This window comes from Xylophilus sp. Leaf220, from assembly GCF_001421705.1.
Taxonomy (GTDB): domain Bacteria; phylum Pseudomonadota; class Gammaproteobacteria; order Burkholderiales; family Burkholderiaceae_C; genus Xylophilus.
Genome location: NZ_LMKO01000001.1, coordinates 674,464 through 1,086,378 on the forward strand (window position 1 = coordinate 674,464; position 411,915 = coordinate 1,086,378).

The 411,915-nt window shown below is 70.1% G+C and carries 371 protein-coding genes, 4 tRNA genes, 4 pseudogenes and 2 riboswitches (1 of these 381 only partly in view); of the genes and pseudogenes, 168 read left to right on the top strand and 211 right to left on the bottom strand.

From position 1 onward, the window contains the following. A protein-coding gene (locus tag ASE76_RS03055) for a DNA translocase FtsK (protein ID WP_055834444.1) crosses the window boundary here: on the bottom strand, positions 1 to 275 show its 5' end (the start). It extends 2,083 nt beyond the left edge of the window; only the first 275 of its 2,358 coding nucleotides appear in the window; the start codon lies at positions 273 to 275; the stop codon falls past the left edge of the window. A gap of 201 nt (positions 276 to 476) precedes the next feature. Here ASE76_RS03055 and trxB point away from each other — a divergent pair, with 201 nt between their 5' ends. The 3 genes from trxB (at position 477) to rpmG (ending at position 2,003) form a co-directional block, all read left to right on the top strand. Further along, positions 477 to 1,436: a thioredoxin-disulfide reductase gene (gene trxB, locus ASE76_RS03060; protein WP_055835581.1), complete on the top strand. Its 960-nt coding sequence runs from the start codon at positions 477 to 479 to the stop codon at positions 1,434 to 1,436. A 148-nt stretch (positions 1,437 to 1,584) separates the two neighbouring features. After that, positions 1,585 to 1,818, top strand: a complete 234-nt coding sequence (gene rpmB / locus ASE76_RS03065; RefSeq protein WP_055834447.1) for a 50S ribosomal protein L28 — start codon at positions 1,585 to 1,587, stop codon at positions 1,816 to 1,818. A gap of 14 nt (positions 1,819 to 1,832) precedes the next feature. Further along, on the top strand, positions 1,833 to 2,003 hold the full coding sequence (rpmG, locus tag ASE76_RS03070; RefSeq protein WP_055834453.1) for a 50S ribosomal protein L33: 171 nt from the start codon (positions 1,833 to 1,835) through the stop codon (positions 2,001 to 2,003). Between the two features lie 122 nt (positions 2,004 to 2,125). On the opposite strand, the gene ASE76_RS03075 is transcribed toward rpmG, so the two are convergent. Next, positions 2,126 to 3,613 carry a PLP-dependent aminotransferase family protein gene (locus tag ASE76_RS03075; RefSeq protein ID WP_055834455.1) on the bottom strand — a complete coding sequence of 496 codons (1,488 nt, stop codon included), beginning with the start codon at positions 3,611 to 3,613 and terminating at the stop codon, positions 2,126 to 2,128. 171 nt (positions 3,614 to 3,784) lie between these two features. Between ASE76_RS03075 and ASE76_RS03080 the strand changes: the two genes are divergently transcribed. Further along, positions 3,785 to 4,144, top strand: coding sequence for a hypothetical protein (locus ASE76_RS03080; protein WP_055834458.1), 360 nt, complete (start codon positions 3,785 to 3,787; stop codon positions 4,142 to 4,144). Here the strand turns inward: ASE76_RS03080 and infA are convergent. The 5 genes from infA to ASE76_RS03105 form a co-directional block, all read right to left on the bottom strand. After that, positions 4,141 to 4,389, bottom strand: a complete 249-nt coding sequence (gene infA / locus ASE76_RS03085; RefSeq protein WP_055834461.1) for a translation initiation factor IF-1 — start codon at positions 4,387 to 4,389, stop codon at positions 4,141 to 4,143. The genes ASE76_RS03080 and infA overlap by 4 nt on opposite strands. Positions 4,390 to 4,423: 34 nt before the next feature. Beyond that, a complete protein-coding gene (locus ASE76_RS03090; protein WP_055834465.1) occupies positions 4,424 to 4,666 on the bottom strand; it encodes a hypothetical protein in 243 nt (80 codons plus the stop codon). A gap of 436 nt (positions 4,667 to 5,102) precedes the next feature. Beyond that, positions 5,103 to 6,317, bottom strand: coding sequence for a fatty acid desaturase (locus ASE76_RS03095; RefSeq protein WP_055834469.1), 1,215 nt, complete (start codon positions 6,315 to 6,317; stop codon positions 5,103 to 5,105). Between the two features lie 168 nt (positions 6,318 to 6,485). Continuing rightward, positions 6,486 to 7,763 carry an RsmB/NOP family class I SAM-dependent RNA methyltransferase gene (locus ASE76_RS03100; protein ID WP_055834472.1) on the bottom strand — a complete coding sequence of 426 codons (1,278 nt, stop codon included), beginning with the start codon at positions 7,761 to 7,763 and terminating at the stop codon, positions 6,486 to 6,488. A 50-nt stretch (positions 7,764 to 7,813) separates the two neighbouring features. Continuing rightward, positions 7,814 to 9,679, bottom strand: coding sequence for a M48 family metallopeptidase (locus ASE76_RS03105; protein WP_055834475.1), 1,866 nt, complete (start codon positions 9,677 to 9,679; stop codon positions 7,814 to 7,816). 35 nt (positions 9,680 to 9,714) lie between these two features. Here ASE76_RS03105 and ASE76_RS03110 point away from each other — a divergent pair, with 35 nt between their 5' ends. After that, a complete protein-coding gene (locus tag ASE76_RS03110; protein WP_055834477.1) occupies positions 9,715 to 9,954 on the top strand; it encodes a DUF1653 domain-containing protein in 240 nt (79 codons plus the stop codon). 3 nt (positions 9,955 to 9,957) lie between these two features. Here ASE76_RS03110 and ASE76_RS03115 read toward each other — a convergent pair whose 3' ends face one another. Beyond that, positions 9,958 to 11,196 carry an ATP-binding protein gene (locus ASE76_RS03115; protein ID WP_082447870.1) on the bottom strand — a complete coding sequence of 413 codons (1,239 nt, stop codon included), beginning with the start codon at positions 11,194 to 11,196 and terminating at the stop codon, positions 9,958 to 9,960. A gap of 27 nt (positions 11,197 to 11,223) precedes the next feature. Next, the gene (locus ASE76_RS03120) at positions 11,224 to 11,937 is read right to left on the bottom strand and encodes a response regulator (protein WP_055835586.1); all 714 of its coding nucleotides are present in this window, start codon (positions 11,935 to 11,937) and stop codon (positions 11,224 to 11,226) included. Positions 11,938 to 12,147: 210 nt separating this feature from the next. Between ASE76_RS03120 and ASE76_RS03125 the strand changes: the two genes are divergently transcribed. Continuing rightward, positions 12,148 to 13,299 (top strand): EF-hand domain-containing protein, encoded by a 1,152-nt coding sequence (locus ASE76_RS03125; protein ID WP_055834480.1) that lies wholly within the window; start codon positions 12,148 to 12,150, stop codon positions 13,297 to 13,299. Between the two features lie 71 nt (positions 13,300 to 13,370). Here ASE76_RS03125 and purN read toward each other — a convergent pair whose 3' ends face one another. Further along, a complete protein-coding gene (purN, locus tag ASE76_RS03130) occupies positions 13,371 to 13,958 on the bottom strand; it encodes a phosphoribosylglycinamide formyltransferase (protein WP_055835589.1) in 588 nt (195 codons plus the stop codon). A gap of 13 nt (positions 13,959 to 13,971) precedes the next feature. Between purN and ASE76_RS03135 the strand changes: the two genes are divergently transcribed. The 4 genes from ASE76_RS03135 (at position 13,972) to ASE76_RS03150 (ending at position 18,496) form a co-directional block, all read left to right on the top strand. Next, entirely contained in the window at positions 13,972 to 14,625 is a 654-nt protein-coding gene (locus ASE76_RS03135; RefSeq protein ID WP_055834483.1) for a YceH family protein, read from the top strand. A gap of 75 nt (positions 14,626 to 14,700) precedes the next feature. Then, positions 14,701 to 15,882 carry an acyl-CoA dehydrogenase family protein gene (locus tag ASE76_RS03140; protein WP_055834486.1) on the top strand — a complete coding sequence of 394 codons (1,182 nt, stop codon included), beginning with the start codon at positions 14,701 to 14,703 and terminating at the stop codon, positions 15,880 to 15,882. A gap of 9 nt (positions 15,883 to 15,891) precedes the next feature. Continuing rightward, the gene (locus ASE76_RS03145; protein ID WP_055834490.1) at positions 15,892 to 17,007 is read left to right on the top strand and encodes an acyl-CoA dehydrogenase family protein; all 1,116 of its coding nucleotides are present in this window, start codon (positions 15,892 to 15,894) and stop codon (positions 17,005 to 17,007) included. Positions 17,008 to 17,110: 103 nt separating this feature from the next. Further along, positions 17,111 to 18,496 carry an alpha/beta fold hydrolase gene (locus ASE76_RS03150; protein WP_055834494.1) on the top strand — a complete coding sequence of 462 codons (1,386 nt, stop codon included), beginning with the start codon at positions 17,111 to 17,113 and terminating at the stop codon, positions 18,494 to 18,496. A gap of 444 nt (positions 18,497 to 18,940) precedes the next feature. Here the strand turns inward: ASE76_RS03150 and ASE76_RS03155 are convergent, their stop codons facing one another. Beyond that, positions 18,941 to 19,498 (bottom strand): HNH endonuclease, encoded by a 558-nt coding sequence (locus ASE76_RS03155; protein WP_055834497.1) that lies wholly within the window; start codon positions 19,496 to 19,498, stop codon positions 18,941 to 18,943. Positions 19,499 to 19,694: 196 nt separating this feature from the next. Between ASE76_RS03155 and ASE76_RS03160 the strand changes: the two genes are divergently transcribed. From ASE76_RS03160 to ASE76_RS03205, 10 genes are all read left to right on the top strand, one after another. Further along, the gene (locus ASE76_RS03160; RefSeq protein ID WP_055834501.1) at positions 19,695 to 20,756 is read left to right on the top strand and encodes a bifunctional riboflavin kinase/FAD synthetase; all 1,062 of its coding nucleotides are present in this window, start codon (positions 19,695 to 19,697) and stop codon (positions 20,754 to 20,756) included. Between the two features lie 138 nt (positions 20,757 to 20,894). Next, the gene (gene ileS, locus ASE76_RS03165) at positions 20,895 to 23,807 is read left to right on the top strand and encodes an isoleucine--tRNA ligase (protein ID WP_055834504.1); all 2,913 of its coding nucleotides are present in this window, start codon (positions 20,895 to 20,897) and stop codon (positions 23,805 to 23,807) included. After that, positions 23,804 to 24,322 carry a signal peptidase II gene (gene lspA, locus ASE76_RS03170; protein ID WP_055834509.1) on the top strand — a complete coding sequence of 173 codons (519 nt, stop codon included), beginning with the start codon at positions 23,804 to 23,806 and terminating at the stop codon, positions 24,320 to 24,322. The genes ileS and lspA overlap by 4 nt, the downstream gene beginning before the upstream one ends. Before the next feature lie 86 nt (positions 24,323 to 24,408). After that, positions 24,409 to 25,428, top strand: coding sequence for a LacI family DNA-binding transcriptional regulator (locus ASE76_RS03175; RefSeq protein ID WP_055834511.1), 1,020 nt, complete (start codon positions 24,409 to 24,411; stop codon positions 25,426 to 25,428). Positions 25,429 to 25,499: 71 nt separating this feature from the next. Next, the gene (locus tag ASE76_RS03180) at positions 25,500 to 26,510 is read left to right on the top strand and encodes an ABC transporter substrate-binding protein (protein WP_055834513.1); all 1,011 of its coding nucleotides are present in this window, start codon (positions 25,500 to 25,502) and stop codon (positions 26,508 to 26,510) included. 40 nt (positions 26,511 to 26,550) lie between these two features. Beyond that, positions 26,551 to 27,366: an ABC transporter permease gene (locus ASE76_RS03185; protein WP_055834517.1), complete on the top strand. Its 816-nt coding sequence runs from the start codon at positions 26,551 to 26,553 to the stop codon at positions 27,364 to 27,366. Positions 27,367 to 27,406: 40 nt separating this feature from the next. Further along, positions 27,407 to 28,204 carry an ABC transporter permease gene (locus tag ASE76_RS03190; RefSeq protein WP_055835592.1) on the top strand — a complete coding sequence of 266 codons (798 nt, stop codon included), beginning with the start codon at positions 27,407 to 27,409 and terminating at the stop codon, positions 28,202 to 28,204. Further along, positions 28,194 to 29,327: an ABC transporter ATP-binding protein gene (locus tag ASE76_RS03195; RefSeq protein ID WP_082447871.1), complete on the top strand. Its 1,134-nt coding sequence runs from the start codon at positions 28,194 to 28,196 to the stop codon at positions 29,325 to 29,327. The genes ASE76_RS03190 and ASE76_RS03195 overlap by 11 nt, the downstream gene beginning before the upstream one ends. Beyond that, positions 29,324 to 30,166 (top strand): phosphodiesterase, encoded by an 843-nt coding sequence (locus ASE76_RS03200; protein ID WP_055834520.1) that lies wholly within the window; start codon positions 29,324 to 29,326, stop codon positions 30,164 to 30,166. Before ASE76_RS03195 ends, ASE76_RS03200 begins: the two co-directional genes overlap by 4 nt. A gap of 82 nt (positions 30,167 to 30,248) precedes the next feature. Beyond that, positions 30,249 to 31,901 (top strand): Na/Pi cotransporter family protein, encoded by a 1,653-nt coding sequence (locus tag ASE76_RS03205; RefSeq protein ID WP_055834523.1) that lies wholly within the window; start codon positions 30,249 to 30,251, stop codon positions 31,899 to 31,901. Positions 31,902 to 31,972: 71 nt separating this feature from the next. Here ASE76_RS03205 and ASE76_RS03210 read toward each other — a convergent pair whose 3' ends face one another. Continuing rightward, positions 31,973 to 33,076 (bottom strand): bile acid:sodium symporter family protein, encoded by a 1,104-nt coding sequence (locus tag ASE76_RS03210; RefSeq protein ID WP_082447872.1) that lies wholly within the window; start codon positions 33,074 to 33,076, stop codon positions 31,973 to 31,975. Positions 33,077 to 33,180: 104 nt separating this feature from the next. Between ASE76_RS03210 and ASE76_RS03215 the strand changes: the two genes are divergently transcribed. Further along, the gene (locus tag ASE76_RS03215; protein ID WP_055834526.1) at positions 33,181 to 34,101 is read left to right on the top strand and encodes a LysR family transcriptional regulator; all 921 of its coding nucleotides are present in this window, start codon (positions 33,181 to 33,183) and stop codon (positions 34,099 to 34,101) included. Between the two features lie 41 nt (positions 34,102 to 34,142). Here ASE76_RS03215 and ASE76_RS03220 read toward each other — a convergent pair whose 3' ends face one another. Continuing rightward, on the bottom strand, positions 34,143 to 35,126 hold the full coding sequence (locus tag ASE76_RS03220) for a quinone oxidoreductase (protein WP_055834529.1): 984 nt from the start codon (positions 35,124 to 35,126) through the stop codon (positions 34,143 to 34,145). Positions 35,127 to 35,271: 145 nt separating this feature from the next. Between ASE76_RS03220 and ASE76_RS03225 the strand changes: the two genes are divergently transcribed. Continuing rightward, a complete protein-coding gene (locus ASE76_RS03225; protein WP_055834534.1) occupies positions 35,272 to 36,198 on the top strand; it encodes a DMT family transporter in 927 nt (308 codons plus the stop codon). Here the strand turns inward: ASE76_RS03225 and ASE76_RS03230 are convergent, their stop codons facing one another. From ASE76_RS03230 to ASE76_RS03290, 13 genes are all read right to left on the bottom strand, one after another. Then, positions 36,199 to 36,993 carry an SDR family oxidoreductase gene (locus ASE76_RS03230; RefSeq protein ID WP_055834536.1) on the bottom strand — a complete coding sequence of 265 codons (795 nt, stop codon included), beginning with the start codon at positions 36,991 to 36,993 and terminating at the stop codon, positions 36,199 to 36,201. A gap of 110 nt (positions 36,994 to 37,103) precedes the next feature. Further along, positions 37,104 to 40,328: a pilus assembly protein gene (locus tag ASE76_RS03235; protein ID WP_055834539.1), complete on the bottom strand. Its 3,225-nt coding sequence runs from the start codon at positions 40,326 to 40,328 to the stop codon at positions 37,104 to 37,106. 141 nt (positions 40,329 to 40,469) lie between these two features. Next, positions 40,470 to 41,123 (bottom strand): hypothetical protein, encoded by a 654-nt coding sequence (locus tag ASE76_RS03240; RefSeq protein ID WP_055834542.1) that lies wholly within the window; start codon positions 41,121 to 41,123, stop codon positions 40,470 to 40,472. Beyond that, positions 41,120 to 42,181, bottom strand: coding sequence for a PilW family protein (locus ASE76_RS03245; protein ID WP_055834545.1), 1,062 nt, complete (start codon positions 42,179 to 42,181; stop codon positions 41,120 to 41,122). Before ASE76_RS03245 ends, ASE76_RS03240 begins: the two co-directional genes overlap by 4 nt. Before the next feature lie 2 nt (positions 42,182 to 42,183). Then, positions 42,184 to 42,615, bottom strand: a complete 432-nt coding sequence (locus ASE76_RS03250; RefSeq protein WP_055834547.1) for a prepilin-type N-terminal cleavage/methylation domain-containing protein — start codon at positions 42,613 to 42,615, stop codon at positions 42,184 to 42,186. Positions 42,616 to 42,625: 10 nt separating this feature from the next. Continuing rightward, positions 42,626 to 43,255, bottom strand: coding sequence for a GspH/FimT family pseudopilin (locus ASE76_RS03255; RefSeq protein ID WP_055834550.1), 630 nt, complete (start codon positions 43,253 to 43,255; stop codon positions 42,626 to 42,628). A gap of 8 nt (positions 43,256 to 43,263) precedes the next feature. Next, positions 43,264 to 43,785, bottom strand: a complete 522-nt coding sequence (locus ASE76_RS21080; RefSeq protein ID WP_082447874.1) for a prepilin-type N-terminal cleavage/methylation domain-containing protein — start codon at positions 43,783 to 43,785, stop codon at positions 43,264 to 43,266. Between the two features lie 268 nt (positions 43,786 to 44,053). Continuing rightward, positions 44,054 to 45,565: a tripartite tricarboxylate transporter permease gene (locus ASE76_RS03265; protein ID WP_055834557.1), complete on the bottom strand. Its 1,512-nt coding sequence runs from the start codon at positions 45,563 to 45,565 to the stop codon at positions 44,054 to 44,056. Between the two features lie 13 nt (positions 45,566 to 45,578). Then, positions 45,579 to 46,067 carry a tripartite tricarboxylate transporter TctB family protein gene (locus tag ASE76_RS03270; RefSeq protein ID WP_055834560.1) on the bottom strand — a complete coding sequence of 163 codons (489 nt, stop codon included), beginning with the start codon at positions 46,065 to 46,067 and terminating at the stop codon, positions 45,579 to 45,581. 190 nt (positions 46,068 to 46,257) lie between these two features. After that, entirely contained in the window at positions 46,258 to 48,045 is a 1,788-nt protein-coding gene (locus ASE76_RS03275; RefSeq protein ID WP_055834563.1) for a GspE/PulE family protein, read from the bottom strand. Positions 48,046 to 48,100: 55 nt separating this feature from the next. Beyond that, positions 48,101 to 48,880, bottom strand: a complete 780-nt coding sequence (locus ASE76_RS03280) for a hypothetical protein (protein WP_055834566.1) — start codon at positions 48,878 to 48,880, stop codon at positions 48,101 to 48,103. 146 nt (positions 48,881 to 49,026) lie between these two features. Beyond that, complete coding sequence (locus ASE76_RS03285; protein ID WP_055834569.1) at positions 49,027 to 49,542, bottom strand: DNA-deoxyinosine glycosylase; 516 nt, start codon at positions 49,540 to 49,542, stop codon at positions 49,027 to 49,029. Beyond that, complete coding sequence (locus tag ASE76_RS03290) at positions 49,539 to 50,393, bottom strand: TatD family hydrolase (RefSeq protein ID WP_055834572.1); 855 nt, start codon at positions 50,391 to 50,393, stop codon at positions 49,539 to 49,541. Before ASE76_RS03290 ends, ASE76_RS03285 begins: the two co-directional genes overlap by 4 nt. Before the next feature lie 132 nt (positions 50,394 to 50,525). On the opposite strand from ASE76_RS03290, the gene ASE76_RS03295 reads away from it, so the two are divergent. The 4 genes from ASE76_RS03295 to ASE76_RS03310 all read left to right on the top strand — a co-directional run bounded on the left by ASE76_RS03295 (position 50,526) and on the right by ASE76_RS03310 (position 54,709). Further along, positions 50,526 to 51,524, top strand: coding sequence for a S1C family serine protease (locus ASE76_RS03295; protein WP_055834574.1), 999 nt, complete (start codon positions 50,526 to 50,528; stop codon positions 51,522 to 51,524). 31 nt (positions 51,525 to 51,555) lie between these two features. Further along, the gene (locus ASE76_RS03300; protein ID WP_055834579.1) at positions 51,556 to 52,569 is read left to right on the top strand and encodes a MoxR family ATPase; all 1,014 of its coding nucleotides are present in this window, start codon (positions 51,556 to 51,558) and stop codon (positions 52,567 to 52,569) included. Next, complete coding sequence (locus tag ASE76_RS03305; RefSeq protein WP_055834582.1) at positions 52,550 to 53,554, top strand: DUF58 domain-containing protein; 1,005 nt, start codon at positions 52,550 to 52,552, stop codon at positions 53,552 to 53,554. The genes ASE76_RS03300 and ASE76_RS03305 overlap by 20 nt, the downstream gene beginning before the upstream one ends. 126 nt (positions 53,555 to 53,680) lie before the next feature. Next, entirely contained in the window at positions 53,681 to 54,709 is a 1,029-nt protein-coding gene (locus tag ASE76_RS03310) for a VWA domain-containing protein (RefSeq protein ID WP_055835598.1), read from the top strand. 112 nt (positions 54,710 to 54,821) lie between these two features. On the opposite strand, the gene ASE76_RS03315 is transcribed toward ASE76_RS03310, so the two are convergent. From ASE76_RS03315 to ASE76_RS21435, 4 genes are all read right to left on the bottom strand, one after another. Beyond that, on the bottom strand, positions 54,822 to 55,022 hold the full coding sequence (locus ASE76_RS03315; RefSeq protein ID WP_055834585.1) for a hypothetical protein: 201 nt from the start codon (positions 55,020 to 55,022) through the stop codon (positions 54,822 to 54,824). Between the two features lie 88 nt (positions 55,023 to 55,110). Further along, the gene (gene lolD / locus ASE76_RS03320) at positions 55,111 to 55,791 is read right to left on the bottom strand and encodes a lipoprotein-releasing ABC transporter ATP-binding protein LolD (RefSeq protein WP_055834589.1); all 681 of its coding nucleotides are present in this window, start codon (positions 55,789 to 55,791) and stop codon (positions 55,111 to 55,113) included. A gap of 37 nt (positions 55,792 to 55,828) precedes the next feature. Further along, positions 55,829 to 57,082, bottom strand: coding sequence for a lipoprotein-releasing ABC transporter permease subunit (locus tag ASE76_RS03325; protein ID WP_055834592.1), 1,254 nt, complete (start codon positions 57,080 to 57,082; stop codon positions 55,829 to 55,831). A gap of 35 nt (positions 57,083 to 57,117) precedes the next feature. Further along, positions 57,118 to 57,969 (bottom strand): HepT-like ribonuclease domain-containing protein, encoded by an 852-nt coding sequence (locus ASE76_RS21435; RefSeq protein WP_369793356.1) that lies wholly within the window; start codon positions 57,967 to 57,969, stop codon positions 57,118 to 57,120. Between the two features lie 135 nt (positions 57,970 to 58,104). On the opposite strand from ASE76_RS21435, the gene ASE76_RS03335 reads away from it, so the two are divergent. Together ASE76_RS03335 and recJ are read left to right on the top strand one after the other, a co-directional pair. Beyond that, positions 58,105 to 59,058 carry a hypothetical protein gene (locus ASE76_RS03335; RefSeq protein ID WP_055834595.1) on the top strand — a complete coding sequence of 318 codons (954 nt, stop codon included), beginning with the start codon at positions 58,105 to 58,107 and terminating at the stop codon, positions 59,056 to 59,058. After that, positions 59,055 to 60,830 carry a single-stranded-DNA-specific exonuclease RecJ gene (gene recJ, locus ASE76_RS03340; RefSeq protein ID WP_055834598.1) on the top strand — a complete coding sequence of 592 codons (1,776 nt, stop codon included), beginning with the start codon at positions 59,055 to 59,057 and terminating at the stop codon, positions 60,828 to 60,830. The genes ASE76_RS03335 and recJ overlap by 4 nt, the downstream gene beginning before the upstream one ends. 168 nt (positions 60,831 to 60,998) lie before the next feature. On the opposite strand, the gene ASE76_RS03345 is transcribed toward recJ, so the two are convergent. From ASE76_RS03345 to argH, 5 genes are all read right to left on the bottom strand, one after another. After that, entirely contained in the window at positions 60,999 to 62,504 is a 1,506-nt protein-coding gene (locus tag ASE76_RS03345) for a Do family serine endopeptidase (RefSeq protein ID WP_055834601.1), read from the bottom strand. A gap of 102 nt (positions 62,505 to 62,606) precedes the next feature. Then, positions 62,607 to 63,656 carry a diguanylate cyclase gene (locus ASE76_RS03350; protein WP_055834604.1) on the bottom strand — a complete coding sequence of 350 codons (1,050 nt, stop codon included), beginning with the start codon at positions 63,654 to 63,656 and terminating at the stop codon, positions 62,607 to 62,609. 85 nt (positions 63,657 to 63,741) lie between these two features. Further along, entirely contained in the window at positions 63,742 to 65,076 is a 1,335-nt protein-coding gene (locus tag ASE76_RS03355; protein ID WP_236698313.1) for an ATP-binding protein, read from the bottom strand. 5 nt (positions 65,077 to 65,081) lie between these two features. Beyond that, positions 65,082 to 65,741, bottom strand: coding sequence for a response regulator transcription factor (locus tag ASE76_RS03360; RefSeq protein WP_055834610.1), 660 nt, complete (start codon positions 65,739 to 65,741; stop codon positions 65,082 to 65,084). Positions 65,742 to 65,820: 79 nt separating this feature from the next. Continuing rightward, the gene (argH, locus tag ASE76_RS03365; RefSeq protein ID WP_055834613.1) at positions 65,821 to 67,242 is read right to left on the bottom strand and encodes an argininosuccinate lyase; all 1,422 of its coding nucleotides are present in this window, start codon (positions 67,240 to 67,242) and stop codon (positions 65,821 to 65,823) included. Between the two features lie 53 nt (positions 67,243 to 67,295). Between argH and ASE76_RS03370 the strand changes: the two genes are divergently transcribed. From ASE76_RS03370 to ASE76_RS03380, 3 genes are read left to right on the top strand one after another with little or no spacing between them, the layout of a single operon-like run. Continuing rightward, complete coding sequence (locus ASE76_RS03370; protein WP_055834616.1) at positions 67,296 to 68,357, top strand: sensor histidine kinase; 1,062 nt, start codon at positions 67,296 to 67,298, stop codon at positions 68,355 to 68,357. 51 nt (positions 68,358 to 68,408) lie between these two features. Beyond that, the gene (locus ASE76_RS03375) at positions 68,409 to 69,149 is read left to right on the top strand and encodes a LytTR family DNA-binding domain-containing protein (protein ID WP_055834619.1); all 741 of its coding nucleotides are present in this window, start codon (positions 68,409 to 68,411) and stop codon (positions 69,147 to 69,149) included. Between the two features lie 25 nt (positions 69,150 to 69,174). Next, positions 69,175 to 69,807 carry an ORF6N domain-containing protein gene (locus ASE76_RS03380; protein WP_055835607.1) on the top strand — a complete coding sequence of 211 codons (633 nt, stop codon included), beginning with the start codon at positions 69,175 to 69,177 and terminating at the stop codon, positions 69,805 to 69,807. 103 nt (positions 69,808 to 69,910) lie between these two features. Here the strand turns inward: ASE76_RS03380 and ASE76_RS03385 are convergent, their stop codons facing one another. Beyond that, positions 69,911 to 70,882 carry a ZIP family metal transporter gene (locus ASE76_RS03385; protein ID WP_055834621.1) on the bottom strand — a complete coding sequence of 324 codons (972 nt, stop codon included), beginning with the start codon at positions 70,880 to 70,882 and terminating at the stop codon, positions 69,911 to 69,913. A gap of 134 nt (positions 70,883 to 71,016) precedes the next feature. After that, on the bottom strand, positions 71,017 to 71,916 hold the full coding sequence (locus ASE76_RS03390; protein WP_055834624.1) for a dienelactone hydrolase family protein: 900 nt from the start codon (positions 71,914 to 71,916) through the stop codon (positions 71,017 to 71,019). A gap of 168 nt (positions 71,917 to 72,084) precedes the next feature. Between ASE76_RS03390 and ASE76_RS03395 the strand changes: the two genes are divergently transcribed. Continuing rightward, positions 72,085 to 73,002, top strand: a complete 918-nt coding sequence (locus ASE76_RS03395; RefSeq protein WP_055834627.1) for an NAD-dependent epimerase/dehydratase family protein — start codon at positions 72,085 to 72,087, stop codon at positions 73,000 to 73,002. A 67-nt stretch (positions 73,003 to 73,069) separates the two neighbouring features. Here the strand turns inward: ASE76_RS03395 and polA are convergent, their stop codons facing one another. Then, entirely contained in the window at positions 73,070 to 75,979 is a 2,910-nt protein-coding gene (gene polA / locus ASE76_RS03400; protein ID WP_082447876.1) for a DNA polymerase I, read from the bottom strand. 117 nt (positions 75,980 to 76,096) lie between these two features. Here polA and ASE76_RS03405 point away from each other — a divergent pair, with 117 nt between their 5' ends. The 4 genes from ASE76_RS03405 (at position 76,097) to ASE76_RS03420 (ending at position 79,138) form a co-directional block, all read left to right on the top strand. After that, positions 76,097 to 76,465, top strand: coding sequence for a hypothetical protein (locus ASE76_RS03405; RefSeq protein ID WP_055834631.1), 369 nt, complete (start codon positions 76,097 to 76,099; stop codon positions 76,463 to 76,465). A gap of 74 nt (positions 76,466 to 76,539) precedes the next feature. Then, complete coding sequence (locus ASE76_RS03410) at positions 76,540 to 77,520, top strand: homoserine kinase (protein WP_055834634.1); 981 nt, start codon at positions 76,540 to 76,542, stop codon at positions 77,518 to 77,520. Between the two features lie 22 nt (positions 77,521 to 77,542). Next, positions 77,543 to 78,349, top strand: coding sequence for a BPSS1780 family membrane protein (locus ASE76_RS03415; RefSeq protein WP_055834637.1), 807 nt, complete (start codon positions 77,543 to 77,545; stop codon positions 78,347 to 78,349). Positions 78,350 to 78,361: 12 nt separating this feature from the next. Then, positions 78,362 to 79,138: a hypothetical protein gene (locus ASE76_RS03420; RefSeq protein ID WP_055834640.1), complete on the top strand. Its 777-nt coding sequence runs from the start codon at positions 78,362 to 78,364 to the stop codon at positions 79,136 to 79,138. A 63-nt stretch (positions 79,139 to 79,201) separates the two neighbouring features. Here the strand turns inward: ASE76_RS03420 and ASE76_RS03425 are convergent, their stop codons facing one another. After that, the gene (locus ASE76_RS03425; RefSeq protein WP_055834643.1) at positions 79,202 to 81,619 is read right to left on the bottom strand and encodes a UvrD-helicase domain-containing protein; all 2,418 of its coding nucleotides are present in this window, start codon (positions 81,617 to 81,619) and stop codon (positions 79,202 to 79,204) included. 70 nt (positions 81,620 to 81,689) lie between these two features. Here ASE76_RS03425 and ASE76_RS03430 point away from each other — a divergent pair, with 70 nt between their 5' ends. Then, entirely contained in the window at positions 81,690 to 83,162 is a 1,473-nt protein-coding gene (locus ASE76_RS03430; RefSeq protein WP_055834647.1) for a rhomboid family intramembrane serine protease, read from the top strand. Between the two features lie 98 nt (positions 83,163 to 83,260). Here the strand turns inward: ASE76_RS03430 and ASE76_RS03435 are convergent, their stop codons facing one another. Next, complete coding sequence (locus ASE76_RS03435) at positions 83,261 to 84,607, bottom strand: tol-pal system YbgF family protein (protein ID WP_055834651.1); 1,347 nt, start codon at positions 84,605 to 84,607, stop codon at positions 83,261 to 83,263. A 124-nt stretch (positions 84,608 to 84,731) separates the two neighbouring features. On the opposite strand from ASE76_RS03435, the gene ASE76_RS03440 reads away from it, so the two are divergent. From ASE76_RS03440 to ASE76_RS03460, 5 genes are all read left to right on the top strand, one after another. Continuing rightward, positions 84,732 to 85,457 carry a hypothetical protein gene (locus tag ASE76_RS03440; protein WP_236698314.1) on the top strand — a complete coding sequence of 242 codons (726 nt, stop codon included), beginning with the start codon at positions 84,732 to 84,734 and terminating at the stop codon, positions 85,455 to 85,457. 322 nt (positions 85,458 to 85,779) lie between these two features. After that, a complete protein-coding gene (locus ASE76_RS03445; RefSeq protein WP_055835612.1) occupies positions 85,780 to 86,757 on the top strand; it encodes a GMP reductase in 978 nt (325 codons plus the stop codon). 150 nt (positions 86,758 to 86,907) lie between these two features. Then, a tRNA-Lys gene (locus ASE76_RS03450) sits at positions 86,908 to 86,983 on the top strand. A gap of 224 nt (positions 86,984 to 87,207) precedes the next feature. After that, entirely contained in the window at positions 87,208 to 89,187 is a 1,980-nt protein-coding gene (locus ASE76_RS03455) for a helicase-related protein (RefSeq protein ID WP_156362500.1), read from the top strand. 185 nt (positions 89,188 to 89,372) lie between these two features. Beyond that, positions 89,373 to 89,627 (top strand): helix-turn-helix domain-containing protein, encoded by a 255-nt coding sequence (locus tag ASE76_RS03460; RefSeq protein WP_055834656.1) that lies wholly within the window; start codon positions 89,373 to 89,375, stop codon positions 89,625 to 89,627. Between the two features lie 510 nt (positions 89,628 to 90,137). On the opposite strand, the gene ASE76_RS03465 is transcribed toward ASE76_RS03460, so the two are convergent. Then, positions 90,138 to 91,043, bottom strand: a complete 906-nt coding sequence (locus ASE76_RS03465) for a Ku protein (RefSeq protein WP_055834659.1) — start codon at positions 91,041 to 91,043, stop codon at positions 90,138 to 90,140. 140 nt (positions 91,044 to 91,183) lie between these two features. On the opposite strand from ASE76_RS03465, the gene ASE76_RS03470 reads away from it, so the two are divergent. Further along, on the top strand, positions 91,184 to 91,510 hold the full coding sequence (locus ASE76_RS03470) for a hypothetical protein (protein WP_156362501.1): 327 nt from the start codon (positions 91,184 to 91,186) through the stop codon (positions 91,508 to 91,510). Positions 91,511 to 91,534: 24 nt separating this feature from the next. On the opposite strand, the gene ASE76_RS03475 is transcribed toward ASE76_RS03470, so the two are convergent. From ASE76_RS03475 to ASE76_RS03495, 5 genes are all read right to left on the bottom strand, one after another. After that, a complete protein-coding gene (locus tag ASE76_RS03475; RefSeq protein WP_055834664.1) occupies positions 91,535 to 92,500 on the bottom strand; it encodes a tripartite tricarboxylate transporter substrate binding protein in 966 nt (321 codons plus the stop codon). 80 nt (positions 92,501 to 92,580) lie between these two features. Then, entirely contained in the window at positions 92,581 to 93,528 is a 948-nt protein-coding gene (locus ASE76_RS03480; RefSeq protein WP_055834667.1) for a tripartite tricarboxylate transporter substrate binding protein, read from the bottom strand. After that, positions 93,525 to 94,331: a citryl-CoA lyase gene (locus ASE76_RS03485; RefSeq protein ID WP_055834671.1), complete on the bottom strand. Its 807-nt coding sequence runs from the start codon at positions 94,329 to 94,331 to the stop codon at positions 93,525 to 93,527. The genes ASE76_RS03480 and ASE76_RS03485 overlap by 4 nt, the downstream gene beginning before the upstream one ends. Further along, positions 94,328 to 95,251, bottom strand: a complete 924-nt coding sequence (locus ASE76_RS03490) for a dioxygenase (protein WP_055834674.1) — start codon at positions 95,249 to 95,251, stop codon at positions 94,328 to 94,330. Before ASE76_RS03490 ends, ASE76_RS03485 begins: the two co-directional genes overlap by 4 nt. Positions 95,252 to 95,299: 48 nt before the next feature. After that, the gene (locus ASE76_RS03495; protein WP_055834677.1) at positions 95,300 to 96,448 is read right to left on the bottom strand and encodes a CaiB/BaiF CoA-transferase family protein; all 1,149 of its coding nucleotides are present in this window, start codon (positions 96,446 to 96,448) and stop codon (positions 95,300 to 95,302) included. Between the two features lie 128 nt (positions 96,449 to 96,576). Here ASE76_RS03495 and ASE76_RS03500 point away from each other — a divergent pair, with 128 nt between their 5' ends. The 5 genes from ASE76_RS03500 to ASE76_RS19850 all read left to right on the top strand — a co-directional run bounded on the left by ASE76_RS03500 (position 96,577) and on the right by ASE76_RS19850 (position 103,217). Beyond that, positions 96,577 to 97,494, top strand: coding sequence for a LysR substrate-binding domain-containing protein (locus ASE76_RS03500; RefSeq protein ID WP_055834680.1), 918 nt, complete (start codon positions 96,577 to 96,579; stop codon positions 97,492 to 97,494). 84 nt (positions 97,495 to 97,578) lie between these two features. Then, entirely contained in the window at positions 97,579 to 98,298 is a 720-nt protein-coding gene (locus tag ASE76_RS03505) for a hypothetical protein (RefSeq protein WP_156362502.1), read from the top strand. A 396-nt stretch (positions 98,299 to 98,694) separates the two neighbouring features. Then, positions 98,695 to 99,669: an SMP-30/gluconolactonase/LRE family protein gene (locus ASE76_RS03510; RefSeq protein ID WP_236698315.1), complete on the top strand. Its 975-nt coding sequence runs from the start codon at positions 98,695 to 98,697 to the stop codon at positions 99,667 to 99,669. A gap of 91 nt (positions 99,670 to 99,760) precedes the next feature. Continuing rightward, a complete protein-coding gene (locus ASE76_RS03515) occupies positions 99,761 to 100,234 on the top strand; it encodes a hypothetical protein (RefSeq protein ID WP_055834688.1) in 474 nt (157 codons plus the stop codon). A gap of 379 nt (positions 100,235 to 100,613) precedes the next feature. After that, positions 100,614 to 103,217: an IPTL-CTERM sorting domain-containing protein gene (locus ASE76_RS19850; RefSeq protein ID WP_168389207.1), complete on the top strand. Its 2,604-nt coding sequence runs from the start codon at positions 100,614 to 100,616 to the stop codon at positions 103,215 to 103,217. A gap of 47 nt (positions 103,218 to 103,264) precedes the next feature. Here the strand turns inward: ASE76_RS19850 and ASE76_RS21090 are convergent. Then, positions 103,265 to 103,509, bottom strand: a pseudogene (locus ASE76_RS21090) (capsid portal protein); the annotation flags it as partial. Between the two features lie 150 nt (positions 103,510 to 103,659). Between ASE76_RS21090 and ASE76_RS21095 the strand changes: the two are divergent. Next, positions 103,660 to 103,926, top strand: coding sequence for a tyrosine-type recombinase/integrase (locus ASE76_RS21095; RefSeq protein WP_082447990.1), 267 nt, complete (start codon positions 103,660 to 103,662; stop codon positions 103,924 to 103,926). Positions 103,927 to 103,963: 37 nt separating this feature from the next. On the opposite strand, the gene ASE76_RS03530 is transcribed toward ASE76_RS21095, so the two are convergent. Next, positions 103,964 to 104,053: transfer RNA gene (locus ASE76_RS03530), tRNA-Ser, on the bottom strand. Between the two features lie 49 nt (positions 104,054 to 104,102). Beyond that, positions 104,103 to 105,425, bottom strand: coding sequence for a serine--tRNA ligase (gene serS / locus ASE76_RS03535; RefSeq protein WP_055834700.1), 1,323 nt, complete (start codon positions 105,423 to 105,425; stop codon positions 104,103 to 104,105). A 95-nt stretch (positions 105,426 to 105,520) separates the two neighbouring features. Between serS and ASE76_RS03540 the strand changes: the two genes are divergently transcribed. Further along, positions 105,521 to 106,141, top strand: coding sequence for an HPP family protein (locus ASE76_RS03540; RefSeq protein ID WP_082447992.1), 621 nt, complete (start codon positions 105,521 to 105,523; stop codon positions 106,139 to 106,141). Here the strand turns inward: ASE76_RS03540 and ispH are convergent. Beyond that, on the bottom strand, positions 106,138 to 107,133 hold the full coding sequence (ispH, locus tag ASE76_RS03545; RefSeq protein WP_055834709.1) for a 4-hydroxy-3-methylbut-2-enyl diphosphate reductase: 996 nt from the start codon (positions 107,131 to 107,133) through the stop codon (positions 106,138 to 106,140). The two genes, ASE76_RS03540 and ispH, sit on opposite strands and share 4 nt — an antisense overlap. Beyond that, on the bottom strand, positions 107,130 to 107,603 hold the full coding sequence (locus tag ASE76_RS03550) for a peptidylprolyl isomerase (RefSeq protein ID WP_055834711.1): 474 nt from the start codon (positions 107,601 to 107,603) through the stop codon (positions 107,130 to 107,132). Before ASE76_RS03550 ends, ispH begins: the two co-directional genes overlap by 4 nt. A gap of 123 nt (positions 107,604 to 107,726) precedes the next feature. Between ASE76_RS03550 and radC the strand changes: the two genes are divergently transcribed. Next, positions 107,727 to 108,404: a DNA repair protein RadC gene (gene radC, locus ASE76_RS03555; RefSeq protein WP_055835615.1), complete on the top strand. Its 678-nt coding sequence runs from the start codon at positions 107,727 to 107,729 to the stop codon at positions 108,402 to 108,404. Beyond that, complete coding sequence (locus ASE76_RS03560) at positions 108,401 to 109,090, top strand: Smr/MutS family protein (RefSeq protein ID WP_055834715.1); 690 nt, start codon at positions 108,401 to 108,403, stop codon at positions 109,088 to 109,090. Before radC ends, ASE76_RS03560 begins: the two co-directional genes overlap by 4 nt. 73 nt (positions 109,091 to 109,163) lie before the next feature. Here ASE76_RS03560 and ASE76_RS03565 read toward each other — a convergent pair whose 3' ends face one another. After that, a complete protein-coding gene (locus ASE76_RS03565; RefSeq protein WP_055834718.1) occupies positions 109,164 to 110,084 on the bottom strand; it encodes a LysR family transcriptional regulator in 921 nt (306 codons plus the stop codon). A 163-nt stretch (positions 110,085 to 110,247) separates the two neighbouring features. On the opposite strand from ASE76_RS03565, the gene ASE76_RS03570 reads away from it, so the two are divergent. From ASE76_RS03570 to ASE76_RS03585, 4 genes are all read left to right on the top strand, one after another. Beyond that, positions 110,248 to 111,663, top strand: coding sequence for an acyclic terpene utilization AtuA family protein (locus ASE76_RS03570; protein WP_055834720.1), 1,416 nt, complete (start codon positions 110,248 to 110,250; stop codon positions 111,661 to 111,663). Continuing rightward, a complete protein-coding gene (locus ASE76_RS03575; protein WP_055834724.1) occupies positions 111,660 to 112,052 on the top strand; it encodes a hypothetical protein in 393 nt (130 codons plus the stop codon). Before ASE76_RS03570 ends, ASE76_RS03575 begins: the two co-directional genes overlap by 4 nt. Before the next feature lie 79 nt (positions 112,053 to 112,131). Continuing rightward, complete coding sequence (locus tag ASE76_RS03580) at positions 112,132 to 113,106, top strand: tripartite tricarboxylate transporter substrate binding protein (protein WP_055834727.1); 975 nt, start codon at positions 112,132 to 112,134, stop codon at positions 113,104 to 113,106. A gap of 128 nt (positions 113,107 to 113,234) precedes the next feature. Beyond that, the gene (locus ASE76_RS03585; protein WP_236698316.1) at positions 113,235 to 115,391 is read left to right on the top strand and encodes an alpha/beta hydrolase domain-containing protein; all 2,157 of its coding nucleotides are present in this window, start codon (positions 113,235 to 113,237) and stop codon (positions 115,389 to 115,391) included. Positions 115,392 to 115,434: 43 nt separating this feature from the next. Here ASE76_RS03585 and ASE76_RS03590 read toward each other — a convergent pair whose 3' ends face one another. Both ASE76_RS03590 and ASE76_RS03595 read right to left on the bottom strand, forming a co-directional pair. Further along, the gene (locus ASE76_RS03590; protein WP_055834730.1) at positions 115,435 to 115,839 is read right to left on the bottom strand and encodes an FKBP-type peptidyl-prolyl cis-trans isomerase; all 405 of its coding nucleotides are present in this window, start codon (positions 115,837 to 115,839) and stop codon (positions 115,435 to 115,437) included. A 100-nt stretch (positions 115,840 to 115,939) separates the two neighbouring features. Next, positions 115,940 to 116,818 carry an aldo/keto reductase family oxidoreductase gene (locus tag ASE76_RS03595; RefSeq protein WP_055834733.1) on the bottom strand — a complete coding sequence of 293 codons (879 nt, stop codon included), beginning with the start codon at positions 116,816 to 116,818 and terminating at the stop codon, positions 115,940 to 115,942. A 101-nt stretch (positions 116,819 to 116,919) separates the two neighbouring features. Here ASE76_RS03595 and ASE76_RS03600 point away from each other — a divergent pair, with 101 nt between their 5' ends. Then, entirely contained in the window at positions 116,920 to 117,837 is a 918-nt protein-coding gene (locus tag ASE76_RS03600; RefSeq protein WP_055834736.1) for a LysR family transcriptional regulator, read from the top strand. Between the two features lie 15 nt (positions 117,838 to 117,852). Here ASE76_RS03600 and ASE76_RS03605 read toward each other — a convergent pair whose 3' ends face one another. Further along, positions 117,853 to 118,257: a group II truncated hemoglobin gene (locus tag ASE76_RS03605; protein ID WP_055834739.1), complete on the bottom strand. Its 405-nt coding sequence runs from the start codon at positions 118,255 to 118,257 to the stop codon at positions 117,853 to 117,855. Positions 118,258 to 118,376: 119 nt separating this feature from the next. After that, positions 118,377 to 120,896: an ABC transporter permease gene (locus tag ASE76_RS03610; protein WP_055834742.1), complete on the bottom strand. Its 2,520-nt coding sequence runs from the start codon at positions 120,894 to 120,896 to the stop codon at positions 118,377 to 118,379. A 94-nt stretch (positions 120,897 to 120,990) separates the two neighbouring features. Between ASE76_RS03610 and ASE76_RS03615 the strand changes: the two genes are divergently transcribed. Continuing rightward, the gene (locus ASE76_RS03615; protein WP_369793357.1) at positions 120,991 to 122,697 is read left to right on the top strand and encodes a phosphoethanolamine transferase; all 1,707 of its coding nucleotides are present in this window, start codon (positions 120,991 to 120,993) and stop codon (positions 122,695 to 122,697) included. A 32-nt stretch (positions 122,698 to 122,729) separates the two neighbouring features. Here ASE76_RS03615 and ASE76_RS03620 read toward each other — a convergent pair whose 3' ends face one another. From ASE76_RS03620 to ASE76_RS03635, 4 genes are all read right to left on the bottom strand, one after another. After that, a complete protein-coding gene (locus tag ASE76_RS03620) occupies positions 122,730 to 124,184 on the bottom strand; it encodes a C13 family peptidase (protein ID WP_055834750.1) in 1,455 nt (484 codons plus the stop codon). Between the two features lie 60 nt (positions 124,185 to 124,244). Continuing rightward, on the bottom strand, positions 124,245 to 125,723 hold the full coding sequence (locus ASE76_RS03625; RefSeq protein WP_055834753.1) for an efflux transporter outer membrane subunit: 1,479 nt from the start codon (positions 125,721 to 125,723) through the stop codon (positions 124,245 to 124,247). A gap of 15 nt (positions 125,724 to 125,738) precedes the next feature. Continuing rightward, positions 125,739 to 128,993, bottom strand: a complete 3,255-nt coding sequence (locus tag ASE76_RS03630; protein ID WP_055834756.1) for an efflux RND transporter permease subunit — start codon at positions 128,991 to 128,993, stop codon at positions 125,739 to 125,741. A gap of 131 nt (positions 128,994 to 129,124) precedes the next feature. Next, positions 129,125 to 130,375: an efflux RND transporter periplasmic adaptor subunit gene (locus ASE76_RS03635; protein WP_055834759.1), complete on the bottom strand. Its 1,251-nt coding sequence runs from the start codon at positions 130,373 to 130,375 to the stop codon at positions 129,125 to 129,127. Positions 130,376 to 130,555: 180 nt separating this feature from the next. On the opposite strand from ASE76_RS03635, the gene ASE76_RS03640 reads away from it, so the two are divergent. Next, on the top strand, positions 130,556 to 131,533 hold the full coding sequence (locus tag ASE76_RS03640) for an AraC family transcriptional regulator (protein ID WP_082447994.1): 978 nt from the start codon (positions 130,556 to 130,558) through the stop codon (positions 131,531 to 131,533). A 136-nt stretch (positions 131,534 to 131,669) separates the two neighbouring features. On the opposite strand, the gene ASE76_RS03645 is transcribed toward ASE76_RS03640, so the two are convergent. Continuing rightward, complete coding sequence (locus tag ASE76_RS03645; protein WP_055834762.1) at positions 131,670 to 132,554, bottom strand: alpha/beta hydrolase; 885 nt, start codon at positions 132,552 to 132,554, stop codon at positions 131,670 to 131,672. A gap of 186 nt (positions 132,555 to 132,740) precedes the next feature. Here ASE76_RS03645 and ASE76_RS03650 point away from each other — a divergent pair. Then, a pseudogene (locus ASE76_RS03650) lies at positions 132,741 to 133,652 on the top strand (LysR family transcriptional regulator); the annotation flags it as partial. A gap of 189 nt (positions 133,653 to 133,841) precedes the next feature. Here ASE76_RS03650 and ASE76_RS03655 read toward each other — a convergent pair. Then, positions 133,842 to 134,486 carry an FMN-binding negative transcriptional regulator gene (locus tag ASE76_RS03655; RefSeq protein WP_055834764.1) on the bottom strand — a complete coding sequence of 215 codons (645 nt, stop codon included), beginning with the start codon at positions 134,484 to 134,486 and terminating at the stop codon, positions 133,842 to 133,844. A 97-nt stretch (positions 134,487 to 134,583) separates the two neighbouring features. Between ASE76_RS03655 and ASE76_RS03660 the strand changes: the two genes are divergently transcribed. Continuing rightward, on the top strand, positions 134,584 to 134,979 hold the full coding sequence (locus ASE76_RS03660) for a hypothetical protein (RefSeq protein ID WP_236698317.1): 396 nt from the start codon (positions 134,584 to 134,586) through the stop codon (positions 134,977 to 134,979). 103 nt (positions 134,980 to 135,082) lie between these two features. Here ASE76_RS03660 and ASE76_RS03665 read toward each other — a convergent pair whose 3' ends face one another. The 13 genes from ASE76_RS03665 to apbC form a co-directional block, all read right to left on the bottom strand. Continuing rightward, complete coding sequence (locus tag ASE76_RS03665; protein ID WP_055834767.1) at positions 135,083 to 136,321, bottom strand: biosynthetic peptidoglycan transglycosylase; 1,239 nt, start codon at positions 136,319 to 136,321, stop codon at positions 135,083 to 135,085. Positions 136,322 to 136,401: 80 nt separating this feature from the next. Beyond that, complete coding sequence (locus ASE76_RS03670; protein WP_055834770.1) at positions 136,402 to 136,980, bottom strand: hypothetical protein; 579 nt, start codon at positions 136,978 to 136,980, stop codon at positions 136,402 to 136,404. Further along, positions 136,967 to 137,893, bottom strand: coding sequence for an exosortase Q (gene xrtQ / locus ASE76_RS03675; protein WP_082447879.1), 927 nt, complete (start codon positions 137,891 to 137,893; stop codon positions 136,967 to 136,969). The genes ASE76_RS03670 and xrtQ overlap by 14 nt, the downstream gene beginning before the upstream one ends. 19 nt (positions 137,894 to 137,912) lie before the next feature. Beyond that, on the bottom strand, positions 137,913 to 140,039 hold the full coding sequence (locus ASE76_RS03680; protein ID WP_055835624.1) for a VIT and VWA domain-containing protein: 2,127 nt from the start codon (positions 140,037 to 140,039) through the stop codon (positions 137,913 to 137,915). Between the two features lie 253 nt (positions 140,040 to 140,292). After that, positions 140,293 to 141,729 carry a two-component system sensor histidine kinase CreC gene (gene creC / locus ASE76_RS03685; protein WP_055834773.1) on the bottom strand — a complete coding sequence of 479 codons (1,437 nt, stop codon included), beginning with the start codon at positions 141,727 to 141,729 and terminating at the stop codon, positions 140,293 to 140,295. Positions 141,730 to 141,778: 49 nt separating this feature from the next. Beyond that, positions 141,779 to 142,561 carry a two-component system response regulator CreB gene (gene creB / locus ASE76_RS03690; protein ID WP_055834776.1) on the bottom strand — a complete coding sequence of 261 codons (783 nt, stop codon included), beginning with the start codon at positions 142,559 to 142,561 and terminating at the stop codon, positions 141,779 to 141,781. 153 nt (positions 142,562 to 142,714) lie between these two features. Next, positions 142,715 to 143,608: a formate dehydrogenase accessory sulfurtransferase FdhD gene (locus ASE76_RS03695; RefSeq protein ID WP_055834779.1), complete on the bottom strand. Its 894-nt coding sequence runs from the start codon at positions 143,606 to 143,608 to the stop codon at positions 142,715 to 142,717. After that, positions 143,605 to 143,928, bottom strand: coding sequence for a hypothetical protein (locus ASE76_RS03700; RefSeq protein WP_055834782.1), 324 nt, complete (start codon positions 143,926 to 143,928; stop codon positions 143,605 to 143,607). The genes ASE76_RS03695 and ASE76_RS03700 overlap by 4 nt, the downstream gene beginning before the upstream one ends. Beyond that, entirely contained in the window at positions 143,925 to 146,273 is a 2,349-nt protein-coding gene (locus tag ASE76_RS03705; RefSeq protein WP_055834784.1) for an FdhF/YdeP family oxidoreductase, read from the bottom strand. The genes ASE76_RS03700 and ASE76_RS03705 overlap by 4 nt, the downstream gene beginning before the upstream one ends. A 72-nt stretch (positions 146,274 to 146,345) precedes the next feature. After that, positions 146,346 to 147,896, bottom strand: coding sequence for a methyl-accepting chemotaxis protein (locus ASE76_RS03710; protein WP_055834787.1), 1,551 nt, complete (start codon positions 147,894 to 147,896; stop codon positions 146,346 to 146,348). Positions 147,897 to 147,940: 44 nt separating this feature from the next. After that, positions 147,941 to 149,569, bottom strand: coding sequence for an OFA family MFS transporter (locus tag ASE76_RS03715; protein ID WP_055834790.1), 1,629 nt, complete (start codon positions 149,567 to 149,569; stop codon positions 147,941 to 147,943). Positions 149,570 to 149,761: 192 nt separating this feature from the next. Further along, on the bottom strand, positions 149,762 to 150,742 hold the full coding sequence (locus ASE76_RS03720; RefSeq protein WP_055834793.1) for a LysR substrate-binding domain-containing protein: 981 nt from the start codon (positions 150,740 to 150,742) through the stop codon (positions 149,762 to 149,764). Between the two features lie 16 nt (positions 150,743 to 150,758). After that, on the bottom strand, positions 150,759 to 151,853 hold the full coding sequence (gene apbC / locus ASE76_RS03725) for an iron-sulfur cluster carrier protein ApbC (protein ID WP_055834796.1): 1,095 nt from the start codon (positions 151,851 to 151,853) through the stop codon (positions 150,759 to 150,761). Between the two features lie 229 nt (positions 151,854 to 152,082). On the opposite strand from apbC, the gene metG reads away from it, so the two are divergent. Both metG and ASE76_RS03735 read left to right on the top strand, forming a co-directional pair. Next, positions 152,083 to 154,203 carry a methionine--tRNA ligase gene (metG, locus tag ASE76_RS03730; RefSeq protein WP_055834798.1) on the top strand — a complete coding sequence of 707 codons (2,121 nt, stop codon included), beginning with the start codon at positions 152,083 to 152,085 and terminating at the stop codon, positions 154,201 to 154,203. 5 nt (positions 154,204 to 154,208) lie between these two features. Then, positions 154,209 to 154,424, top strand: a complete 216-nt coding sequence (locus tag ASE76_RS03735; RefSeq protein ID WP_055835627.1) for a hypothetical protein — start codon at positions 154,209 to 154,211, stop codon at positions 154,422 to 154,424. Between the two features lie 123 nt (positions 154,425 to 154,547). On the opposite strand, the gene ASE76_RS03740 is transcribed toward ASE76_RS03735, so the two are convergent. Together ASE76_RS03740 and ASE76_RS03745 are read right to left on the bottom strand one after the other, a co-directional pair. Continuing rightward, complete coding sequence (locus tag ASE76_RS03740) at positions 154,548 to 154,796, bottom strand: GlsB/YeaQ/YmgE family stress response membrane protein (RefSeq protein ID WP_055834800.1); 249 nt, start codon at positions 154,794 to 154,796, stop codon at positions 154,548 to 154,550. A 119-nt stretch (positions 154,797 to 154,915) separates the two neighbouring features. Beyond that, positions 154,916 to 155,428, bottom strand: coding sequence for a hypothetical protein (locus ASE76_RS03745; RefSeq protein ID WP_055834803.1), 513 nt, complete (start codon positions 155,426 to 155,428; stop codon positions 154,916 to 154,918). A 160-nt stretch (positions 155,429 to 155,588) separates the two neighbouring features. On the opposite strand from ASE76_RS03745, the gene ASE76_RS03750 reads away from it, so the two are divergent. From ASE76_RS03750 to ASE76_RS03785, 8 genes are all read left to right on the top strand, one after another. Next, entirely contained in the window at positions 155,589 to 155,801 is a 213-nt protein-coding gene (locus ASE76_RS03750) for a DUF3460 family protein (protein WP_055834807.1), read from the top strand. 116 nt (positions 155,802 to 155,917) lie between these two features. Continuing rightward, on the top strand, positions 155,918 to 156,739 hold the full coding sequence (locus ASE76_RS03755) for a ScpA family protein (RefSeq protein WP_082447996.1): 822 nt from the start codon (positions 155,918 to 155,920) through the stop codon (positions 156,737 to 156,739). A gap of 173 nt (positions 156,740 to 156,912) precedes the next feature. Further along, the gene (bioA, locus tag ASE76_RS03760) at positions 156,913 to 158,238 is read left to right on the top strand and encodes an adenosylmethionine--8-amino-7-oxononanoate transaminase (RefSeq protein WP_055834810.1); all 1,326 of its coding nucleotides are present in this window, start codon (positions 156,913 to 156,915) and stop codon (positions 158,236 to 158,238) included. Then, positions 158,235 to 158,957, top strand: a complete 723-nt coding sequence (gene bioD, locus ASE76_RS03765; protein ID WP_055834813.1) for a dethiobiotin synthase — start codon at positions 158,235 to 158,237, stop codon at positions 158,955 to 158,957. Before bioA ends, bioD begins: the two co-directional genes overlap by 4 nt. Further along, positions 158,954 to 160,231: an 8-amino-7-oxononanoate synthase gene (bioF, locus tag ASE76_RS03770; RefSeq protein WP_055835632.1), complete on the top strand. Its 1,278-nt coding sequence runs from the start codon at positions 158,954 to 158,956 to the stop codon at positions 160,229 to 160,231. The genes bioD and bioF overlap by 4 nt, the downstream gene beginning before the upstream one ends. Further along, entirely contained in the window at positions 160,228 to 160,866 is a 639-nt protein-coding gene (gene queE / locus ASE76_RS03775; protein ID WP_055834816.1) for a 7-carboxy-7-deazaguanine synthase, read from the top strand. Before bioF ends, queE begins: the two co-directional genes overlap by 4 nt. Before the next feature lie 70 nt (positions 160,867 to 160,936). Continuing rightward, positions 160,937 to 161,311 carry a 6-carboxytetrahydropterin synthase gene (locus ASE76_RS03780; protein WP_055834818.1) on the top strand — a complete coding sequence of 125 codons (375 nt, stop codon included), beginning with the start codon at positions 160,937 to 160,939 and terminating at the stop codon, positions 161,309 to 161,311. 57 nt (positions 161,312 to 161,368) lie between these two features. Next, entirely contained in the window at positions 161,369 to 161,737 is a 369-nt protein-coding gene (locus ASE76_RS03785; protein WP_055834821.1) for a 5-carboxymethyl-2-hydroxymuconate Delta-isomerase, read from the top strand. A 49-nt stretch (positions 161,738 to 161,786) separates the two neighbouring features. On the opposite strand, the gene ASE76_RS03790 is transcribed toward ASE76_RS03785, so the two are convergent. Both ASE76_RS03790 and ASE76_RS03795 read right to left on the bottom strand, forming a co-directional pair. After that, positions 161,787 to 162,341, bottom strand: a complete 555-nt coding sequence (locus ASE76_RS03790) for a DUF427 domain-containing protein (protein WP_082447881.1) — start codon at positions 162,339 to 162,341, stop codon at positions 161,787 to 161,789. A 95-nt stretch (positions 162,342 to 162,436) separates the two neighbouring features. Continuing rightward, entirely contained in the window at positions 162,437 to 164,212 is a 1,776-nt protein-coding gene (locus ASE76_RS03795) for a chorismate-binding protein (RefSeq protein WP_055834825.1), read from the bottom strand. 228 nt (positions 164,213 to 164,440) lie between these two features. Here ASE76_RS03795 and panC point away from each other — a divergent pair, with 228 nt between their 5' ends. Continuing rightward, entirely contained in the window at positions 164,441 to 165,271 is an 831-nt protein-coding gene (gene panC / locus ASE76_RS03800; protein ID WP_055834829.1) for a pantoate--beta-alanine ligase, read from the top strand. Positions 165,272 to 165,441: 170 nt separating this feature from the next. Here the strand turns inward: panC and ASE76_RS03805 are convergent, their stop codons facing one another. From ASE76_RS03805 to ASE76_RS03820, 4 genes are all read right to left on the bottom strand, one after another. Further along, positions 165,442 to 166,446 (bottom strand): NAD(P)H-dependent glycerol-3-phosphate dehydrogenase, encoded by a 1,005-nt coding sequence (locus tag ASE76_RS03805; protein WP_055834833.1) that lies wholly within the window; start codon positions 166,444 to 166,446, stop codon positions 165,442 to 165,444. Between the two features lie 58 nt (positions 166,447 to 166,504). Beyond that, positions 166,505 to 166,981, bottom strand: coding sequence for a protein-export chaperone SecB (gene secB / locus ASE76_RS03810; protein ID WP_055834835.1), 477 nt, complete (start codon positions 166,979 to 166,981; stop codon positions 166,505 to 166,507). 125 nt (positions 166,982 to 167,106) lie between these two features. After that, complete coding sequence (grxC, locus tag ASE76_RS03815) at positions 167,107 to 167,373, bottom strand: glutaredoxin 3 (RefSeq protein WP_055834837.1); 267 nt, start codon at positions 167,371 to 167,373, stop codon at positions 167,107 to 167,109. A gap of 47 nt (positions 167,374 to 167,420) precedes the next feature. Then, positions 167,421 to 167,828, bottom strand: coding sequence for a rhodanese-like domain-containing protein (locus ASE76_RS03820; RefSeq protein ID WP_055834840.1), 408 nt, complete (start codon positions 167,826 to 167,828; stop codon positions 167,421 to 167,423). Positions 167,829 to 167,945: 117 nt separating this feature from the next. Between ASE76_RS03820 and gpmA the strand changes: the two genes are divergently transcribed. From gpmA to ASE76_RS03835, 3 genes are all read left to right on the top strand, one after another. Then, entirely contained in the window at positions 167,946 to 168,689 is a 744-nt protein-coding gene (gene gpmA, locus ASE76_RS03825; protein WP_055834843.1) for a 2,3-diphosphoglycerate-dependent phosphoglycerate mutase, read from the top strand. Positions 168,690 to 168,804: 115 nt separating this feature from the next. Beyond that, positions 168,805 to 170,244 carry a S41 family peptidase gene (locus ASE76_RS03830; protein WP_055834845.1) on the top strand — a complete coding sequence of 480 codons (1,440 nt, stop codon included), beginning with the start codon at positions 168,805 to 168,807 and terminating at the stop codon, positions 170,242 to 170,244. A 66-nt stretch (positions 170,245 to 170,310) separates the two neighbouring features. Then, positions 170,311 to 171,078 (top strand): molybdopterin-synthase adenylyltransferase MoeB, encoded by a 768-nt coding sequence (locus ASE76_RS03835; RefSeq protein ID WP_055834847.1) that lies wholly within the window; start codon positions 170,311 to 170,313, stop codon positions 171,076 to 171,078. 36 nt (positions 171,079 to 171,114) lie between these two features. Here the strand turns inward: ASE76_RS03835 and ASE76_RS03840 are convergent, their stop codons facing one another. Further along, positions 171,115 to 173,070: an AsmA family protein gene (locus ASE76_RS03840; protein ID WP_236698339.1), complete on the bottom strand. Its 1,956-nt coding sequence runs from the start codon at positions 173,068 to 173,070 to the stop codon at positions 171,115 to 171,117. Between the two features lie 102 nt (positions 173,071 to 173,172). Continuing rightward, positions 173,173 to 173,661, bottom strand: a complete 489-nt coding sequence (locus tag ASE76_RS03845; protein ID WP_236698318.1) for a lipocalin family protein — start codon at positions 173,659 to 173,661, stop codon at positions 173,173 to 173,175. Between the two features lie 406 nt (positions 173,662 to 174,067). Between ASE76_RS03845 and ASE76_RS03850 the strand changes: the two genes are divergently transcribed. Beyond that, a complete protein-coding gene (locus tag ASE76_RS03850; RefSeq protein ID WP_055834852.1) occupies positions 174,068 to 174,490 on the top strand; it encodes a response regulator in 423 nt (140 codons plus the stop codon). A gap of 72 nt (positions 174,491 to 174,562) precedes the next feature. On the opposite strand, the gene ASE76_RS03855 is transcribed toward ASE76_RS03850, so the two are convergent. Further along, positions 174,563 to 175,195 (bottom strand): response regulator transcription factor, encoded by a 633-nt coding sequence (locus ASE76_RS03855; RefSeq protein ID WP_055834854.1) that lies wholly within the window; start codon positions 175,193 to 175,195, stop codon positions 174,563 to 174,565. Between the two features lie 130 nt (positions 175,196 to 175,325). Between ASE76_RS03855 and ASE76_RS03860 the strand changes: the two genes are divergently transcribed. The 8 genes from ASE76_RS03860 to ASE76_RS03890 all read left to right on the top strand — a co-directional run bounded on the left by ASE76_RS03860 (position 175,326) and on the right by ASE76_RS03890 (position 180,753). After that, on the top strand, positions 175,326 to 176,666 hold the full coding sequence (locus ASE76_RS03860; RefSeq protein WP_055834858.1) for a CHASE3 domain-containing protein: 1,341 nt from the start codon (positions 175,326 to 175,328) through the stop codon (positions 176,664 to 176,666). 228 nt (positions 176,667 to 176,894) lie between these two features. Continuing rightward, positions 176,895 to 177,059, top strand: a complete 165-nt coding sequence (locus tag ASE76_RS19865) for a DUF1328 domain-containing protein (RefSeq protein WP_082447885.1) — start codon at positions 176,895 to 176,897, stop codon at positions 177,057 to 177,059. Positions 177,060 to 177,122: 63 nt separating this feature from the next. After that, positions 177,123 to 177,521, top strand: coding sequence for a hypothetical protein (locus ASE76_RS03865; RefSeq protein ID WP_055834861.1), 399 nt, complete (start codon positions 177,123 to 177,125; stop codon positions 177,519 to 177,521). 72 nt (positions 177,522 to 177,593) lie between these two features. After that, entirely contained in the window at positions 177,594 to 177,965 is a 372-nt protein-coding gene (locus ASE76_RS03870; RefSeq protein ID WP_055834864.1) for a hypothetical protein, read from the top strand. After that, a complete protein-coding gene (locus tag ASE76_RS03875; protein WP_055834868.1) occupies positions 177,962 to 178,450 on the top strand; it encodes a hypothetical protein in 489 nt (162 codons plus the stop codon). Before ASE76_RS03870 ends, ASE76_RS03875 begins: the two co-directional genes overlap by 4 nt. 11 nt (positions 178,451 to 178,461) lie before the next feature. Next, complete coding sequence (locus tag ASE76_RS03880; RefSeq protein ID WP_055834871.1) at positions 178,462 to 179,025, top strand: bacterioferritin; 564 nt, start codon at positions 178,462 to 178,464, stop codon at positions 179,023 to 179,025. A gap of 90 nt (positions 179,026 to 179,115) precedes the next feature. Beyond that, positions 179,116 to 179,430 carry a BON domain-containing protein gene (locus ASE76_RS03885; protein ID WP_055834874.1) on the top strand — a complete coding sequence of 105 codons (315 nt, stop codon included), beginning with the start codon at positions 179,116 to 179,118 and terminating at the stop codon, positions 179,428 to 179,430. A gap of 123 nt (positions 179,431 to 179,553) precedes the next feature. Next, positions 179,554 to 180,753, top strand: coding sequence for a putative zinc-binding metallopeptidase (locus ASE76_RS03890; RefSeq protein ID WP_082447887.1), 1,200 nt, complete (start codon positions 179,554 to 179,556; stop codon positions 180,751 to 180,753). Between the two features lie 27 nt (positions 180,754 to 180,780). On the opposite strand, the gene coaD is transcribed toward ASE76_RS03890, so the two are convergent. The 4 genes from coaD to ASE76_RS03910 form a co-directional block, all read right to left on the bottom strand. Continuing rightward, on the bottom strand, positions 180,781 to 181,287 hold the full coding sequence (gene coaD / locus ASE76_RS03895; RefSeq protein WP_055834878.1) for a pantetheine-phosphate adenylyltransferase: 507 nt from the start codon (positions 181,285 to 181,287) through the stop codon (positions 180,781 to 180,783). A 103-nt stretch (positions 181,288 to 181,390) separates the two neighbouring features. Further along, positions 181,391 to 182,053: a 16S rRNA (guanine(966)-N(2))-methyltransferase RsmD gene (gene rsmD / locus ASE76_RS03900; protein ID WP_082447888.1), complete on the bottom strand. Its 663-nt coding sequence runs from the start codon at positions 182,051 to 182,053 to the stop codon at positions 181,391 to 181,393. After that, positions 182,050 to 183,393, bottom strand: coding sequence for a pitrilysin family protein (locus ASE76_RS03905; protein WP_055834881.1), 1,344 nt, complete (start codon positions 183,391 to 183,393; stop codon positions 182,050 to 182,052). Before ASE76_RS03905 ends, rsmD begins: the two co-directional genes overlap by 4 nt. A gap of 17 nt (positions 183,394 to 183,410) precedes the next feature. After that, positions 183,411 to 184,895: a pitrilysin family protein gene (locus ASE76_RS03910; protein WP_055834884.1), complete on the bottom strand. Its 1,485-nt coding sequence runs from the start codon at positions 184,893 to 184,895 to the stop codon at positions 183,411 to 183,413. Positions 184,896 to 184,924: 29 nt separating this feature from the next. On the opposite strand from ASE76_RS03910, the gene ftsY reads away from it, so the two are divergent. After that, positions 184,925 to 186,301, top strand: coding sequence for a signal recognition particle-docking protein FtsY (gene ftsY, locus ASE76_RS03915; RefSeq protein WP_055834886.1), 1,377 nt, complete (start codon positions 184,925 to 184,927; stop codon positions 186,299 to 186,301). Positions 186,302 to 186,546: 245 nt separating this feature from the next. Next, positions 186,547 to 187,485, top strand: a complete 939-nt coding sequence (rpoH, locus tag ASE76_RS03920; protein ID WP_055834889.1) for an RNA polymerase sigma factor RpoH — start codon at positions 186,547 to 186,549, stop codon at positions 187,483 to 187,485. A 176-nt stretch (positions 187,486 to 187,661) separates the two neighbouring features. Here rpoH and ASE76_RS03925 read toward each other — a convergent pair whose 3' ends face one another. Genes ASE76_RS03925 through ASE76_RS03945 form a run of 5 tightly spaced genes read right to left on the bottom strand, consistent with a single transcriptional unit; the run spans position 187,662 to position 191,912 of the window. Further along, positions 187,662 to 188,267, bottom strand: a complete 606-nt coding sequence (locus ASE76_RS03925) for an SCO family protein (RefSeq protein WP_055834892.1) — start codon at positions 188,265 to 188,267, stop codon at positions 187,662 to 187,664. Positions 188,268 to 188,275: 8 nt separating this feature from the next. Continuing rightward, entirely contained in the window at positions 188,276 to 189,172 is an 897-nt protein-coding gene (cyoE, locus tag ASE76_RS03930; RefSeq protein ID WP_055834895.1) for a heme o synthase, read from the bottom strand. After that, on the bottom strand, positions 189,169 to 190,368 hold the full coding sequence (locus ASE76_RS03935) for a heme A synthase (protein WP_055834897.1): 1,200 nt from the start codon (positions 190,366 to 190,368) through the stop codon (positions 189,169 to 189,171). The genes cyoE and ASE76_RS03935 overlap by 4 nt, the downstream gene beginning before the upstream one ends. Before the next feature lie 28 nt (positions 190,369 to 190,396). Continuing rightward, positions 190,397 to 191,131 (bottom strand): hypothetical protein, encoded by a 735-nt coding sequence (locus ASE76_RS03940; RefSeq protein WP_055834900.1) that lies wholly within the window; start codon positions 191,129 to 191,131, stop codon positions 190,397 to 190,399. Continuing rightward, positions 191,073 to 191,912 (bottom strand): SURF1 family protein, encoded by an 840-nt coding sequence (locus tag ASE76_RS03945; RefSeq protein WP_055834903.1) that lies wholly within the window; start codon positions 191,910 to 191,912, stop codon positions 191,073 to 191,075. Before ASE76_RS03945 ends, ASE76_RS03940 begins: the two co-directional genes overlap by 59 nt. Positions 191,913 to 191,927: 15 nt before the next feature. Here ASE76_RS03945 and ASE76_RS03950 point away from each other — a divergent pair, with 15 nt between their 5' ends. Beyond that, positions 191,928 to 192,149 (top strand): twin transmembrane helix small protein, encoded by a 222-nt coding sequence (locus tag ASE76_RS03950; RefSeq protein ID WP_082447890.1) that lies wholly within the window; start codon positions 191,928 to 191,930, stop codon positions 192,147 to 192,149. Positions 192,150 to 192,224: 75 nt separating this feature from the next. On the opposite strand, the gene ASE76_RS03955 is transcribed toward ASE76_RS03950, so the two are convergent. The 8 genes from ASE76_RS03955 to ASE76_RS03985 all read right to left on the bottom strand — a co-directional run bounded on the left by ASE76_RS03955 (position 192,225) and on the right by ASE76_RS03985 (position 198,650). Beyond that, a complete protein-coding gene (locus tag ASE76_RS03955) occupies positions 192,225 to 193,106 on the bottom strand; it encodes a cytochrome c oxidase subunit 3 (RefSeq protein ID WP_055834907.1) in 882 nt (293 codons plus the stop codon). A 74-nt stretch (positions 193,107 to 193,180) separates the two neighbouring features. After that, on the bottom strand, positions 193,181 to 193,375 hold the full coding sequence (locus ASE76_RS03960; RefSeq protein ID WP_055834910.1) for a DUF2970 domain-containing protein: 195 nt from the start codon (positions 193,373 to 193,375) through the stop codon (positions 193,181 to 193,183). Next, on the bottom strand, positions 193,375 to 194,001 hold the full coding sequence (locus ASE76_RS03965) for a cytochrome c oxidase assembly protein (RefSeq protein ID WP_055834913.1): 627 nt from the start codon (positions 193,999 to 194,001) through the stop codon (positions 193,375 to 193,377). Before ASE76_RS03965 ends, ASE76_RS03960 begins: the two co-directional genes overlap by 1 nt. 15 nt (positions 194,002 to 194,016) lie before the next feature. Next, positions 194,017 to 194,130, bottom strand: a complete 114-nt coding sequence (locus ASE76_RS21100; RefSeq protein ID WP_233504460.1) for a cytochrome oxidase small assembly protein — start codon at positions 194,128 to 194,130, stop codon at positions 194,017 to 194,019. Between the two features lie 28 nt (positions 194,131 to 194,158). Then, positions 194,159 to 195,790: a cytochrome c oxidase subunit I gene (ctaD, locus tag ASE76_RS03970; protein ID WP_055834916.1), complete on the bottom strand. Its 1,632-nt coding sequence runs from the start codon at positions 195,788 to 195,790 to the stop codon at positions 194,159 to 194,161. A 33-nt stretch (positions 195,791 to 195,823) separates the two neighbouring features. Beyond that, a complete protein-coding gene (gene coxB, locus ASE76_RS03975; protein WP_055835638.1) occupies positions 195,824 to 196,993 on the bottom strand; it encodes a cytochrome c oxidase subunit II in 1,170 nt (389 codons plus the stop codon). 82 nt (positions 196,994 to 197,075) lie between these two features. Next, on the bottom strand, positions 197,076 to 197,552 hold the full coding sequence (locus ASE76_RS03980) for a DUF2244 domain-containing protein (RefSeq protein ID WP_055834919.1): 477 nt from the start codon (positions 197,550 to 197,552) through the stop codon (positions 197,076 to 197,078). A gap of 147 nt (positions 197,553 to 197,699) precedes the next feature. Beyond that, positions 197,700 to 198,650 carry a class I SAM-dependent methyltransferase gene (locus ASE76_RS03985; RefSeq protein ID WP_055834922.1) on the bottom strand — a complete coding sequence of 317 codons (951 nt, stop codon included), beginning with the start codon at positions 198,648 to 198,650 and terminating at the stop codon, positions 197,700 to 197,702. An 88-nt stretch (positions 198,651 to 198,738) separates the two neighbouring features. Here ASE76_RS03985 and ASE76_RS03990 point away from each other — a divergent pair, with 88 nt between their 5' ends. Both ASE76_RS03990 and ASE76_RS03995 read left to right on the top strand, forming a co-directional pair. After that, complete coding sequence (locus ASE76_RS03990) at positions 198,739 to 199,446, top strand: ComF family protein (protein ID WP_055834925.1); 708 nt, start codon at positions 198,739 to 198,741, stop codon at positions 199,444 to 199,446. Positions 199,447 to 199,490: 44 nt separating this feature from the next. Further along, a complete protein-coding gene (locus ASE76_RS03995) occupies positions 199,491 to 199,970 on the top strand; it encodes a tRNA (cytidine(34)-2'-O)-methyltransferase (protein ID WP_055834928.1) in 480 nt (159 codons plus the stop codon). 63 nt (positions 199,971 to 200,033) lie between these two features. Here ASE76_RS03995 and ASE76_RS04000 read toward each other — a convergent pair whose 3' ends face one another. After that, positions 200,034 to 200,969, bottom strand: coding sequence for a LysR family transcriptional regulator (locus ASE76_RS04000; protein ID WP_055834931.1), 936 nt, complete (start codon positions 200,967 to 200,969; stop codon positions 200,034 to 200,036). A gap of 175 nt (positions 200,970 to 201,144) precedes the next feature. Between ASE76_RS04000 and ASE76_RS04005 the strand changes: the two genes are divergently transcribed. Beyond that, entirely contained in the window at positions 201,145 to 201,474 is a 330-nt protein-coding gene (locus tag ASE76_RS04005) for a hypothetical protein (RefSeq protein WP_055834934.1), read from the top strand. A gap of 72 nt (positions 201,475 to 201,546) precedes the next feature. Here ASE76_RS04005 and ASE76_RS04010 read toward each other — a convergent pair whose 3' ends face one another. The 3 genes from ASE76_RS04010 to ASE76_RS04020 form a co-directional block, all read right to left on the bottom strand. Then, positions 201,547 to 202,002 (bottom strand): MaoC family dehydratase, encoded by a 456-nt coding sequence (locus ASE76_RS04010; RefSeq protein WP_055834937.1) that lies wholly within the window; start codon positions 202,000 to 202,002, stop codon positions 201,547 to 201,549. Between the two features lie 97 nt (positions 202,003 to 202,099). Then, a complete protein-coding gene (locus tag ASE76_RS04015) occupies positions 202,100 to 202,726 on the bottom strand; it encodes a ParA family protein (RefSeq protein ID WP_055835641.1) in 627 nt (208 codons plus the stop codon). 577 nt (positions 202,727 to 203,303) lie between these two features. Further along, entirely contained in the window at positions 203,304 to 203,888 is a 585-nt protein-coding gene (locus ASE76_RS04020) for a malonic semialdehyde reductase (RefSeq protein ID WP_055834940.1), read from the bottom strand. 187 nt (positions 203,889 to 204,075) lie between these two features. Between ASE76_RS04020 and ASE76_RS04025 the strand changes: the two genes are divergently transcribed. Next, positions 204,076 to 204,576, top strand: a complete 501-nt coding sequence (locus ASE76_RS04025) for a pyridoxamine 5'-phosphate oxidase family protein (protein WP_055834942.1) — start codon at positions 204,076 to 204,078, stop codon at positions 204,574 to 204,576. Positions 204,577 to 204,649: 73 nt separating this feature from the next. Here ASE76_RS04025 and ASE76_RS04030 read toward each other — a convergent pair whose 3' ends face one another. From ASE76_RS04030 to ASE76_RS04060, 7 genes are all read right to left on the bottom strand, one after another. Continuing rightward, positions 204,650 to 205,654, bottom strand: coding sequence for a tripartite tricarboxylate transporter substrate binding protein (locus ASE76_RS04030; RefSeq protein WP_055834945.1), 1,005 nt, complete (start codon positions 205,652 to 205,654; stop codon positions 204,650 to 204,652). A gap of 40 nt (positions 205,655 to 205,694) precedes the next feature. Beyond that, a complete protein-coding gene (locus ASE76_RS04035; protein ID WP_082447892.1) occupies positions 205,695 to 206,705 on the bottom strand; it encodes a tripartite tricarboxylate transporter substrate binding protein in 1,011 nt (336 codons plus the stop codon). 49 nt (positions 206,706 to 206,754) lie between these two features. Further along, positions 206,755 to 207,486: an SDR family oxidoreductase gene (locus ASE76_RS04040; RefSeq protein ID WP_055835649.1), complete on the bottom strand. Its 732-nt coding sequence runs from the start codon at positions 207,484 to 207,486 to the stop codon at positions 206,755 to 206,757. A 76-nt stretch (positions 207,487 to 207,562) separates the two neighbouring features. Further along, complete coding sequence (gene pcaD / locus ASE76_RS04045) at positions 207,563 to 208,387, bottom strand: 3-oxoadipate enol-lactonase (protein WP_236698319.1); 825 nt, start codon at positions 208,385 to 208,387, stop codon at positions 207,563 to 207,565. Beyond that, a complete protein-coding gene (gene pcaF, locus ASE76_RS04050; RefSeq protein WP_055834948.1) occupies positions 208,384 to 209,589 on the bottom strand; it encodes a 3-oxoadipyl-CoA thiolase in 1,206 nt (401 codons plus the stop codon). Before pcaF ends, pcaD begins: the two co-directional genes overlap by 4 nt. Positions 209,590 to 209,620: 31 nt before the next feature. Continuing rightward, the gene (locus ASE76_RS04055; protein ID WP_055834951.1) at positions 209,621 to 210,280 is read right to left on the bottom strand and encodes a 3-oxoacid CoA-transferase subunit B; all 660 of its coding nucleotides are present in this window, start codon (positions 210,278 to 210,280) and stop codon (positions 209,621 to 209,623) included. A 29-nt stretch (positions 210,281 to 210,309) separates the two neighbouring features. Next, positions 210,310 to 211,011, bottom strand: a complete 702-nt coding sequence (locus ASE76_RS04060) for a 3-oxoacid CoA-transferase subunit A (protein WP_055834954.1) — start codon at positions 211,009 to 211,011, stop codon at positions 210,310 to 210,312. Between the two features lie 168 nt (positions 211,012 to 211,179). Here ASE76_RS04060 and ASE76_RS04065 point away from each other — a divergent pair, with 168 nt between their 5' ends. The 7 genes from ASE76_RS04065 (at position 211,180) to arsB (ending at position 218,169) form a co-directional block, all read left to right on the top strand. Beyond that, on the top strand, positions 211,180 to 211,983 hold the full coding sequence (locus ASE76_RS04065; RefSeq protein WP_055834957.1) for an IclR family transcriptional regulator: 804 nt from the start codon (positions 211,180 to 211,182) through the stop codon (positions 211,981 to 211,983). Between the two features lie 26 nt (positions 211,984 to 212,009). Then, entirely contained in the window at positions 212,010 to 212,441 is a 432-nt protein-coding gene (locus ASE76_RS04070) for a DUF1841 family protein (RefSeq protein ID WP_055834960.1), read from the top strand. 12 nt (positions 212,442 to 212,453) lie between these two features. Next, a complete protein-coding gene (locus tag ASE76_RS04075) occupies positions 212,454 to 213,686 on the top strand; it encodes a multidrug effflux MFS transporter (RefSeq protein ID WP_055834963.1) in 1,233 nt (410 codons plus the stop codon). Between the two features lie 627 nt (positions 213,687 to 214,313). After that, positions 214,314 to 215,975 (top strand): methyl-accepting chemotaxis protein, encoded by a 1,662-nt coding sequence (locus ASE76_RS04080; RefSeq protein ID WP_156362503.1) that lies wholly within the window; start codon positions 214,314 to 214,316, stop codon positions 215,973 to 215,975. 293 nt (positions 215,976 to 216,268) lie between these two features. Next, a complete protein-coding gene (locus ASE76_RS04085) occupies positions 216,269 to 216,601 on the top strand; it encodes a helix-turn-helix transcriptional regulator (RefSeq protein ID WP_055834969.1) in 333 nt (110 codons plus the stop codon). Between the two features lie 9 nt (positions 216,602 to 216,610). Further along, a complete protein-coding gene (gene arsC / locus ASE76_RS04090; RefSeq protein ID WP_055834972.1) occupies positions 216,611 to 217,081 on the top strand; it encodes an arsenate reductase (glutaredoxin) in 471 nt (156 codons plus the stop codon). Continuing rightward, positions 217,078 to 218,169, top strand: coding sequence for an ACR3 family arsenite efflux transporter (gene arsB, locus ASE76_RS04095; protein ID WP_055834975.1), 1,092 nt, complete (start codon positions 217,078 to 217,080; stop codon positions 218,167 to 218,169). Before arsC ends, arsB begins: the two co-directional genes overlap by 4 nt. 312 nt (positions 218,170 to 218,481) lie before the next feature. Here the strand turns inward: arsB and ASE76_RS04100 are convergent, their stop codons facing one another. Then, positions 218,482 to 220,260: a sensor domain-containing phosphodiesterase gene (locus ASE76_RS04100; RefSeq protein WP_156362504.1), complete on the bottom strand. Its 1,779-nt coding sequence runs from the start codon at positions 220,258 to 220,260 to the stop codon at positions 218,482 to 218,484. A gap of 260 nt (positions 220,261 to 220,520) precedes the next feature. Between ASE76_RS04100 and ASE76_RS04105 the strand changes: the two genes are divergently transcribed. Beyond that, a tRNA-Arg gene (locus ASE76_RS04105) sits at positions 220,521 to 220,597 on the top strand. Positions 220,598 to 220,761: 164 nt separating this feature from the next. Here the strand turns inward: ASE76_RS04105 and ASE76_RS04110 are convergent. From ASE76_RS04110 to ASE76_RS04170, 13 genes and pseudogenes are all read right to left on the bottom strand, one after another. Next, positions 220,762 to 221,535 carry an EAL domain-containing protein gene (locus ASE76_RS04110; protein WP_082447894.1) on the bottom strand — a complete coding sequence of 258 codons (774 nt, stop codon included), beginning with the start codon at positions 221,533 to 221,535 and terminating at the stop codon, positions 220,762 to 220,764. A gap of 2 nt (positions 221,536 to 221,537) precedes the next feature. Further along, entirely contained in the window at positions 221,538 to 223,175 is a 1,638-nt protein-coding gene (locus ASE76_RS04115; protein WP_055834981.1) for a methyl-accepting chemotaxis protein, read from the bottom strand. A gap of 585 nt (positions 223,176 to 223,760) precedes the next feature. Then, positions 223,761 to 224,839 (bottom strand): annotated as a pseudogene (locus ASE76_RS04120) (IS3 family transposase). Positions 224,840 to 225,384: 545 nt separating this feature from the next. Then, on the bottom strand, positions 225,385 to 225,702 hold the full coding sequence (locus tag ASE76_RS04130; RefSeq protein ID WP_082447896.1) for an I78 family peptidase inhibitor: 318 nt from the start codon (positions 225,700 to 225,702) through the stop codon (positions 225,385 to 225,387). A gap of 62 nt (positions 225,703 to 225,764) precedes the next feature. Further along, positions 225,765 to 226,226, bottom strand: a complete 462-nt coding sequence (locus ASE76_RS04135; protein WP_156362505.1) for a hypothetical protein — start codon at positions 226,224 to 226,226, stop codon at positions 225,765 to 225,767. A 94-nt stretch (positions 226,227 to 226,320) separates the two neighbouring features. Further along, entirely contained in the window at positions 226,321 to 226,536 is a 216-nt protein-coding gene (locus tag ASE76_RS20395) for a hypothetical protein (RefSeq protein WP_156362506.1), read from the bottom strand. 430 nt (positions 226,537 to 226,966) lie between these two features. Next, entirely contained in the window at positions 226,967 to 228,184 is a 1,218-nt protein-coding gene (locus ASE76_RS04140; RefSeq protein ID WP_055834993.1) for a Yip1 family protein, read from the bottom strand. A gap of 178 nt (positions 228,185 to 228,362) precedes the next feature. Further along, positions 228,363 to 229,148: a 1-acyl-sn-glycerol-3-phosphate acyltransferase gene (locus tag ASE76_RS04145; RefSeq protein ID WP_055834995.1), complete on the bottom strand. Its 786-nt coding sequence runs from the start codon at positions 229,146 to 229,148 to the stop codon at positions 228,363 to 228,365. 140 nt (positions 229,149 to 229,288) lie between these two features. After that, on the bottom strand, positions 229,289 to 230,596 hold the full coding sequence (locus ASE76_RS04150; protein WP_055834997.1) for a dihydroorotase: 1,308 nt from the start codon (positions 230,594 to 230,596) through the stop codon (positions 229,289 to 229,291). Next, entirely contained in the window at positions 230,593 to 231,555 is a 963-nt protein-coding gene (locus tag ASE76_RS04155) for an aspartate carbamoyltransferase catalytic subunit (RefSeq protein ID WP_055835000.1), read from the bottom strand. The genes ASE76_RS04150 and ASE76_RS04155 overlap by 4 nt, the downstream gene beginning before the upstream one ends. 1 nt (position 231,556) lies before the next feature. After that, a complete protein-coding gene (gene pyrR / locus ASE76_RS04160; protein ID WP_055835003.1) occupies positions 231,557 to 232,087 on the bottom strand; it encodes a bifunctional pyr operon transcriptional regulator/uracil phosphoribosyltransferase PyrR in 531 nt (176 codons plus the stop codon). Further along, a complete protein-coding gene (gene ruvX, locus ASE76_RS04165) occupies positions 232,084 to 232,506 on the bottom strand; it encodes a Holliday junction resolvase RuvX (protein WP_055835006.1) in 423 nt (140 codons plus the stop codon). Before ruvX ends, pyrR begins: the two co-directional genes overlap by 4 nt. A gap of 140 nt (positions 232,507 to 232,646) precedes the next feature. Then, on the bottom strand, positions 232,647 to 233,246 hold the full coding sequence (locus ASE76_RS04170; protein ID WP_055835009.1) for a YqgE/AlgH family protein: 600 nt from the start codon (positions 233,244 to 233,246) through the stop codon (positions 232,647 to 232,649). A gap of 182 nt (positions 233,247 to 233,428) precedes the next feature. On the opposite strand from ASE76_RS04170, the gene ASE76_RS04175 reads away from it, so the two are divergent. Continuing rightward, the gene (locus ASE76_RS04175; protein ID WP_055835011.1) at positions 233,429 to 234,919 is read left to right on the top strand and encodes a deoxyribodipyrimidine photo-lyase; all 1,491 of its coding nucleotides are present in this window, start codon (positions 233,429 to 233,431) and stop codon (positions 234,917 to 234,919) included. Between the two features lie 10 nt (positions 234,920 to 234,929). Here the strand turns inward: ASE76_RS04175 and ASE76_RS04180 are convergent, their stop codons facing one another. The 7 genes from ASE76_RS04180 to ASE76_RS19870 all read right to left on the bottom strand — a co-directional run bounded on the left by ASE76_RS04180 (position 234,930) and on the right by ASE76_RS19870 (position 248,198). Further along, the gene (locus tag ASE76_RS04180) at positions 234,930 to 237,338 is read right to left on the bottom strand and encodes a PAS domain-containing protein (RefSeq protein ID WP_082447900.1); all 2,409 of its coding nucleotides are present in this window, start codon (positions 237,336 to 237,338) and stop codon (positions 234,930 to 234,932) included. Positions 237,339 to 237,683: 345 nt separating this feature from the next. Then, on the bottom strand, positions 237,684 to 244,217 hold the full coding sequence (locus ASE76_RS04185) for an Hpt domain-containing protein (protein WP_055835017.1): 6,534 nt from the start codon (positions 244,215 to 244,217) through the stop codon (positions 237,684 to 237,686). A gap of 43 nt (positions 244,218 to 244,260) precedes the next feature. After that, positions 244,261 to 246,576: a methyl-accepting chemotaxis protein gene (locus ASE76_RS04190; protein WP_055835020.1), complete on the bottom strand. Its 2,316-nt coding sequence runs from the start codon at positions 246,574 to 246,576 to the stop codon at positions 244,261 to 244,263. 22 nt (positions 246,577 to 246,598) lie between these two features. Next, positions 246,599 to 247,183 (bottom strand): chemotaxis protein CheW, encoded by a 585-nt coding sequence (locus ASE76_RS04195; protein WP_055835022.1) that lies wholly within the window; start codon positions 247,181 to 247,183, stop codon positions 246,599 to 246,601. Between the two features lie 13 nt (positions 247,184 to 247,196). Continuing rightward, the gene (locus ASE76_RS04200) at positions 247,197 to 247,562 is read right to left on the bottom strand and encodes a response regulator transcription factor (RefSeq protein ID WP_055835025.1); all 366 of its coding nucleotides are present in this window, start codon (positions 247,560 to 247,562) and stop codon (positions 247,197 to 247,199) included. Further along, positions 247,563 to 247,961, bottom strand: a complete 399-nt coding sequence (locus ASE76_RS04205; RefSeq protein ID WP_055835028.1) for a PleD family two-component system response regulator — start codon at positions 247,959 to 247,961, stop codon at positions 247,563 to 247,565. A 63-nt stretch (positions 247,962 to 248,024) separates the two neighbouring features. Next, a complete protein-coding gene (locus ASE76_RS19870) occupies positions 248,025 to 248,198 on the bottom strand; it encodes a rubredoxin (protein WP_082447910.1) in 174 nt (57 codons plus the stop codon). Between the two features lie 162 nt (positions 248,199 to 248,360). Between ASE76_RS19870 and ASE76_RS04210 the strand changes: the two genes are divergently transcribed. The 4 genes from ASE76_RS04210 to ASE76_RS04225 all read left to right on the top strand — a co-directional run bounded on the left by ASE76_RS04210 (position 248,361) and on the right by ASE76_RS04225 (position 253,182). Then, the gene (locus ASE76_RS04210) at positions 248,361 to 249,320 is read left to right on the top strand and encodes a bifunctional hydroxymethylpyrimidine kinase/phosphomethylpyrimidine kinase (RefSeq protein WP_055835031.1); all 960 of its coding nucleotides are present in this window, start codon (positions 248,361 to 248,363) and stop codon (positions 249,318 to 249,320) included. Between the two features lie 24 nt (positions 249,321 to 249,344). Then, positions 249,345 to 250,643 carry a glutamate-1-semialdehyde 2,1-aminomutase gene (gene hemL, locus ASE76_RS04215; protein WP_055835033.1) on the top strand — a complete coding sequence of 433 codons (1,299 nt, stop codon included), beginning with the start codon at positions 249,345 to 249,347 and terminating at the stop codon, positions 250,641 to 250,643. Between the two features lie 350 nt (positions 250,644 to 250,993). After that, entirely contained in the window at positions 250,994 to 252,514 is a 1,521-nt protein-coding gene (adh, locus tag ASE76_RS04220; RefSeq protein ID WP_055835035.1) for an aldehyde dehydrogenase, read from the top strand. Between the two features lie 263 nt (positions 252,515 to 252,777). Further along, complete coding sequence (locus tag ASE76_RS04225; RefSeq protein WP_055835038.1) at positions 252,778 to 253,182, top strand: DUF779 domain-containing protein; 405 nt, start codon at positions 252,778 to 252,780, stop codon at positions 253,180 to 253,182. Here ASE76_RS04225 and ASE76_RS04230 read toward each other — a convergent pair whose 3' ends face one another. The 6 genes from ASE76_RS04230 to dusB all read right to left on the bottom strand — a co-directional run bounded on the left by ASE76_RS04230 (position 253,183) and on the right by dusB (position 260,369). Continuing rightward, positions 253,183 to 255,252, bottom strand: coding sequence for a sigma-54-dependent Fis family transcriptional regulator (locus ASE76_RS04230; protein ID WP_055835041.1), 2,070 nt, complete (start codon positions 255,250 to 255,252; stop codon positions 253,183 to 253,185). It lies immediately after the preceding gene. A 160-nt stretch (positions 255,253 to 255,412) separates the two neighbouring features. Beyond that, a complete protein-coding gene (locus ASE76_RS04235; RefSeq protein WP_156362507.1) occupies positions 255,413 to 256,780 on the bottom strand; it encodes a DUF6056 family protein in 1,368 nt (455 codons plus the stop codon). Continuing rightward, positions 256,773 to 257,276, bottom strand: a complete 504-nt coding sequence (locus ASE76_RS04240) for a hypothetical protein (RefSeq protein ID WP_055835048.1) — start codon at positions 257,274 to 257,276, stop codon at positions 256,773 to 256,775. The genes ASE76_RS04235 and ASE76_RS04240 overlap by 8 nt, the downstream gene beginning before the upstream one ends. A gap of 41 nt (positions 257,277 to 257,317) precedes the next feature. Then, complete coding sequence (purH, locus tag ASE76_RS04245; protein WP_055835051.1) at positions 257,318 to 258,904, bottom strand: bifunctional phosphoribosylaminoimidazolecarboxamide formyltransferase/IMP cyclohydrolase; 1,587 nt, start codon at positions 258,902 to 258,904, stop codon at positions 257,318 to 257,320. A gap of 134 nt (positions 258,905 to 259,038) precedes the next feature. Further along, positions 259,039 to 259,275, bottom strand: coding sequence for a Fis family transcriptional regulator (locus ASE76_RS04250; protein ID WP_055835055.1), 237 nt, complete (start codon positions 259,273 to 259,275; stop codon positions 259,039 to 259,041). Between the two features lie 41 nt (positions 259,276 to 259,316). Then, positions 259,317 to 260,369 (bottom strand): tRNA dihydrouridine synthase DusB, encoded by a 1,053-nt coding sequence (dusB, locus tag ASE76_RS04255; protein WP_055835058.1) that lies wholly within the window; start codon positions 260,367 to 260,369, stop codon positions 259,317 to 259,319. A gap of 123 nt (positions 260,370 to 260,492) precedes the next feature. Here dusB and ASE76_RS04260 point away from each other — a divergent pair, with 123 nt between their 5' ends. Continuing rightward, positions 260,493 to 260,963 carry a YqaA family protein gene (locus ASE76_RS04260; protein ID WP_055835061.1) on the top strand — a complete coding sequence of 157 codons (471 nt, stop codon included), beginning with the start codon at positions 260,493 to 260,495 and terminating at the stop codon, positions 260,961 to 260,963. A 58-nt stretch (positions 260,964 to 261,021) separates the two neighbouring features. Here ASE76_RS04260 and ASE76_RS04265 read toward each other — a convergent pair whose 3' ends face one another. Together ASE76_RS04265 and ychF are read right to left on the bottom strand one after the other, a co-directional pair. After that, a complete protein-coding gene (locus tag ASE76_RS04265; RefSeq protein ID WP_055835063.1) occupies positions 261,022 to 261,711 on the bottom strand; it encodes a glutathione S-transferase in 690 nt (229 codons plus the stop codon). A 121-nt stretch (positions 261,712 to 261,832) separates the two neighbouring features. Then, positions 261,833 to 262,924, bottom strand: a complete 1,092-nt coding sequence (gene ychF, locus ASE76_RS04270) for a redox-regulated ATPase YchF (RefSeq protein ID WP_055835066.1) — start codon at positions 262,922 to 262,924, stop codon at positions 261,833 to 261,835. Between the two features lie 228 nt (positions 262,925 to 263,152). On the opposite strand from ychF, the gene ASE76_RS04275 reads away from it, so the two are divergent. From ASE76_RS04275 to ASE76_RS04345, 15 genes are all read left to right on the top strand, one after another. Next, positions 263,153 to 264,106, top strand: a complete 954-nt coding sequence (locus tag ASE76_RS04275; protein WP_055835068.1) for a sugar ABC transporter substrate-binding protein — start codon at positions 263,153 to 263,155, stop codon at positions 264,104 to 264,106. Between the two features lie 28 nt (positions 264,107 to 264,134). After that, the gene (locus ASE76_RS04280; RefSeq protein WP_055835071.1) at positions 264,135 to 265,721 is read left to right on the top strand and encodes a sugar ABC transporter ATP-binding protein; all 1,587 of its coding nucleotides are present in this window, start codon (positions 264,135 to 264,137) and stop codon (positions 265,719 to 265,721) included. Next, on the top strand, positions 265,718 to 266,719 hold the full coding sequence (locus ASE76_RS04285; protein WP_055835074.1) for an ABC transporter permease: 1,002 nt from the start codon (positions 265,718 to 265,720) through the stop codon (positions 266,717 to 266,719). Before ASE76_RS04280 ends, ASE76_RS04285 begins: the two co-directional genes overlap by 4 nt. Positions 266,720 to 266,732: 13 nt before the next feature. Next, positions 266,733 to 267,779 carry a LacI family DNA-binding transcriptional regulator gene (locus tag ASE76_RS04290; RefSeq protein WP_055835077.1) on the top strand — a complete coding sequence of 349 codons (1,047 nt, stop codon included), beginning with the start codon at positions 266,733 to 266,735 and terminating at the stop codon, positions 267,777 to 267,779. A gap of 29 nt (positions 267,780 to 267,808) precedes the next feature. Then, on the top strand, positions 267,809 to 268,771 hold the full coding sequence (gene rbsK / locus ASE76_RS04295) for a ribokinase (RefSeq protein ID WP_255357254.1): 963 nt from the start codon (positions 267,809 to 267,811) through the stop codon (positions 268,769 to 268,771). After that, positions 268,768 to 269,166: a D-ribose pyranase gene (rbsD, locus tag ASE76_RS04300; RefSeq protein WP_055835080.1), complete on the top strand. Its 399-nt coding sequence runs from the start codon at positions 268,768 to 268,770 to the stop codon at positions 269,164 to 269,166. The genes rbsK and rbsD overlap by 4 nt, the downstream gene beginning before the upstream one ends. A 132-nt stretch (positions 269,167 to 269,298) precedes the next feature. Then, the gene (locus tag ASE76_RS04305; protein WP_055835663.1) at positions 269,299 to 270,462 is read left to right on the top strand and encodes an FAD-dependent monooxygenase; all 1,164 of its coding nucleotides are present in this window, start codon (positions 269,299 to 269,301) and stop codon (positions 270,460 to 270,462) included. A gap of 76 nt (positions 270,463 to 270,538) precedes the next feature. Further along, positions 270,539 to 271,255 carry a DsbC family protein gene (locus ASE76_RS04310; protein ID WP_236698340.1) on the top strand — a complete coding sequence of 239 codons (717 nt, stop codon included), beginning with the start codon at positions 270,539 to 270,541 and terminating at the stop codon, positions 271,253 to 271,255. Positions 271,256 to 271,318: 63 nt separating this feature from the next. Further along, positions 271,319 to 273,130: a M61 family metallopeptidase gene (locus ASE76_RS04315; protein WP_055835083.1), complete on the top strand. Its 1,812-nt coding sequence runs from the start codon at positions 271,319 to 271,321 to the stop codon at positions 273,128 to 273,130. Between the two features lie 59 nt (positions 273,131 to 273,189). Beyond that, the gene (locus ASE76_RS04320) at positions 273,190 to 273,969 is read left to right on the top strand and encodes an enoyl-CoA hydratase (RefSeq protein WP_055835086.1); all 780 of its coding nucleotides are present in this window, start codon (positions 273,190 to 273,192) and stop codon (positions 273,967 to 273,969) included. A 43-nt stretch (positions 273,970 to 274,012) separates the two neighbouring features. After that, positions 274,013 to 274,089: transfer RNA gene (locus tag ASE76_RS04325), tRNA-Met, on the top strand. Positions 274,090 to 274,353: 264 nt separating this feature from the next. Further along, complete coding sequence (locus ASE76_RS04330) at positions 274,354 to 275,832, top strand: sensor histidine kinase (RefSeq protein WP_055835089.1); 1,479 nt, start codon at positions 274,354 to 274,356, stop codon at positions 275,830 to 275,832. Continuing rightward, positions 275,829 to 276,476 carry a response regulator transcription factor gene (locus tag ASE76_RS04335; RefSeq protein ID WP_055835092.1) on the top strand — a complete coding sequence of 216 codons (648 nt, stop codon included), beginning with the start codon at positions 275,829 to 275,831 and terminating at the stop codon, positions 276,474 to 276,476. The genes ASE76_RS04330 and ASE76_RS04335 overlap by 4 nt, the downstream gene beginning before the upstream one ends. Before the next feature lie 248 nt (positions 276,477 to 276,724). After that, positions 276,725 to 277,180: a heme-binding protein gene (locus ASE76_RS04340; RefSeq protein ID WP_369793370.1), complete on the top strand. Its 456-nt coding sequence runs from the start codon at positions 276,725 to 276,727 to the stop codon at positions 277,178 to 277,180. Positions 277,181 to 277,238: 58 nt separating this feature from the next. Beyond that, on the top strand, positions 277,239 to 277,943 hold the full coding sequence (locus tag ASE76_RS04345; protein ID WP_055835099.1) for an ankyrin repeat domain-containing protein: 705 nt from the start codon (positions 277,239 to 277,241) through the stop codon (positions 277,941 to 277,943). Between the two features lie 188 nt (positions 277,944 to 278,131). On the opposite strand, the gene ASE76_RS04350 is transcribed toward ASE76_RS04345, so the two are convergent. After that, a complete protein-coding gene (locus tag ASE76_RS04350) occupies positions 278,132 to 278,410 on the bottom strand; it encodes a DUF3253 domain-containing protein (RefSeq protein ID WP_055835102.1) in 279 nt (92 codons plus the stop codon). Between the two features lie 130 nt (positions 278,411 to 278,540). Here ASE76_RS04350 and ASE76_RS04355 point away from each other — a divergent pair, with 130 nt between their 5' ends. The 7 genes and pseudogenes from ASE76_RS04355 (at position 278,541) to ASE76_RS04385 (ending at position 286,329) form a co-directional block, all read left to right on the top strand. Next, positions 278,541 to 278,795: a hypothetical protein gene (locus tag ASE76_RS04355; RefSeq protein ID WP_055835105.1), complete on the top strand. Its 255-nt coding sequence runs from the start codon at positions 278,541 to 278,543 to the stop codon at positions 278,793 to 278,795. Positions 278,796 to 279,069: 274 nt separating this feature from the next. After that, on the top strand, positions 279,070 to 279,996 hold the full coding sequence (locus ASE76_RS04360; RefSeq protein ID WP_055835106.1) for a PHB depolymerase family esterase: 927 nt from the start codon (positions 279,070 to 279,072) through the stop codon (positions 279,994 to 279,996). Positions 279,997 to 280,037: 41 nt separating this feature from the next. Then, on the top strand, positions 280,038 to 280,454 hold the full coding sequence (locus ASE76_RS04365; RefSeq protein WP_055835109.1) for a hypothetical protein: 417 nt from the start codon (positions 280,038 to 280,040) through the stop codon (positions 280,452 to 280,454). Between the two features lie 102 nt (positions 280,455 to 280,556). Beyond that, complete coding sequence (locus ASE76_RS04370) at positions 280,557 to 281,678, top strand: PHB depolymerase family esterase (RefSeq protein ID WP_055835112.1); 1,122 nt, start codon at positions 280,557 to 280,559, stop codon at positions 281,676 to 281,678. A 529-nt stretch (positions 281,679 to 282,207) separates the two neighbouring features. Next, positions 282,208 to 282,660, top strand: a pseudogene (locus ASE76_RS21440) (DUF6250 domain-containing protein); the annotation flags it as partial. 574 nt (positions 282,661 to 283,234) lie between these two features. Further along, positions 283,235 to 285,652, top strand: a complete 2,418-nt coding sequence (locus ASE76_RS04380) for a PAS domain S-box protein (RefSeq protein ID WP_082447920.1) — start codon at positions 283,235 to 283,237, stop codon at positions 285,650 to 285,652. Positions 285,653 to 285,774: 122 nt separating this feature from the next. After that, positions 285,775 to 286,329, top strand: a complete 555-nt coding sequence (locus tag ASE76_RS04385) for a type 1 glutamine amidotransferase domain-containing protein (RefSeq protein WP_055835117.1) — start codon at positions 285,775 to 285,777, stop codon at positions 286,327 to 286,329. A gap of 31 nt (positions 286,330 to 286,360) precedes the next feature. Here the strand turns inward: ASE76_RS04385 and ASE76_RS04390 are convergent, their stop codons facing one another. Beyond that, positions 286,361 to 287,980 carry a methyl-accepting chemotaxis protein gene (locus ASE76_RS04390; protein WP_055835121.1) on the bottom strand — a complete coding sequence of 540 codons (1,620 nt, stop codon included), beginning with the start codon at positions 287,978 to 287,980 and terminating at the stop codon, positions 286,361 to 286,363. A gap of 375 nt (positions 287,981 to 288,355) precedes the next feature. Beyond that, entirely contained in the window at positions 288,356 to 290,278 is a 1,923-nt protein-coding gene (gene glmS / locus ASE76_RS04395) for a glutamine--fructose-6-phosphate transaminase (isomerizing) (RefSeq protein ID WP_055835122.1), read from the bottom strand. A 138-nt stretch (positions 290,279 to 290,416) separates the two neighbouring features. On the opposite strand from glmS, the gene ASE76_RS04400 reads away from it, so the two are divergent. Further along, entirely contained in the window at positions 290,417 to 290,905 is a 489-nt protein-coding gene (locus ASE76_RS04400; RefSeq protein ID WP_055835124.1) for an Lrp/AsnC family transcriptional regulator, read from the top strand. Between the two features lie 30 nt (positions 290,906 to 290,935). Here the strand turns inward: ASE76_RS04400 and ASE76_RS04405 are convergent, their stop codons facing one another. Together ASE76_RS04405 and glmU are read right to left on the bottom strand one after the other, a co-directional pair. Then, complete coding sequence (locus ASE76_RS04405) at positions 290,936 to 291,730, bottom strand: ATP-binding protein (RefSeq protein ID WP_055835126.1); 795 nt, start codon at positions 291,728 to 291,730, stop codon at positions 290,936 to 290,938. Between the two features lie 6 nt (positions 291,731 to 291,736). Next, the gene (glmU, locus tag ASE76_RS04410; RefSeq protein WP_055835129.1) at positions 291,737 to 293,143 is read right to left on the bottom strand and encodes a bifunctional UDP-N-acetylglucosamine diphosphorylase/glucosamine-1-phosphate N-acetyltransferase GlmU; all 1,407 of its coding nucleotides are present in this window, start codon (positions 293,141 to 293,143) and stop codon (positions 291,737 to 291,739) included. Between glmU and ASE76_RS04415 the strand changes: the two genes are divergently transcribed. Next, positions 293,142 to 294,062, top strand: a complete 921-nt coding sequence (locus ASE76_RS04415; RefSeq protein WP_156362509.1) for a DUF6279 family lipoprotein — start codon at positions 293,142 to 293,144, stop codon at positions 294,060 to 294,062. The genes glmU and ASE76_RS04415 overlap by 2 nt on opposite strands. Before the next feature lie 50 nt (positions 294,063 to 294,112). Here the strand turns inward: ASE76_RS04415 and ASE76_RS04420 are convergent, their stop codons facing one another. The 3 genes from ASE76_RS04420 to ASE76_RS04430 all read right to left on the bottom strand — a co-directional run bounded on the left by ASE76_RS04420 (position 294,113) and on the right by ASE76_RS04430 (position 296,008). Beyond that, entirely contained in the window at positions 294,113 to 294,634 is a 522-nt protein-coding gene (locus ASE76_RS04420; RefSeq protein WP_055835133.1) for a pyridoxamine 5'-phosphate oxidase family protein, read from the bottom strand. A gap of 49 nt (positions 294,635 to 294,683) precedes the next feature. Further along, positions 294,684 to 295,031 carry a hypothetical protein gene (locus tag ASE76_RS04425; protein WP_055835136.1) on the bottom strand — a complete coding sequence of 116 codons (348 nt, stop codon included), beginning with the start codon at positions 295,029 to 295,031 and terminating at the stop codon, positions 294,684 to 294,686. Positions 295,032 to 295,246: 215 nt separating this feature from the next. After that, the gene (locus tag ASE76_RS04430) at positions 295,247 to 296,008 is read right to left on the bottom strand and encodes a Crp/Fnr family transcriptional regulator (protein WP_236698321.1); all 762 of its coding nucleotides are present in this window, start codon (positions 296,006 to 296,008) and stop codon (positions 295,247 to 295,249) included. 90 nt (positions 296,009 to 296,098) lie between these two features. Here ASE76_RS04430 and ASE76_RS04435 point away from each other — a divergent pair, with 90 nt between their 5' ends. After that, positions 296,099 to 296,491 carry a BLUF domain-containing protein gene (locus ASE76_RS04435; RefSeq protein ID WP_055835143.1) on the top strand — a complete coding sequence of 131 codons (393 nt, stop codon included), beginning with the start codon at positions 296,099 to 296,101 and terminating at the stop codon, positions 296,489 to 296,491. A gap of 43 nt (positions 296,492 to 296,534) precedes the next feature. Here ASE76_RS04435 and ASE76_RS19875 read toward each other — a convergent pair whose 3' ends face one another. After that, positions 296,535 to 296,969: a DUF2917 domain-containing protein gene (locus ASE76_RS19875; protein ID WP_168389210.1), complete on the bottom strand. Its 435-nt coding sequence runs from the start codon at positions 296,967 to 296,969 to the stop codon at positions 296,535 to 296,537. 117 nt (positions 296,970 to 297,086) lie between these two features. On the opposite strand from ASE76_RS19875, the gene ASE76_RS04445 reads away from it, so the two are divergent. Further along, positions 297,087 to 298,079: a LysR substrate-binding domain-containing protein gene (locus tag ASE76_RS04445; RefSeq protein ID WP_055835147.1), complete on the top strand. Its 993-nt coding sequence runs from the start codon at positions 297,087 to 297,089 to the stop codon at positions 298,077 to 298,079. Positions 298,080 to 298,101: 22 nt separating this feature from the next. On the opposite strand, the gene tyrS is transcribed toward ASE76_RS04445, so the two are convergent. After that, complete coding sequence (gene tyrS / locus ASE76_RS04450; RefSeq protein WP_055835149.1) at positions 298,102 to 299,334, bottom strand: tyrosine--tRNA ligase; 1,233 nt, start codon at positions 299,332 to 299,334, stop codon at positions 298,102 to 298,104. 213 nt (positions 299,335 to 299,547) lie between these two features. Here tyrS and ASE76_RS04455 point away from each other — a divergent pair, with 213 nt between their 5' ends. Next, the gene (locus ASE76_RS04455) at positions 299,548 to 300,885 is read left to right on the top strand and encodes a M23 family metallopeptidase (RefSeq protein WP_055835151.1); all 1,338 of its coding nucleotides are present in this window, start codon (positions 299,548 to 299,550) and stop codon (positions 300,883 to 300,885) included. 234 nt (positions 300,886 to 301,119) lie between these two features. Next, positions 301,120 to 302,253, top strand: coding sequence for an anhydro-N-acetylmuramic acid kinase (locus tag ASE76_RS04460; RefSeq protein ID WP_055835154.1), 1,134 nt, complete (start codon positions 301,120 to 301,122; stop codon positions 302,251 to 302,253). Positions 302,254 to 302,271: 18 nt separating this feature from the next. On the opposite strand, the gene mdtD is transcribed toward ASE76_RS04460, so the two are convergent. The 4 genes from mdtD to rplM all read right to left on the bottom strand — a co-directional run bounded on the left by mdtD (position 302,272) and on the right by rplM (position 305,200). Continuing rightward, positions 302,272 to 303,720, bottom strand: coding sequence for a multidrug transporter subunit MdtD (gene mdtD, locus ASE76_RS04465; RefSeq protein ID WP_055835157.1), 1,449 nt, complete (start codon positions 303,718 to 303,720; stop codon positions 302,272 to 302,274). A 97-nt stretch (positions 303,721 to 303,817) separates the two neighbouring features. Beyond that, positions 303,818 to 304,183 (bottom strand): iron-sulfur cluster insertion protein ErpA, encoded by a 366-nt coding sequence (erpA, locus tag ASE76_RS04470; RefSeq protein WP_055835160.1) that lies wholly within the window; start codon positions 304,181 to 304,183, stop codon positions 303,818 to 303,820. Between the two features lie 184 nt (positions 304,184 to 304,367). Then, positions 304,368 to 304,760 carry a 30S ribosomal protein S9 gene (gene rpsI, locus ASE76_RS04475; protein WP_055835163.1) on the bottom strand — a complete coding sequence of 131 codons (393 nt, stop codon included), beginning with the start codon at positions 304,758 to 304,760 and terminating at the stop codon, positions 304,368 to 304,370. Next, positions 304,757 to 305,200 carry a 50S ribosomal protein L13 gene (gene rplM / locus ASE76_RS04480; RefSeq protein WP_055835166.1) on the bottom strand — a complete coding sequence of 148 codons (444 nt, stop codon included), beginning with the start codon at positions 305,198 to 305,200 and terminating at the stop codon, positions 304,757 to 304,759. The genes rpsI and rplM overlap by 4 nt, the downstream gene beginning before the upstream one ends. Before the next feature lie 180 nt (positions 305,201 to 305,380). Between rplM and ASE76_RS04485 the strand changes: the two genes are divergently transcribed. After that, positions 305,381 to 306,286, top strand: a complete 906-nt coding sequence (locus ASE76_RS04485) for a 23S rRNA (adenine(2030)-N(6))-methyltransferase RlmJ (protein ID WP_055835169.1) — start codon at positions 305,381 to 305,383, stop codon at positions 306,284 to 306,286. A 70-nt stretch (positions 306,287 to 306,356) separates the two neighbouring features. Here the strand turns inward: ASE76_RS04485 and ASE76_RS04490 are convergent, their stop codons facing one another. The 5 genes from ASE76_RS04490 to ahcY all read right to left on the bottom strand — a co-directional run bounded on the left by ASE76_RS04490 (position 306,357) and on the right by ahcY (position 311,338). Next, positions 306,357 to 307,406 carry a porin gene (locus ASE76_RS04490; RefSeq protein WP_055835172.1) on the bottom strand — a complete coding sequence of 350 codons (1,050 nt, stop codon included), beginning with the start codon at positions 307,404 to 307,406 and terminating at the stop codon, positions 306,357 to 306,359. 79 nt (positions 307,407 to 307,485) lie between these two features. Then, the gene (locus tag ASE76_RS04495; RefSeq protein WP_168389211.1) at positions 307,486 to 308,079 is read right to left on the bottom strand and encodes a septal ring lytic transglycosylase RlpA family protein; all 594 of its coding nucleotides are present in this window, start codon (positions 308,077 to 308,079) and stop codon (positions 307,486 to 307,488) included. Further along, on the bottom strand, positions 308,076 to 308,954 hold the full coding sequence (gene metF, locus ASE76_RS04500) for a methylenetetrahydrofolate reductase [NAD(P)H] (protein ID WP_055835175.1): 879 nt from the start codon (positions 308,952 to 308,954) through the stop codon (positions 308,076 to 308,078). The genes ASE76_RS04495 and metF overlap by 4 nt, the downstream gene beginning before the upstream one ends. Beyond that, positions 308,951 to 309,769 (bottom strand): TlyA family RNA methyltransferase, encoded by an 819-nt coding sequence (locus tag ASE76_RS04505; protein WP_055835179.1) that lies wholly within the window; start codon positions 309,767 to 309,769, stop codon positions 308,951 to 308,953. The genes metF and ASE76_RS04505 overlap by 4 nt, the downstream gene beginning before the upstream one ends. Before the next feature lie 129 nt (positions 309,770 to 309,898). Then, positions 309,899 to 311,338 (bottom strand): adenosylhomocysteinase, encoded by a 1,440-nt coding sequence (gene ahcY, locus ASE76_RS04510; protein ID WP_055835182.1) that lies wholly within the window; start codon positions 311,336 to 311,338, stop codon positions 309,899 to 309,901. 70 nt (positions 311,339 to 311,408) lie between these two features. Further along, a riboswitch (S-adenosyl-L-homocysteine riboswitch) is annotated at positions 311,409 to 311,482 on the bottom strand. A gap of 105 nt (positions 311,483 to 311,587) precedes the next feature. On the opposite strand from ahcY, the gene ASE76_RS04515 reads away from it, so the two are divergent. Continuing rightward, positions 311,588 to 312,253 (top strand): hypothetical protein, encoded by a 666-nt coding sequence (locus tag ASE76_RS04515; protein ID WP_055835185.1) that lies wholly within the window; start codon positions 311,588 to 311,590, stop codon positions 312,251 to 312,253. Between the two features lie 68 nt (positions 312,254 to 312,321). On the opposite strand, the gene ASE76_RS04520 is transcribed toward ASE76_RS04515, so the two are convergent. Beyond that, positions 312,322 to 313,872 (bottom strand): glycosyltransferase family 39 protein, encoded by a 1,551-nt coding sequence (locus ASE76_RS04520; RefSeq protein WP_055835188.1) that lies wholly within the window; start codon positions 313,870 to 313,872, stop codon positions 312,322 to 312,324. A 282-nt stretch (positions 313,873 to 314,154) separates the two neighbouring features. Here ASE76_RS04520 and ASE76_RS04525 point away from each other — a divergent pair, with 282 nt between their 5' ends. The 6 genes from ASE76_RS04525 (at position 314,155) to ASE76_RS04550 (ending at position 320,478) form a co-directional block, all read left to right on the top strand. Beyond that, complete coding sequence (locus tag ASE76_RS04525; RefSeq protein ID WP_055835191.1) at positions 314,155 to 315,795, top strand: peptide chain release factor 3; 1,641 nt, start codon at positions 314,155 to 314,157, stop codon at positions 315,793 to 315,795. Between the two features lie 2 nt (positions 315,796 to 315,797). Then, positions 315,798 to 316,832: a glycosyltransferase family 2 protein gene (locus tag ASE76_RS04530; protein ID WP_082447926.1), complete on the top strand. Its 1,035-nt coding sequence runs from the start codon at positions 315,798 to 315,800 to the stop codon at positions 316,830 to 316,832. Beyond that, the gene (locus tag ASE76_RS04535) at positions 316,829 to 318,679 is read left to right on the top strand and encodes a hypothetical protein (RefSeq protein ID WP_236698322.1); all 1,851 of its coding nucleotides are present in this window, start codon (positions 316,829 to 316,831) and stop codon (positions 318,677 to 318,679) included. The genes ASE76_RS04530 and ASE76_RS04535 overlap by 4 nt, the downstream gene beginning before the upstream one ends. Further along, positions 318,679 to 319,101, top strand: coding sequence for a GtrA family protein (locus ASE76_RS04540; RefSeq protein ID WP_055835194.1), 423 nt, complete (start codon positions 318,679 to 318,681; stop codon positions 319,099 to 319,101). Before ASE76_RS04535 ends, ASE76_RS04540 begins: the two co-directional genes overlap by 1 nt. Then, on the top strand, positions 319,101 to 319,928 hold the full coding sequence (locus ASE76_RS04545) for an HAD-IIB family hydrolase (RefSeq protein ID WP_055835197.1): 828 nt from the start codon (positions 319,101 to 319,103) through the stop codon (positions 319,926 to 319,928). The genes ASE76_RS04540 and ASE76_RS04545 overlap by 1 nt, the downstream gene beginning before the upstream one ends. A gap of 112 nt (positions 319,929 to 320,040) precedes the next feature. After that, a complete protein-coding gene (locus tag ASE76_RS04550; protein WP_055835200.1) occupies positions 320,041 to 320,478 on the top strand; it encodes a CopD family protein in 438 nt (145 codons plus the stop codon). Positions 320,479 to 320,552: 74 nt separating this feature from the next. Here ASE76_RS04550 and ASE76_RS04555 read toward each other — a convergent pair whose 3' ends face one another. Continuing rightward, on the bottom strand, positions 320,553 to 321,047 hold the full coding sequence (locus ASE76_RS04555) for a DUF2231 domain-containing protein (protein WP_055835203.1): 495 nt from the start codon (positions 321,045 to 321,047) through the stop codon (positions 320,553 to 320,555). Positions 321,048 to 321,140: 93 nt separating this feature from the next. Between ASE76_RS04555 and ASE76_RS21105 the strand changes: the two genes are divergently transcribed. The 5 genes from ASE76_RS21105 to ASE76_RS04580 are packed head-to-tail and all read left to right on the top strand — an operon-like array spanning position 321,141 to position 328,297. Continuing rightward, entirely contained in the window at positions 321,141 to 321,926 is a 786-nt protein-coding gene (locus tag ASE76_RS21105) for a cytochrome c oxidase subunit II (RefSeq protein WP_236698323.1), read from the top strand. Then, positions 321,923 to 324,490 (top strand): cytochrome c oxidase subunit I, encoded by a 2,568-nt coding sequence (gene ctaD, locus ASE76_RS04565; protein ID WP_082447930.1) that lies wholly within the window; start codon positions 321,923 to 321,925, stop codon positions 324,488 to 324,490. The genes ASE76_RS21105 and ctaD (ASE76_RS04565) overlap by 4 nt, the downstream gene beginning before the upstream one ends. Then, on the top strand, positions 324,487 to 325,065 hold the full coding sequence (locus ASE76_RS04570; protein ID WP_156362511.1) for a hypothetical protein: 579 nt from the start codon (positions 324,487 to 324,489) through the stop codon (positions 325,063 to 325,065). Before ctaD (ASE76_RS04565) ends, ASE76_RS04570 begins: the two co-directional genes overlap by 4 nt. 17 nt (positions 325,066 to 325,082) lie before the next feature. Next, the gene (locus ASE76_RS04575) at positions 325,083 to 325,940 is read left to right on the top strand and encodes a cytochrome c oxidase assembly protein (protein WP_156362512.1); all 858 of its coding nucleotides are present in this window, start codon (positions 325,083 to 325,085) and stop codon (positions 325,938 to 325,940) included. A 50-nt stretch (positions 325,941 to 325,990) separates the two neighbouring features. Then, positions 325,991 to 328,297, top strand: a complete 2,307-nt coding sequence (locus ASE76_RS04580) for an FdhF/YdeP family oxidoreductase (protein WP_055835213.1) — start codon at positions 325,991 to 325,993, stop codon at positions 328,295 to 328,297. Positions 328,298 to 328,321: 24 nt separating this feature from the next. On the opposite strand, the gene ASE76_RS04585 is transcribed toward ASE76_RS04580, so the two are convergent. Together ASE76_RS04585 and ASE76_RS04590 are read right to left on the bottom strand one after the other, a co-directional pair. Beyond that, entirely contained in the window at positions 328,322 to 329,473 is a 1,152-nt protein-coding gene (locus tag ASE76_RS04585) for a cell wall metabolism sensor histidine kinase WalK (RefSeq protein ID WP_055835216.1), read from the bottom strand. Further along, positions 329,458 to 330,189 carry a response regulator gene (locus ASE76_RS04590; protein ID WP_055835218.1) on the bottom strand — a complete coding sequence of 244 codons (732 nt, stop codon included), beginning with the start codon at positions 330,187 to 330,189 and terminating at the stop codon, positions 329,458 to 329,460. The genes ASE76_RS04585 and ASE76_RS04590 overlap by 16 nt, the downstream gene beginning before the upstream one ends. Positions 330,190 to 330,474: 285 nt before the next feature. Between ASE76_RS04590 and ASE76_RS04595 the strand changes: the two genes are divergently transcribed. The 9 genes from ASE76_RS04595 to ASE76_RS04635 all read left to right on the top strand — a co-directional run bounded on the left by ASE76_RS04595 (position 330,475) and on the right by ASE76_RS04635 (position 339,120). After that, the gene (locus ASE76_RS04595; protein WP_236698324.1) at positions 330,475 to 331,932 is read left to right on the top strand and encodes a TolC family protein; all 1,458 of its coding nucleotides are present in this window, start codon (positions 330,475 to 330,477) and stop codon (positions 331,930 to 331,932) included. Beyond that, on the top strand, positions 331,929 to 333,068 hold the full coding sequence (locus ASE76_RS04600) for an FtsX-like permease family protein (RefSeq protein WP_055835221.1): 1,140 nt from the start codon (positions 331,929 to 331,931) through the stop codon (positions 333,066 to 333,068). Before ASE76_RS04595 ends, ASE76_RS04600 begins: the two co-directional genes overlap by 4 nt. A gap of 5 nt (positions 333,069 to 333,073) precedes the next feature. Next, complete coding sequence (locus tag ASE76_RS04605) at positions 333,074 to 333,886, top strand: ABC transporter ATP-binding protein (RefSeq protein ID WP_055835224.1); 813 nt, start codon at positions 333,074 to 333,076, stop codon at positions 333,884 to 333,886. Then, entirely contained in the window at positions 333,883 to 334,839 is a 957-nt protein-coding gene (locus ASE76_RS04610; RefSeq protein WP_082447934.1) for an HlyD family secretion protein, read from the top strand. The genes ASE76_RS04605 and ASE76_RS04610 overlap by 4 nt, the downstream gene beginning before the upstream one ends. 257 nt (positions 334,840 to 335,096) lie before the next feature. Next, positions 335,097 to 335,759: an MtnX-like HAD-IB family phosphatase gene (locus tag ASE76_RS04615; RefSeq protein ID WP_055835683.1), complete on the top strand. Its 663-nt coding sequence runs from the start codon at positions 335,097 to 335,099 to the stop codon at positions 335,757 to 335,759. Then, positions 335,756 to 336,706: a carboxylesterase gene (locus ASE76_RS04620; RefSeq protein ID WP_082447946.1), complete on the top strand. Its 951-nt coding sequence runs from the start codon at positions 335,756 to 335,758 to the stop codon at positions 336,704 to 336,706. Before ASE76_RS04615 ends, ASE76_RS04620 begins: the two co-directional genes overlap by 4 nt. Continuing rightward, on the top strand, positions 336,699 to 337,067 hold the full coding sequence (locus ASE76_RS04625; protein WP_055835230.1) for an EamA family transporter: 369 nt from the start codon (positions 336,699 to 336,701) through the stop codon (positions 337,065 to 337,067). The genes ASE76_RS04620 and ASE76_RS04625 overlap by 8 nt, the downstream gene beginning before the upstream one ends. 172 nt (positions 337,068 to 337,239) lie before the next feature. After that, entirely contained in the window at positions 337,240 to 337,695 is a 456-nt protein-coding gene (locus ASE76_RS04630) for a multidrug efflux SMR transporter (protein WP_055835232.1), read from the top strand. Positions 337,696 to 337,899: 204 nt separating this feature from the next. Beyond that, on the top strand, positions 337,900 to 339,120 hold the full coding sequence (locus ASE76_RS04635) for a DegT/DnrJ/EryC1/StrS family aminotransferase (RefSeq protein ID WP_055835235.1): 1,221 nt from the start codon (positions 337,900 to 337,902) through the stop codon (positions 339,118 to 339,120). Positions 339,121 to 339,378: 258 nt separating this feature from the next. On the opposite strand, the gene ASE76_RS04640 is transcribed toward ASE76_RS04635, so the two are convergent. Together ASE76_RS04640 and ASE76_RS04645 are read right to left on the bottom strand one after the other, a co-directional pair. Further along, the gene (locus tag ASE76_RS04640) at positions 339,379 to 339,666 is read right to left on the bottom strand and encodes a VF530 family DNA-binding protein (protein WP_055835686.1); all 288 of its coding nucleotides are present in this window, start codon (positions 339,664 to 339,666) and stop codon (positions 339,379 to 339,381) included. 56 nt (positions 339,667 to 339,722) lie between these two features. Beyond that, entirely contained in the window at positions 339,723 to 340,844 is a 1,122-nt protein-coding gene (locus tag ASE76_RS04645) for a serine hydrolase (protein WP_055835238.1), read from the bottom strand. A 137-nt stretch (positions 340,845 to 340,981) separates the two neighbouring features. Here ASE76_RS04645 and ASE76_RS04650 point away from each other — a divergent pair, with 137 nt between their 5' ends. Then, a complete protein-coding gene (locus ASE76_RS04650; RefSeq protein WP_055835241.1) occupies positions 340,982 to 342,322 on the top strand; it encodes a sensor histidine kinase in 1,341 nt (446 codons plus the stop codon). A gap of 581 nt (positions 342,323 to 342,903) precedes the next feature. Here ASE76_RS04650 and ASE76_RS04655 read toward each other — a convergent pair. The 19 genes from ASE76_RS04655 to cyoA form a co-directional block, all read right to left on the bottom strand. Further along, complete coding sequence (locus ASE76_RS04655) at positions 342,904 to 343,803, bottom strand: hypothetical protein (protein ID WP_055835245.1); 900 nt, start codon at positions 343,801 to 343,803, stop codon at positions 342,904 to 342,906. Between the two features lie 40 nt (positions 343,804 to 343,843). Continuing rightward, on the bottom strand, positions 343,844 to 344,899 hold the full coding sequence (locus tag ASE76_RS04660; RefSeq protein ID WP_055835248.1) for a GNAT family N-acetyltransferase: 1,056 nt from the start codon (positions 344,897 to 344,899) through the stop codon (positions 343,844 to 343,846). A gap of 550 nt (positions 344,900 to 345,449) precedes the next feature. Continuing rightward, the gene (locus ASE76_RS04665) at positions 345,450 to 346,820 is read right to left on the bottom strand and encodes an aspartate aminotransferase family protein (protein WP_055835251.1); all 1,371 of its coding nucleotides are present in this window, start codon (positions 346,818 to 346,820) and stop codon (positions 345,450 to 345,452) included. A gap of 142 nt (positions 346,821 to 346,962) precedes the next feature. Next, a complete protein-coding gene (locus tag ASE76_RS04670; RefSeq protein WP_055835254.1) occupies positions 346,963 to 347,322 on the bottom strand; it encodes a hypothetical protein in 360 nt (119 codons plus the stop codon). A 126-nt stretch (positions 347,323 to 347,448) separates the two neighbouring features. After that, positions 347,449 to 348,432, bottom strand: a complete 984-nt coding sequence (locus tag ASE76_RS04675; protein WP_055835257.1) for a tripartite tricarboxylate transporter substrate binding protein — start codon at positions 348,430 to 348,432, stop codon at positions 347,449 to 347,451. 222 nt (positions 348,433 to 348,654) lie between these two features. Next, positions 348,655 to 354,486, bottom strand: a complete 5,832-nt coding sequence (gene uvrA, locus ASE76_RS04680; RefSeq protein WP_055835260.1) for an excinuclease ABC subunit UvrA — start codon at positions 354,484 to 354,486, stop codon at positions 348,655 to 348,657. 242 nt (positions 354,487 to 354,728) lie between these two features. Then, positions 354,729 to 355,715, bottom strand: a complete 987-nt coding sequence (locus tag ASE76_RS04685; protein ID WP_055835688.1) for a porin — start codon at positions 355,713 to 355,715, stop codon at positions 354,729 to 354,731. A gap of 232 nt (positions 355,716 to 355,947) precedes the next feature. Further along, entirely contained in the window at positions 355,948 to 356,100 is a 153-nt protein-coding gene (locus tag ASE76_RS20805) for a hypothetical protein (protein ID WP_168389212.1), read from the bottom strand. Between the two features lie 253 nt (positions 356,101 to 356,353). Further along, a complete protein-coding gene (locus tag ASE76_RS04690) occupies positions 356,354 to 358,054 on the bottom strand; it encodes an MFS transporter (RefSeq protein ID WP_055835263.1) in 1,701 nt (566 codons plus the stop codon). A 179-nt stretch (positions 358,055 to 358,233) separates the two neighbouring features. Beyond that, entirely contained in the window at positions 358,234 to 358,872 is a 639-nt protein-coding gene (locus ASE76_RS04695) for a 2-hydroxychromene-2-carboxylate isomerase (RefSeq protein ID WP_055835266.1), read from the bottom strand. 15 nt (positions 358,873 to 358,887) lie between these two features. After that, positions 358,888 to 359,103: a DUF1289 domain-containing protein gene (locus ASE76_RS04700; RefSeq protein ID WP_236698342.1), complete on the bottom strand. Its 216-nt coding sequence runs from the start codon at positions 359,101 to 359,103 to the stop codon at positions 358,888 to 358,890. Between the two features lie 67 nt (positions 359,104 to 359,170). Continuing rightward, complete coding sequence (locus ASE76_RS04705) at positions 359,171 to 360,079, bottom strand: hydroxymethylglutaryl-CoA lyase (RefSeq protein ID WP_055835272.1); 909 nt, start codon at positions 360,077 to 360,079, stop codon at positions 359,171 to 359,173. Between the two features lie 153 nt (positions 360,080 to 360,232). Beyond that, a complete protein-coding gene (locus ASE76_RS04710; RefSeq protein WP_055835276.1) occupies positions 360,233 to 360,769 on the bottom strand; it encodes a response regulator transcription factor in 537 nt (178 codons plus the stop codon). Then, a complete protein-coding gene (locus tag ASE76_RS04715; protein ID WP_055835279.1) occupies positions 360,759 to 362,102 on the bottom strand; it encodes an ATP-binding protein in 1,344 nt (447 codons plus the stop codon). The genes ASE76_RS04710 and ASE76_RS04715 overlap by 11 nt, the downstream gene beginning before the upstream one ends. 8 nt (positions 362,103 to 362,110) lie before the next feature. Beyond that, positions 362,111 to 362,926 (bottom strand): SURF1 family protein, encoded by an 816-nt coding sequence (locus ASE76_RS04720; protein WP_055835691.1) that lies wholly within the window; start codon positions 362,924 to 362,926, stop codon positions 362,111 to 362,113. Between the two features lie 38 nt (positions 362,927 to 362,964). Then, positions 362,965 to 363,429, bottom strand: coding sequence for a cytochrome o ubiquinol oxidase subunit IV (gene cyoD, locus ASE76_RS04725; RefSeq protein ID WP_082447948.1), 465 nt, complete (start codon positions 363,427 to 363,429; stop codon positions 362,965 to 362,967). Next, positions 363,426 to 364,070, bottom strand: a complete 645-nt coding sequence (gene cyoC / locus ASE76_RS04730; RefSeq protein ID WP_055835282.1) for a cytochrome o ubiquinol oxidase subunit III — start codon at positions 364,068 to 364,070, stop codon at positions 363,426 to 363,428. The genes cyoD and cyoC overlap by 4 nt, the downstream gene beginning before the upstream one ends. Then, complete coding sequence (cyoB, locus tag ASE76_RS04735) at positions 364,063 to 366,066, bottom strand: cytochrome o ubiquinol oxidase subunit I (protein WP_055835285.1); 2,004 nt, start codon at positions 366,064 to 366,066, stop codon at positions 364,063 to 364,065. The genes cyoC and cyoB overlap by 8 nt, the downstream gene beginning before the upstream one ends. 86 nt (positions 366,067 to 366,152) lie before the next feature. Further along, entirely contained in the window at positions 366,153 to 367,220 is a 1,068-nt protein-coding gene (cyoA, locus tag ASE76_RS04740) for a ubiquinol oxidase subunit II (protein WP_055835287.1), read from the bottom strand. Positions 367,221 to 367,372: 152 nt separating this feature from the next. Between cyoA and ASE76_RS04745 the strand changes: the two genes are divergently transcribed. After that, complete coding sequence (locus tag ASE76_RS04745; RefSeq protein WP_369793367.1) at positions 367,373 to 368,713, top strand: MFS transporter; 1,341 nt, start codon at positions 367,373 to 367,375, stop codon at positions 368,711 to 368,713. 81 nt (positions 368,714 to 368,794) lie between these two features. Here ASE76_RS04745 and ASE76_RS04750 read toward each other — a convergent pair whose 3' ends face one another. From ASE76_RS04750 to ASE76_RS04775, 6 genes are all read right to left on the bottom strand, one after another. Then, the gene (locus ASE76_RS04750; RefSeq protein WP_055835291.1) at positions 368,795 to 369,715 is read right to left on the bottom strand and encodes a glyoxylate/hydroxypyruvate reductase A; all 921 of its coding nucleotides are present in this window, start codon (positions 369,713 to 369,715) and stop codon (positions 368,795 to 368,797) included. Positions 369,716 to 369,855: 140 nt separating this feature from the next. Then, positions 369,856 to 371,949 carry an acetyl/propionyl/methylcrotonyl-CoA carboxylase subunit alpha gene (locus tag ASE76_RS04755; protein ID WP_055835293.1) on the bottom strand — a complete coding sequence of 698 codons (2,094 nt, stop codon included), beginning with the start codon at positions 371,947 to 371,949 and terminating at the stop codon, positions 369,856 to 369,858. A 110-nt stretch (positions 371,950 to 372,059) separates the two neighbouring features. Next, the gene (locus ASE76_RS04760) at positions 372,060 to 372,731 is read right to left on the bottom strand and encodes a DUF4126 domain-containing protein (RefSeq protein ID WP_055835297.1); all 672 of its coding nucleotides are present in this window, start codon (positions 372,729 to 372,731) and stop codon (positions 372,060 to 372,062) included. 147 nt (positions 372,732 to 372,878) lie between these two features. Further along, on the bottom strand, positions 372,879 to 373,661 hold the full coding sequence (locus ASE76_RS04765) for an enoyl-CoA hydratase/isomerase family protein (RefSeq protein ID WP_055835300.1): 783 nt from the start codon (positions 373,659 to 373,661) through the stop codon (positions 372,879 to 372,881). Continuing rightward, complete coding sequence (locus tag ASE76_RS04770) at positions 373,654 to 374,607, bottom strand: S9 family peptidase (RefSeq protein WP_201781823.1); 954 nt, start codon at positions 374,605 to 374,607, stop codon at positions 373,654 to 373,656. The genes ASE76_RS04765 and ASE76_RS04770 overlap by 8 nt, the downstream gene beginning before the upstream one ends. A gap of 26 nt (positions 374,608 to 374,633) precedes the next feature. Next, positions 374,634 to 376,241 carry a carboxyl transferase domain-containing protein gene (locus ASE76_RS04775; RefSeq protein WP_055835303.1) on the bottom strand — a complete coding sequence of 536 codons (1,608 nt, stop codon included), beginning with the start codon at positions 376,239 to 376,241 and terminating at the stop codon, positions 374,634 to 374,636. 65 nt (positions 376,242 to 376,306) lie between these two features. On the opposite strand from ASE76_RS04775, the gene ASE76_RS04780 reads away from it, so the two are divergent. After that, positions 376,307 to 377,995, top strand: coding sequence for a Na+/H+ antiporter (locus ASE76_RS04780; protein ID WP_055835306.1), 1,689 nt, complete (start codon positions 376,307 to 376,309; stop codon positions 377,993 to 377,995). A 29-nt stretch (positions 377,996 to 378,024) separates the two neighbouring features. Here the strand turns inward: ASE76_RS04780 and ASE76_RS04785 are convergent, their stop codons facing one another. After that, positions 378,025 to 379,725, bottom strand: coding sequence for an AMP-binding protein (locus ASE76_RS04785; protein WP_055835309.1), 1,701 nt, complete (start codon positions 379,723 to 379,725; stop codon positions 378,025 to 378,027). A 146-nt stretch (positions 379,726 to 379,871) separates the two neighbouring features. Beyond that, entirely contained in the window at positions 379,872 to 381,044 is a 1,173-nt protein-coding gene (locus tag ASE76_RS04790) for an isovaleryl-CoA dehydrogenase (RefSeq protein ID WP_055835312.1), read from the bottom strand. A 114-nt stretch (positions 381,045 to 381,158) separates the two neighbouring features. Between ASE76_RS04790 and ASE76_RS04795 the strand changes: the two genes are divergently transcribed. Genes ASE76_RS04795 through ASE76_RS04805 form a run of 3 tightly spaced genes read left to right on the top strand, consistent with a single transcriptional unit; the run spans position 381,159 to position 383,963 of the window. Beyond that, positions 381,159 to 382,211 (top strand): AraC family transcriptional regulator, encoded by a 1,053-nt coding sequence (locus tag ASE76_RS04795; protein ID WP_055835315.1) that lies wholly within the window; start codon positions 381,159 to 381,161, stop codon positions 382,209 to 382,211. After that, positions 382,204 to 383,772, top strand: coding sequence for a cryptochrome/photolyase family protein (locus ASE76_RS04800; RefSeq protein ID WP_055835317.1), 1,569 nt, complete (start codon positions 382,204 to 382,206; stop codon positions 383,770 to 383,772). The genes ASE76_RS04795 and ASE76_RS04800 overlap by 8 nt, the downstream gene beginning before the upstream one ends. An 11-nt stretch (positions 383,773 to 383,783) precedes the next feature. Next, a complete protein-coding gene (locus tag ASE76_RS04805) occupies positions 383,784 to 383,963 on the top strand; it encodes a DUF2256 domain-containing protein (protein WP_055835320.1) in 180 nt (59 codons plus the stop codon). Positions 383,964 to 384,027: 64 nt separating this feature from the next. On the opposite strand, the gene ASE76_RS04810 is transcribed toward ASE76_RS04805, so the two are convergent. Together ASE76_RS04810 and ASE76_RS04815 are read right to left on the bottom strand one after the other, a co-directional pair. Further along, a complete protein-coding gene (locus ASE76_RS04810) occupies positions 384,028 to 386,127 on the bottom strand; it encodes a TonB-dependent receptor (protein WP_082447952.1) in 2,100 nt (699 codons plus the stop codon). A gap of 117 nt (positions 386,128 to 386,244) precedes the next feature. Continuing rightward, entirely contained in the window at positions 386,245 to 387,519 is a 1,275-nt protein-coding gene (locus ASE76_RS04815; RefSeq protein WP_201781835.1) for an Nramp family divalent metal transporter, read from the bottom strand. A gap of 326 nt (positions 387,520 to 387,845) precedes the next feature. Here ASE76_RS04815 and mntR point away from each other — a divergent pair, with 326 nt between their 5' ends. Next, a complete protein-coding gene (mntR, locus tag ASE76_RS04820; protein ID WP_055835322.1) occupies positions 387,846 to 388,307 on the top strand; it encodes a manganese-binding transcriptional regulator MntR in 462 nt (153 codons plus the stop codon). 144 nt (positions 388,308 to 388,451) lie between these two features. Here mntR and ASE76_RS04825 read toward each other — a convergent pair whose 3' ends face one another. Then, complete coding sequence (locus ASE76_RS04825; protein WP_055835326.1) at positions 388,452 to 390,059, bottom strand: glucan biosynthesis protein; 1,608 nt, start codon at positions 390,057 to 390,059, stop codon at positions 388,452 to 388,454. Positions 390,060 to 390,262: 203 nt separating this feature from the next. Between ASE76_RS04825 and ASE76_RS04830 the strand changes: the two genes are divergently transcribed. Beyond that, on the top strand, positions 390,263 to 391,744 hold the full coding sequence (locus tag ASE76_RS04830; RefSeq protein WP_055835329.1) for an MFS transporter: 1,482 nt from the start codon (positions 390,263 to 390,265) through the stop codon (positions 391,742 to 391,744). Between the two features lie 72 nt (positions 391,745 to 391,816). On the opposite strand, the gene thiD is transcribed toward ASE76_RS04830, so the two are convergent. The 6 genes from thiD to ASE76_RS04860 all read right to left on the bottom strand — a co-directional run bounded on the left by thiD (position 391,817) and on the right by ASE76_RS04860 (position 399,530). Further along, positions 391,817 to 393,463 carry a bifunctional hydroxymethylpyrimidine kinase/phosphomethylpyrimidine kinase gene (gene thiD, locus ASE76_RS04835; protein WP_055835331.1) on the bottom strand — a complete coding sequence of 549 codons (1,647 nt, stop codon included), beginning with the start codon at positions 393,461 to 393,463 and terminating at the stop codon, positions 391,817 to 391,819. Then, positions 393,460 to 394,278: a thiazole synthase gene (locus ASE76_RS04840; RefSeq protein ID WP_055835333.1), complete on the bottom strand. Its 819-nt coding sequence runs from the start codon at positions 394,276 to 394,278 to the stop codon at positions 393,460 to 393,462. The genes thiD and ASE76_RS04840 overlap by 4 nt, the downstream gene beginning before the upstream one ends. Positions 394,279 to 394,282: 4 nt before the next feature. Further along, positions 394,283 to 394,519 (bottom strand): sulfur carrier protein ThiS, encoded by a 237-nt coding sequence (gene thiS, locus ASE76_RS04845; RefSeq protein ID WP_055835336.1) that lies wholly within the window; start codon positions 394,517 to 394,519, stop codon positions 394,283 to 394,285. Further along, positions 394,512 to 395,657, bottom strand: a complete 1,146-nt coding sequence (locus ASE76_RS04850) for an FAD-dependent oxidoreductase (protein ID WP_055835339.1) — start codon at positions 395,655 to 395,657, stop codon at positions 394,512 to 394,514. The genes thiS and ASE76_RS04850 overlap by 8 nt, the downstream gene beginning before the upstream one ends. A gap of 142 nt (positions 395,658 to 395,799) precedes the next feature. Further along, positions 395,800 to 397,692: a phosphomethylpyrimidine synthase ThiC gene (gene thiC / locus ASE76_RS04855; RefSeq protein ID WP_055835342.1), complete on the bottom strand. Its 1,893-nt coding sequence runs from the start codon at positions 397,690 to 397,692 to the stop codon at positions 395,800 to 395,802. Between the two features lie 86 nt (positions 397,693 to 397,778). Beyond that, positions 397,779 to 397,880, bottom strand: a riboswitch (TPP riboswitch). A 66-nt stretch (positions 397,881 to 397,946) separates the two neighbouring features. Beyond that, positions 397,947 to 399,530, bottom strand: a complete 1,584-nt coding sequence (locus ASE76_RS04860; protein WP_082447954.1) for a methyl-accepting chemotaxis protein — start codon at positions 399,528 to 399,530, stop codon at positions 397,947 to 397,949. Between ASE76_RS04860 and ASE76_RS20400 the strand changes: the two genes are divergently transcribed. From ASE76_RS20400 to ASE76_RS21360, 4 genes are all read left to right on the top strand, one after another. After that, positions 399,529 to 399,771, top strand: coding sequence for a hypothetical protein (locus ASE76_RS20400; protein WP_156362514.1), 243 nt, complete (start codon positions 399,529 to 399,531; stop codon positions 399,769 to 399,771). The genes ASE76_RS04860 and ASE76_RS20400 overlap by 2 nt on opposite strands. Before the next feature lie 45 nt (positions 399,772 to 399,816). Next, positions 399,817 to 400,515: an HAD-IA family hydrolase gene (locus ASE76_RS04865; RefSeq protein ID WP_055835344.1), complete on the top strand. Its 699-nt coding sequence runs from the start codon at positions 399,817 to 399,819 to the stop codon at positions 400,513 to 400,515. Beyond that, the gene (locus tag ASE76_RS04870; RefSeq protein WP_055835347.1) at positions 400,512 to 401,705 is read left to right on the top strand and encodes an amidohydrolase; all 1,194 of its coding nucleotides are present in this window, start codon (positions 400,512 to 400,514) and stop codon (positions 401,703 to 401,705) included. The genes ASE76_RS04865 and ASE76_RS04870 overlap by 4 nt, the downstream gene beginning before the upstream one ends. Positions 401,706 to 401,901: 196 nt before the next feature. Continuing rightward, positions 401,902 to 402,792, top strand: a complete 891-nt coding sequence (locus ASE76_RS21360; RefSeq protein ID WP_156362515.1) for a hypothetical protein — start codon at positions 401,902 to 401,904, stop codon at positions 402,790 to 402,792. 51 nt (positions 402,793 to 402,843) lie between these two features. Here the strand turns inward: ASE76_RS21360 and ASE76_RS04880 are convergent, their stop codons facing one another. Next, positions 402,844 to 403,833 (bottom strand): sodium-dependent bicarbonate transport family permease, encoded by a 990-nt coding sequence (locus tag ASE76_RS04880; protein ID WP_055835352.1) that lies wholly within the window; start codon positions 403,831 to 403,833, stop codon positions 402,844 to 402,846. An 87-nt stretch (positions 403,834 to 403,920) separates the two neighbouring features. Here ASE76_RS04880 and ASE76_RS04885 point away from each other — a divergent pair, with 87 nt between their 5' ends. Beyond that, a complete protein-coding gene (locus ASE76_RS04885) occupies positions 403,921 to 404,820 on the top strand; it encodes a LysR family transcriptional regulator (RefSeq protein ID WP_055835355.1) in 900 nt (299 codons plus the stop codon). A 36-nt stretch (positions 404,821 to 404,856) separates the two neighbouring features. On the opposite strand, the gene ASE76_RS04890 is transcribed toward ASE76_RS04885, so the two are convergent. The 6 genes from ASE76_RS04890 to ASE76_RS04915 form a co-directional block, all read right to left on the bottom strand. Beyond that, a complete protein-coding gene (locus tag ASE76_RS04890) occupies positions 404,857 to 406,038 on the bottom strand; it encodes an FAD-binding oxidoreductase (RefSeq protein ID WP_055835358.1) in 1,182 nt (393 codons plus the stop codon). After that, entirely contained in the window at positions 406,035 to 407,441 is a 1,407-nt protein-coding gene (locus tag ASE76_RS04895; protein WP_055835361.1) for an NAD(P)/FAD-dependent oxidoreductase, read from the bottom strand. The genes ASE76_RS04890 and ASE76_RS04895 overlap by 4 nt, the downstream gene beginning before the upstream one ends. Then, on the bottom strand, positions 407,438 to 407,818 hold the full coding sequence (locus tag ASE76_RS04900; protein WP_055835364.1) for a (2Fe-2S)-binding protein: 381 nt from the start codon (positions 407,816 to 407,818) through the stop codon (positions 407,438 to 407,440). Before ASE76_RS04900 ends, ASE76_RS04895 begins: the two co-directional genes overlap by 4 nt. 21 nt (positions 407,819 to 407,839) lie before the next feature. Next, positions 407,840 to 408,334, bottom strand: a complete 495-nt coding sequence (locus ASE76_RS04905) for an Lrp/AsnC family transcriptional regulator (protein ID WP_055835367.1) — start codon at positions 408,332 to 408,334, stop codon at positions 407,840 to 407,842. Between the two features lie 62 nt (positions 408,335 to 408,396). Next, complete coding sequence (locus ASE76_RS04910) at positions 408,397 to 409,800, bottom strand: aspartate aminotransferase family protein (protein ID WP_055835369.1); 1,404 nt, start codon at positions 409,798 to 409,800, stop codon at positions 408,397 to 408,399. A gap of 935 nt (positions 409,801 to 410,735) precedes the next feature. After that, the gene (locus ASE76_RS04915; protein WP_055835371.1) at positions 410,736 to 411,692 is read right to left on the bottom strand and encodes an IS110 family transposase; all 957 of its coding nucleotides are present in this window, start codon (positions 411,690 to 411,692) and stop codon (positions 410,736 to 410,738) included. Between the last annotated feature and the right edge of the window lie 223 nt (positions 411,693 to 411,915).

The window sequence follows — 411,915 nt, forward strand, 5'->3', positions numbered from 1 at the left end:
AGGCACCACCACACCGAGAAACCGAGCAGGAAATAGCTGGTGTCGGCCAGGATCGCGCCCAGCCGGCCGCCCCAGTTGGTGACCGGCGCACCGAGTGCGCCGGTGGTGGACCACGCAGGGTCCTGCGGCGCGTAGGTGAGCATCGCGATCAGCCAGAACACCATCGCTATCAGGCCGACCACCAGTGCGAGTTCGTGGGCGAATCCGCTGGCCAGACTCTTGGGTTCGCCCTTGCGCGTGGAGGAGTTGTTCAGGGTATTGAGGGAGTACGTCATAGGAGGCCTCCAGAGCTTACCTGATGGCCTGCCGCCGGCAGGGCGACGGCGGCAGGGCCCGGCGGGGGCGCCGATGGCTTCTTACAATCGGCCCGATTGAAAACGCACCCCTGGCAATCCGGGGGTGCGCGCCATACTTGAAGGCCATGCCCGAGGCGCCGACCGACGCCCCGCATCCGGCCCCTCCCCCGCTACATGACCATGACCACCACCCAGCACGCCAAAGTCCTCATTCTCGGCTCCGGCCCGGCCGGCTACACCGCCGCCGTCTATGCCGCCCGCGCCAACCTCGATCCGCTGCTGATCACCGGCATGGCGCAGGGCGGCCAGCTGATGACGACCACCGAGGTCGACAACTGGCCGGCCGACGTGCACGGCGTGCAGGGCCCGGCGCTGATGCAGCGTTTCCAGGAGCATGCAGAGCGATTCAAGACCAAGATCGTCTTCGACCACATCGGCAAGGTCGATTTCAGCCAGCGGCCCTTCACCCTCACCGGCGACAGCGGCACCTACACCTGCGACACGCTGATCATCGCCACCGGCGCTTCGGCCAAGTACCTGGGCCTGCCGTCGGAGCAGGCGTTCATGGGCCGCGGCGTGTCGGGATGCGCCACCTGCGACGGATTCTTCTACCGCGACCAGGAAGTCTGCGTGGTGGGCGGCGGCAACACGGCGGTCGAAGAGGCGCTGTATCTCTCCAACATCGCCAGCAAGGTCTACCTGGTGCACCGCCGCGACAAGTTCCGGGCCGAGCCGATCCTGCTCGACAAGGTGGCCGAGAAGGTCAACGCCGGCAAGATGGAGCTGAAGATCCACCGCGAGCTCGACGAAGTGCTGGGCGACCAGAGCGGCGTGACCGGCGTGCGGCTGCGCGCCACCGACGGCAGCGGCACCGAGGATCTCGCGCTGCAGGGCTGCTTCATCGCCATCGGCCACCATCCGAACACCGACATCTTCCAGAACCAGCTGGACATGAAGGACGGCTACATCGTCACGAAATCGGGGCTGCAGGGCTTCGCCACGATGACCAGCGTGCCCGGCGTCTTCGCCGCGGGCGACGTGCAGGACCACATCTACCGCCAGGCGATCACCAGTGCCGGCACCGGCTGCATGGCCGCACTCGACGCCCAGCGTTTCCTGGAACAGGAAGGCGCGATCTGATGGGGATATAATCCGAGGCTTTGCTGAATTCGGCCAGTCTTCCAGTCGGGCTCTTTCCGGTAAATTTTCGGGTTACCGCCACCCATTCCTGGCGAGGTCAGGCTCCCACACTCCCCGTGGCAGCCGTTTGAAGTATCGGAGTGTCCACATGGCACGCGTATGCGAAGTAACGGGCAAAGGCCCGATGTCGGGAAACAATGTTTCCCACGCCAACAACAAAACCAAGCGCCGGTTCCTGCCGAACCTGCAATACCGTCGTTTCTGGGTCGAGACCGAAAACCGCTGGGTGCGCCTGCGCGTTTCCAGCGCCGCCCTCCGCCTGATCGACAAGAACGGCATTGACTCCGTGCTCGCAGACCTGCGCGCCCGTGGCCAAGCCTAATAGGAGCACACACCATGGCTACCAAAGGCGGACGCGAAAAGATCAAGCTGGAATCCACTGCGGGTACCGGCCACTTCTACACCACCACCAAGAACAAGAAGACAATGCCTGAAAAGATGTTGATCACCAAGTTCGACCCCAAGGCACGCAAGCACGTGGAATACAAGGAAATCAAGCTGAAGTAATTCGGCCTGTTTCTCTGCAAAAAAGCCGCCCGCACTTCGATGTGCCGGCGGCTTTTCTCATGTTGGAGCGAGAGCGAGTGCCACCCGGCCGTCGCTGGATTCGACCGGGCCCCAGCTCATCTTCAGCACCTCTGCTGCAGCAGCAGGCGGCCCAGGTCGCGGTAGGCGGCTTCGACGTCTGGCGTGAACGGCATGCCGCAGCTCAGCCGCACGAAGCGGTCGTACCGGTCGGTGTTCGAGAACATCGGCCCCGGCGCCGTCCGGATGCCCAGGGCCAGCGCATCGTCGAACAGCCGCAGCGAAGAATAGCCCTCCGGCAACTCCAGCCACAGGCTCAGTCCCCCCGGCGGCAGGCTGAGCCGGGTGCCGACCGGAAAATAACGGGCGATGGCCTGGGCCGCGCTCTCGCGCTGGTGCCGCAGACGCGACCGCATGCGGCGCAGTTGCCGTTCGTAGGCGGGCGTGTCCACGCTGCGCGCCGCCAGCAGCTGCGACCAGTTCTGCATGTTGCGGGTACGGGCGAACTTCAGCATCTGCACCCGGGCATGCCAGCGGCCCGCGCTCATCCAGCCCTGCCGCAGGCCGGGCGCCGAGCTCTTGCTGAGCGACGCGCAGTAGATGACCTGGCCGGTGGTATCCCAGGCTTTGGCGGGGTGCAGCGGCTGCGGCGACTCGACGAACTCGCGGTAGATGTCGTCCTCGATCAGCGCCAGGCCGTGCTCCACGCAGAAAGCCACCAGACGGCGCTTGTGCTCGTCGGGCATCACCGAACCCTGCGGCATCTGCAGGTGCGGCACCACCACCACCGCCTTCAGGCGCGGCTGGCTGCGCACCGCCAGTTCCAGCGCCTCCAGCGATATGCCGGTGCGCGGGCTGCTGGGAATCTCCAGCGCCTGCAGCCCCTGCACTTCGAGCGCCTGGAGGATGCCGAAAAAGGTGGGCGACTCGACGGCGACGACGTCGCCGGGAGACGCCACCGCGTCCAGCGCCAGGTTCACCGCTTCCGAGTTGCCGTGCGTCGCCAGCACGTCGCCCGGCGCCAGGTTGAGGCCGAAGGTCAAGGCATGGCGCGCCATGCTGGCCTGGAAGTCGGGATGGGTGCCGGGCGCCGAATTGCCCAGTACCAGCACGTTGGGCTGCTCGCGCAGCAACGCGACCGCCAGGCGGTTGAGCGCCGCAGCGTCGAACAGCTCGGGCGCCGGCATCGCGCTGCCCAGGTCCAGCCGCAGGGGCGAGGCACGCCGGCCCTTGTCCAGGATCACCGAGATCCGTTCGTTGACGCCGGCGAACATCGCCGCGTCAGACGAGCCTTCCACCAGCGTCTGCAGATCGGGCTCCCGTGCCGCGGGCATCGCCGCCCACGCCTGGTCACGCACGAAATAGCCCACCCGCGGCCGGGCATCGAGCCAGCCGCCGTCTTCCAGGGTGCGCAGCACATGCAGGGCGGTCGAGAGGCTGACGCGGTGGCGCTGGACCAGTTCGCGCACCGACGGCATCCGCGTGCCGGCGACCAGCGTGCCCTGGGCGATGGCCTGCTGGTAGTGCGAAGCGAGTCGGCGGTAGATCGGTTCGTCGGCGACCACGGGCTTTGGAAGGGCATGGAGCGACATCCGCCGATGGTGCACCGAAACCGCGCACCAGAACAGATACAGAAAGTGCCCAATGCCGCCATAACAGGCCGGAAAAACCGGAACTGCTGTGCACCACCATCGCGGGCACTGTGGCTATGGCCGTCGGTCGCGAAAACCTACGCTGGAGCCTTTCCAACGGCGGACAGCACCATGACCTTCAACCCCTCTCCAGACGCCCTGCCCTTGCAGCACGAAACCCTGCTCTCGCTCGATGCGGGCGACGAAATCCGGTGCACCGGCGGCCGCATGCAGGTGCGCACCGCCGGGTTGGCGGTCGATCCGTGGGGCCTCGCTCCCGACGCCCTAACACTGCTGCCAGGCCGCAGTTGGCGGATGCCCTGCGCCGGCATCGTAAGCCTGACACCCCTCGAAACCGGGTCGCATTTCACCAGCATCCGGCAGCTCCCAGAGCATGCACAGACGCAAGAAAACCGCGCGTACCCCGGGGCACGGCGGCTCTGGCAGGGCGGGTTGTCCGCCCTGCGCCTGTTCGGCAGCAGCGTCCGTTAACGGCGCGGCGAAATCGGCGGACGTCCGGCGATGTGGCGGAACGTGATGCGGCCCTTCGTCAGATCGTAGGGAGACAGTTCCAGCGACACGGCATCGCCCGCGATCACGCGGATGTTGTGGCGGCGCATCTTGCCGCCCGTGTAGGCCACGAGCTGGTGGCCGTTTTCGAGCGTGACGCGATAGCGCGAATCCGGCAGCACTTCGTCAACCTTGCCGCGCATTTCGATCAGTTCTTCTTTCGACATTGCTTCCTTTGCGTTGAATACAGAATCAGGCTGCTCAGGCCACGAGCGGCGCCGAGCCGGCGACGCCGTGGCTCTTGACCCAGCCGAGCCCCTGGTTCAGGGCATAGCAGGCCGCCGCGGCGCTGGACATGAAAGGCATGGAGAACCGCATGACGCGGTCATGGGTGCTCTGGCCTTGGCCGGAGCGGATGGAGACGGACGCGGCAAAGGAGCCATCGTCGAGCTTGCGGGTCAGGGGCGATATCAGGTATCGGCCGGAAGAGATGTTGGTATGCATAGACTGATCTGGAGCCCGGCAACACGGTTGCACAGGCAAATTCGGGGCATACGGCGCCCGGCGCCGTACGACGTGCGAGCTGCATCTGAACAGCGCCGTGGTGCAGGAGGGGACAGCACGAACAGCGGGTCTTGCCTACACGCCCCAAAACGCGAAAAGGGCGCGGCATTGCAGCAGGCATTGGCGGAAGATGCGAGCCAGAAACGAAAGGCTTCGCAAATCCCAAAAACAGGGGTGACGTCACCGGAACGTCGCGTACAGCAGCCGGCCACCAGGACCACGGACTCTGTGGGCCATCATTGTACTGTTTTGTAGCTTTTCCTGCCGGGCCGACCGTGGCGACAAACGGACGGATGCGATCTCGGCCGCAAAAAACAACCGCCGCCGGTTGCTGCAAAGCAACGGGCGGCGGTCGCAGCAGATGTTTCGGACGGGATCAGGCGCGTGCAGCACGCAGCCGGATCGAGAACTCCCGCAGGGCTGCGATACCGCTTTCCTCAGCCCGGCGGCACCAAGCCTGCAGATCGGCAGTGAGCTGTTCCCGCGAATGCGTGGTGTTGAGCCACAGCTGGCGGAGCTCTTCGCGCATCACCAGCATCTTGTCGAGCGCCGGGTGGGCGGCACGGGCCTGCTGGATCTGCGGCAAGGCCGACGCCGGCACCTTCTCGGCGTCGCGGTGCAGCCAGCGCTTGGCCAGCTTCAGGCTCGACGCATCGGCCTTGCGGCCTTGCAACTGTTCGATTTCCTGGCGGCAAGCGTCGCGCACACCGCGTGCATAACCGGCCATGACTTCGTAGCGGTTGGCGATCAGCGCCTCCAGCGTCTTCTCGTCGGCGACCGGTTTCACTTCGCCCATCTGGAGCTTCGGCGCGGTCTTCTTGACCTTGGCCCAGCCCACCGCCTGCAGCATGCTGATGTAGACCCAGCCGATGTCGAACTCGTACTTCTTGACCGAGAACTTGGCCGAGGTCGGATAGGTGTGGTGGTTGTTGTGCAGTTCTTCGCCGCCGATGATGATGCCCCACGGCACCAGATTGGTGCTGGCGTCCTGCGCCTCGAAGTTGCGGTAGCCCCAGAAGTGGCCGATGCCGTTGACCACGCCTGCGGCCCAGAACGGAATCCACGCCATTTGCACTGCCCACACGGCAGCGCCGAAGCCGCCGAACAGCGCGACATCGATGATCAGCATCAGGCCCACGCCCTGCCAGCTGAAGCGGGTGTAGAGGTTGCGCTCGAGCCAGTCGTCGGGCGTGCCGTGGCCGAAGCGGGAGATCGTGTCCAGGTTCTTCGACTCGGCACGGTACAGCTCGGAGCCGCGCCACATGACTTCGTCGATGCCCTTGACCTGCGGACTATGCGGATCTTCCTCGGTCTCGCACTTGGCGTGGTGCTTGCGGTGGATCGCCACCCATTCCTTGGTCACCATGCCGGTGGTCATCCACAGCCAGAAACGGAAGAAGTGCGACGGAACGGCACCCAGTTCCATGGCGCGGTGCGTCTGCGTGCGGTGCAGGAAGACGGTGACCGAGACGATGGTGATGTGGGTCGTCACCAGGGCGTACAACACGATCTCCCACCACGACCAGTTCAGCAATCCATTGCCGACCCAGTCGATGGCTGCATTGAAAAAAGCCGATTCGGGAAGAAACATAGTCTGGAAACCTTGTGACGAGGAGAGCCGGGCAGAGCAAGCACGCAGCCCGAAGTTGCCGAAAAATTCAGCAACTGGATTTTAGTGTGGCCTTGCCGCCTTAAAGTTCTGTCGGCCCCCTGTTTTTTACGGCTTTATGACCGTTAGGCCATCTTGACAGCGAGACGACTACCCTTTTCGCGTCCAGACGGCCGCGAAAAACCCGTCGGTCGCGTGGACGTGCGGCCACATGCGCAGGTATTCGCCGCCCGTCACCGGCCCCTGGCACAGGGATGCCGCTTTTTCCACCTTGAGCTGGGTGAGCAGTTCGGCCGCATCCACCGGCTCGAATTCGTCCGCATGCGTGGCGGTAAACGCCGCGGCGATCGCCTCGTTCTCTTCCGGCAGGATGCTGCAGGTGGCATACACCAGCCGGCCGCCCGGCTTCAGGAGGCGGGCGGCGCTCTCCAGGATCGCGGTCTGCTTGGCGGTGAGTTCCTGCACCGCCTGGGGCGACTGGCGCCATTTCAGGTCGGGATTGCGGCGTAGGGTGCCCAGCCCGGAGCACGGCGCGTCGACCAGCACCCGGTCGATCTTGCCCGCCAGGCGCTTGACCCGATCGTCGCGCTCGTGGGCGATGGCCGCCGGATGCACGTTCGACAGGCCGCTGCGGGCCAGCCGGGGTTTCAGCGCATCCAGCCGGTGGGCCGAGGTGTCGAAGGCGTAGAGCCGCCCGGTGCTGCGCATCGTCGCGCCGACCGCCAGGGTCTTACCGCCGGCACCGGCACAGAAATCGACCACCATCTCGCCGCGCTTGGCGTCCAGCAGCAGGGCCAGCAGTTGCGAGCCCTCGTCCTGTACCTCGATCGCGCCGCGCGCGAAGACGTCCATCTTTGTGAGCGCGGGCTTGCCCTCGATCCGCAGGCCCCAGGGCGAGTACGGCGTGGCGACCGACTTGACGCTCGCCTTCTTCAGTTCGGCCGCCACCTCGGAGCGCTTGGCGTTCAGCGCGTTCACCCGCAGGTCGAGCGGCGCGTTCTGCTGCAGGCTGTCGGCCAGCGCCCAGAAGTCGGCACCCACCTGCGCCTTGAGCGGCGTGGCCAGCCACTCGGGCAGGTTGTGGCGGTGCGGCTCCATCAGGTCGGCGTCGGTCACCGTGTCGCACTGGTCGAGCCAGGTCTTCTCCTGGTCGGCCAGGGCGCTCTTCAGGAAATCGCGCGGGCCGTGGAAGCCCAGGATCGCCAGCCGGCGCTCCTTGGGGCCGCTGCCCGACCGGGCCAAGTGTTCGAAGCGCAGTTTCTGCCGCAGCACCGCATAGGCGGTTTCTGCCAGGGTGGCGCGCTCGCGCGGGCCCAGGCCGCGGTTGTCGCGGAAGAAACGGGAAACGACGGCATCGGCCGGGTGTTCGAAGGTCAGCGTGCGCTTGACAAGTTCGGCGCAGGCATCGAGCAATACTTTTGGGTGCATGCCGCGATTGTCCCACCCGCTCGCCCGGCACCGCCGCGCAGGGCCGGGCCTCAGCGCGCCCCGCGGACGAAGACGGGTGCGAAGGCGTGGCGTTCGATCTCCTGCAGCGTCGGCGATTCGCCGGCCCACAGCACCAGGGCCGGGCCGGGAAGGCCCAGCGACCGGTCCATCGCGCGGCACAGCTCGTAGCGGTCTTCGTCGTGCATGTCGGGCAGTTCGACGAACAGCAGGTAGGTGCGGCGGTACGGAAACTCCCGCAGGTTCTTGCGCACCAGCCAGGCCCGCGTCAACGGCGCATGGCGCTGCAGCCGGTTGCGGAGTTCCCCGAACTCGAAATCGTCCAGGTCGTGGCGGGCGATATCGACGAAGTACGGGGGCGCCGACAGTTCCTCCCAGGCACGCTCCTCGGCCTCGACCGACGCCTTGCGCCTTTCACGCCAGCGCTTCAGGGCTGCATCGTCGTGCAGCGCATGGGCGTCGCGTGCCTCCAGGTGCTCGACCGCCAGGTTGGCCGACCACCAGCGGTGGGCGGCGCTGGCGGCGAACAGGCGCTCCAGCAGCGCGAGGCTCTCGGCGCGCTGCGCCGGCGCCAGGCAGCAGGCCAGCCCCTGCAACGCGCGCGGATGGTCGGCGCTCAACTCCAGTGCGCGGCGGTAGTGGCGCTGCACATCGGCGCGGGGGTTCAGGCGGTAGCGCAGGTCGCCCAGCTCGGTCATCTCCTGGGCATTGTTGCGACCGATGGCCGCTTCCAGCGCCTCCGCCCGCTCGCGCAGCCGGTTCAGATAGGCGTGGTTCACCTTCCAGTCTTCTGCATGCTCCTTGCACCAGTCGCGGTCGAACCGGGCGATCCACTGTTCGGCGCGCGGCCCGAGCAACTCCAGCGCCGGGCGGCTCGACCACGCGGGCAGGTCGGCAGGCTGGTCCAGCGCCTCCAGCCGGTCGCGCAGTCCGGGGTGGGTGTCGTCGATGCTGCTGAAACGCCGCAGCGCCTCCTGCAGGGCCAGGCGGGCGAAACCGTCTTCCGGCGGCAGGGCGAGCAGGCGCTGCAATGCGCCGAACGGCCCCTGCGGCAGCGGGTGCAGCACCGCCGAATGCCAGTGCATCGGCCAGAACTCCTGAGACAGCCAGGCCGCCTTGACCTGGATTTCCACCAGCGCCGCCGCCGCCATCGGCGCGCCCACGAGGCGGCCTGCGACGCGGTCGGCCTCGTATTCGTCCTGGCGCGCCAGGGCGAAGGTGCGGGCGGTGAAGCGGGGAAAGTACCAGCCCAGGAAGGCCTGGGTGGCGAAGGCGGCGGCGCTCTCGCTGCGGCGCATCGAATCGTGCAGCCGGCCCCAGCTCAGCCGGGTGCGGTAGATCCAGGCGCTCACCCGGCCGTGGTCGCCGCGCAGGTGGCCGTATTCGTGCGCCAGCACCGCCATCAGCCGGCCCTTGTCCAGCGCCATCATCAACGGCAGGCCGACGACCAACTCGTTGATCGAGCCGCCGAACAGGCCGTAGCGCGGCCGCTGGCTCACGCAGGCGTTGAAGTCGCCGTCGAGGTAGACACGGTCGATCCGCGGGCCCTTGATCCTGGTGCGGATGCGCTCCAGCGCCTCGAACAACGCGGGCGCCTCCTCGGCGGTGACGGGTTGGCCCTCGGGCGCATCCAGCCGCTGCCACAGCGCCCGCAGCCCCGACCAGAGCAGGCCGCCGGCGAAGACTACCAGCCACAGCCAGCCCACGCGGAACCGCCCGCCGGCGATCCACATCGACGCCACCCACCCCAGCAGGGCGCAGGCGACCAGCACGCAGCCCACCACCCACGCATAGCCCAGCGCGGCGAAGGCTACCACCTGCCGTCGGTAGGCCCTGCTGTTCTCGGCGCTGGCGTGTTCGCTCATGCGCGCCAGATGGATAAAGTCGGCCCTGTCCATATTCCCACTCCCTGTTTTATCCGGGGATCGTAGCCATGACCGACGACCTTCCGAAGCCCGCCGGGCCGGCCCCGGGCACCTACCGTCACTACAAGGGCGGCCTGTACGAAGTGGTGGGCTGCGCCCGCCACAGCGAGACGCTGGAGCCGATGACCGTCTACCGCGCGCTCTACGGCGAGGGCGGCCTCTGGGTGCGTCCCGCCGCGATGTTCGCCGAGCAGGTGACGATCGACGGCGTGCTGCAGCCGCGCTTCGCCCCGCTGGAGCCGGGCTAGCCTTCAGCCGCCCGGCCCGGCCGCCAGCACCCGCCCGTCGCGCGGCAACGCCAGCGTGGCGACGAGGCCGCCCGAGGGCCGGTTGCGCAGCATCAGCCGGCCGCCGTGTCGTACCGCGATGTCGTGCGCGATCGACAGGCCCAGCCCCACGCCGCCCGAGTGCCGGTTGCGCGAAGCGTCCAGCCGGTAGAACGGCGCCATCACCTTCTCCAGTTCGGCTTCGGGGATGCCAGGGCCGGAGTCGGCGACCTCGATGCGCACGCCCGCGGGGCCGTCGTGCAGGGCGATGTCGGCGCTGCCGCCGTAGCGGATCGCGTTCTCCACCAGGTTGGAGACGCAGCGGCGCAGGGCCAGCGGCTGCACCCGCAGCGGTGCCGCGGTGCCGGCGACGCGCACCGCGTGGCCGGCGTCGCACAGGTCGTCGGCGATGCTCGTCAGCAGCGCCGGCAGGTCGAGCGGCTCGTGCGGCTCGGGATCGGCCTCGCCGGCCAGATAGTCGAGGGTCGAGCGGATCATCGCGTCCATCTCGCGGATGTCGCGGCCGAAGCTCTCGCGGTCGGCCGCATGCTCCAGCACCTCGGCGCGCAGCCGCAAGCGGGTGAGCGGCGTGCGCAGGTCGTGGGACACGGCGGCGACGAAGCGGTTGCGGTCGTCGAGCTGCCGGCGGATCTGCGCCTGCATGCCGTTGAACACCCGGGTGGCCTCCCGGCATTCCACCGTGCCGTCCTCGGCCAGCGGCGCGCGGTGGATGTCGCGGCCCAGCTCCCGGGCCGCGGCCGCCAGCCGGCGGACTGGCTGCGACAGCCAGCGCGCGCCCACCCAGGCGGCCAGCAGCAGCGCGAGCAGGCGCACGCCGATGTCCATCACCAGGCCCGGATAGCCGAAGGGCCCGCCGGCCGGCGGTGGCCCGCCGCGGATATCGGCGGGGCGCGCCCCCGGCGGTGGGAATGGCGGCGGCGCTTCGCCGGCCCGCGGCGGCCGCAGGCCGGCCATGCCATCCGCCGGCGCGCCCGGCGGCGGCTGCGGCATCGCCGGCGGCGCGCCGCCGCCCTGCCGCGGACCGGCCGGCCCCTCGGGCCGCAGCTCGACCAGCAGGGTCAGCGCCAGCAGATGGCTGGCGAGCGCGGTCACGAACAGCAGCAGCACCAGCCGGCCGAACAGCGTGGCCGGGAGCAGGCGTTCGACGTGGGCCGCCAGGGCCTGCCGGCCTGTCCGCAGCGGAGGCGCCTCGGCAGTCGTCACCGGATGAGGACAAGCGCCGCGCGGCCGTCAGGCATGCACCGACTGCGCATCGAAGATGTAGCCGGCGCCGCGCACCGTCTTGATGAGCGCCGGCGCGTCTGCCCCGCCGCCCAGTTTCTGCCGCAGGCGCGAGACCAGCAGGTCGATGCTGCGCTCGAACGCGTCCATGCTGCGGCCGCGGGCCTGCTCCATCAGCTGGTCGCGGGTCATGAGCCGGCGGGGCGAGGCCAGGAACACGCTCAGCAGCCGGAACTCGGCATTCGACAGCGGCACCACCACGCCCTGCGGCGACACCAGCCGCCGCTCCTGTCGGTGCATCGCCCAGCCGTCGAAGCGGGCCACGTCCTGCAGCGGCCCCTCGGGCGAGGCGGCGACGCGGCGCAGCACCGTCTGGATGCGGGCCACCAGCTCGCGCGGCTCGAAAGGCTTGGCCATGTAGTCGTCGGCCCCGATCTCGAGTCCCAGCACCCGGTCGAAGGCATGGCCGCGGGCGGTCAGCATGATGATCGGCACCGGCGACGCCGCGCGCACCTCGCGGGCCAGGGCCAGGCCGTCGGTGCCGGGCAGCATGATGTCGAGCACCAGCAGCGCGATCGGATGGCGGGCCATCTGCTGGCGCATCCCGTCGCCGTCGGCGGCGACGTGCACCACGAGGCCGAAGCGGGCGAGGTAGCCGCGCAGGAGGGTGGTGATGTCCTCGTCGTCGTCGACGACCAGGATCTGGGGGGCTGCGGTTTTCATGGCGGTGATCCGCCGCAATGTACACCCGCCGCCGCGCCGCGAACGCCCGAGAAGCGCGGCCGGCGCGGGCCAGTTCGCGGCCTCGAAGGGCCCTGTGTATCGGCTTCGGTACACAGCGGACAAGAACGCTTTACCCCCCGTTTCCAGAATCGTCGCATCGCCCCGCGGCGCCCCTGCCGCCAGCATCCACTCCGGAAAGGACCACCCCCCATGACCACCATCAGCGGAGCCGGCAGCAGCACCGGCCGCGACTGGGCCGCCCTGCAGGCCGCGCGCCAGGCGCAGCGCAGCCAGATGCAGGATGCGATGTTCGCCAGGACCGATGCCGACGGCAGCGGTACGGTGGACGGCACCGAGCTGCAGGGCCTGCTGCAAGGGGCCGCCAAGGCCGGCGGCACCAGCAGCAACGCCACCGCCGGTGCCGCTGCCGCCGAAGACCTGGTGAGCAAATTCGGCACCAACGGCACCCTCGACAAGGACCAGCTGGCCAAGGCGATGGAAAGCCTGATGCCGCAGCGCTCGACCATGGACTTCGCCCAGGCGCGCAGCACCGCCGCGACCGGCAGCACCGGCACTACGGCAGCCCGCGGCAGCGCCGGCGACGACCTGTTCGGCAAGGTCGACACCGACGGCAGCGGCGGCCCGAGCGCCACCGAGTTCCAGGCGTTGCAGGACCGGATGTCGGGCAGCACGGGCGCGTCCACGTCCTCCGCGTCGTCCGCCTCCGGCACCGATGCGGGCGAGCAGTTCGCCAAGCTCGACACCGATGGCGACGGCACGTTGAGCGCGGCCGAATTCGACGCCGGCCGGCCCTCCGATGCCGGCGGCCGGACGGCCGGTGCGCAAGGCGGAGCCGGCGCCATGCCACCCCCACCGGGCGGCGCGGGCGGTCCGCCCGGCGCCGGCGGCGCGAGCGCATCTGCCAGCACCACCTACGACCCGCTCGACACCAACGAGGACGGCACCGTGTCCGCCGCCGAGCGCATGGCCGCCACCACGACCGATGCCACCACCACCGGCGCGACCGCCTCCACCACCGGCACCGCGGCCGCCACCGGCAGCAGCACCGATCCGCTGCAGGCGCTGTTCAAGGCGGTGGACGGCGATGGCGACGGCCGCATCGGCCGCGAGGAGGCCGAGGTGCTGTCGCAGAAGATCACCGACGCGCTGACCGCGTTGAGCGCGGGTGGCACCGCCACGGCCGACGGCAGCGACGGCACCGACACCGGCCGCAACGGCGGTCGCCGTGGCTTCGACCTGTCGCAGCTGGCGCAACTGGTCCTCAAGCAGTACGAGCAGGTGGGCGCGGCCGGCGGCGGCACCGCGAGCACTACCGGCGCGACCCTCAGCGCCGTCGCCTGACCGCCGCGCAGCACGCCACGGCGTTCTCGGGTAAAAAGTGCCCACAGCCGGCGACCGGCGCCGGCCTCATGCTATCCAATCGATAGCAGATCGGCCAACACCCGGGGATACAGCAGGTGCTCCTGCGTCACCACCCGGGCCGCCAGCGCCTCGGCCGTGTCGCCCGGCAGCACCGGCACCACCGCCTGGCCCAGGATCGGGCCCAGGTCCAGCTCGGCCGTCACCCGGTGCACCGTGGCGCCGGCGAAGGCGCAGCCGGCGGCGATCGCCCGGGCGTGGGTCTGCAGGCCGGGGAAGGCGGGCAGCAAGGAGGGGTGGATGTTGACCATCCGGCCGTCGTAGCGGGCGACGAAGCCGGGCGTAAGGATGCGCATGAAGCCGGCCAGCACCACCAGCGCCGGCGCGTGCAGGTCGATCGCCGCGGCCAGCGCCGTGTCGAAGTCCTCGCGGCTCGCATAGGCCTTGTGGTCGAGCGCCGCGGTGGCGATGCCCTGCTCCGCCGCCCAGGCCAGGCCGGGTGCGTCGGCCTTGTTGCTGACCACCGCCGCCACCCGGGCCCCGAAGCGGCCTCGCCAGTCCTCGCGTTCCGCCGCCCGCACGATGGCCCGCATGTTGGAGCCGGCGCCGGAGATCAGAATCACGAGGTTTTGGTTTTTCATGTGGGCCGGCATTATGGCAATCAGACCTCTCTCTCTTCTCGAACAGCGCGTGCTCGGCACGTTGATGGAAAAGGCACGCACCGTGCCCGACAGCTATCCGCTGACGCTCAACGCGGTCGTCTCGGGCTGCAACCAGAAATCCAGCCGCGAGCCGGCGATGCAGGTGACCGACGGCGAGGCGCAGGAGGCGCTCGACGAACTCAAGCGCCTGAGCCTGGTCTTCGAGACCAGCGGCGGCCGCGCGACGCGGTACGAGCACAACTTCGAGCGCGCCTATGCGGTGCCCGGCGCGGCCGCCGCCCTGCTCGGCCTGCTGATGCTGCGCGGCCCGCAGACCGCCGGCGAGTTGCGCATCCACGCCGAGCGCTGGCACCGCTTCGCCGACATCGGATCGGTCGAGGCGTTCCTGGACGAACTGGCCGAGCGCACGGAAGAAAAAGGCGGGTCGCTGGTGCTGCGCCTGCCCCGCGCACCGGGGGCCCGCGAGGCGCGCTGGGTGCAGCTGGTCGGTGGCCCGGTCGACGTGCAGAGCTATGCGCAGGCGGGGCCCGCCGACGGCGCCGCGCCCGCGACCGGCCTGGCCGCGCGGGTCGAGGCGCTGGAGGCGGCGGTCGCCGCGCTGCAGGCCGAACTGGCCGGACTCCGCGGCGACCGAGCGCCGGGCTGAGCACCCTTGTCGCAGCCCGGACACGGGCATGCGAACGACCGTGCTAAAAACCCGTCGATCGACAGGAGACAACCGATGGATTTGGCATTCACCCCCGAAGAACAGGCGTTCCGCGAGGAGATCCGCACCTGGGTGCGCGACAACCTGCCCGCCGACATCGCGCACAAGGTTCACCACGCGGTCGACCTGACCCGCGACGACATGCAGCGCTGGGCCAGGATCCTGGGCAAGAAGGGCTGGCTGGGCTACGGCTGGCCCAAGGAATTCGGCGGCCCGGGCTGGACGGCGATCCAGAAGCACCTGTTCGAGGAAGAAACCGCCCTGGCCGGTGCGCCGCGCATCGTGCCCTTCGGCCCGGTGATGGTGGCGCCGGTGATCATGGCCTTCGGCACGCCGGAGCAGCACAAGCGCTTCCTGCCCGGCATTGCCAGCGGCGAGGTGTGGTGGAGCCAGGGCTACAGCGAGCCGGGCTCGGGCTCCGACCTGGCGTCGCTCAAGACCCGCGCCGAGCGCAAGGGCGACAAGTACATCGTCAACGGCCAGAAGACGTGGACCACCCTCGGCCAGTACGGCGACTGGATGTTCAACCTGGTGCGCACCGGCACCGAGGGCAAGCCCCAGGCCGGCATCAGCTTTTTGCTGATCGACATGAAATCGCCCGGCGTGACGGTGCGGCCGATCAAGCTGCTCGACGGCAGCGTCGAGGTCAACGAGGTCTTCTTCGACAACGTCGAGGTGCCGGCCGACCAGCTGATCGGCGAGGAAAACAAGGGCTGGACCTACGCCAAGCACCTGCTGAGCCACGAGCGCACCAACATCGCCGACGTGAACCGCGCCAAGCGGGAACTGGAGCGCCTGAAGCGCATCGCCCAGGCCGAAGGCGTCTGGGACGACATGCGCTTTCGCGACCAGATCGCGCTGCTGGAGGTGGACGTGGTGGCGCTCGAGATGCTGGTACTGCGGGTGCTCTCGGCCGAGAAATCGGGCCGCAACGCGCTCGACATCGCCGGCCTGCTCAAGATCAAGGGCAGCGAGATCCAGCAGCGCTACACCGAGCTGATGATGCTGGCCGCCGGCCCGCTCAGCCTGCCCTTCATCCGCGAGGCGATGGAGGCCGGCTGGCAGGGCGATTTCCCCGGCGGCGACGTGTCGCACGCCCCGCTGGCCGCCAACTACTTCAACATGCGCAAGACAACCATCTACGGCGGATCCAACGAAGTGCAGCGCAACATCGTCGCGCAGACGGTCCTAGGCTAAGGAGAAGATATGGATTTCGATTTTTCCGACGACCAGGAACAGCTGCGCGACGCGGTGCGCCGCTGGGTGGACAAGGGCTACGGCTTCGAGCGCCGGCGCGGCATCGTGGCCGAGGGCGGCTTCTCGCGCGAGGCTTATGGCGAGCTGGCCGAGCTGGGCCTGGCCGGCCTCTACATCGCCGAGGAACACGGCGGCCTGGGTTTCGGCCCGGTCGACGGCATGGTGGTGCTGGAGGAACTGGGCCGCGGCATCGTGCTGGAGCCGCTGGCCCAGACGCTGATCGTCTCGGGCGTGCTGGGCGCCTACGGCACCGATGCAACCAAGGCCGCCTGGCTGCCCAAGATCGCCACCGGCGAGGCGCTGGTCGTGCTGGCCCACCAGGAGCGCAAGGCGCGCTACCGCCTCGATGTCTGCGAGGCGAAAGCGGTCGCAGCCGGCGACGGATACCGGCTCACTGCTAGCAAAAGCATCGTGCCGGCCGGCGACGCCGCCGACGCCTGGCTGGTACCTGCGCAGCTCGACGGGAAGATCGCCCTGTTCGTGGTCGAGCGCGGCGCGACCGGCGCCACCGCCACCGGCTACCTGACGCAGGACGGCAGCCGCGCCGCGGAAGTCGCGCTCGCCGACACGCCCGCCCAGCTGGCGGTGCAGGACGGCCTGACGGCGTTGCGGCACGCGGCCGACATCGGCATCGCCTCGGCCTGCGCCGAAGCGGTGGGCACGATGGACAAGGCGGTGGCGCTGACGGTCGAGTACCTCAACACCCGCAAGCAGTTCGGCGTGGCGATCGGCAGTTTCCAGGCGCTGCGCCACCGCCTCGCCGACATGAAGATGCAGCTGGAGCTGGCCCGCTCGATGGGCTACTACGCCACGCTGAAGCTGGACGCGCCGGCCGAGGAGCGCGGCCGCGCCCTCGCACGCGCCAAGGTGCAGCTGGGCCAGTCGATGCGCTTCGTGGGCCAGCAGTCGGTGCAGCTGCACGGCGGCATCGGCATGACCGACGAGTACATCGCCAGCCATTACTTCAAGCGGCTGACGCAGCTGGAGATGACCTTCGGCGACACCCTGCACCACCTGGGCGAGGTGTCGGCCCGGATGCAGGACACCGCCGGCGTCTTCGCCTGAGCGCCGCCGCCGGCGCTGCCCACCCACCGCTCCCGGGCCTGCGTCATACGCAGGCCTTTTTCGTGGCCCACGCTCTCGACCTTCTCCGCAACAGGACCCGACCATGACGACCTCCCGCCGCACCGTACTCACCGCCCTGGGCCTCGCCGCCGCCGCCCTGGCCGGCTGCTCGTCCAACCCCTCGGCCGTCGACTACCCGCCGGTCGTCTTCGTGCACGGCAACGGCGACAGCGCCGCGCTGTGGCAGACGACGATGTGGCGCTTCGAATCCAACGGCTGGCCGCGCGACCGTCTCTACGCGATCAACGTGCCCTACCCGAGCTCCCGCGACGACGACACCGTGGCCCAGGCGGGCCGCACCTCTACCGCCGAGCACATGGCCTTCCTGCGCAGCGAGGTCGACGCGGTGCTGGCCCGCACCGGCGCGCAGCAGGTGGTGCTGATGGGCAACTCGCGCGGCGGCTACGCGATCCGCAACTACATCGCCCGCGGCGGCGGCGCGGCCAAGGTGCGCGAGGTGGTGCTGGGCGGCACGCCCAACCACGGCGTGTGGGCGATCCCCGGCTACCGCGAAGGCAGCGAGTTCTCCGGCACCGGCCCGTTCCTGAAGGCGCTCAACGCGCCCCGCAACGCCGCCGGCGACGAGATCGACGGCCCGGCCCGCTGGCTGACGGTGCGCTCCGACGGCAACGACAAGTTCGCCCAGCCCGACGGCCTGTGGATCGGACGGCCCGGCCTGCCCACCTTCGTCACCGCCGCCGGCCCCGAGCTGCGCGGCGCGACCAGCGTGGTGATCCCGAAGATCGACCACCGCGAAACGTCGTTCTCGCCCGCCGCCTTCGACGCCAGCTGGCGCTTCCTGACCGGCGCCGCGCCGCTCTCGACCACGGTGCAGGCCGAGGCTGCCCCGGTGCTCGACGGCATCGTCAGCGGCCTGGGCGTGGCCGGCAACGCCGCCGCCGGCAATGTGAGCAACAACCTGCCGGTGGCCGGCGCCACGGTGGAGATCTACGCGACCGACCCCGACACCGGCGCCCGTCGCGGCGGCCCGGCGCACCGCCGGACGGTCGGCGCCGACGGACGCTGGGGCCCGTTCACCGCCACCCCCGGCACGCCGTACGAATTCGTCGTCACCGCGCAGGGCTATGCCATCACCCACATCTACCGCAGCGGCTTCCCGCGGTCGAGCGATATCGTCCATCTGCGCGCCGAGCGCATCGTGGACGCCGAGCGCAGCGCCCAGGCCGTCGTCAGCTTCACCCGTCCGCGCGGCTACTTCGACCTGCAGCGCGACACGGTCAGCTTCGACGGCAGCAGCAGCCTGCCCGACGTGCCGCCCACCAGCGGCGCGGGCGTCGCGGCCTCCAAGCGCCTGCTGGCCGACGGAACCGACCGGGCGATCGTGGGCACCTTCAACGGCGAGAAAGTGGTGGGGCGGACCTGGCCGCTGGCCGGCGGGCACCTCGCGTTTCTCGAGTTGACGTATTGAGTTTGCGCGGACGTTGGGCGGATGGGAGTCCGGAGCCTGAGGCCGCGTCCTTGGTCCGGGCTCGCGCCGACGGCGTACTCTGCTCCGCGAATGTCCCCCGCGACGGGCTGCGCCCGCCGCTCCTCCTTTATTTCGCTGCGCAGAGCAGCTTGCAATGCGCTTGGTTGCCTTCGCAGACATCTATGCAAACACAGCGCCAGCGACCCGCCCTGCCGCTGATCCGACCCGCACGACGCGACGCTTCCAGGGCCGGGAGCGTCGGATGACCCCCGCAGCGAAATAAAGGAGGAGCCGAAGGCGGGGGACATTCGCGGAGGGGGTCACCCGGCGATCCCGGCCCCCACACCCGCCCAATCCGCTCTGCCAGCCAACCGCTACGGATTAGATAGCGCCCAGTCCGCACGGACTGCCGGCCACACCCCGATTCGACGACCGAAACGCCGACTAATCCAGCAACCGCGAAGACCGCGGCACATGCGCCATCAGGAACTCCATCTGGTCCGCTAGGATGCGGCGATTGCGCAGGATGAAATCTTCCCACAGGCTGGGCACATAGGGCGTGTAGAGCAGCGGCATGTTGGCCTGCTCGGGAGTGCGGTGGCTCTTCCTGTGGTTGCAGGGCTTGCAGGCCGTCACCACGTTCATCCAGGTGTCGACGCCCTTCTGCGCGAACGGCTTGATGTGCTCGCGGGTCAGGTCGGTCTCGTGGAAGTGCTGGCCGCAGTAGGCGCAGACGTTGCGGTCGCGGGCGAACAGCTTGGCGTTGGTAAGGCCCGGGCGCATCTCGAACGGGTTGATCCGCGGAACGCCCCGGGTGCCGATGATGCTGTTGATCGCGATCCTGGACTGCAGCCCGGTGATCGCGTTGGTGCCTCCGCGGAACACCGCGATCTCGGCGCCCGATTCCCAACGGACCTCGTCGGACGCGTAGTGGATCACCGCCTGCTCCAGGCTGATCCAGGACTGGGGCAGCCCCTGGGCCGACAACTTCAATACCTTCACGACACGGCTCCTCAAGAGGCCGGCTGCACTCTCTCGACGGATGAAGGTCGCCGGCACGCATTTCAGATGGTTCGGACGGAGCGCGCGGTTTGCCAGGACGCGTGCACGCTGGGTCACAATATACCCCGTTCATGACAAATCGGCGTCTGCCGCGCGCCCTGCCTGCGGCCTTTGCTATCAAAACCATATCAGCGCAATGAAGGTTTTCAGAGGGTTCCACCATCCTGGCGTGGCGCAGGCCTGCGCGCTGACCATCGGCAACTTCGACGGCGTGCACCGGGGCCACCAGGCGATGCTGGCGCTGCTGCGCAACGAGGCCGAGCACCGCGGCGTGCCCAGCTGCGTGCTGACCTTCGAGCCGCATCCGCGCGACTACTTCGCCGCCAGCGCCGGCAAGGCCAGCCTGGCGCCCGCCCGCATCGCCACCCTGCGCGACAAGCTGACCGAACTCGCGCGCTGCGGCATCGACCAGGCGATCGTGCTGCGCTTCGACGCCGAGCTGGCCATGCAGACGCCGCACCAGTTCATCGACCGGGTGCTGCTGGAGGGCCTGGGCGCCCGCTACGTGCTGGTGGGCGACGATTTCCGCTTCGGCGCCCAGCGGATGGGCGACTACGCGATGCTGGACGCCGCCGGCGCGCACGCCGGCTTCGACGTGGCCCGGATGAACAGCTACGAGGTCGGCGGCCTGCGCGTCTCCAGCTCGGCGGTGCGCGAGGCGCTGGCCACCGGCCGGATGGACGACGCCGCCCGCCTGCTGGGCCGCCCCTACAGCCTGAGCGGCCACGTGGTGCACGGCCGCAAGCTCGGCCGCGAGCTGGGCGCCACGGCCGCCGGCCGGGGCGACGGCTTTCGCACCCTCAACCTGCGCTTCTCGCACTGGAAACCGGCCGCCGCCGGCATCTTCGCGGTGCAGGTGCACGGCCTGGGCCCGGTGCCGCTGCCGGGCGTGGCCAACATGGGCGTGCGGCCCTCGCTCGACCCGTCGGACGTCAACGGCGGCCGGGTGCTGCTGGAGACCCACTGCCTCGACTGGCCCGCCGCGCTGGGCGCCGAAGGGGCCTACGGTAAAATCATCCGCGTGGACCTGCTGCACAAACTGCACGACGAATTGCGCTACCCCAGCCTCGATGCCCTGACCGCCGGCATCGCGCGGGACTGCGACGATGCGCGCGCGTTCTTCGCACGGCGCCAGGCCGAGGCCCACGAGCGCAACCACGGCCAGACCCACCGCCAGACCTCGCGCGACCGAATTTGACCCGAGCCCGCCGTGCCGCACCGGCACCGCTGCCGCCCTTCGACAGGCTCAGGGCGAACGGCTTGTATACCTCCCGCACCGACCACCTTCCCCGTTCGGGCTGAGCCTGTCGAAACCCTTTTTCGACGAAGTTCCTCCATGTCCGAAACCCACGATGCTTCCGCCGCAGCTGCCCCGGCCGCGACCGACTACCGCGCCACCCTGAACCTGCCCGACACGCCGTTCCCGATGCGCGGCGACCTGCCCAAGCGCGAGCCGGGCTGGGTGCAGGACTGGGAGGACCAAGGCATCTACAAGCGCCTGCGCGAGGCCCGCTGCGGCGCGCCCAAGTTCGTGCTGCACGACGGCCCGCCGTATGCCAACGGCCAGATCCACATGGGCCACGCGGTCAACAAGATCCTGAAGGACATGATCGTCAAGGCGCGGCAGCTGGAAGGCATGGACGCGCTCTACGTACCGGGCTGGGACTGCCACGGCCTGCCGATCGAGAACCAGATCGAGAAGCTGCACGGCCGCAACCTGAGCCGCGACGAGGTGCAGGCCAGGAGCCGCGCTTATGCCACCGAGCAGATCGGCCTGCAGAAGAAGGACTTCAAGCGCCTGGGTGTGCTGGGCGACTGGGAAGACCCGTACCTGACGATGAACCCCGGCAACGAGGCCGACGAGATCCGGGCCCTGAAGCGCATCATGGAGCGCGGCTTCGTCTACCGGGGCCTGAAGCCGGTCTACTGGTGCTTCGACTGCCGCTCTTCGCTGGCCGAGTTCGAGATCGAATACGCCGACAAGAAGTCGCAGACGATCGACGTGGCTTTCGAATCGGCCGAGCCCGAGAAACTGGCTGCCGCCTTCGGCCTGGCCGCGTTGGACAAGCCCGCCTTCGCCGTCATCTGGACCACCACCGCCTGGACCATCCCGGCCAACCAGGCGCTCAACCTGAACCCGGCGCTGGATTACGCGCTGGTCGACACACCGCGCGGCCTGCTGGTGCTGGCCGCTGCCCTGGTCGAGAAGGCGCTGGCCCGCTACCAGCTCGAAGGCTCGGTGCTCGCCACCGTGGCGGGCGAGAAGCTCGGCGGCCTGCGGTTCAAGCATCCGCTGCACGACGCGGCCGATGCCGGCACCGGTGCCTACAGCTACCGCCGCCTGTCGCCGGTCTTCCTGGCCGACTACGCCACCGCCGACGACGGTACCGGCATCGTTCATTCGTCGCCCGCCTACGGGGTGGACGATTTCAACTCCTGCGTCGCCAACGGCTTCACCACCGACGACATCCTGAACCCGGTGCAGGCCAACGGCGTGTACGTGGACGAGCTGCCGCTCTTCGGCGGCCAGTTCATCTGGAAAGCGGCGCCGGCGATCGTGGAGGCCCTGCGCGACGCGGGCCGCCTGTTCGCCAGCACCGAGATCGTCCACAGCTACCCGCACTGCTGGCGCCACAAGACGCCGGTGATCTACCGGGCCGCGGCCCAGTGGTTCGTGCGCATGGATGAAGGCGAAGGCGTCTTCACGAAGGACAAGGCGCCGAAGACGCTGCGCCAGCTCGCACTCGACGCGATCGAGCAGACCGGCTTCTTCCCCGAGAACGGCCAGGCGCGGCTGCGGGACATGATCGCGGGCCGCCCCGACTGGTGCATCTCGCGCCAGCGCAACTGGGGCGTGCCGCTGCCCTTCTTTTTGCACAACGCCACCGGCGAACTGCATCCGCGCACGATGGAGCTGATGGACCGCGCCGCCGAGATGGTCGAGGCCGGCGGCGTCGAGGCCTGGAGCAAGGCCACCGCCGAGGAGATCCTGGGCGCGGAGGACGCGCAGCACTACACCAAGGGCAACGACATCCTCGACGTGTGGTTCGACTCGGGCACCACCCACTTCCACGTGCTGCGCGGCTCGCACTTCGACGACAGCATCGCCCTTGGCGGCGGACGCGACGAGGGCCACCACACCCACGGCACCGAGGCCGACCTGTACCTGGAAGGCCACGACCAGCACCGCGGCTGGTTCCACAGCTCGCTGCTCACCGCCTGCGCCATGTACGACCGCGCGCCCTACAAGGGCCTGCTGACCCACGGCTTCACCGTCGACAGCCAGGGCCGCAAGATGAGCAAGTCGCTCAAGAACGGGGTCGATCCGCAGGTCACCGCCGACAAGCTGGGCGCCGAGATCATCCGCCTGTGGGTAGCCGCCAGCGACTATTCGGGCGACATCGCGGGCGACGACAAGATCCTGGCCCGGGTGGTCGATGCCTACCGCCGCATCCGCAACACCCTGCGCTTCCTGCTGGCCAACACCAGCGACTTCGACATGGCGACGGACGGCGTCGCCGATGCCGACCTGCTGGAGATCGACCGCTACGCCCTGGCCCGCGCCGCGCAGTTCCAGGCCGAGATCCTGGCGCACTACCAGGTCTACGAGTTCCACCCGGTGGTCGCCAAGCTGCAGCTCTACTGCTCGGAAGATCTGGGCGGCTTCTACCTCGACGTTCTGAAGGACCGGCTCTACACCACCGCGCCGAAGTCGCTGGCCCGCCGCAGCGCGCAGACCGCCCTGTGGAAGATCACCCAGGCGATGCTGCGCTGGATGGCGCCGTTCCTGAGCTTCACCGCCGAGGAGGCCTGGAAGATCGTCGGCAGCTCCGACACCATCTTCCTGGAGACCTTCGCCCGCTTCGACAACACCGACGACGCCCTGCTGGCGCCGTGGACCCGGCTGCGCGAGATCCGCGACCTGGCCAACAAGGAGATCGAGGCCCTGCGCGCCGCGGGCCGGCTGGGCTCGTCGCTGCAGGCCAACCTGCGGATCGCGGCCGAGCCGGCGGACCTGGCGCTGCTGCAGGGGCTGGGCGACGACTTGAAGTTCGTCTTCATCGCTTCTGCTATCGAATTGGTAGCTGGAGGCCCGCTCGCCATCACGGCCAGCGCCACATCCGATGCCAAATGCGAGCGCTGCTGGCACTACCGCGCCGACGTGGGCCACGACCCGGCGCACCCGACCATCTGCGGCCGCTGCACCAGCAACCTCTTCGGTACCGGCGAAGTCCGGAGCCACGCATGAACGCGACCACCGCACTCGACACCAACCGCTCCCGCATCGCCGGCATGCTGCCTTGGCTGGGCTTCGCCGCCCTGCTCTTCGTGGCCGACCAGGTCACCAAGTCGATGATCCTGGCGCGCTACCAGCTGGGCGACAGCACCACGATCACCGGCTTCTTCAACATCGTGCGGGCCCACAACACCGGCGCGGCGTTCTCGCTGCTGGCCGACTCGTCTGGCTGGCAGCGGTGGTTGTTCACCGGCATCGGCGTGGCGGCGGCGGGCTTCATCCTGTGGCTGCTGCGCTCGCATGCGGGCCAGCGGCTGTTCTCCTTCGCGCTGGCCGCGATCCTGGGCGGCGCGGTCGGCAACGTGGTCGACCGGATGATGCACGGCTACGTGGTCGATTTCCTCGACTTCCACCTGGGCGGCCGGCACTTCCCGGCGTTCAACATCGCCGACATGGCGATCTCGCTGGGCGCGGCCTGCCTGATCCTCGACGAACTGCTGCGGATGCGGCGCAACAAGACGCCCTGACGCAGATGCCGGCGCCCGCCTAGTTGCGGGCGTCATCGCCGTGTCACGGCCGGAGGCTCCAATGAAAACGTTTACATCGTTTTCACATGAGCATTCAGCACGTCGCCCAGCACGCCCGCGTCTCCGTCGCCACGGTCTCGCGGGTCTTCAATTTCCCCGACCGTGTCGCCGCCGCCACCCGCGACCGGGTGCTCGCCGCCGCCCGGTCGCTCGGCTACCTGCCCAACGCCAGCGCCCGCACCCTGCGCACCCAGCGCAGCCGGGTGCTGGGCGTGGTGCTGCCGACGCTGCACAACCCGGTCTTCGCCGAATGCCTCGACGGCATCGCCCAGGCGGCGCGCGCCGCGGGCTACGCGATCCTGCCGGTCACGACCGACTACGAACTGGAGAACGAGCAGCAGGCCGCCCGTGAACTGCTGGCCGGCGACGCCGCCGGCATGCTGCTGGTGGTGGCCGACCCGGCCCGCTCGGCGGTGCTGGAACGGCTGCAGGCCGACGGCGTGCCCTACGTGCTGCTCTACAACCGGCATGCGGCGCACCCCTGCGTCTCGGTCGACAGCGAGGCCGCCGTCGCCGCGGTGGTGGAGCGCCTGGCGCAGGCGGGCCACCGCGACATCGCGATGGTGAGCGGCCCGCTCGCCGCCTCCGACCGGGCCCGGCAGCGCCACGACGGCTTCCTGCGCGGCATGGCGGCGGTGCCCGGCAGCCGTGCGCGCCTGGTCGAGGTGCCCTTCGTCGCCAGCGCGGCCGGCCCGGTGTCCGCGCTGCTGGCGCCCGCCGACCGGCCCACCGCGCTGTTCTGCTCCAACGACCTGCTCGCGATCCGCAGCCTGCGCGCCGCCCACCTGCTGGGCCTGCGGGTGCCGGAGCAGCTGAGCGTGGTCGGCTTCGACGGCATCGCGCTGGGCGAGGAACTCACCCCGATCCTCTCGACCGTCGTGCAGCCGCACCGCGAGATCGGCCGCCGCGGCGTCGACATCCTGGTGGCGGCACTGGCGCGCGACGCACGGCCCACGGCCGCCGACAGCGAGTTGCTGGCCCACCGGCTGCGCGGCGGCGAATCGACCGCACCGCCCGCCGCGGCGCTGGCGCTGGCCACGGCCTGACGCCGGCCGCTCCTTCACCGCATCTCTCCCCCGCTCTCCCTTCCCCAACCCCAACGCACAAGGTTTCCTCCATGCGCCACGCTCTCACCCACTGGGCCCGTCTCGGCCTGCTCGCCCTCGGCCTCGCCGGCGGCTCCGCCATGGCCCAGACGGCCATCTGCTACAACTGCCCCACCGAATGGGCCGACTGGGGCACCCAAATCAAGGCGATCAAGGCCAGAACCGGCGTGACGGTGCCGCCCGACAACAAGAACTCGGGCCAGTCGCTCGCCCAGCTGACGGCCGAAAAGGCAAGCCCGGTCGCCGACATGACCTACCTGGGCGTGACCTTCGCGATCCAGGCGCAGAAGGACGGCCTGATCGCCCCCTACAAGCCGGCCGGCTTCGACGCGATCCCCGACGGCCTGAAGGACCCGCAGGGCCACTGGTTCTCGATCCACTCGGGCACCCTCGGCTTCATGGTCAACGTCGACGCGCTCAAGGGCAAGCCGGTGCCGAAGTCGTGGGCCGACCTGCTCAAGCCCGAGTACAAGGGCCTGGTCGGCTACCTCGATCCGTCGTCGGCCTTCGTCGGCTACGTGGGGGCGGTGGCGGTGAACCAGGCGCGCGGCGGCACGCTGGAGAACTTCGGCCCCGCGCTCGACTACTTCAAGGCGCTGCAGCAGAACGAGCCGATCGTGCCGAAGCAGACCGCCTACGGCCGGGTGCTGTCGGGCGAGATCGCGATCCTGCTCGACTACGACTTCAACGCCTACCGCGCCAGGTACAAGGACAAGGCCAACGTGGCCTTCGTGATCCCCGCCGAAGGCACGCTGGTGGTGCCCTACGTGATGGGCATGGTCGCCAAGGCGCCGCATGCGGCCGACGCCAGGAAGGCGCTCGACTTCGTTCTGTCGGAAGAAGGCCAGGCCATCTGGGCCCGCGCCTACCTGCGCCCGGTGCGCGCCAACGCGATGCCGGCCGACGTCGAGGCGCAGTTCCTGCCCGCCGCCGACTACGCCCGCGCCAGGACGGTCGACTACGGCCAGATGGCCACCGTGCAGAAGGCTTTCTCGGAACAGTACCTGAAGGCCGTGCGCTGAGCGCTGCCGCTGTTCGCAACGCAGACTTCACACCACCGCCATGACCCCTCCCAGCGCCACCGCATCGCGCCCCCTGCTGCTCGCCTGCCTGGCGCCGGCGGCGATCTTCTTCGCCGCCTTCTGGCTGCTGCCGGTGGCGCTGCTGGTGGGCCTGCCGGCGCGGCAGGGCTGGGAGGGCTACTTCGCGGTGCTGACCCATCCGCGCTACCTCGCCAGCCTGCTCAACACGGTGGTGCTGTCGGTGACGGTGACGCTCGCCACGCTGCTGCTGGGCGGCGCGGTGGGCGTGTATCTGGCGCGGCGGCGCTTCCCGGGCCGGCAGGTGCTGCTGGCCCTGCTGACGCTGCCGCTGTCGTTCCCGGGCGTGATCGTCGGCTTCTTCGTGATCCTGCTGGGCGGGCGCCAGGGCGTGGTCGCCGGGCTGGCCGATGCGGCGGGCTGGGGCCGGATCACCTTCGCCTACGGGCTGCTGGGGCTGTTCCTGGCGTACCTGTACTTCTCGCTGCCGCGCGCCATCGCCACCTACACGGCCGCCGCCGAGGCGATGGACCTGGCGCTGGAGGAAGCCGCCCGCTCGCTCGGCGCCTCGCGGCTGCGGGTGCTGCGCGACGTGTGGATCCCCGAGCTGGCGCCCACCACGCTGGCCTGCGGCGCGATCCTGTTCGCCACCGCCATGGGCGCCTTCGGCACCGCCTTCACCCTGGCGAGCAAGTTCGAGGTGCTGCCGATCACCATCTACGACGAGTTCACCAACTACGCCAACTTCGCGCTGGCCGCGTCGCTGTCGATCGCGCTCGGCCTGGTGACCTGGCTGGTGCTGTTCGTGGCCCGGCGGCTGGGCGCGGCGCCGCTGTAGCCCGCGCACCGCCCACCCCCTTTCCACAGGCCCGATGACCATGCGCGTCTCCCGCACCGCTTCCCCCTTCCTGCTGGCCACCACCCTCGCGGTGGCCGTCTTCATGCTGGCACCGATGGCCCTCTCGGTCGTCGCCGGGCTGGTGAACAACTACAGCCGGGGCATCGCCAGCGGCTTCACCCTGCGCTGGCTGGCCGAGGTGCTCGACGGCTACGGCGGCACCATCGGCTGGTCGCTGGCGATCGCCGTCGGCACCGTCGTCGCGACGCTGCTGCTGGGCGTGCCCTGCGCCTATGCGCTGGCCCGCAGCCGCTCGCGCTGGGCCGGGGTGTTCGAGGAGCTGCTGACCCTGCCAGTCGCGGTGCCGGGCCTCGCCACCGCGCTGGCGCTGATCCTGGCCTACGGGCAGATCGCGGTGTTCCGGCAGAGCTTCGCCTTCATCCTGGTGGGCCACATCGTCTTCACCCTGCCCTTCATGGTGCGGGTGGTGGGCTCGGCCTTCCAGCGGCGCGAACTGCGGGCGCTGGAAGAGGCCTCGCGCTCCCTGGGCGCCGGCTTCTGGCAGTGCCTGGCGGGCGTGCTGGTGCCGGCGGTGCTGCCCGCGATCGCGGCCGGCTGCCTGATGGTCTTCACCCTGTCGGTCGGCGAATTCAACCTGACCTGGATGCTGCACACGCCGCTCACCCGCACCCTGCCGGTGGGCCTGGCCGACAGCTACGCCTCGGCCCGGATCGAGATCGGCTCGGCCTACACCCTGGTCTTCTTCATCGTGATCCTGCCGGTGCTCTGGGCCCTCCAGCACCTGGCCAACCTGCTGCAACGCCGCCATGGAAACTGATACCGCCACCCCTTCCGGCGCCGCCTCGGCCTTCGCCCGTGCCCGCACCGGCGTGCAGGTGACCGACTGCGCCAAGACCTACCCCGACGGCACCCGCGGCCTGCAGCCCACCACCCTGGCGGTGGAGCCCGGCGAGGTGCTGGCGCTGCTCGGCCCCTCGGGCTGCGGCAAGACGACGCTGCTGCGCGTGGTCGCCGGGCTGGAGCAGACCGATGCAGGCGGCCGCATCGCCTTCGGCACCCAGGACGTCACCCGCCTGCCGATCGAGCAGCGCGGCGTGGGCATGGTGTTCCAGCACTACGCGCTGTTTCCGCAGATGACGGTCGAGGGCAATATCGGCTACGGCCTGAAGATCCGCGGCGTGGCCGAGGCCGAGCGCCGCCGGGCGGTGGGCGAGCTGGTCGACCTGGTGCGCCTCGGCGGGCTGGAGAAGAAGCGCCCCGCCGAACTCTCGGGCGGCCAGCGCCAGCGGGTGGCCCTGGCCCGGGCGGTGGCGGTGCGGCCCCGGGTGCTGCTGCTCGACGAGCCACTGACCGCGCTCGACGCCAAGCTCAAGGAGTCGCTGCGCGACGAGCTGGCCGACCTGCTGCGCCGCCTGGGCATCACCGCGATCCACGTCACCCACGACCAGCAGGAGGCGCTGGCCATCGCCGACCGGCTGGCGGTGATGCAGGCCGGCCGCATCGTGCAGATCGGCAACGGCGAGCAGCTCTATCGCGCGCCGCTGCATTCCTTCGTCGCCGAGTTCCTGGGCCGGGTGAACCGGCTCGCCCGGGGCCCGGCCCAGCGGGCGCAGAACACGGTGCTGCTGGGCGGCACCACGCTGGCCTGCCCCGAGGGCCTGGCCGGCCATGCCACGCTGCTGGTGCGGCCGGAGGACGTGCGCATCGTCGCGCCGCAGGGCAGCGCCGCCCAGGCCACGGTGGCGCGCCGCACCTTCCTGGGCGAGCGGGTCCAGCTGCGGCTGGCCCTGGCCGACCAGCCCGCGCATCTGCTGGCCGACGTGGACCGCGACAGCCCCTGGCAATCGGGCGACGCGGTCGGCATCCAGATCGCACCCGGCCGGCTGATGCCCGGCCCGGTCGATGCAGCTTCCCCTTCCTCCATCGCCGCAACCGCATGACCGCCACCGCACGCCCCACCACCTTCCTGGTGCAGCTCACCGACCTGCACATCCGCGAGCCCGGCCGGCTGGCCTACCGCCGGATCGACACCGCCGCCTACCTGCGCGCCACCGTCGCAGCCGTCGGCCGGCTGGTGCAGCCGCCCGACGCGGTCGTCGTCACCGGCGACCTGACCGATTTCGGCCGACCGGCCGAATACGCCTACCTGCGCGAGCTGCTGGCCCCGCTGCCGATGCCGGTCTACCTGATGCCCGGCAACCACGACGACCGGGCGAACCTGCGGGCGGGCTTCCCCGACCACGCCTACCTGGGCACCGGCCCCTTCATCCAGTACACCGCCGACATCGGCGGCCTGCGGCTGGTCGCGCTCGATTCGGTCACGCCGGGCCACGGCCACGGCGAGCTGTGCCCGGCCCGGCTCGACTGGCTGGAGGCCGCGCTGGAGGCGAGCCGCGGCCGGCCGGTGGTCGTCGCCCTGCACCATCCGCCCTTCGCCACCCTGATCGGGCATATGGACCGACAGGGGTTGCTGGAGGGCGCAGTCCGCTTCGAGGCCATCGTGGCGCGGCACCCGAACGTCGAGCGGGTCGTCGCCGGCCATGTGCACCGGGCGGTGGACGCGCGCTTCGGCGGCACCATCGCCTGCACCTCGCCGGCGCCGGCGCATGCGGTGTTCCTGGACCTGGCGGAAGACGCCGCCTCGCAGTGGGTGCTGGAGCCGGCGCAGTTCCGCATGCTGGCGCAGCCGGCCGCCGGGCCGCTGGTGACGCACCTGGTTTCCAGCGGCCGGGCCGAGGGTCCCTATCCCTTCTACGACAATGGCACACTGATCGATTGACGCCGACGTTCCGCAAGCCAACATTCTTCGTTCCCCGCGGGTCCGGCGTCGCAAGGAGACATGCGCGTCCGGGCGCTCGTACATGAAGCATCTGTTGAATCTGCTCGCGGCCGTGGCGCTGCTGGTCTGGGGGACCCACCTGGTACGCACCGGCGTGCTGCGGGTGTTCGGCGCCAACCTGCGCAAGATCCTGGCCCGCAGCGTGGGCAACCGCTTCACCGCCGCCCTCTCGGGCATCGGCGTGACGGCGCTGGTGCAGTCGAGCACCGCCACCTCGTTGATGACCTCGTCCTTCGTCGGCCAGGGGCTGATCACCCTGCCCTCGGCCCTGGCGGTGATGCGCGGGGCCGACGTGGGTACCGCGCTGATGTCGGTGTTCTTCTCGTTCGACCTGTCGTGGCTGTCGCCGCTGATGATCTTCGTCGGCGTGGTGCTGTTCGTCTCGCGCCAGGCGGGCACCGCCGGCCGGGTGGGCCGGGTGCTGATCGGCCTGGGGCTGATGCTGCTGGCCCTGCGCCTGGTGGTCGAGGCGACCGAGCCGCTGCTTGCCTCGCCCGCGATCCGCGCGCTGCTGGTCTCGGTGACCAGCGACGTGCTGATGGAGATCGCGCTCGGCGCGGTGCTGGCGGTGGTGGCCTACTCCAGCCTGGCCATCGTGCTGCTGATCGCGGCCATGGCCAGCTCCACCGTGGTGCCGCTCGACGTGGCGCTCGGCCTGGTGCTGGGCGCCAACCTGGGCAGCGGCATCCTGGCCGTGCTGACCACCGCCAAGTCGCCGGCCGAAGTGCGGCAGGTGACCGTCGGCAACCTGGTCTTCAAGCTGATGGGCGTGGCCCTGGTGGCGCCCTTCATCGGCCTCTGGCTGCACCACGTGCAGCCGCGCCTGCCCGACGCCACCTACGGCGTGGTGATGTTCCACCTGGCGTTCAACATCGTGGTGAGCATCGGCTTCATCGGCCTGACCAACCGGGTGGCGCGCCTGGTGCAGTGGATGCTGCCGGCGCCCAAGGCCGGCGACGGCCACCAGCGGCTGCACCACCTGGACCCGTCGGCCCTCTCCACCCCCAGTTTGGCGATGTCCTGCGCCGCACGCGAGGCGCTGCACCAGGCCGACCTGGTCGAGACGATGCTGATCGGCGTGCTCGACGTGATCCGCAAGAACGACCTGCAGCGTGCCGAGCAGCTGCGCAAGATGGACGACACGGTCGACGAGCTGTATTCGTCGATCAAGTACTACCTGACCAAGATCTCCCGCGAGGCGCTGGGCGAGGAGGAAGGCCGCCGCTGGACCGACATCATCAGCTTCACCATCAACATGGAGCAGATCGGCGACATCATCGAGCGGGTGCTGCAGGACATCGAGGACAAGAAGATCAAGAAGGGCCGCAACTTCTCGGCCGCCGGCATGGCCGAGATCGCGGAGCTGCACCAGCGGCTGATCGACAACCTGCGGCTCGGCATGAGCGTGTTCCTGAACGGCAACGTGCGCGACGCGCAGAAGCTGCTGGAGCAGAAGGCCCTGTTCCGCGACCTGGAGCGGGCCTACGCCACCACCCACCTGGGCCGGCTCTCCGACAACACGGTGCAGAGCATCGAGACCAGCTCGCTGCACATCGACCTGATCAGCGACCTGAAGCGGATCAACTCCCACATCTGCTCGATCGCCTACCCGATCCTGGACTCGGCCGGGGTGCTGGCGCCGAACCGGCTGCGCGATCCGGTGCCGCCTGCGTGACGGCGGTGCCGGCCGCACGTCGCAGCATGCTGCTATCGTATCTATAGCTAGAGGCCGGCGTGCGGCGCCGGCTACAGCCCTCTTTTGTCGATATTTCCGGCTGCGGCGCCCTCGGTCGCCTGCACCACCCGGCCGGCCGGCACGGGCGGCACGACGACCGGCACCGGCACCGGCCCCATGCCCGGCGTCGCCAACGCGGCCGGGGGCTGCGCGTCGGGGCGGCGCGCGTAGCGCTGGGCCAGCACCGCGCAGACCATCAGCTGCATCTGATGGAACACCATCAGCGGCAGCACGATGGCGCCGACCGCCGGCGCGGCGAACAGCACCTTGGCCATCGGCACGCCGCTGGCCAGGCTCTTCTTGGAGCCGCAGAAGACGATGGTGATCTCGTCCTCCTTCGAGAAACCCAGGCGGCGCGCCGTCCAGGTGGTGAAGGTCAGGACGATCGCCAGCAGCACCGCGCAGACCACCAGCAGGCCTGCCAGGCTGCGCAGCGGCACCTGGCGCCACAGGCCCTCGATCACCGCGGCGCTGAAGGCGGTGTAGACGACCAGCAGGATCGAGCTCTGGTCGACCATCCGCAGCACCGGCGCCCAGCGCTTCATCGTGCTGGCCAGCAGCGGGCGCATCAGGTGGCCGACGATGAACGGCACCATCAGCTGCAGCACGATGCGACCGACCGCGTCGAACGACTGGTGCGCATCGCCGCCGGGCTGCACGATCAGGTTGACCAGCAGCGGCGTGATCAGCACGCCCAGCATCGTCGAGGCCGAGGCGCTGCAGATGGCGGCCGGCATGTTGCCCCGCGCCAGCGCGGTGAGCGCGATCGCCGACTGCACGGTGGCCGGCAGCACGCAGATGTAGAGCACGCCGGTGTAGAGCGCCGGCGTCACCAGCGGGAGCAGCAGCGGCTTGAGCAGCAGGCCCAGCGCCGGGAACAGGACGAAGGTGGTGCCCACCACCACCAGGTGCAGCCGCCAGTGCATCAGCCCCGCCACCACCGCCTCGCGCGAGAGCTTGGCGCCGTGCAGGAAGAACAGCAGCGCGATCGCGCCGGTGGTGACCCATTCGAACGCCCGGGCCACCGAACCGGAGGCCGGCAGCAGGCTGGCCAGCGCCACGGTGGCCAGCAGGGAGAGGGTGAAGTTGTCGGGCAGGAAGCGGGATCGGCTCATGGGGTCGGCGGCGCAAGGCGTGGCGGAATCGGGAAGCTGCGATTGCACACGCCTGCGATTCAAAACACAAATGGATTTATTTGATGAATATATGATTTCGGCTAATGAATATCAGTCTGCGCCAGTTCAAGGTGTTCCTGGCCGTGGCCGAGACCGGCAACTTCAGCAAGGCCGGCGAGCGCATCGGCATCACCCAGCCCGCGGTGAGCCGCGCCATCGGCGAGCTGGAGCAGTCCCTCGGACTGCGGCTTCTCGACCGCACCACCCGCGAGGTGGCCCTGACCGATGCCGGCAGGCGGCTGCACAGCCACCTGGAGCGGGTGCTCGAGGACCTGGAGGCCGCCCTGCTCGATGTGCGCGGCATGGCCCAGCTGCGGCGCGGCCGGGTGCGGGTCGGCAGCAGCCCGACGCTGTCGGCCAGCCTGATGCCGGCCTGCATCGCCGCCTGCGCCCGCGACACGCCGGAGCTGGAGATCGTGCTGCTCGACCGGGTCCAGCAGCAGGTGCTCGACAGCGTGCTCGCCGGCGAGGTCGATTTCGGCGTGGTGATCGACCCGGCCGCGCAGGACGCGCTGCACTGCGAGCCGATCCTCCAGGAGCCGTTCTGCCTGGTGCTGCCCGCCGCCCATGCGCTGGCCTCTGCCAGCGGCCCGGTACCGTGGACCGCGCTGGCCGGCCGCGACCTGGTGCTGCTCGACCACGCCTCGGGCAGCCGGCGGCTGATCGACGAGGCGCTGCTGCGCTTCGGCGTGCAGGCGCGCGTGGTGCAGCAGCTGGGCCATCCGACGACCATCTTCCGGATGGTCGAGGCGGGCATCGGCATCAGCGTACTGCCGGGCCTGGCCTTGCCGCCCCGCATGCCGCAGGGCCTCACCGCCCGCCTGCTGGCGCCGCAGGTCGACCGGCAGATCATGCTGGTACACCGGCGGGGCCGCAGCCTGCCGCCGCTGGTGCAGGGGGTGTGGGAGCGAGTACGCACCACCGCGCAAGGCCTGCCGTCGCCGCTGGCGGGCGACCGGCCGTAGCCGGGGCGCAATCAGCGCCACCGGCCGATACCGTCAGAGCGTCAGAGCGTCAGGATCGAGCAGCCGGTGGTCTTGCGGGCTTCCAGGTCGCGGTGAGCCTGCTGCACGTCCTCCAGCGGATAGCGCTGGGCGATATGGATCCTGACCTGGCCGGAGGCCACGACCTCGAACAGTTCGTCGGCCATCGCCTGGGTCGATTCGCGGGTGGCGATGTGGGTGAACAGCGTCTGGCGGGTGACGTAGAGCGAGCCCTTGGCGCCCAGCATGCCGGGCGCGAAAGCCGGTGCCGGCCCCGAGGCGTTGCCGAAGCTGGCCATCAGGCCGAAGGGCCGCAGGCAGTCGAGCGACTTCTCCCAGGTGTCCTTGCCGACCGAGTCGTAGACCACCTTCACCCCGCGGCCTGCGGTGATCTCCTTGACCCGTGCGGCGAAATCCTCGGTGCGGTAGTTGATCGCGTGGGCGGCGCCGTTCTCGAGCGCCAGGGCGCACTTCTCGTCGGAGCCGGCGGTGGCGATCAGCTGCAGGCCCAGCACCCGCGCCCACTGGCAGGCGATCAGCCCGACGCCGCCGGCGGCCGCGTGGAACAGCACGTGGTCGCCGGGCCGCAGGCCCTCGACCGGCAGCGTCTTCTTCAGCAGGTACTGCGCGGTGAGGCCCTTGAGCATCATCGCGGCGCCGGTCTCGAAATCGATCGCGTCGGGCAGCTTGCAGACGTTGCGGCCGGGCATCACCCGCTCTTCGCTGTAGCTGCCGGGCGGGGCGCTGGCGTAGGCCGCACGGTCGCCCGGGGCCAGGTGCGTCACGCCCTCTCCCACCGCCTCGACGATGCCGGCGGCCTCCATGCCCAGCTGCAGCGGCATCGCGAACGGGTAGAGCCCGGTGCGCTGGTAGACGTCGATGAAGTTGAGGCCCACCGCCTTGTGGCGGATGCGGATCTCGCCCGGGCCGGGCGCGCCGACCTGGACGTCGACGATCTTCATTTCTTCAGGACCGCCGTGGCGGTCGATGCGAACGGCTTTGCTCATGGTGTGTCTCCTGCGAGGGTTCGGCGCGGCATGCGACGCGGGGCATCGTGCCACGCTTCCCCGCCGGCCGCTCGGCGCGCCCGCGGCGGCCCCCGTCCGGCGCGGGGTGGTCGCGTCCCGGTCGGCGCTTGGTACATTCGCCCGGATGAATGCGCGCATGACACCGTCGACCATCCTCCTGCTGCTGGTACCGCCCATCCTGTGGGCCGGCAACGCGGTGACCGGCCGGCTGGTGCATGCGCTGGTGCCGCCGATGACCTTCAACTTCCTGCGCTGGGCGATCGCCCTGGTGCTGCTGCTGCCGCTGGCCGGCCACGTGCTGCGGCCGGGTTCCGAGATCTGGCCCCTGTGGCGGCGCTTCGCCGTGATGGGGCTGCTGGGCATCGGCTGCTACAACGCGCTGCAGTACCTGGCGCTGCAGACCTCCGAGCCGATCAACACCACCCTGGTCGGCTCCAGCATGCCGGTCTGGATGATGGTGGTGGGCACGCTGTTCTTCGGCGCCAAGGTGCAGCGGTCGCAGGTGCTGGGCGCGTTGCTGTCGATCTGCGGGGTGCTGGTGGTGCTGTGCCGCGGCGAATGGCAGCAATTGCTGGCGCTGCGGCTGCGGCCGGGCGATGTGTTCATGCTGCTGGCGACCGTGCTCTGGGCCTTCTACAGCTGGATGCTGGTGCGGCCCCGCGAAAGCGCCACGCTGCGGGCCGACTGGTCGGCCTTCCTGCTGACGCAGGTGGCCTTCGGCTCCGCATGGGCCGGGCTGTTCACCGCGGCGGAATGGACCTTCGCCTCGCCGCGGATCCACTGGGGCTGGCCCCTGGCGGCGGCGCTGCTCTTCGTGGCGGTGGGCCCGTCGATCGTCGCCTACCGCTGCTTCGGCGCGGCCATCGGCCGGGTGGGGCCGAGCGTCGCCTCGTTCTTCGTCAACCTGACGCCGCTCTTCGCGGCGTTGCTGTCGGCCGCCTTCCTGGGCGAGCCGCCGCACCTCTACCACGCGCTGGCCTTCGCACTGCTGGTGGGCGGCATCGTGCTGGCATCCGCCCGGCGCACCGCCGTGGCGGCGCCGGAGGCCTGATCAGAAGGTGCCCGGGTAGGCGCCGCCGTCGGCCAGCACGTTCTGGCCGGTGATGTAGCCGGCGTGGGTGCTGCACAGGAAGGCGCAGATCGCACCGAACTCGGCCGGCGTGCCGAAGCGCTGCGCCGGAATCGTCTTGCGGCGCTTGTCGGCCACCGTGTCCGGATCCACGCCGGTCTTCTTGGCTCCCGCGGCCATGGTGACGCGCAGGCGGTCGGTATCGAAGGCGCCCGGCAGCAGGTTGTTGACGGTGACGCCGCGGCCCGCGATGCCGCTGCGCGCCACGCCGGCCACGAAGCCGGTCAGGCCGCTGCGGGCACCGTTGGACAGGCCCAGCACGTCGATCGGCGCCTTCACCGCGCCGGAGGTGATGTTGACGATGCGCCCGAAGCCGCGCTCGGCCATGCCGTCGACCGTCGCCTTAATCAGTTCGATCGGCGTGAGCATGTTGGCGTCGATCGCCTTCAGCCAGGCCTCGCGGTCCCATTCGCGGAAATCGCCGGGTGGCGGGCCGCCGGCATTGGTGACGACGATGTCGAAATCGCGCCGTGCGGCGAAGACCGCCGCGCGGCCCTCGGGCGTGGTGATGTCGGCGGCCAGGGCCTCCACGGTGCTGCCGTGCTGCTGCGCCGCGCCTTGGCGCAGTTCGGCCGCGGTCGCTTCAAGCGCCTCAGCGCCGCGGGCGACGATCAGCACATGCACGCCTTCGGCCACCAGCGCCTCGGCGCATCCGCGCCCCAATCCCTTGCTCGCGCCGCAGACCAACGCCCATTTGCCCTTGAGTCCCAGATCCATAACCGTCCTCGTGTGTCGTCGATGTTGAACCCCGCCCGTCCGGGCGGGGGACCGGCAGGTGCCGGTCGGGTGGCATCGATTCTCACGCATGGGCGCAGAAGGGCTCCCGCTCAGTCGACGAGTTCGCGCCAGGAGCTGCGGCGGGGCGTGCCGATGCCGGTCGCGGTGCCCTGCAGTTCCTGGCTGGTGCGCCGGCCCTGGCTGTCGGTCACGATCACCCGCACCGATCCGTTGCTGCGCCGCACCGGCGCCAGTCCGACCGCGAGGGCCGTGGTGCTGAGCTGCTGGCCGACCACCGCCGCCGACGAGCCGGTGGTGAAGTTGAACTGGTAGAGCCACGATGCGCCGCCCGAGGTGCAGGCATCGCCGCTGGGAATCGCCGATGCCGCGACCAGCTTGCCCGACTGCAGCACCATGTCGGTCGCGATGCGCTCGCCGGTGGTGGGCAGGTCGACCCACCAGCCGTTGTGCGTGCCCCAGTTCACCGCGTTGGAGGTGACGGTCGCGGTCGTCGTCCCGGCGGTGATCGTCTGCTGCACCATCCGGTTGGCGGTCGCAGCGGTGCGGACGGTGCCCCAGGCCTGGTCCACCAGCGGATCCTTCACCACGTAGATCGACTGCGTCGTGGCGTCGGTGATGTCGCTGGTGCCCAGGTAGCGGCCGGTGCCCACCGCCACCACCGGGTACGCCGAGGAGACCAGCGCCGTCACCGGCTGCGTCGTGACCGGCTGCACCGCGCCGCTGGCGGAGCGGAATTCCGCCAGCTTCAGCGCCGACTGGAACGGCCTCGCCAGGCTGTCGGTGTCGAAGCGCCACAGATTGCCGAACAGGTCGCCGCCGTAGAAGCGCTTGGCGGTGTTGTCGGCGACGTCGTCCACCCAGGCGTTGAGCCGGGCCAGGCCGCTGGGATCGCCGGCCGATCCGGCGGTGGTGGAAATGTCCAGCAGCTTGGCGCCGCTGGCGGCATCGACCATGAACAGATGCCCGCGGCCGTCGCCGCCGCCGGTGTTGTTGTAGCCCGAGGCGAAGGCCACCACCCAGGTGCCGTCGGCACGCTTGGTGATCACCGGATTGCCGAAGCTCAGGCCCAGGTTGGCATCGGTGAACTCCCACAGCGATGCGGGGTTGTCGGGATCGGTGATGTCCAGCGCGTAGTAGGCCTTGCCGCCGGCGTTCAGGCCGGCCACCAGGATCGTCTTCCAGGCGCCGCCCAGGTAGACGTCGCCGATCACCGGCGCGCCGTCGACCGAGTACTGGTGGCTGGTGCCGTAGGCCGCATCGGCCAGCCGGTAGAGCCGCGGCATGACGGCCGTCGGGACGTAGGCCCACAGTTCCCGACCGCTGGAGGCCTCGAAGGCATGCAGCATCCCGTCGTTGGCCGGCGCGTAGACCACGCCCTTGCGCGACGCGTTCGCCGACTTGAAGGCGGTGTAGCCGGCATCCGCATAGGCGAACGGGGGTGCGGCCATGTAGACCGGGGCGCCGCCGATGATGTCGCCCAGCACGGCGGTGCGGGTGCGGTAGAGCGGCTGCGCGGTGTTGCTGGCTTCCTGGGTGCGCACGCCGCGCAGGTAATCGACCAGGTTGCCGCCGGTGTTGGCCAGCGTCTGGTTGTCCGCGGAGAGGCCGGCACATTGCGAGGGCACCGTCGCTTGGCTGCAGAACTTCGAGAAGTAGGCACCCAGGCCGTCGCCGTCCAGATTGGCGAAGGTGAATGGGCGCAACGGGGCAGAGCTGCCGGGCCTGCGGTAGTAGATCCTGCGGCTGGACGGCTGCGTGCCGGCCAGGACGTTCTGCGCCGACCACTGCGCCACGCCGGCAGCGTCGCCGCTCGAGCCGTCGAGCGCGAAGGCCTGCACGTCGCCGGTCCACGACACCGTCCGGTAGCTGCTCTGGAAGAGCTGGTTGCCGCTGCCGCCCACCAGTTGCATGCTGGTGGTGGCGGCCGATGCACCGGCACCGGTGATCTCCTGCACCGACGTGACGATGCCGCTGATCGCCGCGCCGAGCGCGCTGGCGCTGCGTGCCGAGTAATACTGGCCGCGGCCGTTGACCGCCGTGTGCCACAGGTCGTCGACGGTGAGGGCGTTGTCGCCGCCGGGGGTGGGCGTGGGCCAATCCAGCGATCCCTGGACGATCGATGCGTAGGAGCCGGCGGATTGCGTCAGGTAGTCCGGGTCGTAGGCGAGAGAGCCCCCCACGCCGAGGCCGACGGTGAAGGTGGACATGTGCTGCTGCGTGTTGGGATCGCGCGTCGAAGGCGGCACGTTGTCGGCACACACGTCCCGGCTGGCGCCCGAGGAGGTGGAGATGCAGTTGCCGAGCGCGGCCGACCGGAGGTCGGTGGCGTAGTAGTACTGCGCCACATCGGCGAGCGTGTCCGAACTTTCGGTCGCGCCTTCGCTGATCGGGCGCGGCACGACGGATTTCTTGTCTTGGTTGCCGACGGCGGTGCCGTCGAGCTTGTACCCGGCGTCGCCGTTCCAGTAGCCGTCGGTCGACAGCAGCGCGAAGTTGCGTTGGCAGGAGTACTGCACAGGGTCGTACGCCTGGTTGGGAGCAGTCTTGGCGAAATAGCGGCCGACCTTCGACAGGGCGGCGCGCAAGGGCGTACCGTCGCCGGGCGTCGAGCTGTACAGGCTGCTGTAGAAATCCGCCCGCTGGCCGGCATCGAAGTCCTTGACGTCCTGAAAGTAGTTCTGCCCGTCGACCACACCCCTGTCCTTGATGGTGCTGAATCCGACGCGGTACCCGGAGTCGAGCGATGCGAATGCCTTGCCGACCGCGGTGCGCATCAGCAGGTACCGCTTCCTGTAGAACGAATACCAGTTGGCATAGTTCTGCTTCTGGGCCGCGTTGAGGCTGTCGACACTGACCCTGCTGAACACGGCGTTGCCGGGCGCCTCGTCGAACCGGCTCGTGCATTCCTTGTAGAAGGTGGTGGTCTGGACGACGGCGCCGCTGCTACGGTTGTACGTCCAGCCCATGCGTGGCTGCGGGGAGGTGCTTTTGTAGATGTAGTAGTACTGGCCTGCGAGGCTGGCGCCGGCGCCACCGGCATATCCGTCGTTCCAGGCCGCGGTGAAGGATGCATTGCCGTAGGTGCTTCCATCCGCCTTCACCGGCGGCGTGTACGCATAGTCCGGGTCGTAGGCCACGCCGTTGCACTGGGACGACCAGAATCCGATGCGGTCCGTCATCGACACACGGCCGTAGTACCTGTCCGGATACCCCATGTCGTCCGGCATGAAATCCCAGGCCATGCTGCCGGAACTGTCCAGGATGAACATCAGGTTGGGCTTGGCCGACACGGTCCGCAAGGTGATCACCGGCACCGGCGCGATGTCGGTGGACCAGGCTGATGCGGCGAAGCCGGCGCATGCCGCCCCCAGGCAAAGCGCCGGGCGGCCGATGTGCAGGACAGGGGGGAGTCGAAGAAAGAATCGCATGGCTGCCTCGCGCGAGGGGGTCGGATGTCAGAAATGCACGATCGTCTCGGTGAAGCTCACCGTGTCGCGCGCCCCCGCCACCCGCACCACGATGCGGTAGTAGGGCGAAGCCGAAGCGTCGGGGATGCGCAGGCTGCTGCCCGCGCCCACGCCGACCGCGCCCCGGTACATCCCGCTGGACGATGCGGCCGTCAGCGGCGCTGCGCACTGGATCGTGCTGTTGCTCGACGGATCGCCGGCGGCGTCGCACATCCGGAAGACCACGTACTTGCCCGTGTTGCCATTGACCGCACCGCCGGGTGCGAATGGCGTGTAGACGCAGTTGCCCGCCAGGTTGTTGCAGGCGTTCTGCCAACTCACCAGCGATCGCGCGAATCCACCGAGCTGGCCACCGGTGACGTCGACCAAATCGTTGGCGCTGGCGTAGTAGCCTGCCGCCGGGATGTCGACATCCAGGCCGTTGGCATTGGCCCGTAGCCGGTCGTAGAGCGCGGCAATGGCCTGCTGGGTGATGGAATCGGCGGCGGCGGTCGCGTCCTGCTTGAAGCCCAGGTTGCCGATCACCGCGGCGCCGCCGCCGATCGACTGCACCAGCGCAACCGCGGCCAGCGACAGCGCGGCCATCGCCAGCAATGCGTACAGCAGCGCGAGGCCGCGCTGCGACGATGGATGCGTCTTCATGAGTTCCACAGCATGTTGCGCAGCGGCACCACGGTCTCGTAGACCTTGTACCGGTAGTGCTGCCAGTCGGCCAGATGATCGACCTTAAGGGTGAGCGCGGTCGGCTCGTCGGCGGTCGCGGTCAGCCGGACGCTCCAGGTGGGCTGGCTGGCGGTGACGGCCTCCTTTTCGTACTGCGTGCTGCGGGCGGCGACGGCGATGCGCAGGCTCGCCACCTGCTGCCAACCGGCGGCGGTGGTGGGGGACACCGCGCTGTAGGCGTCCACCACGCCGTCGGCGTTCGTGTCAATGCCGTAGAGCGCCTGCAGGTTGACGATGTGGGCATGGGCCGATTGCAGGCTCGTCTGGCCGGTGGCGGCCGACAGCTGGTTGGTCTGCAGCGCCGACCCGTCGGCCTTCACCGAATAGGTGCGGTAGACCATGCTGCCGAGGTTGACCAGGTAGCTCTGGGCCGGGTAGCCCGCTGCCGGAAACAGGCTGCCTTGCGCGGCGTTCCACGACACCACCCCGGCGTGCACGACGCTCCTGAGGTTCACACCGGTGGCGGCGAACAGGGTGCAGCGGTTCGCGGTGGCGTCCCAGGTGGCGGGCACGGCCACGAGCAGGTCGCCCGCCGCCACCGAGAAGGCCGAGCGCACCACGAAGTTGGTGGCGGTCTGCCCGTGGTTCTCGGCCACCATCAACGGGACCGACGCCCCGCCCTTGCTGCCCGCCAGCACGGCGATCGAATCGGACGTGCCGTCGGCCCCGCCGTCCTGGATCAGCACGGGAACCAGCGGAAACTGCCGGGCGGCCGTGGTGCCGAACTGCGCCCGCACCGGGCAGCCCAGCGCCGCCGGGTTGTTGACCACGCCGTAGCCGGCCATCTGCACGTCGCGCTGCAGCGCGTACATCGCCACCGCGCCGTCGACCTGCGCGGCCGACCCGGTCACGGCGGAGCGACGCTGCCCCTCGGCCAGCGCCATCACCTGGGTGATGGCCAGCGTCGTCAGCAGGCCGACCGACATGCCCACCATCAGTTCGATCAGCGTCATGCCGTGTTGTGGTGCCGCGCGCATGGTCAGGCCCTGTCCTTGGCGACGATGGTGGTGGCGAGCGTGTACTGGTGCGACTCCCCCGGCGTGGTCCACCCCACGGTGATGTTGACGCTGCCGCTGGCGCCGTCCACCGTCGCGGCGACGGTGCCTCCGGGCAGCAGCGCGGCCGCCTTGGTGTTCCAGTCCTTGCACGGCGCGTAGCTGCTGCAGCTGCCGGTGGCGTAGCGCGACAGGTTGGCCACGTCGGTCCACATCGCGCCCGACATGCCGCTGGCGATCGATACCGCATCAGCCCGGAATTTAGCGGTGCTCTGGGCGCGCGTCATCGTGGTCTGCAATCCGACCAGGCCCAGGATGCCGACGGCCAGTATCAGCATGGCGACGAGCGCCTCCAGCAAGGAGAAGCCGCACTGCTTCGGGCGACAGGCGCGCTGCGGAAAAAAAGGAGATCGCATGGTCCGAAGCTCAGCAGTAGCGCGGGTCCGACGCCGCGACGGTAGGCGCCGGATCGCACAGCCGGATCGCACCGCTGCCCGCCAGCACGATTCGCAGGCTGCGGAAATTGCCGGGGTTGGATGCGTTCTGGATGTCGATGCGGCCGATGGGCGCGGTGGCGGCAGCGGCGCCGGTGGCCGTCTCGGCGACCGGCTGGCCGAAACCGTTGAAGCGGACCGACGCGGCGGCGGAACTGCCGTCTGCCAGCACCGCCGAAACTGCGATGCTGCCCGCGCTGCCATCGCCCACCGGATGCGACGCCACCAGCAGCGGTGCCGTGGTGGTGGAAGGTGCAGAGGCACAGGCGCCGGTCGGGTCGCTGCCGCTCACCACCCAGGAAGCGCTGGTGGACGACAAGGTGCAGGTATTGGCCAGCACCGCCGGGGTGGACGCGGACACCAGCCAGAAGCCGACCGTCCTGTTGCGCCGGATGGCCTCGTTGCGGGCGGTCTGCAGGCCGTTCAGCAGGCTGTCGGCCGCATTGCGGATGCGGAGGTTGACCAGCCACGCGCTGACGCTGGGGGCGACCGCCAGCATCAGCAGCGCGAACAGCGCCAGCACCACCATCAGCTCGACCAGCGAGAAACCACGGTTCTTCATGGCGCGGCTCAGCAGGTGCTCGACTGCGAAAGCCAGCAGGGCTGGGACACGACCGCGCCCTTGAACTTGGTCGTCGCCTTGTTGCCGGCCTGGTCGATGGTGTAGACGTAGCCGGTCGTCAGGCCGGAACTGCCGGTCGCGGTGACGACGAAGGATTGGGCGTTGGGCGCCTGGGCGGTGCACCCGTAGCCGAAGTACTTGGCCTCGGCGGGAGTGAATCCGTTCCAGCTGCTGGCCGACGGGTCGTTCGCGCACGCCGTGCCGCTGTTGCCGTAGTTCTTGGCGTCCTGGTAGTACTGCTCCATCCGCACGCGGTAGCTGGACAGCTGTGTGAACGCCTCCTGCAGCTGCCCGCGCCGGACATAGTTCTGGTACGAGGGCACCGCCACCGCGGCGAGGATGCCGATGATCGCCACCACGACCATCAACTCGATCAGGGTGAAGCCGCGGGAACCGTTCGATCTGCGGCGGCAAAGACGCGCCCCTGTAAAAAAGGTGGCAAACGAACAGAGATCAGGACGCGAATACATGTAAGCGAGTGTACCGAAAGCGCGTCAAATCTTATCAATAGGTAACTTATGTAATTTAGTTGGCATGCACACGACGTGTTTTTATTACTACACGTCGCGTGTTGAAAAACTATTGGCCATGCCCGCTCGCTGCATATCGCGTCTGCAGGAACAGCCGATCAACCATGGGCGGCAGTGGCATCCACCATGAAAAATGCCAGCCGGGGTGAGCCGGCTGGCATTCGAGGGATTAAGTGGAACTGCCTGTCGAGGCAGTTCCGCAGGCAGGTCACTCCTCGACGAAGGCCTCTTCCCGCTTCGCCTTCACCGCAGGCAGCAGCACGATCACCAGCAGCAGCACGGCGGCCGCCAGCAGACCGGCAGAGATCGGACGGGTGACGAACACGCTCCAGTCGCCGCGGGAGAGCAACAGCGCACGGCGCAGGTTCTCTTCCATCATCGGGCCCAGGATGAAGCCCAGCAGCAGCGGTGCGGGTTCGCAGCCCAGCTTGTGGAAGATGTAGCCGACGACGCCGAACGCGCCCACCATCCACACGTCGAAGGTGTTGTTGTTTGTGGTGTAGACACCCACCGCGCAGAACAGCACGATCGAGGGGAACAGGTACTTGTACGGCACCGACAGCAGCTTGATCCATAGGCCGATCAGCGGCAGGTTCAGGATGATCAGCATCGCGTTGCCGATCCACATCGAGGCGATCAGGCCCCAGAACAGCTCGGGGTTGCTGGTCATCACCTGCGGGCCGGGCTGGATGTTGTGGATCGTCATCGCGCCCACCATCAGCGCCATCACCGCGTTGGGCGGAATGCCCAGCGTCAGCAGCGGGATGAAAGAGGTCTGCGAACCGGCGTTGTTGGCCGACTCGGGAGACGCCACGCCGCGGATGTTGCCCTGGCCGAACGGCACTTCGCCGGGCTGGAGCTTGGTCTTCTTCTCGATGGTGTAGGCCGCGAAGGCCGCCAGCAGCGCGCCGCCGCCGGGCAGGATGCCCAGCGCCGAGCCGATCGCCGTGCCGCGCAGCACCGCGGGCACCATGCGCTTGAAGTCTTCCTTCGTCGGCATCAGTCCGTGCACCTTGGCGGTGAACACCTCGCGCTCGTCTTCGGGGTGCGCCAGGTTGGCGATGATTTCGCCGTAGCCGAACACGCCCATGGCGATGGCCACGAAGCCGATGCCGTCGGTCAGTTCGGGGATGTCGAAGCTGTAGCGTGCAACGCCGGAGTTGACGTCGGTACCGACCAGGCCCAGCAGCAGGCCCAGCACGATCATCGACACGGCCTTCAGCAGCGAACCGGATGCCAGCACCACCGCGCCGATCAGGCCCAGGGTCATCAGCGAGAAGTACTCGGCAGGGCCGAACTTGAACGCCAGTTCGGTCAGCGGAGGCGCGAACGCCGCCAGGATCAGCGTGCCGACGCAGCCGGCGAAGAACGAGCCCAGGCCGGCCGCCGCCAGCGCGGGACCCGCCCGGCCGCGCCGCGCCATCTGGTAGCCGTCGATCACCGTCACCACCGAGGACGATTCGCCCGGCAGGTTCACCAGGATGGCGGTGGTGGAGCCGCCGTACTGCGCGCCGTAGTAGATGCCGGCCAGCATGATCAGGGCCGACACCGGCGGCAGCGCGTAGGTGGCGGGCAGCAGCATCGCGATGGTCGCGACCGGGCCGATGCCCGGCAGCACGCCGATCAGCGTGCCCAGCAGACAGCCGATGAAGGCGTAGAGCAGGTTGATCGGCGTGAAAGCCACGCCGAAACCCAGTGAGAGATGTTCGAAGAGTTCCATATTCCCGTTGTCCTCAACCGGTGATGAAGGTCGGCCAGACCGCCATCTGCAGCTTCAGGGCCCAGATGAAGGCGATGTAGCTGCCGATGGCCAGCGCGGTCGCGAGGAAGAAGGTGGGCACCACCTTGAAGTTCTCCCCGGCCATGCTGGCAATGAAGGCGAGCGCGTAGATGCCGACGATCAGCCCCATCGGCGGCAGGCCGATGCTGGGCAGGCCGCCCAGCAGGACGCCGAAGGCCAGGTTGGCCGCGATGATGAAGAACAGGGGCTTCCAGGCCCACTTGCCGATCGGGTCGCCGCCTTCGGTGGCAACGATGGTCGCCTTGAGCGTCATGATGGCACCCAGGATGCACATCACGATGCCCAGCACCAGCGGGAAGTAGCCCGGTCCCATGCGCGCGCCTTCGCCTACGTTGTAGGTGGTCGCACCCCAGGAAAAGGCGATGCCGATTCCCAGGAACATGAGGCCGGAAAAGAAGTCTTTTTGACTTTTTATCTTCACAGCATTCTCCAAGACTGAAATTAGGACTCGCGGATTGTGGGGTCGCCCCCCTGGCGCCCGGATGTGGATTCCACCTACCGGCGTCTCGGGGAAATCCCTTGGCCGCTCCAGGATGGTGCGCACTGTCGGCGGGGCCCCCGCACGGCTGCGCAAGAGGCGCGGCGGAGCGCCTGCAGGGCCCGCGTGCGGCTCATTCCAGCGGCGGGGTGGCGCTCAGCACTTCGTCCAGCGTCGTCAGCCCTTCGGCCACCCGCAGTGCGCCGGCCAGGCGCAGTGGCCGCATGCCGTCGGCCACCGCCTGGCGGCGCAGCGCGGCGATGCTCGGCTCGCGGTTGACCAGGTCCTTGAAACCCTCGGTAACCGTCAGCAGCTCGTAGATGCCCATGCGGCCGCGGTAGCCGGTCATGCGGCAGTCGACGCAGCCCACCGGCCGGTACGGCTTGTACGGGCCGTTCAGCTTCCACGGCTTGATCACGTCGGCCATCGGCTCGGGCTGCGCGTCCGGATCGGGCTGTCGGCAGCTGGGGCACATGGTGCGCACCAGGCGCTGGGCCAGCACGCCGAGCAGCGTGGCGTTGACCAGATAGGACGGCACGCCCAGCTCCATCAACCGGGTGACGGCCGACGGCGCGTCGTTGGTGTGCAGGGTGGAGAAGACAAGGTGGCCGGTCAGCGCCGCCTGTACCGCCATCTCGGCGGTGGCTAGGTCGCGAATCTCGCCGACCATGATGATGTCCGGGTCCTGCCGCATCAGCGCGCGCAGGCCTTCGGTGAAGCCGAAATCGAGCGCCGTTTGCACCTGCGTCTGGTTGAAGGTGGGCTCGATCATCTCGATCGGGTCTTCCACCGTGCTGACGTTCACCGCCTCGGTGGCCACGCGCTTGAGGGTCGAGTAGAGCGTGGTCGTCTTGCCCGAGCCGGTGGGGCCGGTCACCAGCACAATGCCGTGGGGCCGGCGTACCAGCAGCTCCCAGCGGCTCGCGTCGTGCGGCGTGAAGCCCAGCGCGTCCAGGTCCTTGACAGCGGTGTCGGGGTCGAATATCCGCATCACCATCTTCTCGCCGAAGGCGGTGGGCAGGGTCGAGAGGCGCATCTCCACCTCGTCGCCGCGCGGATTGCGGGTCTTGATCCGGCCGTCCTGGGGCCGGCGCTTCTCCACCACGTCCATCCGGCCGAGCAGCTTGATCCGCGCGGTCATCGCGGTCAGCACGCCGATCGGCATCTGGTAGACCGGGTGCAGCACGCCGTCGATCCGGAAGCGGATCACGCCCTGCTCCCGGCGCGGCTCCAGGTGGATGTCGCTGGCACGCTGGTCGAAGGCGTACTGCCAGAGCCAGTCGACCACCTTGACCACGCCCTGGTCGTTGGCGTCGAGCTGGCGGTTGGTCTTGCCCAGCTCCACCAGCTGCTCGAAGCTGGCGCTGCCCGCGTTGCCGCCCGCCTTCTGCGCCACCCGGACCGACTTGGCGAGCGAGAAGAACTCGGCGGTGAAGCGCTGGATGTCCTGCGGATTGGCCAGCACCCGGCGCACTTTGCGCCGCGCCTGGCGCTCCACCTCGGGCACCCAGTCGGCCACGAAGGGCTCGGTGGTCGCCACCACCACCTCGGCGGCGGTCACCTGCACCGGCAGCACCCGGTGGCGTTCGGCATAGGCAGCGCTCATCGTGTCGGCGACCTTGCCCACGTCGACCCGCAGCGGGTCGATCCGCAGGTAGGCGATGCCGGCCTTCGCCGCGACGTACTGGGTGAGCGCCTCGACGTCGAGCGGCTTGCCGTCGGCCTGCCGCACCATCGCGACGTGGCCGAGCCGGACCAGCGGATGCTGCACGCTCTCGGCACGGGCGCAGCGGGCGATGGTGCGCTGGGCCTCTTCCTCGGAGATCACGCCGTCGTCGCGCAACCAGCCGACGACGCTGCGCCAGTCGATCAATCCGGTGTGGGCGACGGGAGAGAAGACCGGCGGTGCAGTGGCGCTCATGGGGTGTCGATCGAAGACGGCGGGTCGGTGCGCAGGAGGGACAGGCGGCCGCGCGTCACGGCGCGACGGGCTTGAACACCTTGGCCCATTTGGCGGCGGGCAGGTCCCAGCGCTGCTGGATCGCCTCGCCGCGGGCCAGGAGCGTGGCCCGGTCCAGCGGCTGCGGGGTGCGCTGGGCCAGCACCACCGTGTTGCCCTCGCGGGTGGGCTTGAAGGCCCAGACCGCCTCCTGGCCGAAGGCGGCCACGATCTTGGCCAGGCTGGCGGTATAGCTGGACGCGCGGCCGAAGAGGTTGACCGTCATGCAGCCCTCGTCGGTCAGCAGCGCGCGGCAGTCGCGGTAGAAGTCGGCGCTGTCCAGCACCGGCGCAGCGGCGTCCTCGTCGTAGAGGTCGACCTGCAGCGCGTCGACGGTGCCGTGCCAGCGCGGGTCCCGGATCTCCTCGGCCGCGTCGGCCACGACCACCCGCAGGCGCTCGTCGTCCGCCGGCAGCTTGAACCAGCCGCGGCAGGCATGCACCACCTGGGGATTGAGCTCGATGGCCGTCGTGCGCATCCGCAGCTTGCGGCGGCAGAACTTGGTGAGCGCACCGGCCCCCAGCCCCAGCTGCATCGCATGGCGCTTGGCGACCGACGGCGGCGGCACGAACAGCAGCCAGGCCATCATCCGCTGCACGTACTCCAGCTCGATCGCGAACGGGTCGTCGATCCGCATCGACCCCTGGATCCAGATGCTGCCCAGGTGCAGGCTCCGCACGTCGCCGTAATCGGAGAAGTTGACTTCGGGCAGCTCGGCGGCGGGGGCTGGAGCGGAGGCGACGGGCGTACGGGGCATGAAAGTGGGCAGCGGTAGGACGCAGAAGGTGTGAAAGAACCGTAGCGAGCAAGCCCGAGTGTGCAGTGAGGACCGGAGCCGTACTCTTGTACGGTGAGGACCGGAACTGCGCAATCGGGCTGCGCAGTAGGTTCTCTCGCACCTTCTCAAAGCAGGCCGTGGCGGCGGAATACCGTCCTCCATACCTCGCATTTCTGGGCGAAGGTCCACGATGCATGGGCCGGACTGGTCGAGGGGAGTTTGTACACCGGAAACGGCTCCGCATCGTCCGCGGCGGCCAGCGCCGCCGCCACCTGCGGCGCATGGCGAAAGCTCTCCGCGCCGTTGTGGGCCACCGCCTCCAGCCGCGGGCAGGCCTCGGCGAGCGCGGCGAAGTCGTTGAGCTGGGGGTTGCGGATCGCCGCGTCCAGGCTGCCTTCGCGCTCGCAGCTGCGGTAGACGTCCCACAGCGCCAGGCCGCGGTCGCGCAGGGCCTGCAGCCGGGCCTCGTACCCCAGCGGCACCAGGTCGGTCTGCCACAGCTCCGACAGGATCTTCCAGAACTGGTTCTGCGGATGGCCGTAGTAGCGCTGCTCCGCCAGCGAACGCGCGCCCGGGAAGCTGCCCAGCAGCAACAACCGCGCATCCGGCGACAGCACCGGCGCCAGTCCCGCGAGCTTCATGCGGCGGCGCGGACCAGCGCTGCCAGGCGCGGCATCGCGTCCACCGCGTTGCGGCTGGTGGCCTCGGCCACCGCCTCGGGCGTGATGCCGCGCAGGGCGGCCAGCGCCGCGCCGATGCGCGGCAGCTCGACCGGCGAATTGCGTGCCTGGGCGCCGCCCTCGCCCCGCTCCTCTGCCGTGCGGTAGAGCCAGTGCGGCGGGATGTCGGGTGCGTCGGTCTCCAGCACCAGCGCCGACAGGGGCACCTGGGCCGCTACCCGGCGCACCTGCAGCGCCCGGTCGAAGGTCACCGTCCCGCCGATGCCCAGTTTGAAGCCCAGACCGATGAAAGCCTCGGCCTGCTGCAGGCTGCCGTTGAACGCATGGGCGATGCCGCGCCAGGCATGCCGGCCGGCGCCGCTGCCGCCCGCGGCCCGCAGGTGGCGCAGCACCTGGTCGGCCGACCGGCGCACATGCAGCAGAACCGGCAGGTCGAAGCGCCGCGCCAGCCGCAGTTGTTCGCGGAAGAAGCGTTGCTGCACCGCATCGTCGAGGCCGGGCACGAAATAGTCGAGGCCGATCTCGCCGACCGCCACCATGCGCTCGTCCTGCAGCCCGTCTTCCAGGGCGGATTCCAGTTCGGCCAGGGCCGAGTCCGCCACCGCCCCGGTGCAGAGCGGGTGGATGCCCAGCGCATAGCTGTCGCCGTGTCGGTGCGCCCATGCGCGCACCGCGGCGAAGTTGTGCGGCGCCACGGCCGGCACCACGCAGTGGCCGACGCCGCCGGCGGCCGCCGCGTCCCGCACCGCATCGCCGTCGGCGGCGAATTCGGACGCGTCCAGGTGGCAGTGGGTGTCGATCCAGACAGTCATCGATCGATCATGCCGCAGCGCGGCGTATCCCCATGTGTCCGACTGCTGCGGAACGCTTCGAATCGTGCTACGGTGGGGCTTCACACTCCGCCGGGCGCGCTGCGCCGGGCTCACCTCGCCGAGGTACATCGGATGCGCAGGCCCGCCGTTTACAGCCGCTCCCGCAGTTCGTCCGCAACGCAAGCCGCTGCGGATGCAGCATCGCAGCCGCCGGACGCATCCGTGGCGCTGCCCGCCCGCCCGGGCGATGGCCCGGAGGAGCCCGTCCCGGCAGACACCTCCGCCCCGCCCCCTCCGCGCGCCCGCCGCACCGCCGCGTTCTCGGCCGCGGTACGGCGCGTTGCCCTGCCGCTCCTGACGGTCGGCGCGCTGGCCGTGGCCGCTGTCGCCGTCTGGCGCCCGATGCCGCCCCGGCTCACCCAGGACGACATCGACGCCGCCGTGCGCCACACGCTGGAAAAGTCGGTGCTCCCCTCGGCCTTCACCCGCGCCGCCCAGAAGGTCGGCCCCTCGGTGGTCCGGGTGGCCGGCTACGGCAAGGCCGACAAAAAGAAACAAGGCAAGGGCTACAAGGAAAAGGAAGAGGGCGAGATCGAGCGCGGCATCGGCACCGGCGTGGTGATCGTCGACAAGGGGGTGATCCTCACCAACCTGCACGTGGTGGCCGGCGCCGACCACATCCGCGTCACCTTCGCCGACGGCTTGGAGACCACCGCCACCGTCACCGGCACACAGCCCGAGCACGACCTAGCGGTGCTGCAGGCCCACAAGATCCCCGACGACCTGGAAGCCGCCACGCTGCGCAGCACCGACGGCCTGCGGCCTGGCGACGAGGTGCTCGCCATCGGGTTTCCCTTCGGCATCGGGCCTTCCGTTTCGGCCGGCATCGTCTCGGGCCTGAAGCGCGAATTCCACTCGCCCGAGGGCAAGCGCCAGCTCTCCAACCTGATCCAGTTCGACGCCGCGGCCAACCCGGGCAACTCCGGCGGGCCGCTTGTCACCATGGAAGGCGAGGTGGTCGGCATCGTCACCGCCATCCTCAACCCGACGCAGGCCCGCACCTTCCTGGGCATCGGCTTCGCCGTGCCGATCGAGAACGCCGCCGCGGCGGCCGGCATGCCGCCCTTCTGACAGCACCTCCCCTACCGACCGCAGGACCCCCATGAGCATCAGCCCCACCCGCGAGACCGCCACCGCCACCCTGATGGAACAGGTGCTGTTCGAGGTCAAGCGCATCGTCGTCGGCCAGGACCGGTTCCTGGAGCGGGTCATGGTGGCGATGCTGGCCCAGGGCCACCTGCTGGTCGAGGGCGTGCCCGGCCTGGCCAAGACGCTGACGATCAAGACCCTCGCCCAGGCGCTGCAGGGCAGCTTCAAGCGGATCCAGTTCACCCCCGACCTGGTGCCGGCCGACCTGGTGGGCACCCGGCTCTACAACCAGAAGACCGGCGATTTCAGCACCGCGCTGGGCCCGGTCTTCGCCAACCTGCTGCTGGCCGACGAAATCAACCGCGCGCCGGCCAAGGTGCAGAGCGCCCTGCTGGAGGTGATGCAGGAGCGGCAGGTGACCATCGCCGGCGAGACGCACCGGGTGCCCGAGCCCTTCCTGGTGATGGCCACCCAGAACCCGGTCGAGACCGAAGGCACCTACCCGCTGCCCGAGGCGCAGGTCGACCGCTTCATGATGAAGGTGCTGGTCGACTACCCGAGCGACGAGGACGAGTTCGTCATCGTGCAGCGGGCGATGCAGCCGCCCTCCCCCGTGGTGCCGGTCGCCACCACCGCGCAACTGGCCGAGCTGCAGGCCCAGTGCCGCCGCGTCTACATCGACCCTTCGCTGCTGCAGTACGCGGTGCGCCTGGTGGCGGCCACGCGCCGGCCGGAGGAAGTGGGCCTGAAGAACTTCGCCCACCTGATCGCCTACGGCGCCAGCCCGCGCGCGACCATCGGCCTGGCCGAAGGCGCCCGGGCGCTGGCGATGCTGCGCGGCCGCGACTACGCCCTGCCCGAGGACATGGCCGACCTGGTGCCCGACGTGCTGCGCCACCGCATGGCCCTGTCGTACGAGGCGCTGGCCGAAGGCACCACCGCCGACGCCCTGATCGCCCGCCTAATGGCCCATGTGCCAGTCCCGGCCAAGCTCCTACACCACGAGTATGAAAAGCGCGCCGCCTGACACCCGGGCCGCGCCGCCGGCCGCCGGCAGCGCCGACGCCCTTCTGCGCCGGCTGGAGTGGACCGCGCTGCGCCGGCTCGACGGGCTGCTGCAGGGCAACTTCCGCACCGTCAAACGCGGCGCGGGCTTGGACCTGGCCGACCTGCGCGAATACCAGCCGCAGGACGACGTGCGCCATATCGACTGGAACGTGACCGCCCGCACCCAGGTGCCGCATGTGCGCATGTTCAACGAAGACCGCGAGATGGCCGCCTGGTTCGTCGTCGACCGAAGCGCGTCGATCGACTTCGGCTCCGGCGCGCGCACCAAGCACACGGTGCAGGTCGAGTTCGTCGGCACCATCGCGCGGCTGCTCACCCGCCACGGCAACCGGGTCGGCGCGCTGCTGGGCGGCGGGCCGCAGGCGGAGCGCTGGATACCGGCACGCGGCGGCCGGGCCCAGGTGCTGCATCTGCTCCACCACCTGCAGTCGGCCGGCGCGGCGGCGTCCGCATTGACGAACCCGGTCCGCCGATCGCAGAAGCCGGCGCCGGCTCCCGCCGCCAGCTCCCTGGGCCAGTGGCTGGAAACCGCCGCCCGCGCCCTGCGCCAGCGCAGCACCGTCTTCGTCGTGTCCGACTTCATCGCCGAGCCGGGCTGGGAGCGTCCGCTGGCGCGGCTGGCCGAACGGCACGACGTGGTGGCGGTGCGCCTCTTCGACCCGCTGGAGCGCGAGCTGCCCGACATCGGCCTGGTGGCGATGCGCGACGCCGAAACCGGCGAACAGCTGCTGGTCGATACCCACGACCGGGTGTTCCGCCAGCGCTTCGCCCGCGCCACCGCCGCCCGCGAGGATGCGCTGCATGCCAGCCTGGCCGCGGCCGGCGTCGATACGCTGGAGCTCTCCACCGCCGATGCGCTGGTCGATTCAGTGCTGCATTTTTCCGAACTGCGGCGCCGCCGCTCCCGCCAGCGCGGTGCACCCTCGCGCGCGGGCGCGGCCTGACGCGCCGCCCGACCCGACCTTTCTGCCGGCCCACCCATGCCCACCGACACCGCCCCCCTCCCCTGGCTGGACCGCCTGCACGGCTGGTGGGCCGCCGTGCCCCGGCCGGATTTCCTGTGGGCCGAGATGCTCTGGCTGCTGCTGGCGGTGCCGCTGCTGGTGCTGCTGTACGTCTGGCTGCAGGGCCGCCGCCGCAAGCTGGCGGTGCGCTACGCCAGCCTGGCGCTGGTGCGCGAGGCCGCCGGCAAGGGCCCGGGCTGGCGCCGGCACCTGCCGCCGCTGCTGATGCTGCTGGCGTTCACCGCGATGCTGCTGGCGGCCGCGCGGCCGGTGGCGGTGATCTCCCTGCCCTCGCAGCAGCAGACCGTGATGCTGGCGATCGACGTGTCGGCCAGCATGCGTGCCACCGACGTCAAGCCCAACCGCATGGTCGCCGCGCAGGAGGCCGCCAAGTCATTCATCGCCGAGCTGCCGCGCCATGTGCGGGTGGGCATCGTCGCCTTCGCCGGCAGCGCCCAGGTGGCGCAGTTGCCGACGCAGTCGCGGGAAGAACTGATCCGCGCGATCGACGGCTTCCAGATGCAGCGCGGCACCGCCACCGGCAACGGCATCGTGGTGTCGCTCGCCACCCTGTTTCCCAACAGCGGCATCGACATGTCGGCGATGGGCGCCCGCGACCGCACCGGCCCGCGCGCCGCGCCGCTGGAGCGCGCCGGCGAGCCGCCCCCCGCCGCGCCGCCACCGCCGGTGGCCCCCGGCTCCTACAGCTCGGCCGCGATCGTGATGCTGACCGACGGCCAGCGCACCACCGGCGTCGATCCGCTGGAGGCGGCCCAGTTGGCGGCCGACCGCGGCGTGCGCGTCTTCACCGTCGGCGTCGGCACCCGCGAGGGCGACACCATCGGCTTCGAAGGCTGGTCGATGCGGGTGCGGCTGGACGAGGACACGCTCAAGGCCGTCGCCACCAAGACACAGGCCGAGTACTTCTATGCCGGCACCGCGGCCGACCTGAAGAAGGTCTACGACATGCTCAGCTCGCGGCTGGCGGTGGAAAAGCGGGAGACGGAGATCTCCGCCCTGTTCGCGCTGGCGGCAGCGGTGCTGGCCTTGCTGGCCGCGACCCTGTCGATGTGGTGGTTCCACCGGGTGGCCTGACGCCGCTTGCAGGCCCCGCCTTCAAGCAAAAAGTGCCTGTAGCCGGCGTGGTGCGCCGGCCTTCAGCTATCGATTCGATAGCAGCTGCGCCCAGGCGGTCGGCACGGCGCCGTCAGCTGCCGATCGAGATCTCGCCCTCGTCGGTGTCGTGCCCGCCGCCTTCGCGGCGGTCGGGCCGGTCGGCTCCGGTCTTGCCCGTGCCGCCGTCGGCGGCGCCGGGCCGCAGGCTCGGCTTCAGGTCCTTGTCGTCGACGTTCTTGGCCTCGCGGACCTGGTCCTCGGTCGGGAAGATCTGCGGTTCGGATGCGGGCATGGGGGCTCCTCGTGCGGTGGTTCGGTTCAGCCGTTCAGCCTAGGACCGTGGCGGCGGAGCCGGTTGTCGAGTTGTAAGCGCGCCTGCCTCAGTCCTGCACGAATCTGCCGGAGACGAGCCGCATCCGCCGGTCGCAGCGCTGGGCCAGGGTGTCGTCGTGCGTCACCATCACGAAGGCGGTGCCCTGGTCGCGGGCCAGCTGCAGCATCAGGGCGAAGACGCCGTCTGCGGTGCTGCGGTCGAGGTTGCCGGTGGGCTCGTCGGCGAGCACGCAGGCCGGCTGGGTGACCAGGGCGCGGGCGATGGCCACCCGCTGGCGCTCGCCGCCGGAGAGCTCGGCCGGCCGGTGCTGCACCCGGCCTTCGAGGCCGACCGCGGCGAGCATCCTGTCGGCGGCGGCGGCACAGGCCTCGGGCGTCTCGCGGCGGATGCGCAGCGGCATGCCGACGTTGTCGCGCGCGCTGAACTCGGGCAGCAGGTGATGGAACTGGTAGACGAAGCCCAGGTGGCGGTTGCGCATCCGGCCCTGCTCGGCGGCATCGAGCTTGGCCAGCGGCTGGCCCTGCAGCACGACGGTACCCGCGCTCGGCGCGTCCAGGCCGCCCAGCAGGTGCAGCAGCGTGCTCTTGCCCGAGCCCGAGGCGCCGACGATCGCCAGCGTCTCGCCGGCGTGCACGTCCAGGTCCACGCCGTGCAGCACGGTCAGGTCGATGCGTCCTTCGTGGAAGCGCTTGGTCAGGCCGCGGGCCTGGATCACGGGTGTCGGCATGGCGGGAGTTCCGGAGTCGGTTTCGGCGCGGCGGGGCTCATTCATAGCGCAGCGCCTCGGCCGGGTTGACGCGGCTGGCGCGCCAGCTCGGGTACAGCGTGGCGAGGAACGCCAGCACCAGCGAGATCACCGCGATCGGCACGATGTCCGACTGCTGCGGATCGCTCGGCATCCGGCTGATCAGGTAGACGTCCTTCGGCAGGAAGCTGGCGTGGAACAGCTGCTCCAGCGCCGGCACGATCACGTCGATGTTGAACGCGATCGCCAGGCCCAGCAGCAGGCCGCCGAAAGTGCCGATCACACCCACCATCGCGCCCTGCACCACGAAGATGCCCATGATGCTGCGCGGGCTGGCGCCCAGGGTGCGCAGGATCGCGATGTCGGCGCGCTTGTCGGTCACCGTCATCACCAGCGTAGAGACGAGGTTGAACGCCGCCACCGCCACGATCAGGGTGAGGATGATGAACATCATGCGTTTCTCCAGCTGCACCGCCGAGAACCAGGTCTTGTTCTGCTGCGTCCAGTCGCGGATCAGCAGGTCGCCCGACAGGCTGCCCGCCAGTTCCTGCGCCACGGTGCGGGCCTCGTGCAGGTCCTTCAGGCGCAGGCGGATGCCGCTCGGGCCTTCCAGCCGGAAGATGCGGGCCGCGTCGTCCTGGTGGACCATCACCAGCGCCGAGTCGTATTCGTAGTGGCCCGAATTGAAGGTGCCCACCACCGTCATCTGCTTCAACCGCGGCACCACGCCGGCGGGCGTCACCTGGCCGTTGGGCGCCACCAGCGTCACCGAATCGCCCTCGCGTACGCCGAGGGCACGCGCCAGCTCGATGCCCAGCACGATGCCGAACTGCCCCGGCACCAGCTTCTGCAGCGTCGCGCCCTGGTCGGGGCCGAGATCGGTCACCTCGCCCTCGTGCGCCGGGTCGATGCCGCGCACGATGGTGCCGCGCATGTCCTCGCCCCGCGCCAGCAGCGCCTGGGTGGCGATGAAGGTGGTGGCCCCCACCACCGCCGGGTTGCGGCGCGCCTCGGCCATGGTGCGGGCCGGGTCCTCCAGCGCCACGCCGCCGGGCGCCACGATCTCGATGTGCGAGACCACCGACAGCATCCGGTCGCGCACGTCCTTCTGGAAGCCGTTCATCACCGACAGCACGATGATCAGCGCCGCCACCCCCAGCGCGATGCCCAGCATCGACACGCCCGAGATGAAGGAGATGAACCCGTTGCGCCGCGTGGCGCGCCCGGCCCGGGTGTAGCGCCAGCCCAGGGCCAGCTCGTAGGGGATTTGCATGGAAGTGCGCAATGCCTCGGTGGAAAAGAGATGTCTTAGAAAGCCGTCGGCGGCCGCGCGGTGTCGCGCAGCAGCAGGGTTTGCGCGAACGCGGTGAAATCCTGCAGGTGGTTCTGGATCACGGCCAACGTGATCGACAGCTGCAGCTTCTGGTAGTCGTGCACCGCCACATTGCGAAAGCCCACCATGCGCTGCAGGGACGTGCTCAGCGCGTCGTCGATCGCGCCGGCCCGTGCCAGCAAGGCGAAGACGTCGCGCGCACCCTGCGGAACCCCGAGCCGTTCGCGGCGGACCAGGTGCTGGCCCATGTCCAGCGCGGCTTCGCAGGCCCGCTGGATGTTGAGAATCGCGGCGTCCTGCCGGGTGGAGTCGGTCGCGAAGCCGGTCGGATCGTCGGCGTACTCTTCCCGAATACGAGCGATGCAGCGCTCGATGGCCGCGGCTCTGTTGAACAGACCTGCATCGCCATAGACGAGCCCCTCGCGTGCGATGTCGGCCAGCAAGCCGGCGCGCGCTTCGTCCAGCGCGGTCTTCTCGCTCAGCACGAAGGCCTCGTACAGGCCGGCGCGCACGTCGGCGGCCCACCAGCGCTCACCGGTGGTCAACACCTGGTACTGCATGACGGTGGTGGCGGCGCGCAGGTCGAGCAGGTCCACCTCGCAACCAGCCAAGCCGGCCAGGTCGGACGCCAGGTGCCAGAGCAGCACCGGATCGGCATAGCCTTCGACGAGCACCGCCAGGTCCAGGTCGCTCTGCGCGTCGGCGGTGCCGGCGATGCGACTGCCGAAAGCGTAGATGCCGATGGTGCCCGGCACCCGGTCGCGCAGCATTGCCACGATGGCATCGCGGGGAAGGTCGACAGTTGGGGTGGGGACGGCGGGCTGCATGGCGGGACGGCCGATTGTCTGCGAATCGGCGGCCAGTTCCGGTGACCGGCTGCAAGCGGTGGTGCGGGCCTTGTGCCCGCCGGGCCATTGCGGTGGGGCGGGCCCGACGGTCGCCCCGGGCGCGACAATCGGCAGATGCATCTACTGATCCCGTTCGCGGCCGCCGACGCAGAAGGCTGCGCAGCCCAGCGGCGCGGCCTGCGGCTGCCCCACCTGGAGCGGCTCCTGGCCCGCCTCGCCCCCGCTGGCACCGACACCGGCGACGAATTCAGCCTGTCACCGCCGCACGAGCGCGCGCTGGCCGCGCTGCTCGGCATCGACAGCGGCGGCGACGGCCGCATCCCCTGGGCCGCGCAAACGGTGGCGGCCGAGGGCGGCGACCCGGGCGCCGACGCCTGGGCGGTGATCACCCCCTGCCACTGGCGGGTGGCGCCCGACCACATCGCGATGCTCGACCCGCAGCAGCTGGAGCTGGGCGAGGAGGAATCCCGCGCGCTGCTGGCCCTGATGGCGCCCTACTTCCTGGAAGACGGCATCGCGCTGGACTATGTCGCGCCGACCGCCTGGCGCGCCCGCGGCGAGCCGCTGCGCGGCCTGGCCACCGCGTCGCTCGACCGGGTGCAAGGCCGCAGCCTCGACCTGTGGATGCCCGACGCGCCCGCGGCGCGGCTGGTGCGCCGGCTGCAGGGCGAGATGCAGATGCTGCTCTACACCCACCCCATGACCGACGCGCGGGCGGCGCAGGGCCGGCTGGCGGTCAACGCCTTCTGGGTGAGCGGCACCGGCGAGCGGCCCGCCACCGCGCGTACCGAGGTGCCCGGCCTGCGGATGCCGCAGGGCCTGCGCCAGGCCGCGCTGCAGGAGGACTGGGCCGGCTGGGCCGCCGCCTGGCAGGCGATCGACGCGGCCGAGGTGCGCCAGGCGCTGGAGACGGCCGAGGCCGGCAGTCCGGTCGCCCTGACGCTCTGCGGCGAGCGCAACGCGCAGCGCTTCGAGGCGCGGCCCCGGGGAGCCTGGCAGCGGCTTTCTCAAGGAATTTCGGGTGTTTTGGGCCGCAAGCCGGCGCTGTTCGCCGGCTTCCAGCTATGAAAATAATAGCAAGGGATATTCCGCCCCGCAGCGCCTGGGCGCTGGAGCAGGCGGGCCTGCATCCGCTGCTGGCCCGGCTCTATGCCGCCCGCGGCGTGCTGCACAAGGACGAACTCGACGACGGCCTGGCGCGGCTGCTGCCGCCGGCCGGGCTGCTGGGCATCGACGCCGCCGCCCGGCTGCTGGCCGATGCGATCGCGGCCGACCTGCGCATCTGCATCGTCGCCGACTACGACTGCGACGGCGCCACCGCCTGCGCCGTCGGCGTGCGCGGCCTCAAGATGCTGGGCGCGCGCCGTGTCGACTACCTGGTGCCCGACCGGGTGGTCGACGGCTACGGCCTGACCGCCAGCATCGCCGAACGGGTGCATGCGCGCGGCTGCGACCTGCTGCTGACGGTCGACAACGGCATCGCGAGCGTCGAGGGCGTCGCCGCGGCGCAGGGCCTGGGCATGCGGGTGCTGGTGACCGACCACCACCTGCCCGGCCCGGTGCTGCCGGCCGCCGACGTGCTGGTCAACCCCAACCAGCCGGCCTGCAGCTTCGAGAGCAAGTGCATCGCCGGCTGCGGCGTGATGTTCTACGTGCTGCTGGCGCTGCGGGCCGAGATGCGGCAGCGCGGCGTGTTCGATGCGCCCGGTGCGGCGGCGCTGCCTGCGGAGGGTGCCGGTGCCACCCCGCGCACCGGCCTGCCGCAACCCAAGCTCGACACCCTGCTGCCCCTGGTCGCGCTGGGCACCGTGGCCGACGTGGTGCGGCTCGACGCCAACAACCGCCGCCTGGTCGCCCAGGGCCTGAAGCGCATCCGCAAGGGCGCGATGCCGCCGGGCATCGCCGCGCTGTTCACGGCCGCCGGCCGCAAGGCCGCGACCGCCACCACCTTCGACTTCGGCTTCGCCCTCGGCCCGCGGATCAACGCCGCCGGCCGGCTGGCCGACATGACGCTCGGCATCGAGCTCCTGCTGACCGAGGACCCGGCCCGCGCCGCCCAGCTGGCCCAGACGCTCGATGCGATCAACCGCGAACGCCGCGAGATCGAGGGCGGCATGCGCGAGCAGGCGATGGCCGCCGCCGAGGCCCTGTTCGACGCCGACGCCGCCGGCGCGGAAAGCCTGCCGCCCGCCTTCTGCGTGTTCGACGAGAGCTTCCACGAAGGCGTGGTCGGCATCGTCGCTTCGCGCCTCAAGGACCGGCTGCACCGGCCCACCTTCGTCTTCGCCGCCAGCGCCGCGCCGGGCAAGGGGCACGAGATCAAGGGATCGGGCCGGTCGATCCCCGGCTTCCACCTGCGCGACGCGCTCGACCTGCTGGCCAAGCGCCATCCGGGCGTGCTGCTGAAGTTCGGCGGCCATGCGATGGCGGCGGGCTGCACCATCGCGCGGGAGCATTTCGAGACCTTCCGCGACGCCCTGGCGCAGGTGGCGGGCGAATGGCTGGATGCCGCCACCCTCACCCGCCGGCTCGACACCGACGGCCCCCTGGCCGCCGAGTACCGGCGCGCCGAGATGGTGGACACGCTGCACCAAGAGGTCTGGGGCCAGGGCTTCGCGGCACCCACCTTCAGCGAGGAGCTGCAGGTGGTGAGCCAGCGGCTGGTCGGCGAGAAGCACCTGGCGCTGAAGCTGCTGCACCAGGGCCAGCCGGTCGACGGCATCTGGTTCGGCCACACCGAGGCGCTGCCGCCCCGGGTGACGCTGGCCTTCCGCCTAGATGCGGACGAATGGCAGGGCGTGCGGCGGGTGCGGTTCCTGGTCGAGGGCGCCGACGCCTGAGAAAGTGCGAGAGAACCTACTGCGCAGCCCGATTGCGCAGCTGCGGTCCTCACCGTACCGAAGTACGGCTCCGGTCCTCGCCGCACACTCGGGCTTGCTCGCTACGGTTCCTTGGCACTTTCTGTTGCCACTGCAGCGTCCGCCTTCTCCTGCGACCGCCGCGCTCTCTCAGCCCAGGTGCACCGGCACGAAGATCTTGCTGTCGCCGCGCTGCACGAGCAGCGCGACCGACTTGTCGGACTTGCCGACCACCGCCCGCACCTGCTCCACGCTGCGCACCGGCGTGCCGTTGACCGCCAGCAGCACGTCGCCCGCCTGCACGCCGGCCAGTTCGGCCGCGCCGCTCGCGTCCTGCACCAGCAGGCCGCCGGCCACGCCGGCCTCGGCCCGCTCGTCGGGCTGCAGCGGCCGCAGCGCCAGGCCCAGGCGGCCCTGGCCGGCTTCGGCGTCGGCGCCCGCCACGTCGGTGCCCTTGGCCTTCATCGGCGCCAGGGTAGCGGTGACCTGGCGGCTGTCGCCCTTGCGCCAGACCTCCATCGTCACCTTGTCGCCGGGCACCGCCAGGGCGATGTTGGCCGGCAGGTCGGCCGACGAGACCACCGGCTGGCCGTTGATCCTGCGGATCACGTCGCCGCTCTCCAGGCCCGCGGCCTCGGCCGGCCCGCCCTTCTCGACGTTGGCGACCAGTGCGCCCTCCGGTGTCGGCAGCTTGAACGAATCGGCCAGCGTCTGGTTCACCTCCTGCACCGCCACGCCGAGCCGTGCGTGCTCGACCTTGCCGTGCGCCACGATCTGCTGCTGGATCTTGCTGGCCAGGTCGATCGGGATCGCGAACGACACGCCCTGGTAGCCGCCGGTGCGGCTGTAGATCTGCGAGTTGATGCCCACCACCTCGCCGCGGGCATTGAAGAGCGGCCCGCCGGAATTGCCGGGGTTGACCGCCACGTCCGTCTGGATGAAGGGCACCGCGCTGTCGTCCGGGAGGGCGCGGCCCTTGGCGCTGACGACGCCGGCGGTCACCGTGTTCTCGAAGCCGAAGGGCGAGCCGATCGCCAGCACCCATTCGCCCACGTTCAGGTCGGCCACCTTGCCGAGCGCCACCACCGGCAGGTCCTTGGCCTCGACCTTCAGCACCGCGATGTCGGTCTTGGCGTCGGCGCCGAGCACCTTGGCGCGCAGTTCTCGCCGGTCGGTCAGCTTGACGGTGACCTCCTTCGCATCCTTCACCACATGGGCGTTGGTGAGGATCACGCCGTCGGAGCTGACGATGAAGCCCGAGCCCTCGCCGCGCATCGGCGCCGCATGCGGCCGGGCCCGGCGGCCCTGCGCGCCGCCTTGCTGTTGCTGCTGCTGGAATCTGCGGAAGAAGTCGAAGAACGGATCGTCGGGCAGGCCGTCGGCTTCGGCGCCGGCCTCGTCGCGGTCGGCCACCTTGGTGGCGCCGACCACGCTGATGTTGACCACCGCCGGGCCGTAGCGCTTGGTGATGCTGGAGAAATCGGGCAGCGCGATGGCCGCGCCGGGCGCGGCCGCCAGCACCGCCGGCGCCGGCTCGGCCCGCACATGGCTGTGGGCGAACTCCACTGCGGACACGCCGGCACCGCCGATGGCGCCGGCCGCCAGCAGCGCCACGACGAGGCGGGTGGGTGTCTGGGTCAGGGAATCGAGTCGCATGGTCACTCCTGGTGGTCTGATGGGATGCAGGAATGATGCGATCCGGGTCTTAGACGAGGCTTAGCCATGCCCGGCCCGTGCAGGCCTCCAGCGTGCTGCCGGTCAGACGACCGCGGCGGAGGACGGGCCGGCGGCCACGCGGTCGCGGCCTTCGCGCTTGGCGGTGTACAGCGCGGCGTCGGCGGCGTCCATCCAGTCGCGCAGCGCCGCATGGTCGCGCCGGGCCTCGGCCACGCCGATGCTGCTGGTGAAGGCCAGGCCGGCCACGCCCTCGACCGCCGTCGACCGGATGCGGGCGTGGATGCGCCGCGCCACGGCTTCGGCCTCCGGCCCGTCCAGGCCCGGCAGCAGGATCGCGAACTCGTCGCCGCCGTAGCGACCGGCGCAGTCGCGTACCCGCACGCAGCTGCGCACCGCCTGCGCCACCGCGCAGATCACCTCGTCGCCGACGGTGTGGCCCCAGCGGTCGTTGATTTGCTTGAAATGGTCGATGTCGAGCATCACCATGCTGGCCGTCTCGCCCGCCCCGCGGCAGCGCAGCAGGGCCGCCTCGGCCTGCTCCTGCCAGTGGCCGCGGCCGAAAAGCCCGGTGAGGGCGTCGATGCGGCGCAGTTCGTCGAGCTGCCGGTTCTGCCGCACCACCTTGCGGATCAGGCCGTAGCTCACCAGGCTGACCGAGACGGTGTGCAGAACCAGCACCGGCAGGCAGGCGACGACCACCGGCATCGCGCTTTCCGGCGACACCGGCCAGCCCAGCACGAAGCCGCTGACCACCGCGCCCGCCAGCATGGCGGCGATCGACCAGGCCCACAGCCCGCGGATGCCGGTGGTGAGCTTGTCGACGGTGGTCAGCGTCGGCAGCAGCACGCTGGGCAGCAGGTTGAACTGCATCAGCGGCACCCACATGCCGGTGAAGACCGAATCCGCCAGCAGGTTGCGCAGTTCGGCGCGGTAGGGGTCGGCGCTGCGCCGCGCGATCTGGTAGGCCAGGTGCGGCCAGACCAGCGCCGGCAACGCCACCGCGATCCAGGCACCGGCCGAAGTGCCCTCGTGGCCCCACAGCACCACCGACGCGACCAGCCCGCCGAGCCCCATGCCCAGCACCCGCAGCGGGTAGACGCGGCGATGCAGGCTGTGCGGCGAAAAGAGCATTTGGCGGTGCGGGAACGGGCCGGAGGGTTTGGCTGCGTATCGTACGGGCCCCGCCAGCGAGCCGTCTACGGTCGAACCCGGCGTTCTAGGCCTCCGGCCACCGCACCTCGATCCGCAAACCGCCCAACTGCGCCGAACGGTCCAGCCGCAACTGCGCCCCGTGCCGGTCGGCGACCGCCTTGACGATCGCCAGGCCCAGGCCGCTGCCGCCGGCGGTGGCGTCGGGGCTACGGAAGAAGCGGTCGAACACCCGGTCGCGGTCGGCTTCGGCGATGCCGGGGCCGCTGTCGTCCACCGCCAGCAGCAGGCCGTTGCCGGGTTGGGCGCGCAGTTCGACATCGACCCGGCCGCCCTCGGGCGTGAACTTGATCGCGTTGTCGAGCAGGTTGCGCAGCAGGATCGCCAGCGCCTCGGCCTGCCCGTGGACCGTGGCCGCATCGGCCCGGGGCACGCCCAGGTCGATGCGCCGGGCATGGGCCTGCGGCAGCCACTCGGCCACCGTGCGGCGCACCAGGGATTGCAGGTCGACATCGGCCGGGGCCGCCGCCTGCGGGCTGCCGGCATCCTGCCGCGCCAGCACCAGCAACTGGCCGACCAGCGTGATGGCCCGGTCGATGCCCTGCCCCAGGCGCTGGGCCGCACGGTCGCGTGCGGCGTCGTCGGTGGCCCGCTGCAGGCCCTGCACCTGCAGCTTGAGTGCGGTGAGCGGCGAGCGCAGCTCGTGCGCCGCGTCGGCGACGAAGTTGCGCTGCGCGTCGAAGGCGCCGCGGGTGCGGTGGAACAGCAGGTTCAGCTCCTCGACCAGCGGCTTCACCTCGTCGGGCAGGCCGTCTTCGGGCAGCGGGTCGAGGTCGTCCGCCGCGCGGCCGGCCACCTGGCGCCGCACCCGCTCCACCGGCGCCAGGGTGCGGGCGATGATCCAGGCGACGGCCAGCATCAGCAGCGGCGCGGTGAGCAGCGCCGGCAGCGTGGCGCGCAGCGCCTGGGCGCGGGCCCGGTCCTGGCGGGCGTCCATGTCCTGCGCGATCTGCACCGTCTGCAGCGGCGTCTGGATCGAGTAGACGCGGTAGCGGACGCCGTCGACGCTGATGTCGGAAAAGCCCAGCACCGCATGCTGCGGCAGCGTGGCCCGCGCCGAGCGATAGAGCTGCACCCCGTCGGGGCCCCAGATCTGCACCAGCAGGTCGAGGTCGCCGCGCTCGTCCAGCCCCTCCAGCGCGCCCAGCGGCACGTTGCTGCGCAGCGACTGGGCCACCTGCTGAAGGTGCAGGTCGTTGCTGGCGTCGGCCTCGCGCAGCGCGCCGCGGTAGGCACCGGCCGCCAGCACCGCGCTCGCCACCAGGATGCAGGCCAGCACCAGGCCGAGCAGCCGGGTGCGCAGCGAGCGGGGGGCCAGGCGGTGCAGCAGCGGGGCGATCACGGGCGTCAGTCCTTCGGCACCAGGTAGCCCAGGCCCCGCACCGTCTGGATGAGGTCGGCGCCCAGCTTCTTGCGCACGCCGTGGATGTAGACCTCGACCGCGTTGCTGCTGACGTCGTCCTTCCAGCCGAAGAGCTTGGCCTCCAGCTGGGTGCGGGAGAAGACCACGCCGGGCCGCGCCAGCATCGGCTCCAGCACCGCCCATTCGCGGGCCGACAGGCCTACCGGCTGGCCGTGCAGGGTGGCCTGGTGGGTGGCGGGGTCGAGCGTCACCCCGCGCTGCGAGAAGGTGGGCCCGGCCTGGCCCTCGCCGCGGCGGATCAGGGCGCGGATGCGGGCCAGCAGTTCGTCGGTGTCGTAGGGCTTGACCACGTAGTCGTCGGCCCCGGCGTCGAGTCCGGCCACCCGGTCGGCAACCGCGTCGCGAGCGGTGGCGACCAGCACCGGCACCTTGTCCTGGCGGGCGCGCAGGCCGCGCAGCACCTCCAGCCCGTCACGCCGGGGCAGGCCGAGGTCGAGCAGCACCAGGTCGTAGCGCTCGCTGCGCAGCGCCGTGTCGGCCATGTCCCCGTCGCGCACCCAATCCACCGCGTATCGCTCGGCGCGCAGCAGGTCGAGCAGGGCCTCGCCGATCATGGTGTCGTCTTCGACCAGCAACAAGCGCATGCCACTCCCCAGGATTGCAGAAAAGCCCGGATTCTGCGCGGCGCACCTGAGGCGAAGCTGAGGCCGCCGCGCCGGGTCGTCAGCCCAGGCGCGTGCGGTGGCGCGCCACCTGCTGCCGCACCAGCGCCGGCGCGGTGCCGCCCAGCGTGCTGCGGGCGTTGAGCGAGCCGCGCAGGCTCAGCACCTCGTACACGTCGGCCTCGATCTTCGGGTTGAACGCCTGCAGCGCTTCCAGCGGCAGCTCCGACAGGTCGACGCCCTGGGCGATGGCCGTCTTCACCGCATGGGCGACCGCCTCGTGCGCGTCGCGGAACGGCAGGCCCTTCTTGACCATGTAGTCGGCCAGGTCGGTCGCGGTGGCGTAGCCGCGCCTGGCGGCGCGCTCCATCGCTTCGGGCTTGACGGTGATGCCGCCGACCATCTCCGCGAAGATGCGCAGCGTGTCCTTGAGCGTGTCGACGGTGTCGAACAGCGGCTCCTTGTCTTCCTGGTTGTCCTTGTTGTAGGCCAGGGGCTGGCCCTTCATCAGGGTGATCAGGCCCATCAGGTGGCCGACCACCCGGCCGGTCTTGCCGCGGGCCAGCTCGGGCACGTCGGGGTTCTTCTTCTGCGGCATGATCGACGAGCCGGTGCAGAAGCGGTCGGCGATGTCGATGAAGCCGAAGCTCTGGCTCATCCACAGGATCAGCTCTTCCGAGAGGCGGCTGACGTGCACCATCGCCAGCGAGGCGGCGGCGGTGAACTCGATCGCGAAATCGCGGTCGCTCACCGCGTCCAGGCTGTTCTGGCAGACACCCTCCATCTCCAGCGTGCGGGCCACCCGCTCGCGGTCGAGCGGATAGCTGGTGCCGGCCAGCGCGGCGGCGCCCAGCGGCAGGCGGTTGACCCGACGGCGCACGTCGGCCATGCGCTCGGCGTCGCGGGCGAACATCTCGACATAGGCCAGCATGTGGTGTCCGAACGACACCGGCTGGGCCACCTGCAAGTGGGTGAAGCCCGGCAGGATCACCTCGGTGTTGCGGTCGGCGATGTCGACCAGGGCCCGCTGCAGGTCGGTCAGCAGGCCGTCGATCAGGTCGATTTCGCCGCGCAGCCAGAGCCGCACGTCGGTGGCCACCTGGTCGTTGCGGCTGCGGCCGGTATGCAGCCGCTTGCCGGCGTCGCCGACCAGTTGCGTCAGGCGCGCCTCGATGTTGAGGTGGACGTCTTCCAGGTCGAGTTTCCACTCGAAGGCGCCGCTTTCGATCTCGCTGGAAATCTGCGCCATGCCGCGCTGGATCTGGACGTGGTCGTCGCTGCCGATGACGGCCTGCGCGGCCAGCATGTCGGCATGCGCAAGGCTTGCGCGAATGTCGGCCTGCCACAACCGCTTGTCGAAGAAAACGCTCGAGGTGTAGCGCTTCACCAGATCGCTCATCGGCTCGGAAAACAGGGCCGACCACGCCTCCGATTTCTTGTCAAGCTGGTTGCTGGGGGAAAGCGGAATGGAGCTGGATGCCATGGAAGTGGTAATAATCTGTTACGCGAACAACCGGGCGTGCCGACTGCCTGCTCATGAAAGAACCGCCAATCTTATCGGTGCCACCACCACCTGCCGCTGCGGCCGCAGCGGCGCAGCCGTTGCCGTCCGGGCCGTTCGACGCCTGCCGGCTCGGCGTGGTGCTGCGCGCGGTACTGCTGGTGGAGACGGTGGTGGGCACCGGCGTGATGTTCGGCGCCACCGATGCGCTGGACTGGCTCTACCGCCTGGCGACCTTCACCAGCGCGGTGCTGCCGGCCACCCTGGCCTGGCTGCTGGCGGCCTGCAGCCTGCGCCGGCTGCTGGCTCCCCTGAACGCCGCCGGCCAGTACGCCGCCTGCGCCGCCCTGGGCGCGGCGGCCGGCGTGGCCGCCTGCGGCCTGCATGCCCTGACCCGCATCGACGGCGCGCTGCCGCCCCCCTGGTTCGCGTCGGCCTGCGCCGGCGCCTTGGTCGCGGTGGTGCTGGTCGTGGGCCTGGCGCTGCGCGCCCAGGGCCGCACGCCGGCGGCGGTGACGGCCCAGCTCGCGGTGCTGCAGGCCCGCATCCGGCCGCACTTCCTGTTCAACACCCTCAACAGCGCCATCGCCCTGGTGCGGGCCGAGCCCTCGCGCGCCGAGGCGCTGCTCGAAGACCTGAGCGACCTGTTCCGCTACGCGCTGGTCGAGCACGGCGACTCGACCACGCTCGGCGAGGAGATCGCGCTGGCCCAGCGCTACCTGGCGATCGAGCAGGTGCGCTTCGGCGACCGGCTGCGGGTCGAGTGGATGCTCGACACCGCCGCCGACGGCGCCCGCGTGCCGCCGCTGCTGCTGCAGCCGCTGGTGGAGAACGCGGTGGTGCACGGCGTGGAGGCCACCGGCCACGGCACCCGGGTGCGCGTCTCCACCGAGCGGCGCGGCAACGTCGTCGTCATCAAGATCCTCAACAGCCTTCCGCCCGCAACGCCGGAGCGCCCGGCGCCGGCACGCGAAGGCCACGGCATCGCACAGGCCAACGTGCGCGCCCGGCTGGCCCTGCTGCACGACGTGGAGAGCGATTTCCGCGCCGAACGGCGCGGCGATGCCTACCTGGTCCGCATCCGCCTGCCGGCCTGAGCGCGCCGCCCTCCCCTCTTGTTTCCATTCCTCGACCGCACTTCCACCATCATGACTCTCGACATCCTCATCGTCGACGACGAACCCCTGGCCCGACAGCGGCTGCGCACCCTGCTGGGCGACTGCAGCGCACCCGCGGCGGCGCATGTGGAGGAAGCCGGGGACGCCGAACAGGCGCAGGCCCTGCTGCAGGCCCGGCGGTTCGACGTGGTCCTGCTCGACATCAACATGCCGGGCACCGACGGCATGGCGCTCGCAGGTATCCTGCGCGCCTTGCCGCAGCCACCGGCGATCGTCTTCGTCACCGCCCATTCGGAGCACGCGCTGAACGCCTTCGAGCTGGATGCCGCCGACTACCTGACCAAGCCGGTGCGGTTGCCGCGCCTGCAGCAGGCCCTGCAGAAGGCCCAGCGCAGCACCGCCGCGCCAGCGCCCGACCTGTCGCCGCCCGAGCCCCCGTCGCTGCTGATCCAGGACCGCGGCCGCACCGAGCGGGTGCCGCTCGACGAGGTGCTCTACCTGAAGGCCGAGTTGAAGTACGTCACCGTGCGCACCGCCCTGCGCAGCTACATCCTCGACGGCTCCCTGCAGGACCTGGAAGAACGCTTCGCCCCCCGCTTCATCCGCATCCACCGCAACGCCCTGGTCGCCCGGCGCGCGGTGCGGGCGCTGGAGCGGCACTACGACACGGTGGAGGGCGAAGGCTGGGCCGTGCGGGTGCACGGCGTGCCCGAGGCGCTGGCCGTGTCGCGCCGGCAGATGTCGGCGGTGCGGGAAGCGCTGTCGCACTGAGGCCGGCACCGGCCGCGACATGACCATGGACACCCCGCCCCGCACCACGACGGGCACGGCGCTGCTGCCGCGGATCGAGGGACGCATCCAGGTCCTGCGCGGCATCAAGGTGTTGATCGACGCAGACCTGGCAGAGCTGTACGGCGTGCCCACCAAGGCGCTCAACCAGGCCGTCAAGCGCAACGCAGCGCGCTTCCCGGCCGATTTCTTGTTCCAGCTCGACGCCTCGGAAAAGACGGAGGTGGTCACACACTGTGACCACCTCCGGCAGTTGAAGTTTTCCCGATCCCTGCCCTTCGCGTTCACCGAATACGGTGCAGTGGCGTTGGCCAACGTGCTGGCGTCGCCGCAGGCGGTCGAGATGGGCATCTATGTCGTACGGGCATTCGTCCGGCTGCGCCAGGCCGGCAACCTGCACGACGATCTCGCTGCGCGACTGGCCGAGCTGGAAGAACGGACAGGGCGCCTGGAGCTCGACCACGACACCTTCAGCCGCAACACGCGCAACCAGCTTCGCCAGGTGTTCGACGCGATCCGCGCGTTGACCGCTCCGCCGGAACCGCCCAAGCGTCCGATCGGGTTCGTGCATCCGCAGGAAACGTCCGGCGGAACGCATGGCGGCGCAGCACTGCAACCGGCCAGAAGAAGAAAGGCATGAGCGGCAGGCTCGAGTGAGACAGGTTTCCCCGAAGACACCGTGCGGCTTCCCGCGCGGACCTTCGGTCAACTCTCACGCTACGACCGCGAACCGGGTGCCGGGTCTATTTGCCCGCTTCGGCAGGCGCGACACCGCCCGAGGTCGCACCCGATGCGTCCTGCGCCGCATGGTCGTGGTCCGCATGGCTTTCGTGCGCGTCGCCGTGGTCGTGTCCATGGTCGTGGCCGCCGTGGGCCAGCATGCTCGCGGCGGTGACCAGCGCGATGCCGGCCAGCAGCCAGGCCACCTGGGTCACCGTCTGGCGGGCGGTCAGGCGCTTCTGCAGCTGGGGGATCAGGTCGGCCAGGGCCACGTAGAGGAAGCTGCTCGAGGCGACGACCAGCAGGTAGGGCAGCAGGCCGTGCAGTTGGTCGACGAGCAGGTGGCCGACCAGGCCGCCCAACACCGTCAGGCCGCCGGCCAGCGAGACCTTGACCAGCGCGGCGCGGCGGTTGGCACTGGTCTGGCGCACCACGATCAGGTCGCCCATGTGGTGCGGCACCTCGTGCGCCAGCACCGCCAGCGCGGCGACGAAACCCAGGCGGATGTCGGCCGCGAAGGCCGAGGCGATCAGCACGCCGTCGCCGAAGCAGTGCACGCTGTCGCCGGTCAGCACCGCCCAGGCGCCGGCGCGCTGGCCGTCGGCCCGAGCGTGGTGGTGATGGTGGTGGTGCCCGTGGGCGTGGCCTGCGTGGTCGTGGCCCTCGGCACGCCCCGCGTCGGCGGTGTCAGGCCCCGCGCCGTGCTCGTGGCCGTGGTGCCACAGTTCGGCCTTGTCGAGCAGGAAGAAGAACACCAGCCCGACCAGCAGCGTGGCGAACAGCACCTGCGGCGAGACGGTGCTCTCGAAGGCTTCGGGCAGCAGGTGCATGAAGGCGGTCGCCAGCAGCGCACCGGCCGCCAGGCTCAGCAGGTGCTGGGGCCCGACGCCTCCGTGCGCCCGCCCGCCGACGCCCAGCCGCAGCAAAGCGGCCGCCACCCAGACGCTGCCGATGCCGGCCACCAGCGTTCCCACCACGATTGCTATCAAAGTCATAGCTAGAAGCCGTTGTCAAACACGGGCAAGCGCCCTATTTCGTTCAAGGATCGCCCGGCAGAAAAAAACCGCCCGACGGGGCGGGCGGTTTCGCGTGCGGCCCGGTGCGGCGGAAGCCGCCCCGAAGCCCGGCTTCAGACGACGCCGTGGGTCTTGAACCACTCCAGCGCCCGCTTCCAGCCGTCTTCCGCCGCGTCCTTGCGGTAGCTGGGGCGGTAGTCGGCATGGAAGGCGTGGCCGGCTTCCGGGTACACCACGAACTGCGACGCCTTGGCGGCGGCCGAGCCGGCCGCCAAAGATGATTTCATTTTATCAACAGTATCGAGCGGGATGCCGGTGTCGGCGCCGCCGTAGAGGCCGAGCACCGGCGCCTTGAGGTTGGCGGCCACGTCCACCGGGTGGCGGGGCGTCAGTTCGCTGGCCTGGCCCACCAGCCGGCCGTACCAGGCGACGCCCGCCTTCACCGGGCCCTGCGCGGCGTAGAGCCAGGTGATCCGGCCGCCCCAGCAGAAGCCGGTGATGCCGGCGCGCGACACGTCGCCGCCGTTGGCCGCCGCCCACTTCAGTGCGCCGTCGAGGTCGGCCATCACCTGCGCGTCGGGCACCTTTGAGACGATCTCGGCCTGCAGCCGCGCCATTTCGGTGACCTTCTGCGGATCGCCCTGGCGGGCGAACATCTCGGGCGCGATGGCCAGGTAGCCCAGCTTGGCCAGGCGGCGGCAGGTGTCGCGGATGTACTCGTGCACGCCGAAGATTTCCTGGATCACCAGGATCACCGGCACGCCGGTCTTGCCGGCCGGCGCGGCGTAGTAGCCCGGCACCCGGAAGCCGGCGACCTCGTAGTCGAGGGCGCCGACGCGCAGGCCGTCGGCGGGGGTGGAGACCACCGTCTGCGCCATGATCGGCAGCGTGGCCGCCGCATAGCCCACGCCCAGCGCGGTCTTCAGCGCGGTGCGGCGGCTGGCGCCCTGCTCGGTGCTGCGGCCGGGCAGCAGGGAATCGAAGTCGGATTTCATGTCGTCGTCGCGCAGCATCGGTTTCTCCAGGGATGAAATGAGCCGCCAGTGTAGGCAGATAGCGCGGCTACCGCGTGTTGCCGCGTGTATGCGGCACGGGTCTACATTGCGCATGACCCTGCCGCAGCCATACGGGAACACCTCCTGTGCGCCAGCGACCGATCACAACCGAAAGGCACCGCCCCCATGTCGAACATCTTTCTCACCGGCGCGACCGGTTTCGTCGGCCGGCACGTGGCCGCGCGGTTGCGCGCCGACGGCCACCGGGTGGTCGAGGGCATCTCGCCGCGCCGCAAACCCTCCAGCCCCGACCAGTGCACGGTCGATTTCACCCGCGACCTGTCGGCGGCCGCCTGGCTGCCGCGGCTGGCCGGCATCGATGCGGTGGTCAACGCGGTCGGGGTGCTGCGCGACAGCCCGCGCCAGCGGATCGCCGCCCTGCACCGCGATGCGCCGCGGGCCCTCTTCGACGCCTGCGCCCAGGCCGGCGTGCGGCGGGTGGTGCAGGTCTCGGCGCTGGGCGTGGACGGCGGCGACACGCAGTACGCCAGCACCAAGCGCGCGGCCGACGAACATCTGCTGGCCTTGGCCGCCCGCGCGCCTGCAGACGGCGGCACGGCCCTGTCGGCCTGCGTCGTGCGGCCGAGCGTGGTCTTCGGCAAGGGCGGCGCCAGCAGCGCGCTGTTCATGAACCTGGCGAAGCTGCCGGTGGTGGTGCTGCCGCGCCCGGTGCTGAACGCGCGGGTGCAGCCGGTCGCGGTGCAGGACCTGGCCGAGGCGATCGCCGCCCTGCTCGGCCGTGCGGCCGACCGCCAGGGCGTGGTCGAATGCGCCGGCCCCGAGGCGCTCCCGATGGGCGACCTGATCGCCAGCCTGCGCGCCCAGTCCGGCCACGGCAAGGCCGGTGTACTGCCGCTGCCCGAGCCGCTCACCCGGCTCAGCGCCCGGCTGGGCGATCTGGTGCCGGCATCGCCCTGGTGCAGCGAAAGCCTGGCGATGCTGGGCACCGACAACGTGGCCGACGCGACTGTTTTGCAAGGGTTGCTGGAGCGGCCTGCCGTGCACTACCGCGACCTGGTAGCCAGGGCCTGGAACGGGCGGTAGAGCAAGGCGGGCGCGCCACCGGGACGCTGGCGGAAGCGACGCGGCCGCCACCGGCCGGCCCCGCCGCTCAGTGCGCCTTGTCCCAGTTCGGCCCGAAGCCGATCTCGGCCAGCAGCGGCACCTTCAGGTCGGCCACCTCGGCCATGATGCGCGGCACCGCGGTGCGCACCCATTCCACCTCGGCCTCGGGCACCTCGAAGACGAGTTCGTCGTGCACCTGCATCACCATCTTCGTGCCGCGCTGTTCGGCGTCGAGCACCCGCTGCACCTCGACCATGCTCTTCTTGATCAGGTCGGCCGCGGTGCCCTGCATCGGCGCGTTGATCGCGGCACGCTCGGCGCCGCCGCGGCGCGGGCCGTTGGGCGAGTTGATCTCGGGCAGGTAGAGCCGGCGGCCGAACACGGTCTCGACATAGCCCTGCTCCTTGGCCGACTGGCGGGTCTCGTCCATGTAGACCTTCACCCCCGAGAAGCGCTGGAAGTAGCGGTCGATGTAGGCGGCCGCGGCCTTGGTCTCGATGGCCAGCGCCTTCGACAGGCCGAAGCTGCTCATGCCGTAGATCAAACCGAAGTTGATCACCTTGGCATAGCGGCGCTGCTCGCTGCTCACCTGGTCGACCGCCACGCCGAACACCTCGGCCGCGGTCGCGCGGTGCACGTCGATGCCTTCGGTGAAGGCGCGCAGCAGGGCCGCGTCGCCGCTGATGTGGGCCATGATCCGCAGCTCGATCTGGCTGTAGTCGGCGCTGGCGATCACGCTGCCCGCGGGCGCGACGAAGGCCTCGCGCACCCGCCGGCCTTCTGCGGTGCGGATCGGGATGTTCTGCAGGTTGGGGTCGTTGCTGGAGAGCCGTCCGGTGACGGCCACCGCCTGCGCATAGTGCGTGTGGACCCGGCCGGTGCGCGGCAGGGCCAGCAGCGCCAGCTTGTCGGTGTACGTGCCCTTGAGCTTCGAGAGGCTGCGGTGCTCCAGCAGCTTGGCGGGCAGCGGGTAGTCCTCGGCCAGCTTCTCCAGCACTTCCTCGTCGGTGCTGCGGGCGCCGGTGGCGGTCTTCTTCACCACCGGCATGCCGAGCTTGTCGAAGAAGATCTCGCCCAGCTGCTTGGGGCTGCCCAGGTTGAAGGGCTGGCCGGCGATCTCGTAGGCTTCGGTCTCGAGCTGCACGATACGCTGGCCCAGGTCGTGGCTCTGGGCCTGCAGCACCGCGGCGTCGATCAGCACGCCGTTGCGCTCGACGCGGTAGAGCGCCTCGCTGCTGGCCATCTCCAGGTCGTAGATGCCGCGCAGCGCGTCGTTCTGCTCCAGCTGCGGCCAGAGGGTGCGGTGCACGTCGAGGGTCTGGTCGGAGTCCTCGCAGGAGTATTCGGCGGCCTTGTCGATCGCCACCTGGCCGAAGGGGATCTGCTTGGCGCCCTTGCCGCACAGGTCCTCGTAGGCGATGCCGCTGCGGCCCAGGTGCCGCTCGGCCAGGCTGGCCAGGCCGTGGGGCTTGTGCACTTCGAGCACGTAGCTCTGCAGCATGGTGTCGTGGGCGTAGCCCTGCACCTCGACGCCGTGGTTGGCGAAGACGTGCCGGTCGTACTTCACGTGCTGGCCCAGCTTGGCGCGGCTGCCGTCCTCCAGCCAGGGCTTGAGCCGGGCCAGCACCTCGTCGCGCGGCAGCTGGGCCGGTGCGTCGGGGTAGTCGTGCATCAGCGGCACGTAGGCGGCCTCGCCGGGCTCGACGCTCCAGCTGATGCCGACAATCTCGGCGCGCATCTCGTCGAGCGAGGTGGTCTCGGTGTCGATCGCGACCAGGTCGGCGGCCTGCACCCGGGCGAACCAGGCGTCGAAAGCCGGCCAGTCCAGCAGCACGTCGTAGCGCAGGTTGCTGGCGGCCGACGCGGCCGCATCGGCTTCTCCGCTCGGCTCGTCGAACAGGCCGGGGCCCTGGTCGGCGCCACGGGCGGCGCGGCGCTTCTTCTGGCTTTCCTCGATCAGCTCGGGCGGCGTGTCCTGCACGTCCAGCGCACGGGCCAGGCTCTTGAAGCCGTAGCGTTCGTAGAAAGCCTTGAGCGCCTCGGTCTGCTGCGGCGCCGGCTCGAGTTCGGCGAGCGCCGGCAGGCCCTTGACATGGCCGTCGAGGCTGCAGTCGGTGAGGATGGTGAGCAGCTCGCGGCCCTTGGGCAGCCAGTCGCGGGCGGCGCGCAGGTTCTCGCCGGCCACGCCCTTGATCTCGTCGGCGCGCGCCATCAGCGCGTCGAGCGATCCGTACTCCATCAGCCATTTGGCGGCCGTCTTGGGCCCGACCTTGGGCACGCCCGGCACGTTGTCGACCGTGTCGCCCACCAGCGTCTGGTAGTCGAGCATCAGGGAAGGCGGCACGCCGAACTCGGCCGTCACGCCGGCCACGTCGCGCCGCTTGCCGTTCATCGTGTCGATGATGGTGATGTGCTCGTCGACCAGCTGGCTCAGGTCCTTGTCGCCGCTGGAGACGATCACCTCGACCGCCTGGCGGGAACCGCAGGCGGCCAGGGTGCCGATGACGTCGTCGGCCTCCACGTCGGGCACCACCAGCACCGGCCAGCCCAGCAGCTTCACCACCTCGTGGATCGCCGGGATCTGGCTGCGCAGGTCGTCGGGCATCGGGGCGCGCTGGGCCTTGTAGTCGGGGTAGAGCGTGTCGCGGAAGGTGGGGCCGCTGGCGTCGAAGATGCAGGCGACGTAGTCGGCCCGCACCTCGCGCCGCAGCGCCGCCAGCATGTTGACCATGCCGCGGATGGCACCGGTGGCAGGGCTGGACGGGTCGCCCGGTACCGCCCGCAGGTCAGGCATGGCGTGGAAGGCGCGGTAGAGGTAGCTGGAGCCGTCGACCAGCAGCAGCGTCTTGCGCGCCGGAGAGGCCGCAGCGGATGCGGCAGGTGCAGGGGCGGCGGTCGCGGATGCTTCGGGCGTGTCGGCTGCGTCCGGCAGCGGTGCGGAGGGGGTGTCGCTCATGGGCCGATTGTGCCTGCCCACCCCTGGCCGCCACCGGCGTGCGGATACCCGCATCGGGCCTGCGGCGCACGGGGGAATCGGGGGCACGGCCGACCGGCCACCGCCTACAATCCGCCGATGCGCGCCGCCCCCACCTCCTCCCTTCTCTCGGCCGGCTTCCGGCGCTCGCTGGCGCTGGCCGGCCTGGTCTGCCTGCCGGCTTTCGCCCAGGCCCCGGCCGCCGCCCCCGCCACCCTGGCCGACGTGCCCCCGCCCGCGGGCGCCAAGGTCGAGCAGCGGGTCGAACGGATCCGGGTGGAGGACGGCGGCAGCCGGGTCGACGAGGTGCGCTATGGCGGCCAGACCCAGAGCATCACCGTGCAACCCAAGGCCGAGGTGCCGCAGTACGAGATCACGCCTACCGACGGCACCCGCCGCCGGCCCGCCGCGCGCGACGGCGCCGAATCCGATACCGGCCAGCGCGTCTGGCGCGTCATGGGCTTCTAGAGCCCGGCCCTCCCGGCCCGCCCGGTCTTCATCGTCCCTGCCGGACACCCGCTCCGGCCTCCCTCCCCGATTCCATGGCCGTATTCACCGAAGTCTCCGCGGACGAGGCACGCAAACTGATGCGCCAGCTGCGGCTGGGCGAACTGCTGGAGCTGCGCGGCATCGCCGGCGGCATCGAGAACACCAACTACTTCGCCACCACCTGGCAGGAAGGCGATGCCGACACGCCCGGCCGCCAGGCCGAGTTCGTGCTGACCCTGTTCGAGCGGCTGACGGCCGAGCAGCTGCCCTTCTACCTGTACCTGATGCAGCACCTGGCCGCCCGCGGCATCCCGGTGCCCGATCCGGCGCCCGACCGCACCGGCAACGTGCTGCACCAGCTCTGCGGCAAGCCCGCCGCGGTGGTGAACCGGCTGCGCGGCGCGAGCGAACTGAAGCCCGGCGCGGCGCATTGCCGTGCCCTGGGCGAGATGCTGGCCCGGATGCACCTGGCCGGCCGCGACTTCTCCCGGATCCAGCCCAACCTGCGCGGCCTGGCCTGGTGGAACGAGGTGGTGCCCAGCGTGCTGCCCCACCTGGAGCCCGCCCAGGCGACGCTGCTGCGGTCCGAGCTGGCCTACCAGAACCATGTGGCCGCATCGCCCGACTACACGGCGCTGCCGCGCGGCCCGGTGCATGCCGACCTGTTCCGCGACAACGCGATGTTCGACGGCGAGACGCTCACCGGCTTCTTCGACTTCTACTTCGCCGGCTGGGACAGCTTCGCCTTCGACCTGGCGGTGTGCCTGAACGACTGGTGCATCGACTGGACCACCGGCCTGCAGGACGATGCCCGGGCCGACGCCCTGCTGCAGGCCTACGCCGCGGTGCGTCCGCTGGAGCCGGCCGAGCGTGTCCTGATGCCCGCGATGCTGCGCGCCGCGGCGCTGCGCTTCTGGATCTCGCGGCTGTGGGACTTCCACCTGCCGCGCCAGGCCGCGCTGCTTACGCCGCACGATCCGACCCATTTCGAGCGGGTGCTGCGCGGCCGCGTCGATGCCCTCTGCGCCGCTTGAACGGCGCGATCCCACCGCTTCCATGCAACTCCATATCGTCCCTGCACGCACCGGCCTGCAATGGGTCCGCTCCGGCATGCGTCTCTTCGCGCGGCAGCCGCTGTCGCTGGCGGTGCTGTTCCTGTTCATGCAGCTGCTCAGCTCGGTGCTGGCGGTGGTGCCGATCGTCGGCGTGGCGGCGGCCCTGGTGCTGACGCCGGTGTTCCTGGCCGGCATGGTGGCCGGCGCGCACGAGGCCGCGCAGGGCCGCCCGGCCCGCGCCGGCCTGCTCTTCGCCGGGCTGCGCCAGGGCAAGCCGCGCACCGTCGCGATGCTGCTGCTGGGCGTCTTCTTCGCCGTGGCCTGCGTGCTGGTGATGGGCGCGGCCTCGCTGCTGGACGACGGCGCCGCCGCGGCCGACACCCGGATGGACCGCGAGACCCTGATGCGCGACGGCGTGCCCGGCTGGCTGTGGTTCACCCTGGCGCTTACCGTGCCGCTGCTGCTGCTGTTCTCGAACGCCGCGGCGCTGGTCTACTGGTACGGGGTGACGCCGGCCAAGAGCGTGTTCTTCGGCCTGGTGGCGGCGCTGCGCAACGCGGGTGCCTGCATGGTGTTCCTGCTGGCCTGGATCGTGGTGTTCATCGGCTGCGGCATGGCGGTGGGGGTGCTGGCCACGCTGCTGGCACTGGTGCTGGGCGGGGGCTCGTCGGCCTCGGCGCTGCTGACGGTCGGCCTGGTGGCCGGGTCGATGCTGGTGATCGCCAGCATGTTCTTCGCTTCGATATACCCGGCTTTTATCGCTTGCTTTGGGCCGCCACCCGACGATACTGGCGGCACCTCCCTCTAACCGGTCACGCCGATGCGCACAGCCTTCCCGGAAGCCCGACCCGATGCGGACGTGTTCTGGTTCCGCCGCCGCGATTTCCTCCGCAGTGCCGCCGCCTGGACCGCCGCCGGCGGCACCGCCGCCCAGGCGCAGAGCCGCGGCAACATCGTGGCGCTGCAGGGCGACGTGCTGCGCAACGGCCAGCGGCTCTCGCCCGACGCCACCATCGTCACCGGCGACACGCTGCAGACCGGCCCCGGCTCCAGCCTGGTCTTCGTCATCGGCGGCGACGCGTTCCGGATGCGGCCCGAATCGCACCTGGTGGTCGAGCGCGGCGCTACGCTGCACACGGTCAGCCTGCTGCGGCTGGCCACCGGCGCGGTCACCAGCGTCTGGAGCCGCGGCCCGCAGCGCGCCATCCTCACCCCGACGCTGACCGCCGGCATCCGCGGCACCGGCGTCTACACCCAGGTCTACGGCGGCGAGAACCCCCGCACCTACTTCTGCAACTGCTACGGCACGGTCGACCTGGTGGCCGGCACCGACAAGCTGACCAGCCGTGCCGACTACCACCAGCCGTTCTGGAGCCAGCGCGACCCGGTCGACGGCACCGGCCGGCAACTGCTGCCGGCGCCCCCGATGAACCACTCCGACGAGGAGCTGGAAGTGCTGGCCCGGCTGGTGCGCCAGCGCACGGCCTGGCAGGTGGCGGGCCGCACCGGCGCGAAGGACGGGCTGGGCCAACTGGACCCGGTGCCGGGCATGCAGCACCCGGCACTGCGGGCGCGCCCGCCCTCCGCCGCACGCTGAGCCGCAGGGCGACGCAGCAGCGCGGAGGAGGCAGCGCCGCTCAGGCGGCCGGCCGCGCCCGGCTCACACCGGCGTGAGCTTGGCCACCGACAGCGCCAGCCACTTCACCCCGTGCCGCGGGAAGTTCACCTGGGCCCGCGCGTCGGCGCCGGTGCCCTCGATCGCGAGCACCGTGCCTTCGCCGAACTTGGTGTGGAACACCTGCATTCCCGACCGCAGCCCGTGCGAGGGCGCCGCCTTCTGCACCGGCACCGGCGGGCTGGCGAAGGACGCGGAATCGGAGCCGAATCGGCCGTAAGCCGGCGAGCCGCCTCGGCCTCCAGCTACGGAATTCATAGCAAATCCGCCGCTGCTGCCGCCGCTGTTGCCGAAGCCCTGCTGCCGCGGGGTGATCCACTTCAGCGCCGACTCGGGCAGCTCCTCGAAGAAGCGGCTCTTGACGTTGTAGCGGGTCTGGCCGTGCAGCATCCGGGTCTGCGAATGGCTGAGGTACAGGCGCTTGCGGGCCCGGGTGATGGCGACGTACATCAGCCGGCGCTCTTCCTCCAGGCCGTCGCGGTCGCTCATCGAGTTCTCGTGCGGGAAGAGGCCCTCCTCCATGCCGCCGATGAAGACGCCGTCGAACTCCAGGCCCTTCGAGGCGTGCACCGTCATCAGCTGCACCGCGTCCTGGCCGGCCTGGGCCTGGTTGTCGCCCGATTCGAGCGCGGCATGGGTCAGGAAGGCGGCCAGCGGGCTCAGCGTCTCGCCGGTGTCGGCGTCGGGCGGCAGGGGCATCGGCTCGTCGAGCAGCGGGATGGACGGGTCCAGGCCCTGGCTGGCGGGCGACTGGCGCAGCTCGTCGACCGGCAGCGCCACCGTGTCGCGGCCGAAACCCTCCTGGGTGACGAAGCTCTCGGCCGCGTTCACCAGTTCCTCCAGGTTCTCGATCCGGTCGGCGCCTTCGCGGTCGGCCTTGTAGTGCTCGACCAGGTCGCTGTGCTGCAGCACCAGCTCGACGATCTCGCGCAGCGAGATGCCCTGGGTCTGCTCGCGCATCACGTCGATCCGGGCGACGAAAGCGCCCAGGTTGGCGCCCGCCTTGCCGGGCACGGTGCTCACCGCGTCGTGCAGCGAGGTGCCGGCGGCGCGCGCCGCGTCCTGCAGCTGCTCCAGGCTGCGGGCGCCGATGCCGCGCGGCGGGAAGTTGACGACCCGCAGGAAGCTGGTGTCGTCGTGCGGGTTCTCCAGCAGCCGCAGGTAGGCCAGTGCGTGCTTGATCTCGGCCCGCTCGAAGAAGCGCAGGCCGCCGTACACCCGGTAGGGCATCGCGGCATTGAAGAGCGCGGTTTCGATCACCCGGCTCTGGGCGTTGCTGCGGTAGAGGATCGCGATTTCCTTGCGCTGGAAGCCGGGCTCGGTGCCGTTGTCCCGCACCAGCTGGCGGATCTCGTCGACCATCCACTGCGCCTCGGCGAAGTCGCTGGTCGCCTCGAACACCCGCACCGGCTCGCCGGGGCCCTGGTCGGTGCGCAGGTTCTTGCCCAGGCGCCGGGTGTTGTGGCTGATCAGCTCGTTGGCCGAGTCGAGGATGTTGCTGTAGCTGCGGTAGTTCTGCTCCAGCTTGATCTGGTGGTGCACGTCGAACTCGCGCACGAAGTCGGCCATGTTGCCCACGTTGGCGCCGCGGAAGGCGTAGATGCTCTGGTCGTCGTCGCCCACGGCCAGCACGCTGCTGCCGGGGCCGGCCAGTTGCTTCAGCCAGGCGTACTGCAGCTTGTTGGTGTCCTGGAACTCGTCGACCAGGATGTGGCGGAAGCGCCGCTGGTAGTGCTCGCGCAGCGGATCGTTGTCCCGCAGCAGCTCGTAGCTGCGCAGCATCAGCTCGCCGAAATCGACCACGCCCTCGCGCTGGCACTGCTCCTCGTAGAGCTGGTAGAGCTCGACCTTCTTGCGGTCGTCCTCGTTGCGCGCCTCGACGTCGCCGGGCCGCAGGCCGTCTTCCTTGGCGCCCGAGATGAACCACTGCGTCTGCTTGGCCGGGAAACGCTCGTCGTCGACCTTGTACTGCTTCATCAGCCGCTTGATGGCCGAGAGCTGGTCCTGCGTGTCGAGGATCTGGAAGGCCGACGGCAGGTTGGCCAGCTTGTAGTGGGCCCGCAGCAGCCGGTTGCACAGGCCGTGGAAGGTGCCGATCCACATGCCGCGCACGTTGACCGGCAGCATCGCCGACAGGCGCACCGCCATTTCCTTGGCGGCCTTGTTGGTGAAGGTGACCGCCAGGATGCCGCCGGGCGACACGTGGCCGTTCTGCAGCAGCCAGGCGATGCGGGTGGTGAGCACCCGCGTCTTGCCGGAGCCCGCGCCGGCCAGGATCAGCGCATGGTCGTTGGGCAATGTGACCGCGGCGCGCTGCTCCGGGTTGAGGGTGGCGATCAGGGGCGATTCGCCGGGGGGGGCGGACGGATGGTGGAGCGCCGTCGGCGGGTCTTGTGGGAACATCCCGGCATTGTAGGAAGCGCACCCTCCGCGGCGCCTCCGCCCTCTCCATACCGCAGCGCAGCGCCCCGCCATGTTCTACGCCATCCCGCTCGACAGCAAGCCCGACTGGCGCAACCCGCCGTGGATGACGGTGCTGCTGATCCTCGTCAACATGGCTGTCTTCTGGGGCCCGCAGCGCACCGAGGACACGGCCGAGCAGAAGGCCACCGCCTTCTACGCCCGCAGCGTGCTGCCGGCGCTGGAGCTGCCGGCCTTCCTGGACCACCTCGATGCCGAGCGGGTCCCGCAGGCCGCCGCGCTGCGGCGCGCCTACCAGGCCGGCCACAAGGGCCCCGTGCTGGACGCGATGGAGCACGACACCGCCTTCATGTCCAGGTTGCGCGCGGGCGGCGTGGTTTCCGCCGCCCATGCGCAGCATGCCGAGTGGCAGGCCGACCGGGCGCGGTACGAGCGACTGCGCCCTGCGCCCTTCACCGACCGCTGGGCGCAGGATTTCCGGCCCGACGCCCCCGCGCGTCCGGTGACCTGGCTCACCGCGGCCTTCCTGCACGGCAGCACCGGGCACCTGGTCGGCAACATGGTGTTCCTCTTCATGTTCGGCTTCACGCTGGAGTTGGCCATGGGCCGCACCGCCTACCTGGGCGCGTACCTGCTCGGGGCCCTCGGTGCGGGCGCGATGGCGGCCTGGGCCTACGGCGGCCAGCGCGGCATCGGCCTGGGCGCCTCGGGCGCGGTGTCGGCCCTGATGGCGATGTACGCGGTGCACTACCGGCTGCGGCGGGTGCGGTTCTTCTACCAGCTGTTCTTCTATTTCAACTATGCGCGGCTGCCGGCGCTGGTGCTGCTGCCGGCGTGGATCGCGCAGGAGCTGCTGCAGCATGCCGCCGGCCGGCAGGGCGTGGGCTACATGACCCACCTGGGCGGGCTGCTGACCGGCGCCGCGGTGATGGGCGCGTGGCTGCTGGCGCACCGCGCCCGTGGAGCCGGGGCCGCCGATGCGCCGCCTGCGCAGGGGCAGGACGACGGCCACACCGCCCAGGTCGAGAACGCCCGCCGCCTCACCGGCGCGCTGGAGTTCGACCGGGCCTGCGCCGCCTGGCGCCGCGCCGCCGCGCTGCGGCCGCAGGACGCGGCCACGCTGAAGGCCTGGTTCCACCTGGCCCGCGGCTGGCCCGACCGCGACGACTTCCACCACGCCGCGCGGGCGATCTTCCGGCTGCGGCCGCACGACAGCGGCACCGTCGCGCTCCAGCACGCCACCTACCGCACCTACGTCGACCTGGCGATGCCGGCCGTGCGCATCCCGCCCGACGATATGGTGCGGCTGGCCCAGCGCTTCTGCCAGGCGCACCAGTGGGAAGACGTGGAGCAGCTGTGCCGCGCGCTGCTGGCCGCCGCGCCGACCCATCCGCAGCTGGCCGACACGCTGTGCCGCTGCGCCAACGGACTGCTGCAGGTCGGGCAGCAGGTGCGGGCCCGCCGCTGGCTGCCGCACCTGCAGCGGCTGGCGCCGGACGACGCGGCGACGCGGGCCCTGGCCTGACGCGCGATCCGACGCGGCCCCAGTCGTGAAGAGGATCCGGCGCGACGCACAGGCTGCCGGCCGCGCGGCGGGGGGCCCGGAGACGGCCCCGGCCGCTATCAGGCGGCGCTGGCCTCGCGCACGACGGGCGGTGCGGTGCCGGCATCGCGCGGCGCGGCCGATGCCGCCGGCAGGGTGTCGCGCAGCAGCCAGCGCACCTCCTGCACCTGCTCGCTCTGCGGATAGCGCGCCTCCAGGGTGCGCAGGATCTGCAGCGCCTGGTCGGTCCGGTGGTAGTGCTGCACGACGACCTGCGCGGCCAGCGCATAGACCTGCGGGATCAGCCGCTCCTGCGGAAAGCGCCTGTCGAATCCGGCGATGAGCTTCAGCGCGGCATCCGCATCGCCGCCGCGCCATGCGTGCCGGGCCATGCCCAGCACCGCGGCCGGATCGTCGGAGGCGAAGGCCGGATCGCGCGTGCGGCCGTCGCGCCACACCTGCAGCGCCTCGGAGAAGAAGCCGCCCCTCGCCAGGTGCCGGATGAAGGTCTGCCCGTGGCCCAGCAGCAGGCCGGTGTCGCCCGACAGCAGCACCGTGCGGTGGAAGCGGCGGTGCGCGGCGATGCTCTCGGGCTCGTCGTTCAGGGCCTGGCCGGCGATGCGGACCGCGCCGCCGATGTCGCCCTCGCCCACCATCTTCGCCAGCTGGGCGTCGAGCGGCGACATGCCCGGCCGCACCGCGGGGCCGTCGCCCTCGCGCTCGGCCCCTGCCAGGGGCGCGATGTCGAGTGCCTCGTGGTGCTGGTACATCACGTAGCCGATCAATGCGGCCATCACCCACATGAAGTAGATGTTGAAGAACACGAAGGCCATCACGGTGAACCAGGTGCTGCGCCGGGGCAGCAGCAGGTCGGTCGCAATGCCCGAACCGCCCATCAGCAGCAGCAGGAAGACGCAGAGCGCCGCATAGGGCCAGCCGATGGTGCGGATCGTGGAGATCGCCCGCGCCGGGTTGACCGCCTCCCGGAAGCTGCACGACTGCACCAGCACCATCACCACCGCCGGCAGCGACGCCGAGGTCGCCAGCATCACCAGATAGGCCAGCTTGGGATTGACGCGCGCGACCAGCACCGTCGCCAGGCCCTGGACCAGCAGCACCGCGAACAGCTTCCACGGCAGGTGGCGCAGGTCGGAATCGCGCTGGAGCGGGTAGTCGGCCACTCTCAGGATGCCGCGCGAGCCGAAATCGATCACCTTGCAGGCATAGCGGCTGGCCGCCAGCACCACGCCCAGCACCACCACCCCGAGCGCCAGCCCGCCGAACAGCATGAACAGCGGCTTGGCCAGCAGTGCCGCCGCCGAGATGAACAGCGCGTACAGCAACGGCGCGGTCTGCAGCGGAAACAGGAAAAAGGTGTTGAGCCGCTGCCAGAATGGCCGGATCGTCGGCGTGTCGGTCGTGTCCATGGTGCTTCCCCCGGATGTTATTTTTTATGACGCGGGCAGAGTAGCAGGCGAACGTCCACGGCCCCGACCGCCCATCCCATCGCTCTGCGGTGTTGCGCCCAACCCTTTTTGAAAGTAGTGCACCGTGCGCCCGACTGTTTCCCTCTCGTCTTTCGCACGGTCCGCCGCAGGGTGCGCGGGCCTCCTCACGGCCCTGGCGGGCCTGGCGCCCGGCGCGATGGCGCAGACGCTCTGCAACAGCGACGGCGCTCCTGCGCCCCGCGTGCTGCAGGAGCGCTTCCTGGACGCGGACTGCACCGGCTGCTGGTCGGGCGCCGCCTCCGGCCCGACGGTGCCGGCCCGCACGCTGACCCTCGACTGGATCGTGCCCTCGGCCACCGCGGCCAACGGCGCTGCGATGTCGGCCGCCGCGCTGCCGGAGGCCCAGGCGCGGCTCGACGCGCTGCACCGGGCGGCGCCGTCGGCGGTCGAGACGCTGCAGGCGTCCGCCCCGGTCGGTGCGGCCCGGCAGGGCGCATTGCGGGTGGCACGCGGTGCGGCGGTGTCGGACTACGTGGGCGTGTCGATCGCCTGGAAACCGCCCCGCACCGCCACCGCGCCGGCGACCGCCTGGCTGGTGCTGGCCGAAGCCCTGCCCGCCGGCGCGGAAGGCTCGGCCGTCGAGCGCCTGCTGGTGCGCGGCGCGCTCACCCTGCGCTGGCAGCCGAAGGCCGGCACTGCCCTGTCGGAATCGCGGTCGATGCGGGTACCCGAGAGCGCCGACCCCTCGCGGCTGCGGATGGTGGGCTGGGTGGAGGACGGCAGCGGCCGCATCCTGGCGGCCGCGGCGAGCGTCTGCCGGCCGACGTGACGTCCCGAGGCATTGCTATGTTTTCCATAGCTGGAAGCCGGCGCTCTTCGCCGGCTGCAGGCCTTTTTGCTTCGAGAATGGCGTATCGCATCGGCACCGCCGTATAAGGTCTATACGCCCGCCGGCCGGTGCCCGAGAGCGTGCCTCCCTAGAATCAGCCACCGGGCCCAAGTTTCTTGTCGCCCGGTTTTTTGTGCCCGCGCGACGCGGGGATCGGCAGGGCCCCGCGGCCCTGCCCACGGCAACCGGGAACAAGCCAAGCGCCCACGCCGCGCGGAAATCCTTCCGCCGGTGATCCTGCAATGGAAGCTTGGAAATCTCGATGGAAATCTTCGACTACGACAACGTTTTGCTGCTGCCGCGCAAGTGCCGGGTGGAGAGCCGCTCGGAATGCGATGCGGGCGTGGAGCTCGGCGGCCGGCGCTTCCGGCTGCCGGTGGTGCCCGCCAACATGAAGACGGTGGTGGACGCTTCGATCTCGACCTGGATGGCGCAGAACGGCTACTTCTACGTGATGCACCGGTTCGACCTGGACAACGTGCGGTTCGTCCGCGAGATGCACGAGAAGGACCTCTACGCCTCGATTTCGCTGGGTGTGAAGCAGGCCGACTACGACACGGTCGACCGGATGGTCGCCGAGGGCCTGGTGCCCGAGTACATCACCATCGACATCGCCCACGGCCATGCCGACACGGTGCAGCGGATGATCGCGCACCTCAAGGAGAAGCTGCCCGGCGCCTTCGTCATCGCCGGCAACGTGGGCACGCCCGAGGCGATCATCGACCTGGAGACCTGGGGCGCCGACGCCACCAAGGTCGGCATCGGGCCGGGCAAGGTCTGCATCACCAAGCTGAAGACCGGCTTCGGCACAGGCGGCTGGCAGCTGTCGGCGCTCAAGTGGTGCGCCCGGGTGGCGACCAAGCCGATCATCGCCGACGGCGGCATCCGCGAGCACGGCGACATCGCCAAGAGCATCCGCTTCGGCGCGACGATGATCATGATCGGCAGCATGCTGGCCGGCCACGAGGAATCGCCCGGCAAGACGGTCGAGGTCGACGGCGCCCTGTTCAAGGAGTACTACGGCAGCGCGAGCGACTTCAACAAGGGCGAGTACAAGCACGTCGAGGGCAAGCGCATCCTGGAGCCGGTCAAGGGCCGACTGGCCGACACGCTGGTGGAGATGGAGCAGGACGTGCAGAGCTCGATCAGCTATTCGGGCGGCAAGAAGCTGATGGACATCCGCAAGGTCAACTACGTGATCCTGGGCGGCGACAACGCGGGCGAACACCTGCTGATGTAGCGGCCGATGGCGGGACATCGCGCGATGTCGACGACCCGCTTGCGGCCGTCGAAATAAATAGTGCATAATCTAGGGCTTGCTTACAGTGTCCGGCTCCACCCAGGTGGCGACAGGCACGGTGGGCCAAATCCGATTTTTCAGGTTTGAAGTGGGCTCTTAGCTCAGTTGGTAGAGCAGCGGACTCTTAATCCGTAGGTCGAGTGTTCGAGTCACTCAGGGCCCACCACCACTTCAAGCGCGTCAGCGCTGGAAAGCCCGCTACCGCACAGGTGGCGGGCTTTTTTGTTTTGCGGCACGAACCGTGCATCGGCCACCAGGCCCAGCAGCCTCCGATCGCAGCGCGCACCGTCGGCCCCGCCATGGCCCGGCCCGCCCTGCAAACTTTTCGCCAGAGCCGAGAGCCTGCGCGCAACCCCGGCGTCCCGTGCGCCCCTTCTGCCCACACATCCCGTGAACCAGCATTCCACCTCTCCCTCCCACCCTTCGGACGAACCTTCGGCCGAAGCCCTCGCCGCCCAGGTCAAGGAACTCAACGCCCTGCTCGAGCGTAGCAAGGCCACGCTCGTCAAGACCGAATCCGCCGTCGCCTACAGCGTCAAGGGCGAGGTGGTGGTCGACGGCCTGCGGGTCCCGTATTCGCTGATCCCGGCGCAGGCGGTGCTGGCGCAGGTCGGCCGCTGGGTCAAGCTGCCGGCGTACAAGCAGGTGGCGCTGCTGGCCTCCCGCCTCGACGAGCGGGTGGCGGGCGACTTCGAGCGCGAGGTCACCGCCTTCGTGATGAACGCGATCCGCCGCGCCGCCGACCGCGGCGTCGAGACCGGCGACTACTGCTGGGACGCTCTGCTGCGGCCGAAGGAACTGGCGCCCAAGGCCTTCGAGCTGGCGATGGACCGGATCGAGGCCGCCGCCGGCCAGCGCACCGCCGACCTGGCCGCCGAGCGCACCCGCCAGTCGATCAACCTGGCGCAGTTCCCGGACACGTTCCAGACCGCGGCCGGCATGCACCGCAAGATCATCGCCCTGCTCGGCCCCACCAACTCGGGCAAGACGCACGAGGCGATGGTGGCCCTGCAGGCCGCGAAGTCGGGCGTCTACCTGGCGCCGCTGCGGCTGCTGGCGCTGGAGAACTACGAGCGTCTGAAGGCGGCCAAGGTGCCGGTCAACCTGATCACCGGCGAAGAGCGCCGCATCCAGCCGGGCGCCACCCACGTGGCCAGCACCGTCGAGATGCTCGACACCCACACCCGGGTCGAGGTGGCGGTGATCGACGAGATCCAGATGCTGGGCGACAGCGACCGCGGCGCCGCCTGGACGGCCGCGGTCTGCGGCGTGCCGGCCGACACCGTCTACCTGGTGGGCTCCACCACCGCCCGCGCCGCCGTCGAATCGCTGGCGCGCCGGCTGGGCTGCGAATGCGAGGTGCGGGTGATGGAGCGCAAATCCAAGCTGGCGATGGGCGACAAGCCGCTCGACTCGCTGCGCCAGCTCAAGGCCGGCGACGCGGTGATCGCGTTCTCGCGCCGCGACGTGCTGCAGCTGGCCGAGCAGGTCGCGCAGGCGGGCTTCTCGGTCGCGACGATCTACGGCAACCTCTCGCCCGAAGTGCGGCAGGCGCAGGCCGAGGCGTTCCGCTCCGGCCAGGCGCAGGTGCTGGTCGCGACCGACGCGATCGGCATGGGCCTGAACCTGCCGATCTCGCGGGTGATCTTCACCACCGACACCAAGTACGACGGCACCGAGGACGGGCCGATCCCCACCTGGCTGGTGCAGCAGATCGGCGGCCGCGCCGGTCGCTTCGGCATGTCCGAATCGGGCACGGTGCTGGGGCTCGGTGGCCGGGTGCACAAGTCGATCAGGAAGCAGCTCACCGCCGCGCTGGAGCCGGTGGCGCGCACCGGCTTCTACGTCGCCCCCACGCAGGAGCATCTGCAGCAGATCGAGATGGTGACGCAGGAGAACCGCCTGCTGCAGCTGCTGACGCTGTTCCGCCGCAACATCGACGTGAACGACGTGTTCTTCGTGCCCACCTCCCTCACCGAGCAGCTCGACCGCGCCAAGTGGCTCGACGGCCTGCGCATGCCGCTGCAGGAGCGCTTCCTCTTCTCGCTGGTGCCGCTCAGCACCCGGCTGCCGAAATTCCAGGACCAGCTCTGGACCTGGGCCAACGCGGTGGAGCGCAAACGCCCGTCGAGCATCCAGGCGGTGGGCCTGCGCGAAGGCCGCAGCTCGCTGCAGGACGCGGAAGACGCCTGCAAGATCTACTCGGCCTACGCCTGGCTGTCGCAGCGCATGCCCGAGCATTTCCCGGACGGCCCGGCGGCGGTGGAAATGGCGATCGAGGCATCCGCCCTGGTCAACAAGGTGCTGCGCCAGCAGAACCGCGGCAAGGCCCGCCAGGGCAAGCAGAGCGCGGCCGGCATGCTGCGCTGAGGCGCGGCGCCCAGGGGAAGCGCGCCGCGGTGGTGCCCCAGGGTGGCGGACGTCCGCGGCCCCGGGGCGGATGCCGTCTCTCCTGCCACTGCACCGCCCGCGATGAGGTTGCTATCGAAAAGATAGCTGGAGGCCGGCGTGGCACGCCGGCCCCGGCTTCCTGCGATCTGGAAGACAATCGCGGGATGGCGCAAGGCAAACGAATCTCCGCGGACATCGGCAGCGATGCACTCGACACCGCCCGGGCGCTCGGCGCCGCGGCCAGGCAGGCCCGCATCGCCGCCGGCGAGGGACAGGCCGCGGCAGGCGCCCGCGTGGGAGTGCATGTGCAGACCATCGCCCGCATCGAGTCCGGCGAGCCGGGCGTGGCGGTGGGGCATGTGCTGGGGCTGCTGGCGCTCTACGGCATCACGGTGCGGCCGGGGGCGGCAGGCGACTGAACGTCCTGCCGGATTCCCGGCTCGGCAACTCGCGGGGCGCCCGCCCCGCATCGGGATCAGGCCGGTCGCCCGCAAGGTGTGGCCGACACCGCCGGTGGCGGCGGATCATACGAACGAAAGGCCCGCCGCCGCATCACGGCGTCGGGCCTTCGTCGATCGGCATTCCCACTCCGCTGATCGAGCGGAGGCATGGTGCAAAGCGCCTCGATGTAGCGCGCTGCCGTGCAGCAACCGAAGCTATTACCAGCGGCGTGCAGGTGCAACCGGCGTCACCGGCGTCCCTGGCCGGACCGTGGCATTGCGGGCCTTGAACTTCTTCCACAGGAAGCCAGCCACTGCCATCAAAATCATCTTGCGCATCTCGGTACTCCTCAAAAGAAAATACGAGGATGCGGGTGGTCGATGCCGGGCGCTGTAGGAGTCGGAGCGCAGTAGGTGTCGGCGTCGTCGGGTGCATGCCCGATGCGGCTCCAAAGCCTGAGCACCCGCCTACCGGCTTTGCGCTACACCTCAGGCTGCCTTCTTCTGCGGCGCCTTTTTGGCAGGCGCCGACTTGGCGGCGGTCTTTTTCGCCGCCGGTTTCGCTGCGGATTTCGCGGGCGATTTCGCCGTGGGCTTGTCGCCGCCCCGGAGGCTGCGCTTGAGCAACTCGGTCAGGTCGATGACCTCGCCGCTGCTCTGCGGCGCTTGCTCCTCGGGCTGCAGCACCGTCTCGGTCTTGCCGGCCTTGGCCTTCTTCTCGACCAGCTTCATGACCTGGTGGCGGAACTCGTCCTTGAAGTCGTCCGGGTCCCAGTCGCCCGACATTTCCGACACGAGTTGCCGGGCCATCTTGAGCTCCGCCGCGCTCAGCCCCTTGGCGCCTTCGGGCGGCAGTTCCACCGAATCCAGCGGCTTTACCTCGTCGCCCCAGCGCAGCAGGTTCAGCACCAGGGCCGGGCCGGATGGCACCAAGGCGGCCAAGTGCTGCTTCGTGGAGATGACGACCCGCGCCAGGCCGATCTTGCCGGTGGCGATCAGCGTCTCGCGCAGCAGCGAATACACCCGGTCGCTCTTGGCCACAGGCGCCACGAAGTACGGCCGCTCCAGGAAGATGAACGGCATGTCGGCCGCGTCGATGAAGCGCTCGATGGCGATGGTCTGCGTCGTGCGGGGGAAGATGGCATCGATCTCGTCGGGGCTGATGATGACGTACTTGCCGTCCTCGTACGCCACGCCCTTGACGATGTCGTCCTTGTCGATTTCCTTGCCGGTGCGCTTGTTGATGCGCTTGTAGCCGACCGGGTCCATCGTGCGCTTGTCGAGCCAGTCGAAATCGACGCCCTGCTCCGTCGCGGCGGTATGCAGGCCCACCGGGATGTGGACCAGGCCGAAGGTGATGGCGCCCTTCCAGAGCGTGCGGCTTCCAGTTGCCATGGTGTGTTTCCTTTGCCGGACGCCCGGCGGACACCGCAGCGTGGGCGATGTCGCCGGGCGTGCTGTAAGCGAAAGCACGCGGCCGCGGTAGGCAGCGACGGCCGGCGCCGCGCGCGGGGCCGTTCGGCTACGCTCTACGCATGAGAACGCGCCTCCGCCATATCGCCGTGCATGCCGAGGAGCCCCACGCAGGCCGGTTCGTCTGGGTGCTCACCGAACGGGCGGACACCATCGCCTGGAACGAGATCCAGCGCGCCGACAGCGCCTGCGCCACCTACAAGGAAGCGATGGCCGAGGGCCTGCGCGCGTTGCAGGCACTGGCCGGCGACCTGGACACCGGGCCGCGCACCCGCCAGGCGGAAGCCACGGCAGCGCGGGACGGCGAAGCCGACGCGTCCGCAGACGACGCACCCGGCCAGGACGCGCCGCGCAAGAAGTCGCTGTTCGGCTTCGGGCCCGCGCGCTGAAGCTGGGGGTGCGGCTGCCGCGGCTCAGTCGACCTTGATGTTCTTCGCCTTGACGATGCGGCTGTAGATGTCGGAATCGCGCTGCACCAAAGCGATCATCTCCGCCTGCGACAGGCCGAGCGGCTCGCTGTTGAGGTCGCGGATGCGCTTCTGCAGATCGGAATCGCGGCTCGCCTCGACCATCAGCGCGTTCATCCGACCGACGATGGCGGGCGGCGTCGCGGCGGGCGCCCAGATGCCGTGCCACGACATCATCGTCAGCCCCGGCACCACCTCCGAGAGGGTCGGCACGTCGGGCATCGCGGGGTGCCGCGCCTCGCCGGAGTAGGCCAGCGCCTTGACCCGGCCGCTGGAGATCAGCGGGTAGCCGGTGGCGATTGGCTCCATCAGGGTATCGACCTGCCCGCCGATCAGGTCCGCCACCGGGCTGGCGCGGTAGGGCACGTGCAGCATGTTCGTGCCGGTCTCGTCCTTCAGCCACTCGACGATCAGGTGCGACGGGCTGCCCGCACCGTACGAGGCGTGCGAGATGGTGCCGGGCGCCGCCTTCGCCGCCGCGACCAGTTCCTTGACCGTGTTGGCCGGGAGCTTGGGCGGCGCGATCAGCACCAGCCCCTGGCGCATCGTCGTGCCGACCGGAACGAAATCCTTTTTAGGATCGTAGGGAAGCTTGCTGTAGATGTACGGGTTGATCGTGAACCCGGTCGACAGGTTGTAGAGGTAGGTGTAGCCGTCGGGCGGCGCCTTGGCCACCGTGTCGGCGGCCAGGTTTCCCGCCGTCCCCGCCCGGTTGTCGATCACCACCGGAACCCCCAGCTTGCGCGACGCGTAGTCGCCATAGAGCCTCGCGAAGATGTCGGGCGGCGTGCCCGGCGCGAAGCCCACGACGATGCGCAGCGGCTTGGTCGGCCACGCTGCGGCCTGCGCCATCGCGGCACCGCATGCCAGAACCAGGGCCACACCGCCCACCCACTTGAATACAGAACGCATGTTTGTCTCCTCGGCGGGTTCGACCCGCCTTTTCGTTGCTTGCTCGGAATCCGTCGCCCCGGGGCGGGGCCGCCTGCCGCTCAGTCGACCTGGGCACCCGACCGCTGCACGGCCTCGCCCCACTTCGCCACTTCCGCGGTCGCGAAGGCGGCCAGTTCGGCGCCGCCCATCTCGGCCTGCTCGATGCCCTGCTGCGACAGCTTCTCGCGCACCTCGGGCAGTGCGATGGCCTGCCGGGTCGCCTCGCGCAGGCGCTCCCGCAGGTCGGCCGGCAGGTTCGCCGGCGCATACAACATGAACCAGGCCACCAGGTCGAAGTCGGCGACGCCCTGCTCGCCCAGCGTGGGAACGTCCGGCGCGGCGACGCTGCGCCTGGCGCTGGAGGCGGCCAGGGCGCGCAGCCGGCCTGAGCGCACGTAGGGCAGCACTGCCGCCGGGTGGTAGAACATGAACTGCACGTTGCCGGCGATCAGTTCGGTCATGGCCTGCGCCCCGTCGCGGTAGGGCACGTGGACGAAGCGCTTGTTGAGCCGCACGTTGAGCAGTTCGCCCGCCAGGTGCCCCGAGGTACCGTTGCCGGCCGAGGCGAAGCTGGTCGCCCCGTTGGCCGCCTGCCGGATGTCGGCGATGCCCTTCCAGGGCGACGCGGCCGGCACGACGAGCAGGGTGGGCGTGGTGCCGACCAGGCCCAGCGGCACGAAGTCGGTAAGCGGCTGGTAGGGCAGCCGCTTGTAGAGCGAAGGGTTGATCGCATGGGTGCCGACCGTGCCGAGCAGCAGTGTCTGCCCGTCGGGCGCCGACTTGGCCACCTGGTCGCTGCCGATGGCACCGCCCGCGCCGGGCTTGTTTTCCACGATGACCGTCTGGCCCAGCTGCCGGCCCAGGGCCTCGGCCAGGGTGCGGCCGACGATGTCGGTCGAGGTGCCCGCGCCGAACGGAACCACCAGCCGGATCGGCCGTGCCGGCGTCTGCGCCACGGCCGCCGAGGCGGCTGCCAGCGCGCCGGTCAATACCAGGCGGCGCTTCACTTCGCGGCTCCGAAGCCGTCGGGCAGCTCGCCCTCGTACTGGAGCTCCCGCGTCGCCTGGTACGACAGCGCGAAGCCCGAGGGCGTCTCCGCCTCTTCGGCCAGGTGTGCGATCAGCCCCGCGGTGCGGGCCAGGATCGGCACGCCGTGCAGGGACGCCACCGGGAATCCCACGCCCAGCAGCACCGCCGGTATCGCGGCCGACACGTTCAGCCGCAGTTCCTTGCCGACGATGCCGGGAATCACCCGCTCGATCGCCTGCGCGATCTCCACGAAACGCAGATCCGCGCCCGCCTCGGTCGCGACCGCGATCAGCCGCGCCACCCGTGGATCGCTGCTCTTGTGCAGCGGATGGCCGTAGCCTGGGATGGCGCTGCGGGTCGACTTGAGGGTGCGGATCACATCCGTCGCCACGTCGTCGAGGGCCTCGCCCGCGTCGACCCGCGCGGCGACGTCGGCGAAGAGCCGCCCCGCGGTTTCGGACGCCCCCAGGATCACCGAGCCGCAGCCCAGGATGCCGGCCGCCACCGCGCCCTGCATCGCATCCGGCGCCGCGGCGTAGGTCATGCGGCTGGCCTGCACGCTCGGCACCAGTCCGTGCTCGGCGATCGCCACCAGCGTCGCGTTCAGGACGGCGCTGCAGGCGGCGTCGGGCCGGCGGCCGGTCAGCAGCAGGAAGAAGTAGTCCGCGAAGGAGGTGTGCCCGATCAGGTCCTGGCACAGGTCCTGCCCGCGCACGACGATGGTGTGCTCGTCCGAGGTGCAGATGGCGGTGCGGGGAACGGTGGATTTGCCGATTTTCATGGTGCCGTGCCTTGCGCCGAGGTGGGTTGCAGATGGAAGTCGTAGTGCGCCGACCAGTAGGGCGCGTCCAGCACCCGCCCGTCGGGCGCGGCACCCGCGGGGTGCGGCTCGAAGTCGACGATCAGGCTCGGACGCACGCCGAACACCGCGTCGGAATCGATGTAGGGGCTGCCCGCCACGAAGAGGTGCGTGGTCACCGGCACGTGGTCGGGCGCGGAGACCATCATGTGGATGTGCCCCGGCCGGTTGGGATGCCGGCCCATGCGGCCCAGCATGCGGCCGACCGGCCCGTCGACCGGCACCGGATAGAACGAGGGCTTGATCGACCAGAACCAGTAGCGGCCTTCGGCATCGGTCCGGATGCGGGCCCGCGCCGCCATGCCGGCGCCCTCGACCTGCATGTCGTAGACGCCGTCGCCGTCGCCCGACCAGATGTCGAGCACCGCGCCGGCGATCGGCTGGCCGCGGGTGTCGGACACCCGGCCGCTGTAGAAGGTCGGCTCTCCCGACGTGCCCTGCGCGATGTCGGCCCCGCAAGGCATCTCGGGGGCGCCCGCCCAGTAGTACGGGCCCTGCACCGTGGCCTCGGTGGTCGGCGTGGCGGCGAACGGCGCGTCGGCCGCTGCATGCCCGGATGCGCGGGCGGCCCGGATCTGGTCGAGCATCACCACCATCATCGAAGCGCCCAGCGTGTCCGACAGCAGGATGAACTCCTGGCGCTTGTCGTCGCAGGCCTTGCCGACGTCGGTCAGGAATTCGATGCCCTGCATCCACTCGCCTGGCTGCAGCTCCACCTCGCGCACGAAGGCGTGCAGGTGCCGGATCAGCGATTCCATGATCCGTGCGAAGCGCAGGTCGTCGGTGCCCTCCAGCCGCTGCAGCACGGCCTGGGTCAGTTCGTTCTCGTTCGAGGGGGTCATCTGGCGTGTCTCCTTTTCTTCTGTTTCGTTTCGGGTGCGTCGCGTGCGTCAGTCGCCGCGCAACCGGCGCCGCAGCGGCTCCACGATCCGCGCGTTGTCGGCGCCGAGCACCGGCGGCGCGGTCACGGCGAGCGCGCGCTCGCCGTCGAAGCTCACCGGCGAGCGGATCGTGCGCCACTGCCCGCCTTCGGGATGCGGCGCGCTCACCTCGAGCTGCAGGTGGCGGACCTGCGGGTCTTCCATCGCTTCCCGGGTGTCGTACATCGGCGCATGCGGCACGTCCTCGGCTTCGAGCCGGGTGCACCACGCCGCCCGCGTCCTTTCGCGAAACAGGCCGGCCAGCAGTTCGATCATCTCGGGCTGATGGGCGATGCGCGCCTCGCGGTCGGCGAAGCGCGGGTCCTTGAACAGGTCGGGCCGCTCGATCGCATGGGCCAGCCCCTGCCAGAACTTCTCGGGCGAGGACATGTGCAGGGCGATCCACAGGCCGTCGGCGCACTCCATCACGTACGACTGGGACACGCTGGGACGGCTGAAGGGCCCCATGACCTCATCGGCCGAGAAGTAGTGGGTGAATGCATCCAGGTTGAAGTGGCACATCGCCTCGAGCATCGACACCTCGACGGTGCGGCCCACGCCGGTGCGGCCGCGTTCCACCAGCGCGCCCATCACCCCGTAGGCCGCATAGAAGCCGGTCATCGCATCGGCGATCGCCGGCCCCACCACCCGCGGGTTCACCGGATTGACCAGCAGCTGCAGGAATGCGCTGGCCGCCTGGGCGACGGTGTCGTAGGCCGGCCGGCCGGCAGCGGGCCCCGATGCGCCGAAGCCGCTGATCGAGCAGTAGACGAGGCGCGGGTTCAGCGCCCGCAGCCGCGCCGCCCCGGCACCCAGCCGCTCGGCCGCGCCGGGCCGGAAGTTCTGGATGTAGACGTCCGCATCCTTGACCAGCTCGTCGAACACCGCCGCATCCTCCGGCAGCTTGGGATTGAGGGTGATGCTCTGCTTGTTGCGGTTGTAGGTCTGGAAATGCGGGCTGTACAGGCCGCCCCGGAAGGCCCGGAACGGATCGCCGCTCTCCGGCTGCTCGACCTTGACCACCTCGGCTCCGAGGTCGGCGAGGAACATGCCGGCGGCGGGCCCGGTGATGAACGTTCCCTGTTCGAGCACCTTGATGCCGCTGAGGACTTTTTGCACTGCGCTGTCTCCTGGATTCTTGTGCCCGTTGCGGGTGACGAGGACTCTAGGCAGGCCCCGCCCTTTCGCAAAATGATCGTTTTTCATGGATACCATCGACCCGGTCGATCATCACCAGGAACTCTGCCGTGGAACTGCGCCACCTCCGCTACTTCAGTGCCCTGGCGGGCTCGCTCAACTTCACCCGCGCGGCCGAGCGGCTGCATGTCACGCAGTCGACGCTGTCGCACCAGATCAAGCAGCTCGAGGACGAGCTGGGCACCCGGCTGGTCGACCGCGCCGGCAAGCGGGTGGCCCTCACCGAGGCGGGCGAGGCCTTCCTGCACCACGCCACCCTCGCGCTGCAGGAGATCGACCGCGGCCTGGGCGCCTTGCGGGAGGATTCGCAGGAGACGGCGGGCGAACTGCGCATCGGCTCGACGCCGACCTTCAACATGGGCTTCATCCCAGACTGCATCGCCAGCTTCCACCAGCGGTACCCGCGCTACAGGGTGGTGGTGGAGGAACTGGCCGCCGACGTGATCGCCTCGCGGCTGCAGCAGGGGCTGCTCGACCTGGGCATCGCCTACCGGCCGGCACTGCCCGGCTCGCTGCAGTTCGAGCCGCTCTACAACGAGGAGATGGTGCTGGCCGTGTCCGAGAACCATCCGCTCGCACGCCGCAAGCGGGTCCGGATGGTCGAGCTGCACCGGCTGCCGATGGTGATGCTGCCCGCCAGCTTCGCCACCCGGCAGATGCTCGACGAATGCCTGCGCTCCTGCGGTGCCGAGCCGCACGTGGTGGTCGAGATGAACGCGCTGGCGCCAATCATGGGCCTGGTCGCCAAGACGCAGCTGGCGTCGATCATCGCGGCGAACGCGGTGCCGACCGATGCGGGCGTCCGGCTGGTCCGGCTGGAGAGCCCCACCCCGAGCCGCACGCCCGGAATGCTCTGGTCCTTGCCGATGCGCCCGTCGCCGGCGGTCCGGGCGTTCTCGGGGATCGTCCGGAAAATCGCCTTTCGCACCAGCTTATTGGAGCATTCGATCCGCAAGCCGAAGCCATGATGCTGTGCCCTCGTTACCACGGCCGGCACCGACGCTGGCGGCAGTTGCGCCTTCCGACGCCCCTGCGACGCGGCAGAAATGGCGTTGGCGCATACGATTGGCGCCAGCGTTGATGCTGCACGCCGGCAAGCCGGCGTGTTTTGCGAGCGCGTCCAGCGGCGCGGTGCCTGGAATGTCGTCAGCAGACCTTGTGGGGAACAAATGCTTTACGAGAACGAAGTCGAAATCTCTAACTACTGGCGCCTGTGCGATTCGCTGTCCGTGCGGCAGGCCGCGCTGCTCGTGATCGGAGAGGATCCCGCATCCGAAGTGGGCACCTATTGCGAATCGTGGAGACCCTCCGACCGGCCGCGGGGCTACGAAGCCGCCAAGCAGGGCATCGGCAACGCCCTGTCGCTCGGGACCATCGAAGGCCGGCAGGTCGAGCAACCCCAGTTCGATCCGGTCGGCACCCAGGTCGGCACCATCCCGGGCAGCCTCGACGTCGACCTGTCGACCGTCGACCGCCATTCGCTGGTGAAATGGCTGACCCGGCGCGGCTTCCGCAGCGGATTCTTCTTTCCCGAAGCGCCCGCCTCGGCGGTCCCCGGCTACCTGGACCCCTTGAACGAGCGCTATGCCCCCAAGCTCGCGGCCGCCGTCGAGGCATGGCTCGCCACCGGCGGCTCCATCGGCAAGCCGCCGCGGCAGGCGCTGGTCATCTGGCTGCGCGAACACGCGGTGAAGTTCGGCTTGTCCGACGCGGAGGGAATGCCGAACGAGGCGGAGATCGACCAGACGGCCACGGTCGCGGTCTGGCAGTAGGGCCAGGCGCACGCACCGATTGAGACGGCCCGGCAGGGACTCGCCCCGTTGGCGACGGGGCAGCCGGACCAAGCACCCCGGCTAGACCGCACTCGACGCTCCCGGCCCTCTGCGGCGCAGATGCCGACCCGGGCGAAAGGCGAAGGCCGACATGGAGCAGGACACAGGCCTTTTACGGTGCCGTCTGTCCCAATCCACAAGATACCGTCCATGTCCCCATCATCGCGCGCCAGGCTGCCGGCCCGGTTCCTCCCCCTGGCTGCCTGCGCGGCCGCCCTCGCACTTCTGGCGGGCTGTGCCCAGACCGGACCTTCCGCAACATCCCAGCGCCCGGTCGCTGGCGTCGATGCACAGAAGCTTCAACAGGTAGCGCGGTTCGACCACCAGGTGACCGGCGTGACCGTCTCGCCCGGCGGCCGCATCTTCGTCAACTTCCCCCGCTGGTCCGACGATGCGCCGGTGTCGGTCGCGGAAGTGCTGCCCGACGGCACCACCCGCGCCTTCCCCAACGCCGAATGGAATGCCTGGCGCAATGCGCGCAAGGACGAGATGACCGCGAACGACCACTTCGTCTGCGTGCAGAGCGTGGTGGTCGATCGCCAGGGATTCCTGTGGGCGCTGGATGCGGCCGCGCCGGCGCAGGGCCCGGTCGTGCCGATGGGTGCCAAGCTGGTGAAGATCGATCTCGCCACCAACCAGGCCGTCAAGACCATCCTGTTCGACGAGAGGATCGCGCCCCACGGCAGCTACCTGAACGACGTCCGCTTCAGCCTGGATGGCAGGAGCGCCTACATCACCGACTCCGGCGCGAAGGGCGCGCTGGTCGTGGTCGACCTGGTGCAGGGCACGGCGCGCCGGGTGCTGGACGGCCATCCCGCGACGCAGGTGGACAAGACCGTGAAGGTCAAGGCCGACGGCCAGGTGCTGCGGCGCCCCGACGGCCGGGACGTGGCGTTCTCTGCGGACGGTATCGCCCTGTCGCCCGATGGCGGCATGCTGTACTGGCAGGCCATCAAGGGCAAGACGCTTTACCGGGTGCCGACGGCGGCGCTGACCGACGTGTCGGCCCAGCCGCGGCTCGCCTCGATGGTGGAGACGGTCGGCGAGAACGGCCCGGTCGACGGCATCCTGTTCGGCCGCGACGGGCGCCTGTTCCTCACCTCGCCGGAAGACGATTCGGTGAAGGTGCGCGACAACACCGGCGTGCGGGTGCTGGTGCAGAGCGCCTCGCTCCGGTGGCCCGACACCTTGTCGCAGGGACCGGACGGAAGCCTGTACGTGACAGCCTCTCGCATCCAGGACATGAACTGGTACAAGCCGGGCAGCCCCGCATCGCTGCCCACCACGCTGTTCAAGATCGTCAACCCCTGACCGCGCAGCGCCGCGTAGAACATCTTCCGAGCCCGCGAAACCAAGCGCGGGCTCGCCGTAAAAAAACTCCATCGACCTGAGGACCCTGACCATGAAGAACTACGGCCTGCTTTTCTCCGCCCTGATCGGCGCCGTCGCCAGTGCGCGCTCGATGACGCCGATGGCGACCCTGGCCGCGGCCCGGGTGCTGGGCAAGCCCACGCCCGGCACGCTCGTCCTGCTCGACAAACCCGTCTTCAAGTACGGCGCCCTGGCCATGGGTGCGGGCGAGTTGTTGGGCGACAAGATGAAGACCGCCCCCGACCGCACCGTGTTCCTGGGCCTGCTGGCCCGCGTGATGAGCGCCGGCATCGCGGGCGCCGCCCTCGCCCCACCCGACCGGGAGCGCGCCGGTGCCGCCGCCGCGGTCGCGACCGCCGTGCCCCTCGCCTACCTGACCCTGGCCGGCCGCAAGCGGGCGATGGCGACGATGGGCCAGACGCGCAGCGGGCTGATCGAGGATGCGCTGATCGTGGCTGCGGGCATTGCTGTGGTGGCGATCGCGTTGAAGAACGCCAACGATTGAGAGGCGTGCGGCCGCGCTGGCCGGCGGGAAATCGACATTGATGGAAACGCTCTGATGACACTCCCAACGCCTACCCACCGTCGCGGCTCTGCAAATCCCGTCATTTCCCGGCACTGCCGCTACCCGTAAACCCCGCGCGGCCCCTCACCGGGGCTCGCTTTAAGCCCTGCCGGCGGCGTCGTTGAAAGCAACCCATTTTTGCGAGCAGGCGGGCGGGTCTCGACCGTTCTTTGGAGGTCAGTAAGGGCATGAAAACCAGACCTGTGGGCAAATGGCTGCCCCATTCTTTGAAAGCCAGTTCGAAATGTTGCAATTGCGTCGGAAAGTAGCTATGTTCGTTTGCTAACCGTTTGGTTGATGTCCGGACCCGATGCCTCAAATGAATCTCCACCTCAGCAACTCGAAACGATTTACCGTGAGGTCGGACAACTGCAAGCGCATCGCATCGATGGCCATCATGTTGCTCATGCTTGTGTTTGGTAGTCAGGCAGAGGCGGCGGGATGCCAGCCTCAGTCGATCACTGTCGCCTCTGGAGGCACCGTCGTCACCGACCTGAGCAACTGCACAGTTAGTGGCATCAACGGATACCAGAGCCCACCTCAGCACGGTGTCAACGACAGCCGCAACAACAACGGCACTGGTTTGGTGTACTACACCAACAACGGCGACGGTTCTACTACAGACAGCTTTTCCGTGATCGACGCCGACGATAACTCTGTTATTCCCTTCAGCGTCACCGTACAGCAAACGGGTCCGTCCGTTACGACAACCAATTTGCCCGATCCAACGATTGGCACCGCATACAACCAGTCGCTGGCCGCCTCGGGTGGCTCGACGCCTTACACCTGGAGCCGGACCGGCGGGAGCCTGCCGAGCGGGCTCTCGCTTTCGTCTGCGGGCGTGGTCAGCGGAACGCCGACCCAGGCCGGCGCTTTCAGCCCGGTGTTCACGGTGACCGACAACGCCAACCGCACCGCGTCGCGCACAGTGACCCTCAACGTTTCCGCACCAACGCTGGCGATCTCGCCTGCCACACTACCGAACGCCGTGGCAGGGGTGGCCTACACCCAAACGCTCGGAACGTCTGGCGGCACTGCTCCCTATACCTACTTGGTCAGCGGAGGCACGCCGCCGCCCGGCATCACCGTCTCCAGCACAGGCAATGTGTCCGGCAACGCGACGACGCCAGGCAACTACAGCTTCACCGTGCGCAGCACCGATAGTTCCACGGGCAGCGGCGCGCCTTTCAACACGACGCGAAACTATTCGGTCACAGTCAGCCCACCCACGATCACAGTCGCGCCGGCCACCCTGCCGAATCCCAGGGTCGGGGTTGCCTATTCGCAGACCGTGAGCGCTTCGGGCGGAACTGCGCCTTACACCTTCGCGATCACGGCAGGGGCCCTGCCGGCCGGCATGAACCTCGGCGTCGGCGGCACATTGAGCGGCACATCAACCTCGGCGGGCACGTTCAACTTCACGGTTACCGCCACCGACAACGGCGGTTTCACCGGCAGCCGCAGCTACACCATCACGGTGGCCGCGCCTACGATCACCATCGCCCCGACCAGCCTACCCAATGCCGTCGCCGGCCAAGCCTACTCGACCACCGTCTCGGCCAGTGGCGGCACGGCGGCTTATTCCTATGCCATCACGTCGGGAAGTCTGCCAAACGGTATTTCGATGACCCCGACGGGGGTCATTTCCGGGACTTCAACAGTGGCAGGAAACTTTACTTTCACCGTGACAGCAACGGACAGTTCTAGCGGTGCCGGTGCCCCTTTCACCGGCGCACGTACCTATACGCTCGGCGTGGCTGCGCCCACGGTGGTTGTCGCGCCGACCACGCTGCCGAACTTTACTGTCGGCGCCGGGTACTCGCAGAACGTGTCAGCCTCTGGCGGCACAGCGCCCTACACATTTGCCATCACCGCCGGTGTCACGCCGGCCGGCATCACTCTCAGTGTCGCCGGCGTGTTGAGCGGCACACCGACTTCGGCGGGTACGTTTAATTTCACCGCGACTGCCACCGACAGCAATGGATTCACGGGTAATCGCGCCTACACCGTCACTGTGGCTGCGCCAACCATCACCGTCGCCCCGACAAGCCTGCCGAATGCTGTTGCCGGCCAAGCCTACTCCAGTACCCTCACGGCGAACGGCGGGACGGCTCCTTATTCCTTTGCCATCACGGCAGGCGCTCTCCCGAGTGGCGTGTCCCTGTCCCCTACCGGTGTGCTTGCCGGAACGGCCACGGTGGCCGGAACATTCAATTTCACTGTATCCGCGACCGACGGCTCCTCGGGTTCTGGCGCACCGTTTTCGGGGTCGCGTGCGTATGCGCTGACGGTCGGCGCGCCCGCCGTTACCATTGCGCCCCTCACGCTTCCCAGTCCAACGGGTGGCACGCCTTACTCTCAAAACCTCTCCGCCTCGGGCGGCAGTGCGCCTTACAGCTTCTCAATTTCTGCAGGGTCGCTGCCTGCAGGGTTGACGTTGAGCACTGCAGGCGTGCTCAGCGGAACGCCGGCTGCATCGGGAACCTTCAATTTCACTGCTACGGCAACAGATGCGAATGGCTTCACTGGAGGCCGTGCCTACACCTTCTCGATCTCGGCACCTGTGCTGACGATCACGCCTTCAACCCTGTCAGCCGGGACTGTAGGTTTGACTTACCGCCAAACCATCAGTACTGCTGGTGGCACCGCTCCCTACAGCTATGCAATTTCAGCAGGAACATTGCCACCCGGACTGTCGTTGGCTAGTGCCACAGGTGCGCTGACGGGTGCACCAACTACCGCCGGTAGTTTTAATTTCACCATCGCCGTGACGGATGCTTTGGGTTTTTCCGACACAAGAGCTTTTTCGATCGCCGTGGCCGTTCCTGCTGCCATCCCCACTTTGAGCGAGGCCATGATTGCACTATTGATGCTGCTGGTGGGTGCGGTCGCTTGGGCTCATAAGCGAAAGTTCGGTAGTTGATTTGTCAGGCTTCCAGGGTTCAATTTCTCGAATAAGCCGAGCTTTATTCACGCCCCCTCCGAGTTGCCTTTCTCGGTCAGCACCTTGTAGGGCGCGAACCGTACCACCAGTCTCCCAGCCCATTCGTTCAACTCGCAAAAGCGAGCCTGCAGCGGCCGGATCTCGGTGCGCTCGAACGCCTGCGCGGCGGGGAGTACTGTGCCGAAGCCGCTGGTATTGCACGGCATCACGCCCAGCAGTCGGGGCGGAACGCGATGCGCGGCAGCACGTCGTCAAGGCCCACGTTCTTGACGCATCGCCTTCTACTCGGGCATGGGCTGTCGGAGGCCCTGCGGGTCGTGCCCACGCGGCAAGGCCGGCTTCCGCACGACACGAAGAACGAGCAGCCGCGGATCGTGCCTATTCATCCGCGCGTCGCGCTGCACGCGCGGCATTTCGTGGCCTGCTAGAAGAGCATGTTCAGAGCGCCTGGCAGCGCGCCCGGGACGCGGCCCGCCGCCATGATGTCCGCTTCCACAACCTGCGTCACAGCACCGCCAGCGCGTTGATAAACGCGTGCACCGACCTCTACAGCGTCGGCGCAGTACTGGGTTACAAGGACTCGCGCAGCACCGCGCGGTATAGCCACCTCAGCACCGAATCGCTGACTGCCGCTGTGCTTCGCGTTGGTCAAAAATCCCCGCACACGACGCAAAAGAAAAGGGCCTGATGCTACGTTAAGAATAGCATCAGGCCCTTGTCAGAACTGGCGGAGAGGGTGGGATTCGAACCCACGGTGCACTTTCATACACGCCTGATTTCGAGTCAGGTACATTCGACCACTCTGCCACCTCTCCAGTGTCGAAGCGTCGATCATAGCAGACCCGCGTCCGCTTTTTCGAGGTGTCAGGTCTTCAGCACCGCAAGATTGTTCAGGTATGGCCGCAGCGCTTCCGGCACGGTGACCGAGCCGTCGGCGTTCTGGTAGTTTTCCAGCACGGCCACCAGCGTCCGGCCCACCGCCAGGCCGGAGCCGTTCAAGGTGTGCAGGTATTCGTTCTTGCCCTGGGCGTTCTTGAAGCGGGCCTGCAGCCGGCGGGCCTGGAAGGATTCGCAGTTGGAGATCGAGCTGATCTCGCGGTAGGTGTTCTGCGCCGGCAGCCACACCTCCAGGTCGTAGGTCTTGGCGGCGCCGAAGCCCATGTCGCCGGTGCAGAGGCTCACCACCCGGTAGGGCAGGCCCAGCGCCTGCAGCACCGCCTCGGCGTGGCCCACCATTTCGTCGAGCGCGGCGTAGCTCTGCTCGGGGTGCACGATTTGCACCATTTCCACCTTGTCGAACTGGTGCTGCCGGATCAGGCCGCGGGTGTCGCGGCCGGCGCTGCCGGCTTCCGAGCGGAAGCACGGGGTGTGGGCGGTGAGCTTCATCGGCAGGGCCGATTCGGCCACGATCTCGTCGCGCACGAAGTTGGTCAGCGGCACTTCGCTGGTGGGGATCAGGTAGAGCGCGGCGGTGTCCGGCACCGGCTCGGCGTCCTGGCCGCCCTTGTTGGCGGCGAACAGGTCGCCCTCGAACTTGGGCAGCTGGCCGGTGCCGCGCATCGAGTCGGCATTGACGATGTAGGGCACGTAGCACTCGGTGTACCCGTGCTGCTGCGTCTGCAGGTCGAGCATGAAGGCGGCCAGCGCGCGGTGCAGCCGGGCCACCGGGCCTCGCATGACGGTGAAGCGCGAGCCCGCGAGCTTGGTGCCCATTTCGAAATCGAGGCCCAGCGGGGCGCCCAGGTCGACATGGTCCTGCACCTCGAAATCGAAGCTGCGCGGGGCCGTGCCCTTCGGCGACCAGCGGCGCACCTCGACGTTGCCCGCCTCGTCCGCGCCGACCGGCACGCTTTCGTGCGGCAGGTTGGGCACCGCCAGCAGCAGGGCCTGCAGGTTGGCCTGCAGCGCCTCCAGGCGGGTGGCGGAGGTGTCCAGCTCGGTCTTGATCGCGGCCACGCGGGCCATCAGGTCGTCGGCGGGCTCGCCCTTGGACTTGCGCTGGCCGACCTGCTTGGAGACGCTGTTGCGCTCGGCCTGCAGCTCTTCGGTACGGGTCTGCAGCGTCTTGCGTTCGGATTCCAGCGCGGTGAAGGCGGCGGCGTCCAGGAAGGTCTGGGCCGGCTTGCGGGTTTCCAGGCGGGCGATGACGGCGCCGAGATCGCGCCGGAGAAGGGTGATGTCTAGCATGGCGCGATTGTAGTTTTGCGGCCCGCGGGCCCGGCGGGGCTACGATGCGGGCTGCCTGCGCAGCCCTGCGCATCCCCGACCGGAGCGACGCGACCATGTTCTACATCTACGGCCTGAACGGCCGCAGCTACAGCGGCCCCGCCGAGGGCCTCCCGCCGGTGGAGCCGGTGCGCCGGGTGCAGGCGCCCGAATCGGTGCGGGTCTTCACCTCGCCGCAGGACGAGAACACGCCTTTCGCCGATCCGCGGCCGCGCGGCGGGCTGGCGCAGGACGCCGTGGCCGCCTACGCCCAGCAAGCCCAGCAGACGGCGGTGCCGCGGGTGGTGCGGCTGGTGTCGGAGCTGATGCAGAAGGACGTGGTGAGCGTGCAGGCCGACGCCCTGCTGGCCGATGCGGCCCAGTGGCTGGCCGACCACCAGATCGGACAGGCGCCGGTGCGCGACGAGCAGCGGCAGCTGGTCGGCCTGCTGACGCGCGCGGGCCTGCTGCAGGCCGGTGCCGCCGCACCCGATGCCACGGTGCGCGCCCACATGGTCTCGCCGGTGCCGGCGGTGGCGCCCGACACCGACGTGCGCCGCGTGGCCCAGGTGCTGATCGACAGCGGCCTGCCCGGCCTGCCGGTGGTCGAGGCCGACGGCGCCCTCTGCGGCTTCATCGCGCGGGGCGACCTGCTGCGCGCGATGGCGACCGATCCGCCGCTCGACCTCTGGAGCTAGCGGATCGGCGCCGGAGCGGGCTCGTCCAGCCGCAGGCCCTTCGGCAGCGGGAACTTCACCGTTTCCTGGATGCCGTCCATCCGCCGCACCGAAACCGCGCCGAAGGCCCGGATCCGCTCGATCACCTGCTGCACCAGCAGCTCGGGCGCCGAGGCGCCCGCGGTGAGGCCGACGCGGGTCTTGCCGTCGAACCACTGCTCCTGCAGCTCGTCGGCCGAATCGACCATGTAACTCTCGGCACCCAGGCGCACCGCCAGTTCGCGCAGCCGGTTGCTGTTGGAGCTGGTGGGGCTGCCGACGACGATCAGCAGCTCGACCTGCGGGCTCATGATCTTCACCGCGTCCTGGCGGTTCTGGGTGGCGTAGCAGATGTCCTGCATCTTGGGCTCGCGCACCGTCGGGAACCGGGCGCGCACCGCGGCCGAGATCTCGGCCGCGTCGTCCACGCTCAGGGTGGTCTGGGTCACAACGGCCAGCTTCGCCGTCTGCAGGGGCTGCACCCGGGCCACGTCGGCCACGTCTTCCACCAGGTGGATGCCGCGGTCGAGCTGGCCCATGGTGCCCTCCACCTCGGGATGGCCCTTGTGGCCGATCATGATGAACTCGTAGCCTTCCTTGGCGAGCTTGGCCACCTCGACGTGCACCTTGGTGACCAGCGGGCAGGTGGCGTCGAAGATCGAGAAACCCCGTGCCTCGGCCTCCTGCTGCACCGCCTTGCTGACGCCGTGGGCGCTGAAGACCAGCGTGGCGCCGGGCGGCACGTCGGACAGCTCCTCGATGAAGATCGCGCCCTTGTCCTTGAGGTCGTTGACCACGTAGGTGTTGTGCACGATCTCGTGGCGCACGTAGATCGGCGCGCCGAACTTGGTCAGCGCGTGCTCGACGATGTCGATCGCCCGGTCGACCCCGGCGCAGAAGCCGCGCGGTTCGGCCAGCAGGATTTCCTTGACGGCGGCGGGCGGATTCGCCTGCGGCAACGGCGTATCGCTCATAGAACCCCGATCAGATGGACTTCGAAGGTCACCGGCTGGCCGGCGAGGGGATGGTTGAAATCGAACAGCACCGCCTCGGGCTTGACCTGCTGCACCGCGCCGGCGTAGCTGCCGCTGCCGTCGGGCGTGGGGAACTGCACCACGTCGCCGACGCTGTACTGCTCGTCCGGGTCGCCCAGCTGGGCCAGCAGGGTGCGGGCCACCCACTGCTGCATCTCCGGGTTGCGCTCGCCGAAGGCGGCACCGGCCGGCAGGTCGAAGCTGGCGCGGGCGCCCTCCTCCAGGCCGATCAGCCGGGACTCGACCACCGGCGACAGCTCGCCCGCCCCGAGCGACAGCGTGGCGGGCTTGTCGGCGAAGGTGTTGATGATGTCGCCCTGCGGGCCGGCCAGCCGGTAGTGCAGCGTCAGGAAGGAGCCGGGCTGCACGACGGGCACGGCGGCGGAAGGAGAAGTGGGCGCAGAGGACATGGAGGTACCGATAAACTGGCCTCCATTGTAGAAAGCCGGGCATCCCCGCCATCCGGCGCGGGTTTGCCGCCCGGCCCGGCCATCCCGCACCGCCTCTGCAACGACCCGACCCCGCCGCCCTCCATGCCCTTCAAAGACCTGCCCGCCGATGCGCGACCGCGCGAGAAACTGATCGCCCGCGGCCCTGCGGCGCTGGGCGACGCCGAGCTGCTGGCCCTGCTGCTGCGCACCGGCCTGCCCGGCAAGGGCGTGCTGGCGCTGGCGCAGGAGCTGCTCGACACCTTCGGCGGCGTGGCGGGCCTGCTCCACGCCACCGCGGACGACCTGCAGCGCATCAAGGGCCTGGGCGGCAGCGCCAAGCGGGCCGAGGTGGTCGCGGTGCTGGAGCTGTCCCGCCGGGCGCTGGCGCAGCAGCTGCGCCAGCGCCAGATCTTCGACAACCCGCAGATGGTGGGCGACTACCTGCAGCTGCACTTGGCCTCGCGGCCGTACGAGGTGTTCGCGGTGATGTTCCTGGATGCGCAGCACCGGTTGATCGCGATGGAGGAGATGTTCCGCGGCACCCTGAGCCAGACCAGCGTCTACCCGCGCGAGGTGGTGGTGCGGGCGCTGCACCACCATGCGCAGGCGGTCGTGCTCTCGCACAACCATCCCAGCGGGCAGGTGAGCCCGTCGCGCGCCGACGAGGCCCTCACCCGGACCCTGAAGGCCGCGCTGGCGCTGGTCGACGTGCGGGTGCTCGACCATGTGATCGTCGCGCCCGGCAAGTCGCTGTCGATGGCCGAGGAAGGGCTGGTGTGACGCAGCAGCCGCAGCCGCGCACCGCCCGCTTCACCGCCGCCTCGCTGCAGGACCTGGCACCGCTGCGCCGTGCCCTCGCCGAAGACGCCGAGCGCCGCGCGACCGAGGACGCCGCCCGCCGCGCGGCGCAGGCGCGCCGGCAGGCCGAGCGCAACATGTTCGCGATCGCCGCCGGCCCGGTGCAGCCGCTGCGCGACCGCGGCCGTGCCCTGCTGGTGCCCGAACCGCCGCCGCCGGTCGCGGTGCAGCACCTGCGCGACGAGGCCCGGGTGCTGATGGAGTCGATCAGCGACGATTTCGACGTCAGCACCCTGCTCGACACCGACGACCAGCTGAGCTTCCGGCGCCCCGGCGTCAACGTCGACGTGACCCAGCGGCTGCGCAAGGGCGACTGGAGCATCCAGCGCCAGCTGGACCTGCACGGCCTGCGCATCGACGAGGCGCGCGAGGCGCTGGGCGTCTTCATCCGCAGCGCCTACAAGCAGGGCCTGCGCTGCCTGCGGGTGGTGCACGGCAAGGGCCTGGGCTCGCCGGGCAAGACACCGGTGCTCAAGGGCCGGGTGCAGGGCTGGCTGGTGCAGAAGAACGAGGTGCTGGCCTTCGTGCAGGCCCGGCCGGCAGAAGGCGGCGGCGGCGCGCTGGTGGTGCTGCTGCGGCCCGCCAGGCGCCATGCGACGCATTATTAAGTGAAAAGTGCCTGGGGCCGGCGCCGGACGCCGGCATCCAGCTATACATTCGATAGCAGATCGACATCCACGGTCAACCCCGGCCGATCGAGCCGAGCCGCGCCACCACCAGGTCGTGCAGCGTCTGCGCCGCCACCGACAGGCTGCCCTCGCGCCGCCTGACAAGGAAGATGCGCCGGGTCAGCTGCGGCAGCGGAATCGGCCGGGTGACGAGCGTCTCGCGCCGGAACTGGTAGAGGGTCAGCGTCGGCACCACGCTGATGCCGACGCCCGCCTCCACCATGCCCATCACGGTGGCCAGCTGCTCCACCTCCAGCACCGTGTTCATCGCCACCGGGTGCAGCGCCGCCTCCAGCGCCTGGCGCACGCTGCTGTTGCGGGTCATGTGGACGAACGGGTAGGCGGCGATGCGCCTCAACGTCGGCCGGGCCAGCGCCGCCAGCGGATGGTCGGCGCGGCAGACCAGGTGGAAGCGGTCGGTGCACAGCGGCTGCATCGACAAACCCGCCGCGTCGGCCGGCCGGGTGCCGCCCGCGGCCAGCGCGAAGTCGGCCTGGCCGCCGCGCACCAGGTCGACGCAGGCGTCCGAGAGCTGGTCCGACAGCGCCAGCTCCACCCCCGGCCAGGCCGCGCGGAATTCGGCGAACAGCGCCGGCAGCCAGCCCGCCGCCAGCGAGGGCAGCGCGGCGATGTGCACCCGGCCCCGCCGCCGCTCCACCTGGTCGCCCAGGTCCTGCAGCGCCTCGGCCACGCCGGCCAGCAGCCGCCGCGCCGAGGGCTCGAACAGCCGGCCCTCGGGCGTCAGCTGCACGCTGCGGGTGCTGCGGTCGAACAGGCGGGCGCCCAGGGCCTGCTCCAGCGCCTGGATCAGCGCGCTGAATGCCGGTTGCGACAGGTGGCAGGCCTCGGCCGCGCGGGTGAAGTTGCTGCGGTCGGCCAGCGCCAGGAAGGCACGCAGCTGCCGGGTGGAGAGGTCGGGGGCGGCGGTGGACATTGATCTGTCTTTCCGATGAATTGATCCGAACTTTCTATTTTACGGATGACCGCCCAGCGCCTACAGTGACTGCGAAGAAGGGGTACGCCCGGCCGGCGCCCCAGGCCGGCCCTGCACCCCGAACGCCAGAACGACCAGAGACACAAGACACGAGACGAGCCCCATGCCACGCCCTGCCCCGCCCGCCGCCCCCGCCGCCGATGCAGCAGCCGCACCGCTGCTGATCGGCTGCGCCGCAGGCTTCTCCGGCGACCGCACCGACGCCGCCCTGCCGGTGGTCGAGACACTGGTCGCCCGGCTGCGCGCCGGCCCGCCCGGCCAGCGCGCCTTCCTGGTCTTCGAGACCCTGGCCGAGCGCACCCTGGCCCTGGCGCAACTGCGCCGGCGTGCCGACCCGGATGCCGGCTACGAGCCGCTGCTGGTCGACCTGCTGCGGCCGGTGCTGGCGCTGTGCCTGGCGCACGGCATCGGCATCGTGAGCAACTTCGGCGCCGCCCACCCGCGTGCCGCCGCCCGCCGCATCGCGGCCCTCGCCGCCGAACTGGGCTGCCCGGTGCCGCGCATCGCGGTGGTCGAGGGCGACGACCTGCGCGGCACCGCGGCCATGCCGCTGCTGCAGGAGATACTGGGCGCGCGGATCGCCGACCGCGACATCGTCAGCGCCAACGCCTACATCGGCGCCGAGCCGATCGCCGCCGCGCTGCGGGCCGGCGCGCAGATCGTCGTCTGCGGCCGGGTGGCCGATCCGTCGCTGGCCGTCGGCCCGGCGCTGGCCCACTTCGGCTGGCAGGCGGACGATTGGGACCGGCTGGGCCGCGCCACGATGGCCGGCCATCTGCTGGAGTGCGGCGCGCAGGTCTGCGGCGGCTACTTCGCCGACCCGGGCTACAAGGAGGTGCCGGGCCTGGCGGAGGTCGGCTTCCCCATCGCCGAGATCGACGCCGACGGCCGCTGCACCATCGGCAAGGCCGACGCCACCGGCGGCTGCGTCACCCCGGCCACGGTGAAGGAGCAACTGCTCTACGAGGTCCACGACCCGGCCGCCTACCTCACCCCCGACGTGACGGCCGACATCTCGCAGTCCACGGTGCGGCCGCTGGCGCCCGACCGTGTGGCGCTCGGCGGCGTGCGCGGCCATGCGCGGCCCGGCCACTACAAGGTCAACGTCTGCTACGAAGGCGGCTGGCTGGCCGAGGGCGAGATCTCCTATGCCGGCCCCCGGGCCGAGGCCCGTGCCCGCCTGGCCGCCGACGTGCTGCGCGCCCGGCTGCCGGCGCTGGCGCTGCGGGTGGACCTGATCGGCGCGCTGAGCGTCTTCGGCGACGATGCCGGCCGGATGCTGGCCGCCACCCCCGACGCCGGGCAGCGCGACGTGCGGCTGCGGGTGGCCGCCACCCACGCCGACCGGGGCGAGGCCGAGCGGCTGGCGCGGGAGGTGACCGCCCTCTACACCTGCGGCCCGGCCGGCGGCGGCGGCGTGCGCACCGCGCTCACCCCGCGGCTCAACACCGTCTCGTGCCTGCTGCCGCGCGACGCGGTGCCGGTGGGCTTCGCGATGGTCCAAGGAGTGGACACATGAACGACCCGACCGCTTCCGCTGCCGGCGACACCGTCACCGTGCCCCTCTACCGCCTGGCCCACGGCCGCACCGGCGACAAGGGCGACCGCTCCAACATCAGCGTGATCGCCTGGCACCCCGACCTGTGGCCGCTGCTGGTGGACCAGGTCACGCCCGAGGCGGTGGCCGCGCAGTTCGCCCACCGCCGGCCCGAGCGGGTGCAGCGCCATCTGGTCGACAGCCTGCAGGCGATGAACTTCGTGCTGGACGCGGTGCTGGACGGCGGCGTGAACGACGCGCTCAACCTGGACACCCACGGCAAGGCGCTTTCTCTCTTGCTGCTGGAGCTGCCGGTACAGGTGCCGCGGGCACTGTTGCCGCTACTGGCGGGGCCTGCCAGCGGCGACTGAGTGGCGGGGCGGCGCTCGCAACCCGTTTTTCCGATTTGCGGCTTTCTTCGGCTACCCATTTCATAACAGGAGACACACCATGCATTTCCCCTCCCGACGCACCGCCGTGGCCGCCCTCGCCGCCCTCGGCCTGCTGCCCGCGCTGGCCGGCGCGCAGACCTTCCCCGACAAGCCGATCACCTTCGTCGTGCCCTTCGCGGCCGGCACCGCCACCGACCAGATCGCCCGGGCACTGGCCAACGGCATCACCGCCGAGACCAAGCAGGCGGTGGTGATCGACAACCGCGCCGGCGCCAGCGGCTTCATCGCCTCGCAGCAGGTGGCCAAGGCCGCGCCGGACGGCTACACCGTGCTGATCACCACCAACACCACCCACGCCGCCAACGAGCACCTCTACAAGAAGCTGCCCTACGACCCGGTGAAGGATTTCGCGCCGATCACTGGCCTGGGCAAGGGCGGCCAGATCATGGTGGTCAACCCGGCGTTCCCGGCGAAGACGGTGGGCGAGTTCATCGCGCTGGCCAAGAAGGAGCCGGGCAAGTACAGCTTCGGCAGCGGCAGCTCGTCGTCGCGCATGGCGGGCGAGCTGCTGCAGCAGATGGCCGACATCCAGCTGCTGCACGTGCCCTACAAGAGCAACACGCTGGGCGTGACCGACCTGCTGGGCGGCCAGATCAACACCATGATCACCGACACCGCCACCGGGCTGCCGCAGGTCAAGGCCGGCAAGCTGCGGGCGCTGGGCATGTCGAGCGCCAAACGCTCGCCCCTGGCGCCCGACGTGCCCACCATCGCCGAGGCCGGCGTGCCCGGCTACGAGATGGGCTACTGGTTCGCCGCCTACGCCCCGGCCAGGACGCCGCCCGCCGTCGTCAAGCGCCTGAACGAGCTTCTGGTGCAGGCCGCCCGGAGCGATGCCGCCCGCACCGCCTTCTACGAGCCTACCGGCACCGAGGTCTACACCACCACGCCCGAGGAACTGGGCACCTTCCAGTCGGCCGAATCGCAGAAGTGGGGCCGCATCGTGAAGGCGGCCAACATCCAGCCCGAATAGACCTGCTTCCCCCGGGCTGCCGCCGCATCACGCAGGCGGCAGCGCAGGCATGCGGCACGCGCACGGAGCCCCTCCGCGCGCGGCGCGCCCGCACGCCCCTGCATTCACCACAACGACAGGAGACCGACATGACGAAGATTTCACACCTGCGGCCACGCCTGCGGCAGGCCGCCGGCCCGGCGGGCCTGGGCCTGGCGCTGCTGCTGGCCGCCTGCGGCGGCAGCGACGACGGAGCCGCCGGCGGCGGTGGCGCCACCGCCCAGCCGCGCATGAGCCTCGCGATCACCGCCCGTACCGACATGCCCGGCAGCTTCGGCGCCGTGGGCGCCTACGAGCAGCTCACCGGCACCCTGAGCGGCGAAGTCGATCCGCGCGACCGGCACAACGCCATCATCCAGGACCTGGCGCTGGCGCCGGTCAACGCCCGCGGCATGGTCGAGTACAAGGCCGACTTCGTGATGCTCAAGCCCAAGGACATGGGCAAGGCCGGCGGCATCCTGCGCTACGACGCACCCAACCGCGGCAACATCCTGACCATGCCCAATCTCGCCACCGCGCCCAGCGACGCGGTGTACTTCGAGCAGGGCTACGTCTGGCTCTTCTCGGCCTGGCAGGGCGACGTGCCCAAGAGCTCGCCGCAGCGCCTGACGCTCGACGTGCCGGTGGCCCGCAACGCCGACGGCAGCAGCATCACCGGCCCCTACGTGGCCGAGCTGATCGCCGCCACCGCCAGCCCGTCGCTCACCCTGCCGGGCGGCACCTTCAACGGCAGCATGATTCCGTATGCGCCCGCCTCGCTCGACAACACCGGCGCCGGCTACCGGCTCACCTCGCGCGTCAACGAGACCGACCCGCGCGTCACCATCCCCGCGTCCGACTGGAAGTTCGCGGCCTGCGACGCCGCCAACGCCTTTCCCGGCACGCCCAGCGGCACCAGCGTCTGCCTGCGCGGCGGCTTCCAGCCCAACCGGCTCTACGAGATCAGCTACGTCGCGCAGGACCCGAAGGTGATGGGCGTCGGCCTGGCCGCGCTGCGCGACACGATCGACTTCTTCCGCAACGCCAAGGCCGACGCGGCCGGCACGCCCAACCCGGTGGCCGGCGCGATCCGCAACACCATCGGCCAGGGCACCTCGCAGTCGGGCAACGCGCTCAAGACCTTCCTGCACCTGGGCTTCAACGAAACGCTGGCGGGCGGCAAGGTGTTCGACGGCATGTTCACCCACGTGGCCGCGCGCCAGACCAACATCAACACCCGCTTCGCGGTGCCCGGTGGCGGCGGCGGCCTACGCACCGACCACAGCGCCTTCGGCCAGACGGCGCCGCGCGGCCTGGCGGCCGACTACCAGGACGCGGTCTCGGGCCGCAGCGGCGGCGTGATGGCGCGCTGCACCACCACCAACACCTGCCCGCGCTACTTCCTGGGCCTGTCGGGCACCGAGTTCTGGCAGCTGCAGGGCTCGCCAGTGCTGCACGACGCGCTGGGCACCCGCGACCTGGTGCAACCCGACAACGCCCGCGTCTACTACTACACCGGCACCCAGCACAGCGGCGGCACCGGCGGCCTGGAGGCGGGCATCGCCTACCGGCCCGCCGCCGCGGTGTATCCGGTCGGCAACATGGTCGATTTCGCCGACACCTTCCGCGCGCTGATGCTCGCGTTGGCCGACTGGACCGTGCAGGGCGTGGCGCCGCCCGCCAGCCAGGTGCCGCGCATCGCCGACGGCACGCTGGTGCGGCCCGCCGCGCTGCGCTTCCCGGCGATCAAGGGCGTGCAGTTCCCGGGCGGCAGCGGCGTGTCGGTGCCCGATTTCGCCTACCTGGCGCGCTTCAACAACTTCCCGCTGCTGGATTTCGGCCCGCAGTACCGGCCGCAGGACGAGTCGGGCATCGCGACGCAATTGCCGCCGGCCAACCTGGACCGCGACTACGCGATCCTGGTGCCGCAGGTCGACACCGCCACCGGCCTGCCGCGCGCCGGCATCCGCAACGTCGACGTGCAGGCGCCGCTCGGCACCAGCCTGGAGTTCAACTACGTCTCCACCCCCGGCATCGTCGACCTGGTGAACCTGTCGGGCGGCTACCTGCCCTTCCACAGGACCGAGGCGGCCCGCATCGCGGCGGGCGATACCCGGCCGTCGCTGGAATCGCTCTACCGCAACCAGGCGGGCTACGTGGCGGCGGTGACCAGCGCCGCCAACGGGCTGGTCGCGCAGCGCCTGCTGCTGCAGCGCGATGCCGACCGGCGCATCCAGCGGGCGCAGGCCACGCCGGTGCTGCCCTGATCGGCCGCGGCCCGCACACGGGTGCGGGCCCGCGCGTCGGGAATCAGCGGGCGGTGACGTCGAGCAGTTCGATCTCGAAGGTCAGCGTGGCATCGGGCGGAATCACGCCGCCCGCGCCGCGCGAACCGTAGGCGGTGGCCGGCGGGCAGACCAGCTTGGCCTTGCCACCCACCTTCATCTTCTGCACGCCTTCGGTCCAGCACGGGATCACGCCCTTGAGCGGAAACGAGATCGGCTCGCCGCGCTTGTAGGAGCTGTCGAACTCCTTGCCGTCGGCCAGCGTGCCGCGGTAGTGCACCTTGACCGTGCTGTCGGCCGTGGGCTGGGCGCCGGTGCCGACCTTCAGGTGGTCGATGTTGACGCCCGAGGGCAGCACTTCGGCCTGGGCGGCCAGGGGCAGCGCGCAGGCGGTGGAGAGCAACAGGGCGAGGGCGGTGGATGTCTTCATGGGGGACGGTGCGCAGGGCGCGCGGTGAAAAGCTGAGGAGGGCATAGGCTAACGGATGGCGGTGGGCCCCCGGAAAGCGGGTGCCCTCCTGCGCCATGCCCTACCCCTTCGCGTTGCCCGCCACCTGCTCGAGTGCGTCCATCGCCTCGTCTGGCAGATCGAGTGCCGCCGACGCCAGGTTCTCGTGCAGATGGGCGACCGACGACGTACCCGGGATCAGCAGAATGTTGGGCGACCGGCGCAGCAGCCAGGCCAGCGCCACCTGCATCGGCGTCGCCTGCAACCGCCGCGCGACATCCGACAGCGCCGACGACTGCAGCGGCGTGAACCCGCCCAGCGGGAAGAACGGCACGTAGGCGATGCCGTCGGCCGCCAGTTCGTCGATCAGCGCATCGTCGGCCCGGTGGACCAGGTTGTACTGGTTCTGCACACAGACGATGGGGCAGATGCGCCGGCCCTCGGCCACCTGGGTGCGGGTGACGTTGCTCAGGCCGATGTGCCGCACCAATCCCTGCTGCTGCAGGGCGGCCAGCGCGGTCAACTGCTCCTCGATCGACCCTTCGGCCGGGCCGTGGGTGTCGAACATGACCCGCAGGTTGACCACGTCCAGCAACTCGCGGCCCAGGTTGCGCAGGTTGTCGTGCACCGCCTGCTCCAGCTCGGCCGGCGACGACGCCAGCAGCCAGGCGCCGTCGGGCCCGCGCCGGACGCCGATCTTGGTGACGAGCGTCAGGTCCTGCCCATAGGGCGACAGCGCTTCGCGGATCAGCTGGTTGGTGATGTGCGGGCCGTAGAAGTCGCTGGTGTCGATATGGTCCACGCCGGCCGCCACCACCGCGCGCAGCACGGCCAGCGCGCTTTCGCGGTCCTTCGGCGGGCCGAATACGCCGGGGCCGGCGAGTTGCATCGCGCCGTAGCCAAGGCGGTGCACGCTGCGGTCGCCGAGAGAAAAAGTGCCTGCGCGGGAGAGGGAGGACATGGTCAGTTTCCTGTAATGGTAGAGGTTCTGGCCAGTCTAGGCAGCATCGCGATGCGCGATAAGCCGGCACAATCCGCACAGGCTGTGCAGGATCACGAACGATGAAATTCGACTTGGGAGATCTGGAGGCGTTCGTTGCGGTGGCGGAGGCCAAAGGCTTTCGCGAAGGGGCCCGGGCGCACGGCGCCAGCGCCTCGGGTTTGAGCGAAGCCGTCCGCCGCCTGGAAACGCAACTGGGCATGCGCTTGCTGAACCGTACCACCCGCAGCGTGGCACCCACCGAGGCCGGCCAGCGCCTGCTGGACCGGCTGGGCCCCGCGCTGAACGAGGTCGAAGCCGCGCTCGACATGGTCAACGGCCTGCGCGACCGGCCGGCCGGCACCCTGCGCCTCAACGTGCCGGTGAGCGCCGCGCGGCTGGTGCTGCCCTCGATCGTGCCGGCCTTCCTGGCGGCGTATCCCGAGATCGCGCTGGAGATCAACGCCGACGACAGCTTCGTCGACGTGCTGGCCGCCGGCTGCGACGCCGGCATCCGCTACGACGAGCGGCTGGAGCAGGACATGATCGCCGTGCCCATCGGCCCCCGCACACAACGCTTCGCCGTAGGCGCCGCGCCCGACTACCTGGCCCGCCGGGGCCGACCCGACCATCCGCGCGATCTGCTCGGCCACAGTTGCCTGCGCGGCCGCTTCAGCAGCGGCGCGATGCCCGCATGGGAGTTCGAGCGCGACGGCGAGCAATTCAAGATCGAGCCCGCTGGCCGCCTGCTGGTGCAGATAGGCGCCGCGACCGATCTGGCGGTGGAGGCGGCAGCGGCCGGCACCGGGCTCGTCTACCTGTTCGAAGATTGGCTGCAGCCGTACTTCGACCGCGGCGCGCTGGTGCCGGTGCTGGAGCCATGGTGGCCGCGGTTCTCGGGGCCGTTTCTCTACTACCCCGGGCGGCGCTTGCTGCCGGCGCCGCTGCGGGCGTTCGTGGAATTCATCAGAACACCGGCCGAAGGCTCAACGAAAAGCTAGCGGCCGCCCGCGGCCTCACACGCCCTTGTTCCGCATCCAGTCCGCCGTCTGGAAAAAGCTCGCCTTCAGCCGGGTGCGCAGATCCTCCGGCACGCCGGTCTCGCCCATCGCCTGGTCCATGCAGGCCAACCACTGGTCGCGTTCCTTGATGCCGATGGAAAAAGGCATGTGGCGGGCGCGCAGCATCGGGTGGCCGACCCGCTCGGTGTAGTGCTGGGGGCCGCCCAGCCAGCCGCAGAGGAACCAGAACAGCCGCTCGCGCGCATGGGCCAGGCCGGGGCCGTGGGCGGCGCGCAGGTCGGTGTAGGCGGGCTCCAGGTCCATCAGGTCGTAGAAGCGCTCGACCAGGGCGTGCACCCGGTCTTCTCCGCCGATCCATTCGAAGGGGGTGTCGAAAGCGGGCTTGTCCTGGATCTGCATGGGTGGAGGCGGTTCAAGAATAGGAGCGCATGGTCGGCGCCCCATGCGGCTTTCGGAAGGAAAGTAGCCAGGGCCGGCGCACGGCGCCGACCACCAGCTATCGAATTAGTAGCACCGGTTCAGTCGGCTGCCCGCCGCAGCGTCTCGACCACCGGGCGGCGCAGCACGTCGCGCAGGCCCCACCAGCCGGCGGCCAGCGCCAGCACCGCGCCGGCCAAGGCGCCGGCCAGCGGCACCCAGGGCGAAGCGGTCCAGGCGAAGTCGAAGGCGTAGCGGGCCAGCGCCCAGCCGACGGCCATCGCCACCGTGCTGGCCAGGAAGCCCGCGAGCAGGCCGACGCCGGCCAGCTCGGCGCGCTGCACCTGCCGCAGCAGGCTGGCGCGGGCGCCGACGGCGCGCATGATCGCGAACTCCTTCGCCCGCTCCTCGCGGGTGGCGGTGACGGCGGCGAACAGCACCACCAGGCCGGCGGCCAGGGTGAAGGCGAACAGGAACTCGACCGCGCGGATCACCTGGTCCAGCACCCGCTGCACCTGCGCCAGGGTGCTGGAGAGGTCGACATTGGTGATGTTGGGAAACTGGCGCACCAGCGCGTTGTCGAAGCCGGCGGTGGCCGGCGCGCGGTAGGCGGCCAGGAAGGTGGTGGGCACGTCGGGCATCTGCGCCACCGGGTACATCGCGAAGAAGTTGGCCCGCATCGAGCCCCAGTCCACCTTGCGCAGCGAGGTGATCCTGGCCTCGTTCTGCAGGCCGCCGATGTCGAAGCGCAGGGTGTCGCCCAGCTTCAGCTTCAGCGTTTCGGCCAGGCCCTGCTCGACGCTGATCGCGCCGGGCTCGTTGTCGGTCCAGGTGCCGGCCACGGTCTGGTTGTGCGGCGGCTCCTCGGCGGCGTAGGAGAGGTTGAACTCGCGGTCCACCAGGCGCTTGGCGCGGTCGTCCGCATAGTCGGCCGGCGCCGTGTCCTTGCCGTTGATGGCGACCAGCCGGCCGCGCACCATCGGGTACCAGTCGTACTTCTGCACGCCGGCATCCTGCAGCGTCTTCTGGAACGCGTCGCCCTGGTCGGGCTGCACGTTGATGACGAAGCGGTTGGGCGCGTCGGCCGGCGTGGCCTGGCGCCAGCTGCCGATCAGGTCGGCGCGCAGCAGCAACAGCAGCACCAGCGCCAGCAGGCCGACCGAGAGCGCACTGACCTGCACCACCGCATACACCGGCCGGGCCGAGATCTGTCGGGTGGCCAGCACCAGCCAGCGCGGCGCGGTGACCTCGTTGACGCTGCGGCGCAGCAGCTGCACCGCCACCCAGGCCAGGGCGGCGAAGAGCAGCACCGCGCCGGCGAAGCCGCCTACGGCGATCAGGCCCAGCTTCAGGTCGCTGCTGGCCGCCAGCAGCAGCGCGGCGAAGCCGGCCACGCCGACCGCCAGCACGCCGAGGGATGCGGGCTTCAGGCCGCCCACGTCGCGGCGGATCACCCGCAGCGGCGGCACCCGGGCCAGCTGCAGCACCGGCGGCAGGCCGAAGGCGAAGAGCAGCGTCAGCCCCATGCCGACGCCGAAGGCCACCGGCCAGAGGCCCGGTGCCGGCAAGGCGCTGTCGACCAGGCCGGCCAGCAGCGCGATGAAGACGTAATGCACCGCGAAGCCGATCGCCACGCCCAGTGCGCTGGCGAACAGGCCCACCAGCGCGAACTCGAAGCTGTAGCTGCGGGCGATGGTGCGCTGGCTCTGGCCCAGCACCCGCAGCATCGCGCAGTCGTCGAGGTGGCTGGCCGCGAAGCCGCGTGCGGCCAGCGCCACCGCCACCGCCGACAGCAGCGCGGCCAGCAGGGAGACGAGGCTGAGGAATTTCTGGGCCCGGTCGAGCGTCTGGCGCATCTGCGGCTGGCCGGTTTCCAGCGACTCCACCCGCATGCCGTGCACGCCGGGCTGGGCCACCGCCGTCTCGGCCCAGGCCGAGAACGCCTTGACCTGCGGATCGGCGCCGGCCACCGCCAGGCGGTAGGTGAGGCGGCTGGCGGGCTGCACCAGCTGGGTGGCGGGCAGGTCGGCCGCATTGATCATGACCCGCGGGGCGAAGCTCAGGAAGCCGGCGCCGCGGTCGGGCTCGATCGTCAGCACGCGAGCGATGCGGAAGGCCTTGTCGCCCAGCAGCAGGGTGGCGCCCATCGGCAGGCCGAGGGCCTCGGGCACCGAGCCGTCGACCCAGGCCTCGCCCGGGGCCGGCACCGCGCGGGTGGCGGTGTCGGCGCCGCCCGGCGCATCGGCCACCCGCAGGCTGCCGCGCAGCGGGTAGGCCGCATCGACCACCTTCAGCGCGACCAGCTTGCTGGCGCCGCCTTCGGCATCGGACGCGCGGCCCATGGTGGGGAACGACACGGTGGTGCTGGTCTGCAGACCCTGCGCGCGCGCCTGTTCGGTGAACGCGGCCGGCGGCGGGTTGTCGCTGACCACCACCGCATCGCCGCCCAGCAGCTGGCGCGCATCGCGCTGCAGCCCGCCCTGCAGCCGGTCGGCGAAGAAGCCGACCGAGGTGAGGGCCGCCACCGCCAGGGTGACGGCGACGATCAGCAGGCGCAGCTCGCCTGCGCGCAGGTCGCGGCGCAGGGTGCGCCAGCCCAGTCCGAAAAAGGATGTGTCCATGGCCGCGGACCTTAGCGCAAAAGGTGGCGGGGCTCGCCGGGGCGGGGCTTTGCGTGCGGCCAACCGTGCCGGCGTAGGGACATCGGCCCCGGACGTGGACAATCCCATCCCCGCCCTTGCGACCCGCTCGATGCATCCGCCCCTGCCGACCTTCCCGCCCCGCCCTGGGCACCGCACTGCCGGTGCCCTGCCCTTTCTGGTGCTGTGCGCAGTGCTGCTCGTGGCGGTCACCCTGGGCCACGAGGGCCGGCGGGTGGTGCAGCTGGCCGCGCTGGCGGCGCCGCCCCTGGCGTGGCTGTGGTGGCCGGTGCGGCGCGCGGGGGTGCACCGGCTGCGGTCGGTGCTGGTCTGGGCCTGGGCGATGGGCTTCGTGCTGGATGGCGCGGCCCGCGCCTACCTGCTGCGCGCCTACCAGGCCGCGCCCGACAGCTCGATGGTGCTGGAGGCCGCGGCCAACACCACGCCGCGGGAGACCTCGGAGTACCTCACCATGTACGGCGGCGCACTGCTGCCGTGGGCGGCGCTGGCGCTGGTGGCGGGCGCGGTGCTGGCGGTGTGCGTGCGTCGCGGCCGGCGCGCACCGGCTGGGGACGCGGTACCGCCGCCCCCACAACCGGGCCGGCGGCGCATGCTGGTCGCCGGCGTGGCCGGGGCCGCGGCGATCAGCGCCGCGGCCTATGCCAGCAAGCCCTGGCGCCGGCTGCATCCGGTGGCGTACTGGTCGGACTGGTCGGCCAAGGTGCAAATGGTGCGGTCGGCCATGGGCGACCAGCAGGCCGCGCGCGAGCGGATGCTGGCGAAGGCACGTGTGCTGCAACCCACCATCGGCCATGCCGGCCCCTCGACCGTGGTGCTGGTGATCACCGACAGCGTCAACCGCGACAACATGTCGCTCTACGGCTACGGCCGCCCCACCACGCCGCTCCTGCAGGCGCAGCAGGCCCAGCTGGGCGCCGCGTTCACCGTGTTCCGCCATGCCTGGTCGGTCGATGCCAGCACCCTGCCCGCGCTGCACAACCTGTTCCGCTTCGGCGACCCCGCTGCGCAGGACCCGCTGCACCTGATCGCCCTGGCGCGGGCCGCCGGCTACAAGGTCTGGTGGATGACCAACCACGACGACGTGGGCATCGAGCAGGCCCACGCCCGCCTGGCCGACGAGGTGGAGATGAACAACCGCACCCCCGGCCGCTCCAGCGTGTCGCTCGACCAGGAGGTGCTCGACTGCGTGCACGAGGCGCTGCAGGAGCCCGATGCCCGCAAGCTGCTAATCGTGCACCTGATGGGCGCCCATCCGCACTACAGCCTGCGCTTTCCCGAAGGCGCCAACCCGTTCGACGACGCGCCGGACGCCGTGAGCGCCGCGATGGGCGATTCGGGGCGGCCCGCCTGGCTGCGCCGCCGGCGCCACGAGTACGACGCGGCCGTCCTCTACCAGGACCTGATCGTGGCCGAGATCCTGAAGATGGCGCGCGGCATCGGTACCGACGACGGGCACCGCGCCTTCATGTACCTGTCGGACCACGGCCAGGAGGTGGGGCACGGTGCCGACTGGGCCGGCCACAGCGCGGCCACCGCGGCCGGCTACCGCATCCCGCTGGTCGTCTGGCAGAACCGGCCGCCCTTGTTGCCGCCCACTGACCTGGGCCAGCGGCCGTTCCGCGCCGACTGGGCGGCCTGGACGGTCAGCCACCTGCTCGACATCCGCTGGGCCGGCTACCGGCCCGAGCGCGACGTGCTGCACGCGGCCTACCGGTGGCAGGCGCCCGACATTCCGGTGCCGCCCGGCGCGTTCGTGCAGTAGCCGCGCGCGCGGTGGCAGGAAGCGGCCGGCCGCTAGCGCGCGGCGCCGTCCAGCCGCTGCTGCAGACCGCGCAGCACCGGCGCGATCTCCTCGCCGATGCGGATCTGGGGGTTGGAGAAACCGTCGCTCTTGCCGGCCTCTTCCTCGCGTTGCTTGATCACCGGCACCGCGGCGGCGAACGCCTGGCCGAAGTCGTGCGTCTGGCGCAGCTGCTCGTCGAACACCGCCCGGCCGAAGAAGGTCATCGGCGACCTGTGGCCGCAGCCGTAGGAGGTGTGGTCGGCATCGGCCGCCGTCATCACCAGCGTGCCGGGCGTGGCGAGCGGCTCCACCCAGCCGCCCGAATAGCAGGCCGAGATGGCGATCACCCGGTGCCGGATGCCGGCGCGGTCGAGCGCGGCGCGCAGGAACTGCGGCGTGACCGATTCGACCGCCAGCGGGCCGTGGTAGGCCGCCAGCCGGAAATCGCCGCCACCGTGCGAGGTCATGTAGACGACCAGCACGTCCTGCGCGAGGTCCATGCGCCGGGCGAGCGCGTCGATCGCGCGCTCCAGGTTCAGCGGCGTGGCCCAGGGCAGCTCGGCGGCGGTGTCGGCATGGTTGAGCAGCTGCAGCACCCGGCCCTGCGCGTCGAAGCGCTCGCGCAGCAGCTGCGCCACCATGGTGCTCTCGCGGCGGAACACGTCTTCGGCCGCATAGGGCGCGAACACCAGGCCGTAGACGTCGGCGACGCCGGGGCGCTCGGGCGCCAGCGTGTCGACCGCGTCGTCCCAGGCGGCCTGCTGGTCCTCGAAGACTTCCTGCGACAGGCTCAGCTCCGGCGCAGCCGCCTCGTCGGCCGCCGCGGGCGGCGACCAGGCGGCGGCATTCATCACCCACAGCTGCACCGCCATCACCGCCGCCAGGGCAGCGGCATACCCGGCCGTGGCCAGCACCCGGCGGGAGAACCGGGCCATCAGCACCACCGCGGCGGCCAGCGCCCATGCCAGGGAGATCCACTGGAGCGCCACCACCGCCGTCGTCCAGAACGGCGCGGCCCCCAGCATCCCGTGGGCCAGCAGCGCCGCCGCGACGCCCATCGCGACGAAGGCCGGCACCGGTCCCAGGCTGGCCAGCAGGATCCAGCTGCCCAGCCCCTGCGGCCGCGGCGCCGACGTGCCGGACGCGTCGCCCGGCCGCAGCGACAGCGCCCACCACGCCGCCCACAGCATCGGCGCCCACCACCACCAGCTGGCCAGGTACGACGACGGCCAGAAATCCGCCGCACCCACGATCCACAGGCGCGAGAGGCCCAGCCCCAGCAGCTCCACCGCCAGCACCACCGCCAGCACCTGCCACGGCCGCGGCGCATGGCCGGCGACGCGCGGAGGCTGGAAGCAGGCGGCGCGCAGGCCCTCCCAGCACCAGCGCGGCAGGGACAGGGGGCGGCCGCCGGGCAGCGGCTCCGGCGGGGCGAGAGGCTCTGGCAAGCGCAGGGGGTCGGTCATCGGCGGATCATGCCACCGCGCCCGGCCGTTCCTGCCCGCTTGCCGAAGGCCGCGCGGCGATCAGCTCGCCGGCGTGTCCCAGCCCCCGCCCAGCGCCCGCACCAGGCCCACCGTGCTCTGGTAGCGCGCCGCCTGCACCTGCAGCGCGATGCGCCGGTTGCGCAGCTCGGTGCGGCGCGCGTCCAGCAGGTCCAGCTGGCTCACCAGCCCGTTGCGCCAGCGCGAATCCGACAGGGCGGTGGCGCGGCGCGCCGAGGTCACGGCCCGGTCCTGCACCTGGGCCTGCTCGGCCAAGAGGCGCAGGGCCGAGAGCTGGTCCTCCACGTCGCGGAAGGCGCCCAGCACCTGGCCGCGGTAGCCGGCGGTGGCCGCGTCGAACTGCGCATTGGCGCTGTCGACGCCGGCCTGCCGGCGGCCGCCGTCGAAGATCGGCAACGCGGCCAGCGCGCCCAGGCTCCAGGCGCGGGCCGACCAGCGGAACAGGTCGCCGATCTCGGGCGATGCGAAGCCGCCGCCGGCGGTCAGTGACACGCTGGGGAACCACGCCGTCTGCGCCACGCCCACCCGCGCCTGCGCGGCCAGCAGCGTGGCCTGCGCGGCCGACACGTCGGGCCGGCGGGCCAGCACGGTGCCGGGCACGCCGGCCGGGATGGTGGGCAGCGCCACCGACCAGCCGGCCGCATCCGCCGGCAGCGAGAAGTCGGATGCCGCGTCGCCGACCAGCACCGCCAGCGCATGCTCCAGCTCCGCGCGGCGGCGGTCGAGCGCCAGGGCCTCGGCCTCGGTCGCGGCGGCCTCGGTCTGGATGCGGACCACGTCCAGCTCGGCCAGGTCGCCGGCCTCGAAGCGGCGCTGGGTCAGCTGCAGCGTCCCGCCGTAGGCCTGCACCGTGTCACGCACCAGGGCCCGCTCGGCATCGACCGCGCGCAGCGCCAGGTAGGTCTGGGCGGTGTCGGCCTGCACCAGCAGGCGGGTGCTCTGCAGCAAGGCGGCGCGGGCATCGGCGTCCAGGGCCGCCGCGTCGCGCACGCCGGCCAGGCGGCCGAACAGGTCCAGTTCGTACGACAGGTTGGCGCCCGCGGTGGTGATGGTGGCGGGCGTGGGGCCGTTGACCGTGTTGGCGCCGGCCTGGCGCACCGCGCCGCCGCTGATGCCGACCTGCGGCAGGCGATCCGCATTGGCGCTGCGCACCAGGGCCCGGGCCTGGGCCAGGCGGGCCGCGGCTTCCTGGATGCCGGTGTTCTGCGCGCCGGCACGCTCGACGAGGGCGTCGAGCACCGGGTCGCCGAAGGCGCGCCACCAGGTGCCGCGGGGCTGCGCCTCGGCGGGCGGCGCCTGGGTCCACTGGGCGGAGCCCGGGGTGGCGGCGGCGGTGGTCGCGGGCGCGGCCTGTTCCTTGAACCGGGCCGGCGCCGCCGCCAGCGCGGCGGTGTCGACCGCCGGCGGGCTGGCGCAGCCGGCCAGCACCAGGGCCGCCAGCAACGGCAGCAGCACGGCGCGCGGGGAGGGGGAAGCGGTCTTCTTGGTCATCGTCGTCATGGCAATGCTCCGGGTTCAGTCGTGGAGGCCGCGCGGCGCGGCCGGCAGGGGCTGGGCGCCACCGCCCGCACCGTGCGCCGGATGGTCGGCGGAGACGAAGGCGTCTTCGGTGTGCGGCACCTCGCCGTGCAGCTTCAGCGGCCGGTTGCCCGCCATGCGGCGCAGGAGCACGTAGAACACCGGCGTGAGGAACAGGCCGAAGGCGGTCACGCCGATCATTCCGGCGAACACCGCGATGCCCATCGCCTGGCGCATCTCGGCGCCGGCGCCGGTGGAGAGCACCAGGGGCAGCACGCCCATGACGAAGGCCAACGAGGTCATCAGGATCGGGCGCAGCCGCAGCCTGCTGGCCTCGATCGCCGCCTGCACCGGGGTGCGGCCGGCGAACTCCAGCTCGCGGGCGAATTCGACGATCAGGATCGCGTTCTTTGCGGAGAGCCCCACCAGCACGATCAGCCCGATCTGGGTGAACACGTTGTTGTCGCCCCCGCTGATCCACACGCCGGTCATCGCGGCCAGCAGGCCCATCGGCACGATCAGCACGATGGCCAGCGGCAGCGTCAGGCTCTCGTACTGCGCGGCCAGCACCAGGAACACCAGCAGGATCGCCAGCGGGAACACCCACAGCGCGGAGTTGCCGGCCAGGATCTCCTGGTAGGTCAGCTCGGTCCATTCGTAGGAGACGCCCTGCGGCAGCGTCTCGGCGGCGATGCGCTCGATGGCGGCGCGCGCCTGGCCCGAGGACACGCCGGGCGCCGGCCCGCCGTTGATGTCGGCGGCCATGTAGCCGTTGTAGCGCATCGCCCGCTCCGGCCCGAAGGTGGATTGCACCTGCATCAGGGCCGACAGCGGCACCATCTCGCCGGTGAGCGAGCGCACCTTCAGCAGGCCCACGTCTTCGGCCCGTGCGCGGTAGGGCGCGTCGGCCTGCACCCGCACGCTGTAGGTGCGGCCGAACTTGTTGAAGTCGTTCGCATACAGGCTGCCCAGGTAGATCTGCATCGTCTCGAAGATGTCGGTCACCGGCACGCCCAGCTGGCGCGCCTTGGTGCGGTCGATGTCGGCGTAGAGCTGCGGCACGTTGACCTGCCAGCTGGTGAACATGCCGGCCAGCTCGGGCGTCTGGTAGGCCTTGGCCATGAAGGCCTTCACCGCGGCGTCCATCTGCTCGTAGCCCACCGAGGCACGGTCTTCGAGCTGCAGCTTGAAGCCGCCGGTGGTGCCCAGGCCCGCCACCGGCGGCGGCGGGAACATCACGATGAACGCGTCCTGGATGCCGGCGAAGGCCTGGTTGAGCTGGCCCGCTACCGCGCCGCCGCTCTGGTCCTTCTGCCTGCGCTCGGCGAAGGGCTTGAGCGTGGCGAAGACGATGCCCGAGTTGGAGCTGTTGGTAAAACCGTTGATCGACAGGCCGGGGAACGCGATCGCGTCCTCCACGTTGGGGTTCTGCTTGAGCAGTTCGCCCATGCGGTGGATCACTTCCTCGGTGCGGTCGAGCGTGGCGCCGTCTGGCAATTGCGCGAAACCGATCAGGTACTGCTTGTCCTGCGCCGGCACGAAGCCGCCGGGCACCACCCGGAACAGCAGCACCGTGGCCGCCGCCAGCACCAGGTACACCGCCATCATCACCGTCTTGCGGCCGATGGCGCGGCGCACGCCGCCGCTGTAGGCCTCGGAGCCGCGGTGGAACGCCTTGTTGAAGCGGCGGAACAGCCAGCCGAAGGCCCGGTCCATGCCGCGGGTGAGCGCATCCTTCGGCGCGTCGTGGCCCCTCAGCAGCAGCGCGGTGAGCGCCGGCGCCAGCGTCAGCGAGTTGATCGCCGAGATCACGGTCGAGATCGCGATGGTGACCGCGAACTGCTTGTAGAACTGCCCTGTGAGGCCGCTGATGAAGGCCAGCGGCACGAACACCGCCACCAGCACCAGGGCGATCGCGATGATCGGCCCCGACACTTCGCGCATCGCCCGGTAGGTGGCCTCGCGCGGGTTCAGGCCGGCCTCGATGTTGCGCTCGACGTTCTCGACCACCACGATCGCATCGTCCACCACGATGCCGATCGCCAGCACCAGGCCGAACAGGGAGAGCGCGTTGATCGAGAAGCCCAGCAGGTGCAGCACCGCGAAGGTGCCGATCACCGACACCGGCACCGCCAGCAGCGGGATGATCGAGGCGCGCCAGGTCTGCAGGAACAGGATCACCACCAGCACCACCAGGGCGATGGCTTCGAGCAGCGTGTGGATCACCGACTCGATCGAGGCCCGCACGAACTGCGTCGGGTCGTAGGCGATGCGGTACTCCACGCCCTCGGGCATGTTCTTCTGGATCTCGTCCATCGTGGCGCGCACGTTCGACGAGATGTCGAGCGCGTTGGAGCCGGGCGCCTGGAACACGCCCATGCCCACCGCCGGGTCGTTGTTGAGCAGGGAGCGCAGCGAGTAGTCGGCCGCGCCCATCTCCAGCCGGCCGATGTCGCGCAGCCGGGTCACCGCGCCGTCGGCACCGGTCTTGACGATGATGTCGCCGAACTCCTCCTCGGTGGTGAGCCGGCCCTGCGCGTTGATCGACAGCTGCATGTCCACGCCCGACTGGCCGGGCGATGCGCCCACCACGCCGGCCGCGGCCTGCACGTTCTGGCCGCGGATCGCCGCCACCACGTCGCTGGCCGACAGGCCGCGCTGCGCCACCTTCTGCGGATCGAGCCAGACCCGCATCGAATAGTCGCCGCCGCCGAAGATCTGCACCTGGCCCACGCCCTGGATGCGGGCCAGCCGGTCCTTGACGTTGAGCACCGCGTAGTTGCGCAGGTAGTTCATGTCGTAGCGCTGGTTGGGCGAGGTCAGGTGCACCACCATCGTCAGGTCGGGTGCGCTCTTGACCGTGGTCACGCCCAGGCGCCGCACCTCCTCGGGCAGACGCGGCTCGGCCTGCGAGACGCGGTTCTGCACCAGCTGCTGGGCCTTGTCCGGGTCGGTGCCCAGCTTGAAGGTGACGGTGAGCGTCATCACGCCGTCGGTGGTGGCCTGGCTGCCCATGTAGAGCATGCCCTCGACGCCGTTGATCTGCTCCTCGATCGGCGTGGCCACCGTCTCGGCGATCACCTTGGGGTTGGCACCGGGATAGGTGGCGCGCACCACGATCGAGGGCGGCGACACCTCGGGGTATTCGGAGATCGGCAGCCCGCGCAGCGCGATCAGGCCGGCGAGCAGCATCAGCACCGACAGCACGCCGGCGAAAATCGGCCGGTCGATGAAGAATTTGGACAGGTTCATGGTGTGCTTTCGTCGAAACCGCCGGGTGAGCGGCGACGGCACGCCCTGCCGCAGGCGCTTCCTGCAGCAAGGGCGGGCCGGGGGCTTCGCGGTTTTCTGGTGGGCCTGGTGAGGGCTTGGTGAACTCGGGATCAGGACTGCAGCGCGACCTTGCGCTCCGCCGGCGCCGGCGCGGCCGCGGCGTTCATCTCGACCGGCTGCGGCGCGACCAGCGCACCGGGGCGCACATGCTGCAGGCCGTTGACGACGACGCGCTCGCCCGGCTTCAGCCCGGCGGTGACCACGCGCAGGCCCTCGGCCGGCGCGCCGAGCGTCACCTCGCGGTACTCGGTCTTGTTGTCGGCGTTGACGACCATCACGAACTTCTTGCTCTGGTCGGTGCCGACCGCCCGCTCGCTGACCAGCACCACGCTGCTGGTGCGCGCCTGGCCCATGCGGATCCGGGCGAACTGGCCGGGCATCAGCGCGCCGTCCTTGTTGTCGAAGGCGGCGCGGACCCGCACCGTGCCGCTGCGGGCATCGACCTGGTTCTCGATCAGCTGCAGCCGGCCCTGCACCGGCGTGCCCTCGACCGCGGTGGTGCCCATCTGCACCGGGATCCGCTCGATCAGGCCGCGGGCACTGCTGCCGGGGCCCAGGTCCTTCAGTGCCTTGGAGATGACACGTTCGTCGGCGTCGAAGCTGGCGTAGATCGGGCTCACCGAGACCAGCGTGGTCAGCATCGGCGCGCCGGGGCCGGCGGCCACCAGGTTGCCGGCGGTGATCTCCAGCCGGCCGATGCGGCCCGCCACCGGTGCGCGCACCTGGGTGTACGACAGATTGAGTTTGGCCGACTGCAGCGAGGCGCGGGCACCGCGCAGGGCGGCGTCGGCCTCGCGCTCGGCGTTCTGCCGCTCGTCGAACTCGCGCTGGGCGATCGCCTTGTCGTCCCACAGGCGCTGCGAGCGGGCCAGCTCGCTGCGGGTGTAGGCCATGCGGGCCTGGGCCGCGGCGACCTGCGCCTCGGCGCGGTCCACCTCGGCGGCGTAGGGTGCCGGGTCGAGGGTGACCAGCAGGTCGCCCGCCTTCACCAGGCTGCCTTCGCGGAAATGCATCGCCTGCACCGCGCCGGCCACCCGGGCCCGGATCTCGACCCGCTGCACCGCCTCCAGCCGGCCCGAGAACTCGTCCCACGCGGTGATGTCGTGCGCCGCCACCGTGGCGACCGACACCGGCACCGCCTGCGGCGCACCGGCCGCCGGCGCATCGGCACCCGATGCGGTGGTGGTGAGGCCGACCGCGGCCGAGACGATGGCGACGACCGCGGTGAGCGTCGTCAGCACCGCGCCGAAACGGTGCGATCTTGCGGCCGGCGAGTGGGCCGATGCGTGTGGATGGTTCATGGTGGTTCCTCGAAAATGTTCTGTAAAAAAACGAGCAGCGGCAGAGCCGGCTGCGACGGCGCCAGTCTAGGAATGCGGGGCCCGGCAGCGATAGCCCGATCCGCGCCGGTTCTTGCCTGATCCTGCGCAATGCCAGGGGAAAGCGTGCCGAAGCCGGCGGCCGCGGATAAGCTGCGGCGCATGCCCCAACCCACCCTGACCCTGATTCCGCCGTCCGACCCCGACACCGCCGAGCAGTGGCGGCTGGACCAGCGGATGAACGACCTGGCCGGCCTGATCCTGTCGCACACGCCCGGCGACGGCATCCACCAGACCGCCATCGCCCGGCTGCACCTGGTGCACCTCACCGTGCCGCAGCCGCCGGCCATCGGCATCTACCAACCGTCGATGTGCATCCTGGCGCAGGGCCGCAAGCGGGTGATGCTGGGCGACGAGGTCTACATCTACGACCGCTCCCGCTACATCGTGGGCACGGTCGGCATGGCGGTCACCGGAGAGGTGCTGGACGCCACGCCCGAGCGGCCCTACCTGTGTTTTCGCCTCGACTTCGACCCCCGCGCGATCGCCGACATGGTGCTGGAGCTGAACCTGGCGATACCGCCCCGGCAGGCCTCGGCACGCGGACTGTTCCTGGAGAACGCCAGCATCCCGATGGTGGATGCGGCCCTGCGGCTGATCGGACTGCTCGACACGCCCGAGGACATCGCCGCGCTGGCGCCGTTGGCCGAGCGGGAGTTGCTCTACCGGCTGCTGCGCAGCCCGCAGGGCTGGCGCCTGGTGCAGGCCGCGATGCAGGACAGCCATGCGCAGCGCATCGCCCGTGCGATCCACTGGCTGCAGGGCCGCTTCACCGAGCCGCTGCGCATCGACGACATGGCGGCCGCCGCGCACATGAGCGCGTCGGCCCTGCACCACCATTTCAAGGCGGTCACCGCGATGAGCCCGCTGCAGTACCAGAAGCGGCTGCGGCTGCAGGAAGCGCGCCGTCTGCTGCTGTCCGAATCGCTGGACGCGGCCACCGCCGGCCACCGGGTCGGCTACGAGAGCCCGTCCCAGTTCAGCCGCGAGTACGGCCGCATGTTCGGCGCCCCGCCCGCCCGCGACCTGCAGCGTCTGCGGCTGGCGCGCGACGGGCTGGCCGTGGCGTCGCAGTACTGACGCGGCGGCGGTGTTCGGTGGGCGGATCGAGAGCACGGTGGGTCCTGTGAAAAAAGTTCGGGCAAGGCGCTGCCCGCCGGTGCGCAGAACGCACCGGGAAGGCGGTGGCGGAGGTTCGGGAAAGCCTGCGGTGCGGCTAGGCGGGCGCGGGCGTGGCGACCGTCTCGGCGAAGAAACGCACCATCGCGTCCTGCACCGCGGGGCCGCAGGCGCACTGCGACAGGTCGCCCATCGTCTGGGCCTGGGGCCAGCCGGCCGAGCGGGCCAGCAGCTGCCAGCGCACCGGCACGCCGGCCCCGCGCAAGCGCTCGGCATAGGCATGCGCCTCGTCGCGCATCGGATCGCCCTCGCCGGCCATCACCAGCGTCGGGGCCAGCTCGGCCAGGCGCGAACAGGCGCCCGGCACCGCGTAGGGATGCTCGGCATCGCGCGGGCTGCGCAGGTAGGCCAGCCAGCCGTCGGTCCACTTGCACTGGACGCTGTCGCAGGTGGCGTCCCGCAGGGAAGGCGTGCCGGTGCACGGGTCGAGCATCGGCGAGAGCAGGATCTGGCCTGCCAGCGGCGGATGCGCCCGGTCGCGTGCCATCACCGCGACGGCCGCGGCGATGTTGCCGCCGGCCTCCTCGCCCGCCAGGAACACCCGGGCGCCCCGGCCGGCCAGCTTGACACGCTGGCGGTGCAGCCATTGGAGCGCGGCGTAGCCGGTCTCGATGCCTGCGGGGAAAGGATGCGCCGGCGCCAGCGGATAGGCCAGCGACGCCACCACCGCGCCGGCACTGGCCAGCAGTCGCGGGACCAGGGCGCCGCTCTCCAGGCATCCCGAGACGAAGGCGCCGCCGTGGAAGTGCAGCACCAGCGGCTGGCCGCCCGCGGTGCGGTGCCTGGTACCGTAGAGCCGCAACGCCGCGCTGCCGCCACCGGGCAGCGCGATCTGCAGGTCGGCGCCGCGGGGCTGCGCCGGCGCGCTGGCGTCCTGGGTGCAGGCGGCGGAGTCGGTGGCGGATCGTGCGGTGGTGGTCATGGCGTTGGCATCGGTGGGGGAGCGGCAATGCTGTCAGGGTTCGACTGTAGACCCGCCGCCGGCACGGATAAAGCGGCGTGCCACCCACGCTCTGTTTCCAAACCACCAACAATCGGAGGGCCGGTCGCGGAGGAGAATTCGGCAGCCGGCACAGCCGGCTGAGCACTCACCGTCAAGGACGATCACATGGACCAGATCCAGGCCATGCGGGCTTTCACCCGCGTCGTGGAGGCCGGCACCTTCACCAAGGCAGCCGATTCGCTGTCGTTGCCGAAGGCATCGATCACCAAGCAGATCCAGGCACTGGAGGCCCGGCTGCGGGTGACGCTGCTGCACCGCACGACCCGCCGGGTGACGGTGACGCCCGACGGCGCCGCCTACTACGAGCGCACCGTGCGGCTGCTCAACGACCTCGACGACATCGAGGCGAGCATGACCAACGCGCGCGCCAACCCCACCGGCAAGCTGCGGGTGGACGTGGGCTCCTCGGTGGCGCGGCTGTTGATCATTCCGGCACTCTCCACCTTCTACGAGCGCTACCCCGACATCCAGCTCGACCTGGGCGTGGGCGACCGGCCGGTAGACCTGATCACCGACAACGTCGACTGCGTGATCCGCGGCGGCGAACTCTCGGAGCAGTTCCTGGTGGCGCGGCGCATCGGCACCCTGCCCTTCGTCAACGTCGCATCGCCCGACTACCTGCGCCGCCACGGCACGCCGCAGCATCCGGACGACCTGCAGGACGGACGGCACCACACGATCCGCTATTTCTCGGCCCGCACCGGCCGGCTCTGGCCGCACGAGTTCGAGAAGAACGGCGAGCGGCTCGAACTGGATACGGCCTACCGCGTCTCGGTCAACGAGAGCAATGCCCACATGGCCGCGGTGCTGGCGGGGCTGGGCATCTCGCAGACGGTGATGTTCATGGCCGCGCCGCACCTGGCCACCGGCGAGCTGGTGCAGGTCCTGCACGACTGGCAGCACCCCAGCCTGCCGGTGCACGTGGTCTATCCGCCCAACCGGCACCTGAGCGCCAAGGTGCGTGCGTTCGTCGACTGGGCGGCGGAGCTGTTCGCGCGGCATCCGCATCTGCAGCGCAACACCGCGGCGTCCACCGGCACGGCCGCGCCCGCCGCAGTGCCGCTGCCGGCGCAGGGCATCGCACCCATCGTGCCGTCGCGGCCCGCCCCGGCCGAGGTGCCGGCACGCGGCACCGCGCGCGCCACCGCCGCGGTACGGGCCTAGGCGGCACGCGGCACGCGGCACGCGGCCCGCGCCGCGGGGCGCTCAGTCGGTGCGACGCGCCTCGGCCTGCCGCATCGCATCGGCCACGTCCCGCGCGCCCTGCCGCTCCAGGCCGTCGATGGCACCCAGCCGGTCGCGCGCCTCCTTGTTCTGGTTGAGCTTGGACTTGCCGACGATCCGCTCGATCGTGACCTCGACGCCGACGATCGCCTGCAGCATCGTCTCCAGGTAGTCGGCCGGCGCGTCCGACATCTTCCAAGGCCGCTCCGACGCGACCCGCGCCTCGTGGGTCCGCGTCAGCCGGCCGACGATGCCGCGCAGGAACCTGGCGTCGTCGGTGAAGCGCACCGTGCCGTGTACATGCACCACCTGGTAGTTCCAGGTGGGCACCTGCTTGTGCGCTTCGTGCTTGCTGGGGTACCAGTTGGGCGAGACGTAGGCGTCGGAGGCGCGGAACACGACCAGCACCCGCGAGCCGTCCGGCACCTCCTGCCATACCGGATTGGCCCGCGCCACGTGGGCCAGCAGGCGGCCGTGCGGCGGCGCATCGGCGTCGAACTCGAACGGGATGTGGTTGGCATCGAGCCCGTGCGGCCCGTTCACCACCAGCGCGGCGAACGGGTGCTCGCGCAGCGTGCGGTGCAGGGCGTCGGTGTCGTTTTCTTCGAAGTGGGGCGGCAGGTACATGGCGGATTCCATCATGGGACGAGGCGTGGGGCCTCCATACTCGCGGAGGTCGCTGGACCCCCACCCCCGGATTGTCGCCATGCCGTTCTTTCGTGCCATGCCTTCGCGTTTTGCCCTTGCGGCCTGCCTGCTGTGCGCCCTCGCACCGCTGCTGCAGGCCCAGCCCCTGCCGACAGGCGCCGACCTGGGCGCCACCGCCGCCGACCTGCAGCGCGCGATGCCCGATCTGGAACGGGTCGCCCGGCCGACGCGGATGGCGGGGGGCCTGGCCGGGCTGTGGCGCTCCGCGCCGGTCGCGCTGGCCGGCGTGGTGGGGAACTACACCTTCTTCCTGGCCGGCGGACAGGTGCGGCGGATCGAGTTCTGGGCCGATGCGCCGGCGGACCCGTCGGCGGCCGATGCGGCCTTCGACGCAATCGCCGCGTGGGGCCGCGATCTGTACGGCGCCGAGATGGCCTCCGGCGGGCCGGGTGCGCGCTATGCGGCCTGGTAGCGGCCGGGCGTCGATATCTACCTGCAGCAGGCGCCCCCGCCCAGGGCCGGCGTGCGGCTGGTCCGCGTGGCGCGGGCGCAGCGCGACGGCAGCGCCCTGTGACTCACGGCTGCGGCACGGTGCGCAGGAAGTCCGTACGGGCGCGCGGCCCCCAGCCCGGAATGCCGCGCACGTCTTCGGCGATGCGGCGGGCCCGCACGCGGTCGACCGCGCCCGAGGCCGCCCACTGCCGCGCCTCGCGCTCCGGGTTGTGCAGCAGCACAGCCAGCGCCACCGCCTGCACCGGCGCCAGGCTGCGGGCGCTGCGCCCGAAGTAGTGCCGCGCCGCGGCCTCGGCACCGCACAGGCCGGCACCCCAGGGCGCGTTGTCGAGGTAGAGCTGCAGGATGCGGGTCTTGCCCAGGGTGCGTTCCATCTCCACCGCGTACAGCAACTCGCGCAGCTTGCGGGTGGCCGACCGCGCATCGCCGGCCACCACCATCTTGGCCAGCTGCTGCGTCAGGGTGCTGCCGCCCCGCTCGACCTGGCCGCGGGCCTGGTTGCCGTCGAACGAGGCCAGCAGCTCCTGCAGGTCGTAGCCGGGATGCGCGTCGAAGCGCTGGTCCTCGGCCGCGATGACCGCGCGCGCCAGCCAGGCATCGTTGCGCAGGCCGGCGCCGGCGCCGCAGCCCGATGCGGCACGCGACAACGCCTCGGTGCCCAGGCCGTAGACGGCGAACCCCTCGACCTGCGGCCGCAGCTCCAGCCGGCCGCCGGGCAGCGACCAGGCGGCGCGCACGCCCAGCGTGCCGTCGATGCGGGCGTGCGCCAGTTCGGGCAGCGTCGGGGCCAGCACCGCGTACCACTGCGCCAGCGCCGTCGCCGGCAACTCCATGCTCAGCGCCAGGCCGTCCTGTCGCAGCGCGCCCTGCCAGGTGGCGCGCAGCACCGCCCCGCCGTCCGGCGACGCGGCCGCGATCGTGCCCTGCAGCCGGTCGAAATCGCGCCGCACGGTGAGCGTGGCCTGCGCGATACGCAGCGGCTCGGCGCCCAGGCCGGGCACCACGGCGGCACAGGCGCTGCACGCCACGGTCAAGGTGCGTCGCGGCATGTCCCAGCCCAGCGCGAACATCCCATGGCGTGTGCGAAGGCTGCGCCCGTCCAGCAGCGGTCCCACCCATGGAGAGACGAGGATGCGCAGCGCGCCCGGCACGCCGACTCGTAATTGCAGCGGACCCACCTGTACCGGCACCGCCCATTCGCCGGCGCGCGGCGCCAGCGCCCAACGGGCGCCGAAGCCCGCCAGCACGGCCAAAGCCGAGACGAGCGCCACTGCCACCACCACCCTGCGCAGCCACGGCATGGCCGTGCGGCCCGGCCAGTGCCGCGCAACGGTCGCGACCGGCGGCGACGGTTCCCTGCGGCACCATCCGAACGCCGCGCTCACGGCGCACTCCCGACCTGCGCGACCGTATCCGCCTGCCACGGCCCCGTCGACCGGCCGATGGCCGCGGCCCAGTACCAGGCAGAGGTATCGGTGAAGGCCTGGCCCTCGGCATCGACGATCCGCTCGCACACCCGCAGCGGTACCGCACCTGGCCGCTGGGCCGCGAAACAGCGCCAGAGCCGCTGCCGCGCATCCTGCTCCAGCCGCGCCTGGGCGATGCGGTAGCCTAGCGCGCGGTAGCAGTCGGCCGACGGATGCAGCATGCGGGTGGGCGCATCGACCTGGCGCAGCACCAGGGTGCGGCTGCCGTCGGTCATCCGCGCGATCGCGCCGGGGAATCGGCGGGCGAAGGCGTCTTCCACTGGGCTCAGCGCCAGCGGGCGCAGCGACGCGCCGTCCCAGGTGGAGGGCCATTCGTGGCCTTGCGGCGCCGATGCATCGGCCGCTGCCGGGGCGCGCAGCGCATGGCCCAGGTTCCATGCGATGCAGAGCAGCATTGCGATGCCGAAAATGCCTTTGTGCAACACCCGGTGCACGAAACGGTTGGCCAGCCAGTGGACCTTAGACGGCTGCATGGCGCTCTCCGCTGGCGATGGTCGACGGCCATGGTGCCGGACAGGAACCTTTGGCGACAGGCGCCCGCGCCTGCCGCGCCATCGCCCAGGCGATGCCGCCGCACACCGCCGCGAGCAGCACCAGGCCCAGCCCGTCGTGCACCCACGGCGCGGGCGCATGCCCCGCGCCCTCCAGCGCCACCAGCAGGCTGGTGCGGACGATGTTGCCCGCCAGCACCAGCCCACCCACCACCGGCAGCCGCGCGCAGAAGCTGCGGCTACCGCGGCCGGCCCACAGCGCCACCGTGCAGGCGGTGAAGTAGCCCAGCCACACCATCTGCACGCCCGAGCACGGTGCGTCGACGATCACCCGCTGGCCGTCGACCAGCAGCGTGGTGCCTTCCCGGGCCACGGTGAAACCCGGCGCCAGCAGCCAGCGGCTGGCCTCGGCGGTGACGACCCGCAGCGGATAACCGGCGTAGAACTGCAGCGACGACAGCAGCGGCAGCGCCAGCACCGCCAGCCCCGCCACCGGCGCCGCGGCCACCCGCGGCGGCACGACGGCCACCAGCCCGGCCGCCAGGGCCAGCACCGCGACCAGGCCGGCCAACAGGGGCGACAGCGCGGGCAGCCACGGCCCGGCGCCGCTGCCGGCCAGCGTCGCAGCCACGGTGCCGCCCATCGCCAGCGCCATCCAGCCCAACCGTGGCGAGGCCCGCAGGCTGCCGCGCTGCTGCCACACCAGCGCGGCGAGGGCCGCCAGGGCCAGAGCGCCCAGCGGATCGTCGGAGCCGTCGGCCATGCGGCGTGCCATCCACAGGCCGGTGGGCGCGAGCGCGGCGCATTGCAGCGCCAGCCAGGCGCCGGCGGGCCAGCGGTCGAGGCGGATGCCGCCGTGCACGAAGGCGGGGGATTGCAGGAGACGGGATTGCATCGCGATGTCCTCCGCCTACTCAGGCAGTGAAGCGTTCTGCATGGCGGCCACCGCGGCGGCGGGACCGGCGCTGCAGCATGCAGAGCACCGACAGCACCACCGCCACCGCGCCGAGGGCCGCTGGCTCCGGCGTGCTGGGCACCTCGGCGCCCACGCTCTGGCCGATCGCCTGCTCGCCCACCCCCTGGGGCAACGGAGACGGATGGTCGACGCCCTCGGCATCCTGCGGCGCCAGGTTGCGCACCACCTGGTCCACCGCGATGAAGCTCGTGTACTGCGTCAGCAGCCCGTATTGCAGGCCCAGCGCGGTGATCGGCTTGGCATGGGCATCGCCGCCCTCCAGCGCCTCCTGGTCGCTCAGTGCGGCGATGCGGTGCCGGGCCCACAGGGTGCGCAGGGCGGGTGCTTCGTGGCGCGCGGTGCCGTCCACCGCCACCTCCTGCCGGTAGGGGCCGCTGGCGCTGCGGCCTTCGACCACCATGCGGCCGGTCGGCGCACCGCGCCACTTGCCGAAGACGACCACCGGCCGCTCGCCCAGCACGTCGGGCAGCACCGCCGGCTCGACGTCGTACACGTCCAGCCCCTCGAAGCGGGCCCGGACGCTGGTCAGTACCGGCGACTCGACCATGCGGCGAAACCGCGCGGCCTGCTCCGGCGCCTGGGCCGGGTCGGTGATGACGAAGGGCTCGCCCATCCCGGCGCGTGCCAGGCCCTCCATCAGGTGCCGGTTGACCGAGGAGCCGATGCCGAAGGTGAACAGGTTGGCATTCGACAGGTTGCGCCGCACCAGCTCGAACGCCTCGCGCTCCACCGTCACGTAGCCGTCGGTCACCACCACCACGGTGCGGGAGACGTCGGGCGCCTTCGGCTCGTCGTAGACGCGGCGCAGCGCGGGGATCAGCTCGGTGCTGCCGCCGGCGCGGGCGTCGCCGATGGTGGCCAGCGCGCGGTCGATGTTGGCGCGGGTGGCCGGCACCGAATGCGGCGACAGCGCCTTGTTGCTGCCCGAGAACAGCAGCACGTTGAAGGTGTCGCTGGGCCGCAGGCCGCCGATCAGGCGCTCCAGCACCTGCTTGGCGGTATCCAGCGGAAAGCCGTGCATCGAGCCGGAGATGTCGACCACGAAGACGTAGTCGCGCGGCGAGATCGCGGTGGCCGCCACCGCCTTGGGCGGCTCCACCATCGCCAGGAAGAAGTTCTCGCCGCCGCCCGGGCCGCCCTGCGCCCGGTGCAGCATCAGGCCCGAGGCGATCGCATCGCCCGCCAGCCGGTAGTCGAGCACGAAATCGCGGTCGTGGGCCGGGCCGCTGCCCGCGGCCAGCGCCACGGTGGCATGCCGCGCATCGCGGCCGTCCCTGTGCACCTCGATCGCATGGGTGCGGGAGCGCACCTCCTGCAGGTCCAGCGGCGTGTCGAGCGCCACCTTCAGCGCGAAGTCGCCGGCCGGTGCGACGCCGCTGCGCAGGAAGGGCTGGGCCACCCATGCAGCTGCCGCGTTCTCCGACTGCGGGCTGTTGTAGCGCGGGCCGACCACGGTGGGGAACACGAACTGGTAGTTGCCGCCCTGCGGCACCAGCAGTTCGCTGTAGCGCAGCTCCACCCGCACGTCGTCGCCCGGCAGGATGTTGGCGACGTTCATCTGGAACACGTTGGGCAGCTTCTGCTCCAGCAGCGCGGCCGTCTTGCCTTCGGCCTGGGCCGTCTGGTACTCGATGCGGGCCTGCTGCTTCTCGCGGATCTGCGCGGTGACCAGCCGGTCGGCCAGCCGCACGTTCAAGCCGCTGACCGCCGCGCGGGTGGAGCCGGGAAACACGTAGCGGGCCTCGATCGCGCGGCTGCCTTCGTTGCGGTAGTGCTGGGTGACGGTGACGTCGGCGATGACGCCGGAGATGCGCACGTCGACCTCGGTCTTCTTCAGCGGCAGGCGGTCGGTGGCCGCATCGCCTCCGGACACGAGGAAATACGGGCTCTCGGTGGCCGGGCGCGGCGCCACCTCCTGCGCCCACAGGGGCCGCACGCTCATCGCCGCGCAGCAGAGCGTGGCGCCGCACAGCACCGCGATCCAGAGGCGGCCGCCGGCGCGGCGGGGCGACCGGGCCGTGCGGTCGGCGTGCGGTGCGGGGACAAGGGCTTCGGTGGTCGGCATTTCTTCTTCCTGCGGGGCCGTGCGACGGTGCACAGGGGGCACTGTCGAGCGGCGACAGGAAGGCAATGAGAAGCCGAGGGGGCGTGTGTGAAGTCCGGGTGAAGTGCCGGTGCGGTGCCGGCGCCGTGCGAGGAGGCGGCGGCCGCCTTCGGTGCGAGCCGTTCGGCCCGTCTCGCGATGAAAAGTGCCTGCAGCCGGCGTCCCGCGCCGACCACATGCTATCAAAAACGTAGCACCCGGCCGGCGCTGCCCGCTAGCCCGACAGCGGCAGCACCAGCGTCGCCTCGGCCCCGCCGCCCGCGGCATTGACGAGGGCGATCCCGCCGCGGTGCAGCACCGCGATCTCGTGCACGAAGGCCAGGCCCAGGCCGGTGCTCTTCTTGCGGCTGTGCGGGCGGGCCAGCGAGTAGAACTTCTGGAACACCTTGTCGCGGGCGTAGTCGGGAATGCCGGCCCCCCGGTCGCGCACGGCGATGCGGGCCTGCCGGGCGGTCGCGTCCAGCGCCAGTTGCACCGTGCTGCCGGCGGGCGAGAAATCGACCGCGTTGTCGAGCAGGTTGCTCACCGCCCGGCGCAGCAGGAACGGATCGCCCTCCACCAGCACCGGCTGCGCGGGCAGGCGCACGGCCACCTCCACCTGGCGCATCGCCGCCGCCGGCCGGGCGCTGGCGGCCAGGTCCTCCAGAAGCGGGCCGAGGGCGACCGGCTCGCTGCGGTCGAGCACCCGCCGGGTCTCCAGCGCGGTCAGCTCCATCATCCGGTCGACGATCTCCTGGATGCGCTCGGCCTCGCGGCCGATGTTGCCCAGGAAGCGCTCGCGCTCGGCCTGCGGCATGGCCGGCTCCTGCAGCAGCTCGGCCGCGCCGCGGATCGCCGACAGCGGGCTCTTCACCTCGTGGGTGAAGGTCTGCACATAGTCGGCGACGTAGTTGCGGCCGGTGAGCGCGTCGCGCATCTCGTGGACGCTGGCGCGTAGCGTGCCGACCAGGTAGCGCAGGAGCTGCCTCGGCCGCAGGCGGGGCTGGCGGCGCGCCCAGCGCACCGTGTCGGTCACCAGGCCGAAGGGCCGCACCAGCCAGACCGAGACGATCAGCGCCAGCAGCAGCAGGGCCAGTGCCGAGCCCACGCCGACCCAGAGGGTGCGGGCGCGCGCGTCTTCCACGAACTGGCCGAAGCTCTGCACCGGCTTGCCGAGGCTCACCACGCCGACGATCTCGCCGTTCCAGCGGATCGGCGCGGCCACGTACATCACCGAGGTGAGCGGATCGGCCGGCACGTCGCGGGTGGTGCGGGCGCCGTAGACGCCGTCGAGGGTGCGGGCCACATCGGCCCGCCGGGAGAAGTCGGCGCCGACGCTGGCGCCCAGCGTGTCGAACAGCACCCGGCCGGCGGCGTCGGTCACGTAGGCGCGCAGCTCCACCCGGCTCTTGTGCAGGCCGTAGATCTGGGCCGAGAACTGCCGGCCGTAGACGCTGCGGAACAGCGCGTCGAAGCGGGCGGTGTTGACCGCGCCGGCCACCACGTCCTGCTCCAGCAGGCTGGCCAGCGTCTGCGAGGTCTCGACCAGCGCCTCCTCGGCCGATTCGCGGTAGCGCGGGTCGATATCCAGCACCACCCGGTAGAGCAGGCCCGCGATGCCGGCCACGTAGATCAGCAGCAGCGCGAGGAAGATGCGGGAGCGCCGGCTCATCGCGTTGCGCGTTGGCTGACGGCGCCGCTGCGAAGAAGCCGGGCCGCGCTCATGCCGCCTGCGCCGGAAGGTCTTCGTTGAGGGCGTAGCCCACGCCGCGCAGGGTGCGGATCGGGTCGGGCGTGGGTGCGACGGCCCGCAGCTTGGCGCGCAGCGTCTTCACATGCGCGTCCACCGTTCGGTCGAAGCTGCTGCCGGGTGTGTCCCAGACCATCTCCAGCAGCTCGTCGCGGGTGTAGACCCGGCCGGGGCGCTGCACCAGCAGGCACAGCAGGCCGTATTCGTAGCGCGAGAGTTCCAGCGCCCGGCCGTAGTAGCGGATCTGGCGGCGTTCGCCGTCGATGCGGAACGGCGAGGCCGGAGCGGCCGGCGGTGCCGGCGGTGCGGCCGGCGCCGCCGTGGCGGGAACCGGCACCGCAGCGGCCGGCGCGGCGCCCCGCTCGCTGCGCCGCAGGATGGTGCGCACCCGGGCCACCAGTTCGCGCGGCGAGAACGGCTTGGCGATGTAGTCGTCGGCGCCCAGCTCCAGGCCCACCACCCGGTCGATCTCGTCGCTGCGGGCGGTCAGGAACAGCATCGGCACCTGCGCGCCGCCGGGCAGCGCCTGCAGGCAGCGGAACAGCTCGAAGCCGCTCATGTCGGGCAGGCCGACGTCGAGGATCGCGAGCGCCGGCCGCTCCTGCGAGAAGGCCGCCAGCGCCTCCTGCGCCGTGGCGCACCAGACGGGCTGGAAGCCGTCGCTGCGCAGCACGTACTGCAGGGTGTCGGCGATGCCCGGCTCGTCTTCGGCCAGGAGAATGCGGGGCGAGAAAGTCGGGGGCACGGCGCTCATGGGCGCATGGTAGCGAGGGGGCCGGGGCGACCGGCTGGCGGCGCCCCGCCCCTGGCGCAGCCCGGACCGGAGTTTCGAAAGAAAAATAGCCACGGCCGGCGCAGCACGCCGACCATCAGCTATTCCTTTTATAGCAACCGTCCTGCAAGGCGTTCAGCCGCCGCCGGCGTACCGCACCGCCCGCGGCCCGCGGCACAGGCCCCAGAGCTGCATGCCGGCCTGCCGGGCGATGTCGATCGCCAGCGCGGTGGGGGCCGAGATGGTCGCCAGCACCGGCACGCCCAGACGGGCGCATTTGCGGGCCAGTTCGTAGCTGGCGCGGCTGGACATGACGACGAAACCCGGCGTGCCGAGCCGGCCTTCTTCCGCAAGCCGGCCCAGCAGTTTGTCGAGCGCGTTGTGCCGGCCCACGTCCTCCAGCACGTCGGTCAGGGTGCCGTCGGGCAGCGCCCAGCCGGCCGCATGCAGCGAGCCGACCTGCGCGTTGAGCGGCTGCAGGGCCTGCAGGCCGTCGAACGCGGCCAGCACGGTGCGCGCATCCAGCGTGGCCAGCCAGCCGGCCTGCGGCACTTGCTCGGGGACCAGGTCGAGGGCGGCCAGGCTGTCGATGCCGCAGACGCCGCAGCCGGTGCGGCCCACCAGCACCCGGCGGCGCTCCTTCAGGCGGGCGAAGGCGCGGCTGGCGATGTCCAGATGCACCTCGACCGCGGGCGTCTCGGGGTCGCCGCCCTCGCCCTCGCCGGCGGCGGGCGCGCACGCCGCCAGCCGGGTCTCGATGCCGAAGCATTCGGCGCGGGTGTCGAGGATGCCTTCGCTCAGCGCGAAACCCAGCGCGAAGGCTTCCAGGTCCTGCGGGGTGCACATCATCACCGCGTGGGAGATGCCGTTGAAGACCAGCGCCACCGGCACTTCGTTGGCGACCTGGTCGTCCTCGGCGGCCGACCGCACCGCGCCGGCCTCCAGGCGCTGGCGCCGCACCTGCGCCGGCAGCACAGCGGGCGGCAAGGCGGTGCCGTCGGGCGGGAAGGTCGGGGTGCGGTCGGTCATCGGTCGGGTTCGGCAGGCGCGTCGGGCACGCCATCATCGCCGCCGTGGGCCTCGACCAGCTGCCGCACCGCCTCGGCGCCGGGCGCCAGCAGCCGCACCATCCACCGCTCTCCGTCGTGCGCCACGTCCACCCAGCCCGGTCCCTGGCGGCTGCCGATGCGGGCATTGCCCATCATCGCCAGCGTGCGCATCACCACGCTGGCCTCCCGCTGCAGGCGCTTGCCGAGCCAGGGCACCGAGGCGGCCTCGCCCGCCGGCTTCTCGGCCAGCGTCAGCAGCAGGGCCGCGGCCAGGCCTTCCGGCAGCGCGCCGTCGCTCAAGCGGCGACCGCCGCGGCCTCGCGCGCGGCGCCAGCACCGGCACCGGCACCGTCGGCCGGGGCCGCATGGTGCGGCACCAGCACCACCGGGATCGACTTCGAGGTCGGCGTGCCGGCCGTCAGCGCCACCGATTCCAGCGGCACCAGCGGATTCGTCTCGGGGTAGTAGGCCGCCAGGCAGCCGCGCGGGATGTCGTACTGCACCAGCTTGAACCGGTCGGCGCGGCGCTCCTGGCCGTCGTCCCACACGGTCTGGATGTCGACCCAGTCGCCGTCCTTCAGGCCCAGGGCGCGGATGTCCTCGGCATGGATGAAGACGACGCGGCGCTGGCCGAAGACGCCGCGGTAGCGGTCGTCCATGCCGTAGATGGTGGTGTTGTACTGGTCGTGCGACCGGGTGGTGCCCAGGTTGAACACGATGGTGTCGGTGATCCGGGCGCGGGCCTTGTGCACCGGCGTGTCGGTGGGCAGGGCGTGCGCGTAGAAGTTGGCCTTCTGCGTGGCGGTGGCCCAGACGCGCTCGGCGGCGGTGTTGCGCAGCTTGAAGCCGCCCGGCACCGCCACCCGGGTGTTGAAGTCCTTGAAGTCGACGAACACCTGCTCGATCAGGTCGCGCACCCGGTCGTAGTCGGCCACCACGCCGAGCCAGTCGATGCGGCTGCGCGCACCCAGCGTGGCGTGCGCCAGGCGGGCGACGATGGCCGGCTCCGACAGCAGGTGCTCCGACGCGGGCGGGTTGATGCCCTTCGAGATGTGCACCATCCCCATCGAGTCCTCCACCGTCACGCCCTGGGCACCGGTGGCCTGCATGTCGATCTCGGTGCGGCCCAGGCACGGCAGGATCAGCGCTTCCTTGCCGTGGACCACGTGGCTGCGGTTGAGCTTGGTGGTGACGTGCACCGTCAGGTCGCAGTTGCGCAGCGCCTTCCAGGTCTCGAAGGTGTCGGGCGTGGCCGAAGCGAAGTTGCCGCCGAGCGCGAAGAAGGTCTTGCCGCGGCCGTCGCGCATCGCCTGGATCGCCTCGACCACGTCGAAGCCGTGCGCGCGCGGCGCCTGGAAGCCGAAGACCTGCTCCAGCTTGTCGAGCAGCGCCGCCGGCGGCTTCTCCCAGATGCCCATGGTGCGGTCGCCCTGCACGTTGCTGTGGCCGCGCACCGGGCACGGTCCGGCGCCGGGCCGGCCGATGTTGCCGCGCAGCAGCAGCAGGTCGACGATCAGCTGGATGGTGGCGACCGAATGCTTGTGCTGGGTGATGCCCATGCCCCAGCAGACGATGGTGCTCTTGGCGTTGCGGTAGAGCTCGGCGGCCTGGCGGATCTGCTCGCGGCTCAGGCCCGACTCGGTCACCAGCGCGTCCCAGCTCTCGGCCCGCAGGTCGGCCAGCAGCGCGTCGACGCCCTGGGTGTGCTCGGCGATGAACGCGTGGTCGAGCACCGGCTGGCCCGCGTCCTCCCACTCGACCAGCTGCTTCATCATGCCCTTGACCGCGGCCAGGTCGCCGCCGACCTGCAGCTGGAAGTAGTGGGTGCTGATGGGCGTGGAGCCGAGCGTGGCCATCTCCATCTTGCTCTGCGGGTCCTGGAAGCGCTCCAGGCCGCGCTCGCGCAGCGGGTTGAAGCTGACGATCTTGGCGCCGCGCTTGTGCGCCTCGCGCAGTTCGCCCAGCATCCGCGGATGGTTGGTGCCGGGGTTCTGGCCGAAGATGAAGATCGCGTCGGCCTTCTCGAAATCGTCGAGCTGCACCGTGCCCTTGCCCACGCCGATCTGCGGCCGCATGCCGCTGCCGCTGGGCTCGTGGCACATGTTGGAGCAGTCGGGGAAGTTGTTGGTGCCGTACTCGCGCACGAACAGCTGGTACAGGAAGGCCGCCTCGTTGCTGGCACGGCCCGAGGTGTAGAAGATCGCCTGGTTGGGGTCGGGCAGGCCGTTGAGGTGCCGGGCGATCAGGGCGAAGGCGTCGTCCCAGTCGATCGGCAGGTAGTGGTCGGTGATCGCGTCGTAGACCATCGGGTGCGTCAGGCGGCCCTGGTCCTCGAGCCAGAAGTCGCTCTGCTGCGCCAGCTCGGCCACGCTGTACTGCGCGAACAGTTCGGGGCCGGTGCGGCGGGCGGTGGCCTCGGCGGCGACGGCCTTGGCGCCGTTCTCGCAGAACTCGAAGGTCGAGGCGTGGTTGCGGTCGGGCCAGGCGCAGCCCGGGCAGTCGAAGCCGTCGGGCTGGTTGGCCGAGAGCAGCGTCTTGGCGCCCTTGATGGCGATGTCCTGCCGCTGCAGGGCGCGGCCCACGGAACGCAGTGCGCCCCAGCCGCCGGCGGGGCCGTTGTAGAACTCGATTTTCTGTTCGCTCATGGGGGTCTCCTGTGCGGATCTCGGTGGGGGTTGGAGGCTGCGTACCGCGCAGCGTTCCCCTGTTTCGCCGGATCAGATGTGGACTTTGAAACTTCCGGCGGCATCCGCCAGGGCGGCGGCCTGCTCGCGCATGCGGCCCGCGGCGGCGGCGGCCTCCTCGACCAGCGCCGCGTTCTGCTGGGTCATTTCCTCGATGCGGCCGACGCTCTGGTTGACCGACTCGATGCCCTGGCGCTGCTCGCGGCTGGCCGAGGCGATCTCGTCGATGAAGCCGCTCACCTCGCCGATCGAACGGATGATGTCGTCCATCGCGACCCGCGCCGATTCCACCTGTCCGCTGCCGGCATCGACCTGACCGACCGATGCCGCGATCAGGCCGCGGATCTCGCGCGAGGCGTCGGCCGAGCGCTGGGCCAGGGCCCGCACCTCGGACGCCACCACCGCGAAGCCCCGGCCCTGCTCGCCGGCGCGCGCCGCCTCCACCGCTGCGTTCAGCGCCAGGATGTTGGTCTGGAACGCGATGCCGTCGATGATGCCGATGATGTCCTGGATGCGGTGCGCACCGGCGCGGATCTCGCCCATGGTGTGCACCACCTGGCCCACCACGCTGCCGCTGCGGGCCGCCATGTCGGACACGCCGCCCATCAGGCCGCTCACGCGCTGGGCGTTGTCGGCGTTCTGTACCACGGTGGCGGTGAGCTGCTCCATCGCAGAGGCGGTGGCGTTGACTTCGCCCGCCTGCAGCTCGGTGCGCGTCGCCAGGTCGTCGTTGCCGGCGGCGATCTCCTGCGTGGCGCCGCGCAGCGATTCGGCGCCACGGCGCACGTTGCCGACCAGCCCCGCCAGGCCGACGCTGATGCCGTTGATCGCGTGCAGCAGCTGGCCCACGTCGTCGCGGCGCGGCACGTGCAGCTGGGTAGTGAGGTCGCCGCCGGCGACGCGCTGGGCCGCCTGGCGGCCGTCGTCGATCGCGCCTGCCACGCCGCGGCGCACCAGGCCATAGACCAGCGCCGCGGTGGCCAGCGGCACCGCGGTGCCGTAGGCCAGCCACGGCATCCGCTCTTCCCCGGTCAGCGACGGCAGCAGCATCCACGCCCCGGCCCACAGCAGCCACTGGCCGCCGAGCACCGCCAGGCCGATCTGGGTGGCGGCGTCGAAGGTGTGCATCTCGCTCACGTCCAGGCCCACGTAGAGCACGCCCACCACCTCGCCCGACGCATCGCGCACCGGGTCGTAGTGGGTCATGTTCTGGCGGCCGAACACCGTCGCATAGCCGGCGTAGGGCCGGCCCTGCACCAGCAGACGGTAGGCCGGATGCGACCGGTCAAGCAGCGTACCGACGGCGCGGGCGCCGTCCTGCCGCTGGACCGAGGTGGTGACCCGCATGAAGTCGTCGCCCTGTCGGGCGAAGACGGTCGCCCGCACCCCGCTGTCGGCGGTGAAACGGTCGGGCACCGAGAAATCGCCGTTCAGCAGGCGGCCGCCGCAGAACAGCGCCGGCGACGGGCGGCCACCCAGATCGACCTCCTGCTGCCGGTCGAGCGCGAAGCCTCCGGAGAAGCCGGCGGCGAACTGCCGCGCGGCTCGGTCGATACGTCGCTGGAGAGCACCTGGAAAGGCCATGGGTCAGGTTCCTGGCGCATACGGCAGGCGCCGCATCCGCAAGCTCAATTGAAGAACTTCGCCGCGCTCAGCAGCGTACGGTAGGTGCCCCAAGCAAGGGGAATGCCCACCGCCGCCCAGGCCAGCGCCACCAGCGCCGGGCTGGTGGTGCCGGCCGTGCCGCTGCCGGCACCCACTTCGGAGGCCGCGGCCTTCTCGTGGGCCAGCTTCTTCTCGACCGCCAGTTCGTCGTCGGACATGAACCACTTGTCGGCCAGGGGGCGTACCAGCAGGTTGGCGATGAAGCCGATCACCAGCATGCCCACCAGGATGTACATCGTCTGGTTGTAGACCTGCTCGCGCGGAATGCCCAGGCCCAGCTGGTACTCCCGCATGTAGTTCACCACCACCGGGCCCAGGATGCCGGCGGTGGCCCAGGCCGTCAGCAGGCGGCCGTGGATCGCGCCGACGAACTGGGTGCCGAAAAGGTCGGCCAGGTAGGCCGGCACCGTGGCGAAGCCGCCGCCGTACATCGACAGGATGATGCAGAAGGCGCCCACGAAGAGCAGCTTGTTGCCCGCGCCGGCAGAGCCGGGGATGCTGGCGTACAGCAGGCCGCCCAGCACGAAGAAGATCGCATAGGTGAGCTTGCGGCCGAGCTTGTCGGAGATGCTGGCCCAGAAGAAGCGGCCGCCGATGTTGAACAGCGAGAGCAGCGCGGTAAAGCCGGCGGCGATCACGCCGATGGCGGCCAGCTGCGGCTTGTCGAGTTCCGAGTAGCGGGCCTGCACGTTGATCAGTGCACCGCCGAAGACTTCCTGCAGCATCGGCGAGGCCATGCCGATCACGCCGATGCCGGCGCTGACGTTCATGCACAGCACGATCCAGATCAGCCAGAACTGGGGGATGCCCCAGACCTTCTTCACATGCACGTGGCGCTGGGTGATCATCGCGTTCGCCGACGGTGGCGGCGGCGTCCAGCCGGCGGGCTTCCAGCCGGTGGCGGGCACGCGGTAGAGCAGCGCGCCGGCCATCATGAAGACGAAATAGATCGCGGCCATCGCCAGGAAGGTGGGCGCCACGCCGACGTCGGTGGGCGTCGAGAAGATCTTCAGCAGCTCGGCCGCGAGCGGCGAGCCGATCATCGCGCCGCCGCCGAAGCCCATGATCGCCATGCCGGTGGCCATGCCGCGGCGGTCGGGGAACCACTTGATCAGCGTCGAGACCGGCGAGATGTAGCCCAGCCCCAGCCCGATGCCGCCGATCACGCCCGAGCCCAGGATCATGAGCCAGAACTGGTGCAGGTGGATGCCGATGGCCGACAGCGCCATGCCGCCGCACCAGCACAGGGCCGACACCACGCCGGCCTTGCGCGGGCCGGCCCGTTCCAGCCAGCCGCCCCAGATCGCGGCCGAGCAGCCCAGGAACACGAAGAACAGGGTGTACATCCAGCCGAGCGTCGCCACGCTCCAGTCGCACTGGGTGGTGAACAGCTGGGAGAAGAATCCCACGTCCTTGCCGCAGGCCGCACCTTTGCCGGCCGTGGAGAGCGCCTTCGACAGCGGCAGCCAGAACACCGAGAAGCCGTAGGCCATGCCGATGCACAGATGGATCGCGAGCGCGGCCGGTGGTACCAGCCAGCGGTTGAAGCCGGGCCCGGCAATGGTGCGCTCCTTGTCCAGGAAGTTCGCCATGTGTTCTTTCTCCTCGGTGGGGCCCGCATCGCAGCGGGCCGGATTTTTTCGGTGCGCGAGTGTCTGGTGGCGTCGGCCACAGGTCCAATTCGTTCTGAAAATGCCCCGATTCAGAAACTAAATGACTTTTCTTATGGATACAAAGATGGCATAAAGCTGCCCCCTCGCCATCGGGGCCGGCCCTATCGGGGCTTACACCGAGCCGGTTTCGCCGCGGCCGGCCATGCCGGTGCGCACCGCCTGGGCGATCCAGGCCGCGTCCTGGGCCAGGTCCAGCGCCGCCTGCATCACCCGGGACGAGCGGGCGTCAGGGTTGACCAGGAAGCCCACCGGCGTGACGACGTCGGGGCCGACCAGGGGCAGCGCCCGCAACTCGGCGTAGCCGTGCAGCACGTCGAGCAGGGCTGCGGGCAGGATGGTGGCGGTGCGGCCCGCCACGACGCTCAGCGCCAGCGCCAGCACCGAGTTGGTTTCGATCGCCGGCTTGACCTGCACCCCGGCGATGGCGAGCGCGCTGTCGACGATCGTGCGGTTGTGCATCTCGGGTGTGAGAAGGCACAGGGGATGCTCGGCCGCCTCGCGCCACGAGATCGAGGCGCCGCGGGCCGGGCCGCGCACCGCGGCGGCGTCGGGCGGCACCGGCGGGCCGTGGATCGCGCGGTGCACGAAGTAGTAACGCTCGCCGTACTGGGGCATCGATTCGAGCCGCAGGCCCCGCTCGCCCAGCCGGTCGGTGTAGCCCAGCCCCAGGTCGAGCGCCAGGCCGTCGAGCTCGGCCTCGATCTCGGGCGAGCTCATCGAGCGCACCACCGGCGCGATGCCCGGGTGCCGCGCATGCAGCAGCGCCGCGAAATGCGCCAGCACCGGCATCGCGGTGGGCACCGCACCCAGCCGCAGGCTGCCCTGCGGACGCGAAGCGCCGCTGTTGAGCTCCTCCTGCAATATCTCGCGCTCCCGCACCATGCGCTGGGCGGTCAGCAGCACCCGCTCGCCTTCGTGGGTCAGGCCGGCGTAGGTGCGGCCGCGTTGCACGATGACCACACCGAATTCCTGCTCCAGCGCCTTCAGCGCGTTGGAGAGCGCCGGCTGGGTGATGTGGCAGGCCTGCGCCGCGCGGCCGAAGTGCCGGTGCTCGTTGAGCGCCAGCAGGTACCGCATGGCGAGCAGGTTCATGCCGCGGCGCGGTGCATCAGGTGTCCTGGCTCACCGTGATGGTGGGGAACCGCGCCGAGAAATCCTTGGTGCGGCCGGCCAGCGCCACCGCCACCTTCAGCGCGATGTCGCGGTAGGCGGCCGCGTGCGGTCCGTCGGGCGCGGCGGCCACGGTCGGGGTGCCGCCGTCGGCCTGCAGTCGGATGTCGAGCGCCAGCGGCAGCGCCCCCAGGTAGTCCATGCCGTATTCCGCCGCCAGCCGCTGGCCGCCGCCCTCGCCGAAGATGTGCTCGGCATGGCCGCACTGGCTGCAGACGTGCACCGCCATGTTCTCGACCAGGCCCAGCAGCGGCACGCCCACCTTCTCGAACATCTTCACGCCCTTGCGGGCATCGATCAGCGCGATGTCCTGCGGCGTGGTGACGATCACCGCGCCGGCGATCGGCACCCGCTGGCTCAGGGTGAGCTGGATGTCGCCGGTGCCGGGCGGCATGTCGACCACCAGGTAGTCCAGGCCCTTCCAGTTGGTCTGGCGCAGCAGTTGTTCGAGGGCCTGCGTGGCCATCGGGCCGCGCCAGATCATGGCCTGGTCGGGCTCCACCAGGAAGCCGATCGACATCACCTGGATCCCGTGGGCGACCAGCGGCTCCATCGTCTTGCCGTCTTCGCTGGCCGGCTTCTGGCCGGCGATGCCCATCATCGTCGGCACGCTGGGGCCGTAGATGTCGGCATCGAGCAGCCCCACCGTGGCGCCCTCGGCTGCCAGGGCGAGCGCCAGGTTGGCCGCGGTGGTGCTCTTTCCCACCCCGCCCTTGCCCGAAGCCACCGCGATGATGTTCTTCACCTCCGGCATCGGCTGCAGGCCGCGCTGCACCGAGTGGGCGACGATCTCGGTGCCGAATCGCACCGCGACCTGTTCCACCCCCGGCACCGTCCGCACCGCCGCGGTCAGCGCCTCGCGCAATGCCGCCTGCCGGCTCGCCGCCGGGTAGCCCAGCGCCACGCGGAAGGCCACCTGCCCGCCTTCGACGGTCAGTTCGTGGACGGCCCGGCTGCCGATGAAATCCTTGCCGGTCAGGGGATCCACGACCTTTTGCAGCGCGTCGCGCACGGCCTGTTGAGAGATGGTCATAAGCAAAAAGGAAGCACTGGGTCGCTGTTAATGAGGCTGGAAAGTCTAGCGGCTGGGCTCTGCCGAGGAAGTACACCTACTTCGCGCGCGGAGATGGTCCGGTCGCAGCAGAAAGCAGGTTCGAAGGCACACCAGCCGCGTCTTTCGTTTTGAAATGCCGTCCACCCGGCATCCTAAAATCGCAGGCCCGCCCACCTGCGGCGCGCCTTCCCTCGAAAGCCGATCCCCGATGCCGTCTCCACGCAAACTCTTCGTCACCACCGCCCTGCCGTACGCCAACGGCAACTTCCACATCGGCCACATCATGGAGTACATCCAGGCTGATACCTGGGTGCGGTTCCAGCGGATGCAGGGTGCGCAGGTGAACTTCGTCGGGGCCGACGACGCCCACGGCGCGCCGATCATGATCGCGGCGGAAAAGGCGGGCAAGACGCCGCAGCAGTTCGTGGCCGACATCGCCGCCGGCCGCAAGCCCTACCTCGACGGCTTCCACATCGCCTTCGACAACTGGCACAGCACCGACGCGCCCGAGAACCACCAGCTGGCGCAGGACATCTACCGCGACCTGAAAGCCGCCGGCCTGATCGAGACCCGCACCATCGAGCAGTTCTTCGACCCCGAAAAGAACATGTTCCTGCCCGACCGGTACATCAAGGGCGAATGCCCGAAATGCCACGCCAAGGACCAGTACGGCGACAACTGCGAGGTCTGCGGCACCGTTTATGCGCCGACCGACCTGATCGCGCCCTACTCGGCGCTGTCCGGCGCGCAGCCGGTGCTCAAGAGCTCGGAGCACTTCTTCTTCAAGCTGTCGGACCCGCGCTGCGTCGCGTTCCTGGAGCAATGGACGCAGAACGGCGTCCATGTGCAGCCCGAGGTGGCCAACAAGGTCAAGGAATGGTTCACCGTGCGGACCAACCCCGACGGCAGCACCAGCGAGGGCCTGGGCGACTGGGACATCAGCCGCGACGCGCCCTACTTCGGCATCGAGATACCGGATGCGCCGGGCAAGTACTTCTACGTGTGGCTGGACGCACCGGTCGGCTACCTGGCCTCGCTCAAGAACCTGCTGGAAAAACGCGGCGAGGACTACGACGCCTACATGGCCGACCCGGCGCTGGAGCAGGTGCACTTCATCGGCAAGGACATCGTCACCTTCCACACCCTGTTCTGGCCGGCGATGCTCAAGTTCAGCGGCCGCAAGACGCCCGACAAGGTCTGCGTGCACGGCTTCCTGACCGTCAACAACGGCGAGAAGATGAGCAAGAGCCGGGGCACCGGCCTGGACCCGCTCAAGTACCTGTCGCTGGGCATGAATCCCGAGTGGCTGCGCTACTACCTGGCCGCCAAGCTCAACGGCCGCAACGAGGACATCGACTTCAACCCCGCCGACTTCATGGCCCGGGTCAACAGCGACCTGGTGGGCAAGTTCATCAACATCGCGTCGCGGGCGGCGGGCTTCGTCGCCAAGCGCTTCGACGGCCGGCTGGGCGCGGTGAGCCACGACGGCGAGGTGCTGCTCTGCACGCTGCGCCAGCAGGCCGACACGGTCTTCGACGCCTACGACAAGCGCGACACCGCCCGTGCGGTGCGCGAGACGATGCTGCTGGCCGACCGGGTCAACGAATACGTCGACGCCAACAAGCCCTGGGAACTGGCGAAGCAGGAGGGCCAGGAACTGCGGCTGCAGGACGTCTGCACCACCTGCATCGAGGCCTTCCGCCTGCTGGCGCTGTACCTGAAGCCGGTGCTGCCGGCGCTGGCCGCCCAGGTCGAGGCGTTCTTGAACGTGCCACCGCTCTCGTCCGCAGACGCCCACACACTGCTGGGCGCCGGCCACGCCATCGGCGCCTACCAGCACCTGATGCAGCGGGTCGATGTCAAACAGCTCGAGGCACTGTTCGAGGCGCCCGCCCAGGCGGAAAGCCGACCAGACGCTATCGAAACCGTAGCACCCCCGTCGCAGGACCCGGGCGGCGAGCCGATCGCCCCGACGATCACGATCGACGACTTCGCGAAGATCGACCTGCGCATCGCGAAGATCGTCGCCTGCCAGGCGGTGGAGGGCTCGAAGAAGCTGCTGCAGCTGACCCTCGACGTCGGCGAGACCGGTGCCGACGGCCAGCCCGCCACCCGCAACGTCTTCAGCGGCATCGCCTCGGCCTACCGGCCGGAGCAACTGGTCGGCAAGCTGACGGTGATGGTCGCCAACCTGGCGCCGCGCAAGATGAAGTTCGGCCTCAGCGAAGGCATGGTGCTGGCCGCCAGCCACGGCGACGAGAAGGCCCACCCCGGCATCCACCTGCTGGAGCCGTGGCCGGGCGCCACCCCCGGCATGCGGGTGCGGTGAGCGCCATGCGCGGCACGCGGCATTTGCTGAAGCTGGTGGTGGTGACAGTCGCCGTGGCGGCCGGATCGAACCTGTCGGGCTGCACGGTCGTGACTGTCGCAGGTGCGGCCGTGGGCGTGGCCGCTACGACGGCAGGCCTAGCCGTGGATGCCACCGTCGGCACCGTCAAACTGGCCGGCGGCGCCGTCAGCGCGGTACTGCCCGGCAGCAACGCACCCTGAATCCGCCCAGCGAAGCGACGGCGGCGCCTCAGGACACCGCAGATCCGGCTCCGCCGGTCTGCCAGTGTCGCCCCCGGCGAGGGGGTAGGCGGCCACACGCAGTGGGCAAGCCTGGGGGAGTGCTTACTTCCTGCGGGTCACCAGGTTGTAGAGCACCAGCAGCACGATGGCGCCGACGATCGAGGCGATCCAGCCGGCCGGCTCGCCCACCGCGTACCAGCCCATGGACTGGCCGACATAACCCGCCAGGAACGAGCCGGCGATACCCAGGATGATCGTCATGATCCAGCCCATGGCGTCCCTGCCGGGCTTGATGGCCCGTGCGAGAAGACCGACGATCAGGCCGACAAGAATGGTTCCGATGATGGACATGGTGCTTTTCCCTGGTTTTCGAATGGCCGGCAGACATTGCCGATGCAGCGGTTATAGGGAGGGCCGTTGGCAGGCGTGTGACCCGGTGTAAGCGAAACCGGCTGCAACCCCCAGGGCAACTAGCCTGCGCGCTGCGCCTCCGACTGCGGATCGACCTGGCTGCCGGTGCGCAGCAGCCGACCGTCGGCGCCGAAGGTGGCGCTGAACACCATCGACGTGTTGGGCGGCGCCAGGTAGCGCCACTCCCACACCGTCTCGGCGGTGCGGGAAAACGGCGTCTCCTGCATCGGCCGGCCGAGCAGCCGGCGCACCTCCAGGGCCGGCATGCCGGGCTGCAGCCGCGCGAAGTTGGCCGGCGTCAGCACCTGGCGCAGGGCGCGCATCCTGCCGTCGGTGCCGACGGTGATCATGTAGTTGCGCAGGCCCGCCGGCTGGCGGTTGTATTCGAAGGTGCGGGCACCGTCGGCCTCGGGCCAGATCCGCTCGGGCTCGCCGAAGGCGCGGCGCACGTCGGCCTCGGTCGCTACGCCCTCTTCCAGCGATTCGATGCGCTGCGGGTCGCAGCCCGCGAGGGTGGCCAGCAGCAGGCAGGCGGTGGCGGCGCGGGTGGTCCATCGGAAGAAGGCGTGCATGGGTGTCCTGGGGGCAAAAGGAAGGCGGCGGCGCGCAGGTGGCCGCCCCTCCATCATGCGGCAGCGGCGGCCACCGGTAAAATACCCGTCCGGCCCCTGCCGGCCCCGCCCGCCGGCCCTGTCGCCGGCCGGCCCCTCCCCTTCTGCCGAGCGTCCCACCATGTCCTTCTTCAACCGCGCGCACTACACCTCCGACGCCACCCAGTTCATCAACCAGCTGAAGGAAGACAATCCGGCGATCGAAGAGGGCCAGCGCGCCGGCCGCGCCCTGTTGTGGGACAAGAAGGTCGACCGCGACGCCAGGCAGGACTACGACGCCGGCGACATCGCGCAGAAGCCCTACGTCTACCAGACGGACGCCAGCAAGTTCTAAAGAAAAAGTGGCCGTGGTCGGCGTCCCACGCCGACCAACAGCTATCGTTTCCATAGCAAACCAGCATGCAGGCGACAACGCGGGCCGTGCCCCCCGAAGACGCCCCGCAGGCGGGCATGGGCCTGGGCCCGGCGGGCGGCCTGTCGCCCGAGGTGATCGACCAGGTGGCGCTGGCCCGGCTCTACGGCGAGCCGCTGTTCGCGCTGCCGACCGACCTGTACATCCCGCCCGATGCGCTGGAAGTTTTCCTCGAAGCCTTCGAAGGCCCGCTGGACCTGCTGCTCTACCTGATCCGCAAGCAGAACTTCAACATCCTCGACATCCCGATGGCCGGCCTCACCCGGCAGTACCTGAGCTACGTCGACGAGGTGCGTACCCGCAACCTGGAACTGGCCGCCGAGTACCTGCTGATGGCCGCGATGCTGATCGAGATCAAGTCGCGGATGCTGCTGCCGCCCAAGAAGGCGGTCGAGGGCCAGGAGCCCGAGGACCCGCGCGCCGAGCTGGTCCGCCGCCTGCTGGAGTACGAGCAGACCAAGCTGGCCGCCGCCGCGCTCAACGCCCTGCCGCAGGCCGGACGCGATTTCCTGAAGGCCCAGGTGCATATCGAGCAGAGCCTGCAGACGCGCTTCCCGGACGTGGACGTGGGCGACCTGCAATCGGCCTGGCGCGACATCCTGCGCCGCGCCAAGCTGGTCCAGCACCACAGGATCACCCGCGAGGAACTGAGCGTGCGCGAGTACATGAGCATGGTGCTCAAGACCCTGCAGGGCCGGCGCTTCGTGGAGTTCGAGGAACTGTTCCAGCCCGAGAAAGGCTCGACCGTGCTGGTGGTGACCTTCATCGCATTGCTGGAGCTGGCCAAGGAAACCCTGGTGGAGATCACCCAGGCCGAGGCATTCGCGCCGATCTATGTGCGCCTGGCTTTCAAAGGCTGACGCTCACCCCCAGGCTGCGCGCTGCGCGTCTTCGCCCACCCCCTTCCGGGGGCGGCACCGGTGGACCGGCAGAGCCGGATCCGCGGTGCCCCTGGGAATACCGTGTCGATTGCAGGGCGCGTGCCTTGCGCACCCCTTGTTTCGCCCACAACGTCGCCTGACCACTTCGACCGATGACCCCTGACACCCTCGCAGCCCGCAGCCTCGCCAGCGTCTGGCATCCGTGCACCCAGATGAAGCGGCACGAGGCCGATCCGCCGGTGGCGATCGACCGGGCGCAGGGGCCCTGGCTGCACGGCACCGACGGGCGGCGCTACCTGGACGGCATCAGCTCCTGGTGGGTCAACCTGTTCGGCCACGGCCATCCGCACATCCGGGCGGCGCTGGCCGACCAGTTGGCGCGGCTCGACCATGTGATGCTGGCGGGCTTCACCCATGCGCCGGTGGTGGAACTGTCGGAACGCCTGGGCACGCTCACCGGCCTGGGGCATGCCTTCTACGGCAGCGACGGCGCCACCGCCACCGAGATCGCGCTGAAGATGAGCGCCCACTACTGGCGCAACGCCGGCCAGGCCGCCAAGAGCCGCTTCGTCGGCCTGGCCGGCGGCTACCACGGCGAGACGGTGGGTGCGCTGGCCGTCACCGACATCGCCCTGTTCCGCGAGGCCTACGCGCCCCTGGTGCGCCTGGCCGCCACCGTGCCCAGCCCCGACGCGCGCGGCGCCCAGCCCGGCGAAAGCGCGGCCGACGTGGCCCGCCGTGCGGCCGATGCGCTGGCGCAGTGGCTGGCCGAGCACCACGCCACCACCGCCGCCCTGATCGTCGAGCCGCTGGTGCAGTGCGCCGCCGGCATGGCGATGCACGACGCCGAATACCTGCGCCAGGCCCGCGCGCTGTGCGACCGCTACCGGGTGCACCTGGTGGTCGACGAGATCGCCACCGGCTTCGGCCGCACCGGCACGATGTTCGCGCACCAGCAGGCGGGCATCCGGCCCGACTTCGTCTGCCTGTCGAAGGGCCTGACCGGCGGCACGCTGCCGCTGTCGGCGGTGCTGACCACCGACGCGGTGTACGCCGCCTTCTACGACGACGACATCGCCCGCGGCTTCCTGCACTCGCACTCCTACACCGGCAATCCGCTGGCCTGCCGCGCGGCCCTGGCCACGCTGGAGCTGTTCGACCGGCTCGATCCGCTGGCGCACAACCCGGCGCTGGCGCAGCGCATCGACGCCGCCTGCGCACCGATCACCCGGCACCCCCGCGTGCGGTACGCCCGCCGGCTCGGCATGGTCTGGGCATGGGACCTGCAGACCACCCTGCCCGACTTCTCCCGCCGCTACCACCGCCATGCGATGGCGCGCGGCCTGGTGCTGCGGCCGATCGGCACCACGCTCTACGCGATGCCGCCCTATGTGCTGGACGACGAGGCGGTGCAGCACCTGGGCGATGCGGCCTTCGCCGCGCTGGAAGCCACCCTCGCCGAGGAGACCGCACCATGACCGACCCATCATCGACCCACCCTTCCGCGGCCGCGCCGCAGCCGAAGTTCGCCTGCTTCGTCACCGGAACCGACACCGGCGTCGGCAAGACGCTGGCCTCGGCCGGCCTGCTGCATGCGCTGTCGCGGCACCACGACCGCGTCGTCGGCATGAAGCCGATCGCCGCCGGCGCCGAACTGCACGGCGGCACGCTGGCCAACGACGACGTGCTGGCCCTGCGCGCCGCCTCCACCCTGGCCGTGCCGGCCGCGCTCGACAACCCGGTGCTGCTGCCCGATCCGCTCTCGCCCCACATCGCCGCGGTGCGTGCCGGCACGCGGATCGACATCGCCCACATCGTGCGCAGCTACCGGGCGCTGGCGGCGCGGGCCGACGCGGTGGTGGTCGAGGGTGCGGGCGGCTTCCACGTGCCGCTGTCCGATACCGAGACCGGGGCCGACCTGGCCGAAGCGCTGGGCCTGCCGGTGGTGCTGGTGGTGGGCCTGCGGCTGGGCTGCCTGAGCCACGCCGCGCTCACCGCCGACGCGGTCCGGGCACGCGGCCTGCCGCTGGCCGGCTGGATCGCCAACCGGATCGATCCGCGGATGCTGGCGCCGGAGGACAACCTGCGCTGGCTCGCGCAGCGCCTGGGCGCCTCGCTGCTGGCCGACATTCCCCACCAGGCCGCGCCCGACGCCCGCGCCCTGCGCTTCGACCTGCCCGCCGCATGGACCGCATGACCGCCGCGCCATCTTCCGGCGTCTCCTCCTGGCTCGACGAGTTTCCCGCGCGCCTCGACGCGCTGGACGCGGCCCACCTGCGCCGCATCCGCCGCACCGTGGTGCCCGCCGGCGGCGCGCACCTGGTGGTCGACGGTGTGCCGATGCTCGGCTTCTGCAGCAACGACTACCTGGGCTTGGCCGGCCATCCGGCGCTGGTCGCGGCCGCCTGCGAAGGCGCCCGCAGCCTCGGCGTGGGCGCCGGCGGCTCGCCGATGGTCAGCGGCCACAGCGCGGCCAACGCGGCGCTCGAGGGCGACCTGGCCCGCTTCGTCGGCCTGCCGCGCGCGCTGTACTTCTACGCCGGCTACGCCGCCAACATCGGCATCGTGCCGGCGCTGGTGGGCGACGGCGACGCGCTGTTCTCCGATGCGCTCAACCACGCCTGCCTGATCGACGGCGCCCGGCTGTCGCGCGCCCGTATCCACCGCTATCCGCATGCCGACCTGGGCGCGCTCGACGCGGCGCTGGCCGCCAGCCCCGCGCGGCGCAAGCTGGTCGTCACCGACGCGGTGTTCAGCATGGACGGCGACGTGGCCGACATCCGTGCGCTGCTCGCGCTGTGCGAGCGCCACGACGCGCTGCTGCTGCTCGACGACGCGCACGGCTTCGGGGTGCTCGGCCCGCAAGGCCGCGGCGCGTTGGCCGAGGCGGGCCTGACCGGCGCACGGGCCTCGCGCCGCGTGCTCTACATGGCCACGCTGGGCAAGGCGGCGGGCGTGTCCGGCGCCTTCGTGGCGGGCGACGACGCGCTGGTCGAATGGCTGCTGCAGAAGACCCGCAGCTACCTCTTCGCCACCGCCGCGCCGCCGCTGCTGGCCCGCGCGCTGCAGGCGAGCCTGGCGCTGATCGAAGCCGAGGAAGAGCGGCGCACCCACCTCGCCCGCCTGGTGCAACGGCTGCGCAGCGGCCTCGCGCCGCTGCTGCATGGCACCGGATGGCAACTGGGCGCATCGCGCACCCCGGTGCAGGCAGTCGTGATCGGCGCCAACGACGAAGCCCTGGCCGCGATGGAGGGCCTGCGCCGGCGCGGCCTGTGGGTGCCGGCGATCCGCCCGCCCACCGTGCCCGAAGGCACCGCGCGGCTGCGCATCGCGCTGTCGGCCGCACACACCGAGGCCGACGTCGACCGGCTGCTGCAGGCCCTCGCCGCGCTCGCACCCGCCCCCTCCGCAACGCCCCACCCCGCACCGGCACCGCACCGCGTGCCGCCCCCGATCGAAAGCCCCGCATGAGCTACGCCGTCAAGGAAATCTTCTACACCCTGCAGGGCGAGGGCGGCCAGGCCGGCACGCCGGCGGTGTTCTGCCGCTTCGCCGGCTGCAACCTCTGGAGCGGCCGCGAGCAGGACCGCGACACCGCCGTCTGCCGGTTCTGCGACACCGACTTCGTCGGCACCGACGGTACGCTGGGCGGCAGGTTCGCCACCGCCGAGGCCCTGGCCGCGCAGATCGCCGCCCTCTGGCCGGCGCACGACCGCGGCCACCGGCTGGTGGTGCTGACCGGCGGCGAGCCCCTGCTGCAGGTCGATGCAGCCCTGGTCGATGCGCTGCATGCCCAGGACTTCCGCATCGCGGTCGAGAGCAACGGCACCCTGGCCGCGCCCGAGGGCATCGACTGGCTCTGCATCAGCCCCAAGGCCGGCGCGCCCTGGGTGCAGCGGAGCGGCCAGGAGTTGAAGCTGGTCTGGCCGCAGCCGGGCTTCGACCTGGCCATGCTGGAATCGCAGACCGATTTCCGGCACCGCTTCCTGCAGCCGATGGACGGCCCCGACCAGGCCGCCAACATCGAGCGCTGCATCGCCACCTGCCTGGCGCGGCCCGCCTGGCGCCTGAGCCTGCAGACGCACAAGCTCACCGGGATTCGCTGAAAATCCGCTTCCGCTTCCGCTTCCGCCTTCGTCACGTTCTGGTCTCCGCACACGCCGCGCCCTCGCCACCATGCAGTTCACCGTCCACCAGCGCTTCTTCTTCGACGCCGCCCACACCCTGCAGCGCGAGATCGAAGCCGCCGGCAGCCGCCGCATCCACGGCCATACCTACCATGCCGAGGTGGCGGTGCGCGGCCCGCGCGATCCCGCCACCGGCATGGTGATCGACCTGGGCCACCTGCGGGCCCGGCTGCAGGAGATGCGCGAACGGCTCGACCACCACCTGCTCGACGAGGTGCCCGGCCTGGGCACGCCGACGCTGGAGAATCTGTGCCTGTTCATCGCCCGCGCACTGTCCGATCTGCAGCCCGCACCGAGCCAGGTGCGGGTCTGGCGCGACGCGATGGGCGATGCCTGCACACTCGACCTGTCGCCCGGCGCCTGAGAAGGTGCGAGAGAAGCTGCTGCGACCCACCCTTTCCCACCCACCCCGGAGACCTGCATGCCCCACCTGACCCTCGAATACACCCGCAACCTCGACGGCTTCCCGGTCGGCGACACGCTGCTGGCGATCAACCAGACCCTGTTCGAGAGCGGCGAAGTCCAGGCCGAGTCGGACCTGAAATCCCGTGCCATCGCCCTCGACGCGGTCCAGATCGGCACCGCCGGCGGGGTGCGCGGGTTCGTGCATGTCCAGCTGCGCCTGCTGGCCGGCCGCACCCCCGAGGCCAAGAAGTCCCTCACCGAGCGCGTCGCCGTCGTCCTGCGCGCCCGCACCCCGCGCCCGGCCGGCATGCTGGTGCAGCTGAGCGTCGAGGTCGTCGACATGGACCGCGATTCCTACGTCAAGGAAAAACTGCCGCAGGCCTGAGGATGCCGCCCGGGTCGCCCAGGCCGCCCAGGACACTGGCTCCGGCGGGCTACCAGCCGCCGCTGCCCGGCGCGCCCTTGAAAGGTCCGGCCAAGTCGGGGGTGATCCAGCCGCCGTAGAAGCCGCCCGCCTGGGGACGGGCCCTCGATCCGCCCACGCGACAGTCGAGGTCGTGGGCATAGAAGGCCACACAGCCGGCGAGCGGTTCGGCACCCGCCAGGGGATGCGGATAGCTCCAGGCGACCCGGTCCAACCGGCGTGCGCCCTCCACCATGTTCCAGTAGTGCGCGGGCCCTTTCCATTCGCAGAACGATCCGTCGCCGGCCGGTTCCAACAGCCCGGGCCGGACGTCGGCCATCGGCAGGTAGAAGGTGGGCGGGTGGCTCGTTTCGCGCACCGCCCAGGCAGCGCGGGTGCGCGCCACCTCGGTGCCACCCCAGCGCACGACGATCTCCCGCTCTTCGCGCACCAGCTCCGGCGGCCGGGGAAAATCCCACACCGAGACCTGACCCGGGGCAGGCACGTCGGCGAACGGGGGCCGCTCCCTGCCCCGCCAAAGCCACTGCGCGCGGGCGCTCTCGAGCCCATCGGAATCGTCGTTCATGGTGCCGGGAGCATACCTACCGGGCCGATGTCACCGACCTGCCGGGACTTGCGACGGCCCGTGCACTGCACCTGTCCGCCGCAACCGCGACCCCTTCACGCCGGCAGCGACGCCTCCACCCACCCCCGCAGGCTGTTGAGAAAAGCCCAGGCCCGCACCTGCGGCACCGCGTCGCGCCGCAGCACCGCCTCCTGGACCTGGCCGTCCCGCAGGGCGAGCGCACGCCCCACGCCCGGCAACAGCCCGCAACCCAGGGCCGGCGTGACCCAGCGGCCGTCCGGCAGCAGCGCGGCGATGTTGCCGCGGGTGCATTCGGTGATCTCGCCCTCGGCGTTCCACAGCAGCGTGTCGAACACGCCCGCCTCCGTCGGTGCGAAGGCGTCGTAGTGCGCGCGCCGGGTCGTCTTGTGGCGCACGAACTCGCCGTGCGCCTCTTCCAGCGGCCGGTCGGCCAGCCGCAGCTGCACCGGCCCGGCGGTGGGCTCCATCGCCCAGGCCTCGGCGCGCGGGGTGCCGGCGCTGTCGAGCAGCAGCCGCGCCCGCCACAGGCCTTGCGGATGCGCCGCGGCCAGCGCGTCCAGGCAGGCGCCGATGCGGCCGGCATCCCATGCGTGCCCGAAATGCGCGGCGCTACTTTCCAGCCGCGCCAGGTGCTCGTCCCGGTGCCGCAGCAGGCCGCCGTCGAGCGCCAGCGTCTCGAGCAGATCGAACGGTGCGCTGGCCCGGACCAGGAAGGCGCCCTTGTGGCGCCACTCGTCCCACTCGGCCTGCGCCTGCGAGCCGAAGGTGATGCCGCTGCCCACGCCGCTGGCTGCCGAGCGCCCGCGCAGCGTGACCGTGCGGATCGGCACGTTGAAGGTGGCCGCGATGCCGCCGCCGTCGGCATCGGGCCGCACCACGCCCACCGCGCCGCAGTACACGCCGCGCGGTGCCGGCTCCAGCGCGCGGATCGCCCGCATCGCCCGCACCTTGGGCGCCCCGGTGATCGATCCGCAGGGGAACAGCGCGCCGAAGACCTCGGCCAGCGTGGTGCCGGCGCGGGTGCGGGCCTCGACGTCGGAGGTCATCTGCCAGACCGCCGGCAGCGGTTCGGTGTGGAACAGCGACGGCACCCGCACGCTGTGCGGCTCGGCGATGCGGGACATGTCGTTGCGCAGCAGGTCCACCACCATCACGTTCTCGGCCCGCTCCTTCGGCGAGGCCCGCAGCGCGGCGGCCCGGGCCGCGTCCGCTTCCGGCGTGGCGCCGCGCGGCGCGGTGCCCTTCATCGGCCGCGCCAGCAGGCGGTCACCGCGCCAGTCGAAGAACAGCTCCGGAGAGACCGACAGGATCTGCTCCTCGCCGGAGTCGATGCAGGCGGCATAGCCGCCCGGCTGGGCCCGCTGCAGCGCGGCGAAGAGCGCATGCGCCGCGGCCGGGCCGCCCTCCCCGGCCAGCCGGCCGGCCCGCTGCGCGGTGTAGTTGACCTGGTAGAACTCGCCAGCGGCGATGGACGCGTGGAGCTGCGCCAGTGCGGTGTCGAAGACCCGGCGGTCGGGCGGGGCGTGCCAGTCGACCGTGGGCGCGCCGGCGGCGAGGGTGGCCGCATCGTCCGGCCACGGCAGCGGGCCGTCGAACACGCCGAACCAGGCCAGCGGCCCGTCGGCCGGGTGGGTGACGAGGGCGGCGTCGAACGCGCCCGCAGCCTCGTAGCGCACGGCGCCCAGGCACCAGGCGCCCGCACGGGCCGCGGCCTCCGCCGCGTCGAGCACGGCGCGCACTTCGTCGAACGAGCGGGCCACCAGCGTCCGGCGGGGCGGGCCGAAGGCGTGGCGCAGCCGCGGCGCGGTGCGGCTGCGAGGGTCGGAGAAGTCGATCCGGGAATTGAGCATCGAATAGTGCCGCAGCCGGCATGCAGCGCCGACCACCAGCTATGAATAATGTAGCAAACGCATGCAGCGCGTCGAGGCGGCGGAGGATAGCGCCATCCGGCCGGCCCGCGGCGGTGGCGTGCTACATTGCGCGCCGTTTCGGGTGCCGGCGCTCGCCGCGGGGCCCGGTGCGCCCATCGCCCGCGGCGCCGCACGCCCCGTCCGCCCTTCCGACGAAAGACCGACCCGATGCACATCGCCCGCACCCTCGACGACCTGCGCGCCCACCTGGCCCCGCTCGGCGGCGTCGCCTTCGTACCCACCATGGGCAACCTGCACGAGGGCCACATCGCCCTGGTGCGCCAGGCGCGCCGCCACGGCCAAACGGTGGTCGCCAGCATCTTCGTCAACCGGCTGCAGTTCCTGCCGCACGAGGATTTCGACACCTATCCCCGCACCTGGGAGTCCGATTGCGCCCAGCTGCGGGCGGCCGGCTGCGACGTGCTGTTCGCCCCGGACGAACGGGCGCTCTACCCCGAGCCGCAGACCTGCAAGGTGCATCCCGACCCGGCGGTGGCCGACATCCTGGAAGGGCATTTTCGGCCCGGATTCTTCACCGGCGTCTGCACCGTGGTCGCCAAGCTTTTCAATTGCGTGCAGCCACGTGCCGCGCTGTTCGGCCAGAAGGACTACCAGCAGGTGATGGTGGTGCGGCACATGGTGCGGCAGCTGGCCATGCCGGTGGAGATCGTGGCGTGCGACACGCTGCGGGCCGCCGACGGGCTGGCGCTGTCCTCGCGCAACGGCTACCTGTCGGCCGCCGAGCGGGCCGAGGCGGTGCAGCTCTCGGCGGTGCTGCGCGGCATGGCCGACGCGGTGCGGGCCGGCGACCGGGATTTCGACGCGATCGAACAGCGCGCCACCACGGCATTGGCCGCGCGCGGCTGGCAGCCCGACTACCTGGCGCTGCGCCGCCGCAGCGACCTGCTTGCGCCCGTGCCGGGCGACGCACTGGTGGCCCTGGGCGCGGCCCGGCTGGGCAGCACGCGGCTGATCGACAACCTCGAGATAGACGCCTGAACCGAAGGCGCAGCGCGACCGCATCGGGCCGCGGGACAACAGGCAGCGGCACACGATGCGCTTGCTACGTTTTTGATAGCTAGTGGCCGGCATCTGATGCCGGCTGCAGGCCTGTTCGTACTTGACCGGGGTATCGGCGGCACTTCAGCCGCCCGCCTCGGCCGCCAGCCTCAGCCGCCCACCTCGACCGCCGGACCCCGCCCCATCAGCGCGGCCACGACCGCGTCGGCCTGCGCCTGTCCGTCGAGCAGGGCCACTACGCCCTCGGCGATCGGCATCTCCACCCCCACCACACGGGCCCGCTGCACCACGGTGCGGGCACAGTAGACACCCTCGGCCACATGGCCCAGCGAATCGACCGCCTGCTGCAGGGTGCGGCCTTCGGCCAGCAGCAGGCCGACGCGGCGGTTGCGGCTCAGGTTGCCGGTGGCCGTCAGCACCAGGTCGCCCATGCCCGACAGGCCCATGAAGGTGTCGGCCCGCGCGCCCAGCGCCAGGCCCAGGCGGGTCATCTCGGCCAGGCCGCGGGTGACCAGGGCGGCGCGGGCATTCAGGCCCAGCTGCAGGCCGTCGCACAGGCCGGTGGCGATCGCCAGCACGTTCTTCACCGCGCCGCCGACCTCCACGCCCAGCACGTCGTCGTTGGCGTAGATGCGCAGCGCCGGGCCGTGGAAGGCCTCGACCAGCGCGGCGCGCACGCCGGCATCGGCACTGGCCGCGACCAGGGCGGTCGGCTGGCCCCGGGCCACCTCCAGCGCGAAGCTGGGCCCGCTGAGGGCGCCGGCGCGCAGGCGTGGCGCCACCTGGGCGCAGATTTCGTGGGGGAGCAGTCCGGGGGCGCCGCCACGGCCGGGCTCGAAGCCCTTGCAGAGCCAAGCCACCGGGCCTGGGTGGTCGGCCAGCGTTTCGAGCATGCCGCGCAGCGCGGCGATGGGGGTGGCGAGCACGACCAGGTCGGCCTGCGCGACGAGCGGAGCGGCAGGGCCCGCGCACACGGCCAGCGCCGCCGGCAGGGCCACGTCGGGCAGGTAGCGGCGGTTCTGGCCGTCGGCGACCAGGGCCGCGGCGGCAGCCGGATCGCGCGCCCACAAGGTCACCGCATTCCCGGCGGAGCCGGCCGCAGCAGAGGCGACCGCCGTGCCCCAGGCGCCTGCGCCCAACACTACGATTTTCATAGCATGGAGTCCGCGCCGGATGCCGGCCCGCGGCCGATCCGGTGCCGAAACCTCGGGCCTACTGCGGCAGGCCGCCCTGTTCGCCGGCGGTGGCGGCGAGTTGCTGCTGCTCGTACATCGACTGGAAGTTGATCTCGGCCAGGTGCACCGGCGGGAAGCCGCCGCGCTGGATGATGTCGGCCACGTTGCCGCGCAGGTACGGGTAGACGATCTGCGGGCAGGCGATGCCCAGGATCTGGCCGACCTGGTCGTCGGGCAGGTTGCGGATCTCGAAGATACCGGCCTGCTTGGCTTCGACCAGGAACACGGTCTTGTCCTTGATCTTGGTCTGCACGGTGGCGGTGACGCTCACCTCGAAGATGCCTTCGGCCACCGGCTGCGCGTCCACGCCCAGCTGGATGTCCACGCTGGGCTGCTCCTGCTCCAGCAGGATCGCGGGCGAATTGGGCTGCTCGAGCGACACGTCCTTGAGGTAGATGCGCTGGATCTGGAACACGGGGTCTTGCTGCTGGACGGTTTCTGGGGCTTCGGCCATGGTGGTCAGTCTGTGCGAAAGGTCAAAACAAAGCCTGCCGGGGAAGGTCCCGCAGCAGGCGCTGGGCGGTGATTATCGCTGGCGGCCGGGGTGCGCCCGTTCGGGCGCCCGGCGCGGCCGGTGCGTCAGGCGGGGGTGCCGGCCAGCAACGGCGCCAGGGCGCCGCGGCCGTCGAGGCTGATCAGGTCGTCGCAGCCGCCCACGTGGGTGTCGCCCACGTAGATCTGCGGCACGGTGCGGCGGCCGGTGCGCTCCATCATGGCGCTGCGGGCGGCGGGGTCGGCGTCGATGCGGATCTCGGTGATCGCTTCGACGCCCTTGGACTTCAGGATCTGCTTGGCGCGGATGCAGTAGGGGCAGACGGCCGTGGTGTACATCGTGACAGGTTGCATGGGGCTCGCGAAAAGGTTGGAGAAGCAGCCTGGCGCCGGGGCGCGGATCAGGCCTTGTCGACCGGCAGGTTAGCTTCTTTCCACGCCTTGAGCCCGCCCGCCATCACTTGGGCCTGCTCGTAGCCGAGTTTTTTGGCGGTGGCCAGCGCCCGGTTGGCGCGGCCGCCGGTGGGGCATACCAGGATCACCGGCACCGCCTTGTTCTTGACGACGGCCGGCAGGCGCGTCTCCAGGTCGGCCAGCGGGATGTTCCTGGCGCCGCCCGCGTGCTGCAGGGCGAACTCTTCGGTCTCGCTCACGTCGATCAGCACCGCCTTCTCGCGGTTGATCAGCTGCACCGCACGGGCGGGCGTCAGGTTGCCGGCACCGGCGCCCTTGACCAGCGGCCACAGCAGCAGGCCGCCCGAGGCGATGGCGATGAGAAAGAGCGACCAGTTGTCGATGATGAATTTCACAGGGTTCCTTGGGATGCCGGAAGGTCGGCGAGGCACAGCCCGCGATTTTAGAATGGCGGGCTGCATGCGCATCGCCAATCCCCTGCCGGCGCTTCCCACCCCACCGAAAGGCACCCCTTGTACAAGCTCGTCCTGATCCGCCACGGCGAATCCACCTGGAACCTCGAGAACCGCTTCACCGGCTGGACCGACGTCGACCTGACGCCCACCGGCGTCGAGCAGGCCAAGCAGGCCGGCCGCCTGCTGAAGGCCGAGGGCTACGACTTCGACGTGGCCTACACCAGCGTGCTCAAGCGCGCCACCCGCACCCTGTGGCACACCCTCGACGAGATGGACCGCACCTGGCTGCCGGTGGTGCACAGTTGGCGCTTGAACGAGCGCCACTACGGCGACCTGCAGGGCCTGAACAAGGCCGACATGGCCAAGCAGTACGGCGACGCCCAGGTGCTGGTGTGGCGCCGCAGCTACGACACCCCGCCGCCGCCGCTCGCCCCCAACGACCCCCGCGGCGAGAGCGGCGACCGCCGCTACGACAAGCTCCAGCCCGGCCAGCTGCCCCTGACCGAATGCCTGAAGGACACGGTCGAGCGGGTCCTGCCCTTCTGGAACGAGGCGATGGCCCCGGCGATCCGCGCCGGCAAGCGGATCGTGGTGGCGGCGCACGGCAATTCGATCCGCGCGCTGGTCAAGTACCTCGACGACGTGTCCGAGAGCGACATCGTCGGGCTCAACATTCCCAATGGCATTCCGCTGGTGTACGAACTGGATGCAGGCTTGAAGCCACTGCGCCATTACTATCTGGGCGATGCGGAAGCGGCCGCCCGCGCAGCCGCCGCGGTGGCCGCCCAGGGCAAGGGCTGACCGGGGACGGCCGCGGCGCGCCCGCCTTGTCCCCGCGGCGTCCTCTGGCAAGCACGGAACCCTTTCGGCCCAAGTGCTTCCAACGTGTATATTGATTCGGCTTACTAAAGGTTGTATGGGCCAAAAACTGAGAATCGCTGGCTGGATTTCCGTGGGTGTGTTCGCCGGTGCGCTGACCACGGTGTCCCTGCAGACCGTGGCGCGCAGTGCCATGAGCCCCCTGCCGCTCGAGGAACTGCAGCAGCTGGCTGCGGTTTTCGGCATGGTCAAGACCGACTACGTCGAGCCGGTCGACGACAAGAAGCTGATCACCGACGCCATCTCCGGCATGGTGGCCAGCCTCGACCCGCACTCGCAGTACTTCGACAAGAAGACCTTCAAGGAATTCCGCGAAGGCACGTCGGGCCGCTTCGTCGGCGTCGGCATCGAGATCACCCAGGAAGACGGCCTGATCAAGGTCGTTTCGCCGATCGAAGGCTCTCCTGCCTTCCGTGCCGGCATCAAGACCAACGACCTGATCACCAAGATCGACGAGACCGCCGTCAAGGGCCTGGCCCTCAACGACGCGGTCAAGCGCATGCGCGGCGAGCCCGGCACCAAGGTCACCCTGACGATGTTCCGCAAGGACGAGTCGCGCACCTTCCCGGTCACCATCACCCGCGAAGAGATCCGCACCCAGTCGGTCCGCGGCAAGGTGGTGGAGCCGGGCTACGCCTGGCTGCGCCTCTCCCAGTTCCAGGACCGCACGGTCGACGACTTCGTCGCCAAGATCGACGAGATCTACAAGCAGGAGCCCAACCTGAAGGGCCTGGTGCTGGACCTGCGCAACGACCCGGGCGGCCTGCTCGACTCGGCCGTGGCCGTATCCGCCGCCTTCCTGCCGGCCGACGTGACGGTGGTCACCACCAACGGCCAGCTGGCCGAAAGCAAGTCGACGTACAAGGCGTCGCCCGAGTTCTACGTGCGCCGCTCCGGCCCCGACCCGCTGCGCAGCCTGCCGGCCGCGATCAAGACGGTGCCGATCGTGGTGCTGGTCAACGAAGGCTCGGCCTCGGCCAGCGAGATCGTCGCCGGCGCGCTGCAGGACCACAAGCGCGCCACCATCATGGGCAGCCAGACCTTCGGCAAGGGCTCGGTGCAGACGGTGCGCCCGCTCGGCCCCGACACCGGCCTGAAGATCACCACCGCCCGCTACTACACCCCGAGCGGCAAGTCGATCCAGGCGACCGGCATCGTGCCCGACGTCATGGTCGACGAGACGCTGGAAGGCAACCTGTTCGCCGCCCTGCGCACCCGCGAGGCCGACCTGGAGAAGCACCTCAACAGCGGCCAGGGCGAAGAGAAGAAGGACGAAGCCCGCGAGAAGGCCCGCGAGGAAGCCCGCAAGCGCCTCGAAGCCGAGACCGAGGCCCGAAAGACCCCGCCGCGGCCGCCGGAGTTCGGTACCGACAAGGACTTCCAGCTCGCACAGGCGCTCAACCGCCTCAAGGGCCAGCCGGTCGTCGCCAGCAAGACCCTGACGGTCGAGCGCAAGGACGAGAAGAAAGAGAACTGATCCCCGGCGCCGCACGCGCGGCGCCACGCCCCGCCGGCGCTTCGTGCCGGGCGGGGCTTTTTTCGCATGGACGACAGCACCCTCCTCCGCTATTCCCGCCACATCCTGCTCGACGAGATCGGCATCGAGGGCCAGCAGGCGATCGGCCGGGCCCGCGTGCTGGTCGTCGGTGCCGGCGGGCTCGGCTGCGCGGCGGTGCTCTACCTGGCGGCCGCGGGCGTCGGAGCGCTGGCGGTGGTGGACGACGACGTGGTCGACCTCACCAACCTACAGCGGCAGATCGGCCATACGACGGACCGGATCGGCCAGCGCAAGGTCGATTCGCTCCGCCAGGCGGCGGCAGGCGTGAACCCGCTGGTCGCGTTCCGTGCCATCGATGCACGGGCCGACGCGGCGCTGCTCGATGCGGAAGTCGGCCAGGCCGACGTGGTGCTCGACTGCACCGACAACTTCTCGACCCGCCATGCGGTCAATGCGGCCTGTGTCGCGCACCGCAAGCCGCTGGTGTCGGGCTCCGCGTTGCGCTTCGACGGCCAGCTGGCCACCTACCACCCGGGCGCAGCCGACGGCGCGCCCTGCTACGCCTGCCTGTTTCCACCCGATTCCCGGGTCGGCGAGACGGATTGCGCCACGATGGGCGTCTTCGCGCCGCTGGTGGGCATGGTCGGCACCGCCCAGGCGGCCGATGCGCTGTTGGTCCTGCTGGGCCGCGGCCGGCCGCTGCTGAAGCGCCTGCGCATGCTGGACGGGCTGCACATGGAATGGACGGACATCCGAACCGCGTGCGATCCGCAATGCCCGGTGTGCGGGCCCCTGCGGCACGAAGCCGGCTGAACCCGCCGGCTTCGGTCTTCGCAGTGCTCTTTGGGCCTACTGAGGCTTGGGCGCGGGCGCCGGCGTCTGGGCCAGCACCTGCTTGCAATCCGCATCTTCGCCAGGACCCGTCTCGATCGTGGCGGCCAGGGCCAGGAACGGGTTGATCGCGCCCAGCACCACCGCCAGCGCCGCACGGCCCGCCAGCGCACCCTTGTCGGGAAAGGCAGACGGATCGCCCAGCGTGCCCTGGATGATCAGCGGCGAGCGCAGGCTGAGGATGCTCTTGTCCTTGGGCTGCGGCTTCAGGACGATGTGGAGCGCCTCGGTGCCGAGGTTGATCGTGCCCTCGCCGTCGACCACCGTGTCGGTGGTGTCCACCACGATCGCCTTGCTGGTCATCAGGCCGTCTTTCACGTCGAAGGCGGCGGCTCCGCAGCGCAGGCGCACGTTGCGATCGCCGCCCAGGAAGAACTTCAGCACCTCGCCGCCGTCGAGGCCGATGAATTCGAGCAGGATGTTGCTGAATTCCCCGCGGCCCAGCAGAACCCCGACGTCGCCCGATGCGTGGCCCAGCATCGCGGCGACGGTGTTGCCCTGCATCGCCAGATCGACCCGCGCGGTGACGTTCCCGAAGCTTCCCTTGGTTTTCTCGATGGCCGGGAACAGGCGCTGCAGCTTCATCGCCCGCGCCTCCAGCTTGGCCGTCACCGCCGCTGGCGACTTGCCCGAATCGACACGCACCGCGCCCGCCAGCGTGCCGCCGGCCACGCCGAGCCGCAACGGATCGAGCGCCAGCGCGCCGTCCTTCAGCACCACATGGGCCTGGGCGCTGTCGAGCGGCAGTTCCTTGATATGCTGGATCCGCTTGGCCTCGTATCGCACGTCGGCATTCATCGCCTTCAACCGGCTGAAATCCAGCGGCGTCGCGGGCAGGACCTTGCCGCCCTTGGGCACCGGCTTGCGGGCGCGTGTCTTGGTGACGGCCGGGGTGTCGCCCGCCGCCGACGTGTTGCCGCCGTCAGCCGAAGACGGCGCCATGCCGATCAGCGGGCCCAGGTCGTCGAAATCCAGGGTCTGCGAACGCACGTCGCCGGTCAGCGACGGTACGGCCGCGGTCTTGTCAAACTTCAGGTCGCCGGCCAGGTCGGAGTTGCCGATCTTGCCCTGCAGCTGCTCGACCGCCCAGACGTCGTGCTGCGTCTTCACCCGCGCCTTCAAGGCGTAGGGCGGCGTGGACGGCAGCACCACGCCGATGTACTCGTAGAGGTCCGACAGGTTCTGTCCCTGCATGCGGGCTTCGGCGTCGATGCCCTCCAGCTTCTCGAGGTTGCCGATGCTGCCCTTGACCACCAAGCGCGTCGCGCCGGCCCTGGCGTCGATCTCGACCGGGAACGGCGCGATTTGTTCGGCCGAGAGCTGCAGCACGTTGCCGGTGCGGCCCTTCGCCGAGAACGGCTGCTTGCGCCACTGCCCGGTGGCGTCGTAGCGCAGCGGCAGCACATCCGCACCGGTGGTCCTGGTATCGCCGTCGTACTGGAAGCGCACCGCAATGTCGGCGCCCTTGTCGGCCGCCAGATACGTCAGCGTGCCGTTGTCGAGCTCGAGATGCCCCACGTTCGGCGCGGTCCCGGACGATCCGGTGTCGTCGCCGAAAGCCCACGAGCGCTGGCCGTCGGGCTGCACCTGCAGGTTCACCGCGGGCTGCTTCAGCACCACGAAGGGCAGCACCACCTGCTTCTTCAGCAGCGGCCAGAGGCGGATGCCGACCTCGGCCCGCTCCGCCTTGACCAGGTAGGGTTCCCGCGCCCAGGCCGGGTTGGCGAACTCGATGCCGTCCATGACGATCCGCGTCGTGCGGCCCAGCTTCACGTCGAGGTGGCGGGTGATCTCGAACTTGCGGCCCGTCTTCTCGCTGACATAGCGGTTCACCGGGCCGCGCAGCCAGTCCCACGGGAAGAGGACGACCAGCAGCACCAGGGCGACGACGATGGCTAGCAGGATAAACAGCACCCGCTGCAAGCGGCTTCTACGCGGTGGTCGGATGGGCGGAGCGGACGGTGTTGGAGCGGTTGTCGTGGTATTCATGGGGATCTCGGGCCGGCAGGTCGCGCGTCAATCGGAAGCATCGGTCGGGCTGGCGGCCCGTACCACGTGGGCGGTGTCGAAACCCAAGGCCTGGGCCTTGGCCAGCCACTCGTCCACCACGTCGGCTCCTACCGTGGGGTAGCGGGACAAGAGCCAGAGATACTGGCGGTCGGGCGTTCCGACCAGGGACATCGTGTACTGCGGATCGAGCGAGATGATCCAGTAGTCGCCCCACACCGCCGGAATGAAGGCCAGCCAGCGGGGCGCGAAGCGAACCTCCAGCCTCCCCTCGTCCGCGACAGGCTCGCCGCGTACGGTCGGCCGCCTTGCCTGGCCCACGACCGTATCGACCTCGCCATCCGCACGACGACAGCGGTTGGTGACCGTGATCGTTCCGTCGGGCTGGGGCGCGTAGTTGGCACTCACGTCGGATGTGCACTTGCGCTGGAAAAAATTGGGAATGCGCGCTACTTCGTACCAAGTGCCGGCGTAGCGCAGCAGATCGACCGATGCCACCGTGGGCAGGTTTGCTTGGCTGTCCGCCGCATTCGCCAACCCTGCGAACGCAGCGAAGAAAATCGAAGCCGCCACCGCTTGACGACACCGCACAGCGAGGGATCGGGAAAGCAAATCTCCGGCACGCTCGGCAGGAAGACTGAAAGATTGGAGCATTCGGAACTGTGTGCAATTCCGGCCTGCGCCACCGTCAGCCCTGTCCGCCAGCATGGGTCAGCCCGTGCCTACAGTTGCTGTGCCCAGCATCCACTCAGGCTGATGGAGGTACCCACGTAGGACACGCCCGACACGACGCCTGTGGGATGGCTGGCACCCTTGTTGCGTGCGAATGGGTACAGTTCAGTCAGATTGCCAAGCGTCCACGAGACGCGTTGGTTCTTCAGCACCAACGCCACACGGCCGCATCTTGGGACTCAAGACATTCATCGTCGAAGACAACGCCACCATCCGCGAAAACCTGATCGGAACGCTCGAGGAGCTCGCCGGCATCCAGGTGGTGGGGATGGCCGAGTCAGAATCCGATGGCACGCGCTGGCTCCGCGCCTGCGCCGACCAGTGGTCTATGGTGATCGTGGACTTATTTCTGAAGCAAGGAAGCGGACTGGGCGTATTGTCCGCCTGTCGCGAAAGGGCACCCCATCAGCGGGTGGTAGTGCTCAGCAACTACGCGACCAGCGACATCCGGGCACGGTGCATGCAACTGGGCGCAGACGCCGTGTTCGACAAGTCAAATGAAATCGATTTGCTGGTCGACTACTGCCTGCAACAGGGCAAGGCGCAGGCCAGCACCGATTTCACTCCAGCGACCGGCATCACGCGCAGTCGCTAGTGTGGCGAGCGGGGCGCCGCCCGCTATCGACTGACCCGGCCCACTGTCCGATGCGAGCGGGCCAGCAGCCGATCAATCGATCAGCTTGTTCTTGAGTGCGTAGTACGTCAGGTCGCTGTTGGAGGCCAAATTCATCTTCTCCATCAACCGGGTGCGGTAGGTGCTGACCGTCTTCACGCTCAGCGACAACGACTTGGCGATGTCGCCCGCCGTTTCGCCCTTGGCGAGCTTCAGGAACACCTGGAATTCGCGCTCCGACAGCGACTCGTGCACCGGCGCGTCGTCCTTGCGGTTGAGTTGCTGGGCCAGCAGGTCGGCCACGGCCGGCGTGATGTAGCGGCGGCCGAGCGAGATGGTGCGGATCGCGTTGACGATCTCGATCGGCTCGCACTCCTTGTTCAGGTAGCCGCTCGCGCCCTGGCGAATCAGGTTCATCGCATAGTGCTCCTCGGGGTAGCCGCTGAGGATCAGAATGCCGACGTCGGGTGCCTTGGCGCGGATCATGCCGAGCGCATCGAGACCGGTCTGGCCGGGCATCGACAGGTCCATCACCAGCACGTCGATCTCGGTGTTGCGGATCAGGTCGATGGCCTCGCGACCGTTGCCGGCCTCGCCCACGACGCGCAGGTCTACATGGTCGGAGAAGAACTGCTTGAGTCCGGATCGCACGATGGCATGGTCGTCCACAATTCCAATTTTGATCATTTCCGTGTCTTTCTGCGTCGGGCTGCCGGGCGGGGGCACAATGCCCCACGCAAAGCTATCGGCGGCCGGCTGCGGGGTCTCGATTTGCGTCTTGGATTATTGACGAATTATTCTGCCCACCGGAGTTTGCATGGGAAGGTTTTCGATACCCGGTGTGGTGCTCAGCTTGCCGGCGGCCGGTTTGGCGGCCGCTTTGTTGATCGGCATCAACGAAACCGGCTATCGCCGCTCCCACGAAGCCCTGCAGGAAATCGCCCATGCGCAGAGTATCCGGGCCACGCTCGGCAGGCTGATGACGCAGGTGCTGGACGCCGAAACCGGGCAGCGCGGCTACCTTCTCACCGGAGAGGCCCGCTATCTCGAGCCGTACGACAAGGCCGTCGCGGGCATCGGCCAGACGATGGACGAGCTGGAAAAGCTCTACGGCACCACCCCGGCGCGCAGCGCGGACCTGCAGGACCTCAACCGCGAACTCTCCCAGAAACTCGCCGAGATCGACTTCAGCGTGACCCTGCGCAAGCAGGGCAACGAAGACGCGTGGCGTTTCGTGTTGCTCACCGACATCGGGCGGGAGCACATGGAGGCGATCCGCCTCCAGACCGGCAAGCTGATGGCCGAAACGCACAGCGCGGTCGAATCGGGCCAGCAGCAGGTGGTGCGCGCGCTGCAGTTGTCGCGGCTGGGCATCGCCAGCGTCGCGCTGGCCGGTCTGCTCGCCTTCTCCATGTACCTGCGGCAGACCAATGCCCTCAAGAGCGCCGATCGCCGCCAGAAGGACATCCTGGAGCAGGAGCGCAACAACCTGGAGCTGCAGGTTCGCGAGCGTACCGCCCGCCTGACCGAACTGGCCACCCACCTCCAGCAGGTGCGGGAGGAAGAGCGCGCCCATCTGGCGCGAGAGCTGCACGACGAACTGGGATCCCTGCTGACCGCCGCGAAGCTGGACGTGGCCCGGATCAAGTCCCGGGTCGGCACCGAGTCGCCGGAACTCATCGAGCGCATGCTCCACCTGACGGAAACGCTCAACAGCGGAATCGCGCTGAAGCGACGCATCATCGAAAACCTGCGCCCGTCCTCGCTCTCCAACCTGGGCTTGGTGGCGGCGCTGGAAATCCTGACGCGCGAATCGGGCGACCAGCTGGGGTTCGCGATCTCGGCCGACCTCGAGGAAGTGAGGCTAGACGACACGGCGCAGTTGACCGCCTACCGGCTGGTGCAGGAGTCGTTCACCAACATCGGCAAACATGCGGAAGCCCGCAATGTCACGCTGCTGCTGCGCGCGATCCCCGGCTTCGCACGGGTCGAAGTCCGCGACGACGGCCGTGGCTTCGCGGTCGATGCCGTCGCTCCGGCCACGCACGGTCTTGCCGGGATGCGGCACCGTGTCGAGGCTGCCGGAGGGCAGCTGACCATCGTCTCGGAACCGGGGAAAGGCACGGTCGTCTCGGCCGTGCTACCCACCTCGGCATAGCGCACTCCATCCGCCTCCCCGCTGCGCCGACCGTCTAGCCACGGCTGTCGGTAGCGATTGCGCCGCCTTGTCAGCCGATTCCTACAGGCGTGGCCCTCAGGTACTGACACCGCCTCGGGCCGGCTGCTGATCGGTCTTCGCCAGGTGTCTGCGTACGCTTGGCACAAGCTTTTCAGCGGGTGTTCTGACTGTCAGGCACCCTCTGTCACACTGACGAAAGGACTGGTCATGCTGCATTACACGGTGGTTTTCCTGGTGATTGCCCTGATCGCGGCGGTCTTCGGTTTTGGCGGGGTTGCTGCGAGTGCAGTGGGCATCGCCAAGATCCTGTTCTTCATCTTCGCCGTGATGGCGATCGTGAGCTTCTTCGTCGGCCGCGGCCGCAAGGGTTGAAGTCTCGGCCATCGCCGGTCGGGCTTCAACCATCAGTTTTCAACCACCCAAAGGAGTAACACCATGACGATCAATACCAACAAGGCTGCAAGCTCCGCTCGCAACATCTCGGACGACGTCCTGCAGAGCGCCGACAAGGCCCTCGAGTCGACCCGCAACTTCGCGAACGATTCCATCGACAAGGCCGGCAACAAGGTTCGCGAACTGCGCCAGGACGTCGATCCGCTGGTGGAGCAGATCACTGCCCGTGCACAAGAACTGGCAAACCGCGGCATCGAATACGCGTCTGATGCCAAGTACAAGGCCCAGCAACGCCTGTCGCAATACGCCGATGCCACTGGCCGTTACGTGGCCGACCAGCCCGTGCGTTCCGTGCTGATCGCGGCGGCTACCGGTGCCGCCATCGCGGCGCTGATCCTGATCGCCACGCGCAACGACGCACCGAAGCGCAACCGCTATTGATCTCTGGCCTGCTGTCCCCGCGCCGGGGCAGCCTCCACCCGATTCATCCGACTCTCGACCTGATTGCGCTCCATGCTCCATCCCCTGTTCACCGTGTTGATCCGCAAGCCCGAGCTGGTGGTGGAACACATCTCCGGTTATGTGGCGTTGCTGCAGGAAGAACTGACGAGCATGGGTACCGGCGTGGCGGTGAAGGCCGCCGCGTGGGGTGTGGTGTTGGTGATGGGTTGCGTGTTTCTCGTATTGGCCGGAATGGCGCTGATGCTCGGCGCTCTGCACGGTTTTCACTGGGCATTGCTGGCGGTGCCAGGTGCAGTGTTTCTGGTGATGCTGATCGCGCTGGTCTTCGCTCGTAAGCCGAGCACGGCCAAGCGCTTCGAGGACATCAAAGCACAGCTCGATGCGGATGTCATGGCATTGCGCATTGCCGGAGACCAAAAATGACCGGCCCCGAAAAAGACGAACGCAGCGCGAAGGAACGGCTGCAGGCTTCGCGCGAGGCGTTGGTAGCCCAGTTGACGAAGCCGAAGAAGCCGACGCGTTCGGCTACGGCACATCGGCAAGAGGTCGGTCCTGTTGCGCACGAATCTTTCGATGGATCGGGCTATGCGCCGGAGCAGGAACACACGGCATCGGTGCGCGAGCGGGCCCTGAATCTCTGGACTGCCGCCAAGTACGGCGTGCGGGCTTGGTGGGAATTCCACCCGGTACGCGCCGTCGGCGCCATAGCCGAGCCCCTGGTGGCCGACTTCGCGGAACGCAAGCCTTTCCGGCTGCTCGGCATTGCGGCGGGCGTCGGCGCTGCAGTCGTAGTGGTGAAGCCTTGGCGGCTGGTCTCGGTGGGGGGTCTTGCGGTGGCAGCACTCAAATCCTCGCAGGCATCCAGCTTCGTCCTGTCATTGATCACGCAATCCAAAAAACAGCCTTAAGAGGACTCCCGATGAACGATCTCTCCCAACCCACGCACACTTCTGTCGACCCTGAAAGCATGACGCTCGACGAGTCCGCACTGAACGCTGCGGCGACTCGCGACCTGGATGAAGGCGCCGTGACGCCCAGCTACGGCCCCCATCGCGACGCCATCGTCAAATTGCTGAACGATGCACTGGCGACCGAACTCGTTTGCGTACTGCGCTACAAGCGCCATTACTTCACCGCCGATGGCGTCCAGTCGCCGGCCATTGCGGACGAGTTCCTGGTGCACGCCAACGAAGAAGCGGCGCATGCCGATCTGATCGCAGAACGCATCGTCCAGCTCGGCGGCAGCCCCGACTTCTCTCCCTCGACCCTGCTGGCACGCAGCCATGCCGAGTACGATGAGTCATCCGATCTGAAATCGATGGTCCGCGCCAATTTGGTGGCCGAGCGCATCGCCGTCGAAGCTTACCGCCAGATGATCCATCTGGTGGGCGACAAGGACCCGACGACCCGCCGCATGCTCGAAGGCATCCTGGCGCAGGAAGAAGAACATGCAGACGAGTTGAAAGACTGGCTGCACCGCTGATCCCCCGCCGCCGACCGGACTCGTGCACCGTCGGCGGAGTTTTCGCTCCCGCACCGTGTCAACCAATCCAATTACATCCGAGGAATCATCATGAAATACGCTCGCGCCCTGGCTTTCGCTGCTCTCGCAGGTATCACCATCGTCACGGCCGGTTGCTCGGTTGCACGTAACCAGCAAACCGTCGGTTCCTACGTGGACGACGCCGGCATCACCACCGCGGTGAAGGCCAAGATGGCTGAAGACAAGTCGGTCGCCGCCACCGCGATCAGCGTGGAAACCCTCAACGGCACGGTTCAGCTGTCGGGCTTCGCGAAGTCGCAGACCGAAAAGAACACCGCCGAAACCATCGCCCGCAACACGAAGAACGTGCGCGACGTGCGCAACAACATCGTCGTTCGTCCGTAAGAACGTACGTTACATGCCTGCCGCGCCGGTCGCGGCGGGCATGTTTGAAAGGCAGGGCTTCGGGTGCGCAACCCGGACCCTGCCTTTGCCTATGGTGCAGAGACAACCCGGCCGATCGGTTCCATGAAGATATTCAACTGCGACAACTGCGGGCATCCGGTCTTCTTCGAGAACGTCACTTGCCTCAACTGCGGCAGCGGCCTGGCGTTTCTGCCGGACCAGCTGACGATGGCGGCATTGCGCCGGTCGCCGCTGGTCGACGGCAGCGGGGAGGTGTTGCTGGAGCGGCTGCCGTACACACGGTCCACCCAGACGTACCGCATGTGCATCAACAATCGGCTGCACCACGCCTGCAATTTCGCGGTGCCTTCGCACGATCCGCATCTGCTGTGCGTCTCGTGCCGCCAGACCAAACTGCTGCCCGACCTCTCCATCACCGCCAACCAGCACCGCTGGTACCTGATCGAGGTGGCCAAGAAGCGCCTGTTCTATACCCTGGCGCGCCTGGGCCTGGCATCGACCGAGCCCGGCCCCAACGAAGTGCCGGGCCCGGTGTACCAGTTCCTGGCCGACCTGCCCGGCAAGCCGCGCGTCATGACCGGCCACAATCAGGGCCTGATCACCCTCAACATCGCCGAGGCCGACGACGACGAGCGCGCCCGCCGGAGGCTGCAGTTGCACGAACCCTATCGCACGCTGCTGGGCCACCTGCGGCACGAATCGGGCCACTACTACTGGGACCGGCTGATCCTGGCGCAGAACGGGCTGCAGGCCTTCCGCGCGGTGTTCGGCAACGACTCGCAGGACTACGGGGCCGCGCTGAAGCGCCACTACGCGACCGACCACACCGGCAACGACTGGCAGAACGATTTCGTGAGTGCCTATGCCACCGCCCACCCGTGGGAAGACTGGGCCGAGACCTGGGCGCACTACCTGCACATGGTCGACCTGCTGGAAACGGCGGCCGCATACCACACCAACGTGGTGGTGCCCGGCGGCGCCGCGTTGCCGCCCGACGGCGTGTCGAACCCCTTCGAATCGCGCGAGACGGATTTCGACCAGCTGGTGCGCCAGTGGGTGCCGGTGACCCTGATGCTCAACAGCCTCAACCGCAGCCTGGGACAGAACGACGCCTATCCGTTCGCTCTGTCGAACGGCGCCCTGCGCAAGCTGCGCTTCGTGCACGACGTGATCCACCAGTGCGTCAACAAACCGCTGGTGGACGACCACGACGACATGCGCCAGCCGGCCGATCCGCAGCCCCCTGCGCTCAACGCCGACCGCAACATCGGCCCTTTCGAGCCGCAGCCCCTGTCGCTGTAGCCCGACCAGGCTGCTGCCGCGACGCCCTCAGGCAGCGGGCGGCTGCAGGCTGCGTACCTTGCACTGCAGGCAGGCGTGCACTTCCTCCGACACGAACTTGTCGGTCTCGCCACCCAGCATCGCGATCTCGCGCACGAAGGTGCTGGAGATGAACTGGTAGCGGTCGCTCGGCGTGAGGAACACGGTTTCCACTTCCGGCATCAGGCTGCGGTTCATGCCGGCCAACTGGAACTCGTAGTCGAAATCGGTGACGGCCCGCAGGCCGCGCACCATCGCCTTGGCACCGCGCGACACGACGAAGTCGCGCAGCAGGCCCGAAAAGCTCTCCACCTCGACCTGCGGATAGGCCCGTACCGCCTCGCGCACCATGTCGATCCGCTCCTGCAGGTCGAACAACGTCTTCTTGTGGTGGCCCGCCGCCACCGCCACGATCACCCGGTCGAACAACTGGGTCGCGCGGCGGACCACGTCTTCATGGCCGAGGGTGATCGGATCGAAAGTACCGGGGTAGACGGCGACAACGTTGCGGGCCATGCGAGCGAACTCCTCGAAGCGGGTCGGCCGGTGCGCCAGTGCGGGTCCTGCGCTGCCCGGCGGAGGCCGGGCCCGGCGGGCCCGGCGATGCGGATGCGCCGGATTATGCGGCGGCCGGCTGCGCGGCCGCGACCACCAGCAGATGCGCATGGACAGCGCCGGCCCGCAGATGGCGCGACACCGCCAGGCCCAGCGCTTGCAGGTCGGCCTCGGTGCAGGCACGGGGCGCCTCCAGGTAGATCCTGCCCGTGGGCGCCACGGCCCGCGCCGCTGCGGCCAGGGCCGCGTCGAACAAACCCGCATCGAAGGGCGGATCGAGCAGCACCAGGTCGAGGCTGCCCGGCGCGGCGTCGCGCAGCGCCGCGATGCCGTCGGCCCGCCGCACCTCGACGGCGGTGGCCTTGAGCTTGGTGCAGGCGGCCCGCAACGCATCGACCAGCGCCGGCTGGCGCTCGCACAGCATCACGTGCTTCGCGCCGCGCGACGCGGCCTCCAGCCCCAGCGCGCCGGTGCCGGCGAAGGCGTCCAGACAGCGCCACCCGGTCAGGTCCTGGCCGAGCCAGTTGAAGAGGGTCTCGCGCACCCGGTCGGGCGTCGGCCGCAGGCCCGGCAGGTCGGGCACCTGCAGGCGGGTGCGCTTCCAGAGCCCGCCGATGATCCGCACCTCGCCCTTGCCGCGGTGCTTGGGTACGGCCGGCGCGGTCGGTGCTTCTGCCGGCGTTTCGCCGCGAGAGCGGCTGCGGCTGCGTGAATCGACCGGCTTCACGGCGTGCCTCCGACGACCACGGTCACCATCCGGTCGGGCTGCAGCTTGCGGCCGAACGCGGCGCGGATGTCGTCGGCGGTCACCTTCTGCGCCTGGGCGGTCCAGGTGTCGAGGTAGTCCAGCGGCAGGCCGTTCCAGGCGATGTTGGCCACGTTCGACAGCAGCTTGGCGTTGCTGTCGATCCGCAGCGGGAAGCCGCCGACCAGGTTGTCCTTGGCAGCCTGCAGTTCCTGCGGCGTCGGGCCGTCGGCCACGAAGCGGTCGAGCACCGCGCGGGCCACGTCCACCGCCTGCGCGGCCTGGTCGGGCCGGGTCTGCAGGTTGATGGTGAAGGCGCCGGCATGCAGGGCCGGCTCGAACCAGCTCTGCACGCTGTAGCTCAGGCCGCGCTGTTCGCGCACCTGCTCGGTCAGCCGCGAAACGAAGCCGCCGCCGCCCAGGATGTAGTTGCCGACCGTCAGTGCGAAGTAGTCGGGATCCGCCCGCCGGAAGCCCGGCTGGCCGATGTAGACATGCGCCTGCGCCGAGTCGAACGGGATGCGGATGTCCTGCGGCGCGGCCAGCGGCTGCACCTCGGCCACCGCCGGCAGCGGCGTGCACGGACCCGCCGGCAGCCGACCGAGCAGCTTGGTGGCCAGCCGGTCGGCCTGCACGCGGTCGAGCGCGCCGACGATGCTGACCTTGGCGCCGCACGACCGCAGCGCACGGGCCTGCAGCGCCCGCATGTCGGCCACGCCGATCGCCGTCAGCGTCTGCGGCGTGGTGCGCTGGCCGTACGGGTGGCTGCCGTACACCGCGCGCTGGAACGCGCGGCCGGCCTGGGTGGCGGGCCGGGTGTCGGCCTCCTTCAACGCTGCGGTGATCCGCTGGCGCTCGCGCTGCCAGATGGCGTCGGGAAACGACGGCTCGCCGATCTGGCGGGCGGCCAGCTGGGCGGCACGGTCGAGCAGCGCGGCGTCGGTCAGCGAGCGCAGGGTGAAGCTCATCCGGTCGCTGGTGGCGCCGGCGCCGAAGTTGGCGCCCAGGTCGGCCCAGGCGTCGTCGATCGCGTTCTCGTCGAGCGCCGGCTCGCGGCCGTGGGCGCGCACGCCCTTCTCGCTCATGCTGGCGGTGACGGCGGCCAGCCCGGCCTGGGCCGCGGGGTCGCGCCGGGCGCCGGCGTCGAAGTCGATCTGCACGTCGACCATCGGCACCGCCTTGCTCTGCACCAGGTAGACCTGGGCACCGGCGGGTTGGGTCCAATGCTCGATCGGCAGCGCCGCGAAGGCCGGATTCAGGCAAAAAAGAGCCACGGCCGGCGCGATATGCCGACCTATAGCTATGGTTTTAATAGCAAACATCGAATTCCTGTCGGGTGTCAGTGCAGATCGCCACCGGCGGCCTGGGCGGCGGCGGCACGGCGGGCGCGGGCGGGGTCGATCGGCTGCGGCACCAGCGTGCCGACGGTGAGCTGGTCGTCGCCGAAGTAGCGGCGGGCCACGTCCTGCACCTGCTGCGGCGTGATCTTCTCCAGGCGCGCCAGCACGCGCTCGTCGGCGTCCAGCGGCATGCCCTGGATCCAGTTGTTGCCCAGTTCGTTGGCCTGCTCGAAGACCGAATCGCGCTTGAAGACCTCGCCGGCCATCCATTGGGTGCGGGCGCGGCGCAGCTCGGCCTCGGTCACGCCGCTGGCGGCCACCTTGGCCACTTCGGCCCGCAGACCGGCCTCGACCTGCGCCGCGGTGCGGCCCTGGGCCGGCACGCCGTAGAGCATGAAGGTCTTGGGGCCGCGGGCCACCAGCGCGTGGTAGGCGCCGACACTGTCGGCCACCCGGTTCGGGCCCTGCGTCAACGACCGGCCCAGCCGGGCACCGGAGTATCCGTCGAGCACCGCAGACAGCATGGTCAGGGCCAGCGCGTCGTCGGCCGGCGGCGCATCGGCGGCCAGCGACTCCAGCCCGGGCACCTTGAAGGCCATCGCCACATAGGCCTGCTCGGCCGGCGCCTTGAATTCGAAGCGGCGCAGTCCGGTCTGCTCCGGCTCGGCCTGCGGCTTGCGCGCGGGCACCGGGCGGGCGGCGATCTGGCCGTAGGTGGCTTCGGCCAGGCGCCGCACCTCGGCCGGATCGACGTCGCCGGCCACCACCAGCACCGCGTTGGCCGGCACGTACCACTTCTGGTGGAACGCGCGGACGTCGTCGGCGGTGTAGGCCGCGATGTCGCTCATCCAGCCGATCACCGGCCGGCGATAGGGCGAGGCCAGGTAGATCTGCGCGTTGAGCGCCTCGCCCATCCGGGCGCGGGGGTTGTCATCGGTGCGCATCCGGCGCTCCTCGGTGACGACCTGGCGCTCCTTGAGGAATTCGCCGTCGGCCCACTGGTTGTTCGCGAAGCGGTCGGATTCGAGCTTCATGACGTCGGCCAGGCGGCCGGCGGGGATCTGCTGGTAGTAGCCTGTGTAGTCCCGGTTGGTGAACGCGTTCTCGCGCCCGCCCAGGGCCGCCACCCGGCGCGAGAACTCGCCGGCGGGCACGGTGGCCGTGCCCTTGAACATCATGTGCTCCAGCATGTGGGCCACGCCCGAGGTGCCGTCGACCTCGTCCATCGAGCCGACGCGCACCCAGACCATCTGCACCGCGGTGGGCGCGCGCCGGTCGGGCTTGACGATGACCGACATGCCGTTGGACAGGGTGAACTGCTGCACCGTCTCGGCCCCCGCCGGCGCCGCGCCGCCCGGGGTGCCGGCCGCGGGGCCGGTGGGAGAGGTAGGGCCCGGAGTGGGAGTGGGATCGCCGGTCGGGGGTACCTGGGCACCCGCGCCGAACGCGGCCAGCAGGCCGAGAAGGGAAATAGCGCGTTTCATAGAATGGTGCGATTCTAAGAACGGCCCCAATGTTCAGTTTCTTCAAGAAAAAAGCACCGACCTCCGCCGACCCAGCGACGCCCGCTCCGCAGGAAGCCGCCCCACCGCCCCCACCCGCCGCCGTGCAGCCGCCGGCACCGGCGCCCGCACCGGCCGGTGTCACCGGGTCGGCCATGGCCTGGCTCAAGACCCAGTTCGGCGTGGCGCCACCGGTGGAACCCGGAGATGCGGCTCCCGCACCGGCGCCGTCGACCGACCAGACCCCACCGATTGGGTCGCCTGTTCCGCGCCCTGTTCTGCCCGGCGTTGCCGCGCCAGGCGCACCCTCGGCCCCCGCGTCCCCGCCGGCGCCTGCGGCAGTCGCATCGGCACCCGCCGCGTTCGCTCCGGCCGCCTCGCCTTCTACGGCCCGGCCGCAGCCGCCCTCGCCGGCCATCGCGCCGCTACCGCCTGCGTCGGCGTCTTCCAGCCTGCCCGTAGCGGCCCCGGGTGCGACCCCGGAAGCTACCCGTGCCGGCTGGCTGGACCGACTGAAGACCGGCCTGCGCAAGACCGGCGGCAGCATCACCACCGTCTTCACAGGCACCAGGATCGACGACGCGCTCTACGAGGAGCTGGAAGACGCCCTGCTGATGGCCGACACCGGCGTCAAGGCCACCCAGTTCCTGCTGGCCGACCTGAAGCGCCGGGTGAAGGACGCACGCGCCACCGAGCCCACGGCGGTGAAGGCGCTGCTGGCCGACGCCATCGCGGCGCTGCTCAAGCCGCTGGAGAAACCGCTGGTGATCGGCGAGCACACGCCCACGGTGATCATGGTGGCCGGCGTCAACGGTGCGGGCAAGACCACTTCCATCGGCAAGCTGACCAAGCACCTGGCGCACGGGGGCGCCAGCGTGCTGCTGGCCGCCGCCGACACCTTCCGGGCCGCGGCCCGCGAGCAGCTCGGCGTGTGGGCCGACCGCAACCTGGTCGAGATCGTCGGCCAGCAGGGCGGCGACCCGTCGGCGGTGAGTTTCGATGCGGTCACCGCCGGCAAGGCCCGCGGCAAGGACGTGGTGCTGGTCGACACCGCCGGCCGGCTGCCGACGCAGCTGCACCTGATGGAAGAGCTGCGCAAGATCAAGCGGGTGGTGCAGAAGGCCGACGGCACCGCGCCGCACGAGGTGCTGCTGGTGATCGACGGCAACACCGGCCAGAACGCGCTGGCCCAGGTCCGCGCGTTCGACGACGTGCTGGGCCTCACCGGCCTGATCGTCACCAAGCTCGACGGCACCGCCAAGGGCGGCGTGCTGGCCGCGATCGCGCAGGAGCGGCCGATCCCGGTGTACTTCATCGGCGTGGGCGAGAAGCTGGAAGACCTGGAAACCTTCGACGCGCGGGAGTTCGCGCAGGCCTTGCTGGGCTGAGCGCCTGCGTGTCGCGCCCTCCGACAGCGGCAGCCTGAGGCTGTCCGACACGGGGTGCGCGGCACGGGTTCTAAGCTGTGTATCAGGTGTTGGCACTAGATTGACCGGCGATGGCGCCCGATCACCCGGCAGAACGCCGCCGCTATCGACGCGATAGCGGGAATTACGGCTGATGCGGAACTTGTGCTTTAGCACTCTCTCCAACCGAGTGCTAATATGAAAGTCAAGAGGAAAGGACTTCTGGTATGAATCTTCAAACTGGAAACGCCACGGCGGTCGCGGCTGCGAACCCCTGGTCCCTGGTGCCCCCGCTGGGCAACCTGGATGCCTATATTTCGGCGATCAACCGCCTGCCCTTGCTCACGCCCGAGGAAGAGCAAACCTACGCCCGCAAGCTGCGCAACGACAACGATCTGGATTCGGCCGGCCGGATGGTGCTGTCGCACCTGCGCCTGGTGGTGTCGATCTCGCGCCAGTACATCGGATACGGCTTGCCCCAGGGCGACCTGATCCAGGAAGGCAACATCGGTCTGATGAAGGCGGTCAAGCGTTTCGACCCTGACCAGGGCGTGCGCCTGGTCAGCTACGCCATGCACTGGATCAAGGCCGAGATCCACGAGTACATCCTGAAGAACTGGCGCATGGTGAAGGTGGCGACCACCAAGTCGCAGCGCAAGCTGTTCTTCAACCTGCGGTCGATGAAACAGTCCTTCAAGGCCAACGCCGGCCTGGAAGCCGACGTGGTCCCGCGCGACACGCTGAGCCCCGAGCAGGTGGACCAGGTCGCGGAGCGGCTGAACGTCAAGCGCGAAGACGTGATGGAGATGGAGACCCGCATGTCGGGCGGCGACGTGCTGCTCGACCCGTCTCCTTCGGACGACGGCGAGCAGGCTTTCGGCCCCATCGCCTACCTGGCCGACGGTGCCCACGAGCCGACCGCGATGCTGGAATCGCGCGACCGCGACGTGATGGCCACCGACGGCATCGCGACGGCGCTGGAGGCGCTGGACGACCGCAGCCGCCGCATCGTCGAGCAGCGCTGGCTGAACGTGAACGACGACGGATCGGGCGGCATGACACTGCACGAGCTGGCCGCCGAATACCATGTCAGCGCCGAGCGGATCCGCCAGATCGAAACGGCCGCGATGAAGAAGATGCGCAAGACGCTGGCGGAATACGCCTGACGTTACCGGCGCCGGCAACGGCGCCGGGCTCCGTGCGAAAGGGCTGTCCTGTGGACAGCCCTTTTGTCATCCAGGGTCCGTATGCGTGGCTGGCGGAATCCTGAATTTCCAAGCGTTTCGTAGCCGTGGCCGACGCAGGGCGCCGGCCTCCAGCTATCGAATTCATAGCAAACCGGCTAGGCGCCCGAGAGCAGGAGTTTGATATCCGCCAGCAGGGCCGCATTGCCCGCGCCGTAGCGGCTGTAGAGCCGCAGCCGGCCCTGCGGATCGAACAGGTAGGTGCCGGCGGAATGGTCCATCGAGTAGCTGCCGGGCGTCTTGCCTTCGACCTTCTTGTAGTAGACCTTGAAGTCCTTGGCGACCACCGGAAGCTGCTCCGGCGTGGGCCGCAGGCCGACGAAACTCGGGTCGAAGTTCTCCATGTAGGCCGAGAGCAGTTCGGGCGTGTCGCGCTCCGGGTCGACCGAGATCAAGACCGCCTGCAGCATGTCGCCGTCGGCGCCCAGCTGGCGCTTCACCTCGGCCAGCTCGGCCAGGGTGGTCGGGCAGACGTCGGGGCACTGGGTGAAGCCGAAGAACACGGCGACGACCTTGCCCTTGAAGTCGGCCAGGGTGCGGGCCTTGCCGTGCTGGTCGGTCAGCGCGAAGTCGCGGGCGTAGTCGGCGCCGGTCACGTCCACTGCGTTGAAGGCGGCCTTCGGGGCAGGCTTCGAGCAGGCGGACAGCCCGGCGACGAGGGTCGCGAGGACGGCGGCGTTCAGGGTGCGGCGGTCGAGAGGCACGGCGGCTCCTAGAGGACGTAGTGGTCCACCAGCAGCGCCGCGAACAGCAGGCTCAGGTGGATCAGCGAGAAACGGAAGGTGCGCCGCGCCAGCTCGTCGGAATAGGCGCGCCACAGTCGGAAGGCGTAGAGGCAGAATCCGGCGCCCAGCACCACCGCCGCCGCCAGGTAGATCCAGGAGCTCATGCCGTAGATGAAGGGCATCAGGCAACCGGCGAACAGGATCAGCGTGTAGAGCAGCACCTGCAGCCGGGTGAACTCGTTGCCGTGGGTGACCGGCAGCATCGGCAGGCCCGACTTGCGGTAGTCCTCCACCCGGTAGAGCGCCAACGCCCAGAAGTGCGGCGGGGTCCACAGGAAGATGATCAGGAACAGGATCAGCGCCTCGGGCCCGACGTCCCCGGTCATGGCCGACCAGCCGAGCACCGGCGGCATCGCGCCCGAGGCGCCGCCGATCACGATGTTCTGCGGCGTCAGCGGCTTCAGGATCACGGTATAGACCACCGCATAGCCGACGAAGGTGGCGAAGGTGAGCCACATCGTTAGCGGGTTGACGTAGCGGTACAGCAGCAGCGAGCCGGCGACGCAGAGCACCGCCGAGAAACCCAGCGCCTGCCCGTCCGAGAGTTCGCCCCGCGCGGTGGCGCGCCAGGCGGTGCGGCGCATCTTGGCGTCGATACCCTTCTCGACCAGACAGTTGAACGCCGCGGCCGCGCCCGCCACCAGCCAGATGCCGGCGCAGGCCACCAGCGCCAGCCGCACCTCGGCCCAGGTCGGCAGGCCCGGCACGGCCAGCACCATGCCGATCAGGGCGCAGAACACGATCAGCTGCACCACCCGGGGCTTGGTCAGCGCATAGAACTGCTGGAAGCGCGAAGAAGGCAGGGCGGAGGAAGCGACGGTCATGCAGAGAATCCGGAAACGCCGGGATCGGCGGGGCGCGCACCGGCGCTGCCCGGAACAGGGGCGGTGGCGGGCCGGGCGGCACGGCTGTCGCACAGCGCCCAGGTAAGGGCCACGACCAGTGCGGCGGCACCGCCGGTGTGCGATACCGCGGCCACCAGCGGCCAGTCCAGCACCACATTGGAGAGGCCGGTCGCGAACTGCCACAGCGCCAGGCCGGCGAGCCAGCGGGCGGCCGTCGCCATGCCCGCGACACGCCACAGCCCCCAGGCCAGCAGGCCGAGCGCGACGAAGACGACATAGGCGAACAGGCGGTGGGCATAGTGGATCGCCGTCAATGCGGCGAAGCTGATGTTGCTGCCGTCCTGCAGCAGCCCCAGCGGCCGCCAGAGCTGGAAGCCCTGGGCGAAGTCCATCGCCGGCCACCAGCTGTCCTGGCAGGTGGGGAACTGGGCGCAGGCCAGCACCGCGTAGTTGGTGCTGACCCAGCCGCCCAGCAGGATCTGCAGGGCCACCAGCCCCAGCACCACCGCTGTGCCGCCCCACAGTGCGGGCCGCAGCCGCACCACCGGCCGGCCGGCGGCCTGCACGTGGCGCACCGCCTGCACGCAGAGCAGCGCCAGCAGCACGATGCCGCCCGCCAGGTGGAGCACCACGATCGCGGGAAAAAGCTTCATCGTCACCGTGAGCGCACCGAAGGCGCCCTGCAGGCAGACCCAGAGCAGCGTGGCGGTCGGCCACCACGGATGCACCGCCAGGCCGCCCTGCCCTGCGCGCCGGGCCCGCCGTGCCAACCACCAGCTGGCGATGGTCGACACCAGGATCAGCCCGCCGACACCGGTGGCCAGGTAGCGGTGGACCATCTCCACCCAGGCCTTGCCGTGGGTCACCGGGCCGGTGGGCATCGCGTCCTGGGCGGCGGCGATCTGGCTGCGGGCGCCGACCGGGCTCGCATGGCCGTAACAGCCGGGCCAGTCGGGGCAGCCCAGGCCCGAGTCGGTCAGCCGGGTGAAGGCGCCGAACAGCACCAGGTCGAAGGTCAGGAAGAGCGTGAGGACGGTGAGCGCCTGCAGCCGGCGCGCGCCGGAAGCATGGCGGTTGCGCAGCCACAGCCAGCCGAGCGGCACGCAGGCGATCAGCAGCCCGCCCAGCAGCAATTGCAGTGCGGGGGACAGGTCGTAGAGCGAGTGGTGGTCCATGGCGGAAATCGTCGGGGCGCGGCGCGCCCTAGCGGCCCGGCTCGTCCCAGGAAGCGGCGGCGCGCAGCAGGCGCTCGATATCGCGCTTGGCCTTGGCGGCGCCAGCGGTATCCATCGCGGCCGGGAAGCGCATCATCCAGCGGCCCATCGGGTCGACCATGTAGAGGTGGTCGGTCAGCAACTGGCCGGCCGCCGGCGCCAGCCAGGCCGACAACGCGGCCTGCGGCAGCCGCAGCACGGTCGCCTGCGCCTGGCCGACGTTCTGCGCCAGGGCCGGGGGCACCGGGGCGTCGTCGGACACCAGCCAGACCCAGTCGAGCCGGTCCTTCTCGCGGCCCAGGCTCTCCCGCAGTTGGCGCTGGAGGTACAGGTGCCGCTCGCACTGCGCGTCGCAGGCGCCGCCCGCCACGCTGACCAGCAGCCACTGGCCCTTGAGGGCGGCCAGGCTGCGGACGGTGCCGTCGAGCGCGGTGGCCGGCACGTCGGGCAGCGGCGGCTGTTGCGCGATCAGCTCTCCGTAGTTGCGACGGCCTTCGGGACGGACGACGTAGTAGGTGAAGTACGAGGCGATCACCGGTGCCGCGCAGACCAGCATCACCGCCAGCATCTTCCAGCGGCCGTGCACCGTGCGCTGCTGCGCGCCGGCCTCGGCGGGCCGGGGCATGTCGTGGACCGTCAGCACCAGGGGCTGGTCGCCGTCCGGCTCAGGAGCGGGTGCGCCGGCGCGGGGAAACGAAGCGTCGGACAAGTTGGTACCAGACATAAAGGGTTGCGATGAGGGCGGCCAGCCCGAACCATTGAAACGCGTAGCCGTAGTGTTTTTCGACACCGCTGGCGATCTCGGGCCAGCGCCGTTGCAGACCCTCGCCAGGCGCGCCGGTCTGGAGCACCGACAGCGCCACGAGCGGCAGACCGGTCTCGTGCCGGTAGTCCGCAAGGTCCAGATTTTGCCGGATGCGGGAAGACCCCTGGCCGGGGTCGCCGCCCGCGAAGGAAAACAGCTTCGACGGCGCCTCGGCGATGCGCCCCTCGATCTCCACCGGGCCGGTGGGCGTCTCCACCGGCGGCAGCTGGGTACGGTCCTGGAAGTTGCGCGGTACCCAGCCGCGTTGCACCAGCACCGCCACGCCCGGATCGATCTGCAGCGGCGTCACGACGAAGAAGCCGGGCCGGCCGTCCATCTGGCGGTTGTCAAGGTAGACGGTGTGCTGCGGAAGCCAGGTGCCGCGCAGCGCGATGCGGCGGTACACCAGCGCCTCGCGCGCGGCCGCGCCGGCCGTGTCGGCTGAAGGTGCCGGTGATGCAGCCGGCGGCACAGCAGCTGCCGCGGGCACGGTTCGCTCCGGCGGCGGCAGGGCCGCCAGGCTGCGCCCGTCGAGCAGCGGCTCGGCGCGCCGCTGGGCGATCGCGTCGTGGATCGCCTCCTTCTGCGCCGCGCGCGACAGCTGCCAGTTGCCGAGCGATACGGTGACGGCGACGCCCGCCACCGCCGCCACGGTGGCCAGCACGAAACGCCGGCCGAGGGGATGAAACGCGGCGCTCACCGGATAATGCGGGTCATGAAAACCATCGTCCTGCTCGCGTTCATCGGCATCCTCGGCAGCCTGGGCACGGCGCTGTTCTTCATGATGCGCGACGGCCGCAACGGCAAGGCGAAGACGAGCAACATGGCCCGCGCACTGGCGCTGCGGGTGGGCCTGTCGATCCTGCTGTTCGTCTGCATCCTGGTGGCGTGGAAGCTGGGCTACGTGCGCCCCACCGGCCTGCCGGTGGCGCGCTGAGCGGCACCCGGGCCGGGCAGATGCAAAAAGGCGCCTCGCGGCGCCTTTTTGCTGCGTGCCGGCAAGACGGCCGGATCACAGCCAGTAGACCAGCACGTAGAGGCCGAGCCACACCACGTCGACGAAGTGCCAGTACCAGGCCGCCCCTTCGAAGCCGAAATGCCGCTCCGCGGTGAAGTGGCCCTTCTGCAGCCGCAGCGTGGTGAAGAACAGCATCAGCATGCCGATGAACACGTGGAAGCCGTGGAAACCGGTCAGCATGTAGAAGGTGGAGCCGTACACGCCTGAGGTGAGCTTGAGGTTCAACTCGGCGTACAGGTGGTAGTACTCGTAGCCCTGGACCACCAGGAACACGAAGCCCAGCACCACCGTCGCCCACATGAACGAGATGGTGCGGCCGCGGTGGTTCTCGCGCAGCGCGTGGTGGGCGATGGTCAGCGTCACGCCCGAGCTCAGGAGCAGCGCGGTGTTGATCGTCGGCAGCCAGAACGGGCCGACCGTCTGGAAGGGCTCGATGTGGCCGGCAGGCGCCGCGGTCACGCCTGCGGCCAGGCTGGGCCAGACGGCCTTGAAGTCGGGCCAGAGCAGCGCGTTGTCCAGGCTGCCGAGGGCCGGCACCGAGTGGGCGCGGGCCCACCAGAGCGCGGTGAAGAAGGCGCCGAAGAACATCACCTCCGAGAAGATGAACCAGGCCATGCTCCAGCGGTAGGACAGGTCGATCTTGTACCCGTAGAGCCCGCCCTCGCTCTCGCGGATCGAATCGCGGAACCACTGGAAGAGCACCGTCAGCCACCAGACCATGCCGACCGCGAGCGAATACATGCCCCAGGTATGGCCGTTGACCCACTGGCCCGCACCCAGGATCACGAAGAACAGGCCGGCCGCCGCCATCGCCGGATGGCGCGATTCGGCGGGCACGAAGTAGTACGGTGTTGCGCTGGTGTGGGTCGAACTCATGGCTTCTCCTGAATCTCTCTCTTCTGGAATTTCTCGTGTCTGCGGTGCCGGATGCGGAGCGGGGGTGCGGGGGGCTAGACGATCCAGTGGACCAGGGCCGCCAGCGCCAGCACGAACAGGAAGACGGCCACCAGGCCGACGACCATCACATGGACCGGGTTGAGCCGGGCGTCCTGCTCCAGCCCGCTGCCGCGGCGCAGGCCCAGGAACGACCAGGCCACGGCGCGCACGGTGCGCAGCAGGGAACCGCGCGGCTGCGGGGCGGCCATCACGATCCCACTCCCGACAGCAGGTGGGCGGCCGCATCGGCGGTAGGGGTGGATGCCGGCGCGGGCGGCGTCTTGCCGCCGACCTCGAAGAAGGTGTACGAGAGCGTGATCGTGGTCACGTCCTTCGACAGCTTGGGATCGATCACGAAGGCCACCGGCCACTGCTTCTTCTCGCCCGCATCCATCGTGTACTGGGTGAAGCAGAAGCACTCCAGCTTGTTGAAGTAGGGCGCGGCCTCGCGCGGCGCATAGCTGGGAATCGCCTGGGCGGCCATGCGGCGGTTCTGCGTGTTCTGGAAGTCGTACATCACCGTGGCCAGCTCGCCCGGATGCACCTGCATCGACCGCACCGCCGGCTGGAAATCCCAGAGACCGCGGGCGTTGGAATCGAACTCGACGGTGATCGTGCGGCTGCGGTCGATCTGCGAATTGGCGGGCAGCTTCACGTCCCGGCCGGCAGTGCCGTTGCCGGGCACCTGCCGCTCGGTGATCGCCAGCACGTTGATGCCGGTCATCTCGCAGATCGCGTTGTAGAGCGGCACCAGCGCGTAGCCGAAGGCGAACATGCCGAGCGTGACCACGCCCAGCTTGCCGACCATCTTCAGGTTTTCACGTCGCATGCGCATCGGCGGCCCGGTCTTTCAGCGCTGCGACAGCAGCGTCATCTTCACCATGAAACCGATGAAGAACACCAGCGCGATCGACGCCAGGATCAGCGCGAGGCGGCGGTTGTTCTTCTTCTGTTCGGGCGTCATGGCGGGGGCTCGGCGAGGGGCGACGGGATCAGCCGATCACGCGGGTCGCGGTCGCATCCAGCTTGGGCGGGGTCTCGAAGGTGTGGAACGGCGCCGGCGACGGCACTTCCCATTCCAGGCCTTCGGCGGCTTCCCACGGACGCTGCGGTGCGGGCTCGCCCTTGCCGCGCATGCACGGCAGCACGATGAACAGGAAGAAGTAGACCTGGGCGAAGCCGAAGAAGAAGGCACCGACCGACGCCAGCGCGTTGAAGTCGGCGAACTGCATCGGGTAGTCGGCATAGCGGCGCGGCATGCCGGCCAGGCCCAGGAAGTGCATCGGGAAGAAGGTCACGTTGAACGAGATCAGCGACCACCAGAAATGCAGCTTGCCCCGGCCTTCGTTGTACATGACGCCGGTCCACTTGGGGATCCAGTAGTAGACGCCGGCGAACATCGCGAACAACGAGCCGGCCACCAGCACGTAGTGGAAGTGGGCCACGACGTAGTAGGTGTCCTGCAGCTGGATGTCGATCGGCGCCATCGCCAGGATCAGGCCGGTGAAGCCGCCCATGGTGAACACGAAGATGAAGCCGACCGCGAACAGCATGGGCGTCTCGAAGGTCATTGAGCCCTGCCACATGGTAGCGATCCAGTTGAAGATCTTCACCGCCGTCGGCACCGCGATCAGCATCGTCGCGTACATGAAGAAGAGCTGGCCGGTCACCGGCATGCCGGTGGTGAACATGTGGTGCGCCCACACGATGAAGGACAGGATCGCGATGGACGAGGTGGCGTACACCATCGACGCGTAGCCGAACAGCTTCTTGCGGGCGAAGGCCGGCACGATCTGGCTGATGATGCCGAAGGCCGGCAGGATCATGATGTAGACCTCGGGGTGGCCGAAGAACCAGAAGATGTGCTGGTACATCACCGGATCGCCGCCGCCGGCGGGGTTGAAGAAGCTGGTGCCGAAGTGGCGGTCGGTCAGCGTCATGGTGATCGCGCCGGCCAGCACCGGCATCACCGCGATCAGCAGGTAGGCGGTGATCAGCCAGGTCCAGGCGAACATCGGCATCTTCATCAGCGTCATGCCGGGGGCGCGCATGTTGAGGATGGTCACGATGATGTTGATCGATCCCATGATCGAGGAGGCGCCCAGGATGTGCATCGCGAAGATGCCGGCGTCCATCGACGGGCCCATCTGCAGCGTCAGCGGCGCATAGAGCGTCCAGCCGGCCGCCGGCGCACCTCCGGGCATGAAGAACGAGGTGACCAGCATCAGCGCGGCGGGGATCATCAGCCAGAAGCTGAAGTTGTTCATCCGGGCGAAAGCCATGTCGGACGCGCCGATCTGCAGCGGGATCATCCAGTTCGCGAAGCCGACGAAGGCCGGCATGATCGCGCCGAACACCATGATCAGCCCGTGCATCGTGGTGAGCTGGTTGAACAGCTCGGGGTTCACCAGCTGCAGGCCGGGCTGGAACAGCTCGGCGCGGATGCCGAGGGCCAGCACGCCGCCCACCATCAGCATGGTGAAGCTGAACAGCAGGTAGAGCGTGCCGATGTCCTTGTGGTTGGTCGCGAACACCCAGCGGCGCCAGCCGGTCGGCGCGTGGTGGTGCTCGTCGTGGGCGTGGTCGTCGTGTCCGTGGCCGTGGGGGTCGAGAACTGCACTCATCTTGCTTTCCTTTGGAACCTGTCTGCTTGCGGTTTACTTGCTGCGCTCGGCCAGCACTTCGGACGGCTGGATGAGTTGCCCGGTCTTGTTGGACCAGTTGTTCTTGGTGTAGGTCGCCACCGCCGCGATGTCGGTGTCGGAGAGCTGCTTCCACGACGGCATGCCCTTGTCCATCCGGCCCTTGAGCAGCACGTCGATCTGTTCGTTGTGGTTCTCGGCCAGCACCACCGGCGAGCCGTCGAGCGCCTTGATCGGGCCAGCGCCCTTGCCGTTGGCCTGGTGGCAGGCGGCGCAGTTGGCCGCGTAGACCTTCTCTCCGCGCTTGACCAGGTCGGGCAGCGCCCAGACCTTGGCCGGGTCGTCGAGCTTGGCGGCGGCCTTCTTGCGCTGCACGTCGACCCACTGGGTGTATTCCTCGGCCGAGACCACCTTCACGTGGATCGGCATGTAGGCGTGTTCCTTGCCGCAGAGTTCCTGGCACTGGCCGTAGAAGTCGCCGGTCTTCTCGGCGCGGAACCAGGTGTCGCGCACGAAGCCGGGGATCGCGTCCTGCTTGATGCCGAAGGCCGGCACCGCGAAGGCGTGGATCACGTCGTTGGCGGTGGTGATGATGCGGATCTTCTTGTCGACCGGCACCACCAGCGGGTTGTCGACCTCGAGCAGGTAGTTGTCGGGGATGGTGCCCTTGGCGCCTTCATTGGACATGACCCGGTGCTCGTTGAGCAGGGTCGAGATGAAGCTCAGGCCCTGGCCCTCGCCGGTGATGTAGTCGTAGCCCCACTTCCACTGGTAGCCGGTGGTCTTGATGGTGAGGTCGGCGTTGGTGGTGTCCTTCTGGGCGACCAGCACCTTGGTGGCGGGCAGCGCCATCAGCACCACGATGACGAAGGGCACGATGGTCCAGATGACCTCGACCGTGACCGATTCGTGGAAGTTCGCCGGCTTGTAGCCCTTCGACTTGCGGTGCTTCCAGATCGAATAGAACATGACCGCGAACACGGCCACGAAGATGACGGTGCACATCACCATCATCATCGTGTGCAGGAAATACTGCTCTTCGGCGATCTTGGTGGCGGGGGTCGGCAGGTTCAGTTGGCGGACGGCGGGGCCGCCGGGCAGGTCGTTGGCCGCGTGGGCCAGCGATCCGAAGCCAGCAGCCGCCATGAGCGACACGTGGGCGAGCTTATTGAAAATGCGCTTCATCGTCTTCATTTGTTAATTGCCTCTAAACCACACGTCCGACGCAAGCCTGCCATGCACGCCACCCGTGCCGGCCGGACCGTCCTCAGGTCGCCCGCAATGCCATCCGGATCTCGCTCGCCAGGGCCGGCCGCAATTCGGGCCGCACGAAGCGCCCGACCTCCATCGACCGCCCCTGCGCCGAAAGCTCGATCAGGGACCGGTCGCCCACCTTGGGCTCCACCCGGACCCACTCCCGCCTGAATTCCGTCCGCTCCAGCCGCCCGGCCGTCTCGCGCTCGACGACCAGCGACGTTCCCTGCAACACGATCCGCTCGCCGTCGGTGGCGTGCCGCGCATAGGCGAGGAACGCCGCGCCGACCGCCAGCAACTCCAGCCAGGCGAACGGCATCACCATCTTCGCGCCCTGCCACCAGAACAGGGCACCGATGCCGAGCGACACGGTGCAGAGCGACGCGTACATCCAGCCGAGCTGGGCGGGCGTCACCGAGCAGTTGCGCTTCAGGAACCAGTGAAAGTTCTGGCCCGACACCGTGGCGAAACGATAGGCGGCGTTCGACATCGTCCATTCACCAAAACCAGGAGGTGTTGACCGCCCATCCGCCGACCCGCTGCGGGTCGCCGGCATGCGCTGAAAACCCAGCGTTGCAGGGGAGGATTCCCGAAATCCCGATAACCCCTCATTCTAACGCGGGTGGGGGGTGGGGAATTACCCTGCCCCGGCACCACCGGAGGGGCCTGCGCCGGCGCCGCGCGGCCGCTGGAGCATGCTGCGCATGTCCTGCAGCGACACCGCGCTCTCCGCGGCCAGCTTGAGCCTGGGCACCGGCTTCAGGGCATGGCCGTAGACGATCTCGAAGGTGATCGACAGCCGCCCTTCCCCGCCCGCCGGCACCAGCCGCTCCTGGAGCGCCGCTAGCAATCGGGCGCGGTAGGCCCGGCCGCGCAGTGCCGGGAAGCGCTGGGGATGGAGGTTGCGGCCGATCTCGCGCAACTCCTGCAGCAGCCGCTCGGACGTTTCGTAGGTAAGCACGGTGCGCTCCATATCCATCACCGGCTCGGCGAAACCGGCGTGGACCAGCATGTCGCCCCAGTCGTGCATGTCGGTGAACTCGTGTCCGGCGGCCGGCCAGCCGAGCTGGGCATACAGGCCGCGCAGGGTGCGCAGGGTGTCGGGGCCCAGGCAGGAGAACATCAGGTAGCCGTCGACCGCCAGCGCCCGGTGCCACTGGGCGATCAGCGCCTGCGGATCGGCCGCGGTGTGCAGCGCCATGTTGGCCCAGAGCATGTCGATGCTGCCGGGCGCGAGCGCATCGCCGCCGGTGGCGAAGGTGGTGGCCGGCCCGCGCCAGCGCTGCCACCAGGGGGCCTCCAGCGCGGCCCGGGCGGCGGCGGTCCGCGCCTCGGTCGCCTCGACCACGTCGCAGGCGGCGCCGGGGAAGCGCCTGGCCAGCAGCGCGTGCACCTCGCGCCCGCCGCGCAGCGGCTCCCAGTCGGCCCAGCGCTGCGTCTTCAGGGTGATCCAGTCCAGCCGCGCTTCCATCCGCCGGCCGATCTCCTCGTGCAGCCAGGGCGATGCCGCCTCGGGCGGGCGCCGGGCCCAGCGCTGGGCGGCGCGCGGGTCGATGGTGGGGGGGCGGTCGTGGGAATCGAGGGGCATCGGTGGGGCGCGGAGACCGCGCCGCAGGGGGCGGCACCGGCGCGTGCCGGGGAGCGGTGGGGTGGGGCCGCGGAAGTATATTGGCGCGATGTTCCGCGCGCTCGTGACCGGTGTGATGGCCCGTACCGCCGCCGCGGTTCCGGCCCGCTGCGCCGTCTGCGGCGCCTGGCCGGCCCGGCCGGTGTGCGACCTGTGCGTGCAGCGCTTCGCCCAGCCGGTGCCGCGCTGCCGCCGCTGCGCCCTGCCGGTGGCGCCCGGCGTCGGGACCTGCGGCGCCTGCCTGCAGGCGCCGCCGCCGCTCGATGCCTGCCATGTCGCCGTCTCCTACGGATTCCCCTGGGCTGGCTGCATCACCCGCTTCAAGTTCCAGGGCGAGACCGGCTGGGCGCCCTGGCTGGCGCTGCTGCTGCGCAGCACGCCGTGGGTGGAGCCGGCGCTGGAGGCGGCCGACCGGGTGCTGCCGATGCCGCTGTCGCCCCAGCGGCTGCAGGAGCGCGGCTACAACCAGGCCGCCCTGCTGGCCCGGCACCTGGCGCCCGAGCGTTTCGACGACCGGCTGCTGCTGCGCATCCGCCACACGCCGGCGCAGAGCGGCCTCGACCGCGCCGCCCGGCTGGCCAGCGTGCGCGGCGCCTTCGCGGTCGATCCGCTGCGCACCGCCGAGGTCGCCGGCCGGCGGGTGGTGCTGGTCGACGACGTGATGACCAGCGGCGCCTCGCTCCACGCCGCCGCCGCCGCGCTGCGGCAGGCCGGCGCGGCGCACATCACCGCGCTGGCGGTGGCCCGCACCGACTGAGCGCGGGCGCTTCGCCGGCCGGCCGCCACGCGACAATCGCCGGCATGTTCCACATCGTCCTCGTCTCGCCCGAAATCCCGCCGAACACCGGCAACGTGATCCGGCTGGCGGCCAACACCGGCTGCACCCTGCACCTGGTGGAGCCGCTGGGCTTCTCGATGGAGGATAGGCTCCTGCGCCGCGCAGGCCTGGACTACCACGAGTTCGCCGAGGTGAGGCGCCATGCCGACTGGCAGGCGCTGCTGGCCGGGGAGCGGCCGGCGCCCGGGCGGATGTTCGCGCTGACCACCCACGGCACCCGCTCTGTCCACGACACCGCGTTCGCGGCCGGCGACTGGCTGGTCTTCGGCTCCGAGACCCGCGGCCTGCCGCCCGCGCTGCGCGACGGCTTCGCGCCCGGCCAGCGGCTGCGGCTGCCGATGCGCGCCGGCCAGCGGAGCATGAACCTGTCGAACGCGGTGGCGGTGACGGTGTTCGAGGCCTGGCGGCAGTGCGGCTTCGCAGGCGCCGCTGCGCAGTCCTGACCCGATGCTACGAAATCGATAGCTGGTGGCCGGCGCCCTTCGCCGGCTACAGGCACTTTCGACTCAGAATTCCTGCGGCGCGGGCAGCCGCGTCGCGGTCGGGTCGAACTGCTCCAGGAACTGCAGGAACGCCTGGGTGCGGGCCGGCACCAGCTGCCGCGCCGGCTGCGCCGCGTACAGGGTGACGCGGCCGAAGATCCAGTCGGGCAGCAGGTGCACCAGCGCGCCGCTGTGCAGGTGCGGCGCCGCCAGCAGCTTCGATACCACGGTGACGCCCGCCCCGCCGATGGCCGCGCGGTGCAGCATGTCGGGGCTTTCGGATTGCAGCACCACCGGCATGTCGATCTCCACCGGCTCTTCCCGGCTTCCGGCCTCGGCCGGCCGCAACCGCATCCGGCGTGCCCCGCCGGTCTGCGGCACTGCATGGCGCAGGTAGTCGTGCCGGGCCAGGTCGGCCGGCACCCGCGGCGTGCCGCGGCCGTTCAGGTACGACGGCGCGGCGCAGACGATCAGGTCGCCGGTCCAGAGCGGGCGGGCGATGATGTTGGCGTCGAAGCCCTCGTCGGCCAGCAGGAAGCTCAGGTCGAACTCTTCCACCCGCCCCTGCGGAAACGGATCGACCGCCACCTGCAGCCGCACGCCCGGATGGGCCGCCCGCCAGGCGCCGACCCGCGGCGCCAGGAAGTACGAGGCGAGCACCGCGGTGCAGACCATGTGCAGCGTGCCCTGCAGCTCCCGCGTGCTGGCGGTGGCCGCCGCCTCGGCCTCCTCCACCGCCTGCAGGATGGTGCGCACCCGGGCCAGGTAGTCCTCGCCGGCCGGGGTCAGCGCCAGCCGGCGGGTGGTGCGCTGCAGCAGCCGGGCGCCCAGGTGGCCCTCCAGGTCGGAGATGAAGCGGGTGACCGCCGCCGGCGACATGTCGAGCGCCCGGCCGGCCGCGGCGAAACCGCCCTCGTCCACCACCTGCTGGAACACCCGCATCGATTGAAGTCTGTCCATCGTCCTCGTCCGTCGTGCGGCCGGCGACGCATGCGCCGGCCTGGGCCGATTGTTCCAGTTACGCCAACGCTGGGTTGCCTGCCAGCGGGTTTGCAGCCGCCGCCCGAAAACCTACAGTGCATGCATCGACAAGCCGCCGACCCGGAAGGCGCGGCACACCCGGAAGGACGACACCATGAACGACCAGCGCAAGCTTCTCTCCCGCAACGCCTTCGCCGCATCGGCCCTGACGCTGGTCGGCGTGCTGGGCGGCGGCGGCGCCTCGGCCCGTGCGGCCGGCGACGAATGCCTGGCCCGGCAGTCGCCACTGCAGCCGGCAGCGCTCTGCGCGGGGATCGGTGCGCCAGCGAGTGCGATGCATGCGGCGCACTACCGGGGCGCGGCATCGGATGGTGTGCGGGTGGCGACGATCACCACCGCGTCGGCCCACCGGAACCTCCAACCGTGGACGGCGCTCACCACCGCGCAGGAAGACGCTGCAGAGCCCGAGGTTGCCTACGCCTGATCGCAGGCCCGGCCACCTGCGCTGTCAAGACAAGCCCGCCGGCGCGATGCCGGCGGGCTTTTTCGCATCCGCTCAGGGATACAGCCGCGACAGCGTTTCGGCCACGCAGACCGGCTTGGTGCCGCCTTCGCGCTCGATCGTCGCCTGCCAGGTGAACTGCCAGCCGCGGTTGTCGACCTGCTCGGCCGCCTGCAGCGCGAAGCGCGCACGCAGCCGGCTGCCGACCGGCACCGGCGACGGGAACCGCACCTTGTTCAGGCCGTAGTTGACGCCCATGCGCGCTTCCTCGATGGACAGCGTGCTCTGCATCAGCGCGGGCAGCAAGGACAGCGTCAGGAAGCCGTGCGCGATCGGCGCGCCGAATGGGCCTTTCGACGCGCGTTCCGCGTCCAGGTGGATCCACTGGTGGTCGTGGGTGGCGTCGGCGAAGCGCTGCACCTGCTCCTGCGTCACGGTGGTCCAGTCGCTGGAGGCGACCTCCTGCCCCACGAGGGCGGCCACGTCGGCCAGGGTCTTGAAGGTTTTCATGCGGGCCACTGTAGGGCGCCGCACGCGCGCCGCATGTCAGCGCCGCGACAAGGCGGGCCAAGCGCCGGCCGCTCGGCTGCCGCTCGGCAACCGCTCGCTAGGCCGCGTCGAGCCAGCGGCAGATCGGCTCCCACTGCACCAGGTCCTTCTCGACCCGGCCGGGCGCCACGTCGAACAGCGACAGGCCGCGGGCGGCCAGGTGGACGTAGTTCTGGGTGTTGCGCAGGTAGCCCAGCACCGGCAGGCCCAGGCTCTCGACGAAGGTCTGCAGGTGGTCGGCCGCGATGGTGCGCGAATCGACCCGCATGCCCACGATGCCGATCTCCGGCCCGCCGCCGGGGCCGCGGCGCAGCGCGGCCAGTTCGTCGAGGAAGCCCCGCGTGGCGAAGATGTCGAACACGCTGGCCTGCAGCGGCACGACCACCTTGTCGGCCATCTTGAACACGTCGGCCGAGCGCCAGCCGTGCAGCCCGCCCGGCGTGTCGAGCACCGCATGGCTGGCGGTGCGGGGCGGCCGGGTCACGAGCGAATCGCTGGTGTCCCAGGTGCCGATCGGCCGCGCCGTCGGAGGCCGCAGGCCGAGCCACAGCCGCGACGACTGCTGCCGGTCCACGTCGCCCAGCAGGACCTCGTGGCCCCGGCTGGCGTAGTAGCCCGCGATGTTGGTGGAGAGGGTCGACTTACCGACACCCCCCTTGGGATTGGCGACCGCGACGATGGGCATGGAAGCATCTCCGATGGTGGCAATGGCGGCCATGGTAGCGGGCGGGGGGTGGCGGTCTTCCGGATGCCTGCCGTGCCGACCGGACGGCTGGGGCTACTTTTTGATAAAAAGGGGCTGTAGCCGGCTGGGAGCGCCGGCCTCTAGCTATTTAATTGATAGCAACGGAACGTTTTGAGGTTGCGGGGTGAATGGAGAGGCCTGTGCGTGGGTTGTGGTCGGGGCCGTGATCGCCGGGTGACCCCCTCCGCGAATGTCCTCCGGCCTGCGGCCTCCCCCTCTATTTCGCTGCGGGGGTCACCCGACGCTCCCGGCCCTGGAAGCCTTGCGTCGTGCGGGTCGGATCAGCCGCAGGCCCAGGTCGCTGGCGCTGTGTCCGCATCGACGTCTTGCAAAGGAAGCCGAGCCCATCGCAGGCGCCCGCCTGATCACCGTCGATCCAGCACCCAAAAGGGATCGTGACGATGGCGTGCTCTGCGCAGCGACATCGAGGAGGAGGCCGCAGGCCGGGGGACAGTCGCGGAGCAGAGTACGCCGTCGGCACGATCCCGAACCAACGCAGCCATCCCCAAACGAAAACTCAAAGAACGTCGGCCGCCTGCTCGAACGTCAGCCGCGGATTGCGGTTGAACTCCTTGCTGTGGTCCGCATACCCCAGGTTGATCAGGAAGTTGGCCTGGTACCGACCGTCTGGGAAGAACTCCGCATTCACCTTCGGAATGTCGAACCCGCTCATCGGGCCTACATCCAAACCTACCGCGCGCGCCGCCAGGATGAAGTAGCCGCCGCTCAGCGTGCCGTTGCGGGTGGCGGTGGCGGTGGCCATGGCCGGATTGCCTTCGAACATTTCCTTGGCGCCTTCGGCATGCCAGACCAGCGGCATGTTCTCGTAGAAGCGGGTGTCGGTCGCCACGATCACCGTGACCGGGGCCTGCGCCGTCTTCTCGGTATTGCCGCCCGACAGCGCGGGTGCCAGGCGGGCCTTCGCTTCGGGCGTGATCAGGAACACGTAGCGCGTCGGCTGGGTGTTCATCGAGGTCGGCGCCATCTTGGCCAGGTCGTAGGCCTGCCGCAGCAATTCGAGCGGCACCGGCTTGTCGAGGAAGCCGTTGGCGGTGCGGGCATTGTTGAACAGCAGGTCGAGGGCGGACGAATCGATGGTCATGGTGTGTGTGTGACGGGTGTGAGGAGGGACGAACGGATGTTCGGACAAAGGCGCAACAGCTTACCCGCTCGCCTTTTCCGCCGCCACGGTGTGCGCCGTGCCGCACACCGATGTTGGCCGATGGCTGACGCGCCCGGGACGCCGTTGGCGGCGATGCTGCATGCTCATTCCAATGCACGGAGAATCCATGAGCAACGACACCTCGGCCCACGACACGCTATGGGACCTGATCAAAGACATCAAGTTCGGCATGTTCACCCACCGCCACACCGACGGCAAGCTGCACAGCCACCCGCTGACCACGCAGAACCAGTCGATCGACGAAGGCGCGATGCTCTACTTCTTCGTGCCGAAGTCCGGCGAAGTGGCCACCCGCGTCGCGGCCGACGGCAACGTGAACCTGGCCTATGCCCACCCCGGCAAGGACAGCTACGTGTCGATCACCGGCACCGCCCGCATCTCGCAGGACCGCGCCACAATCGAGCGGCTGTGGAACAAGCAGGCCGAAGCCTGGTTCTCGGGTGGCGTGAACGACCCGGACCTGGGTCTGCTCGAAGTCCGCATCGAGGACGCCGAATACTGGGACGTGACCGACAGCAAGATGGTCCAGTTGCTGAAGATGGCCAAGGCCGCCGTCACCGGCACGCCGCCGGACTTGGGCGAGCACAAGACCCTGAAGGTGTCGTGATCCGCACCCGGTAGGCGCCCCGGCCCATGCAAAAAGCCGCACGCCGTGCGGCTTTTTGCTGGGCGTCCGCCGGTCAGTCCAGCGACAGGTTCGCGTTGCGGATCACGTCGCCGAAGCGCTTGGACTCGCTGGCGATGAACGCGTTGAACTGCTCGCGCGTCTGCGGGAACGGCTCATAGCCGAAGCTCAGGAACTTCTCCTTCGCGTCGGGCGCGGCCAGCGCCTCTTCCACGTCGCGCTTGATCTTGTCGGTCACCGCGGCGGGCAGGCCGCGCGGCGCGGCGATGGCGTTCCAGCCGATCACCTCGAAGTTGGCCGGGCCGCCGGATTCGGCGACCGTCGGCACGTCTTCGTAGCCGACGGTGCGTTTGGGCGCCGCCACGGCCAGCAGCTTGATCTTGCCGGCGCGGTACAGCGGCCCCGCGGTGGCGCTGGAGCCGAGCGCGAAAGCCAGCTCGCCGGTCGCGACCGAGGTGTAGAGCTGGGTCGTTTCCTTGTAGATCACATGCTCCATCTGGGTGCCGGTGACCGCCTCGAACAGCTCCGAGCCCAGGTGCACCGGATTGCCCACCGACCAGGATCCGTAGTTGAGCTTGCCGGGGTTCTTCTTGGCGTCGGCGATCAGGTCGCCCACCGTCTTGTACGGGCTGGAGGTGGGAACCGTGAAGAAGAAGTAGGTGCGGAACATCGGCAGGATCGGATCGAAATCCTTTTCCGCGTCGTAGGGCAGCTTCTTGAACAGGGCCGGGTAGGCGGCCAGGTGCACGTTGTCGAGCTGGATCAGGTCGTGGCCGTCCTTGGCGCCGCGCTTGAACGCATCGATCGCGATGAAGCCGTTGCCGCCCGGGCGGTTCTCGACCACCACCGGCTGGCCCCATTTGCGCGACAGCTTGTCGGCCACCAGCCGCGCCAGGCCGTCGGGGCCGCCGCCGACCGGGAACGGGGTGATGATCCGCACTGGCTTGGTGGGCCAGGCGGCCGCGGCCTGCGCCCAGGCGCCGCCGGTGGCCAGGAGGCCCGCCAGGCCGAGGGCCGCGCAGCCCAGGACGCGGCGGGTGAAGGGGTGGTCTTGTGCCATGTTGTCTCCGTTGTGGTCTCGTTGAGGAAAAAAAATCGGGTCAGTCGACGCTGGCGCCGGAATCCTTCACCACCTTGCCCCACTTGGCGGTCTCGGTCTTGATGAACTCGGCGAACTGCGCGGGTTTCTCGGCATAGGGCTCGGCGCCCTGTTCGCTCAGGCGCTTCTTCAGGTCGGCGGAGGCCAGCACCTTGATCAGCGCCGCGTCGATCTTGTCGACCACGTCGGCCGGCGTCTTGGCCGGGGCGAACAGGCCGAACCACGAAGTCGCCTCGTAGCCCGGCAGGCCGGCCTCTGCGATGGTCGGCACGTCGGGCAGCTCGGGCGAGCGCTTGGCGGTGGTCACCGCGATGGGCCGCAGCTTGCCCGAGCGCACATGCTGCATCGCCGAGGGCAGGTTGTCGAACATGATCGCGATCTGGTTGCCGAGCAGGTCGGCCACAGCCGGCGCGCTGCCCTTGTAGGGGATGTGCACCATGTCGACCTTGGCCATGCTCTTGAACAGCTCGCCCGACAGGTGGATCGAGCTGCCGTTGCCGGACGACCCGAAGTTGACCTTGCCCGGGTTCGCCTTGGCATAGGCGATCAGCTCGGGCACCGTCTTGAACGGCTGCTGCGGGTTGGCGACCAGCAGGTTGGGCACGTTGGCTACGCGCGAGATCGGCGCGAAATCCTTGATGTGGTCGAAGGGCATCTTGGGATAGAGCGCCGCGTTGATCGCATGCGTGCCCACGGTGCCCATCAGCAGGGTGTAGCCGTCGGCCGGGGCGCGCGCCACCAGCTGGCTGCCGATGTTGCCGCCCGCGCCGGCGCGGTTGTCGACGATGACCTGCTGGCCCAGTTCGGTGCCCAGCGCCTGGCCGACCAGGCGGGCCAGGATGTCGGTGGTGCCCCCGGCCGCGAAGGGCACGACGATGGTGATCACCTTGTTCGGATAGGCGGCCTGGGCCGAGGCGGTGGCCGGCAGGCCGGCGAGGCCGGCCATGCCTGCGGCCAGCGCGAGGACGGCGGAGCGGCGTCGGAGCGAAGAAGTGGATGCGAGCGTCTTCATTGGTTGTATCCCTGGATGGTGGTTGAAATTCGGAATCGGCGCATGCGGGTCAGACCCCGGCGACGCCGACGGTCATGCCGCCGCAGACGTACAGCACCTGGCCGGTGACGAAGCCGCTGCGGGCGTCGAGCAGGTAGGCAGCGGCGTGGGCGATGTCCTCGGGCGTGCCGACGCGCTTGACCGGCACCGCGTCGATGATCGCGCGGGTGCGCGGCGCGTCGGGCGGGTTGGCGCGGTCGAACAGCTCGGTGCGGATCGGGCCGGGGCCGATCGCGTTGGCGGTGATGCCGTGCACGCCCAGCTCCAGCGCCCAGACCCGGGTCATGCCGATCAGGCCGGCCTTGGTGGCGGAGTAAGCGGTGCGCAGCTCCTTGCCCAGCGCCGCGCGCGACGACATGTTGACGATGCGGCCGAAGCCCGCCGCCTGCATGCCCGGCAGCAACGCCTGCATGCACTGCAGCGCGCAGCGCAGGTTGAGCGAGACGGCCAGGTCGAACTCGTCGAGCGTCTGCGTTTCGGCCGAGGCCGGGCAGACGATGCCGACGTTGTTGACCAGCCGGGTGATCGGCCCGCCGGCGAGCGCCTGGCGCAGCGCCTCGGCGGTGGCGGCCACGTCGGACAGGTCGGCGCGGATGCCGTCGCCGGCGCGGTCGACGACGACCGGCTCGTAGCCGTCGGCGTAGCAGCGCTCGGCGGTGGCGGCGCCGATGCCGGCGGCGCCGCCGGTGATCAGTACGCGCTCGCGGACACGGCCGGAGGAAGGAGAAACAGGGTTGTTCATGTCGATGGATTCCAGCGGGCCCGGCGCCGTGCCGGGGCCCGCGATGCGGTCTGGACCGGGCGCAGCCGCCACCGCCTCAGCGGGGCGCCTGCGTGCGGAGAAAACTGCCGAGCGCGTCGTCGAACGCTTCGGGCGCTTCCAGGTTGGAGAGATGCGACGCCGGCACTTCGACCAGCTGCGCGCCGGGAATCGCCGCCCGCATCGCCTGCGCGTCGGCCACGGTGGTGACCGGGTCGGCGGTTCCGGCGATCAGCAGGGTCGGCACCCGGATGCCGCCGATCTGCGGGCGCAGGTCGGCATGGGCCAGGGCCTCGCAGCAGGCGGCATAGCCCTCGGGCGGAATGCCGGCGATCCAGGCCTGCGCCTGTCGCACCACGGCGGGCTGCGCCGCGGAGAATGCGTCGGTGAACCAGCGGCCGGGCGACGAGGCGGCCAGCTCGGCCATCGCCGCCGTGCCCTTCTCGCGCACCAGGGCGGCGCGCGACAGCCAGCCTTCGGCGGTGCCGATGCGGGCGGCGCTGTTGGCGACCACCAGGTGGTTCAGCCGGTCGCCCGCATGGACGCCGAGCCACAGCCCGGTAAAGCCACCCATCGAGATGCCGCAGAAGCTGGCGCGCGGGATGCCGAGCGCATCCAGCAGCGCGACCACGTCGCCGCCCAGCCGGTCGAAGCCGTAGGGCCCGGGGGTGACCTCGCTGCCGCCGTGGCCGCGGGTGTCGTAGCGCAGCACCCGCCAATCGCGCGCGAAGCGCTCGGCCTGCGCGTCCCACATTTCCAGCGTGGTGCCGAGCGAGTTGGAGAACACCAGCACCGGCGCATCGGCCGGGCCGTCCAGCCGGATGCGGAAGCGGCCGGCGGCGGTGTCGACGGTGGAGGCTCCGGAGCCGGCGACCATGTTCATACCCGCTCGAGCACCACGGCGATGCCCTGCCCCACGCCGATGCACATGGTGCAGAGCGCATAGCGGCCGCCGGTGCGGTGCAGCTGGTTGACCGCGGTGGTGGCCAGCCGCGCGCCGGAGGCGCCCAGCGGATGGCCGAGCGCGATCGCGCCGCCGTAGGGGTTGACGCGCGGGTCGTCGTCCTGCAGGCCCAGGAGGCGCAGCACGGCCAGGCCCTGGGCGGCGAAGGCTTCGTTCAGCTCGATCACGTCCATCTGCTCCAGCGTCAGGCCGGTGAGCTGCAGCACCTTCTGGGTGGCGGGTGCGGGGCCGATGCCCATCACCCGGGGCGGCACGCCGGCCGTCGCCATGCCGACCACCCGGGCCCGCGGCGTCAGGCCGTGCGCCCTGGCGCTGGCCTCGTCGGCCAGCAGCAGGGCCACCGCACCGTCGTTCACGCCGCTGGCGTTGCCGGCCGTGACCGTGCCGCCCTCGCGCACCACGGGCTTGAGCTTGGCGAGCGTCTCCATCGTGGTGTCGCGCGGATGCTCGTCCTTGCCGACCACCACCGCGTCGCCCTTCTTCTGCGGGATGGTGACCGGCACGATCTCGCTGTCGAAATGGCCGGCCTTCTGCGCGGCCACCGCCTTCTGCTGCGAGGCGAGCGCCATGCGGTCCTGCGCCTCGCGTTCGATACCGTAGTCGTCGGCGACGTTCTCGGCCGTCTCCGGCATCGAATCGACGCCGTACATCTGCCTCATCAGCTTGTTGACGAAGCGCCAGCCGATGGTGGTGTCGTAGACCGCGTTGGCGCGGCTGAAGGCGCTCTCGGCCTTGGGCATGACGAAGGGCGCGCGGCTCATGCTCTCGACGCCGCCGGCGATCATCAGGCCGGCCTCGCCCGACTTGATCGCGCGGGCCGCGGTGCCCAGCGCGTCCAGGCCCGAGCCGCACAGGCGGTTGATCGTGGCGCCGGGCAGGTCGGTCGGCAGGCCGGCCAGCAGCGAGGCCATGCGGGCGACGTTGCGGTTGTCCTCGCCGGCCTGGTTGGCGCAGCCGTAGAGCACGTCGGTGACGGCCGCCCAGTCGACGTTCGGGTTGCGGGCCATCAGGGCCTTGAGCGGCACGGCGCCCAGGTCGTCGGTGCGCACGCTGGAGAGCGCGCCGCCGTAGCGGCCGAAGGGGGTGCGAACCGCGTCGCAGATGAAGGCGTGGGTGGTCATGGGTGTGTTTCCAGTGAGGGGAAAAAGCGGGTCAGAACGTGGCCTGGGCGGCGGCGATCGGCAGGCCGACCAGCGTTTCGAGCTCGGCGTGCGACAGGCCGTCGACCACGTCGACCAGGCGGAGGCCCTCGGGCGTGCATTCCAGGGTGGCGATGTCCGAGTAGATGCGCTTGACGCAGCCGATGCCGGTCAGCGGGTAGGTGCAGTCCCGGACCACCTTGCTCGCGCCCTGCTTGGTCAGCAGGTCCATCATCACCCAGGTCTGCTTGGCGCCGATGGCCAGGTCCATCGCGCCGCCGACCGCGGGAATCGCGCCCTCCTCGCCGGTGCTCCAGTTGGCCAGGTCGCCGGTGGCCGAGACCTGGAAGGCGCCCAGCACGCAGATGTCCAGGTGGCCGCCGCGCATCATCCCGAAGCTGTCGGCATGGTGGAAGAAGGCGCCGCCCGGCAGCAGCGTGACCGGCGCCTTGCCGGCGTTGATCAGGTCGTAGTCCTCGGCGCCCGCGGCCGGGGCCGGGCCCATGCCCAGGATGCCGTTCTCGCTCTGCAGGATCACCTCGCGGCCCGCCGGGATGTGGTTGGCCACCAGCGTCGGCTGGCCGATGCCCAGGTTGACGTAGGCACCGTCGTGGATGTCCTGGGCGACGCGCTGGGCCAGTTCGTCCTTGCTACGCTTTTTATAGCTACTCATCGTTTACTCCTGCCGGCCGGAAGCCGATTTCATGCAGATTTCTTGAAACCGCCGGCCTGGGTGGCCACCCGGTCGATCTTCACGATCTTGCTGACGTAGATGCCGGGGGTGACGATGGCCTCCGGGTCCAGCTGGCCCAGCTCGCGGATCTCGTGCACCGTGGCGATGGTCTGCTTGGCCGCGGTGGCCATCACCGGGCCGAAGTTGCGCGCGGCCATGCGGTAGGTCAGGTTGCCCCAGCGGTCGCCGGCCTCGGCCTTGATCAGCGCCACGTCGGCATAAATCGGGTACTCGAGCACGTAGTGCTTGCCGTCGATCTCGCGGGTTTCCTTGCCCTTGGCCAGGTCGGTGCCGTAGGCGGTGGGGCAGAAGAAGGCGCCGATGCCGGCGCCCGCGGCGCGGATCCGCTCGGCCAGGTTGCCCTGCGGCACCAGCTCCAGCTCCAGCTTGCCGCTGCGGTAGAGCGCGTCGAACACGTGGCTGTCGACCTGCCGCGGGAAGCTGCAGATGATCTTGCGCACCTGGCCGGCCTTCAGCAGCGCGGCCAGGCCGGTGTCGCCGTTGCCGGCGTTGTTGTTGACGACGGTCAGGTCCTTGGCGCCGTGCGCGATCAGGCCGTCGATCAGCTCGTTGGGGTTGCCCGAGGTGCCGAAGCCGCCGATGAGCACCGTGGCACCGTCCTGTACGTCGGCCAGGGCCTCGGCCACGCTGGCGGCGATCTTGTCGATCATGTGTTTCTCCAAACGGCCCTGCGCAGGCCCGGGATGTGGGGCGCCGCGCAGCCTGCACGACCGGTGGCACCCTCAAATGTTCTTATAACGAACTTATGTTCGTATAATGAATTTCAAAGTTTACGCCGCGATCGGCCCTCACGGTATTCCCCTGCCCGGCAATAGCCCATGGTTTTCCCTAATACATCCGGTGATATTCCTCCCAAGCCGGGCGACAGCTACGTGCAGTCGTTCGCCCGCGGGCTGGAGGTGATCCGCAGCTTCAGCGCCGAGGCCCGGCGCCAGACGCTGACCGAGGTCGCCGCCCGTACCGGCCTGACCCGCGCCGGCGCCCGCCGCATCCTGCTGACGCTGCAGACGCTGGGCTACGTGGAGAGCGACGGCCGGCTGTTCCGGCTCACGCCGCGCATCCTCGACCTGGGATTCGCCTACCTGTCGTCGATGCCGATGTGGGACGTGGCCGAGCCGCTGATGGAAGATCTGGTGGAGCGGGTGAAGGAGTCGTGCTCGGCCGCGGTGCTGGAGGGCAGCGACATCGTCTACGTGCTGCGGGTGCCGACGCACAAGATCATGAAGATCAACCTGGGCGTCGGCTCCCGGCTGCCCGCCTGCGTCACCTCGCTCGGCCGGGTGCTGCTGGCCGCCCTGCCCGACGAGGAGGTCCGTGCGCGGCTGGAAGGCTCCCGCCGCACCGCCTACACCCCGCACACCGTCACCGACGTGGACGCCCTGATGGACCGGGTGCGCCAGGCGCGCAGCCAGGGCTGGTGCCTGCTGGACCAGGAACTGGAGGAAGGCCTGGTCTCGATCGCCGCCCCGGTGACCGACCGCGCCGGCCGCACGGTGGCGGCGATCAACGTGAGCGGGCAGATCAACCGCACCGGGCTGGAGGTGCTGCAGCACGACGTCCTGCCGCAGCTGCGCGCCGCGGCGGCGGCCATCTCGCAGCGGCTGCAGGCGCGCGGCGGCTAGCACCACGCCCGTGCTAGGCTGGGCGGATGTTCCAGCCCTCCCAACAGGACGTGCGCAGATTCTTCTGCGCGGTGTACGACAAATCGCGCACCGGCGCGCCGATGGAAGCCATCGAGACCCTGGCCGCCCTCTGGGTCGACGAGCACCCCGAGTACCACGCCGACCTGGCCGACGTCGATGCCGCCCTGCTCCGCGTCTACGCGGGCGCCGACCGCGAGAACCCGTTCCTGCACCTGTCGATGCATCTCAGCATCAGCGAGCAGGCATCGATCGACCAGCCGCGCGGCATCCGCCAGGCCGTCGAGCTGCTGGCCGCGCGCTGCGGCTCGCTGCACGAGGCGCACCACGAAGTGATGGAGAGCCTGGGCACCATGCTGTGGGAGAGCCAGCGCTCCGGCCGCCCGCCCGACGGCGCCGCCTACGTCGCAGACGTCCAGCGCCGCGCCACACGCGACTGACGGCAGCGCCCGATGCATCCCGACGCCAAGACCTTGTGGAAGGCGCCTCAGTGGGCGCTGGCCGTGCTGCTGGCGGTGCTCGGCATGCTGGGGCCGTTCTCGATCGACACCTACATCCCGGCGTTCTCGGGCATTTCGAAGGCGCTGGGCGCCTCGCCGGTGGAGATGCAGCAGACGCTGTCGGCCTACCTGTTCGGCTTCGCCTTCATGAACCTGTTCCACGGCGCGTTGGCCGACAGCTTCGGCCGGCGGCCGGTGGTGCTGTGGGGCATCGCGGTGTTCACCCTGGCCTCGGCCGGCTGCGCGCTGGCGCAGACGGTGGAGCAGCTGGTGCTGTTCCGCGCGCTGCAGGGCCTGTCGACCGGCGCGGGCATCGTGGTGTCGCGCGCGGTGATCCGCGACATGTACCCGCCGGCCCAGGCGCAGAAGGTCATGAGCCAGGTGACGATCTACTTCGGCGTGGCGCCGGCGATCGCGCCGATCGTCGGCGGCTGGCTCTTCGTGCACCTGGGCTGGCACAGCATCTTCTGGTTCCTGACGGCGGTGGGCGTGGCGCTGTGGTTCTTCAACTTCCGGCTGCTGCCCGAGACGCTGCACGTCGACCAGCGCCAGCCGTTCCGGGTGCCGCACCTGCTGCGCGGCTACTGGGCGCTGGGATCGAGCCCGCGTTTCCTGCTGCTGGCGCTGGCCAGCGGCGTGCCGTTCAACGGCATGTTTCTGTACGTGCTGGCGGCGCCGGCTTTCCTGGGCGACCACCTGCGGCTGGCGCCGACGCAGTTCTTCTGGTTCTTCCTGCTCAACATCGGCGGGATCATGTGCGGCGCCTGGACCAGCGGCCGCCTGGCCGGCCGCGTGGCGCCCAAGCGGCAGATCCGGCACGGCTTCCTGATCATGCTGGTGACGGCGCTGGCCAACCTCGTCGCCAACATGCTGTTCCAGGCGCATGCGCTGTGGGCCATCTGGCCGATCGCCTTCTATGCCTTCGGCTGGGCGCTGGTGGTGCCGGTGGTGACCCTGCTGGTGCTGGACCTGCACCCCGAGCGGCGCGGCATGGCGTCGTCGCTGCAGGCGGTGATCGGGTCGGCGTCGAACGGCGTGGTGGCCGGCGTGCTGGCGCCGCTGGTGATGCACTCGACCGTGCTGCTGGCGACCGCGTCGCTCTGCATGATGGGCGTCGGCCTCGTGGCATGGATGGTCGTGCACCGGGCCTGGCCCGAGATAGGCCGCGCGGTCGCCGAACACTGAGCGCCGCCATGCGACAATTCCAGCGGGGGGCCGTTAGCTCAGTTGGTTAGAGCAGAGGACTCATCGAAAAATGGTGACCCTGGCGCGAGAGCGCCAGTGGAAAACCGGGTGAATTCAGGGAAACCGTCGGCCTTGCAAGAGGTATCACGGCAATCCTGAGCCGAGCCCGCCGAAGGCAGGTCGCGAGACCGGTAGGCGGGAAGGTGCAGAGACTAGGGTGCGAGGAGCCGATCCGATAAGCACCCCACGAGCGCCCGGCGCCCGAACGCGCGACAGACCTTCATGGTGGTCGCGGCGCGGGCGATGAGATAGTCCAGGGAGCAGGGAAACCTGCACGAACCCGAATCCTTTGGTCGTTGGTTCAAGTCCAACACGGCCTACCACCCCATTGTCTGCAGACCCCTGCAGCCATCCGTATCCGCTGAAAACGCCCCTGCTCGTCTACCAGTCGGGGCTTTTTTGCATGCAACGTGCGGATGACAAGCCGAGGACTTTGGCGGCGGGGCATCACGCCCACGGTCAGGCCACACCCAGGCGCTTGACGCCGCCGTACGTACCGCGCCTGCGACCAGCAGCGCTACGCAGCCAGGCCGGCCCTGGATTCGAGAACCGCGCGTGCCGCCCGCTATGGGCACGGTAGGCAGCGCCAATTGGCGTTTTGGTCGGCGTGCCGCGATCCTCCAGCATCCGACGAATATCCTGCCGGCCAACGGCCGGATGCGCCCAGCCGCTCTACAACAAATCACCATGTCCTCCCCCGTCCCGGCAACCACGCCCATGATCTCTTCCGGCCTCGGCCTTGGCCCCGGTGCCGACCAGCACCCCGACACTGCATCGGCTCTAGACCGAAGCGCCATGCGCCAAGGCGACCGTGTGATGCTTTTCGCCGTACTGGTCAGCTTCGTCGGTGCCCTCGTCCTGGCGAGCCAGCAGCCGGCCACGGGGACGGCAGTCCTCGGCACAGCCGTGCTGGCGGGCGTCGCCGGCGTGGCGTTCTTCCTCTTCGGCGGAACGCTGGCGTCGCGCCTTGCCATCACCGCCGTGCAGGTGGCGTTGGTCGCCCTGCACATCCAGCTGGCGGCCGGCGCGATAGAGCTGCATTTCGGTGTGTTCGTGACGCTCGCGCTTCTGCTGGTCTACCAGGATTGGCGCGTAGTCGTCTTTGCAGCCGCGCTGTTCGCCGTTCACCATGTCCTGTTCGACCGCCTGCAGGCGGCGGGCCTCCCCATCTACTGCACGCCGGAACCCGACTTCGCCAAAGTGCTGCTGCACGCCTTCTACGTGGTGGTGCAGACAGGTGTGGAAGTGCTGCTGTGCATCCGTATGAAGCGGCTGTCCGACGAAGGGCGCGAGCTGTCGGCGCTGGTGGCGGCGATGGACAAGTCCGAGGGTGTCGACCTCGACATCGGACGGGTGCCGATTCGCATGCCTCAGGCGCGCAAGCTGGCCGTGGCGATTGGCCGTGTGAACGATGCGGTCGTCGAGGTCCGCGACGCGACTGCGGCGATGGAATCGGCCACCTCCGAGCTTGCAGGAGACAGCGAACGCCTGCGGGACCGCTCAGCGCGGGTCACGGACAACCTGGAGAAGACGGCGTCGAGCATCGAGGAGATTGCCGCGACCGTGACCCGGTCCCGCGACGCCGCACGCGATGGGCATGCCGCTGCACTTCGCGCCGCGGATGCGACGGCCACTGGCAGCACCCTGATGCGCGACATGGCGGACCGCATGAGCGGCATTGCGCAAAGCTCGCAGAGCATCGGCAACATCGTCGCTCTGATCGACGGCATTGCGTTCCAGACCAACATTCTGGCGCTGAATGCGGCGGTGGAGGCCGCCCGAGCGGGCGATCACGGGCGGGGCTTTGCCGTGGTGGCGGCAGAGGTGCGCAGCCTGTCGCAGCGCAGCGCACTGGCCGCCCGCGAGATCAAGACATTGATCGATACGTCGAGCATCCAGGTGAACCAGGGCGGCGCGATCATGGGCGATGTGGATCAGGCCATGGCCGGCATCGGCAACACGGTGGAACAGACGACGGCCTTGATGAAGGCCATCGACCTGGCGGCCGCCGAGCAGCAGGCCGGCATCGACCATGTGAACGAATCGGTCGCGCAAATCGAATCGATGACGCAGCAAAATGCCCAACTCGCGACGGCGTCGGCAGCCTCCGCGCTTCGGATGCAGGACCAGATAGCCCGACTGTCCCGGGCTGTCCAAGCGTTCCATTCGAGCGGAACGGCTTCGGTCGAGTCAGGAGCGAATTTTTTTGCGAGAGTCCTGCCCGCATAGGCCTCGCGAACAAACAAGGGTGCTAGGTGGGCGCCCCTTTTTCTCGGTCACGGGCACAGGCCGGCGCCGCTTCAGCCAGACCGCGCAGCGAGCCGAAGACTAGGCCGCTGCGTTTTTCTTGCGGTAGCGGCAGACCCTGCTGCTGCCGTCGACGAATTCGAGGTTTTGCGGGTCGGGTTGGCGGAACTGGAAGAGCCGTAGAAATTGGCCTTCCGAGCGCCCACGCTGCGCATGCACGCAGCAACCCCGCACAAGGTACACGCAATAATCCATACATCTGGCATCATGGATATATGGACCAAACAATTGCGCTTTCGGGACTGGCCGCACTCTCTCAGGTCACGCGCCTGGATACCTTTCAACTGCTGGTGCGTCACGCGCCCGCTGGCTTGCCGGCCGGCGAAGTGGCACGGCAGCTCGATATTCCGCAGAACACCATGTCGGCACACCTATCGACGCTCGCGCGGGCGGGCCTCGTGGTGTCGGAGCGGCATAGCCGCTCCATCGTCTATCGCGCCGACCTCGACCAGTTGCGCGCACTGATGTTGTTTCTCGCCAAGGATTGCTGTGGTGGCAATCCGGCTCTGTGCGCCCCGCTCGTCGCCGACTTGGCTCGCTGCTGCTGAAAGGCCGATATGCCCGTCTACCCTGTGCCCCCTGCAGAAGCTGCAGCATCTGGCCCTGCGGACATCGTGATCTACCACAACCCCGCATGTGCTACGTCACGCAACACCCTGGCAATGATTCGCGCGACCGGCATCGAGCCGCATGTGGTCGAGTATGTGAAGACGCCTCCATCGCGCGCTCTGCTGCAGCAACTCGTCCAGCGCGCGGGCCTGACGGTCAGAGCGCTATTGCGGGAGAAGGGCACGCCCTATGCGGAGTTGGGGCTGCAAGACCCGTCGCTGTCGGACGACCAACTGTTCGACGCAATGGTGGCGCACCCGATCCTCATCAACCGGCCGTTGGTGGTGACGCCCGCGGGGGTTCGACTGTGCCGGCCCTCGGAGCTGGTGCTCGAACTGCTGCCAGGCGCCCTGCCCCCTGATTTTCACAAGGAAGACGGCGAGCGGGTCACCAACGCAAACGGGGAGCGCACGGTATGAGCGCTATACCGTCGACGCCCTCAAGGCCCCAGGTCCGCCTCTCCTTCCTGGACCGATTTCTGACGGTGTGGATCTTCGCAGCGATGGCGCTCGGCATCGCACTCGGTACGCTGTTCGATGGCCTACCTGCAGCACTCGACCGCATGTCCGTCGGGACCACCAACATTCCGATTGCTATCGGCCTCATCTTGATGATGTATCCGCCCCTGGCGAAGGTACGCTATGACGAGCTGCACCGCGTGTTCCAGGACAAACGCATCCTGGCGCTCTCGTTGTTGCAGAACTGGGTCATCGGGCCGCTACTGATGTTCGGTCTGGCGGTACTGTTTCTGCACGACCAGCCTGAATACATGACGGGCCTGATTTTGATCGGACTGGCCCGTTGCATCGCGATGGTGCTGGTGTGGAACCAGCTGGCGGGCGGCGACAACCAGTACGTGGCCGGCCTGGTCGCGCTCAACTCGCTTTTTCAGATCGTGTTTTTCAGCGTGTTCGCCTGGATCTTTCTCACGTGGCTACCGCAGGTGCTGGGCCTTGGCGGGCAGGTGATCGATGTGGGCTTCTGGACCATCGCGCAAGCGGTATTGATCTACCTGGGCATTCCGTTCCTCGCCGGATTCCTGACCCGGCGGATGCTGGTCGAATCGAAGGGCGCACAGTGGTACTCCGAGCGATTCCTGCCACGGATCGGACCGATCACGCTGGCTGCGCTGCTGTTCACCATCGTGGCGATGTTCAGCCTCAAGGGTGCGGACGTGGTACGCCTGCCGCTCGACGCGGTGCGCATCGCGATCCCGCTGGCAATCTACTTCGTCGTGCAGTTCCTCATCAGCTTCGCCATGGGCCGGTGGATCGAAGCGGACTACCCCCGCACCACCGCCATCGCCTTCACTGCGGCGGGCAACAACTTCGAGTTGGCCATTGCGGTGGCGATTGCGACTTTCGGCCTGGCATCGCCCGTGGCCTTCGCTGCAGTCATCGGGCCGCTGGTGGAGGTGCCTGTGTTGATCCTGCTGGTGCACATCTCGCTGTGGCTGGGCCGCCGATATTTCCCTCAGGGCACCCACGCTCATCCGGTAGGGAATTGAGGCTGACGCTACGGATACTTTCTGGCCCGTCTCCCTTGCCAGCACTCGACCGTACGCATGCATGTCGGCGAACGGCCGAGGGGTGGCAGACGACACGGCGCCACTGCACAACCTGCCGCTCCAAGGCTGTTTGCACGAACGCCCCTTCTTGCGGCTGTGGGTGGGCAAGGCTGCGCGGCTGCCGCAGTTCTCTGGTGGGCAGACCCGCATCCTTGCCTCATCGGTCTTGCCGCCCGCATCCCGACCTGGTCGCCGGGGACAAGAATCCGGCGGTGCAGGAGCTGCGAGAGCCCCGAGCGGCGCTCAGGCCGGCTATGTCCGTGCAGTGCGCAGGAACGGCGCGACCATGTCGGCCTCCAGGGGCCGCGACATGAAGTAGCCTTGCGCGCCGTCGCATCCGGCCGCGGCGGCCAGGGCCAGTACCTGCTCGGTCTCCACGCCTTCGGCCAAGACCCGGTAGCCGAGCGACTTGGCCATCGTGACGATCGAGCGGAACAGCCGCAGCGACGTCGCATCGCTCGCGATCGGGCCTACGAGGCTCCGGTCGATCTTCATCAGCGTGGCGGGCAGGTCCTGCAGCGCCCCGAGATTGCTGTAGCCGACGCCGAAATCGTCCAGCGCGATGTGCACGCCCAGAGAATGCAGCACCCGCAGCGTTTCCACCGCCTTCTTCTCGGTCATCATGGCCGTCTCGGTGCACTCGATATGGATCTGGTCGGCGGTCAGTCCGACGCTCTGGAACGCCTGCTGGAACCGCTGCAGAAAGTCGGGGCTGTCGAGATTGCGCGCGGAGATGTTGACGGCCACCGCGATATCGAACCCTTCGCGCCTCCACTGGGCCTGCTGTGCGAAACCCGTCGCCAGCACCCACTGGGTGACACTGTGGATCAGGGACGTTCCCTCGATCAGCGGAATGAAGACCGCGGGCGATATCGGCCCCAGCTCCGGATGGTCCCAGCGCAGCAGGGCTTCCACGCTGCGGTACCGGCGTCGGCCGAGGTCGAGCTTGGGCTGGTACACCAGCCGCAGCCGGCCATCCGCCAGATGGATCGGCAAGTCCCTGAGCAGGGAGAAGGTCCTGCGGTACTCCGCATCGAGCGCATGACGGTGCCACACGATCAGCTGCTCGGCCAGCTCGGCTTCGTACAGTGCCGCCGAGGCGCAGCGCAGTGCGTCACCGGCCTGCCGGTCGCTCAACCGGAAATTCACCGCGCCCGCACAGGCCTGCAGCTCGATCACCACGCCGTTCGACTCGAACGGCTCCCGCATCCTGCGCACCAGCGATTCGGCCGTGGGCAGATGGCCGTCGATCGCGCCGTCGACCAGCAGGGCGAAGCGGGTCTCGGACACATGGTAGGTGCGCGCACCGGCCGGCGCGATGGACTGCAAGAGCGCGGCAACGTCGCGCAGCGTCCGTTCGAGCGGGGCGATACCGACGGCGCGCACCGCACGCTGGACCTCGGTCGGATGCATGATCTCGAGCAGCACCAGCGAGCGGGTCGCGTCGGGCTCGATCTGGCACAGGTCGGCCAGATCCACCGAGAGCTGGCTGCGGTTGGGCAGGTTGGTGACGTCGTTGCGGCGGCCGATGCCCAGCTGCAGGTCGATCTCGGTCATGGCCATGCGGGCCAGCAGCACCAACTGCTCGACTTCTGTAGCGGAAAAGGACCGCGCCTGCGGCCCGGCGATGCAGAAGGTGCCGATGACGAAACCCGAGCCGGTGACCAGCGGCGCCCCCGCGTAGAACCGGATGTGGGGGTCCCCCTGCACCATGGCATTGGCGGCCAGGGCGGGATCGGCATGCGCATCCTCGATGACGACGGTGGAGGCCTTCTGGACCGTCAGATCGCAGAAGGTACCGGCCCGCGGAAGATCGGTGACCGACACGCCCACGCTTGCCTTCAGCCATTGCCAGTGCGCGTCGAGCAAAGACACCAGCGCGATCGGGGTGCGGAACAGCGCGCTCGCCAGGCGTGCCAGATTCATGAGCGGTTCGTTGGCGGACGACTCCAACAGCCGCGCGGCCTGCACCACGGCAAGGCGGTCGCTTTCGCTCGCATCGATCGAAACAGAGGCAGGGTAGAGCTGCATGGCGTACACGGTGTTTCGGCAATTCCGTTGCCGACTTTAGGCAAAAAGCCTTCGTTTGCTCGAACCGCCTGTCGCCGTCTCTTCCTATCGGCGACTTTTGCTCCAGCGACCCTGGAAGGGACAAGGCGAGCAGTGATGCCGGATGCTGTGCGCGGCTTGCGGTATCGCGCGGGGTACACGCCAAGTTTTGCGGTGAATGGCAAAAGATTTGGCACGCGGCCCGAGACCGCCAATTTTTTGCTGCTAGAATACGAGGCTTAGCGGCTGTAGCTCAGTTGGATAGAGTACTTGGCTACGAACCAAGGGGTCGTGGGTTCAATTCCTGCCAGCCGCACCAAACGGATAGCCCTAGAACAGTGATGTTCTAGGGCTTTTTCCATTAGGCGCTGCCGTGCGGCCCCACCTCTCTGGGTGAGTTTTTCCACCCAGGTTCATTTTTCAGCCGTCCACCAGCGGTAGAACCGCCGTCCTACAGCGTGCCGGTAGCCGAGTGGGCTCAGGTCACAGGCCAATTGCAGACCAGTTGACATCGGGCAATGCTCGCAGCGCCGGCTTGGCAAGCAGGTAACCCTGGTACAGGTCGATGCCCAACGTGCGAAGGAAGTCGAACTCCGCCCGCGTCTCCACGCCCTCGGCAAGCACCCGGACGCCCAGTTCGTTGCAGATCCGCACGATGCCGCCTACGACGATCTGCCGTTCGCGATGCACATCGATGCCGCGCAACAAGGCCATGTCGATCTTGATGATGTCGGGCACGAACTCGACCAGAAAGTCGAAGCCCGCATAACCGGCGCCGAAATCGTCGATCGCGGTGGTGAAGCCCCGTTGCTCGTAGTCGCGGAAGATCGATTTGAGATGTGCCAAGTCGGACGACTGCTCGCTCTCGGTCACCTCGAACATGATCTGCTCGGCCGGGAACGCGCACTTCTTGGCTGTGGCCAGCGTGAGCCGGATGCAGGCCTCGGCCCGGTAGACGGCATTGGGCAGGAAGTTGATGCTGAGCATGCTCTTCATGCCGAGTTCGGATGCCTGCTCGATCGCTTTGACACGGCACGTCTGGTCGAACGAGTACCGGTTCTGGTCGGTCACTTGGGAAAGGACGCTCATTGCACCTTCGCCGCCCGGCCCTCGGACCAGTGCTTCGTGCGCGAACACCGATCGGTTGGACACCTGCACTATGGGCTGAAAGGCCATGGCGAAATCGAAACCGAGCGCCGACACATTGCGGCAGCCCTCACAACCTGAGGGCATCGACGATGCCTTGTCTGGGTTCATAGTCAGTTTAGTTTCACAAAATGTTGACCCCCGGTTAAAGCAGAGGCTTCACGTACAGCTGCGACTGGTTGTACGCCTTCAAAACGGAATACTCGCACCACCTCGGTCAGACGTGCAGCTTGGTGACGCAAGCTTTCGGCGGCGGCAGCGCTCTCCTCCACCATTGCGGCGTTCTGTTGGGTCGACTGGTCGAGTTCGACCACCGCGCCGCTGACCATGCCGATGCCCTTGGTCTGCTCGAGAGTTGTGGCGCTGATCTCGTTGATCAAGTCCTCGACGCGCCGCACCTCGCTCACTATCTCGCCCATTACAGCTCCTGCAGCTGTCACCTGGCGAGAGCCGGCCTCGACCTTTTCGACGCTACCTTCGATGAGCGCCTTGATTTCGTGGGCCGCTGCCGCGCTGCGCTGCGCCAGGCTGCGCACCTCGCTGGCGACCACCGCGAAACCGCGGCCCTGTTCGCCCGCCCGGGCCGCTTCCACCGCAGCATTCAGCGCCAGGATGTTGGTCTGGAAGGCAATCCCGTCTATTACGCCGATGATGTCGCCGATCTTGCGCGAGCTCCCGCTGATGTCTTCCATGGTGGACACCACCTGACCAACGACCTCGCCGCCCCGGGCAGCGGCCGCACTGGCCGACGAAGCGAGCTGGGCCGCCTGCCGCGCGGTATCGGCGTTGTTTTGAACCGATGCGTTCATCTGCTCCATCGATGCCGAAGTCTGCTGCAGGCTCGAGGCCTGCCGCTCGGTCCTGTGGGACAGGTCTGCGTTTCCGGATGCGATCTCGATCGATCCGGTAGCGATCGAATCGGACGCCTGGCGCACGTCGCCCACGACCTGGGCCAGGCTGCGCTGCATCGCGCCGAGCGATGCCAGGACGCTACCCACCGGCGCGCGGTCGGCACCGGCTACCGGCTGGAGGTCGCCTTCCGAAACCCGGCGTGCCGCACCGCCCAAGGCATCCGGCTCCGCGCCCAGCTGCCGTGTGATGCTTCTCGATATCCAGGATGCGAGGGCGATCCCGAGCGCCAGCGAAAGCGCCAGAGCTACCAGCATCACGGCCAAGAAACCCGAAGCTTGCGCCAGGGCGATCTTGTTCTTCGCCTGCACGCGTTCTTCTTCGAAGTCGATCAGCTGGTTGATCGCTGCGAGCCACTGCACGTACTGCGGCTTCGCCTGGGTCCACAGTGTGCTCTGCGCCGCGGCGACATCGCCCTTCGCGGCCTGCTCGACGATCGACTGCGTCGTCGCGACTGCCTTCGATTCGATGGTCTGGATCGCTCCATACAACCTGCGCAGTTCGGCGGCGTCCGCCGAGGGACCGATCAGCTTTTCGAGCGGGCCCGCCGACTCGGCATAGAAGCTCGCCAGCCGCTGGATGGTGTCCACCTCGGCCTGCCGCTCTGCAGCATTTGCGGCCAGCACCACGTCGCGGGTGGCGATGGCCCGGTCATGCGCAGAGCCGCGGAAATTTATGGCGTAGCGCTGGATGCTTGTGTGCTCCTCGCTGTTGGCCCGTAGGGCATCGTCGATGCTGCGGACCTTGGTGATCGCGACCACTGCGACCACCACCAGAATGGCCAGCAGTAGGCCGAAGCCCGTCGCAAGTCGCTTAGCAACAGTAAGGCTATGAAATTTCATCGGAGTAGGAGCAAGCAAGTAAGTACCTGGAAATCTGCGCCTCATCAGTGTGCATGCAAACCATGAACGGAATGTAAGTACCGTATCGAAAGCATGCGCTCCGCTGGGGCTTCCCACGATCTACAAGCTCTGTGCGGGCGAGAAGACGCAGTGGCTGATGCCTGGGGCAAGCCGTCCACCGCCAGCGCGCGGTCGAGACCCCGCCCCGCCTGCCCGCTAAATGGGTCGGTTTAACGACGCCGCCGGCCAGGCGGAAAGCCAGGCCTGGTGCGGGCCGCGCAGGGGTTCAGCGGGTTGCGGCGGTGACGGGAAATGACGGCTTTTGCATGGCCGCGACGAGCGGTGAGCGAAGGGAGTGCCATCAGGGCGTTTCCCTCAATTCCGGGAAGGGGTCGGGAAAAGCCTAATCTTCCTAACCACCCCTGAAAAACGCACGTAAGTCGTTGATCCTTAAGGCGATAGGTAGTTAGGGTTGAAACCTAATCCGACATAACCTCAAACCTATTTTTTCTCGTAAGTGGTTGATCTACATAGACTTTTTCCAAGCGCGAAATTGGGCTTCCCCCAGTTTCCCGGACGCTTTGCCTAGCCCTTTAAGCGCTGCCGCTCCTCGAATTGAACCGGGCTGAGGTAGTTCAATTTTGAGTGTTTCCTGAACGGGTTGTAGAAACGCTCGATGTAATCGAAGACGTCGGCCCTGGCCTGCTCCCTGGTGCGGTAGACCGTACGAGCGCAGCGCTCGGTTTTCAACGTCGAGAAGAAGCTCTCCATGGCTGCGTTGTCCCAGCATTCACCACGCCGGCTCATGCTGCAAGTGATGTTCTGGCTCTTCAGCAACTGCTGGAACTCGTCGCTGGTGTACTGACTGCCCTGGTCCGAGTGGTGCATAAGTGCAGCAGGTTTGCCTCGACGCCACAAGGCCATCAGCAGAGCATCGCTCACCATCCTGGCCTGCATGGTGTCGCTCATCGACCAGCCCACGATGCGCCTGGAATACAAGTCCATCACCGCCGCGGCGTAGAGCCAGCCTTCGGCCGTCCAGATGTAGGTGAAGTCGGCGACCCACTTCTGGTTGGGCTCCAACGCTCCAAACTCTCGCTGCAGATGGTTCAGCGCGATGTGGTTCTCCAGCCTGGCCGCACCGTCTCCAGGAAGCCTGCGCCGCTTGCGCCTGGCCTGCAGGTTGGCCAGCTTCATCAGCCGTGCCACACGGTTGATGCCGCATTGCTCGCCGGCGGCCCTCAGGTCGTGCCACACCCATGGGCTGCCGTAGGTTCGGTCGCTAAGCTCGAAGCTCTCTTGAATGCTGCGTGTAAGCCTTGCATCGGATACGCTGCGCTCGCTGGCAGCCCTGCCGAACCATTCGTAGAACCCGCTGGCCGAGACATTCATCGCACGGCTTTTTTTAGGATGTCGCGCTCCGTGGTGACCCGCCGTAGTTCTCGTTGAAGGCGCTCGACCTCAGAGGCCGACTCGCTGCGCAGCGGTTTGTTGGCCCGCATGTCCATGACACCGCCATGCTCCTGGCTGACCCAGCGTCGCAGCACGCTCTGCTCGATGCCGAGGTCCCTCGCAATGTGCGTGACCATCGCACCAGGCTGCTTGACCAGCTTCACTGCTTTCCGCTTGAACTCGTCCGTAAACGTTCTTCTCGTCCTTGGCATGTCTGCCTCCTAAACACATCATGTCATTCGATGTGTCCGGGAAACTGGGGGAAGCCCAGCGCGCAGAGATCGGCGATCGCATGTTCTCTTCGTAGCGTGCCATGGCGTTATCTCGACGGTCGATCGCAGGGATCTCGGGAATGGCCTTGGTACACTATCCGATGTGCCTCCGTAGCTCAGTGGATAGAGCGATCCCCTCCTAGAAATTTGGGCACCGGCAGGCGAAAGCCGCTGCGTGAATTGAGTCAAATTCGGTGAACCCTCTGGGCTGCAAGCCCGTGGCAACGCCGAGCCAAGCCCCTCGCGGGGAAGGTGTAGAGACTAGACGGCTCAGGCCTGCAGGGCGCACCGGCAACGGCGCGGTCCATGGTCAAGGCATAGTCCAGCCCACGAACACGCCAGATGTGGCGGCGAAAGCCGAAGTGGGACGAAGGGATAGGTCACAGGTCCGATTCCTGTCGGGGGCACCACAATTTTTCGGCGCAGTCATGCACAGTGCGGCAGCGGCCCCACCCTCGGCACGCCAGAGGGCGCGGTAGACGTGCTCAGCCGCAGCGGGCCCGCGTCACCACGCCTTGCGCGTCGGCATCGAGCGTCAGGCGCGACGCGTTGAACTCCATCGTCACGATTTGCCCGGGCCGCAGAACCCTGACGACCGCCGCGCCGGCGCGTCCCCGCGCCTCCTCGCCCAACCGCTGGTCGACTGTCTTGCCGACGGCGAACTGGGCATTGGCTGCATCGCAGATGGCGCCACCGGCGGGCACGGCGTCGATCGACGGCGCGGGCGCCAGGGAAGGCAGCCACGCACAGGCTTGCAGCGACACGCCGGCAAGCGCGCACAAGGCGAAAAGATGAGGTTTCATCGAAGGCATCCCATCGGACAAGGTCCAGGTGTATAGCCACACGCACGGCGTGGCAGCAAGCTTTATTGTGAACCGGCGTTGCGGCCCGACGGCGGCTGCAGGCCCGGCTGGCCGGACTGGTTCGACAGCGAACCCAGCGGCTCCCTGCGGTTCTGGTCGAGCATCAGCGCCCGCTGGCCGGCACGCTCCGGCACCGCTTCGCCGCGCTCGGCTGCCACGGCCTGCGCGTCGCGCCGCGCCCGCGGGCCGCTCAGCGCGCCGGAGCCCTGTTCGCGGCCTTGCACGCCCATGCCGGCACCACTGTTGACACCCGGGTTGACCGTGACACCCGGCCCCACGCCGCCCAGGCCCACGCCGCCCGTGCCACCATTGGCGGACGCGCTGCTGCCGCCCGCGGACGCGGCAGCAGCCGCACCCGGCGACACCTGGGCGAACGCGGCACCCGAAAGAAGGACCGCTGCGACCAATGCGCCGGTGCGGAATGACGGCCCGAAAGGCACGAATGGATAGTGGGAAATGGGCATGCATGTCTCCTGGCGACGGTGAAAGGGCAGTGGGCACCGCGATCGGCACCCGCCCGAGTCTGCAGCTCCTATGCCGCAGCCCTGCATCACATCGTCACAGAAGGCCGACGACGGTCGCCAGCTGCATCGGCTCGAATCCGCTCATCGCAACCGCGCTGGCGAGCGTGACGACCAGCATGGCCACGAACCGAAAGGCCGCTGTGCCGATCGACAGCTCGGCATCGGCCTCGTCGGACTGCCCGCGCCGCGACGGAATCTCGGACACGGGATAGGACGCATCGGGACTTGCGGAGTGGACATCGGACGGCATGGCGGCCTCGGCTGCGGTAGGTGGGTGGTGAAGCCGCAGGCAGCCCAAAAGCGCATGTGGCCGGAATGGGCTGGATCGTGGTCTTCGGCTCGATCCGTGGCGTTCGGACGATGCGGCGTCCCGCTGTGGGAACCGGCCGACACGCATCGCGAGGCTTACGCCACCGGAAGCCGAAGACCCACATGCCGCACCGTTGTTGTCTCCCAGGCGGGTCGCACCTTCCTGCCGATACTTGATTGCACCGCAGGCCCGCAGAGGCCCGTCCATCACTAGAAAGGGTTCACCATGAAAGTCATTCTCCTCTGGCTCGCAGGGGTTCCGCTCGGGTTGATCATCCTGTTGAAGATCTTCGGCGTGTTCTGATCCCAGCTTCCACCAAAGATAAAGCCGCCCCGGTGCAAGCCGCGGCGGCTTTTCTCATGCGCGGCGCTCAGGGCAGGGTGCGGCGCTGCAGCTTCTCGAGCGTGGCCAGGTCGAGCAGGCTGGAGGCGGCCTTCACCTCGTCGAGGTTCATCCGGGTGCCGGTCACCTCGACCACCACGCCGTTGCGCAGGGTGGTGGTGTACTGGGCAGAGCTGCCGTCCTTGCGGAAATTCTCGTGCAGGGTCCGGCCGTTCTCCTGCCAGGTGCGTTCGGACACGCTGCTGTTCTCGCGCTCGCCCTGCACAGCGGCGCCGGCGGAGGCCATCAGTTTGCTCATCGCGCCGAGGTCGATCATCTCTATGCGCATCCGCTGCTCGCCGTTGGAATAGTCGGCGCGGGCGTTGCTGTTGACGCGGCCGGTGACCTGCCCTCCGTGCATCTCGATGGCGGTGCGCTGGAAGGCGCCCAGCGTCTCGGGCAGGGCCGCCTTCAGGGCCGGTGCCGGCACCGCGCCGGTGTCGGGGTCGCCGCCGGTGACGGGCGGCGTGCCCACCGTCGGCGCGGCGCCCTGCCCTGCCGCGGCGGCGCCCTGGCGTTCGCTGGCAGCTTCCATCCGCTGGGCCGCATCCGAGATCTTCTGCGACGCCGCCTCCAGGCTGGCGGCGTCCAGCCGCACCTTGCCGCCCGGCGTCTGCACCGTGATGTCGGCAGCCTCCATGCCGTGCGCGGTCAGCCGGGTCATGGCAGCCGACAGCAACAGGCCGACCACCGCGCCGGCCAGCACCAGCACCGCGGCGTAGGGCACGGTCTTCTGCGGCGCGCTGCGCATCACCGAGGGCAGACCGGCGAACACCACGTAGGCCGCGTACAGCACGGCCAGCAGCCAGAGCATCGACAGCGCCGGCACCAGCAGGAACACGCCGCCCACCAAGGCGGCGGCACTGCCGTACACCGCGATCTTCAAGGCGCTCTCCCGGTGCGCCCGGCCGCCGAAGGTCGGCGCCACCACGTGGGCCACCAGCGCCACCACCAGCACTCCCACCACCAGCATGCAGTAGGTGGCGGCCGCATGGACCAGCCCCTGCTCCCACGGCAGCCGGACGGTGACACCCGCAGCCTGGGCGCCGACGACCGACAGGCCTATGAAGCCGCAGATCGCCGGCACCAGGGCCAGCAGCAGGAGATGGCGGACGATGCGTGCGGAGCCGATCGGGGTGTCGTCGATGCGGCGCCAGGCGGTGCGGGGCTGCAGCAGCAGGTTCTGGATGCGGTGGATCAGGCTCATAGGGTAGGCAGGAAAGGCGCCGGCCGCACGTCTGTAGCGGCCGGGGGCTGGATGATGCGCGAACCGGGCGGCCGCACTGTGCAGCGCGGGTCGTTTTTTGTTTCAGGGCGTAGCCGATGGACGCGGCCGGATCGCCCCATTCTGCGCCGGAACCGCTTGCAGGCTTGCTGCATGCCGACTACCCGCTATTGTTTCGAGAGCAATCCGGCGGCACGAGGCCGCGGCGCAGAAGGTCGACTTCGGCATGCAGCGCAGCGGCCCAGGCCCGCCGGTCGCGGCCGGCCGCAGGGCCGGGAAGGCCGAAGTGCACGACGGCCACCAGCGGCGGGCCGGTCAGGGTGCGCCAGAGCGAGGCGACCAGCGTGTCGTCGTCCACGTAGGCCGCCAGGGCCGACGGCGCGCCGGTGGCCGCATCGAGGAAGCGGATGCCCACCGGCAGCGCGGGCACGTCGGTGGCGATCGCCGCCTGCAGCAGGTTGCCGTGGAACGGCAGCAGCACCTCGCCGTTGCCGGTGGTGCCTTCGGGGAACACCGTCACCACATGGCCGGCCGACAGGCTCTCGGCCATGTGGTGCACCACCCGCACCGCGTCGCGGCGCGAGGCGCGTTCGATGAACAGGGTGCCGGCCGCGGCGGCCACCACCCCGATCAGCGGCCAGCGCCGCACCTCAGCTTTGGCGACGAAGCGGCAGCTGCGCGCGGCCTGCACCGCCAGGATGTCGAGCCACGACGTATGGTTGGCCACCAGCAGCAGCGGGCCGCCGTCGGGCCGCCGGCCTTCCACCCGCAGGGCGACGTTGAGGATGGTCAGCATCCCGCGCGCCCAGTCCTCGATGCAAGCCTCGCGCTCGTCCGGGGTGAAGCCGGGGAAGTGTCGGCGGATCAGCCAAAGGCCGCGCGCGCCGTGCGCCGCGGCGCGCAGGATGCGCCAGCCGGCCTGCAGATGGCGGAGCGGGGACGTCATCGCGCGGCGGGCCGCGCCTGGCCGGGCGCGCTCACCGGCGGCATGGGCGGATCGCCGAACCCGCCACCGGCACAGCCGGCGCACGGCGGTCACCGGAGGTCGGGTGCCCCGCCGTCGCCCGGCCGCCCCGCAGCCCGGCGTCAGCCATGCCGCGCGTATGCGATCTGCCCGCCGACCAGCGTCCAGCGCACTTGCGCCGGCAGCTCGTAGCCGGAGAACGGCGTGTGCTTGCCCTGGCTGCGCAGCGTGTCGGCGCCGACCGTCCAGCGCGCGACCGGGTCGAAGATGCAGATGTCGGCCACGCCGCCGGGCGCCAGCCGGCCCAGGCTGGCCTGCAGCGTGCCCAGCGATCCGCCCAGCACGGCGGCGGGCGCGTGGGTCAGCACCGACAGCGCTCGCAGCAGGCCGGCATTGCCGCTGCCCGATTCGTCGGCCCATTTCACCGCCAGGCTCAGCAGCAGTTCCAGGCCGGTGGCGCCGGGCTCGGCCTCGGCGAAGGGCAGCGTCTTGGCGTCTTCGTCGACCGGGGTGTGGTCGGAGACGAGCACGTCGATCGTGCCGTCGGCCAGGCCGGCGCGGATCGCGTCGCGGTCGCGCTGCTGGCGCAGCGGCGGATTGAGGCGGGCGCGGCTGTCGAAGAAGCCGATGTCGGCGTCGGTCAGGTGCAGGGAGTTGATGCTGACGTCGGCCGTCACCCGCAGGCCCTCGGCCTTGGCGCGGCGCACCAGGTCGATCCCGGCGGCGCTGCTCAGGCGGCACAGATGGACCCGGGCGCCGGTGGATTTCAGCAGCTCGAAGATGGTGTGCAGCGCGATCGTCTCGGCCGCCACCGGCACGCCCGACAGGCCCAGCCGCGTCGCCAGCGGCCCGCTGGCGGCCACGCCCTTGCCCAGGTAGAGCTCCTGCGGCCGCAGCCAGACGGTGTAGCCGAAGGTGGCGGCGTACTGCAGCGCGCGCTGCAGCACCTGGGTGCTCTGCAGCGGCACTTCGGCCTGGCCGAAGCCGACGCAGCCGGATTCGGTCAGTTCGGCCATCTCGGTCAGCACCTCGCCGGCCAGGCCCCGGGTGAGCGCGCCCAGCGGGAAGAGGCGCGCGCGGTGCAGCTTCTCGGCGCGGAACTTCAGCATCTCGACCAGGCCGGGCTCGTCGAGCACCGGGTCGGTGTCGGGCGGGCAGACCAGGCCGGTCACGCCGCCGGCCACCGCCGCGGCCATCTCGGAATCGAGCATGCCCTCGTGCTCGTGGCCCGGCTCGCGCAGCCGCGCCGCCAGGTCGATCAGGCCCGGCACGACGATGCAGCCGGTCGCGTCGAGCGTGCGGTCGGGCACGAAGTCGGGCGCTATGTTTTCTATAGCTAGAAGCCGGCCGGCGGCAACGGCCAGCGGCACTTTTTTATCGAAACCGGTGGCCGGATCGATCACCCGGCCGTTCTGGATCAGGATGTTCATGCCTCATTCCCCGCGACGATGCTCATGACCGCCATGCGCACCGCGATGCCGAAGGTCACCTGCGGCAGGATCACGCTCTGCTGGCCGTCGACGACCGCCGAATCGATCTCCACGCCGCGGTTGATCGGGCCCGGGTGCATCACGATCGCGTCGGGCTTGGCCAGGCGCAGCTTCTCGGGCGTCAGGCCGAAGCTGCGGAAGTACTCCTGGCTCGACGGCAGCAGCGCGCCGCTCATCCGTTCGTTCTGGAGCCGCAGCATGATGACCACGTCGCAGCCCTGGATGCCCTCCTCCAGCGTGTGGAACACCTTCACCCCCATCTGCGCCATGTCGGCCGGCACCAGTGTGCGCGGGCCGACCACCCGCACTTCGGCGCAGCCGAGCGTGGTGAGGCCGTGGATGTCGGAGCGGGCCACGCGGGAGTGCAGCACGTCGCCGACGATCGCGACGGTGAGGTTGCTGAAGTCCTTCTTGTAGTGGCGGATCGTGTACATGTCGAGCAGCCCCTGGGTGGGGTGCGCATGCCGTCCGTCGCCGGCGTTGATCACGTGCACATGCGGCGCCACATGCTGGGCGATCAGGTAGGGCGCGCCCGATTCGCTGTGGCGCACCACGAAGATGTCGGCCGCCATCGCGCTCAGGTTGGCGATGGTGTCGAGCAGCGACTCGCCCTTGGTGGCCGAGCTGCGCGCGATGTCGAGGTTGAGCACGTCGGCCGACAGCCGCTTGGCCGCGATCTCGAAGGTGGTGCGGGTGCGGGTGCTGTTCTCGAAGAACAGGTTGAACACGCTCTTGCCGCGCAGCAGCGGCACCTTCTTGACCTCGCGGTCGTTCACGCTGACGAAGTTGGCCGCAGTGTCGAGGATGTGGGTGACGATGTCCTTCGGCAGCCCTTCGATCGACAGCAGGTGGACCAGCTCGCCGTTCTTGTTGAGTTGGGGATTGCGTTTGTAGAGCATGTCAGACGCTCTCCACCTGGAAGCTGAGGCGGCCGTCCGGGCCCTGCTCCAGCGCCAGTTGCTGGCTGCCCGGCAGCGCGACGCGGGCGGCGGCGAAGTCGGCCTGCACCGGCAGCTCGCGGCCGCCGCGGTCGACCAGCACCGCCAGCCTGACACTGGCCGGACGGCCGTAGTCGAACAGCTCGTTCAGTACCGCGCGGATCGTGCGGCCGGTGTAGAGCACGTCGTCGAGCAGGATCACGTCGGCGCCGTTCACGTCGAAGGGCAGCGTGGTCTGCGCGCTGGCGGCCAGGCCGCGCTGGGCGAAATCGTCGCGGTGCATCGCCGACGAGATGGTGCCGGCCGCGTCCGCCAGGCCCAGGTCCTGCTGCAGCCGGGCGGCCAGCCAGACACCGCCCGAGGCGATGCCGACCAGGCGGGTGCGCGGCGTGACCAGCCGTTGCAGGCCGCGCAGCAGCTCCTGGTAGAGCGCCTCGGCGTCGAGCACCAGGCTCTTGGCCGCGGTGGTGGCGGAGGATTCGGGAATCGTCATGGAAGGGTCCTCAGGAACTGTTCGAGGATGATGCAGGCCGAGGCGGCGTCGGCATCGCGCGCGCCGCCGGACAGTGCCTCGGTGGTGCTGTAGCGCTCGTCCACCTCGTAGACCGGCAGGCCGAAGCGGCCGTGCAGCTGGCGGGCGAACTTGCGGGCGCGGCGGGTGTTCTCGTGCGCCGCGCCGTCGGGATGGAAGGGCACGCCGACCACCAGCGCGTCGGGCTGCCATTCCGCGATCCGCTTGCCGATGGGTGCGAAGCGGGCGTCGCCCTCGGCGGCCACGGTGGCCTGGGGCGTGGCGGTCTTCAGCAGCCGGTTGCCCGAGGCGACGCCGGTGCGCTTCAGGCCGAAATCGAAGGCCAGGAAGCTCTGGAAGTGGGACGGGACGTCGGACACGGGGGACGGGGGTGGGCTCATCCAACGCACCTCGCCAACAACGCCTGCGCCCGGGCTGCACCTGCAGCGGCCACCGCGGAACCGACTTGTCGGGCCGCCAGTGGCGCCCCCGGTAGGGGGTCGGCGGCTGCACGCAGTGAGCAAGCCTGGGGGGGAGCCATTCAGGCATGCCCCGCGTCGGGGGAGATCATCCAGGCCTCGAGGCCGAGCAGCTTCAGCGCGCGGTCGTAGCGCTCGTCCACCGGCACGTCGAAGATCACCGACAGGTCGGCGCCGACGGTGAGCCAGGCGTTCTCGGCCAGTTCGCTCTCCAGCTGGCCCTCGCCCCAGGACGAGTAGCCGAGCGTCACCAGCACCCGGCGCGGGCCGGCGCCGGTGGAGAGCGCTTCCAGCACGTCCTTCGAGGTGGTCATCTCCAGGCCGCCGGGAATGGTCATCGTCGAGGCGTAGACCGACTCGTCCGCGTCGGGCACGTCGGCCCGCATCGCCTCGTGCAGCACGAAGCCGCGTTCGGTCTGGACCGGGCCGCCGTTGAAGACGGGCGTGTCGGAGAGGTCTTCGCGCCGCAGCGACAGATCGACCTTGTCGAACAGGCGGCGCAGGTTGATGTCGCTGGGCTTGTTGATCATCAGCCCCAGCGCGCCCTGGGGGCTGTGCTCGCAGAGATAGATCACGCTGCGGGCGAAGGACTCGTCCTCCATCCCGGGCATGGCAATCAGAAAGTGATGCGTCAGGTTGATGGGATCGGAGTCGGCTGCCATGCGGCGATTTTAAAGGCTCGCCCGCCGCCGCCCGGACGCCGCCGGACACAGCGGGTAACCGGCCGCACGTCGGAACCGGCGACAAACGCCATACCGGCGCGCGCCGCGCACTTGCCGCGCGGCGCTGTGCCGGTCCATATTCGCGGCGGCCGCGTGCCGGCCCCCTCCACCCACTCCGAACCATGCCCATGCAGCATTCCGATTCCCCGAAGTTCGACGCCGGCCTGGTCTGGTTCCGGCGCGACCTGCGCACCGACGACAACGCACCGCTCTACCATGCGCTGCGCAGCTGCCGCAGGGTGTACTGCTGCTTCGTCTTCGACACCGACATCCTCGACCCGCTGCCGCGCGCCGACCGCCGGGTGGAGTTCATCCAGGCCTCGCTGGTGGAACTCGACGCCGACCTCAGGCGCCTGGCAGAAGACCCGGCCGCCGGCCTGATCGTGCGGCATGCGAAGGCCGAGCACGACGTCGCGGTGCTGGCGAAGTCGCTCGGCGTGCAGGCGGTCTTCGCCGGGCAGGACGACGAGCCCGGCGCCCTGAACCGCGACGCGCAGGTGCTGGGTGCGCTGGCCAATGCCGGCATCGTGCTGCAGCTCTACAAGGACCATTCCATCTTCGCCCGCGACGAGGTGATGACCCAGGCGGGTACCCCCTTCGGCGTGTACACGCCGTACAAGAACGCGTGGCTGAAGAAGCTCGACGACTACCAGCTGAAGGCCTATCCGGTGGCCAAGTACGTGCGCGCGCTGGCCCCGCGGCCCGCGGCGCACCGGCATGCGGTGCCGACCCTGACCGCGCTGGGCTTCGAGGCCACCAACCTGTCGGAGCTGCAGATCCCGACCGGCGCCAGCGGCGCGCACAGCCTGTTCGAGGATTTCTTCGACCGCATCGACGACTACGGCCGCACCCGCGATTTCCCCGGCGCCAAGGGGCCGAGCTACCTCGGGGTGCACCTGCGCTTCGGCACCGTGTCGATCCGGCGGCTGGCCGCCACCGCGCACCAGCTCAGCCTGCACGGCAGCCAGGGCGCGGCGGTCTGGCTCAGCGAGCTGATCTGGCGCGATTTCTTCTTCCAGGTGATGCACCACTCGCCGCACGTCATCGGCCACGCCTACCGGCCCGAGTACGACGCGATCAAATGGGAGCACGGCAAGCAGGCCGACGCCGCCTTCGCCGCCTGGTGCGAGGGCCGCACCGGCTACCCGCTGGTCGATGCGGCGATGCTGCAGATCAACCGCACCGGCTACATGCACAACCGCCTGCGGATGGTGACGGCGGCCTTCCTGGTGAAGGACCTGGGCATCGACTGGCGCCGCGGCGAAGCCTACTTCGCGCTGCACCTCAACGACTTCGAACTCTCCAGCAACAACGGCAACTGGCAATGGGCCGCCTCCACCGGCTGCGACGCCCAGCCCTGGTTCCGCATCTTCAACCCGGTCACGCAGAGCCAGAAGTTCGATGCCGAGGGCAGGTTCATCCGCCGCTACCTGCCCCAGCTGGCGCGCCTGCCCAACGACCTGGTCCACATGCCCTGGCAGGCCAAGCCGGTCGACCTGGAAGCCGCAGGGCTGGCGCTCGGCAAGGACTACCCCCGACCCATCGTCGAGCACGCCCTGGCCCGCGAGAAGACGCTGGAGCGCTACGGCGCGGTGAAGAAGGCGCGGGCCTGAGCCCGGTGCGTCAGAGCGGGATCAGTTCGCGGACCCGGGCGCTCAGCAGGTCCATCGAGAACGGCTTGGCCAGCAGGTGCATGCCGGACGGCATTTCGCCCGACATGGCGCCTTCGGCATAGCCGGTGACGAAGAGCACCGGCAGCCCCGGCCGGTCGACCCGTGCCGCGTCGGCGATCTGGCGGCCGTTCATGCCGCCCGGCAGGCCGACGTCGGTGACCAGCAGGTCCACCCGCACGTCGGAGCGCAGGATCGACATCGCACCGTCGCCGTCGGCCGCGGCCAGCACGGTGTAGCCCTGGTCCTGCAACGCGTCGAGGATCAGCATCCGCACCGCACTCTCGTCGTCCACCACCAGCACCGTCTCGCCCTGCGCGCCGCGCGGCGTGGCCAGCGGCAACCGGGCTGCCTGCGGCGTCTCGTCCATCGCATGGCGTGGCAGGTAGATGCAGACAGAGGTGCCCAGGCCGGGCTCCGAGGCGATGCGCACTTCGCCGCCCGACTGCTTGGCGAAGCCGTAGACCATCGACAGGCCCAGGCCGGTTCCCATGCCGAGCGGCTTGGTGGTGAAGAAGGGCTCGAACACCCGCTGCACGACCTCGGGCGACATGCCGGACCCCGAGTCGGTCACGTCGAGCGCCACGTAGTCCCCCGCCACCATGCCGGATTCGGTGGCGACGGCGTCGGTCAGCGTCCGGTTGCAGGTCTTGACCAGCAAGTGGCCGCCGAAGGGCATGGCGTCCCGTGCGTTGATGCACAGGTTGAGCAGCGCGTTCTCGAGCTGGTGCGGATCGACCAGCGTCGACCACAGGCCGTCCTCCAGCGCGAGCGTGGTGCGGATCTCGGGGCCCACGGTGCGGCGGATCAGCTCTTCCATGCCCTGGACCAGGCGGTTGGCGCTGGTCGGCTTGGGATCGAGCGTCTGGCGCCGCGAGAAGGCCAGGAGCCGGTGGGTGAGCGCCGCGGCCCGCTCGGTCGCGCCGCGACCGATGTCGATGTAGCGGTCGAGGTCGGCATGCCGGCCCTGCGCCAGGCGCCGGCGCAGCAGGTCGAAGCTGCCGCTGATGCTGGCCAGCAGGTTGTTGAAATCGTGCGCCAGGCCGCCGGTGAGCTGGCCGACCGCCTCCATCTTCTGCGACTGGCGCAGGGCGTCTTCGGCGGTGGCGCGCAGGGCCAGCGCTTCGGCGATGCGGGTCTCGAGCAGCTCGTTGGCCTCGCGCACCGTGGTCTCGGCCCGCTTGCGGGCGGTGATCTCCACCGACGCGCCAGGAAACCGCAGCGGCCGCCCTTCGGCATCCCGCACCAGCCGGCCTCGCGCCGAGACCCAGCGCACCGCGCCGTCGGGCTGCACCACCCGGTAGTCGGACGCGTAGTCGCCGCCGTTGCCGAACAGCGCACGGAATTCGTCGCGGATCCGCGCCAGGTCGTCGGGGTGCACCGCCCGCAGGTATTCCTCGATCGGTGCGCCCGACTCGCCGCGCTCCGGGTCCACGCCATAGAAGCGGGCGAACCGGGCGTCGGCGTACAGCAGGTTGGAGGCCAGGTCCCAGTCCCAGATGCCCACCATGTCCGAGGCGCCCAACGCCAGATCGAGCCGCTCCTGGCTGAGCGCCAGCCGGCGCTCGGCCTCCTTGGTGCTGGTGATGTCGCGGGATACCGCCAGCAGCCGCTCGGGCAGGCCATCGCGGCCCAGGATCGGCGTGACCTGCACGTCCCAGAACCGCCGGCGGCCCTTGAGGGTGTTGGCGAAGTTCTGGAAGTGCCCTGCCCGCCCGGCCCGTGCCGCGGCGATGGCCGCCACCGCCGACAGGTTGCCCTCGTCCTCCCAGAAATCGGGCCAGGGGCAACCGCGCACCGCGGCGAAATCGTCGACCTCCATGACCGACTGGCCGCCCTCGCTCATGTAGACGAGCCGGCCGTCCAGGTCGAGCACCTTGATGCAGTCGCCCGACGAAGCGAGGACGCCGCGCATGAATTCCGACTCGAGCCGCTGCTGGTCGGCCGCCTCGCGCTGGGCGGTGAAGTCGCGCAGGATCTTCACGTAGCCGATGTGGGTTCCGTCCTCCGCCCGCAGGGGCATCAGCTCGCCGCTGGCCCAGAAGCGGCTGCCGTCCTGCCGCATGTGCCACCGTTCGTCGCTGGCGCGGCCGTCTCGCAGCGCGCACCGCATCTCGGTTCCCATCCGGTCAACCGCGCGGTCTTCGGGCAGGAAGATGCGGTCGGCGGTGTGGCCCAGCATCTCGGCTCGCGTCCAGTGCAGGACGTGCTCGGCGCCGGGATTCCAGTCGGTGACGATGCCCTGCACATCGGTCGCGATGACCGCGAAATCGACGGCACTGCGGACCATGGCCGCGCAACGCCGCGCATGCAGCAGGTCGTCGTCGGTCGGAGCGGGTACGGAAGGTGGTGTGGGCGGCATGGGGCGTGGGGCGCCCGGCACTCGCAAACGGGCTGACGCGGATTATCGGCGGGCAGGCGGATCGGCGTGTTGCGCAGATCGCACCGCCCGGCGGCCGGGTTCGCAGATGCGCCAGCCATGGACCGGCTGCACAGCCGCGTCCATCACCTGTCGTGGGTTGGGCCGAACGTGCGGTGGGCGGCGCCTGCGCCTTTCGTGCGCTCTTCGGTGCGCCGAAACGATTTGCTATTTATTTCATAGCTAGAAGCCGTCGTGCAACGCCGGCTTCAGCCCCGAATCGTCCAAAACCTCGTCCGCATCCGGAACGAGGCTGCGGCCGGACGTCCCACCGTCCGGCCCGCCGCCTCAGGCAGGGGTCGCCGCCAGGCAGTAGCGCCGCACCAGGCCCAGCAGCTCCTCTTCGGGATACGGCTTGCCGAGGTAGTGGTTCACGCCCAGCGCCATCGCATGCTCGCGGTGCTTGGCGGCGATGCGCGAGGTGATCATCACGATCGGCAGGTCGCGCAGATGGTCGTCGGCGCGGATGTTGCGCGCCAGGTCGAAGCCGTCCATGCGCGGCATTTCGATGTCCGACAGCACCAGCGACGGCCGCTCCTCCTGCAGGCGCTCCAGCGCCTGCAGCCCGTCGGCCGCCAGTGCGACACGGTAGCCTTCGCGGCGCAGCAGGCGCTGGGTGACGCGGCGCACGGTGATCGAATCGTCCACCACCAGCACCAGCGGCACCGCGCGGTTGGCCTCGGGCGCCAGGCCCGGAGCGGCCGGCTCCAGGCCTTCGACCTGTTGCACGGCCGCCGCTTCGCGCCGCTCCGCCAGCTGCGCCCGGACGCGTTCGCCGTGCACGCTGGCCAAGGCCACCGGGTTGTAGATCAGCACCACCGCGCCGGACGGCAGCACCGACATGCCCGAGAGGCCCGGCAGGCGCACCAGCTGCGGCCCCAGGTTCTTCACCACCACTTCCTGGTGGCCCAGCACTTCGTCGACGTGCAGCGCCAGGCGCTGCTGCGCACTGCGGAACACGATCACCGGGCGGGTGCGGGCCGGCGGCTCGTGGCTGGCGTCGGAGGAGCCGAGCAGCGCGCCGGTCCAGAAGAAGGGGACCGCCTCGCCGTCGTGGGCGAAGGTGTCGGACGCGTAGGCGCCGTCGAGCTCGGCCGGCGTCGCCCGCCGCACCACCTCCACCACGGTAGCCGGCACCGCGAACACGACGTTGCCGGCGCGCACCATCACCACCTGCGTCACCGCGGTGGTCAGCGGCAGGATCAGGCGGAACCGGGTGCCCTCGCCCTTCTGCGAGCGGATCTCGATGCGGCCGCCCGACGCCTGCACCTCGGTGCGCACCACGTCCATGCCGATGCCCCGGCCGGCCAGTTCGGTGATCTGCGTCGCGGTGCTGAAGCCCGGCTGGAAGATGAGTTGCGCGGCCTGCGCATCGTCGGGTTCGGGCAGCCCGTCCAGCAGCCCCAGCGTGCGGGCCTTGGCGCGGATGCGGTCGTGGTCCAGGCCCGCGCCGTCGTCGCGGAACTCCACCGCGACGTCGTTGCCTTCCTGGTGCAGGCCGATGGTGATCGTGCCGGTGGCCGGCTTGCCGGCGGCGGCACGGGTGGCCGCATCCTCGATGCCGTGCACCACCGCATTGCGCAGCAGATGCTCGAAGGCCGGCGCCAGGCGCTCCAGCACGCCGCGGTCCATCTCGACCGCGCCGCCGGTGATGTCGAGCGTGATCGGCTTGCCGGTTTCCTTGGCGGCCTGGCGTGCCACCGCATAGAGCCGGTCGGCGATGCCCTCGAACTCCACCATCCGGGTCCGCAGCAGGTCGCGCTGCAGCTCCCGGGCCTGGCGCCCCTGGGCGACCAGTTCGTCTTCGGTGCCCTGCATCGCGCGCTGTAGGTTGCGCTGCACCGTGGCCACGTCGTCGACCGACTCGGCCATCATCCGGGTCAGCTCCTGCACCCGGGTGAAGCGGTCGAATTCCAGCGGATCGAAGCCCGCCGCCGTGTCCTTGGCGAGCGCCAGGCGCGACTGCATCTGCGATTCGGCCTGCACCTCGATGTCCCGCAGCTCGCGCCGCAGGCGCTCCAGGTTGCCGGTCAGGTCGCCGAGCGAGCCCTGCATCTGCCCCAGGCGCGATTCGAGGCGCGAGCGGCTGATCATCACCTCGCCCGCCTGGTTCACCAAGCGGTCGAGCAGCGCCGAGCGCACCCGGACCGACGGGCCGGCCGCGCTGCGGGCCGCCGCAGCGATCGGTTGGCGGACCGGCACCGGCACGCCGCGGCCCGGCACCGCCACCGGTGCGGCGGGCGAAGCCTCGGGCGCGGCGGCCGGCTCTGCGGCCGGTGCCGCGTCGGGCACCGCGGGCTGGACCGGCGTGTCGGCATCGACATCGGCTCCGGCGCGGAGTTTCTCGAAATTGCTCCGCAGCGCATCGGCGTGCGCGAAGAGCGGCTCGATCGCGGACGCGTCGCTGACCTCGGGGCCGAGTTCGTCGATCTCGGTCTCGAAGCGGTGGGCCAGTTCGCCCAGTTGCATCGCACCGGCCAGCCGTGCGCTGCCCTTGAGGGTGTGCAGGGCCCGCAGCACTTCGGCGCGGGCCCGGTCGTTCTCGGGGCGGGCACCCCATTGGCGCAACGCGTTGCCCAACTGGGGCAGCAGCTCGAGCGCCTCTTCCTCGAAGATCGGGAACAGCTCGGTATCGACCACGTCGACCACGTCGATGTCGTCGCCGAGCGAAGCGCCGGCCCCGACCGAGCGGGCGATGGTGTCGTCGATGCGGCGCTGGGCCGCTTCTTCCGACTCGGGCTCGGCTTCGGCCGCGGGCGGAAGCGAGAAGCTCGCAGGCTCCGGCAGCGCCGCGGCATCGGGCTCGGCGGGCGCCTGCAGCACCGGCAGGTCGTCCTCGGCGGCGACGGAGGTGTCCGGCAGGTCTGCCGCGACCGCGGCATCGGGCACCGGCTCCTCTTCTGCACCGGCCTCCTCCCGCGCCGTCTCTGCCGTCTCTGCCGGCACCGACGGCTCGGCGACCGGCGGTGGCGGATCGGTGGCGACCTCGGTGTACGGTTCGGAGCCCGTGTCGGATTCGGCAGGGGCCTCGGCTTCGGCTTCGGCTTCCTCCGCGAGCATGCGGTCGGAATCGTCGTCGGCGACACGCAGGAAGCTGGCGGCCGACGGCACTTCGTCGGACTGGGAGTTGTCGCTGTCCAGGATCGCCTGCAAGGCGCGCATCAAACGCGGACGCGGCTCCTTCAGGAAACCGGCGGCGAACTGGTGCAGCAGGTGGCGAATATCTTCGGCCGCGTCGACGAAGACGCCGGCCTGGTGCACCGTGCCCTGGTCGTTGCGCGCATGCTGCAGCGCATGTTCGAGCAGCCGCGAAACCTTCGACAGCGCCTCGAACCCCACGGTGGCCGAACTGCCGGCCAGCGAATGGGCGAGTTGCTCGGCACTCTCGGGCAGGCGGCGGTGCAGTTCCAGCGACCACTCGCCGAGCGTCGTCAGCAGGCGGCGCGACCACTCGTCGGCCTCGTTGAGGTAGACGTTGTAGAGCGGAATCGGGATCCGCAGCGTCTCGATGACCTTGACGTCGTCTTCCGCATCCAGGCCCATGACGATGTCGTCGAGGACCGGCAGCGCGGCGACGGGGATATCGGCACCGGGGACATCCGGGGTGTCGTCTTGCGCCCCGGCGTCCGCCGAGGGCGCGTCGGCGTCCTCGATCGCAGCCTCTGCAGCGATCGGCTCGGCGGATGCCTGGTCGAGCGGCGTCGCCTCGACGACCGGCACCGCATCCGGCTCGGCCGGCGCCAGCGCGTCGGCGGCGCCTGGGTCGAGCGTCGGCGCGGCGACGGATGCCGGGACCGGCTCCTCGGCCGGTGTCGCATCGGCGAGGGTGAACTCGTCCGACAGCGTCGGCAACGTGTCGTCGGCGTTCGGATGCGACGGCTCGGCGGACGCCTGCGCCGGCAGGTCGTAGACCGGTGCGGAGCCGAATTCGCCAGCCGGGGCATCCGCAGCGACTTCGGCGGGCTGCACCGGTTCGGCGGTCGTCGGCGACTTCCGGTCCGACTCGGTCAGGGCGGCGGTGAACTCCGCGAAGTCGACTTCGTCGATCTGGAGGTTCTGGGTATCGGGCGGGACCTCCGGCATCGCGGCGGCATCGACCGGGTCTTCCAGCAGGAAGGGCTGCGCGGCCGAATCGCCCGCGGCCGGTGCACGGTAGTCGTCGGGCGTGAACAGGCTCACGGCGTCGGCGTTCGCATCGTCCGGCGGAGCGTCGAAGCTGAGGTGCGCCGCGTCGAGCAGCGGCTGCGGCTCGACCGCTTCCGGCACAGGGTCCGCTTCCACGGGAGCCTCGTCCGGCCCGTCGTCTTCCGACATGACGGTGTCGGCCCACTCCTCTTCCGAGGCGTCGCTGACTTCGTAGCCCTGTGGATCGACCGCTTCGGGCACCACCGACAGGGCCGTCGGCACCTCCCCGCCCGGCACCAGCAGCGGCACGCTCGCGCCGCCCAGCCGCAGCGCGTCGGCCGCGGCCACGAAGGGCTCGGGCGACCAGGCGGCATCCTGGTCGTTCTCGATGTCCCGGGCCCAGCGGCCGAACGCTTCCAGCGCGCGGCGCGCCATCACACGGTGGCTCTCGGGCATCGGCAGCTGCTCGGCCAGCCAGGCGTTGAACACCTGCTCCATCGCCCAGGCGGCTTCGCCGAAGCGGTCGAGCTGGACCATCCGCGAACTGCCCTTGAGGGTATGGAACGCCCGGCGCAGCGTCGTCTGCTCGCTCAGGTCGCCCGGGTGGCCGTCGAGGTTCGAGACCGACTCGAGGCCGTTGGCGATCACTTCGCGTGCTTCCTCCAGGAAGATCTCGCGCAGTTCGGCGTCGTCGTCTTCCGGCGTGGGGGCCGGAGCCGGTGCGGGCGCGGCGACCGGCGCCTGTTGCGCCGGGGCGGCAGCTGCCACGGGAGCGGCCGCAGCCGCGATGGCCGTCGCCGGCGCGGCCGCAGGCGTCTCGACCGTTGGCGGCACGGAATCCTGCAGCACGGGTTCGTTTTCTGCGGGTACCACGGCCGGCAGCGGCACCGGATGGCGGTTGTCGGCTGCGGGCGTGGGGGCGTCGTCGCTCGCGCGCACCCGGCTGCGGCCCATGACGATGCGCAGTTCGCCACGCTGTTCGTCGTAGACGAAGAGGCGCCGCGCCAGCGTCGGCTGGTAGCCCAGCATGTCGATCAGGAAACTCAGGGCGCCCAGGCTGTTGCCCAGCCGGTCGAACACCGCCGTGCGGGCGATCGGCTCGGCCGGATCGCCCATCAGCAGGCGTTCCACGCATTCGCGCATGCGGATCACCGCCTGGGACGCCTGGTCGAGGCCCAGCACCGACAGCACGCCGCGCATCTGCGCCAGATGCCCCGGCACCGCGGTGAGTGGCCCCACGTCGTTCGGTGCGCGGAAGAACTGGTCGAGCGACTGCTCGGCTTCGCGCAGGGTGATGCGCAGCTCTTCCACCACGCTGCCCATGGTCTGGCGGTCGCTGACCCGGCGGTACAGCGCTTCCATCCACTCCTCGAGCGGCTCCGGCGATGCCGCGCCGCGGGCACGGTCCAGGCGGCCGGCCAGCAGGCCTGCGCGCTCGGCCATCACGCTGTCGGGCGTGTCGAGCTCCTCGTAGGCCGCCTGCAGGTAGAGGATCGAGGTGGCGACTTCCATCGCCAGCGCGGTGGCCGGTGGCTCTCCGCTGCGGGCGGTGGACTCGAGTGCCTGCGTCAGCGCATGGGCGAGCGGTGCGCTTTGCGGATGAAGGCGGCGCAGCGAATCGGCCACCAGGTTGAACTGGTCGGCGGCCGCCTTGAGCTTCTGCCGGTCGCCGCCGGCCAGGGCCGACCAGGTCTCGGCCGCCGCGGCGATGCGCTTGCGCGCCTGCCCGAGCAGCACCGGGTCGAAGCGGCCGAAACGGCGCACGTCGTAGTTGATCGGCTCGACCTTCTGCATGCGGAAGGCCGAACGCACCGCGGCCAGGGCCGGCGCGTCGGCCGACTCGGCTCCCTGCGCCTGCGCGCAGAAGAAGAGCATGTCCTGCAGCAGCCGGTCGTTGACCGTCTGGTCGCCCTTGGCGAAGGCCGAGTACTGCATCAGCACCCGGGACGCCACCCGCTTGGAATGCGCATCGCGCGGCAGCAGGTCGAGGCCCAGGGCCTCGAAGAACCCGGCCGAGATGCGCCAGAACACCTGGGCCTGGCCCGGCCCGTGGGCGACGGCGAAGCGCTGCGACAGGTCCGACAGGCGCCGTGCGGCCGCCACATCGCCGCTCTTGACGACGCTCAGGACCGCCTGGTCGAGCTGCGCGCGGGCCGCGGCGCCGTAGGCCAGCGGCTCGGGCGCGCCGACCACCGCAGGCTCGGCGGAGCGGCGCTCTGCGGGCCACAGGTCGGCCGGATGGGCACGGTCGGCGCCGGCCAAGGCCTGCACCTCGCGGTACTGCGGAAACAGGCCGACGGCCGGATAGTGCTTGCCGGCCAGCACCGTGTCGAGGAACTCGCCGACCGCGAAACCGGCCCGCTCGATCGTCGCCACGGCGGGCTCGTCGCAGGCCGCAGGATTCTGCAAGAACTTGTTGACGCTCGCCTCCATCGAGCGGACGACCACCGCGGTCGGCTCCATCCCGACCATCTCCAGCGCACCGGACACCTGGTGCAGTTGCTGCCGCGCGACGCGCAAGGCGCCGGTGTCGAGCAGGTCCGGGTCCGAGTGGCCCGCGGCTTCGGCTTCGCGGACGAAGCGGCGCAGCGACTTGACCGCGCCTTCGAGCCCGCGCCGCAGTTCTGCAGCAACCCAGGCCAGCGGCCCCAGGTCGCGTTCGTGGAGGCCTGTGTCGGCGGCGTCTGGGAATTGCATGGGCGGCGTCTGCAGGTTGCGGCGATGGAGAAAAGCGAGGAACTCAGGCGATCTTGAAACGCGCCACGGACTCGCGCAGGTCTTCCGCCATGCGGGAGAGTTCGCGCACCTGCTGGGCGGTGGTGCGGGTGCCTTCGCCGGTCTGTTCCGTCACCGCGAAGATGTGCTGGATGTTGTCGGCCACCACGTTGGCCAGTTCGGCCTCGCGGGAGGTGGAGGACGATATCTGCTCGATCAGGTCGGCCAGTCGGCGCGACACGCGGTCGATCTCGGTCAGCGCGGTACCGGCGCTGTCGGACAGCCGGGCACCGTCGACCACGCCCTGGGTGGAACGCTCCATGGCGGCCACCGCGTCCTGGGTGTCGGTCTGAATCGCGCGCACCAGCGCCGAGATTTGACGCGTCGCGTCGCCGGAGCGCTCTGCCAGTCGCTGCACTTCTTCGGCCACCACCGAGAAGCCGCGGCCGGCTTCACCGGCCGATGCGGCCTGGATGGCGGCGTTGAGCGCCAGCACGTTGGTCTGCTCGGTAATGTCCGAGATCAGCTCGGTGATTTCGCCGATCTCCTGCGAGGATTCGCCCAGGCGCTTGATCCGCTTGGAGGTGTCCTGGATCTGGTCGCGGATCGCGTTCATGCCGCCGATCGCGTTCTGCACCGCCTGCAGGCCCGAGTCGGCGGCTTCCAGCGACTGGCGCGCCACCGCGGCGGACTCTTGTGCCTGGGACGACACGCCGTTGATGCGCGACGCCATGTCGAGCACCGAGCGGCCGGTTTCGCGGATCTCGCGTAGCTGCTCGGTCGAGGCGGCGAGCAGCTCGGTCGATGTGCTGTCCACCTGCGCCGTCGTCTGGGCCACCCGGGTGACCGTGTTCTGCACGTTGCCGACCAGCAGCCGGAGTTCTTCGACCGTGTAGTTCACCGAGTCGGCGATGGCGCCGGTGATGTCCTCGGTCACCGTGGCTTCCTGGGTCAGGTCGCCCTCGGCCACCGTCTGCAATTCGTTCATCAGCCGAAGAATGGCGGCCTGGTTGGCGTCGTTGACCCGCTTGGATTCGAGCTGGGCGCGCTCGGCTTCGTACTGCTGGGTCTCGGCTTCCTGGCGCTGCGACTCGGCAGCGCTCTGGCGGCTGCGGCTGTCGAGCAGCAGCACCCGCGCCAGGCCGAAGGCGGCAGCCAGCACGATCAGGGCGATGACGGCCATGGCCAGCACGGTGACGAGGCTCAGGCGGGCATCCTGCGACAGGCGCTGCTGCAGCACTTCAAGGCCCCGGCGCAGCGGCTCGCTGTCGGCGATGATGGCGGTCTGGGCTTCGCGGGCCGACACCAGGCCCTGCAGGTTGCCCAGGATGGCGCCGGCTTCGACGCGGGTCTTCTCGTACAGGGCCAGCAGGCCCTGGAGCTGTTCGCGCACCTGCGGATCGCGGGCGGCGCTCAGGCGCAGTTCGGGGCTGCCGTCGAGCAGGCCCTGGGTGATTTCACGGAAGGAGTTCAAGTCCTTGCCGAGCAGGAACACCGCCTCCGGGCTCACGCCTTCCGACGTCTGGAATTCGTTGGCCGACTTGCCGATCCGCTGCGTCAGCATCACCAGCTGGCCGGCGGCCGACAGGTCGCCGGACGATGCGTTCTGCTGCAGCTTCAGGGCCGACACCGTCTCCGCGATCTCGAGCAGGTCGGACGACTGGCGGTTGATGGTGCGCAGTGCGGCGCCCACCTGGGTCAGGATCTTTTCCTGGCCCAGCACGACCTTGGCGTTGCGCTCGGCGCGCTCGATCAGCGGCGCCACTTCGCGGAACTCGGCCCGGTAGGCGGACGACAGTTCGGCGATCCGCATGCCGTCGTCGCCCACGTCGAGCGCCTTCGCGGTGCGGCTCAGCACCTCGGAGCTTTCCGCCACGTCGGGGAAGGCCTGCGGGCTGCCGATGATGGCCTGGGTGACCGACTTGGCCAGCCGCTGCGACTGCATCAGTGCCTGGCCGGTGGCGGCGAGCTGCTGCGCGCTTCGGTTGGCCTGGGTCAGCGAGGTGGCGGCCAGACCGGCGAGGGCCAGCAGGCCGACGCCCAGGATCGTGTAGAGCACCCGCTGGTGGCGGTTGATGGTGGCCCGGCCGAGCACCGGCAGCGCCACCAGCTCGGAATCCTCGAAAACCGCCTTGCCGCCACCGTCGTTGCCCTTGGCCGGCTCTGCCGCCGCGCCGGCGGGCGCCGCCGACGGGCTCACGTAGTGGGTGGAGATGGCCACGGTGTCGGGCTCCGGCTCCCGCGCAGGCAGGCCCTGCGCCGCAGTTCCGGCGCCGGGAGCGCCGTCCGGCGTCGCCGGGTTGCGGGAGAAGATTTTTCCGAATTGGTCGGCGACAGACATGGTGGGACCCTGAAAAGAACAATCAACTGCTGATGCTGAGGAAGAACGGATGCTGTGCCAGCACCTGCAGGTCGACTTCCTGCCAGGCACCGCCCTGCGCGTCGACATACACATGGCCGAGCCATGCCGGCCCGCCCTCGGCGGGCGGACGCACCGAGACGAAGGCTTCCCCACCGCGCAGGCCGGCGAGCTTGTCGACGACCAGTGCGCACTGCACGTCCAGCGCGGCGTTGAAGGACAGCAGGCTGGCCTCTCCGGTGAGCGCGTCGGCGCGCTGGCCGGAGGCGGACAGCGCTCCCGCATCGGCCGGCTGGCCGTCGGCCGGCGTGCCGGCGGCACCCTGCTCGGCGGCGAACCGGATGAAATCGACCACGCCGCAGAGACCGCCGCGCAGGTTGGCGACGCCCAGGAACCACGGCTGGGTGTAGGGCACCGGCTGCACCGGCGTCCAGGGGAAGATCTCGCCCGCCTGGCTCAGCGGGAACAGGTAGCTCTGTCCGCCGGCCTCGGCGGCCAGCCAGGCGACCGATGCGCCTTCGGTGCGCGCCGCCTGGAGCCGCGCGGCCAGCCGGGTCTGCAGATCACGCAGCGTCTGACGATTGGACATGGCGGCAGCGGGTTCAGCCCAGGGCGGCGATGGTGGCCTGCAGTTCGGCCGGGTCGACGGGCTTGGTCAGATACCCGCGGGCGCCCTGGCGCATGCCCCAGACCTTGTCGGTCTCCTGGTTCTTGCTGGTGCACATGACGATCGGCACGTCGGCGTAGAGCGGGTCGCGGCTGATCGCCCGGGTCAGCTGGAAGCCGTTCTGGCCGGGCATCACCACGTCCATCAGGATCATGTCGGGCTTCTCGGCGGCGAGGCTGCGGAAGGCCTCTTCGGCGTTCTCGGCGGTGCGCACCTGGAAGCCGCCCTTTTGCAGGAGCGTGGAGAGAAAGAGGAGTTCGGTCTTGGAGTCGTCCACGACCAGAACCTTGTGGATAGGCATTTAGATCGCCCCTTCGAAAGCGTGGCCGAACTGCTGCACCGCGATGAGCAGTTGGTCCTTGGTGAATGGTTTGGTGAGGTAGTCCTGGCAACCGACCATGCGGCCGCGCGCCTTGTCGAATACACCGTCCTTGGAAGACAGCATGACGACAGGCGTACGTGCGAAGCGCGCATTGCGCTTGATGATCGCGCAGGTCTGGTAGCCGTCGAGCTTCGGCATCAGGATGTCGCAGAAGATCAGCTGGGGCTGGTAGTCGTTGACCTTGGCGAGCGCGTCGAAACCGTCGTCCGCCAACAGAACCTCGTGGCCGCCCTGCTTGAGAAAGATTTCCGCGCTGCGGCGGATGGTGTTGCTGTCGTCCACCACCAACACCTTGCAGCTTTTTGGGCTGTTGCTCACGAGGCCGCTCCCTGGGTTGTTTTTCAGGTCGGACGGCCCACGGGCATGCGGGCTATCCGGTAATCAAATCTGGACCATTTCGAAGTCTTCCTTGCGCGCACCGCATTCCGGACATGTCCAGTTCATCGGTACTTGGTCCCACGGGGTGCCGGCAGCGATGCCGTCCTCGGGAACGCCGGCGGATTCGTCGTAAATCCACCCGCATATCAGACACATCCAAGTTTTAGGGTCAGTCATCAGCTTAAGGGGCCTTCTAATAATGTGTCAACGATTGTATCGAGTCGGTCCCCGTCACTGTAGCCGCTGCAAGACGGAGCCGGGCGGAGAGGGCGTTGCACAATGGGCACTCGCACCGCCGGCGTCCACCGCCGGGGCTTCTTCTGCTTTCGATCGCCGACCATGAACCAGCCCACACCCGACGTCCCCGAAGAAGCAGAACTGGCGGAAGACGAAGCGCCCGCCTGCGTGATGGTGTTCAACGCCAGCGACCCGAGCGGGGCCGGCGGCCTGGCGGCCGACGCGGTCACCGTCGCCTCGGTCGGCGGCCACGCGCTGACCGTCGCCACCGGCGCCTACGCCCGCGACAGCGCCCGCATCTTCGACCACTTCGCGCTCGACGAGGAGGCGGTGGCTGAGCAGGCGCGCGCGGTGCTGGAGGACATCGAGGTCGACGTGATCAAGGTCGGCTTCGTGGGCACGCCCGAGAACGTCAGCACCATCGCCGAGATCGCGGCCGACTACGAGGACATTCCGCTGGTCGCCTACATGCCCGACCTCTCCTGGTGGGCCGAGGACGACATCGAGGCCTACCTCGACGCGTTCCGCGAACTGCTGCTGCCCCAGACCACGCTGCTGGTGGGCAACCACAGCACCCTCTGGCGCTGGCTGCTGCCCGACTGGTCGCACACCCGCAGCCCCACGCCCCGCGACATCGCCAAGGCCGCGGCCGAGACCGGGGTGCCCTACACCCTGGTGACCGGCGTGCCGCTGCCCGAGCAGTTCGTCGAGAACGTGCTGGTCTCGCCGCAGGCGGTGCTGGGCAGCGGCAAGTTCGAGCTGTTCGACGCGGTGTTCTCCGGCGCGGGCGACACCCTCTCGGCCGCGCTGGCCGCCCTGCTCGCCAACGGCAAGGACCTGGGCGAGGCGACCAGCGAGGCGCTGCACTACCTCGACCGCTGCCTGGACGCGGGCTTTCGCCCCGGCATGGGCAACGTGCTGCCCGACCGCATGTTCTGGGCGCAGGGCGACCCCGACGACGACGAGCACGACGAAGACGACGAGATCGACCCCGCCGTGGCGGACCCGGAACGCCAGGCCCTCGAAGGCTTCGTGATGCCGCCCCGCGACACCCAACACTAGACCACCCGACCCGCAGACCCACACGTGAACGCTTCCGCACCATTCCCCGACCGCAACATTCCCCTTTTCGAGCGTGCCCGCGCGGTGATCCCCGGCGGCGTCAACTCCCCGGTGCGCGCCTTCCGCGCCGTCGGCGGCACGCCGCGCTTCGTCGAGCGGGCCCACGGCGCCTATTTCTGGGATGCCAACGGCCAGCGCTTCATCGACTACATCGGCTCCTGGGGGCCGATGATCCTGGGCCACGGCCATCCCGCGGTGCTGGAGGCGGTGCAGAAGGCGGCCGTCGACGGCTTCTCCTTCGGCGCGCCGACCGAGCGCGAGATCGAACTGGCCGAGGAGATCATCCGCCTGGTGCCGTCGATCGAGATGGTGCGCCTGGTGAGCTCGGGCACCGAGGCCGGCATGAGCGCGATCCGCCTGGCCCGCGGCGTGACCGGCCGCAAGACCATCGTCAAGTTCGAAGGCTGCTACCACGGCCATGCCGACGCACTGCTGGTCAAGGCGGGCTCGGGCCTGGCCACCTTCGGCCACCCGACGTCCGCCGGCGTGCCGCCCGAGGTGGTCCAGCACACGCTGGTGCTGGAGTACAACAACGTCGCCGACCTGGAAGCCGCCTTCGCCGAGCACGGCGCCGAGATCGCCTGCGTGATGGTCGAGCCGATCGCCGGCAACATGAATTTCGTGCGCAGTTCGCAGCCCTTCGCGCAGGCGATGCGCGACCTGTGCACCCGCCACGGCGCCCTGCTGGTGTTCGACGAGGTGATGAGCGGCCTGCGGGTGGGCCTGGGCAGCGCGCAGCAGGTGCTGGGAATCCGGCCCGACATCACCGTGCTCGGCAAGGTGATCGGCGGCGGCATGCCGCTGGCGGCCTTCGGCGCGTCGCGGGCGATCATGGAGCACCTGGCGCCGCTCGGCCCGGTCTACCAGGCAGGAACGCTGTCGGGCAATCCGGTGGCGACCGCCTGCGGCCTGGCGACCTTGAAGGAGATAGGCAAGCCGGGCTTCTTCGAGGCGCTCTCGGCCCGCACCCGGTCGCTGGTCGACGGGCTGAGCGCCGCCGCGGCGGCTGCGGGCGTGCCGTTCTCGGGCGAATGCGAAGGTGGCATGTTCGGCTTCTTCCTGCTGGATGCCCTGCCGCAGAACTACGGCCAGGTGATGAAGACCGAAGGCGACCGGTTCAACCGGCTGTTCCACGGTCTGCTCGACCGCGGCGTCTACATCGCACCTGCGCTGTACGAGGCGGGCTTCGTCAGCGCCGCCCACACCGAGGCCGACATCGCCGAGACGGTGGCCGCGGCACGCGACGTTTTCGCGACGCTATAGTTTTCATAGCTAGAGGCCGGCGTCCTGCGCCGGCTGCGGCTACTATTCGCTTGAGAAAGGCCTGCCGGGGTGCCCACCGCCCCGGCAGGCCTTCGCGCGTCCGGCCGCAGCCGCCGTGCCTGCTCCGCACTGCTCCACCACAGAACACCCCTGCGCCGCCGCTGCGCAGTTGAACACCGGCCGCGCCGATGCCGTCTCCCCGGCCGTGCACCGCCCTCCCCCGTAGCCCGACCTGCTGCACCCGTCCACGCCCGTCGCGGTGCCGCTGGTACGCGATTTGCGCAACAGCCGGCAGATGCGCGCAGAACGGCGCGCATCGGCACCGCACAACTCTGGACGGAGACATTTCCATGGACATGGCAGACATCAAGCACCTCGGGCTCGACAACCCCTACAAGAAGGAATACGGCAACTTCATCGGCGGCGAGTGGCGCGCGCCGGTGGACGGGCAGTATTTCGACAACGTCACCCCGATCACCGGCAAGCCGTTCACCCGCATCCCCCGCTCCAACGCGAAGGACATCGAGGCCGCGCTCGATGCGGCGCATGCGGCCAAGGCGGCCTGGGGCAGGACCTCGACCACCGAGCGCTCCAACCTCCTGCTGAAGATCGCCGACAGGATGGAGGCCAACCTGAAGACGCTGGCGGTGGCCGAAACCATCGACAACGGCAAGCCGCTGCGCGAGACGATGGCCGCCGACCTGCCGCTGGCGGTCGACCATTTCCGCTACTTCGCCGGCTGCATCCGCGCCCAGGAAGGCGGCATCAGCGAGATCGACCACACCACCATGGCCTACCACTTCCACGAGCCGCTGGGCGTGGTGGGCCAGATCATTCCGTGGAACTTCCCGATCCTGATGGCGGTGTGGAAGCTGGCTCCGGCCCTGGCCGCCGGCAACTGCGTGGTGCTCAAGCCCGCCGAGCAGACGCCCGCCTCGATCCTGGTGCTGTTCGAGCTGATCGGCGACCTGCTGCCGCCGGGCGTGGTCAACATCGTCAACGGCTACGGGCTGGAGGCCGGCAAGCCGCTGGCGAGCAGCCCGCGCATCGCCAAGATCGCCTTCACCGGCGAGACGACGACCGGCCGGCTGATCATGCAATACGCCAGCCAGAACATCATCCCGGTGACGCTGGAGCTGGGCGGCAAGAGCCCCAACATCTTCTTCGCCGATGTGATGGATATGGACGACGCCTTCTTCGACAAGGCGCTGGAAGGTTTCGCGATGTTCGCGCTGAACCAGGGCGAGGTGTGCACCTGCCCCAGCCGGGCGCTGGTGCAGGAATCGATCTACGACCGTTTTATAGAGCGCGCGTTGGAGCGGGTGAAGGCGATCAAGCAGGGCCATCCTCTGGAGGCCGACACGATGATCGGCGCGCAGGCCTCGCAGGAGCAGTTGGAGAAAATCCTCTCCTACATCGACCTGGGCAAGCAGGAAGGCGCCGAATGCCTGATCGGCGGCGAGCGGCTGACCCAGCCCGGCGACGCGGCCGGCGGCTACTACGTCAAGCCGACGGTGTTCAAGGGACACAACAAGATGCGCATCTTCCAGGAAGAGATCTTCGGCCCGGTGCTGTCGGTCACTACCTTCAAGAACGAAGCCGAGGCGCTGGAGATCGCCAACGACACGCTCTACGGCCTGGGCGCCGGCGTGTGGAGCCGCGACATGAACACCGCGTTCCGCATGGGCCGCGGCATCCAGGCCGGGCGGGTGTGGACCAACTGCTACCACGCCTACCCGGCGCACGCGGCCTTCGGCGGCTACAAACAGTCGGGCATCGGACGCGAGAACCACCGGATGATGCTGGACCACTACCAGCAGACGAAGAACCTGCTTGTGAGCTACAGCCCCGACAAGCTCGGGTTCTTTTAGACCTCCCCCAGGCTCCGCTCACTGCGTGTGCTGCGCCTACCCCCTCGCTGGGGGCGAGACCGGCGGACCGGCGGAGCCGGTTCCGCGGTCTCTCTGGAATCAGGCAGACAGTGGCGCCTGATTCGGGCGGGCCACGGCCGGCGGTGGCTGCTGGCGGTTAGCTGCGGCCGGTAGTCGCGGTTCTGCAGGCTTGCATATACCGCTGCGGCTGCGGCTGCGCATTTCGACACGGGGCGCAATCGCCCCCACCAGAAAGGTCCGATGTGGATGCAGAGAATATTCCGGCCAGGGTGTCGGCTACGCCGGCGGCCGAGGCGCTGATCGGGGAGCTGGCGGCGCAGCACGGGGCGCTGATGTTCCACCAGTCGGGCGGGTGCTGCGACGGAAGCGCGCCGATGTGTTTCGCGGCGGGCGAGTTCCTGGTGGGGGACAGCGACGTGCTGCTGGGCGCCATCGGCGGCATGCCGTTCTACATGAGCCGCAGCCAGTTCGCGTACTGGGAGCACACGCACCTGATCATCGATGCGGTGCCGGGCAACGGCGGGATGTTCTCGCTGGAGCGGCCGACGGGGCTGCGGTTCCTGACGCGGTCGCGTCTGTTCAGCGACGAGGAGAGCCGGTTGCTGGCGTCCGCGCCGGCGCCGGGCGGTGCGGCCGTGGCCGGCTGATCAGGTCGTCTGCCGCAGGTGGCGGTAGACGGTGTTGCGGGCGATGCCGAGCGCACGGGCGGTCGCCGATACGTTGCCACCGTGCATCTGCAGGGCCTGGGCGATGGTGTCGGCGGTGCGCTCCTGCAGGCTTGCCGGTCGGTGGCCCGCCACCATGCGCTGCAGCGGCGCGGCTTGCCGTTGCGACGCCGCGTCGGGCGTGGGCCCGGCGCCGGGCGTGTCCTGCGGCGCGTCGCCTGTCGGCAGGCAGTCTTCCAGAAAATCCTCGGGCAGGTGCTCCAGCCGGATGCAGCTGTCGTGCTGCGCCAGCAGCGCCGCGGTCTGCAGCAAGCTGGCCATCTGGCGGATGTTGCCCGGCCAGGGGTGCCGGTCGAAGAGCACGACCACGTCCGGACTGAGCGTATGCGGCGCCGGCTGCGACGGGCCGCCGCGGCCGACCGAGGCGGCCTGGGCCCGCAGCAGCCGTTGGGCGACCAGGGCGCGGTCGGTCCGCTCGCGCAGGGCGGGCAGGCGCACCACCAGGCCGTTGATGCGCCAGTACAGGTCGTCGCGGAAGCTGCCGGCGGCCCGCATCGCCCGCAGGTCGCGGTGGGTGGCGCAGACGACCGCGATGTCGACCGGCACCGGGCGGTCGGCGCCCAGCGGCAGCACCTGGCGCTCCTGCAGCACCCGCAGCAGCCGGGCCTGCAAGGGCAGGGGCATGTCGCCGATCTCGTCGAGGAAGAGCGTGCTGCCGCTCGCCTGGACGATGCGGCCGGTGCTGCCCTTGCGGCGTGCACCGGTAAAGGCGCCCTCCTCGTAGCCGAACAGCTCGGATTCGATCAGCGACTCGGGGATCGCCGCGCAGTTGACCGCCACCAGCGGCCCGGCGCGCCGCGGCGAGTCATGGTGGATCGCCCGGGCCAGCAGTTCCTTGCCGGTGCCGGTCTCGCCCAGCACCAGGATCGGCACGTCGCGCCCGGCCAGGCAGGCCAGACGGTCGAGCACCCGCCCGAGCTGCGGATCGCCGGTGCGCAGGTAGTGCAGGCCCGACAGGGCCGCGCCCGTGCCCGGCGTCACCGGGGCCGGTGCGGTGGGCGCCGATGCCGGCGGCCTTCGCGGCTCGCGCGGTTGCACCGGCGGCGGCGCATCGGCCGCGGCCGCATCGGTCTCCCCGCCCTGCAGCGCCATTGCCCATTGCGGCGCCTGCCGCCGCAGGTACGCCCGGCCCAGTACCTTCACGCCGTTGGGCGTTTGCAGCGACAGCAGGTCCTGTCGTTCCCCGCGGCAGTGCGCCAGGTCGGCCGTCTCGCGGCCGAACAGCGACGAGAAGGTGTGCGCCTGCAGCGCGGCCAGCGACGCGCCCAGCTGGAACTGCGCGCTGCGGTTGGCCGAGAGGAAGCGGCCCTGGGTGTCGAACGCGGCCACGCCTTCGAGCAGCGTCCCCAGGAACTCGGGCCGGGCATGGAAGTGCAGCTGCACCGCCTGCGCGAAATGGCGCGCGAAGAGCTGGTTCTCCACCATCTGGGCCGACATCCGCACCAGGGCCAGGGTGTGCCGGTTCTGGCTGCGGTGGTCGCCGCTGACGTCGATCGCCCCCATCAGCGCGCCCATCGGGTCGAAGATCGGCGCGCAGGAGCAGGTCAGGAAGTGGTGGGCGCGCAGGAAGTGCTGGCTGGCATGCACCTGGGTGGCCTCGCCCTCGGCCAGCGCAGTACCGATCGCGTTGGTGCCCTTCTGCTGCTCCGACCAGGCCACGCCCGGCTGCAGAGCGACCCGCTGCGCACGGGCCAGGAAGTCGTCGTCGCCCAGCGCGTGCAGGATGGTGCCGGTGCGGTCGGTCAGCACCACCATGCTGCGGGTGCCGGCGATCTGGGCGTGCAGGTTCTCGATGACCGGCCGGGCATGCAGGCCCAGGGTGCGGTTGCCGTCGAGCAGGGTGCGCAGCGCGGCGGGCGAGAGGGCGTCGGCGTAGGGCGCCTCGTGCGTCCGCAGGCCGAAGGCGACCGAGCGCGCGTGGGACAGGCGGATCGCGTCGGGCAGGCCGGCATCGGCCACGTCGGCACCGGCAGTCGCTGAGAGAGGTGGCATGGAACTCCTTCGCGCAGGAGGCACCACCGTAGCACGGGTACCGCCCGGTAGGCGAGAGGGCAAGCCCGCAATGGAAGGCGCAGGCCGACAGGGCTCTTGCTACCAAGTCAATAGCATCTGGCCGGCACTGGACGCCGGCCAGAGGACTATTCGGCTCCGGTCAGGGCGTACCGATCGCGGCGCGGAGGCCGACGCCTGCCAGGGGCAATGCCGCCAGCAGCAGCAGCCAGCGCACGCTGCGGTTCGGCAACTGCACCATCACCGCGCAGAGCAGCACCAGGCTCAGCATGTCCTGGAAGAAGAAGATGCGCGCGCCCGAGGCGTAGAGCGAAGGCGACATGCCCACCATCGCCGTCGAGCAGATGCCGGCCGCCCAGAGCAGGGGCGCCAGGCCCCGGCCCCAGCGCGCATCGTGGGCCATCGCCCGGTACAGGCCCATGCCGATGCAGAGGGTACCGACGCAGCAGAACAGGAAATGCAGGTAGAGCATCGGCTCGACCGCATTGCCGGCCACGCCGATCCAGAATTCCTCGAACCGGTCGCGGCCGGTGCGACCGGCGGGGAAATTGGCGATCTCCAGCAGCCGGGTAGCTTCGGTACGGCCCGGTCCGACCAGCTGCGCGACCATCGGCAGCGAGAAGAGCAGCACCGGCGCGACCGCCAGAGCCCGGTCGACCAGGTCGCGGGTTCGCAGCCACACCACGCCCAGCAGTGCGAGCGCCAGCAGGAAGGTCACCGCGTTGCCCGCGGCGAACACATGGCCGAAAGCGAGCTGGAAACCCGAGAACACCCGCTCGACCAGATCGAGCTGCAGGTACTGCGGGAACCAGTAGGTCGTGTGCACGCCGAACCGGGAGCTTGTGCCCGGCGCCAGCAGCACGGTGAGCAAGGACACCACGCCCACCGCCATCTGCACCAGGTGCAGGCCCCGCAGCCGTCCCTGCCGCCACCACCAGACCGCCAGCACCGTCTCCAGCCCCAGCAGCAACAGGCCCACCTGTTCGTGGTTGCAGGCGTACACGGCGGCCGGCACCGTCAGCAGGAAGACCCGCCGCGGAAGGTCGGGCCGCGAGAACGGCAACAGCGCCACCGTCGCCAGCGCCAGCGGCCAGGCGTAGTTGAACGATCCGGTCATCCACCAGAACGCGGGGCGGGCCACCTCGGCATCGATGAGGAACAGCCCGGCGCAGAGCATCGCCATCTGCAGCGGCCGGCGCACCGCGCCCAGGTAGTAGGCCAGCATGCCGAAGAGCAAGGCGGTCATCGCGGTGGTGACGACGCGCCAGAGCATGACCGACTGCACCATCGCCACCGTCGTCGAGTCGATCAGGAAGCGGCCCGACCAGATCTGGTAGCGGTGGGCGACATACTCGAACAGCCGCTTGTCGCGCAGGGCGTCGCGGTACATCATGTCGTCGCCGCCGCGCAGGCCATGGGTCCAGGCGATGGTCAGCACCACCAGCACGAAGAGCACGAAGACCATCCGCCCGGCGCGCTCGGCCGGGATCATCGAAGCGAACTTAGCCATGGTCCTGCAGCGCCAGGCCGGTGTCGAAGGTGTGCACGGTGCCCTCGCGCTCGAAGCGCAGGTAGATGCGGGTGAAGCCGCGGTCGGTGGTGCGGCGGCGGCGCACCGCGGCCTCGAAGGTACGGGCCGGTGCCGAGTGGTTCTCGCCCGGCTCGCCGGGAAGGGGCGCACCGAGCGGCATGCGGGTCTGCAGCAGCCGTGCGGCGCCGGTTCCCGGCGCCACCAGCAGAATCTGCAGCCGGGCCGCGCGGGCGGAGGGGATCCCCGGCCCCTCGATCCAGCCGCGGATGCGGTAGCTGCGGCCTTCGCCCTGTAGGAAACGGTGGTCGATGCCGAACCGCACGCCTTCCGGCACCGGCCCCGCCCCTACGGCATCGGCCGCCAGGGCGGTGGAGGTGCGGGATTCGCGGGCGTAGAGCAGGCCGACCGCGGCGCTCGGCAGCCCCACGCAGGCGCCGAGCTTGGCCAGCCCGACGAACAGCGTCCGCCGCGACAACGGCGCGGAAGGTTCCGCGGAGGATGGCGCGGGCGGCGCCATCAGTGGCGGAAATGACGGACGCCGCTGAACACCATCGCCACGCCGCGCTCGTCGGCGGCGTCGATGACTTCCTGGTCGCGCATGCTGCCGCCGGGCTGGATCACGCAGGTGGCGCCCGCGTCGACCACCACGTCGAGGCCGTCGCGGAACGGGAAGAACGCATCGCTCGCCACCGCCGTGCCGGCCAGCGACAGGCTGGCGTGCTGGGCCTTGATGCTGGCGATGCGGGCCGAGTCGAGCCGGCTCATCTGGCCGGCGCCCACGCCCATCGTCATGCCGTCCTTGCAGAAGACGATCGCGTTGCTCTTGACGAACTTGGCGACCTTCCAGGCGAAGAGCAGGTCCTGCAGCTGCTGCGGCGTCGGCTGCGTCTTGGTGACGACCTTGAGGTCGGCCAGCGCGAGCTCGTGGTTGTCGGCGCTCTGAACCAGCAGGCCCGATCCGATGCGCTTGACGTCCTGCGCGTTCTGGCCGCGCGACCAGGCGGTGGCGCCGTCGCGCTGCACGCCGTCGAGCGAAATCTCCAGGATCCGGACGTTGGCCTTGCCCTTGAAGACCTCCAGCGCCTCGGGCGTGACCGAGGGCGCCATCAGCACCTCGACGAACTGCTTGACCACCTCGCGCGCGGCCGCCGCGTCCAGCGGACGGTTGAAGGCGATGATGCCGCCGAAGGCCGAGGTCGGGTCGGTCTTGAAGGCCTTGGAATACGCCTCCAGCGGATCGGCCCCGGTCGCCACGCCGCAGGGGTTGGCGTGCTTCACGATCACGCAGGCCGGCACGTCGAAGCTCTTGACGCATTCCCAGGCGGCGTCGGCATCGGCGATGTTGTTGTAGCTGAGTTCCTTGCCCTGCAGCTGCTTGGCCAACACCAGGGAGCCGGGCGCGGGGTACAGGTCGCGGTAGAAGGCGGCTTGCTGGTGCGGGTTCTCGCCGTAGCGCAGGTCCTGGAGCTTGACGAAGCCCGTATTGCTCTGCGCGGGGAAGGCGCTCGGCGTGCCGTCGGCCTGCAGGGACGAGAGGTAGTTGCTGATCGCCGCGTCGTACTGCGCGATGCGGTTGAAGGCGGCCACCGAAAGGGCGAACTTGTGGTTGTCGGTCAGGGTGCCGAGCAGCTTCAGCTCTTCGATCACCCGCTCGTACTGGCCCGCGTCGGTGACCACGCCCACGTCCTTCCAGTTCTTGGCCGCGCTGCGCACCATCGCCGGGCCGCCGATGTCGATGTTCTCGATCGCGTCGTCGAGGGTGCAGCCGGGCTTGGCGACGGTCGCCTCGAACGGGTAGAGGTTCACCACCAGCAGGTCGATCGTGTCGATGCCGTGGGCCTTCAGCGCCGTCATGTGCTCCGGCAGGTCGCGCCGGGCCAACAGGCCGCCGTGCACCTTGGGGTGCAGGGTCTTCACCCGGCCGTCGAGCATCTCGGGGAATCCGGTGACGTCGGCCACCTCGGTGACCGGCAGGCCTTCCCTGGCCAGGAGCTGGGCGGTGCCGCCGGTGGAGAGCAGGCGGACGCCGAGCGCATTCAGCGCGCGGGCGAAGTCGACGATGCCGGTCTTGTCGGAGACGGAGAGCAGTGCGGTCAGGGACATGAGGGTTCTCAGAGATTCAAAAATCAGAAAAGAGGCTTTTCAGGGGTACCGCGGATCCGGCTCCGCCGGGCCGCCGGTACCGCCCCCTGCAAGGGGGTGGGCGAAGACACGCAGTGCGCAGCCTGGGGGTGTGCCTACTTGAGCAGGTTGTGCTCGACCAGCTTCTTGCGCAGGGTGTTGCGGTTCAGGCCCAGCCAGTCGGCGGCGCGCGACTGGTTGTGCGCCGCCTCGGACATCACCACTTCCAGCAGCGGCTTCTCCATCACCTGGATCAGCATGTCGTACATGCCGTGCGGCTGCTCGCCGCCCAGGTCGCGGAAGTAGCCCGTCAGGCTGTCCCGTATGCATTCCTCGATATGTTGCTTGCTCATGGCCTGTGCGCTTCTTCTACCTGTGTGTCGTTGTTGTCGTTCTACGGCGCGCTGGCGGGCGCCGTCTCTTCTTCGTCCGGCGCCGGGGCAGCCACGGTGGCGGGCATGCGGTCGGCGGTGGACGCCAGTGCGTCGAAGAACCCGGCCACCGAGGCCCACTGGCCGGCGGCGTCGTCCAGCAGATGCATCCGGGCACGGAACTCCTCGGCGCCGGGCAGGCCGCGCACGTACCAGCCGATGTGCTTGCGGGCGCTGCGCACGCCGGTCACCTCGCCGTACAGGCCGTAGTGGTCCTGCAGGTGGTCCAGCAGCAGGCGCCGCACCTCGGCCACCAGCGGCGGCGCCAGGTGCTCGCCCGTCTCCAGGAAGTGGCCGATCTCGCGGAAGATCCACGGCCGGCCCTGGGCGGCACGGCCGATCATGATGGCGTCGGCGCCGGTGGCGGCCAGCACGTCGCGGGCCTTCTCGGGGGTGGTGATGTCGCCGTTGGCGACCACCGGGATCCTCACCGCGGCCTTGACGGCGGCGATGGTGTCGTACTCGGCATGGCCGGTGTAGCCCTGCTCGCGGGTGCGACCGTGCACGGTGAGCATCTGCACGCCGGCCGATTCGGCCGCCCGCGCGATCGAAACCGCGTTCTTCTGCGCCCGGCACCAGCCGGTGCGCATCTTGAGGGTGACCGGCACGCCGTGCGGCGCCGCGGCGGCCACCACGGCCGAGACGATCTCGAGCGCCAGCGGCTCGTCCTGCATCAGGGCAGAGCCGGCCCACTTGTTGCAGACCTTCTTGGCCGGGCAGCCCATGTTGATGTCGATGATCTGCGCGCCGCGGTCGATGTTGTAGGCGGCGGCGTCGGCCATCATCTGCGCGTCGGTGCCGGCAATCTGCACCGCGATCGGGGCGCTCTCGCCTTCGTGGTTGGCCCGCCGCGAGGTCTTGAGGCTGGCCCACAGGTCGCGCCGCGAGGTGACCATCTCGCTGACCGCATAGCCCGCGCCGAGCGACTTGCAGAGCATGCGGAACGGCCGGTCGGTCACGCCCGCCATCGGAGCGACAAACAGACGGTTCGGCAGGGAAATGGAGCCGATCTGCATGGCGTGGAAGGGCGGTGGGCGGGGTGGGCGGGAGCGAGGGAGGCGTGATTCTAGCTGCCTAAATTTTCGGCAGCTGGAATGCGGTTACATCACCGCGCCGGGGAGTGGCGATACTCGGCGGCGATGCAAGCCTGGCTCGATTCCGTTCTCCAACTCCTCGCCCTTCCCGAGTTCGGCCTGAGTACGCTCTTCGTGGCGTCCTTCATCTCGGCGACCCTGCTGCCGATCGGCTCCGAGCCGGTGCTCTTCGGGCTGCTCAAGCTCAACCCGGACATGTTCTGGCAGGCCATCTTCGTGGCGAGCGTCGGCAACACGCTGGGGGGCGCGCTCGACTGGTGGCTGGGCTACGGCGCACACAAGGTGGCCGACAAGTACGCCCACTCCAAGCACCATACCCGGGTGCTGGGCTGGCTGGAGCGGATGGGCCCCAAGGCCTGCCTGCTGAGCTGGCTGCCGATCGTGGGCGATCCGCTCTGCGCGGTGGCCGGCTGGTTGCGGATGCCCTTCTGGCCCTGCCTGTTCTACATGGCGATCGGCAAGTTCCTGCGCTACCTCACGATGACCGCGGCGCTGCTCTACGTCTTTCCGTCGTGATGCTACGTTTTCGATAGCTGGAAGCCGGCGGCCGGCGCCGGCCAGAAGCCGATCGGGCTCAGGTTTCCGCTTTTCCGCCGATCAGCGCATACGGCCCTCCCCGCTCCAGCGCCCGGTGGTAGGCCGGCCGGGCGTGGATGCGCTGCATCCAGTCCATCAGCCGCGGCCAGCTCGCATCCAGCCCACCGCGCGCGGCCGCTGCCTCCACCGGAAAGCTCATCTGGATGTCGGCGCCGCTGAAATCCTCGCCGGCGAACCAGGTGCTGAGGCCCAGTTCGCCCTCCAGGTAGTCGAGGTGCTGGCGGATCTGCGGCATGACGAAGGTCGACTTCGCCTTGCCCGCGATCGCCTTGACCACCGGCCGGACGAAGAAGGGCACCGGCGTGGTCTCGATCCGGTCGAACACCAACTTCAGCAGCAGCGGCGGCATGGCCGAGCCCTCGGCGTAGTGCAGCCAGTAGCGGTAGCGCTGGAAATCCACCGTGCCCGGCGGCGGCGAGAACTCGCCCGGGCCGTAGCGCTCGATCAGCGTCTCGACGATCGCACCCGATTCGGCCAGCGGGCTGCCGCCTTCGATGGTGACCACCGGCGACTTGCCCAGCGGATGCACCGCCCGCAGCGCCGGGGGCGCCAGCATCGTCTTCGGGTCGCGCGCATAGCGCACCACCTCGTAGGGCAGCCCCAGCTCCTCCAGGAGCCAGAGCACGCGTTGCGAGCGGGAGTTTTCGAGATGGTGGACGGTGATCATCCGGGCAGTATTCCATGCCCGGCGTCGGTGGAGGCCGACGCAGTGCAGCGCACCGATGTGCGCTGTCTCCTGTCAGCCCAGCTGCCAGCCCCTTGTACGGAGCGGCAGGCGGGCCATGCGGTCAGACGTTGAACAGGAAATTCATCACGTCGCCGTCCTTGACGACGTACTCCTTGCCTTCGGAGCGCATCTTGCCAGCGTCCTTGGCGCCCTGCTCGCCCTTGAAGGCGATGTAGTCGTCATACGCGATCGTCTGGGCACGGATGTAGCCGCGCTCGAAATCGCCGTGGATCACGCCGGCGGCCTGGGGGCCGGTGTCGCCGATGTGGATGGTCCAGGCGCGGACTTCCTTCACGCCGGCGGTGAAGTAGGTCTGCAGGCCCAGCAGCTTGAACGCTGCGCGGATCAGGCGGTTCAGGCCCGGCTCCTCCTGGCCGATCTCGGCCAGGAACATCTTCTTGTCCTCGTCGTCCATCTCGGACAGGTCGGCCTCGATCTTGGCGCAGATGGCGACCACCGGGGCGCCCTGTTTGGCGGCGTAGTCGCGCAGCCGGTCGAGGTAGGGGTTGTTCTCGAAGCCGTCCTCGGCCACGTTGCCGACGAACATCGCCGGCTTGGCGGTGATGAGGGTGAACGACTTCACCAGCGGCTGCTCTTCCTTGGTGAACTCCAGCGCGCGCACCGGCGTGTTCTCGTTGAGCGCCGCCTGGCATTTCTCCAGCAGCGCGACCAGCTTGATCGCCTCCTTGTCGCCCGAGCGGGCGGTCTTGGTGTGGCGGTGCAGCGCCTTCTCGACCGTCGAGAGGTCGGCCAGGCACAGCTCGGTCTGGATCACCTCGATGTCGGAGATCGGGTCGACCTTGCCGGCGACGTGGATCACGTTCTCGTCGTCGAAGCAGCGGACCACGTTGACGGTGGCGTCGGTCTCGCGGATGTGCGCCAGGAACTTGTTGCCCAGGCCCTCGCCGGTGCTGGCACCGGCCACCAGGCCCGCGATGTCGACGAACTCGACGATGGCCGGCACGATGCGCTCGGGCTGGACGATCTCGCTCAGGGCGGCCAGGCGCGGATCGGGCACCTCGACCACGCCGACGTTGGGCTCGATGGTGCAGAACGGATAGTTCTCCGCCGCGATGCCCGCCTTGGTCAGCGCATTGAAAAGGGTGGATTTACCGACGTTGGGCAGGCCGACGATGCCGCATTGCAAACTCATGGGGAGGGTCCTCTGGTCAACCGGCGATTTTAGGCGGGAGCGGCCGGCCCGCCTGCCGGCGGGGTGGCGGCGGGCGAAAGCAGGTCGGTCGGACCGTCGCCGAATGCGGGTTTCACCCGATCGGAAAACGGCGCGCAAACGTTTGCGCAAACGTTTTCGTCCTTTACCATTCGCGCCCCGTGCCGCAAAAAAAGCGGCCGCCGTTCCACCACCGAAGGAGACCCGCACATGCCATTCACCCGCCGCACCCTGCAGAGCGCCGCCGCACTCGCCCTCCTCGGCAGCTTCGCCGCCATGCCCGCTTTCGCCCAGGAGAAACCGAAGGTGGCGCTGGTGATGAAGTCGCTGGCCAACGAGTTCTTCCGGACGATGGAAGACGGCGCCAAGGCGCACCAGAAGGCCAACGCAGCCCAGTACACCCTGGTGACCAACGGCATCAAGGACGAGACCGACACCGCCGCCCAGATCAAGATGGTCGAGCAGATGGTGGCCCAGAAGATCAACGCGCTGGTGATCGCGCCGGCCGATTCCAAGGCCCTGGTGCCGGTGATCAAGGCGGCCATCGACAAGGGCATCCTGGTGGTCAACATCGACAACCGCCTCGACGGCGCGGCCCTGCAGGAAAAGAACATCGTCGTGCCCTTCGTCGGCCCCGACAACCGGGCCGGCGCCAAGCTGGTCGGCGACTTCCTGGCCAAGGGCCTGAAGTCGGGCGACAAGGTCGGCATCATCGAGGGCGTCTCGACGACCTTCAACGCCCAGCAGCGCACCCTCGGCTACCAGGACGCGATGAAGGCGGCCGGCGTGACCGTCGTCGGCGTGCAGTCGGGCCAGTGGGAGATCGACAAGGGCAACACGGTGGCCGCGGGCATGCTGCGCGAGCATCCCGACCTCAAGGCCCTGCTGGCCGGCAACGACAGCATGGCGCTCGGCGCGGTGGCGGCGGTCAAGGCGTCGGGCAAGACCGGCAAGGTGCAGGTCGTGGGCTACGACAACATCAACGCGGTCAAGCCGATGCTGAAGGACGGCCGCCTGCTGGCCACGGCCGACCAGTTCGCCGCCAAGCAGGCGGTGTTCGGCATCGAGACCGCCCTCAAGGCGATCGCCGAGAAGAAGCCGCAGTCGGCCATGCCCGCCGAGGTGAAGACCGACGTGGTGCTGGTCACCGGCGACGCCAAGTAACACGACCCGCAACCGCACCGCTTCACCGATGGCCCAACCCCCGCTCTCCGGCGACACGCAGGCCGGCCGCCCCGCGCTGCTGGCCTTCCACGGCATCGGCAAGGACTACGCCGCCCCGGTGCTCGACGGCATCAGCCTCGCGCTGCAGGCCGGCGAGGTGCTGGCGCTCACCGGCGAGAACGGCGCGGGCAAGAGCACGCTCTCGAAGATCCTCTGCGGCCTGACCACGCCGACGCGCGGCTACATGCAGCTGGGCGGGGAATCCTTCGCGCCGATGTCGCGCCGCGAGGCCGAGGCCCGCGGCGTGCGCATGGTGATGCAGGAGCTGGGCCTGGTGCCGACGCTCTCGGTCGCCGAGAACCTGCTGCTCGACCGGCTGCCGCACCGGCTGGGCTGGCTGAGCCGCACCGCGCTGCACGACGCGGCGCGGCTGCAGCTCGACAAGATCGGGTTGGCGCACATCGACCCGGGCACACCGGTTTCGCGCCTGGGCATCGGCCAGCAGCAGATGGTGGAAATTGCCCGCAACCTGCTGGACGACACCCGGGTGCTGGTGCTGGACGAGCCCACCGCGATGCTCACCCTGCGCGAGACCGACTACCTCTTCGAGCAGATCGTGCGGCTCAAGTCGCGCGGGGTGGCCATCGTCTACGTGTCGCACCGGCTGGAGGAACTGCAGCGCATCGCCGACCGGGTGGCGGTGCTGCGCGACGGCCGTCTGGTCGACGTGCGGCCGATGGCCGGCGTGCAAGAGGCCGAGCTGGTCGAGCGCATGGTGGGCCGCGCGGTGCACGAGCACGACGGCCGACCGCGCCGCACCGCGGGCCCGGTGCTGCTGCGCGCCCGCGGCCTGGGCCGGGCAGAGGCGGTGCGCGATGTCGACATCGACCTGCACGCCGGCGAGGTGATGGGCATCGCCGGCCTGGTCGGCTCGGGCCGGACCGAGCTGGTGCGGCTGCTCTTCGGCGCCGACGCCGCCGACCGCGGCCGCATCGAGCTCTGCTGGCCCGGCGCACGGCAGCCCGCGGCCCGCACCGGCCGCTGGCGCTCGCCGATGCAGGCGATCCGTGCCGGCATCGGCCTGGTCACCGAAGACCGCAAGTCGCAGGGCCTGCTGCTGCCGCAGTCGATCCGGGTCAACGCCACGCTGAGCGACCTGGGCGCGGTCTCCCGCGGCGGCTGGCTGCGCCGCGCGCACGAGCGCGGGATCGCCCGGCGGCTGGTGAAGGCGCTGCGCATCCGCTCCCGCAACGAAGAGCAGAGCGTCGCCACGCTCAGCGGCGGCAACCAGCAGAAGGTCGTCTTCGCCCGCTGGCTGCACCGCGAATGCAAGGTGCTGCTGCTGGACGAGCCCACCCGCGGCGTGGACGTGGGCGCGCGCGCCGACCTGTACGCCGAGCTCGACCGCATGACCGGCGCAGGCCAGGCCCTGCTGATGGTGTCGAGCGACCTGCGCGAGCTGATGGCCCTGTGCGACCGGATCGGCGTGATGCACGCCGGCCGCCTGGTCGCGGTCTTCGAGCGGGGCCGGTGGGACCAGCAGTCGCTGCTGGCCGCCGCTTTCGGCGAGGGCGGCCGCACCGCCCCGAACCCTTCACTTTCCCACGCACCATGACGACGCCCACCACCGCCCCCTCCCCGGCCACCGCCGCACCGGCCGCCGGCCCGCTGCGCGGCCAGCTCGGCACCTATGTCGGCCTGACCGTGGTGCTGCTCGGCATGGTCGCGCTCTTCGGCAGCCTGAGCGAATACTTCCTCACCCGCGAGACCTTCGTCACCATCGCCAACGAGATCCCGGCCCTGGCCGTCATGGCGGTGGGGATGACCTTCGTGCTGATCATCGCGGGCATCGACCTGTCGGTAGGCTCGGTGCTGGCGCTGAGCGCGGCCGTGACCGCCGCGGCGATCCTGCAGTGGAAGCTCTCGGTGCCGGCCGCCGCCGCGCTGGGCCTGGCCACCGGCCTGCTCTGCGGCGCGGTCACCGGCGCTGTGTCGGTGGCGTGGCGGCTGCCGAGCTTCATCGTGTCGCTGGGCATGCTGGAAGCGGTGCGCGGCGGCGCCTACCTGGTGACCGATTCGCGCACCCAGTACGTGGGCGATGCGATCTCGGGCCTGGCGGCGCCGTGGATCGGCGGCATCTCGGTCGCCTTCCTGCTCGCGCTGCTGCTGGTGGTGGTGGGCCAACTGGTGCTGTCGCGCACCGTCTTCGGCCGCTACGTGGTCGGCATCGGAACCAACGAAGAGGCGATGCGGCTGGCCGGCGTCGATCCCCGGCCGATCCGGATCGCGGTGTTCGCGATCACCGGGCTGCTCGCCGGCCTCGCGGGCCTGATGCAGTCGGCCCGGCTGGAGGCCGCCGACCCGAACGCGGGAGTCGGCATCGAGCTGCAGGTGATCGCGGCCGTCGTCATCGGCGGCACCAGCCTGATGGGCGGGCGCGGTTCGGTGGTCAACACCTTCTTCGGCGTGCTGATCATCGCGGTGCTGGAGGCGGGCCTGGCCCAGGTCGGCGCCAGCGAACCCAGCAAGCGGATCATCACCGGCGCGGTGATCGTGGTGGCGGTGATCATCGACACCGTGCGCCAGCGCCGGGCCGACCGCCGGCTGGCCTGATCGCTGCACGCCGATGGCCACGATCAAGGACGTCGCGCTGCAGGCACGGGTGTCGGTCACCACCGTGTCGCACGTGGTCAACGGCACCCGCCATGTCAGCGCCGAAGGCCGGGCCCGGGTGGAGCAGGCGATCCGCGCCCTCGGCTATGTGCCGAGCGCGGTGGCCCGCAGCCTGAAGAGCAACACCACCGCCACGCTCGGCATGCTGATCCCCAACAGCTCCAACCCCTACTTCGCCGAGATCGTGCGGGCGGTGGAAGACCGCTGCTTCGGCGCCGGCTACACGCTGCTGCTGTGCAACACCGACGACGAGCCGCACCGCCAGAGCGTCTACCTGCAGGTGTTGGCCGAGCGCCGCATCGACGGCCTAGTGGTGGTTTCGACCGGCGACGACGACTCGCTGGTGCGGCAGCTCGACAGCCTGCGCATCCCCACGGTGCTGGTCGACCGCGAGATCGCCGACCCCCACTGCGACCTGGTGGAGACCGCACACCTGCAGGGCGGCCTGCTGGCGGTGCGCCATCTGATGGCCCTGGGCCACCGGCGCATCGCCTGCATCGGCGGCCCGCCGGGCCTCACGCCCAGCGAGCAGCGGATCGAGGGCTGGCGCACCGCGCAGGCCGAGGGCGACGCGCCGCAGACCGCCGACGAATCGCTGCTGTGGCGCGGCGGCTTCACCAGCCAGGGCGGCTACGAGGCGATGCAGGCCCTGCTGGGCACCGCGCAACGGCCCACTGCCGTGTTCGTCTGCAACGACCTGATGGCGATCGGCGCCCTGCGCGCGGCCCATGAAGCGGGCGTGCCGGTGCCGGAAGCCCTGTCGGTCGTCGGCTTCGACGACGTCGAGCTGGCGGCCTTCACCAGCCCGCCGCTCACCACCGTCGCCCAGCCCAAGGGCGACATCGGCGCGCTGGCGGTCGACATGCTGCTGGAGCGCATCGGCGGCCACCGCCGCGAGCCCCGCAAGGTGATGCTGCAGCCCGCGCTGCGGGTGCGCGCCTCCACCGCGCCGTGTGCGCACGGTGCCGGCGCCGCCGAGCCGTCCACACCGCGTTCCTGAAACCTTATTCCCAGCCGAGCCCGCGCCAAGTGTCCGACACCGCTTCTCCCCTTCGCCTGCCGCCCGCCATCGTGGTGGTCGGTAGCCTCAACATGGACCTGGTGCTGCGGGTGCCGCATGCGCCGGCCGCCGGCGAAACCCTGCTCGGCCGCTCGATCGCCAGCCTGCCCGGCGGCAAGGGTGCCAACCAGGCCGTCGGCTGCGCTCGCCAGGGCGCGCGGGTGCACATGGTCGGCTGCGTCGGCGCCGATGCCCACGGGCAGGCGCTGCGCCGCGCGCTGGAGCTGGACGGAATCGACACCGCCGCACTGCAAACCGCCGACACCGCGCCGACCGGCACCGCGCTGGTGATGGTGGAGGACGACGGCCAGAACCGGATCGTGGTGGTGCCGGGCGCCAACGACTTCGTGCGCATCGACGCCGCGGCACTGGCCCGCCACCTCGACGGCGCCGCCTTCCTGGTCGCCCAGTTCGAGACGCCGCTCGACCAGGTGGCCCTGGCGATCGGCGTGGCGCACCGCGCCGGCTGCAAGGTGCTGCTGAATCCGTCGCCGGTGCAGGCCATCGACGACGCGCTGTGGTCGCAGATCGACACGCTGGTCATCAACGAGGTGGAAGCCGGCGCGCTCAGCGGCCGGCCGGCCGACGACCTGCCGCAGGTGGCGGCGGCCGCCCGGGCGCTGCGGGCCCGGGGCGTTGCCCGCGTCGTCGTTACGCTGGGTGCGCGCGGCGCGGTGGCGGTGGATGCGGCCGGGGCACGCCACCATCCGGCGCCGGTGGTGGACGCCGTCGATACCACGGCGGCCGGCGACACCTTCCTCGGCGCGCTGGCCGCCGCGCTGGGCGAAGGCCGGGCGCTGGACGACGCGGTGCGCCTGGGCATCCGCGCCGCGGCGATCTGCATCACCCGGCCCGGTGCGCAACCGTCGATTCCGATGCGCGACGCCGTGCTGCGCAGTCCCCTGCCTCCCGCCTGGACCCTGCTGCCATGAAACGTTCACTCCTGCTGCATGCCGACCTCTCCCAGGTGATCGCCGCGCTGGGCCATGGCGACATGGTGGTCATCGGCGATGCCGGCCTGCCGATCCCCGACGGGCCGCGCCGCATCGATCTGGCGCTGACGCCCGGCATCCCGCGGGTCGCGGACGTGCTGCGGATCGTGCTGTCGGAGATGCAGGTCGAGCGCGCCCTGCTGGCCCGAGAGGCGCTGGACCGCTGCGCCCACGGCACCCTGCCGCCATGGTGCGACGGCATGCTGCCGGTGGCGCCCGAGACCGTCTCGCACGCACAGCTCAAGCGGCTGAGCGCCCGGGCCCGGGCCGTGGTGCGCACCGGCGAATGCACGCCCTACGCCAACATCGTGCTCTGCGCCGGCGTGACCTTCTGACCGGCGGCTGAACGACGGCCGGGTGCAGCGCACGGGCACCGCCTCCGCGCGCCGCCGGGCGGCGCAGCGGCCGACCGGCCTGTGCCCCGCAGCCCGACATTCGACCGCCCCGCCCTCCCTACAATGGGCCGCATGGCTCCTCCTCTCGATGTCTGTATCCGTGGCGCTGGCGTGGTGGGCAGCACCCTGGCTTTGCTGCTGGCGCGCGACCGCCTGCGCGTCGGCCTGGTCGCCCAGCCGTCGTCCGCTGCAACGGCCTCGCCCGCCGGTCCCGACGTGCGGGCCTACGCGATCAACGACGCGTCGCGGCAGCTGCTGCAGTCGCTGCGCAGCTGGCCCGACGCGGTGTCCTGCACCGCGGTGTCGGGCATGCAGGTCTTCGGCGACGACGGCGGCGCGGTGCGTTTCGATGCGGCGGCCCAGAAGGTCGATGCGCTGGCGTGGATCGTCGACGTGCCGGCGCTGGAAGCCCGGCTGGCCGACGCGGTACGTTTCCAGCCGCTGGTCGAGGTGCTGGACACACCCCGGCCCGCGGCGCTGACGGCGGTCTGCGAAGGCCGGGCCAGTGCCACCCGCGATGAGTTCGGCGTAACCTTCGCATCCACGCCCTATCCGCAACGGGCCATCGCGGCGCGGCTGCGCTGCGAGCGGCCGCACGGCGGCATCGCCCGCCAGTGGTTCCTGCGCGACGGCATCCTCGCGTTACTGCCGATGGGCGGCGCGCAGGGCCACACCGTCGCCCTGGTGTGGTCGGTGGACACCGCCCGTGCGCCGGAACTGCTGGCACTAGACGATGCCGCTTTCGCCTCCGAGCTGGAAGCCCGCAGCGGGCATGCCCTCGGCACCCTGGCACTGGAGAGCCCGCGCAGCGACTGGCCCTTGCAACTGGCCCGTGCCGACCGATGGTGCGGCCGGCTGCCGACCGATGGCTCCGCGACACGCACGACGGCCGCCAGTCCCCGCAGCTGGGTGCTGGCAGGGGACGCCGCCCACACCGTGCACCCGCTCGCAGGCCAGGGCCTGAACGTCGGCCTGGCCGACGCCGCCGAACTGGCCCGGGTGCTGCATGCCCGCGACTACTGGCGCAGCCCGGGCGACCTGCGGCTGCTGCGCCAGTACGAGCGGGCCCGCCGCGCGGCCTTGCTGCCGATGGGCCTTGCGACCGATGGGCTGCAGCAGCTCTTCTCGCAGCACGGCCAGCCCTGGCAGACATTGCGCAACTGGGGCATGCGCGGCTTCGATGCCAGCGGCCCGGTCAAATCCTGGCTCACCCAGCGGGCCATGGGCACGCTGTGAACCTATTGCGGCGCGGCGTACTCCCACTGCACGAACCCCGCCCGCCCCCTTGCGCTTTCCGGAGAATCCTGTGAATCTGTCCCGCCATTTTTCGATCTGCGCCCTGGCCCTCGGCGCCCTGCTGGTCACCGCCGGGGCGCATGCCCAGGAGTCGGTGATCCGCAAGAACCTGGCGGCCCGCGTGCCGCAACTGCAGAACATCGACGAAGTGCGCAAGAGTGCGATGCCCGGCCTGTACGAAGTCCGCATGGGCACCGACATCTTCTACACCGACGCCAAGGGCGACTACGTGCTGCACGGCGAGATGCTCGACACGCGCGAGCGCAAGAACCTCACCGAAGAGCGCGTCAACAAGATCACCGCGATCGACTTCGACGATCTCCCCGTCCGCGACGCGTTCAAGATCGTGCGCGGCAAGGGAGAGCGCAAGCTGGCCGTCTTCGAAGACCCCAACTGCGGCTACTGCAAGCGCTTCGAGAAGGAGCTGGCAACGATCGACAACGTGACGGTCTACATGTACCTCTACCCGATCCTGGGCGCCGATTCGGTCGACAAGTCCAACCGCCTCTGGTGTGCCAAGGACCAGGGCCGCGCCTGGCAGGACTACATGCTCGACGAAAAGCCGATCACCGCCGCTGCCGGCTGCGACACCGGCGCCGTGAGCCGCAACGTGGCCTTCGGACGCAAGCTCAAGATCACCGGCACGCCCACCCTGATCTTCGCGGACGGCACCCGGGTGCCCGGCGCGATCGACGCCAAGCAGATCGAGCAGCGCCTGGCCGCCGCGCGCTGACCGCGCCTTTGCCATCCTGCTGCGGCTCGGCCGCAGCCCCTCTCCAGACGCAACCGCCACGCAATGCCACCACAGCCCGCCCTGCCCTCTGTGCACTACCGCGTCGAAGCCGCCGACCTGCATGCCCACCTGTTCCGGGTCACGCTGACGGTCGCTGCACCGGCTGCGCTGCAGCGGGTGTCGCTGCCGGTATGGATTCCGGGCAGCTACCTGGTCCGCGAATTCGCCCGCCATCTGCAGAAGCTGGTCGCCACACAAAGGGGCGCCTGCCTAGCGGTCGATCAATTGGACAAATGCAGCTGGCAGGTCGCCTGCGCCCCGGAGGCGCCGCTGGTGCTGACCTACGAGGTCTATGCCTACGACAACTCGGTCCGCGCCTGCTGGCTCGACAGCCGCCGCGGCTTCTTCAACGGCACCGGCCTGTGCCTGCGGGTCGAAGGCCAGGAAGACATGCTCCACACGGTGGAACTGGTGGCATCGCCTGCGATGGTAGGCTGGTCGGCCGCCACCGCCCTGCTCCCGCACGCGGTGGACGCCCACGGCTTCGGCACCTACCAGGCCGACGGCTACGACACCCTGGCCGACAGCCCGGTGGAGCTGGGCCGATTCTGGAGCGGCGAGTTCACCGCCGGCGGCGTGCCGCACCGCTTCGTCGTCGCGGGCGCGGCGCCCAGCTTCGACGGCGCCCGGCTGCTGGCCGACGCGCAGCGCATCTGCGAGACGCAGATCGCCTTCTGGCACACCGACGGCGGCGCCGCGCCCCACGACCGGTATGTCTTCATGCTCAACGCGGTGGACGACGGCTACGGCGGGCTGGAGCATCGCCACAGCACGGCCCTCATCTGCAACCGCCGCGACCTGCCACGCGTGGGCGAGCCCAAGCAGTCCGAGGGCTACACCACGCTGCTGGGCCTGGTCAGCCACGAGTACTTCCACACCTGGAACGTCAAGCGCTTGCGCCCGGCCGAATTCGCCGCCTACGACTACCGCCAGGAGAACTACACGCAGCTGCTCTGGTTCTTCGAAGGCTTCACCAGCTACTACGACGACCTGCTGCTGCGCCGCGCGGGCTTGCTGGACGACGCGGGCTATTTGCGGCTGCTCAACAAGACGATCAACCAAGTGCTGCAGACGCCCGGCCGCCAGGTGCAGTCGGTTGCGCAGGCCAGCTTCGACGCCTGGGTCAAGTACTACCGGCAGGACGAGAACACCCCCAACGCCACCGTCAGTTACTACACCAAGGGTGCGCTGGTCGCCCTGTGCCTGGACCTGACCCTGCGCGGCGACGCGGCGCGCGCCGTGGGCGGCGCGGTACCGTCGCTGGACCAGGTGATGCGCGGCCTGTGGCAGCGCTGCGCGGCCGGCCCGATGCAGGAAGCCGATGTGCTGGCCGTGCTGGAGGCCGTCGCCGGCCGCAGCCTGGCGCCGGAGATCGCCGCATGGGTGCACGGAACCGACGAGCTGCCCCTGGCCGCATTGCTACAGTCGTACGGCGTCGAGATGCTGGCCGATCCTTCGCAGCCGGCGCAGCGCCTGGGCCTGCGGGTGGCCGAGACCACCGGCATCCAGATCAAGGCGGTGCTGCGTGGCGGCGCCGCCGAGGCGGCCGGCTTCGCGGCCGGCGACGAATGGCTGGGCATAGAGGTCAGCGGAGAGGCCTGGCGCCTCGCCAAGCTTGAGGACCTCGCGCTCTACCTTGGCGGAGAACGCCACTGCACCGCCTGGATCGCCCGCGACCGCCGGATGCTGAAGCTGGCCCTGGAACTGCCCGCCGCCGACACCACCGCTCGGCTGGTGGCACGCGATCCGGCCCGGCTCGCCGCCTGGCTGTCGGCGGCCGATGCGCCGGCCGCCAGTGCTTCGGCGCTCTCCTGACAGGCCCCGCGCAAGTCCGCTCATTCATCGCCCCATAACCCATAGAAGGAGACAACCGCATGGCCTACGAAACGATCCAGGTGCGCACCGAAGCCGAGAAGGTCGGCATCGTGACGCTGAACCGCCCCAAGCAGCTCAATGCCCTGAACGACCAGCTGATGGACGAGCTGGGCGACGCGCTCGATGCGTTCGCTGCCGACAGCGCCATCGGCTGCATCGTCATCACCGGCAGCGAGAAGGCTTTCGCCGCAGGAGCCGACATCGCCGCGATGGCCAAGTACGACTTCACCCACGTCTACAAGAGCGACTACATCGGACGCAACTGGGAGCGGATCCGCGGCATCCGCAAACCGGTGATCGCGGCGGTGAGCGGCTTCGCGCTGGGCGGTGGCTGCGAACTGGCGATGATGTGCGACTTCATCATCGCAGCCGACAACGCCAAGTTCGGCCAGCCCGAGATCAAGATCGGCGTGATTCCCGGCGCTGGCGGCACCCAGCGCCTGCCGCGCGCCGTGGGCAAGAGCAAGGCGATGGACATGGCCCTCACCGGCCGGATGATGGACGCGGCCGAGGCCGAACGTTCGGGCCTGGTCAGCCGTGTGGTGCCGTACGACCAATTGATGGACGAGGTGCTGGGCGCCGCGCTGCAGATCTGCGCTTTCTCCCAGGTCGCCGCGATGGCCGCCAAGGAATCGGTCAACCGCGCGTTCGAAAGCGGCCTGTCGGACGGCGTGATGTTCGAGCGCCGCCTGTTCCACGCCCTCTTCGCGACCACCGACCAGAAGGAAGGCATGGACGCGTTCGTGAACAAGCGCCCCCCCACCTTCACCAACAGCTGAGGGCGCTGGCCGGCGCCACAAAACTTGCTATACTCGCTGGCTCGGCGCTTTAGCTCAGTCGGTTAGAGCGATGGAATCATAATCCACAGGTCCGCGGTTCGAATCCGTGAAGCGCCACCAAGATGCTAAAAGCCTTTTAAGTCGATGACTTAAAAGGCTTTTTTGTTGGTGAGTTGCACAAGGGTTTGGCGCCCCCAACGCATTGGGTCTGCTGTCCGTGAAGGTACATCTTGCCCCCTGTGGCAACGATCCAGCCAGGTGATGCGCGCCGATGGTCGACGTGCATCGAGGCCATGGCGAAAAGATAGTGGATCACCTCTTCGCGGCCCCATCGGGGCAGCCAAACCCAGCATCACTGAAAGACCAAGCGGCACAATCGCCCGCATGACACACCGCATGCGGACGATCGGCGGCTGGGGGCTGCTCTGGCTGGTGGCCACCGTGGCCGGCGGTGCCTTGATCGCCCAGGCCGCGCTGGGCCGCCACGAAGCGGCCTTCGGCGCCGACGTGCGCATCGCCCACCGGCTGCTGAGCCAGCAGGCGGTGCAATACGACGCCGTGCTGGCCACGCTGGCGCTGCTGGGCACTCCCGGCGAGGCGGGGCCGGATGGCCGGCCCGAGCGGCGTCTGTCGGCGGTCTACCCCGCCATCCTCGACGTGCTGCGGCGCGAGCGCGACGGCCGCTGGTCCGATCCTCGACTGGCGCGGGCCGAAGAGGCCTCGCGCACCACCCGGCAACCCGCGCTGGCCGAGGTGGACCTGCCCGCCGGCCGCTACACCCTGGTGGCCGCGGCCGAGCCTGTCAGCCACGCGCTGCGGCTGGACCTGGCTGCCGCGATTCCCTGGCGCGACTGGCCGATGGACCGCGCCGCCAGCCCGGTGCGCCTCACGGTCGAGCAGGCCGGGCAGGCCTTCGTTGTCCAGCCGGGCCGGCCTGCCACCGCCGGCGGCTGGACTTTGTCGATGCAGAAGACGCTGGCGTCGCCCAGCCAGCCCTTCGAGGTGGTCGCCACCCGCCAGGTGACCTGGCAGGAACTGCCCTGGGCCTGGATAGCGCTGTGGGCGGCGGCGGTCGGGCTGGCGCTGGCCGCGGCGCGCACGGTGCAACGCTTGCGCACCGCCCGCCGCCGGGCCGAGGAGCTGCTGCGCCTGGGCCAGGTGGCCCGGCTCAACACCCTGGGCGAGATGGCCGCAGGTCTGGCCCACGAGCTGAACCAGCCGCTGACCGCCATCCTCGCCAGCACCCAGGCCGCCCGCCGCCTGCTGGACGACCGCCCGCCCGAACTCGACGCGGCCCGCGGCGCCATGGGACAGGCGGCGGAGCAGGCGCGGCGCGCGGCCACCGTCGTCGGCCGGCTGCGCCGCGCCATCGAGCGTCCTGCGACTGATGCCGAGCGCCAGCCGGTCGTGCTGCAGGACGTCGTGCGCAGCGCGCTCGACCTGCTGGAGCCCGAATGCGCGCGGCATGCGGTGCAGGTGGATATCGATGCGACCGACGGCCCGCCGGTGCGGGTGCTGGCCGATCCGGTGGCGCTGGAGCAGATCGTGCACAACCTGCTGGTCAACGCGATCCAGGCCCTGGACGCGGTGCCGCCCGGCACGCGGCGCATCGCCATCGCGGTGCAGGTGCTGGGCGACCAGGGCCGGCTGGCCGTGGGCGACAGCGGGCCGGGCATCGCGCCCGAACTGCGGCCCCGCCTGTTCGAGCCCTTCTTCACCACCCGCGAAGGCGGACTGGGCCTGGGGCTCAGCCTCAGCGAAACGCTGGCCACCGGCATGGGCGGCACGCTCTCGGCCGCGCCGCCGGGCGGTGCGCACGGCCTGCGCGGCGCATGCTTCCACCTCGACCTGGAACTGGCATGACGACCTCCACCGCGCCCCAGGCGCCGCATTCGCCCCTCGTCCACCTGATCGACGACGACGACGCGGTGCGCGACAGCCTGGCGCTGCTGATCGGCACCGTCGGCCTGCGGGTCCAGGGCTGGGCCGACCCGCTGGCCTTCGTCCGCGACTTCGACCGCACGGGCATCGGAGCCATCGTGCTCGACGTGCGCATGCCCGGCATCAGCGGGCTGTCGGTGCTCGACACCCTGGTGGCGCAGGGCGTGGACCAGCCGGTGGTCATGCTCACCGGTCACGGCACGGTCGACATGTGCCGGCGCGCCTTCAAGGCCGGCGCGGCCGAGTTCCTGGAGAAGCCCGTCAACGACGAACAACTGCTGGAGGCGCTGCAATCCGCCGTGCGCCGGCACGTGCGCTCCCGCGCCCGCAGCCAGGCCGACCAGGCCGCGCGCAGCCGCCACGCCCAGCTGTCGGAGCGCGAGCGCGAGGTGCTGGCCTTCATCGTGGAAGGCCTGACCAACAAGGAGATCGCCCGCACGCTCGACCTGTCGCCGCGCACCGTCGAGACCCACCGCGCCAACCTGTTCGCCAAGCTGGCCTGCGACTCGCTGGCGCAGCTGATCCGGCAGTACGCGACGCTGGTGGACGGCCCGGACGCCCGATAGCGGAGGTACGCCGCCGCGGCGGTGCTCCGTCTCCGTAGTTGTACGGAGCGGCACGGGTAGCCGTACGAATGGCGCCCGCGCGGCGCGATCCGTACAGTCATGGCCATGGGTCGGCACGGTGCCGGCCCGCATCCACCAGGAGACTCTTTTCCATGGCACACCGCACTCGTTTCGCAGCCGCCGCCCTCGTCCTCGCCGCTCTCGGCGCGCAGGCCCAAACCGCTGCACCGATGGCTGCCCCCGCACCCATGGCGGCCGCCGCAGCACCGGCCGCTTCCGGCGTGCTGGTCCAGCGCAACCTGTCGCTGGCCCTGGCCAACCAGATCGCCACTGCCGCGGTTGCCAGCTGTGCGGCCAATGGCTACGCGGTCAGCGCCACCGTGGTGGACCGCGCCGGCGTGGTGCGGGCGGTGCAACGCGCCGACAACGCCGGCCCGCACACGCTGGGCTCCAGCGAGCGCAAGGCCTGGACCTCGGCATCCGCCAAGGCCCCGACCCAGGCCCTCATGGAAGGCGCGCAGAAGAACCCGGCCGCGGCCAACCTGGTCAACATCCCCGGCTACCTGCTGCTCGGCGGCGGCGTGCCGGTGAAGGTGGGCAACGAGGTGATCGGCGGCGTGGGCGTCGGCGGCGCGCCGGGCGGCCACCTCGACGAGCAGTGCGCCAACGCCGCGCTGGAGCAGGTCAAGGGCCTGCTGAACTGACATGCAACACCCGGCCCGTCTCGCCGAGCGCCCGCCGTCCGCATCGCGCGCCGCGCCGATGGGCCGGCATGCCACGCGGCGTACCCTGCTGCTCGCACTCATCGCAGGCGCAGCGGCCTGCGGCGAACCGGCGGCCGCGCAGACTCCGCCGACCGACGCCGAAGCGCGGGCGCTGGCGGGTCTGCATGCCGCGGCGTGGCGCGGCGACCTGGCGCGGATCCGCACCCTGTTGCAGTCCGGCGCCGATGCCGACGCCCGCGACGCGCAGGGCCGCACGCCGCTGCACCTGGCCACCCACGCCCGCCAGCGTGCCGCCGTGCGCCTGCTGCTGCAGAAAGGCGCGCAGCCCGGCCTGCTGGATGCCGAACGCTACGACGCCGTGACCATCGCCGCGGTGGCCGACGACACTGGCACCTTGGCCGACCTGCTGGCGGGCGGTGCACGCGCCGACCTCGTCACCAGCCGCTACGACGGCACCGCGCTGATCGCCGCTGCGCACCTCGGCCACGACGGCGTGGTGCGCCAGTTGATCGCTGCCGGCGCACCGCTGGACCATGTGAACAACCTGCACTGGACCGCCGCGATCGAGGCGGTGGTGCTGGGCGACGGCGGCCCGCGCCACCAGCACACCCTGGCCGCCCTCGTCGAGGCGGGTGCCGACCTGCGCCTGGCCGACCGGCAGGGCCGCACGCCCTTGCAACTGGCCCAGGCGCGTGGGTACACCGGAATGGTGGCGTTGCTGTCGGCACCGCGTCGGCCTTGAATCCTGGTCACGGCCCTGCAACGGGAAACCCGCGGTGCCGCACCATCGAGCAAGACTGCCCAAATCGAGGGCGGTTCGCCAGCGCGGGCGAGTGGCATGCGCAGGTCGTTTTCCGCAGTGGCTGATTCGGTCACGCCGCGCGCCGAAGCCGGAAGCCTTTCGCGGCTCGTTCATCGGATCGCAGGCAGCTAATACGGCAGCCCCCGGCGCGGCGCGGGCACCGGCAGGCCCAGCCGTACCGGCCCACCCGGCGCAATCGCATCGACGGACACACCGCCCCGCGTGACGACGAGCCGCCCATTCCGGGCCAGGTCCGCCGCCACCTGCCGGATGCCCGGCATCAGCTCATGCCACGATGCGCTCCCCGCTACCAACGCTCGGGCCACTTCCGAAGGACAGATGGTCGCACCGGCCTTGCGCCGGGCCAGCAAAGCGAATATCTGGTTTTCCGCGGCAGTCTTGTCCATAGGTTCCTAGTGATTGCGTGGCGCTTTCGCGGGCGGCACCGGCGCTGCCTGCATAGGCGCAGCCGTGCTTCCTACAGGCTCGCCCGCAGCCAGGGCGATACGGTCATGCTCCAACCCCAAGGAGTATCCGATGACCAAAGCCACCCCCACCGGCGCGGGCACCCGTCCCAGCACCGACGGCACCGTCGACAACATGGGCGCGGGAGAGGCCTTCATTCCCGGCAGTTCCGATTCCAGCCCCGCGCCGACGGAGGCGATGTCGGGCAAGCGGCAGGATGCGCAGTCCGTCGAAAAAGACGATTCGGCACCGTTCTCCCTGACCGAGGATGCCGATGCGGTCAAGCCCGAGCACCGGCGCGAGCAGCCCTCCGACCAGGACCGCTGAAACCGCCGGAGGGCCAGCGGGCGCCGAAGCCACAAGGTCGCAGGGTCGTCGTCTCGGCCTACGGCGACACCCGGCCCGCAGCGGCGAGGATCGGGCCATGGCTGTTTTCAAACTCGGCGGTCTGCGGGCCGCACGCAAGACCATGCGCCAGGCGGCTCAACTGGCGAATGCTGTCTGGTCGCCTTTCGTTCCCAAACGAAAGCCGGCGCGCAAGAAGGTGGCGTCGGTTGCCGCATCTGCTGCCGGCGCGGCCACGGCAGCGCGCAAAGGCCGGATGGCCGCTCGGCCTGTAGCGCATGCGCCTTCGCCGCGCACGGAAGTTTTCCATACCGCGGTATTCGCCTATCGGGGGGCAGAGCACCGCTACAAGATCTACGTGCCACCCCTCGCGCCGGGCCAGCAGGTCACCGGCCTGGTGGTGATGCTGCACGGCTGCCAGCAGACGCCCGACGACTTCGCGGCCGGCACCCGGATGAACGACCATGCCCGCGACGCGCAGTGCATCGTGGTCTATCCCTGCCAGCCGGCCAGCGCCCACCGGCAGCGGTGCTGGAACTGGTTCGATCCGGCGGCACAGGTGCGCGGGACCGGTGAGCCGGCGTGGATCGCGGCCCTGGCGCGCGGCACCGCCAAGGCCTGGGGACTGCGGCGCCAGCAGGTCTTCATCGCGGGCCTGTCGGCCGGCGGCGCGATGGCGGCGGCGGTGGCCCATGCCTATCCCGACGTGTTCGCGGCCTGCGGCGTGCATTCCGGCCTGGCGGCAGGCGCGGCGCGGGGCATGGTGGGGGCTCTGTCGGCGATGCGGCACGGCTCCAGCATCGGCCGGCCGCCGCCCGTGAGGCAGGTACCGACCATCGTGTTCCACGGAGACCGCGACAGGGCGGTGCACCCACGCCATGGGGCGCACGTGCTGGCGGCGGCGCTGAAACCTTCGGCCACGGGGATCGCCCTGGCCGACCCCCTGGCAAGCCCCGAGGTAACGGCGATGCAGACCGAAGGCGGCCATGCCTCCACCCGGCACATCTACCGCAACCCTCAGCGCCGTGCCGTCGCCGAGCGCTGGGAGGTGCACGGCATGGGACACGCCTGGTCGGGGGGCAGCACCCGCGGCAGTTATGTCGATCCGGCCGGGCCGGATGCCAGTGCGGCGATGCTCGCGTTCTTCCGCCAGGCGGGACCGGGTACACCATCCGCGAGATAACCCTCCCTATACCATCCCATTGGATGGTGATAGGATGGCCCATGACCTCCAACGCCCCGCCCGTCCGCCTGCCCGACAGCGAAAAGATCACGATCAACCTCGGCTATGTCGACCTGGGCCAGATCGACCTGCTGGTGGCCGAGAGCTTCTATGCCAACCGCACGGACTTCATCCGTACGGCGATCCGCAACCAGCTGGCGCTGCAGGCCGATGCGCTCAAGCAGGTCACCGCGCGCCGCATGCTCGTGATCGGCCTGCAGCATTTCGGCACGGCCGAGCTGGAGGCGGTACGCGCCGCCTATGAAAAGCTGCAGATCCGGGTGCTGGGCCTCGCCAGCATCGCCCATGACGTGACGCCCGAACTGGCGCTGGCGACGATCGACTCGATCGCGGTATTGGGTGCGCTGCATGCCAGCCCGGCTGTCAAGGCGGCCCTGGCCGACCGCATCGTGCGGTAGCGACCCCCACCGACCCACGCCGGGGCGCAGCTCCCCCGCGCGCCCTCTTCCCGACGCCGCAGCGACGGCCCACTGCCTATTCCCTTTCCCCGAAAGCATCCGATGACCCCAAACCTCCCCACCTGGATGCAAGACGCCGCCCGGCTGACCCGCGCCGGCAAGCTGCAGGAGGCGACCCAGGCGCTGCAGCGCTCGCTGGGCCTGCCGGAAGGCGCGGCGCTCCGGGCCTGGCCCGGCATGCCGGCAGGCGACGGCCCCCCCGCGACGACGCCGATGCCGGCAGCGCCTCCTGCCGCCGACATCCTCGACGGCTATGTGACCGAACTGCCGCGCGACCCATCACCGGCCGCCCCGGCACGACCGGCGGCTGCCGGCGGCGGCGTTTCCACCGGGCGCTTCGCCCACGGCGGCCGCACGCTGGACTACCGCCTGTTCCTGCCCACCGGCACCACCGACGCACCGCGCCCCCTGGTACTGATGCTGCACGGCTGCACCCAGGATCCGGAGGATTTCGCGGCGGGCACCGGCATGGACGCGCTGGCCCAGGCCCACGGCTGCGCGGTGCTCTACCCCGCGCAGGACGCGCAGGCCAATCCGCAGCGCTGCTGGAACTGGTTCAAGCACAACCACCAGCAACGCGGCCGCGGCGAGCCGGCCCTGCTGGCGGCGCTGGTCGGGTCGGTGGTGCAGTCGCACGGGCTGGACCCGCGCCGGGTCTACGTCGCCGGGCTCTCGGCCGGGGGCGCGATGGCGGCGATCCTGTCGCAGACCTATCCGGACACGTTCGCCGCGGCCGGCGTGCATTCGGGCCTGGCCCAGGGCACGGCGCGCGACGCGATGTCGGCCCTGCAGGCGATGCGCACCGGCGCCGGGCCGGCCGCCGCCGCCGCGCCGCCGGGAATACGTACGCCCACCATCGTCTTCCACGGCGATGCCGACGCCACGGTGCACCCCGACCACGGCGCGCATGTCATGGCGGCCGCGCAGCCCGCAGGCGGCACCGCGCCGACGGTGGAAGCCGGCCGCACGCCCGGCGGCCGCCGCTGGACCCGCACCCGCTACCCGGGCACCGACGGCGCCAGCCGGGCCGAGTACTGGCAGATCCACGGCGCAGGCCACGCATGGGCGGGCGGGCACCCCGCCGGGAGCTACATCGACCCCACGGGGCCGGATGCCAGCGCAGAGATGCTGCGCTTCTTTCTGGCGCACCGGCTGGCGGCATAAACACGGTGCGCGGGGCAACGCAAGCACCGTGACAGCAGGGCCGTAGACCTAATTTGGAAAGAAAAGTGCCTGTAGCCGGCACACAGGGCCGACCACTAGCTATTCTTTCGATAGCAAATCGAGCAGAGCGCCTGCCCAGCGCGCGCGGTCGATCCAAGCGACGACCGACTGCCGTGTTAGTCGATGCCGATGGCATTGGCAACTCGCCCGCCCGCCGCACCGCCAGAAACCGCATAACCAAATCCGAAACCATGCCGATACGGACGGTACCTGCGCAGGAAGATGCCGGGTTCTCCCGCCGTTTCCGACAAAGGATTTCTCCGTGCACCATCCGACTCCGCGGCGCGCCGCACTTCGCTCCGCCTGGGTCCTGGCGCTTGCCGCATCGCTGTCGGCCTGCGGCGGCGGGAGTGGTTCGGGCGACGGCACCACCACCCTGCTGGCACGCGACGACTTCGACCAGGGCCTGGCCCGGTGGAAGGTCGAGCAGCAGGACCCGGCCGGCACGGTGACTGCCGCCCGGGGCGTCATGACCATCGTCCAGCCCTCGGGCGCCACCGTCTGGTTCCGGCAGAAGTTCAGCGGCGACTACCAGATCACCTTCTCGGCCACGCCTGTGCCGGCCACCTTTCCCGGCACCCGCTTCGTCGACCGCATCTCTGACCTGAACATGTTCTGGAACGCGACAGAGCCGCGCGTGGCCAGCGGCGACCCCACCCAGCGCAACTACGACGGCTCGCTGGCCGCCTACAACCCGGTGCGGCTCTACTACGTCGGCTTCGGCGCCAACGGCAACACGACGACGCGGCTGCGCCGCAACGACGGCACCGATGCCCGGCCGCAGATCGCCGGCTTCTCCACGCCCGAATCGGCCACGGCCGACGACCGGGCGGGCGGCATGCTGCCGGCGACCACGCTCGTCGCCAACCTGGCGACCCGGGTGCGCATCGTCTCCCGCGCCGCCACGCCCGACGATCCGGTAACGCTGCGCTGGTACGCCAACGACGTGCTGGTGTTCAGCCATGCCGATCCTGCGCCTACCTGGGCGGCTGGTTCGCGCTGCGCACCACGACCAGCCGGTTCGAGATCCGGGATTTCGAGGTGCGCTCCCTGGCGCGCTGAGCCCTCGGCCCGCGGGCGGGGGTGCGGCAATCGACCCAGGAGTGCGCGGCCGCGACGTCGAACCGCCCCCTCTCCCGGAGAAACCCCGCGTTCCGCCGCGCAGCGGAACGGACTTCACGCCCCGAACGGATTCGGCACCGCACAAGGCGAGAGCCGGCGCGGATGGCCGGCCTTCAGCTATTGTTTCGATAGCAAAGCGCGCCGGCTTGTTGGCGTCCAAGACCGCGTTGCATCCTGCGCGTCGCTTGCTGCGTGCCGGGACGACCCCAATCCCCTGCACCACGTAGGACGTGTCCTGCACGGCGCAGTGGAGAGACGCCGCAGAAACGATAATTGGCATGCACACCAGGCATTCAGTGATCTGTGCCGACGATGCGGGCGCGGGCGCGGCGGCCGGGATTCCCCTCCTTCATCGACCAGCGCACTTCCGGCCCATGACCGCACGCCCTCCCCTCCAAGATGTCATCGACAGCGCGATCGACTTCGCCGTCATCGTCACCGACCTGCACGGCACCGTTACCGACTGGAACGCCGGCGCCGAGCGGATCCTGGGCTGGCGGCGCGAGGAGATCGTGGGCACGTCGATCGAGCGCATCTTCACCGCGGAAGACCGGGCCATCGGCCGCGCGCAGGAAGAGATGCGCGTCGCCATGGCGGAAGGCCGCGCCAACGACGAGCGCTGGCACCTGCGGGAAGACGGTGCCCGGTTCTGGGCCTCGGGCGAGATGATGCCGCTGCGGCGCGACGACGGCACCCACCAGGGCTACGTCAAGGTGCTGCGCGACCGGACCCGCCAGCACGATGCGGACGAGCGGCTGCGCGTCACCCAGGACCGTTTCGAGACCCTGCTGGAGACCATAGAAACCGCCTTCGCCATCGTCGAGGTGAAGTTCGACGCCCAGGACCGCGCGGTGGACTACCGCTTCCTGGAAGCCAACCCCGCCTTCGAGCGTCAGGCGGGCGTCAACCTGCGCGGCAAGTGGGTGACCGAATTCGCGCCCGACCTGGAGCGCTTCTGGTTCGACACCTACGGCCACGTCGCCCGCACCGGCGAGCCGGCCAGCTTCGAGAACTACGCCAAGGCGTTCAGCCGCTGGTTCGAGGTGCGCGCGATCCGTGTCGGCGATCCGCAGCTGCGGCAGATCGCGATCTTCTTCAACGACGTCACCGACCGCCGCTTGGCGGAGGACCGGCTGCGGGCCAGCGAGGCGATCGCGCGCGAGAACGTCGAGCGGGTGCAGCTGGCGCTCGCGGCCGGCGCCATCATCGGCACCTGGCACTGGGACCTGCCGACCGACCGGTTCACCGTGGACGAGGCGTTCGCCACCGCGTTCGGGCTCGATCCGGCACTGGGCCGCGAGGGCCTGAGCCTGGCGCAGGTGGTCGCCACGGTGCATCCGGACGACCGCGACGGCCTGGCCCGCGCGATCGGCGAGGCCGTCCAGCGCGGCGGCGCCTACGCCCACCAGTACCGGGTGCTGCGCGCCGACCGCAAGTACTACTGGATCGAGGCCAACGGCCGGGTCGACCATGCCGCCGACGGCACGCCCACCAGCTTTCCCGGCGTGCTGATCGACGTGGAGGAGCGGCGCGCGGTCGAGGCCGAGCGCGACCGCAACGCCGCCGCGCTGCGCGCCCTGAACGAGACGCTGGAGCAGCGCGTGGCCGAGCGGACGGCCGAGCTGATGCGGGCCGAGGAGCAGCTGCGCCAGTCCCAGAAGATGGAAGCCGTGGGCCAGTTGACCGGCGGCCTGGCGCACGACTTCAACAACCTGCTGGCCGGCATCTCCGGTGCGCTGGAGCTGATGAACGCCAAGATGAAGCAGGGCCGCTTCGACGATCTGGAGCGCTACGTGGCGGTCGCCCAGGGCGCCACCAAGCGGGCGGCCGCGCTCACCCACCGGTTGCTCGCGTTCTCGCGCCGGCAGACGCTGCTGCCAAAGCCCACCGACGTGAACCGGCTGGTCGGCGGCATGGAGGAGCTGATCCGCCGCACCATCGGGCCGGCGGTCGCGCTGGAGGTGGTCGGCGCCGCCAGCCTGTGGCCCGCCCTGGTGGACCCGGGCCAGCTGGAGAACGCGCTGCTCAACCTGTGCATCAACGCCCGCGACGCGATGCCCGACGGCGGCCGCATCACCATCGAGACCGCCAACAAATGGATGGACCGGCCGGCCGCGGCGACGTACGGCATCCAGGAAGGCCAGTACCTCTCGCTCTGCGTAACCGATACCGGCACCGGCATGCCGCCGGAGGTGACCGCCCGGGTGTTCGAACCCTTCTTCACCACCAAGCCGATCGGCGAGGGCACCGGGCTCGGCCTGTCGATGATCCACGGCTTCGCCCAGCAGTCGGGCGGCCAGGTACGCATCTACTCGGAAGTCGGCCAGGGCACCACGGTCTGCATCTACCTGCCGCGCCACTACGGCGAAGTCGATACCGACGAGGCGATGCCCCGGCTCTCGGACATCGCCCGCGCCGAGCAGAGCGCCACCGTGCTGGTGGTGGACGACGAGCCCTCGGTCCGCATGCTGGTGGCCGAGGTGCTGGAGGAATTGGGCTACACCGCGCTCGAGGCTGCCGACAGCGTGGCAGGACTGAAGCTCCTGCAGTCGGACGCCCGCATCGACCTGCTGATCACCGATGTCGGCCTGCCCGGCGGCATGAACGGCCGCCAGATGGCCGACGCCGGCCGCGAGCGCCGTCCCGACCTCAAGGTGATGTTCATCACCGGCTATGCCGAGAACAGCGTCGTCGGCAACGGGCATCTGGCCCCGGGCATGAAGGTGCTGACCAAACCGTTCCCGATGGAGGCGCTGGCGACCGGAGTCAAGGAACTGATCGGAGCGGGTTAGACGACCCGGCCGGCGCGGCGCTTGCAAGCGGGCGCGGCATGGACCACAGCCATGTTCGGAGGTGTCCGACGCGAAGGCCGCGGCCGCACCGGGACAGTAGAGGTTTTCATTGCGGAGTCTCCATGTCTTCCACGCCTTCCTCCTCCCCTGTATCCCGCCGCATCGCCATCCTGACAACCGACGGCTTCGAGCAGGCCGAACTCGAAAAGCCGCGCGACGCATTGCAGAAAGCGGGCTACGACACCCACATCCTTGCGCCGAAGGCCGGCACCGTACAGGGCTTCGACCATGTCGACAAGGCCGATACTTTCAAGGTCGACGGCACCATCGCCGATGCCGATCCGGGCGACTATGCGGCGGTGATCCTGCCGGGTGGCGTGGTGAATGCCGATGCATTGCGCACCGACGCCGACGCCCAGGCCTTCGTCAAGGCCATCGACGCGGCCGGCAAACCGCTGGCGGTGATCTGCCACGGCGCGTGGCTGCTGATCGATGCCGGTCTGGTCGATGGCAAGACGCTCACCAGCTGGCCGAGCCTGCAGGTCGATCTGCGCAATGCCGGCGCCACCTGGGTCGACGAGCAGGTGCACAGCGAAGGCGGCTGGATCAGCAGCCGCAAACCCGACGACATTCCCGCGTTCAACGCAGCGATCCTGAAGGCGCTGGGCGGTACCTGATCCCACAAGGCCGCAGCCCGCCCCTTCCGTCTCAAACCGCCAGGAGACGCTGCGGGCTGCCGACCGCGATGCGGTCCATGGGTGCACCGCCCAGCGAGAACGCCTGCACCGAGGCCACGAGTTGCTCGGCCTGCGCCCTGAGGCTTCCGGCGGCGGCGGCCGCCTCTTCCACCAGCGCAGCGTTCTGCTGCGTCACCCGGTCCATCTGGTTGATCGCTTCGCCCACCTGGGCCACGCCCAGCGCCTGCTCCTTGCTGGCGCTGCTGATCTCGTCGACCAGTTGCGCGAGCGAGCCGACCGAGCCGGCCACCGTGCCCATCGACGTTCCGGCCTGCTGGGCGAGCTTCACGCCGTTGCCGACGGCTGCCACGCTCGAGTTGATCAGCTCCTTGATCTCGGTCGCGGCGCTCGCGCTGCGCTTGGCCAGGTTGCGGACCTCGCCGGCCACCACCGCGAAGCCCTTGCCCTGGTCGCCGGCGCGGGCGGCCTCGACGGCCGCGTTCAACGCGAGCAGGTTGGTCTGGAACGCGATGCCGTCGATGACGCCCACGATGTCCACGATGCGGCGAGAGCCGTCGTTGATGGTCCCCATCGAATCCACCACGTTCTGCACCAGGCCGTTGCTTTCCTCCACCACCTTCAGCGACTGGGCGGCCATCCGGGCGGCCTGTTCGGCGTTGTCGGCATTGTTCTTGATGGTGCTGGCGATCTGGTCCATCGTGGCCGCGGTTTCCTCCAGCGCGCTGGCCTGCTCTTCGGTGCGCTGGCTCAGGTCCGCATTGCCCGCGGCGATCTCCGCGGAGCCGGTGAGGATCGAGTCGGCCGCATGGCGCACCTGGTGCACGGTGGCGGCCAGGCTCTTCTGCATGTTCGCGAGGGAGGCCAGCACGCTGGACTGGCGGGCGGTGGCCGCTCCGTCCACGTCGCGCAGATCACCCGCTGCGACGACCTGGGCGATGCGGCTCAGCGCCGCCGGCTCGGAGCCCAGGATGTTGCCCAGGGACCGCACGATGGCCCAGCCGCACACGACGGCCAGGGCGAGTGCGGCCAGCGCGGCGGCCATCAGGATGTTGCGGTGGAGCGTGTATTCGGCCTGCGAATCGCGGATCCGTTCGGCCGAGCGCTGGGCGGTGTATTCGCGGTAGGCGTTGGTGGAGGCGATCAGCTCGACCAGGAGCGGCCGGCATTCGTCGAGGATCTTCTGGGTGGCCTCGGTCGTCATCCGGCGGTTGGCCATCTCGGTGATCGACAGCGCCACCGGGCCGTAGCGGCTCTCCACCTCGGCGATCTTCGCGACCAGTTCCTTGGTCTTGGCATTCGAGTCGTCCGCTTCGTCGGCCATCTTGCGCAGCCGGGCGATGCGCTCCTGCACCTGCTGGTGGGCCTTGAGGATCTCGTCGTACTCCGCCTTGGTGTCGTCGGTGGGGCGGAGCAGCGTCAGGTTGCGCGCGGCGATGGCGCGGCGATCGACCGCGGTGCGCACCTGCTCGGCGAGCAGGGCCCGGGCGTTGATCCCCTGGACATAGCGGGCGAAGCCGTCGTTGGAGTTCTGCAGGAGGACGACGGCCAGGCCGGCGACGACTGCTATGAGGAAAACGAGAAGACCGAACGCGAAGGTCAACTGCTGTCGGACGGTAAGTGAGGATTTCATGAGTCGAAAAATATTGTGCACAACTTAATTGGGCGAGGATAAGGCCTCGGGTGCTGGGCAATGTGGAGGACGTGTGTCGATTACGCCCGGGTCGCCGAAATGGATTCGGTCCTACAGCGTGGGTAGCATGCAAACAACGGCCACAGCCGTCGGGATGCCATGCGGACGCATCGATCGGCCTGCCCACCGCGTCTGTGGAGCGGAGGCGATCGCATCGAATGCCACCCCGACATGGCCTGTCACCTGCGTCCGGTGCTGGGCGCTTCTCCGGCCGCAACTGGACCCTGGCTGCGTGCGACGCCGGTGGTCCGCGTCGTGCGCCAAGGGCCATGCGAGCCGTCGCCTCGGGTGATTCTCGGGGACGGCCCCGGCGGATCACTCCACCGTCACGCTCTTGGCCAGGTTGCGCGGCTTGTCCACGTCGGTACCCCGCGCACAGGCCGTGTGGTAGGCCAGCAACTGCAGCGGCACCACGTGCAGCAGCGGGCTCAGCGCGCCGTAGTGCTCCGGCATGCGGATCACGTGCAGGCCTTCGGCGGCTTCGATATGGGTGTCGGCGTCGGCCAGCACGTAGAGCACGCCGCCGCGGGCGCGGACTTCCTGCAGGTTGCTCTTCAGCTTTTCCAGCAGGGTGTCGTTGGGCGCGACGGTGACGACCGGCATCTCGCTGGTCACCAGGGCCAGCGGGCCGTGCTTGAGTTCGCCGGCGGCATAGGCCTCGGCGTGGATGTAGGTCACTTCCTTGAGCTTGAGCGCGCCTTCCAGCGCGATCGGATAGTGCAGGCCGCGGCCCAGGAACAAGGCGTGGTCCTTGCCGGCGAAGGCCTCGGCCCAGTCGATGATCTGCGGCTCCAGGGCCAGCACCGCCTGCAGCGCGACCGGCAGGTGGCGCATCGCCTTCAGGTGCATCGCCTCGGCCTCGGCGTCGAGGTGGCCGCGCGACTGGGCCAGCGTCAGCGTCAGCAGGAAGAGGCCGGCCAGCTGGGTGGTGAAGGCCTTGGTGGAGGCCACGCCGATCTCGGTGCCGGCGCGGGTGATGTAGGCGAGCTTGCATTCGCGCACCATCGCGCTGGTGGCCACGTTGCAGATGGTGAGCGTCTGCTCCATGCCCAGGCTGCGGGCATGCTGCAGCGCGGCCAGGGTGTCGGCCGTCTCGCCCGACTGGCTGATGGTGACGACCAGGGTGCGCGGGTTGGGCACGCTGCTGCGGTAGCGGTATTCGCTCGCGATCTCGACCTGGGTCGGGATCTTCGCGATCGATTCGAGCCAGTACTTGGCGGTGCAGCCGCTGTAGTAGCTGGTGCCGCAGGCCAGGATCAGGACGTTGTCGATCTCCTGGAACACCCGCCAGGCGCTCGCGCCGGTGGCGCCGTCGTGCGAGGGCGCGCCGTCGAACAACTCGGGCACGATGCCCTCGATGCCTTCGAGCGTGTCGGCGATGGCGCGCGGCTGCTCGAAGATCTCCTTCTGCATGTAGTGGCGGTACGGGCCGAGGTCGGCCGCGCCGCTGTGGGCCTGCACCGTGCGCACCGGGCGGGCGGCGGCATCGACCGGGCGGATGCCGCTGCCATCCTTGCTGCGCTGCACGATCCAGAAGCGCCCCATCTGCAGGTCGACCACGTCGCCCTCTTCCAGGTAGACGATCTGGTCGGTCACGCCGGCGAGCGCCATCGCGTCGCTGGCCAGGAAATGCTCGCCTGCCTGGCCCACGCCCAGGATCAGCGGCGAGCCGGCGCGGGCGCCGACCACGCGGTGCGGCTCGTCGCGGCAGAACACGGCGATCGCATAGGCGCCGCGCAACTGCACGATGGCCGCCTGCACCGCCTCGAACAAATCGCCGTCGTACAGGCTGTCGATCAGGTGGGCGATGACCTCGGTGTCGGTCTGGCTGGCGAACTCGTAGCCCTTGGCGACCAGGCCACCGCGCAGCGCGTCGTGGTTCTCGATGATGCCGTTGTGCACCAGCGCGATTCGGCCCGGGCCCTGGTCGTAGGCGCCGGGGCCGTGGCTGAAGTGCGGATGCGCGTTGTGCACCGCCGGCGCGCCGTGCGTCGCCCAGCGGGTGTGGGCGATGCCGGTGGTGCCCTGCACCGCGCCGGCCTTCACCTGCTCCATCAGCTCTGCCACGCGCGAGGTGCTGCGGGTGCGGCGCAGCGGGCCCTCGGGCGTCATCACTGCGCCGGTGTCGTACACCGCCACGCCGCAGGAGTCGTAGCCCCGGTACTCGAGCCGCTGAAGGCCCTGGACGAGGATGGGGACGATGTTGCGGGTGGAGACCGCGCCGACGATGCCGCACATGGTGGTGCCTTGTGTGAAAAGGAAAGACCCGATGCTAGAACCTGCGCCGTGAAATAACCAGCCCTGCAATCGAAGCATTCTGGTCGCTTCTTTCACTCCGCACATCCGCCACAATATTCGTTCACACAGACTCCACAAATGAACGAAATCACGCTCGACGAAACCGACTGGCGCCTGCTGGACCTGCTGCAGACCGACGCCTCCCGTAGCAACCAGGCCCTGGCAGAAGCAGCCGCGATCTCGCCGCCGACCTGCCTGCGCCGGGTGCGCCGGCTGGTCGAGTCCGGCGTGATCGCCCGGCAGGTCGCCCTGCTCGACGGCGACACCCTCGCGCCCCTGGTCGGCCACGGCCTCACCGCCCTGGTGGAGCTGACGCTCGACGCGCAGGATGCCGAACGGCTGGCCCGCTTCGAGGCCCGGGCCTGCGCCGACGACGCGGTGCAGCAGTGCTACCGCGTCTCGCCGGGGCCGGATTTCATGCTGGTGGTGCGGGTGCGGGACATGCCGGGCTACCTGGCGCTGGCGCAGCGGCTGTTCCACGCCGACCTGCATGTGCGCAGCGTGAAGGCTTTCTTCAGCATCAAGTGCGCGAAATTCGAGCCGAAAGTGCCGCTGGCCGGCGATTAGCGCCGGCCTCCAGCTATCGAAACCATAGCATCACACCGGCGCGGCGGCCGGCAGGCTGAATCGCACGGTGCAGCCGGCGTCGCGCTGGCCCTCGGCATGGGCGGTGCCGCCGTGGCGCTGCGCGATGCGGCGCACCGCCGCCAGGCCGATGCCCAGGCCGTCGAACTCCGAACTGCTGTGCAGCCGCTCGAACACGCCGAACAGCTTGCCCGCCGAAGCGGGGTTGAAGCCGGCGCCGTTGTCGCGCACGACGATCTCGATCTGCCCTGCGGGCCCCGGCTGCCAGCCCACCGCGATCGCGGGCGCGGGCCGCTTCGCGCTGAACTTGACCGCGTTGGCGAGCAGGTGCTGCAGCGCCAGCCGCACCAGCGCCGGATCGCCCTGGCAGCGCGGAATGTCGGGCGCCACCTGCCACGCCACCGGCTGCGGCGGCAGCGCCAGGGCGCGGCGCGCCTCCTGCACCAGTGCCGCCACGTCGAGCGGCTGCGGCACCAGCGGCGCGCGGCCGATGCGCGACAGCTCCAGCAGGCCGTCGACCATCCGGGCCATCTGCTGCGCCGAATGCTCCATCGTGTCGAGGAAGCTCAGCGTCTCCGGGTCGCGCCCCAGGTCCTCGACCCGCTCGCGCAGCAACTGGCCGAAGGCCTTCAGGTGGCGCAGCGGGGCCCGCAGGTCGTGGGAGGCGACGCGGAAGAAGTCCTCCAGCTCGGCGCGCGTCTCGGCCAGCTCGGCGCGGGCGGCCGACAGCTCGGCGTCGCGCGCGGCCAGGGCGGCACGCAGCGCCGGCAGGTCGTGGGGTTCCGGCGGGGCGGGCGCGGCATCCATCGGCGGTCAGCCGGCCTGCTTGGCCGGGCGCTTCCAGTTGGTGATGCTGACCTGCCGGCCCCGCGCCACCGCCAGGGTGCCGGGCGGCGTGTCCTTGGTGATGGTGGAGCCGCCGGCCACCGTGGTGCGGGCGCCCAGCGTCACCGGCGCCACCAGCACGCAGTTGCTGCCCACGTGCACGTCGTCGCCGATGGTGGTGGTGTGCTTGTGCGCGCCGTCGTAGTTGGCGGTGATGCTGCCCGCGCCGTAGTTGACCCGCTCGCCCACCACCGCGTCGCCCAGGTACGCCAGGTGGTTGGCCTTGGCACCGTCGGCCAGCGTGGAGTTCTTCACCTCGACGAAGTTGCCGATGTGCACGTCGCGCCCCAGCCGGGCGCCGGGCCGCAGCCGGGCGAAGGGGCCGACGATGGCGCCCTCGCCCACCTCGACTCCGGCCCGTTCGCCGGCGATGTGGGTGAACGGATGCACCACCGCGCCCGCGGCGATCCGCGCATCGGCAACGACGCAGTGCGCGCCGATGCGCACGCCCTCGCCCAGGTGCACCGCGCCCTCGAAGACGCAGCCGACATCGATCTCGACGTCGGCGTCGCAGGTGAGCGTGCCGCGCACGTCGATGCGGGCCGGATCGGCCAGGCGGGTGCCGGCCTCCATCAACAGGTCCGCATTGCGGCGCTGGAAGGCGCGCTCCAGCGCGGCAAGCTGCACCGGGCTGTTGACGCCGGCCACCTCGACCGCATCGGCGGTCGGCACGCCCACCACCGGCACGCCGTCGGCCACGGCCATGGCGACGATGTCGGTCAGGTAGTACTCGCCCTGGGCGTTGGTGTTGGAGAGGCGCGAGAGCCAGCCGGCCAGCCGGTCGGCCGGCACCGCCATCACGCCGGTGTAGGTCTCGCGGATCGCGCGCTGGGCCTCGGTCGCGTCCTTGTGCTCGACGATGCCGCGCACCGCATCGCCTTCGCGCACGATGCGGCCGTAGCCGGTGGGGTCGTCCAGCGCGATCGTCAGCAGCGCCAGGGCGCCGGTGGCGGCGGCGGCCTGCATCGCGCGGAGCGTGGCGGCGGCGATCAGGGGCACGTCGCCGTTGAGGACCAGCACGGTGCCCTCGGCGGCCAGCTGCGGCGCGGCCTGCTGCACCGCGTGGCCGGTGCCGAGCTGCGGCTCCTGGCGGGCGAAGCGCAGTTCGAAGGGCGAGACGTCCGGCGCGCCGACGGCGGCGTTCAGCGCCGACTCCACCAGGTCCGCGCCGTGGCCGGTCACCACCACCACCCGCCGCGCGCCGAGCGGTGCGACGGTGTCGAGCACGTGCTGCACCATCGGCCGGCCGGCAAGCCGGTGTAACACTTTCGGGAGGCGGCTTTTCATGCGGGTACCCTTGCCCGCAGCCATCACCACCACATCCAAAACCGCCATGAACGCTCCTTCTCGGCTGCCCGCCGTACCGCCCCGGCGCATGCCCGGGCCATGGTGGCGGATTATCGGCGCGACCGGCGCCGCGGTGGTGCTCGTGGCGCTGCAGGGCTGCAGCGCGATCAAGCTGGGCTACAACCAGTCGCCCGAGATCGCCTACTGGTGGCTCGACGGGTATGTCGATTTCGAGGGCGACCAGACCCGCAAGGTGCGCGAGGACCTGGCCGCGCTTCAGCAGTGGCACCGCACGGCCGAGCTGCCCCAGGTCGACACGCTGCTGGCCCAGGCGGAGAAGCTGGCGCTGCAGAACGTGGTGCCGGCGCAGACCTGCCAGATCGCCGAAGGCATCCGTACGCGCCTGATGGCCCTGGCGCAGAAGGCCGAGGCGCCGCTGACCGTCGCCGCGCTGGACCTGGAGCCGCAGCAGATCGTCAACGTGCGGCGGAAGTTCGAGCGCAACAACGCCGAGTACCGCAAGGAATGGCTGGAGGTGACGCTGCCCGAGCAGCGGGCCCTGCGCTTCAAGCAGGTGCTTGAGCGCAGCGAGACGATGTACGGCCGCCTCGACGGCGCCCAGCGCGACGCGATCCGGCTGCAGATCGAGCGATCGAGCTTCGATGCCCAGCGCAGCCATGCCGAATCCCTGCGCCGCCAGCAGGACGTGCTGCAGACGCTGGAGAAGCTGCACGCCGGCAACCCGTCGCTGGCCGAGGCCCGCGCCGCCATCCACGGCGTGATGGAGCGCGCCTTTAACACGCCCGACCCCGCCCTGCGCAAGTACCAGGAGACGCTGCTGCGCGAGGGCTGCGACAGCGCCGCAACCGTCCACAACAGCACCTCGGTCGCGCAACGGGAGAGTGCGCTGAAGCGGCTCCAGGGCTACCGGCGCGACATCAAGATCCTCATGGCACAGGAGCCATGAAAAAACCGCGGACGGTGCCGCGGTTTTAGGGTTCTAGCCGAGAAGCTGCCTTAGCGCGATTCGACGGTGGGCGCGCCTGGCGTGTTGCGCACCGTGGCGTTCTCGCCCAGGTCCGGCGTCTTGCCGGCGATGGCAGCGGCCGCCATCGAGATCAGCCGCACCATGCTGCTGGAGTTGGCATCCCAGTATTCCGCCGTCTCCACGTCGACCCGAAGCAGCGCGAGCGACGGATCTTCCTTGCCGTCGGGAAACCACGGCTTGGCCATCGGCAACCACAGCTCGTCAATCTTGGCGCGGTCGTAGACGATTTCGGAACTGCCGGTCACCGACACGTAGCTGGCGCTGCTCTGCTTGGCGAAGGCGACGTTCAGTTCGCCCGACTTGGCCTGCTTCTCGGGCGATGGGCGGGTGAAGAACCAGAGACTGCCGGCCGCGTCGATCTGCAGCGGCATCATCGGGCGGCTGGTCAGGGCGCCGTGCGCATCGTGCGTGGTGAGCATGCCGGGGCCGATGTCGTCGATCAGGTCGGCGACCTTCTGCATGCCGGGATTCTTCTGCGGTTCGATCTTCATGGGGGATGGCGCCAGGCGCTGAAATGGAGGTCGGAGGGAAGAGGACGCGTCAGGCGTCCACGTTCATGCTGGCTTCGTCGATGTACGACTTGGTCTCGCCGGGCGTGTCGGTGCCGTTCTTCAGGCGGCCGACCGGGGTGCCGCCATGGCCGCCGTGCCTGCCGTCCTTGGACGCTGCCGGCTTGTCGCTTTGGTGCGCGGGCGCCGGGCGGTGGACCGGCTGACCGTCGCCGTCCTGCGAGAAGGGTTGGAAGTCGGTCGAGCCCTGCTGCTGCTGCAGCCGCCGTACCGGCGGAACCTGCTGTTGCTGCTGTTGCTGGAGGCGGCCGCCGAAGCGGTGAGCGCCTGCGCCGCGGACTTGACGGTTGGCGCCGAAAGATGCGATGGATTGGTTCATGTGAAGCCCCTGGACAAGCTGCCGTGCGATGCATCGGCAGAGCATTTGAGCTTATGGACACGCATGCCACCGAGGTGTCGTCCGGCGACAGGCCCGTGCGTCAGCATCTGCCTACAGGGTCAAAATGCGAGCGGTGCAGGCCCGCAGCCGGCGCGGTACGCCGACTTCCAGCTACGAAATCGATAGCGGCCCCGCCGGGGCCCGCTGCGCGACCACTAGATCAACGGCACGTTGCCCAGCGGCCTGTCGTAGTAGTCGGCCATGGTCTCCAGACCGCGGGGATCGACCATGTGCAGCCGCCCGCTGCGGATCACATGCAGGCCGAGCTGCGCCAGCCGCCGCAGGGTCTTGTTGGTATGGACCAGCGACAGGCCCAGCGCGTCGGCCAGGTGCTGCTGGGTGAACGGAAAGGCGATACTGCCGTCGGCCGCCAGGCCCAGGCGCTCGGCCCGGCGGTAGAGCTGCACCAGCAGCATGGCCACCCGCTCGGTCGCGTTGCGGCGGCCGTTGGTGAGCAGGTTCTCGTCCACGATCCGCTCCTGGCTGGCACTGAGCCAGGTGAGGGCATAGCCGAGCCGCGGATCCTGCTGGTAGAACTCCCACAACCGGTCGCGTGGGAAGACGCAGAGGAGCACGTCGGTCAGCGCCTCGACGCCGTGGGTGGCGTTGTCGGTCAGTTCCTGCTGCAATCCGATGAAATCGCCCGGCAGCAGGAAGTTGAGGATCTGACGGCGCCCATCGCTGAGCGTCTTGTAGCGCATCGCCCAGCCGTCGTAGAGGGTGAACAGCTGGGTGCCCAGCCGGTTCTCCGGGATGATCTGCTGGCCGGCTGCCATCGGCCGGGTGCCGACGCGGAACGATTCCAGGAAAAGCAGCTGCTCCTGCGTCGCGGGCGAGAAGGCGCCGGTGGTGCGGAGGCCGCAGGCGGTACAGGTCGGCGGGCATGCCGTCGGGGCGGCGAAGTCGGGTGTCGTCACGGTGGCACGCATCTTACGAGCGGCCCGCTGTGTCTTTTGACATGGCGCACCGGCTGCGCACTGCCTACACTGCGCGGACTACTGTGTTTTATGACAGATATTCACCACATCCTCTACACCAGCACCCTGTCGCCCGACACGCCCGTCACCGCCGTGGCGGCCATCCTCGGCAGCGCCCGGCGGTACAACCTGAAGGCCGGCATCACCGGCATCCTGGTCTTCGACGGCATCAACTTCTGCCAGTACCTCGAGGGCGATGCCGAGGCGATTGCGCACTGCACCGAGCGCATCCGCCGGGATACACGCCACGGCGGGTTCCAGATGCTGCACCAGGGCGAAATGCCGGCACGCCGGTTCGAGCGTTTCAGCCTGGGCTACGCCACCACCGATACCGAGGCGGTGATCGCCCACCTGAGCAGCCTGCGCGGTCCGGCCGCGTGGGACTATTTCGAGCAGTTGCTGCCCACGCTCGATCTCGACTGAGAAGTCACGAGAGAGCTCCGGCGACGGACGGGCGGTTCGGCCGTCAGCACTGCCGGGCCGCAGGCCCCGGCCGCCAGCGCACCAGGCCGGCGGCCAGCGCCACGAGTGCGCCGCCGAACCGCCAGCCCGCGCGACGCACCCGGCGCCACTGGCGGGCGACCTGGGCGGCCTGCAGGGCGACATCACCGGCGGCACCCCGGGAGGGCGACCAGTCGAACGCCACCGGTTCCCCGGACGACCGCGGCTCCAGCACGATCCTTCCGCCGCGCGGCAACGGAAAGCCGTCGCCTGGCGCCAGGAACCAGTCGCCGCCCCGCGGCCCCGGCCCACCGCACGGATGACCGCCGCCGTCGCGGGTGATCCAGGCGCCGCCGGAACGGATCCGCAGCACGCCCGCGCACGCCGTGCGGATCGCTACCGCGCGACCGGCGTCCACGGTCTGGCATTGTTGCTTCCTGAGCATGGTTGGGCGGTGCATGGCGGGCTTTCGTTGGCTGTCTGGATGGGTTCGATGGTCGGAGCAGCACGCCGCAGCGTCCAATGAAATCGTGCGTTCCGATTGATACGATTCGGGCATCAATACCAGGATCGCGCCATGTCCCAGAACGCCCCGCAGGCCCCGCTTCGCACCCGCCCCGTCGGCATGGGCCACCTGCGCGCGTTCGAGGCGGTGGCGCGGCACCTCAATTTCCGCGCGGCGGCCGAGGAGTTGTCGCTCACCCAGTCGGCGGTGAGCCGCCAGATCCAGGGGCTGGAGGACGACGTGGGCGTGCCGCTGTTCCTGCGCCACACCCGGGCGGTGGAGCTGACCGGCGCCGGCGCCCAGTTGCTGCGGGCGCTGCAGCCCGGCATGTACGGCATCGACGGCGCGGTGCGGCAGATCCGGCAGACGGCCGGGAGGCGCAGCGTGGCGATCAGCACCTGGGCGTCGTTCGCGTCGATGTGGCTGATCCCACGGCTGGAGGCCTTCCAGCGGGCCCACCCCGACATCGACATCCGCATCGACGCGACCGACGTGCCGGTCGACATGGACACCACCGACGTCGACGTGGCCCTGCGCTACACCCTGCCCTCGCGGGTGCTGGCCAGCGCCGAGCGGCTGTTCGGCGAGCAGTTGTCGGTCGTGGCGAGCCCCTGGCTGCTGCAGAGCGGCGAACCGCTGAAGAAGCCCGCCGACGTGAACCGCTTCACCCTGATCGAGGCGGGCGACCTGTACCGCTCCCACCATAACGAGTGGCTGAGTTGGCACCGCTGGAGCCATGCCCACGGCGTGCAGCGGCTCGAGCCGCGGCGCTGGCTGTACTTCAACTACGCCCACCAGATCGCCCAGGCGGCCCTGGCCGGCCAGGGCGTGGCGCTGGCCCGCATGCCGATGGTGGCCGACAGCCTGGCCAACGGCGACCTGGTGGAGATCCTGCCGGGCCACCGGCTCGGGTCGCCGCTGGCCTACTGGCTGCTGGTGGGCCCGCGCAGCCGGCAGCGGTCGGAAGTGCAGGCCCTGGTCGAGTGGATCCGCAGCGAGGCGGCCGTCACCCGCGGCACGATCGGCGACGGCCAGGACACCGACCTGGACGCCCACGCCGATTGACGCACCTGCTGCCGGCAGGCGGTCAGCCCAGCACCACCTTCGCGAACTTGCGCTTGCCCACCTGCACCACGTAGGTTCCGGCGGCCAGCTTCAGGCCCTTGTCGCTGACCACGCTGCCGTCGACCCGCACGCCGCCGCCGTCGACCAGACGGTGGGCCTCGCTGCCGGAGGCGGCCAGGTTCGCCTGCTTGAGCAACGCGCCGATGCCGAGCGGCGCGCCGGCCAGCAGCACCTCGGGAATGTCGTCGGGCACGCCGCCCTTGCTGCGGTTGGCGAAATCGGCCTCGGCCGCGTCGGCATCGGCCGCGCTGTGGAAGCGTGCGGTGATCTCCTTGGCCAGCATCACCTTCGCCTCCTTCGGGTTGCGCCCGCCGGCCACTTCGGCCTTCAGCGCGGCGATCTCCTCCAGCGACTTGAACGACAGCAGGGTGAACCAGTCCCACATCAGCGTGTCCGAGATCGACAGCACCTTGGCGAACATGGTGTTGGCCGGCTCGGCGATGCCGATGTAGTTGTTCTTCGACTTCGACATCTTGTCGACGCCGTCGAGCCCCACCAGCAGCGGCATCGTCAGCACGCACTGCGGCTCCTGGCCGTACTCCTGCTGCAGGTGGCGGCCCATCAGCAGGTTGAACTTCTGGTCGGTGCCGCCGAGCTCCAGGTCGGACCGGAGGGCGACCGAGTCGTAGCCCTGCATCAGCGGGTACAGGAACTCGTGCACGCTGATCGACTGGCCGCCGGTGAAGCGCTTGTGGAAATCGTCGCGCTCCATCATCCGGGCCACGGTGTACTTGGCGGCCAGCTGGATCATGCCGGTGGCGCCCAGCGGCTCGCTCCATTCGCTGTTGTAGCGGATCTCGGTGCGGGCCGGGTCCAGCACCATGCTGGCCTGGCGGTAGTAGGTCTCGGCGTTGGCCTTGATCTGCTCGGGCGTGAGCGGCGGCCGGGTGCTGTTGCGGCCCGACGGATCGCCGATCAGGCTGGTGAAATCGCCGATCAGGAAGATCACCTGGTGGCCCAGGTCCTGCAGCTGGCGCATCTTGTTGAGCACCACCGTGTGGCCGATGTGGATGTCGGGCGCCGTCGGGTCCAGGCCCAATTTGATCCGCAGCGGCACGCCGGTGGCCTCCGATCGCGCAAGTTTGTGCTGCCATTCGTGTCGGGGAAGCAACTCGTCGGCGCCTCGCAACGATATGTCGAGCGCTCGTCCTACACGATCGGTCACGGGATACGTTGTAACGGCAGATTGATTCATAAGGGTTTTGTAGAAGGCCAGGGTCCGGTGCGCCGCTATACTCGCCAGCAGCCCGCCACCCGATTTTAGGTGGCCTGCTTTTTGCACCCGGTCCCACCGAGGCGTGCAAAGAACACCTCCCAAGAACAAGGCCCGATGCCTGCGTCCCCGGATGCCGCACTGCCTGCCTTGCGCGAATTTCTTCTGGGGAATAAACCTTTGAATCCTGGTTTCATGGCCATCGGGGAAGCCTTCGTCTTCCGTGTCGCCCATAGCATCCGACAGCATCCGAAACGTGTCACCGCCCTGATCGGCACCCTGCTGCTCTGCGGCGGCGGCGGCGCCTTCGCCGTGGCAAACCTGGCACCCGATCCGTCGGATCTGCCCGTCAGACAGGTCCTGCATTCCGTGGAGCCGCTGGCCGTCAACACCGCGCTCACCGATTCCGGCGTGCATGCGATGCGCCTCTACCGGACCGAGACCACCCGCTCCACCGACACCGCCGACAGCCTGCTGCAGCGCCTGGGCGTGGACGACCGGGCTGCCGCGGTCTTCCTGCGGGCCGACGACAAGGCGCGCCAGGCCCTGCTGGGCCGTGTCGGCCGGGTGGTGACGGCCGAGGCGTCGGACGACCATGCCCTGCTGCGGCTGACGGTGCGCTGGAGCGCCAACGACGCCGAGCAGTTCCAGCGCCTGGTGATCGAGAAGCAGGCCGACGGCTTCGCCAGCCGCATCGAGAGCGCGCCGACCACCGTGTCGAGCCGGCTCGCCAGCGGCGTCATCCAGAGCTCGCTGCTCGCCTCCACCGACACGGCGGGCATCCCGGAATCGGTCGCCTACCAGGTCGCCGAGATCTTCTCCAGCAGCATCGACTTCCGCCGCAGCCTGCGCAAGGGCGACCGGTTCACGGTCGTCTACGAAACCATCGAGGCCGACGGCGAGATGCTGCGCGCCGGCCGGGTGCTGAGCGCCGAATTCGTCAACGACGGCAAGTCGTTCGAGGCGATGTGGTTCCAGCCGCCCCGCGAGAAGGGCGCCTACTACACGCTCGACGGCCAGGGCCTGAACCGCGCGTTCCTGAGCGCTCCGCTGGAATTCACCCGCGTCTCCAGCGGCTTCAGCAACCGCTTCCACCCGATCCTGCAGGAATGGCGCGCCCACCTGGGCACCGATTTCGCCGCGCCGACCGGCACAACGGTACGCACCGTGGGCGACGGCACGGTCGAGTTCGCCGGCGTGCAGAACGGCTACGGCAACGTGGTGTTCGTGCGCCACCGCAACGAGCACGTCACCGTCTACGCCCACCTGAGCAAGATCAACGTGGCCCGCGGCCAGTCGGTCACGCAGGGCCAGACGGTCGGCCTGGTCGGCCAGACCGGCTGGGCGACCGGCCCGCACCTGCATTTCGAATTCCGCGTCAACGGCGTGCAGCAGGACCCGATGGCGATGGCCCGCCAGAGCGAGTCGACCCAGCTGACCGCCGCGGCCCGCCCGGCGTTCGACCGGATCGCCGCCTCGATGCGCATCCAGCTGCAGACCGCCAACCAGACCAGTTTGGCCAGCGCCGACTGAAGGCGCGGGAGCGCCTGCAGGGCGAAAAGTGGCTGTGGCCGGCGTGGAAAGACGGCCTCCAGCTATTACTTCCATAGCACATCGGGCTTTCGGCCCATCCGCCGCCTTCGGGCGGCGTTTTCTTTGGCGGGCCGGTGGACGCGGGGCCGCACGCGGCCAGGTGCGCGGCGGGCGGGCGGCGCGCTATGCTGGGCCGTCCACCTCCACAGCCCCGACGGCCTACCCGCACAGTCCATGACCACCGACTCTCTCTACATTGGCCTGATGTCCGGCACCTCGATGGACGGGGTCGACGGCGTGCTGGTGCGCCTGCCCACCGACGACGCGCGGCCGGCCCAGGTGCTGCACCACACCGCGGTGGACATGCCCGCGCCGCTGCGCCGGGAGCTGATGGCGCTCAACACCTCCGGTCCCGACGAACTGCACCGTGCCGCGCTGGCCGCCAATGCGCTGACGGGCCTCTATGCCGATGTGGTGCTGCGGCTGCTCGGCGCGGGCGGACTGGCCGCGTCCGACGTGCGGGCGATCGGCGCCCACGGCCAGACGGTGCGCCACCAGCCGCAGGCCTTCGACGGCACCGGCTATACCCTGCAGCTGCAGAACCCGGCGCTGCTGGCCGAGCGCACCGGCATCGACGTGGTGGCCGACTTCCGCAGCCGCGACGTGGCGGCCGGCGGCCAGGGCGCGCCGCTGGTGCCGGCCTTCCACCGGCGCTGGTTCGGCCGTCCGGATGCGGCGGTGGCCGTGCTCAACCTGGGCGGTATCGCCAACATCAGCCTGCTGGCCGCCGGCGACCGGGGCGGTGCCACCACCGGCTTCGACTGCGGGCCCGGCAACGCGATGCTCGACCACTGGTGCCAGCGCCACCAGGGCCTGCCCTTCGACGCCGACGGCGCCTGGGGCATGACCGGCCGCGTGCTGCCCGCGCTGCTGGCCGACCTGCTGGCCACCCCCTTCTTCGACCTGCCGCCGCCCCGCAGCACCGGCCGCGACCTGTTCAACCCGGCCTGGCTGGAGGAGCACCTGATACGCCACCCGGAAGCGGACCCGGTCGACGTGCAGGCGACCCTGGCCGAATTGACCGTCCAGGCGTGCGCGGCCTCGGCCAACCGCTATGGAAAAGAGAGCGCCGACCTGATCGTATGCGGCGGCGGCGCCTTCAACGGCGCCCTGATGGCCGGGCTGGCGCGGGCGCTGCCCGGGATGCGGGTCGTGTCGTCGGCACCGTTCGGCCTGCCGCCCCTGCAGGTGGAAGCCACCGCCTTCGCCTGGCTGGCCCAGCGGTGGATGGAGCGCCGGCCCGGCAACCTGCCGGCCGTCACCGGGGCCGCCGGGCCCCGCGTGCTGGGCGCCCTGTACACCGCCTGACGCGCTTCTCGCACCCTCTCAGTGGTCGACCGCGTCGGTCTCCACCGGCCGGGCCTTCACCCGGGCCCCCTGGGCGTCGGGCGCCAGTTGCCAGAACACGATCGATGCGGCCATCGTCATCAGCCCCATGGTGAGGAAGGTGGCACGAAAGGCCGGCAGCGCATGCGCTGTGCCTTCGGCGTGGCCGAAATAGCCGCTGAAGCCGGCCAGCACCGCACCCGCCGCGGCCACCCCCAGGCCCATGGCCAGCATCTGCACCATCGACAGCAGGCTGTTGCCGCTGCTGGCCATGCCGCCGTCCAGGTCCTTCAGCGTGACGGTGTTCATCGCGGTGAACTGCATCGAGTTCACCGCGCCGAAGCAGGCCAGCTGGACGACCCGCAGCCACACCGGCTGGTCGGGCGAGGCCAGGGCGAAGCTGGCCATCGCCAGGCCGACCAGCAGGGTGTTGACGATCAGCACCTGCCGGTAGCCGTAGCGCACCACCAGGCGGGTCACGGCCGGCTTGGCCGCCATGCCGGCCAGCGCCACCGGCAGCAGCATCATCCCGGCCTGCGCCGGCGTGTAGCCCATCGCCACCTGCAGCAGCAGCGGGATCAGGAAGGGCATGCAGCTGCTGCCGATGCGGGCGAACAGGTTGCCCAGCAGCCCCACCCGCAGCGATGCGACGGCGAACAGCGCGGGCGCGAACAGCGGATCGGGCCGCCGCAGGGCGTGCAGCCAGTACGACGCGAGGCTCACCAGGCCCAGCATCAGCAGCAGCACCACCGTCGCCTGGCGCAGCCCCAGCTCCGACAGGCCGTCGAGCGACAGCGACAGGGCCGCCATGCCGAAGGCCAGCAGTCCGTAGCCGGCGACATCGAAGCGCGACAGCGCCTGCGCCCGGCCGTCGGGCATGTAGCGCAGCGTGGCGATGCAGCCCACCAGCGCCACCGGCAGGTTGATCAGGAAAATCCAGTGCCACGAGGCGTACTGCACCAGCCAGCCGCCCAGGGTCGGCCCGATCAGCGGGCCGATCAACCCCGGCACCGCCACGAAGCCCATCGCCCGCAGGAACTGGTCGCGCGGGAAGGCCCGCAGCACCGACAGCCGGCCCACCGGCAGCAGCAGGGCCCCGCCCAGGCCCTGCAGCACCCGCGACGCGACCAGCTGGGTCAGGTTCTGCGACAGCGCGCACAGCAGCGAGCCGAGCGCGAACAGCACGATCGCGCAGAAGAACACCCGCCGGGTGCCGAACCGGTCGGCCATCCAGCCCGAGGCCGGGATCAGCAGCGCCATCGCCAGCGAGTAGACGATGATCACCGACTGCATCCGCAGCGGGCTCTCGCCCAGGCTGGCCGCCATCGAGGGCAGCGCGGTATTGACGATGGTGGCGTCCAGCGTCTGCATGAAGAACCCGATGGCCACCAGCCAGAGCAGGGGCGAACGGGAATCGGCGACGGCCGGGGCGGGGGCGACGGGGCTCATGGATTCGGACAGGACAGCGGCGCGGCAAAGAAAAAGCCGCCCGGAGGCGGCTGGTGGCGGCGTGGACCCGGCTCGGGATGCACGCGGCGCGGGCGGATCAGACCGAGAAGCTGGAGCCGCAACCGCAGGTGGTCGTGGCGTTCGGGTTCTTGATCACGAACTGCGCGCCCTGGAGGTCTTCCTTGTAGTCGATCTCGGCACCGAGCAGGTACTGGTAACTCATCGCGTCGATCAGCAGCGACACGCCGTTCTTGCTCATCGTGGTGTCGTCTTCGTTGGTGATCTCGTCGAAGGTGAAGCCGTACTGGAAACCCGAGCATCCGCCGCCCTGGACGAAGACCCGCAGCTTCAGGTCGGGATTGCCCTCTTCCGCGATCAGGTCGGCCACCTTGGCGGCTGCGCTGTCGGTGAACAGGATCGGCGACGGCATTTCGGTCGGGAGGGATTCGGCAACTGCGCTCATGGTGGACTCCGGTGGGATGTGCGGTACGCAAGCCAGAGATGCTATCGCAACGCGGCATTTCAAGCTGGAAGGGAAAGATTGCCGGCACAGGCGGCAGGGCGATGCGCCCATGAAAAAAACCGCCCGAAGGCGGCTTCTTCCAGACCGGGCACCGCGACAGGTCGCCGTGCCCAGGCAAAGCGGATCAACGCTTCGAGAACTGCTTGCGGCGGCGTGCGGAGTGCAGACCGACCTTCTTGCGTTCCACTTCGCGCGCATCGCGGGTCACGAAGCCGGCCTGGCTCAGTGCGGGCTTGAGCGTCGCGTCGTAGTCGATCAGGGCACGGGTGATGCCGTGGCGGGCCGCGCCGGCCTGGCCGGATTCGCCGCCGCCGTGCACGTTGATCATCACGTCGAAGGTTTCGACGTGGTTGGTCAGGACGAGCGGCTGCTTGGCGATCATGATCGAGGTCTCGCGGCCGAAGTACTCCTGTACGTCCTTGCCGTTGACCGTGATCTTGCCGGTGCCTTTTTTCAGAAACACGCGGGCGACGCTGGACTTGCGACGGCCGGTGCCGTTGTTCCATTCACCAATCATTTCGTCGCTCCAGGGAGTTCGAGGACTTTCGGCTGCTGGGCGGTATGCGGGTGCTCTGCGCCACCGTAGACCTTGAGCTTCTTGATCATGGCGTAGCCGAGCGGGCCCTTGGGCAGCATGCCCTTGACAGCCTTTTCGAGTGCGCGGCCGGGGTGCTTGGCCTGCATGTCGCGGAAGTTGGTGGCGGTGATGCCGCCGGGATAGCCGGAGTGGCGGTAGTACACCTTGTCGATCGACTTGGCGCCGGTCACCTTGAGGCGGGCGGCGTTGACGATGACGATGAAATCGCCGGTATCGACGTGAGGCGTATAAATGGCTTTGTGCTTGCCGCGCAGACGGAGGGCAACTTCGCTGGCTACCCGGCCGAGGACCTTGTCGGTCGCGTCAATCACAAACCACTCGTGCACCACGTCAGCGGGTTTTGCGCTGAATGTAGACATTGCTGTTAGCTTTCGAGTGTGGATAGCCCTTTTCCACGGTCGGTGTTTCTCTGAAGGAAACCTCTTAGGTGGGAGACGGCACCTGCGCGCCGCTTCGCCGCGGGGCCGATCGAGCGCTGCGAAGCCTTCCATTATAGGAAGTTTCCGCCTTCCTCCACAAGCCGCTTACCATCAGGGCCTATGTTCAGCTACCGCCACGCCTTCCACGCGGGAAACCACGCCGACGTGCTCAAGCACACGACGCTGGTCGCCATCCTCGACTACCTGCTGCAAAAAGAAGCGGCCCTGACCGTGCTCGACACCCACGCCGGCGCCGGCCTCTACCGGCTCGACGGCGACTACGCCGCCAAGAGCGGCGAGGCGGCCGAGGGCATCTTGCGGCTGCTGGGCAACCTGCCTGCGGAACCCGCCCCCGCCCTGCAGGCCTACCTGGACCTCGTCAAGAGCTTCAATTCCGGCAACACGACCAAGGTCTACCCCGGCTCGCCCTTCGTCGTGGAACACCTGCTGCGCCCGCACGACCGCCTGAAGCTGTTCGAGCTGCACCCGACCGACGCCAAGACGCTCGACGGCAACATCGCCCAGCTGGAAGCCGGCCGGCAGATCGCGGTGATGCGCGAGGACGGTTTCGAGGCGGTGCGCAAATTCCTGCCGCCGCCTTCGCGCCGCGCCCTGCTCTTCTGCGACCCCAGCTACGAGATCAAGCAGGACTACGCCCGGGTGCTGAACCTGGTGGCCGACGGGCTCAAGCGCTTCGCCACCGGCACCTACGCGGTCTGGTACCCGCTGATCGCGCGACCCGAGGCGCACGACCTGCCGCGCCGTCTGCGCACCATGGCGACGCAGGCCGGCAAGCCCTGGCTGCACGCCACCCTGACGGTGAAGTCGGCCAAGATCGTCGGCGCGGGCGTGGCGGCGGCCACCGGCACCTCGGTCGAGCGCCCGGGCCTGCCGGCCAGCGGCATGTTCGTCATCAACCCGCCCTTCACCCTCAAGCCCGCGCTGGCGGCGGCCCTGCCGCAGATGGTGGCGGCCCTGGGGCAGGACCGGTTCGCGGCGTCGAGCCTGGAATCCGGCGGCAGCTGAGGCGGCACGGCGTTCGAAAGCAAAAAGGCTTCGCATCCGCGAAGCCTTTTTGCATGGCGCGTCACCGCGCTCAGAAGCGGTGGCGCATGCCGACGCCGAGCGAGGTGCCGTTCTTGTACGAGGTGAGGCGGTCGTTCATCAGGTTGGCGTAGAGATCGGTGCGCTTCGAGAGGAAGTAGTCGTAGCCGACCGTGGCCGTGGTGCGGGTCGGCTGGCCCACCGTGTTGTTGAGTTCGGTGCGGGCCACCGACGCCAGCAGCTGGCCGGCTCCGATCGGCGCGGAGGCGCCCACCTGCACCGTCTTCGATTCGAGGCTGGTGACGTCGGACTTGCCCTGGCCGTAGGTCAGGTAGCCCTTGACGAAGCCGGCGTCGTACGAGCCGCCCAGCATCCAGTCCTTGCGGGTGTCGGGCCGGGCCGGGGTGCCGGCGGTCAGCAGCGCGCTGATCGGGTTGGAGATCTGGTCGCGCTCGTAGTAGGCGGTCAGGCCGATCGGGCCCTGCTGGAAGATCGCGTTGAGGCCGACGTTCTTGCGGTTGTCGTTGGAGCCGGTCTGCTCGCCGAACTGGTAGTGCAGATTGCCGATCAGGCCACCGAACTTGGGCGTGGTGTAGGTGATCTGGTTGTTCCAGCCGGTGTCCGACGGGGTGGTCGCGGCCCAGCCGGTGCCGTTGAACAGGCCCACGTTCTTGTGCAGGATCAGCGGCGAGAAGGTGAACGAATCGCCGAACGGGTTGAACAGGATCGAGGGCAGGAAGTTGGGGGCGATGCCCCGGCCGAGTTGCGCCGCGCCGAAGGCGCCCGACAGGCCGACGCTCGCGTCGCGCGAGAAGAACGGATCGTTGGTGAACCGGCCCGGCGTTCCGGTGTCGGTCTGCAGGAAAGAAGTGATCTTGAAGCTGGCCTTCAGGCCGCCGCCCAGGTCCTCGGTGCCGCTGAAGCCGATCCACGAGGTGGTCATGCCGCCGCTGCCCACCACCGCCCGGCGACCGGCGTCGCCCGCCATCCGCATCGACCCGGCGTAGGCGTCCATCAGACCGGCCAGCGTCACCGTACTCTGGGCCTGCGCCGCACCGACACAGGCCAGGCATGCACCAATTGCAATCAGGGTCTTGTTCATGGAAGGGTTTCCTCGTAGTCAGGGGGGTGTAAACCGCCTGTAACGCAAAACCCATGCCCGCGGCAGTGGTATATGCCGGCTAGCGGACGCAGCGCCCGGTGACCGAGGACGGCTTCGACAGCGCCACCTGCTTGATCCCGGTGCCGAGCATGTCGAGCGCCTCGGCCGCGGCCCGGCTCAGGTCGATGATGCGCTGCGGCGATCCTGGGCCCCGGTCGGTCACCCGGACCACCACCTGCTTGCCGTTGACCAGGCTACGCACGCAGACCATGGCGCCGAAGGGCAAGGTGCGGTGCGCCGCGGTCAGCGCGCCCATGTCGAAGCGCTCGCCGCTGGCGGTGCGGCGGTTGTGGAAGCGGATGCCGTACCAGGAGGCGCCGCCGCGGCCCAGTTCCTCGCCGGCCTCGGGATCGTCGTCGGGATCGGGCTCGTCGTCGGTCCGCTCCACCGTGACCAGCGCCACGCCCGAGGCCGGCGCCTCGACCGGCACGCTGCGCAGGCGCACCAGCGGACGCAGCATGAACTCGGTCTCGCCGTCGGGCGCCAGCGCCACCTCGTCGGCGCCGCGGTTCGCCGGCAGCGGCGCGCAGCCGCTCGCCAGCAGCGCCGCCAGCAGCCCCGCCGCCCAGCCGATGCCCCGGGCGCCCCGCCCTGCCGCACCGCCGCCGGTCATGCGGCCGGCAGCAGTCGGTCGAGCAGCGCCAGGGTCGCGGCCGACTGGTTCATCGTGTAGAAATGCAGCGCCGGTGCGCCACCGGCCCGCAGCCGTTCGCACAGGCCGGTCACCACGTCGAGCCCGAAGGCGCGGATGCTGGCGGTGTCGTCGCCGAAGGCCTGCAGCCGCAGCCGGATCCAGCGCGGGATCTCGGCGCCGCAGGCGTCCGAGAAGCGCAGCAGCTGCGACGAGCTGGTGATGGGCATGATGCCCGGCACCACCGGCACGTCGACGCCCAGCGCCCGGGTGTCGTCCAGGAAACGGAAGTACGCGTCGGCGCTGTAGAAGTACTGGGTGATCGCCGCGTCGGCACCGGCCCGCACCTTGGCGGCGTAGGCCTGCAGGTCGGCCTGGGGCGAACGGGCCTGCGGATGCACCTCGGGGTAGGCGGCCACTTCAATGTGGAAGGCACTGCCCGTCTCGGCCCGGATGAAGGCGACCAGGTCGCTCGCGTACGAGAACTCGCCGCCGGCGCCGTAGCCGCTCGGCAGGTCGCCGCGCAGCGCGACGATGCGCTTGACGCCCATCGCGGCCAGTTCGGCCAGCTCGGCCCGCACCGAGGCGCGGGTGGCGCCGACGCAGGAGAAGTGCGATGCGGCATCCACCCCTTCGGCCAGGATCTCGCGTACGGTGGTGAAAGTGCCCTCCTGCGTCGAGCCGCCGGCGCCGTAGGTGACCGAGCAGAACTCCGGCCCGCGGGCGTAGAGCGCCTGGCGCACCGCGCGCAGCTTGACGGCGCCCTCGGGCGTCTTGGTGGGAAAGAATTCGAAGCTCACCGGCAGCGCGGCGGGGCCGGCGTCCACGGACGAGGTCGACTCGGGGGATGCGGTCATGCCGCCCTCCTTGCATGGATGAAGAATTCCCGGTTGCCGTCGCCGCCGGCAATCGGGCTGTCGTGCCAGCCGATCACCTGCAGGCCGCGGTCGGCGCATGCCGCGCGCAGCCGCGCCTCGACCACGCCGAACAGCGCGGCGTCGCGCACGATGCCGCCCTTGCCGACCTGGCCCGGCTGCAGCTCGAACTGCGGCTTGACCAGCATCAGCAAGTCGCCGCCGGCAGACAGCAGCGGCACCAGGGCCGGCAAGACCAGCGTGAGCGAGATGAACGACAGGTCGCCCACCACCAACGAGAATTCCGTGGAAAAAAGGGCTGTAGCCGGCGCGCGATGCCGGCCATCAGCTATCGATTTAATAGCATCGGCCTGCAAATCCGCCAGCCGCTCGGCATCGAGTTCCCGCGCATTGCAGCCCTCGACGCACAGCACCCGCGGGTCGTCGCGCAGCCGCGGATGCAGCTGGCCGTGCCCCACGTCCAAGCCCAATACGCACGCCGCGCCGTGCTGGAGCAGGCAGTCGGTGAAGCCGCCGGTGGACTGGCCCACGTCCAGGCAGGCCCGACCGGCAGGATCGACGCCGGCAGCGCGCAGGGCGCCCTCCAGCTTCAAGCCGCCGCGGGAGACATAGCGCGCCTCGGCCGCGTCGGCCAGTTCGACCTCCGCCGCCTCCGGCACCTCGTCGCCGTTCTTGCCCACCGTGCGCCAGGCGCTCCCCGGCCCCAGCCGCCAGCGCAGACCGCCCGCGATCAGCCGCTGCGCCTGCGACCGCGACGCCGCCAGCCCGCGGCCGACCAGCAACTGGTCAGCGCGCACAGCCGTCCCCGCGCCGAAACCGGCGCCCGTCAAACCGAGGGGTACCGTGGGTCCGGCTCCGCCGGCCCACCGGTACCGCCCCCTGCAAGGGGGTTGGCGAAGACACGAAGTGCGCAGCCTGGGGTTTGCTTAGTACCTGTAGGTGTCGGGCTTGTACGGACCGTTCTTGTCGACGCCGATATAGGCCGCCTGGGTGTCGGTCAGTTCGGTCAGCACCGCGCCGACCTTCTTCAGGTGCAGGCGGGCGACCTTCTCGTCCAGGTGCTTCGGCAGCACGTAGACCTTGCCGGCCTGGTATGCGTCGGGCTTGGTGAACAGCTCGATCTGGGCGATCGTCTGGTTGGCGAACGAGGACGACATCACGAAGCTCGGGTGGCCGGTGCCGCAGCCCAGGTTCACCAGGCGGCCCTTGGCCAGCAGGATGATCTTCTTGCCGTCGGGGAAGGTGATGTGGTCGACCTGCGGCTTGATCTCTTCCCACTCGTACTTCTCGATCGACGCGACGTCGATCTCGTTGTCGAAGTGGCCGATGTTGCAGACGATGGCCTGGTCCTTCATCGCGGCCATGTGCTCGTGGCGGATCACGTCCTTGTTGCCGGTGGTGGTCACGAAGATGTCGGCCTTGTCGGCGGCGTACTCCATCGTCACGACCTTGTAGCCTTCCATCGCGGCCTGCAGGGCGTTGATCGGGTCGATCTCGGTGACCCAGACCTGGGCCGACAGCGCGCGCAGCGCCTGGGCCGAGCCCTTGCCCACGTCGCCATAACCAGCCACGACCGCGACCTTGCCGGCGATCATCACGTCGGTGGCGCGCTTGATGCCGTCGACCAGCGATTCGCGGCAGCCGTACAGGTTGTCGAACTTGCTCTTGGTGACCGAGTCGTTGACGTTGATCGCGCGGAACTGCAGCGTGCCCTTGGCGGACATCTCGTTGAGGCGGTGCACGCCGGTGGTGGTTTCCTCGGTCACGCCGATGATCTCGGCGGCCTTGCGGGTGTACCAGGTGCCGTCCTCGGCGATCTTGGCCTTGATCGCGGCGTACAGGATGCGTTCTTCTTCGCTGGTCGGGTTGGCCAGGACCGACAGGTCCTTCTCGGCGCGCTGGCCCAGGTGCATCAGCAGCGTCGCGTCGCCGCCGTCGTCCAGGATCATGTTGGGGCCTTCGCCCGCGCTGCCCTTGGGGCCGAACTCGAAGATGCGGTGGGTGTAGTCCCAGTAGTCGGCCAGCGTCTCGCCCTTGACGGCGAACACCGGCGTGCCGGCGGCGGCGATGGCGGCGGCGGCGTGGTCCTGGGTGGAGAAGATATTGCACGAGGCCCAGCGCACCTGGGCGCCGAGCGCCTGCAGCGTCTCGATCAGCACCGCGGTCTGGATCGTCATGTGGATCGAGCCGGTGATACGGGCGCCCTTGAGCGGCTGCGCCTTCGAGAATTCCTCGCGGATGGCCATCAGGCCGGGCATCTCGGTCTCGGCGATGCGGGTTTCCTTGCGGCCCCAGGCCGCCAGGGTGATGTCGGCGATGGCCTGGTCGGCAGAGGCCAGCGTTGCGGGGTTGAGGGGTGCATTCATGGTCGGCTCCAGAAGAGAAGTTCTGATGACCACGCCGGCTGCGCGTAACGGAAACGCTCAGGCACACGGGCGTGGGCGAGCGTCGTTGCGGATGGATGATTCCGAGCCTCACGCCTGGGCGGCGCTGCAACGCTCCTCGGAAAGGGCGGATTTTAGCGCAGCCGCGCGCGGCCCGGCCAGTCTGGCTAGACTGTCGCCGCGGCCCTCCCGGCATCTCCGCCCGCGGCGGGCTCCACCCGAAAGACTCCCATGCACGCCCCACTCTCCCGTCTCCTGTCGGCCAGCGCCCTCGCGGTACTGGCACTCGTCGGCGCCGCCGCACAGGCCCAGGCCCCCGCGATGCCCACGCCCTCCATCGCCGAGAAGCCGGTGCGCCTGCGCGGCACGCTGGTCCGGGTCGATGCCGGCACCCTGACGCTGAAGGAGCGCGGCGGCGAGGTCGTCACGCTGGCGCGCGCGCCCGCCATGCCGATCTCGGAGGTGTATCCGATCAAGCTGTCGGCGATCCAGCCGGGCAGCTATATCGGCACCGCCGCGGTGCCGCAGCCCGACGGCAGCCAGCGCGCACTGGAAGTGGTGGTGTTCCCCGAAGCCGCGCGCGGCACCGCCGAAGGCCATTTTCCCTGGGACCTGATGCCCGAGAGCACGATGACCAACGCCACCGTGTCGGGCAAGGCGGCCGCCCCCAAGACGGTGCCGGGCGGCCAGCAGCTGGTGCTGCAGTACAAGGGCGGCGAGAAGACGGTGATCGTGCCGGCCGACGTGCCGGTCGTCACCTTCAAGCCCGGCAACGCCGACGAGAAGGCGTTGCTGGTGCCGGGCGCCAAGGTGCTGGTCAACGCGCAGCTGAAGGACGGTCAGCCGGTCGCGCTCCGGGTGAACGTCGGCCGCAACGGGTTCGCGCCGCCGATGTAGGAAGACACGGCACCCGACCCGGCGCCTCTGTCTTTTCTCCGCTGGCGACGGTCATGCGGCGCGGCCTCTCAGGGCCCGCACGGCATCACCTCGACCAGCAGGGCGCCTACCCAATGCACGTCCGCGGGACGGCATCCCACGGTCTTCAGCTCTTCGACGGCCGTCTTGAACTTGCTCATGAAGACGAAGTGGCTGAACACGATCACGCGCCCGGGCGTGGGGCCGAGCGCTGCGACGCGGGACGCAATGTCCTCGGGCTTGACGATGGTGAGCAGGCGCTCGTCCAGTTGGTCCTGCGGAATGTGGTTGCGCAGGTAGTGCTGGAAGTGCGAGCGCATCGTCGGGTCGTACAGCGGCACGACGATGATGTCGCCGGGTCGGAAGTTGCTGGCAACGAGCTCGGCCGCGCCGCGCCAGTTGCCGCCGTTCTGCGGGCGGGGCGAGTTCTGCCACACCTGGATGCCCAGGGGAATCATCACCAGGGCCACCAGCAGGCTGACCACCCGGGGCCAGCCTTTGACCGTCGTGAACATCGCTACCAGCAGCAGGCAGCCCGGCACCATGAAGATCACGTAGCGCGGCGAGAAGAACTCCGCACGGCGCGTCGCCAGCACCAGCACCAGGTAGAAAAGCACCAGCACCGCCCCCAGCGCCCCCGCCGCCGGCGCCAGCCGGTGCTGCCGGCGCCGCATGCGCAGGAAGATCACCACTCCCACCACCGCCAGCAGCATGAAGATCCAGAACCCGGCGTTGCTCACCACCTTGCTGGGATCAACGTTGCGCAGCGATTCGAGGGTATTGCGCTTGAACGTCATCGCCCACGACAGGGACTTGGGCGGTGCCGCACGGAGCTTCATCATGATGCCCATCCAGCCCAGGCCCATGTAGACCAACACCGGCACCACGGCCAGAAACCACCGTACCGAGGCCCCCAGGAACGCGCGCTTGCTGCGCACCTGCAGCGTCATGATGGCGGCGATGCTGGCCACCATCACCAGTCCGTAGTAGTGCGTCAGCCCGAGCAATCCGCCCAGCACCAGCAGCACCGCCCACGGACGGCCCGCTCGGATGCTTGCAGCATCGTCCTCCATCTGGCGCAGCATGCAGGCGAACATCCAGGCCGCCAGACAGGCGCCCAGCGAATAGCCCCGCGCGTCCTGGCTGTAGATCAACAAGCCGCCCGACGCTGCCAGCAGCGCGACGTAGACGGCGCGTGGCTGCCAGGCGATGCTGCGCGGCAGCGCGAACACCGACAGCATCGTCACCACGCCGAACACCGCGCTGATGCTGCGAATGGCGAAGTCCGAGGTGCCGAACAGCGAGATCCACGGCACCAGCAGCATGTCGAACAGCGGCGGATGCGGATCGGCCAGCCTCCAGGTCCAGAAGCTGTCGGCCAGCTGGAGTTGTTCCATGGTCTTGCCCGGCACCAGCGGGCCGTACCACGGGCCCGACTGCGTGGCGGTGGCCACGGAGAACAACTCGTCTTCCCACAGGCTGAAGGAACCGATGCCGTGGAAGCGCAATAGCGCGCCCGCCAGGATCAACAGGAGGATGATTCCGAGGCCGATGGCCGGCGTGGGGCGCGCGGCCTCTCCCTGGATGCTGTGACTCGGCATGCTTTTCTGAACGTTGCGATGGATGGGTCGGGTGGCTGAACCGCCTCGTCGCCGATGCGATGCCTCTGGTCGTTTGCTGCGGTGCCGACCGGTTCGGCAGGCGGAACGGGGCATCGCACCGAGCGGTTACACCCGAATACAGACGCCGTATTCTGCCTGTAGCGTTCGCGTGCCTGCAGTCGATGTCCGATTTCGGCCACCGCCTGCGGCATGCAGGCGACAATCTCGGGTTTGCACACCGTCCGCATCCTGCGGGCCGCATGTTTTCTGAGTGGATTCTCCGTGGCTACCTCCCCCGACTTCATCGCCGAAACCCGCCGCCGCCGCACCTTCGCCATCATTTCCCACCCGGACGCCGGCAAGACCACGCTGACCGAGAAGCTGCTGCTGTTCTCGGGCGCGATCCAGATCGCCGGCTCGGTCAAGGCGCGCAAGGCCAGCCGGCACGCCACCTCGGACTGGATGGAGATCGAGAAGCAGCGCGGCATCTCGGTGGCCTCGTCGGTGATGCAGATGCTCTACCGCGACCACGTGATCAACCTGCTCGACACGCCGGGCCACAAGGATTTCTCGGAAGACACCTACCGGGTGCTGACCGCGGTCGACTCGGCGCTGATGGTGATCGATGCGGCCAACGGCGTGGAGGCGCAGACACGCCGGCTGATCGAGGTCTGCCGCCAGCGCGACACGCCGATCATCACCTTCGTCAACAAGATGGACCGCGAGGTGCGCGAGCCGCTCGACATCCTCGACGAGATCGAGCGCGAGCTGGGCATGCCCTGCGTGCCGATGACCTGGCCGGTGGGCCAGGGCCGCGGCTTCGGCGGCATCGTCAACCTGCGCACCCAGGCGATGACGGTGTTCGAATCGGGCAGCGAGCGGTTGCCGCAGGATTTCGAGACGGTGCCGCTGACCGAGCAGGCAGCGCTGCGCGAGCGCTTCGGCAGCGAGTGGGACGCTTCCATGGAAAGCATGGAGCTGGCCACCGGCGCCTCGCCCACCTGGGACCGCGAGGCCTTCCTGGCGGGCAAGCAGACGCCGGTGTTCTTCGGCTCGGGCGTCAACAACTTCGGGGTGATGGAAGTGCTGGACGCCTTGGTCGACCTGGCGCCGCAGCCCCAGTCGCGCACCAGCACCGTCGTCGTCAACCGCCAGCCGGTGACGCAGGAGATCCAGCCCGCCGACAAGGATTTCGCGGGCGTCGTGTTCAAGGTGCAGGCCAACATGGACGCGAACCACCGCGACCGCATCGCCTTCGTGCGCATGGCCTCGGGCAAGTACACGCCGGGCATGAAGCTCAAGGTGCAGCGCACCGCCAAGGAACTGCGGCCCACCTCCGTCGTGACCTTCATGAGCCAGCGCCGCGAGGCGGTGGACGAGGCCTACGCCGGCGACATCATCGGCTTCACCACCCACGGCGGCGTGCAGCTGGGCGACACCATCACCGACGGTGCCAACCTGATGTTCACCGGCCTGCCCTTCTTCGCGCCCGAGCTGTTCATGACGGTCATCCTGAAGAACCCGCTGCGCACCAAGCAACTGCAGCAGGGCCTGGCCCAGCTGGGCGAGGAAGGCGCGATCCAGGTGTTCAAGCCCGATTCCGGCGGCGCGATGCTCCTGGGCGCCGTGGGGCAGCTGCAGTTCGAGGTGGTGCAGCACCGACTCAAGGCCGAGTACGACGCCGACATCCGGCTGGAAGGCTGCCAGTACACCGGCGCCCGCTGGATCACCGCCGACACGCCGCAGGAACTGCGCGCCTTCACCGACGCCTACCCGCTGCGCATGGCGCACGACGCGGCCGACACCCTCGCCTACCTCTGCACCTCGCCCTACGACGTACGGCTGGCGCAGGAGCGGTTTCCGAAGATCCATTTCCATCCGCTGCGCGAGCATGCGGGCCTGGCATTGCAAGCAGCAGGATAAGCATGGCCGAACTCGTCTCCATCATCGTTCCCGCCTACAACGAGGAGCTGGTGCTGCGGCCCTTCCTGCAGCGGCTAAGCGCCACGCTGGCGACGCTGCCCGGCTACGAATGGGAGATCCTGTTCGTCAACGACGGCAGCACCGACACCACGCAGCGGATCATCGAAGAACTGTGCGCGGCCGATCCGCGGGTGGCCGGCATCGAGCTGTCGCGCAACTTCGGCAAGGAACCCGCGATGACCGCCGGCCTCGACCATGCGCGCGGCGACGCGATCGTGATCCTCGACGCCGACCTGCAGGACCCGCCCGAACTGATCGCGGACTTCGTGCGCGAATGGAAGAACGGCCACGACGTGGTGGTGGCGCGGCGCACCCACCGCGACGGCGAGACCTGGATCAAGAAGCTGACCGCCCACGGGTTCTACCGGGTGATCGGCGCGATGTCGAAGGTGGACATTCCCGCCAACACCGGCGACTGCCGGCTGATGAGCCGCCGCGCGGTCGACAGCCTGCTGCGAATGCGCGAGCACCACCGCTTCATGAAGGGCCTGTTCGCCTGGGTGGGCTATCCGACCAAGGTGGTGGACTACCGGCGCGAGCCACGGGCGGCCGGCACCACCAAGTTCAACTACTGGAAGCTCTGGAACTTCGCGATCGAGGGCATCACCTCGTTCTCGATCTTCCCGCTGAAGCTGGCCACCTACTTCGGCGTGCTGATCGCGCTCGCGGCCTTCGTGGCGGGTGCGTGGATCGTGCTGAAGACGATGATCTGGGGCGAGGACGTGCCGGGCTATCCGTCGCTCATGGTGACGATGCTGTTCCTGGGCGGCGTGCAGCTGTTCTTCATCGGCATCCTGGGCGAGTACCTGGGCCGCATCTACAACGAAACCAAGGCGCGGCCGCTGTACCTGGTGCAGTCCTACTCCGCGGCACGCACCGGCGCGGCGGCGCCGACGGCCGCGTCCCTGGCGAGCCCGGTGGCGCAGGACGCGGGCCATCCCCCCATGGCTCCGGCCTCCACCGTGCGCACGCCGTGACGCGGCGGTTCCCCACACGCGCGGCCTGGGCCGGCCTGCTGCTGGCGACGGCGGCAGGCCTGTCGCAGGCGCAGGCCGGCGCACAGCCGCCGGGCGCCGAACCGTTCTACCTCGTCCCCACGGTCGAGGGCCTGCTGCTCTGCGACGAGGCGGCCAAGAACCTGAAGATCTTCCCGATCGAGGCCGCGTATGCCTACTGCGGCAAGCGCAAGCTCGACGGATCGGCGGCCCTGGCCCGTCTGCTGGACACGCTGGAGCCTGGCGGGCCCAAGGGCACGGTGCAGGTGGGCTATACCCAGACCCTGAAGCTGCTGAGCCTCTACAAGCGCGGACCGAAGGGCTGGGAGCTGGACATGGCCCAGGTCGACACGCTGCTGCGGCCGGTGACCAAGGTGGCGCGGCCGGTGGTGCTGTACCTGGCGGCCGACCATTTCGACACGATCGGCCCGCTGGCCAAGGAACTGCGCAAGGACAGGCGCAACCTGATGCTGCTGGCCGACGGTACGCCGGCCGAGTCCAACTACTTCGGCTACCCGATCCTGCCCTACACCCTGCAGACCGGTGCCGACATCCCGGTCAACCGCTACCGGTTCGCCGCGCTGCAGGCGATCGCCCGCCGCATCGCCGAGCTGCCGCCAGAGGCGCGCAAGCGCATCGTCGCGATCACGCTCCTGGGCGAACTGCACCACATGTTCCCGAACTTCGAGAGCGGCATGGGGGCCTACGAGGACATCCGCGTCACCGACTACAGCGCCGCCTCGGTCGCGGGTTTCCGGCAGTGGCTGCGGCAACGCTACGGCAGCATCGAGACCTTCCGGGCGCGCACCGGGCTGGCCTATGCCGGTTTCGACGCCGTTCCCGCGCCCTCGAAGAACATCCGAAAGGAGGCGCTCGCCTCCTTCGGCGAGCACTACGACGCGTTCGCCGACGGCACGCTGCCGTTCTCGGGCTGGCTCTGGGACCCGCAGCAGCGCATCGCCGCGCTCGACCTCTACATCGACGGCAAGCGGCACGGCCCGGTGCCGCGCGGGTTCAACCGGCTGGACGTGTACCGTGCCGACGAATCGGTGCTCGACCCCAACGTCGGCTACCGGATCGACTTCGATTTCAGCGGGCTGGCGCCGGGCCGCCACCGGGCGCAGATCGTGGCCGAATCGGCCGGCGCACGCTACGAGCTGGCGCAGGCCGAGTTCGTGGTGGTGCCGCGCGACCAGGCGGCAGCATCCGACAAGGCGGCCCCGGCCGTCACCGGACTCCAGAACGCCCAGGTGCTGCCGGGCGTGAAATCGTGGCTGGACCTGCCGCGGTCGCTGCAGGACGTTTACTTCAATCCCCTGGCGCGCGACTGGAACCAGTACCGCGCAGTGCAGGTCCGCGCCTTCATGCAGGCCTTCTACGACGTGGCGGTGCAGGCCGGCCTGCCGGCCGACAAGCTCTATTCGCACCAGATCGTGCCCCAGGTCAATTCGTCCTGGAACCCGCAGCTGCTGGCGGTGGGCGACACGCTCGCGGCCGACACGCCGTGGAAGCCGGGCTTCAACCTCTACGGCGGCGCGACCGACAGCGCCTGGGTGCGCGGCTTCGTCGCCGAGCGGCACTGGCGCGGCTACGGGGTGCCCGAATTCCATCCGCAGCAGTGGAAGCGCCCCGGCACCGCACTGAAGGCCCTGCGCTCCCACCAGCAGGCCGGCGCCCGCTTCGTCAGCCCCTACTACTTCTCGCCCGTCCCGCAGCGGTTCCGGCCACCGGGCATCCACGGCGTGAGCCGCATGGAAGTCCGGCCCGACAACCCGCTGGACGGCTCCGCCCAGTTCTACGACGCGATCCGCGCACTGGCCCAAGAATGATGTCCTCCCGTCCCGCCCTGCGGCAATTCCTGGTCTTCTGCGTGGTCGGCACGCTCGGCTTCGTGGTCGACGTGGCGGTGCTCTACGCGCTGGCGCCGTGGCTCGGCTGGTACGGCGGCCGGGTGCTGTCGTTCTGGGCGGCAGCCACCACCACCTGGCTGTTCAACCGCCACTTCACCTTCAGCGGCACCCGCGCCACCGGCAGCGGCATCTGGCGCGAGTACGGCAAGTACCTGGTCACGATGCTGGGCGGTGCGGCGCTCAACTACGGCGCCTACGTCGCCGTGCTGCACTGGTACCACGGGCCGTATGCCGCGCTGCTCGGCGTGGCGGCGGGCAGCATCGCGGGCCTGGTGGCCAACTTCGCCAGCGCGCGGTACTTCGTGTTCCGCGCCCGTCCGGCCGCCACCGGGCCGCGCTGATGCAGCCGCTCGACACCTGGCCGCTCGCAGCGCGCCGCGGCATCGTCGGCGTGCTGACCGACATCGACGACACCCTGACCACCGACGGCGCGATCACCGCCGACGCGCTGGCGGCCCTGCACGCGCTGCGCAGCGCCGGGCTTCCGGTGGTGCCGATCACCGGGCGGCCGGTGGGCTGGAGCGCCGAGTTCGCCGCGACCTGGCCAGTGGACGCGGTTGTGGCCGAGAACGGCGCCGTCGCGCTGCTGAATTCGAGCTCAATCGGCCTGCAGCCGGCGTCTGGCGCCGACCACGCGCTATCGAAACTATATCAACAGGACGCCGAGACCCGCGCCGCCAACTTTGGGCGGATGCGGCAGGTGGCACAGCGCATCCTGCGCGAGATCCCCGGCACCGCGCTGGCGCAGGACTCGCCCGGCCGGGAGACCGACATCGCGATCGACCACAGCGAGTTCGTGCACCTGGACGCCGCCACCGTGGCGCGCGTCGTGGCCCTGATGCGGTCCGAGGGCATGCACGCGACCGTCAGCAGCATCCACATCAACGGCTGGTTCGGCGACCACGACAAGCTCTCGGGCGCCCGCTGGATCCTGCGTACGCTGTGGCAGCGGGACCTGGATGCCGAGATCGACCGCTGGGTGTACGTGGGCGATTCCACCAACGACCAGACCATGTTCGGCCACTTTCCGCACAGCTTCGGCGTCGCCAACGTCGCGCGCTTCGTACCGCAGTTGCGCCACCTGCCGCACTACCTGACGCCCGCGGAACGGGGTGCGGGCTTCGCGCAGGTGGCGGATGCGATCCTGCAGGCACGTCGCCCGGGCTGATCGGACCGTCGGGCGGGCGCCCCGCCGCCGCCCGGCGGTGACACCCTGTTGCGCGGCGCCGGGGGCCACCCCCTAGAGTCGGCGCAAGCAGTCGCATCGGCTGCACGATCCGATGCTCGCCCCGCTGCTCCCCTACCTCAAATTCGTCCACTTCACCGCGTTGCTGGTGTGGTGCGCGACCCTGTTCGCGCTGCCCGCGCTGCTGGCGCTCCATGCCTACCGGCCGACGCGGGTCGAACGCGAACGGGTCGTGGCCGCCACCCGCTTCACCTTCGTCGCGCTCGGTTCGCCCGCGGCGATCGTGGCGGTGGTCTCGGGCACGCTGATGGTCTACCCCACCGGCTCCTACGGCGGCTGGATGCTCGCCAAGCTCACGTTGGTGACCGGCATGGTGGTCTTCCACGCGGTCTGCGGCAAGCTGGTGCTGGTGCTGCAGCGCAGGCCCCATGCCGTGCGGCCCGGCTGGCTGCTGACGCTCGGCTGCGTGCCGTTGCTGCTGGTGCCCGGCGTGCTCGCGATGGTGCTGTGGCAACCCGAGATGCCGTGGTGAAGGCGGCCCCGATGCCGCATCGCCGCGCAGCCCCAATCGATGTGTCCGGAATGCGTTTCGCCGGCGCCGCCGCATCAGGCCGGCGGCGTGTCTTCCTCGTCCCGGTCGCTCACGCCCACCAGGTGGTCGAACACCAGCGACCCGCCGAGCCAGCCCGCGGCGCCAACCAGCACCGCGCCCAGGGCCGACAGGTACAGGCCCCAGGGCAGGATCACCGCCTCGGCATCCTCGAGCCGCAGCCCCCAGTTCACGCCGGCGACGGCCAGCAGCATCACCGCCACCACGAAATGGCTCCACGCCGCCACCCGCATCCGGATCTCGCGCTGGATCAGCACCTCCGCCGTGCCCAGCAGGCCGGCCACGATCCCGCTGACCGTGCCGGCACCCGCCAGCCACACCGACAGCCGCGCCCAGAACGGGTCCTGCGTGTACCACCACCCCAGGTCGGTGGCCAGCACCGCGATCAGGAAGGCGATCGGAAACGGCACGACGATCGGGTGCAGCGGATGGCCCATGAAGGCGACGCAGCTGGCGGTGCCGTGGGGCAGGGGTTGGGCAAATTCACGCATGGGACATTCGGTAGAGAGAAGCGGCGCGGGGTGCGACGGCAGTGCGCCGTCTACTGTAGTGCCCTGCTGCCGGCCCTGGTTACAGGCTGCAGCGTGCACGGCCCGCTCTCAGCGCTCGATCCTGCCGGGCCGGGCGCGGCGCATGCGGCGCAGGTGTGGTGGGCGATGTTCTGGGCCGGCATGGGCCTGCTGGCACTGATGACCGCGCTCGGCACCTATGCGGTGCTGCGGCCCCGCACCCGGACCCTGAAGCGGCCCTACCTGTTGCTGGCACTCGGCGGCATCGTGCTGCCGGTCGCCGGCATCGTCGCCCTGCTCGGCTACGACGTCTGGGCCGGCGCCCAGCGGGCGCGCAGCGCTGCGCCGGCCTATGGGGTGCAGGCCACCGGCCACCAGTGGTACTGGTCGATGCGCCACACCGGCGCGGACGGCCGGCCGCGCTACGCGGTCAACGTGCTGCACATCCCGGCGGGCCAGCCGGTCGAGGTGCGCATCGGCGCGGCCGATGTGATCCACAGCTTCTGGGTGCCGCGGCTCGGCGGCAAGCTCGACGCGATTCCCGGCCGGACCAACGTGCTGCGGCTGCAGGCCGATGCGCCCGGCATCTACCGCGGCCAGTGCGCCGAGTTCTGCGGCCTGCACCATGCGCGCATGCCCTTCGAGGTGCACGCCCATGCCGATCCGCAGGCGCTGGCGCAGGCGGTGCAGGCCCTGTCCACCGTCGAATTGCAGGGCGAGGTCGATGCCGACGGCATGCCGCTGCCCGCCGACGGCCAGCGCCTCGGCCAGGCCGCGCCGCCGACCGGCATGGCCGGGCCGCACGGCGCTCAGGCGCCCACCGCCGCGCCGCAGCCCCCGGCCCCCGAGAGCCCCCGATGAGCGACTCGTCCACCACCGCACCGCACGCAGCCGCAGCGGCCGCCCCGGCGGGCGCCTCGCAGGCGCTGCAGCTGCACCATGCGCTGCGTCGGGTCTGGGCCAGCCCCAAGGGCTGGCGCAGCCTATCGGCGGTGAACCACAACATCGTGGGGCGGCGCTTCATCGTCGCCTCGCTGTTCTTCTTCTTCGTCGGCGGCGTGCTGGCGATGATGATCCGCGCGCAGCTGGCCACGCCCAACGCCTCCTTCCTCGACGACGCCACCTACGCGCAGGTCTTCACCATGCACGGCACGGTGATGATGTTCCTCTTCGCGATCCCGCTGATCGAGGGCTTCGCGATCTACCTGCTGCCCAAGATCATCGGCACTCGCGACCTGGCCTTCCCCCGGCTCGGCGCCTTCGGCTACTGGTGCTACGTGCTGGGCGGCACCATCCTGCTCGGCGCGCTGGCCTCGGGCCTGGCGCCCGACGGGGGCTGGTTCCTCTACACGCCGCTGTCGTCGAAGGCGCATTCGCCGGGCATCAACGCCGACGTCTGGCTGCTCGGCGTGAGCTTCGTCGAGATCTCGGCGATCACCGCGGCGGTCGAGATCGTCGTCACGCTGCTGACGATGCGGGCGCCGGGCATGAGCCTGTCGCGCATGCCGATGTTCGGCTGGTACATGCTGGTGACAGCCTGGATGATGCTGATCGGCTTCCCGCCGCTGATCGTCGGCAGCCTGATCCTGGAGGTGGAGCGCGCCCTCGACTGGCCGTTCTTCGACGTGGCGCGCGGCGGCGATCCTCTGCTGTGGCAGCACCTCTTCTGGCTCTTCGGCCACCCCGAGGTCTACATCATCTTCCTGCCGGCCGCCGGCATCGTCTCGACCATGATCCCCAGCTTCGCGCGCCGGCCGCTGGTGGGCCGGCTCTGGATCGTCGCCGCGCTGATCGCGATGGGCTTCGTCAGCTTCGGGCTGTGGGTGCACCACATGTTCACCGTCGGCATTCCGCACCTGGCGCAGATCTTCTTTTCCGCCGCCAGCATGCTGGTCGCGATCCCGACCGCGGTGCAGCTCTTCGCCTGGATCGCCACGCTCTGGAGCGGGCGGCCGCGCATGGCGCTGCCGATGCTGTATCTCTTCGGCTTCCTGGTGGTCTTCGTCTGCGGCGGCCTGACCGGGGTGATGCTGGCGCTGGTGCCCTTCAACTGGCAGGCGCACGATTCGCACTTCGTGGTGGCGCACCTGCACTACGTGCTGGTCGGCGGCTTCCTGTTCCCGATGCTGGCGGGGCTGTACTACTGGTTCCCGCACATGGTGGGCCGCATGCCGATCCCGCGGCTCGGCAACTGGGCGTTCTGGCTGGTCTTCGCCGGCTTCAACACCACCTTCTTCGTGATGCACCTGACCGGGTTGTTGGGCATGCCGCGGCGCGTCTCGGGCTATTCGGCCGGCTGGGGCTGGGAATGGACCAACCTGGTGTCGTCGGTCGGCAGCTTCGTGATGGCGATCGGCTTCATGCTGCTGCTGCTCGACCTGGTGCTGGGCTTCTTCGTCGGCCGGCGCACGCCGCGCAACCCCTGGGGCGCCGGCACGCTGGAGTGGGCGACGCCGGCCCCGCCGCCGGTCTACAACATCGCCAGCCAGCCGGTCGTCACCAGCCGCGAGCCGCTCTGGGACGACGACGGCCTGCCCGCGCGCCTGGCGGGCGGCGCGGGCCTGCTGGGCCGCATCGACGTGGACGAGCAGGAGGCCCTGGGCACCGATCCGCTCACCGGCGCACCGACCCATGTGATCCGCCTGCCGCGGCCGAGCTGGCTGCCGCTGGTGGCGGGCGTGGTCACCGGCGCCTTCTTCGTCGCGCTGCTGACCGGCGTCTACTGGGCCGCGCCGCTGGCGCTGGTCGCCATCGTGGCCATCTTCTGGCACTGGGCCTGGACGATCGGCCTGCGCGAAGACCCTGCACCGGTGCCCGCCGGCCCGCGCGAGGATCCGCACAGCCTGCTGCTGCCGGTGCACGACGTGGCGCACGCCGCGCCCGGCCTGACCGGCCTCGCCTGGACGCTGGTGGCCGACGGCGCGTTCTTCGCGTCGCTGCTGTTCGGGTACGTATACCTCTGCACCATCGCGCCCGGCGGCGCGCCGCCGCAATGGCTGCAGGCCGGCATCGCCTGGCCGGTGCTGGCCGCACTGTCCTACCTGCTGCCCCTGATATCCCTGCAGCGCGCGCAGGCCGCCAATGCGGCGAGCGATGCATCGCGGCGACAGGTCTGGCTGGCCGTGGCCACCGGCGCATCGCTGCTGGCGGCGGGCCTGCTGGCCGCGAGCGTCTGGCCCGGCCTGCCCTCGCCGCGCAGCCATGCCTATGCGGCCATCGTCTCGATCTGCGCCGGCTACGGCGTCGTGCACGCGACCATCGGCGCGGTGATCGCCGCCTACGGTTGGGCGCGGGGCCGGGCCGGCTTCCTCTCGCAACGGCGCACGGTGGAGCTGCGGATCGCCCGGCTCTGGTGGCGCTATACCGCGGTGACCGGCATCGTGCTGGTGCTGGCGCTCCACTTGCCGGCAGGATGGCACGCATGAGCCGGAACGACGCCGCATCACCGCCGCCTTCCGCCCCGCCGGGACCGGCGACCGCCCACGCGGCACGCCTCGTGTCGGAAGCGTTCCGCCCGCTGCGCGACCAGCCCGACGATCCGTGGGATTCGCCCTGGAACGCGCTGGAGCAGCCCGTCGCGCCGCCCCGCGACGGGCAGGCCCCGGCAGACAAGCCGACGCGACTGCCGTTGCGCCTCTGGACGGTGTTCGCCGGCCTTCTGGTCTGGTGCAGTGCCTTCCTGCTGCTCTATGGTGGACTGTCGCTCGGGTGCGAAGCCGGTTGGCAGCACCGCACCGTGGCCGGCGTACCCTGGCTGACGGCCCTGCTGGCCGGCATCTGGCTGGCGCACCTCGTCGCACTGGCCGTGCTGGCGGCCGCGCTGCTGCGCCGCCATCCGGACGTGAAGATCGCCCACGACGGCGAGCAGCATCCGTCCGCGCCGCGCCCGCAGGGCGGCTTCATGACGCGGCTGGCGCTGGTGCTCACCGCCGCGTCCGCCGCCTGCACCGTCTGGATCGGCTGGCCGGTCCTGCTGCTGCCGCCCTGCGCGGCGCTGTGAACACCGAGGAGCCGACGATGCCGTACGACCTGCTTTCGCTGTGCCTGCTGGGCCGCATGCCCGCCCTGCCCGGCACCTGGACGACGGCCTGGAGCCTGGCGCCCGCGCTGGTGCTGCCGCTGCTCGCCTGGCTGGCCCTCGCCCTGTGGCGCGCGCCGGCGGACAGATCGACCTGCACTGGAGCGCCCGCGGCCGGCTATCGCGGCATCTGGTCGGCCGGATGGTGCCTGCTGGCGCTCGCGCTGGTCTCGCCCCTGTGCCGGCTGGCCGCGACGCTGGTCGCGGGCCACATGGCGCAGCTGCTGGTGCTGTCCGTAGCCGCGCCACTGCTCATGGCGGTCGGTGGCCTGGCCATGCCACGGCAAGCCTCCCGCCCCTCGCCCGGACCCCGATTGGTGCCTGCCACGCTGGCCTATGCCGCGGTGTTGTGGATGCGTCACCTGCCGTCGGTCTACGACGCTGCGCTGACCTCCCCAGCGGTGCATGTCGCCGTCGTGGCATCGGTCGTGGCCGCTTCCCTCTGGTTCTGGAACGCCGTCCTGCAAAGCGCCCGCGGCGGCGCGGGCGGCACCGGCCGCGCGGTCCTGGCGCTGGTGGCCACCACTGCGCAGACCGGCCTGCTGGGCGCGCTGCTGACCTTCGCGCCCGGCACGTTCTATCCGCTGCAGGCCGGCGGCGCGACCGCGTGGGGCCTGTCGCCGCTCGAAGACCAGCAGCTGGCCGGCATGCTGATGTGGGTGCCGGGCAGCCTCGCCTACCTGGCGGCCGGCGTGGTGCTGGCGCTGCAGCGGTTCCATGCCGACGACCGCGCCGTACCACCGCCGATCGCCGGCAGCAATCGCCTTTGGCCGACAGCCCGAAGCGCAACCGATTGACAGCAGCGGTCGGGTGCGGACGGGCTAATCGGGGAACAAGGAAGAACCCCATGACGAAAATGCCCGACGTTGCGATAGAACCCTACGAAGGCCCCGCCGGCGGCTGGGGGTCGATGAAATCCCTGGCGGTGACGGCTGCGCGCTTCGGCGCGGTCCAGGCGATGCCATTGCTGGCCAAACAGAACAAGCCCGATGGCTACGCGTGCGTCAGCTGCGCCTGGGGCCGCCCGGCCAAATCGCATCTGGCCGAGTTCTGCGAGAACGGCGCCAAGGCAACGTTCTCCGAACTGACCAGCAAGCGCATCGGCGCAGAATTTTTCGCCGAGCACACGCTCACCGAGCTGCGCAACTGGCCCGACTACGAACTGGAGCTGCGCGGCCGCCTGACCGAGCCCCTGCGCTACGACGCGGCCAGCGACCGTTACCTGCCGGTAGGCTGGGACGAGGCGTTCGCCGCCATCGGCGCCGAACTGAAAGGGCTGGACCCGAAGTCGGTCGTGTTCTATGCCTCGGGCCGCGCCTCGCTCGAGACCTCGTACATGTACCAGCTGCTGGCGCGCCTCTACGGCTGCAACAACCTGCCCGACAGCTCCAACATGTGCCACGAGACCACCTCGGTGATGCTCAAGAAGACGATCGGCATGCCGGTCGGCTCGGTCCATGTGGCGGACTTCGAGCACACCGACTGCATCTTCTTCTTCGGCCAGAACGTCGGCAGCAACAGCCCGCGCATGCTGCACCAGCTGCAGGAGGCGCGCAAGCGCGGCATCCAGATCGTCGTGTTCAATCCGCTGCGCGAGCGGGGCCTGGAAGAGTTCGTCAATCCCCAGTCGCCGACCGAGATGCTGACCAACCAGGGCACCGCGATCGCCACGCAGTACCACCAGGTGCGACCGGGCGGGGACATCGCGGCCATCGCCGGGCTGTCGAAAGCCCTGTTCGCCCTGGACGATACGGCGAAGGCGACCGGTGGCGTGCGGGTGCTCGACCAGGCGTTCCTCGACGCCCACACCCACGGACTCGCCGATTTCGAGGCCTACGTCCGTGCGACGGAATGGTCGGCGATCGAGGCCGAGTCGGGCCTGGCCCGCGCCGCGCTGGAGAGCGCCGCGCAGGTCTACGCCAAGGCCGAAGCGGTGATCGGCGTCTACGGCATGGGCCTGACCCAGCACAAGCGCGGCATCGACAACGTGGGCATGCTGGTCAACCTGATGCTGCTGCGGGGCAACGTGGGCAAGTCGGGCGCGGGGCTGTGCCCGGTGCGCGGCCATTCCAACGTGCAGGGCCAGCGCACCGTCGGCATCGCCGAGAAGCCCGAGCTGGTGCCGCTCGACACGCTCGCCGCGCAGTACGGCTTCTCGCCGCCGCGCGACCTGGGCCTAAGCACCGTCGACGCCTGCGAGGGCATGCTCGACGGATCGGTGCGCGCCTTCATCGGACTGGGTGGAAACTTCGTGCGGGCGGTGCCCGACCACCACCGGATCGAGCCGGCCTGGGGCCGCATGCGGCTGACGGTGCAGATCGCCACCAAGCTCAACCGCAGCCACCTGCTGCACGGTGCGGTGGCCTACCTGCTGCCCTGCCTGGGCCGCATCGAGATCGACACCCAGGCCAGCGGCGTACAGGCGCTCAGCACCGAGGACAGCACCGGCTGGTTCCATGCCTCGCGCGGCCACCATGCGCCGGCCTCCGACCGGCTGCTGTCGGAGGCGCGCATCGTCGCCGGCATCGCCAAGGCCACCTTGCCGCACAACCCGCGGGTCGATTGGGACCACTGGTGTGCCGATTACGCCCGCATCCGCGATGCCATCGCCGAGACCTTCCCCGACATATTCCACGACTTCAACCAGCGCCTGGCCGCGCCCGCCGGCTTCCACCGCCCGTTGCCGGCCCGCGAGCGGATCTGGAAGACCGAATCGAAGAAGGCCGAGTTCACCGTGCCCGAGCAGCTCAGCGCCGCTTTTCCGGGCGACGGCGGCAAGGACGTGTTCCGGCTGATGACCCTGCGCAGCAACGACCAGTTCAACACCACCATCTACGGCTACAGCGACCGGTTCCGCGGCGTAGAGGGCACCCGCATGGTCGTGTTCATGCATGCCGACGACATCGCCGCGCACGGCCTGCAGGCCGGCGACGTGGTGGGCATGGAATGCGCCGCCGCCGACGAGGTGATGCGCGCGGTGCAGGGCTTCACCGTGGTGCCCTACGACATTCCCCGCGGCAGCCTGGGGGCCTACTACCCCGAGTGCAACCCGCTCATTCCGCTGTGGCAGCATGCGGACGAGAGCAAGGTGCCGGCCGCGAAGTCGGTTCCGGTCCGTCTGACGAAATCGGCGCCGGCCACCGCCGCGGCCTGAGCCGCACGGCGCACTGCCTTCAGGTCAGGCGTGCACGTGCAGCGGGAGGCGCACGGTGAAGCAGGTGCCGCCGCGAGCCGAGGCGCCTGCCTCCACCGTGCCGCCCTGCAGCATCACCAGCATATGCACGATCGACAGGCCCAGGCCGGTGCCGTCGGTACCGGCCTGCGGTGGCCGCTGGAAGCGCTGGAACAGGTTGCGCCGCACGGTCTCGGGCAGGCCGGGGCCGTCGTCGCTGACGGTGACGACCGCGTGGCCGTGCTCGAGCGCCACGCCCAGCGCCAGCCAGCCGCCGTCGGCGGCGTGCCGCAGGGCGTTCTCGACGAGGTTGGTCATCACCTGGCGCATCCGGTCGGGGTCGAGCCGGATGTCGAGCCGGTCCACCGCCGTGTGCAGTTCCGCCTGGATGCCGTGGTCGGCGATGTGGGTGGCGTGCATCGCCAGCACGTCGTCCAGCAACGCCACCAGGTCGACCTCCTCGTCGTGCATCGAGAGCCGGCCCGCATCCGCCACCGACAGGGTGTGCAGGTCGCCCACCAGCCGCGCCAGGTGCTCGACCTGCTGCAGCAGCTTGCGGTTCTCGGCCGCGTCCGACGGGATCACGCCGTCGCAGATCGCGTGCAGCCGGGCGCGCAGCACCGCCAGCGGGGTGCGCAGTTCGTGCGACATCGCGGCGGCGGTGGCCTTGCGCTCGCGCTCCAGCGCCTCCAGCGCGTCGGTCATGCGGTTGAAGTCGCGGACCATGTCGCTCATCTCGCCGCCGTGCTTGCCCGCCTCGGCCCGCACCGCCAGGTCGCCCTGCGCGATGCGCCGCGCCGCCTCCGCCACCGAGGCGACCGGCAGCGTCACGACGCGCGACACCCATAACCCGCCGATCAGCCCGAACGGCAGGCACACCACCAGCCCGATCACCAGCGACCACTTCTCGCCGAAGAGCAGGTCGCCCTTCCAGTACTGGCCGTAGATCTCGACCGCGCGGGGGCTGTCCTCGAGGTCCTGGTCGTTCAGCGCGTCCAGCTCGTGCTGCACGCCCGAAGGCAGCGTGCGGTAGAAGCTGCGGTACTGGTACTCGGCGATCGCGAAGACGCTCGCGCCCAGGATCGCCATCGTGACCAGCACCGTGGCCGCGATGATCAGCCCGAAGCGGATCCAGATCCGGTCTAGTCCCCGGGCCATAGCCGGTAGCCGATGCCGCGCACCGTCTCGATGAGTTCGCCGTTGCCCGCGTTGTGCAGCTTGCGCCGCAGCTTGGAGAGGTGCGAGTCGATCACCCGGTCGAGCGCGTCGCTCTCGGGCAGGCAGGTCTCGATCAGGTGGCTCCGCGAGAAGCAGCGCCGCGGCTGGCTGGCCAGGCAGGCCAGCAGCCGGAACTCGGTCAGGGTCAGCGGCAGCAGCGAGGTCGTGCCGTCGGGGGTGGTGCTGCGGGCGGTGTGCGATTCCTCATCGATTTCGATGCCGCCGGCGCGGATGGTGCGGGCCGCCGCCGGTGCCACCGGCTTGGGTACGGCCCCAGTGCGCCGCAGCACCGCCCGCACCCGGGCGACCACCTCGGCGGGACTGTAGGGCTTGACCACGTAGTCGTCGGCACCCAGGCGCAGCGCCAGCAGCTTGTCGACGTCGTCGGCCAGCGCGGTGACCATGATCACCGGGGTGTTGCCGTCGGCGCGGATGTTCTTCAGCACGTCCACCCCGTCCATGCCGGGCAGGTGGATGTCGAGCAGCACCAGGTCGGGCGCCAGCTCGCGGAAAGCGGCCAGCGCCACCAGGCCGTCGGCCACCAGGTGGGTGCGCATGCCGTCGCGCTGCAGGTACGCGTTCAGGATGTCGGCGATGCCGGGCTCGTCTTCCACCACCAGCACCAGCGGGCCGGGGGGGCGTACAACACTGTTCATGGCTTGTCCGGAGGGGGTGGCGGGGGCGCCACGTGCGGGGGCGGCGAAGCTGGGGATTATGGTCTCGACGCCCTGCGGCTTGCCCGTCAGCCGGGCATGCCCGCAGGAAGCGGCGGGGTGCCCGGCCGCATCTCGGCAGGGCCGCCGGGGCCTCCATCTTTTCTCCACAAAACATGCACGGCTGCGCAAGGCGTTCCCGGCCCAATCCGGGCTGGCCCGAACGCCCTCGCGCGCTGCCAGCCCTGCGCCGCCGCCCGGGGATGTTTTTTCCTCCACCGCCCGCACGTGCTCCGCCCCTCCTCGCCACGTCTTTCGCTCCAACGCCCGGCCCTGCTGCTGGCGCTGTGCGCTGGGCTGGCCGGATGCGCCGCCCCTGCGCTGCCCCGCTTGCCCGCTCCGCTGCCGGCCGCCTTCGCGCCCCGCACCGCGGCGGTGCTGCCGCCGGGCACGCCGGTGCCCGACCCGCAGTCCTGGTGGAAGACGCTGGCCGACCCGCAGCTCGACGCGCTGGTCGACGAGGCCCTGCGGCAGAACCTGACCCTGGCGCAGGCCCGCAGCCGCTGGACCCAGGCCCGGCTGTTGCAGCGGCGCGACGACAGGCGCTACCTGCCCGCGGCCAGTGCCGGCACCCGCACGGTGCAGGACGTGACCGCCTCCGATTCCTACCTGCATGCGAGCCTGGACCTGTCGTGGGAGCTGGGCCTCTTCGGCGCCCACGAGAGCGTCGGCCGCATCGCCCAGGCCCGGCTCGATGCCGCCGCCGGCGCCGAGCAGGCGGCCCGCGTCGCCCTGGTGGCCGACGTGGTGCGCCGCTACGTCGAACTGCGCGCGGCCCAGCGCCAGGTGGCGCTGCTGGACGCCCTGCAGGCGCTCGACGGCCGCAGTATCGAGATGGCCGCGGTGCGGCAGCGCTACCGCCTGGGCACCGCCGACGACGCCGCCCAGGCACGCCTGCGGCAGTTGCAGGCCGAGGCCCAGCGCACCCAGCCGGCCCTGGCCGCCGCACAGGCCCTGCGCGCCCTGGCGGTGCTGGTTGGACGCACCGAACCCGACCCGGCCTGGAGCACGCCCGCCGCGCCCCTGGCGCTGGGCGCCGTCGGCTTCGGCGGCGTGCCCGCCGACCTGCTGCGCGCCCGGCCAGACATCCGCGCCGCAGAAGCCGCGGTGCTGAAGGCCGCCGGCGAACAGGGCCTGGCCCAGTCCGACCTGTACCCGCACGTGGCCCTGGGCGCGTCGCTGCTGTATTCCTACAACCTGACCCAGTACCGGCGCGGCACCGCCGACAACGTGCCGGGCATCGGCCCGGTGATCGACATTCCACTGTTCGACTGGGGCCGTCGCCGCGCCCAGGCCGACGCCCAGCAGGAGGCGCTGCAGGAGGCGCTGCTGGCCTACCGCCAGGCGGTGCTCGAAGGCGTGGCCGATACCGAATCCGCCCTGGCCGCGCTCGACCAGCAGGCCCTGCGCGAAGCCCGGCTGCGCGAGGCCCGCACGGTGCAGGAGCAGCGGGCCGGCCAGCGCGCCACCCTGCGCCGGCTGGGCCTGGCCAGCGACTACGAACAGCTGGCCGACCAGCGCACCGCGCTGCAGGCCGACCTCGACATCGCCGACGCCCAGGCCGCCCACGTGCTGGCCTTCGTCGGCCTGTACAAGGCGCTCGGCGGCGCGCCGATGCCCGCCCCGGAGGCCGCGGCCGCCGGCGCCGGCGCCCCTTCCGCCACCCTGGCCCAGGTGCGCCCATGATCCCGCTGGCCCGTAAGACCCTGGTCCACGAATGGCGCCGCTTCGTGCCCGCCGTGTTCGCGGTCGGCTTCTCGGGCGTGCTGCTGGTGGTGCAGGCCGCGCTGGTGCTGGGCATCTTCGGCAGCGCGGCGATCTACGTCACCGCCTCCACCGCCGACCTGTGGGCCGGCTACCCCGGCACGCAGAGCGTCAACTACGGCCGCGGCGTGCGGCCCGACGTCGAGATGCGGCTGCGCATGGACCTGGCCGTCGCCGATGTCGAGCCCTTCCTGTGGGTCGACGGCGACTGGCACGACGCGGGCAACGCCGGCGGCGGCGTCTCGGTGTACGTCTCCGGCATCCGCACCGCGGCCGACGGCCTGATGTTCTCGCGGGTGCTGCCGCCCGGCCTGCGCCTGCGCCTGGCCGAGCCCGGCACCGTGGTGGTCGACCGGGCCGACCTGGCCACCCTGGGCGTGCAGCCCGGCGGCCAGGGCTGGATCAACGGCCGCAAGGTGCGGGTGATCGAGGCGGTGCCCAACCTGCGGGCCCTCGGCGGGGTGAACATGATCGCCTCGCTCGAGACCGCCCGCCTGCTCGGCGGCGACCTGCCGGCCGGCGCCACCTACTACGTGGCGCGGCTGGCCGACCCGGCCCAGGCCTCCGCGGTGCGCGACCGGCTCAACCGGGCCGGCAACGCCGCCGCCTTCGGCCCCTCGGAAGTCTGGACCTCGGCCCAGTTCGCCCGCCGCTCGCAGCTGCACTGGGTGCTCGACACCGGCGCCGGCGTGGCGGTGCTGTTCATGGCGCTGATCGTCTGCCTGGTGGGCGCGGTGATCACCAGCCAGTCGCTCACCGCCGTGGTCGCCGGATCGGCCCGGGAGTACGCGGTGCTCAACGCGCTGGGCGCGAGCCGCTTCGCCCTCTCGCGGGTGGTGATGGAGCAGGCCTGCTGGATCGGCGGCCTGGGCCTGCTGCTGGCCGCGGGCATCAGCAGCGCCCTGCTGGCCGTGGCCGCCGGGCAGGACGTGCCGGTGGCGATGACGCCCAAGGTGTCGGCCCTCTGCGCCGTGCTGGTGGGCTGCCTGGCGCTGTTCTCGGGCCTGGCCTCGATCCGCGGCCTGCTGCGGGCCGATCCTGCGGTGCTGCTGCGGTGACGGCCATGCTGCGCCACCCGCATGCCCCCGCCCTGTCCGCCGCCACCGCGGGCGCCGCCGCGGCCCCGCCGCCGGCACCCAGCCTGGAGGCCTCGCAGCTCGCAAAATCCTTCGTCTCCGGCGTGGTGCGGGTGCAGGTGCTGCAGTCGCTGTCGGTGGCGATCTATCCGGGCGAACTGACCCTCATCTCGGGCCCCTCGGGCTGCGGCAAGAGCACGCTGCTGTCGCTGCTCTCGGGCCTGCAGACGCCCGACGGCGGCAAGGTGCGCGCGCTCGGCGAAGACCTGGGCACCATGGGCAAGCGGGCGCTGGAGCGTTTCCGGCTGCGCCACACCGGCTTCGTGTTCCAGGGCTTCAACCTGTTCCCGGCGCTCACCGCGCAGGAGCAGGTGGCCCTGCCCCTCGGCTACCTGGGCATGGGCCGCCGCGCCGCCGCCCAGCGCGCGCTGGAGGTGCTCGACGAGGTGGGCATGACCCACCGCGCCACGATGCGCCCGGCCGAACTCTCCGGCGGCGAGAAGCAGCGGGTGGCGATCGCCCGGGCCCTCGCCAAGGAGCCGCGGCTGCTGTTCGCCGACGAACCCACCAGCGCGCTGGACGCCGAGAACGGCCAGCGGGTGATCGACATCCTGCACCGCATCGCCAGATCGCACGGCACCACCGTGCTCTGCGTGAGCCACGACCCGCGCGCCGTGCGCCACGCCGACCGGGTGCTGTCGATGGAAGACGGCGCGATCCTCAACGACTGGCAGGCCGCGGGCGTACCCGCCGCCGCCCCGGCGCCCCACGCGGCCGCCCCCAAGGAAACCACCGCATGACGTTTCTTCGCCGGCCGCGCCGGACTTTTGCAGGCATGGGCGCAGGCCTCGCCCTCTGCGCCACCGCCGTGCTGCCGCTGCTGCTGGCCGGCTGCCTGGGCGACAACGGCCGACCCGCCGGCAACGGCACCGCCGGCGCCGCGCCCGCGGCTGCCGCGGTGCCCGCCGGCGCGGTGGCCATCGCCCGCGGCAAGGTCGAGGTGCAGGGCGGCCTGCTGGAGGTGATGGCGCCGCAGGACGGCACCGTCGAATCGGTGGCGGTGGCCGAGGGCGACACGGTGCGCCGCGGCCAGGTGCTGCTGCGCCTGCAGTCCGACACCGCCCGCGCCGACGTGGCCCTGGCCGAGGCCGAACTGGCCGCCGCGCAGGCCCGCCAGCGCGCCCAGGCCGCCCGGGTGCAGCCCGCCCGCCAGCGGGCCGACCGGCTGGGCGAAGCCGCCCGTGCCGGCGCACTCGACAGCCAGCAGGCCGACGACGCCGCCCAGACCCAGCGCGAGGCCGCATCGGCCGCCGCCGTCGCCGCGGCCGACGTGCAGGTCGCGACGCAGAAGCTGGCCCAGGCCCGGCTGCATGCGAACCGCCTGACGCTGGTCGCGCCGCAGGACGGCACTGTGGTGCGGCTGCTGGCCCAGGCCGGCAGCGCCCTGTCGGCCCAGGGCGCGCGGCCGGTGCTGGTGCTGCTGCCGCAGAAGCCGCTGCTGGTGCGCGCCGAACTCAACGAGAGCTTCGCCTCGGTGGTCAAGCCCGGCATGCGGGCCACCGTGACGATCGACGCCGGCACCGCGCTGCCGGCGGCCAGGGTAGTGCGCGTCGGCACCGTCTACGGGCCGAGCCGCATCGACGAGGAATCGCCCCCGCGCATCGGCGTGCGGGTGGTCGACTGTTTCATCGCCTTCGACCAGGTCCCAGACCTGCGCGTGGGGCAAGACGTAAGGGTGAGTTTCCATGACTGAAAAGATGGAGCTGCACCCCCGAAGCGCCTTCGGCGCCTCCCCCTCCAGGGGGCGAACCTGGTGGCCCGGCAAAGCCGGTTCCACGGGTTCTCTGGTGTCGACTTGTGCTGGTATCAGACCCTGCGCGTTCAACAACAACATGCTGAAGAATTGATATGCATCCAACCCCTATGCTCCGCCGCCCCGCATCGCACGCCTATCGCACCATCGCCCTGCACCGCGCGCCGCGCGCGTCGGCCCCCGCCGGCAACGGCTGGATGGTGCAGAGCGACTTCGACGGCACCATCAGCCTCGAGGACGTGACCGACTCGCTGCTGCAGCGCTTCGGCCAGCCCGGCTGGCAGGCGCTGGAAGACGCCTGGGAGCGCGGCGAGATCGGCAGCCGCGCCTGCATGCAGGGCCAGATCGCGCTGCTCGACATGAGCGTGGGCGAGCTGCAGGCCCACCTGGCCACGATCGCGATTGACCCCCATTTCCCCGCCTTCGTGCAGGAGGCGCGCCGTCTCGGCATGCCGGTGCAGGTGGTGAGCGACGGCCTCGACCATGTGATCCGCACCGTGCTGGAGCTCAACGGCCTGGGCGACCTGCCGGTGATCGCCAACCGGCTGGTGCAGACCGGCCCGCGCAGCTGGGCCCTGGAATCGCCCTACGCCAGCGACCGCTGCGCGCGGGCCAGCGGCAACTGCAAGTGCGAGCGCCTGGCCGAGCAGCAGGCGGTGCACGGCCGGGTGCTCTACGTGGGCGACAGCACCTCCGACTACTGCGTCTCGGGCAAGGCCGACTTCGTGCTGGCCAAGTACAAGCTGATCGACTACTGCCAGTCGCACGGCATCGCGCATGCGCCCTTCTGCACCTTCGACGAGGCCACCGTGCTGATGGCCCAGGTCGTGCAGCGGGAACCGCAACGCGCCGCCGCATGAGCGTGCCGTACCCGCCGCCGACCGCGGCCATGGCCGAGCCGCTCTGCGTCACGCCCCACGAGTTCCTGCTGGAAGGCCGCGGCGCGAACGCCCGTACCGGCGTGCTGCTGGTGCACGGCCTGACCGGCACGCCCAACGAGATGCGGGTGCTGGCCAAGGGCCTGCACAAGCAGGGCTTCACCGTCTACGCGGTGCAGCTGGCCGGCCACTGCGGCACCCAGGACGACCTGCTGGCCACCCGCTGGCAGGACTGGTACGCCAGCGTCGAGGCCGGCGCCGACCGGCTGCTGCCCCGGGTCGACCGGCTGGTGGTGGGCGGCCTGTCGATGGGCGCGGTGCTGTCGCTGGCGCTGGCCCAGCGGCGGCCGCAGCAGGTCGCGGGCGTCTGCGCGCTCTCCACCATCTTCCGCTACGACGGATGGAGCATGCCGTTCTACACCCGCGCCGGCACCTTCCTGCTGCCGCTCTTCAAGGCGCTCGGCATCGGCCGCAACCGCTGCTTCATGGAGCAGCCGCCCTACGGCATCAAGGACGAGACCCTGCGCCGCCGCATCGTCGCCCAGATGCAGTCGGGCGACAGCGCCGCCGCCGGACTGCCGGGCAACCCGTGGTGGTCGGTGATCGAGATGCAGCGCCTCTCGTCCCATGTGCTCGGGCACCTGGGCGACGTGCGCGCGCCCTGCCTGGTGGTCCATGCCCGCGAGGACGACGTGTCGACCCCGTCGAACGCCGAGGACATCGTGCGCGGCGTGACGCATGCGCCGGTCGAGCTGGTGATGCTCGACAACAGCTACCACATGATCACCATCGACCGCGACCGCCGCACCGTGATCGCCCGCACCGCCGACTTCGTGCAGCGCATCGCGCAGGGCGACTTCGGCGCCCGGGCCGCGCCGGCTGCCACGGCGCCCGCGCCGTCCTCGCTGCAGGCCCCGGCGCATGGCTAGCGACCTCTCGCCGCTGGTGATCCTGCTGTGGGTGCTGAACGTGCTGGTCGACAGCGGCGGACAGCTGGCCTTCAAGGCCGCCGCCGGCGACCCGCGCGCCGGCGACGGCCTGGCCCGCTGGCGATGGATGGCGCGCCGGCCCTGGCTGTGGATCGGCATCGGCTGCTATGTGGCCGAGTTCCTGCTGTGGCTGGCCTTCCTGTCGCTGGTGCCGCTGTCGGAGGGCGTGCTGCTCGGCTCGATCAACATCGTGGCGATCATGGTGGCCGGCCGCTTCCTGTTCGCCGAGAAGCTGTCGCGGATGCGGGTGGCGGGCATCCTGCTGGTCTCCATCGGCGTCGCCGTGGTCGGAGTCCACTAGTGCTCCCCCAGGCTTCGCGCTGCGCGTCTTCGCCCACCCCCTCGCCGGGGGCGAACCCGGCGGGCCGGCAGAGCCGGACCCGTGGGTTCTCTGGAGGGGTGCGTCGCGCACCGCAGAGCGTAGGCCCCGCGCTGAAGCAGCCGCCCGGGTCGCGTTGCAAGGAAGGTTGTCGATGAAACGGTTCTACCTGGTCGGCTTCCTGGTGCTGATGGCGTTCGACACGCTGGCGCAGATCAGCTTCAAGTACGCCGGGGCGCAGGCGCTGCCGCTGGAGTTCAGCGGCGCGTGGCTGGCGCGGGTCTTCGGCCAGCCGTGGATCTACGGCGCGTTCGTCGGCTACGTCGGCGCGTTCTTCGCCTGGATGACGCTGCTCAAGCACGCGCCGATCGGCCCGGCCTTCGCCGCCTCGCACCTGGAGATCGTGTCGGTGCTGGCACTGTCGGTGTGGCTGTTCGACGAGAAGATCGGCGCGGCGCAGGTCGCAGGCGGCCTGTTCATCGTGGCGGGCATCGTCTGCCTGGCCCTGAGCGAGACCGAGGACGATGCGCCGGGCGGCAATCCCGGTGCGGGCGCGGCCAGCGCCGGTGCGGCGACGCTGGCGCATCCGCCCGGTGGCGGGGCGACCTGAGCGCGGCGCAGGGCACCGCAGCCGATTCGATGACGAATAGTGCCTCCAGCCGGCCTGGAACGCCGGCCATCAGCTATTATTTTCATAGCATCTAGCTGTGAGATCTTCTCGGTGGGCGCTGGTGCCGACGCACTGCCTCCGCCGCGTACCGACAGCGCCTTTCCCCGACCGAACCGCCACCCCTCGCCCACCTCTTTCTTGCGCATGCGCTTCGACGTCCCTCCCACCGCCGGCCTGCCGCTGCTGGCCGCCGACCTGCTGCCGGGCGGCGACGGCGATCTGGAAGCCGCGCTCGCCCGCTTCCTGGGCGTGGAGCGGACGCAGCTCGAATGCTCCGGCACCGCGGCGCTGGTGGTCGCCCTTACCGCCCTGCGCCGGCATGCGCCCGGCCGCACCGAGGTGGTGGTGCCCGGCTACACCTGCCCGCTGGTCGCGCTGGCGGTCGCGCACTGCGGGCTGCAGCTGCGCCTGTGCGACCTGCGGCCCGCATCGCTCGACCTGTGCCCCGAGGCGCTGGCCGCCCTCTGCGGCCCGCGCACCCTGGCCGTGCTGCCGACCCACCTGGCCGGCCGGGTGACCGACGTCGGCCCGGCCCTGGCGATCGCGCATGCCGCAGGCGCCTGGGTGATCGAAGACGCGGCCCAGGCCCTCGGCGCGCGCAGCGGCGGCCGTGCGGTGGGGCTGCAGGGCGACATCGGCTTCTACAGCCTGGCCGTCGGCAAGGGCCTGACCATCTTCGAGGGCGGGGTGCTGGTCGCCCGCGATCCGGCCCTGCGCGACGCCTGCCGCGCCACGAGCCGCGCGACCGTCCCCGCCCGCCCGGGCTGGGAGCTGCGCCGCAGCGTGGAGCTGCTGGGCTACGCCGCCCTCTACCGCCCCGCCGGCCTGCGCTGGGCCTACGGGGCGCCGCTGCGCCGCGCCCTGGCCCGCGGCGACTGGGTGGAGGCCGCCGGCGACGATTTCGGCGACCGCATCCCCCTGCACCGCCCCGGCCGCTGGCGCCGGGCCGTGGGCGTGCGCGCCCTGGCGCGGCTGCCCGCCTTCCTGGCCGAGGGCACCGCCCGCGCCGCCGCACGGCGCGCACGGCTGGCGGCCCTGCCCGGCATCACCGTGCTGGCCGACAGCTCCGCCGCGCCCGACGCCCAGGGCACCTGGCCGGCGATCTGGCTGCTGCTGCCCACGCCGGCGGCGCGCGACGCGGTCGTACGCCGGCACTGGGGCGCCGGCTGCGGCCTGGCCCTGCCCTTCGTCCACGCCCTGCCCGACTACCCGCAGTACGCCCACGCCGTGCCGCGCGCCGGTCCGCAGGCGTTGCCCCATGCGCGGGACCTGGCGGCACGGGTGCTGTCGGTCAGCAACAGCCCCTGGCTGGACGCGGCACGGTTCGAGCAGGTGCTGGCCGCGCTGGCGGATGCCTGCCGGTAGCCGGGCATTCCCCGCAAACGCTATGGTTTCGATAGCAGGCAGCCGGCACCGGACGCCGGCATCGCCTGCGGTCGATGCGAACCTTTCGGCCGTGCACGACGCAGTGCTTCCGGACCGGGAGCGCCGGCATATCCCCCCACGCGGCGGGACACCGCGACATTCGCGGCAGGTGTCGCCCGGCGATCGCGACGCCCGCGCGCCCGACCGGTGCCCCACCCGCCACGGCGGTCCCTCCCGGAACGCCTCGCGGCCCTGCGATCAGCCTCCCTGCCCCGCGTTCGCCCGCCGCACGTCCCGCAGCATGAACAGGTACAGGCTCTCGACCTTCTCGCGCGCCCAGGGCGTCTTGCGCAGGAACTTGAGGCTCGACGACACGCTGGGGTCGTGGGTGAAGCAGCGCACCGGCACCAGGTGGGCCAGTTCCTGCCAGCCGTAGTGCTCGTGCAGTGCGGTGACGATCGCCTCCAGCGTCCTGCCGTGCAGGGGGTTGTGGCGTTGGGCCGGCGGCGATGGCGGAGCGGGTGGGGACGGCGGTGGCTGCTGCATGGCGGGCATTTTCGCCGCTTGCCGGCGGCGGGACGCGGTGGGCGCTGCCGGCAGGCTCAAAGCGCGCCGTAGACCAGGTTGGGGAACAGGTCGCACAGCGCGTCGAGCATGCCGGGCGCCTGGGTCAGCAGGATGCCGAACATCTCTTCCGACGGGTCGACGAAGAACACGGTGCCGGCCATGCCGCTCCAGCCGTAGCTGCCGGCCGAGCCCTGGCGCGCGGCCAGGCCGTCGGCACGCCGCACCGCCACGCCCAGGCCGAAACCGTAGCCCGCGGGCAGGATGGCGCCGGCCACCGGGATCGTGCCCAGGTGGTCGGCGGTCATCCAGGCGACGGTCTTGCGGCCGGCCAGGCGCACGTCGCCCAGGGCGCCCTGCCCCAGCAGCAGCGAGAGGAAGCGGGCGTAGTCGGCCGCGGTCGAGACCAGGCCGCCGCCGCCGGACTCGAACACCGGGGCCCGCGTCGCATCCAGCAGCGCGATCGGCGCGCCGGTCTGCGGATCGGCGGCGAAGGGCTCGGCCAGCCGGCCGCGCCGCTCGGGCGGGATGTGGAAGGCCGTCTCGTGCATGCCCAGCGGGCCCAGCACCATGCGCTGCAGCAGCACGCCCAGCGACTCCTGGCACACCGCCTCCAGCACCGCGCCCAGCACGTCGGTCGCCCGGCTGTACTCCCAGGCGCCGCCCGGCTGGTGCACCAGCGGCAAGGCACCCAGGGCGGCGGCCTGCCGGGCGTTGCTCAGGTCCCGCGCGCCGAGCCGGGCGGCCTGGTAGTCGTCCTGCACCGGGCCGGCGTCCCAGGCATAGCTGAGGCCGGCGGTGTGGCGCAGCAGGTCGTGCACCGTGGCCGGCCGCCCGGCCGGCACCCTGCGGCCGTCCGCGGTACGCACCTGCTGGTCGGCGAAGGCCGGCAGCCAGTGGGCCACGGGCTGGGACAGCAGCAGCCGGCCCTGCTCGGCCAGCATCACCGCGGCCAGCGAGACGATCGGCTTGGTCATCGAGTAGATGCGGAACAGCGTGTCGAGCGCCATCGGGTCGGCGCCCGGTGCGCGGGCGCCCAGCGCCGCGGCATGTACCGTCTCGCCGCGGCGGTGGACCAGCGCCACCGCACCGGGCAGCAGGCCCTGGTCGATGTGGCGCTGCAGGGCGTCGTCAAGGGGGCGGAATCGGTCTGCGGTCATGGGTGCGGGCTTCGGGTGCGGCGGTGTCGCCAATCCGCCACCATAAGCCCCACGCGGCGATACGGCGTGTCGCGCGGGCAGTGGACCCCAGGTCCGGATGGGTAACAATGGTTTTTTACCCCGCTTCCGCCCGCTCCATGTCCGCCATCGAAACCGAACTCGCCGCCCTGTCCCGCTACCTCGAGCAGCGCCGCGAGGCCCTGCTGCAGGCCTGGCGCGCGGCGGTGTTCGAGGACCCGGCGCTGACCACTGGCCAGGCGCTGCCGCGGGCGCAGCTCAACGACCATATCCCGGCGGTGCTCTCGGCTTTCGAGAAGCAACTGGCCCAGGCGGCCACGAGCGCGACCGACGCCGAAGCCGCCGACGCCAGCCGCGACGCGGCGGCGCACGGCCTGCACCGCTGGCAGCAGGGCTACGACCTGCGCGAGGTGACCCGCGAACTGGGCCGTCTGAACGAATGCATGGTGGTCGAGCTGGAAGCGTATGCCGAGGCGCGGCCGCAGTTGCCGCATGCGGTGATGGCCACCGCGCGCCGCCTGTGGGCGAGCGCCTGCAGCGTCGGCATCGAGGAAAGCACCGGCCAGTATTTCCGGCTGCAGCAGATGGAGGCCGCCGGCCACGTCAAGGACCTGGAGATCGCGCTGGAATCGATCCAGGAGCTGGAGCAGCAGCGCGCCGATTTGTGGCAGCAGGTCGCGCACGACCTGCGCGGCAACGTGGGCGTGGTGGCCAACGTGACCCGCGGCCTGACCCGCAGCGGCCTGCCCGACCCGACGCGCGAGCGTTTCCTGCGCATGCTGGAGCGCAACGTCGGCTCGCTGCACCACCTGCTCGACGACGTGACCAGCCTCGCCCGGCTGCAGGCCGGCAAGGAGCAGCGCGACGTGGCGGTGGTCGACATCGGTGCCCTGCTGCACGATCTGTGCGAGGCGCTGCAACCCGCGGCGAGCCAGCGCCAGCTGTACCTGCGCGCCGAAGGGCCGGCGTCCTTCGTGGTCGAGGCCGACGCGGTCAAGACGCGGCGGCTGGCCCAGAACCTAGTGCTGAACGCGATCAAGTACACGACCGAAGGCGGCGTGGCGGTGCGTTGGGGCGACATTGACGGCGGCGCCGACGGCCAGCGCTGGCTGCTGGAAGTGCGCGACACCGGCCCCGGCTTCCATGCCGGCCCGGGCACGCCGCTCGCCGGTGCGCTGGAGAGCGCGACGCGGCTGAAGCCGGTGGCCGAGAACACGCAGGGCACGGCTGCGGCGACGGTGGGGGCCGTGGAGGCCACTGCGACGGCGAAGGCCGCGGTGGCCGGGCATCCTGCGGACCCGCGGCCGGTGCAGCAGGGGGCGGGGGAAGGGATCGGGCTGTCGATCGTGAAGCGGCTGTGTGAGTTGCTGGATGCGTCGGTGGAGCTTGAGTCGGGCGTGGGGGCGGGGACGACGTTCCGGGTGTTGTTGCCGCGGGTGTTCGGGGCGTTTGCGGCGTAGGTCTGCTGGGGCTCTTGCTCGCTCTGTCTCTGGGAGAGCGCGGGGCGAGGGCCGCGACCGGCCACTCGACTACTGGCGGTTGCCGAGCCAGCGTACCGGCTCCCTGTCTTGCCCCCTCTCCCCCTGGGAGAGGGTGGGGGTGAGGGCCGCGCCCGGCTCTTCTGTGCGGCTGATGCTTTTCGCTGCGCTGCGACTTTCGGACCCGGAGGCGGGGATTTCGCCCCCGCGGGCGAGTCACTTCTTTTGCTTCGCCAAAAGAAGTAACCAAGAAAAGGCGACCCCACGCGCTGCGTCCCTCCGCTGCGCTGCGGGCAACCTGCGGTGCTCGCGGCAGGCGGGGTCCGCGCAAACTCGCTGCGCTCAAACATGCGCGGCCCTTTTTCCGCCTGCCGCTGCGCTCCTCGGCGCATCCCGAGGGGCTTGGGAGCGGGGGCCTTCGGCTGCTGCCGGCTGTGCGGCAGTTACGCCGGGGATTGCGGGTGTAGAGGGACTCGTTCTTGGTGAAATGTGCCTGTTGCCGGCTTTTAGTGCCGGCCATCAGCTACTAATTCAATAGCAATGCGTTGGTGGCGCCGGTGCCGTCAACCTGCGCTTCTCAGCTTCTCCAGCAAGCGCTGGTTGAACGCATCCTGCCCGGCCTGCCACTGCCGCAGCGTATCCGGCGCGATCTCCGTCTGCTGGCCGTCGCCGGCGCTCAGCCAGCGTTTCCAGGCGGTGGCGTACCGGTACGAGGACACCTCCCCGGTCACGTCGCTGCCCGCCATCTGGCCGCGCAGCGCACCGATGACCGCCTCCGCGTGGTCGGCGCGCAGCACGCCCTGGTCCCAGTTGGTGCGCACCACGTCGGGGGCGAAGGCGTCCTTGTCGATCGAGAGATAGGTGGGCTGGGGGTCGGCGGCGAGCGTCGCGCACAGGGCCTGCACCAGGGCGTCGCCGTCGGGAAAGCTGCGGAAGGCGGCGCCCAGGCCGAGCCAGCGGGACCAGCGGGTGTCGACGCCGGTGCTCCAGTAGCACAGCTTGCCGGTGCGCAGCGGCTGCAGGTAGTTCTCCCAGGCATGGCCGCGGCCGATGTCGCCCGAGGTGATGCCCACCACGTGCACCTGCGACACCTGCGGCAGCAGCGCGGCGTGGCGCACCCAGGAGCCGCAGTGGATGCCGAAGGGGAAGCGCATGTTGTCGGGGTGGTTGTCGAGCACCACGATGCGCAGCGGGCGCTGGGCGGTGAAGGCCCGCGCGGCGATGCAGCGGGCCACCAGCGGGCCGCTCAGGTGGTGGAAGTCGCCGCTGCCCATGAACACGGTGCCGTGCGCCCCGAAGGCCGGCATGCGGGCGTCGAGCAGGCGGGCGAAGCGCCGAAAGCGCGGCAGGCCGCAGCCGAAGCGGACGGCCTCCTGCAAGTCGTGCAGCGGCAGGCGGCATTCGCCGGGCAGCGGGCCGACGGAATGGTCGAGGTCGAGCACGACCGGGGCCGCGGCGTTCATCGCATCGCTCCTCGCGAAGCCTGCCGCGCGGGTTGGCCGCTCATGCCTGCTCGCTCCACTGCCGGTCGCTCTCGAAATGCCCGGCGAAGCGCCGCGCCAGCGCGCGCAGCAACGGGTTGCGCACGTAGACCAGGTGCCGGGTGAAGCTGAACTGCGCGCCCAGCTGCGCCTTGACCTGCGGATCGGTCCAGCCCGCCACGTAGTGCGACAGGCCGCGCTCGATCGCGTACTCGAGGTTGACCATCCAGCTCACGAAATACAGGTTCGCCTCGCGCGCCGCGGGATAGGCGAAGCCAATGTACTTGTCGATCAGCTGCCCGCGCTGCTCGAAGCACAGGTTCCAGCCGATCAGCGCGCCGTCGGCCACCCGCCGGTATTCGAAGACCGTGCCGCCGGCCGCCGCGTCGCGCAGCACCGCCGCGAAGAAGTCGCGCGACAGCTCGTCGAAGTGGATCTCGCTCTGCGCATACACGCCCCGGTACAGCGCGTAGTACGCATCGACCGCCGCGTCGTCGGCGAAAGCGTCGCCGGTCGGCACCCGCCGGACGGCGACGTCGGCCCGGCTGCGCAGCTTACGCTTCAGGTTCTTGCGCCGGCTGGTGGAGAGCCGTGCGAGGTAGGCGTCGATATCGGGAAAGTCGATCGGCACATAGGCCAGCGCCTGCCCCTCGACGACGATGAAGCCCTGCGCGGTGCAGGCCGCGGCGACCGCATCGGCATGCGCGTTCTCGGCGTCGGTCAGCAGCGGCGACGCCTGCGGCAGGTCCTTGACGATGGTGAGCCGGTACCCCGGCGCCACCGCCACCCGCAGCGCATGGGCCAGCGCCGACGGCGCGGTGGCCGCAGGTAGCGGTGCGTACTCGGTGACGGTGGTGCCGACGAACGCGGTGCGGACGCGCAGCCACCGCGACCAGCGCGCGAACAGCGGCAGCCCCGCAACGCGCTGCTTGAACCCGTCGTCCGCCGTGGTCAGAAGATCGAAAGGCGCCACGAACGCCGGCGCCGGCGCCGCATCCAGCACCGCGAACCCGAGCGGCGGATGCCGCCGGAAATGCGCCAGCAGCGACGGCGGTTCGAGCTGGTTGAAGTGCGGCATGGATCGGCGGATATGAAGGAAAGATGCCGCAGCCGGCACAGGACGCCGACCATCAGCTATAAAAAACGTAGCAACAGAACCACCGCCGCCCAACATGCCATCGCTACCGCCCCGCCCCCAGGCGTAACTGCCGCGCAGCCGGCAGCAGCCGAGGGACCCCGCTCCCAAGCCCCTCGGGATGCGCCGAGGAGCGCAGCGGCAGGCGGATCAGGGCTCGCGTTGTTTGACCGGAGCGAAGCGCAGGGAGTTTAGCGAGACCCCGCCTGCCGCGAGCACCGCAGGTTGCCCGCAGCGCAGCGGAGGGACGCAGCACGCGGGGTCGCCTTTCTTTGGTTCCTTTCTTTGGCGAAGCAAAGAAAGGGACTCGACAAGCAGCAGTTCCGTCCATCAGCCGGGCGCGGCCCTCACCCCAACCATCTCCCAGGGGGAGAGGGAGCAAGACCGGGGAGCCGGGTCGCTGGCGCAACAACTGTCAGCGGTTGGCAGGCCGGGCGCGGCCCTCACCCCCGCCCTCTCCCAGAGGGAGAGGGAGCAAGACACAAGAGCCCGATCAGCCCCGCTTCGCCTTCGTCAACAACTGATCCAGCAGTACCATCGCCTCGTCGATCTCCGGCCGGGTGATCATCAGCGAAGGCGCGAACGTGATCACGTTCTTGTAGTACCCGCCCACGTCCAGCACCAGGCCACGCTTCTGCCCCTGGTACTCGAGCGAGCCTTCCAGCCCCATGTCGACCATCTTGTCGAGCAGCGCCCGGTTCGGCGTGAAGCCGTCGGCCTCGCAGATCTCGGCCCGCAGCGCCAGGCCCAGGCCGTCGACGTCGCCGATCTCGGGGTGCCGCTTCTGCAGGTCGCGCAGGCCGTCCAGGAAGTACGCGCCGCTGTCGCAGACCTGCTTGCCGAAATCCACCTCGTGCGTCATCTTCAGCACTTCCAGGCCCAGCGCCGTGCCCAGCGGGTTCGACGCGAACGTGGAATGGGTGGAGCCGGGCGGGAAGATCGTCGGGTTGATCAGCTCCTCGCGCGCCCACAGGCCGGAGAGCGCGTTCAAGCCGTTGGTGAGCGCCTTGGCGAACACCAGCACGTCGGGCTGCACGCCGAAGTTCTCGATCGACCACAGCTTGCCGGTGCGCCAGAAGCCCATCTGGATCTCGTCGACCACCAGCAGCACGCCGTGGTCGTCGAGCACCTTCTTCATGCCCTTGAAGTAGTTGGGCGGCGGGATCACGTAGCCGCCGGTGCCCTGGATCGGCTCCATGTAGAAGGCCGCGTATTCGCACTGCCGGGTCTTCGGGTCCCACACCGCGTGGTACTCGTTCTCGAACTTGCGGGCGAAATCCTGCACCAGGGAATCGCCGTACTCTTCGGCGTTCATGCCCTTGGGCCGGCGGAACGGGTACGGGAACGGCAGGAACTGCGCGCGGTCGCCGAAGTGGCCGTAGCGGCGGCGGTAGCGGTAGCTGGAGGTGATGCTGGAGGCGCCCAGCGTGCGGCCGTGGTAGCCGCCCTCGAAGGCGAACATCAGGCTCTTGCCGTTGCTGGCGTTGCGCACCACCTTGAGCGAATCCTCGATGGCCTGCGCGCCGCCGACGTTGAAGTGCACCCGGCCTTCGCGGCCCCACTTGGCCTCGGCGTCCTGCGCGATCCACTTGGCCAGCTCGATCTTGGTGGGGTGCAGGTACTGGCTGGCGATCTGCGGCAGCACCTCCAGCTGCCGCAGCATCGCGTCTTCCAGGCGCTTGTTCTTGTAGCCGAAGTTGACGGCCGAGTACCACATCTGCAGGTCCAGATAGGGCGTGCCGGCCTCGTCGTACATGTAGCTGCCGTTGCAGCCGGAAAAGATCTTGGGCGGGGTGACGTAATGGACGGTATCGCCGAAGGAACAGTATTTCGCTTCGTCGGCCAGCAGCTGCGCATTGCTCATGGGAAAGCAGGACTCCAGGGTGTGTCGTGTGATGAACTCCGCGGAGTCTGGCCGGGCAACCTTGACCGACTGTCGAGCGTTTGTGTGCGCTTGGTGGAGGTTCCGCCGCCCGGCCGCGCGGGCGGCATTCGCCATCCCCCCTTCAGCCGGCCGACGCATCCAGGTGGGCGTCGCACCCCTGCCCCGCCGCGATCCAGCGCCGCGCCCGGCGGCCGATCCAGGGCGCCAGCCAGCGCCACCGTGGCGACATCACCTCGGCCGGCGCGGTCACCATGCCGCAGACATAGCGCGCCTGCCCGTCGTCCCAGCGCAGCGCCGCGCACGCCCCGGTACGCCGCCCGCTCACCAGCATTCCCACCGGGCACGGCTCAGCCAGGCAGCAGATGCCGCAGCCGTTGCAGGGTGCGCCGAGCGCGGGTTTGGGCGGCGCATGGGGATGCACCTGCACCACCTGCCATCGGTCCGGCGAAGCGGTGTGCGCAAGCGAACGTGGACGGGGCATGACGTGGATTCTCCCCGAGGCGTCGTGTGTGGCGTGACCGGAGCACGAGGCCGCCATCTCGCCGCGGCCACGACTGCAAGAAGTCCCGCCGTTGCGCAGCACGGGCCCACGAACCCGCAACCGATACTAGGCCGGCTTGGCCAACCCCAGCTTCTCCACCAGCGCCTTCTCGCGGGTGAAGGTGTCCTGTGCGAACCGGGCGTAGTCTTCCGACGACATGTAGTTGGGCAGCATGTCGTAGCGGTTGAGGGCCTGGACGTAGGCCGGGTCTTCCATCGCGGTCTTGAACGCGTCGTGCAGCCGCTTGACCACCGCGGCCGGCGTGCCGCGCGGGGCGCCGATGCCGAAGGGCGAGTTCTGCACCACGTTCAGGCCCAGCTCCTTGAGCGTCGGCGCGTCGGGGAACTTGGCCAGGCGCTGTTCGCCCCAGGTGTTGAGCACCCGCAGCTTGCCGGCCTCGACCTGCGGCGCGAAGCCGGTGCTGTCGGCCGCGGCCATCACGTGGCCGCCCACCACCGCCTGCATCAGGTCGGCGCTGCCCTTGTAGGGGATGTGGTTGAGCTGCAGGCCCAGCTGCTGCGCCACCAGCTCGGTCGTCAGGTGCGGGCTGGTCATGGTGCCGGTGGAGCCGTAGCTCAGCTTGCCGGGGTTGGCCTTGGCGTAGGCGACGAAATCGGCCCAGGTCTTCATCGGGCTGTCGGCGGGCACCACGATGCCGAAGGCGTAGCCGGTGACGTTGATCACGTAGCTGATGTCCTTGACCGGGTCCCACGCGATCTTGGTGGTGTAGGGCAGGCGGAACACGCCCAGCGGGATCTGCGCCAGGGTGTAGCCGTCGGCGGGGGACGACTGCAGCTGCTGGGCCGGCAGCGTGCCGCCGGCGCCGGGCTTGTTCTCGATGATGACCGGCTGGCCGAGCAGCTTCGAGGCGTTCTCGGCCAGCTGGCGCATGGTGATGTCGGTCGGGCCGCCGGCGGGAAAGGCGATGACGAGCTTGACCGGACGCGAGGGAAACGGTGCACCCGACTGGGCATGGGCCGCGGGCACGGCGGACAGGGCGGCCGCGCCCAGGGCGCCGGCGGCGCCCTGGAGCAGTTGGCGACGGTGCATGGAAAACTCCTTGGAAGATACGGACATACGGTGGCTCCCATTGGACGTGTGCCAACCGTCGCGGTCATCGGGATTTACGCCCGGCGTGTCGCACGCGGGACCCGGTTGCCCGCCGATCGGGCCTGGTAGTTTCTGAAAGAAAGACAGCCGGGGCCGGCGTACGGCGCCGGCCTCCAGCTATTCTTTTAATAGCAACGCCCGCGGGCAGCGCGAGGGCCGGCCCTAGCGTGCCAGCACCGCCTCCAGCGCCCGGCCGGTATGGGTGCCGAGCCGCACCACGTCCTCGGGCGTGGCGGTAGCCACCACCCGGCCGCCGCCGGTGCCGCCTTCGGGGCCCAGGTCGATGACCCAGTCGGCTTCGGCGATCACGTCGAGGTCGTGCTCGATCACCAGCACGCTGTGGCCGCCGCGCACCAGGCGGTGCAGCACCTGGATCAGCTTCTCGACGTCGGCCATGTGCAGGCCGACGGTGGGTTCGTCCAGCACGTAGAGGGTGTGCGGCGCTTTCTGGCCGCGGCGGGTGATGTCGTCGCGCACCTTGCTCAGCTCGGTCACCAGCTTGATCCGCTGCGCCTCGCCGCCCGAGAGCGTGGGCGAGGGCTGGCCCAGCGTCAGGTAGCCCAGGCCCACGTCCTTCATCAGTTGCAGCGGATGCGCGATGTTGGGCATGCTGGCGAAGAAGTCGACCGCCTCGTCGATCTCCATCTGCAGCACGTCGCCGATGCTCTTGCCCCGCCAGGTGACGGCCAGCGTTTCGGGGTTGAAGCGGGCGCCGTGGCAGGTCTCGCAGGGCACCTTCACGTCGGGCAGGAAGCTCATCTCGATGGTGCGCACGCCCGCGCCTTCGCAGACCGGGCAGCGGCCGTCGCCGGTGTTGAACGAGAAGCGCGCCGGCGCGTAGCCGCGGGCCTTGGCCTCCAGCGTGTCGGCGAAGAGCTTGCGGATCACGTCCCAGAAGCCGATGTAGGTGGCGGGGCAGCTGCGCGGGGTCTTGCCGATGGGGGTCTGGTCGACCTCCAGCACCCGGTCGATGGTCTGGTAGCCGTCCAGGCTCTCGCAGCCGGTCCAGGCGGCATGCTTGCCGGCGTCGTCGGCCTCGCGGCCGGCGCGGGTGGTGCGCTGCTGCACGCCGGCCTGGACGCTCGCCAGCAGCACGTCGCGCGCCAGGGTCGACTTGCCCGATCCGCTGACGCCGGTGATCGCCACCAGGCGCTTGAGCGGCACGTCGATGTCGACGTCCTGCAGGTTGTGCAACCGTGCGCCGCGCAGCTCGATCCAGTCGATGCCGGCGTCGTCCACCGCCTCGCCTGCCAGCGACGGTGCCACGCCCCGTCGCGGCTGCAGCGGATGCTTCATCGCGTGCAGCAGGTAGCGGCCGGTCTGCGAATCCTCGGCGGCCTGGATGTCGGCCACCGTGCCCTGCGCCACCAGCCGGCCGCCGCGCTTGCCGGCGCTGGGGCCGATGTCGATGATGTGGTCGGCCCGGCGGATGGTGTCCTCGTCGTGCTCCACCACCACCAGGGTGTTGCCCTTGTCCCCCAGCTTGTGCAGCGCGTTCAGCAGGATCTGGTTGTCGCGCGCATGCAGGCCGATGGTGGGCTCGTCGAGCACGTAGCAGACGCCCTGCAGGTTGCTGCCGAGCTGGGCCGCCAGCCGGATGCGCTGCGCCTCGCCGCCCGAGAGCGTGGGCGCGCCGCGGTCGAGCGTCAGGTAGCCCAGGCCCACCTCCTGCAGGAAGGCCAGGCGGCTGCGGATCTCGGGCACCAGGTCGCGGGCGATGCCGGCCTCGCGGCCCTCCATCACCAGCGCCTCGAACCAGGCCGACACGTCGATCACGCTCATCCGCGCCAGGGCGGCGATGCCGGTCTCGCGGAACAGCACCGCGCGGGCCACCGGGTTCAGCCGGGTGCCTTCGCAGGTGGGGCATGCCGCATCGGCCACGTCGGCGGCCTCGGGCTCGGCGAACGTCTGCTCGCGGCCCTTCTGGTCGTCGGCCAGCACCGAGTCGTCGAAGACCCTGCGCTGGTCCTTGGTCAGCTTGACGCCGGTGCCGACGCAGTCGGTGCACCAGCCGTGCTTGCTGTTGTAGCTGAAGAGGCGCGGGTCCAGCTCGGCATAGCTGGTGCCGCAGACCGGGCAGGCCCGCTGGGTCGAGAACGCATGCAGGTTGCCGACGCCGGCGGTGGATTCGCCCGCCTTCAGCGCGGCCTCCAGGCCCTCGATGTCGGCCAGCACGTGCACCGCGCCCTTGCCGTGCTCCAGCGCCAGGGCCAGGGCGGTGCGCAGGGCGGCGTCGTTCTCGGGCACCATCTTCAGGCTGGCGATCGGCAGCTCGACGACGTGCTCCTTGAAGCGGTCGATGCGGGGGAACCGGGTGGTCGGCAAAAAGTTGCCGTCGACCCGCAGGTGGGTGTAGCCGCGCGGCCGGGCCCAGTCGGCCAGCTCGGTGTAGACGCCCTTGCGGTTCATCACCAGCGGCGCCAGCAGGCCGATGCAGCGGCCGCGGAAGTTCTTCATCAATTGCGCCGCGATGCTCTCGGGCGTCTGCGGCTGGACCGCCGCGCCGTCGTGGATGCAATGCTGGATGCCCAGCTTCACATACAGCAGCCGCAGGAAGTGCCACACCTCGGTGGTGGTGCCGACGGTCGACTTGCGGCCGCCGCGCGAGAGCCGCTGCTCGATGGCGACGGTGGGCGGAATGCCGTAGACCGCGTCCACCTCGGGCCGGCCCGCCGGCTGCACGATGCTGCGCGCATAGGCATTGAGCGATTCGAGGTACCGGCGCTGCCCTTCGTTGAACAGGATGTCGAAGGCCAGCGTCGACTTGCCCGATCCGCTGACGCCGGTCACCACGTTGAACTTGCCGCGCGGGATGTCGACCGTCACGTTCTTCAGGTTGTGCTCGCGGGCGTTGACGATCTGGATCGCGTCGGCGCCCGGGCCGGTGGCCGCGGCGCGGCGGGCCCGCACGATCGTCTGCAGCGGCGTGCCCTCCTCCACCGCGGTGGGCGTGGCGAAGCCCAGGGCTTCCTCGTATTCGCGCAGCGCCCGGCCGGTGTGCGAGGTGGCATGCGCCCGCAGGTCGTCGGGCGTGCCCTCGGCCACCAGCAGGCCGCCGGCCTCCCCGCCTTCGGGGCCCAGGTCAATCAGCCAGTCGCTGGCGCGGATGACGTCGAGGTTGTGCTCGATCACCACCAGCGAATGGCCGGCGTCGAGCAGCTTGCGCATGGCGCGCATCAGCTTCGAGATGTCCTCGAAATGCAGGCCGGTGGTGGGCTCGTCGAACAGGAACAGCGTGCCCTTGCGCGCCACCGGCTGGCGGCTGGCGGTGGCGCTCTTGGCGGCCTCGGCCAGGAAGCCGGCCAACTTCAGGCGCTGCGCCTCGCCGCCCGAGAGCGTGGGCACCGGCTGGCCGAGCTTCACGTACTCGAGGCCCACGTCGACGATCGGCTGCAGGGTACGCAGCACCTCGCGGTCGCCCCTGAACAGCGCGGCGGCTTCGCTCACCGTCAGGTCGAGCACGTCGGCCACGTTCAGCAGGCGGCCGGCCCGCTCGACCTTCACCTCCAGGATCTCGTCGCGGTAGCGCTTGCCGTCGCAGTCGGGGCAGCGCAGGTAGACGTCCGAGAGGAACTGCATCTCCACATGCTCGAAGCCCGATCCGCCGCAGGTGGGGCAGCGGCCGTCGCCGCTGTTGAAGCTGAACTTGCTGGCGGTGTAGCTGCGCTGGCGGGCCAGCGGCGCGGTGGCGAAGATCTCGCGCACCGCGTCCCAGGCGCCGACGTAGCTGGCCGGGTTGGAACGCGCCGTCTTGCCGATCGGCGACTGGTCGACGTAGACCACGTCCGAGAGGTGGTCGGCGCCCATCAGCCGGTCGTGCGCGCCGGGCGTCTCGGTCGCCTTGCCGAAGTGGCGCAACAGCGCGGGCGCCAGCACGTCCTGCACCAGGGTCGACTTGCCCGAGCCGCTGACGCCGGTGACGGTGACCAGCCGCTGCAGCGGGAAATCGACCGTCACACCGCGCAGGTTGTGCTCGCGGGCGTTCTCCAGCACCAGCCGGGGCGTGCTCTCCGACACCATCCGCTGGAAGCCCATGCCGACCTGCTTGCGGGCGCCCATGTAGGCGCCGGTCAGGGTGTCGGCACGCTTGAGCTCCTCGGTGGTGCCGTCGAAGACGATCTTGCCGCCGCGCTCGCCGGGGCCGGGCCCCATGTCGATCACCCGGTCGGCGGCCAGCATGACCGCCGGGTCGTGCTCGACCACCACCAGCGTGTTGCCGGCGTCGCGCAGCCGGTGCATCGCCTCGGTGATCCGGCCCATGTCGCGCGGGTGCAGGCCGATGCTCGGCTCGTCCAGCACGAAGAGGGTGTTGACCAGCGAGGTGCCGAGCGCGGTGGTCAGGTTGATCCGCTGCACCTCGCCGCCCGACAGGGTGCGGCTCTGGCGGTCGAGCGTCAGGTAGCCGATGCCGACGTCGTGCAGGTAGCGCAGCCGGGTGGTGATCTCCTCGTAGAGCAGCTTGAGCGCGTGGCGCTCGCCCGGGTCGGCCACCAGGGCATTCTTCATGTCGAAAGCACCCGTGGCCGGCGCCGCAGGCGGACCATTCGCTATGCTTTCAGTAGCAACGGGCATGGCGGACACCCGGTCGAAGAAGCGCCGCAGACGCTCGATCGGCAGCATCATCAGGTCGTGCAGGCACAGGCCCGGCAGCGCCTCCAGCTGGTCGCGCGACCATTTCACGCCCTCGGGCATGAAACGCTTCCCGGGCGGCAGCACCGCGTCGGCATCGTCCTTGGTGCCGATGCGCCAGAGCAGGCTCTCCAGTTCCAGCCGCGCGCCGCGGCAGGTGGGGCACGGGGTGTAGCTGCGGTACTTGGACAACAGCACCCGGATGTGCATCTTGTAGGCCTTGCTCTCCAGGTACTCGAAGAAGCGCTTGATGCCGAACCAGTGCTGGTTCCACTTGCCGTTCCACTGGGGCGAGCCGTCGATGACCCAGGCCTGCTGGGCGGGGGTGAGCTTGTTCCAGGGCGTGTCGCGCGGAATGCCAGCCGTCTCGGCATGGCGCATCAGGTCGTCCTGGGCTTCCTTCCAGGCGGGCGTCTGGATGGTCTTGATCGCGCCGGCGCGCAGGGTCTTCTTCTCGTCGGGGATCACCAGGCCGTAGTCGACGCCGATCACCCGGCCGAAGCCGCGGCAGGTGGCGCAGGCGCCGAGGGCCGAGTTGAACGAGAACATCGACGGCGTCGGCTCGGCGTAGCGCAGGTCGCTTTCGGGGCAGTGCAGGCCGGTGGAAAAGCGCCAGAGCTCCGCCTCGCCCGCCTCGGCGCCACCGCCGGCGTAGACCGTCATGCGGCCGGCGCCGCGCTTGAGCGCCACCTCGATCGCCTCGACCGCGCGCACCTTCTCCACCGTGCCGATGCGGAACCGGTCGGCCACCACGTCGAGCAGCTTCCGCGGCCCGGTGGGCGACGCCACCTCCCGCTCGGCCTGCACCCGGGTGAAGCCGCTGGCCGATAGCCACTGCTCCACCTCTTCGGCCGAGGTGCCGGCCGGCAGTTCCACCGGGAAGGTGACGACCATGCGCGGGTCTTCGGCGCCCTGGGCCACCGCCGCGGCGGCACGCGCCTGCAGCTCGGCCAGGATGGTCTCGGGCGTGTCGTGGCGCACCGGCAACGCGGTTTCGCGGTCGAAGAGCTGGGCGGCGCGGGCGTAGAGCAGCTTGAGGTGGTCGTTCAGCTCGGTCATTGTGCCGACCGTGGAGCGCGAGGAGCGGACCGGGTTGGTCTGGTCGATCGCGATCGCCGGGGGCACGCCCTCCACCTTGTCGACCGCCGGCTTGTCCATCCGGTCGAGGAACTGCCGGGCATAGGCAGAGAAGGTCTCGACATAACGGCGCTGGCCTTCGGCGTAGAGGGTGTCGAACACCAGGCTCGACTTGCCGGAGCCGCTGGGCCCGGTGACCACCGTCAGTTCGCCGGTGCGAATGTCCAGGTCGAGGTTCTTGAGGTTGTGCTGGCGAGCGCCGCGGATACGGATGGTGCCCTGGGACATGCGATGGGGTCTCGTGTGGGGTGGCGGAAACACAGGAGCGGCAGGACCGACCCCGAACCCTCTGTTATGCGGCCATTTCGTGTCGAAACAAGCGAGCGCGCCGCGGCTGTCGCAGTTCTCCTACACGCCCGGCACCGGCCCGCGCCCCGTCTCCGGAAGACGCCCGTCCGGTCTTCCGCCGGCGCCGATGACGGACGAAAAAAATCCGCCACGCGGGCGGATTCCTCGTGGAGCGGAAACGCTCAGAAGTTGTGCCGGATACCGGCGGCGACCGAGCTGAAGTTCTGGCCGGCGGCGCCGACGTTGTAGAGGCCGTTGCGCTCGTTGTTCACCCGGGTGTAGTAGGCGTACACCTTGGTGCGCTTGCTCAGCTTGTAGTTGTAGGCGACGGTGGCCTGGGTGGCGCCGCTGTCGGCCACGTTCTTGTAGCTGTCGGCACGGCCCACGTTCAGGTGCAGCTCGGAGGCACCGAACAGGTAGGCGCCGGCCAGGCGGAGGTTGTTGCGCTCGCCGCCGTTGACCACGTAGGCGTTCTTGTCGCGCTGGTAGTAGCCGCCGACGATGAACGGGCCGACGGTGTAGAGCGCGCGGAAGGCGGCCTGGCGGGCGACGTCGAGGTGGGTGTAGCCGGCGCCGAGTTCCAGCGCGCCCAGCTTGTAGTTGGCGGCCAGGTCCTTGGCGTACTTGCCGTTGGCACCGGCGGCGGCCGGGGTGTTCTTGATCTGCTCGTGCATGCCGACCGCGGCTTCGACCGTCAGGTTGGCGATGCTCGGGGTGCGGTAGGCGACCTTGTTGCTGTCGCGCATCACGTAAGCGTACAACGCATCCGACGAGGAGCCGGTGTCGTGGTTGTGCATGCTGACGTAGTCGGCGGTCGCGAAGTACGACTCGGCGAAGAAGCGGCCCAGACGCACGGTACCGAAACCGCCCGACAGGTTCACTTCGCTGCGGCGACCGAAGAAGGTGGTGGCGGCGGCGCCGGTGTCGGAGTTGAAGCCGCTCTCGAGCTGGAAGCCGGCCTTGAGGCCGCCGCCCAGGTCCTCGGTCCCGACGAAGCCGAAACGCGATGCGTTGTTGAACACGCCGCTGACCGTGGCATCGCCGGTCTTCTGGCGCTCGACGGTGGTGTTGACGCGGCCGTACAACGTGACGTTGCTCTGCGCATACGCTGCGCCGCTCGCGAGAACCGCCAGCACCAGTACGGCTTGTTTGAACTTGATTTTTTGCATCATTTTTCCTCGGCCTTGCCCGCCTCGCCCCGACATGGGGCCCCTCCGACCAGAACTACGGCTCGACAAGGCTGGGCGATGCTAGCAATGTTCGCGCCCAGTTGCGCCCCAATTTAGTACCGGTAGAAACCCCACCTGACAAACCAGGGCCGGAGTGGTTGAAAGGCGCGGGAAAAGCCGGGTTCCGGACGCCGGCGTGGGCCCGCACGCCGGGCCGGCGGCTTGGCGACCGTCAGGGTTTGGCGGGCGCAGGCGCGGGCGTGGCCGGCGCATGCACGTCGCCGCTGTGCTGCTCGCCGCCCATGTCGATCTTGTCGCCGGCCTTCATGATGACGAACAAGGAGATGGCGGCGAAAACGATGAAGCCGATGGCGATCTTCCACATGCTGGATCCTTGGAATCGAAAAAAGGAAAGCCCTGCGCAGGTGCGACAGCCGGCGCCCTTCGGCACACCGGTCACCCTGCGCAGGGCCTAGGAAGAAAGGAGTTGCCACCGCCGCCGGCAACGGCAACCGGAAGGTGCGAAAGAACCGTAGCGAGCAAGCCCGAGTGCGCGTCGAGGACCGGAGCCGTACTTCGGTACGGCGAGGACCACAGGCGCGCAATCGGGCTGCGCAGTAGGTTCTCTCGTACCTTCCCTAGTCGTTGGCGTAGATGTCGACGTCCTTGGTCTCGCGGATGAACAGCGTGCCGATCACCAGCGTGGCGCCCGCGATGATGATCGGGTACCAGAGGCCGTTGTACATGTTGCCGGTGGAGGCGACGATCGCGAACGAGGTGGTCGGCAGCAGGCCGCCGAACCAGCCGTTGCCGATGTGGTACGGCAGGCTCATCGAGGTGTAGCGGATCCGGGTCGGGAACATCTCGACCAGCATCGCGGCGATCGGGCCGTAGACCATGGTCACCAGCAGCACCAGGTAGAACAGGATCGCCACCATCAGCAGCTTGTTCATCTTGGCCGGATCGGCCTTGGCCGGGTAGCCGGCGGCCTTCAGGTCGTCGCCCACTTCCTTCTTGAAGGCCGCGATGCTCTTGACCGAGGTGTCGTCGAACTTCAGGTTGACCACGTTGCCGCTCGGGGCCGTCACCGTCTTGTTGCCGATCTTCACCTGGGCCGGGGAGCCGGCCGGTCCGGCGACGTTCTCGTAGCTCACCGAGTTCTGCACCAGGTAGCGCTTGGCGATGTCGCAGGAGCTCTTGAAGTCGATCTCGCGGGCCACCGGGTTGCCCTGGAACGAGCAGGTGGCAGGGTCGGCGGTGACGGTGACGGCGGCGGTGTTCTGCGCGTTGGCCAGGTCGGGGTTGGCCGCCGAGGTCAGCGCCTTGAAGACCGGGAAGTAGGTCAGCACCGCCAGCAGGCAGCCGGCCATGATGATCGGCTTGCGGCCGATCTTGTCCGACAGCGTGCCGAAGATCACGAAGAACGGCGTGCCGAGCAGCAGCGCGGCGGCGATCAGCAGGTTGGCGGTGGTCGCATCGACCTTGAGCTGCTGCGTCAGGAAGAACAGCGCGTAGAACTGGCCGGTGTACCAGACCACGGCCTGGCCGGCGGTCAGGCCGATCAGGGCCAGGATGACGATCTTGAGGTTCTTCCACTCGCCGAAGGATTCCTTCAGCGGCGCCTTGGAGGTCTTGCCCTCGGCCTTCATCTTCTGGAAGGCGGGGGATTCCGACAGCGACAGCCGGATCCACACCGAGACGCCCAGCAGCAGGATCGACACCAGGAACGGAATGCGCCAGCCCCAGTCGCCGAAGGCCTCCTCGCCGACGGTGGTGCGCACGCCCAGGATGACCAGCAGGCTCAGGAACAGGCCGAGCGTGGCGGTCGTCTGGATCCACGAGGTGTAGGCGCCGCGCTTGCCGTGCGGCGCATGCTCGGCCACGTAGGTGGCGGCACCGCCGTACTCGCCGCCGAGGGCCAGGCCCTGCAGCATCCGCAACGCGATCAGGATCACCGGTGCGGCGACGCCGATGGCGGCGTAGCTCGGAAGGATGCCCACGATGAAGGTGGACAGGCCCATGATCAGGATCGTGACCAGGAAGGTGTACTTGCGCCCGATCATGTCGCCCAGGCGGCCGAACACGATGGCGCCGAACGGCCGCACCAGGAAGCCGGCCGCGAAGGCCAGCAGCGCGAAGATGAACGCCGCCGAAGGATCCAGCCCGCTGAAGAACTGCTTGGCGATGATCGCGGCCAGCGAGCCGTAGAGGTAGAAGTCGTACCACTCGAACACCGTGCCGAGCGACGAGGCGAAGATGACCTTCTTTTCCTCGGCGCTCATCGGCCGTGGTGCCGGATGCTGCGGTACGCGTCCGCCGCCGACAGGGATTGATGACATGCTTGTCTCCTTATTGGAATGTCGCCAGACCGGCGAGCCCCCATTCTTAGGCGCTGCACTGACCCTGTTCTGACGCCAATCCAACACCAGCTTTCACGAGACTGACACGCGTCTGACAACCCTAGGGCAAACCATCTCCTCCGGTTTTGCGATGTGGAAGTCGAGGGCGCCGGCCCGCTTCAGCCGGTCTTGAGGCCGCTCGGCAGATCGCGTGCGGCGGCCCATGCCGGGCCGGAGAACCAGTCGTCGCCTTCGAGGCGCGCGCGCAGCATCGGCAGGCTCTCGAAGCCCCAGAACTGCTGGTCGCCCACCGCCATCGTCGGTACGCCGAAGACCCCTTGCTCCACCGCGGCATCGGTGTTGGCCCGCAGCAGCGCCTTCACCTCGGGGCCGGCCGGGTCGTGGCGCAGCGGCAACGCCGCGGCCAGCGCCGCCAGGCGCCCGGGATCGTTGGCATCGGCCCCGCCCTGCCAGACATGCTCCAGCACCCGGCCCGCCACGAACCGGCTGACGCTGCCGTCGTCGGAGGTGGCCAGCGCCAGCCGCAGCAGGGGCAGGGGGCTGAAGGGGTGCGTCGCCGGCAGTTGCAGGTCGACGCCGTGCGCCCGCCCCAGCCACTGCGCCTGCCGGTAGGTCCAGTGCCGCTTCGGCTCGATGCCCGCCGGCCCCGGATTGGCGTGCTTCTGCAGCAGCGCGCCGAGCAGCACCGGGCGGTACTCGACCGTGTAGCTCAGACCCTCCAGCACCTGCGGCAGGCGGGCGAAGGCGAGGTGGGCATAGGGCGAGACGAAATCGAAATGGAAGACGATGGCATGCATGGCGAAGGACCTCGGCTACGGTGGGGTGGTGGCGTCCATCCGCTCCAGCAGCCGGGCCCAGACGGTGCGTTTCTGCGCATCGTCCGAACGCGACCAGGCGCGGATCTCGTCGATCGACCGGAAGCAGCCTTCGCAGAAGCTCCGGTCGGCGTTCATGCGGCACACCGATACGCAGGGCGACGGCACGTCGGGCAGGCCGCGGGCAACGGTGGCGGCGCGCTCCAGCAGCAGGGCGCGGGCGCGGACCGCAGGGTCGACCGCAGTGGCTTCAGGCAAGGAGATGGATTCGATCATCGGCTCAGTCCCGGCGTTTTTCAAGCAGCGCCTTGCCGGCCCGCGACTGGGTGGCGCGGCCGATGGCGTTGCTGATCCAGGCGCCGGTATCGACCAGCGCGTCGAGGTCGATGCCCGTCTCGATGCCCATGCCGTGCAGCATGTAGACCATGTCCTCGGTCGCCACGTTGCCGGTGGCGCCCTTGGCATAGGGGCAGCCGCCCAGGCCCGCCACAGAGGCGTCGAACTGCCAGATGCCGACCTCCAGCGCCGCCAGGGTGTTGGCCAGCGCCTGACCGTAGGTGTCGTGGTAGTGGCCCGACACGTCGGCCGGCGCGTAGTGCGCCAGTGCCGCATCCAGCGCGCGCTGGGTGGACCGCGGATTGCCGACGCCGATGGTGTCGGCCACACCCACGTGCTGCACGCCGATCTCCTTCATCAGCCGGGCGACCATGCCGACCCGCTCGGGCGCCACGTCGCCTTCATAGGGGCAGCCGACGGTGCAGGAGATCGCGCCGCGCACGTGGATGCCGGCGGCGCGCGCCGCGGCCGCGACCGGCGCGAAGCGCGCGATGCTCTCGGCGATCGAGCAGTTGATGTTGCGCTGGCTGAAGGCCTCGCTGGCGGCACCGAAGACCACGATCTCGTCGGGCTTCCAGGGCAGCGCCGCTTCGTAGCCCTTGAGGTTGGGCGTGAGCACCGAATAGCGCACGCCGGGCCGGCGCTCGATGCCGGCCATCACCTCGGCCGCGTCGGCCATCTGCGGCACCCACTTCGGGCTGACGAAGCTGGTCACCTCGATGTCCCGCAGGCCGGCGGCCTGCAGGCGGTGCACCAGGTCGATCTTGGTCGCGGCGGGCACGGTCTGCTTCTCGTTCTGCAGGCCGTCGCGGGGGCCGACGTCGACGATCTTGACGCGGGTGGGCAGGGGCATGGGGCTCTCGCTGGATGGATGTCTGGCTCGGATTGTCGGCGGTCGGCAGGCACCGCCGGCCGGCCCGACAGGGTATCCACAACAACGGCATAGATGGCGCCAGCAGGGTTGCAGATCGCGCCACCCCGCGCCGCTGCCGCCGTGCCGGGCGCGCTACTTGACCTGCTGCTTGCCCAGCTTGCGGGCCAGGGTGCGGCGGTGCATGCCGAGCCGGCGCGCGGTCTCCGAGATGTTGAAGCCGGTCTCGGCCAGCGTCTCGTGGATACGCTCCCACTCGAGCGTCTTGATCGAGGTGGCGCGGTTGGTCAGCTCGACCTCGACCGTGCCTTCGGCCCTGCCGAAGGCGGCCTCGATGTCGTCGGTGTTCGACGGCTTGGCCAGGTAGTGGCAGGCGCCCAGCTTGATCGCCTCGACCGCGGTGGCGATGCTCGCGAAGCCGGTCAGCACCACGATCAGCATCGCCGGGTTGCAGGCGTGCAGCTCCTGCACGCAGGCCAGGCCCGAGGCTTCGCCGCTCAGCTTCAGGTCGACCACCGCGTAGCCGGGCTGGTGCGAGTGCAGGAGCGCCGCCATCTCCTCCTGGCTGGCGGCCAGCAGCACGGTGTAGCCCCGGCGCTCGAAGGAGCGGCCCAGGGTGCGGGCGAAGGCGGCGTCGTCCTCGACGATCAGCAGCAGGCGTTCAGCTTCCATCGGGGGCCTCTTCTTCCTCGAGGGTGATCGCGGCCAGCGGCAGGGTGATGGTGACCGCCGCGCCGCCCTGCGGCCGGTTGGCGGCGCTCACCTGGCCGCCCACGGTGCGGGCCACGTTGACCACCAGGAACAGGCCCAGCCCGCCGCCGGGCCGGCCCTTGCTCGACTGGTAGGGCTTGCCAAACTGCGCCAGCATCGCCGGCGCGAAGCCGGGGCCGGCGTCGGTCACAGTGAGGCGCAGCACGTCGGCATCGCGCTCGGCCTCCAGCCGCACCCAGTGGGGCGAAGCGTCCAGCGCGTTGTCGAGCACGTTGCAGATCATCTGCTGCAGGGCCGAGTCGGACACCATCGGCAGGTCGTCCACCACCCGGTTGTCGTAGGCCAGCGTGGTCTGCGGCCGGGTGGCGCACCAGTCGTCCACCAGGTCGTCGAGGAAGTCGCAGATGGTCGTCTCCTCGGACGATTCGCCGCGTGCCTCGCCGGCCGACAGCAGGATGCCGCTGACGATCGACTTGCAGCGCTGCACCTGGATCTGCATCTCGGCCACCTCGTGCAGCAGTTCCGGGTCGGAGCTGAAATGCGGCAGCCGGCGCCAGTCGCCCAGGATCACCGCCAGCGTGGCCAGCGGCGTGCCGAGCTCGTGCGCCGCGCCCGAGGCCAGCAGGCCCATGCGCACGATGTGCTCCTCTTCCGCCGCGCGCTGCCGCAGGTCGGCCAGCCGGCCGTCGCGCTCCCGCAGGTTGCGGCCGATGCGGGTGATGAAGACCACCAGCAGCGTGGCGTTGAGCGCGAAGCAGATCAGCAGGCCCAGCACGTAGGGACTGAGCAGGCCCTGCGCCTGGTCGGGCGGGAACGCCAGCGGCTGGCCGAAGAAGGTCAGGCCGGCGAAGCAGAGCGCGGTGATCGCCACCATCGTCCAGGTCGACCAGGCGTCGAGCAGCACCGCGGCCAGCGTGACCTGCAGCAGGTACAGGAAGACGAACGGGTTGGTGGCGCCGCCGCTCAGGCACAGCTGGGCGGTGAGCATCGCCACGTCGACCAGCAGCGCCAGGAACAGTTCGCCGTTGGAGACATCGCTGCGCCGGCGCCAGCGCAGCAGGCTGGCGATGTTGAAGGCCGCCAGGCACAGCAGCACCACCAGCATCGGTTTCAGCGGCAACGGGATGCCGAAGCCGAAATGCACGACCAGGATGGTGACCACCTGGCCCACCACCGCGATCCAGCGCAGCTGCACCAGCTGGTGCATGTTCTTGCGGACGGTGGCGTTGTCCACCCCCGCGGCCGATGGGGCGCGGGTCGAGAAGCGTGGAAGGTGGTCGGAAAGGCTGGCCATGGCCGACTCTACCCGCGCCCGGCCCCGGCCCCGGTCCCCGCGACGGCTGCTTTCCCGGCGGCGCGGCGGCGGACCCGCGCCTCGTCCCGCGCCACGTAGGCCGCCGCGGCCGCCACCATCAGGGCCAGGGCGAACCAGGTCAGCGCGTAGACGGTGTGGCTGTTGGGAAACTGGATGACGGTCAGGCCGCCGACCGGGGCGCCGGCCGGCGCGGCGGGATCGGCCGCCGCATCGACGAAGTACGGCGCTACCGGGCCGAGCGACCGCAGGCCCCGCGCGTCGGCGATGGCCTGGACGTCGCGCGAATGCCAGCGATCGGCGGCGGGGTCGTTCTCGCGCAGGAAGCCGCCGTGCGGCTCGGTCAGGCGCAGCAGGCCCACGACGTCGACCGTGCCGGACGGCTGGCCGGCCGGCCGTGTCGCCGGATCGCGTTTGTCGGGCGGCACGAAGCCGCGGTTGACCAGCACCACCGTGCCGTCGGAGGTCTTGAGCGGCGTCAACACCCAGAAGCCCGCGCCCAGGGCGGTCGTCGCCTGGACGATGGTTTCGCGGTCATGCAGGAAAACGCCCGAGAGGCGCAGGCGCCGGTATTCGTCCGATGCGGCCGACAGGCCGGGCCAGGCGGCAGGCCCCGGCGGTGCGGCAGGTTCCGCATGCACCCGCTGGTCGACCCGGGCGATCAGGTCGAGCTTCCAGGACAGGCGCTGCACCTGCCAGACGCCCAGCGCCACGAAGGCGGCGAAGACGAGCAGCGCGACGGTCGCCAGCACCCCCAGGAAGAGCGGGCTTCGCGGCCCGCGCACGGTCACGGCGTCTGCACCCATGCGGTTGTCGACCAACGAGGCACCCGCCGCCCTGCCCGTCAGGGCATGTTCTTCATTTCGTGGGTCGACATCGGCATCATGTTGGCGTTCATGTGGAACATCACCCACAGGGAACCGCTCAGCGTGATGACGACCACCACCAGCGTGAAGATCAGCGCCAGCATGTTCCAGCCGCCTTCGGACTTGGTGTTCATGTGCAGGAAGTAGATCATGTGCACCACGATCTGCACCGCGGCGAAGCCCAGGATCACCAGCGCGGTGGTGCTCGACTTCTCGAACACGTTGCCCATGACCAGCCAGAACGGAATCGCGGTCAGGATCACCGACAGGATGAAGCCGGTGGCGTAGCCCTTCAGCGTGCTGTGCGCGGCGCCGTCGTCATCGTGGCCGTGGCCGTGGCCGTGGTCGCCGTGGTGGACATCGTGGCCGTGCGCGATGCCGTGCTGGCCCGCCTGGGCGTCGTGCATGCCGTGTGCCGGCTTGGTGTTGTCGTGCGCGCTCATGGCAGCACTCCCATCAGGTAGACGAAGGTGAAGACGCCGATCCATACGACGTCCAGGAAGTGCCAGAACAAGGAGAGGCACATCAGGCGGCGGCGGTTCTCGGCGATCAGGCCGCGCTGCTTCAGCTGCACCATCAGCACCACCAGCCAGACGACGCCGAAGGCGACGTGCAGGCCGTGGGTTCCCACCAGCGCGAAGAAGGACGATAGGAACGCGCTGCGCTGCGGCACCGCGCCTTCGTGGATCAGGTGGGCGAACTCGTACAGCTCCAGGCTTAGGAAGGCCAGGCCGAACAGCCCGGTGATGCCCAGCCAGACCATCGTGGCCTTGACCCGCTTCTTCTGCATCTCCAGCATCGCGAAGCCGTAGGTGATCGACGACAGCAGCAGCATCGCGGTGTTGAGCGCGACCAGCTTCAGGTCGAACAGCTCGCCGCCCGAGGGGCCGGCGGCATAGCTGCGACCCAGCACGCCGTATACCGCGAACAGGCAGGCGAAGATGAGGCAGTCGCTCATCAGGTAGAGCCAGAAGCCCAACAGCGTGCCGTTCTGCGGGTGGTGTTCCCCGGGAACGTAGAAACGCTGGTTGTCGGACTCGCTCGCGGAGTCGGAATGCGTCGGTAGAACGGTGGTATCAGACATGGCGGGCCAGCATGCGGGTGCGTTCTTCCTCGGTCACGACGACCTGGTCGACCGGGATGTAGTAGTCACGCTTGTAGTTGAAGGTATGGATGATGGTCGCGACCAGCACCGCGGCGAAAGCCAGGATGGCCAGCGGCCACATCTGCCAGATCATGGCGAAGCCGAACACCGTGCCCAGGCCTGCGATCACGATGCCCGCGGCCGTGTTGGCCGGCATGTGGATCGGCAGGAAGCCCTTCAGCGGACGCGTGTAGTTGCGGTTCTTCATGTCGTGCCACGCGTCGCCGTCGTGCACCAGGGGCGTGAAGGCGAAGTTGTAGGCCGGCGGCGGCGACGAGGTCGACCACTCCAGCGTGCGGCCGCCCCAAGGATCGCCCGAAAAGTCGCGCAGCTTCTCGCGGTTGCGGAAGCTCACGAACAGCTGGATCAGGAACGACGCGATGCCGAGCGCGATCAGGAAGGCTCCGAAGGCGGCGATCTGGAACCAGATCTGCAGCGACGGATCCTCGAAGTGGCTCAGGCGGCGGGTCACGCCCATCAGGCCCAGCACGTAGAGCGGCATGAACGCGACCCAGAAGCCGACGAGCCAGAACCAGAACGAGCACCTGCCCCAGAAATCGTCGAGCTTGTAGCCGAAGGCCTTCGGGAACCAGTAGTTGATGCCGGCGAACATGCCGAACACCACGCCGCCGATGATCACGTTGTGGAAGTGGGCGATCAGGAACAGGCTGTTGTGCAGCATGAAGTCGGCCGGTGGCACCGCCAGCAGCACGCCGGTCATGCCGCCGATCACGAAGGTGACCATGAAGCCGATCGTCCAGAGCATCGGCACCTCGAAGCGGATGCGGCCCTTGTACATGGTGAACAGCCAGTTGAAGATCTTCGCCCCGGTCGGGATCGAGATGATCATCGTGGTGATGCCGAAGAACGAGTTCACGCTGGCGCCGGAGCCCATGGTGAAGAAGTGGTGCAGCCACACCAGGTACGACAGGATGGTGATCACGATCGTGGCGTAGACCATCGACGCGTAGCCGAACAGGCGCTTGCCGCAGAAGGTCGAGACGATCTCGGAGAACACGCCGAAGGCCGGCAGGATCAGGATGTAGACCTCGGGGTGGCCCCAGATCCAGATCAGGTTCACGTACATCATCGGGTTGCCGCCGAAGTCGTTCGTGAAGAAGGCGGTGCCCACGTAGCGGTCGAGCGACAGCAGGGCCAGCACGGCGGTCAGCACCGGGAAGGCGGCGACGATCAGCACGTTGGTGCAGAGCGCGGTCCAGGTGAAGATGGGCATCTTCATCAGGCCCATGCCCGGCGCGCGCATCTTGACGATGGTGACCAGCAGGTTGATGCCCGACAGCAGCGTGCCGATGCCGGCCAGCTGCAGCGACCAGATGTAGTAGTCGACCCCCACGTCGGGGCTGAAGTCGATGCCCGACAGCGGCGGATAGGCCAGCCAGCCGGTGCGGGCGAACTCGCCGACGAACAGCGAGGCCATCACCAGCACCGCGCCGCTGGTGGTCATCCAGAAGCTGAAGTTGTTGAGGAACGGGAAGGCCACGTCGCGCGCGCCGATCTGCAGCGGCACCACGTAATTCATCAGGCCGGTCACCAGCGGCATCGCCACGAAGAAGATCATGATCACGCCGTGGGCGGTGAAGATCTGGTCGTAGTGGTGCGGCGGCAGGAAGCCGGCCGAGTCGCCGAAGGCGAAGGCCTGGTGCGCGCGCATCATGATCGCGTCGGCGAAGCCGCGCAGCAGCATGACGATGCCCAGCACCATGTACATGATGCCGATCTTCTTGTGGTCGATGCTGGTGAACCACTCGCGCCACAGGTAGCCCCATTGCTTGAAGTAGGTCAGCCCGCCGACCACCGCCGTGCCGCCGAGCACCACCATGACGAAGGTCGCCAGCAGGATCGGGTCATGGAGCGGAATCGCCTCCCATGAGAGGCGGCCGAAGATGAGCTTCGTGAAGTCGAGTTGATCGAACATGGTGAGCCAATTGCCAAGGATGAAGCGGTGGTGGGCGCCCGGGTGGGGCGGCTGCCTCCGCCGAAAGGATCAGGAAAGGTTGCCGGTCAGAGGGGCTGGCTGGTCGGTGCGGGCAGGATGCCGGTCGGGTCGGTCGGGGTGCACAGCGCGCCCACGTAGACCTTGGACTTGTCCAGGCCCAGGCGCTCGCGGGTCGCGGCGTCGATCGAGGCCCGGTTGTGGGTGCCGGCCACGCCGCCGATGCCGCCGCTGGCGTCGATCGCCATCATGTCCTTCATGCACATGCGGTTGGCCTCGACGCAGCGGTTGAGCACCGCGTCGTACAGGCCCGCGTCGACGGTGGCGTAGCGCCGCACCGGCTCGCGCTCGCTGGGCTTCTCCAGCAGCAGGTAGCCGTCGCGGTCGAGCTGCTTGCCTTCGGACTTGGCGGTCTGCACCCAGCGGTCGAAGTCGGCCGGGGCGTAGCCGTGGAACTTGAAGCGCATGCCGGAGAAGCCCGCGCCGCTGTAGTTGGCCGACATGCCTTCGTATTCGCCCGGCTTGTTGATCACCGCGTGCAGCTGGGTCTGCATGCTGGGCATCGCGTAGATCTGGCCGGCCAGCGCCGGGATGAAGAACGAGTTCATGACCGACGACGCGGTGATCTTGAAGTGGATCGGCCGGTCGACCGGCGCGGCCAGCTCGTTCACCGTGGCGATGCCCTGCTCGGGGTAGATGAAGAGCCACTTCCAGTCGAGCGCCACCACCTCCACCACCAGCGGCTTGGTGCCTTCGGGCACGCTGCGGCCGGCCTGCAGCCGGTCGAGCGGACGGTACGGGTCGAGCGTGTGGGTGCTGATCCAGGTGACCGCGCCCAGCGCGATGATGATCAGCAGCGGTGCGGCCCAGATCAGCAGCTCGAGCAGAGTGGAGTGGTCCCAGTCCGGCTCGTAGCGCGCCTCGGTGTTCGCCTTGCGGTACTTCCACGCGAAGATGAAGATGAGGGCGATCACCGGGACGATGATGATCAACATCAGCACGGTGGAGACGATGATCAGGTCGCGCTGTTGCAGCGCCACGTCGCCCGAAGGGCTGAGCAGCACGGCGTTGCAGCCCGCCAGCAGCACGGCAGGCGCGACCAGGAGCAGGCGGCGGAGTGTTTGGAGGGAGGGCATGCCGGGCGGAATCGTCAGGGGTTCTAAGATGTGCAGAATCTACGCTCATCCCTCTCGGTGGGGCATTGGACGTTTTGTCCTATGGCGGCTTTGGTCAGGCAATGAGACCCTGCGGGCGTTTGCATGACACTACACCAGAATCAAGAGTACGCATGATGGCCAGCATCAGTTCGCAGCATCCCGAAACCTCATCGCCCGGCGCGGAGAACGATGTCCGCCAGATCACGGCGGACCATTCCAAGGTCGCCCCCGGGGAAATCGCCATCGGCGTGGTCATCGGCCGCGCATCGGAATATTTCGACTTCTTCGTCTACGGCATCGCCTCGGTGCTGGTCTTTCCGGCGATCTTCTTCCCGTTCGAGGAGCGGCTGGAGGGAACCCTCTGGGCCTTCGTGGTCTTTTCGTTTGCCTTCATCGCGCGTCCGATCGGCACCACACTGTTCATGGGCATCCAGCGCCGCTGGGGCCGCAGCACCAAGCTGACGATCGCCCTGTTCCTCCTGGGCATCTCCACCGCCGGCATCGCCTTCCTGCCCGGCTACGCCAGCCTGGGCGTGACCTCGATCGTGCTGCTCTCCATCTTCCGCTTCATGCAGGGCATCGCCCTCGGCGGCTCGTGGGACGGCCTGCCCTCGCTGCTGGCACTGAACGCGCCGGAGAACCGCCGCGGCTGGTACGCCATGCTGGGCCAGCTGGGCGCGCCGATCGGCTTCATCATCGCCAGCGCGCTGTTCCTGTTCCTGCACAGCAACCTGTCGCTCAAGGACTTCCTGGAGTTCGGCTGGCGCTATCCGTTCTACGTGGCTTTCGCGATCAACGTGGTGGCGCTCTTCGCCCGGCTGCGCCTGGTGGTGACGCACGAGTACACCCAGTTGCTCGAAGAGCGCGAGCTGGAGCCGACCAGCGTGCGGGAGATGGTCCGCACCCAGGGCTACAACATCTTCGTCGGCGCCTTCACCGCGCTGGCCAGCTACGCGCTGTTCCACCTGATCACCGTGTTTCCGCTGTCCTGGATCGTGCTGGGCACCACCCAGTCGGTGAACGACGTGCTGGCGGTGCAGGTGGTCGGCGGTTTCCTGGCGATTCTCAGCACCATCGCATCGGGCGTGATCGCCGACCGCTTCGGCCGGCGCAACACGCTGGGCACGCTGGCGGTGCTGATCGGCGTCTTCAGCCTGTTCGCCCCGGCGCTGATGGGCGGCTCCGAAGTGGCGCAGGACGTCTTCATCCTGGTCGGTTTCGTGCTGCTGGGCCTGTCCTACGGCCAGGCCGCCGGCACCGTGACCGCCAACTTCTCGTCGATCTACCGCTACACCGGCGCGGCCCTGACGGCCGACCTGGCCTGGCTCGTGGGTGCGGCCTTCGCACCGCTGGTCGCGCTGGGCCTGTCGGCCAACTTCGGCCTGGGCTATCTCACCGCGTACCTGATGTCGGGTGCGGTGCTGACGCTGGCGGCGCTCTGGATCAACCGCAAGCGCGCGTCGCGCGACTGATCGGGTCGCGCGCAGGGCCCGGTGCCCTGCCCTTCCCCTCGAAAAAAGCCGCGCGCCCGCGCGGCTTTCTGCTTTGCATCCTCAGTAGCCGCGGCCCGGCTCCACCACGCCCGCGATCGGCCGCCCCGCCTGCAGCGCCAGGATCTTGCCGGCGATCTGGGCGATGCTCTCGTCCCGCAGGGTGCGGGCCGAGGTATGGGGCGTGACCATGACCTTCGGATGGGTCCAGAACGGGTGCCCGGCCGGCAGCGGCTCGGTGCGGAACACGTCGAGCGCCGCGCCGGCCAGGTGGCCCTCTTCGATCAGGGCGAGCAGGTCCTCCTCGACCAGGTGCCCGCCCCGCGCCACGTTGACCACGTAGCCGCCCGGCAGCAGCTTCGACAGGGTCTCGCGCCGCATCACGTCCTGCGTGTCGGGCGTCAGCGGCAGCAGGCAGACCAGGATGCGGGTGCCGGCCAGGAAGTCGTCGAACTGCCCCTCGCCCGCGAAGCATTCCACGCCCTCGACCGTCTTGGGCGACCGGCTCCAGCCGCGCACCGGAAACTCGAAGCCGCTCAGCGCCTTCGCCACCCGCTGGCCCAGCACGCCCAGGCCCATCACCCCGACCGGATGTTCGGCCCGGCTGCGCGGCTTGCGGTACGACCAGCGGCCGGCCGCGGTATCGGCTTCGTAGCCGTCGAACTCGCGGAAGTGCCGCACCACCGCATGGGTGACGAATTCGGCCATCTGCACCGCCATGCCGCTGTCGTCGAGCCGCACCACCGGTACGCCCGCCGGCAGCCGCAGGGCCATCAGCGCATCGACGCCCGCGCCGATGTTGAAGATGCCGCGCAGGGCGGTCTGTTCGTCGAGGAAGGCCTGGGGCGGCGCCCAGACCACCGCGTAATCGGCCGCCGGGGCGCCGGGCGCCCATTCGGTGACGGTGGCATCGGGCAGCGCGGCCCGCAGGCCGTCGATCCAGGGGCCGGCCTTGGTGCCGGTGCAGCAAAAGGTGATGTTCATGCGGCAGAGTCTGCCACCGGCCATGCCCTGGCCGCATCCACCTGCGCGACGCAGTTTGCGGCGCCGGCCGCCGCGCAGGCCCGGGCGTGCGGCGGGACCAGCGGTGCACCATCGGCTGCACACCCGGTTGCCGGACCTCCTCAGGCCGGCTGGCCGATCCGCAGCAGCTCCGCGCCTTCGGTCACCTGGTCGCCCGGGGCGTAGAGCAGCTCTTCCACCACCCCGTCGGCCGGCGCGGCGATGGTGTGCTCCATCTTCATCGCCTCCATCACCGCCAGCGCCTGGCCGCGCGTCACCGCGTCGCCGGCCCGGACGGCGAACGACACCACCTTGCCCGGCATCGGCGCCGTCAGGCGGCCGCCTTCGGACTGGGCGTCGGCCGCGTGGGCCAGCGGGTCGATTGCTATTATTTGCGTAGCACCCAGCCGGCCGAACACATGGGCCGCGGGCCCTTTCAAGTAGATGTTCAGTCGTTCGCGCCGGTCGCCCAGCTGCAGGTCGATGGCGCCGTCGCCCACCGCCGTCCAGCCGAGCGATCGCGGTGGGGCGTCGGCGGGCACCGCCAGCTGCAGCGCGCCTTCGCGGTCCCGCAGCAGCCGGGCCTGCACCGCCTCGCCCCGGAACTCGAAATCGAAGCGGCGCGCCATCGGCCCGTGGGAGCGCCAGCCGTCGCGCCGGCCGAACGGGTCGGCGGCGGCTTCGGCGCCGGCCTCGTCCTGCAGGCCCTGCGCGACCACTGCCGCCGCCGCCAGCGGCAGGCCGACCGGCTCTTGGTCGAACAGCACCGCCCGCTCGCGCTCGATCAGCGCGGTGTCGAGCCGCGCCTCGGCGAACGACGGGCAGGCGACCACGCGGCGCAGGAACTGCACGTTGGTCTGCAATCCGACGATGTGGGTCTGCGCCAGCGCCGCGTCGAGCCGGGCCAGCGCCTCTTCGCGGGTGGCGCCGTGCACGATCAGCTTGGCGACCATCGAGTCGTAGAACGGCGAGATCGCATCGCCCTCGCGCACCCCGTCGTCCACGCGCACCGTGCCGCGCTCGAAGGCGGTCGCCTGCGGCTTGCGGTAGACCTGCAGGGTGCCGGTGGTCGGTAGGAACTGGTTGTCGGGGTTTTCGGCGCAGATGCGCGCCTCGATCGCATGGCCGGCGATGCGCAGTTGGTCCTGGCGCAGCGGCAGCGGCTCGCCGGCGGCGACGCGCAGTTGCCACTCCACCAGGTCCAGCCCGGTGATCGCCTCGGTCACCGGATGCTCCACCTGCAGGCGCGTGTTCATCTCCATGAAGAAGAAGTTCATATCGGGTTGCTGGGCCCCCACGCTCCGCACTGGCGTGTCGTCGCTGCCCCCCGAGGGGGCTGCACCGCCTTGGGGCGGCCCGGCGGCGGCACCGTCGCGCTGCTCGACGATGAACTCGACCGTGCCGGCGCCCACGTAGCCCACCGCCCTGGCCGCCGCCACCGCCGCCGCGCCCATCTGCCGGCGCATCGCCTCGGTCATGCCGGGCGCGGGCGCTTCCTCCAGCACCTTCTGGTGGCGGCGCTGCACCGAACAGTCGCGCTCGAAGAGGTAGACCACCTCGCCCTGCGTGTCGCCGAAGACCTGGATCTCGATGTGCCGCGGGCGCTGGACGTACTTCTCGACCAGCACCGCGTCATCGCCGAAGCTGCTGGTCGCCTCGCGCCGGCACGATGCCAGCGCGGCGGCGAAGTCTTCCGACCGCTCGACCGCCCGCATGCCCTTGCCGCCGCCGCCCGCGCTGGCCTTGATCAGCACCGGATAGCCGATGCGGTCGGCCTCGCGCTGCAGCAGCGCCGGGTCCTGGTCGGCACCGTGGTAGCCGGGCACCAGGGGCACGCCGGCCTTTTCCATGAGCTGCTTCGACTCGGCCTTCAGGCCCATCGCGCGGATGGCAGACGGCGGCGGGCCGATGAAGACCAGCCCCGCGTCGGCGCAGGCCTGGGCGAAGTCGTCGTTCTCGCTCAGGAAACCGTAGCCGGGGTGCACCGCCTCGGCGCCGGTCGCCTTCGCCGCGTCCAGGATGCGCTGCCACTGCAGGTAGCTGTCCTTCGGCGCGCTGCCGCCGACGTGCACCGCTTCGTCGCAGACCTGCACATGCTTGGCATGCGCGTCGGCGTCGGAATAGACGGCGACCGTCCGGATGCCCATGCGGCGCGCGGTGGCCGCCACCCGGCAGGCGATCTCTCCACGGTTGGCGATCAGGATCTTTTTAAACATGGGTGGCCTCCGGGGCGAAATCGCCTGCGCACGCTGCGCGTGCCATGCGATGTGGCTGCGCCGCTGCGCCGCTTTGCGGCTGGTCACCACGGTTCGCGATCAGGATTTTCTTAAACATGGGGGTCGTCTCCGGAGGAATTCTTGTGGATGGAAAACGCGGGCGCGGTGCCCGGATCGGGCCGGCCGCTGAAGATGCGGGCCACCCGGCCGAACAGCGCCCGCAGGAACCGCCAGCTCTTGCGGATCAGCCAGACGCTGAGCGCCAGCACCGCGACCAGCAGCACCAGGAACACCAGCGGATGCGCCACTGCCAGCCACAGCCCGGCCGGCACGGCGGTGTCTTCGACCAGCGATGCGCCGACGTTGGAGAACGGCTCGGGCGAGGTGTTGATCGCCGCGCGGGTGGTGGCCTTGGCCGCATGCGCCGTGGCCGCGAATCCGCCGCCCACCAGCGCCGCCACCACCGCCATCACCCCGTGGTCGGCACCGAACACGCCGGCCGCCAGGGCCGCACCGGCGGGAATGCGGATGGCGGTGTGCACCACGTCCCACAGCGAATCCAGGCCCGGGATCTTGTCGGCGAAGAACTCGACGAACACCATGAAGCCGCTGGCCGCCAGCACCGCCGGATGCGCGAGCAGCTGCAGGCCGCCCGGCAGCGGCACCCAGCCAAAATAGCCCGCGACGCCGGTCAGCAGCACCACCAGGTACAGCCGCACGCCGCTGGCCCAGCCGAGGGCGGCGGCCAGGGCCAGCAGCTGGGGCATATCGAGACTATGCATACCAAATATCCTCTGCAGCGGGGGCGCGCATGGCGATGGGCATCGGCCACGCGTCGTCCCGCGGGGCCGGCTTTGCCGGACCGCCGGGATGGCCCCCGGCGAGGGGCTTGGCGAAGCTACACGCAGTGCGCGAAGACTGGGGGAGGGTCACGACGCCAGCCAGGACGGTTTGCGCTTCTGCAGGAAGGCCTGCACACCCTCGCGGCCTTCGTCGCTCGCGCGGATGTCGGCGATGCCCTCCACCGTGCGGGCGACCAAGGCATCGTCGATCGGGCGGCCGTTCACGTCGGCGATCAGCTCCTTGCAGGCGCCCACAGCCGCCGGGCTCGCACCGGTGAGCGCCTTGAGCAGCCCATCGACCGTGGCGTCGAGCGCGTCGGCTCCGACCACCTCGTGCACGAAGCCGATGCGGTGCGCCTCGGCCGCGGTGAAGCGCTCGGCGGTCAGGAAGTAGCGCTGCGCGGCCCGGGCGCCCATCGCGCGCAGCACGTAGGGGCTGATGGTGGCGGGCACCAGTCCGATCTTGACCTCGCTCAGGCAGAACCAGGCGGTGTCGACGCTCACCGCCATGTCGCAGGCCGCGACCAGCCCCATGCCGCCGGCGTACACGTCGCCCTGCACCCGGGCGACGGTGGGCTTGGGGCATTCGGCGATGGTGCGCAGCATCGCGGCCAGCTTGCCCGCATCGGCGATGTTCTCGGCGCGGTTGTAGCCGGCCATCCGGCGCATCCAGTGCAGGTCGGCGCCGGCGCAGAAGGCGGGGCCTTCCCCGGCGAGGACGATGGCGCGGACGTCGTGGCGGGCACCGAGCGCGCGGAACGCGGCGTCGAGCTCGGCGATCAGGGCGTCGTCGAAGGCGTTGCGCACTTCGGGGCGGACCAGGGTGATGCGGGCGACGCCCGCCGATGCGGCGATGGTCAGGCTAGTCATGGGATGCCTCGTCTCGGGTGGTGGGCACGTGCGCCGGGAGCGGCGGCGCGCCCGCTGCCGGGACCGTCTCCGGTGCCACGGGATCGGGTCGCAGTGCGGGAAAGCCTTGCCGCTCCAGGAACGCGGCGACCGGCGGATGCCAGGTCTGCGGGAAGCGTGCGAAGGTCTGGTGGCCGTCCTCGCCCTGCGGCGGGAACTCGATGAACTCGCCGGTGCCCCCGGCGGCCCTGAAAGCGTCGAACCATTCACGCGGATGGGTGGGGCCGAAGTACTGGTCGTTCTGCGCGTAGAGCCACAGCACCGGCACCCGCGCCGTCTTGCCGTAGCTGCCCAGCGTGCTCTCCAGCAGGTGCGGCGAACACGGGCGGCCCGGCTGGAGCTTCGGGTTGCCGCCTGCGCCGCCGGCGAAGTCGATCGCCGCCACCACGCCGGGCAGGTTGCGGCCTGCCGCCGCGAGCGTGGTGGCGCCGCCGAACGATTGGCCGGCGATCACCGCGCGGTCCTGGGCGGCGTCCGGCCTCTGGCGGATCGCCTCCAGCGTGGCCGCCACCTGGTCGGCCGCCGCCGCGAAACCGGGGGCGTAGGACTTGCGCTGGCAGGGGCCGCTGTTCTCCAGGTCCTCGCCGCCGCTCACCCCGTAGCCGATGCGCGTGGGTACCGCGACGATGAATCCATGTCGCAGAAAGAACCGGGCGGCATCTCCGTACCGTGCACGGCCGAGCTTCTGCCGCCCTTCGGCATCGGGCGCGCGCCCGTGGTTGAGCACCAGCACCGGCGAGGGCTTCGGGTTGGCATCGTCGGTCCAGACGGTGACGCGGATCGGCTGGGAAAAGCGTTTGCCAGAGCTGTGGGTCACCTGCACCGGAAGATCGAATGCTTCCTCGTGCACCCGCGCATGGGCACCGGCGGCCAGTGCCAGCGACACGGCCGACAAGAACAACGACACGGGAAAACGACGGTCCATGGCAGCCCCTACATGCGGAAGATGCCGAATTTTGGCTCCGGAATCGGCGCATGCCGCGCCGCCGCCAGCCCCAGCGCCAGCACCCGCCGGGTATCGGCCGGGTCGATGATCCCGTCGTCCCAGAGCCGCGCGGTGGCGTAGTAGGGGTGGCCCTGCTCTTCGTACTGCCGGCGCAGCGGCGCCTTGAATGCATCCTCTTCCTCGGCGCTCCACTGGCCGCCCTTGGCCTCGATGCCGTCGCGCTTGACGGTCGCCAGCACGCTGGCCGCCTGCTCGCCGCCCATCACGCTGATGCGGGCGTTGGGCCACATCCAGAGAAAGCGCGGGCCGAAGGCGCGGCCGCACATGCCGTAGTTGCCGGCGCCGAAGCTGCCGCCGATGATGATGGTGAACTTGGGCACGTTGGCCGTCGCCACCGCGGTCACCATCTTGGCGCCGTGGCGGGCGATGCCCTCGTTCTCGTACTTGCGGCCGACCATGAAGCCGGTGATGTTCTGCAGGAAGACCAGCGGTATCTTGCGCTGGCAGCACAACTCGATGAAATGCGCGCCCTTCTGCGCCGATTCCGAGAACAGGATGCCGTTGTTGGCGACGATGCCGACGGGCATGCCCTCGATCTCGGCGAAGCCGCAGACCAGGGTGGCGCCGAAGCGGGCCTTGAACTCGTGGAACGCGCTGCCGTCGACGATGCGGGCGATGATCTCGCGCACGTCGAAGGGCTTGCGGGTGTCGGCCGGGATCACGCCGTACAGCTCCTCCGCTCCCAAAAGAGGAGCAGCAGGTCGGCCTCCGGAGCCGGCCTCCGGCACTTTTCGCCGCAGATTCTCGACCGCGGCGCGGGCCAGGGCCAGCGCGTGCAGGTCGTTCTCGGCCAGATGGTCCACCACGCCCGAGAGCCGGGTGTGCACGTCGCCACCGCCCAGGTCTTCGGCGGTGACCACCTCGCCGGTGGCGGCCTTCACCAGCGGCGGGCCGCCCAGGAAAATGGTGCCCTGGTTCTTGACGATGATCGATTCGTCGCTCATGGCCGGCACGTAGGCGCCGCCGGCGGTGCAGCTGCCCATCACCACCGCGATCTGGCCGATGCCCTGGGCGCTCATCTGGGCCTGGTTGTAGAAGATGCGGCCGAAGTGGTCGCGGTCGGGAAACACCTCGTCCTGGTTGGGCAGGTTGGCGCCGCCGCTGTCGACCAGGTAGACGCAGGGCAGCCGGTTCTGCTCGGCGATCTCCTGCGCCCGCAGGTGCTTCTTCACCGTCAGCGGGAAGTAGGTGCCGCCCTTGACCGTCGCGTCGTTGCAGACCACCACGCACTCGGTGCCCGCGATGCGGCCGATGCCCGCGATGATGCCGGCGCCCGGCGCCGCGCCGTCGTACATGCCGTGGGCCGCCAGCGGCGCGATCTCCAGGAACGGCGTGCCCGGGTCCAGCAGCATCTCGACCCGGTCGCGCGGCAGCAGCTTGCCGCGGGCGGTGTGCTTGGCGCGGGCCGCCTCGCCGCCGCCCTGGGCCACGCGGGCCACCTGGGCATGCAGGTCGTCGACCAGTGCGCGCATCGCGGCGGCGTTGGCCTGGAACTCGGCAGAGCGGGCGTTGAGCCTGGAACTCAGAATCGACATGGGAGCCTTTCGGGATTCGGTTGGAAACGGGGAGCACCAGGGCGTGCGCCGAGAATGGGCCGCAGATGCATACCGTCGAAATCGTTCTCTTGCTGCTGATGCTGGGCGCCGTGTCGGGCCTGGCGGCGCGCTACCTGGCGGCCATTCCGCTGCCGCTGCTGCAGATCGCGCTCGGCGCGGCGCTCTCGTGGCCCGATGCGGGGCTGCACGTGCGCTTCGACCCGGAGCTGTTCCTGTTGCTGTTCATCCCGCCGCTGCTGTTCGCCGACGGCTGGCGGATACCCAAGCGCGAGTTCTTCGCGCTGCGCCGGCCGATCCTCACGCTGGCGCTGGGCCTGGTGCTGTTCACCGTGATCGGCCTGGGCTACTTCGTGCACTGGATGGTGCCGGGCGTGCCGCTGACGGTGGCCTTCGCGCTGGCCGCGGTGCTCTCGCCCACCGACGCGGTGGCGGTCAGCGCCATCACCCGGCGCCTGGGCATGCCCGAGAAGACGATGCACATCCTGGAGGGCGAATCGCTGCTCAACGATGCCTCGGGCCTGGTGGCGCTGAAGTTCGCCGTGGCGGCCACGCTGACCGGCGTGTTCTCCTGGAGCGAGGCCGGCCGCAGCTTCGTCTTCATCGCGGTGGGCGGCGTGGCGGTGGGGACGGGCGTCGGCTGGGGCTTCGCGGTGGCACGCAACGCCATCACCCGGCGGCTGGGCGACACCGCCGCCACGCAAACCGTGCTGCTGCTGATGCTGCTGCCCTTCGCCGCCTACATCCTGGGCGAGAACCTGGGCGTCTCGGGCATCCTGGCCGCGGTGGCGGCCGGCATCGCCACCAACTTCGCCGACCTGGAGCGCAGCGAGTTCATCGCCGAGCGGATGCAGGCCCAGGGCGCCTGGGCGGTGGTGGAATCGGCCTTCAACGGCGCGATCTTCCTGCTCCTGGGACTGCAGCTGCCGGCGATCATGGTCGACGGCCTGACGCACGGGCCGCACGCCTGGTGGCGCATGGTGGGCTACGTGCTGGCCATCTCGGCGATGCTGGTGGCGCTGCGCGGCGTGTGGCTGGTGCTGGCGGTGCGCCGCTCGATGGCCAATGCCCGCCGGCGCGGCCAGCTGCTGGAGGCACCCACCGCCCGCCTGATGGGCGCCACCACCCTGGCCGGCATCCGCGGCGCGATCACCCTGGCCGGCGCCCTGTCGGTGCCGCTGCTGATGCCCGACGGCAGCGCCTTTCCGGGGCGCGACATGCTGGTCTTCCTGGCGACCGGCGTGATCCTGGCCACCCTGGTGGCGGGCAGCGTCGGCCTGCCGCTGCTGCTGCGCGGCCTGCCGCAACCCGACGAGCCGCCCCATGCCCGCGAAGAGCGTCTGGCCCGGGTGGCCGCCTGCGAAGCCGCCATCGCCGCGCTGAAGAACGACCAGAGCGGCGCCGGCCGGCACGACGCCGAATGGCAGGGCCTGCACGAAGAGGCCACCGGCCGCGTGGCCCGCGGCTACCGCCGCCGCATCGAGACGCTCGACGACACCGACGACGGCCCCGAGGCCGACCAGGCCGAGCGCGCCGCCCTCAAGCGCGGCCATGTGCTGGAGTTGGAACTGCGCCTGGCCGGCCTGCGGGCCGAGCGGGCCGAACTGTACCGGCTGCGGCGGGCGCACCGGATCAACGACGATTCGCTGCGCGCCCTGGTGCAGGAGGTGGACCTGTCCGAGATCTCGCTGCGCCGCCGGCTCGTGGCCGCGCGCCGCGCGTCGCAGCGCGGCTGAAACCGGAGCGGTGCGGGCGGCGGCCATGCTCAGGCCGACTTCTCCGCGCCCCGGCCCAGCGCCTGCGCCATCGCCTCGCGGATCTTGAACTTCTGGATCTTGCCGGTGACGGTCATCGGGAAACCCTCCACGAAGCGGATGTGGCGCGGCACCTTGTAGTGCGCGATCTGCCCGCGGCAGAAGTCGCGCACCGCGTCCTCGGTGAGCGGCTGGCCGGGCTTGGCCACGATCCAGGCGCACAGCTCCTCGCCGTACTTGGCGTCGGGCACGCCGACCACCTGCACGTCCTGGATCTGCGGATGGCGGTAGAGGAACTCCTCGATCTCGCGCGGGTAGACGTTCTCGCCGCCGCGGATCACCATGTCCTTGCTGCGGCCGACGATCTTCACGTAGCCCTGCGCGTCCATCGTGGCCAGGTCGCCGGTGTGCATCCAGCCCTCGGCGTCGATCGCCTCGCGGGTCCTGGCCTCGTCGCCCCAGTAGCCGTGCATCACCGCGTAGCCGCGGGTGCACAGCTCGCCGGTGGCGCCGGGTGCGACGGGGGCGCCGTCGGCATCGACCACCTTCACCTCCAGGTGCGGCTGCACCGTGCCGACGGTGGAGACGCGCAGGTCCAGCGGCGTGTCGGTGCTGCTCTGGCAGCTCACCGGGCTGGTCTCGGTCATGCCGTAGGCGATGGTGATCTGCGACAGGTGCATCGCGCCCACCACCCGCTTCATCACCTCGGCCGGGCACGGCGAGCCGGCCATGATGCCGGTGCGCAGGCTGGAGAGATCGAACTCGGCGAAGCGCGGATGGTCCAGCTCGGCGATGAACATCGTCGGCACGCCGTGCAGGCCGGTGCAGCGCTCGTCCTGCACCGCCTGCAGCACCGTCAGCGGGTCGAAGCCATCATTGGGATAGACGATGCAGCTGCCGTGGGTGAAGCAGGCCAGGTTGCCCAGCACCATGCCGAAGCAGTGGTAGAGCGGCACCGGGATGCAGAGCCGGTCTTCGGGCGTGAGCCGCATGCACTCGCCGATGAAGAAGCCGTTGTTGAGGATGTTGCGGTGGGTGAGCGTGGCGCCCTTCGGGAAGCCGGTGGTGCCGCTGGTGAACTGGATGTTGATCGGGTCGGTGCTGCGCAGGCCGGCGGCCACCGCCTCCAGCTGCGGATCGGCCGCGTCGCCACGGGCGTGCAGATCGGAGAAGCGCAGCATGCCGGGCTGCTCCTCGCCCTCGCCCGCCACGTCGATCCAGGCGACGAGCCGCAGGTCGGGCAGGCGCGCCGCGTGCAGGTCGCCGGGCGCGGCGGTCGCCAGCTCGGGTGCCAGCTCCTGCAGCATGGCCAGGTAGTCGCTGGTCTTGAAGCGCGCCATCGTCACCAGCGCCTTGCAGCCGACGAGCGTGAGCGCGTACTCCAGCTCGGCGGTGCGGTAGGCCGGGTTGATGTTGACCAGCACCAGCCCCGCCTTGGCGGTGGCCAGCTGCAGCAGCACCCACTCGACGTTGTTGTGCGACCAGATGCCGATCCGGTCGCCCGGCACCAGCCCCTGCCGCAGCAGCGCGCTGGCCAGCCGGTCGACCGCCACGCGCAGCTCGCCGTAGGTGTAGCGCAGGCCCTGGTGCACGCTGACCAGCGCCTCGCGCGCCGGCTGGCGGGCGGCCGTCGCGTCGAAGTGCGCGCCGATGGTCTGCTCGGCCAGCGGCACGTCGGTGGCGCCGCGGGAGTAGCTTTCGGTCAGGGGCATATGCGGGGTTTCTCCGTCGTAGGCATCACACGCTTGGCAGCCGGCTTCAGGAACACCGTGGATCCGGCTTCGCCGGTCCACCGGTGGTGCCCCCGGCGAGGGGGTGGGCGAAGACACGCAGTGCGAAGCCTGGGGGTGTGCTCCATTCACACCGTTTCGGAGAAAAGCTCTCGGCCGATCAGCATCCGGCGGATCTCGCTGGTGCCGGCGCCGATCTCGTAGAGCTTCGCATCGCGCCACAGCCGCTCCACCGGGAAATCCTTGGTGTAGCCGACGCCGCCCAGCGCCTGCACCGCCTCGCCGGCCATCCAGGTGGCCTTCTCGGCGGCGTAGAGGATCGCGCCGGCGGCGTCCTTGCGGAAGCTGCGGGCGTGGTCGGCGCGGTCGCAGGCCTTGCCTACCGCGTAGACATAGGCGCGGGTGGCCTGCCAGGTGGTGTAGAGGTCGGCCAGCTTGCCCTGCATCAGCTGGAACTCGCCGATCGCCTGGCCGAACTGCCTGCGCTCGTGCACATAGGGCACCACCGCGTCCATGCAGGCGGCCATGATGCCGAGCGGGCCGCCGGAGAGCACCGCGCGCTCGTAGTCCAGGCCGCTCATCAGCACCTTGGCGCCCATGCCCTCGCCGCCCAGCACGTTCTCCTCGGGCACTTCGCAGTCGTCGAAGAACAGCGGGTAGGTGTTGCTGCCGCGCATGCCCAGCTTGTCGAGCTTGGTGCCGGCGGAAAAACCCTTGAAATTTTTCTCGACGATGAAGGCGGTCATGCCCCGGGTGCCCATCTGCGGCTCGGTCTTGCCGTAGATCACCAGCGTGTCGGCATCGCCGCCGTTGGTGATCCACATCTTGCCGCCGTTGAGCACATAGCGGTCGCCCCGCTTCTCGGCCTTGAGCGCCATGCTCACCACGTCGGAGCCGGCGCCGGGCTCGCTCATCGCCAGCGCGCCGACGTGCTCGCCGCTCACCAGCTTCGGCAGATACCGCTGTTTCTGCGCGTCGGTGCCGTTGCGGTGGATCTGGTTGACGCACAGGTTGGAGTGCGCGCCGTACGACAGGCCGACCGAGGCGGATGCGCGCGACACCTCCTCCATCGCCACCATGTGCGCCAGGTAGCCCATCCGGGTGCCGCCGTATTCCTCGGCCACGGTCATGCCGTGCAGGCCCAGGTCGCCCAGCTTCTTCCACAGATCGGCGGGAAACTGGTTGTCGCGGTCGATCGCGGCGGCGCGGGGGGCGATCTCCTGCGCCGAGAAATCGGCCACCGCGTCGCGCAACGCGTCGACGGTGTCGCCCAGGTCGAAGTTCAGGCCGGGAAGCTGCATGCGGTTGTCTCCTTGTGATCGTGAGCGCGGCGCCGGGGCTGCCGCGGTCCTGCGCACAGCCTACGCCGGTGCGGCCCGCAATTGGCGCCACAATGGTTGCAAATCGTGCCAGCCATGACCCGTACCGCCCTCCTTCCGTCCACCCTGCCGCCCGGCCCGGCCGCGGCCACGCCGATGGCCTTCGTGCAGGCGATATGCGCCGGCTACGCCCGCTACGGCCAGGACCCGGCGGCCGCGCTGCGGCAGGCACGAATCGCGCCGCAGCAGCTGGCCGACCCGGCGGCGCGGATCACCTCGGCGCAGTTCGAGACGCTCAGCGGCGCGGCGATGCAGGCGCTCGACGACGAGGCCCTGGGCTGGTTCTCGCGCCGGCTGCCCTGGGGCAGCTACGGCATGCTGTGCCGGGCCTCGGTCACCGCGCCGACGCTGGGCGTGGCGCTGCAGCGCTGGTGCCGCCACCACGCCCTGCTGACCGACGACGTGCGGCTGCACCTGCAGGCGGGCCGCGACCATGCGGTGCTGCGCATCGAGGAGTGCCAGCCGCTGGGCGCGCTGCGCGAGTTCTGCCTGCTGACGCTGCTGCGCTACCTGCACGGCTTCGCCTGCTGGGCGGTCGATTCGCGCATCGCGCTGCGCGAGGCGGCGTTTCCCTTCCCGGCGCCGCCGCACGCCGACGTGTACCCGCTGCTGTTTCCCGGGCCGATCCGCTTCGGCGCCGACGCGGCCGGCACCACCTTCGACGCCCAGTACCTGGCCCTGCCGCTGGTGCGCGACGAGGCCGCCACCCGCGCGATGCTGCAGCGCGCCCTGCCGCTTACCGTGCGCCAGTACCGCCGCGACCGGCTGCTGGTCGACCGGGTGCGCGAGCTGCTGCAGCAGGCCCCCCGGCAGCTGGCCCATGCCGAGGGCCTGGCGGCGCGGCTCCACATCTCGGCGCGCACCCTGCACCGCCAACTGCGGGAGGAAGGCGCCTCGCTGCAGTCCTTGAAGGACACGGTGCGCCGCGACATGGCGCTCGACCTGCTGCGCCGCACCGCGCGGCCGATCAAGCAGGTGGCGCTGGCGGTCGGCTTCCAGAACGAGAAGAGCTTCGCCCGTGCCTTCCGCGGCTGGACCGGCCAGGGGCCGGGCGCGTTCCGCCAGGAAGGCCCGCACGGCCATGGCTGAGCTGCGCCACCTGGTGCTGGTACTGGGCGACCAGCTCGACCCGCAGGCCGCCGCGTTCGACGGCTTCGACCCGGCCCGGGACGCGGTGTGGATGGCCGAGGTGGCCGAGGAATCGACCCACGTATGGTCGTCCCAGCCGCGCATCGCCGTGTTCCTGGCCGGGATGCGCCACTTCGCCGAAGCCCTGCGCGCCGCGGGCCGGCCGCTGCACTACCGCACCCTCGACGACCCGGCCAACCGCGGCACGCTGGCCGCCGAACTCTCCGCCACGATGGAAGCGTCGCGCCCCACGCGGCTGGTGATGACCGCACCGGGCGACTGGCGGGTGCTGCAGGCCCTGCGCGGCGTGGCCGCGGCCCACGGGCTGCCGCTGGAACTGCGGCCCGACCGGCACTTCTACGCGACGGTGCAGGATTTCGCGGCCCACGCCCGCGGCCGCGCCACGGTGCGGATGGAGTACTACTACCGCGCACTGCGCCAACGCCACGGCGTGCTGATGGAGGCCGACGGCGGACCCGCCGGCGGACAGTGGAACTTCGACCACTACAACCGCGGCAGCTTCGGCGCACGCGGGCCGCAGGGCCTGCCGGTGCCGCGCCGCTTTGCGCCCGACGCGCTGACGCAGGAGGTGCTGGCGCTGGTGCGGCGCCGCTTAGGCGACCACCCCGGATCGCCCGACGCCTTCGACTGGCCGGTCACGCCGCAGGATGCGCGGGCCGCGCTCGACGACTTCGTGCAGCACCGGCTGCCGCACTTCGGCCGCTACCAGGACGCGATGTGGCCCGGCGAGCCGTGGCTCTACCACGCACGCATCTCGGCCGCGCTGAACCTGAAGCTGCTCGACCCGCGCGACGCGGTCGCCGCGGCCGAGGCGGCCTGGCGCGCGGGGCGTGTGCCCCTGGCCGCGGCCGAGGGCTTCGTCCGCCAGATCCTGGGCTGGCGCGAATACGTGCGCGGCGTCTATTGGACCCAGATGCCCGGCTACCTCGAGCGCAACGCGCTCGGCGCCACCGCCGACCTGCCCGCGTGGTACTGGACCGGCGACACGCCGATGGCCTGCCTGCGCGACACCCTCGGCCAGACGCTGCGCCTCGGCTACGCCCACCACATCCAGCGGCTGATGGTCACCGGCCTCTACGCCATGCTGCTGGGCGTCGACCCCCGGCAGGTGCATGCCTGGTATCTCTCGGTGTACGTCGACGCGGTGGAATGGGTGGAGCTGCCCAACACCCTGGGCATGTCGCAGTACGCCGACGGCGGCCTGATGGGCAGCAAGCCCTACGCCGCCAGCGGCCGCTACATCCAGAAGATGGCCGCCGGCTACTGCAAGGGCTGCCGCTTCGATCCCGCCCAACGCACCGGCGACACCGCCTGCCCCTTCACCGTGCTGTACTGGGATTTCCTGGCCCGCCACCAGCCGCTGCTGGCCGGCAACCGGCGCATGGCCTATCCGCTGCAGGCGCTGGCACGGATACCGGCGGCCGAGCGGGCCCGGATATCGCTGCAGGCCGCCCGCCTGCGGCACCCCGATACCGCCGCCGGCACCGACGCCGGAACCTGAGAATCGCCGCCATGCCCCCCAAACCCGCGCCCGGCTTCAAGGGCAACAAATCCCACCTGCCGCAGAAGCCCTGCGCCGCCTGCGGCCTGCCGATGACCTGGCGCAAGAAGTGGGCGCGCAACTGGGAGTCGGTGCTGTACTGCAGCGACGCCTGCCGCAAGGCGAAGGGTACGAAACCGGACACTCCCTGAGCCCCCTGCTATCGAATGCATAGCTGGAAGCCGGCGCAGGACGCCGGCTGCAGGCACTTTTCATTCAAAACCGGTGGGTCAGGCTCAGGCGCACGGTGCGAGGCTCGGCGGGGTGGAAGATCACGTCGTTCACCGCCACCGATTCGCCGCGCAGCCGGGTGGCGTAGTAGTAGTCGCTGTCGGTCACCTTGCGGTCGAACAGGTTGAACACGTCGAGCGCGATCCGGGTGTTGCGGTCGATCGCATAGCCGACCCGTGCACTGGTCAGGGCGCTGCTGCGGGAGCGCACGCTGTTGTCCTCCACCAGCACCCGCGGGCCGAAGTAGCGCACATGCATGCCGCCGAACCAGCCGTTGACCTGCGGCACGGTGACGCCCAGCGACACCACCTTGCCGATCGCGCCCGGCACGTACGGGCCGGCCGCGTCGGCATCGGCGAAGCGGGTGCGGGAAAGCGCCACGTCGGCATCGATCTGCGCCCAGCGGCCCGCCTGGTAGCGGTTGGTCCATTCGATGCCGTAGCGCTTCGTGGGGCGGCTGGCCTCGGTCTCGCCGGCCTCGCCGTTGAAGAGCAGTTCGGAGCCGATGTCGAGCTTCCACAGCGCCAGCGAAGTCTGCAGGCCGGGGATCGCCTCGCTGCGCACGCCGACCTCCATGCCGCGCGCGCCCACCAGCGGCGCCGAAGGATCGACCGCGCCGCCGGTGCGCGGGTTGATCCGCGTCGTCACGCCGCGCGCATCGTTGCTGTGGAATCCCCGGCCGGCGCTGACGAAATACTCGGTGTCGGCCCACGGCCCGAAGACCAGCGCCAGCTTGGGCGAGGCGATGTGGTCGCGCGCCCGGCCGCTGTTGGCGGGCAGGCTGCTGTCGACCGCGAAGCGGAACGCGTCCACCCGCAGGCCGGCGACCGAGCGGATCTTGTCGGTCCATTGCGTGGTGTTCTCGGCGAAGACCGCCGCGCTGCCTTCGCGCACCCGGTCCTCGCGAATGGTCTGCAGCTCGCGGCGCTGCACGGTGGTGGCGAAGCCCACCGGCGCCAGCCGGTCGAGGCGGGTCTGCAGGCCGATGCGGTTCTGCATGTCGAGGCCGCCCAGCGTGGCCGACCAGCTCTGCGCCAGGTTGACGCCCGCCATCGTGCGCCGCTCGCGCTGCACGAACTGGTCGCCGTTGACCGGGTCGTCGGTGAAGTAGGTGAGGTTGCTGAACAGGTCGAGCCGCGAGCGCACCACGAAAGCTTCGAGCGTGAACCGGCCGCTGCCGCCGGCATTGCTGCGCCGCAGGGCGTACGACAGGCTGCTGCGCGCGGTGGTGCCGCCGTCGCTCGGGTCGATCGCGCCCAGCCGGCCGATCAGGCCGCTGTCGACCGCGCGCTGCGGGATCTGGTCGGTCGCGTTCCAGCGCGAGCCGTAGGCCATGGCGGTGAGGCTATAGCCGTCGCTCTCGCTGCCGGCGCTGTAGCGCAGCAGGGCGTTGAACCGGCGCATCCGGTCGGAGTTGTCGAACGGGCCGCGGTTGGTGGCCAGCTCCAGCCCGTAGAGCAGCTTGCCCTGGTTCCAGTCGACCGAATCGGCCAGCAGCGTGCGGCCGTAGCCGCGGGTGCCGCCGGTGACGACGGCCAGGCCCTGCGGCAGCGTGTCGGGCAGCCGCATGCGGGCCGAGCCGGCCGAGGCGAAGTCGCCCTCTTCGGCGTAGTACGGCCCCTTGCGGTAGTCGACTCGCCCGACCAGCTCGGGGATCAGGAAGTTGAGGTCGGTGTAGCCCTGGCCGTGGGCATGGGTGCGCATGTTGACCGGCATGCCGTCGACATAGGTCGCGAACTCGGTGCCGTGGTCGAGGTTGAAGCCGCGCAGGAAATACTGGTTGGCCTTGCCGCCCCCGCTGTGCTGCACCACCACCAGGCCGGGCACGAACTCCAGGATCTCGCCGGTGCGCAAGGCCGGCCGCGCGGCGATGTCGGCCGCCGACGCGCTGCCCTGGCTGGCCGCGTCCGAGCTGCCCAGCGCGTTGCCCTGGCTTCCGGCCTGCACCCGGATCTCGCCGAGCTGCGGATCGGCCGCGCCGCCGGCATCCTGCGCCACGGCGAGCGCCGGCAACGCCAGGCACCAGGCCGCCAGCCCCACCCGGCCGGAAATGGCCCCTGCACGCGTCGCATCGGAAACGGTCATCGCTGCACCCCGGAAATGTTGGAGCCCACAGCGGAGCCCGGAAGGATCGACACGCGCGGAAGAAGCGGGAGAACCGCAGCGCGCCATCGGGCTTCGCAGCAGACGCTCCCGCACCTGCTATCCGGTGGCCATGTCGAACAGGACCTTGAGGTTGAGCACCACGATCACGCCCGAGATGCCCCAGGCCACCGCGGCCAGCAGCCGGCCGGTGACGAGCTTGCCCATCAGCCGGCGGTCGGTCACGCAGCGCACCAGCGGAATCACTGCGAACGGCAGCTGCATCGACAGCACCACCTGGCTGAACACCAGCAGCTTGGCGGTGCCCTGCGCACCGTAGAGACTGGTGATGACCACCACCGGCACGATCGCGATGCCGCGGGTGAGCAGCCGGCGGGCCCAGTCGGGCAGGCGGATGCGCAAAAAACCCTCCATCACGATCTGTCCGGCCAGAGTGGCGGTGACGGTCGAGTTGATGCCCGATGCCAGCAGCGCCACCGCGAACAGGGTCGAGGCGATGCCCACGCCCAGCATCGGCGACAGCAGCTCGTAGGCCTGCTCGATTTCCTCCACGTCGGTGCGGCCCGAGGCATGGAACACGGTGGCCGCGGTGATCAGGATGGCCGCGTTGACGAACAGCGCCAGCATCAGCGCGATGGTGCTGTCGGTCACCGCCCAGCGCAGCGCGCTGCGGCGGCCCTCGTCGGTGCGCGGATAGGCCCGGGTCTGCACGATGGACGAGTGCAGGTACAGGTTGTGCGGCATGACCGTGGCGCCGATGATGCCGATGGCCAGGTACAGGGCCGCCGGGTTGGTCACCACCTCGGCCTTGGGCAGGAAGCCGCCCAGCACCGCCTGCAGCGGCGGCGCGGCCAGCACCATCTGCACCACGAAGCAGCCGAAGATCAGCGCCAGCAGCGCGATCACGAAGGCCTCCAGCGCGCGGAAGCCGCGCCGCATCAGCAGCAGCACCAGGAACACGTCGAGCGCGGTGATGACCGCGCCCCAGACCAGCGGGATACCGAAGAGCAGGTTGAGCGCGATCGCGGTGCCGATCACCTCGGCCAGGTCGCAGGCGACGATGGCGATCTCGCAGGCCACCCACAGCATCAGGTTGACCGGCCGTGAGTAGCGCGCCCGGCAGGCCTGCGCCAGGTCGAGCCCTGTCGCGATGCCGAGCCGCGCGGCCAGCGCCTGCAGCACGATCGCCATCAGGTTCGACAGCAGGATCACCGACAGCAGCATGTAGCCGAACCTGGAGCCGCCGGCGATGTCGGTGGCCCAGTTGCCCGGGTCCATGTAGCCGACCGACACCATGTAGCCCGGCCCCAGGAAGGCCAGGAAGCGCCGGAACCAGTGGACGCCGGCGCCCGGCACCGGCACGCTGGCGTTCATCTCGCCCAGGCTGGCGCCGGCGGGGGCAACGCCTGCCGACGCGCCGGTGTCGGCGCGCGGTGCATGCATCTCCGGGAAGCGGCCGGACAGGGTCGCCGCCGCGCTGTGCTGGTCTGCCAAATCGAAACTCCGTGGATCGTCGCCGCGCTTAGCCGCGGCTCCAGAATATAGCCTAGGCTATAAATTACAGCAAAGGCGAAGTCTTGTCTGCAGGCGGGGGCCGGCCATCGTTGAAAATACCGTCGGTTCGCGCCCGCCGGGCGCCCCACCCTTACGCCCGCCACGACCGATCGGATGCAGCCTGCCGCTGCGCGCCACCCCACACGATGCCCAAGAAGACAGCGCCCGCTCCCGCCGAACCCCTCCGGATGGTCGATGCCACGGTGCACGTCGAGAGCTTCCGCCAGGCCCGCGAGGCCCGGCGCCAGGAGCGGGTGGACGACTACGTGGAACTGATCGCCGACCTGATCCAGGAAGACGGCGAGGCGCGCCAGGTGGAGATCGCCGCCCGCCTGGGCGTGACCCAGCCCACCGTCGCCAAGATGCTGAACCGCCTGTCCGACGCCGGCTACGTGGTGCGCCGCCCCTACCGCGGCGTGTTCCTCACGCCCGAAGGCCAGGCACTGGCCGAGGCCAGCCGGGCCCGGCACCGGGTGGTGGAGGATTTCCTGCTGGCGCTGGGCGTGGACGCCGACTGCGCCCGCCGCGACGCCGAGGGCATCGAGCACCACGTCAGCAAGGCGACGCTCGACGCCTTCGCGCGCTTCCTGGCACGCAGCAAGGCCTGACCCAACCTTGCCGTCCTGGCCGAGGTGCGCCAAAGCGGCCACCCGCACCCTGCGTCCCTTTCAGGGAAACCGCGGAACCGGCTCCGCCGGGCCGCCGGTTGCGCCCCCGGGAGGGGGAGGCGCCGAAGGCGCATCGGGGGAGAACTAAGTGCTATAGCGGTAGAGCCAGGTCTCGCTGAGCGTCTGGTCGCCGTTCTTCAGGTACATCCGCAGGTCGGCCGCCGCGTTGCCGGCCGGCGTGAAATCGAACTGGGCGCGCCAGTGGCCGGGCACGCCGTTGGGCACCGCCTCGGTGAAGATGTACGAGAAGCTGCCGCTCGACGCGGTCAGCACCGACTCGGGCTTCACGCCGAAGGGCAGGCCCTGCAGCGGGCCGCCCAGAAACTCGACCATGAACTTCTGCACGCCCGCCGGCCGCGGCTGGCCGGGCTGGCCGCCGCGGCCCAGGCGCGTCGCCACGCAGACGGCCAGCGGCGACGGATAGGGCTCCTTGTCGGTCCAGTGCAGGCGGTAGCGCAGGTTGTAGCTGCTGCCGGCCTTCGCAGGCGCCTTCGGCACCCAGAAGGCGACGGTGTTGTCGTGGATCTCGTCGTCGGTCGGGATCTCGATCAGCTGCACCTCGCCCTCGCCCCAGTCGCCCACCGGCTCCACCCACAGGCTGGGCCGGCGGTCGTACATCACGCCGTCGAGGTAGTGGTCGAAGTTGCGGTCGCGCTGCAGAAGGCCGTAGCCCTTGGGCTGCCGGTCGGCGAAGGCGGCGCCGGTAGTGGCTTTGGGGTTGTCGAGCGGGCGCCAGATGCGCTCGCCGCCGCCGGTCCACATCGCCAGGCCGTCGGAGTCGTGCACCTCGGGCCGCCAGTCGATCGCGGTCTGCTTGGCGGTCTCGGAGAACCAGTACATCGAGGTGAGCGGCGCGATGCCGAGCCGGGCGATGTCCTTGCGCACGAAGAGCCGGCATTCGATGTCCATCACCACCGCACGGGCGCGCTGCATGACGAACTTGTAGGCGCCGGTGATGCTGGCGCCTTCGAGCAGCGCATGCACCACCACCGTGTCGCCGCCGTCGGCCGGCGGGTCGAAGTAGAACTCGGTGAAGGTGGGGAAGTCTTCCGGCCGGTCGGGCACCGCCACGTCGAGCGCCACCGCGCGGGCCGACAGGCCGTACTGGTAGAGCTCGCCGATCGCGCGGAAGTAGCTGGCGCCCAGGAAGGCGACCCAGTCGTTGCTTTTCCAGTCGAGCTTCTTCTGGTCGGCGGTGCGGCTCTCCTGGAAGCGGAAGCCGGCGAAGCCCGCGCCCTGGGGCAGCTCGCGGCCGGGGCTGTCGGCCGGCATGTCGAAGTAGCCCGGGTCGTAGACGATCTCGCGCGCGAAGAAATCGTCGCCGCTGCGCGAGAGCACGTGCATGTGCACCGGCACCTGGAAGAACTTGCCCAGGTGGAAGAAGGTGACCGGGTACTGGCCCGGGCCGTCCTTGAAGAGGGCCGAGTCGGTGTTGAACTTGATCTTGCCGTGGGCCTCGTAGTCGATCCGCTCCAGCACCGCGGCGGGCAGCGGCGTGCCGGGCGCATACGGCTTGCCGGCCAGGGCCTGCGCCCGCGCCACCAGGCCGTCGAAGCTGAAGGGCCGCGGATCGGAGAACTTGAGCCCGGTAGCGGCCTGGGCGGTGAGGGGGATGCCGAAGGCCGCGAGCGCGGCGGAGGCGCTGCCGGCGGCCAGGAAGGCGCGGCGGTCGAACGTGTTTTTCTTGTGCATCGGTACAGATCTTGTGAAGGATTTCCGAGGAGGGCCGCGAGGGCCGCGCACCGCATGGAGCGCGCAGGCGTTTGCTGCGGCGCACCATCCTAATGGCGTCGGCCGGGGGGTGCGTAAGTGCCTGTTCGCGGGCACCGTACACCGGTGCCCGCGCCGAACAGGCGCTCACAGACAGCACCGCGCCGCCTTCGCACAATCCTGCCATGGATACCACCGCCTCCTTCGCCTCCGGAACCGGTACGGCGGCGCCGCCTGCCGGCGCCGACATCCCGGCCCGGCTCGACCGCCTGCCCTGGTCGCGCTGGCACTGGCGCGTGGTGGTCGCGCTCGGCATCGCTTGGGTGCTAGACGGCCTGGAGGTGACGCTCGTCGGCTCCGTGGGCTCGGTGCTCGAACGGGGCGACACGCTGGCGCTGACCGCGGCGCAGGTGGGCGCTGCCGGCTCGCTCTACATCGGCGGCGCGGTGGCCGGCGCCCTGCTGTTCGGGCGGCTGGCCGACCGGCTGGGCCGCAAGCGCCTGTTCCTGGCGACGCTGGTGGTCTATACGCTGGCGACACTGGCCACCGCCTTCTCCCCGGGCTTCGCCTTCTTCGCGGTCTGCCGCTTCCTGACGGGCCTGGGCATCGGCGGCGAATACGCGGCGATCAATTCGGCGATCGACGAACTGGTGCCGGCCCGGGTGCGCGGGCGGGTCAACCTGGCGATCAACGGCAGCTTCTGGATCGGCGCGGCGCTGGGCGCGGGGCTCGCCCTGGTGCTGCTCGACCCGCGGGTGCTCGGCCCCGTGCACGGCTGGCGCGCGGGCTTCGGCCTGGGCGCGGTACTGGCCGTGGCCATCCTGCTGGTGCGGCGCGACGTGCCCGAAAGCCCGCGCTGGCTGGTGGCCCACGGGCGGGCCGACGAGGCCGAGCGCATCCTGCAGCGCATCGAGGCCGAGGTGGCCGCCGAGCACGGGCCGCTGCCGCCGGTGCCGGCCACCGCCCACCGCGCCGCCCGCAGCGGCACGCCTACGCTGCGGCAGGTGGCGCAGGTGCTGCTGCACCGCTACCGGCAGCGCAGCGGCGTGGCCCTGGCGCTGATGGTGTCGCAGGCCTTCTTCTACAACGCGATCTTCTTCACCTACGCCCTGGTGCTGACCCGCTTCTACGGCGTGCCCGAGGGGCGGGTGGCGCTCTACATCTTCCCGTTCGCCCTCGGCAACGTGCTGGGGCCGCTGCTCCTGGGCCCGCTGTTCGACCGTGTCGGCCGGCGCCGGATGATCGGGCTGACCTACGTGCTGTCGGGCCTGGGCCTGGCGCTCACCGGCGCGGCCTTCGTCGCCGGATGGCTCGATGCCTGGAGCCAGGCGCTGGCCTGGTCGGCCGTGTTCTTCATGGCCTCGGCCGCGGCCAGCTCGGCCTACCTGACGGTGAGCGAGGTGTTCCCGCTGGAGATGCGGGCCCTGGCGATCTCGCTCTTCTACGCGGTGGGCACCGGTGCCGGCGGTTTCGCCGCGCCCTGGATCTTCGGCCTGCTGATCGACAGCGGCAGCCGCGCCGCGGTGGCCGCCGGCTACGCGGTAGGGGCGGCGATGGTCGTGGCCGCCGGGCTGCTCGCCTGGCGCTGGGCGGTCGATGCCGAGCGCAAGCCGCTGGAGGAGATCGCCGGGCCGGTGGACGCGCCGGAGCACCCTCGGCAGCCCTAGCCCGCGGCGAAGACCCGGCGCTCCTCTATTGATAGCAAGCGGCCGGCGCACCACGCCGGCTGCAGCCCTTTTTCATTCCGAGTCCTGGCCCGCAGGGCCTTCGGCCTGCAGACTGGGATGCGGCCAACCCCACCCGGACGCCACCGGCCGCTGCGCACCGTCGAGGGCCTGCCGGAAGAGCGGCACCGCCGTGGCCGGATCGTCGCCCAGCGCGCGCACCACGCAGACCGCGTCGGCGCCGCACCCCGCCGCCACCGCCGCCTGCTCCGGCGCCAGGATGCCGCCGATCGCGACCACCGGCGCGCCGGCCATGCGGCACCACCAGGCGAGGTTGTCCAGGCCTTGCGGGCGCCAAGGCATCGCCTTGGTCGTCGTCGGCCAGACGGGGCCGCAGGCGATGTAGCGCGGCGCCAGGCTGCGCGCGCGCGCCAGTTCCCACAGGCTGTGCGAGCTGATGCCGAGCGCCGGCGCGCCGGCTGCGCGGAGCATGTCGCGGTCGGCGTCGTCCAGCGCCAGCAGGTCTTCCTGGCCCAGGTGGAGGCCGGTGGCGCCGGCTTCCATGACCAGGGCGTGGTGGTCGTTGACGAACAGCTGCGCGCCGGCGGCACGGCAGTCGGCGACGGCGCGCCGCACCTCGGCCTGCAGCGATGCGTGCCACGCCGCGTCGGGCGCGGGCGGGGTCTTGATGCGCAGCTGCAGCATGCGGACGCCGGCCTGCAGCAAAGCGGCGATCCGGTCGGCACCGTCGGCGATCGCGTACAGGCGCGTCGATCCGGACCGCGGCCGCGGTCGGAGCGAGGGTGGCGACAGGTCCACGCCGGCGGCGCCACCGTCGCCCGTCGGCCCGCCATCCGGCACGCCGAAGGCCGCGAAGCGCGGCGCTTCGCTCCACGACATCTGCGGCATCAGCGTCGGATCGTCGGCGAAGCCCGCCTGCGCCTTGACCGGCCCCGCGCCCTGTCCGGCCGCATGGCCGTGGCGCAGCGCATGGGTGGCGGCCATCTTGGCGAGCACCGCCGCATCCGCCGCGACGAAGCCCTTCGCCATCGCGGCGGCGGCCGCGGCGGCGAAGGTGCAGCCGGTGGCGTGGGTGTGCGGGGTGGGGATGCGCGGCAGGGCCAGCCACCCGGCCGCGTGCGGCGTGTCGAGCCAATCGCGGGCCAGGCCATCGTCGGTCGCGTCGTCGCCGCCGGTGACGCAGACGGCCTGGGCGCCGGCGGCGCGCAGGGCGCGGGCCAGCGCGGGGGCGTCGGTGCCGGGCGGCAGGCCGGTCAGGCGCAATGCTTCGCGGCGGTTGGGCGTGAGCAGGGTGGCGCGCGGCAGCAGCCACTGGCGGTAGGCGGCCACGACCGCGTCGTCGCCGAAGCTGGCGCCCGAGGTGGCGCCCAGCACCGGATCGACCACCAGCGGCAGCGGCCCGCGCAGGCGCAGCCGGTCGACCGCGCGCGCCACCGCCTCGATCTGCGCCACGCCGCCCAACAGGCCGGTCTTGACGGCACGCGGCGGCATGTCGGATTCCAGCGCGGCGATCTGGGCCTCGATCACCGCGACCGGCATCGGCTCCACGTGCGGCACCGCGACCGAGTTCTGCGCGGTGACCGCGGCGACGACGGTGCACAGGTGCACGCCGCAGGCATCGGCCGCGCGCTGGTCGGCGGCGATGCCGGCGCCGCCGCCGCTGTCGGTGCCGGCGATGGTCCAGACGACCACCGTGCTCATGGCGCACCGATCAGGAAGGCCTCGCCACCGGTCGGCGTGCTGGCCACCGCGAAATCCTGCCGCGCCATCACGCCGGCCCGCCGGGCGGTGCGGCCGGCCTGCACCGCGTGGCGGAAGGCGTGGGCCATCGCCACCGGGTCGCGGGCCTGCGCGACGGCACTGTTGAGCAGCACCGCGTCGAAGCCCATCTCCAGCGCCGCCGCCGCATGCGACGGCGCGCCGATGCCGGCATCGACGATCAGCACCGCGTCGGGCAGGCGCTCGCGCAGGGTGCGCAGCGCCCACGGGTTGAGCAGGCCCTGGCCGGAGCCGATGGGCGCGCCCCAGGGCATCAGCACCGCGCAGCCCGCATCGAGCAGGCGGCGGCAGGTCACCAGGTCGTCGGTGCAGTAGGGCCAGACGAAGAAGCCGTCGCGCACCAGCGTGGCCGCGGCCTGCACCAGCTCGACCGGGTCGGGCTGCAGCGTGTGCTCGTCGCCGACCACCTCCAGCTTGATCCAGTCGGTGCCGTACAGCTCGCGCGCCATCTGGGCCAGCTGCACCGCCTCGCGCGCGGTGCGGCAGCCGGCGGTGTTGGGCAGCAGGCGGGCGCCTGCCGCCTGCGCGGCCGCGTGCACCGTGCCGACGAAGCCGTTGTCGGGCCCCGTGGCCAGGGTGCGCCGCAGCCCCACGGTGACCGCCGCCGGCCGTGCCGCCGCGATCGCATCGGCCAGCACCCGCGGCGACGGATAGCCGGCGGTGCCGAGCAGGAAGCGGCTGCCGAGCGATGCGCCGCCCACCTGCCAATCGTCGGAAGAAGCGATGTTCGGGGCCATGGTGTCAGCCTCCGGTGATGGGCTGGAACAGCAGCACCGCGTCGCCTGCCTGCAGCACCCGCGCGGCACGCTGACCGCGCGGCACGAAATCGCCGTTGACGGCAGACGCGACGGCTTCGGGCGCGTGGCCCTGTGCGGCGACCAGGTCGGCCAGGGTGGACGCCACGGGCACCGTGTGCGCATGGCCGTCGAGCCGGATGTCGAGTCCGCCGGTGAGGATGGTGGAAGCGGGGTCATGCATGGAGCGTCTCCTCGTCGGGGGTTTCGGGCAGCGGCGCTGTCGCGAGGCCGGCGGCCGCCAGCGCGTCGGCTACCAGGGCCGGCGCCATCAGCCAGCCGTGGCGGAACAGGCCGTTGATGCGCAGCAGGCCCGGCCGCACCTCGGTGCGCGGCAGGTTGTCGGGCAGGGCGGGCCGCAGGTTGCGGTCGAGCCGCTCGATGCGCGCCTCGGCCAGGGCCGGCAGCACGCTGTGGGCCGCGGCCATCAGCTCGACGGCGCTGCGCAGCGACACCGGCGAGCGGTCCTCGCTCTCGATCTCGCTGGCGCCGACGAAGACGCGGTCGGGGCCGCGCGGCACGATGTACACCGCGTGGCGCGGGTGCAGCAGCCGCAGCGGCCGCGACAGGCCGTGCGCCGGGGCGTGGAGCCAGGCGGTTTCGCCGCGCACGCCGCGCAGCGGCAGGGGTGCGGCGGCGGCGTCGCCGTCGGATGCGCTGCCCGGCGCATGCGGCGCGGCAGCAGCCGCGCGCGCACCCAGCCCGCGCAGGTCCAGCACCCAGTCGAAGCGGCGGCGCGTGCCGTCGGCCAGCGTCAGCTGCCCGGCCGTGGCCTGGGCCACCGGCTGGCCCCAGTGCCAGCGCACCGCATCGCCGGCGCGGGCGTGCAGCAGGGACAGCGTGGCCGGCGGGTCGACCTGCCCTTCCCGCGGCAGCAGCCAGGCATGGGCGATGCGGTGCAGCGACGGCTCCAGCACCTGCAGTGCGTCCGCATCCAGCGGTCGCGGTTGCGGCCAGGCGGCCGGCGCGCGCGCCAGCCGGCCCAGCACCCGCTCGGCGGCGCCGCGGTCGGTGCGGTGGGCCAGCAGCAGGCTGCCGCGCTGCGCGAACAGCGCGGGCGCTTCCAGCGCCGCGGCGATGCGTGGCCACAGCGCCAGCGAGCGCCAGCCGAGGGCGGCGATGGCCGCATCGGCATGGTCGAGCTCGGCCAGCGGGCTCAGCATGCCGGCGGCGCTGAAGCCCGCGGCGGCATGGCCGTCGTAGGTGGGCGCGGGGCCGGACGCCGGGTCGAACACGTCGACGCGGTGGCCGGCCCGGCCGAGTTGCCAGGCCGTCAGGCGGCCGAGCAGGCCGGCGCCGGCGATGCCGAGGGTCAGGGGCATGGAGAAGGTGCTCCGGTATGGGCGGCGAACGGGACGATCGCGCCGGGCGCGGCCCGCACCACCGCCCTCTCCCGGGGGGAGAGGGCGCAAGTCCCGCACAACCGAGCATCTCCGTCGTCAGGAGGCAGCCCCATGCGTCGCCTCACAACGTGGTGGAGTGCGGCTGGATCGGGATGTAGAACTCGCCGCCGCCCGCCTTGAACTCGGCAGACTTCTGCGCCATGCCCTCGGCCAGCACCTGCTGCTCGGCGAGACCCTTCTCGGCGGCGAACCCGCGCACCTCCTGGGTGATCTTCATCGAGCAGAACTTGGGGCCGCACATCGAGCAGAAGTGGGCCGACTTGCTCACGTCCTTGGGCAAGGTCTCGTCGTGGAAGTCGCGGGCGGTGTCGGGGTCGAGGCCCAGATTGAACTGGTCCTGCCAGCGGAACTCGAAGCGCGCCTTGCTCAGCGCGTCGTCGCGGGCCCGGGCGCCGGGGAATCCCTTGGCCACGTCGGCCGCATGCGCGGCGATCTTGTACGCGATGATCCCCTGCTTCACGTCGTCTCGGTCGGGCAGGCCCAGGTGCTCCTTGGGCGTCACGTAGCAGAGCATCGCGGTGCCCATCCAGCCGATCATCGCGGCGCCCACGGCGCTGGCGATGTGGTCGTAGCCGGGCGCGATGTCGATCGTCAGCGGGCCGAGCGTGTAGAACGGCGCCTCGTGGCAGTGCTTCAGCTGCTCGTCCATGTTGGACTGGATCAGGTGCATCGGCACGTGGCCCGGCCCTTCGATCATGGTCTGCACGTCGTGCTTCCAGGCCACCTGCGTCAGCTCGCCCAGGGTGCGCAGTTCGGCGAACTGGGCCTCGTCGTTGGCATCGGCGCCCGAGCCCGGCCGCAGGCCGTCGCCGAGCGAGAAACTCACGTCGTACTGCTTCATGATGTCGCAGATGTCCTCGAAATGCTCGTAGAGGAAGCTCTCCTTGTGGTGGGTGATGCACCACTTGGCCATGATCGATCCGCCGCGCGAGACGATGCCGGTCATGCGGCCGGCGGTCAGGTGGATGAAGGGCAACCGCAGGCCGGCGTGGATGGTGAAGTAGTCCACGCCCTGCTCCGCCTGCTCGATCAGCGTGTCGCGGAAGATCTCCCAGGTCAGGTCCTCGGCCATGCCGCCGACCTTCTCGAGCGCCTGGTAGATCGGCACCGTGCCGATCGGCACCGGGCTGTTGCGCACGATCCAGTCGCGGGTGGTGTGGATGTTCTTGCCGGTCGAGAGATCCATCACGTTGTCGGCGCCCCAGCGGATCGCCCAGACCAGCTTCTCGACCTCTTCCTCGATGCTGGAGGTGACGGCCGAGTTGCCGATGTTGGCGTTGATCTTGACCTTGAAGTTGCGGCCGATCGCCATCGGCTCGACCTCGGGATGGTTGATGTTGGCCGGGATGATCGCGCGGCCGCGGGCCACCTCGTCGCGCACGAATTCGGGGGTGATGATGCGCGGGATCTGCGCGCCCATCGGGTTGCCCATGACCCGCTTGGCACGTTCTTCGTGCGCCAGGTACTCGGCCATCCATTCGCGCCTGCCGTTCTCGCGCAGGGCCACGTATTCCATCTCGGGGGTGACGATGCCGCGGCGGGCGTAGTGCATCTGGGTCACGTTGGCACCGCTCTTCGCACGGCGGGGCGTGCGCTGCAGGCCGGCGGCCTCGGCGCGCAACTGGGCGATGCGAACCTGGTCGCGGTCCTCGTGCTTGCCGCCGTCGTCCAGGATGTGCATCAGCCGCCCGGCGTAGCTTTCGGTATCGCCGCGCTCGGCGATCCAGCCGCCGCGCAGGTCGGCCAGGCCGCGGCGCACGTCGATCTGCACAGCCGGGTCGGTGTAGGGGCCGGAGGTGTCGTAGAGCGAGACCACCTCGCCGTTGGTGAGCGCCACGTCGCGCACCGGCACCTGGAGGTCGGCGCGGCTGCCGGCGATGCGGCCCTTGGTGGAGGCGGGAAAGGGCTCGCGGGTCAGCGAGAGCAGTTGGGCGAGCTTGTCGGGGGCGTTCATCGCGGGCACTCCTTCGGTCGTGGGACGGGGGGTGCTCCGCAATCGTTCGGCCCACCGCGCGCACGGACGGCGAACGCCCGCGGGTGGTGGAGAACTGCAGCTCTTCTTACGCCGGTACTAGCCGGTTCAAGTTCGCGGGTTCGGTCGTGTGGACCATCTCAGCGCAAAGCGCACCCCGGAGCGAGGGCGATTGTAGTGCCGGGGCCGCGCGGCGCAAGGCCGTCTGCGGGTAACACCGGGGGCGAGACCGCGGGTCAGGCCAAAGACAGCACCCGCGGCTCTTCCTGCAGCTTGAACTGCCCCACCGCCCGGGTGAGGGTGCCGGCCTGCTCGCGCAGCGACGACGACGCGGCGGTCGATTCCTCCACCAGGGCCGCGTTCTGCTGGGTCATCCGGTCGAGCGCGTGGACCGATCCGCTCATCTGGCCGATGCCCTTGCTCTGCTCGACCGCCGACGCGCTGATCTCGCCCACGATGTCAGTCACCCGCCGCACGCTGCCGACGATCTCCTGCATCGTGCGGCCGGCGTCGCCCACCAGCCGCGCGCCCTCGGCGATGCGCTCGACCGAGCCGCCGATCAACGTCTTGATCTCCTTGGCCGCGTCGGCGCTGCGCCGGGCCAGGCTGCGCACCTCGCTCGCCACCACCGCGAAGCCGCGGCCCTGCTCGCCGGCCCGCGCCGCCTCCACCGCGGCGTTGAGCGCCAGGATGTTGGTCTGGAACGCGATGCTGTCGATCACGCCGGTGATGTCGGCGATCTGGCGGGAGCTGGCGGTGATCTGGTCCATGGTGCTGACGACATCGGCCACCACCGCGCCGCCGCGGGCGGCCACCTCGGCAGCGGAGCCTGCGAACTGGCTCGCCTGGCGGGCCGCGGCCTCGCTCTGCTGCACCGTGCCCGACAGCAGCTCCATCGAGGATGCGGCCTCCTGCAGGTTGGCGGCCGTCTGCTCGGTGCGCTGGCTCAGGTCGAGGTTGCCGCTGGCGATCTCGTGGCTGGCGGTGAAGATGCTCTCGGCCGTGTGCTGCACCTGGTGCACCAGGGTGCGCAGCGCGTCCTGCATCCGGCCCATGGCCTGCACCAGCTGGCCGATCTCGTCGGTGCCAGCCGAGCCGGTGTCGTGCGACAGGTCGCCGCGGGCGATCCGCTCGGCCAGGTCGCGCGCCTGGCCCAGCGAGCGGGCGATGCCGCGCACGCTGAAGAAGGTCAGCGGGATCAGCACCGCAAGCGCCACCGCGATGGTGGCGGCCAGCAGCACCGACATGAACCCGGCACGCGCATCCAGCTCCTGCTCGGCGGCATGCATCTGCTCGCGCGCCGCGGTGGCCAGCTTCGCCAGCTGGGCGTCGGCCTTGTCGGTCAGCGGCCGCAGCTGGCCGGCATAGGCGGCGCCCACCGCGCCGTCGATCTGGGCCCGCTCGATCTGCTCGAACACCGGCACGATGCCGTCGCGGTACTGCTTGAGGCCGGCCTGCACCTGGTCGATGGTGGCGGCCAGGTCCGGATCGTCGGCACGTCGGCCCCGCACGTCGGCCAGGGCGGTGCCCAGCCGGGCGAAGGCGTCCTGCCAGGCCTTGCGCAGGTCGCCCACCTCGGCCACGTTGTTGAAGTTGAGGATGATCTCCTTCTCCAGCAACCGGGCCTGGCCGAGCCCGGTGCGCAGGTCGCCCACGTCCACCAGGGTCTGCACCCGCTCCTCCAGCAGCAGCTTGAGGGTGCCGCGCGTCTGCTGCAGCCCGCCGTAGCCGATCGCCCCCACCAGCATCAGCAGCACGATCGAGAAGCCGGTTCCGAAGTACAGCCGGGCCCGGATCGACAGACGGTTCAATACACGCATGGAAGCAGCTTTCTGGAGCATGAAGATTGAGCAGGGTTTTATCAAAGAAAGCAAGCTGCGGGCCAGCCCCTGGGTGACTCGCCTCGGCAGGCTTCGCCGTGCGCCGCAGGTGCCCGATCCGGTGCATCGACCGCCTGCGGCGCACGCGGCGACAGAACCTGCGCAGCGCCGGCCCGACATCGCCATTCGCTGCCGTGCCGGCGCCCTTCATCGGCATGCCGGTGCGGGCTGCGGCGCCTAAGCTGCTGCCATCTTCGGCTTTCCGCCCGTTTCCAGGAGCTTTCCCATGGCGCTGCAGGATTTCAAGGTGCTGACGTTCGACGTCGTCGGCACGCTGGTCGATTTCGAGGGCGGCATGCTCGCCTACCTGCGCCGGGCGGTCCCGGGCACGGAGGTGACGGACGACGCCTTCCTCAGCGCCTACCGCGCCGCCCGCAAGAGCCCCGATACGCAGGCCTACCCCGACGACCTGGAACGCTGCTGGCACGCGATCGCCCCGCCGCTCGGCCTGCCCGACACCGACGACCTCGCCCGCGGCCTGCGCGACTCGGTGGCCGACTGGCCGGCCTTCCCCGACGCGGCCGAAGCCCTGCAGCGCCTGCGCAGGCACTTCAAGCTGGTCACCATGACCAACGCCCAGGCCTGGGCCCTGGCGCACTTCGACAAGACCCTGGGCGCGCCCTTCGACCTGCTGCTCAGCAGCGACGATGCGCTGTGCGAGAAACCCGACCCCCGCTACTTCGCCTATGCCCGGGGCCGCTACCAGGGCGCATGGGGCTACCGCCAGGCCGACAACCTGCACGTGGCGCAGAGCCAGTACCACGACATCGGCATCGCCCGCCGGCTGGGCATCGCCAGCTGCTGGATCGAGCGGCGCCACGGCATGGCAGGCCCGGGCGGCACGATCGAATCTGCCCACACCGTGCCCGACTACCACTTCCACACCCTGGCCCAGCTGGCCGACGCGGTGGAGGCCGGCCGATGAGCCCGACCGCCCTCGAGACCCTCGCCGCGCCGGTGGCCGACCTGCTGCCCAGCCTGGTCGCCCTGCGCCACGACCTGCATGCGCATCCGGAGCTGGCTTTCGAGGAACGGCGCACCGCCGGCATCGTGGCCGAAGCCCTGCGCCAGCTGGGGCTGGAGGTGCACGAGGGCATCGGCGGCACCGGCGTGGTCGGCACGCTGCGCTGCGGCAGCGGCAGCGGCAGCGTGGGCCTGCGGGCCGACATGGACGCGCTGCCGATGACCGGGCACGGCACGGCGCCCTACGCCAGCCGCACGCCGGGCGTGCACCACGGTTGCGGCCACGACGGCCATACCAGCATGCTGGTCGGCGCGGCCCGGCACCTCGCCCGCACGCGCGACATCGACGGCACGGTGAACTTCGTCTTCCAGCCCGCGGAAGAAGGCCAGGGCGGCGCGCGCCGGATGATCGAGGACGGCCTGTTCGACCGCTTCCCCTGCGACAGCGTCTATGCGCTGCACAACTGGCCCGACCTGCCGCTGGGCCGCGCCCAGACACGGCCCGGCCCGATCATGGCGGCCGCCGACCGTTTCGACATCGCGCTGCGCGGCCGCGGCGGCCATGCGGCCCAGCCCCACCACACGCCCGACGCGATCCTGGCCGCAGCCCAGCTGGTGGCACAGCTCAACACCATCGTCGCGCGCCGCATCGACCCCGGCGCATCGGCGGTGCTGTCGGTCACCCGCATCGAAGGCGGCCAGAGCCACAACGTGCTGCCGGCCGAAGTGCAGATCACCGGCACGGTGCGCAGCTTCGACGCCGACGCGCAGGACGCGATCGAGGCCGCCCTGCGCGACGCGGTGGCCGGCGTGGCGCTCGCCAGCGGCTCGCAGGCCGAGGTGCGCTATGTGCGCTACTACCCGGCGACGGTGAACGGTGCCGCCGAAGCGGCGCTGGCGCTGGACGCCGCCCGTGCCGTCGGCCTGCAGGCCGAGGTGGCGCCGCGCGCCGCGTTCACCTCCGAGGATTTCTCGTTCATGCTGCAGCGCCGTCCCGGTGCCTACCTGTGGCTCGGCCAGGGCCGCGCCGACCCGGGCCCCGAGGGCGAGCGCGCCCTGCACCACCCCTGCTACGACTTCAACGACGACGCGTTGCCGCTGGGCGTGCGCTGGTTCTGCGAGGTGGCGCGGCGCGCACTGGCCGCCGCCTGAGGCCGGCCGGGTGCGCTGCATCCGACCCGCACAGCGCCGGGCAGCGGCCACAGAGACTTGCAAATTCCCCCCTTCGGAGGGGGTCCCTCTCCGGAACAAAACCGGTTCAATCGCTGCACTCCACCGGGCCGGCCCTTCTTCGAGCCGCAGGCCTCCGGTGCCGATTCGCACGACCGACATATTTGAAGAGGGATCAATGAACAAAGCACAACCGTGGAAGTTCGGAACCGTCGCCGCGCTGGCGGCCCTCACCCTGGCCGCCTGCGGCGGCGGCGGAGGTGACGGCAGCGGCGATGCCGGCGCGGTGACGCCGACACCTGCTCCTGCGCCCACCCCCGCTCCGGCACCCTCGCCTTCTCCGGCTCCATCGCCTACGCCTTCTCCGGCGCCTTCACCGTCTCCAGCACCGGCGCCCGCTCCCACGCCCGCGCCGTCCCCCGCACCCGCACCCGCGCCGACGCCGTCGTCGACTTCGTCCGCGGCCTGCACCAACGAGGCCGACTTCCGGGTGGGCACGGTGCTGGACGTGGAGTACGCCACGCCGCAGCCGAACGGCTCCATCGCGCGGGAACGCCAGGTCACGACGACCGGCGAACGCCGCGCCTTCAACGGCGGCAACCCGGTGCAGTTCAACATGGTGACCAGTACCCTCACCACCCCCGTGGCGAAGTACCGAGACCTTGTCAACGGCAATCTTCTCGAATACGGACTGGTTTCTCCTCTGCTCGGCCAGACCAATGTGGCCGAGTGGATTCCGCCGATATCGGATCCGGTGGACATGCAGCCCGGTCAGGTCGCCCGCACCACCTACCAGAGCAGGGTCACCGTTATCCCGAACGCCGGCCAAAACGTGGTCCAGCTCGCCGATGTGCAGCGCGAGTTCACCTACCAGGGACGCGAAACCTTCCGGTCCGCGGTGGGCACCTTCAACGCCTGCAAATTCTCCGTCAAGCAGGTCACTTCGTCGTCCGGGACCGTCGTGACCACGAACATCGACATCTACGTCGCGGCCGAAGGTCCGTACCGCGGGCAGCAGCTCAAGGTCGATACATCCGAGGCGACCCAGATGGCCTACTCGCCGAAGTAGGAGGAAGGGCGCGGCGCGGCAGGCCCATCGGGTGCGCCCGCCCCGGCCGCGTCATGCCTGCCAGATCCGCTGCACCGCATGGGCGTACAGCGGAATGCCCAGCACGATGTTCAGCGGGAACGTGACGCCCAGCGACAGGCCGACGTAGAGCGACGGCTCGGCCTCGGGGATCGCATACCGCACCACGGCCGGCACGGCGATGTAGGACGCGCTGGCGGCCAGCACCATCAGCAGCACCGCATCGCCCGCCGGAACGTGCAGCAGCCACGCCAGGCCCAGCGCCGTACCGGCATGGAAGAGCGGCCCCAACACCGCATACGCCAGCAGCCACCGCGACCGCAAGCGCACCGCCGACAGCTTGCGGGTGGCGACCAGGCCCATGTCGAGCAGGAAGAGGCACAGCATGCCCTTGAACAGGTCGCCGAAGAACGGCTGCATCGCAGACTTGCCGTCGTGCCTGGTGAGCATGCCGATCGCCAGTGCGCCCAGCAGCAGCAACTGGGTGCCGTCGGTCAGCGAATCGTGCAGGATGCGGCCCATCGACAGGCCCGGCGCCGCGGCGGTGCCGCCTCCTGCCGCGGACTGCGCCGGGCGCCGGTGCCGCAGCGTGTTGGCGATCAGCACGCCGATCAGGATGGCGGGCGACTCCATCAGCGCCATCGCCGCGGCCATGTAGCCGCCATAGGCGATGGCATGGGTCTCCAGGTACTGGGTCGCGGTGACGAAGGTCACGGCACTGACCGAGCCGTAGGTGGCCGCGACGGCGGCGGCATCGAAGCCCGACACCACGCGGCGCAGCAGGCGGTAGCCCAGCAGCGGCACCGCCACCGCCAGCAGCACCGCGATGCCCAGGCTGGACGCCATGCCGGCGGTGACGCCCGATTCCGCCAGGGCGAAGCCGCCCTTCAGCCCGAGCGCCACCAGCAGGTACATCGACAGCAGCCGCGAGACGGCCGCCGGAAACTCCAGATTGGAGCGGACCAGGCCCGCGAACGCGCCCAGGACGAAGAACAGGATCGTAGGATCCGCCAAACCATGCATCGCACACCTCTTTCTGCGCCCGATGCTAGGGACCGCGAGGCCCCAAGTAAAATCGATTCGATCGCCTCTATGTATAGATAAATATCTATGACCATCACCTTTCGCCAGCTGCGCCTCTTCCTGGCGCTGGCCGAGACCGGCAGCGTCAGCGCGGCGGCCAAGGTGATGCATGTCACCCAGCCGACGGCGTCGATGCAGTTGCGCGAGGTGGCGCAGTCGGTCGGCCTGCCGCTCTACGAGGTGATCTCGCGCCGGGTGTACCTCACCGCGGCGGGCCAGGAGCTGGCACGCACCGCCCGCACGATCGCCGGCGAGTGGGACGCCTTCGAGCAGCGGGTCGCCTCCGCCAAGGGACTGACCCACGGCCGCCTGAAGGTGGCGGTGGTGAGCACTGCCGAATACTTCGTGCCGCGCCTGCTGGGCAGCTTCTGCAAGCTGCATCCGGGCATCGACATCTCGCTGGAGATCCTCAACCGCGACCACGTCATCGCGCGGTTGCGCGGAAACCTCGACGACCTGTACGTGATGTCGATGCCGCCCGACGACCTGCTGCAGGAAGACCAGATCCTGATGCCCAATCCGCTGGTCGTGGTGGCCGCCGCCGGCCATCCGCTCGCACGCCGCAAACGCATCACGGTGCACCAGTTGCAGGGCGAGCGGTTCCTGCTGCGCGAGAAAGGCTCGGGCACCCGGCTGGCTACCGACGCCCGGCTGCGCAGGATCGGCTTCTCGCCGGCCAACCTGCTGGAACTGGGCAGCAACGAGGCGATCAAGGAATCGGTCGAGGGCCAGTTGGGCATCGCGGTGCTGTCGATGCATGCGCTCGGTGCCCACCACCCGGGCATCGCGGTCCTGAACGTGCAGGGGTTTCCGATCCAGTCGCAGTGGCACCTGGTCTGGCCCAAGGGCAAGCAGCTGTCGCCGATCGCCGACGTGTTTCGGCTGCACCTGCTGCACGAGGCCCGCCAGTGGCAGGCGGTGCGCTGACGGCGCGGCATGGCGCCGGGCGTCGCCGCCGCGCCGTCAGGCCGCTCGCTGCTCGGCCTGCGGCACTCGGAAGCGGCCGATGGCGTAGGGCGCCAGTGGAATCGCCGTGCTGCCGGTAGCGATCAACTCGGCCATCGTCTCGCCCACGCCGGGGCTGATCGCGAAGCCCTCGCCGTTGAAGCCGAAGGCGTAGTGCAGCCCGGGCACCCGGGCGCTCGGACCCATGACCGGCTGCCAGTCGGGGGTGTATCCCTCGATGCCGCTCCAGACCCGGATCAGCTGGACGTTTCCGAAGGCCGGCACGAAGCGGCGCAGCTCGCGCAGTTGCCGCAGCACGTTGTCGGGCTTCACGTAGGCACGGATCGCATCGGCGTGCGCCGGCCCCTTGAGCCCGCCGCCGAAGACGATGTTGCCGCGGGCGATCTGCCGGAAGTACAGCCCCTCGGTCTCGATGGGGGACGACAGCCCGATCGACGGGCCGAGCGCGTACGGCAGGGGCTCGGTCACGCCCATCTGCGGACCGCGCGCCTCCAGCGGCACCGGCTCGCCGAACTGCGCGGCCAGGCGGTTCGACCAGGCACCGCAGGCCACCAGCAATTGCGCCGCCCGGAAGCGCCGGCCGTCTGCGGTATGGGCGACGAAGCCGCCACCGTCGTGCTCGACCTGCAGCACCTCGGCATGCTCCACGACCTGGGCGCCCGCACGCGCGGCAGCGCGCGCGAAGGCGGGGCCTGCCAGGCGAGGATTGGCATGGCCGTCTTCGGGCGAGTAGGAGCCCGCCACCACGCCCGGTGCGAAGATGCCCCAGCGCTGGCGCAACTGCTCGGCCGTGTAGAGCTGCAGGTCCAGCCCCAGCGGCTTCACCGCCTGCGCATGCCGCTCGATCGCCGCCGCCTGCTGCTCGGTGTAGCAGACCCGCAGATGGCCGTAGGGCACGAACTCGGCATCCTCGCCCAGCAGCTGGTTGATCCGGCCCCAGACGGCGCGCGCCCGGTTGGCCAGCGGCATCTGGTGCAGTTCGCGGCCCTGGCGGCGCACGTTGCCGAAGTTGGTGCCGCTGGCCTGGCGGCCGACCAGCTCGCGCTCCAGCAGCGTGACCGACAGGCCGTGGCGGCGCAGGAAGAAGGCGGTGGTCGTGCCCATCAGGCCGCCACCGAGGACCAGCACGTCCGTGTCGCGGGGACCGGCTGTAGAGGTTGCGGAGACGGCCGGGCTCATGCCTCCACCTCCGGCGTGTCCATCATCAGCGGCTTGACCGGCGCCTGCGACCGCAGCCGGCCCACCTGCTCCACCGGAATGCTGCAGGCGTGCGCCACGATCTCGGCCGCGGCATGGCCGCAGAAGCGGCCCTGGCAGCGGCCCATGCCGACCCGGCTGAACGCCTTGGCGCGGTTGACTTCCTGGCTGCCCAGCGCGTTCACGCAGCGGCGCAGCTCGCCGGCGGTGACTGCCTCGCAGCGGCAGATCACCGCCTCGTCGGGCAGCGCGGCGACGTGGGCCGCCGGCCACGGAAACGCGCGGGCCAGGCCCTGGCGGAACCGGTCCATCCGGTCCAGGGTGCGGCGCAGGGCCGGCGCCTCCTGCGCATGGCGGGCAAGGCCGGCGGCATGTCCGTGGTCGGCCAGTGCCGCCAGGGCGGCCAAGCGGCCCGCGGCCTCGGCGCCGTCGGCGCCCAGGATGCGCACGCCGTCGCCGGCCAGGTAGACACTGGGAGTAGTGCTGCGGCCGTCGGCATCGATGCGGGGCAGCCACTGGCGGCTGACCGGTTCGAAGGCGAAAGCACAGCGGGCCAGGTCGGCCAACTGGGTTTCGGCACGCAGGTGCCAGCCGAGGCCCACCGCGTCGCAGGCGAAACGCCGGACGCCGCCGTCCGCATCGCGCACCGCCACCGACCGTACGCCGTCGGTATCGTCCCCGTCGATCGCCACCGGCGTCACACCCTGCAGCACCGGCACGCCGGCGGCGCGGATGCCGCGGATCAGCCCCAGCCCGCGCAGCGCCAGCCACGGCCGCGCCAGCAGGCCCTTGAGGGCGCCCACCGGCTTGGCCGCAGGCGCGGTGTCGAGCACCGCCACCACGCCGGCACCGGCCTGCAGGTACTGCGACGCCACCAGGTAGAGCAGCGGCCCGCTGCCCATGAACACCACCTGCACGCCGATGGCGCAGGCCTGCGACTTGAGCGCGACCTGCGCGGCACCGAGGCTGTAGCACCCGGCACGGTGCCAGCCCGCCACCGGCATCAGCCGGTCGGTGGCACCCGAGCAGACGATCAGCGCATCGAACGGCAGCGTGCGGGGCGTGCCCGCCTGCACCACATGCAGCTCGCCTTCGGTGAGGTTCCAGGCCAGCGTGTCGGGCAGGTAGTCGATCTGCGGCCGCAGGGCGTCGAAGCCCTGGTGCAGCGCCCGGGCCTTGTCCGCCTCGCTCCCGTAGAGCTTGGCGTACGGCCGCTTGAACCCGTCCGGCTGGCGGCGGTAGATCTGGCCGCCGTCGCGCCGGCCCTCGTCGACCACGGTCGGCCGGATGCCGGCCTGCACCAGCGCCTCGGCGGCCCGCACGCCGGCGGGGCCGGTACCGACCACGACGATGCGCGGCGCAGCGGTGGTGACGGCGCCGGTCATGCCGGCACTCCCGGCGCGTGGCGGGCGAGTGAATCGCGCAGGTCGGCCGACACCGGCCAGTGCTGCGCGGGCGGGCGCGTCAGCACCGCCATGCCCGCTTCCACCGGCGTCGAGCAGGCCCGCAGCCGCACGCCCGACGGTGTCCAGACCCAGCAGTCCTGGCAGGCGCCCATCAGGCAGAAACCTGCCCGCGTCCCGTCGCCGAATTCGCTGTCGCGCACCCGCCGGCCGTGCTGCAGCAGCGCGACCAACAGCGTGTCGCCGGCGAGCGCGGACGCGGGTGCGCCGTCGATGGACAGGGCCACAGACGGCCGGTCGGTCTCGGCCAGCCGCACGAAGCGGTGCGGCGGCCGGGGGATGTCGGAATGGTCGGGCATGGCGAGGGAGAAGGCGGCCGGTCAGCGTGGATGGGGGAAGAGCCGCTCGATCGGACAGTGCGTCTTGATGAAGGGCGACTTGATGACGATGTAGCTGAAGTACTTGGCGATGCCGATATTGCGCTCCAGCAGTTCCTCGATCACTTCCTGGTAGTGGTTCACGCCGCGCGTGAGGAACCGCAGCAGGTAGTCGTAGCCGCCGCTCACCAGATGGCATTCGAGCACCTCGCCCACCTCGCGGATCGCGGCCTCGAAGCGCGCGAAATCCTCGCGGTGGTGGTCCTGCAAGGTGACCTCGGTGAACACGGTGAGCGTGTCGCCCAGTTTTTCCAGCCGCAGGTGCGCGCCGTAGCCCGCGATGTAGCCGGCCTGTTCCAGCCGCTTGACCCGGATCAGGCACGGGCTGGGCGACAGGCCCACCGCGTCGGCCAGATCGACGTTGGTCATGCGGCCGTTCTTCTGCAGCTGGGCCAGGATGCGCAGGTCGAGCCGGTCGATCTTGAAGGCTTCTGACATGGGAATGCTCGGTTACGAAGGAGGCCCGATTCTGCTTCGGCGCAGGACGTTCGGCGGCGGAATCAGCCGGCCAAAGCCGCCCGTACGTCGGGCATCGCCAGCACGTCGTCGAGCGTCTTCTCCAGCCGCTCGAACATCTGCGCGAATTCGTCCTGGCTGTAGGTGAGCGCCGGCGCGAAGCCCAGGATCTGGTCGCCGAAGGAGCGGAACACCAGGCCGTTGCGGTAGCCCGCCGCGAAGATGCGGTCGGCCAGCCCCAGCCGCGCGTCGAAGCCGCGCTTGCTGCCCTTGTCGCTCACCAGCTCCAGCGCGCCCAGCAGCCCGCGGTGGCGCGCGTTGCCGACCAGCGGATGCGACTGCAGCGCGTCCAGGCCGGCCGCGAAGACCGGGCCCATCCGCTGGCCGTTGGCGAGGATGCCGCCCTCCTTGTAGAGCCGCAGCACTTCGAGCGCCACCGCGGCGCTGACCGGGTGGGCCGAATAGGTGGCGCCATGGCCGATCGGCATGCCGGCCGGAGCGCCGTCGGCGATCGCGGCATAGACCGCCTCGGTCATCAGCGTGGCGCCCATCGGCGCGTAGCCGGCCGTCAGGCCCTTGGCGACCGTCATCAGGTCGGGCTCCACGCCTTCGGCCTCGCACGCGAACATCGGGCCGGTGCGGCCGAAGCCGGTGATGACCTCGTCGACCACGAACAGGATGCCCAGCGCGCGGGTGGCGTCGCGCATCGCCTTCAGCCATCCGGCCGGCGGCACGATGACGCCGCCCGATCCCTGGATCGGCTCGCAGAAGAAGGCCGCCACGTTCTCGGCCCCCAGCGCGTCCACCCGGGCCCGCAACGCGGCGACCGATGCGGCGATCAGCGCCTGCGGATCCGCGCCGTCGGCATGGCGGTAGGGATTGGGCGACGGGATGTAGTGCTGCGTCGGCAGCGGCAGGTCGAAGCCGCGGTGGAACACCGGCAGCGCGGTGAGGCCGGCGCCGGTGGAGGAGGAGCCGTGGTAGCCGCGCTCCAGCGAGATGAAGTGCTTCTTCGACGGCTTGCCCAGCGCGTTCCAGTACTGCACGATGAAACGCACCGCCGCATCCACCGACTCGGAGCCGCCCAGCGTAAGGTAGACCCGGGTGAGCGCGGCCGGCGAGACCTGCACCAGCTTCTCGGCCAGGCGAATGGCAGGCTCGCTGCTGAAATGGAAGTAGCCGGTGGCGTAGGGCAGCCGCCGCATCTGCTCGGCCGCGGCCTGCACCACACTCTCCTGCCCGTAGCCTACGTTGACGCACCACAGGCCCGCGAACGCGTCGAGCAGTTCGTTGCCTTGCGCATCGGTCAGCCACGATCCGCGGCCCGAGGCCAGCACCGTCGGCCCCCGCTCCTCGTGCAGCCGCCAGGGGGACACCGGGTGGATCAGGTGGGCGCGGTCGATGGCGTCGAGCGCGGCATGGGCGGGCAGAGCGGTGGGATGCGTCATGGCGGGAGGGCCTGCGGACCGAGGGCGCAGGGCTTTTTGTCGATGCGGTCAGCTTAGGGGCGCGCGCGGGGGAGGTGGTGCTGGTTTGGGTGGCGTGGGCGGGGGAGGCTGCGGTTGTGGGGGCGGGGGCGGCAGATCGTGCCGCGGGGTTGGGGGCTTGGGCTGGGGCCGGCTTTTTCGTTTCGCTGCTGTTTGTCGCTGCGTTGCCTGTGTTGGGTCCGGAGGCGGGGATTTCGCCCCCGCGGGCGAGTCCCTTTCTTTGCTTCGCCAAAGAAAGGAACCAAAGAAAGGCGACCCCGCTGCGGCCGGTCCGGCTGCGCCGGACTGCTCTGCGGTGCTCGCGKKCGGCGGGGTCCCGCTCRAACTCGCTGCGCTGCGCTCCGCTCAAACAGTCGCGGGCCCTGATCCGCCGCCCGCTGCGCTCCTCGACGCCGCAGAGGGGCGGGGGAGCGGGAGCGGGGTCTCGCTGCGCTGCGCTCCGCTCAAACAGTCGCGGGCCCTGATCCGCCGCCCGCTGCGCTCCTCGACGCCGCAGAGGGGCGGGGGAGCGGGAGCGGGGTCCACACGGGCCATCGCTGCGCTCGGCCTTTTGTGGGCTGTCGCTGCGCTTAGCCCGTGGAATAAGCAGCGGCGCTATTGAATTTATAGCTGATAGTCGTTGCTGTGCGCCGGCTAGGGGCCTATTTCATTGGAAAATCGGCACTATGGTTGTCCCGGCCGCCGCCCCCAGGCGTAACTGCCGCGAAGCCGGCAGCAGCCGAAGGACCCCGCCCCCAAGCCCCTCGGGATGCGCCGAGGAGCGCAGCGGCAGGCGGAAAAAGGGCCGCGCATGTCTGAGGTTCTCCCCAAGCCCCTCGGGATGCGCCGAGGAGCGCAGCGGCAGGCGGAAAAAGGGCCGCGCATGTCTGAGGTTCTATGGTTCGCGTCAAGCCGAATCAAGCACCAGCGGCAGGCGCAATCACCGATTCGTCGAACGGCTTGCCGCTCTTCCAGACCGCAAACGCCACTCGCAGCAGCTTGCGCGCCATGATCACCAGCGCCTGCGTGGCAGCGAATCCTCGTGCCTTGAGCGCCTCGTAGATCGGTTTGAACACCTTGCTCCTGGCTGCCGCTTTGGCCATCAGATAGGCCTGCCTGCGCAGCGGCGGCGGACCCCTCTTGGACAGGCGCCTGCGACCCTTCTTTTGACCCGAGTCCTGCGCTCTGGGATCGAGCCCGCTGTAGGCGACCAGGGCGTCGGCGTTGGCAAATGGAATGCGGCTCAACAGCGCAGCCAGCATCGCGCCGCCCTGCGGGCCCACGCCCTTGACGGTCTGCAGCCTGCGACTCGCCGCAGCCATTTGCGCGTCCTGCCTCTGCAGCGACTCGATGCGTTCGTCTATGGCTTCGAGCAGGCCCTCGAAACTGTCGTCGAACTGCTTGGCGGCCACCGCTACCGCCTGCGCATCGCGCATCGTCTGGCGCAGGCTGGCGCGGTGCACGACGATGTCGGCCCTGCGCAGCAACAGCTCCCAGATCTCGGCTGCATGCGGCTGCGCATGCTCCCAAGGATGCAGGCCTTCGTGGTGCTCGGCGATGAACCGGGCGATGACATGGGCATCTACCTTGTCGGTTTTGCTGCGGCCTCCGAGTGCCTTGGCGTAGAAGCTGACGTCCTTGGCGTTGAGGACGTAGCCGGTGCAGCCGCTGGCCGTTGCCAGTTCCACCAGAAGCCGGTGATACCGGCCCGTGGACTCCATGGCGACGGTGCTGCCTGGCGGCAGCGTCTTGAGCCAGAGGCCGATCGCGCCGGCTTCGTTGGCAATAGTGCAGATGCCAGGCTCGCCCTTGCGTGCAATGACGAGCTCGGCCTTGGCAACATCCACACCGTAGAAGTCGTTCCCAGTGGACATGGACAGTTCCTCCAATCAACAGAAAATGGACCCTGCTGGGGTGGAACATCCCGCCACTACGTTAGCTTGCGTTCAGATCGGCTCTCGTCCAGTTGTTCGGACAGGACGGCGGCTCAGTTCTTAATCGACGTTAGGGCGGGGTGGGAATTGCTCAGACTGTCGGTCCGCTGTGAACGGCCGATGCGTAGCGTCGTTCCTCACCCCAGCACCTTCGACCATACAA

What these genes read in the sequence shown, in the direction of transcription:
- ASE76_RS03790 (WP_082447881.1), bottom strand. Translation starts at nt 162,341, where the DNA reads ATGAACGACGATTCCGATGGGCTCGAGAGCGCCCGCGCGCAGTGGCTT.
- purN (WP_055835589.1), bottom strand. Translation starts at nt 13,958, where the DNA reads ATGAAAAACCAAAACCTCGTGATTCTGATCTCCGGCGCCGGCTCCAAC.
- ASE76_RS03670 (WP_055834770.1), bottom strand. Translation starts at nt 136,980, where the DNA reads ATGCAGCCGTCTAAGGTCCACTGGCTGGCCAACCGTTTCGTGCACCGG.
- ASE76_RS04230 (WP_055835041.1), bottom strand. Translation starts at nt 255,252, where the DNA reads ATGCCACCTCTCTCAGCGACTGCCGGTGCCGACGTGGCCGATGCCGGC.
- thiD (WP_055835331.1), bottom strand. Translation starts at nt 393,463, where the DNA reads ATGAGCACGGTGGTCGTCTGGACCATCGCCGGCACCGACAGCGGCGGC.
- ASE76_RS03335 (WP_055834595.1), top strand. Translation starts at nt 58,105, where the DNA reads ATGCATCTACTGATCCCGTTCGCGGCCGCCGACGCAGAAGGCTGCGCA.
- ASE76_RS04765 (WP_055835300.1), bottom strand. Translation starts at nt 373,661, where the DNA reads ATGACTAGCCTGACCATCGCCGCATCGGCGGGCGTCGCCCGCATCACC.
- ASE76_RS03515 (WP_055834688.1), top strand. Translation starts at nt 99,761, where the DNA reads ATGAAGAACTACGGCCTGCTTTTCTCCGCCCTGATCGGCGCCGTCGCC.
- ASE76_RS03905 (WP_055834881.1), bottom strand. Translation starts at nt 183,393, where the DNA reads ATGTTTGCTATTAAAACCATAGCTATAGGTCGGCATATCGCGCCGGCC.
- ASE76_RS03125 (WP_055834480.1), top strand. Translation starts at nt 12,148, where the DNA reads ATGACCACCATCAGCGGAGCCGGCAGCAGCACCGGCCGCGACTGGGCC.
- ASE76_RS04415 (WP_156362509.1), top strand. Translation starts at nt 293,142, where the DNA reads ATGAACGCTCCTTCTCGGCTGCCCGCCGTACCGCCCCGGCGCATGCCC.
- ASE76_RS03875 (WP_055834868.1), top strand. Translation starts at nt 177,962, where the DNA reads ATGACCGGCCCCGAAAAAGACGAACGCAGCGCGAAGGAACGGCTGCAG.
- ASE76_RS03435 (WP_055834651.1), bottom strand. Translation starts at nt 84,607, where the DNA reads ATGGACACGACCGACACGCCGACGATCCGGCCATTCTGGCAGCGGCTC.
- ASE76_RS04135 (WP_156362505.1), bottom strand. Translation starts at nt 226,226, where the DNA reads ATGCCCATTTCCCACTATCCATTCGTGCCTTTCGGGCCGTCATTCCGC.
- radC (WP_055835615.1), top strand. Translation starts at nt 107,727, where the DNA reads ATGCCCTTCAAAGACCTGCCCGCCGATGCGCGACCGCGCGAGAAACTG.
- ASE76_RS03890 (WP_082447887.1), top strand. Translation starts at nt 179,554, where the DNA reads ATGAAGATATTCAACTGCGACAACTGCGGGCATCCGGTCTTCTTCGAG.
- ASE76_RS04360 (WP_055835106.1), top strand. Translation starts at nt 279,070, where the DNA reads ATGGCCGCTCGGCCTGTAGCGCATGCGCCTTCGCCGCGCACGGAAGTT.
- ASE76_RS03630 (WP_055834756.1), bottom strand. Translation starts at nt 128,993, where the DNA reads ATGAACCTGTCCAAATTCTTCATCGACCGGCCGATTTTCGCCGGCGTG.
- ASE76_RS04600 (WP_055835221.1), top strand. Translation starts at nt 331,929, where the DNA reads ATGATCCCGCTGGCCCGTAAGACCCTGGTCCACGAATGGCGCCGCTTC.
- ASE76_RS04025 (WP_055834942.1), top strand. Translation starts at nt 204,076, where the DNA reads ATGAGCAACGACACCTCGGCCCACGACACGCTATGGGACCTGATCAAA.
- ASE76_RS04130 (WP_082447896.1), bottom strand. Translation starts at nt 225,702, where the DNA reads ATGAAACCTCATCTTTTCGCCTTGTGCGCGCTTGCCGGCGTGTCGCTG.
- ASE76_RS04575 (WP_156362512.1), top strand. Translation starts at nt 325,083, where the DNA reads ATGCCGTACGACCTGCTTTCGCTGTGCCTGCTGGGCCGCATGCCCGCC.
- ASE76_RS04625 (WP_055835230.1), top strand. Translation starts at nt 336,699, where the DNA reads ATGGCTAGCGACCTCTCGCCGCTGGTGATCCTGCTGTGGGTGCTGAAC.
- ASE76_RS03205 (WP_055834523.1), top strand. Translation starts at nt 30,249, where the DNA reads ATGAAGCATCTGTTGAATCTGCTCGCGGCCGTGGCGCTGCTGGTCTGG.
- rpmG (WP_055834453.1), top strand. Translation starts at nt 1,833, where the DNA reads ATGGCTACCAAAGGCGGACGCGAAAAGATCAAGCTGGAATCCACTGCG.
- ASE76_RS03375 (WP_055834619.1), top strand. Translation starts at nt 68,409, where the DNA reads ATGACTCTCGACATCCTCATCGTCGACGACGAACCCCTGGCCCGACAG.
- ASE76_RS03870 (WP_055834864.1), top strand. Translation starts at nt 177,594, where the DNA reads ATGCTCCATCCCCTGTTCACCGTGTTGATCCGCAAGCCCGAGCTGGTG.
- ASE76_RS03315 (WP_055834585.1), bottom strand. Translation starts at nt 55,022, where the DNA reads ATGCCCGCATCCGAACCGCAGATCTTCCCGACCGAGGACCAGGTCCGC.
- ASE76_RS04420 (WP_055835133.1), bottom strand. Translation starts at nt 294,634, where the DNA reads ATGAAGATCGAACCGCAGAAGAATCCCGGCATGCAGAAGGTCGCCGAC.
- rbsD (WP_055835080.1), top strand. Translation starts at nt 268,768, where the DNA reads ATGAAACGTTCACTCCTGCTGCATGCCGACCTCTCCCAGGTGATCGCC.
- lolD (WP_055834589.1), bottom strand. Translation starts at nt 55,791, where the DNA reads ATGCCGACACCCGTGATCCAGGCCCGCGGCCTGACCAAGCGCTTCCAC.
- cyoC (WP_055835282.1), bottom strand. Translation starts at nt 364,070, where the DNA reads ATGTCTGATACCACCGTTCTACCGACGCATTCCGACTCCGCGAGCGAG.
- ASE76_RS03610 (WP_055834742.1), bottom strand. Translation starts at nt 120,896, where the DNA reads ATGGACACATCCTTTTTCGGACTGGGCTGGCGCACCCTGCGCCGCGAC.
- ASE76_RS03100 (WP_055834472.1), bottom strand. Translation starts at nt 7,763, where the DNA reads ATGCACCCAAAAGTATTGCTCGATGCCTGCGCCGAACTTGTCAAGCGC.
- ASE76_RS04710 (WP_055835276.1), bottom strand. Translation starts at nt 360,769, where the DNA reads ATGGAAGCTGAACGCCTGCTGCTGATCGTCGAGGACGACGCCGCCTTC.
- ASE76_RS04615 (WP_055835683.1), top strand. Translation starts at nt 335,097, where the DNA reads ATGGTGCAGAGCGACTTCGACGGCACCATCAGCCTCGAGGACGTGACC.
- ASE76_RS03995 (WP_055834928.1), top strand. Translation starts at nt 199,491, where the DNA reads ATGTTCCACATCGTCCTCGTCTCGCCCGAAATCCCGCCGAACACCGGC.
- ASE76_RS04540 (WP_055835194.1), top strand. Translation starts at nt 318,679, where the DNA reads ATGTCCTCCCGTCCCGCCCTGCGGCAATTCCTGGTCTTCTGCGTGGTC.
- ASE76_RS04495 (WP_168389211.1), bottom strand. Translation starts at nt 308,079, where the DNA reads ATGACCGGCGGCGGTGCGGCAGGGCGGGGCGCCCGGGGCATCGGCTGG.
- ASE76_RS03605 (WP_055834739.1), bottom strand. Translation starts at nt 118,257, where the DNA reads ATGCAGATCCAGGACAAGCCCGCTTTCGACACCCCCTTCGAATGGATC.
- ASE76_RS03075 (WP_055834455.1), bottom strand. Translation starts at nt 3,613, where the DNA reads ATGTCGCTCCATGCCCTTCCAAAGCCCGTGGTCGCCGACGAACCGATC.
- ASE76_RS03540 (WP_082447992.1), top strand. Translation starts at nt 105,521, where the DNA reads ATGTTCTACATCTACGGCCTGAACGGCCGCAGCTACAGCGGCCCCGCC.
- ASE76_RS19875 (WP_168389210.1), bottom strand. Translation starts at nt 296,969, where the DNA reads ATGCACCGCCCAACCATGCTCAGGAAGCAACAATGCCAGACCGTGGAC.
- panC (WP_055834829.1), top strand. Translation starts at nt 164,441, where the DNA reads ATGCACATCGCCCGCACCCTCGACGACCTGCGCGCCCACCTGGCCCCG.
- ASE76_RS04190 (WP_055835020.1), bottom strand. Translation starts at nt 246,576, where the DNA reads ATGTCTGTCGCCGACCAATTCGGAAAAATCTTCTCCCGCAACCCGGCG.
- ASE76_RS03430 (WP_055834647.1), top strand. Translation starts at nt 81,690, where the DNA reads ATGTTCTACGCCATCCCGCTCGACAGCAAGCCCGACTGGCGCAACCCG.
- ASE76_RS04445 (WP_055835147.1), top strand. Translation starts at nt 297,087, where the DNA reads ATGTCCCAGAACGCCCCGCAGGCCCCGCTTCGCACCCGCCCCGTCGGC.
- ftsY (WP_055834886.1), top strand. Translation starts at nt 184,925, where the DNA reads ATGTTCAGTTTCTTCAAGAAAAAAGCACCGACCTCCGCCGACCCAGCG.
- metF (WP_055835175.1), bottom strand. Translation starts at nt 308,954, where the DNA reads ATGACCGCATCCCCCGAGTCGACCTCGTCCGTGGACGCCGGCCCCGCC.
- ctaD (WP_082447930.1), top strand. Translation starts at nt 321,923, where the DNA reads ATGAGCGACTCGTCCACCACCGCACCGCACGCAGCCGCAGCGGCCGCC.
- ASE76_RS04435 (WP_055835143.1), top strand. Translation starts at nt 296,099, where the DNA reads ATGACAGATATTCACCACATCCTCTACACCAGCACCCTGTCGCCCGAC.
- ASE76_RS04910 (WP_055835369.1), bottom strand. Translation starts at nt 409,800, where the DNA reads ATGACGCATCCCACCGCTCTGCCCGCCCATGCCGCGCTCGACGCCATC.
- ASE76_RS03990 (WP_055834925.1), top strand. Translation starts at nt 198,739, where the DNA reads ATGTTCCGCGCGCTCGTGACCGGTGTGATGGCCCGTACCGCCGCCGCG.
- ASE76_RS03275 (WP_055834563.1), bottom strand. Translation starts at nt 48,045, where the DNA reads ATGAGCGCCACTGCACCGCCGGTCTTCTCTCCCGTCGCCCACACCGGA.
- ASE76_RS03980 (WP_055834919.1), bottom strand. Translation starts at nt 197,552, where the DNA reads ATGTCGAACGCCGCCTATCGTTTCGCCACGGTGTCGGGCCAGAACTTT.
- ASE76_RS03120 (WP_055835586.1), bottom strand. Translation starts at nt 11,937, where the DNA reads ATGAAAACCGCAGCCCCCCAGATCCTGGTCGTCGACGACGACGAGGAC.
- ASE76_RS04350 (WP_055835102.1), bottom strand. Translation starts at nt 278,410, where the DNA reads ATGGACAAGACTGCCGCGGAAAACCAGATATTCGCTTTGCTGGCCCGG.
- ASE76_RS03695 (WP_055834779.1), bottom strand. Translation starts at nt 143,608, where the DNA reads ATGACCGACCGCACCCCGACCTTCCCGCCCGACGGCACCGCCTTGCCG.
- ASE76_RS03255 (WP_055834550.1), bottom strand. Translation starts at nt 43,255, where the DNA reads ATGAAGAACCGTGGTTTCTCGCTGGTCGAGCTGATGGTGGTGCTGGCG.
- ASE76_RS04390 (WP_055835121.1), bottom strand. Translation starts at nt 287,980, where the DNA reads ATGAAATCCTCACTTACCGTCCGACAGCAGTTGACCTTCGCGTTCGGT.
- ASE76_RS03395 (WP_055834627.1), top strand. Translation starts at nt 72,085, where the DNA reads ATGTCGAACATCTTTCTCACCGGCGCGACCGGTTTCGTCGGCCGGCAC.
- recJ (WP_055834598.1), top strand. Translation starts at nt 59,055, where the DNA reads ATGAAAATAATAGCAAGGGATATTCCGCCCCGCAGCGCCTGGGCGCTG.
- ASE76_RS04825 (WP_055835326.1), bottom strand. Translation starts at nt 390,059, where the DNA reads ATGCACAAGAAAAACACGTTCGACCGCCGCGCCTTCCTGGCCGCCGGC.
- ASE76_RS03405 (WP_055834631.1), top strand. Translation starts at nt 76,097, where the DNA reads ATGCGCGCCGCCCCCACCTCCTCCCTTCTCTCGGCCGGCTTCCGGCGC.
- rpmB (WP_055834447.1), top strand. Translation starts at nt 1,585, where the DNA reads ATGGCACGCGTATGCGAAGTAACGGGCAAAGGCCCGATGTCGGGAAAC.
- ASE76_RS03215 (WP_055834526.1), top strand. Translation starts at nt 33,181, where the DNA reads ATGAATATCAGTCTGCGCCAGTTCAAGGTGTTCCTGGCCGTGGCCGAG.
- ASE76_RS03380 (WP_055835607.1), top strand. Translation starts at nt 69,175, where the DNA reads ATGGACACCCCGCCCCGCACCACGACGGGCACGGCGCTGCTGCCGCGG.
- ASE76_RS04335 (WP_055835092.1), top strand. Translation starts at nt 275,829, where the DNA reads ATGACGACCTCCACCGCGCCCCAGGCGCCGCATTCGCCCCTCGTCCAC.
- ASE76_RS04265 (WP_055835063.1), bottom strand. Translation starts at nt 261,711, where the DNA reads ATGATCACCGTCCACCATCTCGAAAACTCCCGCTCGCAACGCGTGCTC.
- ASE76_RS03185 (WP_055834517.1), top strand. Translation starts at nt 26,551, where the DNA reads ATGACCCCTCCCAGCGCCACCGCATCGCGCCCCCTGCTGCTCGCCTGC.
- ASE76_RS04590 (WP_055835218.1), bottom strand. Translation starts at nt 330,189, where the DNA reads ATGAACAGTGTTGTACGCCCCCCCGGCCCGCTGGTGCTGGTGGTGGAA.
- arsC (WP_055834972.1), top strand. Translation starts at nt 216,611, where the DNA reads ATGCCCGTCTACCCTGTGCCCCCTGCAGAAGCTGCAGCATCTGGCCCT.
- ASE76_RS03250 (WP_055834547.1), bottom strand. Translation starts at nt 42,615, where the DNA reads ATGCGATCTCCTTTTTTTCCGCAGCGCGCCTGTCGCCCGAAGCAGTGC.
- ASE76_RS03795 (WP_055834825.1), bottom strand. Translation starts at nt 164,212, where the DNA reads ATGCTCAATTCCCGGATCGACTTCTCCGACCCTCGCAGCCGCACCGCG.
- ASE76_RS03370 (WP_055834616.1), top strand. Translation starts at nt 67,296, where the DNA reads ATGAAAGAACCGCCAATCTTATCGGTGCCACCACCACCTGCCGCTGCG.
- ASE76_RS04250 (WP_055835055.1), bottom strand. Translation starts at nt 259,275, where the DNA reads ATGAGCAAGCAACATATCGAGGAATGCATACGGGACAGCCTGACGGGC.
- ASE76_RS03595 (WP_055834733.1), bottom strand. Translation starts at nt 116,818, where the DNA reads ATGTCCTCCCTCTCCCGCGCAGGCACTTTTTCTCTCGGCGACCGCAGC.
- ASE76_RS04645 (WP_055835238.1), bottom strand. Translation starts at nt 340,844, where the DNA reads ATGACCGCAGACCGATTCCGCCCCCTTGACGACGCCCTGCAGCGCCAC.
- ASE76_RS04830 (WP_055835329.1), top strand. Translation starts at nt 390,263, where the DNA reads ATGGATACCACCGCCTCCTTCGCCTCCGGAACCGGTACGGCGGCGCCG.
- mntR (WP_055835322.1), top strand. Translation starts at nt 387,846, where the DNA reads ATGCCCAAGAAGACAGCGCCCGCTCCCGCCGAACCCCTCCGGATGGTC.
- cyoB (WP_055835285.1), bottom strand. Translation starts at nt 366,066, where the DNA reads ATGTTCGATCAACTCGACTTCACGAAGCTCATCTTCGGCCGCCTCTCA.
- ASE76_RS03580 (WP_055834727.1), top strand. Translation starts at nt 112,132, where the DNA reads ATGCATTTCCCCTCCCGACGCACCGCCGTGGCCGCCCTCGCCGCCCTC.
- ASE76_RS04170 (WP_055835009.1), bottom strand. Translation starts at nt 233,246, where the DNA reads ATGGCAGCCGACTCCGATCCCATCAACCTGACGCATCACTTTCTGATT.
- ASE76_RS03585 (WP_236698316.1), top strand. Translation starts at nt 113,235, where the DNA reads ATGACGAAGATTTCACACCTGCGGCCACGCCTGCGGCAGGCCGCCGGC.
- ASE76_RS03080 (WP_055834458.1), top strand. Translation starts at nt 3,785, where the DNA reads ATGACCTTCAACCCCTCTCCAGACGCCCTGCCCTTGCAGCACGAAACC.
- ASE76_RS03295 (WP_055834574.1), top strand. Translation starts at nt 50,526, where the DNA reads ATGCGCAGGCCCGCCGTTTACAGCCGCTCCCGCAGTTCGTCCGCAACG.
- ASE76_RS04715 (WP_055835279.1), bottom strand. Translation starts at nt 362,102, where the DNA reads ATGGCCAGCCTTTCCGACCACCTTCCACGCTTCTCGACCCGCGCCCCA.
- tyrS (WP_055835149.1), bottom strand. Translation starts at nt 299,334, where the DNA reads ATGAATCAATCTGCCGTTACAACGTATCCCGTGACCGATCGTGTAGGA.
- ASE76_RS04490 (WP_055835172.1), bottom strand. Translation starts at nt 307,406, where the DNA reads ATGAACAAGACCCTGATTGCAATTGGTGCATGCCTGGCCTGTGTCGGT.
- ASE76_RS04485 (WP_055835169.1), top strand. Translation starts at nt 305,381, where the DNA reads ATGTTCAGCTACCGCCACGCCTTCCACGCGGGAAACCACGCCGACGTG.
- rpoH (WP_055834889.1), top strand. Translation starts at nt 186,547, where the DNA reads ATGAATCTTCAAACTGGAAACGCCACGGCGGTCGCGGCTGCGAACCCC.
- ASE76_RS03310 (WP_055835598.1), top strand. Translation starts at nt 53,681, where the DNA reads ATGCTCTGGCTGCTGCTGGCGGTGCCGCTGCTGGTGCTGCTGTACGTC.
- ASE76_RS04055 (WP_055834951.1), bottom strand. Translation starts at nt 210,280, where the DNA reads ATGAGTAGCTATAAAAAGCGTAGCAAGGACGAACTGGCCCAGCGCGTC.
- ASE76_RS03160 (WP_055834501.1), top strand. Translation starts at nt 19,695, where the DNA reads ATGAAGGTTTTCAGAGGGTTCCACCATCCTGGCGTGGCGCAGGCCTGC.
- ASE76_RS04885 (WP_055835355.1), top strand. Translation starts at nt 403,921, where the DNA reads ATGACCATCACCTTTCGCCAGCTGCGCCTCTTCCTGGCGCTGGCCGAG.
- ASE76_RS03680 (WP_055835624.1), bottom strand. Translation starts at nt 140,039, where the DNA reads ATGCCGACCACCGAAGCCCTTGTCCCCGCACCGCACGCCGACCGCACG.
- ASE76_RS04355 (WP_055835105.1), top strand. Translation starts at nt 278,541, where the DNA reads ATGACCAAAGCCACCCCCACCGGCGCGGGCACCCGTCCCAGCACCGAC.
- ASE76_RS03830 (WP_055834845.1), top strand. Translation starts at nt 168,805, where the DNA reads ATGGGCCAAAAACTGAGAATCGCTGGCTGGATTTCCGTGGGTGTGTTC.
- ASE76_RS04365 (WP_055835109.1), top strand. Translation starts at nt 280,038, where the DNA reads ATGACCTCCAACGCCCCGCCCGTCCGCCTGCCCGACAGCGAAAAGATC.
- ASE76_RS03665 (WP_055834767.1), bottom strand. Translation starts at nt 136,321, where the DNA reads ATGCCGTGGCTGCGCAGGGTGGTGGTGGCAGTGGCGCTCGTCTCGGCT.
- ASE76_RS04005 (WP_055834934.1), top strand. Translation starts at nt 201,145, where the DNA reads ATGAACGACCAGCGCAAGCTTCTCTCCCGCAACGCCTTCGCCGCATCG.
- lspA (WP_055834509.1), top strand. Translation starts at nt 23,804, where the DNA reads ATGAACGCGACCACCGCACTCGACACCAACCGCTCCCGCATCGCCGGC.
- ASE76_RS04545 (WP_055835197.1), top strand. Translation starts at nt 319,101, where the DNA reads ATGCAGCCGCTCGACACCTGGCCGCTCGCAGCGCGCCGCGGCATCGTC.
- ASE76_RS04915 (WP_055835371.1), bottom strand. Translation starts at nt 411,692, where the DNA reads ATGTCCACTGGGAACGACTTCTACGGTGTGGATGTTGCCAAGGCCGAG.
- ASE76_RS04840 (WP_055835333.1), bottom strand. Translation starts at nt 394,278, where the DNA reads ATGGCCCCGAACATCGCTTCTTCCGACGATTGGCAGGTGGGCGGCGCA.
- ASE76_RS04775 (WP_055835303.1), bottom strand. Translation starts at nt 376,241, where the DNA reads ATGTCGATTCTGAGTTCCAGGCTCAACGCCCGCTCTGCCGAGTTCCAG.
- ASE76_RS03360 (WP_055834610.1), bottom strand. Translation starts at nt 65,741, where the DNA reads ATGCGCTTGTTGCTGGTCGAAGACGACACCATGATCGGCGAGGCCCTG.
- ASE76_RS03575 (WP_055834724.1), top strand. Translation starts at nt 111,660, where the DNA reads ATGAACGACCCGACCGCTTCCGCTGCCGGCGACACCGTCACCGTGCCC.
- ASE76_RS04155 (WP_055835000.1), bottom strand. Translation starts at nt 231,555, where the DNA reads ATGCTCTACAAACGCAATCCCCAACTCAACAAGAACGGCGAGCTGGTC.
- ASE76_RS03190 (WP_055835592.1), top strand. Translation starts at nt 27,407, where the DNA reads ATGCGCGTCTCCCGCACCGCTTCCCCCTTCCTGCTGGCCACCACCCTC.
- creB (WP_055834776.1), bottom strand. Translation starts at nt 142,561, where the DNA reads ATGAGCGCCGTGCCCCCGACTTTCTCGCCCCGCATTCTCCTGGCCGAA.
- bioD (WP_055834813.1), top strand. Translation starts at nt 158,235, where the DNA reads ATGACCGACCCATCATCGACCCACCCTTCCGCGGCCGCGCCGCAGCCG.
- ASE76_RS03485 (WP_055834671.1), bottom strand. Translation starts at nt 94,331, where the DNA reads ATGAAAATCGGCAAATCCACCGTTCCCCGCACCGCCATCTGCACCTCG.
- ASE76_RS03385 (WP_055834621.1), bottom strand. Translation starts at nt 70,882, where the DNA reads ATGACTTTGATAGCAATCGTGGTGGGAACGCTGGTGGCCGGCATCGGC.
- ASE76_RS03245 (WP_055834545.1), bottom strand. Translation starts at nt 42,181, where the DNA reads ATGCGCGCGGCACCACAACACGGCATGACGCTGATCGAACTGATGGTG.
- ASE76_RS04065 (WP_055834957.1), top strand. Translation starts at nt 211,180, where the DNA reads ATGGTTTTCCCTAATACATCCGGTGATATTCCTCCCAAGCCGGGCGAC.
- ASE76_RS03420 (WP_055834640.1), top strand. Translation starts at nt 78,362, where the DNA reads ATGCGCACAGCCTTCCCGGAAGCCCGACCCGATGCGGACGTGTTCTGG.
- ASE76_RS04280 (WP_055835071.1), top strand. Translation starts at nt 264,135, where the DNA reads ATGGCCCAACCCCCGCTCTCCGGCGACACGCAGGCCGGCCGCCCCGCG.
- ASE76_RS04720 (WP_055835691.1), bottom strand. Translation starts at nt 362,926, where the DNA reads ATGGGTGCAGACGCCGTGACCGTGCGCGGGCCGCGAAGCCCGCTCTTC.
- ASE76_RS21080 (WP_082447874.1), bottom strand. Translation starts at nt 43,785, where the DNA reads ATGTATTCGCGTCCTGATCTCTGTTCGTTTGCCACCTTTTTTACAGGG.
- ASE76_RS03565 (WP_055834718.1), bottom strand. Translation starts at nt 110,084, where the DNA reads ATGTCCACCGCCGCCCCCGACCTCTCCACCCGGCAGCTGCGTGCCTTC.
- ASE76_RS04380 (WP_082447920.1), top strand. Translation starts at nt 283,235, where the DNA reads ATGACCGCACGCCCTCCCCTCCAAGATGTCATCGACAGCGCGATCGAC.
- ASE76_RS04865 (WP_055835344.1), top strand. Translation starts at nt 399,817, where the DNA reads ATGGCGCTGCAGGATTTCAAGGTGCTGACGTTCGACGTCGTCGGCACG.
- ASE76_RS04150 (WP_055834997.1), bottom strand. Translation starts at nt 230,596, where the DNA reads ATGAACATCCTGATCCAGAACGGCCGGGTGATCGATCCGGCCACCGGT.
- ASE76_RS03220 (WP_055834529.1), bottom strand. Translation starts at nt 35,126, where the DNA reads ATGAGCAAAGCCGTTCGCATCGACCGCCACGGCGGTCCTGAAGAAATG.
- ASE76_RS03720 (WP_055834793.1), bottom strand. Translation starts at nt 150,742, where the DNA reads ATGAACCTGCTCGCCATGCGGTACCTGCTGGCGCTCAACGAGCACCGG.
- ASE76_RS04630 (WP_055835232.1), top strand. Translation starts at nt 337,240, where the DNA reads ATGAAACGGTTCTACCTGGTCGGCTTCCTGGTGCTGATGGCGTTCGAC.
- ispH (WP_055834709.1), bottom strand. Translation starts at nt 107,133, where the DNA reads ATGAGCGATACGCCGTTGCCGCAGGCGAATCCGCCCGCCGCCGTCAAG.
- ASE76_RS04750 (WP_055835291.1), bottom strand. Translation starts at nt 369,715, where the DNA reads ATGAACATCACCTTTTGCTGCACCGGCACCAAGGCCGGCCCCTGGATC.
- secB (WP_055834835.1), bottom strand. Translation starts at nt 166,981, where the DNA reads ATGGCCGAAGCCCCAGAAACCGTCCAGCAGCAAGACCCCGTGTTCCAG.
- ASE76_RS04870 (WP_055835347.1), top strand. Translation starts at nt 400,512, where the DNA reads ATGAGCCCGACCGCCCTCGAGACCCTCGCCGCGCCGGTGGCCGACCTG.
- ASE76_RS04520 (WP_055835188.1), bottom strand. Translation starts at nt 313,872, where the DNA reads ATGCCGAGTCACAGCATCCAGGGAGAGGCCGCGCGCCCCACGCCGGCC.
- coaD (WP_055834878.1), bottom strand. Translation starts at nt 181,287, where the DNA reads ATGGCCCGCAACGTTGTCGCCGTCTACCCCGGTACTTTCGATCCGATC.
- ASE76_RS03240 (WP_055834542.1), bottom strand. Translation starts at nt 41,123, where the DNA reads ATGAAGACGCATCCATCGTCGCAGCGCGGCCTCGCGCTGCTGTACGCA.
- ASE76_RS03880 (WP_055834871.1), top strand. Translation starts at nt 178,462, where the DNA reads ATGAACGATCTCTCCCAACCCACGCACACTTCTGTCGACCCTGAAAGC.
- ASE76_RS04690 (WP_055835263.1), bottom strand. Translation starts at nt 358,054, where the DNA reads ATGTCATCAATCCCTGTCGGCGGCGGACGCGTACCGCAGCATCCGGCA.
- ASE76_RS04425 (WP_055835136.1), bottom strand. Translation starts at nt 295,031, where the DNA reads ATGAACCAATCCATCGCATCTTTCGGCGCCAACCGTCAAGTCCGCGGC.
- adh (WP_055835035.1), top strand. Translation starts at nt 250,994, where the DNA reads ATGGACATGGCAGACATCAAGCACCTCGGGCTCGACAACCCCTACAAG.
- uvrA (WP_055835260.1), bottom strand. Translation starts at nt 354,486, where the DNA reads ATGTCCCAGGGCACCATCCGTATCCGCGGCGCTCGCCAGCACAACCTC.
- ASE76_RS03625 (WP_055834753.1), bottom strand. Translation starts at nt 125,723, where the DNA reads ATGACGACGATGACCAAGAAGACCGCTTCCCCCTCCCCGCGCGCCGTG.
- ASE76_RS04850 (WP_055835339.1), bottom strand. Translation starts at nt 395,657, where the DNA reads ATGCCCCTGACCCTCGGCATCGCCGGCGCCGGCCTGCTCGGCCGCCTG.
- ASE76_RS04755 (WP_055835293.1), bottom strand. Translation starts at nt 371,949, where the DNA reads ATGTTTAAAAAGATCCTGATCGCCAACCGTGGAGAGATCGCCTGCCGG.
- ASE76_RS03265 (WP_055834557.1), bottom strand. Translation starts at nt 45,565, where the DNA reads ATGGAACTCTTCGAACATCTCTCACTGGGTTTCGGCGTGGCTTTCACG.
- ASE76_RS03955 (WP_055834907.1), bottom strand. Translation starts at nt 193,106, where the DNA reads ATGAGTTCGACCCACACCAGCGCAACACCGTACTACTTCGTGCCCGCC.
- ASE76_RS04340 (WP_369793370.1), top strand. Translation starts at nt 276,725, where the DNA reads ATGGCGGCCGCCGCAGCACCGGCCGCTTCCGGCGTGCTGGTCCAGCGC.
- ASE76_RS04810 (WP_082447952.1), bottom strand. Translation starts at nt 386,127, where the DNA reads ATGACCGTTTCCGATGCGACGCGTGCAGGGGCCATTTCCGGCCGGGTG.
- ASE76_RS04015 (WP_055835641.1), bottom strand. Translation starts at nt 202,726, where the DNA reads ATGCCCATCGTCGCGGTCGCCAATCCCAAGGGGGGTGTCGGTAAGTCG.
- ASE76_RS20805 (WP_168389212.1), bottom strand. Translation starts at nt 356,100, where the DNA reads ATGTGGAAGATCGCCATCGGCTTCATCGTTTTCGCCGCCATCTCCTTG.
- ASE76_RS04010 (WP_055834937.1), bottom strand. Translation starts at nt 202,002, where the DNA reads ATGAAAACCTTCAAGACCCTGGCCGACGTGGCCGCCCTCGTGGGGCAG.
- ASE76_RS03140 (WP_055834486.1), top strand. Translation starts at nt 14,701, where the DNA reads ATGGATTTGGCATTCACCCCCGAAGAACAGGCGTTCCGCGAGGAGATC.
- ASE76_RS03350 (WP_055834604.1), bottom strand. Translation starts at nt 63,656, where the DNA reads ATGCTCTTTTCGCCGCACAGCCTGCATCGCCGCGTCTACCCGCTGCGG.
- mdtD (WP_055835157.1), bottom strand. Translation starts at nt 303,720, where the DNA reads ATGAGCCCCGTCGCCCCCGCCCCGGCCGTCGCCGATTCCCGTTCGCCC.
- ASE76_RS03640 (WP_082447994.1), top strand. Translation starts at nt 130,556, where the DNA reads ATGCCCCAACCCACCCTGACCCTGATTCCGCCGTCCGACCCCGACACC.
- grxC (WP_055834837.1), bottom strand. Translation starts at nt 167,373, where the DNA reads ATGCAACCTGTCACGATGTACACCACGGCCGTCTGCCCCTACTGCATC.
- ASE76_RS04100 (WP_156362504.1), bottom strand. Translation starts at nt 220,260, where the DNA reads ATGCAGCTCTACCCTGCCTCTGTTTCGATCGATGCGAGCGAAAGCGAC.
- ASE76_RS04260 (WP_055835061.1), top strand. Translation starts at nt 260,493, where the DNA reads ATGCAAGCCTGGCTCGATTCCGTTCTCCAACTCCTCGCCCTTCCCGAG.
- ASE76_RS04655 (WP_055835245.1), bottom strand. Translation starts at nt 343,803, where the DNA reads ATGAACGCCGCGGCCCCGGTCGTGCTCGACCTCGACCATTCCGTCGGC.
- glmU (WP_055835129.1), bottom strand. Translation starts at nt 293,143, where the DNA reads ATGGCGGTTTTGGATGTGGTGGTGATGGCTGCGGGCAAGGGTACCCGC.
- ASE76_RS03090 (WP_055834465.1), bottom strand. Translation starts at nt 4,666, where the DNA reads ATGCATACCAACATCTCTTCCGGCCGATACCTGATATCGCCCCTGACC.
- thiC (WP_055835342.1), bottom strand. Translation starts at nt 397,692, where the DNA reads ATGAACGCCCCCGACAAGCTCGCCCAACTGCTCTCGCTGACCCGCGAG.
- ASE76_RS03710 (WP_055834787.1), bottom strand. Translation starts at nt 147,896, where the DNA reads ATGGCCTTTCCAGGTGCTCTCCAGCGACGTATCGACCGAGCCGCGCGG.
- ASE76_RS04895 (WP_055835361.1), bottom strand. Translation starts at nt 407,441, where the DNA reads ATGACCGGCGCCGTCACCACCGCTGCGCCGCGCATCGTCGTGGTCGGT.
- pcaD (WP_236698319.1), bottom strand. Translation starts at nt 208,387, where the DNA reads ATGAACATGGTCGCCGGCTCCGGAGCCTCCACCGTCGACACCGCCGCC.
- ASE76_RS03755 (WP_082447996.1), top strand. Translation starts at nt 155,918, where the DNA reads ATGGGCCTGGGCCCGGCGGGCGGCCTGTCGCCCGAGGTGATCGACCAG.
- ASE76_RS04815 (WP_201781835.1), bottom strand. Translation starts at nt 387,519, where the DNA reads ATGAACGCCAGCGTGCCGGTGCCGGGCGCCGGCGTCCACTGGTTCCGG.
- trxB (WP_055835581.1), top strand. Translation starts at nt 477, where the DNA reads ATGACCACCACCCAGCACGCCAAAGTCCTCATTCTCGGCTCCGGCCCG.
- ASE76_RS03985 (WP_055834922.1), bottom strand. Translation starts at nt 198,650, where the DNA reads ATGCCCCTCGATTCCCACGACCGCCCCCCCACCATCGACCCGCGCGCC.
- ASE76_RS04570 (WP_156362511.1), top strand. Translation starts at nt 324,487, where the DNA reads ATGAGCCGGAACGACGCCGCATCACCGCCGCCTTCCGCCCCGCCGGGA.
- ASE76_RS04745 (WP_369793367.1), top strand. Translation starts at nt 367,373, where the DNA reads ATGATGGCCAGCATCAGTTCGCAGCATCCCGAAACCTCATCGCCCGGC.
- ASE76_RS04905 (WP_055835367.1), bottom strand. Translation starts at nt 408,334, where the DNA reads ATGTCAGAAGCCTTCAAGATCGACCGGCTCGACCTGCGCATCCTGGCC.
- metG (WP_055834798.1), top strand. Translation starts at nt 152,083, where the DNA reads ATGCCGTCTCCACGCAAACTCTTCGTCACCACCGCCCTGCCGTACGCC.
- ASE76_RS03230 (WP_055834536.1), bottom strand. Translation starts at nt 36,993, where the DNA reads ATGGATCTGGGACTCAAGGGCAAATGGGCGTTGGTCTGCGGCGCGAGC.
- ASE76_RS04275 (WP_055835068.1), top strand. Translation starts at nt 263,153, where the DNA reads ATGCCATTCACCCGCCGCACCCTGCAGAGCGCCGCCGCACTCGCCCTC.
- ASE76_RS03590 (WP_055834730.1), bottom strand. Translation starts at nt 115,839, where the DNA reads ATGAAGACATCCACCGCCCTCGCCCTGTTGCTCTCCACCGCCTGCGCG.
- ychF (WP_055835066.1), bottom strand. Translation starts at nt 262,924, where the DNA reads ATGAGTTTGCAATGCGGCATCGTCGGCCTGCCCAACGTCGGTAAATCC.
- ASE76_RS03780 (WP_055834818.1), top strand. Translation starts at nt 160,937, where the DNA reads ATGCAGTTCACCGTCCACCAGCGCTTCTTCTTCGACGCCGCCCACACC.
- ahcY (WP_055835182.1), bottom strand. Translation starts at nt 311,338, where the DNA reads ATGAATGCACCCCTCAACCCCGCAACGCTGGCCTCTGCCGACCAGGCC.
- polA (WP_082447876.1), bottom strand. Translation starts at nt 75,979, where the DNA reads ATGAGCGACACCCCCTCCGCACCGCTGCCGGACGCAGCCGACACGCCC.
- ASE76_RS03860 (WP_055834858.1), top strand. Translation starts at nt 175,326, where the DNA reads ATGGGAAGGTTTTCGATACCCGGTGTGGTGCTCAGCTTGCCGGCGGCC.
- ASE76_RS04675 (WP_055835257.1), bottom strand. Translation starts at nt 348,432, where the DNA reads ATGCACCGTCGCCAACTGCTCCAGGGCGCCGCCGGCGCCCTGGGCGCG.
- ASE76_RS04385 (WP_055835117.1), top strand. Translation starts at nt 285,775, where the DNA reads ATGTCTTCCACGCCTTCCTCCTCCCCTGTATCCCGCCGCATCGCCATC.
- ASE76_RS04660 (WP_055835248.1), bottom strand. Translation starts at nt 344,899, where the DNA reads ATGCCGCACTTCAACCAGCTCGAACCGCCGTCGCTGCTGGCGCATTTC.
- ASE76_RS20395 (WP_156362506.1), bottom strand. Translation starts at nt 226,536, where the DNA reads ATGCCGTCCGATGTCCACTCCGCAAGTCCCGATGCGTCCTATCCCGTG.
- ASE76_RS03910 (WP_055834884.1), bottom strand. Translation starts at nt 184,895, where the DNA reads ATGAAACGCGCTATTTCCCTTCTCGGCCTGCTGGCCGCGTTCGGCGCG.
- ASE76_RS03950 (WP_082447890.1), top strand. Translation starts at nt 191,928, where the DNA reads ATGAAAACCATCGTCCTGCTCGCGTTCATCGGCATCCTCGGCAGCCTG.
- ASE76_RS04195 (WP_055835022.1), bottom strand. Translation starts at nt 247,183, where the DNA reads ATGTCCAATCGTCAGACGCTGCGTGATCTGCAGACCCGGCTGGCCGCG.
- ASE76_RS04860 (WP_082447954.1), bottom strand. Translation starts at nt 399,530, where the DNA reads ATGCGTGTATTGAACCGTCTGTCGATCCGGGCCCGGCTGTACTTCGGA.
- ASE76_RS03410 (WP_055834634.1), top strand. Translation starts at nt 76,540, where the DNA reads ATGGCCGTATTCACCGAAGTCTCCGCGGACGAGGCACGCAAACTGATG.
- ASE76_RS04640 (WP_055835686.1), bottom strand. Translation starts at nt 339,666, where the DNA reads ATGCAGCAGCCACCGCCGTCCCCACCCGCTCCGCCATCGCCGCCGGCC.
- ASE76_RS04455 (WP_055835151.1), top strand. Translation starts at nt 299,548, where the DNA reads ATGGCCATCGGGGAAGCCTTCGTCTTCCGTGTCGCCCATAGCATCCGA.
- ASE76_RS04305 (WP_055835663.1), top strand. Translation starts at nt 269,299, where the DNA reads ATGGCTCCTCCTCTCGATGTCTGTATCCGTGGCGCTGGCGTGGTGGGC.
- ASE76_RS04200 (WP_055835025.1), bottom strand. Translation starts at nt 247,562, where the DNA reads ATGCCTATCCACAAGGTTCTGGTCGTGGACGACTCCAAGACCGAACTC.
- ASE76_RS03965 (WP_055834913.1), bottom strand. Translation starts at nt 194,001, where the DNA reads ATGCGCATGCGACGTGAAAACCTGAAGATGGTCGGCAAGCTGGGCGTG.
- ASE76_RS04285 (WP_055835074.1), top strand. Translation starts at nt 265,718, where the DNA reads ATGACGACGCCCACCACCGCCCCCTCCCCGGCCACCGCCGCACCGGCC.
- xrtQ (WP_082447879.1), bottom strand. Translation starts at nt 137,893, where the DNA reads ATGCAATCCCGTCTCCTGCAATCCCCCGCCTTCGTGCACGGCGGCATC.
- ASE76_RS04030 (WP_055834945.1), bottom strand. Translation starts at nt 205,654, where the DNA reads ATGGCACAAGACCACCCCTTCACCCGCCGCGTCCTGGGCTGCGCGGCC.
- ASE76_RS04070 (WP_055834960.1), top strand. Translation starts at nt 212,010, where the DNA reads ATGTTCCAGCCCTCCCAACAGGACGTGCGCAGATTCTTCTGCGCGGTG.
- ASE76_RS04185 (WP_055835017.1), bottom strand. Translation starts at nt 244,217, where the DNA reads ATGCAATTCCCAGACGCCGCCGACACAGGCCTCCACGAACGCGACCTG.
- ASE76_RS03225 (WP_055834534.1), top strand. Translation starts at nt 35,272, where the DNA reads ATGAATGCGCGCATGACACCGTCGACCATCCTCCTGCTGCTGGTACCG.
- ASE76_RS04585 (WP_055835216.1), bottom strand. Translation starts at nt 329,473, where the DNA reads ATGGCCCGGGGACTAGACCGGATCTGGATCCGCTTCGGGCTGATCATC.
- ASE76_RS03345 (WP_055834601.1), bottom strand. Translation starts at nt 62,504, where the DNA reads ATGCGACTCGATTCCCTGACCCAGACACCCACCCGCCTCGTCGTGGCG.
- ASE76_RS03570 (WP_055834720.1), top strand. Translation starts at nt 110,248, where the DNA reads ATGCCACGCCCTGCCCCGCCCGCCGCCCCCGCCGCCGATGCAGCAGCC.
- ASE76_RS03465 (WP_055834659.1), bottom strand. Translation starts at nt 91,043, where the DNA reads ATGGCAACTGGAAGCCGCACGCTCTGGAAGGGCGCCATCACCTTCGGC.
- ASE76_RS04320 (WP_055835086.1), top strand. Translation starts at nt 273,190, where the DNA reads ATGGCCTACGAAACGATCCAGGTGCGCACCGAAGCCGAGAAGGTCGGC.
- ASE76_RS04140 (WP_055834993.1), bottom strand. Translation starts at nt 228,184, where the DNA reads ATGAGCCTGATCCACCGCATCCAGAACCTGCTGCTGCAGCCCCGCACC.
- ASE76_RS03835 (WP_055834847.1), top strand. Translation starts at nt 170,311, where the DNA reads ATGGACGACAGCACCCTCCTCCGCTATTCCCGCCACATCCTGCTCGAC.
- ASE76_RS04760 (WP_055835297.1), bottom strand. Translation starts at nt 372,731, where the DNA reads ATGCATAGTCTCGATATGCCCCAGCTGCTGGCCCTGGCCGCCGCCCTC.
- bioF (WP_055835632.1), top strand. Translation starts at nt 158,954, where the DNA reads ATGACCGCCGCGCCATCTTCCGGCGTCTCCTCCTGGCTCGACGAGTTT.
- ASE76_RS03475 (WP_055834664.1), bottom strand. Translation starts at nt 92,500, where the DNA reads ATGCGTTCTGTATTCAAGTGGGTGGGCGGTGTGGCCCTGGTTCTGGCA.
- ASE76_RS03110 (WP_055834477.1), top strand. Translation starts at nt 9,715, where the DNA reads ATGACCGACGACCTTCCGAAGCCCGCCGGGCCGGCCCCGGGCACCTAC.
- ASE76_RS04085 (WP_055834969.1), top strand. Translation starts at nt 216,269, where the DNA reads ATGGACCAAACAATTGCGCTTTCGGGACTGGCCGCACTCTCTCAGGTC.
- ASE76_RS04800 (WP_055835317.1), top strand. Translation starts at nt 382,204, where the DNA reads ATGGCTGAGCTGCGCCACCTGGTGCTGGTACTGGGCGACCAGCTCGAC.
- ASE76_RS03415 (WP_055834637.1), top strand. Translation starts at nt 77,543, where the DNA reads ATGCAACTCCATATCGTCCCTGCACGCACCGGCCTGCAATGGGTCCGC.
- ASE76_RS04040 (WP_055835649.1), bottom strand. Translation starts at nt 207,486, where the DNA reads ATGAACAACCCTGTTTCTCCTTCCTCCGGCCGTGTCCGCGAGCGCGTA.
- apbC (WP_055834796.1), bottom strand. Translation starts at nt 151,853, where the DNA reads ATGACCATCTCTCAACAGGCCGTGCGCGACGCGCTGCAAAAGGTCGTG.
- ASE76_RS04695 (WP_055835266.1), bottom strand. Translation starts at nt 358,872, where the DNA reads ATGCATGCCATCGTCTTCCATTTCGATTTCGTCTCGCCCTATGCCCAC.
- ASE76_RS04080 (WP_156362503.1), top strand. Translation starts at nt 214,314, where the DNA reads ATGGGCACGGTAGGCAGCGCCAATTGGCGTTTTGGTCGGCGTGCCGCG.
- ASE76_RS21435 (WP_369793356.1), bottom strand. Translation starts at nt 57,969, where the DNA reads ATGCAGCCCGCCGTCCCCACCCCAACTGTCGACCTTCCCCGCGATGCC.
- ASE76_RS03105 (WP_055834475.1), bottom strand. Translation starts at nt 9,679, where the DNA reads ATGGACAGGGCCGACTTTATCCATCTGGCGCGCATGAGCGAACACGCC.
- ASE76_RS03305 (WP_055834582.1), top strand. Translation starts at nt 52,550, where the DNA reads ATGAAAAGCGCGCCGCCTGACACCCGGGCCGCGCCGCCGGCCGCCGGC.
- ASE76_RS04805 (WP_055835320.1), top strand. Translation starts at nt 383,784, where the DNA reads ATGCCCCCCAAACCCGCGCCCGGCTTCAAGGGCAACAAATCCCACCTG.
- ASE76_RS04605 (WP_055835224.1), top strand. Translation starts at nt 333,074, where the DNA reads ATGCTGCGCCACCCGCATGCCCCCGCCCTGTCCGCCGCCACCGCGGGC.
- ASE76_RS04515 (WP_055835185.1), top strand. Translation starts at nt 311,588, where the DNA reads ATGCACGCCCCACTCTCCCGTCTCCTGTCGGCCAGCGCCCTCGCGGTA.
- serS (WP_055834700.1), bottom strand. Translation starts at nt 105,425, where the DNA reads ATGCTAGACATCACCCTTCTCCGGCGCGATCTCGGCGCCGTCATCGCC.
- ASE76_RS03150 (WP_055834494.1), top strand. Translation starts at nt 17,111, where the DNA reads ATGACGACCTCCCGCCGCACCGTACTCACCGCCCTGGGCCTCGCCGCC.
- ASE76_RS04705 (WP_055835272.1), bottom strand. Translation starts at nt 360,079, where the DNA reads ATGCCCCTGCCCACCCGCGTCAAGATCGTCGACGTCGGCCCCCGCGAC.
- ASE76_RS03175 (WP_055834511.1), top strand. Translation starts at nt 24,409, where the DNA reads ATGAGCATTCAGCACGTCGCCCAGCACGCCCGCGTCTCCGTCGCCACG.
- ASE76_RS04235 (WP_156362507.1), bottom strand. Translation starts at nt 256,780, where the DNA reads ATGGCTAAGTTCGCTTCGATGATCCCGGCCGAGCGCGCCGGGCGGATG.
- ASE76_RS03635 (WP_055834759.1), bottom strand. Translation starts at nt 130,375, where the DNA reads ATGAACCATCCACACGCATCGGCCCACTCGCCGGCCGCAAGATCGCAC.
- creC (WP_055834773.1), bottom strand. Translation starts at nt 141,729, where the DNA reads ATGAGCCGGCGCTCCCGCATCTTCCTCGCGCTGCTGCTGATCTACGTG.
- ASE76_RS04635 (WP_055835235.1), top strand. Translation starts at nt 337,900, where the DNA reads ATGCGCTTCGACGTCCCTCCCACCGCCGGCCTGCCGCTGCTGGCCGCC.
- argH (WP_055834613.1), bottom strand. Translation starts at nt 67,242, where the DNA reads ATGGCATCCAGCTCCATTCCGCTTTCCCCCAGCAACCAGCTTGACAAG.
- ASE76_RS04110 (WP_082447894.1), bottom strand. Translation starts at nt 221,535, where the DNA reads ATGAACCCAGACAAGGCATCGTCGATGCCCTCAGGTTGTGAGGGCTGC.
- ASE76_RS03445 (WP_055835612.1), top strand. Translation starts at nt 85,780, where the DNA reads ATGGAAATCTTCGACTACGACAACGTTTTGCTGCTGCCGCGCAAGTGC.
- ASE76_RS04550 (WP_055835200.1), top strand. Translation starts at nt 320,041, where the DNA reads ATGCTCGCCCCGCTGCTCCCCTACCTCAAATTCGTCCACTTCACCGCG.
- ASE76_RS04210 (WP_055835031.1), top strand. Translation starts at nt 248,361, where the DNA reads ATGAACCAGCCCACACCCGACGTCCCCGAAGAAGCAGAACTGGCGGAA.
- ASE76_RS04145 (WP_055834995.1), bottom strand. Translation starts at nt 229,148, where the DNA reads ATGACGTCCCCGCTCCGCCATCTGCAGGCCGGCTGGCGCATCCTGCGC.
- ASE76_RS04670 (WP_055835254.1), bottom strand. Translation starts at nt 347,322, where the DNA reads ATGCCCCGTCCACGTTCGCTTGCGCACACCGCTTCGCCGGACCGATGG.
- ASE76_RS04035 (WP_082447892.1), bottom strand. Translation starts at nt 206,705, where the DNA reads ATGAAGACGCTCGCATCCACTTCTTCGCTCCGACGCCGCTCCGCCGTC.
- arsB (WP_055834975.1), top strand. Translation starts at nt 217,078, where the DNA reads ATGAGCGCTATACCGTCGACGCCCTCAAGGCCCCAGGTCCGCCTCTCC.
- ASE76_RS04315 (WP_055835083.1), top strand. Translation starts at nt 271,319, where the DNA reads ATGCCACCACAGCCCGCCCTGCCCTCTGTGCACTACCGCGTCGAAGCC.
- ASE76_RS03280 (WP_055834566.1), bottom strand. Translation starts at nt 48,880, where the DNA reads ATGCCCCGTACGCCCGTCGCCTCCGCTCCAGCCCCCGCCGCCGAGCTG.
- dusB (WP_055835058.1), bottom strand. Translation starts at nt 260,369, where the DNA reads ATGCAGATCGGCTCCATTTCCCTGCCGAACCGTCTGTTTGTCGCTCCG.
- ASE76_RS03550 (WP_055834711.1), bottom strand. Translation starts at nt 107,603, where the DNA reads ATGTCCTCTGCGCCCACTTCTCCTTCCGCCGCCGTGCCCGTCGTGCAG.
- ASE76_RS03210 (WP_082447872.1), bottom strand. Translation starts at nt 33,076, where the DNA reads ATGAGCCGATCCCGCTTCCTGCCCGACAACTTCACCCTCTCCCTGCTG.
- ASE76_RS03885 (WP_055834874.1), top strand. Translation starts at nt 179,116, where the DNA reads ATGAAATACGCTCGCGCCCTGGCTTTCGCTGCTCTCGCAGGTATCACC.
- queE (WP_055834816.1), top strand. Translation starts at nt 160,228, where the DNA reads ATGAGCTACGCCGTCAAGGAAATCTTCTACACCCTGCAGGGCGAGGGC.
- ASE76_RS04370 (WP_055835112.1), top strand. Translation starts at nt 280,557, where the DNA reads ATGACCCCAAACCTCCCCACCTGGATGCAAGACGCCGCCCGGCTGACC.
- ctaD (WP_055834916.1), bottom strand. Translation starts at nt 195,790, where the DNA reads ATGAGTGCAGTTCTCGACCCCCACGGCCACGGACACGACGACCACGCC.
- ASE76_RS03390 (WP_055834624.1), bottom strand. Translation starts at nt 71,916, where the DNA reads ATGCTGCGCGACGACGACATGAAATCCGACTTCGATTCCCTGCTGCCC.
- ASE76_RS04620 (WP_082447946.1), top strand. Translation starts at nt 335,756, where the DNA reads ATGAGCGTGCCGTACCCGCCGCCGACCGCGGCCATGGCCGAGCCGCTC.
- ASE76_RS04405 (WP_055835126.1), bottom strand. Translation starts at nt 291,730, where the DNA reads ATGGATGCCGCGCCCGCCCCGCCGGAACCCCACGACCTGCCGGCGCTG.
- ASE76_RS21360 (WP_156362515.1), top strand. Translation starts at nt 401,902, where the DNA reads ATGAACAAAGCACAACCGTGGAAGTTCGGAACCGTCGCCGCGCTGGCG.
- ruvX (WP_055835006.1), bottom strand. Translation starts at nt 232,506, where the DNA reads ATGAGCCCACCCCCGTCCCCCGTGTCCGACGTCCCGTCCCACTTCCAG.
- ASE76_RS03935 (WP_055834897.1), bottom strand. Translation starts at nt 190,368, where the DNA reads ATGGACCACCACTCGCTCTACGACCTGTCCCCCGCACTGCAATTGCTG.
- ileS (WP_055834504.1), top strand. Translation starts at nt 20,895, where the DNA reads ATGTCCGAAACCCACGATGCTTCCGCCGCAGCTGCCCCGGCCGCGACC.
- ASE76_RS03285 (WP_055834569.1), bottom strand. Translation starts at nt 49,542, where the DNA reads ATGAAGCTCGCGGGACTGGCGCCGGTGCTGTCGCCGGATGCGCGGTTG.
- ASE76_RS03095 (WP_055834469.1), bottom strand. Translation starts at nt 6,317, where the DNA reads ATGTTTCTTCCCGAATCGGCTTTTTTCAATGCAGCCATCGACTGGGTC.
- ASE76_RS03470 (WP_156362501.1), top strand. Translation starts at nt 91,184, where the DNA reads ATGAGAACGCGCCTCCGCCATATCGCCGTGCATGCCGAGGAGCCCCAC.
- ASE76_RS04180 (WP_082447900.1), bottom strand. Translation starts at nt 237,338, where the DNA reads ATGCCGCCCACACCACCTTCCGTACCCGCTCCGACCGACGACGACCTG.
- ASE76_RS03180 (WP_055834513.1), top strand. Translation starts at nt 25,500, where the DNA reads ATGCGCCACGCTCTCACCCACTGGGCCCGTCTCGGCCTGCTCGCCCTC.
- ASE76_RS03785 (WP_055834821.1), top strand. Translation starts at nt 161,369, where the DNA reads ATGCCCCACCTGACCCTCGAATACACCCGCAACCTCGACGGCTTCCCG.
- ASE76_RS04530 (WP_082447926.1), top strand. Translation starts at nt 315,798, where the DNA reads ATGGCCGAACTCGTCTCCATCATCGTTCCCGCCTACAACGAGGAGCTG.
- ASE76_RS04555 (WP_055835203.1), bottom strand. Translation starts at nt 321,047, where the DNA reads ATGCGTGAATTTGCCCAACCCCTGCCCCACGGCACCGCCAGCTGCGTC.
- purH (WP_055835051.1), bottom strand. Translation starts at nt 258,904, where the DNA reads ATGTCCCTGACCGCACTGCTCTCCGTCTCCGACAAGACCGGCATCGTC.
- ASE76_RS04795 (WP_055835315.1), top strand. Translation starts at nt 381,159, where the DNA reads ATGACCCGTACCGCCCTCCTTCCGTCCACCCTGCCGCCCGGCCCGGCC.
- ASE76_RS03715 (WP_055834790.1), bottom strand. Translation starts at nt 149,569, where the DNA reads ATGGCGAACTTCCTGGACAAGGAGCGCACCATTGCCGGGCCCGGCTTC.
- ASE76_RS03620 (WP_055834750.1), bottom strand. Translation starts at nt 124,184, where the DNA reads ATGACCGACCCCCTGCGCTTGCCAGAGCCTCTCGCCCCGCCGGAGCCG.
- ASE76_RS21100 (WP_233504460.1), bottom strand. Translation starts at nt 194,130, where the DNA reads ATGACGCCCGAACAGAAGAAGAACAACCGCCGCCTCGCGCTGATCCTG.
- ASE76_RS04060 (WP_055834954.1), bottom strand. Translation starts at nt 211,011, where the DNA reads ATGATCGACAAGATCGCCGCCAGCGTGGCCGAGGCCCTGGCCGACGTA.
- ASE76_RS03645 (WP_055834762.1), bottom strand. Translation starts at nt 132,554, where the DNA reads ATGACCACCACCGCACGATCCGCCACCGACTCCGCCGCCTGCACCCAG.
- cyoE (WP_055834895.1), bottom strand. Translation starts at nt 189,172, where the DNA reads ATGACCGTCGCTTCCTCCGCCCTGCCTTCTTCGCGCTTCCAGCAGTTC.
- ASE76_RS04785 (WP_055835309.1), bottom strand. Translation starts at nt 379,725, where the DNA reads ATGCCCCTGACCGAAAGCTACTCCCGCGGCGCCACCGACGTGCCGCTG.
- ASE76_RS03300 (WP_055834579.1), top strand. Translation starts at nt 51,556, where the DNA reads ATGAGCATCAGCCCCACCCGCGAGACCGCCACCGCCACCCTGATGGAA.
- ASE76_RS19865 (WP_082447885.1), top strand. Translation starts at nt 176,895, where the DNA reads ATGCTGCATTACACGGTGGTTTTCCTGGTGATTGCCCTGATCGCGGCG.
- ASE76_RS04890 (WP_055835358.1), bottom strand. Translation starts at nt 406,038, where the DNA reads ATGAGCCCGGCCGTCTCCGCAACCTCTACAGCCGGTCCCCGCGACACG.
- ASE76_RS04020 (WP_055834940.1), bottom strand. Translation starts at nt 203,888, where the DNA reads ATGACCATCGATTCGTCCGCCCTCGACCTGCTGTTCAACAATGCCCGC.
- ASE76_RS04400 (WP_055835124.1), top strand. Translation starts at nt 290,417, where the DNA reads ATGAACGAAATCACGCTCGACGAAACCGACTGGCGCCTGCTGGACCTG.
- ASE76_RS04650 (WP_055835241.1), top strand. Translation starts at nt 340,982, where the DNA reads ATGTCCGCCATCGAAACCGAACTCGCCGCCCTGTCCCGCTACCTCGAG.
- ASE76_RS03460 (WP_055834656.1), top strand. Translation starts at nt 89,373, where the DNA reads ATGGCGCAAGGCAAACGAATCTCCGCGGACATCGGCAGCGATGCACTC.
- cyoD (WP_082447948.1), bottom strand. Translation starts at nt 363,429, where the DNA reads ATGAGCGCGCACGACAACACCAAGCCGGCACACGGCATGCACGACGCC.
- ASE76_RS04330 (WP_055835089.1), top strand. Translation starts at nt 274,354, where the DNA reads ATGACACACCGCATGCGGACGATCGGCGGCTGGGGGCTGCTCTGGCTG.
- rpsI (WP_055835163.1), bottom strand. Translation starts at nt 304,760, where the DNA reads ATGATTGGTGAATGGAACAACGGCACCGGCCGTCGCAAGTCCAGCGTC.
- ASE76_RS04880 (WP_055835352.1), bottom strand. Translation starts at nt 403,833, where the DNA reads ATGCATGGTTTGGCGGATCCTACGATCCTGTTCTTCGTCCTGGGCGCG.
- ASE76_RS04665 (WP_055835251.1), bottom strand. Translation starts at nt 346,820, where the DNA reads ATGAGCAATGCGCAGCTGCTGGCCGACGAAGCGAAATACTGTTCCTTC.
- ASE76_RS04345 (WP_055835099.1), top strand. Translation starts at nt 277,239, where the DNA reads ATGGGCCGGCATGCCACGCGGCGTACCCTGCTGCTCGCACTCATCGCA.
- ASE76_RS03960 (WP_055834910.1), bottom strand. Translation starts at nt 193,375, where the DNA reads ATGGCCGCCCCGCAGCCGCGCGGTTCCCTGCTGCGCACCGTGCGCGCC.
- ASE76_RS19850 (WP_168389207.1), top strand. Translation starts at nt 100,614, where the DNA reads ATGAATCTCCACCTCAGCAACTCGAAACGATTTACCGTGAGGTCGGAC.
- ASE76_RS03200 (WP_055834520.1), top strand. Translation starts at nt 29,324, where the DNA reads ATGACCGCCACCGCACGCCCCACCACCTTCCTGGTGCAGCTCACCGAC.
- ASE76_RS03195 (WP_082447871.1), top strand. Translation starts at nt 28,194, where the DNA reads ATGGAAACTGATACCGCCACCCCTTCCGGCGCCGCCTCGGCCTTCGCC.
- ASE76_RS03805 (WP_055834833.1), bottom strand. Translation starts at nt 166,446, where the DNA reads ATGAAAATCGTAGTGTTGGGCGCAGGCGCCTGGGGCACGGCGGTCGCC.
- ASE76_RS03135 (WP_055834483.1), top strand. Translation starts at nt 13,972, where the DNA reads ATGGCAATCAGACCTCTCTCTCTTCTCGAACAGCGCGTGCTCGGCACG.
- ASE76_RS04000 (WP_055834931.1), bottom strand. Translation starts at nt 200,969, where the DNA reads ATGGACAGACTTCAATCGATGCGGGTGTTCCAGCAGGTGGTGGACGAG.
- ASE76_RS03940 (WP_055834900.1), bottom strand. Translation starts at nt 191,131, where the DNA reads ATGTCTGGTACCAACTTGTCCGACGCTTCGTTTCCCCGCGCCGGCGCA.
- ASE76_RS04290 (WP_055835077.1), top strand. Translation starts at nt 266,733, where the DNA reads ATGGCCACGATCAAGGACGTCGCGCTGCAGGCACGGGTGTCGGTCACC.
- ASE76_RS04115 (WP_055834981.1), bottom strand. Translation starts at nt 223,175, where the DNA reads ATGAAATTTCATAGCCTTACTGTTGCTAAGCGACTTGCGACGGGCTTC.
- infA (WP_055834461.1), bottom strand. Translation starts at nt 4,389, where the DNA reads ATGTCGAAAGAAGAACTGATCGAAATGCGCGGCAAGGTTGACGAAGTG.
- ASE76_RS20400 (WP_156362514.1), top strand. Translation starts at nt 399,529, where the DNA reads ATGGAAGCAGCTTTCTGGAGCATGAAGATTGAGCAGGGTTTTATCAAA.
- ASE76_RS03325 (WP_055834592.1), bottom strand. Translation starts at nt 57,082, where the DNA reads ATGCAAATCCCCTACGAGCTGGCCCTGGGCTGGCGCTACACCCGGGCC.
- ASE76_RS03490 (WP_055834674.1), bottom strand. Translation starts at nt 95,251, where the DNA reads ATGACCCCCTCGAACGAGAACGAACTGACCCAGGCCGTGCTGCAGCGG.
- rplM (WP_055835166.1), bottom strand. Translation starts at nt 305,200, where the DNA reads ATGTCTACATTCAGCGCAAAACCCGCTGACGTGGTGCACGAGTGGTTT.
- ASE76_RS03600 (WP_055834736.1), top strand. Translation starts at nt 116,920, where the DNA reads ATGAAATTCGACTTGGGAGATCTGGAGGCGTTCGTTGCGGTGGCGGAG.
- ASE76_RS19870 (WP_082447910.1), bottom strand. Translation starts at nt 248,198, where the DNA reads ATGACTGACCCTAAAACTTGGATGTGTCTGATATGCGGGTGGATTTAC.
- ASE76_RS03425 (WP_055834643.1), bottom strand. Translation starts at nt 81,619, where the DNA reads ATGTTCCCACAAGACCCGCCGACGGCGCTCCACCATCCGTCCGCCCCC.
- ASE76_RS03145 (WP_055834490.1), top strand. Translation starts at nt 15,892, where the DNA reads ATGGATTTCGATTTTTCCGACGACCAGGAACAGCTGCGCGACGCGGTG.
- thiS (WP_055835336.1), bottom strand. Translation starts at nt 394,519, where the DNA reads ATGCATGACCCCGCTTCCACCATCCTCACCGGCGGACTCGACATCCGG.
- ASE76_RS03290 (WP_055834572.1), bottom strand. Translation starts at nt 50,393, where the DNA reads ATGACTGTCTGGATCGACACCCACTGCCACCTGGACGCGTCCGAATTC.
- pyrR (WP_055835003.1), bottom strand. Translation starts at nt 232,087, where the DNA reads ATGACGATTCCCGAATCCTCCGCCACCACCGCGGCCAAGAGCCTGGTG.
- glmS (WP_055835122.1), bottom strand. Translation starts at nt 290,278, where the DNA reads ATGTGCGGCATCGTCGGCGCGGTCTCCACCCGCAACATCGTCCCCATC.
- ASE76_RS03745 (WP_055834803.1), bottom strand. Translation starts at nt 155,428, where the DNA reads ATGCACGCCTTCTTCCGATGGACCACCCGCGCCGCCACCGCCTGCCTG.
- ASE76_RS04900 (WP_055835364.1), bottom strand. Translation starts at nt 407,818, where the DNA reads ATGCCCGACCATTCCGACATCCCCCGGCCGCCGCACCGCTTCGTGCGG.
- ASE76_RS03750 (WP_055834807.1), top strand. Translation starts at nt 155,589, where the DNA reads ATGTCCTTCTTCAACCGCGCGCACTACACCTCCGACGCCACCCAGTTC.
- ASE76_RS04780 (WP_055835306.1), top strand. Translation starts at nt 376,307, where the DNA reads ATGCATACCGTCGAAATCGTTCTCTTGCTGCTGATGCTGGGCGCCGTG.
- bioA (WP_055834810.1), top strand. Translation starts at nt 156,913, where the DNA reads ATGACCCCTGACACCCTCGCAGCCCGCAGCCTCGCCAGCGTCTGGCAT.
- ASE76_RS03705 (WP_055834784.1), bottom strand. Translation starts at nt 146,273, where the DNA reads ATGAGCGAACAGAAAATCGAGTTCTACAACGGCCCCGCCGGCGGCTGG.
- cyoA (WP_055835287.1), bottom strand. Translation starts at nt 367,220, where the DNA reads ATGCCCTCCCTCCAAACACTCCGCCGCCTGCTCCTGGTCGCGCCTGCC.
- ASE76_RS04075 (WP_055834963.1), top strand. Translation starts at nt 212,454, where the DNA reads ATGCATCCCGACGCCAAGACCTTGTGGAAGGCGCCTCAGTGGGCGCTG.
- ASE76_RS04685 (WP_055835688.1), bottom strand. Translation starts at nt 355,715, where the DNA reads ATGCAAAAAATCAAGTTCAAACAAGCCGTACTGGTGCTGGCGGTTCTC.
- ASE76_RS03740 (WP_055834800.1), bottom strand. Translation starts at nt 154,796, where the DNA reads ATGTCCATCATCGGAACCATTCTTGTCGGCCTGATCGTCGGTCTTCTC.
- ASE76_RS03855 (WP_055834854.1), bottom strand. Translation starts at nt 175,195, where the DNA reads ATGATCAAAATTGGAATTGTGGACGACCATGCCATCGTGCGATCCGGA.
- ASE76_RS04175 (WP_055835011.1), top strand. Translation starts at nt 233,429, where the DNA reads ATGCCCATGCAGCATTCCGATTCCCCGAAGTTCGACGCCGGCCTGGTC.
- ASE76_RS04580 (WP_055835213.1), top strand. Translation starts at nt 325,991, where the DNA reads ATGACGAAAATGCCCGACGTTGCGATAGAACCCTACGAAGGCCCCGCC.
- ASE76_RS03865 (WP_055834861.1), top strand. Translation starts at nt 177,123, where the DNA reads ATGACGATCAATACCAACAAGGCTGCAAGCTCCGCTCGCAACATCTCG.
- coxB (WP_055835638.1), bottom strand. Translation starts at nt 196,993, where the DNA reads ATGAAGCGCATTTTCAATAAGCTCGCCCACGTGTCGCTCATGGCGGCT.
- ASE76_RS03660 (WP_236698317.1), top strand. Translation starts at nt 134,584, where the DNA reads ATGCCTTCGCGTTTTGCCCTTGCGGCCTGCCTGCTGTGCGCCCTCGCA.
- pcaF (WP_055834948.1), bottom strand. Translation starts at nt 209,589, where the DNA reads ATGACCACCCACGCCTTCATCTGCGACGCGGTTCGCACCCCCTTCGGC.
- ASE76_RS04610 (WP_082447934.1), top strand. Translation starts at nt 333,883, where the DNA reads ATGACGTTTCTTCGCCGGCCGCGCCGGACTTTTGCAGGCATGGGCGCA.
- ASE76_RS04790 (WP_055835312.1), bottom strand. Translation starts at nt 381,044, where the DNA reads ATGCAGCTTCCCGGCCTGAACTTCGACCTGGGCGACACCGTCGACGCG.
- ASE76_RS03655 (WP_055834764.1), bottom strand. Translation starts at nt 134,486, where the DNA reads ATGTACCTGCCGCCCCACTTCGAAGAAAACGACACCGACGCCCTGCAC.
- ASE76_RS03735 (WP_055835627.1), top strand. Translation starts at nt 154,209, where the DNA reads ATGCGCGGCACGCGGCATTTGCTGAAGCTGGTGGTGGTGACAGTCGCC.
- erpA (WP_055835160.1), bottom strand. Translation starts at nt 304,183, where the DNA reads ATGAGCGCAGTTGCCGAATCCCTCCCGACCGAAATGCCGTCGCCGATC.
- ASE76_RS04460 (WP_055835154.1), top strand. Translation starts at nt 301,120, where the DNA reads ATGACCACCGACTCTCTCTACATTGGCCTGATGTCCGGCACCTCGATG.